Genomic DNA, 334,296 nt, shown 5'->3' on the forward strand with positions numbered 1-334,296 from the left:
ACTGACTTTACAGTAACAGTACCAACAACTGAAGATGCAATTGATGAGGAAGCTGAAGTTTATGATCTTACTGTTGGCGGAGTAGCTGCTACAGGAACGATTACAGATAACGATGATGCGCCTACAGTGACTATCGAAGATGTAATTGTAGACGAAGATGCTGGAACGGCAACGGTTCTTGTAACCTTAAGTAATCCAAGTGATGAGGATACTGTTATTGAGATAGTAACTACGACGGGTACAGCTGGTGAGGATGATTATGAAGAGACAATTGTAACGGTAACGATTCCTGCAGGAGAGACTGAAGGAGAAGTAATTGTTCCAATTACAGAAGACACGACAGATGAAGAAGATGAGATCTTCACAGTAGACGGAACGGTAACAAGTGGCAACACTGACAATACAGACCCTAGCGGAACGGTAACGATTATCGATAATGATGATGCTCCAACCGTGACTATCGAAGATGTGATCGTAAATGAAGATGCTGGAACTGCAACGGTTCCTGTAACCTTAAGTAATCCAAGTGATGAGGATACTATTATTGAGATAGTCACTACGACGGGTACAGCTGGTGAGGATGATTATGAAGAGACAATTGTAACGGTAACGATTCCTGCAGGAGAGACTGAAGGAGAAGTTGTAGTTCCAATTACAGAAGATACGACAGATGAAGAAGATGAGATCTTCACAGTAGATGGAACGGTAACAAGTGGCAACACTGACAATACAGACCCAAGCGGAACGGTAACGATTATCGATAATGATGATGCTCCAACCGTGACTATCGAAGATGTGATCGTAAATGAAGATGCTGGAACTGCAACGGTTCCTGTAACCTTAAGTAATCCAAGTGATGAGGATACTATTATTGAGATAGTAACTACGACGGGTACAGCTGGTGAGGATGATTATGAAGAGACAATTGTAACGGTAACGATTCCTGCAGGAGAGACTGAAGGAGAAGTTGTAGTTTCAATTACAGAAGACACGACAGATGAAGAAGATGAGATCTTCACAGTAGACGGAACGGTAACAAGTGGCAACACTGACAATACAGACCCAAGCGGAACGGTAACTATTATCGATAACGATGATGCTCCAACCGTGACTATCGAAGATGTGATTGTAAATGAAGATGCTGGAACGGCAACGGTTCCTGTAACCTTAAGTAACCCAAGTGATGAGGATACTATTATTGAGATAGTAACTACGACGGGTACAGCTGGTGAGGATGATTATGAAGAGACAATTGTAACGGTAACGATTCCTGCAGGAGAGACTGAAGGAGAAGTTGTAGTTCCAATTACAGAAGATACGACAGATGAAGAAGATGAGATCTTCACAGTAGACGGAACGGTAACAAGTGGTAATACTGACAATACAGACCCAAGCGGAACGGTAACTATTATCGATAACGATGATGCTCCAACCGTGACTATCGAAGATGTGATTGTAGATGAAGATGCTGGAACGGCAACGGTTCCTGTAACCTTAAGTAACCCAAGTGATGAGGATACTATTATTGAGATAGTAACTACGACGGGTACAGCTGGTGAGGATGATTATGAAGAGACAATTGTAACGGTAACGATTCCTGCAGGAGAGACTGAAGGAGAAGTTGTGGTTCCAATTACAGAAGACACGACAGATGAAGAAGATGAGATCTTCACAGTAGACGGAACGGTAACAAGTGGCAACACTGACAATACAGACCCAAGTGGAACGGTAACTATTATCGATAACGATGATGCTCCAACCGTGACTATCGAAGATGTGATCGTAGATGAAGATGCTGGAACTGCAACGGTTCCTGTAACCTTAAGTAATCCAAGTGATGAGGACACTGTTATTGAGATAGTAACAACGACGGGTACAGCTGGTGAGGATGATTATGAAGAGACAATTGTAACGGTAACGATTCCTGCAGGAGAGACTGAAGGAGAAGTTGTAGTTCCAATTACAGAAGACACGACAGATGAAGAAGATGAGATCTTCACAGTAGATGGAACGGTAACAAGTGGCAACACTGACAATACAGACCCAAGCGGAACGGTAACTATTATCGATAATGATGATGCTCCAACCGTGACTATCGAAGATGTGATTGTAGATGAAGATGCTGGAACTGCAACGGTTCCTGTAACCTTAAGTAACCCAAGTGATGAGGATACTATTATTGAGATAGTAACTACGACGGGTACAGCTGGTGAGGATGATTATGAAGAGACAATTGTAACGGTAACGATTCCTGCAGGAGAGACTGAAGGAGAAGTTGTAGTTCCAATTACAGAAGACACGACAGATGAAGAAGATGAGATCTTCACAGTAGACGGAACGGTAACAAGTGGTAATACTGACAATACAGACCCAAGTGGAACGGTAACTATTATCGATAACGATGATGCTCCAACCGTGACTATCGAAGATGTGATCGTAGATGAAGATGCTGGAACTGCAACGGTTCCTGTAACCTTAAGTAACCCAAGTGATGAGGACACTGTTATTGAGATAGTAACTACGACGGGTACAGCTGGTGAGGATGATTATGAAGAGACAATTGTAACGGTAACGATTTCTGCAGGAGAGACTGAAGGAGAAGTTGTGGTTCCAATTACAGAAGACACGACAGATGAAGAAGATGAGATCTTCACAGTAGACGGAACGGTAACAAGTGGCAACACTGACAATACAGACCCAAGTGGAACGGTAACTATTATCGATAACGATGATGCTCCAACCGTGACTATCGAAGATGTGATCGTAAATGAAGATGCTGGAACGGCAACGGTTCCTGTAACCTTAAGTAACCCAAGTGATGAGGACACTGTTATTGAGATAGTAACAACAACTGGTACTGCTGGTGAGGATGATTATGAAGAGACAATTGTAACGGTAACGATTCCTGCAGGAGAGACTGAAGGAGAAGTTGTGGTTCCAATTACAGAAGACACGACAGATGAAGAAGATGAGATCTTCACAGTAGACGGAACGGTAACAAGTGGCAACACTGACAATACAGACCCAAGTGGAACGGTAACTATTATCGATAATGATGATGCTCCAACCGTGACTATCGAAGATGTGATTGTAGATGAAGATGCTGGAACGGCAACGGTTCCTGTAACCTTAAGTAATCCAAGTGATGAGGACACTGTTATTGAGATAGTAACTACGACGGGTACAGCTGGTGAGGATGATTATGAAGAGACAATTGTAACGGTAACGATTCCTGCAGGAGAGACTGAAGGAGAAGTTGTAGTTCCAATTACAGAAGACACGACAGATGAAGAAGATGAGATCTTCACAGTAGACGGAACGGTAACAAGTGGCAACACTGACAATACAGACCCAAGCGGAACGGTAACTATTATCGATAATGATGATGCTCCAACCGTGACTATCGAAGATGTGATCGTAAATGAAGATGCTGGAACTGCAACGGTTCCTGTAACCTTAAGTAACCCAAGTGATGAGGATACTATTATTGAGATAGTAACTACGACTGGTACTGCTGGTGAGGATGATTATGAAGAGACAATTGTAACGGTGACGATTCCTGCAGGAGAGACTGAAGGAGAAGTTGTGGTTCCAATTACAGAAGACACGACAGATGAAGAAGATGAGATCTTCACAGTAGACGGAACGGTAACAAGTGGTAATACTGACAATACAGACCCTAGTGGAACGGTAACGATTATCGATAACGATGATGCTCCAACCGTGACTATCGAAGATGTGATTGTAAATGAAGATGCTGGAACTGCAACGGTTCCTGTAACCTTAAGTAACCCAAGTGATGAGGACACTGTTATTGAGATAGTAACAACGACGGGTACAGCTGGTGAGGATGATTATGAAGAGACAATTGTAACGGTAACGATTCCTGCAGGAGAGACTGAAGGAGAAGTTGTGGTTCCAATTACAGAAGACACGACAGATGAAGAAGATGAGATCTTCACAGTAGATGGAACGGTAACAAGTGGTAATACTGACAATACAGACCCAAGTGGAACGGTAACTATTATCGATAATGATGATGCTCCAACCGTGACTATCGAAGATGTGATCGTAAATGAAGATGCTGGAACTGCAACGGTTCCTGTAACCTTAAGTAACCCAAGTGATGAGGATACTATTATTGAGATAGTAACTACGACGGGTACAGCTGGTGAGGATGATTATGAAGAAACAATTGTAACCGTAATAATCCCTGCTGGAGAAACTACTGGAGAAGTTGTAATTCTTATTGAAGATGATGAGATTGATGAGGATGATGAAATCTTCACCGTAAATGGAACAGTGACTAGTGGTAACACAGACAATACAGATCCAAGCGGAACTGTGACTATCGTAGATAATGATATAACAGCGAATCTTGATTTATCAAAATCTAGTGAGATTGTAGATCTTAACGAAAATGGTGTTATTGATGCTGGAGACCAAATAAACTATACATTAACGGTAACTAACAATGGTTCAGTAGATCTTACAGATGTAGTTGTTTCTGATGAAATGATCACCCTAGAAGAAGATACAGTAGCATTGCTTGTAGTAGGGGATAGTGTTGTATTTACAGGTACATATACAATCACACAAGATGATATTGATACGGGAGAAGTTATAAATATTGCTTTTGCAGAAGGAATAGATCCTCTTGGAGATATTGTATTAGATCAGTCTGATGACCCAATGGATACTACAGATGTGGATACAGATGGAGATGGAGATGGAGAAGACCCTACAGTAACTATGATTGATCAATTACCTGGTCTTAATATCACAAAAACAGCTTCTTATCAGGACTTTAATGCCGATGGGTTTGCAAATGCTGGTGACCAGATTATTTATACTTTCGTAGTAATAAACACTGGAAACGTCACTTTAACGGATGTTCACGTAGATGACCCGATGGTTATCGTTGCAGGTGATCCGGTAACATTACTCCCTGGTGAAAATGCTACTTTTACAGCGGTTTATATAATTACTGAAGAAGATGTAGCTAATGGAGAGATTGTAAACGTTGCAACAGCAGTAGCTTTATCACCATTTGGTATTGAAGTGATAGATGTTTCTGATGACCCAGAGGATCCTACAACAGACGTTGATGATCCAACTGTTACAGTGTTGAGTCAGACAGCGGGTCTTATTGTAAATAATGGTCTATCAATAGGCCAAGATGGACGTAATGATAGCTTTAGAATACAAGGACTTGAGAATTTCCCTGATAATACGCTAACTATATTTAACAGATGGGGTATTGAGGTGTACACTGCAGAGCGTTATGGTGTAGATGGAAATGAATTTAGAGGTTTATCTAACGGTAGAACAACTATAAGCCAGGATGATTATTTACCTGTAGGAACCTACTACTGGATACTAGAATATGTAAATGCAGTAGGAGATACAGTTAATGAATCAGGATACTTATATATAACACGATAAAAGATGTTAAATCACCGGTAGTTTTTAAAACAGCCGGTGATTTTAATTAAATGATTTATGAAAAAGATAGTTTCAGTTTTTGGATTCTTATTGATTTTAGCGCTTGGTACAACGTCCCTTTCTGCGCAACAAGATCCTCAGTATACCCAGTATATGTATAATACCGTAGCTATTAATCCTGCATATGCAGGTAATAGAGGTGTAACTAGTATTGTAGGATTACATAGAAGTCAGTGGGTAGGACTTGATGGGGCGCCGAGAACCCAAAGTTTAAGTGTTCATTCTCCTATTGGAGAAGGTAAAGTAGGTTTAGGGTTATCTATTGTAAATGATGCCTTAGGTCCATCACAAGAGACTTACGTTGGTGCAGATTTTAGTTATACAATCAACACTTCAGAAAATGGGAAGCTTAGCTTTGGATTAAAGGCTGGAGGACACATTCTAGATGTAGATTTTACAAAGCTTACGCTCTTTGATGTAACAGACCCTAGGTTTTCTCAAAATATTGACAATAAGCTCTCTCCTATAATTGGTGCAGGATTGTATTATCATACAGATAACTTTTATGCAGGTGTGAGTGTTCCTAATCTTATAGAGACAGAACATTTTGACACAAGTAGTAACTCATCAAGTGTAATTGCTAGAGAGCGTATACACTACTATGGTATTATGGGCTATACTTTTGATATTAGTGATCAGCTAAAATTTAAGCCTAGTACGCTTGTAAAAATGGTCGCTGGAGCTCCATTGCAAGTAGACCTTACAGCAAACTTCTTAGTGATGGAAAAATTACACTTAGGAGCGGCTTATAGATGGAGTGCAGCGCTTAGTGGTCTTGTAGGCTTCCAGGTTTCAGATAGTATGTTAATAGGTCTCGCGTACGATCGTGAAAGTACGGACTTAGGTGATACCTTCTACAACGATGGTAGCTTTGAAGTATTTTTACGATTTGAGCTGTTTAATGAGTATGATAGAATGTTAACCCCTAGATTCTTTTAATAAGTTATTTTTGACTTATTCAAACTTACAATTATGATGATTAAAACTATTAATTTATGTCTTTGCGTTCTGTTTTTGGGAACCATAGCACTAAATGCTCAAGAAAGTAAAATAGACAGAGCAGACAAGAAGTTTGACCAATACGCATTTGTTGATGCTCGAAAAATATATCTCGAAGTAGCAGATAAAGGATATGAATCTGCAGATTTATTTCAGAAAATTGCAGATAGCTACTACTTTAACGCTGGTTATGCAGATGCTCAGGTTTGGTATGAGAAGTTGATATCTACTTTCCCAGAAGAAGTAAAGCCAGAGTACTATTTCAGGTACTCACAAACACTTCGTGCTTTAAAAAATTATGATAAAGCAGATGATATGATGGCTACTTTTAATGACCTTAACGGGGAAGATGTAAGAGCTGTTCTCTTTGAAGCAGAACCTAATTATCTAAAAAATATTGATTACAAAAAGAGTAACTATACAATAGAGGACATACGTAGTATTAACTCACGTTACTCAGATTTTGCTCCTACAGAGTATGAAGGAAAGCTAATTTTTGCTTCATCTAGAGATACTGGGGGTGTTTCAAAGAAAATACACAAATGGAATAATGAACCATTTTTAGACCTTTATGAGACTAATGTTGGAGAACAGACCGAAAGTTTTAGTAAACCTAAAAACTATAGTAGAGAGCTCAACTCAAAATTTCACGAAAGTACAACAGCCTTTACAGAAGATGGTAAGACCGTATACTTCACACGTAATAACTACAATAAAGGGACTTACAAAAAGTCTAAAGAGGGGACTAATAAACTTAAAATCTATAAGTCACGTAAGAAAAACGGTCGCTGGTCTACACCTGTAGAAATGCCTTTTAACAGTGATGAGTACTCTACTGCACACCCTGCTCTTAGTCAGGATAATACAAAGCTTTATTTTGCTTCAGATATGCCTGGTACTTTAGGGCTCTCAGATATATGGGTGGTAAATGTAGATAGTACAGATGTAGTAAGCGAGCCAGTAAACTTAGGAAGACCTATTAATACAGAAGGAAGAGAGACCTTTCCATTTTTAAGTGACAATGGAGTGCTTTACTTTTCATCAGACGGGCATCCTGGTCTTGGAGGTCTTGATGTATTTGCTACAGCACCAGATGCACGTGGTAATGCTCAAGATGCTATAAGCAACATAGGTGAACCTATAAACAGCTCTTATGATGATTTTACATTTATTGTAAACGAAGAGACTAAAGTGGGTTATTTTGCCTCAAACCGTAAGCAAGGAGTAGGTAGTGATGACATCTATAAATTTACAAAAGAAGAAATACCTTGTGAGATTGAGCTAGTAGGGGTTGTTACAGACAGAGATTCTGGAGAGCCTATACCAGCGGCAACAGTTACTTTATTAGATTACAACGGTAACGTAGTATCTTCAGTGCAAACTACAGCAAGTGGGTACTATGCTTTTGATAAGTCTTACTGTGATACGCAATATATCATAAGAGGGGCAAAGGAAACGTATAGTGGAGCAGAAGCAATTACAAAAACTCCAGACATATCTGGTACTGTGACTAACGATCTTGAACTAGAGTTATTGAAAAAGCCTATCAAAGTAGGAGATGATCTTGCAAAGATTTTAGAACTTAACCCTATATACTTTGATTTTGACAGATATAATATTCGTCCAGATGCGGCACTAGAGCTAGAAAAAGTACTTGCAGTTATGCGTGAGTACCCTAATATGGTTATAGATGCACGTTCACATACAGATAGTAGAGGTAAAGATTCATACAACCTAAGTCTATCAGACAAGCGTGCAAAATCTACTGTAAACTATATCATTGCAGAGGGAATCTCTTCATCTAGAATTACAGGTAGAGGATATGGAGAGACACAACTTACTAATGAATGTTCTAACGGAGTACAATGTTCTGAAGAAGCACACCAGCTTAACAGGCGTTCAGAGTTTATTGTAATAAGTAACTAGAAGTAGGTTACTACTTATATTTAAAACCCCTTTTCATACGGAAAGGGGTTTTTTTATGCTTTCGCGAAAGCGCACTCATACCTTTATTCATACTACCCCAAAGAGAAAATTACATCATTGTGCTCAATAACTTGTAGTACATACAAGACTAAGAATACCATTGTAGCCACAGCTTTTATAAATGTAGAAGCTATAAAGCCAATAAAGGACCCTAGCGCTGCTTTAAGTGCAACCTGAGTACTCGTATTGTTAAAGTTGAGTTCACCTATAAAAGCGCCTACAAACGCCCCTATAAGAAAGCCCAAGGGTATGGGGCTAAGCAATCCCACAATAAGGCCTATGGTAGTACCTATTGCACCTGCTTTACTACCCCCATATCGTTTTGTGCCCATTGCAGGGATGATATAATCAAGTATGGTGATTGCAACCGCCACGGCTAGCGTAATGCCTAAAAATGTCCAGTCTTGCGGTACAGCTTCTGTTAGGTGAAGGGTTAACAACCCTAGCCAACTTAAAGGCGGGCCAGGTATCACAGGTAAAAAACTGCCCACTATACCAGCTATTACAAGCAGTAGGCCTACAAAAACCAAAAAAAGATCTACATAGTTCATCACTTATAAGACGTCAAAATGTTATAATGTTACGTTTTTTGAACTAAAACATTAGTTTAAACTAAATATTTAGTTATATTTGATGTGTCGATGTTCAATATATTGACATACAGACTATTCAATTCCAGTTTTTATGAAACAACTTACAAAGGCAGAAGAAGAGGTAATGCAATTATTATGGGTAGCACAAAAGGCAAACGTGGCACAACTCATCGAGCAAATGCCAGAGCCTAAGCCTGCTTACAATACCATATCTACCATCATACGGATTTTAGAAAACAAAGGCTTCGTAGGTCACGAGAAAGAGGGAAGAGGCTATATCTACCACCCTCTTGTGACTAAAGAGGTTTACAGCAACGCCTCTATGCATAAAATGATGGACAGCTATTTTAATGGAAGTTTTAAAAGTATGGTAAGCTTCTTTGTAAAAAAGAATGATCTAGATGTAAAAGAGCTAGAATCTATTCTGAGCGAAATTAATAAAGACAAGTAATTATGGGATCTTACATTATACAAGTCATTTGTTTTCAAGCATTATTTCTGGCAGTGTATTACCTGCTTTTAAGAAAAGAGACCTTTTTCTCATATAACAGAATATATTTGCTAGTCACTCCCGTAATTGCCCTCGCATTGCCGTTTATAAAAATTGCAATGTTACAAACGGTGGTACCTGTAGAGACCTTTGCCAGTGTTCTCCCAGAGGTTGTAATAGGTGATGCAGCAGTGAGTACGCCTACAGATGCGGCTCCTGTTACAGCATCTTTTACCATACCGTGGTTACAAATTTATATGACAGGTGTGGTGATCAGTCTGGTTTTACTTGTCATAAAAATCAAGAAATTTGCAAGCTATTTTAGATATAAACAGAAAGGGTCTAGCATCATTGAGATTCCTTCATCTACAGAGGCTTTTACATTTTTTAACTACATATTTATTGGGGCAGATATAGATACGCTTTCGCGAAAGCAAATACTTACCCACGAACAGATACACGCAAAGCAAGGGCATACTTGGGATCTCATCTTTTTTGAGATTTTGAAAGTAGTACTGTGGTTTAACCCTATTACCTATTTATATCAAAAAAATATAAGTATCGTACACGAGTACCTAGCAGATCAAAAAGCAACCGAAGGTATCTCAAAATACACCTATTATGAAGAGTTGCTTAACACTGCCTTTGGCACAAGTAAACTCTCATTTACAAATACATTTTTTAATCAATCATTAATCAAAAAACGAATCGTTATGTTACAAAAATCTAAGTCGAGACAAAGTGCGCTTATTAAATACATTGTAATAGTTCCGCTCATTTTAGCAATGCTTGTACAAGTCTCTTGGGCACAAAATTCAAATCAGTCAGGTGAGGTAGAAAGAGAGAATTTCACATTGATGGAAAATAACCTGCATAATGAGAAAATATATTACTCTATAATTGTTATAGATACTTTAAAACTGACTGATAATGAGAATGCGTTTATAACAGCTGTAAAAAACGATAAATCTTTAGATTCAAAAGATTTTGATCCAGCAACAGGGAATGAGCCTATATTCGAAACCATAAATAAATTTCTTACGTTTTCAAGTAAGGAGGATATTATTGAACTCAAAGAAAAATTTGATATAAAATCTTATACACTTCAGGAACTACGGACAAAATATAACTTAAAAAATACTTATGCTTATCAGACCACTTATAGAGAAGAGGTTGAAGTTGTTGAAGAAGAAGAGGAGGTTGTTGGTATTCCTTACGCAGTGATAGAAAATGTCCCAACCTATCCAGGTTGTGAAGATTTAGTAGGTAATGATGCTCAAAAAGTGTGTATGTCTAATAATGTGTCTAAGTACGTAAACCGTAATTTCAATATGAATATTGCTAAAGATTTAGGACTTACAGGAGTTAATAGAATCTTTGTTTCTTTCAGAATAAATAAAACAGGGCAAGTAGATAATGTAAAAGTAAGAGCGCCTCACGAAGCTCTCGAAGAAGAAACCAGAAGAGTTATTTACAATCTACCTCAAATGAAGCCTGGCACGCAAGGAGGAGAAAATGTTGGCGTTCTCTACAGTCTCCCTATCACGTTTCAAATAGCGAAATAATTTTTAATAAAAAAACAGAAACCATTGCTTTTATGGCATTACAATACATTATACAAGTTATCTGTTTTCAAGCATTGTTTCTGGGAGTTTATTACCTGCTTTTAAGAAAAGAGACTTTTTTCTCATATAACAGAATATACTTGCTAGTCACTCCCGTAATTGCGCTAGCATTACCGTTTATAAAAATCGCAATGTTACAAACGGTGGTGCTTGTAGAGACATTTGCAAGTGTACTCCCAGAGGTTGTAATAGGTGATGCGGCAGTGATTACATCTACAGATGCGGCTCCCGTTACAGAGTCTTTTACCATACCGTGGTTACAAATTTATATGGTAGGTGTGGTGATTAGTCTAGTTGTACTCATCATAAAGATTAAAAAATTTACGAGCTACTTTTCCTATAAACAGAAAGGGTCTAGCATCATAGAGATTCCTTCATCTACAGAGGCTTTTACATTTTTTAATTACATATTTATTGGGGCAGATATAGATACGCTTTCGCGAAAGCAAATACTTACCCACGAACAGATACACGCAAAGCAAGGGCATACTTGGGATCTCATCTTTTTTGAGATTTTGAAAGTAGTACTGTGGTTTAACCCTATTACCTATTTATATCAAAAAAATATAAGTATCGTACACGAGTACCTAGCAGATCAAAAAGCAACCGAAGGTATCTCAAAATACACCTATTATGAAGAGTTACTTAACACTGCCTTTGGCACAAGTAAACTCTCATTTACAAATACATTTTTTAATCAATCATTAATCAAAAAACGAATCGTTATGTTACAAAAATCAAAATCACAAAAAAGCGCATTAGCAAAGTATTTACTTTTAATTCCACTTGTACTTGCAATGCTCGTGTATGTTTCTTGCTCCGAAGATAATGGAGTAGAAAATGAGCAAACTCTAGAACAGCAAATATTAGAACTTAAGTTAGCAATTGAGGATAGAGAAAGTCTTACTGCAGAAGAATTGAAACAGCTTCAAAGTCTAAGAGCAGCATCAGTCAATGGTATTAAAGGTTCTCAAATTATAGAAGTTGTAGAACAGCAAGAGGCATATAATCTTAATGAGGCTAATCAAGATGAAATAATAGAAGTGCTGGAAGTAGAACGTGTTTATGATGTAGATGAGAACGGAAATATCCCATTTGCTGTTATAGACGAGGTTCCAGTATTTCCAGGCTGTGAGTCCCTTACCTCAAATGAGCAATTAAGGAAATGTATGTCTCAAAAAGTAAACGCTTTAATTAACGCTAACTTTAATGTTGCATTAGGAAAAGAGCTAAATCTCAAGGGTACTAACAGAATTTTTGCCAGCTTTAAAATTGATAAAAACGGATTTATCACAAACTTAAGAACGCGCTCGCCACACCCAGATCTTGATGCTGAAGCACAGCGTGTGATTTCTATGTTACCAAAAATGAAACCTGGTAAACATAATGGTGAAGTAGTAGGCGTTCTCTACAGTCTCCCTATCACGTTTCAAATAGCAGAGTAACCTATGAAAAAACTATTTATAGTAATTGTAATTGGGATGATATCAAAAGTCGGGGCGCAAGCTCCGGCTTTGGCCGTTGCAGATAGTTTATACGCCACTGGTGAGTATACAAAGGCAATAGCCCAGTACGAGAAGATTCAAGAACCTACAGCACGTGTATTGTTACAAATAGCCAGAGCATATAAAGGGAAGGGAGCAAAAACAGCTGCTCTTAACTTTTATAAAAAGTCACTAGAGCTTAACGATAAACAACCCATCGCCGCAACCGAGTATGGAAGGTTACTCCTCACAAAATCAAAATTTAAAGAAGCAGACAGTGTTTTTTCTATACTTTCAATGAGATACCCCACAAATGCCGAGTATCACTATCAATGGGGACGAGCACTTAAAAAGACCGCGGTAAAGGACACCTTAGTTTTAAATAAAAAAGTAGATAATGAAAAGATAGATACCTCAGAAAAGGCTTTTGCAAAAGCAGTCCGGCTGGACTCAACACATCAAAAGGCAATGTTTGAACTTGCAAAGTATCACTTGGGTCATAAAAACTATCCAGAGGTAGAGACGATCTGTAAAAAAGCACTTGAAAGCGAGCCAGAAAATATTGAGATGATAGGCGTGCTGGCTCAAAGTTACTATTACAAAGGCTGGTGGATAGAGGCAATAGATCTTTTTAACCAGTTGCTCGATATGGGAGTAGATACCTTATTTGTGAGAAATAAACTAGGGCGTGCCTACTACGAGAAAAGAATGTATCCAGAGGCTATTGAGGCTTATGAAGAAGTACTTGCTTATGATGACGAAGACTGGGGTACACTTATCACCCTTGCTAGGTTATATAACTTTAATCGTGAGTATAATAAGGCTATAAATCACGGAATTAAAGCGCTTAAATTTAAAGATTTACCGCTTGATGATGTGTATTATACAATGGGAAGGTCTTTTGAATTTAAGAAGAATTTCCCTGAGGCAATGAAGCATTATCAACGAGCAGTCAAAGAAGATCCATATAACTTTAATGCACTATATGCCATAGCTGTGGCAGCCGATAATTATTATGTGGATAAGGAAGAGGTGCTAGCACTTTACGAAAAGTTTGTGTCAAATTTTGAAAACGTAAAAAGACCACCATATATAAAAAGAATAGCCGACGATAGAATTGTAATCCTCAAAAGAGAAATTTTTGAGGCACAAGAGAAGAAAGAGTAGGCCAGCGATGGTCGCTTTTTGGAGCGGTTTAAATATTGTATTTTCGAGCTACGTATGAAATGGTTTTTACATCGTGGCTTATTGATAATCACAGCAGTAGTTGTGATGACTTCGTGCGACCAGATTGAAACCAAAAAAATATCTTCTTCGCAGTACCTTTCTGAGAGTTGGAAGGCAATAGATCTACATAGAGTAGATGGGTATCCCACTTTTGATACCTGTGCTACGTTGCCAGAAGGGGAGCCGCTTAAGGCTTGTTTTCAAGAGACGGTTACAAAGACCTTTTACGAGTCATTTGGAAAACATACCATCGTAGTGCAACGCGCTCTAGACGACACTATATTTGTAGACTTTGTAGTAAACGAAAAAGGGAAGTACTGCATAGATACACTCAAAATCGCTCAAGAAATCCGCACAGAAATCCCTCGCCTAGAACAGTGGATACACGAAGCCGCAAGACAATTACCAGAAGCAAAACCTGCAACTAAAGAAGGCGTACCCGTAAAAACACGATTTAAAATCCCCGTGGTTTTAAAGGTGGAGTAATTGTAAGGCACCACAAACTATTTCTTGTAGTTGCGACCTTTCCATTGATACCCAGTAGTAAGCGATCTAAGGGCTATGTAGGTGTTTATAAAAGGGTAGCAAACCATCACAACTGGATACCATTTTAAATAACTTTTTCGGTTATAAAAAAAAGCTTCGGTGGCAATGAGGATAACATCAACTACAAGTTTTATGACTAAGCTCATTAATATGATGGATTGGGTTTCCGCTTTCGCGAAAGCGTAATAAAGAACTCCCACAACACTTAAAAGATTAACTGCCAAAACAAGAATCCCCATTAGTTTTGAGAACCAAAAGGTATAAGCACTAGACTTTGCCGCCCAGCGTGTGCGTTGTGCTATAAATATGTTCCACTGCTCTTGAGGCTGTGTGGTTACAATCGCATCTGGAGAGCGTAAATAGCTTATCCTATTTTTAAACTTCTCTTGAAATTTCTCGAGTAAAAAATGATCATCTCCACTAGCGATATGATTATTATTTGCAAAGCCTTGAACGGCTGTAAAGGCTTCTTTATCATAAGCGAGATTTGCTCCGTTACATAAAAATGGTAAGCCCATATAAAAGCTTCCGGCAGTAGCGCCCATAAGACTTAAAAAATCCAATTGCTCATAGGCAGTTAAAAATGAAGGCTGATCGGTGGTTGCGATAGCAACGGGCATAATCACCATAAGTGGTGATTGTTGCTGGATGATAGCGTCTAATGTGTTGAGCCAGTTTACGGACACGGTACAGTCGGCATCTGTGGTGACAATCCACTGGTGCTTACTGGTATGGATGGCGGTCTGGAGTGCATCTTTTTTTGGTGATGCAGAGGTGCGCACGTTGTCTATAACATCAATGTTTGTAAGCGCATATCGCGATATGCACTTATTTATGATCTCAATAGAGTTGTCTGTAGAGACGTCATTTACTAAGATGATTTCCCAGCTGTTTTGTGGATAGTCAACTTCGGCTAGTGATTGCAGTAAGTTAGTAAGATGCGCTTCTTCATTTCTAAAGGGTACAATAACGGTAAATGTGGTAGTTGTAGCGTCACAAGATTGTGAGAACGTACCAGCGCGATTAATCTCAAGCGCAAACCCGAGGATGATAATTCCATAGAGTAAGAAAACAAAAAACAGCATCCAGATCATTATACTGTCTTTATGGTGCTAGTAGGCTTTTGCACGAGTAAAAAGTAGGCACCAGGTAATAGCGGTACTACTACATTGAGCAGCCACATTAAAAGTACAGTACTTAATACAATCTCTTCGGGTACATTAAACCAGCCAAAAATGAGAACAGCCACACCACCGCGCACCACTACATCTAGTAACTGCATTACAGGTATGAGCGAGCTCACAAGGTAGGTAGCACAAATGCACGCCATTACAAAAGGATAACTTGTGGTAGCCCCTAGCAGGTAGAGAATGAGGTAGAACTGATGTGCAAAAATGATATATCGTATAAAGGAAAACAGGCGCACCTTCTTTTTGATGGGTGCAGCAATAGATTTCCAGTACTTCTTGATTTTATACCAAGGATTTCCCTTGAGTGTCCAGTGTACACTTCGTAGTATTTTAGGAAGTACCTGGTACAACACGAGTGCCATAAATATGCTCAAACTCCAAAAGAATATCGCTGTTCCACTAGTAAAAAAAGCAATAACCCCTAAGCCAATGCTCCCAAAAATAAGCGTCGCCAGCAGCTGATACATATTGCCTATAAAGTTTAAGAAGAGTATCTGCTTGCGTTGCTCTTTTGGATAATAGAGAGCCTTTGCACCATAGTCTCCAGCTTTGGCAGGAGTTACAAACCCTACGAGGTGAGCGGTGAGGGTTTGTATTGCGCTTTCGCGAAAGCGTACTAATCTATTTATACTCACTAGAGTTTGCCATTTCTTGATTTCAAAAAACCAGTTGGCAGCGGTAAATAATAGTATGATTATAATATAGAGATATAACGATGATGTGCTAATTTCAGAAAGCTGAAATTGTAGCGACCGTAAATCACCGCGATCTAGTTTGTCATAAATAAAATAGCCAGCCAGTAGTACAATGAGAATCTTAAGAGTCGCCCAGAGTAATTGCGTAGCTTTGTGAGATAATCTAGGCATTCATTTCTTTGTTAAGGATGAGCACAAAGTAACAATAAAAGCATTGGCAGACGAAAAAATCATATTAGGTATTGATCCAGGAACCACTATTATGGGTTTTGGACTTATCAAGGTTGTGGGTAAAAAGATGGAGTTTATGCAGCTCAATGAGTTATTGTTACAAAAGTATAATGATCCTTATGTGAAGCTCAAGCTCATTTTTGAGCGCACCATACATCTCATAGATACGTATCACCCAGATGAGATTGCGATAGAGGCACCGTTTTTTGGCAAGAATGTCCAAAGTATGCTCAAGCTAGGTAGAGCACAAGGAGTGGCGATGGCTGCAGGTTTATCTCGAGAAATTCCTATCACAGAGTATCTTCCTAAAAAGATTAAAATGGCAGTTACTGGAAACGGTAATGCAAGTAAGGAGCAGGTGGCAAGAATGCTACAGTCTTTACTAAAACTTAAAACCTTGCCTAAAAACTTAGACTCCACAGATGGTCTTGCCGCAGCAGTGTGTCACTTTTATAATTCTGGAAAAGTAGAAATAGGTAAAAGCTACTCAGGCTGGGAGAGTTTTGTAAAGCAAAATGAAAAACGAGTTAAGAAGTGATATTTCTTTAGAACATATGGCATCCATCTACATCCACATACCATTTTGCAAGCAGGCGTGTCACTATTGTGATTTTCACTTTTCGACCACAATGGGTAAAAAAGAGGAAATGATAACGGCTATCATAAGCGAACTTGAGATGCGTAAAGCCGAGTTTGAAAATGATGAGGTGTCTAATCTTTATTTTGGCGGTGGGACACCTTCTGTCTTAAACACTGCAGAGATTGAACAAATTATAGATGCTTGCTACACACATTACAAGATTGAAAAAGATCCAGAGATTACCCTAGAAGCAAATCCAGACGATCTTACTGAGCAAAAAATAAGAGAGCTCGCAGCATCGCCCATTAATAGATTGAGTATAGGCGTGCAATCATTTTATGAAGAAGATCTCAAATTAATGAACCGTGCTCATAATGCTCAAGAGGCAATAGATTGCCTGAGATTAACAAGAGCAAGCTTTCCTAACAGTTCGCTAGATCTTATTTATGGAATCCCTGGGATGAGTAATGAGCGCTGGGAGCAGAATATAGATAAAGCGCTAGCGCTAGACCTCCCTCATATATCTGCCTACGCGCTTACGGTAGAGCCTAAGACGGCCCTAGAAAATTTTATTAAAAAAGGAATTGTACCTCCGGTAGAAGATGAGGTGGCACAAGAGCATCACGAGCTATTAATACGTAAGATGGAAGCTGCTGGTTATGAGAATTACGAGTTTTCAAACTTTGCAAAACCAGGTTATCATTCTAGAAATAATACGGCATACTGGCAAGGGAAAAAGTACATAGGTATAGGTCCTTCTGCACATAGTTATGACGGTAAGCGCCGCGCGTGGAATATAAATAACAACCCAAAGTACATAAAGGCAATCGCTGCTGGAGAGCTACCTCAAGAGGTAGAGGAGCTCTCGCTTACAGATCAGTACAATGAGTATGTAATGACGAGATTGCGCACGCAGTATGGAGTTTCTTTACTCGAGATAAAAACACAATATGGCGAGCGTTTTTATAACTACTTTTTAGAATACGCTCAGAAACATATAGAGGAACACTTACTTTTTATAGAAGAAGATAGGGTTTATGTGAGTAAAAAAGGGAAGTTTTTAAGTGATGGTATTGCAAGTGACTTATTTATACTCAACTTAAAGTAACCTAACTCGTTGCAATGAGTTTAAGTACTCTAGGTAAATCAATAGAGTATTTTTATCTTTAGTTTTCTCTTTAATTACGCTATGCTTGCAACTATAACTCATAATAAAGAAACTTTTAAGGTCAATCTTTCAAAACCTATTGATCTCTCGATTCCCCTTACTTCTAAGAAGAATCCGCTAGCTTGGTATATTGACCCGCCTAAGTTTGAGACAGTCACAGATGGCGAGTGGGTAGGAAGTGTGCGCAAGGGAGGCGATGTGAATTTTACTACCATCACCTTTAACCCACATTCTCACGGCACGCATACAGAGACCGCTGGTCATATCACAGAAAAGGTGCATAGCATTAATAAAAATCTCAAAACATTTTTCTTTATCGCAGAGGTGGTGACAGTCATACCAGAGCCGCTTGATAATGAAGATGATGATTTTATACTAAGTGATAAGCAGTTTAAAAACCTACTTAAAGATAAATCACCAGAAGCTTTGGTGATACGCACATTGCCTAACGCACGCGAAAAGAAAACAATGAACTGGTCTAACACAAACTGGCCATTTGTAGATGAGAGGGCGATGGTACGCTTTCGCGAAAGCGGTATAAAACACCTTCTCATAGATTTACCTAGTGTAGATAAAGAAAAAGATGGTGGAGAGCTCAAGGGGCATCACGCGTTTTGGGATGTAAATGGTGAGATACGACTAGATGCGACTATTACAGAGATGATCTATGTACCGCATAAAGTTCCAGACGGGACGTATCTTCTTAATCTCCAGATTGCCTCTTTTGAAAATGATGCCACACCTAGCAAGCCTATCTTATATAAAATCGAAACAGAATAATGCAACCACCTTACTACGCTGTAATCTTTACGTCTACACAAACCAGTAGCACAAGAGGCTATAAACAAGCAGCAGATCTTATGGAGGAGCTGGCCGCAACGATGCCTGGTTTTCTGGGAGTAGAGGGAGCTAGAAATGATAGTGACCACCTAGGGATTACGGTATCATACTGGCGCTCGCTAGAAGATATTGCAAGATGGAAAGCCCAGGCAGAGCATCAAGGTGCGCAACGTATGGGAAAGTCAGACTGGTATGATAACTATACGGTGAGAATATGCAAGGTGGAAAGAGAATATAGCTTTGATAAAAGTTAAATATCTGCCAAATGTCAAATAGAAACATACGATGTTTTTTAACATTTGCGTTGCATTTATAACCACACCTCCCAAGGTAATATTTCACGTTTATAAATCATCAATGTGTTTAAAACCAGCTATTTTTAGCTTGTCTGAGAACACCCTTATTTTAGATTTATTTTTAATGTCATACGCACATTGGTCTAAAGTAAGCACCTAACACCATCACTCAAAATGCCTAACTATCATCTCTCATCCTCCTATCTTAAAAAAACCATTATAATTAAGTATGCATACGTCCTGCTGGCTTTGCTTACCATAACTATTTCTTGTAAAGAGAAGAGCACACCTACAGACAATCTTTTTAAGTTTAAGGATTACATTTCTTACACCACAGAGGATCGACAGTCTGTTATGAGCCCTATACGTGTGGAGCTTGCACAGCCACTCACGCAGTTTGAGGTAGACCAGGTGCTACCTAGTGATATTATTAAAGTGCGTCCTAAAGTTTCTGGAGTGCTTAGTCTTCATAACAGTAGACTATTAGAGTTTATACCAGAAGAGCCACTCAAACCAGACACGGCATACGAGGTCACTCTTATGCTTGATAAACTATATGATGATCTTGACGCAGGGAAGGAGCAATTTACTTTTGGCTTCAAGACCATTACTCCAGATTTTAAAGTAGCGATGGGAGCTTTGCAATCATATAGTAAGGATTATAATTATCTAGAAGGACAAATAGAAGCGAGTGATGATATCGCTTTCGCGAAAGCGCAACAACTCATAAACGCTTCTCAAAATGGTAATGCACTAGCCGTAAAATGGTTTAATAAAGATGGGGTGTCTAGATTTCATTCATTTAGAATAGATAGCATCTCCCGCTCTAATGCAGATTCACAAATTATGCTTACCTGGGATGGTAAAGCTATAGGAGCCAGAGACACAAATGGTAAGAACACCATACAAATACCGGGAAAAGATAATTTTAAAATCATAGGCATACATCAAGAGCGCGGCGCAAACGCCTCTGTGATTATAAATTTTTCTGACCCATTAAAGGATAACCAAAACTTTGCTGGACTCGTGACAATTGCGCGTGCAGGAAACCTTCGCTTTGAAGTAAATGGAAATGTACTACAGGTATATCCAGAAAATAAGATAGTAGGTAATGCACTGGTTGAGGTTTTTCAAGGAATAAAAAGTACTGATGATTATAAGTTGAAACAACCCTTTAAAGAGACCGTAAGTTTTGAGCAAATAAAACCTGCCATACGGGCTATCACAAATGGAGTTATTCTTCCAAAATCTACGAGTACTCCTTATTATTTTGAGGCAGTAAATCTTACACACGTAGACGTGAGAGTTATTAAGATTTATGAAGACAATGTACTCGAGTTTTTACAAGAGGGATCGCTTAATAATACGAGTAGTTATAACCTTAAAAAAGTGGGTAGGCGCATAGCAAAAAAGACGATTGAGATTGCACAACGAGGCGATCTTAACACCGGCCAGTGGCAAGCTCACGGGGTAGATCTCTCAGCTATTTTTAAAGCAGATCCTGGAGCATTGTATAGAGTAGAGATAAGCTATAAACCTTCTTATGCTATTTATGAGTGTGATGATGCTGTTGCTGGTAGTGTAGAGGAAGATAGTTATGAGGACTATTATGAAGATGCATATACCGAGGCAGAGAGTCCAGATGAAGATGCTAGAGAGGAGCAGTACTGGGATAACCGTATTTATAGATGGCGTAAGCAAGTATACAACTGGAGACAAGAAGATAACCCTTGCCACCCCGCATATTACCAAGAGTCAAAATTTGTAAATAGTAATTTACTAGGGAGTAATCTAGGGGTGATTGTAAAAAAAGGAAAAGACAATTCTTACTTGTTTGCAACATCAGATATTGTGACTACTACGCCAGAGGCAAACACAAAAATCACATTATATAATTACCAAAAGCAACCCATTGCAACAATCACTACAGATGCGACTGGAATAGCTCAAGTAACACCAGATGGCTACCCAGTATATGCTGTTGCAGTAAAAGATGGAAACTATGCTTACTTAAAACTGCAAGATGGGCATAGTCTCTCTATGAGTAAGTTTGATATTGCGGGTAATCAACTTGAGAAAGGGCTTAAAGGTTTTACCTACTTAGACAGAGGTGTGCACCGCCCTGGTGATACCATCCATCTTACTTTTACACTTAATGATAAGGCAAACCCACTGCCAAAAGATCACCCAGTAAAGCTGGAAGTGACAGATGCACGAGGTAAACTTATGTATAGAAGGGTAGCGTCTATATCAAAAAGAGGATCTCAAAATGGAAACCAAGCGCTTAATAACTTTTATTATTTCCCAGTTCCTACAGAGCAGGACGCTCCTACGGGTAACTATAATGCTACCATCTCTGTGGGAGGTGCCACATTTAACCAAACGCTCAAAGTAGAAACCATAAAACCTAATCGCCTCAAAGTAGACCTTACTTTTAAAGATGAGATACTACAAGCAAGCGGAAATCTTATGGGTGATGCCACTGTAAAATGGTTACACGGAGCGCCTGCCAGAAATTTGAAAATTAAAACAGACGTTACTATACGCAAGTCAAGTAGCGGGTTTAGCCAGTTTCCTGGATATAATTTTTATGACCCAATTAGGGAGTTTGATGAGGTTAGTATGGATTTGCTAGATGGCACTCTGGATAATGAAGGCAACATAAAGATTAATAAAAAAATAGATTTGAGTAAGCGAGCACCGGGTATGCTCAAGGCAACGTTTGTTACAAAAGCCTATGAGGGAGGAGGTGACTTCTCTCTGGATGTGGTAAGTAAGGATGTCGCACCGTTTGATCACTTTGTAGGTCTGCGAGCTCCAAAAAGTCGTGCTTACGGCAGTTATTACACAGATCAAAATATAGAGTTTGACCTAGCTACTACAAATGCTCAAGGCGCACCAGCTGCGGGACGTAAGCTTCAAGTAAAAGTATTTAAAATGTCTTGGCGCTGGTGGTGGAACAGGAGTCGAGATAATTACTCTAGTTATGAAACAAGTACCGTACATACACCTGTACAAGACTTTACCGTCACGTCTGGTTCTAACGGAAAAACAAGTTTTAACCTCAATATTCCGGAGAAGGAAAGTGGACGCTATCTCATACGTGTTATAGATCCAGAAAGCGGTCACGCTACAGGCCGTATCGCATATTTTTATAGAAATTGGGGTGGTTTTCAAAGAGACTCAGAAAGTGCAAAGATGCTCGTGTTTTCGGCAGATAAGGATGAGTATAGTGTGGGAGATAATGCCACCATTACATTCCCATCTTCGGCGGGAGGTAGAGCGCTTGTGAGTATTGAAAATGGTACAAAAGTACTCGAGAGTTATTGGGTAGAAACCCAGCAAGGTAAAACCAATTTTTCCATACCTGTTACCTCCGCAATGGCGCCTAATGTGTATGTGAATATTTCGCTATTACAGCCTCATAAACAATCTGTAAACGACCTTCCTATTAGGCTTTATGGTGTAATTCCTTTGATGGTAAAAGATAGACAAACAGTGTTAGAGCCGGTAGTCACTATGCCAGATGTATTAAAGCCAGAAGAGCCATATACCATCAAAATCACAGAAAAAAATAATAAACAGATGACCTACACCATCGCTGTGGTAGATGATGGCTTGCTGGATCTTACAAGATTTCAAACACCAAAAATCCATAAGCATTTTTATAGCAGGGAAGCACTAGGTGTGAAGTCTTTTGATATGTATGATTATGTGATAGGGGCATATTCTGGCAGTGTAGATAATATTTATGCAATAGGAGGTGGTGATGCTGCGAGCGCTGCCAAAAATAGAAAGGCAGAACGCTTTAAGCCTGTAGTTACTTATTTGGGCCCTTTCGCTTTAAGCGAAAACGAAACAAAGTCACACACGGTAACGATGCCTAACTATGTAGGCTCTGTGAGAGCAATGGTAATTGCTGGAGATGCCACAAAAAGCGCCTATGGATCTGTAGAAAAGACAGTACCTGTGCGTAAACCGCTTATGGTTTTAGGTTCGCTTCCGCGAAAGTTATCTCCGGGAGAACACGTGACTTTACCAGTAACAGTGTTTGCAATGGAAAAGAACATCAAGCAGGCTAAGATTACCGTCAAAACATCTGAAGCTTTTAAAGCATCTGAAGGGAATGTAAAAAAGGTAAATTTCACGCAAGTGGGAGAAAAAATAGTTCCTTTTGAGTTTGATGTGCAAGCTGCTACAGGAGTGCAAACCGTACAAATTATTGTAGAAGGTCACGGAGAACGTGCAACCTATGATGTTGAGATAGACGTAGAAAACCCAAATCCTATTACTCAAAAAGTAACCGATTACGAACTAGACCCTAGCAGTAATCTTACTATTGATTATGAGACGTATGGTGTGGCAGGGACTAATGAAAGCGCTTTGGAGTTTTCGACATTACCACCTATGGATTTTACTAAGCGTATGCAGTATTTAATACGTTACCCACACGGCTGTGTAGAGCAAACTACCTCTGGAGTTTTTCCGCAACTGTTTTTAGATGATGTTTTTGATCTTACGTATGAGCAAAAACGGGATGCGCAACAGCATATTAAAGACGGTATTGCGAGGCTAGGCCGTTTCCAAAACACAGACGGAGGTCTAGGTTACTGGCAGGGAGAAACAGAAGCAGACCTATGGGGTACCACCTATGCTGGACACTTTATGATAGAAGCCCAGAAAAAGGGATATGCATTACCGCTCACTTTTATGAATAACTGGTTACGTTTTCAGAAAAAGGAGGCTCGTGAATGGAGATCTGGACAACAAAGTTATAATGCAACGCTAGTACAAGCATATCGCTTATATACGCTCGCACTTGCGGGACAACCCGACCTTGCAGCGATGAACCGTCTTCGTGAGAATACAAATTTAAGTAATGAAGCAACCTGGAGGCTTGCAGGAGCTTATGCACTAGCAGGTCAAGACAAAGTAGCTGGCCAACTTGCCGCTACGGCAAATGTAGATTTTACTCCAAAAAAGTATGACTACCATACCTATGGCTCGGTATATCGCAACAGGGCAATGGCGCTAGAAACGATGGTGCTTCTTAATGATAGCAAGCAAAAAGAGCTTGCTATAAGTATAGCCAAAACGCTAGCTTCAGACAGGTGGTTAAGTACTCAAGAAACCAGTTATGCACTGCTGGCTATGGCAAAAATGGTTCTAAAGAACGGAGGTAAAGCAATGCAGTTCTCTTATACAAAAGATGGAAAAGAGTATAGTGTAGATACACAACAAGCTATCGCTCTACGTGACATAAAAACGCAAGACGGAACAAATAAACTCGTTATAAAAAATGCTAAAAATAGTACCGTGTTCATACGTCTTGTGCAAAGTGGTAAGTTACCATTAGGCAAAGAGCTTGTAGATCAAAAAAATCTACAGGTTAAAACAACCTTTTATAACCTCGCTGGTAAAGTGATGTCTATCAATAATCTCCAGCAGGGAGAAGAGTTTACAGCAAAAATTACGGTGAGTAATACGAGCAGAGATTATGTAGATAATGTCGCGCTTACACAAATCTTCCCTAGCGGTTGGGAGATTGTGAATACACGTTTTACAGATGCTCAGGGAGGTACAGCAGGAAGCGCTCGATATACAGATATAAGAGACGATCGTGTGCAGTTTTATTTTGATATGAGTAAGACCAGCACAAGAACATTTACGGTTCGTCTTAATGCGAGTTACTTAGGTGATTACTATTTACCAGGTACTCAGGTAGAGGCTATGTATGATGCGACTTATTATGCCAGATCAAAAGGTGCTTGGATAAAAGTTAAGAACTAACAGCGATGTACAGCCGCCTCCTACATATCATAAAGCGCCATAAAATCAAGTTTATACTTGTGGTGTTATTTATGTTGTACTGGGTTTTTTCTATACCGCAGCAGGTTTTTAAAGATCCTCACGCTACCGTGGTTGAGAGTGCGAGTGGTGTGTTGCTGGGCGCCCGCATTGCTAGTGACGGGCAATGGCGTTTTCCGGCATTAGATCGTGTTCCTCATAAGTTTGAAAAGTGTATTCTGTTATTTGAAGATGAGTATTTTTATTCCCATCCAGGATTTAATCCCGTGGCGATGGGAAAGGCAATATGGGGTAATATCACTACAGATAAGCGTCGTGGCGGGAGCACCATTACACAACAAGTAATTAGACTTTCTAGAAAAGGGAAACAACGCTCCTATACAGAAAAAGTAGTCGAACTTATAAAAGCTACACGTCTCGAGGCAGGCTATTCAAAAGATGAAATTCTTGGTATGTATGCTACCTATGCGCCCTTTGGCGGTAACGTCGTAGGGTTAGAAACTGCCGCTTGGAGATATTTTGGACTCCCGGCGTCACAGTTAAGTTGGGGGCAAATGGCGGCACTGGCAGTATTACCTAACAATCCTAGTATGGTGCGACCGGGTAAAAATGAGATTACGCTTTCGCGAAAGCGTAATAACCTCCTTAAAAAACTTTGGGAAACAGGAGAGATAGACAAAACTACCTACGAGCTATCGCTGCTAGAAAAACTACCAGGAAAACCTTATCCATTACCACAAATTGCTCCTCACCTAGTTGATAGAATTACTAAAGAATCTCGTGGAAAAAGAGTTCAAACCACAGTACAACTTCCTATACAGCGAGATCTTAATAGACTTGCCAAAGAGCATTATGGCCTGTTAAAGCAAAATGAAATTTACAACCTAGCGATAGTGGTTATGGATGTAAATACAAAAGAGGTTTTAGGCTATGTAGGAAACGCACCAACAGATGCAGCACACCAAAAAGATGTAGATATTATCACAAAGTACCGTAGCACAGGAAGCACGTTAAAGCCTTTGCTTTATGCGGGAATGCTGGATGAGGGACTCATATTGCCACAAACATTAGTCCCAGATATACCTACAAGTATCAATACGTATAGGCCACAAAATTTTGACAACGAGTATCAAGGCGTAGTACCGGCAGATGTGGCTCTTGCAAAATCGCTCAATGTACCTGCAGTGCGATTACTACGTGAATACGGGCTTGACAAGTTTTATAAAAATGTACAAGAGATGCATATGGGAGGTATAGATAAACCAGCCTCTCACTACGGACTTGCAATGATATTAGGAGGTGCAGAGAGCAGCCTTTTTGAGTTGACAAAAACCTATGCAGGGATGGCAAACACCCTTAACACATTTAATAGATCTAGCAGTGAGTATACTTTGGAGTCTTTTAGCGATTATCGTTATGTCAAAAGAGATAATCTGGCTTCTGTAAAAAAGAGTGTCACGTTGCAAAGTGAGCCTGAGGTATTTTCGGCGGGAGCGATTTATAAAACGCTTGAGACACTGCAAACTGTAAATAGACCAAGCGGCGAAGAAAACTGGCAGTTTTATGAAGATGCCCAGCCTGTGGCTTGGAAAACAGGGACAAGTTTTGGTTTTAAAGATGCGTGGGCAGTAGGGGTTACGCCTCAATATGCAATAGGAGTGTGGGTAGGTAATGCAGATGGAGAAGGAAGACCAGGGATTACGGGAATACAAGCAGCAGCGCCACTGTTTTTTGATGTGTTGCGTAGCTTGCCAGTAAATGGTTCTTGGTTTGACACTCCATACGATGCACTCGTGGAGACTACGGTTTGCACAAAAAGCGGAATGAAAGCGAGTCCATATTGTGTAGAAACACGTAAAGAGCAAATACCGCACGCGGGAGAGCATACTGCTTCGTGCTCATATCACAAGCAAATGTACCTCTCTGCAAATAAGGAATATCTAGTAAACTCAGATTGTTATGAGCTTGATGAGATGACGGCTGTCACCTATTTTACACTACCTGCTACGATGGAGTATTATTATGCAAGCAAGCATCCAGATTATAAAGAATTGCCACCATATCATCCAGATTGTAGCTTTTCTGGAGAGATGCCTATGGCGTTTATGTATCCTAAAAATAATGAAGGAGTTATACTTCCAAAGGATTTTGACGCAGCTGTAAATGATGTCGTGTTTAAAGTCTCTCACCGTAACCCTGAGACTAAGATTTTCTGGTATCTAGATAATGAGTTTATAGGAGCTACAGAAGATTTCCACGAGCTAGCTGTTACACCAGAGGTGGGAAATTATACGCTCACCGTAGTAGATGCAGCGGGTAATGAAATCAAGAAACAAATTGAGGTTTCTAGGGGTTAAGTAATATTACTTGGAAGAGTAAAAAGTTCGAAAGTTATTTTTGGATTGACTTCGTCAAAGCTGTAAAAAGTTTCTATAAATTCCTTGACTTCTAAAGAGAGCTCAAAGGGTTTTATATCATTTGCGATAAATTGAGCAATTTCTGTGTGTTTCTTTGAATTCCTTATTTTTTCAATTATGATAAATTTTCCTTCTGGCGCATTAGCAAACCTCTCACTAAGCGGATTAGCATCTTGTATATCTGTTTTTGCCTTTGCAAAAAGAACATAACCATTTTTGTAGTATGCCTCATTTATTTTAGCTTTTTCAAACCAAAAGAGGTGTTCTCTCAGAGAGTCAATCTGTATTAAAATTTTGCCATTGTATTTTAATAGTAGAGTTTTATGATTATTTCTTGATTCAAAGAGGAATTTTGCAAAGCTTTCTTTTGGGTTTCGAGGTTTTTTGATTAAATATTTGTGGTAAAAAATTTTGAATATATTCATTTGTTATCACCAATTTTTAAAAGGATTCTCAGATAGCTGCGAGTTGTAATACTTGTTATCTCCAGTCACTTCGCTGCCTATCCATTCTGGTGTTGTAAAATCTTCCTCTTCAGCGTTGAGTTCTATTTCGGCGATGGTTAGTCCTTCGTTTTCTCCATAAAATTCATCTATTTCCCAGGTGTGATTACCTGCGGTATACTCGTAACGTGTTTTATCTATAACTCCGGGAAGGCATAGTGCTAGAAGCGTTTGCGCCTTGTCTACTGCGATTTCTTCTTCTACTTCTACGCGCGTAGTGCCGCTATCGTTAGATTTTCCTTTAATCGTAAGAAAGCCTTTCTCGCCTTTAATGCGCACTCTTACAGTTCGCTCAGGATCTGTGCTTAGATATCCTTGGGTAATACGAGTTGCCTTTTGAGCAACTTCTTTAAAAGCCGCTGAGGTTACTAGGAATTTTCGTTCTATTTCTAACATAATGTTGCTGTTATATCTAGCCTTTAGTTAATGCGCCACGGCGGGTTTTTGCGATTATCACCAGCGTAGTAAAGAATAATTTGATTCCCATCTGGATCCTTGAGTCTTGCCTCTCGCCACAACCACGACTGGTCTGTGGGCAATAGGTCAAAAGTAACATTCTCTCCTTGTAATCGTGCCACTTCTTGGTCTAAACGCTCTGTTTCAAAATATACCGTTACTCCAGCACCTGCAGGTAGCTCATCTACAAGATGTATAGAAAACGTAGCATCTCCCTCTGGGCACTCAAAGCGTGCATAATGTGGCAAGGCTTTTACAATAAGACGCAATCCCAGTCGCTCATAAAAAGCAATGGATGTTACAAGGTCTAGTGACGGTACGGTGATTTGGTTGAGGTTCATAGCGTTTATTTTTGCCAGGGAGTTACGGTCGTAGGCGTGTCCTTTTGGTAAAGCACCACATTATTCCCATCGGGATCTCGTAGTGTTAAGTCCTTTCCACCCCAGTCTCTGTATATGGTGGGGATGAGTACGCTTTCGCGAAAGCGTAATTCAAACACCTCAATACCGTCTGTTTCAAAGTAAACGGTTACGGGTTGTTCTGGAAGCTTGGGATTATAATAAGCTGTAAAAATGACTTCGTGCTCCTTATTTTCAAAATGTGCGTGATGCTGAGGCTCGTGCTCAATAAGTTGCATACCAATGCCTGAATAAAACGCAATCGCCGCTTTAAGGTCTTGGGAGGGAACGGTGATGTGGTTAAACGTGGTAGGCACTGCTTAGTTCTTTAATCTCCATATTTGTGATGTCTGTGTGGGTTACTGTTTGTTTTGCAAGTTGTGCCATTGCTCTAGCAATATCTTTTGCCTGTGTAGACTTCCACTTTTTGAGCGGTCCTACCATAAAGAAGTCCATTACGGCCATCATCATTTTAAGAGCTTTCTCGCCTTTGCGAGCGTCATCTGGGCGACCATTTATAAAAGCAGGTTTAAGAATGTACGTGTTCTCAATTCCTACCTTACTCAAGTCGCGCTCCATCTCACCTTTTGTACGCACATAGAAAAACGGACTCTTAGCCGAAGTTCCCGCCGAAGAAATGACCATATAACTTGCTATCCCGTGTTGCTTTGCCAGTTGTGCCGTTTCAATTGGGATGCCGTAGTCTATAGCTTTATATTTCTCCCTATCTGGCGTTTGGGCTTTTGTGGTGCCTATGCAGCAAAAAACAACTTCTCCGGTAAATTGCTCCTTGAAGGTACTCGTGTCTAGTAAATCACAAATAATCTCTTCTACTTTCTCGTGTGTAAAAGAGGTAGGCCGCCTTGTAAATATTTTTACTTTAGAAAATGCTGGGTCTTTTATGAGTAACTCTGTTAAAAGTCCGCCAGTAAGACCTGTGGCGCCGAGTATAATTGCTGTTTTAGACATACTCAAAGTTACGATTTATAGTACAAAACCTTCTGAGTACTTTGTAACTTGCATACAATGTCTGAGCTGCCTATAAAAAAGATAATTCACGTAGATATGGATGCATTTTATGCATCTGTAGAGCAGCTGGACAACCCAGATTTACGAGGTAAAGCTATTGCTGTAGGTGGCGGTGGTGAGCGTGGTGTGGTAAGTGCAGCGAGTTATGAGGCTCGTAAGTATGGCGTGCGGTCTGCTATGGCGGGTGCGCTTGCGCGAAAACTGTGTCCCGACCTCATATTTGTAAAGACTAACTTTGAACGATACCGAGAGGTCTCTGCTCAGATACGTTCCGTTTTTTACGAGTTTACAGATCTTGTAGAACCCTTATCACTAGATGAAGCCTACCTAGATGTTACCGAAAATAAAGTAGGAATGCCTAGCGCAACCGTTATTGCCTCGTGGATACGACAACGCATAAAAGAAAAAACAGGACTCAATGCCAGCGCAGGAATAAGCATCAATAAGTTTATAGCAAAAGTTGCCAGTGACATTAATAAACCTAATGGTCAGAAAACCATACCGCCAGAGGAGGTAATCACCTTTCTTGAGGAACTAGACATCAGAAAGTTTTACGGCATAGGAAAAAAGACTGCCGAAAAAATGTACCTACACGGCATTTTTACCGGTATGGATCTCAAATTAAAATCAAAAGAATATCTGAGTGACAACTTTGGAAAGAGTGGAGCCTACTATTATGATATTGTGAGAGGTATACAACATAGCGAAGTAAAGCCTAACCGCATACGCAAGTCACTTGCGGCTGAGCGTACCTTTAGAGAAAACATCACCTCGGAGATTTTTATGCTTGAAAAGTTAGAACACATAGCCGAAGAAGTGGAGAGAAGATTAGAAAAAAGCAAAGTAGCAGGGAAGACCATTACTCTCAAAATAAAATACTCAGACTTTACACTACAGACCCGCTCAAAAACGCTAGACTTATACGTGAGATCTAAAGACATCATACTAGAAACCGCAAAGGACTTGCTGTATCAAGAAAAAATGAAAAATAGCGTGCGTCTTTTAGGCATCTCACTATCTAACCTCAATACCGAAGACCGTAAAAAGAAGGATGCAGCAAAAGCTGTAAAAGAAGAAGAGATCGATGTACAGATGCGCTTTACGTTCTAGCAAGACATATCTGCTACAATTTTCCAAGCGCCGTTTATACGCTTAAAGATGATGATAAAAACACCGTCTGCATTTCCTACTTTGCGTTTGAGATGATATTCTCCCATCACGTAATAAGCGTTTTCTTCTATGCGTGTCATATCATTTATCACAAATTGCAACTCACCTGTGTGATTTAGCGTAGGGTATCCTTTCTTATAATTTGCTAGTGTGTTTTTCCACCCATAGGTAAGGCCTTTACTTCCATAAAACTTTAAGGAATCACTCTTCCAGTAGCCTTGCATAAAAGCTTCTAGATCTCCTTGTGACCAGGCTTCTTGTTGTGCTTTTAAGACAGCGGTAATGGCTGCCTTATCTTGAGCAACTGTATGTTGTTGCTGGCAGTTTATTAATAAGAAACTAGCAAGCAAGAGCGTGATAACGATTTTCATAATAAGCCTATTTCCTATAAAGATACATTATAGCACATAGGACTAAATGTGACTATCCTAAAATTTTAGTCTGCCGTCTGTAAAAGGCATCTTGCTGTCGTTTTAAAATCTCTTTTGCCATCTTTTTCTTGTAGTTGTATAGCTCTTCATCTTGAGCGATGTCTGTGTACACGCGATCATTTACAATATGATCTGTCTCGGTAAGGATCTTGCGTTGTAGGGCTTTTTGTGCACTCCATTCTTTTATGGTGAGCTCGTGGTCTGCAAGTTTTATATCATACTCACCCATAGGCGAGATAAGCTTAGAAAATATAGGTGCCGTCTCTATCGCAAGAAAGAGTAAGAAAATAAACAGCGACGGTAGCCACGGGAGTTCTTTCATCGCATCTATGCGCGCCATTAATCCGTCAAAGTTATTTATAATAGGCTGACTCGTGCTTACAGCAGTGTTGAACTCGTCGCGCAGTTGTATTTTTTGCGCTTCGGCTTGTGCTATTTTTTCTGCATTTGTGGCTTTGAGAGTAGTGAGCTCAGCAAGCGCAGCGTCGTGTTTATCACGTTTTTCTTGATATACGGGGCCTTTACCTAGTAGCTCTGTGCCAGCAGTACCTTCTGCCTCATCTATGTAGATTTCATATAAGTTATTTACTTCTGTCTCTTTGGTAGCGATTTCTTGTTTTGCGGCAGCTATTTGGGCATCCAGTTTATTGATTTCTGGGGTGTATTGTGCGAGTATCTCGCCTTGATTTTGCACGGTAAACTCATTTTTTTGACTGAGCATCACGCGGTCTATCTCTTTCTCAAATATTTTAAGCTCTAAGGGTTTTGAAATCACCACAGCAATAATTACCGCAAGAATAAGACGCGGTATTGCCATTCCAAATTCTTTCCACCAGTTATTTCGCTTTTTAAGTGTAGAAACAATAAAACGGTCTAGATTAAAAATAACCAGTCCCCATAATAAACCAAAAAGTATGGCTCTATACACATTATCAAAAACGGTAAAAAGCGCATAGGTTGCTGCGATGGTGGCTAATATGGCTGTAAAAAATACGGTAGCACCTATGCCAGCATATTTATTCTTCTCTCCGCGAGAGCAGGTGTCTAAAACGTCACGATCTGCACCAGAGCAGAGAATAAAAAAGGATTGAATCATAATACGGTTCGTTTAGTTAGTTTTTTGAGTGGGTGGTTGTTATGCAACCGGCTGATTGATGAGGGCGTGGAGTACTACAACGACGGTTTCCTGCTTTTTCGTATGTATTACATAACAAGATGCAGGCGTAGGTGAGTCTCTTGCTTTAAGAGACTCATAAAATATGAGATTGTTGCAGTTGTGTGTGTTACGCTTTCGCGAAAGCGTAAAAAATCTATTGAGAAACGTCTATAAAGTTATCACGATTAGGGCTACTAGGGTACTCAAAGAGTTCAAGATCAAAGTAAGGTACGGCGGCCAAAAAATGGTCAAAAAGATCTGCCATTATGTACTCGTAGTTTTCCCACTTTTTGTCCTTGCTGAAGCAATACACCTCTAGTGGGATACCTTGCGCAGTAGGAGCCAGCTGGCGACACATAAGAAGCATCTCTTTGTGTATGGCGCTGTGGTTTTGAATATAGGTCTCCATATATTTTCTAAAAAGACCTACGTTAGTCAGGTTGCTACCATTAATCTGGATAGACTTATCAGAATCATCTCGCTCGTTAATGCGAGCCAGTTTTTCCTCCATATTTGTGAGGTAATCTGTGATGAGTCCTATCCTCTTAAAGCGTTGTATATCCTCGTCTGTAAGAAACTTTATGCTGTCTTGTTTTATATATAAAGAACGTTTTATACGACGACCAGGACTGTCTGTCATACCACGCCAGTTCTTAAAAGAGTCTGAGATAAGCGCGTAGGTAGGTATAGTTGTGATGGTCATATCAAAGTTTTGAACCTTTACTGTTGCGAGGTTAATCTCTACCACATCACCATCTGCGCCATACTTTTCAAAAGTGATCCAGTCGCCTATGCGCACCATATCATTAATAGCAACTTGAATGCTTGCTACAAACCCAAGAATAGTGTCTTTAAAAATGAGTAATATAATGGCTGAGGCGGCACCAAAAGTTCCCAAGGCTTGCCCTAGTGATACAGGTGTGAGAAGACTTATTGCATAGAATATAGTAAACACCCACGCAAAAATCATAAAGACCTGTATGTAGCTATCTATAGGTTTATCACGTAAACCTGGTACCGTTTTAAAGTAATCTCTAAGGGTGTGTAAAAGTGCTCTTATAATACGTAGCGCAAGAATGACTCCTATAAGATTGAGTATTACACTAAAGACGTGCTCAATTTCAAGAAAATCGTCTAGTACAAATGGAAGCGCTCCTATAAGTAAGTATAATGGGAGTATGTGTGCTAGTCTTCTAGGCACACGGTTTTTGATGAGGAGATCATCAAAATTTGTTTTTGAACTTTTTGAAATATATGCAGCGAGGTTGCGCAGTACTTTACGCACGAGCATATCTGCCAGAAAAACCAAAACTAGCACAATAATACCTAGTACAAAGGCATTGAGATACTTAGAGAAGGTTTCTGATAGTCCCCAATCAATAAAATGATCAAAGAAAAAACAGCTTATTTCCTTTTTATAATCCATTGCCGCAAAGCTACATATATCTGTATTAATGGCTTTGCTATTGGCTTTGTTTTAAGAGAATGTGATTTTAAAACCTGTATGACTAGGCACACCTTCGTAGCGCTATTCTATAAGTTTTGGGTAGGTGGTTCTTTAAGCTAATTTTCTTTAGTGTTCTTTACATTATAAACAGTTTTTGTAACCTTAAACTTGTCTTCATATTTAATAAGTCCTAATCCCACAGATTGACTGCCTAGGCTATAATTTTTAAGAGTTGGTTTTATTGGTTTTTCATAAATAACACTTGTATGAGTAACATCCTTACTATCAATATTGTTTTCTTCTAAAAAAGAAGCGACTGCTTTGTCTGTTGCCTCTGTAGATCGTATTTTTTCTGACACCTCGTCTATTGTACTCACTGTAAAACCAACCTTCTTAGGGTACGACTCTTGCGATAGGCTGCTAGCTGGATCTATCACTTCTTGATGAATAGTCTGGTACGTATTAGGATCTTTAAAAACGTTGCCCTGCCCTTTTTTATTTGAGAGGGTAGCGCCTACTTTTTTACTTACCTTAGGTTTAATTGGCTCTGTACTTCCTATGAAAGTTTTGGGCGGGTTGCTGTAAGGATACGGTGTTTTAATTTCTGTTACACCACCTTTTGCAAGGCGTACAGCTTCTTCATAGGTTACTTCTTTGCCATTATAGATAAAAAGGCTACCCAGTTTGTGCATTTTAAGTAAATGTTCTTCTGGAGATGGCGGCGGTGGCGGTGGAGGAAGCTCTCCTCTAGGTGCTGGTGGAGCAGGAGGCGCTGGCGGAATAAGGCGTAAACTGTTATTTGCCTTATACAATTGCGTTTTTCTAAAAACAGCTTCGGCTTTATTTATAAACTCTTTTGAGTTGCCCTTAAAAATCATAGACCTCACAGGCGCTGCAAACTCCTCTTTTGTCCACTGTGCGGTGATGTTATCTACGCTTTCGCGAAAGCTGTCAAGCGGACTATATTGTCCATTTATATAGATACTATCATTTCGTACCTCTATAACTAGTGCGTTTTTACCATTACGTGCTGCACCTTCTACAAATTTTGTGGCGTAGGTTGAGGTTTGAGGTGCCTTGGTAGTTAGGTGTTTTTGACTTTGCCAGTACGGACTAGTCCATACATCTACTCTGTATCTGCCATTTGTGCGATCGCCAATAGCGTAGTAAGGGAGATCATCTGGATGATAATCTAAAATTGTTTTATTTGAAATTTCCTCGTTGTCTAAAAATATGGCAAACAACGAAGTGTTTTGCCACTTAACAAGGTCTTCATAGTTTGGTTTTTTTGATTTTACAAAATTTGCTCTTACAAGTGCATTTGCCTCAGGATCAAAAATTGCATTTTGATCATCAACTAAATTTGAGGTGCAAAAAGTTACTCTACTAAAATTCCATAACTCTGCTACAAGAAATTGTTTTTCTCTTGCTAACGTGCTAGATATTCCTGGTCTACCTTGAATAGTTAAGTAGTCGTAAACCGTTTCCTTAATAAGGTTCTCGATGCCTTTTAAAGAGATAGGTTTTAGTTTGTAATAGAAATTACCTTCGGTGTCTAGTTCTAGCTCTAGAGTGTTTGTTGCACTATTCTCGTATGACATAATACCAGATACAGCATTTGGTCCCGATTGAGCAACAATAGCTTGATTAAAAAAGAGAACACACAAACCTATGATAGGAATGAGTAGTAATGCGCGCAGCACTACTTTTTTGCGACTAAATGATTGTGATAACATAACGATTCGTTTTTTGGTTAATGAATAATTAAAAGGACTCTCGAGCGCAGTGTGATGAGTACCGCTTGCATAACTTAAGAGTATGTTTTGATATATAGCAATATTACTTTTATCTGCTATAGCACCTTGATCTGCTAGAAATTCGTGGTTTAATTTTATAGAACTTTTAAAGAGCCACACCAGCGGATTAAACCAGAAAATGACCTGTATAAACTCGATGGCAATAATATCTAGAGAGTGCTTTTGGCGCACGTGAGTTGCCTCGTGAGCAAGTACTTCTGGTGCTATTTCTTGTTGTGTGTATGATTGTCTGTTTACAAAAATCCACTTGAGGAAAGAGTGTGGTACCATCACTTGCTCTAATAGGGCAAGCGTAAAGTGTGATGATGGGTGCAGCTCTGCCTGATGTATCTTTCGCTTTAAGCGCACAAGATTTACAATAAAACGTGTTCCAAAAATGAATACTCCTAGAAGGTATATTCCCCAGATAACGGTGTTTGTGTAATCTACTTCGGTAACCTGAGGCACTTGGCTTGGCGCAGAAACTGTCTCTACATATTCTTGAAATATGGGAGTAATCTGTGGAGCTTCTCCTGCTTGGTATGTAAAGGTGATAAGCGGTATGGTAAATGAAAACACAAGACTTGCCAGGAGATAAAACCTTTTAAAGTGGTGCATCGCTTTTCCTTCTAGCGCTAGCTTATAAAAGCCAAATAGGATGCCTAAACATAAAGCGCTTTTTAGGAGATAGATGAGTATCATTTCTTTTTGGCTTTAAGTTGGTTATCTATGATTTGTTTTAACTCCTCTAGTTCTTGCTGTGAGAGATCTGTCTCACGGGTAAAGAATGAAGCAAACTGCCCAGCGCTATCATTAAAGAAATTTTTAATCAGCCCATTTACGTGTTTTGAGAAGTAGTCTGTCTTCTTTACAAGCGGGAAGTATTCCCTAGAACGGCCGTACTGTTTATAATCTACAAACTTCTTGTCTTGCATACGCTTAAGTAGCGTTGCGATTGTCGTAGTCGCTGGCTTTGGGTCTGGATATGCTTCTATGAGATCTTTCATAAATGCCTTTTCCTGTTTCCAGAGCAATTGCATAAGCTGTTCTTCAGAAGTGGATAGTGCCATAATTTTCTACAGTATTAGAATTTACTCTACAAATGTAGAATATTATTTTAATTCTACAAGTGTAGAGTTAAAGTATTTTAAGATAAGTGTCTGTAAGTGTGTCTTTTTGCGCTTTCGCGAAAGCGTAATTACCCTCGTTCATATTAGTAGGGGATAGGCTTCTGTCTATTGTCTGGCTTCGTTTTTTGAAAAATATTGATATAAAAAAAGCGCTTTAGTAATTACTAGATTACCAAAGCGCTTTTTTATTATTTAAGATTTAGTGCTACTTACTCATCTCAGTAAAATACTGATAGAAATAAGGGATGGTTTCAATTCCTTTTAAGTAATTCCATACGCCAAAATGTTCGTTTGGTGAGTGTATTGCATCACTGTCGAGACCAAAGCCCATAAGGATTGTTTTACTTTTAAGCTCTTTCTCAAAAAGCGCCACAATAGGAATACTACCTCCACTACGTTGCGGGATAGGTGTTTTTCCAAAAGTTTGCTCATATGCCTTTTCGGCAGCTTGATAAGCCACATTGTCTATAGGAGTAACATAACCTTGACCTCCGTGATGAGGTGTTACTTTAACTTTTACTCCTGCTGGAGCAATACCCTCAAAATGCGTTTTAAATAGTTCTGTGATTTCTTCCCACTCTTGGTGTGGGACTAGTCGCATTGATATTTTTGCATATGCCTTGCTTGCAATCACTGTTTTGGCTCCTTCTCCAGTATATCCTCCCCAGATACCGTTTACGTCTAGGGTAGGGCGTATAGAGTTGCGCTCGTTTGTAGTGTAACCTTTTTCGCCATACACAGCTTCTATGTCTAGTGCTTTTTTATACTCATCTAGTGAGAAGGGTGCTTCACCCATTTTATCGCGCTCTGCCTGTGTGAGTTCTTCGACCTTGTCATAAAAGCCCTTAACCGTGATGTGATTATTCTCATCGTGTAGTGAAGCAATCATTTTTGATAAGACATTAATAGGGTTTGCTACGGCACCACCATAAAGACCAGAGTGAAGGTCACGGTTAGGTCCTGTAACTTCTACTTCTACATAACTCAAGCCACGTAGGCCTGTTGTAATAGAAGGAATATCATTTGCAATCATCCCCGTGTCTGAAATAAGGATGACGTCATTTTCTAGTTTTTCTTGGTTACGCTCTACATACCAAGCAAGGTTTGCGCTTCCTACTTCTTCTTCACCCTCTATCATAAACTTTACGTTGCAAGGAAGCTTATCATTTGCAACCATATACTCAAGCGCTTTTACGTGCATATACATTTGCCCCTTGTCATCACAAGCGCCACGTGCAAAGATGGCACCCTCTGGATGCTTGTCTGTTTTTTTAATCACAGGTTCAAACGGTGGTGAGTCCCATAGATCAATAGGATCTGGTGGTTGTACGTCATAGTGACCGTACACAAGTACCGTAGGTAAGTTTTTATCTATAATCTTATCTGCATACACAATTGGGTAGCCTGGTGTCTCACAAATTTCTACGGTATCGCAACCAGCTTTACGTAAGCTTTCGGCAACGGTTGCGGCAGTTTGATGTGTGGCTTCTGCATAGGCAGAGTCTGCGCTAACACTCGGTATTTTAAGGAGTTCTATAAGCTCGTTAAGAAATCTGTCTTTGTGTTGTGCTATATATTCTTTTGGATCTTGCATTATAATCTCATATTTGAAGTAAAAATACGAATAACGAATTGCAATTTTTATTAAAAAAATATTTTGCAATTGAAAAAATGTATTATATTTGCACCCCGTTACGAAGTAAACGAGTAACGATTTATTGAAATGCAGGCGTGGTGGAATTGGTAGACACGCTAGACTTAGGATCTAGTGCCTTACGGTGTGAGAGTTCGAGTCTCTCCGCCTGTACAACGAGAAAAGCTGACTTTAATTAGTCGGCTTTTTTTATGCGATAAATTTTCTGGACTCATTAAAGGCCTTTCTAAGGCTTTTTTTGATGCCTTAGAGGAAAGACTTTGTAGTATTGCTATTAGCGCTTTAAAATTCTCCTACCCTTTATTAAAAGGCAAAAAAATAAAGAGCATCCCCCGACACTCTTTATTATACACTCATTTTTGTAGTAAGCAAACTAATTCAAATATTTTGAGTGTTGTAAAGTAAAGGAAGTTTTTTTTTTAAATAATCTCTCTATCCCTCAAACAAAAATTCCCCTTTTGTTTCTGCTGCGTGTAATCCCCAATCAACAATTAGGTTCAGAATTGGAACCAATGTTTGTCCAAACTCCGTAAGAGTGTATTCTACTTTTAAAGGTGGTTTTTTTGTAAACACTTTTCTGTTTACCATACCATCTGCTTCTAATTGTTTCAACTGTAAGCTCAACGTACGCTCAGTAATACCAGGAATTTCTTTACGCAACTCGTTGTAGCGTTTTTTACCGCCTATTAAGTGTGTTAGTATAACACTCTTCCATTTACCACCTATCAATTCCATTGCTGCACTCGTTGGGCAGTAAGATACTTTATCGTTGATTTTAATTTTTGGCTTCTTTTCAAACAGTTCTTTTCTGTCCATTTTCATAACATTTTAAAAGGTGCAAAGATAGTGCACTTTAAAATAGTGTGCAACTATACTTTTTATAGTAATTATTATTATATTTAAGTTTCTGATATACAGTATTTTGCAACTAATTTTAGATACTATACTTCTTGACCGTTATTGACGCGTATCAACTTCACGCATACATTTGTACTATAATTTTGATAGTATTAATAATCAATAAGTTAAATAAATCATAAAATGAATCTAACAGAAATATTAAACAAGCGTTACTCTGCAAAAGAATTTGATGCAACTAAGAAAATATCAGATGCAGATTTTCAACAAATAAAAGATGTACTGCGTTTAAGTCCTTCTAGTGTAAACCTACAACCTTGGCATTTTTTAATTGCAGATACCCAAGAAGGTAAAGAGCGAATTGCAAAAGGCACACAAGGATTTTTCAAATTCAACACGCCGAAAGTTTTAGACGCATCTCACGTAATTGTTATCGCAGCTCGCACAGATGCAAATGAGGATTATATGAATAGCATTTTGGAGCAAGAAGACCAAGATGGACGCTTTGCAGAACAAGAGTTTAAAGATCAAATGCACGGTAGTCGTATGCTATTTGCAAATATTCACCGCTACGACCTTAAAGATTTACCACACTGGATGGAAAAGCAAGTGTATTTAAATATGGGCGCACTTTTATTAGGTGCAGCTGCCTTAGGTATAGATGCTTGCCCAATGGAAGGTGTAGATGTAAAAGCCTTAGACGAAGAATTTAGCTTACGCGAAAAAGGCTTCACCGCTCTTGCAGTTGTGTCTTTAGGTTATAGAAAAGACAGTGACTTTAATGCAAAATTACCGAAATCTAGATTTCCTGAAGAAACAGTTATTACGCAGTTATAATCAAATTTAAAACTCTAGAAATTATGAATAAGCTTTTAAAAATAATTGGAGGAATTATTGGAGTATTAGTGATTGCTGTAGCAGTCATATACTTCTTCTTTCCAAAAATTCTTGTAGACCAAACCAATGCAAGTTACGCTCGTGCTGCCAGTCTTGAGAAAAAGACGGTTGAAATAAATGGCTACACTGTTCATTTTTATGAAAGTGAAGGGGAAGATGATAAGCCAGACTTTGTTCTTGTTCACGGTATGGGAGATGATAAAAGTAGTTTTTTACAAACGGCTAAATTTTTATCAGAAGATTATCATTTAATTCTACCCGATTTAGCGGGTCACGGTGAAAATGAAAAAAAAGAAGGACTTGATTATTCCATAGATGGACAAGCAACTTTTTTAAAATTTTTTTTAGAGAAATTGGGCGTAAATCAATTTAACCTTGTTGGTAACTCAATGGGCGGACATACCGCTGCAGCATTTGCTATTAAATATCCCAATGACCTTAACAACCTAATTTTACTAGATGCTGCGGGTATTAATATAGATGACCACGTTGTGTATGGTGGTTTTGGTAAAGAAATTGAGAATGAAGAAGAGCTGAATGCGGTGCTTTCACGTGTGTTTTACAAAGTGCCGGAACTACCAGGTCCAATAGCAGATTATATGATTGAAACGGTTAACAACAGTAAAGATTTTGTTGATGGTTCTTTAATTCCTGCAATTAAAAACGGAAAATATTTCAATCTAAAAGATGATGTACAATCTATAAAAGTCCCCACATTAGTCTTGCAAGGTAGACACGATGAAGTGGTAAAGTTTAATGTGGCAGAGTACTACAGAGATCATATACCCAATGCGAAGTTAGTAGTTCTTGAAAACGCATCGCACTCTCCACAATTAGAAATTCCAGAGGAAGTAGCTAATGATATTAAAAAATTCATTTCTAACACTAAATAAATTATGGAAACAAACACAAAAATTGTTCACGCAGCTATCGTACAATATCATCGTTGGTATCTTTTTTATGAACGTGATTTTGAAAATAAACAGCGACTAGAAAATCAGTTAGAAATTTTAGCAGATGATATAAAAATGAAATCTGCAGCTGGAGAAATGCAAGGCAAAGAAAATTATCCTGAAAGATTAAAAGTTTATAAAGGATGGGAAAATGCGCATCATATTCAAAATATAGAAGTTAATAAATTAGAGAACGGTGTCATTAATTTAGAAGCTGATATTATATATCAAAATTTAAAGTCAGACGGTTCTAATGATAGTTATCCTTTGCATTATAGTACGTTTCTAAAAGAGGTTCCTGGTGCGCTTTTACCTGTGTTTACAGAAATCAATATTAAGCCTATTGGCGAGATTAAAGATCCAACATTTGAGGATGCATATCCAGAAAACCGAATGTTATCTCTTATGCATTACTGGCTATTAAATATGGAACAGTTAGATGGTAATGTTGCGCCTTTTAAAGAGGTATTAGCAGATGGTTTTAAACTTAATTTTTCAACAAATAGCGAACCTATTGTTACCATAGAGCAATTAGAACAATGGTTAAACGGAACGCCAAAGCAATTGAAGGAAAGCAGTCATTTTCCAGAGAACTTTACTGTAAAAGTAATTTCAGAAAAGGAATATGAAGTGAATGTAGATTTTGTTTGGAAAGGGATATCAAAAGAGGGCCAAAAATTAACCGCAACTACTTCACACCATTGGATTGTAAAGGATAATCCAAATGACAGATTTGCAAAAATAAAAGAAGTTACAATCATTCAAAAAGTACCACTTACTCCATTAAAATAAAAGGTGCTTCAATTATAAAGAGCATTATTATGAAAAGTACAATAGTAAAATTTACTGCAAAACCAGAACACAAAGACACCTTTGCAGTAACGCTTAAAGAAGCACAAGGGGCAACACAAAAAGAAGCTGGTAATAAAGAGATTAAAGTATTTGTATCTAAAGCAGAAGATAATGTGTTTTTTGTTTACGAACGTTGGGCAGACAAAGCTGCTATTACAGCTCACGATAACGAGCCACATACCAAGAAGTTAATGGAAGTAGGACAGACCGCCTTACAGTCGGCTCCTGATTTCTACTTTTTAGGCGATACAAATCCGCTTCCAGACCATTCTAAATCTGCAAATCCTGAAGATGAAGTATTTATTATTTTCTTCATTTTTAAACTAAAAACTGAATTTAGAGAAGCACTTCTCCAACAGTTTGAAGATCACATTACCCACACAAGAAAAGAGGAAGAAGGCAACATCCTTTTTGATTTATACACAGTAGATGATCAAAAGGGTACCCTAGCAGTTTATGAACATTGGAGAAAAGAATCTGATGTTTGGGACATTCACTTTAATCAACCTTATGCAGTAAAAACAGGCAAACTAATGGAAGAAGCTGTCATAGGTGATTTAAAGCAGTATATGAATTTCGTTAAAGAAATTTAAGAGAAATTAATAATCAACTAAAAAGCACTCTTATGAAAAAAGTAATTCTATTAGTTTCCTTGGCGATTTTAGCAAGCTGCGGAAATCAGGACAAAAAAGAAGCAGTCTCAACTACAGAAACGCAGGATCACGAACATCCGCATCCACACAATGTGGATGAAAACGGATTAGCACCACATACAGAAAATACCATTCATCAATATGCGCCAACGGTTGCATTGTTAAATAGTATATATGAAGGTGATTTTACGCCAGAACAAATGGTACAGCAAGGTAATATTGGTATTGGTACCGTAAATCACCTAGCAGGTGAGTTGGTTGCTGTAGATGGTGTGGTATATACTATTGATGCGGAAGGCGGAATTAAAGAGGCGCCAGAAGATTTAGAATCACCTAATATGACGATGATAAATTTTCAACCTAAAAAAACGGTAACCGTTGAAAACATTGTCTCTTACGAAGAACTAAACAAAGAACTTCAAAAATACTCCACTTCTAAAAATAGTTTTTATGCCTACAGAATTAAAGGAGAGTTTGGATATCTAAAAATGGCATCGGCACATAAAGTAGAAAATGAAGATGTTTCTCTATTTGAATATTTAGATACAAGAGTAATGTATACTAGAGAAAATATCAAAGGAACTTTAGTAGGCTTATTTACGCCAGATTATATTGGAAACGTAGTGATACCGGGAATGCACTTTCACTTTTTGTCTGAAGACATAACACTGGGAGGACATTTAGAAGATATCAAGTTTGATAAACTTAAAGTAGAAATTCAAGAAATAAACCAAGTCAATTTGCAGCTTCCTCAAACTGAAAAATTCAGAAACAAAACGTTAAAACAAGGCGCAGCTCCAAAAGCTACGGCGAAACAAAACGGAAAATAAGAAGATTATGAAAAAGTACATCATTTTAGTTTTAGCATTGTCTTTCTCTTTTGCAGGTATTGCGCAAAACACAAAAGAGGACAACTATAAAACAGGCGTAAAAATTGTTAATGAGGTTAATGGCGAAGGAGCTTCAAAAGGTTTGGAAACAGCTTTTAAAAGTGTCTCTCCAGATATGGCAGATTATATTATTCGCTATGGTTTTGGAGAAATTTATAATAGAAAAGGGATAGATTTTAAAACCAAAGAATTATTAATAATTGCTAGTCTTACTACACAAGCTAATGCAAAATCGCAGTTAAAATCACATATAAAGGCTGCCTTAAATTTAGGTGCTACGCCAAATGAGATTTCAGAAACTATGATTTTGTTAAGCTTGTATACGGGCTTTCCAGCTGCAAATAATGGCATATTTACTTTAAAGGAAGTTTTAGAAGAAACAAACTATACTGCATCTAATCACATAAATACAACACAGCAATTAGTTAAAAACTGGGAATTAGAAGGTTTTTCTATGCCTGAGTCTATTGTGGCATCGCCAACAGAGAATTGGTTGTATGTTTCTAACGTAAATCAAAATAACAAAGGGTATATAAGTAGAATTTCAAAGGACGGAAAAGTTGATAATTATAAATGGGTAACTGGTTTAAATTCGCCAGCAGGCTTGGCATTATATCAAGACAAATTATACGTTGGTGATGGTAAGGAGCTACATATTATCAATGTTAAAAATGGTAAAGTCGTAAATAGCATTACTTCTCCAGATGTTGTGTCATTAAATGATGTAGTGGTTTCTAAAAACGGACAGGTTTTTATCTCTGATATAGCAAGTGGTAAAATTTTCACATTAGAAAATAACAAATTAGAAGTTTGGTTTCAATCCCCAGAAATTAAGCATCCAAATGGACTTTATATTCAAAATGAAGACTTAGTTATTGCAAATTTTGGTGAAGAATTGACTTTAGAAATTTCACCAGATAAGTTTGGCAGTCTATATAAAGTTAACCTAAAAGATAAAACGATAACACGGTTTAAAAGTAGTTGTCAATTAGGAGCTTTAGACGGTTTAACTGCTGTTAATGATGGTTTTTTAGTAACAGGAGGTACGGTTAGTGACTTGTTTTTTATAAATGAGAATACGCGACAATTAATTGGAAACTTCCCGAAAGGTTTAGCAGATATTACTATAGAAAACAATGTTTTATTTACTCCGGTTCTATTTAGTAATTCGATAGCATCTTACACACTTCCATCAACTATTAGTAAAGCTATACCTGTAGATGAAAATTGGAAAAGAATAAACACAAAAGAAGAATACTTAAAGATAGCTGCCGACAATTTTTATGGTGACAAAGACGGACAATCTGTTGCTACGCACGACGGACAAATATTTGGAGTTTTTGGAGGTAAAGTATTGACAGGTACTTGGGATTGGAAAAATAATTTCTTCACCAGAACCAGCAAAATCGGAAATATGGATTTAGGGTATGATGAACTTGTAATTGAAGTTACAGATACCAAAATGCGCTTAACACTTAAGCAAGGCAAGGGAATGACCGTTGTCTACAATAAAAAATAATTTAAAAATAAATATTATGAAAAAAATACAATTATCAATAATAGTTTTAGGCACATTTTTATTAGCCTCTTGTACAGACAACTCAGCTGAGTCAAAAAAGCTAAATGAAAATATCTCACGTCTTGAGACTCAAATATCTACTCAAAAAGAGGAGAAAGCAACCTTAGAAGCAAATAAAAAATTGGTAACAGATTTTTATCAAGACCTTTTCGGTAATCAGAATTATCAAAATATGGATAAATATGTAGGTCCGGTCTATGTACAGCACAATCCCAATGTTGCCGATGGTAGAGAGGCATTGCAAAAAATGCTTCCGATTTGGTTTAAAGATACTCCGAAGTATAAGCTAAATTTTAACCTTGTAATTGCTGAAAAAGACCTTGTTTTTGTGCAAGTAATTACCGAAAAAGACGGGGACAGAACATCTACAATGGACGTGTTTAGAGTTACAGATGGTAAAATATCTGAGCATTGGGATGCCTTCAATACTTTTAATGCGGGTGACAAATCTGCCAACGATAATCCATTATTTTAATCAAAAAAAACGCACAATATGAAAGCAATAGTATTAGAAAAAGCAGGAGGACCAGAAAACCTTCACTTAGCAGAAGTAGCAAAACCAGGCATAAAAAATAACGAAGTATTAGTAGCGGTAAAGGCTATTTCATTAAACCCGGCAGATGTAAAACCAAAGTATCAAGATAAGATGCTGAATATGATGTACGGTGAAAAACGACCTGTTATTTTAGGCTGGGATATAGCAGGAACCGTAACAGAAGTTGGTACTGATGTTACCAATTTTAAAATAGGCGACAATGTCTTTGGTATGGTGAATTTTCCTGGTGTAGGTAACGCTTACGCGGAATTTGTTGCTGCACCAGAAGCACATTTAGCTATAATGCCAGACAACGTCTCTTTTGAAGAAGCTGCGGCTACCACCTTAGCTGCTTTAACTGCATTGCAAATCTTAAAAGGAAGGATTGATAAAGGTGATAAAATACTAATACAAGCAGGTTCTGGTGGTGTTGGGCATTTTGCGATTCAAATAGCAAAAGCAATGGGAGCTTTTGTGAATACTACTGCCTCGGCAAAAAACGGTGCATTTGTTACCTCTATTGGAGCAGATAACGCAATAGATTATCATACTGAAAAGTTTGAAGAAATTTTATCTGATATCGACTTCGTGTTAGATACGCAAGGTGGTAAAGTATTAGAAAATTCCATAAAAGTTTTAAAAAGCGGTGGTACAGCTTATACAACAGTAGGTATGGACTTAGATGACTTAAAAGCATCAGCCAAAAAGGAGAACAAAACCGTTTCAGACATTTTAGTACACTCTAGTGCTGAAGATATGAACACCTTAAAAGTAATGTTAGAAAACGGTAGCATTAAACCAAACATTTACAAGACGTTTGCTTTTGAAGATATGGCTGCTGCTCATACCGAAGTAGAAAAAGGAAGAACAGTGGGTAAAGTAATCGTGACACTTTAGTATTAACTATTAAAACACAATGAAAATGAAAACACAAGATAAATTACCAAATTATACGAGAAAAATATTTGTTGGTGGCGAATGGAAAGACGGAAAAGGACCAGCCATCAAGGATATTAACCCTTGGAACCAAGAGGAATTATTCTCTTTAAATGGAGCTACTACAGATGATGTAAATGAAGCTTTTGAACAAGCAGCAGTTGCGCAGAAAAAATGGGCAGCGGTACTACCTCCTGAAAAGAGTAGAATGATGCTAAAACTAGCCGAAGTAGTTAGAAACCGAAAGCAAGAGTTTGCAGAATGGGCAAGAAAAGAAGTAGGAGCAACCTTAGCAAAAGGGTATTTTGAAGCAGAATTAGTAGCTAGCGTTTTTGAAAGTGCTGTGCATTTACCATTACAAGTAGAAGGTAAAATATTACCACAAGATATTGATGGCAAAGAATCTATGGCTGTTAGAAAACCATTAGGTGTTATTGGTTTAATTTCTCCTTGGAATTTTCCGGGTCAATTAACTGCGCGTACTTTAGGTCCAGCATTGGCAGTAGGTAACGCTGTGGTATTAAAACCGGCATCAACGTCTATAGTAACAGGTGGTTTAATATTCGCATCTTTTTTAGAAGAGGCAGGTTTCCCGAAAGGGTTATTAAGCGTTTTACCAGGTGGAGGAAGTACTATTGGTACTGCGATTACAAAGCATCCTATTTCAAAATTAATTTCGTTTACAGGCTCAACACCAGTGGGTCGTCAAGTTGGTAAAAATGCTCTGGAAGCAGATATCATTAAAAATATTGAGTTAGAATTAGGTGGTAACAGTCCGTTTGTAGTGCTAGAAGATGCAGATATAGATCAAGCGGTTGAAGCTGCTGCTTGGGGTAAATTTATGAACCAAGGTCAAATCTGTATGGCTATCAACAGAATTATCGTTGAAGATAAAGTCTATGACGAATTTACAGAGAAGTTTATAGCAAAAGTTAAGACCTTAAAACGATTGGATATGAATGATCCGGATACGTTTGTAGGTCCTATTATTGATCAAAATCAGTTTGATACTGTTAAAGGCTTAATAGACGATGCAAAAGAACAAGGTTACAAAATGGCATTAGGTGGAGAAGCTGAAGGTTTACATATGCCGCCACACATTTTTGTAGATGTAGACGAAAATTGCCCATTATTTCAAAATGAAATTTTTGGACCAGCAGTGTCTATTGCTAGAGCAAAAGATACAGAAGATGCGCTACGATTAGCAAATGCTACAGACTACGGTTTATCTAGTTCTGTATTTACACAAGACGAAGCAAAAGGAATGGCATTTGCACAAGGTATTGAAGCTGGTATGACACATATTAATGACCAACCAGTTAATGATAGTGCCTATGCACCATTCGGTGGAGTTAAAAACTCAGGGCTAGGTCGTTTTAATGGACAATGGGGTGTAAAATCGTTTACCGTAGCACATTGGATTACCATTCAGAAAACACCAAGAAAATATCCTTTTAAAGCAGCTGATTTTCAGTAGAATTTTATTGTTTAAAATTGAATGATAAACAAATATAATTATGTCACTCTCACGGGTGAAAAATGTACTTAATGAGTTGGAAGCAATGTCTTTCCAACTATCTAGTGGAGAATTAGTATCTATTAATTTTCTCTTGATTGCGGTAGATAAGGTGTCAAAACATTTTATAAATTAAGATGGTGTCTTGAATAGAGTAGAAGTGATAAACTTCCATATATGGAATGTAGATGACTATAATCTAAGATCGCAAGTAGAAAAGCAGACTTTAATTAGTCGGCTTTTTTTATGCTTTAGGAAGTCTTTGTGCGTAAGACTTTATAATGCTGATGTTAGCGCCTTAGAATTCTTCTAACCTTCATTAAAAGGCAAAAAAAATAAAGAGCATCCCCCGATACTCTTTATTATACACTCATTTTTGTAGTAAGCAAACTAATTCAAATATTGTGAGTGTTGTAAAATCTTATTATACTTTTTTAATTGAAGCTACAATGTCTAGCGCTTTTTTGGTTTTTTGTTCAATAGCTTTATAATCCCAAACACCTGTTGTCGCATCTGGAGCGATAAGTTTTGATCCCATACCTACGCAAGTAACACCTGCGTTAAACCATTCTTCCAGACTCTCTTGAGTAGGAGATACTCCACCTGTAGGCATTATAGAGGTCCAAGGACACGGGCCCTTTATAGCTTTTACAAACTGAGCTCCATATATCCCTCCAGGAAAAAGTTTTACTACCTCACAACCTAACTCTTCTGCACGAGCAATTTCTGTAAGAGACCCACAGCCTGGTGACCAGAGTACTTTTCTTCTGTTACACACTAAGGCGATATCTTCTCGTAACACTGGTGTTACAATAAAGTTTGCGCCTAGTTGCATATAAAGCGATGCTGCAGCACCATCTGTAATACTACCTACACCTAGTATGAGCTCTGGTAATTCCGCTTTCGCGAAAGCGCACAACGCATCAAACACTTTGTGGGCATTATCACCTCTACTTGTAAACTCTATAACGCGAGCACCTGCACTATGGCAGGCTCTGAGAATGTTTTTACCCACCTCAATAGACTCGTTATAAAACAAAGGCACGATGCCTGTGTCTTTCATTGCTTGAGCTACTTCTATTCTTGTAAATATTGCCATAATTATCTTGAAACTTTACCTGTTTGATCTCCATCCATAAATCGCTCTATGTCTTGTAAAGATACGAGGTTATAATCGCCGTAAATAGTATGTTTAAGGCAACAAGAAGCCACGGCAATATCTATTGCGCGTTGTTTATCCATAGGTTTGTCTATAAGGCCATATGCAAGACCACCCATAAAGGCGTCTCCACTACCTACACGATCTACCACGGGAGTTACCTCTTGCACGTGTGCTTTATAAATTTGATCACCGTCATATAGTATTCCTCCTATGCGCTGGTGAGAGGCGCTTACAGAGTAGCGCAGTGTGGTCGCAACTTGCTTTAGGTCTGGACACATTTTAAAGAGTTTATCATACAGCACAGGTAACGACTTTTCGTCGTGATAATTGGGCTGTACTTTAGGTTCTCCCAGCATAAAATATGCAGTGTCTATGTCGCCTAGTATAAGGTTGCTATACTTGAGTAGCTCTGGCATTACCTCGTGAGGTTCTTTTCCCCATTTCCATAATTTAGATCTGTAATTTAGATCTGTAGAAATGGTGAGTCCCATCTTTTTTGCCATTTTAACTGCTTCGAGACATTCTAGAGCAGCTTGCTCAGATATGGCTGGAGTGATACCACTCCAGTGAAACCAAGATGCTCCTTTAAAAATGGTCTCCCAGTCAAAAGCTCCCTTTGTAACGGTAGCCATAGAACTGCCAGCACGGTCGTAAACGACGTTGCTGGCTCTTGTTCCGGCTCCTGTTTCTAAAAAGTAAATACCTAATCGATCTCCACCTCTGTGTATATGTGTATCACCTACACCTAGTTTTTTTATTTCTTGCAGCGCAGTATCGCCTATCTCATTGTGAGGAAGACGTGTTACAAACTCTGCAGGAACACCTAAGTTGTTAAGTGATACTGCTACATTAAACTCACCACCACCGTAGGTAGCTCCAAAGGTTTTGGCTTGTGAGAATCTCAAGAAGCGCTCTGTAGAGAGGCGCAACATTATTTCTCCAAAGGTGACTACTTTGCTCATATGCTAGTTATATACCTAATGCTTGACCACCACCTACTTGAATAGTTTCGGCAGTTAAGAAGGCTGCATCTGCACTTGCTAAAAATGATACAACACCTGCAACATCTTCTGGTTGTCCTAATCTACCTAGCATAATATTATTTGCCCACGAAGCAAACACTTCTGGTTTTGTCTCTTTAATTTGCTTGTGGAAAGGTGTATCTATCGTACCTGGTGATACTGCGTTTACACGTATACCATACTCAGCTAGATCTTTTGCAAGTGCTCTTGTAATAGTATGCACTCCAGCCTTAGATGTACCATAGATGCCAGCACCTGGTCCTCCGGCATTCCATCCTGCGTTAGACGTATAGTTAATAATAGTAGGGTGGTCACCTTTCTTTAAGAATGGGATCGCCGCTCTAGAAGCAAAAAATACACTGTCAAGGTTAAGAGCCATTACAAATCTGTAAAAATCAGTTGTCATTTCTTCAAAACGTGATCTACCACCTAGACCACCTGCATTGTTTACAAGCACATCTATCTTACCGTATTTTTCACCTATTTTTTTGATGTTTGCTGTAACCTCTTCTTCTTTAGTTACGTCAAAACCGTAGTACTCTGCAGTTACTCCAGCAGCTTTAAGCTCCTCTAGTCGTTGCGCACCATCTTCATCTTGAATACCGTTTATGATAACCGTATATCCTTCTTCTCCCAGTCTCTTTGCAACAGCAAATCCTATTCCTCCTGTGGCACCAGTTACGATAGCCACTTTACCTTTATTTTTACTCATAGTTTTTTAATTAATTAGTTATTTTCAACAATTTTTATATTTCTGATTAGCCCAAAGATTGATATCACAACCATAGGCGCTAGTATTGCAATTACAATAAATGCAGGTGTATATGATGTAGAAGCTATCATAGGTATGAACCAGTTCATAATAATAACAGATATTGCTCCCACAGTTCCTGCGAGGCCTGCAAGCGTTCCCACAGAAGGCCCTCTAAATAAATCTGTAGATAATGTCTGGATGTTTCCGATAGCAAACTGAAATCCAAAAAGTACTACGCCCGTTATATAAATAAACGTCATAGGGTTATTATCATCTACTAAGAAAATGATACCTAAAAGACCTAAAAATATAAGTGTAGCCCCTATTAGTATCGTACGCTTACGCGAAAAGTCAACCGAATGTTTTGCCATTAACTTACCGCTGTACCATCCACCAGCAAGACTTCCTATCATACCTCCTACGTATGAAATCCACATTGTAGACCCTATTTCTTCTACACTAAAACCAAACTGACTGTTAAGGTATAATGGCATCCAGCCTACAAATAACCACCAGATAGGCTCTATAAAGAATCGCGCAGCAAGAACACCCCAAGATTCTTTATAACTTAAAATTTGCAGAAGAGAAAGACCTTTTTCCTTTGTAGCATTTTCATCTACAATAGCTCTACCTTCCATAATGAGGGCTTTTTCCTCATCTGTAATCCACGAGTGATGTTTTGGAGCGGCTTTATTGATAATAAACCAAGGTATTACCCATAAGATACCTAATGCACCAATGATGATATACGTACTTCTCCATCCATAATTCCCATATAAAACAGCAATAAGTGCAGGAGCAATAATACTTCCTACAGATGCCCCAGCATTAAAAATTCCTTGTGCAAGTGCTCTCTGGTTTACCGGAAACCACTCTCCATTACTTTTTACCGCTCCAGGCCAGTTTCCTGCTTCTCCCAGACCTAATAAACCTCTAAAAATACCTAATGAAACCAGTCCTTTTGAAAATGCGTGAAAAACAGAGGCAAGTGACCATAGTATAATAGAAAATGCAAATCCTAACCGTGTACCTATAATGTCCATAAGTTTACCAGACAGAAACTTTCCGGCAGCATAGGTTACCATAAAAATGTTGAGCATTAAGGCATAATCGTAATCATCCATACCGAGATCTTTACCCATCTCTGGCCACATAATTCCAAAGGCAGAACGATCAATATAGTTGATAATGGTTGCAAGGCATATGAGCGCTATAATCCACCATCTTAGTCCTTTAAGTTTCATAGTTTTTATATTTTTTTGGCTCTTTATTATTTCATATAAGAAAGTAAACGCCCTGGCTATTTTTTAATAGCTATTCTAAATTTGTAATATTTTTTGATTGTTTTTACGCTTTCTCGAAAGCGTATATACTCATAAACTATAGATCGTAACAGTATTGATATAGTGCTTTAAAGTGCTCTTTCATCATTTGTTTTGCAACCTTTGTTTTTTGATCACGTATAGCTTCATATATGCGCTCGTGTTCTCCTATACTGGTTTGTGCCATTGTGCTATCACAAACGTGGTATTTTTCAAAATTTGTGATAATCTCTGGTGTAATCATTAACATAAAAGTGTTCATCGTACTGTTTCTAGAAGCTTTTGCAATAGCTAGGTGGAAGAGTAAATCTTCTTGCACTGCATCTTCTCCATTAAGCACTTTCTCGGTATATGCATCAAGTGCAGATCGCATTGCTTTAAGATCATCATCTGTGCGGCGCATTGCTGCTAGACGAGCGGTTTTGAGTTCTAATAAAATTCTAGTTTCTACTAGTGATTTAAAGTGTGGAGTCTCTAGACTTAAGATATCATCTATAATTCCATTCATTGCAATCACACCTATATTTGCTACAAACGTACCGCTTTGAGGAATGGATTTAAGTAAACCATAAAATTCAAGTTTTTGAATAGCGCTTCTCACGTTACCGCGAGACACTTCAAACTTTTCTGAAAGCATACGCTCTGAAGGAAGTTTATCTCCAGGCTCAAGATTTTTATAATTGATCAATTCTTGAATTTGAGCAATTATAGACATCTCAACATCGGCATTTTCAGATTTTGTACGTATGTCTAGATTCATAATTAATTATTTATAGTTACACGTTCTTATATGTTTGATATACTGTAATATAAGATTTTTGCTATATTTTAAATCAGTGATTTACTTCTAATTTATAGACTCTTACTTTTGCAAAGGCTCCTTCGTCTCGGGTTTGTAAATAGTTGCCTACTTTAAAATAATTTTCAAAGATATTCCATCTTTTGATAGATGTATTGTCATATACAGCAAACTCTTGATTATTTAACGATACTACCATTTTTCCGTCTTCTACATCTACCTCTAATGTGAATTTTCCGAAGCCTACTTCTTGTTTAAAAGTATACCCCTTATCATCATCCCAGGCTTCGTCAAGTAATATGGCGTCATCAATCACATTTTGACTTTTTAAAACCTTAGTCTTTACTCTTATTTTTCCATCTTGCCAGTATACTTTTAATATGGGTGGCGCATTGTTATCTTTTTGACCTAGTCTATCTCGTTGCTCATTAGTAAGTCTGCCGTGTATCTGGGCTATAATTACTTTGTGGTATTTACCATTTTCTGCTCTTGAGACAGCATCCATAGCCATCTTGACTTTCATATTACCACCTTGTTCAAAGGTCCAGTTTACATTATTTTCTCCAGAGACCATTTGTTCTCTCAACTCAGATCTGGAGTATTTTGTATTTCTGGTAGTTTTACTAGGGTAGGCGTGAAAAACAATAGCCCCTCGTGTACTATCATTGTACATAAATGGCTTTAAAGTTTCGTTTGTTGCATACTCTAGAATCTCAGGAGGGCTTACCTCTATTACTTTAGGATCTCCTTTAGGTATGGTTACCTTCCAGTTTGTAAGATCTATTTCTGGCAGTTTATATTTTTTTTGTTTCTTTTTCTTTTTTTTCTTTGCTTTTTTTGGAGTTAGAATTTCACTAGGGGTATTACCACTGCTTTCTACCATCTGTCCAAAAGACAGCGTGGTAGAAAGTAATAGTAATATGAAAAATGTGGCTTTCTTCAAAATATATGTTATTGTAATCCTGCCGTAAAGTTGTCTATACGTGCTTCTACACTTGCATTGTAAAAGAATATACTTACTGTACTATCTGCACCTGAGTTAAAATCAAGTGTAACTAGTGTATAATCTTCATCAGATCCAGTGAACTCAACAATTGCAGATGCTTCTGCAGTAGCGCGATCTACATAACCACCACCAGGTAAAACAGATACTGTTGCAGACCCTCCTGGATCTTCTATTCTATATGAATATGTGATTCTGTAATCTGTATTAGGTGTTACTGTAAGTTCTTGATATCCTATTCTAGAAGCGTCACTTGGCAGTTTTGCTGCTTGTCCACCTTCTGGTACAGTACTACTTGTGTTGATTTGAATCACGCCTCCTAGATCTGAGTTACGCCAAGAATCACGTCCATCACCAGTACCATCTGGAAGTGTGTTGTCCTCAAAGCTAGGCTCAATTATAACTGGAATAATAGCTTCTGGTTCTTCTGGTTCTACAACCTCTACTACATCCGAAAATGTACTTACTACGCCTAAAGCATCAGATGCTGTTAGGGTTACTGTATATGTTCCTTCTGCTGCATATTCGTTCTGTCCATCTACCTCACTAGAAGTGTTACCATCACCATAGTCCCAAGAGTAAGTAGTGGCACTTGTAGATAAATTTGCAAAGTTGTAAATGGCAAAATTATTTATATCTACCGTGGCAATAAAGTTTGCTTCTGGTGGTGTTGTATCTTCTTGACTTCCTGCCTCAGGAAGGTCTAATTCATTTTCACAAGAAATGGCTGCCACCATCCCTAAAAGTAAAAGGGCAATCTTGCTTGTTTTTAAAAAATATTTCATCTTCTTATTTTTTTTAGATTAGTACCCAGGGTTTTGTGATAATAACCCATTACTAAGGTTAATTTCAAACTGAGGAATAGGTAATAATAAATCTGTAGCGCTAAAGCTATGTCCATTTGCATTTGAGAATTCAGTAAGAACATCTTGAGCTACCCCAAATCTTCTTAAATCGTGTATTCTGTGATTTTCAAAGGCAAGTTCTACACGTCTCTCGACGAGTAAATCATCTCTTGTAATTACAGTTACTGTATTTGCATCATCATCTGGATTATCTGGATCATCTGCTAGTCCAGCTCTATCTCTAATTTCTTGAAAAGATGCAAGAGCATTAGATGAGGTAGTCTGAGCACCACCAGCTAGTATAGCCTCTACGTGCATTAAAAGTACATCTGCATAACGGAATATAATCCAGTCATTACCTGCACTCGTAGGGTCACTACTCGTTTCTGCAATACCTAAATCTGCATCTCCATTAGGAATCCATTTTACTACTTGAGTTTGTGTAGGTTGTTGTGCATCTACTCGCTTTGAGTATTGTGCTCTATCTCCACCAAATTCATCTAGAGCTGCAATAGCCTCATCTGTAACATAGTTTACTCCACTTGTACGACCTACACCGTTAAGCATTTCTGCTGAGAAGTTTTGACTTTCAAGAGAGTTGCTTGCTACATAACCTACAGTAAAAATGTTTTCACCATTTGCCTCATTAAAGAATACATCTCTAAAGTCTGCTTCAAGGGCATATTGCTCACTGTTTATGATATCTTCAAGTAAACCTTGAGCTTCACCATAATTAGTTCCTTGTGTTAAATATACTTTTGCTAGCATACCCTGTGCAGCAGCTTTTGAAGCTCTGTTAGGAGTACTAGTAACATCTAGAGATGAGATAGCATTTTGAAAATCTGTAACAATAAAGTCATAAATATCACTTGTTGCTACTCTGGTAAACTGTGCTTCAGAGTCAGTGATAATTATAGGTGCATCTATAAGTGGTACATCACCATACGAGCGTACTAAGTTAAAATATGCAAGTCCTCTTAAGAACCTAGCCTCGCCTTCTATAGTTGCAGCATTATCACCGGCTAAATCTATATTATCTAAAACTAGATTAGCTTTCGTAATAATATCATACATACTACGGTAGTAGTCAAATACAAAACCATTAGTAGGTTGTACTGTAAAGTTGTCAAATTGACCAGCTTCACCTTCACCACTTTTTGATCTCGTGTTGTCACTGAGCATCTCTGTTACATAGAACTCAATTTGTTGAGAGTGATTAAGGCTGGCATCCGTAAGCTCAAGACTATTAACACCTTGTAGTGCGTCATAGACTGATACTAAAACAGATTCAAGCTCTTCTGCATTATTTGGGAATGTTTCACCCACAAGTACCGCTGTTGGTACTGGCTCTAAAAAGTCATCGCCGCAAGAGACAGTGCTCACTACGATCAATAACATCAATAAATTTTTAAATGTTTTCATAGTTGTCTTTCTTAAAATTCTAAATTAACTCCTAGCGATATAGTACGTGCAATAGGCGACCCTCCACGTTGGTATCCTACATTAAGAGCACCTTCATTCTGGTATGATTCTGGATTCCATCCAGTATAACCATCTGCAGTGATATACATTAAGTTTTGCCCTGAAGCATATACACGAGCACGAGATAAACCTACACGTGAGATAAGATCTTTATCAAAAGTATATCCAAGGCTCAATGTACGGAGTGCTACGTATGATGCGTCAGAAATAATATCATCAGTAAATATTTTCTCTTTAATAAATTGTTGATCTGGAGTCGTTTCTGTGTTGAAATCCTCACGACTACTAAACTGATTAAAGATATACTGGTCTGCAATGTTTCTTACCTCTGCACCCCAGCTTCCTTGTAGTGTGAAGCTAAAATCTACATCACCTATTTGGAAATCATTTGCAACACTCCAGATAAGATCTGGGAATGGATCACCTATGATTGTTTTATCCTCATCATCTATAAGTCCATCACCATTTAAATCTTTTACGTAAACATCTTGTGCTTCACCACCTACTACTGCATAAGGGTCATTTATAAATTCAAGCGGGATATCTCTATCCACTACATAACCATAAAAAGAAGAGATAGGCTGTCCTTCAAGTGTAATCCACTCAGCAGCACGTTTACTATCTACATTTGTAATAAGTCCACTTGCTCCAGCAAAGTCAGTTAGTTCATTCTTATTTGTAGAAGCTAGTATAGTCGTATTCCAAGTAAAGTTTTCATTTGTAATGTTACGTGTACGTAACTCAATTTCTATACCCTTATTTACCACTTCACCTCTATTTGCAAGTGCTTGACTAAATCCTGTAGTTGTAGAAACAGGTACATTAAGTAATAACTGGTCTGATGTCTTGTTATAAGCATCAATAGATCCAGAGATTCTCCCTTGGAAAAGGCCAAAGTCTACAGCGACGTTTGCCTCACTTGAGCGTTCCCACTGTAAATCTGGGTTTGCAACGTTTATAGGAGCAAGACCATTAACTACCTCATTGTTAAAGACACTAGAATTTGGTCCGTATAATTGTAGTGATGGGTATAGTTCAATATTATCAGAAATAAGACCGCTACCTAGGCTTAAGTCTTTGTTACCTGTAAAACCGTAACTAGCTCTAAGTTTTAAGTTACTTATTACATCGCTTTCGCTAAGGAAATCTTCTCTCGCAAGGTTCCAACCTAATGATACCGCTGGGAAGTAACCATATTTGTTATTTACTCCAAAAGAAGAGTGTCCATCTGCTCTTAAACTTACAGAGGCAAGATATTTATCTTCATAAGAATAGTTTACACGTCCAAAAAATGAAAGTAAACGCTCTTCAGTATTATATGATACATTTTCTATTACCGTTGTACCACCACCTAGAGTCTGTATAAGATCATTTGAAAACCCGTTTACAGCAACAGATGAGTATTCACGATCCCACTTCTCTGCAGAGGCTCCTAAAAGTGCACTTAAGTTATGCGAGCCAAAAGACTTGTCATAAGTAAGTAATGCTTCAGTAAGGATATGTATACGCTCGAAGTTGTCTAAATCTAGTTGTGCGGCAGATGCGCCGTTACGGCTAGCTTCTACTCCTTGGTAACGACGTTGCTTTCTTGACTGGTAATCACCACCTAGAGTAGCTTTAAAGTTTAATCCTTCTGCAATCTTGTACTTTCCGTAAAAGTTACCATACATTCTAAACTGCTTATCTGTACGATCTCTCTCTAATACTTTTGCAGCGGGGTTTTGATTACTTGTAGTACTTATATCTACTAGCTCACTTCCATCTCCAAAGAGATCATAATTATCAAAGTGACGTTCTCTAGCATAATCACCTATTTGTACATCTGGATACACGTTGCGATCTACATATTGAATAGAGTTTGCATCGTGAAAAATAGGTAACCACGGCTGTTGCCTTAAAATATCGTGAGTAGATCCATCAAAACGTCTTCTATTTGTATAAGAAGGAGCAAGGTTAGCCCCAAAAGAGAAGTTGTCATTTACTTTAGTATCTACTTTAAGTCTAAAGTTATATTTCTTAAAGTCATCTGTAATTAGAACCCCTTCATCGTGTACATAAGAAAGTGAGGTGTTGAATTTTGTTTTCTCGCTTCCACCTCTTGCGCTCAGTGAGTGACTTTCTATCTGTCCGCCGTCAAAAATGCGATCTTGCCAAGACTCATCTATACCTAAAAGCTCTCTATATTGAGACCTTAGAGAAAGTTCTCCAGTATTTGCAAGCTCTCTAGCGTGAGATGCTGCTACGCTTATATCATAAGCATCACTTTGTCTTGCTTCTTTAAAACCAGTAAAGGTGTTGTAACTAAAAACCGTTTTACCTTCTTTACCCTGCTTAGTGGTTATTATAATAACCCCACCAGAAGCTCTAGAACCATAAATAGCAGCAGATGCTGCATCTTTAAGAACTTCTACAGAGTCTATGTCGTTTACATCTACAGTGTTTAGGAAGTCTGCATCGAGAACTACGCCATCTACTACAAGAAGCGGCCCGCTGTCTCCAGCAATAGATCCTACACCCCTAATGTTTATTGTAGCATTAGATCCAGCTTCACCTTCGGTAGCCTGTATATTAAGACCGGCAACTTGACCTACGAGGGCTTCGTTTGCCGTACCTACAGCTATCTGATCTAGATCTTCATTTTTTACCTTACCTACAGCTCCAGTAATTTTTGTTCTAGATTGTGTACCATACCCTATTACAACTACTTCTTCAAGAGCATTCGCATCTACTGTAAGACTCACGTTTGCTTCAGTTTGCCCAGTAATAGGTACAATCTTAGTAGCAAAGCCTACATACGAGTACTGTAAGACATCACCAACCGATACAGACAACTGGTAATTACCATCAAAATCTGTTGAGACTCCGTTTTGAGAACCTTGTACAATTACACTCACTCCAGGAATAGGAGCATTGTCTTCCTCCGAGACTACGGTACCTTTTATAATATATGCGTCTTGCCCAAAAAGCAATACACCACATAAAAGAAAAAAGGCTAAGGAAAACTTAGTTTTTACATTCATAATTAATGATTTAAGATTTAATTAATTTGTTTTTTAAATAATCCTCAGAAAAACATTAAGTGCTATAGGTTCTGTATGCGTTTTACTACTTTTACAGCAAATAGACTTTCTAAGTTTATTTATACTTCCTACCAGAAGTGATTATCAAGGACAGTGTCGCAGCTGTCCTTTTTTTATTGGTTTTCCAGACTGGTTTACCAGTTTGGAAAACCAAATATGATGATAATAAATTGTTAATGCAAAAAAAAGAGTGTTAAAATATTAACTATTTCATAAAATCTTCGCGTATTGGTGAGAAAACGTCAATAAGCACCCCTGCTTCAGTACAAATAGCTCCGTGTAAATCGTGTGGCGGAATGTAAAAAGAATCTCCAGCTTTAAGGGTCTGAGTCTTTCCGTCTATAGTAACATCAAAAGATCCACTCTCTACATAAGTTACTTGAGAATGGTAGTGCTCGTGCATAGGTCCTATTCCTCCTTTTTCAAAATATACCTTTACGAGCATAATCTTATCGTCATAGCCCATTATTTTGCGTTTTACGCCTTCACCTACTACTTCCCACTCAATGTCTGCGCCTTGTATAAATTCTTTACTTGATCCAAATGATTCCATAATGTTTAATTTTTAAGTTGTTTAAAATAATATGTACCCTTCCAGGTGTATGTATTGTTAGATAATTCTAGTTTGTGTTGCGCTTTCGCGAAAGCGGAATCTACCACAATCACTACATAACGGTCTTTGTTTTGTAAGGTAAGCTCGAGGGCTGTATACCCTTGAGGTGACGCTAGTGATTTAATATGTTGAACGGCTGCATAGGCATTTTCTGCTTTTTCGGTCACTGGATTATACGTGCCGTGAGACTCTATTACTTGCACAAACAGACCATTCTTCATGTTGTTGCGACGATGTATAAGCATAGGGTCGCGACGTAAATTAAACTCTGGATCACTTGCCCCTACACGACCAAAAATGAACTGGTCTTTACCTTCTGTAAGAACAGTTGCCGAGTAAAACTTCTTGTTATCTAGCCAGGTAAACTGTGTGTTTTCTGTACTAGGGATGCCTGTAGCCTCTTTCCAGATATGCTGGTAACCTGCTTGTGTGCCTAGAGGGCTGAGTTGAGGTGGAGTTTTTAAATCAAGGTTTGTCGCTACTACCTGCCCTTTATAATAGAGTGGGAGATCATATTTGTGATTACTATCACTGGTCACATTAAGAATATCTATAAGCAATGGTTTTTTATGATGGTCTAGCGTTACCATCATCATAGTACGAGTAAACTCTGTGCCGGGGTAGGCATTTGCCTCTAACGCACTTACAACTTGAATGTTTGGGTCGCTTGTTTCAAAAGTGATTACCTCTGGGTGATGTTTTGAACTTTCTTTAAATATACCCTTGTAATGAGAGGTTTCATCTTGTACGAGGGTGTTGTGAGCTATTGTTTGTTTTGCCCAACTCGTATTTTCTTTAAGATATCCGCCACCATTTTTTTGCTCTACATTTACAAAACGCGCCAGGCCATAGTCTTGTAATACCTCTTCACCATCTTCATATAACGAGTACGATAATTTATCAAAGTGACCGTGACTTAACCCGTGAGCGGCATTCTTCATAACAAGTGCCATTGTGCCGCCCTCATAATTTGCACGCAATATAGCTACACCACCTTCATCACCTTTTGCCCCGTCACGTAAGAGCATAGACTCTTTTATAAAAGGTTGTGCTTTGCCTTGATGTATGCCTTGAGCAACGGCAAGGCCTGTGGCATCTAGCTGTACATTATCTTGTTGTAGTGCAACAGATAGTAGTCTTGGATCTTGATTACCGTAATAGTATGCAATATCTACTGCAGAAACTAGGGAGGCCGTTTGGTATGACATTCCCTTCTGTCCATCATTAAGAGGGAAGAACTCACCATCTGCATCTGTAAGGTTTAATAAGGCATCTACCGCTTTAATGAGCACACCGCCGTTGTATTCAAATATCTTGAGCTCTGGTTTTTTAGTTTCTAACGCTTGCGCGAAAGCTAAGAAAGGATACATCGCATAACGCTGATAGTAAGGTCCCTCTGTATAATAACCATCTGGCGAAAATGGCTCATCTAGATTTGCCAAAAAACCGGTTTTCTGTCCTTCTCTCTTTATCGTTCCGCCATCATTGTCAAGAGCTTCACTGTCTATTCCGTCGTCCTTTATTCCGTATAAAGCTCTATCTACAAGCTCGTCATCATTTATCACTAAGCCTATCATCCCTACAGCTACAGTTCCCCAAGTGCTATGGTTATGTACTCTATTAAAAAACTGTGGCGTTTCTACAGATAGAAAATCTGCAAAGGGGCGAAATAACTCATTATCTAAGGTCTGTCGTTCTTCTTCTGTGACCCATCCTCTTATACCGTCATACGCCTGACTCATATACACGAGCCAGTTTGCATCATTAAGACATTGCCAAAAGATTTTTCCGCGGGCATATGAGCGTTCTTGCGGGTGACGAGGTAGTGACTTGTACATCTTTGCATATGCTAGTAATACATCTCTGGTAAACGCTGCATATTTCGTGTCGCCTGTAATTTGAAACAGGGCACCTGCTTTTTGTAAAGTGGCATAATTTTTTTTGTGTTGCGTATGGGTGTAGCCACCAGCCATATCTTTTGGTATGGGCACTTGTATACCTTCTGCCATTGCCGCGTCTACTTCTTGCTTTGCTCGCTCGAGCGATTTGTCAAATAATGGTACACTCCCTAATGCACTTTTGATATTATCTACACTTTTTGAGGTAAGCATTAGCTTAGGGTGATCTGCAATATTTTCTGAGTCACTTACTATAGTAGTTTGATCTTGATTTTTGCAAGAAAGAGCAACCATTACAATTGCGATGAGCTGTATAGCTTTTTTTAAGTGTTTAAAGTGTTTCATAAATAGTTACTTTATCTTATAAGTTACCTCTGTTGCAGGTTGTAATGTGTAGTTTGTATCAATACCATCTTGAGTGACAATAATCGCTACTTTTTTGCCACTTAGTAGCGTGATGGTTAATTCTTGATTGTTTACTTGAGTCATTATATCTGCCCCTTCTGGAATTTCAATATTTATTGTGTCAATAATCGCTTTTGAAATATTAAAGTAAATGGAGGTGTTTCCTTTAGATAGTATTTTTATACTGCCATTATGAAGTGACCACCCTTTTAAAGATGGGTTTTTATCAGTCTCTAGTATGCGGGTGTCATAAGTGCTATAAGGATAAAGTACAGTAATAAAACTATGTGATGCTTCTCCTTCTTTAGAAACGGTAGACCACTGTTTTCCTCTTTTTCCAGAAGTAGTTACACGATCCACCTTATTGAGTTGGTAAATATCTAGACCGCTTCCGTTAGAAAAATTAGAACGTAAGAGTTCGGCACCATTTTCTGTGGTGTAGTGACCTTGCCATTGTTGCTTATAGATATGTGCTTCTTTAGCGTAAAAATTATCTTTCACGATCCAAAAATCACCTTCTACAGAGATTACTTGTCTTGTGTATGTAACCCCTTTTTCCTCAAAGCCATCGTGGCTGCCTATAAAGAGATCTATAGATTCGTTAGAGAGCCACCCCAGCACCTTAGGTTCGGGAAGACTTTTAAATTTACCAAAACCACTTCCTCCTTTATTAGATGTGTAGTCTTTACCTTGAAGTATGTTGTCTGCAAGTGCAACATTTTTTACTTCACTATTTTTAAATAGTTCTAGGTCATCTAGTGAGTAGCGTACCTGGTAATTAGGTAAAATTACGTGCTCATTTGCCATTGCTTGTATGCCTAGCATATCACCGTGCTGGTGGTCTGGCTTGTCTTTATCTAGACCTGCAGATATTATGAGCATTTTATCACTAGCCTTCCAGCCTTCTCTCATTATATAATAGCCTGTGTCTTTAAAAGCATATGACTTTGTTTCTGGTGGTGTTGCTTTTATAGATTTTAATCCTTCTAGTTGATTACGGCTTAGGTACCATAAATACTTAGGTTGTACTGCTTGCTTTGCAAAATGTCCTATTGCTGGATCATCAAATAATAGGTAGCCTAGTGTAAGCGTCCCAGAGATGTCATTTTTTTCTGCCCAAGGCGTATCTGTATCATCAGATAGTACAGGAGCGCTTCCGTCTGGATAAGCAACTTTAGTGAGCGTTGTAAATAATGATTTAAGCTTGTCTTCCCATAGTGCACTTACTGGCATATTGCTTTTTTGAGCCAATTGGTACACATAAAAATAGTTGTCTATATCGCTCTGGTGGTAATGTATAGTACGTTCAAACTGAAACCCATCTTCATTAATCTCTCTTTTAAGATGCTCTTCTAGAAGAGACATAGCGTGTGTATACCACACATCTGCATCTTTAAAGTCATTTAATATTATAGCAAGTATAGCCAGTGCAGAGAGACCTCTGGTCTGGTGATTACCAGCTTTAAACTCTTTATTGTTTTTATATAAATGTGCTGCGTGTTGAAGTAGTGTGGCTATAGTGGTAAGTTGATTCTTGTCTGTGTATGCTGCTTCTCCCAGATATCCATTATGTATTTGAAGCCAGTTTAAAATGCGATAACCAGATCTAAAAGACTCATACACGCCATTACCATCATTTATGGTTTCAAAACTATTAGTAATTAAAGCATTATTAAGAGATGCTAGTTGCGATGTATAATAGTCTATGTAAGATGGGTTTTTATTCTCATAGCGGTATAAAAAGGCAATGTCTACCATTTTATGTTGCCTAGCAAGGTGTCTTAAACCATATGCATTAATAGGAGTCCCATTTTTATAGCTAAAAGGTAATTTCCAAAACGTGCTATCATCAAATTTATCTAGGTGATCTTGAGCTCTAGCCGTATGATATGTCTCCATCTTAGGGTAAAGACGTTTGTACTCTTCAAAACGCGTGTCTGTCTCGTGCCAGTCATAAAAATAACGAGAGGCAAAAACAGTTCTAAAATGTAGGGCGAGACCAGATTGAGAAACTTCACCCAGATCTTTTTGTACACTAGTTTTGAGATATGGGAATATATCATCTATAGCAATTACCCGCTCAGAAGGAATATGCTGTGCATATCCGGATAGGGTAAGTAATAAAAAGCATAGCTGGACCCCATATTTTTTAAAACGCTGTAACATTAGTAAACTAACTTAAGTTTTAAGTTTTGCACCACTTTAATCTCTCCAGAGTTTGAAATCTTATTATCCACAGGTTCTTGTCCTTTTTCACCCCACAGTACTGCAATGGTTTTTATAGGGTTATTTGTAAAGGTATTTTCGGCAAGAGTTACGTTTACGATGCCTCTTGTTTTTAATAAAATATTACTCTTCTCTTGAGCGCCACATTGTGTAAATGTATTGCCACGCACGACAAGGCTACCGCCTATAGTAGACTCGTCATAACCACCACGGTAGTAGTCTAGCACATTCATCCCTACATTTGTAAAGTTGTTGTCTTCTACAAAAACAAAAGCCGCGTTATAATCTCCTTTGTCATTAGTTTCCTTATTAAGTTGGATACCTCTTGCAGTGTTTTTTATGGTGCTATTTTTAATTGAGATTGTATCTGCAAACGACGCTTTACTAGTTTCTAACACACTTTTAAAACCATCTATCTCAACATTATCTAGCCATAATTCATATGCCTGGCCCATCCCTTTTTCTAGGGTTGCAAATGCGTCTGTACCTTTATCACCCTTAAGTATAATGTTTGATAGCTTAAGCTTTGCTCTGGGTTGTAGTTCAAAACCCTTGGTAGCGTTTTTAAAAGTAATCACGGGTCTGTTAGTCGTTGCTGTAGATTGTAGGGTTACCGCTTTCGCGAAAGCGTAATTACCATCCACCTCATAAGTGCCAGGTGCTATATTTATGGTAGTGCCTTGGCTAGCATTTTTTATAGCTTTTGCCAGTTCTGCTTCTGTCGAAACAGTTATTGTTTCTGGGTCGTTTTGCGCAGGTCTGGTGTTAAACCAAGAGGTCCCGTAGTTTGAGATATCTAGCAATTCTTTATGATTACTTGATACCGAAACAATAGCTCCGGCACGGTTAGACTCGTCACGGCTGTTACCTAATAAATCTTGATCTATACGGTCAAAATCAAAACCGTTGTAAAGTTCATTTTGCGCTCCTTGAGGTGCAGAAAATAAGTTGTCACCTTGTGATAGGTCTAACGATTTTGTAATAATACCATCTGTCTTATAATCGCTCGTGTTTTTTACATTTATAAAGTTGCTCTTAAAAGTCACTCCTGTTATGGAGTCATATGTTTTTACAACACTCGCAGTGGGCGCATCTGTGTATATAAGATTATTTGCTACCACCATACGCTCTGCTCTTGCAGATCGAATCTCTGAAGCGGGTAACACCTCTGCCTGACTTAAATTTGCTCCTACACCAAAATGCCAAGGCGTCTTTGAGTTTATAAAAGAGTTATGCGCAACCACAACATCTGTCACTTGGTTATAACGATTAAGTGGAGATTTTGGGATACCATTCATCACGGCAAGCGGTGCTCTAAACTCGTTTCCTTTTAAGTTATAGAAGTAGTTGTTTACAATCCAGTGGCCCGTGTTTATAACACGTATACCACCTATAAATTCTGAATTGTCATTACCTATAAAGACGTTGCCATCTATAGTAGCATAATTACCGTGTCTTAATACCAGTGAACCCTCAGATTCAAAAAACACATTGTTTTTAAATGTATTGTAGTTACTCTTACTAGAGATAATCTCTACCTCACCATTACAACGTTCAAAATAATTGTGCTCTACATTTACATATCCTGGTGTCATAGAGGTATAGCTGTCTCCCAGTTGCAGCGTCTCTGCACGTGGACCTCCTTTTCTAGGGCGTGGGCCAAAATGGTTGTCTTTAATCTGGTGATAGGTATTTACATTTTCATTACCCTTAAGCATCACACGCAGGGTAGGACCTTGGTTTGTTTTGCCAGTGATGTAGTTATGGTCAAAGCTGTTATGTTGCCCCCACAGTTCTATCCAGTGGTTTTTACTATCTCGATCTGGGTTTGTAAAATCTTCTATCACACAGTCTGTCACTGTAGAGTGATAAGCAATTCTTGAATCATCTATTTTATATCTTATTACCGCTTTTTCTGTCGTAAATCCATTTTTAAAATGTAAACCACTCACTTGCAAGTACGACCCGCCCAGCTTGAGTGAAGAGTTACCCTCTAAGATAACCTCACCTGGAGTTTCGGCTGTAAGAGATATGGGGTTTGCTTCTGTACCCTCACCATAAAATTTTATGGCAGCATCTGTCCAAACACCGTTTTTAAGCACAATATGATCTCCGGGTTCTGCATTTTTAATAGCTGTGTTGAGCTCGTCTATGGTAGCCACGGTCTGGCTTGCATCTAGTGCTGCCTCTTTACAGGCGCTTAAAAGTACGAGTGAGCAAAGAAGTATGAGATGTTTATACATAATGTGATTATTGATGTTTTAAGAGCGCTTTCGCGAAAGCGTACTATTAATGTGTAACCTCTATATTATAGTACTTAAGCGTGGCAAATGCCTGTGCGTCTGTACTGGTTAAATAATTACCTGCTTTAAAGTAGTTTTCAAAAGGCCATTTCTCTAGACTCACGTCCTCATAGATTAATGGACTTTGATCGTTGAGCTGTATTTCTAAACGGGCGTCACTAGCTGTAATGCTCAAACTAAAAGGTTCAAATCCTACATAACCCATATTGTCTTTTATGTCTTCCCAAGTATCGCTTGAGGTGTCTAGTAATGCATCACCCTCTGTAGACTCATCTACTAGTGATTTTTTATGAGACCAGATGTAACCGTCTTTCCAATACATTTTTAAGAGAGGTGGGCCGTTATTAGAACTAAAGCCGTGGGTCTCCATATCTTCTTCAGATATGATACCGTGTATTTGCATTACGATAGTGCGATGATAGTCGTTACTTGAGTTACCATCTTGAGATATGTCTTCCATTTTAAGATTACCAGAGAGTATGCCTCCTTGTGCAAGAGTCCAATTTTCTCTCGAGTTAGAAGGGTTTATGAGCTCTCTTAACTCTGTTCTAGAATAACTACTGTTTGCTGTAGATGAAGCTGGATATACGTGAAAAACGAGTGAGGTGTCCTCTATATCATCATACATAAATGGTGTAATTGCCTCTATGTTTTGATACCCAAAATTAACTAGTTGTGCTGGTTGATATTCGTCTGGGCTTCCGTTATTATTTTCATCAACAGGTAGTGTCACTTTCCAGTTAGAAAAATCTATTGGGGCATACTGGCTAGTATCTGTCTCACCATCTGTAGTGCCCTGTGTATCTTCTACTTGTGGTGTAGGTGTAAAAGGGGCATCATCTCCCTCATCTGTAGACGAGCAAGAGATACTAGCTACACATAATAAGAGGATAATAATATACCTATATTGTGTAGATTGTAGCATACATTGTAGGGTGATTACTGTTTGCATTTAAATTTTTTAAACTGGTTTTCCAAATTGGTTTACCAGTTATGCGTCTCAAATATAGATATAATTATAAGACTCGCAATATTTTGGCGTAAATTTTACGCTATTGCAAATTATTACCTACTATAATTGTTTAATTTGAGTTTGTTGTTTTCTGGAAGTCACGATTAAATTATACACAAAAAGGAATTTTAACTTAGTATAATGAGTATGTATTATTTATTAATCGTAATATTGCAATCAAATAATATAATAAGATGGGATTAACAAAAACCGAAATGTTTACAGATGAGCAAAACCAGATTTCACTTTTTTCAAAAGTATTTGGTCACCCTGCTCGTGTAGCGATACTGCAACATTTATTTAAAATAAATAGTTGTGTATGTGGCGACCTTGTAAATGAAATAGGTCTTGCACAACCTACCATCTCACAACACCTTAAGGAGCTCAAAAATTTAGGTTTAATAAAAGGTAATGTAGAGGGTACGAGTGTTTGCTACTGTATCAATTCAGAAAATTGGACACGTATGAAAGAAGTAATGCAGCAATTTTTAGATCAAGATATTGTCGCAACAGATTGTTGCTAAAAAAAATTATTCTCATTAATCGTATAATCGCAATAAACAAATAGAATTATGAAACTGTCAGAAGTAAAAAATGTACTTAATGGGTTGGAGACAATTTCTTTCCAACTACCAAGTGGAGAATTAGTGCCAAGTCATTTTCACGTGACTGAGGTAGGTAAGGTGTCAAAGCACTTTATAGACTGCGGTGGTACCGTGCGAAAAGAGGAGGTAGTAAACTTCCAACTATGGAATGCAGATGATTATGACCATAGACTACATCCAGAAAAGCTGGTAAATATTATTGAGCTTTCTGAAAAGATATTAGGTATAGCAGATCTAGAGATAGAAGTAGAGTATCAAGCGAGCACCATAGGTAAATATGGACTTGATTTTAATGGGTCAAGTTTTTTACTAACCTCTAAACAAACAGATTGTCTAGCAAAAGATCAATGCGGTATACCTGGCGTAGAACCGGCTGTTGAGACTGTCGCAGAGACAAGCTCTTCTTGCTGTGGGCCTAATAGTACGTGTTGTTAATCACATTTTATAAAGAAACCTATATGACCACAACAGCGTCAACACTATATCCAAAGATCAATGATTTTATAGAGGGGTTAGATATACATAGTATTACAGAAGAGCGCAAGGAGACCCTTGAACCGTTAGTAGCGTTTGTTAAAGAAAAGCACAGGCAGCAGGAGATTATAAGACTCAATTTTATATGTACACATAACTCTAGAAGAAGTCATCTCGCTCAAGTGTGGGCACAGGTTATGGCTTACTATTTTGAGGTAGGGAAGGTATATAGTTATTCTGGCGGAACGGAGCGTACAGCTCTTTTTCCGGTAGTTGCCACAACATTAGAAAACACAGGTTTTTTAGTAAAGACTATTTCTAGTGGTGATAACCCTGTTTACACAATAAAGTTTGCAGAAAATGAGCATCCTGTTATAGGGTTTTCAAAAAAGCTGGATGATACTTTTAACCCTAGTGCAGGCTTTGTAGCAATAATGACCTGCTCGCAAGCAGATGGTGGATGTCCCTTTGTAGCCGGTGCAGAAAAGCGTGTGCCTATTACATTTGAAGATCCTAAGGTGTATGACGGAACTCCACAGCAAAAGGAAAAATACCTAGAGCGTAGTACACAAATTGCAACAGAAATGCTTTATGTGTTTTCTCAAGTGAAAGGATAGAATTGATGCGTCATATTTATACAATAAAGAAATCCTCTTAGTTTTATACTAAGAGGATTTATTATTAATGCTTTTTTATCCTTAGGTTTAAATGCGTTTATATACTTTCTTGCTTAGGAGAGCTACAGCTATAATGAGGCTAAGTATAGAAAGAAATGATACCTGTCCCATAGAAGCTTTCTGAATATTTATATCTATAAACTCATCTTCAGTTACCGAAAGCGATAGCGAGTAATTATTATCCTTATTAAGTATAAACTTTGTTTTTTTAAAGTCTTCTTTAAGTATAAGTAGGGCACTCTTACTGTTATGTATATTCTTAAATAGCGTGTTAGTTAAGTCTATAGTCTCAAGATCAGAAGGCACCTTAGTTAACGTAAATAATACCTTTGTCTCGTGACCTAGTTGCACTTTACCATTAGTAAGGATGTAATTTTGATTCTCATTAAAACTTAGGTTAAGATTCTGTGCAATATGATTTAAAACCATTTCTCTAAACTCCTCTGGAGTCTTATATGGAGTGCTGGCATATGCTTGCTTTATTTCTTGCTGAAATGCAGTGAGAGAAGCATTAATTTGTAATACCCATACATCATTTTGCTTTTCTGCTAAGATAATCGTAGAGGCCTCTGTTTGATGAGCAAAACTCACTGATGTTATAAAAATCACTAGAGCCGAAAGAAGAAACTTTTTCATAATTCTAAATTTAGTTTGCATAAGCCCCTTTGAGACCATTTATGAAGTTGTTGTTGCCAGCGTTATCTACGTGATAGTGATAACCTCTACTGACATCTGTATGACCGCGAAGCTCATCAAGATCTGAAGCAGCGATTCCTTCTTGATTTTTATTTTCATAGATTCCGTGTCCATCTAGTGCATATCCTATAAGTGCGGCGTGACCATCTTCTTGTTCTACTTTTAGGCTAATGCCCGTTGCTGCGTGATAGTGATATCCTTGGTGTACATTAATATGACCTCCCGCATCATCAAATGGGGCTAATGTATAAGCTCCTAAAATGTTATCTACTGGTGCTGGTGCAGAAAATTCAACTCCGTTAAGGGCGATACCTCGCGTAGACGGTGCACTATTTTGTCCAGGAGGTCCTCCTGGGCCTGTAGCAAAAAGTGTAGAAGTATTTTGTAATACTGGAGTTATAGGTATTAGGTATGTTTGAGATATATCTGTGATATAAGAAGGTAAACATTCTACACAAAAATTTTCATACTCTTCACCCACAGCAGGGTTTGCTGCATTTATACAATCTTGTTCTGTGTCTGTGACGTATATGTCACCGTTTTCATCATACATTAACCAGTTATCATCTTCATAAAAGGCTGCCATATTTTCTATAAAAGCGCCATCTACATCATAAACTTCGCCATTTTCTAACCAGATCCCTCCCGCGTCTGCTCCATCTGCTATGTTATCTGGACACCAAGGCCCCATCTCGTGGTCAGACGGAGTACTGTTTGTGATAATCTGATAGCAATCTGTATTTGTGCCATCTGAGAGTGTGCAGGGTACAATGGTTAAGTTAACACCGTTTGTTGTGAAATTTTCTGGGTTCACATTTACAACTATTGCGTCACTATTGTTATCACTATCCTGATTAGAATTGTCATCATTAGAACAAGATGTGCAGCTCATCATTCCCAAACAAAGGATAATAATGGCACTTAGGTAGATTTTAGAATGTTTCATAAGTATAGTGTTTTCTGGGATTATTTTTCTTTTTTTAAAGTGTTTATATCTGCTATAAGTTGCTGTACAGATGTTGTGTTGAGACCATTGTAAATACCTCGTATATGTTTGTCTTTATCTATGAGCACAAAATTCTCCGTATGTAGAAACTCATCTTCGGTTTTATTGAGACCTAAATCTTCCTCTATGAAGTATTGATTTCTACCTAGGTCATATATTTCATCTCTTGACCCTGTTACAAGGTGCCATTTATCTTTTGCAACTCCGTTTTGACTTGCATAGTCTTGTAGCACTTCGCTTGTGTCGTGTTGAGGGGTTACAGAGTGTGAGATTAATAGTATTTCTGGATCATCTATAAAGGCTTGCTGAATTGAAGCCATATTTTTTGTCATTTTTGGACATATGCCTGTACAGAATGTAAAGAAAAAATCTGCTACGTATATTTTATCTTTAAAAGTATCTTGTGTGATAGTATCGTTATACTGGTTATATAATTTAAATGGCGCTACTGTATGTAAGGCGTCGCTAGTGGTATAAGATGCATCTAGCCATAATGAAGTAAATGTGGCTTCGTTATAATATGGGAGGATTTCTACACGACTTGAGGCTGTATTTGTATCTGTACAGCTTATAATGCTTAGTATAATGATAAGGCTAGCGCTCCACAAGTTGCACTTGCTCATCATCCAACTGAAAGCAGAGATTTGCTCTTTTGAGCCCAAATATTCTTCCATTTTTTGCTTCATAGTTGTTATAAATTTTTCCGTTTTCTCTCCAAGATTGCTGTAGTCCTTCTTCTTGACCGTTTACAAGGGTAATTACCTTAAACTTAACGCCGCTTGTATACCATTGATATTGCTTGCCGTGGGCAACGCCATTTTGATAATTTGCTATAGATCGTTTGTTTCCATTATGCCACCAGGTGCTGGCCTTTCCATCACGTATGCCATTATTATAATTTGCTTTAAAACTCAAGGTGCCGTCTGGAAAATACTTTTCTTGAGCGCCGTGCTTTTTTCCTTTCGCGAAAGCGGTCTTCTCAGAGATACTTCCATCAAGATATATGCTTGTTGCAACCCCTGTAAAAGGCTCTCCCTTATAATAGAAAAGCCCTTTGTGGAGGTTTAACTCGTTTAGTGTGACGGCTAATTCAAACTTTGAGTTTACTGAGGGTGTATAGTTTGTGACTTTTGCCTCAGTATTACGGTTACAGCTTATAATCAATAAGCATATTATGAGTGTTAGGCTATAGTATCGCATTTGGGGTGCCTTGATAATCTCCAGGAAATATGATGTAGTACTGGTTAAGATAAAGATCATCTTGTATGTGGTAATGATACTCCTCTTGATCTGTGTGTTGTGTGGTTGAGGTATGCCCTCCAGATGCATCTAGATCTTCTGGATAGCTACCAGTGCTTGAACAAATACGACCATACACAAAAAAACCATCGCTTATAATCCCTATAAGGTTGTCATCATTGTTGCTAAAAGCCTTTGGCTCTAGGTGGTAGTGATAACTTTGTGGACCCGTGTGTGCTGCTGTGTAGTCTAGTGATGGTACGGCATCATCTAGTGGTACGTTAGGGCCTTCTTGATCATCATAAATCATAGCGCCACTTACAGCAATACCTATAGGGCCAAGACCTGTAGCCGTGGTAGTACTTGCTAGTTGTGGTGATGAAGAAACGGTAAGCGAGTATGAACCATTAAAATCATCTATATTACCAGGTGCCATCATCTCATAAGTTGTGAGAGTGGGCTCTACAAAGAGTGGGTGATTCTCATCTGCTGCTGGTGTTACGAGTACATTACCCATAGGATCTGTAGCGGTACGCTCTGTAGTATTAGACCAGTAGGGAGAGGTATGGTTAGGGTAACCATTACTCTCTATAATAACATTAGAACCGCTTAGTAGGACTGAAACATTATCTTGATCAAACTCTGCAAAAGCTGCGTGAAGTTCTGCGGTTGTATCGCCGTCATCTGTCGTTGTAGTAGTGTCATCATTATCATCATTATCATCATTACTACAAGCTACAAGTATCACAATTGCAACACTTAGTAGTAGTGAAAGTGCTACTAGATTTTTTTTGATGGTCGATTTCATAATTGCTTTTTAAAGGGTTTGTTTTATAAATGTACCGTGTTTGTCTATGCTGTTTTTTAAAATTCTGTGAACGCTAGTTAGTTTTAAGTGAATGGTCCTAAAAGCTGTAACACAGGTTTTTAATGTATATGGTTAATTGCTGAATGTGTAAAAAAAAGGAAACTCCATAATTTCTTATGGAGCTCCCTAACCAAACATCAATCAAACAATTTATATACTATTTCTTACCTCTCGGTTCTCTTCTTTTAGGTTTTGGAGCTTTTTTGAACTCCTTTTCTGTGATAAAACCATCTTCGTTAGTATCTACTTCTTTAAAAGCCTCTTTAAGTGGTCCTTTTATTTCTGACTTGTCGAGCTTATTATCTTCATTTGCGTCCATATCTTTAAGTAATTGTGCAAATGTAGGCGGCTCTTTTCTATCATTATTTCTTTGCCCTTGAGCACAAGAAACAGATACAATACCTAGCGTAAATACAATCGCTAGTGCGCTCATTTTAAAATTTATCTTTTTCATAATAATTGTTTTTGTGTTACGCTTATTTGACTCCAAAGTTGGCAATTAGTTAATTGCAAATAGGCTGTTTTCTGCCAGTTGCCTTTGGTTTTCTGCGAGTGACGTATTACTATCTATAAATGAGATAAAACAATAGCTGTAATTGCCTCAAAACAGCGATTGTATGAATTTTTATTTACGTTATTTGCGCTATGAATCTATTAGGAAGATATATTTCTCAGGTATTATTATGGCTAGGAGTCTGGAGTACGCTCTGGATATCTGGCGGTCGCGATGATATATTTATAAGAGACAACGGTCTTGCATTAGTATTACAAGTGTTGATTTTATTCGGACTTGTATATTATGTAGTGCCTCGCTTATTGTTTAAAAAGAAGTACCTCTACTTTATTGTTGCCACAGTGCCTGTAGTGATACTATGTGCTTATATCTCATCAGAGTTTGCACCTACACCTGTTAGAAGACCGCCGCCTATGGGTCTTCAAGGTGGAGCTCCTGGTAAGTTACCTTCTCGTTTTTTTATACACTTATTAGTCCTTACTATCTCAAGTGTTACAGCTATTTTACTAGAGACATTTATTTATGCTCAAGAAAAAGAAAAGAGTTATGCATATGCTCAAGCAGAGCTAAAAGAAGCAGAGCTTAAGTTTTTAAAAATGCAAATCAACCCTCACTTTCTCTTTAACGCGCTAAATAATATCTATGCACTCTCTGTTACAAACTCAGATAAAACGCAAGAAGGAATAAGCACGCTCTCTCAAATGTTGCGATATGTGCTGTATGATTGTGAACGACCAGAGGTATCACTTGGTAAAGAAGTGGAGTATATAGAGCATTATATTGCCCTTTTTAAACTCAAAAGCAGTAAAGAGTTTAATATACGTTTTGAACAAGATATCACAAATGAAAATATACAAGTAGCTCCTATGCTATTTGTTCCTTTTATAGAAAACGCTTTCAAGCATAGTGGGATAGAACTAGGAGGTAGTAACTACGTATTTATTTCGCTTAAAGCGAAAGAAAATCACATAGACTTTTATATAGAAAACAGTATGCCTTCAAAACCGCTAGTTACAGACGGAGCCGGTGGTATAGGTTTACAAAATGTAGAGAAGAGACTGGAGATTTTATACTCTCAAAAGCACAAGCTTACTATAAAAAAATCTGATACCTTTAGAGTAGCTTTAAAAGTAAATTTACAATGAGCACCATAAGCTGTATAATAATAGATGATGAAGAGCTAGCAAGAACCCTACTAGAAACCTATGTAGAAAAGGTGACCTATCTCAATAGTATTGGTTCTTTTCAAAACCCAATAGAAGCCCTGTCATTTATAAAAGAAAATCCTGTAGATCTTATATTTTTAGATATACAAATGCCTGAGCTCAAAGGAACAGAATTTGCGAGTATCATCGCTACAAGTAAAAGTAAAGTGATATTTACAACAGCATACTCTGAGTATGCATTAAAGGGTTTTGAGCTTAATGCATTAGACTATCTACTCAAACCCATTACCTTTAATAGGTTTTTAAGTGCAGTAGAGAAGTTTCCGTCACAAGAAGTATCAGTAGAGTCTTCACATCTAGTCATAAAATCTGGATATGATCTTTATAAAATCGTTCCAGACGAAGTACGCTACATCGAGAGTGATAGCGAGTATGTAAACTACCATCTAGAAACTGGTAAAAAGATAATCGCAAACCAGTCACTAAGTAAACTTATAAAAACCTTACCAACTTCATTTTTAAGAGTACATAGGTCTTTTATAGTAAATGGTAATAAAGTCACGGGTTTAAAAGGACGCGATCTTATTATAGGAGATAAAAGAATACCCGTAAGTGATAGCTACTACGATACGGTGAAGAAATCATTATTTAATTAGTACTTTTAAGTACTATGAAAACAACTGCTGTACATATAATATGCACTTTGCTTTTGGCACTAAGTGTTACAAGTTGCAATGAGCAACCTCAAGTAAGTTCTGTAAACCCAGAAAACTGGGGAGCAAGAACGGCTACAATCCCCATCGGTGATACGCTAGCTGTAGGTAAGACGTACCTGTCTATCTATTCTCAAATTTTTAGTTACTCAGAGCATAAAACGCATAACTTGACCGCTATGGTAAGTTTGCGTAATACTAGTGATACAGATACGATATATATAACAAATGCCTCTTATTATGATACACACGGCAAGTTAGTGCGCTCTTATTTTGATAATGCAATATACCTATCACCACTTGAAACTACAGAGATAGTGATAGATGAAAAAGATGTCACTGGAGGTACGGGGTCTAATTTTATATTTGAGTGGAGTACACCTGCAGGAGCATCAGAGCCGCTTTTTGAGGGTGTAATGAGCTCTACTATGGGTCAACAAGGATTATCTTTTACCACCCAAGGGAAAAGAATCAAATAGGTGAGTAGCTATAAAATTATTCTCTAGCTTAATAGATCATTAATCTCATCATTAGTAACTACAGGGTTTGCACCTGCTTTACCAGCAACCAGGCTACCTACTGCACAAGCAACTTCTAGCGCATCTTCGGCAGTCTCACCAGAGAGAAGCCCAAAAACTAATGTTGCCAGAAAGCTGTCTCCAGCACCTACAGTATCTACCACCTTTGCAGGAAACCCTACTTGTGTATGTATGCCACCTTTATGATAGAGCATCGCACCTTCAGACCCTAGCGTTACACAAACTGTAGGAGTCTCTGTCATTGCACTGAGCATTTTTAACTCATCCTCTAGTGTGTCACCCTCTATGCCCATTGCCATCACGATGAGCTCAAGCTCTTCATCATTAAGCTTTATCATATCTGCCGCTTCCATTAGGCCCGCCACAATCTCAAGATCATAATGAGGAGCACGTAGGTTAAGGTCAAAAACAGTAAACTTAGATCGTTCGGCAAGTACCTCAATAGCTTCGAGATTTACAGCAGTTTCAGCCATAGTACTATCTTCATCAAGAGCATCAAGTATATTTCCGCTTTCGCGAAAAGCGAGACTACCTATAATAAGAGCATCTGCAGCGGTGACTGCTTCGGCATTTTTTTCATTCCAAGCGATGGCATCCCAAGCAGTGTCTTGAGCAATCTCATATGAGGCACTTCCAGCTTTGTCTAAGGTGACCTTTACTTGTCCTGTGGGTTTGTCATTGCGTTGTATCAGAGCCGTGTCAAGTCCTTTTTCCTTTATAAGCGCCAGCGCTTCTTTACCTAAAGCGTCATTTCCCAAAGATGAGATCATAGATACATCTACCCCAAAGGAGTGTAAACGTAGCGCAACGTTAAGTGGCGCTCCGCCTAGTCGTTTCTCATCTGGGAAAACATCCCATAATATCTCGCCGTAACTGGCTATTTTAAGTGGTGTATTAGGCATCTGTAACAAGCTCTTTTTCTAGTTCTTCTAGGGTACGTCCTTTGGTCTCTGGCATAGCAATAATTGCCCATAATAGTTGGAGTACCATCATTCCTGCAAAGAAATAATAAATATTCCAAAGATGGTCTCTCATTATGCCTTCTTTATCATCTATAAAAAATGGAGTTACAAGTGTTATGATGGCTGCAAAAACCCAGTGTGTACTCGTACCCCAAGACTGCCCATAAGCGCGTACACGATTCGGAAAAATTTCTGAGATAAAAACCCATATAACAGCACCTTGTCCTATAGCGTGTGACGCAACAAAGGTACATATGAAAGTAAGTAAGAGGGCTGGACTTAGTTGCATCTGGAAACAAATACCTACCATAACAAGGCTCACAATATAGCCTACAGACCCTATTATTATAAGTTGTTTTCTTCCTAGCTTGTCTAGTAATCGCACGCCTATAAATGTAAAGATGAGGTTTACAATACCTATCGCAATAGAGTTAAAGAGCGACTCAGAACCGCCAAGACCTGCTTGTTCTAATATTTGTGGAGCATAATAGAGCACAAAGTTGATACCAGATAACTGATTGAAAAAAGCAATAAGAAAACCTAGCCATAGTACTTTTGAATATTTCTTTTGGAAAAGATTTTCTGAGGTTTTAGTTTGCTGTAAGTCTAGTTTTATTTCTTCTAGTCTAGACTGTGCAGCCCCAGCTCCTTCATATATTTTTTGTAAAACAAGCATTGCGCCTGCATCATCTTTTTTCTGTAGTACGAGCCACCTCGGGCTGTTAGGCACTTTCATCACCATAAGAGTGTATATAAGTGCAGGTATGGCTTCTACACCTAGCATCCATCGCCAGTCGTTTGTGCCATCTACACCTGTAAGCAGCCAGTTTGACACAAAGGCAATGAGGATACCAAAGACAAGCCAGAACTGATAGAGACCTCCTAGTTTACCACGGTTGGACTCAGAGCTTATCTCAGATATATAAATAGGTGCCGCCACAGATGAGACTCCCACACCAATGCCTCCTATAAATCTAAAAGCCGAAAATGAATACGGGTCTTGTGCTAGCGCACAACCTACGGCAGAAACAAAAAAGAGGATTCCTATCCAGAAGAGTGTCTTTTTACGTCCTAATTTTTTAGTAGGAAAACCACCTAGTAGAGATCCAGCCACGGTCCCCCATAATGCCATACTCATTATAAAAGTACCGTGCATAAAAGGTGATAAATCCCATAACTCCTTTATGGGTGAGTTTGCACCACTTATAACTACGGTGTCAAAACCAAATAAAAAGCCAGCGAGGGCTACGGTAATACTCCATTTTGTAATTTCTTTCATATGCCTTTTTTAGGATGATGAGAGGTCGCGTGCTTTTACACTACTTCCATATTCGTTTTATTTTACTCACTTTTAAATTTGCGATTGTAGCATTCTCACTTGTAAATGTGAGTGCGGTAAACGGTGTGGTAGGAAAAATTTGATCTGTAAATACAGTGCTCCCACCATCTATAAAAACCTCAATAGATGATGCATCCATTACAATACTATAAGCTACATCAGTAGGGCTGTCAATAATGGCTGGTACTGTGTGAACTTTATCGCCAAAGGATGGTTCAAAGCTTACAACGCCAGATTTTCTCCGGTCTAGATAGTAGCTCTTTGTGTTGCTGTTATAACCAAATTTTACTGATTCCTTATTGATATTTGTAAAGTTGAGTTTAAAGTCATCTAGTTTACCGGGTATTTTAAAATTTAGGCGTTGCTCGTTATAATTTTTACTAGAGAGAGACATTCCATTCTTCATCGTATCGTGTACTACGGTTGCATAGGCATATTCATCTAGAGAGGTGACGGGATAGTTTTTAAGGTAAAAGCCATTAGTCTTGTTTTTATGAAGAGTAAGCTTTCGCGAAAGCGTCATTGCACTACGCCACGCTTCTGTAGGAGTGTCACGGGCATAGTTCCAGTTGCTCATCCAGCCTATAAATGTACGTTCTGTATCTGGTAGTCCATTAAAGGTAACGCCGGCATAGTTATCTGTACCATAGTCTAGCCATTTTATTTCCTTTTGGTTTGTAGTAAAGGTGGTCCCGTCAAAGTCACCTACAAAATATTGAGTTCCCGATCCACCATTTGGCGCACCAGGATTAATACTTATAATTAAGACCCACTTAGTCTCATCGCGTCCCTCAACTTGGAGCGGAAATAAGTCTGGACACTCCCAGACCCCGCCGTGAGCTCCTATGTTTTTTCCAAACTCACTCATAAGAGTCCAGTTTTTAAGATTTGGGCTACTGTAAAATTTGGCGTGATCGCCAGCGACAAGTGTCATCACCCATTGCTCAGTATTTTCATCCCAGAATACTTTAGGATCTCTAAAATCTTTGATGTTTCCGTCATTACTTATAACAGGGTTGCCACTGTATTTTTTCCAGGTTTCACCTTCATCTAGACTATAAGCAATACCCTGAGTTTGAAAATCTTTGCGTCCCGCTTTTTCACCCTCCATAAGGTGATAGGTAAAAATAGCAACCATAGGAGGGTTGTCTTTTGTCCCTAAGCCAGAGGTGTTATGTATATCCATCACAGCGCTACCAGAAAATATAAGACCTAGCTCATCTGGATATAAGGCAATGGGTTTGTGCTCCCAAGAGATAAGATCTTTTGAGGTGGCGTGACCCCAGTGCATAGGCCCCCAGACAATGTCTTCTGGGTAATGCTGGTAAAATAAGTGATAAGTGCCGTTGTGGTGTAAAAGCCCGTTTGGGTCATTCATCCACATTGTGGGAGGAGTGAAGTGGTATTGAGGGCGATAGTTTTCGCGAAAGCGGTCTTCTACCACTGCCACTTCGTTTACAGGAGTTGTTTTTTCTTTACAACCTATAAGAGTAAAAAGTGCAAGAATGATAAGAAGCTGCTTCATTTTTTGACTAGTTTTTAGACATAAATTGAACAAGTAGATTAATTTAAAATGATCTAAATGCTATTTAAACCATCCTAAAATAGGGCAAAAATTCACATTTTGATAATAAATATAATAACTTATTAAGAATACATCGTTTTCGTACCCAAAAGGATTTGTTTAAATTGTACTATAGCTTTTAGTAAGCCTATTTTTACGATACCATTATGAAAAGAAAACTCACCTTAAAATTAATTGCCAAAGAACTTGATGTTTCTATCTCTACTGTCTCAAAAGCACTGCGTGATAGTGCAGAGATAAGTGAAGACACACGCCAGAAGATTAAAGCCTTTGCAAAGCTGTATAATTATAAGCCTAATAATATCGCGTTAAGTCTTAAAAACAGGAAGACGCGCACCATCGGGATTATTATACCGCAAATAGTGCATCACTTTTTTACCACTGTAATACGTGGGGTTGAGCAAATGGCGAGAGAGCATAATTATAATGTGATTATCACCCTTTCTAATAATGACTTTGATAAAGAGGTCCTTAATATGGAGCTACTTGCAAATGGTAGTACAGATGGATTTATCCTTTCTTTATCAAAAGAAACAATGCAAAAGGACGACTTTAGACACCTCACAGAGGCTATTGATCAAGGAATGCCTGTTGTAATGTTTGACCGTATAGTAGATGAGATACCTTGTGATAAAGTTCTTATAGATGACCGCGAGGGGGCAAAGCTAGGCGTAAACCACTTGATTAAAACAGGCTGTAAAAAGATAGCCATCATTACTACAGAAGATTATATCACCATAGGAAAGTTACGTACTAAAGGATATATGGAAGCCCTTGAGTCTGCCGGAATTGAGGTAGATAAAGACCTCATTTTAAAACTAGATGCTATAGATGAGCTCAATGATAAGGCAAAGGCACGTATTAAACATTTCTTAAAAGGGAAGGACATAGACGGTGTATTTACGATAAATGAAATTTTTGCTGTCACCGCTGCCAAATATATTATGGAGGCAGACAAAAGCATTCCAGAAGATGTGAGTATCGTGAGCTTCTCAGATGGTGAGTTATCTCAACACTTTGTACCTAGCCTCACTACAGTAAGCCAGCACGGAGAAGAAATGGGTCGTAAGGCAGCAGAGTTACTTATCAATAAACTAGAGCGACCAGAAGAAGAGGTAGAGCAATATACTACCGCATATATAGATACAAGTCTCATAGAGCGTGAGAGCACAAAGAGAGTAAAATAGGGCTATTACGCTTTCGCGAAAATTGAATACAAACACATCGAGTTATAACTAAACAGCTCTGATGACCGAAAACATATTAAAATTGAAAAAGAAAGCATTCCTTTTTGACCTAGACGGAGTTATAGTTGACACTGCAAAATTTCACTATCTCGCCTGGCGTAACCTTGCCAAAGAGATGAATTTTGACTTCACAGAAGAGCAAAACGAACTTTTTAAAGGGGTAAGTCGTGTGCGATCGCTAGAGATACTACTAGATCTAGCTTCATACGATGCAACTCAAGAACAAAAAGACAGGTGGCTCATCCAGAAAAATGAAGAGTATCTTAAGTACATCAAAGGGATGGATGACAGTGAGATCTTACCAGATGTAGTCAGAGTTCTCGATTTTCTAGAAGAAAAAAATCAAGGTATTGCCCTAGGGAGTGCAAGTAAAAATGCACGACCTATCTTAACTAAGCTTGATTTATTAGATAAATTTCAGGCGATTGTAGATGGTAATGATGTGACAGCAGCAAAGCCAGATCCAGAAGTATTCTTAAAAGGAGGAGAAGCTTTAAAAATTGAACGTACAGATTGTATCGTTTTTGAAGACTCTATTGCGGGGATACAAGCTGCAAACAGCGCAGGTATGATAAGCATAGGTATAGGAGAGCAAGACGTGCTGCACGAGGCAAACTATGTTTTTAAAGACTTTACAGGGATGAGTAATGCTTTCCTTCTAGAACTCATAGAAGCATAAATTTAATCTAACTACAACTATCATCAAGTATGAGGCAAGCTCATACGTAAGACTACCATAATATGCATATAGATTATATCACTCCAAATGATTGGTCCATTATAGAGGATGGATGGAACCCAAATAACGTAAAATCATCAGAGAGTCTTATGGCGCTAGGTAATGGTGCAATGGGGCAACGCGCAAATTTTGAAGAAGATTATAGTGGCGCAACCTTTCAAGGAAGTTATATAGGAGGTGTGTATTACCCAGATAAAACCCGCGTAGGCTGGTGGAAAAATGGGTATCCAGAGTACTTTGCAAAAGTGCTCAATGCGCCTAGCTGGATAGGTATTAAAGTCACAGTAAACGGAGAGAGTCTGGATTTACATACCTGTAAAGAGATAAAAGATTTTCGTCGTGAGCTTGATATGAAAGCTGGTGTATTGTACAGAAGTTTTAAAGCCACCCTACAAAATGACGTTGATATTGCAGTAAAAGCAACACGTTTTTTAAGTATGGAGATGGATGAGGTAGGTGCCATTAAATACGAAGTGACACCTATTAATGTAGACGCTACAATAAGTTATGAGCCGTATTTAGATAGCGGTATCACTAATGAAGATTCTAACTGGGATGACAAGTTTTGGAACACGCTAGAAGTTTCAGAAAATGATGATATGGCTTTCATCACCGCACATACTATGAAGACGGAGTTTCACGTATGTACGATGATGCAAAACAGGCTTTTTATAGAGGGGGATGAGATTACGCTTTCGCGAAAGCGTTCTCAAAAAACTGCAACTTACGTAGGTCACGAGTATGAGACAGATGTTGCCAAAGGAGAGACCTTTGCCATACAAAAAATAGGAGGTTATTTAAGTAGTCTTAATCACGATAAAGATGGTCTCGTAGCAGTAGCAACAGATGTACTAAATAAAGCAACAGGCTTAGGATATGATGCTTTGCTAGTTTCTCAAAAGGAAGCCTGGGCAAAAACCTGGGAGATGTCTGACATCACAATTGAGGGAGACACAAAAGCACAGCAGGGTATACGTTTTAATATTTTTCATCTTAATCAAACCTATACAGGGCAAGATAGCCGTCTCAATATAGGCCCAAAAGGGTTTACTGGCGAAAAATACGGAGGCTCTACTTACTGGGATACTGAGGCTTATTGTATTCCATTTTATATGGCTACCAAAGATCAAAGTGTTGCACGACAGTTACTCACTTATAGGTATAACCAGCTAGATAAGGCTATAGAAAATGCTCAAAAACTAGGTTTTACAAATGGAGCGGCACTATACCCTATGGTTACTATGAACGGGGAGGAATGTCACAATGAGTGGGAAATCACCTTTGAAGAGATACACCGTAACGGCTCTATGGTTTATGCTATATATAACTACGAGCGTTATACAGGAGATACGAGCTACATTCCAGAAATGGGGCTTGAGGTAATTATAGGTGTAGCGAGATTCTGGAGACAGAGGGCGACATTTTCTAAGGCCAAGAACGCTTACGTGATTCTAGGAGTTACAGGTCCTAATGAGTACGAGAATAATGTAAATAATAACTGGTTTACAAACTACATCGCAAAGTGGTGTCTAGAGTATGCTTTTGAACAAGCAGAGTTGCTAAGAGATACTGCCAAAGAAGATTGGTCACGTATTTCTGGAAAAACGCATCTGTCTTATGATGAGATGCTTTCTTGGAGGTCTACTGCAGAGCAGATGTACTTTCCATACTCAGAAGAAAATGGAGTGTACCTACAGCAAGATGGTTTCTTAGATAAGGAATTAATCACCGTAGCAGATTTACCAAAATCAAACCGACCTATTAATCAAAAATGGTCTTGGGACCGCATACTGCGCTCACCATACATAAAACAAGCAGATACGTTACAAGGGTTCTACTTTTTTGAAGACCACTTTACTAAGGAGCAACTAGAAAAGCATTTTGATTTTTATGAGCCATTTACCGTACACGAGAGTTCATTATCTCCTTGTGTGCACGCTATACAAGCTGCAAAATTAGGTAGGATGGATCAAGCATATGAGTTTTACTTACGTACATCACGCTTAGATCTTGATGATTATAATAAGGAGGTAGAAGAGGGACTACATATTACAAGTATGGCGGGTACTTGGCAGAGTGTGGTAGAAGGCTTTGGAGGGATGCGTGTAAAGAATGACACGTTATCTTTTGATACTAAAATACCTAATGCCTGGACGGGTTACAGTTTTAAAGTAAATTTTAGAGGCCAGATTTTAAAAGTAGAAGTGGCTAATAATGCAACCAACTTTACACTGGTGAGTGGAGAAGGCTTAAGTATTCTTGTAAACGGAGAAAAGAGAGAGGTATTACCAGCTTAAAGAGCTGGTAAGCCTATAATTTTATAGGTGTACTATCTGTAACTGCATTCCCATTATATTCAAGTGTCCACCCTAGTGAGTTAGTAAGAAAGTATATTTTAGAAAGTTCTGAGATAAGTCTGTTTTGTGCATTTGAGTAAAGGGTAGAGTTTTTTACTTCCTTTTCAAGCCCTTTTTGCACGCGTGATTTTATGATATTATAATCTCGAGCATTAAACTGGTTGAGGTAGTCTTGTTGCACATCATAATATTCTATATTAGGATTAATCTTCAACTCAGGTTCTGGGATATAGGTAATGCGTACTGTCTTTGTGAGTTCATCAATTTCTGTAGCAACCTTAGAAAGATCGTAAGCGATAGTTGCTTCGGCATTTACGACTACTAGTGCCTTTTTTGTAGCAGAAAGTACATCTACATAGAATTTTTTTGAATCTTCATAGGTAAAAACTTGGGCATAGTTACCTTCTGTAACGATGAGTTTTCCCACGTTTTTTATTTGTTCCTCAATGAGCGCGCTGTTTGTTCTAAGTTGCTCACTTTCATCTTTTGTGTGTTCACAATAACGCACACCAAAAACAATCACAAGTGCAAGAGCTGCCCCAAAAAGTATTTTACGCATAATAGTTTATTATATAACCAAGGTACATAAAATAAAAAGCCGCACGTAAGTGCGGCTTTAATGAGTTTCTAAATCCCCCAATTTCGATTCTCATTCTAATGGTGTAAATGTAATTGCTTCTTTAAGTTTTAGGTAGGGGTAAATGCCCCTAATTAAACATTATTTAATAATTATTCCGGTTGATTGTAAGAGGCCTGATAGGTTGTTTTTTGAGAAGATGGCTCCTTTAAGCATATTCTTTGTGGGATCTATCTTGTAGTCAATAGCAGTTGTAAAGTCTGCTTTAAGTAATCTAGTTTGCTCAAATGTAGATCCCGTGAGAAGGCACTCTGTAAATACTACCTCGCTTAGGTCTGCGTTAGTAAAATCCACTTCGGCCATAGGGCAGTGTAGAAAAGTTGTTTTTTTAAGTGGTAATGCGGTGAAGTTTGAGAGGTTTAGAACGCTTTCGCGAAAGCGTAATTCCAACATAAATATATTACAAACACTAAAATCTGCTCCTAGCAGTTTACAGCCGTCAAATAAAACTTGATTGAGACTAGTACCACCAAACTTTACATTTGTGAGGTTGCAATTTATAAATGTGCACTCTAAAAAGGTGCTGTTTGAGAGATGAAGGTTTTCAAAATTACACTCCATAAATGTGCAATTATCATACTCTCCTTTTTTAAAGGGTTGCTGGGTATAGTTTATACCTGTAAACTCTTGATCATCATAATAAGAGCTCATATTAATCTATTATAGGCATATAAACTTCGGTTTTCCAGCTACTCTCGTTTCCAGCCATATTTGGATTATTATGAAATACTTCGGTAGGCTTAGGGTCTACCTTAATGTTGTTGCTTTTTGCATAGTTAAGTAAGGCATACCAGGCACGGTCTGATGTAATATAATTACCGTTATAAATGGCTTTAAGAGCTTTTTTTGCTGGTCTTTCTCCGTACTTTATATCTTTTACTTGAGGAAGTGAGTCGCTCTTAATTAATGGGAAGGCAAAGCGATACTTTATGCTGTCTGTCTTACGGTTCCAGTCTGTAACTTGTACAAATGGACGTCCATCTAGGGTAACATCATAACGAGCCATTGTATTCTGTAAGTGGCTTATGTCTCTCATCATACCACCAGCTTTAAGTATCTGTAATTCTTCTACCTCTGTATATGCATAAAACTTTGCAGGTAGCTCTTCTTGACCTATAACTCTCACTGTAATCCTGTCTAAATGGTCTTGCAGTAACTCATTAAATTGTAGTACGGTTGCAGTTGCACTTTTTTTAAAGTTTGTGTTTTTAAAAAGTCCTTGCAATCTATTATTTAATGAGTGTGCTGGGTCTGTAACGTGCACGGTGACTTGAGATAGAGAGTCGTTTATTTTTTTAATATGCCACTTATAGATATGTGTTGAGTCTTGTACATTAAACTCTTGAGTAAGTTGTGTATGCTCATCTCCTAGTTGTACATCTGTTGTGATAGCACCTTCTTTCCAGTTCTTTATAGATTGTTCTATAGTACCTAAAGTGGTTTTGGCTTTAAACTTTGCTGTAAAGTCTCCTGGTTTTATGAACAAGAACCAGGCGCAAAAAACTACTAACAGTATTGCGACAAGTATAATTACCTTTTTCATAAACAATTATTAGTTTACAGAAACTGCTGTTTCTACTTTCATATCAAGTTCTGATACTACAAATTTACCTAGATCTTTACCTTGATTAAGGCCTACGTCTACAGCAGCGCGGTAGTGTATACCACCATACATACGACTTACAGCTGCCTCTTGAGCCGCAGCTCTAAACGATTTAAAATTACGTATAGGTAGGCCGTATGCAATCTCTGTATCATCATTAAAAGAAAAATTATTCCCAAAAATACTAGTAAGACTCTCTGCCGCAGCACCAGAAACTACTGAGTGACCACTTACGTACTCTGGAAAAGGAGGTGTTTGTAAAATAGGCTTCCAAGAGTCATCTATGTGGTCATTTATAAGCGTCTCTGGACGTATTAAATTAGAACGGTACTTCTCGTCCCAACAAGAGATAAAAGCGTCATACATTGCTATGGTTGTTTTTGTATAGGCGTGCAAAGTATGTACTACATCTAGGCCTGCTTTTTTTGAGGCGATTTTTGTGATTCCTACCCAGTGACCACCAGGGGTTATCTTTTTTGTAGCAAACATTAAGTGACCTCGTGTAACAGATACATAAGGATTACAATCCCAAAACTGTGCTATGGCAATCTCCTCAGAGTTGTCTCCATCTTTTGTGATTTGCTGGCTTATGTCATAGACCTCTTTAAGCTCTTTATAAAAATCTGAGTCTTTTTCTAGTGAAAATGCTGGTGGTGGTACAGGCTTAAACTGGTCTGCGGCATTAATTACAAATGGTCTTATTTTATTCCAGTGTGGTTCAATTCCATCCATATAAGCGGGTGGTGTAGGTTGCCATCTAGAAGGCTCGTCAGAACGCACAGAGAACTTAGGCATTGTGCGAGTTTGTTTGTAATTATCACCATCCATCCACGCTGCAATATGATTAGACACTTGTAGGCCATAATCTCTTGACTGTACAAACTCCTCTTCATTAAGCTCTTGCCATCCTGAATAAAGGCTATCTCTATATACCTCTATATCTTGCTCAGAAAATATAAGGCGTTTACTCATATCCATATGTGCTACTAGCGCTGCAAGCTCATAATTAATAGATGCATCTTTTGCTGGCGCTGGGATGGCTGTAAAGTTTGTAAGCTGGCCAGAAAGTGATGTAAATGATGGGTTATTTACAGCTAGTATCTCATAGGCCGCAATATTAGGGTATGCATAAATTCTACTAGCTACTGGAGGTGAGAAGATATCGTGTATAATTACTTCTGTAACTTTATCTATCGCATTATGAAAGTGATCTGGTGTAATCACAATAGGCTCACTCTTTTTTGAACAAGAGCTTAAAGTAATTAAAGCAGTAAGTAGGACTATGAGTGTGTACTGTGTTTTCATTATTGTGTAGTTTCTATTGTATATACCTGTGCTGGTTCATTATTAAATGTAACGAGCAGGTAATTTATGTTATTATGTGTTATGATAGATAGCTTACGAACAGACTTTTGAGCAAAATCTAAGCCTAGGGTATATCCATCTATTATTTCTTGCTCTGATTTTATAAGAGCACCAGAAAAAGAATCTAACCTACCGTGATACGGTTTTGTGCCAAAATAATTTCCACCAGCGAGGGCCTCTTTTTTTCCATCATTAGTAAAGTCAAACACTACAAAATCTAGTAGAGGAGCAACTTGTAATGATGATGGGAAAGGTACAAAAGTAAAGGAACCTTTTTCATTTTTTAAGTATCCAGACTTTAGAGTGGTAACATTTAATTCTTGAGCCTTAGATAAACTCTTGGCAGCTATAATCTCTGAGATAGTTTTACCGGCAAAATCATTATTTGTACTGTATTTCTTTTTAAGAGATACAAGTTGTGTCGCTAGTTCAGGAAGATTTTGAATAGGGTAGTAGTCTCCATTTCTAGCAGTAGCAACCAGTGTTTCGGTCTGACCGTTGTTATCAAAGTCTGCGTGGTACATTTTGAGCGGCTCACCTTCTGTAGCTGTAAACTTGCTGTTAGTTCCCCAGTTGCCTAGCAAGTAATCCAGATCACCATCATCATCTATATCTAAAGGCGCTATGGTTTGCCATAAGCCAGTAAGCATCTCTGTTGTTAACTTCTCTTTAGAAAGCACGCCATCATTATTAATGTAAAATTGAGGTTCCATCCATTCACCTATTACAATGAGATCTTTCTGGTTATCATCGTTAAGATCTGTCCACACGGCATCTGTAACCATACCTATATTACCTAGGTTGTTATTTTTATCTACAGTGTATTTGCCATTGTTGTTTTTGAGGAGCACACTTTCTGGTGCTGTGCCAAAATCGCCAGTAATTACTTGATGACCTATAAACAAGTCCATATCACCGTCATTGTCATAATCATTTGGAGCGATAACAGAAGTGTTGCCTAGTAAGTTGAGAGGTTGCTTTGACAGGCTATCATCTAGTTTTAAGATATAATCACCTAGTGCAGTATTAGTAGCCGAAAAATCTGCGCCAGCGGTGCCTACTATAATTTTACCATCTTGAATGATTGCTGTTTTGTCTTCGGTTTTACTCTGTTTTTTTAAGGGTTCTATATACGCTTTCGCGAAAGCGGAATCTCCACCCAAGTATATTTGAGACGAAGTAAATTTTGAACTACCAAAATAAATATCATCCACCCCATCATTATTTATATCACCCACTGCGGTAGCTGGACCCCGATCTGAAAGTTGATAAGGAATTAATTTTTGACGGTTAAAGTCTATATAATCATCTTCCTTGTGTGTGTAATCTATGCCTAGATTTCCTGGTGTTTTTGAGAAGAGTTTTTCATTTTTTGGCAATAAACTATGGTAATCAAAAGGTGTTGAAGCCCGTGGCGACAGCTTTACCAATGAATTAGTAGTTATGTTACGCTCAGTTTGATACGTGTTATCTGGCCATATAACCTTGAGAGAATCAATAGTCGTGTTTTTAGGAAAGCCAAAATGCACAAGAGGCTGTGACGATGCTTGAAATCCTCTGGCTGTATAGAGCTCTTTGTACTGGGTCTTACCTCCTGCATATGCAAATACTTTAGTACCTATCCCAAAAGGATTCTTAGCTGTGTACTCAAATTTGAGTTGGACAGATGTAGCCGTAGTATCTGTCTGGTTGATGTAGAGCGTTGCTTCTTTGTTTATGTTATTAACTACAATGTCTAGGTCCCCATCGTTATCTAAATCTGCAAGGGCAGATGCGCCAGAAACAGATGGTTGAGATGCTAGCCACGTCTGTGATTTATCTTTAAAGTTCAAATCTCCACCACCCTTAAATAACCTGTTTGGTGTTGCCCCGCTGGGCATAAGGTCTAGAGCTTCATTATCCAGCAATCGGGACTCGTTAATGCGATTTTGAATTTTATCACTAGAGATAAAGTTTATAAAATCTAGATTGTTAGGTCGCTTAGGAATACCGTTTGCAATAAATAAATCTTGTACACCATCGTGATCAAAATCTGCAAAAAGAGCGCTCCAGCTCCAGTCTGTAGCAGCAATTCCAGAAGATAGTGCTTGCTCTTTAAATTGATATCCCGGTTGATTTACAAAAAGCATATTACGGGTAAACTGGTAGTGATACCCAAAGCGTTCTGTGCGTAACTTTTGCGTTTGGATATTATCATCGCCTTCAGACGCTTTAAGAGCAACTTCATCATCTGGAAGCATATCTAATGAGATGATATCTGGGAAGCCATCACCGTTAAGATCTGAGTTGTCATTACCCATTGAGAATCTCGAGGTGTGTGGAAAGTGTTCTTTTAAGCTTTCGCGAAAGCGTACACCTCCTTCATTAATGTAGTAGTAATCATCTTCGTGAAAATCATTACCCACATAGATATCTGGCCATCCATCTTGATTAAAATCTGCCACCGAAATGCCGAGGCCGTAGCCATTTATGCCACCATAAATACCCATCTGCTCGCTTACATCTGTAAAGTGGTTACCATCGTTTCTGAGAAGTTTGTCGCCTGTCTTTTCTGTACGCTTGTTGCGTAGGGATGCTTTGCCAAAAGAGGACTCTGTGTGTATGGCGTGGTTGAGTAAATAAATATCTAGATCTCCATCAAGATCATAATCTAGCACTGCGGCTGTAGTCCCGTAGTCTTTAAAATCAAGTCCATAGGCTTCTGCCTGTTCTGTAAAAGTACCATCACCATTGTTTATGAATAACTCATCGTGACCAGAGAAATCATTTATACCCACCACAGCACGCACATAGATGTCTAGGTATCCATCTGCATTTGCATCAAACATAATAGCACCGGTACTCCAAGAGTTATTTCCTCCAGTTTTGGAGTTAGTTGTGATGTCTGTAAACTTGAGATTACCCTCGTTGAGATAGAGTTTGTTTTGTACTTGGTTGCCAGATAGGTAAATGTCTTGTAGGCCGTCATTATTAATGTCACCCACAGCTACGCCACCACCATTATAAAAGTAGAGGTAATCTAGTATGTTAAGGGAATCGCTCTCTGCAAGTGTATTTGCAAAGGTGACTTCAGTACTGTGTCCAGATGGAGTTTTGAAAAGCGGCGGGCTCTCATCTACAGTCTCGCGTGTACACGAGACAATGATAAGTGCCATCCATAAAAGTACTAGTGCACCTCTTCTCATAGTTAATTGTTAAGCGCAAAAACTCTAGGTTTACTGTCATTAAGCGCGGCTATAAAGTATGTGTTACCAGCTGCATCTGTAAACGTCTGTAAGTGTTTCATCTCTTCGCGCACATAAAATCCGCTTTTGGTATAGGGTTGCCACTCAAAGTTTGCAGAGCCATCACCTAGTAATACACTCCCAAAACTTGCATCTAGTTGAGAGTACTGTGGTTTGTACTCAAAGTTATTACCACCCATAACAAGATCAAGTAGTCCATCATTATTTACATCTGTACAGCTTATGCCGCACACACAAGATAATTGTACGCCAGCAGGTAGTGCCTTTAGTGTAAAGTTTCCTTTTCCATCATTTACGGCAACAGCAGACTCAGAGGTGTTAACTTTCTTTACTTTAGAGTTTGCCAGTACCTCTGCAGAGAATAACTCATCTATAGATCTTTTTGCATAATCTGAGGCTTTTATATTCTGTTTTTTTAATGATACGATTTGCCCCATTATCTCCTTTTTCTGGTGTAGCGGGTAATCTTTACCCTTTTGAGTTATGGTAGTAATTTGCTCTATCGTACTATTTGCATCAAAATCATTAATAAATAACTTCATAGGTGCATCTTGAGTAGGTTTGTAATGAATATTTGTTCCTTCATTACCTAGTATTAAGTCTAGATCACCATCATTATCTATATCTGCACTTTCAATACTTTGCCACCAGCCGTAAGCCTTATCAAGACCAGAATTGTGTCTTATAAGTTTTCCATTTTCTAGTTTGTATGCTTTTACAGTATCCCACTCTGCAGTAATCACTAGTTCTTTTATAGTGTCACCATCTATATCTGTCCATACAGCATCTGTAACCATACCAGCATCATTAAGGACAGCTCCTTGTTGAGGCGTTACATTTGTAAAGCTACCTTTACCATTGTTTTGTAATAACAAATGCTTTGGGTTAATACCATAGGTGCTTGTTGTATTTCTAGAACCTATAAATAAATCTACATCACCATCTTGGTCATAATCATAAGGAGCGATGACAGAGGCACCTTGATTTACAGCGGGTAGTAATTGAGCCGGATTAAATGAGCCGTCACCTTTATTTACGTATAAACGTGGTCTGTAAAATGGAGCGCCATCTATCTGGTTTCCTCCAGTAGCTACGATGAGGTCTAAGGCGCCATCACCGGTTACATCTACAAAAGAGGCCGCAGTATCTTCAAAAATTGCTGACTTATCAAAATTTATAGAAGAAGGTACAAGCTTCCCATTACCCTTATGTAAATACAGGGTAGGAGCTTGGTCTTTTGCTCCACCTATAAAGATATCTTCATTACCATCTCCATCTACATCACCTACTGCGAGGGCAGGACCTTCTTGTGAGAGTTTCTTTGCAATAAGCCCCTCGTAGTCAAAATCATTGTACTCATTTTCTTGATGTGAAGTAAGGAGTGTGTTATCTAATTCTCTAAGCAGGGTGTTAGACTCTTTGACTGGGTATTTATATACTTCAGAGGCCTCACTAATTTTAGCCGTAAGTGTTTGGTTCGCATTAATGTTTTTGAGTAGTTGTGTCTTGTCATTAGGCCATATAATACGCAATGAGTCTATGGTTTTTGAAGCACCTAGGCCTATGGTCATTCCATACTCCATAGAAGATTGAAAACCTCTAGATGGAACAAGTTCTTGTAAAATAGATTGATTGTCGTGATATAGACGTACAGTAGTACCCACTGCAAATCTATTTTTATCACTACCCTCAAAGTTTATTTTTATATAATTATGAGACTCATCTACTACGGAGTTGTTTCTGTAAACAAATGCATCCATATTTACATTATTCACCACAATGTCTAGATCACCATCATTATCTAGGTCACCATAAGCAGCGCCATTAGACATACTCTCTAGACCTAGGCCCCAGTCTTGTGCCTTGTTTGTGAATGTTAAGTCTTTCTGGTTTTGATAAGCATAATTAGGTAGCGGTTTTACAGGCATTTTATTAATGATAGAGTCTACTGGGTGTGTTTTTCCATTAGCCTTACTACGTATAAGCTCATTTGCAAAGAAGTCTACAAAATCAAGATCTGTGAGGTCGTGGTTAATACCGTTTGTAATATAAATGTCTCTGTAACCGTCATTATCCATATCAAAAACAAGCCCAGACCAACTCCAGTCTGATGCCTCTACACCACTGTAATAAGCCGTTTCCGAAAAAGAACCGTTACCATTATTTATTTGTAGCGTATTCTGGATAAACTGCTGGTAAAAGTCATCACGCTGTTTACGTTTATAAATGTTGTAGCCATCAAATTCCATTACAGACTTTACTCGCTCCTCACCGTCTGGAAGCATATCTGTAATAAAAATATCTTGAAGCCCATCGTTATTTATGTCTGAGATGTCTATACCCATCGCAGAGAGAGATAGGTGAGAGGTCCACTCTTTAATCTCTTCTGTAAAAGTTCCGTCTTGATTATTGATGTATAAATAATCTCGTTCAAAAAAGTCATTAGAAATATAGATGTCTGGCCATAAATCTTGATTAACATCTGTCACTACAACGCCTAGTCCAAAACCTATAAGAGAACCATATATGCCAGACTCTTCACTTACATCTGTAAAAACGCCATTGTCATTACGCATAAGTAGGTCTCCCACACCACGTATGTCTTCATTTACATTTGCCCAGTCTTGTGCTCGCTTATCTCGTTGTCCTTTGTTACCTAGACTGTTTACAGGTACATTGCTGTTATTAAGGATATATGCATCAAGGTCTCCATCTTTATCATAATCAAAAAAAGTAGCGTGTGTTGTAAACCCGGATGTAGCGAGGTTATACTCTTTTGCGCGCTCAGTAAAAGTGAGGTCACCATTGTTAATATACAAGTCGTTGTCGTGGCTATTCTCCTTTAAATTTCCTGCATTGCTTACATAGATATCTAGAAGTCCATCTGCATTTACATCTGCCATTGTAACTCCTGTAGACCAAGGTTTGTTACCCTCAATACCAGCGGTTTTAGAAATATCTTCAAATTTAAAATCACCTTTATTGAGGTATAATTTGTTCTTGCCCATATTTGCGGTTAAGTAAATATCTGCAAGTCCATCATTATTAATATCGCCTATTGCCACACCTCCTCCATTGTAAAAGTTGCGATACTTAAAGATATTAAAATCCTTTTGGTTCTTAATACTATTTATGAAGGCTATACCGGTGCTGTCTGGAGACATTTGAGTAAAAAGAGTAGGAGCGGTAGCGTGCTCCTCAGTAATGGTTTCCTTGTCGCAAGAGCTTATGAGCAGAGTAAGTGCTATAGCCGCAAATAGATTATATTTTTTAAAAACATTCATAAGTTTAATCTTCTTTTCTAAGGAATAATGGAGTATCATTATTTCTACCAACGATGATATATTTCTTTCCAGATATCGTTGCTGTGTCAATGCTTCTGGAAGCACCTAAAATATTGAATTTTGTCTTTTTACCCACGTTAAAAAAGCCATTTTTGTCATTATAAAGAACAATGCCTTTTGAACCATCAAGTCTTCCTAGTTGTGTGCTTATTTCATAATCATTTCCTATTAAGACTAGGTCCTTATAACCATCATTGTCTAGATCATCTACAAGTATATCGTGCACAGAAGATACTTGTGCTGGTAGTGGCAGCTGCTTTTCTGTAAACGTGCCATCTCCGTTATTTTCAAAATAGACAGAGGCTAGCTGGGTAACCTGCTTTATTGTAGCCGTTGCAAGCTTGTTGCTGGGCAGTAAATCTTTAAATTCCGCTTTCGCGAAAGCGCTATAAGAAAGATATTTCTTGTTGAGTTGTGGTAGTTGTTTTGTAAGCTCATCTTTGGTAGCAATTGTGGTTTCTTCACCTTTATAGTAGTAGGTTACTATAGGGTCAAGTTTGCCATTATCATCAAAATCTTGGATATATAACTGCACAGGCTCTGCCGCCGAAGCTTTAAGGCGTGTGTTGAGGCCCCAGTTGCCAGCTATAATATCAAGATCGCCATCATTGTCAAAGTCTGCTACTTGTGATGAATTAAACCATCCATTAGTGTTTTCTAAGCCGTTGTTGTCTTGCTTTGTAAGTTTCTTACCATCATTGAGCAAAATTGTGGGAGCCATCCAGTGACCTAAAACCACTGCGTCTGGATAACCATTATCATCAATGTCTTGCCACTGTATGTCACGTACATTACCGATGTCTTTAAAATCTGGACTATAACTTTCTGTAATATTACTGAAGTTACCTGAACCATCATTACTAAAAAGATACTGCAGCGGAGTGGTGCCAAACTCCTGAGGGATAACGTCGCTGGTTATAGAGATGTCTAAGTCGCCATCTTGATCTAGATCTACAGCGTTAATAGTAGATGCATTAATAAATGTATTATTAAAAGCTTCTTTTTTGTGTTCTAGACCTCTCGCTGTATTGATATAGAGTCTAGGTTGTAACGCGTTACCTGTTTGTATTTCATTACCACCACTTACAATGATAAGATCGTTTAAGCGGTCACCATTTGCGTCAAAAATGATTGCATCTATATCTTCTGCAATGGCGTGCTTATCATTGCTAGGAAGTTCTTGTTTCGTAAAACTTCCTGAAGTGGTTTGCAGTTGTAATGAAGTGGCTTGAGATTTTGCACCAAGGGTGACAAAATCTTGTAGGCCATCATTGTTTATATCACCACTACATATCGCTTTACTGAGGTTTGTAGAAGAATATGGCACCAATGGATTACGACTAAACTCCACAGTAGGGTTTTCTTTATGTTTAAAGGATAGCAGTGTGTCATTTACATACTGTCTCGTTTTTACTTTTGCTATTAATCCCTTATAATAATTGCCACCAGCGTTTGTGTAGTTTAAGGTTATCCTTTGATTTGCTGATATTGTTTCTTGTTTTTCAGTTTTGCCATCAGGCCATATAACACGTAAAGAGTCTATTGTTTTAGAGCTATCTAGGCCAATTAAAATTTCTGGGACGACAGATGATAGAAATCCTCTCGTGGTATAGTTTTCAAAGTATTGAGAATTGCCATCTGTATAGACTTGTATTTTTGCACCTATTCCTTGTATGTTTTTGCTAGGCCCTACAAGGTCTACTTTAAGATAATTTGCTTTTGTGACTGCTTTGTTGGTTTTATTTTCGAGTATAAAAGCCTCCTCATTTACATTATTTACTATTAGGTCAAGATCTCCATCATTATCTAGATCTGCATAGGTACTTCCATTGCTGAATGATTTTTTGCTTTTTATCCAGTCTGCAGAGGTGTTTTTAAAAGTGCCGTTTCCATTGTTTTTAAAAAAATAGTTCACCGTTTTTTTACTAGGCATTTCTTCTATAAGGGGAAGTTCACCATCTGTCATATTTTTACCTAGACGCTTTTGTATATTTTCATTTGATATGAAATTAATAAAATCCATATCATTTGTTGCACCTAGAATACCATTTGTAATATAAAGGTCTTTGTGTCCATCATTGTTAAAGTCTGCAAGTAGGGGAGACCAGCTCCACTCAGAACTTGCAACATTGCTTAAAAAAGCGCTTTCTGTAAAAGAGGAAGAACCCTGATTAATATGCAAGGTGTTCTGCATAAATTGTGGTGTATAGCCTTGTTTTAGATTATTTGAGAATATGGGGTAATTATATTCGGCACCAGAAGTTTTTAGGGTATAAGGGTCTTCAGGGAGCATATCTACAGATATGATGTCAGGTAGGCCGTCATTATTTACATCTGCTATGTCATTTCCCATAGAAAAATGTGAGGTGTGGCCTAGTGCTCCATTTTTATTATTAATTTCATTAAAGGTTCCGTCTTGATTATTGATGTATAAATAATCATCTTCAAAAAAGTCATTACCTATATACATATCTGGATATCCATCATTGTTAAGATCACTTATGTTTATCCCGAGGCCGTAACCTATTTTTGATGAATATATGTTCGCTTTCGCGGAAGCGTCATAAAAAACACCATCCCTATTTTCTAGTAATTTATCACCGTTTATTGTATCTCTAGTTGTGCGCTGGCTACCTCTCCCGAAATATGCGTTAGGGTACAGTGAGTGTGATAGTATATATGCATCAAGGTCACCATCTAGGTCGTAATCAAAAAAAGCTGTTTGTGTGTTGAGACCTTCTATATTTAATTGATAGGTTGACGCTTCTTCTTTAAATGTTGGTATGCCATCTGTAAGGCCTTGATTAATGTAAAGTAAATTTGACCCTTTGAGATGTAAGTGTCCTGAGACTTTAGATACGTATATGTCTAGATATCCATCATTATTAATATCTACCGTGGTCACGCCTGTAGTCCATCCAGAGTTGTTATTTATACCCGAAGTGGTGGTTATATTTTGAAACTTTAAGTTGTCTAAGTTTAAATAAAGGTGATCTTGATTAAGATTTGAAGCAAAATAAATATCTACAAGTCCATCATTATTAAAATCGCCTGTAGCAACGCCAGCGCCATTATAATAATAGAGGTAGTTAAGTATGTTAAGCTCTGCAGATTTTGTGAGCTCATTTGTAAAGGTTACACCTGTATCTTTTTTATGTATAAAGCGGTGATTTTTCTCTGGCTGTGAGCACGAGAAAAGAAACATTAATAGTAAGAGTAGGGGCAATGAAGTTTTCACTTAAACAAATGAATTTTGAGAATGTAATATATAAAAAGAGGGTTAGAAAACTCTAACCCTCTTTTAAGCTAATTATTATACCAAGTTTAGTAGCCTGGATTTTGGGTAAGGTTAGGGTTTAGTATTACCTGACTCGCTGGAATAGGGAAGAGGTTTTTAGTCTCATCTCCTACCGCTCCTGGAGCTTTAAGTTCCCAGTCTGCAGTAAATTGTCCAAAACGGATTAAGTCATTACGTCTCCATAGTTCTGCATATAACTCACGTCCTCTTTCATCTATAAGCTCTTGTGCTCCTACAGATCCTAATGGAGTTGCTCCTCTAAGTAGACGAAGCTCATTAACTAGCGTTGTAGCGTCTCCACCTGAACGGAAGATTGCTTCTGCCTTCATAAGGTGAGCATCTGCATATCTAAAGAATATTTCGTGTGCGTTAAATGATCCGTAACGTGCAGCATACTTTTGTACACGTATACCAGTAGTCTCATCATTATTAATAAGACTTACATTACCGTCTCCATCTTTAAAATCTCTTTTAAAAGTTAATGGAGCACCTGCTCTATCCTGTAGTGCAGATCCATCTGCAGCATATTGTTGTCCTATTAAGAATCCAACACCAATGTGTGTTGCATCTGCAATACCATCACCATTGTTATCTGTACATCCATCACAGTCTGCGATAGGCATCCCTCCTGTAGGAACTACACCACGACGCTCTTCTTGACCACTACCTTCTACGTTAATTTCTGAATCTCCTTCAAAAAGGTCATAGTAAGACGATAATGTAGCAAAACCGTTCCATCCACCACCGGTGTTGTCACGCTCACTAGTTTGTGCATAGTGAAGTCCATTCCAAATTCTGTTTCCTACACCAGCTCCTAAGAACCAGATAGTTTCATTATCACCAGAATCACGGAAGATATCAAAATAACCTTCTTGTAAGTCATATCCTTCTCCGTTAATCTGATCTACAAGTGATACCACTTGGTTCATATCGGCAGTGTCAGGAGTTGTACTTAAGTAAATGTGTTTGTTAAGTAACACCTTTGCTAGTAAGTATCTTGCTGCTGCTTTGTTAGGTCTATTGTTATTAGTCATAGGCGCGCCAGCAGGAAGTTGATCTATAGCTGCATTTAAGTCAGATACAATCTGATCTACAGCTTCTGCACCTCTAAGTACGATAGGATCTTCAAATAATGAAAGTTCTGGATCACGTACAGGTACTTGTCCCCAGTTATCAAGAACAACCCACATACCTAATGCTCTTAATAAATGAGCATTTGCACGATCTTCTGCAGTTGCATTTACTGATAGTTCAGAAAGCACTTGTGCTGCTTGAAAGTGTGTTGTGTTCCACTGTAAGAAAGCAGTTTGAATAAACTGGTGACTTGTTAACCAGTTGTGCTGGTGTAACTGTCTCCAGATTCCGTTATCTCCCCAGTCAGATCCTCTAGTAGGTATAAGAGCAGCATCTGTAGTCACTTCTTGAAGTGCAAAGATGTTTGCTTGATCACCTATTTGACCATTAAGAGAGTTGAACATATTATCTACAAAAGATGAAGGGTCCAGTACTCCGTTAAAAGTTTCTCCAGTAATTACCGAGTCGGTGCTTTCGATTTCTAGATCAGTACACGACGTCACCATCGCTCCGATCATAAATGCTCCTGCTATGAAGCGGGTTGCATTTAGTTTAATGTTTCGTTTCATAATTTTTCTTTTTTTTATTAAAATCTAGCATTTACACCAAGTGTAAAAGTACGAGCTCTTGGGTATGGGGCATAGTCAATACCTGCTGTTGGTATCGCAGAAGCGTTAAGTGATCCTGTGTCAGAACTGATTTCTGGATCAAGACCGCTGTAACCTGTGATTAAGAATAAGTTTTGACCTGTAAGTGATAAACGTAAAGAGTCAAACATACCTTCTCCACTTAATGGCCAGTTGTAACCTAAAGATGCAGATTGTAATCTTACAAAATCTCCTTTCTCAAGAAAACGTGTAGAAACTGCTACCGAAGAGTTAGGATTTTCTGAACTATTTGCAGCTGCTTGAGTTACGTTTTTACCAATAATTAGAGCAGACTTAGTAAAGAATGCATTGTCTGTTGCGTTATATACTGAGAATCCAAATTGACCATTAAAATATGTGCTAAGGTCAAAGTTCTTGTAACGAGCGCTAAGTGATAAACCAGAAGTTACCTTAGGTACTGCATTTTCTCCTACAAAGAATTTATCTGAATCTGGATCTCCTACACCATCACCATTTACGTCTAAATATGTAGGCTCTCCATTTGCGTCAAATCCTGTAAACTCAGCCATATAGAATGAGAATAATGGTTGTCCAGCTTCAAGCTGTTGAGCAAATGCTCCTGTAAGACCATTACCACGTATAGCTCCAGTTTGGATCACACGTCTTGTATCTTGAACTTCGTTTTTGTTATAAGCAACATTAAAAGCTGCATTGAAACCAAAATCATCCGTATCAATAAAGTCATAGTTAAGTGCAAGTTCAATACCTTGGTTAACTACCGTACCATCATCTAAGTTACCAAATGCTGTTTGAACGTTTGCAGGTGCAGCAGTCTCAGCAAGTAATAAAAGATCATTTGTTTCTTTACGGTATAAGTTGAAAGAACCATTAAAACGATCGTCGTTAAATCCAAAATCAATACCTACGTTAAAGTCTGTAGTCTCTTCCCATTTTAAGCCAGGGTTAACATCACCTACAGGAGAAGTTCCTGGTATGTTATCTCCACCGCCAATAACGTTAAGATCGTTATCTATTCCTGTGAAGTTTGCTTGAGTTCTAGTTGTAAACTGACCGTATCCTAGTCCTTCTTGAGAACCTACGATACCAGCTCCAATACGAAGCTTAAGAGTTGATATGTTATCGCCTACAAAATCTTCTTCATCAAGCTTCCAAGCAAATGCTCCAGAAGGGAAGTATCCATAACGCTCATCTTCACCAAAAGTAGAAGAACCATCTGCTCTAAAAGTTCCTGTAAATAAGAATTTCTCATTTATAGTAACATTTGCTCTTGCAAAGAAAGATTGTAACTCGTCTGCATTGTCATAACGACCAGCGATGTAAGCTGGTATAACTTGTGCAAATCCAGTAGGAAGTGTAAGACCTGTTTGTACTTCAGGTAGAAGTGTAGTTAAGAAACTACCGTCGTTACCATATCCAAATACTTGAGCATTACCAGGAACAACATTGTTTAAGATGTTGTACTGGTCAATAAGTTGTCCTCTCATATCTGCAAGGTTTGTAGTGTTAAAACCAGCTCCATTAGAGAATATACCGTCTCTCTGGAATTCTTGATAAGAGAATCCTCCTAAAAGGTCAAGCTTTACATTACCTAAATCTTTCTTGTAATTAAGCGTTGCTTCAAGAAGTTTGTTTTCATTATTGTTTATGTTGTAATCTCCACGTCCTATACCAGTAATACCCTGAGTGTTTAGAATAGAAGAAGCAATAACTCCAGTTGTATTTGCCTCAGTTCTATCATAACCTACAGTTACCTTAGCGCTTAACTCTTCTGTCACATCATAATCAAGAGATAAGTTTGCAAGTATACGGTCACTCTCAGAAAGTCCTTGAAAACTATTTAAGTAGTTTAATGGGCTAAAAATACCAGGCGTTTGCTCAAAAAATTCGTCATTAGTAGGGTACGTAGGGTTAGCAGATATAGAAGCACCTATAAGGTCTCCTCTTGATCCTGCTCCACCATTTAAAGGTGCAGTCTCTCTGTTAATACGAGAGATACTACCAGTACCTGTTACTGTAAGCTTATCATCAAAAAACTTTTGAGAAAAGTTAAGTCTTCCAGATATTCTTTCTATAGAAGAGTTTTCTACAACACCATTGTTATTTCCATATCCAAAAGAAGCACGTACATTACCTCCATTGTAGCTCTTAGAATAACTTAGGTCAGTCTGTCTTGAGAAAGAGTTACGTAAGTAAACATCTTGCCAGTCTGTATCTGCATTACCTATAAGTTGGTCGCTTGCTCCTGGTATGTTACCAATTGCATCAAGAAACTCAGCTCTGTTTAATAAGTCATATCGCTGTGCTGCTTTAGAAGAACTCACAGATGAGTTAAGTTCCCAAACACCTTTAGAAGCTCCTCTACCACCTTTAGTTTGTACAATAATAACCCCGTTTGCTCCACGTGAACCATAAATAGCAGTTGCAGATGCATCTTTTAATATAGAGATACTCTCAATATCATTAGGATTAATAAAGCTTAATGGGTTACCACCACTAGCTTGAGCAATACCTCCAGTGTTTACACCAGGAGCTCCACCCCCAGCAAGAGGCACACCGTCTACTACAAATAATGGGTTGTTTCCAGAACGTATAGAGTTGTTACCACGTATACGTATAGCAACACCACCTCCAGGCTCTCCAGAAGACTCTGAAATTTGAACCCCGGCAGTTTTACCTTGTATAAGTTGTTCTGGTGTTTGTATCACACCTTGGTTAAAGTCTTCTGCACCTACATTATCTACAGAACCTGTAGCATCTTTAATAGTAGTAGAACCGTACCCTATAAGTACAACCTCATCTAGTGCGTTGTCTGATGCTAAAGAAACATTTACTACACTTCTACCTCCTACAGCAACTTCTTGTGTAGAAAAACCTACGTAGCTAAAGACTAGAGTAGCATCACTAGGAACATTGTTAAGACTGTAGTTACCGTCAAAATCGGTTGTGACACCATTTGAGGTTCCTTTTACAATTACGTTTGCTCCCGGTAATGGGCCATTTTCTTCAGTAACAGTACCTGTTACAGTTTGGGCTTGGGCAATCCCTACAAAGAGAATTGCAACAAACAAGAGCATACTTTTAAGTATTACTTTCTTCATAAGAATCTTGTTTAAAAATTAGTTTGCTTAGTTTTTTTATGAGTAATCACCTCATTTTAAAAGCTAAAAATATGTAAATTTTATGTTAAGACCATATACTTTGCCCGTTAAAGTTACGAAAACGATTTCGTGTGAACAAACCGTCATTTGTAGGAATTCGGTAAAAAATGATGGTTGAAATTAGCGTTTTCGTATAATTTTAGGTGTCTAATTTCCAAATGCGGAATGATATTTTTTGAATCTTGCTTTTTAGTAATCTTTTCGTGATGTTTTCGTAACAGAGAGAACTGTTAATTTATTTATGTTTTGCCTCATAGATAGCGAGTAGTTTTTTCTTTCTTTTTAGTGATTATTTATTTTGAAAACACACGCTTTCGCGAAAGCGTAATGAAGACTCATAAATATTTTAAAAGTGATCACGAGTGTGAATTAAATGTTTTTGCATCTTAATAGCTGGAACTATAATTCTAATGAGACCTTGCAGATTTAGCTCTTTAAGCTTTTTAATACACTTATCTTTGTGACTCGTATTATTCCAGATGTTAAGATGACTAAATTTGATATACTCATAGTAGGTGGTGGTGCTGCCGGTTTTTTTACAGCTATAAATCTTGCCGAAAAAAACCCGCAACTTAAGATTGCCATACTTGAGCGAGGTAAAGATGTTCTTACTAAGGTTAAAATTTCTGGTGGTGGTCGTTGCAATGTCACCCACGCAGAATTTATACCTAAGGAGCTTTCAAAAAAATATCCTCGAGGTGAGAAAGAGCTACTAGGCCCCTTTCATACCTTTATGACGGGAGATACCATAGCCTGGTTTGAAGAACGTGGCGTAGAACTCAAGATAGAAGAAGATGGGAGAATGTTTCCAGTAACAGATTCTTCGGCCACTATTGTAGATTGTTTTATCTCTCTGGCAAAAAAGCATCGCATTGAAGTGCTTACTAACCACGCCGTGCAAGATGTAGGTTTTGATGACGCTTTCGCGAAAGCGCAAACCACCAACACTTTTTTTGTAAAAACTAGTAAGGGGGTGTTTGCTTGCGATAAGCTAGTGATGACCACAGGTAGCAACCCTAAAATGTGGAAACTCCTCGAAAAACTAGGTCATACTATTACTAATGCGGTACCGTCACTTTTTACTTTTAATATAAAAGATAAACGTATTGAGGGGTTAATGGGTGTTGCAAAAGATGTCACTATAAAAGTACTTGGCACAAAACAAAAGTCTGAAGGGCCATTACTTATTACACACTGGGGGATGAGTGGCCCGGCTATATTAAAACTGTCTGCCTGGGGAGCGAGAGACCTTGCTGCTATCAATTACAAATTTGACATACAGGTAAACTGGCTACAGCATTACTCGCAAGAAGAGGCACTAGAGATGCTTATGGAGCTCAAAATGGCTCACGCAAAGCAGTCGCCTCACACCTACGCGCAGTTAGACTTGCCTAAGCGCCTGTGGCAAAGTTTACTCATTGCAGCCGGAATACAACCATCTATAAAGTGGGCAGAGCTCACAAAAAGCCAGCTTCAATCTCTTAGTAGAGAACTTACTCAATCCAGATACAAGGTAGATGGTAAGAGCACCTTTAAGGAGGAGTTTGTGACTGCTGGAGGTGTAAATCTTAAAGAAGTACACTTTAAAACCTTTGAGAGTAAAAAAGTAAATCATCTTTATCTTGCTGGAGAGGTGCTTAATATAGATGCAATTACAGGTGGGTTTAACTTTCAAAATGCTTGGACGGGAGGCTATCTCATTGCTCAGGCTATAGATTCTTAAAGAGTAGATTTATGAATACGTATATATGTTTACTGCGCGGGATTAATGTAGGAGGTCATAAAAAAATCAAGATGGCAGAGCTCAAAACTCTTTTTACTTCGCTAGGATATAATGACGTGGTGACTTATATACAGAGTGGAAATATTATATTTAAATCTCACGAGACAAGTATAGATGAGATAACAGCTGTTATAAAGAAAGCTATTGTAAGTGCCTACGGTTTTGAGGTTCCCGTGTTTGTTTTAACTCGTACAATGCTCATTCAGGTTTATGAGAATTATGTGCTCTCACCAGAATGTATAGCCTCAAGTTACTTTACATTATTGCATACCGTGCCCAGCACAGAAGGTATTACACTTGTAAATAACTTAGAGTTACCTAACGAACATTTTGTAGCTACTGAAAATTGTGTTTACATATATCCAGAGAAAGGATACGGAAAAGCAAAGGCGACAAACACTTTTTTTGAAAAGAAATTAAACGTGGTTGCGACAACACGCAATTATAAAACTATCGTAAAATTGCTAGAGCTTTCTAGTTAAGGCGCCAGATTTCAAAATTAAGAGCACTTGCAAAGGCAAGCCATAGTAGGTAAGGAATAAGTAATGCTGCGCTCCACCGGTCTACTACTCTAAACCATTTTATAGTAAATATTACTAAGATAAACAGTCCGCAAATTGCTAGTAAGGCAAGAAACGGCTCTTGCCACCCAAAAAATATAATACTCCACATTCCATTAAGGATGAGCTGAAACCCAAAATGATAAAGGGCCGTTTTTACCCATTTGTGATAAAAACCTCGATTCCATACAATGCCGGCAGCAATCCCCATAAGAATATATAACGTGATCCACACGGGAGCAAATACCCAGTTAGGAGGGCTCCAGCTAGGCTTCATAAGGCCTACATACCAGTTATCAATACTAGATTGAGTAGCTAGAGAACCTATGGTTCCTACAAGTAGGCAAATAATAATGCTTAGCACAATGCGCACTAGTAAATCTTTGTTCATAAGGAAAGGATTGGACTTAAAGGTAGTAAATATTCTTAGAGGTGTCTAAGCGTTGATATTGCTATCTTTGCTCATATATCTATAACCACCCTATGACCGAAAGCGATTTTATACCCTCAGAAAATTATAAAGTACTTACACAAGGATCTGTCACTTACCAGTCTCCTAGTAATATAGCCCTTGTAAAATACTGGGGTAAACACGGTGAGCAATTACCACAAAATCCTAGTATAAGTTTTACGCTTTCTAACTGTCACACTACGACCACGCTTTCTTATAAAAAGGCTACTAGTGCTACCGGTGAGATTGAGTTTGATGTACTGCTAGACGGCAAGTCTGAGCCAGATTTTAAACCTAAAATCGCAAAGTTTTTTGAACGTATAGAGAAGTATATACCTTTTGTTAAGGAGTACTCGTATGTCATAGACACGGCAAACTCTTTCCCACATAGCTCAGGTATTGCAAGTTCTGCTTCTGGTATGAGTGCGCTTGCTTTATGCCTTATGGAGGTAGAGCGACAGAGCAATCCAGATATGACGCCTGCTTATTTTTTACAAAAGGCTAGCTTTCTCGCAAGACTTGGTTCTGGTAGCGCGTGTAGAAGTCTAGATGGTCCTCTAGTGGTATGGGGTAACCATAAAGAGATATCTAATAGTAGCGATATTTTTGGAACGAGTTATAATGGCAATGTACACGATAATTTTAAAAATTATCAAGACACCATCTTACTTGTAGATAAAGGAGAGAAACAAGTAAGTAGTACAGTAGGTCACGGTCTTATGCACGGTCACGCTTTCGCGAAAGCGAGATTCTCCCAGGCTCACGATAACTTATCTGAGCTTATGCGTGTTTTTGAGGCAGGTGATGTAGATGCGTTTATAAAACTAGTTGAAAGTGAAGCACTCACGCTACACGCAATGATGATGACCAGCCATCCTTATTTTATATTGATGAAGCCTAAGACGCTCGAGATTATAAATGAAATATGGGATTATAGACAACAAACGGGCTCAAAGGTGTGCTTTACACTAGATGCTGGCGCAAACGTACACGTACTTTATCCCGAAAATGAGAAGCATAGTGTGCAAGATTTTATAGCTACTAAACTTTCAAAATTTTGCCAAAACGGCCACTATATCAATGACTTTGTGGGTAATGGAGCAAAAAAATTGTAAATTTGTAATTGGTATTAAGAGCACCCCATATGAAAGGTCCGTTATTTTATTCTAAGATTTTACTTTTTGGTGAGTATGGAATCATAAAAGATTCCAAAGGACTTGCTATTCCTTATAACTTCTATAACGGAGCGTTAAAGATAGAGGAGAACCCTTCACAAGAGGCAAAGGACTCAAATGAGAAGCTTGCAAAGTTTGTTACTTACCTTAATGATTTACAAACAGAGCAGCCGGAGTTAGTTTCTTTTGATATTGATAAAATGAATCAAGATGTGGCTGCGGGTATGTACTTTGATTCAAGCATTCCACAAGGATATGGTGTGGGAAGTAGCGGTGCGCTAGTTGCAGCTATTTATGATAAATATGCCGTAGATAAAATTACCGTTTTAGAAAACCTTACAAGAGAGAAGTTGCTCACACTAAAAACAATTTTTGGTGGGATGGAATCATTTTTTCACGGTAAGTCTTCTGGATTAGACCCTCTTAATAGTTATTTAAGTCTTCCTATACTTATTAATAGTAAAGATAGCATTGAAGCTGCCGGTATTCCTTCTCAAGCAGAAAAGGGTACGGGAGCTGTATTCCTTTTAGATAGCGGCATTGTAGGTGAAACTGCACCTATGGTAAATATCTTTATGGAAAATATGAAGCAAGACGGTTTTAGGTCTATGCTTAAAAATCAGTTTGTAAAGCACACAGATGCCTGTATAGATGACTTCTTAAAAGGAGATGTAAAATCACTTTTTGGGAATGTAAAGCAGCTTTCTAAAGTAGTTTTAAGTAACTTCAAGCCAATGATTCCTACAAAGTTTCACGACTTATGGAAACAAGGTATTGAGTCTAATGATTACTATCTCAAACTTTGCGGTTCTGGAGGTGGAGGTTATATGCTAGGCTTTACAGAAGATCTTGAAAAGGCACAAGCAGCTCTTAAAGATCACAAGCTAGAAGTGGTTTACACTTTCTAATTAATTTTCATACATTTTTTATTAAACGAGATAGCTTATGCTTTCGCGAAAAAACAAACGTTTTATCCTTAAGTTAGTAAGTCTATTCTCTGTAGTAAGAGGTTACAATATTCTTATTATTGTACTTGCTCAGTACCTTACATCTATATTTATACTTGCGCCAGATAAGAGGCTTAGCGAGATATTATTTGACCCTAACCTTTTCTTTTTAGTGCTTGCAGGTGTTTTTACTATAGCCTCTGGGTATATAATAAACAGCTTTTACGACTCAGAAAAAGACCTCATAAACAGGCCTAAAAAAACAATGCTAGACCGCTTAGTGAGTCAAAACACAAAGCTGTCTATTTACTTCACTCTTAATTTTCTTGCAGTTATAGCGGCTAGTTATGTCTCTTTTAAGGCTGTTGTTTTTTATGCGCTTTATATTTTTGGTATTTGGATTTACTCACATAAGCTTAAAAAGATTCCTTTTTTAGGAAATCTCGTGGCGGCAACACTCGCTATCACACCCTTCTTTGCTGTGTTTATCTATTATGGAAATCTAGCTCCAGTGATATTTGTACACGGGTCCTTTTTGTTTTTAGTGATAGCTATGCGAGAGATGGTAAAAGACTTAGAGAATCTTAAGGGAGATTTTGCACAGAGATATCGTACTATACCTGTAATGTATGGCGCTACTACTTCAAAGTGGCTACTATCGTTGCTAGCTGGTCTTACAGTTATACCTGTATTCTTTCTTATAAACCATTTTAAGCTGGGTTATATGAGCTATTATTTTTATGGTAGTGTGGTGTTGTTGCTCCTTTTTCTTGCTATTTTATGGCAGTCTAAAGCAAGACCTCATTATGTGCTACTCCATAATATCTTGAAGTTTATTATAGTCGCTGGTGTATTCTGCATCATACTACTGGATGCTAGCGTTGTCCTTAATCGAATTTTTTAGAACTACTTATTGTAAAAGTTAAGGCAATAAAAAAGCCCGCCATAGGCGAGCTTTTTTGTAATCGTAAAAAAGTATCTATCTTAATTATGACAGTACACTTACTTGTGCAGCAGTCAATCCTTTTCTTCCTTCTTCTTCTACGTACTCAACTTTGTCTCCTTCGTTGATAGTTTCCCCGTTAAGACCTGTAACGTGTACAAAGATGTCTTTACCAGTCTCGTCATTAGTTATAAAACCATAACCTTTTGACTCATTGAAAAATTTTACTGTTCCTTCCATTATAAAATATGTAATTAATAAAGTGCAAACTTACACTTTTATTTGTTAACCAATACTCGTGCCAAGATTATATTAATGTAAACTCTTTAAATTCAGTGCTTTTTATCCTTGGAGTTGTTAAATTCTTTCATTCTCTTAAAGGCGTCATCTGTAAGCATATAGTCGGCAACTTTGCGATCCTTCCATCTATGGTAGATAAAAGTAGGCATCAAGATAAAGAAACCTCCAGCGATAGATAGTCCTATAAACTTATGACCTAGAGCTTCATCTATGTTTGCCTTGCAGTAAAACCCATAAGCAAGCATACCCGCAAGAATAAAGAATAATACGATGATAAAAATACGCCTCACTTTATCCATCTAGTCAAAAAATGTAATGGTTATAAAGAAAGCAATAATAGCTAGTATTAATATACTTACCATAGTGATAGCTATCGTTTTAAGAACAGTCTTAAAGACTTTGCTATTGCTTTGTGATTCTTCGGTTTCCAAAATTATATAGGCTTAGTTGTTAAGCTTCAAATTCAATTCTTGCAGTTGCTCATTGTCAAGTGGAGCAGGAGCGTCTATCATTACATCACGACCGCTATTGTTTTTTGGGAAAGCAATAAAGTCACGTATAGTCTCTTGACCACCTAGTATAGCTACAAGTCTGTCTAGTCCAAAAGCAAGACCACCGTGTGGAGGTGCTCCATACTCAAATGCGTCCATTAGGAAGCCAAACTGTGCCTTTGCCTCCTCTTCAGAAAAGCCTAGGTGGCGTAGCATTATAGCCTGTGTTTCTTTATCGTGTATACGTATAGAACCTCCACCTATCTCGTTACCGTTAAGTACAAGGTCATAGGCATTTGCTTTTACTTCACCAGGTTTTGTGTCAAGTAATTCTATTTGACCAGGTTTTGGAGATGTAAATGGGTGGTGCATTGCGTGGTAATGTCCTGTCTCTTCATCTAGCTCAAGTAGCGGGAAGTCTATGACCCACAGCGGTGCAAACTCATCTGGCTTGCGTAGTCCTAAGCGCTCTGCAAGCTCCATACGTAGTGCACTCATCTGTGCACGTACTTTATTAGTCTCACCAGAGAGTATACAAACTAGATCACCTTTTTGAGCTCCTGTTACTTCTGCCCACTTTGCAAGATCTTCTTGATCATAAAATTTATCTACAGAAGATTTAAAGCTTCCATCGTCATTACAACGAGAGTACACCATCCCTAATGCTCCTACTTGCGGGCGTTTTACCCACTCTATAATTTTGTCAATCTCTTTGCGAGTATAAGAGTTACCTCCTGGTACAGCTATACCTACTACAAGCTCTGCATTATTAAAAACACCAAAGTCTTTATGTTGCGCAACCTCATTAAGCTCGCCAAATTTCATCCCAAAACGAATATCTGGCTTATCATTACCATACAGACGCATTGCATCATCATATAGCATACGTGGGAACTTCTCAATCTCTACCCCATTTACTTCCTTAAGTAAGTGACGAGTAAGCCCTTCAAAGATGTTTAAAATATCTTCTTGCTCTACAAAGGCCATCTCACAGTCTATCTGTGTGAACTCTGGCTGTCTGTCTGCACGTAAATCTTCATCTCTAAAACATTTTACAATCTGGAAGTATTTATCCATACCCCCCACCATAAGCAATTGCTTAAAGGTCTGTGGTGATTGTGGTAGTGCATAAAATTGTCCTTCATTCATACGAGAAGGCACTACAAAATCACGCGCTCCCTCTGGTGTAGATTTTATAAGGTAAGGAGTCTCAACTTCAATAAAATCTTGCTCAGATAAATATTTACGAACCTCAAGAGCCACGCGGTGTCTAAAGATAAGACTCTCACGTACCGGCTTGCGGCGTATGTCTAGGTAACGATACTTCATACGTAGGTCTTCTCCACCATCTGTCTCATCTTCTATCGTAAAAGGAGGAGTGAGAGACGCGTTAAGTATCTCTAGTTTTGATACTAATAACTCTATGTCTCCAGTAGCGATATTAGGGTTTTTTGAATCACGCTCAACTACGGTACCAGTAACTTGTATTACAAACTCGCGTCCCAGTTTACGTGCTTCTTCCATAAGAGCAGCATCTGTACGTTCTTGGTCAAAAACAAGTTGTGTCATCCCGTAACGATCTCGTAGATCTACCCAGATTATAAAACCTTTATCTCTAGATTTTTGTACCCATCCTGCTAGGGTTACTTCTTTATTTACATCGGCGGCGCGTAGGCTTCCGTTATTGTGCGTTCTGTACATAATTCTTACTCAGTTTGAGATGTGCAAAAATAGAAATATAACAGGTCATTTTAAGGATAAGTAGCTATAAATGTTATTTCATAAAGCGGTGGGGTGATGAGTACGCTTTCGCGAAAGCGTAATAAGAACCCTCAAAGAAGATTTACTGAAGAATTTTCACATTTTCTTTAGACTCAAAAACCCTATTTATAATTGCTGCGTATTTATTTTTGTAAAATAAATCACGCTATGATTACAACTGTCGAAAAGGAAATAAAATCACTTCAGGAACAATTACTCAACCACCCACTTTATAAACGCATACATACTCCAGAGGATCTTGTTGTTTTTATGGAGCATCACGTCTATGCGGTGTGGGATTTTATGTCACTACTTAAGGCACTGCAACGTGGGTTAACCTGTACAACCTTACCTTGGAAACCGGTGGGCAATCCGGAAACCAGATACCTTATAAACGAGATTGTGCTTGCAGAGGAGACAGATATTAATGCACAAGGGAAAAGGGTGAGCCATTATGAGATGTATCTAGATGCAATGAGAAAGGCGGGTGCAGATACAACAGCAATCACAGCTGTTGTTAATGCAGATTATAGGGCGGAGACACTGGCAGATATTACAGGTCACTTGCCAGAAAGTGTACAGCAATTTTTACAATTTACCTTTGAGGTTATAATGGGTGGTAATCTACACGAGATTGCTGCAGCTTTTACCTTTGGGCGAGAGGATTTAATACCATCTATGTTTACAGCTATCATAGGTGAAATAGAAACGCACTTTCCAGAAAAGGACCTTGCAGATTTTAAATACTATTTTGACAGACACATAGAGCTAGATGAAGATGAGCACGGACCTATGGCTCTTGAGATGGTGAGACAACTTTGTGGTGATGATCAAACTAAGTGGCAAGAGGTGATTGCGGTTTCAAAACGTGCGCTAGAGGTGAGACTTGTTTTGTGGGATGTTATTTTAGAAGAGATTGAGGCGCCATCACTGGTTTCATAGTGAGATGGGAAAGTATAAATGAGACGTATAAAAAAAGCCTGCTAGATGCAGGCTTTTTTTTATATAGTAAGTAGAAGTGTTTACTTCTTGTTTACAGATTTTATATATTTCTCTAGAGCCATCGTCATAGATGGAGTCTCTGGAGTAGGTGCCATAATATTAATCTCAAGCCCTGCTTCTTTGGCTGCTTTTACTGTTGTGTTTCCAAAAACGGCTATACGCGTATTCTTTTGCTCAAAATTAGGAAAGTTCTTAAATAAAGAGTCAATCCCACTTGGACTAAAGAATACTAAGATGTCATAAAAAACATTTTCATATTGTGATAAGTCGCTTACTACCGTTTTGTAAAAAGTAGATTGCATCCATTTTACCCCTAACTCGTCAAGTAATTCTGGCACATTAGGCTTAAACTTATCTGAAGAAGGAAGTAAAAAAGTTTCGTTCTTATGCTTTTTTATGAGTGGTATAAGTTCTGGGAAGGTACGTTTACCTACATAAATCTTGCGTTTACGGTATACTACATACTTTTGCAGGTAGTATGCCACAGCCTCACTCTGGCAAAAATATTTTAAAGTATCTGGCACTTTAAAACGCATTTCTTCTGCGATTCTAAAAAAGTGGTCTACAGCGTTACGACTAGTTAATATTATAGCCGTATAATCTTTAAGATCTACTTTTTGTAATCTTACTTCTTTTCCAGAAACGCCCTCAACGTGTATGAAGGGTATGAAATCTATTTTTACGCGCTGCCTTTCTTCGAGCTCAAAATATGGTGAGTTATCAACCTTAGGCTTAGGCTGCGAAACAAGTATAGTTTTCACTTTCATATTGACTCATTTTTTTAATAAGCCCCTTATTATTTTGTAATTAATTCATACAAAATGAAGTAGGGCCCAATTTCGAGAGTGCAAAAGTACAAAATAAAATAAAAAGGATTTTTAAAAATTTCCTTCCTGTATTGCCTGAGGAGTAAAAATTGTGATACGGTATAAATTGTAATTATCAAGATTAGGGCGCTATAGATAAGTATATGAGGTGGTTCTAGCTGGTAGATGATAAAAGCACTACTTACAAGTGCAAATAACCCTAACATATTTTTAACATTAAGACGCTTGTAAATGAAGGGTTGCATTTTTTTATGGATGTCAAAAGCGTAAGTTGAGAGGCGTTCTGTTAAGAATTTCGCAATTTCGAAGGTCGAGTAGCCAGCAATTATGATGAGAAAAACATCATAATTATCACGTATTAATCTCTCGGTAGAAACGCAAAAGGCGACATAGAGCAATAAGGATATGCCTATGCATTGTATGGTGGCAAGAACTAATTGTAGTGGATGAAATATATACACTCCTCGTGATCTGGATACAATAAAACGATCTGCTCCCGTAATGGTTATAAAGTCTTCAAAACGTTGGGCATATAAAAATTTGGAAACAGCAAGAAAAACCAGACAGGTAACCAGTAAGATGGTTATCCAGTTTTGGTAGGTAATTTCGCGAAGTATGGTTTCCAAAATATACAGTCTTTATAGACCGTTAAAAATACTACAAATTCTTTCAAAAGGGTGCTTACAGGCGTAATGAACTCTCTAAAATAAGTACATTTGCTTTAAACAAGATTATATGGCAAACGCTGTAGTTATTATACCCACCTACAACGAGATTGACAATATAGAAAGACTTTTGCGCAATATATTTGCACTGCAAAGGGCTTTTCATATTCTTGTAGTAGATGATAACTCACCAGACGGTACTGCACAAAAGGTACAGGAGCTTCAAGGTTTTTATAGAGAAAAGTTATTTCTTCTTAATAGAGAAGAAAAGAAGGGGCTAGGTACTGCATATATTGCTGGGTTTAAATGGGCATTACATCAAGAGTATGAATATATTTTTGAGATGGATGCGGATTTTTCTCACAACCCTAATGATCTTATACGTCTATATAACGTTTGCGCAAAAGATGGTGCAGATGTTGCTATAGGTTCAAGGTATGTAACTGGTGTTAATGTAGTAAACTGGCCTATGGGTCGAGTACTTCTTAGCTGGGGTGCATCTAGATACGTACGATTCATAACGCGTATGGACATTTATGATACTACAGCAGGGTTTATATGCTATAATAATAAGGTGCTAAGGGCTATAAATTTAGACACTATTAAATTTGTAGGCTATGCTTTTCAAATAGAGATGAAGTACAAGGCTTACTTGAAGAAGTTTGATATAGTTGAAATACCTGTCATATTTACAGACAGAACAAAAGGAGAAAGTAAAATGAGTTCTGGTATCATTTCAGAAGCTATTTTTGGTGTTATTAAGATGCGCTTGCAGCATTTGTTTAAAAAATAAATATGGAAAAAATATTAATTAAAGATGCACATATTGTTAATGAGGGATCTATCTTAAGAGGAGATGTTCTTATTCACAATGGAGTAATAGAAGAAATTGCAGAGAGTATAAGTGCAAAATCTGGAGATGTCCATATTTTTGATGCCGAAGGGCAATACTTATTACCTGGCGCTATAGATGATCAAGTGCACTTTAGAGAGCCTGGCTTAACCCACAAAGCAAATATAGCTACAGAGTCTCGAGCTGCTGTTGCTGGAGGGATTACTTCTTTTATAGAAATGCCTAATACAAACCCACAAACTACTACTGTTGAGAAACTGGAAGAAAAGTTTGAGATTGCAAGCAAGACATCTGCTGCAAACTATTCTTTTATGTTTGGTGGTACAAATGATAACCTTGATGAGATCTTAAAGGTTGACAAGAAAAGTGTTGCAGGTCTTAAGTTGTTTTTGGGAAGCTCTACTGGTAATATGCTGGTTGATGATGAGGCGGTACTCGAAAAGATATTTAAGTCTACAGATATGGTTATCTCAACCCACTGTGAAGACGAAGAGACTATTAGAGAGAATCTAGCAATATATAAAGAGCGTTATGGTGACGATATCCCTATGAATCTTCACCCTATTATTAGAAGTGAAGAAGCTTGTTACATATCATCTTCTAGAGCGATAGCTCTTGCAAAGAAAACTGGAGCTAGACTTCACGTTTTTCACTTATCTACGGGTAAGGAAACAGAGTTGTTTGATAATAGCATCCCACTAGCCGAAAAGAAGATTACAGCAGAGGTTTGTATACATCACCTTTGGTTTTCTGATGCAGATTATGATGAGAAAGGGTCTAGAATAAAATGGAATCCAGCTGTAAAAACGGCTCAAGATCGTGATATGCTTTTTCAAGCATTGCTAGATGATAAGATAGATGTCATAGCTACAGATCACGCACCTCATACCATTGAAGAAAAAGATAACGTTTACACAAAGGCACCTAGTGGAGGTCCTCTAGTACAACACGCCTTACCTGCTATGCTAGAGTTTTATCATCAAGGTAAAATATCTTTAGAAAAAATAGTAGAAAAGATGTGTCATAACCCAGCGATACTTTTTCAAGTAGAAAAGCGAGGTTATATTAGGAAGGGTTATAAGGCAGATCTTGTGCTAGTAGATCTTAATGCTCCGTGGACGGTCAATAAAGATAACATTCTATATAAATGTGGCTGGTCTCCTTTTGAGGGTACTACTTTTAAATCACGTATCACACATACTTTTGTAAATGGTCGTCTCGCTTATAAAAACTTTAAGGTGTATGATGAACTTTTTGGAGAGCGTCTTACGTTTGATAGGTAATGAGGAAATTTTATATAATCATATCCATTATTTTAGTTGTCACTAGTTGCCAAGAAATTCCAGAAGTTCAAAAGCCAGAAAGCTTTATAGAGCAACCCGTGATGGAAGAGATACTTTATGAATCTATCTTAATTAATGCAGCTCAAGGATATAATATTGCAAAGCTTAAGCTTATAGGTCTCAAGCCAGATACCTATGTATATGATAAATTTAATATAGATAGTGCTACCTATGCTCAAAACATAGCATATTACACTACAGATATTGATGCCTACAAAGCAATGAATACAAAGGTTCTTAACAGAATAAAAGCTCAACTTGCTGTAGATGACTCCATAGAGACTACAGAGCGTAAGCTTAAAGATTCCCTAAGAACAGCTAGAGCAAAGGAAATCCAGAAAGAAAAGCAAGAAAAGGGCACAATAGGAAACAACCCTAATATACCTACTCGCACGGTGACAGATTCTTTTGCGAGAAAATATCGTAGGGATAATTAATGATTAAGATGCTTTGCTACACGATCTAGAGTTACTGTTAGTGCTGTAGGAGTATAGTGAAACGTGCTGCATAGCTTGTCGTTACTATAATTGCTTTCTGTCTGTAGAGATTTATACCCTATGCTTGTAATTTGTCTTCTTTTTACAAAAACACCTTTTACCATATCTAGTGCATTTAGAACTTTGAGAATGACAGTAGATAATGGTTTGCTAGGTGGCTTTAGTTTTAGGGCAGTTGCGATTTTAGAAAAAAGTAACTTGTACGAAACTGTGTGCCCTACTGCAATATAACGCTCTTGTTGTATGGAGCTATTCATTGCGCTTATCATAAGAGGTACAAGATCTTTAACATCTATCACACCGGTAGACCCAGTAGGGAAGTACGACTTTTTTTTAAGTACATAAGAAAAGAGTTTCCCGCTACCAGTAGTATAATCTCCTTCTCCTATAATAACCCCGGGATTGAAAATAACGGCCACAAGTCCTTCTTCACTGCCGCGCCAGACTTCCATTTCGGCACCATTTTTTGTGAGTGCATACACAGAATTTTGAGCATCTGGGTCCCAGTAGTTTTCTTCTGTAATGGGATTGTTTGGTGTGCCGGCTAGTGTAGCAATAGAGCTTAAATGAACGAGTTTTTTTACAACAGTACTTAAACTTAGGTTTACAACATTTGCTGTTCCTTCTACATTTACTTTTGTGAGTTCGTTAAATCGATAAGGATCAAAAGAGATCAAAGCTGCACAGTGATAAACGTGAGTTACACCTATAAAGGCAGCACTTAGGGCAGGTATGTCTGTAATATCTCCCAGGGTCCATTCTATAAGGTGTGTGTGTGATTCCGCTTTCGCGAAAGCGTAATACGCAAGCACCTCTTCCTTTTTATGCTCGCTACGATATAATGCACGCACGCGTTTGCCACTTTCTATAAGTGAGAGGAGTAGGTGTCTACCTACCAGACCTGTGCTTCCGGTGATTAAAATCATAATGTAAAGATACACGACACGAGGGTAATGTGAGTAGCTCTGTTATATTGTCTTTTTCCAGAAAAAGGATGATCACAGGTGGTGGCTTATTTTTATATTTGCTTTTGCAGTTAAAACGATAAGATGATCAAGAATTTTGTAGAAGAATTAAAGTGGCGTGGTATGGTACACGATGCAATGCCACAAACAGAAGAACACTTAATGGAGGCTATGCGCTCTGCTTATGTAGGTTTTGACCCTACTGCAGATTCTTTGCACATAGGTAACCTTGTTCCTATTATGCTACTAGCACATTTTCAGAGAGCTGGGCATAGACCTGTTGCGCTTGTAGGTGGTGCTACGGGTATGATAGGAGACCCATCTGGAAAATCTTCTGAGCGTAATCTTCTCGATGAGGAGACTCTAAGACACAATCAAGAATGTGTGCGCAAACAGTTATCACAGTTTTTAGACTTTACATCTGGGGCAGAGAACCAAGCTCTTATGGTAAATAACTATGACTGGATGAAGGAGTTTTCTTTTCTAGACTTTATACGTGATGTAGGGAAGCATATTACAGTAAACTATATGATGGCAAAAGATTCTGTAAAAAATCGCCTTACAGGTGAGAGTGCAGACGGTATGTCATTTACAGAGTTTACTTACCAGATGGTACAGGGATATGACTTCTTGCATCTATATAAAAATAATGACTGTACGTTACAGATGGGTGGTAGTGACCAGTGGGGTAATATCACTACAGGTACAGAGCTTATACGTCGTATAGCTGGAGGAAAGGGCTACGCGCTTACGTGCCCACTTATTACTAAGTCTGACGGAAGCAAATTTGGTAAGTCTGAGGGTGGTAATGTGTGGCTAGATGCAAATAGAACATCACCTTATAAATTTTACCAGTACTGGCTTAATACGAGTGATGAAGATGCGGCTAAGTACATTAAGATATTTACCTTCTTAGATCGTGAAGAGATAGAGGCTCTTATTGAGACTCACAAAGAAGCACCACACCAGCGAGCTTTACAAAAGAAACTTGCAGAAGAGGTAACAACTACGGTGCACGATGAAGAGGCTCTTAAAAAAGCAATTGCAGCTTCAAATATGCTTTTTGGAAAAAGTACGAGTGAGGATTTAAAATCTCTAGACGAAGCTACGTTTCTAGATGTTTTTGAAGGAGTGCCTCAAGCAGAGATTGCAAAAACAGAGATTGAAGCCGGTCTTGATATGATTGCCGCTCTAGCCGAAAAAACAGGGTTTTTAAAATCTAATGGAGAAGCTAGACGTGCACTTAAAGAAAACTCTATATCTCTTAATAAGGAGAAGGTAGGAGAAGATCGTACTATACAATCTTCAGATCTTATAAATGATACATTTATACTACTACAAAGAGGTAAGAAAAACTACTTCTTAATACGTGCTGTATAGTGCCTAATAGAATTGTTATATAAATGAAAACCCCAGTGTTCTTAAAAGAGCATCTGGGGTTTTCTAACTAACTAACCAATCTATCATTAAGTCGTATTTAATTCTTAGTCCTTACAGATTGCCACTCTATATCTGCTTTTTTCTTTAGGCTTTCTGCACCCTCTTCATTCCACTTATCAAGGGTGTTAACTCCCCAAGAGTTGTAAAACAGGTATAACTTGCCATCTCTTATCTCAAAGGTTTCTGGATCTACACTTACTTTTTTACCTTTATCTGCTATCGCATAGGCACAATAGCCACCATACTGGGGGATAAAGTCTTCTGGAGCGGCTTTAAAGCGATCTAGGTTAGCTTGACTAGCAAACTTAAACTTAGCCCCATCATAGGTAGTTGTAAACTTTTTATCGCCCTCTGTAGCTTTATTGTTAAAATACTCGGTAACGTCATAACCTTCGGCAGCATAGCCTTTTTTAAGATTGTAATCTGTCTCTTGAGCGCTGGCTGTGAGGCTCATTAATGCTATAATAAAAAATGTAATTGTTCTCATAAGAAGTATTTATGTGTCTATACCTACGCAATTTAAGTCGCAAGAGTTTTGAGATAATTACAACTTCAAAGTGTTGTTCTTAAAGCGCCATAAGATTGCACCCGCGTATGTCTGAATTATCAAACCTGCCTATCACGCTAAAACTGCCATCCTCGTAAACTTTACCTAGATCTTGAGTTGCTATAAATGAACACGAATTTTTATTTGCGAGATCTATTATGTTAAGTCCGCCGCTTTTTGAGTCTGTGAGTAGTGTAAGTGCATCTTCTGTATCGCGTGTGTAGACTTTCATCCACGGCGGAGTGGTAAAAACCCCATCGCCAGAAGAATATCCTTGACTTAGTAGCTCTGTCATACCATACTCGCTATGTATTTTTTCTACACCAAAACCTGTGCTCAGTATTTTATGAAGTTCTGGGCGAATTATCTCTTTACGTCTTCCTTTCATACCGCCCGTTTCCATAATAATGGTGTTGTTGAGGTTAAAAGTATGCTTTTCTACAAGGTCTAAAAGTGCAAATGAGACACCTATAAGAAGGACTTTCTTTTCTGAGGTGTCAAGTGTTACTAATTTTTTTGCCAGCTCGTCAAGATTGTTAAGGTAAAAGCCACTGTCTGGATGATTGCTACTTTTAATTAAATCATCTACCATATAAATAAGCGATGATCCAGATCGTTCTAAATAGGACGGTAGCAGGGCTAGTATTACGAAGTCTGATGGGGTTCCGTACGCTTTCGCGAAAGCGGTTCTAAAACTATCTTCATACAGGCTTAGATCTGTCACGTGATGTTTGCTGGTGATGCTGCCAGTAGTGCCGCTACTGCTAAAGGTGATAGCCGGCTCTGCATTACCAGAAATGATAGTGCGAGACTTAAAAAACTGTATAGGTAAAAACGGAATGTCTCTACTTGACGTTACCTCACTAGGGTGTTTGTAGAGTAAATCACAAAAAGATCTATACACGCTATTATGCTCAAACTGATACCTGAATGTCGCGAGCGCCTCCTTCTCAAATTGCTCATTATTTGTGATATTTAAAAAGGTTTGCTGAGGCATTTATTAGAATTTGAGCAAAGATATAAAAGAAAAAACGCCCTCCATAAGGAGAGCGCTTTATAAAGGTTGTATAAATGTATTCTTTATTTAATTACAAGCTTTGCTGTAGTTGAGCTTGTAGCATCTGCTACTTGTACTACATATACTCCAGAGGCAAGCGCACTTACGTCTATAGGGTTTGCAGTAGTTGTCTCAATTACTTTCTTACCTGTAATCTCAAAAATAGACACGTTCATTGCTGTATTAATCCCAGTACTTATCGTGATTTGATCACTTGCAGGGTTAGGAAACATAGCGATAGTTGCAGCGGTAGTTTCTCCTATGCTTAAAAACTCTTCAAAATCTGTTACATCACGAGCAGTGATAAAGTAATCTCCATCATTGCGTTCTGTGATGATACCAGATATGTTTTGAGCCTCCGTAGGTACTGCGTTACCTATATAATCTGCATCAAAGAATGTTGTTCTAAAAGTGTATGCACCTTCTGGAGTAGTAAGTCCGTACTCTGCACCAGTTACCCAGTCTGTATTTGTTGCAGTGTCTATTGTAGCTTCTGTAAGAGTTACGTACTCTGCCTCATAATCATTAGGATTTGCAGCGAGTTCTGTCACTGTTACCATTTGTGCAGTAATTGTGTTTCCGGTAGAAAATGCATCTCCAGGATCCTCACTAGGAACAAATTGTAGCATTCCTTGAAAAGAGCTTAACGTACCTGTAAGACCTACTATACCATCACCTACGTTATATACCGTAGTTAAAGTTCCTGCGCTGTCATCTATTAAGATGGCAGCTGTATCATCTTCAATAAATTTTTGATTTCTAAAATCTTGTTGGAAAGTAAGTAGTGCTTCTCCAGTAAGTGTGTAGAGTGTTCCTTCTGTACCTGCTCTTAGATCTGCTAGTGTTGCAACTTCTGTTGCCTCTACAGCATCTGCTTCAATATCTGCAGCATCAAGAGCTGTGATGAAGTACTCTCCGTTATTACGTTCATTAATAATACCAGATACATTTGCTTCTTCTGTAGGCACTACTTCACCTATATAGTCTACATCAAAAAATGTAGTTCTAAACACATAAGATCCGTCTGTATTAGTCATTGGGTACTCTTGACCATTTACCCAAGATGCATTTGCAGAGTTGTCTATAGTAAGACCTGTTATTCTTACATACTCAGACTCATAATCATTAGGGTTTGCAGCTAGTTCTGTTACAGTTACCTCTTGTGGTGTAATAGTGTTTCCTGTAGAAGTTGCTGCGCCAGCGTCTGCGTTTGGTATAAACTGTGTCATTCCGTTAAAGTCACCTAGAACTCCTGTAATACCTGTAATACCATCTCCAAGATTATACATAGTAGCTATAGTTCCTGCACTGTCATCTATAAGAATAGCACCTGTGGCATCTTCAATAAATTTTTGATTTCTAAAATCTTGTTGGAATGTAAGTACAGCTTCTCCGGTAAGGGTGTATTCTTCACCTATTGTTCCTGCTCTAAGTGCTGCAATATCTGCAACTTCTGTAGCTGGCTCACAAGCTGGTGTTGTAACATCTATAGAGAGCATACAGTCTGTACTTGTTACTTCAAGTGTTATTGTTGTGTTTTCAGAAACGTCTGTAAGTGTGATTGTTCCGTTTGCTGTAGTTGTAGGGTCATCTCCTCCTACAACGCCTCCACCGCTTGTAATAGCTACAGTATAAGTAGCGTCTCCACCTCCAGTATAAGGTATCATAACGGTTGTGCCGTCTGTACCTGTAGTCTCAGTATCACAAGTTGCTGTAGCGGTACCAAGTACTAATGAGCAAGCTGGTGGAGTAGTAGAGTACGTACCTATTGGCCAAGGATTTGTAGCGTCTGCTTGAGTGGTGTCATCATCATTTGCATTAGTCCCACTATACGTAAAGCTACCTACCATAAATGTAGTGCCGTCAGGTCCAGTACCGCTTACACGATAAGCCCAGCCGTCTTGATATTCCCAAGCTTCACCTGTACCATCTGTATCTAGATCTCCATAAACATCTATTTGTGTTCCTTGTAGTGTTCCAGAACCGTCATCTGCCACGTTATCATAAAGAGCTATAGAATCATCTCCATTGTTATTTGCACTATTTGAGGTGAAGTCTGGAGTAAACCCAAAAAAGGTCATAAAATCATCTTCATTTGTAGAGATGTAAAAGTAATCTCCAGCGGTAGCAGACCCAGAAAAAGCAAACTCCACTTCAGAAATGCCATTTCCGTTACTTGAGTTGCTAAAACCGTATGTGCTTAAGTCTGCAATATCATTAAGTGCATAAATTTCTATTGCTTTTGGAGTACCTCCTGTAAGGTTTCCATCAAAGATACCTGTAATCACTAGGTCTTGTGCGAAAACAGTGCACGATGCTAGAAATAAGGTAATTAAAAGAGTAATTTGTTTCATACTGTAGTGATTTGATTAGGCTATAAATTTAATTAAAATAGGAGGTAGTCGTTAATTTTGCTTTCGCGAAAGCGTAAGATTTAACGCAAGCTTAATATGGTTCAAAGAATTACAATTTAATTTGCAAGCTAGTTGCAGTGGCAACAAAAAACATCAAAAAACGTATATTTACAAAACGACTTAACCGTAATTACAATGAAAAAAAAGGACCTTAAAATTTTACTAGTAGACGATGAGCCAGACATCTTAGAAATCGTTGGGTATAATTTGTCAAATGAAGGATATCAGGTAATTACTGGGACTAATGGTCTAGAGGCTGTAAAGCTTGCAAAAAAACACCAGCCGCATCTCATAATACTAGATGTGATGATGCCAGAAATGGATGGTATAGAGGCTTGTGAAGTAATACGTTCTAACAAAGATCTTGAACAAACCATCATTACCTTCTTTACTGCAAGAGGAGAAGATTACTCTCAAGTAGCAGGTTTTGACGCAGGTGCAGATGATTATATAACAAAACCTATTAAGCCTAAAGTACTACTTAGTAAAGTAAAAGCGTTACTACGTAGATTTAAAAATGAGGAAGCTCCTTCTCAAATAACTAAGGTGGGTAAACTCATTATAAACCGAGAAGAGTATAAAGTTTTTAAGGGTAAGGAAGAACTCTCATTACCCAGAAAAGAATTTGAACTACTATCACTACTTACTTCAAAACCTGGAAAAGTATTTACCAGAGAAGATATACTTGATAAGGTATGGGGACTTGAAGTTGTAGTAGGTGGACGTACGATAGATGTACATATACGTAAGCTTAGGGAGAAAATAGGTGACGAATCATTTAAAACTGTAAAAGGTGTAGGTTATAAATTTGTGATCTAATGGCCTCAGATGTAAAACAGCCGTACTCGTTTGCACTTATAACGGCGGCTTATATTACGGTGCTTTTTGCACTACTTATTTTAGCTCTTGAATTTATACAAGACAGCGAGCCTGTGTGGTGGCTGGTCTTTGTGGGGATTCTAGTTTGCTATGTATTGTCATTTTTACTTATTCATTTTAGAACGCAACTGTTTATATTTAAAAAAGTAAGGGAGATTTATGATAATGTAAAGCTCTTAGAAGATGTAAGCCTCACTGCAGATAATATTACTACAGATATGGCCTCACTTTCTGAAGAAGTAGAGCGTTATGCTAAGAGTAAAAAAATAGAAATAGAATCTTTAAGAGTACAAGAAGAGTATCGTCGTAACTTTTTAGGCAATGTGGCTCACGAGCTAAAAACACCTTTGTTTACCGTACAAGGATATATACTTACGTTACTAGACGGCGCTATAAAAGATAAATCTGTTAGAAAAAAATACCTATCTCGTGCAGAAAAAGGTGTAGATCGCTTGATTTACTTAGTAAATGATCTTGATATGATTACTAAGTTAGAAGTGGGAGATCTTAATATTAATTATGAATATTTCAATCTTGTAAAGTTAATTTACGCAACTTTTGAGATGCTAGAAATGGAAGCTGCAAAACGTAATATAACACTTGCCTTTGACGATTCTTATGCAAAGAAGGTAATGGTTAATGCAGATAGGGAACGTATACAGCAATTACTCACAAACTTAATAGGAAACTCTATAAAATACGGTAAGGAAAACGGTACCACAGAAGTGAGTATACAAGATTTGATTCAAAACAAATTACTTATACGAGTGACAGATAACGGGGAAGGAATTGAGCCAGATCATCTACCACGCTTATTTGAGCGATTTTATAGAGTAGATAAGTCTCGCAACCGTAAGGTAGGAGGATCAGGTCTGGGGCTCTCTATTGTTAAACATATCATTGAGGCGCACGAAGAGAAAGTTTATGTTGAAAGCGAGTTTGGCGTGGGGTCTGAATTCTCGTTTACGCTCGAAAAGGCCGAAATTATCGAGTAAATCACTAGCCTCTATACCCTTTTCAAAACCTGGGTAAACAGACATTTTAGATAAATCCTTAGTTTTAAACTCATCTTGAACTGCAAAAGGTGCAATTTTATTTTCTTTTAACAAAGCCGCAAGATACTCCTGCTCAGACTGTCCTGGTGTAGGGATAAAGAATGCCTTTTTCTTCATCACAGCTAGATCCATTATCGTCGTATAGCCAGATCTTGCTATGATATACCCACTTTGATTAATCACCTTTTCAAGCTCCTTAGTAGTAAGGAAATTAATTACTTTAATGTTAGGCTTAGTATGGGTGATGGTTTTTTCATCTTCAGGTTTACCTCGTACAATTAAAAACTGCCCATTGAGCTTTTTGAAGTTTTTTGTAATAATCTCTTCTAGCATAGAGCGCTGTGGCTCTGGTCCAGAAAGCACAGCTGTTGCTGTGTACTTTAACTCTTCTGGCCTTGCCTTCATCCTGCTTAAGGGCCCTATGTATCGCGTAGGTATTGATAAGCTTTTGTCTGGGTGGCCTAAAACTCCACTTAAATTAAAATCACCTTTAAGATCTGGAACCCAGCACTCATTAAAGCGCTCTAGATACTTCTTATGTATAGCTGTAGAGATTTTTGTAGTGCTACCACTTAGCACCTGTAACTGGTGACTTATGATCACACAAGGCACTTGATTTGTATACAAACCTAGGCGGTTATCAGAGATAACTCCATCTATATTTAATGCCGGGATGAGTTTTTCTAGCTCTTTGTGTTCGCTACGTATACTTTTACGTATTGATGGTAAATTAGATATAAGCTTGCGTTTAAAGTTTTTACCCTTTTCTGCGTACTCAATCTTATAAGATGGCAGCGAGACAAAAGAAAGTTTTGGAAACTCCTTTTTAAGTAATTTAAGCGCATCACCATCACTGGCTATGGTAACCTTATGATTTTGAGATAAAAGCGCATTAATAATAGGGATACAACGCGTCGCGTGACCCAATCCCCAGTTAAGAGGAGCAACTAGTATGTGCTTATTTCTTTTCACATTGCAAATATCTATCTCTTAGACGTAGTAAAAGTTTCCTTAATTTTACCAAAACATTAAATATACCTGTGGGAAGTAAAAATAAGCTTAAGAGATTCCGTGAGAATGAGACATTCTCAAACGTAGTACAGCCGTCTAGAGAAGAACTGGTAGATGGAACTTTTCCTCTTAAGGGTAAGTGGAATTCAGATTTTTTCAAAAATGATAACCCTATTGTAGTAGAGCTGGGCTGTGGTAAAGGTGAGTATTCTGTAGGACTTGCAGAGAAGTATCCAGACAAGAATTTTATAGGTATAGACATCAAGGGTGCACGATTTTGGCGTGGAGCAAAAACCGCTCTAGAAGACAATCTTGACAATGTAGGTTTTATGCGCACGCAAATAGAGCTTATTGAGTACGCTTTCGCGAAAGCGGAAATAGATGAGATATGGATCACCTTTCCAGACCCTCAAATCAAGTACAAGCGCACTAAGCACCGTATGACTAATACAGAGTTTCTCCAAAAATATAAGAATGTTTTGAAGGAGGATGGTTGTGTGAATCTCAAGACAGACTCAGAGTTTATGCACGGTTACACACTGGGATTACTACACGGTGAGGGTCACGAGATTTTAGAAGCAAATCATAATGTGTATAAAAACGAATACTCGCCAGAAGAGGTTGTGGGGATTCAAACTTTTTATGAAAAACAATATCTAGAACAAGGAAAACCAATTACTTATATTAAATTTAGAGTCAAGTAACGGGCACCCTTGGAGACAACCAAACTTTTTTTAATAACCTATTTTGCAGCGCTAGCCGGAGTGATACCGCCTGGGCTAATAAATATGTCTGTTGCAAAAACGTGTGTTGAGCGTGGTCGCAATAATGGGCTGCTAGTTGCTCTTGGAGCTTCTTTTGTTGTGGTTTTTCAGGCACTTATAGCCGTATTACTTGCGCGCTATATTTTTGGAAATCCATATGTGCAGAGTATGCTATTGCGCACAGGTCTTGTGATTTTCTTAATAATGGCCATCTTTTTCTTTGTAAAAGCAAAGCAAAGCAAAGTCCCTAAGGTGAAAATATCAAAAAATAGAGGTTTAAAAAGTCTAGGTAAAGGGATGGCTATCTCTGCACTTAATGTATTGCCTATCCCTTACTTCTGTGCGCTGGGTGCTGCGCTTAATGTAAGCGGTAAGGTAGAGTATGATGTAGTGGCAATTGTACTGTTTGTAGTTGCTGCCGCTGTAGGCACTTTTAGTGCGTTATATCTTTACGTTCTTTTCTTTGCTCGTATCCAAAATAGAGAGAGCTCCTTTGCTCGCTTTTCAAACTATTTTATGGCTGGACTTATGGTCATACTTATGTTAATTACACTCGTACGCACCATCTACTTCGAATGAATTACGCTCCAGAGACAGAAAACTTTTTTCAAAAGGTATATGCCGTAGCAGCGTTAATACCTTACGGTAGAGTAACGAGTTATGGTGCTATTGCAAAGTATCTAGGTGCTGCACGTAGTAGTCGTATGGTAGGTTGGGCAATGAATGGTGCTAGTAATCATCCAGAAGTGCCAGCACATAGAGTTGTAAATAGAGTAGGACTCCTTACTGGTAAACATCATTTTCCGCAAACTAACTTAATGCAGCAATTACTTGAAAATGAAGATATAGAGATTAAGGATGATAAGGTGGTTCATTTTAAAAAGCACTTTTGGGATCCTATAATTGAGCTATAAATTACAGATTGTTAGTACTAGTTTTTACAATAGACAATTTGAGTAGATTAGTGTGCCAGTTTCTATTTTAAATTATCAAATATTTTGAAAATCCAAGTATTGGAAATTACCCCTATGCAGTTGTATCTTTGCATTTAGAATTAGTCTAATTAAAGGCTGGTTTTGAATTGCTTAATAAAAGATGAAATTACAAAAGAAAGATATTCTCGAGGCTTTAAAAACTATTACTGCTCCAGGTGCTGGAGAAAATATGGTAGATAGTGGCGCAGTTACAAACGTTCTTACATTTGGAGATGAGGTAATTGTAGATATCACTATAAACAACCCTACACTACAAGCTCGTAAAAAAGCAGAGGTTGATATTATGAAAACCATACACGATAAGGTTTTTGATAAAGCACAAGTAAAGGTAAATGTAAAAGTTACTGCTCCCGCAAAGGAAGATAAAGTAGAGATTAAAGGAAAAGCGATACCTGGTATAAAAAACATCGTAGCTGTAGCCTCTGGTAAAGGAGGTGTGGGTAAATCTACTGTAACGTCTAACATTGCAGTGACGCTTGCAAAAATGGGCTTTAAAGTAGGTATTCTTGATGCAGATATTTATGGGCCATCTGTGCCTATTATGTTTGACGTGGCAAATGAGAGGCCACTCTCTGTAAACGTAGACGGAAAGTCTAAAATGAAACCTATAGAAAGCTACGGGGTAAAAGTACTCTCGATAGGATTTTTTACAAAACCAGATCAAGCAGTTATATGGAGAGGACCTATGGCAGCAAAGGCGCTTAACCAGATGATTTTTGACGCAGCCTGGGGAGAGCTAGATTTCTTACTTTTAGACTTACCTCCTGGTACGGGTGATATACACTTAAGCATTATGCAATCACTACCTATTACAGGAGCTGTAGTAGTAAGTACACCACAAAATGTGGCACTTGCAGATGCAAAGAAGGGTGTGGCAATGTTTAAGCAAGAGAGTATAAATGTTCCTGTTTTAGGAATTGTAGAAAATATGGCTTACTTCACACCAGATGAGTTGCCAGATAATAAATATTACATCTTTGGTAAAGAAGGAGCAAAAAACCTCGCCGAAGATTTAGGTGTACGTTTACTAGGTGAGATTCCATTAGTACAAAGTATACGTGAGGCAGGAGATGTAGGACGTCCAGCAGCATTACAGGCTAACACGCCTACTATGGAAGCTTTTGATAACTTGACAAAAAATGTTGTTGAGGAGACTGTGCGTCGTAACACAGACCTACCAGCTACCGAAGCAATTAAGATTACCACAATGGCAGGATGTTCTGCCGTAAAGAATTAATTATGAGCGCAGCAGAGTTAACACAAAAAGTAGAGGATGCCCTTGAGGAGATTCGTCCTTTTTTACAGAGTGATGGAGGCGATATAACACTTCTAGGCATAGATGATGATAAGATAGTGCGAGTACAGTTGCAAGGCGCTTGCGTAGGTTGCTCTGTAAATCAAATGACCTTAAAGAGCGGTGTTGAGATGACCATAAAAAAACACGCTCCGCAAATTGAGCAAGTGATAAACGTTGTTGCGTAGTACGCTTTCGCGAAAGCGTAAATAGATAAGCAAATGATTAAAACAGATATTCTTATAATAGGAGCAGGACCTACAGGTCTTTTTACCGTTTTTGAAGCAGGATTATTAAAGCTAAAATGCCACCTCATAGATGCTTTACCGCAACCGGGAGGTCAGTGTGCAGAGATATATCCTAAAAAACCTATCTATGACATCCCTGCATTTCCAGAAGTACTTGCTGGTGATCTTGTAGACAACTTGATGAAGCAAATCGAGCCTTTTCAACCTGGATTTACACTTGGAGAGCGTGCACAAACTATAGATAAACAAGAAGACGGTAGCTTTATAGTAACGACTAATAAAGGAACAAAACACCACGCACCTGTAGTTGCAATTGCAGGAGGTCTAGGGAGTTTTGAGCCTCGTAAACCACCAATTTCAAATATAGCTAGCTACGAGGACAAAGGAGTAGAGTACATCATACGTGATCCAGAGTTATACCGTGATAAGAATGTGGTTATTGCTGGCGGAGGTGATAGTGCTCTTGACTGGAGTATCTTCCTTGCAGATGTGGCGAGTGAAGTGACACTTGTACACCGTCGCAACGAGTTTAGAGGTGCGCTAGATAGCGTAGAAAAAGTACAAGACCTCAAAAACCAAGGTAAAATAAAACTTATCACACCGGCAGAGGTTGTTGAGGTGATAGGTGAGGGTGCAGTAAGTGGTGTCTCTATAAAACAAGGAGCAGAAGTTTTTACTAAGGATTGTGATCACTTTATACCATTATTTGGGCTGGCGCCTAAACTGGGACCTATTGCAGACTGGGGCCTTGAGATAGAAAAAAATGCAATCAAGGTAGATAATACGCTCGATTACCAAACTAACATACCAGGTATTTATGCCATAGGTGATGTAAACACATACCCAGGTAAGCTTAAACTTATACTTTGCGGTTTTCACGAAGCTACGCTTATGTGCCAGAGTGCATTCCAGCGCATATTTCCAGACAAGCGTTACGTAATGAAGTACACCACTGTAGGTGGCGTAACAGGTTTTGATGGAACTAAAAAAGAAGCGCCAAAAGCGGTTGTAAAAGCAATTGAGTAAGCTCACAGTAAGAGGTAAATAAAAGCTATGCCAGCAGATATTAAGATAACTATAATAGACCGTGACGGAGTATCTCACGCTATAGATGCTCCTACAGATATGAATATGAACCTTATGGAGGTTGTGCGCTCTTACGAGCTAGCTCCAGAAGGTACTATAGGTGTTTGCGGTGGTATGGCTATGTGTGCTTCTTGCCAGTGTTATGTAGAGAGTGATCACGAGCTCCCAGAAATGAGTGATGATGAAGATGCAATGCTTGCCGAGGCTTTTTATGTAGAAGATAATAGTAGATTGGGCTGCCAGCTTCATATCTCAGAAGAGATGGAAGGGTTAAAAGTGCGACTTGCGCCAGAGTCATAAATCTAGAATAATTACATTTTCTTTACAACCTATACTTGATAGGCTGTTAGTGCAGTGGGGCCTTCTAGTAACTCCCTCACTACTTGTAGTGTGCCACTCTCTGAGGTGGCAATATGCCATTTTATAAGCGAGATAGCTCCACTGTCGACTTCTAAGCCGGTTATACTCCTTGGGTGGACACAACTCCCATCATTAAAGAAAGCAATGTCTCCAGGCTCAGGAAAACGCGGCCTGTGTGTATGTCCTACTATTGTAAGAAGATTGCTATTATCTGTAATCCATTTTTTAATACGACGCTCTACTTTTATAAGTTCCTTATAATTTTTTGCTGGACTAGTAGGGTCAGAGATACCAAAGATTTGTAGGGGTTTCCAGAGTACACGTACTAGAAATCTATTAAAGCGCCAGCCGTGATAGTTCATCCAGTCTGCTTGATGACCGTGACATAAAAACAATTCTTGATGGGTGTCTTGATGTTTTAATACAATGGCCTCGTGATACTCGAGATCTTTAAAGAGTACTTCTTCTCGGCCATCTTTGGGGTCAAAATACGTGCTTAGATGCTTTTTTACGTAATTTTTATCCCTGTATACCATATCGTGATTTCCCCATATTAAATGAAGCCTATTTTCAAAATGGAACTTTTGTAGAAGGCGATATACATTTTTATGAGCCCTTAAAATACTTTCAAAAGAGGTGTTTTCCCATAGCTCATCTCCATCACCTAGCTCACAATAGGTAAATCCCTCATTGTAGTAATGTTTGAGCGCGTGGTAATAAATGTTTTCATTACGGGCAAAATCATCTGCAAAGCTTTTGTCACCACGATGACAGTCAGAAAAGAATACAAGCTTATCTTCATTAGAGAATGAAATTCTTCTCGCTTGCTTGTAAGCTCTGTCTAGACGTTGTTTTGTTTTCACAGTTTAAATATCATAAAAAAGACTGAGATAGTGGGGGTGAATGATACCGCTTTCGCGAAAGCGTAAAAAACCACTTGAGCCTACACCACATTTTTGTTGTCTTTGGACAAGTGTCTGGAGATTAAAATATTCTTTAAAACACTAGAATAAATTGTCGGGTAGAGAGGATTCGAACCTCCGATCTCTGGTCCCCCAGACCAGCACTTTAACCGGACTAAGCTACTACCCGTTTATGTTGAGATAAATATAATAAAGCTATTTATCTTTTTAAATGACTTCTACTTCAAAATTACTTGAAAGTAAAAGCTTAGAAAAAAACCGTATCTTAAAGTGATGTAAATCAATTGTATAACTTAAACCCCGTAATTATGAAGACGTTTGTATTAGTTTGTTTGTATGTGATGGGTGCTACACTCTTAACGAGTGATGGATTGATAAATGATAAAGGTGACTTAACTCTGGAAGGAGTTTGGGAACTTGAGAACCAGCAGATGTATGAGAATGGTATGATCTCTGAGACACTACCTAACCAAAACGGGTACAGGCAGGTCAAGATGTATAGTAAAGGTCGTGTGATGTGGACCCGTAATGACCCTAGTGATGCAAATGAATGGTTTGGGTATGGGACTTACGAGGTAAAAGATGGCATATTAGAAGAGCGGTTGGAGTATGCTTCTGGACCTATGATGAAAATCGTAGATACAACTCAGGTATTTAGGTTTGAATTATTGCTAGGTGCAAATAGCTACCAGCAACGACAGATGGATGATGAGGGCAACCCTACAGAAGGTGAGAGTTATAAAAGATTAGAATAACTGTAATTATATGTGATAAAGTTTGTGGTTATCTATTAGAGTTTAGTATATTTGCACCCCGATAAACGCTCGGGGTATAGCGTAGCCCGGTTATCGCGCCTCGTTTGGGACGAGGAGGTCGCAAGTTCGAATCTTGCTACCCCGACAAAAACCAGCCTTTTTAGGCTGGTTTTTTTATTTTAAGATGTTAAGTAAATTCTACCTTGGAGTTAAGACATAAAAAAAGCGAGTCCTAATGGACTCGCTTTTGAGTTATTATAGTTGTTGTTTAAAACAACATTTTCTGTATGCTTAGAAAGAGTAGCTAAGTCCTAAAACCCAGTAGCTCTGTACTTGATTGTCTATGTTATCAAACCCTAGAGTAGTGTCCTCCTGAGCTATTTGTGCAAAGTTTAAAGCTTCTTGCTTGTTACCTCTAAGACCAAAATCAAATCCTACACCTATCTTTTTCCATAGTGTGTAAGCAAATCCGTTTGTCCAAGTCCAGTTAGAAAGGTCTGAAGATTTGTAGCTTGCAAAGGCAGATAAGTTAGACTTAAAAGCAATTTGTCCAATCTGACGTGTGTAATCTGCAACGATTTTTGCACCTAAAGAAGATTCAAATACTGCGTCATTATCAGAAAATACAAAGTTGTAGTTAAGTGGGTGTACCACAACTACAAGATTTTCTATAGGAGTCCAAGTAGCACCTATACCTAGGTCAAGGTATCCAGGATCATTAAAGTTGTTTAAAATAGTTGTTCTGTACTCTCCTAAAGCAGATGCAGCAAGTGTTTCAGTTAGTTTGTAACCGTAAAGTGATGATACGTTAAAAACATCTGTTGCTTCTCTAAAGCTATCATCATCTGTTGCGTCATCTTGGTCATCAAACTTTACCCATCCTAAGTTTACATTAAGGCTATTTCTCCAGAAGTATTTATCTTCTAGTTTATTTGCAAATGCGTTACCTGTAACAGTGATGTTACCTGAAGATACGTTAGGCGTTCCTTGAGAAAACCAATCGTTAAATTTAGAGATATTTCCTCCTATAGTTCCAAAAGCACCGTACTTCCATCCTGGAAGTGCATCTATTTTAGCTTGTAGAGCGTCAACTTCTCCTTGTAGTTTTGCAATTTCTGCTTTTTTAGGTGATTGTTGTGCTTTAAGCTCTTCTTCTGTTTGTGCTTGTAAGCTGATTGCGAGGAACATAGCAGCTCCTAATACAATAAGTCTTTTCATAATAATTAATAGTTAAGTTTTGTATTACAAATATATAACTATTAAAAAACCAGAGAGGTTTTTAGAAATTTTTACAGATACTATTCCTTTAATCGATTAAATGTGAGTTTTATCGTGCTAGATAAAGGCTTTTGCCTAAATATTTGAATGTATTTAAGATTTCCATTCAAGAAAGGCATATTTAAGACCTACGCCTAGTACCTCTCTTACTTGTAGACCGCTTATGGCATTCTCATCATATATGAGCTGTACGGCGAGGTTTGTAGTGATGTATTTATTAACCTGCATAGCGACATTGAGCGTGTAGTCAATATCTACATTTTTTGTATTCTCAAGGTAGTCTGCATACAGATTAAGCGTGTTTTCAAAAACTATATTTTCAAACAGTTCTTCCTTATGATAAGCACTTACAGAAGCTCCTAATTCAAAACGTACGTTTTCATTAGCCTGTACTCCAAAAAATGGCTCATAAGCTTCAATAGCGGCAGGGTCATTTTCATTTACGGTGGTAAATCTAGAGTTTACAAATATAAATCTTGCCGTAGCGGGAGCCACGTTTACCTTAAAATCGTTACTTTCTTTCCATAACAACCCAGGACCTATCTGTAAATATGCAGGAGAAAAACTAGTTGTAATGAGTTTGCGATCTTGTACCGTTTCTATAACCTCACCAGCATCATTAAGGACTTGCCTGTCAAAAAACTCATAACCCGGAGCCATTTGAGTTCTAAAATTAAAGAGACCAGAATAATACCATTTTGAACTGTCTATACGACTACCTACTAGGCTATTAAGTTCAAGCCTATCTGTGGTTTTTCTAACAAACACTTGGTCTTTTGTAGCGGCAAGACCTAGTATTGCGGTAAGCTTTGTATCCCAGTTGAGTTTTTTACGCTTGTAATTTACATCCCAATTAAGGTTAAAGTTACCTGCTACGTTTGATGTTCCTCCACCTTGCCAGTTGTCATTAAAGGCGCTCTGGCTAAATAACAACTCCATAAGACCTTTGCTTTTCCACCCATCTGGAAGGGAGTCTTTCTTTTTATCTGTTTTTTGAGCAAAGGTAATTGTGGTACCTAGTAGTAACAGTGGTAAGAGTATATACTTCATTATATAGCAGGGATGAATTAAGCAGTCTAATATACGGAGCCTTTACTTATTATTCAAGGAGCCTTACTTTGTCTTCTTGTAAAGAGGTACGGAAGAGCACGCCTCACCAAACATTAAACTACGCGCAACGGGCTGTAATTTTTCTATGAGCAGTAAATAGGCATTTTCTGGAACGGGTTTGTTAGAACATCCTTTTACAATAACAGGTACATTCTCATAAGGAGTCACGTCTATGCCTTGTATAACTTCTGTGTATAATATGGTCTCTAGTAGTGCTAGGTCACCTGTAATTACTTTTTTTGCGATACCCTGCATATGAGTGGCTACGAGCATATATGCCCAAGCTGGAACAATGGCGTCTGTGCTACAATGTAACGCTACAAATGCATTTGTATATTGACTCCAGTCGTGTTCCTTTACGCTTTTTCTAAAAGCTGTCTCGCGTAGTATAAAACCTTGATCTAGCCATTGAGAAATATCAACAAGTTGTCTATTACCCTGTAGATATAAATCTTCTAGATCAAAGGTTACTAGCTTGCTATTTGCAACTCTATTTATAATTTCTTCGGCCATTGCGAGAATAATTACAGCATTCCTAGTTCTAGCTTTGCTTCTTCACTCATAAGGTCTTGTGTCCAAGGTGGGTCAAAAGTGATCTCAACCTCACAGTCTTTAACATCTTTAAGTGACTTCACTTTTTCTTCTACCTCTAGTGGTAACGTTTCTGCAACGGGGCAGTTAGGCGTGGTAAGAGTCATAAGGATTTTTGTATCCATATCTTCATTTACAAATACGTCGTAAATCAATCCTAGTTCATAAATATCTACTGGGATTTCTGGGTCATATATTGTTTTAAGAACACGTACAATTTTGTCACCTAGCTCTTCTGTGTTGATTTCCATATGCTTTATATAATCTGCTTGTGCAGGGTTGTTTTTAATGTGTTTTGTTACGCTTTCGCGAAAGCGTGATACAGCTCTTAATTAAGTTGTGTCTGGTATGCTACGGCATACAGTTTTATTTGTTTGATCATACTCACGAGTCCATTTGCGCGCGTAGGTGAGAGGTGTTCCTTAAGACCTATCTCATCTATAAACGCAGTATCTGCATCTATAATTGCTTGTGGTGACTGGTTTGAAAAAGCTCGTATAAGGATGGCAATAATTCCCTTTGTGATTATTGCATCGCTATCTGCAGTAAATGCTACTTGTCCATTTTCCATAGTGGCGTGTACCCATACCTTGCTCTGGCATCCTTTTATAATGTAGTCATCTGTTTTAAATGCTTCATCTATAAGTGGTAGTGATTTGCCTAGATCAATCATATATTCATAACGCTGCATCCAGTCTTCAAACATAGAAAACTCATCTACTATCTCGTCTTGTATTTCTTGTATGCTAGCCATAATTATGATATCTGTATGTGTTGTATTCTATTATTACTTTACAAAGATAATGCCCAGAAGATTAACTGTCATTTTGGCGAGTGGAGCATTTTGTGCATATACCACATTTTACGATGCTCATCTTTAAGTAAGTCAAAAGGCAATAGCTGAAACTCGGTTTTTATATACCCTGCTTTCTTATAAAACAGTTGAGCCTGGGTATGTGTGTGCATCGCATCAAGCCATATTATTTTATAGTCTAACCTTCTAGCTAGCTGCTCTCCATATTGCATTATATCTCTTCCTACTCCTTTACCTTGTACAGAAGGGTGCAAATAGAGTCTATGTAACTTTAAGCCTGCTAGCGGTGGTAGTGGTGTGTATACTTGATTATACACATATTTAAAAATACCTACAGTTTCATTTTTATAAAGTATGAAATGGTAGTGACTTTGTGGTGTAGCAAGATCTTTTTTAAGGCTTTCTAAGCTGTAAATATGGTTTAAGTACCAAGAGCAGTCATCTTTCCAGAAATGCCCGTATGCAGCTGGATAAACTTCTTGCATTAACTCAAGTAACTTGGGTTGGTCCTCAATTTTTATAGGCTGTAAGCTTAGATGACTATTTATTGTTATCAATAAGTGCTTTTTTGGAAATACCTGTTATGATTGCATCACTATCTCTATAAAGTGTAATCGTGTCACCCTTTTTTAGAAATGATGTAACTTCAGATAAGTTGTCATAATATAATTGTTCTATATCATCGTGAGGACAAGCCCTTTTTGTATTAGCCACATATGAAAACTGAAGCGCAGTACCTCTGAGTGCATAATCTGTCATATAGTTATTACAGCCAGTTGTGCCACTTATAGAACGCTTTTTATTATCAATAGTAAGAGATAATGCTGTCTCTGAGACGTCTTCTCCAGCCACAGATGTAATCATAAAATCACCTTTAAAGATCATTGGAGCTTGTGATAACTGGGCGTGACTTATCGTAAAGCCTGCTATAAAAAGTACTAGAGTATATACTGCTTTCATAATTCTATTTTTTAAGATAACATCGCAACTGCGCGTTTTACTCCATCTATAAATTTATCAATCTCTTCTTTTGTGTTGTAGAAAGAAAATGAGGCACGTACTGTACCTGGTATTTTATAAAAGTCCATAATGGGTTGAGCACAATGGTGCCCTGTGCGCACTGCTATACCTAATTTATCAAGTATGGTGCCAATGTCATAAGGGTGAATCTCACCTACATTAAAAGAAACTACCGCAGTTTTATGTGCAGATGTGCCATAAATTTTAAGCCCTTCAATCTCGAGGAGCTGCTTTGTGGCATACTGTAAAAGCTCATCTTCATAAGCTGCAATATTATCAAAACCTAGCCCATTCATATAATCTAAGCCCACACCTGTAGCAATGCCGCCACAAATATTAGGTGTTCCTGCTTCAAATTTATGTGGTAGACCCGCGTAGGTTGTTTTTTCAAAACTCACCTGGTCTATCATCTCGCCACCACCTTGATAAGGAGGGAGTTTAGTAAGCCATTCTTCTTTACCATATAACACGCCTACACCCGTCGGGCCACATATTTTGTGAGCAGAGCATACGTAAAAGTCGGCATCTAGGGCTTGTACATCTGGTTTTATGTGTGGTGTTGCTTGTGCGCCATCTATTAGTACCGCTGCACCTACTTTGTGAGCTTCGGTAATGATTTCTTCTATAGGGTTTATGGTTCCTAATGCGTTTGATACGTGATTTACAAAGACCAGTTTGAGTTGTGGTGATAACGCTTTCGCGAAAGCGTCCATATCCAGTTCTCCACTTTCTGTTTGTGGTATAACTTTAAGTATAGCGCCCGTCTTCTCACAAAGCATTTGCCACGGTACAATATTACTATGATGCTCTAGCGCCGAAACGAGTACCTCTTCGCCCTTTTTTAGAATACTTGCAAAGCCATTTGCCACTAGGTTTATGGCGTGCGTTGTGCCTGCGGTGAGTATAATCTCATACGGCTGTGCTGCGTTAAAATGCTTCTGGATTTTTATGCGTGCTTCCTCATAAGCATCTGTGGCCTCTTGTGAGAGTGAGTGTACGCCACGGTGTATGTTTGCATTATAGTTAGAGTAATAATCTAAAATGGCGTCTATAACAACTTGTGGTGTTTGTGATGTTGCGGCATTGTCAAAATAAATAAGCGGTTTTCCGTTTACTTCTCTTTTGAGAATAGGGAAGTCTTCACGTATTTTTTTAATATCTAACATAGCATTTTTTCTTTAGTACAAAGATACAAACTGAAGGACTTTTAACCAGTTATAGGAGCCTGTCTATATGTATAAAAAAAGCCGCTACGATAGGTAGCGGCTTTTGTAATTATTTGAAGTCAATCTTATTGATCAAAACCGATGTTTACACCTATTTTCTTTGCAATAAGTTTTGTGATTCTTGCTTTAAGCTGTGGAATCTTAACACTAGAAAGTACAGTGTTTGCAAAGGCATACATAAGTAATGCGCGTCCTTCTTTTTCACCTATACCACGTGATTGTAAATAAAATAATGCACTTTCATCTAGTTGTCCGATAGTACAACCGTGAGAACAACGTACATCATCTGCAAAGATCTCAAGCTGAGGCTTTGAGTTTATGGTCGCTGTGTCATCTAGTAAGATGTTGTTATTAGACTGATACGCATTAGTCTTTTGGGCTTCTTTCTCCACAACAACTTTTCCGTTAAAGACACCAGTAGATTTTTCGGCAAAGATACCTTTGTAATCTTGGTGACTCTCACAGTTAGGTGTGATGTGGTGCACAAGCGTGTTGTGATCTACGTGTTGTTTTCCTTCTATAATCGTAACACCTTTAAGGATAGAATCCATATACTCACCCTTCTGGTAAAAGTTAAGGTTGTTACGAGTGATGTTACCACCTAGAGAGAATGTATGTACAGATACAATACTTTCTTTATGTTGTTCAATTTCTGTGGTGTCTATAAGAGAAGCTTCAAGCTTATCATTTTGAATCTTATAGTAATCTACAAGGGCTCTTTTATCTGCAAAAATCTCTGTAACGACGTTTGTTAAGACCTTTTTGTCAGAGAGACTCTGGTGACGCTCTATGATTTGTACTTCAGAGTTTTCTTCGGCTACAATGAGGTTACGTGGTTGTAACATCATAGCATCATTTGCTCCAGTAGAGAAGTGTACTATCTGTATAGGCTTTTGAGCTACTTTTCCTTTTGGTATGTAGATATATGCACCATCTTTTGCATAAGCAGTGTTCAATGCATCCATTGACTCGCCTTTTGCAATTTTATTAAAGTACACATCTATTACTTGCTTGTACTTAGGTTTTGTAAGTGCAGCACCCATTGTACACACATCTATACCATCGTGTGTAGTTTCAGAGAGGTATGAACTGTAAACACCATCTACAAAAACAATTTTATAGGTGTCTACATCATTTAAGAAATACTGTTTTACATCCTTAAAATCAAGAGCAGCTTCTTTGCTAGGGAAGATGTTGTAGTCTTCTTTAAGAATGCTGTTAAGTGAGGTGTATTTCCAGTTTTCTAACTTCTTGGTAGGAAACCCTTCTGCCTCAAAAGTTTTGATAGCTTCATTGCGTATCCCGTAGATAGGCGAATCTGCATCTATACTTTCTTGTAAGACGATGTGGTTACTTACTAATTTATCTTTTAAACTCATATTGTTCTGTTGTAAGATCTGTTTGTGTGATGTTAAATCACTACTGCAACAGGTCTAGTTATGCACCTACTTCTTCTTTGAGCCAGTCGTACCCTTTTTCTTCTAGTTCTAGAGCAAGTTCTTTTCCTCCAGAACGTACAATCTTACCGTTCATAAGTACGTGTACAAAATCTGGCACGATGTAGTCAAGAAGTCTCTGGTAGTGAGTGATTACAAGTACTGCATTATCTTCACTCTTAAGCTTGTTAACGCCATTTGCAACAATGCGCAGTGCGTCAATGTCAAGTCCAGAATCTGTTTCGTCTAGAATAGCAAGCTTAGGCTCTAGCATTGCCATCTGGAAAATCTCGTTACGTTTCTTTTCTCCTCCAGAGAAACCTACGTTAAGAGATCTAGATAAGAACTTACGGTCCATCTCAAGGAGTTCTGCTTTTTCTTTAATCTTCTTAAGCATCTCACTAGCTGGCATATCTTCTAGTCCTTTTGCTTTTCGAGTCTCGTTTATAGCAGTCTTGATGAAGTTTGTTACAGATACACCAGGTATCTCAACAGGATATTGAAAAGATAAGAAAACACCCTCGTGAGCTCTTTCTTCTGGATCCATTTCTAATAGAGATTCACCATTAAGGTCTATGTCTCCATTACTTACTTCATACTCTTCTTTTCCTGCAATAACAGAAGCGAGTGTACTTTTACCAGAACCATTAGGTCCCATAATTGCGTGCACTTCTCCGGCCTTCATCTCAAGGTTGATTCCCTTAAGAATATCTTTCTCTTCAATGCCTGCGTGCAGATTTTTTACTGATAACATAGTTCTACGTTCTAATTGTGCGATTATTTACCGCTTTCTACTTTTAAAGATCCGCCCTCTGTTTTGAGTTTGTCTCCTGCTTCTAATTTTAATGGAGTCTCACCTGTTGGTGCCTTGACTTCAAGTATTTCTTTTATCGTTACAATCTCATCCCAACCTTCCTCTCCAGCTGCTTTTGAGTGCAATTCTCCTTTTATAATTACTGGCACCATATCAAACTCATCACGTTGTAATGGTTTTATAATAGTTGCCAGCTCGTGCATTTTTTCATCTAGTGTTACGCCATAAATAAAAGTATCTCCTTTAAGTACAGCAGCATCTGCTAGATAAATAAATTCTCCCTCTAGTGTTTCAAATTCGGCAGCAACTTGATTACTTGCTGGGGTTTCCTTGCAAGAAATAAATGCTGTTATCGCTATCGCTAAGAGGAGAAATTTTTTCATTCTTAATTAAGTATTGCTGGTGTTTTTGCAAAGTCTTCGGCGTCGTGCTGTATGATTACCGTTGCGTTTTGCGCTTTCGCGAAAGCTTCAAATTCCTTTATACTCTTCTCTGTTGTTGGAATGTCGTAGTTAAACTGAGGTACAACAGCGTTTTGTCTATTTTTCTCAAAGTGATATATATCACCAGATAATAGGGTGGGACCATTGTTTTTAAGTTGTAAAAACAATACTTGGTGTCCTGCAGTATGACCAGGCATAGATTTTATGATAACTGTACCGTCGCCAAAGACATCTTTGTCTCCATCTAGTTTTTCTACATTAGTAAGCTGGTTAAAACTAGCTGGTGCATAAAAACTATTTCCTTGAATCTCCTCACTGTTTGCAAAGTCATATTCTGTAGATTGTACAAACCACTTGGCCTTAGGAAAATGATTTGCAGCTCCCGTGTGATCAAAATGTATGTGAGAAAAAGCAATCATATCTACATCCTCTGTTGTCATCCCAACACTCGCAAGTTGCGTCTTTATAGAATCTTTACGAGAGATAGTAAAAGCACCTCCTTCTGGTGTGTATGGCTCTTGACCTACTAGCATCTCAGGTAAACCTGTATCCCAAAGTAACACCCCATCTGGATGCTTTATTACATAAAAGGCATCTGCAAGTTCTTTTGACTCTCCTTTATACGTGTCTCCTTGAGCAAACAGATTGAGGTTATTTGCTTGAACAGTACCTCCAGAAAACTTATAAAGAGTTACTTCTGGTGTTTCATTAGTAACAGTTTCCGCTTTTTCTTGAGCGTCTCTTTTACCATCTTCAAACCCCTTTTTAAACTCCTCACACGAAGTAAAAAGGCCGGCAATGATTGCTATGATAACTAGTTTTTTCATCTCTTAGTTTGATTGAGTGTTATGACAATCTATCCTACAGATCCTTCTAGACTGATCTCAAGTAACTTCTGAGCTTCTACAGCAAACTCCATAGGGAGTTTGTTAAGTACCTCTTTTGAGAAGCCGTTTACGATAAGGGCAATTGCCTTCTCGGTATCAATACCACGCTGGTTACAATAAAAAATCTGGTCTTCACCTATCTTACTAGTTGTTGCCTCGTGTTCTACTTGAGCAGTCTTATTTTTTGTCTCAATATATGGGAAGGTGTGGGCTCCACACTCGTTACCCATAAGTAGTGAGTCACATTGCGAGAAGTTACGAGCATTTGTAGCTCCAGAGTTAATCTTTACAAGACCTCTATATGAGTTTTGAGATTTACCGGCAGAGATACCTTTTGAGATAATCGTACTTTTAGTATTCTTACCTAAGTGTATCATTTTTGTACCCGTATCTGCTTGCTGGTGATTATTAGTCACAGCGATAGAGTAAAATTCTCCTATTGAGTTGTCACCTTTTAAGATACAAGAAGGATACTTCCACGTTACTGCAGATCCTGTCTCTACTTGTGTCCAAGAGATTTTTGCATTTTTCTCACAAAGACCACGCTTTGTTACAAAGTTGTAAACTCCTCCTTTACCCTCTGCGTTACCAGGGTACCAGTTTTGCACGGTGCTGTACTTAATCTCTGCATCATCTAGAGCGATAAGCTCTACCACTGCGGCGTGTAGTTGGTTTTCATCACGACTAGGCGCTGTACAACCTTCTAGGTAACTTACATAACTACCCTCATCTGCCACGAGTAATGTTCTTTCAAACTGTCCAGTACCTCCTTGATTTATACGGAAGTAAGTAGAAAGCTCCATAGGGCAACGCACCCCTTTAGGAATGTAACAGAAAGATCCGTCAGAAAACACAGCACTGTTAAGAGCTGCATAGTAGTTGTCTTTTACAGGGACAATGGTACCTAGGTGCTTACGCACTAGTTCTGGATGTTCCTTTATTGCCTCAGAGATACTCATAAAGATGATCCCTTTTTCGGCTAGTGTTTTCTTAAATGTAGTTGCTACAGATACAGAGTCTACTACAATATCCATCGCGACATTGTTCATTCTCTTTTGCTCATCTATAGAGATACCTAGTTTTTTGTACATCGCCAGTAAATCTGGATCTACATCATCTAGAGTTTTATTTGGATCTACAGATTTTGGTGCAGAGTAATATGCGATAGATTGAAAATCTGGCTTTTCATAATTTACGTTTGCCCAGTCTGGTTCTTCCATAGACTGCCACACTTTGTAAGCTTCAAGCCTCCAGTCTGTCATCCATTGTGGTTCTTCCTTTTTCTTAGAAATTGCACGAATGATGTCTTCATTTAATCCTACAGGAAATGTCTCAGTCTCGATGTCTGTAAAAAAACCATACTCATATTCTTTGGTTTTTAACTCTTCCCTTAAATCGTCTTCAGTATATGCCATTGTATCTTTTTCTAGCTAGGGTACGCTTTCGCGAAAGCGTACTAACATTTTTTATTTATAGTGAGAAACTTTCTCCGCAACCACAAGTGCGTTGTGCGTTGGGATTGTTAAACACAAAACCTTTACCATTAAGTCCTCCGCTATACTCTAGCGTAGTACCTATGAGGTAGAGAAAACTTTTTTTGTCTACGATTAGTTTTACATCGTTGTCTTCAAAAACTTTATCATCTTCTTTATGAGCTTTGTCAAAATGAAGGTCATATGACAAGCCACTGCAACCACCACTTTTTACACCTACGCGCACATAGTCTGTGGTTACATCAAAACCGTCCTCCTGCATAAGGCTGGCGATCTTAATTTTTGCTGCTGGATCTACTTTAATCATAATCGGTCTAAATAGTTTGCAAATATACGGCTTAGGTCGCGTTTTTCAACGCATCCTAACATATAACTAACAGATGGTGAGATAGGTGTTTTCTATAGTGAAGTATAGTTTATAGTTTTTGCTTTGTTATGTGTGTGATTTATAGGGTTTTCATAAACCCTAAATTGTCTATAATGATTACTCCTTCTGGGGTTTTGTCAAACCGAAATACTAGATGATTTATAGAGGAGATGTCAAAGTCTGGGTTCCTTTCTTGAATCTCTGCAAATGGAAACATAAAGGTTTGAAAAATGTTTTCTGAGGCGCTATCATCTGTGATAAACTGTGACTTCCATATGCGTACTTCTATTTCGCGTTGCAATGCAGAAAAATCACTAAGACAGAAGGTGACTTTTTGACCATCGCTGTTTGAAATGATGATACTAAAATCTATAGGTGCATCTGGGATGTTGTCCTCAAGCTTTTCATCATCTGTTTCATTTTCCTTTTCAATTTCTTTTTCGAGCTCGTTTTCTGTAGTATCTTCATTATCTTTCCATTTTCCGCTAGACTTAGGGTTTGTACTTTCTGTAGACTCTGCGAGGGTAAAAGTGAGTGCCATTGTGCTATCTAACGGCTCTGGCTTAAAAGTATACTTATAGGTTGCCACTAGTGAGTCTGGTATAGGATCACCTTCTTCTATATCTTTATAGTGCCAGCCCACAAAAGCCGCTCGAGAACCTTTTTCTCCCCATTTAAGACTAATTTCTTGTTCTCGCCAGACAGTTACATTTGTACTCTTAATTGTAGTGCTGTCTTTTGTACCTGTGATTACATTAAAATCTTCGTCATATGTTGCTAGCGGAGTAAAAGAGCTATCTTCATATTGACTTAAATAGATTGTTTCTGGAAGCCAGTCTGCGGCTGTTCGAGCATCTACAAATAGTGGTTTATAACTCATCTTATCTGTAAGTGTTGTTTCTAAAAAAGCACTTATGTAAACGCGGGCAATCTCGCGTTGCTCCTCTCCAGATAGAAGCTGCTTATTATTAAGAAAATAGGTGCTGGCATCTGAGGTGTCATTTTCTCCCCAGCTGGTGTTAAACTGGCCGTGATTTGCTCCTTGTACATACACGGCAGATTTAAAATGAGATGTGCTGTCTGAGAAGGTGATTCGTTCATATTGTTTTGACCCAGCAAAGGAAGTCACATCACCATCTTGAGAACCGTGTATAGTAAGGTAGCTCACATCTTTTAACTCGTTAGGCGCATTGCCAGGTTGATACTGCCCATCTACAGGTGCAATAGCTACTATAGATTTGATATTAAAATTATAGTCTAAGGGTATGGACGCATCATCAGAGTAGTAGGGTAGGGTATTCATAAAAGCGGCGTGACCCACAGCTTCTCCACCCCTAGAGTGTCCCATTAGAGCAATACTAGTCGTGTCTATTTTTTGATAAAAAGGATGATTCTCAGTTTTGTTCCACTCGTGCCATACACGTAGGTGTTCTAATAGCATCCAGCCTCTGGCATCGTTTTCCTCATCAAGTCCGCCCGTAATATCTGCCCAAGAGCCATTAAGAAAGTTTTGATCTACAGATACAGTAATAATACCTCTAGAAGCGAGTAGCTCCCCAAGATACTCATAACCTACATCTGAGAAGTCTGACATTAAGTGATTACCGTGTACAATGAGCGCGAGTGGGAATGACCCTTCTCCTTCTGGATACCATATATATCCATTAAGCGGTAACTCTTTATCATCAAAACCCCAAAAGTGTTCCCTATACCAGCCACTGAGACCCTCCCAATTATCTAAAAAAGGAACACCATTTACGGCTTTTGTAGTAAGGGTGACATCTTTGCCAAATTCTGGTCTATGTTTGTCCTTACCACTACCATATGTTATCTTTTTTACAGTATAATCTCCTCGTGCTGCAGGTGACGGAGCTTCTATTTTTTGCACAGCACTTTTATGCAATGCAGCAGCATTAAGTACTGGTTTTATGTCAAAACCGCGTGGGAGTAATCCATTAATAACACTTACCAAACCTATGATGCCAACTAGCAGGCACAGAAGTGCAATTCCTTTTTTAACCTTAGATAAGGATGAAAATACATTTGTGGTAAATAATGCAATAACTCCACCTATTAAGGAGATAATACAAAAAGCAAAAAATACATAGATACCCTCAAAGGCGAGTGCTACAAATAATAGAGGGATTGCAATGAGCAGCGCTAGCTTCAATATTTTAGGCATACGGTTGTATTTCCTTAAAATCCATAAAAAGAAATATGCGCTAAGCACTATGATTATCACAAAGACCGCAAAGAAGAGTAAAAACCAAGGGTCTTTTGATTTTGTGACAGAAGCGATAGCTGCTATAGTATATAAAATGGCACTTACTATGAGCAAGGCAATCGCTGCTCCTCGCGTGCTCGTTTTGCCTGGAGTTACTTTTGCGAGAATCTTATAAAACCATTTTTTTAACTGCTTGAGTTTTTTCATCTTAATTGTATGATTGGTATAAGTAAAGGTAGCTTTATTTTGATGTTCTTCTGGTAGGCAGTACTTTTCGGTAAAAATTAAGCCATTGAAAAAGACACGCATCGTAACACTTATCAATTTGTTAGCTTTTGCATCAATTTGTTACAGTCAGACGGGGTCAATACCTGAGCAAACTATAGATACTGTAATCATACAATCTACTAGAATACAAAGTACTCTAGACAGAATTCCTGCCGCTGTTTCTGTAATTAAAACAGTACCACAAGATGCAACACGACAGCAATTATCACTACAAGAATATGTACAAGGAGTTCCTGGAGTTTTTACTCAGAATGTGACGAACTTTGCTCAAGATTTAAGAGTCTCTATACGCGGTTTTGGGGCCCGGTCTAGTTTTGGGATACGAGGGATAAAGCTTATTGTAGACGGCATACCAGAAACTACGCCAGATGGTCAAGGGCAATTAGATAACCTCACTTTAGGAATTATAGATCTTATAGAGGTTATAAAAGGGCCTAGCTCGAGTCTTTACGGAAATGCCTCTGGAGGAGTTATTGATATAAAAACAAGGTCTTATGATTCAGAAAATCTAGGTACTGATATAAAGGTGGGCGCTGGTGCTTTCGGTTTTCAAAATTATCAAGCCACAGCAGCTATAGGAGACTCACTAGCGAGTTATATCTTTCACGCAAATTATATGCAGTCTGATGGATACAGAGATCAAAGTGGTTTTGAGCAAATTAATACTAATTTTAAAGGAAAATTTGCACTTGCAGACAGCCTTTACCTAACCACCATACTTAATTACACAGATGCCCCGCAGGCAGATGACCCAGGAGGGTTGACATTAGAAGAGGTAAATGCAAACAGAAGACAAGCCCGCGATCGCAACCAGCTTTTTAAAACTGGAGAAGCTATCTCACAGCTTAAAGTAGGAGCGAGTTTAGAGTGGTTAATAAATAAAAAGAGCAGCTTCACCACCTATGGGTTTTATAGCAATAGGCTTTTTGATGGACTACTTCCTTTTGAAAATGGTGGCATAGTAGACCTCAATCGTAATTATATGGGTCAGGGAGCAGCCTATAGATATACTAAGGGTCATAACACCTTACAAGTAGGGTATGATTTTGCTTTTCAAAATGACAGTCGCCGCAGGTTTCAAAACCTTGAAGGCGAGCAAGGAGATCTTTCCCTTAGTCAAAAGGAGAAGTTTACAAACCTTGGAGTTTACCTTACAGATCACTTCAATATTAATAAATGGCTTTTTACCGCCGGGGCTAGATTTGATTACAATAAACTTTCGGCAGATGATGATTTTCTTAGCGACGGGGATGATTCTGGGAGTGTGACTTTAAATTCTTTTAATCCAAGTGTGGGTGTGAGTTACGCTTTCGCGAAAGCGTTTATACCCTTTATAAATGTGTCAACCAGTTTTGAAACTCCATCATTATCTGAGGTGTCTACGAGTCCAGATGGTCTTTCAGGCTTTAACGAAAATTTAGCTCCTCAAAAAGCGACAAGCGTTGAGGTGGGTGTAAAGGGAGCCTTAAGTAACAAGCTGCGTTATCAAGTAACCACTTTTAGTATAAATACACGTGACGACCTTGTCCCTTTTGAACTAGAAGCTTTTCCAGATCGCGAGTTTTATAGAAATGCAGGTAAAACTAACAGGCTAGGTGTTGAGGTAGAGGGGCAGTATGCCTTCTCAAAAAACCTGCAAGCCACAGCATCTTATACCTACTCAGATTTTACTTATGATGAGTTTACCGTGGGAGATACAGATTATGCGGGTAATGCCTTGCCTGGTATTGCAAAGCATATGTCTACTTTGGGATTATTATATGATACAGATGCAGGTTTTAGTGCACGGGTGAGTGCAAACTTTATAGGGTCACAGTTTGCACAAGATAGTAATGACACAGAGATAGACGGCTACGAGCTGGTAAACGTACAGCTTAGTTACCAGACTCTGTTTAGAGAAATACAAATCAAGCCGTATCTTGGGATCAATAATGCACTCGATCAAGAATACACAGATAATGTGCGTATCAATGCTTTTGGCAACAGGTTTTATGAGCCAGCACCTGGGTTTACAATGTATGGAGGGGTTATCTTAAATTTTTAAAAAGTGACAGAATTACAAACATATGCTATCGCCATCATAGGAGCCTTAATAGCTGGAGGGATTAACACCCTTGCAGGTAACGGTAGCGCCATAACACTCACCATACTAACCGAGGTGCTAGGCTTACCTCCTAATGTAGCAAACGGCACAAACAGAATAGGCATTTTTACACAGTGTGCAGCAACCTCGTGGGTGTTTCATAAAAACGGGAGGCTTAATATCGCTCGTCATAAAAAGTACATTATTCCCATTTTTATAGGCGCGGTTGCGGGAGGCCTGCTTGCGATAAATGTAAGTAATGAGCAGTTTAGAGCTGTGTTTAAATTTATGATGCTCTTTATGCTTGTTGCTGTACTCGTAAGACCTAAACGCTGGTTGCGAGAGACAGATCTTGAGTTTAGACCTAAGTGGTATATCTACATTCCTCTATTATTTGCACTAGGCTTTTATGGAGGGTTTATACAGATGGGGATGGGAGTCTTCTTTCTTATTATTATGGTGCTGGGTATGCGTATGAATATCATAGAAAGTAATGCGCTTAAAGGATTTGTCATAGGTCTCTATACGTTACTAGTGATAGGTCTATTCCATTACCAAGGTCTTATTGACTGGAAACTAGGGTTTATTATGGCTGTGGGACAAACTATAGGAGGTTTTCTCACCGCTCGCTTTGCCACAAAGTATAAGGGAGCAGATAAGGTGGCTTACTATGTTTTAATAGTAGTGCTCATAGCAGCCATTGCAAAATTATTTTTATTTTAAGTGTCCGTTTTCGCGAAAGCGTGATACCCACTCACATTATCAAAAAAAACTATTTATATGAAAAATCTCTATCTAGCAGCACTCACTTTTATGTCCATTATAGTAATAGGATGTGGAGAGCAAGGTCAAACAGAAAAGCAAGAAGAGATGCAACCCAAAAAGTTGCGTGCACTCGTAATAGATGGTCAGAATAATCACGGAGTATGGCCTAAAACTTCGGTGATGATGAAATCTTACCTTGAAGAAACAGGCCTATTTATAGTAGACCTTCATCGTGCAAAATACCTGTATCAAGGACCACACCACGGCACTGTAAATGGTATTAATCACGATAGTATAACAAAGCTGGTAGATCTATATAGATGGGAAGATTATAGAGTACATACCTCTACAGACACCATTACGCCAGACCCAAGTTTTAATCCACAATTTAATAAGTATGATGTGGTTATTTCAAATTTTGGGATGGACTCAAGCGAGTGGACAGATGAGGTAAAATCTAATTTTGAGCAGTATATGGCAAGCGGTGGAGGACTGGTAGTTGTACACGCGGCAAATAATTCCTTTGGAGACTGGGAGGCATATAACAAGATGATAGGTGTAGGTGGCTGGGGTCATCGTGACCTTACCAAAGGAAATCAGATTTATTATAATGAAAATGATGAGCAAGTTATCGCTCCTGTAAACGGTGAGGAATCTTCTCACGGCCCAGAGGTTGAGTTTTTAATTACGACCAGAGCGCCAGAGCATCCTATTATGAAAGATCTACCTGCAGAGTGGTTACATACTAAAGACGAATTATATGACCGCCTGCGTGGTCCTGCAGAAAATGTTACGGTGCTAGCCACTGCATACTCAGATGTAGAAGGTAATGCACAACCTTGGGCACCAGAAAATAAGGGGTCTGGGCGTACAGAGCCATTACTTATGGCTATTAACTACGAGGAGGGTCGCGTGTTTCATACAGCGCTAGGACATATGGATTACTCTATGGAGGGTGTTGGGTTTATTACAACACTACAAAGAGGGGCAGAGTGGGCAGCTACAGGAAAGGTGACCCAAGAGGCACCAAAAGATTTTCCAACAAAAAAGAGCGCAAAAATGCGCTCTTATAATCCTTTATAAAAATGTAATTAAGCGGCAAGTCTCCCCTTAATACGTTTCTCTATTTTTTTCTTTTTTACAGTAAGACGTTTCATAACCTCCATAAGGTGGCTATCTTTTGTTTTTTTGTAAATCTCGTTTATGGCAAGAATGAGTTTCTTTCCTTCTCTAGAAGCGGCAACTCTGTCGCTTGTAGACATATGACTCATTGTTCTATTTTCATAAACTTCAGCTTGTTGTAAGAGGTCCATAACTAATTTGTTTAATTTTAGGTTAAATTAATTAAACATTTTCTATTTGGCTAGAAATCTGAATCATTTATGATTATTTTATGATTTAAAAGCCTTATATGCAAGCCAAACCAAAAGCATTGTTAAAATTCTTTGAACCTGTTGTCTAGCAAGAAGTCGTTATCTGTAAGTGTTTTAAGAAAAGTAATGATTTTTTCTTTTTCATCTTGTGTGATGTCTAAGCCTAGCGTGCCATCTGGGCGTACAAGAAGTGGATCTAGATTATCACTTGCTGTAATACCGTTCGTATAAAAATCTAATACATCTTGTAGTGACTGCAATCTACCATCGTGCATATATGGAAAGGTGATCTCAATATTACGTAAACTGGGTACTTTAAACTTTCTATTATCTTCTGGTAAACCCGTGACACGTTCCCTACCTATATCATTAAATGCTGGGTCTATCGCCAGACCATTATTGCGATATGTCTGGTCTGTTTGCAATGTGCCTGCGTGACAGCTAGCACACTTAGCATCAAAGAGAATGCGACCCGCATCTTCATCTGGGGTGAGTGTGACGGCCTCACCGCGTTCCCACTTATCATATTTTGAGTTTCCACTTATCATCATCACTATAAATTGTGATAATGCCTTAAATGTGCGCTCTGTAGTAATCTCTTGGTCACCAAAAGCATTTGCATATAACTGCGGATAGTTGTCATCATCGCGCAGTTTATTAAGCACATTAGAGATGGTTTCATTCATTTCCTTTTCTGCAGTTATGGGTATGATGTATTGTGAGTCTAAAAACGTTGCGGCACCATCCCAAGTGAAGTCTGCCATAAATGCTAAGTTATGTAACGGCTGTGCATTGCGACTACCTATTTGCCCATCTACACCGTGACTGGTGATATGTGTATGATGGGTAAATGCAAACTCTTGTATGTGACAAAAACCACAAGAAACAACTCCATCTGAAGCGAGCCTGCCGTCAAAAAATAGTCTCTTACCCAGCTCAAATCCTTGCTCTGTAGGTGGGTTTTGGGTAACGTCATACGTACTCTCCGGAAAATTTGAAGGGATCTCAAAATTAAGCGCAGGATTTGGTAACGGCGTGTAGCCATCATCTGTCATTACGCTAGTGTCATCTGTGCTTTCTGTAGAGCAGGAGATTGAGATGAAAAGCAGTATGTATAATAGTTGTTTCATTTATTCTATACTAAATGCTGTGCGTACATTTTCGGCAATTTTTGGAGCATTTTCTGGGTCTACTTGTATATCATCTTTGGCTACAAGTGACATTGTGTTTGTGCTGTCAAAAATCTTAGCCACATCAAAATTAATAGTTTGAGTTGTGGTGGTTGATGCGGTTACCGCTTTCGCGAAAGCGAGATTAATTTCCTTATAATTATCCAGATTTGCACCGTGACTCCCTACGTGATAAGTAAACGGGTTTGCATCATCTGTATCTACTGTGGTTGAATAATTACCTTCAAATTTTAAAAACTTATATCCTGCAGACCAAGTCCATAACATACCAGCCTCCTCTGCAGTAGGAATAAAGTTTACAGATCCAGACTCAATAGGGTAGCGTGTAGGGTCTACACCAAAACCAAAGTTTATACTCGTATAGTCACCTACTGGGATGCTATCTAGTAGCGCCGTTTTTGTACCTGCCTCGTTTATTACAAAATAACTTCTATCTACCGGTATCGTATGGACGGTGTTATCTGACCTTGTAAGTTGTATGTTTGAAATAATATATTTTAGTTCTGAAACGCTGTACTCTTCACCACTTAGGTTTGCATAGGTTTGCGTGTTGAGTGTGAGTGGAGATGATGCAACGGTGTTCTCAAAGACTAGGTTTAAAGATCCATAAGCTGTATCCATTTCATCATTATCTTCATTGCACGATAGCAAGAGGAGTGCGATTGTACATAAAGCGATTATCTGTTTCATAATATTAATTAGTTAAGTTTTATAATTACGGCATCTGTTGCTCCTTTTGAGGCAACTAGGGGGCCACTTGTGCTATCTGTGTCTCCAGAGATAATTAAAGCTCCATCTGTAGTGGCGGTGATGCCATAGCCAAAATCTTGACCATTCCCGCCAAAGGATTGTTGCTTGAGCAACTCGCCGTCTTGATCTATAGAGACTACCCAGATATCGTTTTGGCCATTGTTAGTCGTTACCTGTCCATCTAGGCTACGCGAGGCACCCGTTATAGCATACCCATCTGGCGTTTGTATGATGCTACGAGTGGTTTCAAAATTGGATCCGCCTAGTGTTTTCTGCCAGAGTAGTTCTCCCTGGTCGCTTAGTTTTACGAGCCATACATCTGCGCTTCCGCGAAAGTTTGTTACATCTCCATCACTACTTCTCGTATCGCCGGCTAGTAGGTAGGCTCCATCTGGTGTGGTGGTAGCTGTATATGCAATTTCTATCTGGCTACCTCCTAGCGATCGCTCCCAGAGTAAATCTCCGCTAGCGCTAAGTCTTACTGCCCAGAAGTCATAACTTCCTTGCGAGTCTGATATGTCAAAGTCGTTACTTTCTGAGTTACCTACCATAAGTATCCCACCATCTGGTGCTTGTAGAGCCACATATGACCTATCGTTATTTGTACCTCCATAATACCTTCTCCACTCCAGGTTGCCGCTTGCGTCCAGTTTATGACCCCAAAACTCTCCTACGCCGTGTAGTGTAGCACGCGTATTATCGTTTGTGTTATTAGGGTCTTGTAAACCGTCATTGCCTTCTCCTTGAGATGCTGTTACGTCTAGAAATCCTGAGGTAAAGAAGCCACCATCTGTAGTCTGTATGAGTCCATATGCCTGATCTGAACCCGAAAAGCCATAGCTCTTCTGCCAGAGTATATTGCCTTGTGTATCAAGTTTTGCAATCCAGTGATCATAAAAACCGGCATTTTCTGTCATATCACCATCGCTGCTCTCGCTGTAGCCTAGTATGGCATATCCTCCATCTGTAGTTGTAATTACTTTTGTGCCTCGGCTATCCTCACTTCCGCCATAAGTTTTAGACCATTGTATAGCACCATCTTGATCTGCTTTAACAAGCCACAGTTTATTAATCTGGCTGTCATTATCTGTCACGTCACCATCTACACTTTGTGTGTGGCCTAGAGCAGCAAATCCTCCATCTGGAGTAGCTGTAATGGCTTGAAAGGTATCTACCTGGCTTCCGCCATAAATGCTTGTGTATTGTACTGTAAAACCTTCTTCTGGAGCTACGGTGTCGTCTGTGTTTACTACATCATCTGTTATAGTAATATCGTCTGTAAGAAGCTCTTCATCATCTTTACAAGCAATGGCAATGATGAGAAGTATATAAAGGGAATAAGTACGCTTTCGCGAAAGCGTAAACCACATCATATTTATAAAGTTATTTTTTTTCATACTTAAGTTCCAGATTTACGAATTATAAAGAGGCCCCGTGTGATATCTGAAATGATAATGTTACCACTATCAAAATAAGGGTATACACTCCAAGCTCCACTAAACTCTGTAGCATCATTTTCTGGGTGTGTGTCAAAAGAACCAATGTCTGTTATGCTGTCAAGGCTATTGCCGCTTATATCTGCAATGCGTAACCCTGCGGTGTAATTTGTTAGGTATAAATCAAAATCTTTTACATAGAGATTGTGGTCTATAGCTTGTGTAGGTCCAAAATAAGGACCGGTGTAAACGGGGTTGTCTAGGTCTGTAAGATCAAAGACGAGTGTTCTTGAGTTGAATCCAAATTCGGTTTCATCAAACTCATCATTTGCATAGTAAATCGTATGACTTTCATCAAACCAGCCTTGATGTATGTATCCTACGTTATCTTGACTCACCGTAGAGATGAGTTGTGGATTTTCTTTATCTGTTACATCTGCTATAACCACGACATCTTCATTGCTGGCTAGCAAAATTTCTCGGCCTACATAATCCATATCTGGACCGTTATAAGTTACCACTTGTGCATCGTGCGTATAGCCAGACCCTTCATAACCGCCTGCTGCAATAGGAGCAGATGGGGTGCTTATATCTATAAAATGTGGACCGCCTAAAAATGTTTCTGTACCTACAACATAAGCAAATCCAGAATCTTCATTTATTACAATATTATGCGCATTGCCTATGTCTGTATATAGCGCATCTGCATCAAAGGTTACGGGTGTGTTTTGTACATCACGTAATCTTGTAAGGTCAAAAACTTGCATCCCGTGGTTTGCGGCTTCACTCACAATAAATGCGTGGTCATTAAATACCTTTATGTCTCTCCATCTTGAGTTTATAGATGCTGTAGGTAGTTTACCTATGATGGTTGGACTTTCAGCATTTGTAATATCTATAAAAACAGTACTTGCCTGACCACCTAGTAAAGCATACTCACGAGATGTTGTAGCATCTGTCCAGCCCCAAATATCATTAAAGCCTGGTTCCCCTATAGTCTCTTGTGATAGATGCGACATAAGATCATAGTTAGAGCAAGGGTATATGTTTGCCATTCCACCATCACAGGCTGTGCGTACAAGTATGTCTGTAACTACCTGTTCTGGTGTGGTAGGCGCTTCGGGTTCTGGTAACCCTGTGGCATCATCATCTTTACAAGAGAGAATGAGAAGTGCTAGAATGAGTATGTAAGAGGTTATCTTCATTGTATAATTAGTCGTGTAGTACTGTGGTCTGTTTTTACAAAGTAAACACCTTTATTTAATTCTCTAATAGATATAGTACCATTCTCAAGGAGTGTCTTTTCAATAACTTTTTGTCCCAGAACATTGTAAATCTTTACATCGCCTATAGGTTCTTTACTAGAAAGATGTACTTCATCTATCGCAGGATTTGGGTATATAGCTACCGAAATATTTTGGTTATCTATATCATTAACGCCTAGAGAGCTGTTTTGTTTTACAAGAAAAAAACCACCGCCTCCACTTAGTACGATGTTGCCACTTTCAAAATATGGATAGACATTCCAAAGTCCGCCACCAAATCCCGCCGAATCATTTGCAGGATAGGTGTCAAAGAAGCCCATCTCTTCTATACTACCATTTTCTATACCTGAAATATTGATGAGCCGCATCCCTGCGCGGTAGTTTGATAAATAAAATAGATCACCCAGTACGTAGCCATTATGGTCTATCGCTTCTGTAGGCCCTTCATACTCAAAAGACAATATCGGGTTGTCAAGATCATTAAAGTCAAAAACGATAGTTCTCGTATTAAAACCAAAGTCTATCTCATCTGTTTCATCACCTAGTAAGAAATAGCGCTGGTCTTCTGTAAACCAGCCTTGGTGTGTATAGCCTATGGTAGGATAGGTAATTGTAGAAATCTCAACGGGATTTGCTTTGTCTGTTATGTCTACAAGCGCAACAATATTTGCATTACTTCCTATTAGTATTTCTCTACCTGTATAATCTGTATCTGGACCGCTATAGGTTACTACCTGTGCATCGTGACTGTAATTATTGAGCCCATAACCTCCAGCTGCTGTAGGGTTTGTGGGGTCTGAAATATCTATAAAATGAGGTCCTCCGTTAAAGGTTTGTGTACCCACTGCATATGCATATCCGCTCTCAGGATTGATTACAATATTATGTGCATTACCAAAGCCATCGTAGTGTGCATCTTCTGTAAATGTTACAGGAGTAGCCGTTATATCTGTAAGTCTTGTGAGGTCAAAAACTTGCATACCGTGTCCATTTGCCTCGCTTACTATGAAAGCGTGATTTTCATAAACCTTAATATCTCTCCATACACTTTCTGTAGTGTGCGTAGGCAAAGTACCTATAAGAACAATTTCATTTGGGTTTGATATATCTACAAAAGCAGTACCGTTGCCTAAACCTATGATGGCGTACTCTGTACCATCATCAGGATTAGTCCATCCCCAGCTGTCATTTACAAATGTAGTGTTGAGGTCTGCCTCAGTAAGTCTGTCTTGAAGGTCAAAACCTAAACAAGGAAACTCACCCGCCATTCCATTCTCACAAGGTGTTTGACTAGATAATAAAGTTACCTGGAAAACGGTAAAAAGAATTCCAAGTAGTATGTTCTTAGTAATATATATTCTCATAGACGTGAGGATTAGTTTAGATAAATATACTAATGCAACAAGTGAGACGGGTAATTCCCTACAAAGGATTACTCTATTTAACACTTACCTAGCTGTCATATTAGTTTTTATTGATCTTTAGAAATAGGTTTGATTATCTTTGCGCCTATGTTAGAAGATAAAAATCAAGAGCGCACATCATTATCAGAATTAGGTGAGTTTGGACTTATAGACCACCTTACAAAACACTTTAAAATACACCATACATCTACAGTAAAGGGTGTGGGTGATGATGCTGCAGTTCTCAATTTTCCAGATGAGCAGATTGTCGTTACTACAGACCTGCTTGTAGAAGGGGTGCATTTTGATTTAAGCTATGTACCTTTAAAACACCTTGGGTACAAAGCGGTAATGGTAAATCTATCTGATGTATATGCGATGAATGCAGAAGCTACACAGATAACCGTATCAATAGCAGTTTCTAATAGGTTTCCCCTAGAGGCAATAGAGGAGTTATATGCAGGTATACAAACTGCGTGTAATAATTATAAGGTAGACTTAGTGGGAGGAGATACAACCTCGTCTAACGTAGGTCTCGTTATAAGTGTTACTGCAATAGGTAAAGCAGCTCCAGAAGAATTAGCTAAAAGATCTACAGCAAAGGCTGGTGATTTACTTGTAGTGTCTGGAGATGTAGGAGCAGCATATATGGGATTACAAATCTTAGAAAGAGAGAAAGCTGTTTTTAAAGTAAATCCAAGTAGTCAGCCAGACCTTGAGCAATATAGTTATCTTATTGAAAGACAGCTCAAGCCAGAGGCACGTAAGGATGTAAAGTCTATCTTACAATCCCTAGAAGTACAGCCTACATCAATGATAGATGTGAGTGATGGCTTGTCATCAGAGATATTACACATTTGTAAAAATTCAAGTGTTGGATGTAATCTGTATGAGGATAAAATTCCGCTAGATCCACAAGTGATAAGTAGCTGTGAAGAGTTTGAACTTGATAGCACAACCATCGCATTAAGTGGTGGAGAAGATTATGAGCTGCTGTTTACTATTAAACAGGAAGACTTTCCAAAAATTAAGGCAAACCCTAATTTTTCAATCATAGGCCATATGACCGAAGAAAAAGAAGGAGCTCACCTTATTACAAGAGCAAATACTAAGATACCTCTTATAGCTCGTGGTTGGAATGCACTTTCTAATGAAGACTAGGAAGTACGTGACATTTTAGTGATGTAAAAATTTTCGTACACCTCATTAATGCGACGCATTTTTGGAGTAAGTGGGGTGTAGTGACCATAACCATCTAGCGTATATTGTTTTTTACAGTGCGTGCATTCAAATTCTTTTAAATGTGACTGGTAACGCTTTGTAAGACGATACTTGTGTCCAAAAATTTTACAAGCAACAGCGGCTAGTTGATTTCTTTTAGGTTGTAGGGGGGTAATTTCTATGGATTTCATTTCTTATGATTTGGGATATCAAAGTAAATAAATATCTACCAAATACACAAATATATCGACCAAAAGCATAAAAATTAATTTATACGTTAAAGTGGCTTAACGATTTACAAGTAGGGAAAGTGTAAAATTCCCTATTAGTTTTACCTACTTTAGGTCTAATCCAGACCTGAAGATGTTGTTACAAATTCTTCCAGAAGCTTCGCCACTAGCTCTGTGTGTGAGATATGAGACATATGGCCACTATCTATGATTTTAAAAAATGCTATGTCTTTTTCAAAGTGGTCTTTATGAGTTTCTGCATTTATAATCCAGTCTGTAGCTCCTAGTATCATTCCTTGTGCAAAGGGAGCTTTTTTCCAGAAAGTGCTTAGGTCCTCACGTACTTGCATTCCACTATTTGCTGCAATATATCCTTGTACAGGAGTTTTTAATGCGTGATATAAGGCTTCACTTATTTGATCGTGGTGGTTTGCTTTTGTCTTGGGGTCAAAAAGATTTGTAAAAGACATACGTACTAGCTGCTCGTACTGTGTTTTTGCCATTTTATTTGCCCTTGTGCGCAATGCTACGCGCTCATCGTCATCTGGTAGTGGTGTTGAGTTAAGTAAACAAAGTGATGTGATACGTTCTGGTTGCGCTTTCGCGAAAGCGAGACCCACATAACCACCCATAGAGTGGCCTACTAGATGCATTTTTGTGATTGCTAGAATGTTAACCACTGTTTGTACAGCGGCCGCCATATCTTCCATAGTGTGCACATATCCAGTATGACCAGAAGCACCGTGTCCCAAAAGGTCAATACAAATGACTCTATGTCGAGATGCAAGTTTACTTTGTATAGCGTCCCACATAGTATGGTTTTCAAGAAAACCGTGAAGCAAAATAATAGGTGTACCAGATCCTGTATCTGTATAAAAAATGGAAGCACCTTTGTGGTTAATGGTCATTAGTTCTATATTGGAGGGCAAATATCAAGCAACCTATGAGAATGACCAAACAAACCTTCATTACAGCCTTTGCGCTGTTCTCTCTTTTTTTTGGCGCAGGTAACTTAATTTTACCTCCATTCTTAGGTTATAATGCCGGGAGCTCTTGGTGGTTAGTACTTTTAGGTTTTATTGTGTCTGCAGTTGTGATACCTATACTCGCCATCTATGGGCACGCTAGATTGCAAGGTACAATGCTAGACTTTGCAAAAAAGGTATCGCCACTATTTGCTTTATTATATGGTATAATTGTTTATGCTATCTCTATTGCTTTACCAGCGCCTCGCACTGCCTCTGTAACCTATGAGATGGCTATACAGCCATATTTTGATATCTCAAGTTTAACCTTAAGTAGCCTCTATTTTATTCTTGTCTTAGTTTTTGTGCTCAATAGGTCAAAAATGATGGACATTGTAGGTAAGTACCTCACTCCAGCTATATTAATTATTCTAGCTATTGTAATAGGTGTAGGTCTTTTTGGAGAATATGAGCCTATGCGCGCTTCTATTTTTGACAATACAATTACGAGCGGTATACTTGAAGGTTATCAAACTTTTGATGCCATAGGCGGTGTTGTAGTAGGAGGTGTAATTGTCATATCATTAGGATTTAAAAATAGCACCCCTACCGAAAATAAGAGAATCATCACACAAGGAGGAATCATTGCTGGCTTAGGATTGTTATTTATTTATGGCGGCCTTATCTATCTAGGTGCTTTGCGTAGCGGAGGTGCAGAAGTAACAGATCGCACGGCTTTATTATCTATGCTTAGTGTAGACACACTAGGAGCTGTGGGTAGTAGAGTACTTGCGGTATTAGTTAGTCTTGCCTGTTTTACAACGGCAGTAGGTATTGTGACAGGTACATCAGACTTTGTAAAAGGGATTTTTAATAATTCGCAACTTGCATATAACATAACTGCGGTACTAGGTTGTGTGCTGGGTGTGGTAATGGGACAGCTAGATGTAATGTCTATTATTGCCGTAGCCGTACCTGCACTTATGTTTATTTACCCTATAACCATTGTGTTGATTATACTCAATGCCTTACCAGATAAATGGACAACGGTACTTGTGTTTAGGTCTGTAGTGATTGCGACTATTTTATTTAGCGCGCCAGATTTCTGGGCATCATTAGGCTTTAGTGAGCAAATGAAGGGTATACAAGAATTTATACCCCTAGGCACGGTAAGCTTAGGCTGGTTATTGCCTGCTGTGATAACACTTATTGCGGTAAATGTTTTTACGCTTTCGCGAAAGCGCACTACTTAAGATTGTAATTTTTTAATGGCAGAAAATGCTCTGTCTACAAGCTCATCTTCTACCAGAATTATAAATTCATTTGTAGTTGAAATCACCTCTTGAAGCGATATACCTTCCCAAGCAAGGCGTTTAAAAATCTGATAATATAAGCCAGCAACAGCTGTATTACCTTGTGGCAATCGTATACTTATAGCCGAAAGGTTGCCTTGAAAATTGAGTATGTTTTCTGTTTTAAAGTGATCTCTTATGTGCGCCTCCTCACTAGCAGAGCTTATGAGTGTGCTCTCGTGTATACCGCGTGTAAACGTGTAAAACACCTGCTGGTTTGTAGCGATGGTACTAAGTATCTGAGCGTGATTTTGGATAAGAGTTCCAGAGTTTTGAAATGTAAAAACGATTAGTTTTGATCGTACCGTGATATCACCTAGACCATTAAGGACCTCCTTGAGTCGTAATGATTTTTGAGTATCTGTAGGAGATGCATATCGTCTCAACGCCATAAGTATAGCGCCGTCTTTTACAGGCTTTTTAAGCATCTTAGACACTAGCGGATTTAAGTTTTCGGCTAGTGCGGCATAGTTTATTATCTTTTGAGATAATGCTTCTTCTAGGTAGGGCTGCTTTGCAATAATGGCCGCTACGCAATCTGATATTGTATTCAAATCGTTATATAATTAACATTTTGTTCAAAATTAGTCTATTTTCTTCATTTATGCGGTTAGAATGAGTCACAGAAATACATTTGTATAAAAATGTAACCTATGCAAGTATTAAAATTTGGAGGAACCTCAGTAGGATCTATAGAAAATATGGTTTCTGTGCGTCATATCATAGACTCACCACAACCTAAGATTGTTGTACTATCTGCAATGTCTGGTACTACAAATGCTCTTGTTGCTATTGCAACTGCAGCACGAGAAGGTGACGTAGCTACAGCACATAAAACAAGAGGAGATTTACAATCTAGATATGATGATGTTATTGAGCAATTGTTTACAGATAAACATATTAAATCTCTGGTTATTGGATATGTAGATGAGGTGTTTGCAGAGGTAGAGAGAATCACGGTAGAGAAGGAAATCACCTTGCAAATGGAAGAAGCTATTGTCGCTCAAGGTGAGTTGCTGTCTACATTTATATTTTGTCATTTTTTACAACAAGAAGGACTTAGTGCGGCTTTATTACCAGCATTAGAGTTTATGAGAATAGATAAGGATAATGAGCCAGACCAGTTTTATATACGTCAAAATCTTGAGCGCGTGATAGAAAATGCGGGTCAGCATACCATTTACATCACACAAGGCTTTATATGTCGCAACTATAGTGGTGAGATATCAAACCTACAACGAGGAGGAAGCGATTATACAGCAACCATAGTAGGTGCTGCAATTGAGTCTAGCGAGGTGCAAATCTGGACAGATATAGACGGTTTTCATAACAACGACCCGCGGTTTGTAGAGGAAACAAAAGCAATAGGTGCCCTCTGTTATGATGAGGCAGCAGAGCTCGCTTACTTTGGCGCAAAAATATTACACCCTCAGACTGTACAGCCCTTGCGAGAAGCGCGCATCCCATTACGTTTAAAAAATACAATGGAGCCAGATGCATCTGGTACTGTAATAACACACAAGTCGCAAGGTGAAGGAATTAAAGCAATAGCTGCCAAAGATGGTATAACCGCACTTAAAATAAAGTCGAGCAAAATGTTACTCGCCCACGGTTTTTTAAGCAAAGTGTTTGACGTATTTGCACGCTATGAGACATCAATAGATATGATTACCACATCAGAAATCGCAGTGTCACTTACCATAGATGACACGAGTAATCTTGATGCTATTTTAACTGAGCTTGTTCAATTCTCACAAGTTGTGGTAGATGATAAGCAAAGTATAATATGCTTAGTGGGTAATGCGGTAAACCGTCATCCAGATACACATAAACTTTTTCAAGTACTGCAAGATGTTCAAGTGCGTATGATTTCCTTTGGAGGGAGTGACCATAACATATCTATACTAGTTGCTACAGAAGATAAAAAACGAGCACTTTCTTTATTACAAGAATATATGTTTGCAACCCCAGTTGCTTAATTAGAGAGTCTAATAAAAACAAAAGCCCATCATTTTTATAAATGATGGGCTTTTTATATGATGTAACTAGCGCGTCTAGCTATTCATTAAATCTTCTATTTCTTGTACCGTGATAGGGATATCACGCATAAGGTTAAAAGGCTCGCCAGACTCTTGGATAACTACATCATCCTCTAGTCTAATCCCAAAACCTTCATCTGGAATGTAAATTCCTGGCTCTACGGTAAAGACTTGATTTGCCTGCATAGGTTCGTGTAGTAAACCATAGTCGTGCGTGTCAAGGCCTATGTGGTGAGAAGTACCGTGCATAAAGTACTTCTTGTATGCTGGCCAGTCTGGGTTTTCATTTTGTACATCTGCCTTGTCTAGTAGTCCTAAGCTTAGTAGCTCAGAAGTCATAATCTTACCTACCTCTACGTGGTATTGCTCCCATAAAGTTCCTGGTACTAGGAGTTTTGTTGCCTCGTCTTTTACTTTTAAAACAGCATTGTAAACAGCTTTTTGTCTATCTGTAAAACGACCACTCACAGGTATGGTGCGCGTCATATCACTAGAGTAATTTGCATACTCTGCACCTACATCCATAAGGATAAGGTCTCCAGCCTTACATTGCTGGTTGTTTTCTATATAGTGGAGTACGTTCGCATTATTACCAGATGCAATAATAGGTGTGTAGGCAAACTTTTTAGAACGGTTTCTTAAAAACTCGTGTATATATTCTGCTTCAATCTCATATTCCCATACCCCAGGTTTTACAAATCCAAGCACACGACGGAAGCCTTTATTAGTAATATCACAAGCCTTTTGCATAAGGTCTAGCTCTATTTGATCTTTTACAGAGCGCAGGCGTTGTAAGATAGGGTTGCTCTTTGCTACACTGTGAGCAGGGTACTTTGCTTTCCACCATTTTGTAAAGCGATCTTCACGAGTCTCTGTCTCAACACTTGCTCTGTAGTGCTCATTAGTATTTACATATACCGTCTCTGCATAGGTCATAAGTTCTGCAAATACTTTTTCTAGGTCTTGCAGCCAGAGTACCGTTTTAACTCCAGAAGTAGCTGTGGCTTTTTCTTTGGTAAGTTTTTCACCTTCCCAGACAGCTATATGATCATTTGTTTCTCTTACAAAAAGAATCTCGCGATACTTCTCTTTTGGACAGTCCGGAAACATAACAAGTACAGACTCTTCTTGGTCTACACCACTTAAGTAAAAAATATCACGGTGTTGCTCAAAAGGGAGTGTACTATCTGCACTCACGGGGTAAATGTCATTACTATTAAAAACGGCTAGACTATTTGGCTTCATTTGTGCCATAAAGTTTTTGCGGTTTTTTGTAAAAAGTGCGTTGTCTATAAGGTCGTATTTCATTGTAACTCTTGATTAGAATGTAAAAATACAAATTTGGGTACGCTTTCGCGAAAGCGTAACAACTCATAACCCCAAAAAAGGACTTCTACTTGTTAAACTAAATCCAAAAGTTTTCTTAAAATAAGTCCTTTGCGTATTTTCATTGCCTTATAAAATCCAAACCAAATGAACATACGTTACTTTCTAGCATCTGGAGCGCTGCTTTTTGCGCTTGCAAATGGAAACTCACAGCAAGCTGCATCTACAACGCAACAACAAGAGCAGGCTGTTAAAGAAAAAATGCTAGCAGCTCAAAATAGTCTTGTAAAAAATATTCCTTTTGAAAACATAGGTCCTTCTATTATGAGTGGCCGTGTGGTAGATCTAGCTATTAATCCAGATATGCCATCAGAGTTTTATGTAGGTTATGCTTCTGGAGGGTTGTGGTATACTAATAATAATGGGACCACATTTACCCCAGTGATGGATAATGCTCCTACACAAAACGTAGGAGAAGTAACAGTGCACTGGCCTAGTAATACTATCTGGGTGGGTACGGGAGAAAACAATGCATCGCGCTCTAGTTATGCTGGGATAGGCCTTCTCAAATCTACAGATGGTGGCAAGACTTGGAAAAATATGGGTCTTACAGACTCGCACCATATAGGGCGCATCCTTATTAATCCAGAAAATCCAGATGAGGTTGTGGTAGGCGCAGTGGGGCACTTATACTCAAAAAATGAAGAACGTGGAGTTTATAAAACTACAGATGGTGGCCTCACCTGGAAAAAGACGCTGTATGTAGATGATGCCTCTGGTATCATTGATATAGATAATGATCCAAATGATTTTAACCTGATGTATGCCTCTTCTTGGGAGAAGGATAGAAAGGCGTGGAATTTTGAAGGCTCTGGTAGTGGCTCTGGTATTTACAAGAGTACAGATGCTGGTGACACTTGGACAAAGTTATATAGCTTTCCTGCTGGTAAGGGAGTAGGTCGTATAGGTCTTGCAGTGTATGATAAAAATACGGTGTATGCTGTGCACGATAGCCAGTTTAGAAGAGAAGAGGGTAAGAAAAGACCACAAAAATCTGATGCTTTATACAAAGATGATTTTAAAACAATGAGTGTTGCTCAGTTTTTAAGTTTAGATAACAAGCGACTCGATAACTTTTTAAAGTCTAACGGCTTTCAAGAAAAGTACAGAGCTGCAAACGTAAAGTCTATCGTGAGACAAGGTGATGCTGTACCTGCAGATATTGCAACCTATTTACAAACGGCAAACACACAGCTTTTTGACACACCTGTAGTAGGAGCAGAGGTATATAGATCTAATGATGGAGGGAAGACCTGGAAAAAAACACATAAAGGATACATAGACGCGCTTTACTATAGTTACGGCTATTACTTTGGAGAGATTAATGTAAATCCATCAGATAAGGAAGATATCTACATTTACGGAGTACCTATTGTAAAGTCTAAAGATGGAGGTAAAACCTTTACAAGCATAAGTGCAGAAAATGTACACTCAGATCATCACGCATTATGGATTAATCCAAAAAATGAAAATCACCTCATAAATGGTAATGACGGTGGTGTAAACATAAGTTATGATGATGGTGCAAACTGGATAAAAGCAAACGACCCATCTGTAGGGCAATTTTACTACATACAGGTAGATAATCAAGAGCCTTACAACGTGTATGGCGGTCTTCAAGATAATGGTGTATGGGTTGCACCTAGCAATGCATCACAAGATAAATCTTGGTTGCAAAGAGGGCAGTACCCTTGGGAGATGATTATGGGAGGAGATGGTATGCAAGTGCAGGTAGATAATAGAGATGCAAATATTGTGTACACTGGATTTCAATTTGGGAGTTATTATCGTATTAACCGTGAGACGGGTGAAAACAAGAGATTTGATATCAAGCACGAGTTAGGAGAAACGCCTTATCGTTTTAACTGGCAGACGCCTATCTTACTAAGTAGTCATAACCAAGACATCTTATATCTAGGTGGTAATAAGTTAATGCGATCTATGAATCAAGGTGATGACTGGGTAGCTATAAGTCCAGATCTTACTAACGGCGGTAAGCCGGGTAACGTCGCTTACGGTACACTCGCTACAGTTTCAGAATCTCCGTTTGAGTTTGGACTTATTTATACAGGTAGTGATGATGGTAAGGTAAGTGTAACGACTAATGGTGGTGGCGACTGGAAAGATATTACAGGTACATTGCCAAAAGACTTATGGGTATCTCGCATTGTGGCAAGTGAGCATAAAAAAGAGCGTGTATATGTAACCCTTAACGGTTATAGATGGGATGATTTTAAAACCTACGTTTATGTTTCTGATAATTATGGGGAGACTTGGAAAGACATTTCGGCAAACATCCCTATGTCTCCGGTAAATGTTATTGTAGAAGACCCAGTAAAGGATAATATCCTTTATGTAGGTACAGATAATGGTGCTTATGTGAGTCTAGATGGTGGTACTTCTTATCACGCTTTCGCGAAAGCTGAATCTGGAGACAGCACAGCACCACTTCCAGCTGTAGCCGTACACGATATGAAAATTCAAAAGAAAGCAAACCATCTCTTGCTAGGAACCCACGGAAGAAGCATCTACAGAACAGATCTTAGTGCTATTCAAAACGTGTCTCTTGATAAAACGGCAGAGATTTTTGATATCGCCGAAGTTGAGCATAGCCGAAGATGGGGAACAAGCTGGAGTAACTGGTCTGATCCTTTTGAGCCATCTACGCCTATAAGTTACTACACGAGCAACGCAGGTAAATACGAGTTAGTCGTAAAAAGTACAGAAGGAAAGGAGTTAAACCGTATGGCGTTAAATCCAGCAGCGGGAATTAACCAAGTCTCGTATGACTTAACGATTACTGAAAAAGGAAAAAAATATCTTGAAAAAGCAGATAGTTCTCTCAATATTAAGAAAACAAAAAACGGAAAATATTATCTACCTAAAGGAACATATACTGTCGTTTTAGACGGTGGAGGTGGTAATACAGAAGTTGCAACTACCACGCTGTTAGTTGATTAGTAGCGCTTTTGAAATCTTTTTTAGAACCCATTGCCTCGTAAGATGTAATGGGTTTTTTAATGTCTAGTAAGTCCTTTTCAAAAATTTTGAAAGTGTTTAATCATATATAGGTTTAGGTAGGAGGTGATTGTTAAATCTTGAACAGCTGCGTTAAGGTTTTTATAATGATTCTAAATAGTAAGAATACAAACGCTCTAAGGTTGCTAAAACAACGTTTGCGCCGTATTTTTGTTGGGATTATTCCAAACTAAAACTAAATGAGCGGATTATTAAAATCTTCAATAGGGCGTAAAGTAGCAATGGCACTTTCCGGACTCTTTCTTGTGATCTTTTTGACACAACACTTCGTGATCAACAGTACAGCTGTAATTGATCCAGATACGTTTAATGCTTGGTCCCACTTTATGGGTACAAACCCATTAGTACAGTTTGCGTTGCAACCTGTGTTAATCTTTGGAGTGGTTTTTCACTTTGTGATGGGCTTTGTGTTAGAATTACAAAACAGAAAAGCGCGTCCTGTTAAGTATGCAAACTACAAAGGAGGAGAAGCAGCGCCTTGGACTTCTCGTAATATGATTTTATCAGGACTTGTGATTCTTGCGTTTTTAGGTCTTCACTTTTATGATTTCTGGATTCCAGAGATGATTCATAAATATGTTGAGTTTGCACCAGAAGATCCTACAAGATATTATGCAGAGACTGTGCATAAATTTGAAAGCCCAGTGCGAGTGGCACTTTATGTAATATCATTTGTATTACTTGCTTTACACTTATGGCACGGGTTTGCTTCTACTTTTCAGTCTGTTGGTTTTAATAATGCATACTCAAAAGCACTTTCAAAATTTGCAAAGGTTTGGGCAGTTGCAATACCAGTAGGTTTTATACTTATTGCTGTGTACTTACACCTTAACCAAATCCCTCACTAAAAAATATAGCTATGGCATTAGATTCTAAAATACCTCAAGGACCACTAGCTGATAAGTGGACAAAACATAAAAATGACATTAATCTTGTAAACCCTGCAAACAAGCGTCTTATAGATGTAATCGTTGTAGGTACGGGTCTTGCCGGAGGATCTGCAGCAGCAACGCTTGCAGAGCTTGGGTATAACGTAAAAGCTTTTTGTTTTCAAGATTCACCTCGTCGTGCACACTCTATTGCTGCACAAGGAGGTATAAACGCCGCAAAAAACTATCAAGGAGATGGAGACTCAACATACCGTTTATTTTATGATACGGTAAAGGGTGGTGATTACCGCTCTAGAGAGTCTAATGTATACCGTCTTGCTGAGGTTTCGGCAAATATTATTGACCAGTGTGTCGCACAAGGAGTTCCTTTTGCACGTGATTATGGTGGGCTATTAGACAACCGTTCTTTTGGAGGGGTGCTTGTGAGTCGTACCTTCTACGCAAAAGGTCAAACAGGACAACAATTATTACTAGGTGCTTACTCTGCGATGAACCGCCAGATAGGTCGTGGTAAGATTAAAATGTATAACCGTCACGAGATGCTAGACATCGTAAAAGTAGACGGTAAAGCGCGTGGTATTATAACACGTAACTTAATAACAGGTGAGATAGAGCGTCACAGTGCGCACGCCGTTGTGTTAGGAACTGGAGGATATGGTAACGTGTTCTACCTTTCTACTAACGCGATGGGGTCTAACGTAACTGCTGCTTGGAAAGCTCACAAACGTGGTGCTTACTTTGCAAACCCTTGTTATACTCAAATACATCCTACGTGTATCCCAGTATCTGGTGATCACCAGTCTAAGCTTACCCTTATGTCTGAGTCATTACGTAATGATGGTCGTATATGGGTGCCTGCAAAGAAAGAAGACGCAATTGCAATACGCGAGGGGCGTCTTAAGCCTACAGATCTTAAAGAAGAAGATAGAGATTACTACCTAGAGCGTCGTTACCCAGCATTTGGTAACCTTGTACCTCGTGATGTTGCCTCAAGAGCGGCAAAAGAGCGTTGTGATGCAGGCTTTGGTGTAAATAAAACAGGAGAGGCCGTTTACCTTGACTTTGCTTCGGCAATAGAGCGTTATGGTAAAGAGCAAGCATATGTACAACACCTTGATGCAAATGATAAGGCACTTGTAAAGAAGCTAGGTCAAGAAGTTGTAAAAACAAAGTATGGTAACTTATTCCAGATGTACAACAAGATTGTAGATCAAGATCCATACAACACGCCTATGATGATTTACCCAGCGGTACATTACACAATGGGAGGTCTATGGGTAGATTATAACTTACAGACTACTGTAGAAGGATTATATGCGATAGGAGAAGCAAACTTCTCAGATCACGGTGCAAACCGCCTAGGAGCTTCTGCTCTTATGCAAGGTCTTGCAGATGGATACTTTGTACTGCCATACACAATAGGTGATTACTTATCACACGATATACGTACGGGACCTATCTCAACAGATACTCCAGAGTTTGAAGAAGCAGAGCAAAATGTACGTAAGCAAGTAGATGCCCTTGTAAATAACGAAGGAACTAAAGCTGTAGATTATTTCCATAAAAAGCTCGGAAAGATTATGTGGAACAAATGTGGGATGTCTCGTAACGCGACAGATCTACAGAGCGCCATAGATGAAATCTCTGCACTACGTGATGAGTTCTATAAAGAAGTAAGAGTGCCAGGTACTCAAAATGAGTTTAACGAAGAGCTTGCAAAAGCGTTACGTGTGGCAGACTTCTTAGAGTTAGGTGAGCTATTTGCAAAAGATGCACTTACTCGTAACGAGTCTTGTGGAGGTCACTTTAGAGAAGAATCTGTAGAGCTAGACGGACCGCAAAAAGGAGAAGCATTACGTGATGACGAAAACTTTACATTCGTATCTGCGTGGGAGTATAAAGGAGCGCCAAAAGATGCAGTATTGCATAAAGAAGAGCTCAACTATGAGAACATTGAAGTAAAACAAAGAAGTTATAAATAAGAAAGATATATGAAACTAACGTTAAAAATTTGGCGTCAAAAAAACGCACAAGCTAAAGGACAAATGGTGACATACCCTATCGATGGTATCGATGGAGATATGTCTTTCTTAGAGATGATGGATGTGCTTAACAATAAGCTCATTAATGAAGGAGAAGAGCCAGTGGTGTTTGATCACGATTGTCGTGAAGGTATCTGTGGGTCTTGTTCTATGTTTATTAATGGAGAAGCACACGGGCCAGATCGTCTTGTAACAACTTGTCAGCTACATATGCGCAAGTTTAAAGATGGTGAGACTATTACAATAGAGCCTTTTAGAGCAGATGGATTCCCAGTGATAAAAGATCTTATGGTAGATCGTTCTGCTTTTGATCGTATACAGCACGCTGGAGGATTTATTTCTGTAAATACTTCTGGTAATACACAAGATGCAAACTCAATTCCAATAGAAAAGGCAGATGCAGACGACGCTTTTGCTGCAGCAACTTGTATAGGTTGTGGTGCTTGTGTTGCAAGCTGTAAAAATGCAAGTGCAATGTTATTTGTATCTGCAAAGGTGAGCCAGTTTGCTTTATTACCGCAAGGTCAAGTAGAGGCTACAGATCGTGTTCTTAATATGGTAAAACAGATGGACGAAGAAGGATTTGGAAACTGTACAAACACAGGGGCTTGTGAGGTTGAGTGTCCTAAAGGGATTTCTCTTGAAAACATCGCCCGTATGAACCGTGAGTACCTTTCTGCTAGTCTTAAAGGATAACAAGAATGTAAGCGTTGCAACATAGCAACACAAATAGATTATATAAAAGTCTCAAGCCACTAAGGTTTGAGACTTTTTTTTATGCTTTCGCGAAAGCGTTATAACCCATCATATAGTTATCGGGAGGTGTTGGTTTTTTTATTTCAAATGACAAAAAGGGTCTTTTGACCCTAACATAAGCTATGAATTAAGGTGATATTTACAGCATAAGTAACCCCATTAACATATAAGACATTATGAAAATTACCATTGTTGTTATTGTAATTATCCTTCTAGCGCTTGCCTTTTTGTCTTAAGTCTACCTAAGCAAATTTGTGCGCATTAAAATGATTTCAAGATTTAGATATCAAAATCAGTAGTAAATAATCTTTTAAATATTTTAAAAAAATCCGTCTTAAAAACGGATTTTTTTTTGTCATGATTCTTTTTATTCAGACCCACAAATGGGTTCTCTATATTCTTATTAAAACGTTATTAAAAACCGTCCTAAGCAAGCCTAAAAGCCCTTGCTAGGCTAGTTTTAAACCATTAAAATTCCAATTGTTAATAAGATTGAAAACGAGTTGTAAATAATTGAAAATCAAGTAAATGAGCATATAATTTTAGAAATTTTTATGAAAAGTAAGAAATAACCTGTGTTGAAAACTTTGTGAATAACGACAGTGTTAATTCTGAAGCCTCCGGCTCTTTTTTCTTGATATTTGTTAGTCCCAAGTAGAATGAAAAAGATTAATAATTAAAAGAAAAAGTATGAGCTTCGTAGAACCAATCCTAGCAGAAAATAAAGATAGATTTGTGATATTCCCTATACAGCACGATGATATATGGGAGTGGTATAAGAAGTCTGAAGCTAGTTTTTGGACTGCAGAAGAGATAGACCTTCACCAAGATCTTGTAGATTGGAAAGGAAAACTTACAGAAGATGAGCGCTACTTTATAAAACACATACTTGCTTTCTTTGCAGCATCAGACGGTATTGTAAATGAAAATCTAGCAGAAAACTTTGTAAATGAAGTACAATACTCAGAAGCAAAATTCTTCTACGGTTTCCAGATTATGATGGAAAACATACACTCTGAAACCTACTCATTACTTATTGACACCTATGTAAAAGACGAGGTAGAGAAGGACAAGCTTTTTAATGCACTTGAAAACTTTCCTGCAATTAAGAAAAAAGCAGACTGGGCTCTTAAATGGATAGACTCACCAAGCTTTGCAGAGCGTCTTATCGCATTTGCAGCAGTAGAGGGAATCTTTTTCTCAGGAGCATTTTGTTCTATATACTGGTTAAAGAAGAGAGGGCTTATGCCAGGACTTACATTCTCAAACGAGCTTATCTCTCGTGATGAGGGCGTACACTGTGATTTTGCCGTACACCTGCACAATCACCACCTTGTAAATAAAGTGCCAAAAGAGCGTATTACAGAGATTATCGTAAACGCACTAGATATAGAGCGTGAGTTTATCACGGAGTCACTTCCGGTAAGTCTTATTGGGATGAATTCAAACTTAATGACACAGTACTTAGAGTATGTGACAGACCGTTTACTTACAGAGCTAGATTGTGAGAAAGTATACAATACGGCAAATCCATTTGACTTTATGGATATGATTTCACTTCAAGGTAAAACTAACTTCTTTGAGAAGCGAGTAGGAGAGTATCAAAAAGCAGGAGTTGTAAAAGATAAAGATGACGACGGTAGTGGTCAGTCTATAAGCTTTGATGCATCTTTCTAAAGCATTATAATAAATAATAAATAGGTGGAAGAGGTTTACTTTTCCGCTTTCGCGAAAGCGTAACAACACGCAATCGCCATAACATTAACCAATGGATACATTCTCCAAAAGAGACTGTCATCCCTAATTCTAACCGAATTCTCAAAAGGGGGAAACTTATGAGAATTCACAATATTTTAAGTGTATGTATGTAGTAAAAAGAGATGGCCGTCAGGAACCGGTTATGTTTGACAAAATCACCGCAAGGGTAAAGAAGTTATGTTACGAGCTAAGTGATTTTGTAGATCCGGTAAAGATCTCAATGCGTGTTATAGAAGGGTTGTACGACGGTGTTACTACAAGTGAGCTAGATAACCTTGCAGCAGAAACTGCAGCATCTATGACTACCAGTCACCCAGATTATGCAAAGCTTGCAGCACGTATCTCTGTATCAAACCTACATAAGAACACAAAGAAGTCATTTTCTGAAGTGATGACAGACCTTTATCAATACGTAAACCCACGTACTGGTAAAAAGGCACCTATGGTAGCAGACGAGGTGTATAAAGTCATTATGGATAACAAAGATGAGCTAGACTCAACAATTATCTACAACCGTGATTTTGGATATGATTACTTTGGTTTTAAAACACTTGAGCGTTCATACCTACTTAAGATTAACGGTCAGATAGCAGAGCGTCCTCAGCATATGTTAATGCGTGTATCTATAGGGATTCACCTTAACGATCTAGAGGCAGCAAAGGAGACATATATGTTAATGTCTAAAAAATACTTTACACACGCTACACCTACATTATTTAACTCAGGTACACCTAAGCCTCAAATGTCATCTTGTTTCCTACTTACAATGAAGGATGACAGTATAGAAGGTATATATGATACACTTAAACAAACAGCAAAGATTTCTCAAAGCGCAGGAGGTATAGGGTTATCTATACACAACATACGTGCAAAGGGGGCATATATAGGAGGTACTAATGGTACGTCTAACGGTATTGTGCCTATGCTTAAAGTGTTTAATGACACGGCACGTTATGTAGATCAAGGAGGAGGAAAACGTAAAGGTTCTTTTGCAATCTATATGGAGCCTTGGCACGCAGATATTTTTGACTTCTTAGATCTTAAGAAAAACCACGGAGCAGAAGAGATGAGAGCCCGTGATCTTTTTTATGCAATGTGGATCTCAGACTTGTTTATGAAACGAGTACAAGAGGATGGAAAGTGGACACTTATGTGTCCTAATGAATGTCCGGACCTTTTTAACGTACACGGTGAAGAGTTTGAAGCGCTTTATACAAAGTACGAACAAGAAGAAAGAGGTCGCAGGACTATAAAAGCACGTGAACTGTGGGAGAAAATTATGGAGTCTCAAATTGAGACAGGTACACCATATATGCTCTACAAGGATGCTGCAAACCGTAAGTCTAACCAAAAAAACCTTGGTACCATACGTTCTTCAAACTTATGTACAGAGATTCTTGAGTATACCTCAGAAGACGAGGTGGCAGTATGCAACCTTGCATCTATAGCATTACCTATGTTTGTAAAGAACGGTGCTTTTGATCACGAAGAGCTTTATAAAATCACGGTACGTGCAACAAAGAATCTTAACAAGGTAATAGATCGTAACTACTACCCAGTAATTGAGGCAGAAAACTCTAATATGCGTCACCGTCCTATCGGACTTGGTGTGCAGGGTCTTGCAGATACATTTATAAAACTGCGTTTACCTTTTACAAGCGACGAGGCTAAAAAGCTTAACCAAGAGATTTTTGAGACACTATATTTTGCAGCGGTAACAGCTTCAAAAGATATGGCTAAGGTAGAAGGACCTTACCAAAGTTTTGAAGGATCACCTATCTCACAAGGAGAGTTCCAGTATAACCTATGGAATATAAAGGATGAGGAATTAAGTGGTCGTTGGGACTGGGCATCACTTCGTAAAGAAGTAATGGAGCACGGTGTGCGTAACTCACTACTTGTAGCACCTATGCCTACAGCATCTACTTCTCAAATACTTGGTAATAACGAGGCTTTTGAACCATATACTTCTAATATTTATACACGTCGTGTGCTGTCTGGAGAGTTTATTGTGGTAAACAAGCACCTACTAGAAGACCTCGTGGCGCTTAACCTTTGGAATGATGATCTTAAAGCAGCTATTATGCGTGCAAATGGATCTATACAAGGGATAGATGTGATACCTGCAGACTTAAAAGAACTGTATAAAACTGTATGGGAAATGTCTATGAAAGATATTATAGATATGTCTCGCCAGAGAGGGTACTTTATTGACCAGTCACAATCTCTTAACTTATTTATGGAAGGGGCAAACTTTGCAAAGCTTACCTCTATGCATTTCTACGCGTGGCAAAGCGGATTAAAAACAGGTATGTATTACCTCCGTACAAAATCTGCGGTAGATGCTAAGAAGTTTACACTTTCTGCAAAGAAAAAAGAGGCTCCGGTTACTGCACCTACAGCGCCAAAACAGCAAGTAGCGGCAAGAGCTGCACAAACGCTTACAGCAACTCAAGCCCCAGCACCAGCACCTATACCTGCTCCACAAGCAGAGATATCTAAAGTAGATGCTATTGCTCAACACGCGCAAAACGTTGCAGATATGCAAGTGCAAATGAGCTTAGAAGAGCCAGCTCCTGCTTATGAAGCACAGCAAGCACAACTTAAAGAGCAAACTACTGCACAGCAGCCTAACACAGCCCCTATGACGCCAGAAGAAATGAAAGCAATCATAGCACAAGCAAAAGCTGCCGAAGGTGATGACGATTGTTTAATGTGCGGTTCATAAACCGTCAAACATAACTAACCAAAAACGGCTCTCTATTTTATAGAGAGCCGTTTTTTATTTAAACAGTTTTAATCTTAGAATCCTAATACAAAATAGGTCGCTGCTACGGCAATTATGAGAATCACTAATGTGATGATTATAAACGTAGCTCCAAAACGAGTTTTCTTATTATCTTGAAGTAAATACTCTTCCGTTGGGTCTTCTTTATCTTTTATTATATCTGACATATCTATTTATATTTTGGTTAGATAAGTAAGTTACAATGAGGTGTCCGGCATATGATGTGTGTTAAGTATTATTAACAAGAGTTTTGACGTATCATTAACGTTTTTAGGGCTGTTACGCTTTCGCGAAAGCGTAATGTCACCACTTATTATATAAAAAGCCCTACACTTGACGTATAGGGCTTTATTAATGTAATAAAGATGCTTGTTATGATCTCTTGTGTTCTGTGTTGTATAAATCTAGTAGATTCATAATCTCTTCTATAAGATCTTTTGTCTCTAAAAGGAGACCAAAGTATAAAGTCGTATTCTTAGGAGAAGACTCCTCAGAACGGGTACGTTCTACTTGTTTTTGGATCTTGTCTGTAACCTGGCCATAAAGCTCATCCTTCTTACCTAGAAGCGCCTCGATGCGCATATAGTTACGATCATTAAAGGCAGTGGCTGTTTCTTGTAAGAACTCACTTAGCTTGTTGTCTATCTCTTGTAGGTCTTTAATTTGAGTAAAACGTAGTGGTTTGTGATTGTTGTTTACGTGCTTATAACTAGCTTTTGCAATATACTCTAGCGATTGTGTGATATCTTCTAGGTAACCTAATATCTCAATGTAGAAATTAGAGCCACGTACAGAGGTTTCTTCAAGATTCTTTATAAAGTAAAAGATGTTGTTGCGTAGTTCATCTATCTCATCATTGAGCTTCTCTACGGTACCTCTACTTTTCTTAAGGCTGCCCACTTTATTTTTTGCAAGACCTTTAAGAGTACCAGTGTAGATCTTATTGGTACGTAAGATTGTTTTTGCAATATTGTCTGCACTTTCTTCTATAATTCCAGAGATAGTCTGGCTTTCTGCTTTACGTAAGTCTTCTTCTATTTGTGCTTTTTTATTACTCTTTTTTGTAGCTATATAGTTACGTACGAGCATAGCTATGGCGAGTATAAAAAGACCTATTATTGCTAGGTTGCCACCTAAGTACATTAAGTATGCAAAGATACCTGCCGCTGTAAATGCGCTAAATGCTGTTAAGAACCATCCTCCTATTACATTAAGTACTCCCGCAACACGATATACGGCGCTCTCTGCTCCCCACGCACGATCTGCAAGAGAAGTTCCCATTGCAACCATAAACGTAACGTAGGTGGTAGATAATGGTAATTTAAGACCCGTTGCTATTGAGATAAGTACACTCGCAACAACCAGGTTTACTGCTGCACGCACCATATCAAAAGCTGGAGCGTCTATTGCTTTTGTGCTTGTCATTAAAACAGGGGTAAAGCTTTTGTTTATTCTATTTCTAATAGGAGCAGGTAATATTTTATTAACCCCAGTATTTGCTATAATAACTAGGCGTACTAGATTTTGAGAAACCCAGTTAGGTTTAAAACGTTCTTTTACTTCATCTTGGCGTGATAAATCTACAGAAGTTTTTACTACGCGTCTAGCCTTTTTACTAAACCAGAGTGTTAACACCATTATAAGTCCTGCAACGAGGAGGAGTATAGGTTGTGTAGGTACTTTTTCGGCCAGTTGCTCCATACTAAATGCATCTGGTAAAATACCAGAGCCAGACCACGCTCCAAAAGAGTTATAAGCTGCCATAGGGACACCTATGAAGTTTACTAGGTCATTACCAGCAAATGCCATTGCAAGTGCAAAAGTTCCTAGTATGATAACAAGTCTATAAATGTTTTGTTTTAAGACTGCGTGTGATACCCAAGATAGTATGGTCCACACAATAAAGTTAGCTCCTAAAAACTGTAAAAGATTTTCATTTGCCCAGCTACTAAAAGCAGGAGGAAGTATATCTGCACCTTTAAGCCCTTTTATGATGATAAAATAAGAAATTGCAGACACGGCAATACCACCAAAAACAGCTGCAACCCAAGATGCCTTTTTCTGAAAATCAAAAGTAAGGAGTACTCTTGTAATGAGCTGTATAATAGCTCCTACAGAAAATGCAATAAAGACGGAGAGTAAAATACCTAAAATGATCTCTGTAGCCTTATCAGTATTAATATACTCGCCCAGTTGTAAGAGTGAGTCACTATTGTTAGAAATCTTTATAATAGACATCACCACGGCTGCGCCTAAAAGCTCAAATACAATAGATACGGTAGTAGAGGTGGGCATACCTAGACTATTAAAAATATCTAGCAGTATGATATCTGTAATCATTACTGCCATAAATATGATCATTATCTCATTGAAGTAAAACTGACTAGGGTCAAAAATACCCTTACGAGCAACCTCCATCATACCACTTGAAGATAAAGCCCCAAAGGCAATACCTACACTAGCAACAATCATCACTGTTCTAAACGTGACAGCTTTTGATCCTATAGCCGAGTTTAAAAAGTTTACCGCATCATTACTCACTCCTACTACAAGGTCTGCAATCGCAAGAATTGCAAGAGCGGCAATCATAAATATGTAAATGTTATCCATAAAAACGTACTGAAAAGACTAAAAGTGCAAAAATCTTAAATCTAAAAACCCTAGGTATTATCTAAAGGTTAAGTCGTGCGAAAGATAAGAAGTTTTAGGGCGTCAAGAACAATATTACTATTACTAATGTGATGGTAAAATGGACTTTTTTAATGCTAACTATCTGTCTGTATGTAAATTATAATTGTTAAAAAAAATTATATAAATCATTGAAAATGAGACAAATATAGATTTAATGTAAACTTTATGTAAATAAAAAGTTACCTTATTGTTGATTAATGGTAAAGTTTAAGTTATCTTTACAGGGTAAATAATTAAAAAGCGAAGAATATGAAAAAGATAATGATGATAGCGGCAGCACTTTTAATGGTAGTTTCTGTACAGGCACAAGAGGATGTTGTAAAAAACATATACGTAGAAAATGGAGACGTCATTGAGGCGACAATTCATTTTGATACAGGAGAGGTAAGTCAGACGGGTTACTTTACAAAGGATGGTAAAATTACAGGAGAATGGACAAGTTTTGATCGTAATGGAAACAAAACAGCAACAGCTCAATACGATAAGGGACAAAAAGTAGGTACTTGGTTTTTCTGGTCATCAGAGAAGCTTACAGAGGTTAACTATAGAGATTCTAGAGTTGCAGAGGTAAACACTTGGAAAAACGAAGGGACACGAGTAGTAAGCAATAGATAATATTTACGCTTTCGCGAAAGCGAACATATTTCCCCCATATATTATAAAAAAAGGTCTCCGCTATGGAGACCTTTTTTTGTGGCTAATTCAAATAATTGTTGATTAAAACTTAAAGCTGTAGCTTAAGCTAAAATCTTGTCCAGGGCTCCACTTAGAGAATAACTGGTCTTCTGCTCCAAACGATTGGAAAACACTCTCACGGTCATCATTAAGTAAGTTACCAGCTTTAAAGGTGATAGTTTGATTTTGATCTTCTCCAAAGGACTTTGAAAGGTTAAACTTAAGATCGTTAAATGGAAGTGTATATACATCTGGTACTTCTTCAGATGCAACAATTTGTAGTGTTTTACCTTGTACGTTGTAAAAAAGGCCTGATTTCCATCCTGTTTCTTTAGATTCAAAAGCAATACCTGCATTTAGTAAATAAGGTGATTGTCCTTGTAGTACACGGCCATCTCCTAGACTTTCACCTTCTCTTAAAAGGTTTTCTCTAAAAATTAGTTCATCAGCATTGTAAGTTTCATTAGACTCAATGATAGATGTGTTTACGTTAAGAGAGAAATTGTCAAGTCCTATAATATCAAGACTTTTACGTACCTCAAGCTCTATACCATAGACCTCTGCGTCACCAAGGTTTCTGGGTGTTATTTGCCCAGTCGCTTCTTTAATGAATGTTAGTTCTATAGGATCTTTGAATTCCTTATAAAACCCAGAAAGTGCTACGAAGTCACCTAGTCCAAACTTCTTTTCTTCTTCTCCGTAAATCTCATAACGAAGGTCGAAGTTGTTTATATATGAAGGCTGTAGATTTATGTTACCTATAAACAAGAGACTATTTATCGGGTCAAAGATTTGTGCATTAGACGCTTCTTTAAATGATGGTCTCGCCGTTGTTCTTGCAAAAGAAGCTCTCAGTTTTTGAGCACCTTCTTCATTCATATCAAAGATTAAGTTTGCAGACGGATAAAAATCAAATTTGTCTAAAATTTTCTCACCATCAAAGATTTGTCCATTCTGGTTTTGTCCTGAATAAATAAGATCAAACTTCTCTGCACGTAAACCTACAATTGCTGTAAACCAGCTAGAAGGTCTAAACTCTTCTGACGCATAAAGCGCAGCAATATTCATATTAGAATCAAAAGAATCATTTTCGTTTGAATCTTTTCTTACAAAAAATCCAGAATCATCTGTAGCGCTGTAAGCATATTGCCCTAAAATAGCATTTGGATCTCCGTTTAATAACGTAGAGTCGAAGTTTCTAAATGGTGTAGAAAAACGTATTGTGGCAAAATCACGTTGTTTGTATGTAAATGCTCCTCCAAATTTAAGCTTAGCATCTTTTTCAAAAAGTTGGTGCTTGCGTGTTAAGTCTAATTTACTTGCTACATTTATTTCATCTAGTTCTCTAAAAAAACGTGAAGCATCACCAGACTCAGATGGACTTATAATAAAATCTCCAGAATCTTCATTAATTAAGAAAGGAGTTGATCTGAAATCTTTATCATCTACATTTGAAAACGTAGGAGATAATTTCCACTCTGTTGTCCAGCTCGCATCTTCATTAGTATGTTTACCACTAAAAAAGAGGTTAGTAAGAGCACGCTCTGTGTAAATAAGAACGTCTTTTTTAACCGTGTTACTGTTATCTATACGGTTAGTTTGTGTCAAGAGAGATGCTCCAGACTCACCATTTTGTATGTGTAGTACATTAAAGCGATACTTAGAGCGGTCTGTCTTGTACGATAGGCCTCCTAGTGCACTTATTAGTACATTGTTTTCTCCTCTTTCACCTTGTTGCGTTCTATCAGTATTTAACTCAAAAATACTAGGATCTGTATCTTTTCTAAAACGTTGTCCATCTACATAATCATCATAATAAGTAGTTTCGTTTTTGTAAGAAACAGAAGCAAGGAAACCGAGTTTGTTGTCACCTACATCATAAGAGTTACCTGTGGTAAATGACAGGCTCATATCTGCACCACTATTTTCACGTGCTGCTGCTAGGGTAGGGTTAAGTCTTCCAGCAAGAAATTCTGCCGTATTTGGCGTAGTGGTAGGGAAGTTGAATTCTTGGTTCTCATTAAAAGGGTTACTACGTAAACCGTCATCAAAACCTAAAAAGTCAGTACCACTAGACTCGTTAGTGATGTAATTACTGTTAAAGTGAAAGTCTGGATTGTAACCTAACCCAATAGATGCGCTAGACTGCTTTCCGTTAGGGATGTCTTTTGTTACAATATCTACAACTCCACCTGTAAAATCTGCAGGTTGATCTGCAGTAGATGATTTTACTACGATAATGTTTTCAAGTAGTGATGATGGAAAGATGTCTAGTTGTAGTGTATTACGGTCTGGATCTAGACCTGGTACATCTACACCATTAAGTATTGTTTTTGTGTAGCGATCTCCAAGGCCACGTACATAAACATATTTACCTCCTTGTACAGATACCCCTGGTACATTACGTACAGCAGAAGCTACGTTACTTGCTCCACTCTTTTTGATGCTTTCTAATGAAAGACCATCTAGTAACTGCACAGATTTTCTCTGTAGATTCAAAACAGATTGTTCTGTGTTTTTACGTGCAGTAGTTGTGATGACAACCTCGTCTAGAGACGCTCCAGAAAGTGTTACGTCTAGTACTGTTGTGCTTCCTTCTTTTACCACAACTTCAGAAATTTGTTGTGTAGTGTATCCCACAAACGAGAATTCGATTACATACGTCCCTGGCTCGACATCCAGCGTGTATTTACCGTCAAAGTCTGAGGTGGTTCCTTTAGTAGTTCCTTGAACGAGGATGTTTGCAAAAGGTAAAATGTCATTAAGTTGACCGTCATTTACAGTACCTGCAATGGTACCAGTTTGAGCTTGTAAGCTTATGGCAGTTACTAAAAGAAAGAATGAATAAATTAAAGTTTTCATAGGTGTTATAATTCATAAGATTGCCCGCTATAGCTAGCGGGCAAATCTCAATTGATAATTTTGGTGTATTGTGATATTATATTAATTAGTCAATCACACCAGATGTACTTGCTGCTGCAAATGTCCATCCAAATACTGTAAGGTCTGCACCGCCAGATGTTCCTGTTGTTGCCCAGTCTGCAGCTTGATCTGTAAATGAAGGAGTGATTATTGTAGACTCACCGTCTCCAGTTTTTTCTACAAAGATGCTGTTTGCCTCTGTTGGTCCGTTTACTACCCAGTTTGAGAAGCTTACTAAACCGTCTATGTAGTTTTGAGCAACTCCATTGTTGTCAAGCTCTACATCTTTACCATCTTGGAATCCTGTAGCATATACGTTGTTTGTTGCTCCCTGAGCACCATCACGGTAATCTGCATACTCACCATTTGGAGCATCAGCGCTACCTATGATAGTAAGACCATCTATTACAAAAGCACCGTTTAAAGATCCTTCTGGTCCGTCTATTTCAAGTGCGTGGTCAGAAATGTTTCCAGCTACTACTACAGAGTTTGTGATAGTTCCAGAGTAAGCTTGGTCGATATCAAGACCGTCATCTCCTTGTGCCCATACTAAAAGGTTAGAAGCGTTTACTGTTCCTCCAAAGAATTCTACTCCGTCATCTACGTTTCCTACAACCTCTACGTGATCTACAGTTGTACCTGTACCTACACCACCTAGTGTAAGACCGTTAATTTCGTTTCCTTCTCCTATTAATGTTCCTCCGTGACGGATAGAAACATAAGATATTGTTCCAGAATCATCTGCAGCATCTGTACCTCCGTAAAGTCCGTTTGTATCATCTGCAGGGATACCTTCAATTTGTGTTGCTTCTATATCACCATCTTCAGAGATAGGTGCTCTTCCTAGTACGATAAGCCCTCCCCATAAACCACGGGTGTTTTCATCAAGAGTTCCTACTGTCTGTCCTACTGCAATTCCATCTGCAGCAGATGTCATAATGATAGGTGCAGTTGCTGTACCGTTTGCTTCTATTTTTGCTCCTCTTGCAATTACAAGTACAGATGCGTTTGCCTCTTGACCTGCAAAGGCCTTTATGATTGTTCCCGGCTCTATAGTAAGTGTATTGCCAGCAGTTACTGTAACACGTCCATCTAGTTCCCAGATTGTATCTGCTGTAAGTGTAAGATCCTCATTGATTTCACCTGTAAGAGTTCCGTTAACTGTCTCTCCTGGTGTTTCAGTAGGCTGTTCTGTAATAACTATTGGTTGGTCATCATCTCCACAACTTACTAGTAGTGCACTTGCGAATGCTACGCTTAAAAAGAATTTTTTCATTGTTAATCGAGTTAGTTTTGAATCTTGTTTTGTTCGCTGCAAATATCATCACATTTTCTAGCGGGTGGATTATGGGAGTGTTACGCTTCCTTTATTAACAGGTAATATTTATGTTAGTTAAATGTTAAGAGGGTTTGGTTTACTTAACATTTGTGAGGAGATGTAGATTACGCTTTCGCGAAAGCGTAAAACCCACTATCTTGTCTACCTTTAAGAAATAGATAACTATGATGCAATGGGAACGCCTGCTTTCACTCAAAAGACAGGGAGATACAAATAAAAGATTACGAGCAGAGCAAGATGAAACGAGGTTAGGTTTTGAGGTAGACTATGATCGTATTATATTTTCATCGGCTTTTAGGAGTCTACAAGATAAGACACAAGTAATCCCTTTGTCTAAAACAGATTTTGTTCATACACGACTCACACACAGTCTTGAAGTAGCTGTTGTAGGGAGGTCTTTAGGAAGACAAGTAGGTAAGCGTATTTTAGAAAAATACCCACATCTGGCAGAAGTACACGGTTATAAGATGAATGATTTTGGAGCTATAGTCGCTGCGGCTGCGCTGGCTCACGATATAGGTAATCCCCCCTTTGGTCATTCTGGAGAGAAATCTATAGGTGATTTTTTTAAAAATGGAGAGGGTAAACGATTTAAGTCTGAGCTTACAGAAAAGGAGTATGAAGACCTTTGTAGCTTTGAAGGAAATGCAAACGGATTTAAAATTCTTACCGAGTCAAGACCTGGTGCAGATGGTGGCTTGAGACTCTCTTATGCGACTCTGGGTACTTTTATGAAATATCCAAAAGAGTCACTACCTCATAAACCTACGAAGCATATAGCCGATAAGAAATACGGTTTCTTTCAAGAAGATAAGGAAGCTTTTAAAGAAGTTGCAGAGGAGCTGGGACTTATCCAGACTCGTACAGGAGAAGATGTAAGTTATGCAAGGCACCCACTTACATTTCTAGTAGAGGCGGCAGATGATATCTGTTATACAATTATAGATTTTGAGGATGGTATAAACCTTGGACTTATACCAGAAGAGTATGCATTAGAGTATCTTATTAAGTTAGTTCCTCATATTAATAGGTCTAAGTATGCGGCTCTTACTGAAAAGTCTGCACGAGTAGGTTACTTACGTGCGCTTGCTATAGGAACTTTAATAGATGAAGCCGTTTCTATATTTATGGATAATGAAGAGGCTATACTCAATGGTATTTTTGCAAAAGGTTTATTGGATAAATCTAGTTATGAAGCACAAATTAACGACGTACTTAAAATAAGTGTCTCAAATATTTACCAGAGTGATGAGGTGATCTCAAAAGAGATTGCTGGATATGAAATTTTAAATACATTATTAACAGCGCGTTGTAAGGCTATTACAGAAAAGCCGACACACTACGATAAGCTGGTGATACAATTATTTAAAACACGTACTGGAGAAGATAATTCCCTTTATCAAGAATTGTTGGAAATATGCAATCAGGTATCTGTTATGACAGATAGCAAGTCGTTGAAAATTTTTGAACAGCTTAAGGGAATGAATATTTCTAGTTAAACAAGACTGTTAATCATTATTTTGCATTTGTATTAACACATTTGTTAGCATAACTTTACCCAGCTTACTAAAATCCTAAATATATGCTTAAACATTACTCAAAATTTCTTGCTATTCTTTTCTTGTTTGGCGCTGCTGGTTTGCAGGCCCAAGATTATGTATCCCTATTGCAAGAACAATTAATCAATCAAAGATCTGAGTCTGGAATTACAACCTCAGATGTAGACGACTTGTATGTGTACAGTCAGTCTAGAACGCAAAAAACAGGCATCACACACGTGTATGCCGGACAGAAATACAATGATATTTCTATTTTTAATGCTGCTGTAAACGGTGCTTTTAATGGTCAAGAGCTCGTTTATATGACAAATACACTAGAGGCAAACGTAGCTTCACGTGTTAATGCAACGGTTCCACAACTTAATCCTTTGCAAGCGGCAGCATCTGCAGCAACGAGATTAGGATTAGGTACAGGTTCTTTCTCATTAATTGAAACCGTTACTACCAAGGAGTTCTTACTTAATACGGGTAATGTTTCTCTAGAAGATGTACCTGTAGAGCTTGTTTACGTGCCGGTAGGTGATGCACTTGTGCTAGCTTGGGACCTTAACATCCATACCCTAGACGGTAAACACTGGTGGAGTGTGCGCATAGATGCAAGCAGTGGAGAGATTCTTGACCAGAATGACTGGGTGGTTTCTTGTTCTTTTGGAACACATAATCACAAAGCTGTTACAAGCCGAAAAGTAAAAGAAGAAAACAACTTTACACTTTTTAAGGCAAATCAAGCAAATGCAGCCTTAGCTGGAGAACAGTATTTTGTTTATCCACTTCCTTTTGAAAGTCCTAATCACGGAGATGCTGCTTTAGTAGTAGAACCACAAGATGCACTTGCATCACCTTTTGGGTGGCACGATACAGATGGAGTAGAGGGAGCAGAGTTTACAATTACAAGAGGTAATAATGTATATGCACTTGATGACACTGCCGGTGATAATGAAACGACCATTGGCTCATCACCAGATGGTGGAGAAGCTTTAAGTTTTGACTTCCCCTATAATTTTGATACAAATCCTGTAAATATGTTAGATGCAGCGACAACTAACCTATTCTATTGGAATAATATAATGCACGACGTTTTATACCAATATGGTTTTGATGAAGAAAATGGGAATTTTCAACAAACCAATTATACAGGTATGGCAGATGGTGATGATTTTGTAGTGGCAGATGCTCAAGATGGATCTGGACTTAATAATGCAAACTTTGCAACACCACCAGATGGATTTAATCCAAGAATGCAAATGTTCTTGTTTTCTGCATCAGGTCCTCCTGGTGATCTGGTAACGATTGCTGAGGGTCCTTTAGCAGGTGGTTATGTTGGAGTTCCTTCGCAGTTTGGAGCACCTATCCCAGAAGATGAGGCTATTGTAGGAGATCTTGTACTTACTATAGATGATAACTCTGGTGCAGACTCTACAGATGAGTATGATGCTTGTGATGTTATTACAAATGGCGAGGACCTTGTGGGTAAAATTGCTGTCCTAAGAAGAGGAGCTTGTGAGTTTGGAGTTAAAGTACTTGCTGCCGAAAATGCTGGTGCCGTAGCTGTTATCGTAGTAAATAACGTGGCAGATGCGCCTATCGCAATGGCTCCTGGAGCTGTAGGAGATCAGGTAACAATACCTAACCTAATGGTCTCATTAGAAGATGGTGAGGCTATCATAGCTGCATTACTAGCTGGCGAAACAGTAAACGCATCTATTTTATTTACAGGGCCATACCAAGTAGATGGTGATCTTGATAATGGAATTATAGCTCACGAGTATGGTCACGGTGTTTCAAATAGACTTACAGGTGGTAGAAATAATGCTAACTGTATGCGTACTTGTGTTGAATTTGATAATGATGGTTGTGTTGCTGGTAAGGCTACAGAGGTGATGAGCGAAGGATGGTCAGATTATTTTGGACTAATGGTAACTATGCAAGAAGGAGATACTGGAGCAGATATACGTGGCGTAGGAACTTTTGCGGTAGGTGAAGATACAGATGGTGGAGGAATAAGACCTACTCCTTATAGCACAGATCTTGCTATAAACAACTCAACTTATGATAGTGTAGCAACTTTTGAAAATACAACGGCTCCACACCCAGTAGGTTATGTTTGGACGACTATGATCTGGGATATGACTTGGAATCTTATAGAAGAATATGGTTTTGATGCAGATATTTACAACGGTACAGGAGGTAATAACATCGCATTACAATTAGTGATAGATGGTCTTAAGTTACAACCTTGTAACCCAGGATTTGTAGATGGTCGTGATGCCATACTAGCAGCTGTAGAGATGAGTCCTTACCTAGCAGATGAAGATGAAAAGGCAGCCGTGGGTTGTATCATATGGAATTCTTTTGCAAATAGAGGTTTAGGATGGTCTGCAGATCAAGGTGACTGGAGAGAAAGAGAAGATGGTACATCTGCTACAGATTTACCACCAGATAACTTAAACCCTTGTAATGGTCCACTTTCTGTTGCAGAGGTAGGAGACGGTGTATTTAGTATCTTCCCTAACCCTTCTAATGGAGAGATAAACATTGCAGTAGCAACTCCTCAAGGAGCTGGTACGGTGAAGATTGTTGATATTAATGGTCGTACAGTATTCTCAAAAGATGTTGTTCTTCAAGATACAGTAAGATTACAGGCAGAAGGTCTGGCAACAGGTATATATTTACTACAAGTACAGACAGACTTAGGGACTGAGACTACAAAACTCATTATTGAGTAGTAGCTTTAAGTCTAAATTATTTAAAATCGGTAGGTCACAAGCCTGCCGATTTTTTTTATGCGAAGTTTTTAAGAAGTAAAGAAAGTGAAGCTACAGAAATACCAGCTTCTTCATATTGCTGCTCTACCGTAGCGTGTTCTATAAAAGTATCGGGTATGCCTAAGATGGTAAGGGATCCTTTGTACGCTTTCGCGAAAGCGTAATCACCCACGCTACTACCTAGACCGCCTATTTTTGAACCATCTTCTACAGTAATGATATGCTCATAAGTGGTAAAAATAGTGTCTAGTAGCGCCTTGTCTAGCGGTTTTAAAAATCCCATATCATACACACTGCAACTTGCATTTACCTCGTTTACTGCGGCCAGTACATTTTTGAGAATGCTACCTAAAGTTATAACAGCAGTCTTCTTTCCTTTGATAACGTTGTAACCTTTACCTATAGATATTTCTTTAAATGGTAATTGCCAGTTTATATGAATACCTCTCCCTCTAGGGTAACGTATCGCAATAGGATGGTCGAGACCCTGCTGGGCAGTGTACATTATATTACGCAAAGCAATCTCATCGCTAGGCGCATAAATAATAAGATTAGGAATACAGTTAAGATAAGCTAGATCATAAACTCCTTGATGCGTGCCACCATCTTGACCCACAAGCCCAGCCCTGTCTAAACAAAAGATAACAGGTAGGTTTTGAAGCGCTACGTCGTGTATTACTTGGTCATAAGCACGTTGTAAGAACGTTGAGTATATATTGCAAAAAACCACCATACCCTCCGTTGCCAGTCCTGCCGAAAGTGTTACTGCGTGTTGCTCTGCAATACCCACGTCAAAAGCTCTATCTGGAAAAGCTTCAATCATATACTTGAGAGAGCTGCCGGTAGGCATTGCTGGTGTGATACCTATAATTTCTTTATTTAAAGTAGCAAGCTCAACAATGGTGTGGCCAAAAACGTCTTGATATTTAGGAGGCTGTGGAGTGCTATCTTTTGCCACTCTAATGCCTGTTGTAGCATCAAACTTGCCTGGGGCGTGATAGGTGATTTGCTCACGCTCTGCGAGAGCGAGACCTTTACCTTTTGTAGTGATTACGTGTAAAAATTTAGGGCCATTAGTTTTCTTTAACTCCTGTAAAACCTCAATTAAGGCATTTAAATCGTGCCCATCTACAGGCCCAAAGTAACTAAAATTAAGCGCCTCAAAAATATTTTCTTCACGAGCGGTACCTTTTTTTACGTTTGTAAGATACCTCTTGAGAGCACCTACGCTAGGGTCTATGCCTATAGCATTATCATTAAGTATTACAAGCAAGTTTGCGTCTGTAACTCCAGCGTGATTAAGCCCTTCAAAAGCCATACCACTGGCTATAGATGCATCGCCTATTACTGCTATGTGGTGACGGTTATGCGCTCCTTTGAGACCAGCAGCCATCGCCATACCCAGTGCAGCACTTATTGAGGTACTACTGTGACCTGTACCAAAGGTGTCATAAATACTCTCACCTCTATTAGGAAAACCACTTATGCCATCTTTTTGTCTATTAGTATGAAAGATGTCTTTACGACCTGTAAGGATTTTATGCCCGTAAGCTTGGTGACCTACGTCCCAAATCAGGTTATCGCTAGGTGTGTTAAATATATAGTGTAGTGCTATGGTAAGTTCTACAACACCTAAGCTTGCACCTAGGTGCCCTTCTTTGGTAGCAATAATATCTATGATAAACCTACGTAACTCTTGGGCAAGTACTGGTAATTGCTCCGGAGCTAAAGCGCGTAAGTCCGCTGGACTTAAAATGGTATCTAGAATACTTTTTTGCATCGCACAAAGGTACGTCTTGAATCTGTATTTTTATATTCTATAAAACACAACAGATGCTAGAACCATACGACGATACCTACTTTATGAAAAAAGCACTACAAGAGGCTCAAGCCGCTTTTGATCAAGGTGAGATACCCGTGGGAGCTGTTGTTGTGATAGATAATATGATTATAGCGAGAGCTCATAATCTTACAGAGCGCCTCACAGATGTAACTGCGCACGCAGAGATGCAGGCTATTACCAGTGCTTCAAATTATATAGGTGGTAAATATTTGCAGCAGTGCACCTTGTATGTGACGCTGGAGCCCTGCCAGATGTGTGCTGGAGCGTTGTACTGGAGCCAGATAGGGCGTATTGTGTACGGAGCGAGTGATGAACGTCGTGGTTATGAGAAAATGGGCACAACTTTGCATCCTAAAACTAAAGTGGAGCGTGGTATTCTCGCGCACGAGTGTGAGCAAATAATGAAACGCTTCTTTATAGATAAACGCGGACTTAACTAGTAGTAGTTACGCTTTCGCGAAAGCGAACTAAGTATTGCAACCATCGCTATGGCTGCTTCTCACTAAGGTACTTCCAGTATCTTCTAGGTACGTGTTGTAAATGCAGTCTCATATTCTTTCTTGAAGGAATATTAGTGCTCTTAAAATAGTTTTTCCATAGATCTTGATAGTGCATCTCGTCGTGGGTGAAATAAAAAGGCGCTGCCTCACTCGTATTTATATCTTTTGAAATCTCTAGCTTTACGTATGAGATTTTATGCAGGTCATAGTACACTCCATAATGTCTGCACCTGTCATAAATGAGCCATTTTTGGTCTGCATATCTATTTTTGAAGTGAATCGCATTAAGTGGTAGCGTGTCAAAATCTGGTTCTATCTCTGCAAAGTAAACATTGTCTTTTGTGAGTTTAAACCGTACAAAGGCATCCATTCTGTGTTTTTCTCGACCCACCATTTTTACAAGATTGCTCAGTCTCAAAACATCTACATCTGCATAATCTTCTGTAACCCGATGTCCTAAAAAACCTTTTTTTATAATGCGTAGAAGCACGCGCTCACGATCTGGTTTTTCACTGAGGAAAGCTCGATAAATCCAGTCGCCTGCTTTTTTGCCTATTTTGGTTTGTATGCCTTTCCATACGCGGTCTGCTTTTACTTGATCTGTGTAGATAATGTGCTCCTCATCAAAGAAATTTTCGGTAGCGATGCGCTCGCTTACTATTTTTACCACCAAAGGTTTGCGCTCATATACCTCAAACACCGAAGAAAGAAAACCTTCAAAGGTGCCATCATATATGTATTGATCTATCATTCCCATATCAAGAGGTTGTTAAAGGAGCATTTGAGCCAAAAAGATTGAGCTGGTTACTATATGCACCACGCCACTTGCTTCCAGATGTTCCCATAATCAAGCTCTTTAATTGTGCGGCAGTACGGTCTTTGGTCTCAAAAGTTGAAGAGTCACATATGAGAAAATATTGCGCTCTGTTCATAGAGATGCCTATCGCTTTAAGGTGCTCCCAGTTTAGTTTTCTATAGCGGCGTGCTTGTATAATTTTATGCACAGATCGCATCCCTATACCTGGTATGCGTGCGAGCATTCTCCGGTCTGCTTTATTAATATCTACGGGAAAGTGTTCTAGATTGCGTAGTGCCCAGCTTAGTTTTGGGTCTATGTCTGTTTCAAGGTTAGGGTGCTCCTTATTGAGTAACTCACGTATGTCAAACCCGTAAAAACGCAACAGCCAGTCTGTCTGGTATAATCTGTTTTCTCGCATCATAGGTACTTCTGTGCCTATAGATGGTAGACGCTCGTCATAGCTTATAGGTATGTAGCCAGAGTAGTACACGCGTTTCATTTTAAACTGTTTGTAAAAGTATGCGCTGGTATACATAATCTCTGCATCTGTCTCACCGCTTGCACCTATAATCATTTGTGTGCTCTGGCCTGCCGGAGCATAAATAGGTGTGCTTTTTATGAGTTTCTTCTCGCTCTTGTACTGTATGATTTCATTTTTTACCTTTTGCATAGGTTTTATAAAATCTTCCCGTTTCTTATCTGGTGCAAGTAGTTTTAATCCCTTTTCTGATGGGATCTCTATGTTTACAGATAATCTATCTGCATATAGACCTGCCTCTCGCATAAGCTCGTCACTGGCTCCTGGTATAGATTTGAGATGTATGTACCCATTAAAGTTTTCTTCCTCGCGCAACTTTTTTGCCACAGCAACAAGTCGCTCCATTGTATAGTCTGCATTTTTAAAAATGCCACTGCTCAAAAACAATCCTTCTATATAATTACGGCGGTAAAAGTTAATGGTAAGATCTACCACCTCTTGAACTTTAAATGCAGCTCGCTTTATATCATTACTCTTACGTGTGACGCAGTATGCACAGTCAAAGATGCAGTGGTTGGTAAGTAAAATTTTAAGTAAAGACACACACCTGCCATCTTCTGTGTAAGTGTGACAAATGCCCATACCACTCGAGTCTCCCAAACCTTTATTTTTATTTGCACGCTTACTACCACTAGAGGAGCAAGAGACATCATACTTTGCAGCATCTGCAAGGATGTTTAGTTTTTCTTTAATACGTTCAAAATTCATAATTTAGGATTTATGTCAAAATTATGGAAATATTCCTAACAATAAGATAGATTCCTAATTATAGTGAACGATTTTGAAATCTTTTTGTGCGCTTTCGCGAAAGCGTAATCACTTATCATCGACTACTATTATGTATTTTTAATGATGATAACCTATTTAAACAAACCATAACCACTATATGTCACAGCCTAACCACCTTAAAGTTGCCCTTGCTCAAATCGCTCCAGTCTGGGGAGATCGAGATGCCACGATTGAGAAAATAAAAACAGCTATAATAGAAGCGGCTTCAAATGATGCAGAGCTCATCGTTTTTGGTGAGGGGCTTTTGCCAGGTTACCCATACTGGTTATCACTTACAGATGGAGCTGCTTGGGACACTAAGGTGGTAAAAGAGCTTCACGCACACTATACTAGAAATGCGGTAGATATAGAACGAGGGGATTTACAAGATATATGTGATCTTGCTCAAAATTATAATATTGCAATATATCTTGGAATTATAGAAAAACCAATGGATAGGGGTGGAGCTAGTCTATATTGTTCTCTTGTGTATATAGATCAAGAAGGCGTTATACAATCTGTACACCGCAAGTTACAGCCTACGTATGATGAGCGCCTTACCTGGGCTCCGGGTGATGGTCACGGTTTACGAGTACACCCGCTTAAACAATTTACTGTAGGTGGACTTAATTGCTGGGAGAACTGGATGCCGCTACCGCGTGCTGCAATGTATGCACAGGGAGAAAACCTGCACATAGCTGTATGGCCAGGCAGTGATTATAATACAAAAGACATCACACGATTCATTGCTCGCGAGTCGCGCAGTTATGTTATATCGGTATCAAGTAGAATGGCAATCGCAACAGATTTTCCAAAGGAGACACCACATTTACAAGAAGTTTTAAAACGTGCTCCAGAAGTTTCTTCAAACGGAGGTTCTTGTATTGCCGGGCCAGATGGAGAGTTTATACTGCCACCAAATATCACAACAGAAGGTAATATTTATCACACCCTAGATTTTAATAAGGTATATGAGGAGCGACAAAACTTTGACCCATCAGGTCACTACTCACGTCCAGATGTAACCCAGCTTACAGTAAACAGAGAACGCCAGCGGGTAGTTAAGTTTAATGATTAATGTAAAAGAGGTGTAATCCAGATTATGATTACACCTCTTTTATGAGTTTACAGTCTTAACTCTCTTTTTGTAGTAGCTTCAGAGATGAGCATCGGGTAAAGGGAACGCACTTTTTTAAGTTGCATTTTTACTTTCTCTAGATTGCCATTATAGGTGCCTTCTCGCACCGCTTTGTTAATAGATGAATAGTCTTGTTTGTATAATCGCTTATATGCTCTCTGGCGCAAACCTTCATAAGCCGCAGTGAGTTGAGCTTGCACCTGTATATAGGTGTTATAGTCTGTAAGTCTATCTGGAGCGAGGGATATTACTGCCTTTTGAGGATTATCTGAAGAGAGTAGGCTATGCTCACCTAGACAATAATCACAATGGCCTTCCATACCCAGTGGTATGCCGCCGTTATCTAAAAATGCAATAACCACCTCTTTTAGATCTGTAATAGAGACTCGTTTTTCTTCTACAAGAATTTCATTTTCAGGATTGACCATAATTTGTAATAGATTTTTTTCTTTTACGTGAGCTTCGGTAGCATCTGTGAGTGCTGGTGGTAGCTGCCTGGCGATGCCTTTGTCCTTTTCGATGGTGGTGGTGACTAAGAAAAAAATAAGTAATAAGAATGCAATGTCTGCCATAGACCCCGCATTTACTTCTGGAGTAGTACGTCTTCTCATAATATAAAGTTTTAAAAATGTTGAACACCTATACAGAATCAAGTTCTGTGCCGAAGCAGCTGTTTTAAAATGAGTGACTTATGATATTGAGGCGGTGTGGTGGGCTTATATTGCTTTCGCGAAAGCGGTTATCACAACATTCTACACACATACTACTAATCACAACAGACTAAATCTTACCTTTGTAGCTTAAATAAAATGTAATGAGCAGAGGAGCAGATAATCGAGGAAAAGGAAAACCATCTGGACGTAGTGGCGCAGGAGGAAAGCAAAAAAGCGGTTCTCGTGGCACACAACCCGTACGTAAACAAGGAGGAAGACCTACCGCAAAGGCAAAAGATAAAGCCTTTGATGCACCAAAAAAACAAACGCAACGTAAGAAGGATGATGGGACGATGCGTCTTAATAAATATATAGCAAACTCTGGAGTATGTTCTCGTAGAGAGGCAGATATGTATATATCTATAGGTCAAGTTACCGTAAATGGTAAGGTGATTAATGAGATGGGTTACCAAGTAAAAATTGAAGATGATGTACGTTTTGACGGGCGTCGTATTAACCCAGAGGCAAAGGCATATGTATTACTTAATAAGCCTAAAGGATTTGCAACCACTACAAGTAATGATAAAGGTAATACGGTGATGGACCTCGTAGCGGGATCTACAAAATCACGTATACAACCTATAGGTAGACTAGGGCGCAACGCAATGGGGTTACTACTCTTTACTAACGATGATGAGCTTGTACAACGATTTACAAACTCAAAAAAGGGAGTAGATAAATTATACCATATAGAATTATCTAATAATCTTAAAGCTGCAGATGCAGAGCGTATAAGAGAAGGCCTCAAAATAGGAGGTAAGACGATAATGGTAGAGGAAATAAGCTTTGTAGATGGAGCTCCTAAGAAAGAAGTAGGACTTCGTATTAAAAATACAGGTAATAGTATTATACGTACTATTTTTGAACATCTTAATTATGAGGTGGTGCGTGTAGACTGTGTTACTATAGCAGGATTAACTAAGAAAGACTTACCACGTGGTCACTGGCGTCACCTTACAAAACAAGAGGTGATCAATCTTAAAAACGGTTAATAGACTATGGAGTATCGTCTCACCATTGTTGTACCTGTGTATAATGAAGAAGATAATCTCTTACGAGTAGAATCTGAATTTAAGGCCTATTTTAAAACCGCAAAAGCAAAGAGTAAAGTGCTTTTTGTAAATGATGGGTCTAAGGATACGAGTCTAGATATCATAAAAGATATTTGTGCACGTAGCACAGATTTTGAGTACATCGCCTTTACGGAAAACTGTGGCTTAAGTGCCGCTATAAAAGCAGGTTTTGATCACGCAGATACAGAGCTAGTAGGCTATATAGATAGTGATTTACAAACGGCTCCAGATGATTTTAATATACTTATTGAAGAGATAGGACCTTACGATCTAGTTACGGGTGTACGTGCAGATAGGCAAGACTCTTTTGTTAAGAATATGTCTTCAAAAATTGCAAACGGCATACGTCGTTCATTTACTCACGATGGGATGGATGATACAGGTTGCCCGCTCAAAATCATCAAGACAGATTATGCACAGCGCATCCCTATGTTTAAGGGATTGCACCGTTTCTTACCTGCAATGATATTATTACAAGAAGGTAAAGTAAAACAAGTGCCAGTGCGTCATTTTCCGCGAGTGGCGGGTGAGGCAAAATTTGGAGTTTGGAACCGCCTTCTAGGGCCGCTTATGGATTGCTTTGCTTATCTATGGATGAAGAAAAAGTATATTAATTATAAAGTAGGAAACTCCAGCCGTGGATAGTCTGTCGTTACTTGCTGTGCTTGCCCAAATCCTCTTTGGAGGAAGAATGCTTTCGCAGTGGTTACTTTCAGAAAAGAGCAAGAAGGTAGTAACACCTTTAACCTTCTGGTGGCTTAGTCTTTCTGGATCCTTTGTACTGTTTATATATGGTTACTTCCGTACAGACTTCCCGCTTATGCTGGGGCAAGTGCTGGGATACATCATTTACATAAGAAACCTACAGATACAAAAGCAGTGGAAACTCTTGCCTAAATGGTCTCAGTTTCTCATAATAGCTATACCCATAGGCATCATTGCATATGGCTGGAATAATGGAAAGTTTGATCTAGCCGCTCTCTTCTCAAAAGATGAGATGGCTACCTGGCTACTTACTTTAGGTATTGTAGCACAAGTATTATTTACCCTGCGCTTTGTATACCAATGGTTTTATGCAGAAAAGAATAAAGAGGCCACACTACCTTTAGGCTTTTGGCTATTTTCTTTTACTGGAGGACTGCTGTCACTCGTATACTTTTTATACAGAGTAGATTATGTGATGGTCCTCTCTTACTCGCTAGGTACCTTTATCTACGCTCGTAATATATACCTTCATTATATATCAAAAACAGCGTGATAGAGCAATTAGAAAAGCGCCCTGTACTCGTCATCACCTTTGTGGTGCTTGGTATGTTATTACCTTTTCTAGATGCGCTAGAAGTAACCATAATGGAGGCGCGCAATTTTATCTCTGCAAGAGAGATGCTCACAGAAAATAACTGGCTACTCACTACAATGAACGGAGAGCCCCGTTATGAAAAGCCACCATTACCTACCTGGCTTACAGCATTATCAGGCTATGTGTTTGGCATAAAAAGTGTCTGGGCAATGCGACTTCCTGCGGTACTTATGGTTGTATTATTAGGGAGTGTTGTTGTTACGCTTTCGCGAAAGCTTACTCTTTCTCCTCGTCATAGTTTACTTAATGGATTGATAAGTGTTACATCTCTTTATGTGGTGCTCATCATTTTTGAGGCTCCTTGGGATATTTATGCTCACGCATTTATGCTCTCTGGGATTTATTGCCTTTTTAGTAATTTAAGAAGTCCGTCTGGAGAAAGCAATATCTTGAAATGGGTAGTCGCAGCATTATGTCTAGGTGCATCTATACTAAGCAAAGGGCCTGTGTCGCTCTATGCACTGTTTTTACCTTTTGTGATAGCATACCTAATACAATATAGAAGAGAGACGAGTCGTAAAAAGTGGTTGCCTTTTATAATAACCATATGTATGGGGCTCGTGATAGGTTTCTCCTGGTATATTTATGTAAGAAGTGCAGATCCCGTAACCTTTGCAAGAATCGCCGAAAGGGAGACAGGTAATTGGACGAGTTATAATGTGCGTCCTTTTTATTACTACTGGAGCTTTTTTGTTCAAAGTGGTCTCTGGACGATACCTGCTTTTATAAGTCTCCTTTATCCTTATTTAAAAACACGTGTGTTACACCGTAAAGAGTACACATTTACCTTATTGTGGACCTTGCTGGCTGTCGTTTTACTATCTATCATACCAGAGAAAAAGTCTCGTTACTTGATGCCTGTTTTAATACCGCTTGCATTTACAATAGGTTTTTATATACATTATCTGGTAAGGAGCTTTAGTAAGCTTACAGATAGAAGAGAGACCTTGCCGGTTTATTTCAATATTGGGTTGATAGGTACTTTAATTATACTGGGAGGTTTAGCGCTGCTTACACTGGGGTGGCAATTGGCTTACCTCTCTGTATTAGATATTCTACCCGGTGTTTTTGTTGTTTTAGCTGGGATTTGTATCATTTACTTTCTAGTAAAAAAGGAGCTCTATAAGAGCTTGCTATCTCTCGTTATTGCTCTTATATTACTCGTTAATGTCGGTTTTAATGAAAGGTCTCAATTTAAGGAGTATGCTCACCAGTCTGTCAAGAGTAGCTCACTAGATAATCGAGTTGAGACTTCTTTTAAAGCCTTTGAGAACTTACCGGCACTACCTGTGTATGGACTTAATGGTGCTACTCCAGAAATGGTGTGGGCTGCAGGTCAAAAAATCCCAAGGCTTTGTAAAGATGATGAGCTTGTGATGCCAGGTGAAGATAGTTTTTATACACTTGTTTTCTTTGAAGACGATTGGCTCGTATCTGAAACCTTTCCAGATATGCAACATAAGTTTATGTTTACTTTAGAGCTTAATACAGCAGACCAAGCTAGTCGCAATTATACTGATAGAAAAGTGGCTAGTGTTTATCTAGTTGAGTAGCAGGTTTTGGCTTCCAAAACACTTCCCAAACAAAAAATCCTATAACAGTGATATACTCTATAGCGACAAGCCATAGGTTTTCATTAAAGCCATCTGCACCATAGGCTGCGTAGCTTAATAGGATTGTAGCGCTCCAGACTAAAGGAAAGCGATAGCGAGTAAACACACATAGTAATAATGGTGTCGCTACATACCAAGGGTGTACGGTAGTCGATAATAAGAAGTAAAAAAACATCCCTATGAGGATGGCTGTTATCATAGCCTGCAAGCTTCGATTGTTACGTATAAAAGCGAGTAGTACAAGAAGTACAACTGCAATTTTGGGTAACAAGGGCCCTACATCTCCTATAATATTCCAGCCTATAACTTGATAGCCTATATACCTTATGATGTAATAGATGCTTGCATTAAATTCAAATTTTTGAAACCATAAGGCAATGGTGGTGCCAAAATTTTCAGCAAAAGCACCGCTTAAAAATGGTATAAATGTGAGTGCCATAACTCCTAGGGTGATGAGGTAAAAGTAAATGAGTCTGGGTATGTTTGTTTTTATTTCGCGAAAGCGGACTTTCCAAGGATATGAACTTCTAAAGTGGGTTGTCTTACCGCCACCTCTGGTTAAGAAGTATTGCATAAATAGGGGTAAAAATAACAGCGGTAATAGCTTAGTTGATATGGAGAGTGCTAAGAACACAGCACTTAAAATCCATTTGCCTTGCGATAACTTGTAAAGGGATAGTACAACAAGAAAAAGCATCACAGACTCAAAGTGCAAGTTGCCCGTCATCTCGATGATGATAAAAGGATTTAAGGCATACCAGAAGATGTTATAAATGGGTAAACCTAGCTTAGTAAGTAATTTTTTACCATAGATGATTGTACCTATATCTGCTAGTATAATTACTATTCTGAATGTGATAACGCTTCCTAGTATACTTTTACTTGAGAAGAATGCTGCAACTAAGAATATGAGCTGGTTAATAGGTGGGTAGTTTGTAAAATGACTAGCATTGAGTGTACCCATACCTGCATAGAGCTCTTGAGCTTGTGCTACTATGCTTATTGTACCTGCATCAATATAACTTTGTGGAGTGCTTAAATACGGGTTGTAACCCTGTATGAGCATACGGCCATCCCAAATAAACCTATAGAAGTCTTGAGAGAGGTTAGGCGTGGCATTTATAAAAATTATTCTGGCTAGGATGGCAATAAAAAAGAGAAGGCCAAAATCGTTTTTACTGCTCTTTACGATTAGATAAAAAGAGGCAAATAAAATACTGTAAAGACTTACTAGAAGAGGGAAATCTGATCTTTGTAAGTGATGTGCAAATAGATAGTAAACAACAAGGGAAACAACTGCAAGAAGCAATGAGGTTTTTTGATATTTCCACAGGGCTGCTATCACGCTTTGCTCGTTAATGACTTAAAGAATACAAACCCAAAACCTATAAATAACATTAGGTGAAAAGGGAATAGTCCAAAATCTCCTCCTTGATCTCCTACCACAAAGGCAGAGTACATCCCAAAGGCAAAGTATAGCATTAATAGCCCTTCAAAAATCACATTTATAGAGATGTTTTTCTTGATGTATTTGTTGCCTTTCCAAGATTCCTTGAGTTCGCTTATGTTGAATTTTGGGGTGCGTATAAAGTCACTACGTTTCCCTAGGTGCCCTTCTATTACTGCTATAGAGTTATGCAATGAGAAGCCCATTGCGATACTAAAGAATGTAAAGAACATCCCTATATAACGTATAAATTGCTTAAAACCGCCACCGTAAATACTCTTAAACATAAACCAGTAACATATAAAGAATATCACACTACTTATGACAAAGAAAGACATCACGTAAAAGTAAGGCTTAAGGTGAGCATACTCGTTCTTTATATATAACATAGGGATGCTAAGTATTGCTACAATGAGCACGTTTAAAAACATTGTGCTGTTAAGTAAGTGCAGTATGCCGTGCATCTTTGTTTTGGTAGAAAGGCTCTTGCTTGCGACCACCTTTTTAGACATCTTCTGGAAGTTCTCTGCACCACCTTTATTCCATCTAAATTGTTGTGAGCGTGCTGCACTTATAACCACAGGTAATTCTGCTGGAGTTTTTACGTCCTCTAGGTACTTAAATTTCCAGTTTTTAAGCTGTGCTCTATAACTTAGGTCTAGGTCTTCTGTAAGTGTATCTCCTTCCCAGTTGCCAGCATCTTCTATACACTGCTTGCGCCATAGCCCTGCGGTACCGTTAAAGTTTATAAAGTGACCTTTACTGTTGCGACCTACTTGCTCTAGTGTAAAGTGAGCATCTAGAGCAAAAGCTTGTACTCGAGTAAGTAGTGAGTACTCTCTATTAATATGCCCCCAGCGAGTCTGTACTACACCTATGTTTCGATCTTTAAAGTAAGGCACCGTGCGTTGCAGCCAGTTGGGCTCGGGAAGAAAATCTGCATCAAAAATGGCAATATATTCTCCCTTTGCAACCTTAAGTCCTTCTTTAAGAGCACCAGCCTTAAAGCCAGAGCGGTCTTCACGAGTAACGTGCTTTATATCTAAACCTTGATTTTTAAGTCTCTCAATATGGTTTTTTGTACTCTCAAAAGACTCATCTGTACTGTCGTCTAGTACTTGTATCTCCAGCTTATCCTTTGGGTAGTCTAGCAACGCAATATTGTCTAGTAATCGCTCCATCACATAGAGCTCATTATATACAGGTAGCTGTATAGTAACTAGTGGGATTTGAGCCGGGTCTTTAAAATTAAACTTTGGGGCATCGTCTTTAATGCGCTGCGCTCTTAGGTAATTAAAAAGCAAGTTGAGTTGCGATAGACTGTAGGCAAATATGATAACTAGCGATATCGTGTAGATAACTATGATAGATATTTCTAAAATCATTACTTAAAACTGTATTTAAAAATCCACCCTAATATTTTTACTCCTGCCATAACTGCGCCCTTTACAGTACCAGATACTTTTGAAACGCCTATGCGGTTTCTGTAGTTTACGGATACTTCGGTATATTTCATTTTCTTTTTTAAGACCTTAAGTTGCATCTCTACAGTCCAGCCATATGTTTTATCTTCCATCTCTAAGGCGAGGAGGCTATCATATTTCATTGCTCTAAATGGGCCAAGATCTGTAAAACGTGCGCCAAAAAATAGACTCATAAGCGTTGTGGCTAGCCAGTTTCCAAAAATTTGTGGTCCTGTCATAGACCCGCTTTCGCGAAAGCGTTTATCTCTAGCACCAATCACCATATCACAGTTGTCTTGCACAATAGGTGCGATTATCTTAGTAAGCTCTTCTGGGTAATCACTATAATCACCATCTAAAAAAACAACAATGTCTGGCTTAGGAGTATGGCTCGCAATATAATTCATCCCTTTAAGGCAAGCATAGCCATAACCCATTTGCTCTTCTCTTAAAACGGTAGCTCCATTTTCTTGAGCAACTTGCTCTGTGTTATCTGTAGAGGCATTACTTACTACAATTACTTCGTTGACAATAGCGGGAATGTCTTGCAGAACAAGTCCTATAGAATCTTGTTCATTGTAGGCTGGTATAATAACTTTTATAAGGGGCTCCATAATGCTAGTAGAAAGAGATGTCTGGATTATCACGGCGAAAAGCTCTTACACTTGTCCATTCACCTTTTAATTGATTTGCTTCGTATTTTTCTACTTTGATGAGTTTGTTGTTTTTATAGACTAAGCAAAAACCTTCTTGTTCATTATTAACATATTGAGTTTTGCGTGTTTCTTGCCGCGCAATATCGTAAAAAATCCACCAATTTTGCGCTTTTCCCTGCTCATAATGCCCCTCGCGCACTAGTTTGCCTTGGGAATTGTAAAAATACCAATAGTCGGTTTTAAGGTTATTTGCATAGTGACCTTGAGACATAAGCTCGCCATTACTATGGTAAAATTTCCAGTACTTAATCTTTTGCTCACCCATAACCCAGCCCTCGGCCTTAATAGTACCATTGTTATGATACTCCTTATGGTAACTATTTGGTTCTGCTATAAAAAGCAGTTGAGTTGTAAAAATAAAGATGATAAAACCTTTGGCTGTCATAGCACCTTAGACGAGAGAAGTTAGAGTCACTAACACATAAAATGTATTTTTATACAAAAACAGATGTATGGAGTTTAGTTTTTGGGAGCAAGAAACGTGGTTTACTAATGTAGATTATACCGTAGTAGGAAGCGGTATTGTAGGGCTTACGTGTGCTTTACGCTTACGCGAAAGGTTTCCGAAAGCAAAGATACTCGTGTTAGAAAGAGGAATACTTCCTAATGGTGCAAGTACAAAAAATGCGGGTTTTGCCTGTTTTGGTAGTATTTCAGAAATACTAGATGATCTAAAATCACACTCAGAAGATGAAGTTGTAGCTCTTGTAAAAAAAAGAATAGAAGGCCTCACAAAACTGCGAGCGTTGCTTATTGATAAGAGTATCGACTATCAAGAAAACGGAGGCTATGAGCTATTTTTAAAGAAGGATAACAGTCTCTATAAGCAATGTGTTGAAGCCATACCTACCATAAATAAATTGCTATTTCCTATTTTCAAAAAGGAAGTATATAGCTTAAAACCAAATGACCTGCAATGTGATGGAATCTATGATCAAGTAATCTTTAATAATTGTGAGGGGCAAATAGATACTGGGCGTATGATGCAATCACTTTTGCAACTCGCTCAGTCTAAGGGAATCTTGATTTTGAATAATACAAGCGTAATTTCTTATGCCGAAAATGCTAGTGAAGTAACCGTTTTCACTAGCTCTGTACAGTTCAAAACAAAAAAGCTCCTCATTGCTACAAATGGCTTTGCAAAAAAGCTAGGTCTTACTCAAGTAAAACCTGCACGAGCACAGGTTTTGATAACTAATAAAATACCTGATTTGCATCTTAAAGGGACCTTTCATCTTGATAGAGGGTATTACTATTTTAGAAATATAAATGGAAGGATACTTTTAGGCGGTGGCCGTAACCTCGATTTTAAAGGAGAGGAAACCACTGTAATCGCACAAACAGAAGTCATACAGCAAGAGCTAGAACGCTTACTTAAAGAAGTTATACTGCCACATACAAAGTTTGAAATAGCACATAGGTGGAGTGGCATTATGGGGGTAGGTAGCCAGAAACAGCCTTTACTTAAAAAAATATCAGACCACACGTATTGTGGGGTTCGGCTAGGAGGTATGGGTGTTGCCATAGGTGCAACTGTGGGAGAAGACTTGGCAAATCTTATTCCGTAGTGTAGGTTTATAATAGACTATTTTTACAGACCGTAATATCACTTATGACCCATCCTGAAATAAAAGAAGAACTTCTCAAAGCTTGTAAAGAGCATCTTATGCAACGCAGAGATGTGGTGCAGCAAATTCTAGATAATGTAGCAACTTCATTAAGAGAGGAGACTAAGAGTACAGCTGGAGATAAACACGAGACCGGCAGAGCGATGTTGCAATTAGAACGTGAGAATGCCGGCAAGCAACTGGCAGCTATAGAAAAACTAGAACAAACCTTTCTTAGAATAAAGCTTGATCTTTCAGAAGGTCCAGTGCACTTGGGTAGCGTTGTCGTTACCCCACAGGCATCCTATTTTATTTCTATTCCTGTAGGAGCTATAAAAGTAGATGGTCGCACTTTTTATGCAATAGGTATAGGCTCACCTATAGGTCAATTACTAATGGGTAAACGAGAAGGTGATGAAGTACGCTTTCGCGAAAGCGTAATAAAGATCACTACAATTTATTAGTTACTTGAGATTAATGTATGTAGTGTCTCCTTTTACAAGGTTGCTTTCAGAATTAAAAAGTATAGATTGCCCGTCACACAAAGCTTCTATCAAATAATGAGTTCCCATAAAATAACTTCTGGTAATCTCAACCTTTATGCCCTCTGGAGAGATTGTGAGCTGGTGTGGGTAGCGCAGTAGCTGCTCATCTTTTTGTGCATCTGGAAAAAACCATTGCTTAGGTAGCTTATTAAGATCTCCAAAAAGGGAGCCTACGTAATAGGAAGGAGGGTTGTCATATAGCCTTTGAGTTTGCTCGTGAGCGATTATAGTTCCATCTCGCATAACAATAGTCTTGTCCATATATGATAAAACATCTGTGCTGTCGTGTGTAGCAACTAGGCAGGTGATGTTTTGCTTTTTTAGGTATGCAAAGAGACGTCTGCGCAGCTTGTTTTTTCTAAAGTTATCAATGTGGGAGAATGGCTCATCTAGTAATAGGAGTTCTGGTTCTTTCGCTAGTGTTTGTGCTAGTGCTACCCGTTGTTTTTGTCCGCCAGAGAGCGTTTTTACGTGAGCAGATGCAAAGGGAGTCATTTCTACCACTTCTAGTAATTCTTCGGTTCTGGCCTGGCTAGCTTCTGGCTCTAGTCTGCTTAAATATTTATGAATATTTTCTGTCACAGATGTATAAGGCATTAGGTCAAAATCTTGCGAAAGATATTTGATATATGGCATCCCTGGAATAAGATTTTCTTCGGGACCAGTGACCTTTTTATTATCAAAAGTTATAGAGCCTTGGTCTAAATCATAAAGACCGTAAATCATTTGTAATAGAGTGGTCTTGCCACAACCACTCTCGCCTATGATAGCTGCGTGTGTTCCTTTTTCAATTTGAAGTTGTATAGGTCCCACATTAAAGCGTTCAGAAATAGAGAATAAGACATCTGTAAGTATAAGCATAGCGTTTACAAAAATACAGATCACCGGTAAGATATAAACGCAGAGAGCGACTTTAGTAAGCTATACGTATATTTGCAGTCTTATAATATTATGAATTTATACCCCTTATTTTTTACTCCGCTTTTTAAATATCGCCTTTGGGGTGGTACAAAATTACGTACAGTTCTTTATAAAGAATTTGATGGAGATCATATAGGTGAGTCTTGGGAAGTTTCTGGAGTCGCTGGCAGTGAGACTATTGTTTCAAATGGACCGCTTGCAGGTAAAACCCTTAATGAGTTGATAGCTAGTTATGGCGCAGATTTTCTAGGGGAAACAGTGATTGATAAATTTGGAAGTCATTTTCCGCTACTCATAAAGTTTTTAGATACAGAAAAGCCACTTTCGGTGCAGGTACATCCTGGAGATGCGATAGCAAAAGCGCGTCACGACTCTTATGGTAAAAATGAGATGTGGTACATTATGGATGCAGAGCCAGATGCAGAGATTATAGTGGGCTTTGAGAGTGATACAAAACCAGAAGATTATACTAAGGCAGTTAGTGAGGGTTCTTTAATCGATTTACTTCACAAGGAAAATGTTTCTAAAGGTGATATTATTCATATTCCTGCAGGACGAATACACGCAATAGGAGCTGGTATTATGCTAGCCGAAATACAGCAAACCTCAGATGTGACATACAGAGTGTATGATTATGATAGGGTGGATGTAAAGACTGGTAAGAAACGAGACCTACATACAGAGCAGGCTACAGATGTGCTAGATTATAATGGGTGTGAATATTACAAGACTCCTTATAAGGCTGAGCTTAATACTTCTGTTCCAGTTATAGAAGATCATTACTTTACGACAGCTGTGTTAGATCTAGAAGGTAAATCACTTAGAGATTATAGTCATCAAGATTCTTTTACCATACTAATGTGTGTGGCAGGAAGTACTTCTTTTATGTATGATAATAAGACCTATGATTTTAAGCAAGGTCAGACAGTTGTGCTTCCAGCTAAGGTTGATACTGTACAATTTATAAGTGACCGCGCTACTATTCTTGAAGTAACTGTATAGCTCACTAATAGTTAAAGAAAAGTGAAATACAGTATTGGGAGGTTGTGACCAGCTATTTTTGTTAAAATTCTTTATTTGTGCTTAGACTCATATTTTTTATTGCCTTTATTATAGCCCTAGATATTTATGCTTACCAAGCATTCAGATTCCTAGTAAAAGGAAGATGGGGTACGATACTATACTTTCTTATTACCTTATTTATAATAGGAGGGATGATTTATCAATTCTCTACAGGAGGTAGGCGCAATATGAGTCCACTTACACAGTTCTTTATTGTCTCTTTTGTGATTTTGATAGTTTGTAAGTTGGTCATTATCGCGACAATGTTTGGTGAGGATATATTCAGGCTTGTAAAGGGAGGCGTCAATAAACTTACTGGAAACACACAGGGCGGTGCAATTCCATCCAGACGTAAGTTTGTAAGCCAGATTGCACTTGGTCTAGCAGCGATACCTTTTGCATCTATTCTATATGGTGTTATTAAGGGGCGTTATAACTTTAAGGTACTTAAGTATACACTCAGTTTTGATGATTTACCTGAAGCGTTTGATGGATATAAGATTACTCAAATAAGTGACGTGCACAGTGGTAGTTTTGATAATGCCGAAAAGCTAGACTACGCTATAGATTTAATAAACGAGCAGGCAAGTGATGCCATATTATTTACTGGAGATATGGTAAATAATGAGGCCGCAGAAATGGAACCTTGGAAAGAGACTTTTGCAAGGCTAAAGGCACGTGACGGTAAGTTTTCTGTTTTAGGAAATCACGACTATGGTGATTACATAGACTGGCCTACGCCAGAAGCTAAGATTGCAAATCTTGATAGACTTAAAGAAATTCAAAAAGAGATGGAGTTTAAGCTTCTCCTTAATGAGCATCATTATATTGAAAAAGATGGGCAACGTCTCGCTATAGTAGGTGTAGAAAACTGGGGTGAAGGCGGATTTAAAAAAGCTGGAGATCTTAATAAAGCAATCTCTGGTCTCGCTCAAGATGACTTTAAAATATTGATGAGTCACGACCCATCACACTGGGAGTATGAGGTAAAAGATCACCCAGAACATTTTCACCTTACATTGAGCGGTCATACTCACGGTATGCAGTTTGGTATAGAGATACCAGGTTGGTTTAAGTGGAGCCCTGTAAAGTGGCGTTACAAGTACTGGGCAGGTATTTATGAAGATGCAAAACAGTATATAAATGTAAACCGAGGATTTGGGTATCTAGCCTTTCCGGGTAGGGTAGGAATCTGGCCAGAGATAACTGTTATAGAGTTGAAAAAAAGTGGTAAAAACGCATAGTAAGGAGAATATACTATCTTTACGAAGCTTGAAACGCCTGATTGTTTAATTAAAATTGTAGGGTATGTCAAAATTTGGTGAACTTATTGATCTTAATATTCCGGTTCTTTTAGACTTCTACACAGAGTGGAATGAAGACTCTGTCTCAATGCATCCCATACTAAGAGATGTTGCTGCGGCAGTAGGAGATAAGGGTAAAGTCATAAAAATAGATGTAGATAAGAACAATGAACTAGCAGATGCGCTACGCATCAAAAGCTTGCCTACGCTCATTATCTATAAAAACGGCGAGATGATATGGCGCCAGAGTGGTGAGCTAGATGCAAATACCATTATAGGTATTATGCAAGAGTATGCCTCTTAGATTATTCTAACCTTCCAAAAGTAAAGCCCGCTTTTTCAAAATACGCTATAGCGCGCGGTAGTGCATATTTCATATTTTCAAAGGCTTTTACACTGTCGTGAAAAACGATAATATCTCCATTTTTTGCCTTCTTAATTACATTATCAAGACATTGTTCTGGAGAAGTATGCGCATCCCAGTCAAAGGCAATCACGCGATACATTATAATTGTATAACCAAGTTTTATTAAGGCCTTAGCTTGCTTGCGTTTTATCTTTCCGTAGGGAGGTCTAAAGAGTGGCGCAGTAGGAGTGTTTATTGTCTTAGGTAAATGAGTCGATATTTCCTCTTCGGCGAGCCTAACATTATCTATATATGCGTCTGTGCTTGTTTTCCAACCATTCAAGTGATGCTGGGTGTGGTTTCCTATGGAGTGACCGCTTTGGTATATGCGTTTAAAAACCTCTGGATGCTTACGTACATTATCAGCTATACAGAAAAAGGTAGCAGGAATGGGGTTTTTACGCTTTCGCGAAAGCGTATCTAAAACAAACTCTGTCACCTCCGGTACTGGGCCATCGTCAAAAGTGAGATAGACCGTTTTCTTACTAGTCTTTTTGTCCCAAACATACCATTGTGGATATAACCACTTAAGGAATGCTGGGACTCTGGACAGTTTTAAGTACACGTGCTAATATATCTACTCCTCGATAATTGAGTCTGCATTAATCGCACCGCCTGTTGCTGGTACAGTTTCTAATGGTACTTCTACAGCACCATTTTCTGGCTCCTCATCATCTCCTAGTAGGTAGGGGAATGAGCGCATATAGTTGTCATAAATTTGAGCCTCTTTTTCAAAGAGTTCTCTATCATCATTTATGATAAGTAGGTCTACAAGGCTTCTATACTTCTCAATGTTTGTAAGTATCTCTTCATAGTACTTGTATTGTAGCTCTGCATCTAGCGCGCTAAAGTATTTGAGTTGTTCTTGGTACTTTGCAGCTACTTCTTGCCATATGGCTTGAGCGCGCTGCTTTTCTCCTATCTCATAATAGCCAGTGATGTATGGTTCAACTAGTGTGTAGAATTCAAAGATGTCTACTGGCATTTTTTCCATCGCGAGATCCATAACCTCTTTAGCCTTTTCTGGCTTATTTTCGGCTAGTAATTGCTCTACTAGACGTGCCATATTACCTCTGTAGGTAATTGCGTTTGTGCGCGTCTCACGATCGTGATAAATGTCTGGACTACCGCTATTACCCCAGTACCATTTCTTTACAATATCATACATCTTATCTGCATCTACGCGACCCATATCATACGGGTTACGAGGGTCTATAGGTGTGCGTATAGGGATGAGCTTGTAGGTAACACCATCTAGCTGCAGGTAATCCTTCATCCATAAGTAATCATCATCACCAAAGCTTCCGCCCGTAAAGTAGATAGGACGCTCCCAGTTGTTACTTGCTATAATATCTAGCATAAGCAATCTGTTTTTATAAAGCACATTGCCACTTAACTCGATGTCTATGTATGGTACAATCTCATCTGCATCATCTATAGGGACAATCTTGTTTTTAAGTACAGACTCTTTATCTACTGGGATTCTTACTTTCTTGCTAGGGAAGGTATTAAAGAACTGCCCTTTTGCATACTCAACCTTAGTCCTTGGGTCATCACTTGCGATAAAGTTCATCCATTGTGCGATTGGGATAATGGAGTCTTTAGTCTCTTGATAAAACAGCGCCTCTCTATTATCTGCCGCATACTTGTCGTGAGTGAGGGTGCTAGGCACCGGTGGACTTTTGTATGCAGCGCGCTTCATCTGGTCAAAATACCAGTCTGTGTTTATTAAACTTGTATTTACAATACGCACATCTGTACGATAGCCTTCTATCTCTTGTACATACCATAAGGCAAAGGTGTCATTATCACCTATGGTAAATATGATGGCATTCTCATCTACAGAGTCTAGGTATTTTCTTGCCATTGCTAGCGCTGTCTTTCTGCCAGAACGATCGTGGTCATTCCAGTTTTGAGATGCTAGAAGTACAGGTGCAGCTAGTAAACATACTACAGCCACAATAGGCATTGCTGTTTTAGGTTTTATAAAATCTTTTACAATATCAAAGAGGGCATAAACGCCAAAACCTATCCACATTGCAAACACATAAAAGGAACCTACAAGCGCATAGTCGCGCTCACGAGGTTCAAAAGCACGCTCGTTGAGATATACTTTTAAGGCAAGACCTGTAAACAAGAAAAACACGAGTAACACTGCAAAGCGTTTCCAGTCTTTAGTTGCGTGAAAGAGTAGACCTAGTAATCCTAATAATAATGGTAAGAAGTAGTACGTGTTGCGTGCCTTGTTGTTCTCAACATCAGACGGTAGGTTTTCTTGCGGTCCTAAAAAGATACCATCTAGCCAGTCTATACCAGAAATCCAGTTGCCATTAAAGTCATCACCTTTACCTTGTATGTCGTTCTGGCGACCTACAAAGTTCCACATAAAGTAGCGCCAGTACATATACCCAAACTGGAAGCTGAACATATAGTTCATATTATCACCAAAAGATGGTTTTTCTACATCGAGATATTGACCTATCTGACTTTTTAAGAAAGCATCGTACCCTTCATAGTTTACCTTGCCATCTCTATAATCTATTTTAAACTGAGTTACGACATCTTGAAGATACTGGCGATCTTCTTCTGGCATACTAGGGTCATACTTAATGCTAAATTTAAGTGGCCCTGTATACTGCATATAGTTTGCATTATTTTCTGGGCTCCACATTCTTGGTAAAATCGCACTGTGTGCATCATCAAGATTTTGCTTTGCATTGCGCCACTGGTTTACAACTACATACTTGCCTAGTTTTTCATCTTTCTCATAAAGTTTTGGCTTATCTAGGTAGGGAGTATCTGGATCTAATCCAGCATAGTCTGCTGTAAACTGTGGTCCGTAAAAGAGTTTTGTTTCTGGATACTGCTCACGATTATAGTATGAGAGTAGTGATCTAGCATTAGATGGATTGTTTTCATTTATTGTTGTTCCTGCATTTGCACGTATAGGAAGCATCATCCAGCTTGAGAATCCTATAAAAATGTATAACATACATAAGAGCGTAGTATGTATGAGGGGTTTGTTACGCTTTCGCGAAAGCGTTAACCCATAATAAAACAGTCCTACTAAAATTAAACCAGCAATAATAGTCCCGCTATTAAACGGAAGTCCGATAGAATTTACAAAGAATACTTCTAGGTATCCAAAAAGTGACAGGGTGTACGGTAGTAGTAGTTTAAAAATAAACATCAGTATAGCTACCACAATCACTAGGGCGATAAGAAGGTTTTTTGGGGTTACCTTTTCCGTATTTTTAAAAAAGTAAAGAAGACCTATAGCAGGTATGGTAAGTAATCCCATAAAGTGTATCCCAAAAGAGAGTCCCACAATAAATGAGATAAGTATGAGCCAGCGGTTACCACGAGGTTTGTGCATATCACGTTCCCATAATAGCCCAAGATAGAATAGTAATGATAGTACAACTGCAGCAGGTGCATAAACCTCTGCCTCTACAGCATTAAACCAGAAACTATCTGTAAATGCAAATGCAAGTGACCCTATGGCAGCACTCGCAAGGATGGCAAGCTGCTTAGTTTTTGTGATGAGTTCCTTTTCTTCTGTAAGTGTTCTAGTAAGCAATAAAGTGAGTGACCAGAACATAAACAGTATGGTAAATGCACTACTTAAACAAGATAGGTAGTTTACTGCAAGGGCAATATAAGTTGGGTCTGGAGCAAAAATAGAAACAAAGGCTCCTAGTATTTGATAAAGTGGTGCTCCCGGCGGGTGGCCTATCTCAAGTTTTGACGAGGTAGATATGTACTCTCCGGCGTCCCAAAAACTAGCCGTAGGCTCTACGGTAAGAGAATATACTATAAGGGCAATGGCAAATACAGTCCAGCCCAGAATCTTGTTATACTTCGCAAAGTTGAAGTCGCTCATTATGTTATATTTTGTAAAGGGACGAAGTTAAGCAATACCCCTGATTTGTGGTAACGTAGGTGGGGCATTAATTATTTCTTAAAAATAAAAATTTGAAATTTTAACAATTATGCTCTGAGCTTCATTTATAGCTGGTTATCGCAGGATTTTTGTGATGTGAAAAGTAATTTTTGAAAAATGAGCTATTTTTTTTTGAATAATGTTTGTGAATGTAAAACTTTCCTTTAAATTTGCACTCGCTATTGAAAAAATATAGTGGCCTATGGTGTAATTGGCAACACGTCTGTTTTTGGTACAGAAGAGTCTAGGTTCGAGACCTAGTGGGCCAACTTAAAAACCCGACCTTTAATTAGGTCGGGTTTTTTTTATTTCAATAATCAAGAAGTAAATTGGGGAAATTTTACATTTAATATTGTGATTGCTTTGTAATTAATGTTTTAAGCAGATATTGGTTTAATGACGTGATAATAAGTGAGCATATTTTTATAATAGCGTAAAGAACTGTGATTGTCTTCTATGCACGACTTTAAGAAATCATTAAACCTCGCATAATCTACCGGTACTTGTACTTGCGCGGTCTCATTAATAGATTGATCTACCATAACTTCGAGTAACACCATTTGATTCTCTAAATCAAAGCTTACATTTTCTGCTTGAAAATATTTTTTTATTAATGCTTTATGTAGGCTTGAGAAGTCTACGGGTTGAGCGGTGTGCGGCTCACAACTGTAATCTATAAGAGTGTTAAGCTCTTTAAGGATGGTGTGTTTTAATGATCTGTTCATAACAGTTTATTTTCCAGAAAGATACGTAGTGATTACTTCTTTAAATTATAACAAAATGCTAATTAGCAGTTAGTTAACATATCGTTTTGAGTTGTGTTGCGCTTTCGCGAAAGCAAAAAAAACACCTCTACATAATAGTGAGGTGTCTTGTGGGGTGTCTCTGGATGATTAATTTTAAATCCTAAAGGTTATAATGGGTCTTTTGGCGTGGTTAACGAGTCCCTCGCTTAGTGAGCCGTTTAGAAAGTGAGAGAGTCCTTTTCGGCCGTGAGTACCTATGCCTACAATTCCAGCATCTATCATTTCTGCAAAATGTAGGACGCCGCTTTCTATGCTGTTGTCATTATAGATATTAAGAGAGTAGTTTGTAAAGTTTGGTTCTTTTGCCATAAATTCTTTCATAGTGGCTTCTATCTCGTGGGTAGTCTGAAAGTTGCTCGGGGTATTTACATAAAGCATATGTAGTTTTATATCGCTATCTAGAGCAAAAGCAGCGGCTTTTCTAAATGCTGTGTGGTTCTCTTCTTTAAAGTCACTTACGTATACAAACTTGTCAAGTTTAAAAAGTTCGTGTTTTTGCTTTATTATAAGCACAGGTACTTTGGAGTTTCTTACTACTTTCTCAGCATTAGAGCCTATAAAAAATTCGTGTAACCCGCTATCGCCGTGAGATCCCATCACGATTATGTCAGATTCGTACTTGTTTACGTAGTCCATAATACCTTCAAATGCTCCGTCAAACTCTGCTGTTTCTTCTATGTTAATTCCTTCTAGGTAAGGAGCGCTCATCATTGTTTCAAACTTCTGGTGAGCCAGTTTCATAAAGAATATAGCTTCTGGTAAATCACTTTGCTGTCCAGTAACTGCATCTACAAGTTGCATAGGTAAGTCTACCATATGTAATAGGTTTATAGATGCGTTGTGACGCCTGGCAAGATCTGCAGCGACTCTAAGTGCATTTTCTGCTTGTTCTGAGAAGTCTGTGGGTACAAGTATTTTTTTAATCATAAGGATATAGTTTATAGTTAAACAATGCCATAATACGCGACCTTGTGGGTGAGTAATATGGTTTTAAATACTTTAAATGCTGGGTCTCTTAAAATTACAAAATAATAGCCGGCTGTTGCGGCTTTTAATAACGGATAATTTGTAGTATATTTGCACCGTTGAAAGACGCAGTGAATACAGAGGGGACAGCGGTCCCCTCTTTTTATAGGCTTATATGTTGAAGGAAAAAGTAACCAATTTACTACAAGAGGCGCTAGACGAGAATCCTAATTTATTCTTGATTAGTCTTGATATTCAAGGGAATAACGAGGTGAAAATCATTATAGATGGTGACACTGGTGTGAGAGTAGAAGATTGTATGGCGGTAAGCCGTAAGGTTGAGCATAACTTAGATCGAGAAGAAGAAGATTTTTCTCTAGAAGTGATGTCTGCTGGTGCTACAAGCCCCTTAAAGATACCTAGGCAATATAAAAAGAACGTCGGGAGACATCTAGAAGTAAAGAAAGAGGATGGGTCGCAAGTCGAAGGATTAATGACCGATGCTACAGAAACAGATGTAACGCTTACTTGGAAAACAAGAGAGCCAAAACCTGTGGGAAAAGGAAAAGTGACCGTTCAAAAGATAGAAACGATTCCTTATAGCGAGATAGTGCAAGCAAAAGTGATGATTAAATTTTAACAAAAGTTGATATGGAGAATTTAGCGTTAATCGATTCTTTTTCAGAATTTAAGGACGATAAATTAATAGATCGTGTGACCCTGATGGCCATCTTAGAAGAGGTGTTCAGAAGTACGTTAAAAAGACGTTTTGGAAGTGACGATAACTTTGATATAATTATTAACCCTGACAAAGGAGATCTAGAGATCTGGCGTAACCGTGTGGTTGTGGCAGATGGTGAGGTGGAAGATGATAATGAAGAGATATCATTAACAAACGCACGTAAGATTGAAGAAGATTTTGAGGTAGGTGAAGATGTGTCAGAGGAAGTAAAGCTTATTGATTTAGGGCGTCGCTCTATCTTAGCTTTGCGTCAGAATTTGATTAGTAAGATACACGAGCACGATAATACAAACATATACAAGCAGTTTAAAGAGCTTGAAGGTGATTTGTATACGGCAGAGGTTCACCATATACGTCACAGAGCAATTATATTACTTGACGATGATGGTAACGAGATTATATTGCCAAAAGATCGTCAGATACCTTCAGATTTTTTCAGAAAAGGAGAAAATGTACGTGGGGTAATTGAAAGCGTAGAGCTTAAAGGTAATAAGCCTGCTATTATAATGTCTAGGACGTCTCCATTGTTTTTGGAGAAGTTGTTTGAGTCAGAGATACCAGAGGTATTTGATGGTTTAATTACTGTTAAAAATGTGGTGCGTATTCCTGGTGAGAAGGCAAAGGTGGCTGTAGATTCTTATGACGACCGTATCGACCCAGTAGGAGCCTGTGTAGGAATGAAAGGTTCTCGTATACACGGTATCGTAAGAGAGCTTGGTAATGAAAACATAGATGTTATTAATTACACGACTAATCTTAATTTGTATATCACCAGAGCATTGAGCCCTGCGCGTATTACAAGTATTAAGATAGATGAAGAAAATAAAACTGCACAAGCAGTTCTTAAACCAGAAGAGGTAAGTAAGGCAATAGGACGTGGTGGTCATAACATCCGTCTAGCTGGACAGCTTACTGGTTATGAGATTGATGTGTATAGAGAAGGTGTAGAAGAAGATGTTGAGCTTACAGAGTTCTCAGATGAGATAGAAGCTTGGGTAATCGAAGCCTTTGGAAAAATAGGTCTTGATACAGCACGTAGCGTACTGGAGCAGGATGTAAGTGATCTTGTACGTCGTACAGATCTTGAAGAAGAAACAGTACTTGATGTGATGCGTATCCTCAAGGAAGAATTTGAAGAATAAAGTACCCTACTCGCAATAGTAAAGTAGGTATAGATAATAATTTAGAGCAGTTTATGGCAGCAACAATGCGATTAAACAAGGTATTACGGGAATTTAATATTTCTCTTGATCGTGCCGTAGAATTTTTGGATTCTAAGGGTATTGAGATAGAGGCACGTCCGACTACGAAAATTTCAACAGAAATTTACGAGGTGCTTTCGGGTGAATTTCAAACGGATGCTAATAAAAGAGTAGCTTCTAAGGAGGTTGCTGAGGCAAAAGAAAAAGAGAAGGAAGCATTGCGCGCCGCTCGTGAAGTAGAAATTGAAGCAAAAGCTGAGGCGAAAGCAGCAGCACCTAAGAAGCAAGAGGTTGTTAAGGCTAAAGCACAGCTAGATGGACCAAAGCAAGTAGGTAAAATCGATCTTTCTAAAGCATCTGGAAAACCTGTTGCTCCAAAGCAAGAGAAGAAAGAAGAGGTTAAGAAAGAGGAGGTTAAAAAGGAAGAAAAGCCAGTTGCTCCTGTAAAAGAAGCTGCTCCTGAACCTGCTCCGGTAGTAGAAGAAAAGAAAAAAGAAGATAAGCCTAAGCAAGCTGCTCCTATAGAAAAGGAAGCAAAGAAAGTTAAGGCTCCTGCTGCAAAGAAGGAAGAGCCTAAAAAGGCTGAAACTCCAGAAAAAGAAGTGGGTCTAGGTGACGAAGTCATTAAGACGGATTACAAAAAACTAGATGGACCTAACTTTACAGGCCAAAAAATTGACCTTTCTAAGTTTAAGAAACCGGAAAAGAAAACTTCTTCAGACGATAAGAAAAAACGTCGTCGCCGTATTACAAAGCCTGGTTCAGGTGGAGGTAAGCCGGGAGGAAATAATCGTGGAGGAAACAATAACAATCGTGGTAACTCTGGAAAGGGAAGAGGACGTGTTGTTAAGGCAGAGCCTACAGAAGAAGAAGTACAAAAACAAATACGTGAGACACTTGAAAAACTTCAAGGAAAGTCTAACAAAGGAAAAGGTGCAAAGTACCGTCGTGATAAAAGAGATCAACACCGTCAAAAGACAGAAGATGATCTAGCTCAACAAGATGCAGAAAGCAAAATCCTTAAGGTAACAGAGTTTGTTACAGTAAGTGAGGTTGCTACGATGATGGATGTGGGTGTAACACAAATTATATCTGCGTGTATGTCACTGGGTATGATGGTAACGATGAACCAGCGTCTAGATGCCGAAACACTATCTATTGTTGCAGATGAGTTTGGTTATTCTGTTGAGTTTGTAACTGCAGATCTTGAGGATGCTATAGAAGATGTAGAAGACCTTCCAGAAGATCTAGTAGAAAGAGCTCCTATTGTGACAGTAATGGGTCACGTAGATCACGGTAAAACATCACTTCTTGATTACATCCGTAAGGAAAATGTAATTGCAGGTGAGAGTGGAGGGATAACACAGCACATAGGTGCATATGGTGTACAGCTAGAAGATGGTAAGAAAGTTGCCTTTTTAGATACTCCAGGTCACGAGGCCTTTACGGCAATGCGTGCCCGTGGTGCTCAGGTAACAGATATTGCTGTTATTGTAGTCGCTGCAGATGATGATATAATGCCACAAACTAAAGAGGCAATCTCTCACGCTCAGGCGGCAGGAGTGCCTATAGTTTTTGCAATAAATAAAATTGACCTTCCAGCGGCAAACCCTGAGAAGATTAAAGAGGGACTTGCGCAAATGAATCTTCTTGTAGAAGATTGGGGTGGAAAAATCCAATCTCAAGAAATTTCTGCAAAGAAAGGAACTGGTGTAAAAGAATTGCTTGAGAAAGTATTACTTGAAGCTGAGCTCTTAGAGCTTAAAGCAAACCCAGATAGAAATGCAAATGGTACCGTAGTGGAAGCATTCTTAGATAAAGGTCGAGGATATGTATCTACAATTCTTGTACAAGCAGGAACGCTTCAAGTGGGTGATTACGTACTAGCGGGAACTACCTCTGGTAAAGTAAAAGCGATGCACGATGAGCGTGGTAAGAAAATAAAGAAGGCTGGACCTTCTACTCCAGTATCTGTTTTAGGACTAGACGGAGCGCCACAAGCAGGTGATAAGTTTGTTGTAATGACAGATGAGCGTGAAGCAAAAGATATTGCAACTAAGCGTACACAACTGCAACGTGAGCAAAACGTACGTACACAACGTCATATCACACTTGATGAGATAGGTAGGCGTATTGCCCTAGGAGACTTTAAGGAGCTCAATATTATCCTTAAAGGAGATGTGGATGGATCTGTAGAAGCACTTACAGATAGTTTCCAGAAATTATCTACAGAAGAGATAGCTGTAAATATTATACACAAAGGTGTAGGAGCTATTACAGAAAGTGATGTATTACTTGCTTCTGCCTCAGATGCGATTATTATTGGATTTAATGTACGTCCAGCAGGTAATGCTAGACAGGTAGCAGATAAGGAAGAAATCGATATCCGTACATACTCTATCATCTATGATGCGATCAATGATCTTAAAGATGCGATGGAGGGAATGTTATCACCAGAGATGCGTGAGGAGATAACAGGTACAGCAGAGATACGTGAGACCTTTAAGATATCTAAGGTGGGAACTATCGCAGGTTGTATGGTAACTAACGGTAAGATCTTTAGAAATTCAAACATACGTCTTATACGTGACGGAGTAGTAGTTTACACAGGTGAGCTAGCTGCACTTAAGCGCTTTAAGGATGATGTAAAAGAAGTTTCAAAAGGATACGATTGTGGTATGCAGATTAAGAACTACAATGACATTAAACTTGATGATGTGATTGAAGCATTCCAAGAAGTAGCTGTAAAGAAGAAGCTTAAATAATATAAAGCTATATCTATATAACAATCGCCTTAGAGTCTATCTAAGGCGATTTTTTTATGCGCTTTCGCGAAAGCGTATAACCTGTTATGTTTTGTTGTTTTAGGGTGGTGTGTGGCTTACTTAGTGTCGTAAGTCGTGTAATGTCTTGAGAGGCTTAGATGTGCCTTAATCTGCTCTGTGAGATATTTGCTTGTCTGTTGTGAGCGTGGTGGTTTCTCTTAGAATTAAGGCTATAAAAAAAAACCTCAATAGCAAAGCTGATTGAGGTTTTTTATAAACGTGATATTATTTTCTAATTATCTGGCTTAAATATAAAAGCGCTAGAAAACTCTTTTCTTATTTCGATAAGTGCGCGATCTGCCTCAAGTCTATTTCTAAAGTTCCCTATCCATACTTTATAGTTAGGTGTCTCGTGTTTAATGGCAGATGTCCAGGTGCCTACGCGGTTGCGATACTTCTTAAGTGTAGCGCTGGCTGTGTTTAGGCTTCCTGAGTAGAGTTGTATTTTGTATCTATCTGCAAGCTTGTTATCTTTAGTAAGGCTGCTCTTAAGGTCTAGTAGTTCTGTGATTCTATCATCTTGATTTACGGTTACTTGTGCAGATTGCGCTTTCGCGAAAGCGGAAAAAGTAAGGGTAACTGCTATGACAATTACGATATGTTGAAACGGTTGTACGCTCATAATTTGCTGATTTTGAACAAAGGTAAAAGATAAAAACTTAAACAAATTAATATTATTATTTAGAACTATTATAAATTAGTAAGAACCCCTGTAAGGTGCCCTAAAAAATGCAGTTTGTGTAGTATTTTTGCATACCATTTTGTGCGCGGGTTTAACAGGCTCTTAACAACGTTAACAGTGTAAAAACCGTGCCATCTTTTTGAAGCTAATTCAATATTAATATGATACAGGTTAAACGCCAAAATTCATTCTCGAGAATACTTACCCTAGCTGCGGTGGTGCTTCTCACGTTATCTAGTTCTCTTTTTGCGCAAGATGCACCAGCGGCAGATGCTAAGGCTGGTGAGGCTTTATTTAAAGCAAATTGTGCAGCTTGTCACAAATTATATAAGCCTATGACTGGGCCGTTACTTCATCAGGTTTCTGAGAAGTACGACCGCGAGTGGTTGTATAAGTGGATCAAGAATAGTCAAGGACTTATTAAGTCTGGAGACCCTCTTGCTGTAAAAGTATATGAGGAGAATGGTAATAAAGTGATGAACTCTTTTCCTGCATTGTCTAATGCAGATATAGATAACATTCTTGCTTATACAGATACGCCAAAACCTGCTCCTCCGGTTCTTGATGATGGACCTGTTGATGTTAATCAAGGTGGTGGAGTTTCAAATAATCTTATTCTTGCTATCCTTGGATTTGTATTGTTGCTTCTTGTTGCTGTATTGTTTCTAGTAAATAACACACTTAACAAGTTTGCTTCTGCTCAGGGAATTGAAATGCCGGTAGAGGAAAAGCGCAAGCCTATCTGGAAGGCATTTGTTGAAAACCAATTCTTAGTATTGGTTTCGGTAATCTTCTTATTATTAGGAAGTGCATATTTCGCTTACGGGTGGATGTCGCAAGTAGGGGTTGATCAAGGGTATATGCCTGTACAGCCTATTCACTACTCGCACAGAATTCACGCTGGAGAGAATGCAATAGAGTGTAAATACTGTCACTCTTCTGCAAGAGTGTCTAAGCATTCTGGTATTCCTTCTCTTAATGTGTGTATGAACTGTCACAAGTCTATCGCAGAAGTTGCTGGACCTGAGTCTGAGTTTAGCTCTGTTACTGAAGATTACTCTAAAGAGTTTTATGATAAAGAAATCCAAAAGCTATACAAAGCTGTAGGTTGGGATGAGGCAACTCAATCATATACTGGGGAAACTCAGGCTGTAGAGTGGGTGCGTATTCATAACCTTCCAGACTTTGCATACTTTAATCACTCACAGCACGTAAGTGTAGCTGGTATAGAGTGTCAGAAATGTCACGGACCTGTAGAGGAGATGGAAGTAATGTATCAATATGCTCCTCTTACGATGGGATGGTGTATAAACTGTCACCGTGAGACTAACGTGAAGATTGAGGGTAATGCATATTACGAAGAGATACACGAGCAACTTGCAAAGAAGTATGGAGTTGAGAAAGTGACAGCTGCTCAAATGGGTGGTCTAGAATGTGGTAAGTGTCACTACTAATAAACAGAATTTAAGTTTCGAGAGAAACTCTTAATAAAGGTTGCTAAGCGTAGTCGAAGCACAAATTAATAAATCAATTATATGTCATCAAACAAGAAATACTGGAAAAGTGTCGATGAGCTCCACGGAGATGCATCTATCGAGGCACTAAGACAGAATGAGTTTGTACAAGAAATTCCGACAGATGAATTTTTAGGTGATAAAGAAACACTTGAAAGTACAGAAACTACACGTCGTGACTTCTTGAAGTACGTAGGTTTCTCTACAGCGGCAGCATCGCTTGCGGCTTGTGAGGGTCCTGTTGTAAAGTCTGTTCCTTATGTGGTACAGCCAGAGCAAATAATACCAGGAGTTGCAGATTATTATGCGACTACTATTGCAGATGGTTTTGACTTTGCAAGTGTGCTTGTAAAGACTCGTGAGGGTCGCCCTATTAAAATAGAAAACAATGACCTTGCTAAGGCAGGTTTTGGTGCAAACGCTCGTGTGCACGCATCTGTTCTGGGAATGTACGATACAAAACGTGCGCAGTTTCCAACGGCAGGAGGAGAAGAGGTTTCTTGGACAGATATAGATAAAGGTGTAGTTGCTGCGCTTGAAAATGGTAAGAAAGCAGTATTGCTTACTCAAACATTTGCAAGTCCATCTACAGATAAACTCATAGGAGAGTTTATTGCAAAGTATCCTAATGTTTCTCACGTTGCTTATGATGCTGCTGGAGAACAATTTGCTTTAGATGCTTTTGAAATAAAATACGGTTTCCGTGCATTGCCAGATTATGATTTTGGTGCTGCGGAAGTAATTGTCTCAGTAGGGGCGGACTTTTTAGGAGATTGGAATGGTGGTGGGTACGACTCTGCTTACGGTAAGTCTCGTATACCTAAAAATGGAAAGATGTCTAAGCACTTCCAGTTTGAGGCAAATATGTCTCTTTCTGGTGCAAATGCAGATGTACGTGTTCCAGCTACACCATCACAACAAAAATTAATAGTGCAGGCACTAGCTGGTGGATCTGCTTCTGGTCTTTCAGAAGGAGTGAAGGCTAAGGTTGCTCAAGCGCGTAAGGCACTTCTTGCTGCTGGTAGTAAAGGATTACTTGTAACAGGTGTGCAAGATGTTTCTACGCAGAGAATTGCACTTGACTTTAATGAGGGTAAAGTGGTAATGGATACTGCTAAGCCTAAGCTTACAAGATCTGGAGATGCTCGTAAAGTGATGCAGCTTGTAAAAGAAATGAACGCTGGTCAAGTAGGAACACTTATTATGGCTGGAGTAAATCCTGCGTATAGTCTTCCTAACGCAGATGAGTTTGTTGCTGGTCTTGCAAAGGTTGACGTTTCTGTAGCTTGTTCATTAAGAGCAGATGAGACAGCGGCACTTTCTACTCATATTGCACCAGTACCACACTACCTTGAGTCTTGGGGAGATGTGCAGATTAAAATGGGTGAGGTAAGTTTACAGCAGCCTACAATAAAAGAGATATTTAATACACGTCAGTTTCAGCAAAGTTTACTTAACTGGATGGGTGTAGATAAAACATATTACAGCTACCTTAAAGAGACTATGTCTTCGGCAGGTATCGCTTTCAATAAGTCTGTTCAAGCAGGAGTTGTTGAGACTAGCGCTTTCGCGAAAGCGGTAACCGCATCAAACACTTCTATAGCTTCAGATGCTGGTCTTGCGAGTACATTGCAAGGGAGTAATGGAGGTTTTGAGCTTACGTTGTATACAAAAACTTCAATGGGTGATGGAACTCAGGCAAACAACCCTTGGTTACAAGAGATGCCAGATCCATTAACACGTTGTACCTGGGATAACTACTTAACAATGTCTGAGGCAGATGCTAAAGAACTTGGATTGTGGTTTGATAGAAGTTCATTCTTTACAGAAGCACGTCACGATGCAAATGGTGGTCTTAATGGTCACTATGCTAACGTTACTGTGAACGGTGTCACTATTGAGAAAGTACCGGTAATGATACAGCCAGGACAAGCTAAAGGATCTGTAGGTCTTGCGGTAGGTTATGGTCGTAAAGAAAGCATACAAGAGGAGATGCAAACGGGTGTTAATGCATTCCCGTTAATGCAAAACTTCCAGACTACTCAAAGTGTTACTATTGAAAAAGTAGGTGGTGTACACGAGTTTGCCTCTGTACAACAGCACAACACACTTATGGGTCGTGGTGATATCGTAAAAGAGACGACTCTTGAGATATTCAATACAAAAGATAAGCATTTCTGGAACGCGGTTCCTGAGGTGAGTAAAGCACACGTAGAGTACGAAGTGACATCGCCAGAAGTTGATCTTTGGGAGGAGTTTGATCGCTCAGTAGGGCATCACTTTAACCTTGCTATTGATCTTAATGCTTGTACTGGTTGTGGAGCTTGTGTAATTGCTTGTCACGCTGAGAATAATGTTCCTGTAGTAGGAAAGTCTGAAATACGTCGTAGCCGTGATATGCACTGGTTACGTATAGATAGATATTATTCGTCTGAGGATACATTTGCTCAAGATGATACTAAGAAGGAAGAGTTTGATGGATTAGGTGGTGATAAAGGTTCTCTTGGAGGATTTGGAGAGCTTGAAGATCCAGCTGCAAATCCACAGGTTGCTTTCCAACCTATAATGTGTCAGCACTGTAACCACGCTCCTTGTGAGACTGTGTGTCCAGTAGCAGCTACATCACACGGTCGACAAGGTCAAAACCATATGGCTTACAACCGTTGTGTAGGTACTCGTTACTGTGCAAACAACTGTCCTTATAAAGTACGTCGTTTCAACTGGTTCCTTTATAATGGTAATGATGAGTTTGATTATTATATGAACAATGATCTTGGACGTATGGTTATTAACCCAGATGTTACTGTTCGTTCTAGAGGGGTTATGGAGAAATGTTCTATGTGTATTCAAATGACACAAAAGACTATTCTTGATGCTAAGCGCGAAGGACGTAAGGTTAAAGACGGAGAGTTTGCAACAGCTTGTTCTAACGCTTGTACAACTGGAGCACTTGCCTTTGGTGATATTAATGACAAGAGCAGTGAGATTGCAGAACTTAAAGAAGATGATCGTATGTATCACTTACTTGAGCACGTAGGAACAAAACCAAATGTATTCTACCAGACAATGGTACGTAATACAGAAGAAGTATAAAACAACTAATCTAAAGACTAATTATATAGGATTATGGCGCATTACGAAGCACCTATACGAAGACCACTAGTTACCGGAGATAAGACCTATCACGATGTAACATTAGATATCGTTGCTCCAGTGGAGGGACGTGCAAATAAATCTTGGTGGCTCGTATTCTCTATCGCACTAGTAGCTTTCTTATGGGGAATAGGCTGTATTATCTATACTGTAACAAACGGTATCGGTAGTTGGGGTCTAAATAAAACCGTAGGTTGGGCTTGGGATATTACCAACTTTGTATGGTGGGTAGGTATCGGTCACGCAGGAACACTAATTTCTGCAGTACTATTATTATTCCGTCAGAAGTGGCGTATGGCAATTAACCGTTCTGCAGAGGCGATGACTATTTTCTCTGTAGTGCAAGCAGGATTATTCCCTATTATACATATGGGGCGTCCTTGGTTAGCTTACTGGGTATTACCTATACCTAACCAGTTTGGTTCTTTATGGGTAAACTTTAACTCTCCGCTACTTTGGGATGTATTTGCAATATCAACATACCTTTCTGTATCATTAGTTTTCTGGTGGACTGGATTATTACCTGACTTTGCAATGATACGTGATAGAGCTGTTAAGCCTTTCCAGAAGAAAATCTATAGTTTACTTTCATTTGGTTGGTCTGGTAGAGCAAAAGATTGGCAGCGTTTTGAAGAGGTGTCACTTGTTCTTGCAGGTCTGGCAACACCGCTTGTACTTTCTGTACACACGATTGTATCTTTTGACTTTGCTACGTCGGTTATACCGGGATGGCACACCACGATTTTCCCTCCTTACTTTGTTGCGGGAGCGGTATTCTCAGGGTTTGCAATGGTAAACACGCTTCTTATTATAATGCGTAAAGTTGTAAGTCTTGAAGCTTACATCACAATACAGCACATTGAACTTATGAATATTGTAATTATGATTACAGGTTCTATAGTAGGTGTAGCTTATATTACTGAGTTATTTATGGCTTGGTATTCTGGAGTGGAATATGAGCAATATGCATTCTTAAACAGAGCAACAGGACCTTATGCTTGGTCTTATTGGGCAATGATGACGTGTAACGTTTTCTCTCCGCAGTTTATGTGGTTCCCAAAATTAAGAAGATCTATAATGTTCTCTTTTATCATATCAATTGTTGTAAACATCGGGATGTGGTTTGAGCGTTTTGTAATTATTGTAACATCACTTCACCGTGATTACCTTCCATCTTCTTGGACGATGTTCTCACCTACATTTGTAGATATAGGTATCTTCATAGGTACTATAGGTTTCTTCTTTGTATTGTTCTTATTATATGCACGTACATTCCCAGTGATTGCACAAGCAGAGGTTAAGACTATTATGAAGTCATCTGGAGAGCGTTATAAAAAATTACGTGAGTCTGGACAATCACTAGTAGGCACAGGAGCAGATCCTCGTACATCTGGTGGGCCAGTAAAGATTAATCTTGATGGTGCATACATTGCAAAACCTCAAGAGGTTGCTGCTGGTGAGACTGTGATACCAGAAGATACGCACGGTAATGAATCATTAGTTAATCGTCTTGGGATTTTTGACGCTGCTACTCAAAAAGCAGATGACCTTAAGGTAATTAATGGTATAGGACCAAAAATGGAAGAGAAGCTTAACGAACTAGGAATTTATACGTACGAGCAAGTAGGTAAAATGACTTCTGTTGAGTACAACTTATTAGATAATCTAACTGGATCATTTCCTGGTCGCGCAGAGCGTGATGATTGGGCAGGTCAAGCTAACAATCTTAAATAATTAAGTATGGCATCTACAGTTATACACGCAATATACTCTGATGACGACGTTCTTATGAACGCTGTAAAGGAGGTTAGAAAAAAACATCTTCATATTAATGAGGTGTATACACCATTCCCTGTACACGGGTTAGATAAGGCTATGGGGCTTGCGCCTACTCGTCTTGCTATTACTGCCTTTTTATACGGATGTGTGGGAATTACAGTAGCAACATTAATGATGAATTTCATTATGATTGAAGACTGGCCACAAAACATAGGTGGTAAGCCATCTTTCAGCTACATTGAGAATATGCCAGCTTTTGTGCCTATTATGTTTGAGCTTACGGTATTTTTTGCAGCTCACTTAATGGTTATTACTTTCTATATGAGAAGTAAATTATGGCCTTTTAAGAAAGCTGAAAATCCAGATGTACGCACGACAGATGATCACTTCCTTATGGAGATTGATGCAACTGGAAAAGATGGAAAAGAACTTGCAGACTTTTTAGTAACAACTGGAGCTGTAGAGATTAATTTAATTGCAAACGAAGCATAAGTCAACGCAATGAAGAATATATTTAAAATAGCTGTTTTGTTTATCGCTTTTGGCAGTATGATTTCTTGTCAAGATGATAATAAACCTAATTATCAGTATATGCCTAATATGTACGTATCTGTAGGCTATGAAACTTACGGTAAGTATGAGGTGTTTCCTGAAGGGTATGAAGCTTTAAAACCGGCAGAAGGCTCGGTGATGAGAGGGTGGTTACCATATGATTATGAAAATACTATTGAAGGAAAAGCTTCCGCGAAAGCGAAACTGAAAAACCCATTACCTTATACAGAGGGGAATTATGTTAAGGGTAATGAATTATATAACATTTACTGCGGTATCTGTCACGGTGTAAAAGGTGACGGAAAAGGAACATTAGCAAAAAGAGAGAAAATACTAGGGGTCCCTGCATATAACGATGCTGGTAGAGCTATCACTGAAGGTAGTGTATACCACGTGATGTATTACGGTATTAACTCTATGGGATCTTATGCATCGCAGATGACGGAAGACGAACTTTGGATGGTTGATCATTACGTAATGGGTCTTAAAGATGCATTAGATGGAAAACCTGAGAGAGCGTTTACAGCAGCAGAAATTATTGAGGAAATGACAGAGGGTAAGATTGATACAGATCTTAACGAAGGTGCAGTAGATGCTATACCAGGTCCTGAGTCTGAGCCAATGAATGCAGCAGGTAACGAACACTAATAACTAACGGAACAACCGATATTTAAGATATGTACACATTATCTAAAAACTTAAAATTATCAGCGATTATCTTTATGGTAGTAGGATTTGTCCTATTTGCTGTAGATTACGTTTTCTTACCAAAGACAATAGCAGATATTGAAGCAATGCACGCAGGTGATGCCCACGGAGGTGGTCACGGAGATGCAACAGTTGCAGATGCTCACGAAGCAGATACACACCACGTAGCAACCGATGATGCACACGCAGAAGACGGTCACGTAATGACCGAAGAAGAGCATAATGAGCACTTACTAGCAGGTTACCAAAATAAACCTTGGTCTGCTGTTTATATCGCTGCTTTTTTCTTCTTTATGATTTCTCTAGGGTGTCTTGCATTCTACGCAGTACAATATGCTGCTCAGGCTGGATGGTCGCCTTTATTACTTAGAGTGATGGAGGGTATAACAGGATATCTTTTACCTGGAAGTATAATAATGTTTGTTTTACTAGCATTATCTGGATTCCATTTTAACCATATGTTCCACTGGATGGCAGATGGAATTACTGATCCAGCAAGTGATAACTATGATAAGCTTATTGCTGGTAAATCAGGATGGTTAAATGTGCCTTGGTTACTTATTAGAGCTGCAATTTTTATTGCTGGATGGAATATTTACAGATTCTTTGCTGTAAAGTTCTCAAAAGAGCAGGATGAAGCATCTGATAACAAATCACATAAAAAGTCATTTAAAATTGCGGCAGCATTCTTAGTGTTCTTCTTATACACTGAGTCAATGATGTCTTGGGATTGGATTATGTCTATCGATCCTCACTGGTTTAGTACTCTCTTTGGATGGTACGTACTTGCAGGTATGATGGTTTGTGGTATAACTACCATCGCTCTCATAACTATGATACTTAAGGGTGCAGGTTACTTACAGAGTGTAAATGATAGCCACATACACGATCTTGCTAAATTTATGTTCGGTTTCAGTATTTTCTGGACGTACTTATGGTTCTCACAGTTTATGCTTATATGGTACTCAAACATACCAGAAGAGGTAACGTATTACATACAACGTATTGAAGATTATAACTTACCATTCTTTGGTATGTTAGTTATGAATTTCCTTTTCCCATTATTAATATTAATGAATAGCGATTTCAAACGAGTTAACTGGTTTGTAGTAATGGCTGGTATAGTAATCTTATTAGGTCACTATGTAGACATCTTCAATATGGTTATGCCAGGTACAGTAGGACAGGCTTGGTCGTTTGGATTTGTAGAAATAGGATCACTTATGTTCTTCTTTGGATTGTTTGTACTGATTGTTTTCAGTTCACTTACAAAACGTCCTTTAGAGCCTAAGCGTAATCCGCTTATTGAAGAAAGTAAACACTTTCACTATTAGAATATAGATTAAAGAAGTTAGAAAGCAATGACAGGTTTATTAGCACTCATCGTAGTAATTCTATTTGTAGTCACACTTTGGCAAATGTCAAAGATTTTTAAACTATCTCAGTTTAATAAGAAGACCAATAGTGAAAATGCTCAAGTAGCAGACGATAAAGACAACAGAATCAATGGTAAATTGATGTTGATGTTTATCACATTTTTATATGCCATAACTATTTACTGTTTCTGGAATTACAGTAAGTTTTATTTGCCAGAACCATCTTCTGAGCACGGAGCAGATTATGACACCTTGTTATTTATCTCTCTTGCACTTATAATGTTCGTACAAGTAATCACACAAGCATTACTTCATTACTTTGCATATAAGTACTCAGGTAAGAAAGGTCAAAAGGCATTATTCTATGCAGATAATGATAAGTTAGAGTTTATCTGGACTATTATTCCAGTAATAGTTCTTGCAGGTCTTATTATCTATGGTCTTTTTACTTGGTCAGATATAATGAACTTTGAAGAGGACGAGGATGCTATAGTTGTAGAATTATATGCAAAGCGTTTCGGTTGGCAAGCACGTTATGCCGGAGAGGATAATATCTTAGGTAACGCAAATGTTCGTTTCATTGAAGGAGCAAACACAGTAGGTGTTGATGAAAGTGATGCTGATGCAATGGATGATAAAATTACAACAGAGCTTCACCTTCCAGTAGGACGCCAGGTAATCTTTAAGTTACGTTCTCAAGATGTATTACACTCTGCTTATATGCCTCATTTTAGAGCGCAAATGAACGTTGTACCAGGTATGATAACTCAATTCTCTTTTACTCCATCTAAAACTACTGCAGAGATTCGTGATACGGATTATATGAAAGATAAGATGGCTACTATCAAAGAGATTAGAAAAGAAAAAAATAAAGCTTCTATAGCGGCAGGAGACGGCCCTATAGATTCTTATGACGAATTTGACTATTACTTGCTATGTAATAAGATTTGTGGAGCATCGCACTATAATATGCAGATGAAGATTGTTGTTGAAACTCAAGAAGAATATGACGCTTGGATTGCAACTCAAAAAACATTTGGCAGCTCTATAGCAGCAGCTCAAGAATAAAAAAAGAAAAAGAAAAATTAACTAAAGAATCTAGGTATGGCAGCACACGCAGCAACAGCAGATCACGGTCACGATGATCACGAGCACCACCACGAGCAAACGTTTATAACGAAATATATCTTTAGTACTGATCACAAGATGATCTCAAAGCAGTATTTGATTACTGGTTTGGTAATGGGTATTATAGGTATTGGGATGTCATTGATATTCCGTTTACAACTGGCTTGGCCAGATCACCAATTTACTATTTATGAAGTACTCTTAGGAGACTGGGGTAAAGACGGTGTAATGGATCCAAACATTTATCTTGCACTTATTACTATACACGGTACCATAATGGTATTCTTTGTACTTACAGCAGGTCTGAGTGGTACTTTTAGTAACTTATTGATTCCACTTCAGATTGGAGCGAGGGATATGGCTTCTGGATTCCTTAATATGGTATCTTACTGGCTCTTCTTCCTTTCTTCTGTAATAATGGTATTATCATTATTTGTAGAGTCAGGACCAGCAGCAGCAGGTTGGACTATCTATCCACCATTATCTGCACTACCTAACAGTATACCTGCTTCAGGAATGGGTATGACATTGTGGTTAGTAGCGATGGCAATATTCATTGCATCATCACTATTAGGTTCACTTAACTATGTTGTTACAGTACTTAACCTTCGTACAAAGGGGATGACTATGACAAGATTACCACTTACAATATGGGCTTTTTTCGTGACTGCTATTATCGGTGTGGTTTCTTTCCCAGTTCTTTTATCTGCAGCTTTAATGCTTATTATGGATAGAAGCTTTGGTACGTCATTCTTCTTATCTGATATTTATATTGGAGGAGAAGTATTACATAACTCTGGTGGTTCACCAGTATTATTTGAGCACCTTTTCTGGTTCTTAGGTCACCCTGAGGTATACATTGTATTATTACCAGCACTAGGTATCTCATCAGAGATAATATCTACAAACTCACGTAAGCCTATATTTGGTTACCGAGCGATGATTGCTTCTATTTTAGCAATTGCATTCTTATCAACTATTGTATGGGGTCACCATATGTTTATTTCAGGTATGAACCCATTCTTGGGATCTGTATTTACATTTACAACCCTATTAATTGCAATTCCATCTGCTGTAAAAGCTTTTAACTATATCACAACCTTGTGGAAGGGTAACCTTCAGTTCAACCCTGGTATGCTTTTCTCAGTAGGATTAGTTTCTACTTTTATTTCTGGTGGACTTACAGGTATCATACTTGGAGATTCAACGTTAGATATAAACGTACACGATACGTATTTTGTAGTAGCTCACTTCCACTTAGTAATGGGTATCTCTGCATTATATGGACTTTTTGCAGGTGTGTATCACTGGTTCCCAAAAATGTTTGAAGGTAAAATGATGAACAAGAACCTAGGTTACGTTCACTTCTGGATTACAGTTATTGGAGCTTATGGTATTTTCTTCCCAATGCACTTTATCGGTATGGCAGGATTACCTAGACGTTACTATACAAACTCAGCTTTCCCATATTTCGATGATCTTGTAGATGTAAACAAAGCGATATCTATTTTTGCTTTCATTACAGCGGCTGCACAGCTAGTATTCTTATACAACTTCATACACTCAATGTTCTATGGAAAAGTAGGTTCTAAGAACCCTTGGAAATCTAACACATTAGAGTGGACAACAGATCACAAGCATATACACGGTAACTGGGCAGGTGCAATTCCTGAAGTACACCGCTGGCCATATGATTATTCTAAATTGAATAAAGATGAGTCAGATTATGTTATTGCTGGTCAAGACTATGTGCCGCAAACAGTTCCACTTCAAGACAATGAAGAAGAAATGCATCACTAGAGATGTCATAACATAAATCATACTTTTATGATTACTTAAAACCCATTCTTAACGAGTGGGTTTTTTAGTTTTACGCTTTCGCGAAAGCGTAACATTATCCTTTATAAGTCTTAAATGGAAGGTGGCTGTAAAGTTTCAAACAAGACAATTTCTTATCTTTGATAGAAATCACCTAGACGTATGAATGAGCACTTGGATCCTACAAATGAAGGTTACTCAAGAGAAGAAGTAGATATTGAGAAAGCGTTAAGACCTTTGTCGTTTGACGACTTTGCGGGACAAGATCAAGTGCTTGAAAATCTCAAGATTTTTGTACAAGCGGCAAATCTTAGAGGAGAGGCATTAGATCACACCCTCTTTCACGGTCCTCCAGGTCTTGGTAAAACTACCCTTGCAAATATTCTGGCAAACGAACTTGGGGTAAATATTAAGATAACCTCTGGCCCCGTTCTAGACAAGCCTGGTGATCTCGCTGGATTACTTACTAATCTAGATGAGCGTGATGTGCTATTTATAGATGAGATACATAGACTTAGTCCTATAGTAGAAGAGTATTTATACTCGGCTATGGAGGATTATCGTATAGATATAATGATTGAGACGGGGCCAAATGCACGTACCGTTCAGATAGACCTTGCGCCTTTTACACTCGTAGGAGCAACTACACGTTCAGGACTTCTTACAGCGCCTATGCGCGCACGTTTTGGTATATCTAGTAGATTGCAATATTATACAACAGAGCTTCTTACAACCATCGTACAGCGCAGCTCTAGTATACTAGGAGTGCCTATCTCTATGGAAGCTGCTATAGAGATAGCCGGTAGAAGTCGTGGTACACCTCGTATAGCAAATGCCTTATTGCGTAGAGTGCGTGATTTTGCACAAATAAAAGGGAATGGTAGTATCGATATTAAGATTGCTAAGTATAGCCTTGAAGCACTTCACGTAGATGCTCACGGGCTGGATGAGATGGATAATAAAATACTAGCTACTATTATAGATAAGTTTAAAGGCGGGCCTGTGGGACTCACTACACTTGCCACTGCCGTTTCTGAAAGCGCCGAAACCATTGAGGAGGTTTATGAACCTTTTTTAATACAGCAAGGTTTTATTATGCGTACTCCAAGAGGACGTGAAGTTACAGAGGATGCATACAAGCATCTAGGTAGAGTAAAAGGCCCCGTGCAGGGAGGTCTGTTTTAGGAACATTCTATTTTAAAATTTTATATAAAAGCACCCTATGTCTAGTGATATTCCAGCAGTTTCGGTTTTAAAGTTTCTGGCAAATGCTGGGAGTATTTTAAAGAATCCGCTTCCTTTTCATCACGATAATTTTGAGAGTAAGGGTGATACCTTTAAGTTGCAGTTGGGCTTTGGTAATGAAGTTGTCTTCTCTAGAGATCCAGGCTTCGCAAAGTATGCTTTGCAAAAAAACCAGCGCAACTACACAAAGTCACCCATTCAGACTAAAGATCTTGCAAAGTATGTAGGCGAGGGACTTTTAACCTCAGAAGGTTCTCTATGGAAAAAACAACGAAAACTCATACAACCAGCCTTTCATAAAAAGCAGCTTGCACAGCTTATAGAAGCTATGCATACAGTAATAAAGGAGGAGTTACAAAACATAAAAACAGGAGAGGCGTTTGATGTATTTGAGATATTTAATGACCTTGCTTTTAACACAGTTGCAAAGTCACTCTTTCAGACCGAGGTAGATCGTAAAAAGATAAACCGCCTGCAATATATTACAGAGCAAGCGCAAAAGATGCTCGTAAAAGAGTTGAGACAACCTTATAAATCTTGGTATTTTAAGTATGCTGGACCTATAGACAAGCACCTGGCTCTTACTCAAGAGGCGCGTGATATACTTATGGAACTCGTAGAAGAACGTCGAGCATCACAACAAAAGGTAGGAGACTTACTAGATATGCTTCTGGAGTCTACTTATGAGGATGGCACAGGTATGGATGATGAGCAACTCATAGATGAGATTCTCATACTCTTTACAGCGGGTCACGAGACAACCTCAAATGCGCTTACATTTGCCGCCTCATTACTTGCAAGACATCCAGAATGGCAAGATAAAATTTATGAGGAATACGCTTTCGCGAAAGCGAACTCAACATCATTAAACGAGTTTTTAAGACATTGTACAGTCACTAAGCAAGTGCTAGAGGAAACAATGCGACTTTACCCACCAGCTTACTTCATAGACAGAGTAAATATTGAAGAAGATGAATATAATGGGATGAAGATACCGGTAGGTTCTAATTTATTATTTTCGTGTATTGAGATTCACAAGCACGACGATTTTTGGGAAGATCCATTACAATTTAACCCTACTCGATTTGATGAAAATGCGGGGATGTATCACGATGCCTATTTCCCATTTGGGGCGGGACCTAGAATGTGTATAGGTAATAACTTTGCAATGTATGAAATGATTCTTGCGGTTACCGAAATGGTATCCCGTTTTAAAATCACTCCTATAAACACACCTATAGAACTATTACCGCTCATTACCCTTAAGCCAAAAAATGCAATCTTAGAGTTTACTGCAAGATAGGGTGATAGAGAATAGATCAAAACATACAGCATTTATTAAGGCAGAAGCACAACGCTTAGGTTTTATGTCTTGCGGTATAAGTAAAGCAGGTTTTCTTGAAGAAGAAGCGCCTCGTCTTGAGTCTTGGCTCAATAAAAATATGCACGGCGAGATGCAGTATATGGAAAACTACTTTGACAAGCGCCTTGACCCTACAAAACTTGTAGAAGGGTCTAAGAGTGTAATATCACTCCTACTTAATTATTACCCTCACGAGTTGCAGAATGAGGAGTCTTATAAAATCTCTAAGTATGCCTATGGCCGTGATTATCATTTTGTGATAAAAGATAAACTCAAAGAGTTTATGCACGTTATACAAGAACAGATAGGAGAGGTGCAGGGCCGTGCTTTTGTAGATAGCGCTCCTATACTTGATAAAGCTTGGGCAGCAAAGAGTGGTCTGGGGTGGATAGGTAAGCACAGTAACTTAATTTCAAAAAAGGCAGGGTCATTTTATTTTATTGCAGAGCTTGTGGTAGACCTAGACCTTGAGTATGATACACCTGTTACAGATCACTGTGGGAGCTGCACTGCTTGTATAGACGCTTGTCCCACACAGGCCATTGTGGAGCCGTATAAGGTAGACGGTAGTAAATGTATAAGCTACTTTACGATAGAGCTTAAAAATGAAATACCTGAGTATGCAAAGAGTCAACTAGATGACTGGATGTTTGGTTGTGATGTATGTCAAGATGTATGCCCTTGGAATCGATTTTCAAAAGCACATAGTGAGCCGTTATTTAACCCAAACCCTAAGCTGCTCACTTATGATAAAAAACAATGGGAAGAAATAACTCAAGAGGTGTTCTCAGAAATATTTAGAAAATCTGCTGTAAAGCGAACCAAATTTTCTGGCTTGAAGCGAAATATCGATGCGTTAAAAAAATAGCCATAATTGATGTTTGAATTGCGAAATCCTTAAAATTACAGACACTTAATGTTATCTTAATATTTTTGCGGATATTACTGTCTTGAATCATAATTAAAATCCAGCATATTTATGAACAAAATACTCAGTAGTATCAAAAAACCTAACTTGTCCTTCTGGCAAATTTGGAATATGAATGTTGGTTTCTTTGGAATTCAATTTAGTTTTGGGCTCCAACAAACTGCCATTAACCCTATTTTTTCTTTTCTAGGTGCAGATCACGCAGAGTTACCATTACTCAACTTAGCAGGTCCAGTTACCGGTTTATTAATACAGCCTATTATAGGTGCGATAAGTGATAAAACTTGGTTGCCTAAATGGGGTGGTCGTAGAAAACCATTTTTCCTAATAGGCGCGCTACTGGGTAGTTTATGTCTTTTTGCTTTTCCATTTAGTCCAGGCCTTTGGTTTGCTGTTGGTCTTCTGTGGATACTTGATGCAGCAAACAATACTGCAATGGAACCTTATCGAGCCTTTGTAGGTGATAAGCTTAATGATGACCAGCTTACTTATGGTTATCAGATGCAAAGCCTTTTTGTTGGAGCAGGAATAACAATAGCAAATTTTTCGTTATTCTTATTTCAAGATTGGTTTGGTTCTCCTTCTGGAGAAACTACAGCCTTGTGTACAACGGCTACAGAAACTATTTCTGCTATTCCAACTTGGGTTTATTATTCGTTCTTCTTAGGTGCTGTTGCATCAGTAGGTACCATCTTGTGGTCAGTGTGGAAAACCCCTGAAATTCCACCTTCTGAAGAGCAACTATCTGAAATTAAGAGAGAAAGAAAGGATTCTACATTTGCAGGTAGGGCTTCAGAACCTTTCAGAGAGATAGCAGGTGCTATAGGTAAGATGCCTAAAATGATGTGGAAACTTGCAGCTGTTTACTTTTTTCAGTGGTATGCACTTTTCGTTTACTGGCAATTTATAACTCCTATGCTACGTACATCCTTTTTTGGCCTTGCAAATGATGATGATGCCCGTTTTAATTCGATTATGGAGGCTTGCAAATCAGGAGAAGTAATATCTACTGCAGATACTGCTTTTGCTCAGAATTTTCAAGCCATTTCAGAACAGGCGCTTGCCCAAACTGGATTAATGAATGGGACGTATAATTTTATTACTATGATTGTGGCCCTTGCATTAGTCCCTTTTGCAAAAAAGTATGGGTCACGCAATGTATATGTAATTTGTCTTTTCTTTTCTGCTATTGCAATGTTGAGTATGCCTTTTATTACAAACAAATGGGCGCTTCTTGCACCTATGTTGCTCTTTGGAATAGGTTGGGCTGCAATGATGGGCATTCCATATGCAATGGTTTCTAAAATTATTCCAGAAGAAAAAAGAGGTGTTTATATGGGGATAGTTAATATGATGATTGTTATTCCTATGCTTATCCAGACTGTTACCTTCGGTCCTATTATAAAGAATTTACTAGGTAATAGTGCTGTTAATGCAATATTGTTTGGCGGTGTCTTTTTTATTATTGCTGCACTCTTAGCTTTGCGTATGAAAAAGTCTGTGTCTACCGCGGTGACAGATATGAACTAAATTATGATATACTAATAACTTATTAGTATATTAGTAGAACAATAGAAGTTCTTTTTCTTGAGCCACTATAAAAGAACTGTATGACAGTTATAAAACTGTCCCATTATTGCTAAGATTTACAGCATCTTGTTCATAAGATTAAATCCAATAATCATATGGCGTTTGAGGCTGATAAGTGGTTAATACCCAACTGAAAGCACTGGCTCGCGCTGGTGCTTTCATACTTTAATCCCTTTTTATGAAACATATAGGTGTAAAACTCTCATTGTATCTCAACTATTTTGTCTTTGCTATTCTTCTTAATAGTGTGGGTATTGTTATACTCAAGTCGCTCAACAATTATGGTGTAGATGAAACTACGGCAAGTGTGCTAGAAGCATTTAAGGATTTGCCTATAGCTATTGTCTCATTTGCTATTGCTTCCTTTTTACCTAGAATAGGATATAAAAAGGCAATGCTCATAGGTCTAGCTATGGTAACCGTAGCGTGTATCGCTATGTATTATGGGAACACATTTGATACGGCAAAGATTCTTTTTGCAACCGTAGGGGCTGCATTTGCCCTCATAAAAGTTTCTGTTTACTCTACCATAGGTCTTGTGACTAACTCTACAAAAGAGCATAATAGTTTAATGAGTTCTATAGAAGGGTTTTTTATGGTAGGTATTGCGCTTGCTTATTTTCTTTTTCCTGCATTTAATACAGAAGGTGAACCAGACGCGTGGCTTAACGTTTACTGGCTACTAGCAGCACTCTCTGCGGTGTCTTTTATTATCTTATTATTTACCAAATTTGAAAAAGAAGCAGAGATACCTGGTGCAGATCTTAAAGAAGATTTTCTTGAGATGTTTAAGTTATTAGCAAGATTGCTCATTATCGTTTTTGTTATAAGTGCATTTCTATTTGTAATGATAGAGCAAGGTATAATGTCCTGGTTACCTACATTTAATAATAAAGTGTTAGGCCTAACTGAAAATTTAGGGATTATGATGTCTAGTATTCTTGCGTTATCTCTAGCTGCTGGACGATTACTGGCAGGTGTTCTCACTCGTAAAATATCTTGGATTTATGTCCTCTCTGCCTGTACAATAGGAGCAATGCTCCTCGTAGTGTTTGTATTGCCTAAAACCGTTGGCCTCAATGTGGGTGAGATAAGTTCATTAAGAGACATACCAGCTATAGGCTTTGCGTTTCCATTAGTAGGGTTGTTTATAGCACCTATTTATCCGTTGCTCAACTCTGTTGTCTTAAGTGCGTTACCTAAGAGAGTACACAGCCCTATGACAGGGCTTATAGTGATATTTTCGGCACTGGGAGGGACGTTTGGTAGTAGGATTATAGGATATTTATTTGAAACAAAAGGTCCAGAAAATGCTTTCTACTTTACACTTATTCCTATGACGGTGTTACTTGTATTTTACTTTATTCTTAAAAAACTTACAGAAAAAGATGTACTTCAAGGGTAATATAAAGGAAACACTTAGTCACTTGCTAGAGCAAGAAGACACAGATGGAGATAAGAAAATCACAGTAGAAGATCAAGGGCCTAAGCAGTTTGACATTGCTCTGTATGGAGATGATAACGCTTTCGCGAAAGCGTATACTATAAAAGGAACCTACCATCTTTCTAATTTTTTACAGGAGCTCGCTTTAGAAAGAGCGCTTAGTAAAACCGAAGCTATAATTCCTTTGTGGAAAATAGAGGAGCAACCCACTAGCCGCATTAACCGAATGATACGTGATTACTTCTGGGACGACCTCACACGTACAATAGATAAGAAGGGGCTTGCAAATATCCTCACAGACACAAAAGCTGGAGATAGCGTACAACGTATGTATGTGCCTGGAACAGATCAAGAGGGTGTAGCATATTATAATAATCTAAAGACAGATTTTCCTAATCTAGAGGTTGTGGTGCTTCCTCTAGAGATTACTCCAGAGTATGTTAAGTCCATAAATGAGAAGCCAGGCATTCTGGCATTGGGTCTTGAGGGTAAAAACGGAATTCCGTTTGTAGTGCCTGGAGGAAGGTTTAATGAGATGTATGGATGGGATAGCTATTTTGAAGGTGTAGGGTTACTGCTAGATAACCGTGTAGATCTAGCTAAAGCTATGATTGATAATTTTTGCTATCAAATCACACATTATGGTAAGATATTAAATGCAAATAGGAGTTATTATCTCACTCGTGCACAGCCTCCATTTTTGAGTTCGTTTATAAGAGAAACTTTTGAAAAAGATTCAAGCCTAGGTAAGGAGTGGCTTGCAAGTGTTCTAGCTATTGCAATACAAGAGTATGAAAGTGTATGGATGAGAGCGCCTAGATATACAGATAATGGTCTCAATCGTTATTATGCACAAGGTGTAGGAGTGCCGCCAGAGACAGAAGAAGGTCATTTTGATGAGCATCTAGCCGTTGTGGCAAAGAAAGAAGGTTGTAGTATAGAAGAACTGGTGAGTAACTATCAAAATGGAGGTCTAGACTTACCTGAGTTAGATCGTTACTTTACACACGATAGAAGTTTACGTGAGAGCGGTCACGATACCTCGTGGCGACTTGACGATGTGTGTGCAGATCTAAACACGGTAGATCTTAATAGTTTATTATATAAGTATGAGATAGACTTTGAGTACCTCATTGCTACTTATTTTGCGGGTGACTTCAAAGGCAAAAAATCTAGATATTATAAAGAAAGTGCGCTAGCTCGCAAGGAGCGTATAGATACCCTTATGTGGAATGAAAATAAGAGCCAGTACTTTGATTATAATTTTGTCACAAAGCAGAAAACTGAATTTGAAAGTGCTTCAAATTACTTTCCATTATGGGCAGGTCTGCTAGATAATGATAAAGCAATGAAGACCGTAAGACGTCTTATGATGGATCTTAAAGAAAAGGGAGGTGTAGCAGGTACAAGTCGCGCTATGAATACAATCATCCCAGAAGGAGCAGTACAGCGCCAGTGGGATTATCCTAACGGCTGGGCTCCGCACCAGATGATGATATGGCGAGGACTTAAAGCATATGGTTTTGATAAAGAATTACAAGAGCTTGTGTACAGGTGGTTGTGGATGATTACTAGAAATGCCGTAGACTATAATGGGGTTATACCTGAGAAGTACGATGTCGTATCTGCAACGCATAAAGTTTTTGCAGAGTATGGTAACGTGGGGACCGAGTTTGATTATATAACAACTAGTGGTTTTGGGTGGATGAATGCTAGTTATCAATTAGGGCTTTCATTGCTGAATCCTAAATTGAGAGCAGCCCTAGATAACCTTGAAGATCCAGAAAAAGTATTTAATTAAAAATTAGATTTAGGTGAAAAGAGACTTAGATATTTTATGTGTAGGTGAGGTACTTATAGATTTTATAGGCCATCAAAAAGAAGTACGTATAGATAAAACACGTGATTACCACAGGTACTTAGGAGGTAGTCCTACTAATGTAGCGATGAATCTCGCACGACTGGGTATGAATGTAAAACTTGCCGCTACCATAGGAGATGATGGGCTAGGCGTTTACATTAAAGATAAACTTACCGAAAATGGTGTGCAGACAAATCTCATAGCGACAGATCCTGAAAATCCTACGAGTGTGATTTTTGTGTCAAAAACTACAGGCACACCAGATTTTATACCTTATCGGTATGCAGACACTAAGATCTCAGAAGCTCAAGTGCCTGATGCTTTGCTAGCGCAAACTACTATTTTTCATACCACAGCATTTGCCCTAAGTAAGAAGCCTGCAAGAACTACAATTTTAACCAAAGCAAAAAAAGCTTACGAAGCTGGTTGTACACTTAGTATAGATCTTAATTACTCGCCTCGTATTTATCCTAATAGGGAGAAGGCTATAAAAACCTTTAGAGAGTATTGCTCATATAACCCGCTCGTGAAGATAAGTGAGGATGATATGGAGCGCCTTTTTGGTGAGAAAAGAAGTCACGAGGCTATTTTTGATTTCTTCCATAATGATTTTGGGGTAGAGCTTGTTTGTCTCACCTTAGGATCAGAAGGGGTTAAGCTTTCGCGAAAGCGTAAAAATCACCCTCCAGAAATGATTATTGAGCCAGCGGCAAGAGTTGAGCAAATACTTGATGCTACGGGAGCAGGAGATGCTTTTTGGAGTGGATTCTTATTTGCCTACATAAGAGAGTATGATATCAGAAAATGTCTCAAAGTGGCGCTGTCACTGGCGGCTATAAAATTACAGCACGTGGGTAGATTGCCACAAAATGTGGATATACTCACCCAGTTGCTAGATTTTAAATAATAACCTCCATTAGGTAGATGTTAACAAGACTAGGTGTATAACCGATACGGAATTCAGTACTTTTGTAAGTCAATAGATAACCAACTTTATGAGTCAGCAGAACAAAAGACGGAGGGAAGCCCTCGTATATCACGCAAAGCCAAAACCAGGTAAAATTGCGGTAGTTCCTACAAAAAAGTACTCAAGCCAGCGTGATCTTGCCCTTGCTTATTCTCCAGGGGTGGCAGAGCCGTGTCTAGAGATAGAAAAAGATATTAATAACGTTTATAAATATACAGCAAAGGGTAACCTTGTAGCTGTAATCTCAAATGGTACTGCGGTGCTAGGTCTGGGAGATATAGGGCCAGAAGCATCAAAACCTGTTATGGAGGGTAAAGGTTTACTCTTTAAAATATTTGCTGGGATAGATGTTTTTGATATAGAAGTAGGGACAAAAGATGTAGATGCTTTTATAGAAACTGTAAAAAATATCGCTCCGACCTTTGGGGGGATTAACCTTGAAGATATTAAGGCACCAGAGGCTTTTGAAATCGAGCGCAGGCTCAAAGAAGAGCTAGATATACCTGTAATGCACGATGACCAGCACGGTACGGCAATCATATCTGCCGCAGCGATGCTCAATGCATTAGAAATAGCAGGTAAGCGCATAGAAGATGTGCGTATTGTAGTGTCTGGAGCGGGTAGTGCAGCTATCTCTTGTATGAACTTGTATCATTTACTTGGTGCTAAGCTAGAGAATATTGCGATGTTTGATATAAATGGTCTTCTTAAAGAGGATCGTACAGACTTATCTCCAGAGCAGTTTAAGTTTAAAAGCAAAGAGAGTTTTAACACACTAGCAGAGGCAATGGTTAATGCAGATGTGTTTTTAGGTCTCTCTGTGGGTAACATTGTAACACCTACAATGGTACAGTCTATGGCAAATGATCCTATTGTATTTGCAATGGCAAACCCAACTCCAGAGATAGATTATGATGTTGCGATAGCATCAAGGCCAGACTTAATAATGGCGACGGGAAGGTCTGACCATCCTAACCAAGTTAATAATGTGCTAGGTTTTCCATTTATTTTTAGAGGCGCGCTAGATGTGCGTGCAACTGCAATAAATGAAGCGATGAAGATGGCGGCGGTAAAAGCGCTGGCTCAACTTGCAAAGGAGCCTGTTCCAGAACAGGTAAATATCGCATATGGAGAGACTAGATTTACCTTTGGTCGTGATTATATTATTCCAAAACCATTTGACCCAAGATTAATAACTACAATACCTCCTGCAGTGGCACAAGCTGCGATGGATTCTGGAGTGGCAAAAGAACCTATAAAAGATTGGACCGCTTACCACGATGAGTTATTAGAGCGACTGGGTGAAGATAACAAGATTGTAAGATTGCTAATGGATCGCGCACGCCGCAACCCAAAACGTATAGTCTTTGCAGAGTCAGATCAACTAGATGTGCTTAAAGCTGCACAAATCGCTCACGAAGAAGGTATCGCAATACCTGTATTACTAGGTAATCGTGATGTGATATTAGAACTTAAGGAAGAGATAGGTTTTGATGCAGATGTAGAAATTATAGATCCAAAATCTGACGAAGAGAAAGCTCACGTGGCAAAATATGGTGAGATATACTGGGAGTCAAGAAAGCGAAAGGGTATCACGCTCTATGCCGCACAAAAACTACTTAGACAGCGAGATTACTTTGCTTCTATGATGGTGAGTCAAGGTGATGCAGACGGGATGCTCTCTGGTTTTAGCCGTAGTTATCCATCTGTAATAAAACCGGTTCTTGAAGTAATAGGTACCGCGCCTGGTGTGCAAAAAGTAGCTGCTTGTAACCTGATGGTTACCTCAAAAGGACCACTCTTTCTTGCAGATACATCTATAAACATAGATCCTAATGCAAAGGAGCTGGCAAAAATTGCCCAGATGACTTCGACGGCTGTAAGGATGTTTGGACTAGAGCCAGTAGTGGCGATGATGTCTTACTCAAACTTTGGCTCATCTACGCACGAGAAGGCAAAAACGGTAAGCGACGCTGTATCTTACTTACACCGCAACTTCCCAGAGCTTATTGTAGACGGAGAGGTGCAGGCAGATTTTGCACTTAATAGAGATATGTTGCAAAGTAAGTTTCCGTTTTCAAAGCTTGCTGGTAAAAAAGTAAACACTCTTGTGTTTTCAAACATAGATAGCGCAAACATCACTTATAAGATGATTAAAGAGCTAGAAAATGCAGATAACATAGGTCCTATAATGCTTGGTATGCGCAAGCCTGTGCATATATTGCAACTAGGAGCAAGTGTAGACGAGATGGTGCATATGACTGCTATCACGGTGATTGATGCTCAAAAGAAAGAAAACTTTTTTAACAAGCAACAAGAGTAGTGGTTTTACGCTTTCGCGAAAGCGAAAATCACACCTCATAATTTTAAAGGTTCAGGCGTTAGTCTGAACCTTTTTTTTATGTTCAAGAATAGAAAGGAAATCACGATGTAAGTCTGTTAAGACGCGATGTAATGTTGTTAAAAGCTTTCGCGAAAGCGGTAGGATAAAATAACATTTCTCCTAGGCATAAATTTCTTACATTTACGCACCTTAAAATTCTGTTAAATGATTACGCACCTAAGCGGTAGACTTATAGAAAAGAATCCTACACACGTTGTATTAGATTGCAATGGCGTGGGGTATTTTATAAATATCTCTCTATATACTTTTGGGCAACTAGGCGATAGTGAAGCGCTCAAATTATACACACATCTTCAAGTTAAGGAAGATAGTCATACGCTTTTTGGGTTTATGGAGGTGATGGAGCGTGAGATTTTCAGACTATTGTTATCTGTTTCTGGTATAGGGGCAAGTACGGCAAGAACAATGCTGTCTTCACTTGAGCCTAATCAAATCAAGCAAGCCATTGCGTCAAACGATGTGGCGACCATACAGAGTATAAAGGGAATAGGAGCAAAAACGGCGCAACGTGTCATTTTAGATCTTAAGGATAAAATACTTAAAGTATACGATATCAGTACTGAAAGTGCTATGCAAAGCAATACTAATAAAGATGAGGCGTTATCTGCTTTAGAGACTTTAGGATTTGCGCGTAAACAGGCAGAGAAAGTATGTCTGGCTATCACAAAAGAAAAGCCAGATGCGAGCGTAGAGACTATTATTAAAGAGGCATTAAAAAAACTGTAGGTCTATTTTGAAGCGAAATTATTACTTGAATTTACGTGTAGCGGTATTGTTTATTGCGGTTGTCTTTATAGGTAACCTAAGTGCTATAGCACAAGAGGAGGATCCTAATGAAAATGAAGAGAGCGCCACACCTGCGACTTTCTCCTTAGGGAGCCTTGTTTTACCTAACCCAAATAGTATTGTAGCAAAGTACACCTACGACCCTGTGCTAGATAGGTACATTTACACCGAAGAGCTGGGTGCTTTTAATGTTACTTACCCGCTTATACTTACTCCAGAAGAATATGAAAAACGTGTGCGTGATGAGCAAATGCGTCAATATTTTAGAGAAAAAATTACGGCAATAGATGGTCGTGCAGATGAGGATGACTCTAGAAATAGCCTTGTAAAATCCCTGTATGTAAAAAATGATCTTTTTGAATCTATTTTTGGAGGAGATGAGATTACGTTTACACCACAAGGTTCTGTAGAGATGGATCTCGGGCTGTTATTTACAAAGCAAGATAACCCTGCTTTTTCTCCTCGTAATAGAAGAAATTTTACATTTGACTTTGACCAGCGTATAAGTCTTAGTTTATTAGGGCAAGTAGGTGAACGCCTCCAGATCACAGCAAACTATGATACGGAGTCTACCTTTAATTTTCAGAATCAAATAAAACTAGAATACACCCCTACTGAGGATGATATCATCCAGAAGATAGAAGTGGGTAACGTGTCTATGCCTCTTAATAGTGCATTGATACAGGGGTCTCAAAGCCTTTTTGGTGTTAAGACCGAGTTACAGTTTGGTAAAACTAGGGTAACTGCAGTATTTTCAGAAAATCAATCACAACCTAAAACGGTTACCGCAGAGGGTGGAGCAACGGTACAAGAATTTGAAGTTCCTGCGCTTAACTATGATGAGAATCGTCACTTCTTCTTAGCACATTACTTTAGAGATACGTACAACGAGGCTTTAGAGAATTATCCTTTTATAGATAACAGAGGAGTGCAAGTAACGCGTGTAGAGGTGTGGATTACAAATAGACAAAACCAAACTACAAACGCACGTAACATTGTTGCGATACAAGACATAGGAGAGTCTGATCCTACAAACATAGGGGTGAACGCTGGAGCAAACCCTGGTTTTATAAACAGTAGTGCAAATGCTTTTCCAGATAACAGAAATAACGATTTTAACCCAAGAGGAATAAACGATGCCTCTGTGCAGTCACAGTTAACACCTGCTATACGGGATGTTGCTACTGTGGGTCAGGGTTTTGGTAGTGTTACGGTGCAAGATGGTACAGATTATGTGCTTTTAGAAAACGCACGTAAGCTAGATAACTCGCAGTTTACATTATATCCAGGTCTTGGTTATATCTCATTAAATCAGCGCCTTAATAATGATGAGGTGCTGGGTGTAGCTTTCCAGTACACCGTAGGAGGGCAAGTATACCAAGTAGGAGAATTTGCAAATGATGGTGTAAATGCTACAGAAGGAAGTAGACCAGATGCAGATATGGACGGAATACCAGATATTGCAGATGCTGATAGCCCGGTAACCCGCCCAGATGATGATAACGACGGTATTGCAAATGATGCAGATGCAGATAGAAATGGGGATGGTATTTTAAACGGACAAGATGCAGATGGTGATGGTATACTAGATACTGTGATACCAGCTGGTCAGGCAGGCAGCCCTGTGAACCTTGTGGTAAAAATGCTTAAGAGTAACCTCACCAATGTAGAGGAGCCTATATGGGATCTGATGATGAAGAACATCTACCCACTAGGAGCTTTTCAATTAGAGCAGGAAGGTTTTAGGTTAAACATCGTATATGCAGATCCTTCGCCTATTAATTTTATCTCTCCAGTCGCAGGTGAGCCATTACCAACACTCTTTGATGGTGTAAATAATGACAACACGATGGATGAAGGTCAAGATCGTGGTGCGCTTGAGAGTAATACGTTATTGCGACTTTTTAATCTTGATAGACTAACTACTTTTGGTGACCCACAAGTAGGTGGAGATGGATTTTTTGATTTTGTGCCAGGTGTTACTGTACACGTACAAAACGGTAGTATTGTATTTACTACGGTTGAGCCTTTTGGAGAAAATCTATTTGATTTACTAAGTATTAACGATGGAGCAGAAAGTTATGAAAACTCAGATACTTATAATGCGCATCAAGATAAGTATGTTTATAGCTCACTCTATCAATCTACAAAAACAATAGCAAGAGACAATGCAGAGAAGAACAAGTTCTTGCTTAAGGGGCGCTACAAATCTGCACAAGAGCAGGGTATCCCACTAGGTGCTTTTAATATTCCTCAAGGTTCTGTTACGGTAACGGCTGGTGGTCGTGTGCTTGTAGAAGGTCTTGATTATACGGTAAACTATCAATTAGGGCGTGTTATTATTTTAGACAAATCACTTGAGGCATCTGGAATTCCTATTTCTGCATCTGTTGAGAACAACACTATTTTTGGTCAACAGAATAAGCGTTTTACAGGCATTAATGTTGAACACCAGTTTAGTGAAAACTTCATAGTAGGAGGTACTTTTTTAAATTTAAATGAAAGACCGCTTACGCAAAAAGCTACATATAACTTTGAACCTATAAATAATACCATTGTAGGTCTTAATGCAAGCTACTCGACAGAGCTGCCTTTCTTAACGAGATGGGTAAATAAACTACCTAACATTGATACAGATGTACCTTCTAACTTATCTGTACGAGGAGAAGTTGCTTACTTACTTCCAGGGCAGCCTAAGGGAACAGATTTTAATGGTGAGGCTACTTCTTATATAGATGACTTTGAAGGGTCACAAACATCAATAGATATAGGAGGGCCCTTGCAGTGGAACTTGTCATCACCTCCAGTAGGTTTTGGTGGCGAATTTGCAAATGGTGACCTTGCAACAGGATATCGTCGTGCAAAATTTGCTTGGTATACTATTGATCCTATTTTTTATAATAACCAGAGACCTGATGGGATTTCTGATGATGACCTTTCATTACCAGAAACACGTCGTGTGTTTAGGGACGAAATCTTCCCACAACAAGATATAATATCTGGTCAAACGCAAGCCCTTTTTACGCTTGACTTGGCTTATTTTCCAGATCAAAGAGGGCCTTATAACTTTAGCCCAGAAGCCGTAGACGGAACATTATCTAATCCTCAAGAGAATTTTGGGGGTATCACAAGGCAATTAACCTCTACAGATTTTGAACAAGCAAATGTTGAATTTGTTGAGTTCTGGTTACTAGATCCTTTTTATGCAGATGGAGATACCACAAGCCCAGGAGGAAATCTAACTTTAAACCTAGGTAGTATTTCTGAAGATATCCTTAAGGACGGTCGTAAGCAATATGAAAATGGATTACCTAATGATGGTGGAGAGGTAGGAACCTCAGAAACGGTATGGGGAAAAGTGCCAACTAACCAGTCATTAGTATATGCTTTTGATACAGAAGGTCAGGAGCGTACCAATCAAGATATAGGGTATGACGGTCTTAGTGATGCAGAAGAAATGATAGAGTTTCCAAACTTTGCAAACTTACCTGACCCAGCTGGTGATAACTATAATTACTTCCTTAATACTGAGGGAGGAGTTGTAGAGCGTTATAGAGATTATAATAATAATCAAGGTAACTCACCTGTAGAGGTCACACAAACCAATCGTGGTTCTACAACCTTTCCAGATGTAGAAGATGTAAACCGTGACAACACAATGAACACGGTAGATGCATACTTTGAGTATGAATTACCTATCAATCCTGCGTCACTTAGTGTAGAAAACAATCCATTTGTCACAGATGTAAGAGAGCTTACAGTAACAACTCAAAATGGATCACAATTACCTACGAGATGGGTGCAGTTTAGAGTGCCAATTAACCAGGCGACTAATGTGGTAGGGGGTATTAATGACTTTAGAGCAATCCGTTTTATGCGTATGTATATGAGCGGGTGGCAAGAAGATGTTGTACTTCGTTTTGGTACACTAGATTTAGTGCGTGGAGACTTTAGAAGATATTTACTTTCATTAGATCCTAATGAAAATACAGAGATAAATGATGGTGACAACACACTTTTTGAAGTTGCTGCAGTAAATATTGAGGCAAACGAAACTAGAGAGCCTGTTCCTTATGCATTACCTCCAGGTGTAATAAGAGAGCGCCTTAACAACAACAATAATAACATAAGACAAAACGAGCAGTCTCTTTCTTTAAGAGTTGAAAACCTTGAAGAGCAGGATGCGCGAGGAGTATATAAGTATTATTCTCTCGATATGCGACAGTATAAAAATCTTAAGATGTTTATGCACGCAGAGCCTATTATTGAAAATGGGCTAGACAATCAAAATGTTGTAGGATTTATTAGAATGGGAACTGACCTTAATTCTAATTTCTATCAAATAGAGCTACCACTCGCACCTACACCATTTAATGTTTCTAACCAAGATAGAGAGGCGATTTGGCCAGCGGGTAATGAGTTAGATCTACCATTAGAATTGCTGCAAACCATAAAATCTAAAGTAATCGCAGGAGATGTAGAGTCTGATCCAGATGATATAACTTATTTTGATCAAAATGGAGATCGTATTCTTAATCCTGAGGAAGCCTGTTATGAAGAAGGTCAACTTCGTATAGGTATACAGGGTCTCCCTAGTTTTGGAGATGTGAGAACGTTAATGCTAGGGGTTAAAAATGGAAACCCTACTAGTAACCAGGCAATGGGTTGCTCACCAGGAGAGATAGGGGCAGAGGTTTGGTTTAATGAGCTTCGTTTATCTGACCTTACTAATGAAGGTGGGTATGCAGGTATTGTAAGTCTTGATGGTAACATTGCAGACTTTGCAAATGTATCTGCTACAGGTAGAGTGAGTACAGTTGGTTTTGGTAGTGTTGAGCAAAATGCTGGAGAACGTAGTCTCGAAGATGTAATGCAGTATGACGTAGTTACAAATCTTAATGCGGGACAATTATTACCTAAAAAATGGGGTGTACAACTACCGCTTAACTATTCTATAGGAGAGCAAAGCATCACACCTAAGTTTGATCCCCTTTATGAAGATGTTGAGCTAGATACATCACTTGATAATGCGGCAGATCAAGAGCAAAGAGATCAGATAGAAGACTATGCTATAGATTATACGAAGCGTCAAAGTTTTAATGCAATAGGTGTGCGTAAAGAACGTACAAACACAGATCGTAAACCTATGCCGTATGATGTAGAAAACCTTACCTTCTCATACTCATATAGCCAGACAGATCATAAGGATTTTGAGATTGAAGAATCATTAGATCAAAATGTGAGATTAGGAGGGACCTATAATTTTAATTTTAACTCAAAGCCTGTTGAGCCATTTGCAAAGAACGATAGCCTCTTTACAGGGAAGTACTATAAATTCTTAAAGGATTTTAATTTTAACTACCTGCCTTCTAGTGTGGCGGTGCAATCTAACATTGTACGCCAGCGTAACGAGCAAAAATTTAGAGATGTATTTGCAAATGATGGTGATATAGCTTTACCACGTTTATTTCAACGTAACTATTTATTTGACTGGGGGTATGCTATTGACTTTCCTATCACAAAAAGTCTTAGATTCAATTATAATATGAATCATAATCGTGTGGTGAGAAACTATCTCGATAGTGATGGTACTCCTTCATTTCTAGATGATGATGGTCAAGAGATAGCTGGTTTTGGTATTTATGATGGATTCTTAGATGTAGGTACGCCAGACACACACTTTGGAGTATTACAGCTTAACTATGACTTACCATTTGACAAGTTTCCATTTACAGAATGGATTACAGCAACCTATGCATATACAGCAAACTATAGGTGGCAGCGTGGGTCACAGCAATTCCAAGTTTTAGAAAATATACCAGAGATTGGGAACAGTGTAGAAAACACAAACACCCACGCTATAAATGGTACATTAGATATGGAGAAGCTCTATAAATATGTGGGGCTTAATAAAAAGAAAAAGAAGCGCGCAACAGCCTCTAGACCTAGAGGGCTACCATCGCCAGAAGATGATCGTAAGACATCAGATAGACAGCGTAAACAAGCGCAAGATCAAGATGCAAGTAGTGGTAGTTTAAGCGGTTCAGATAAGGCGCTTAATACAGGCGTAAGTTTGCTTACAGCCATAAAAAGGGTACAGGTCTCTTATGAAGAGCAAAACGGTCTTTACTTACCTGGATATTTACCAACTGTAGGGTTTACAGGGAGTTTGAAACCTACACCAGGATTTATCTTTGGTAGTCAGGCAGAGGTGCGAGAACTCGCCGCTAGTAATGGGTGGCTCACACTATTTCAAGATTTTAATGAGCAGTATCGTGAGGTTGAGAGTAGAAACTTAGGTATTCAGGCAAGAATAGGATTATTAAAGGATCTTGATATTGATCTTAATATGAATAGAGTTTATCAAGAAAACTATCAAGAAAATTACCGAGTAGACCCAGAAACCTTGCAGTACGAGTCTCTTACGGGTAATAGCTTTGGTAGATTTAATATTTCAACACTACTCATCGCCACTGCTTTTAATGAGAGCACATCAGATTTTTCTGAAACATTTAATACGTTTAGAGAAAACAGGCTAGCAGTTGCAGATAGGCTCGCATCAGAATTTTATGGAGGAGCAGGTTTTGAGAGAGATGAAAACGGCTTTCCAGAAGGTTTTGGAAGAACTAACCAGCGTGTATTATTACCAGCATTTTTATCGGCATATAGTGGTCGAGATGTAAATAAGACAGATTCTGGTTTCTTAAGAAATGTACCGCTTCCTAACTGGAACATTAAGTACACAGGACTTATGAACTTAGACTGGTTTAGAGATAAGTTTAAGAGGTTCTCAGTGCAACACGGTTACACAGCTGGATATAGTGTAAATAATTTCCAGACCAACCTTGCTTATGATAGAAGTACAGACAGAGATCCAGAGACAGCTCAGAGAGATCAAGCGGGCAACTTCTTAAATGAAACATTGCTAGGCAACGTTACCCTTACAGAGCAGTTTACACCACTAGTGCGTATAGACTTTGAGATGAAAAACTCAGTAAAAATCCTTGCAGAGGTTAAGCGCGATAGAGCACTTGGCTTAAGCTTTGATAACAACCTGCTCACAGAGATTAAAGGTAATGAGTACATACTAGGACTAGGGTATCGTATCAAAGACCTTCGTTTTGTCACAAACTTTGGAGGTTCACGTAGAGTGCTTAAAAGTGATTTAAACTTTAAGGCAGATTTATCCCTTAGGCAAAACGAGACTATTATAAGATATCTAGATATCGATAATAGTCAGACCACACAGGGTCAAGACATCTATGGGTTGCGCTTTACAGCAGACTATGCGCTTACTAAAAACTTAACAGCACTTTTCTATTACGACCATACATTTTCGACATTTGCTATATCAACGGCATTTCCACAAACTACCATTCGATCAGGATTTACCTTAAGATATAACTTTGGAAACTAAAATAGTTACGCTTTCGCGAAAGCTAGATGCTATAGAATATATATTTAATAAAAGATTATAATTATTTTCGCGTAAGCATACTTTAAACATATAATTAATACCACCAAAAATGAATATACCAGCAGAGTTAAAATACACAAAAGACCACGAGTGGATCCGTATAGAAGGAGATCTAGCCGTAGTAGGAATCACAGATTTTGCTCAAGGTGAGCTAGGAGACATCGTTTACGTTGAGGTAGAAACTCTTGACGAGACATTAGAAAAAGATGAGGTCTTTGGAACAGTAGAAGCTGTAAAAACAGTTTCTGATCTTTTCTTACCACTTTCTGGAGAGATAGTAGCTTTTAATGAAGGTCTTGAAGATGAGCCAGAAACGGTAAACAGTGATGCATATGGAGCTGGCTGGATGATAAAAATTAAGTTTTCTGACGCTTCAGAAATAGAAGAGCTTTTAAGTGCAGAAGCATATGGAGAGCTCATCGGTGGGTAAAATCATAGGAGTTGTTGCTACTCTTTATACGATACTATTAACTATAGGCTCACTTATTAAGCCTGTGGATGTAGTTCCTAAAGTAACTAACATAGATAAGCTCCTGCACGCAGGAGCTTATTTTGGTCTTGCCGTACTCTGGTTATTGTTTTACTTTATGTATAAGAAGATAACAGTAAAAAAGAGTGCACACCTTAAGATCTATCTCATTATCGCTTTAATTTTAATAGGTTACGGCATAGTGATTGAGGTAATGCAAGGAAGCTTAACCGCATATAGACAGCCAGATGGCTGGGATGTGCTTGCAAATACAATAGGTGTCCTTTGTGGATGTTTATGCTTTGCTTTGTTTTTTAAGAAATTTAAAGCGTTAAATACGCTATATTAATTTCTATAGTGATAATAATTTTGCTATTTTAGCTATCTACTTAACACATTAATTATGGAACCCAAGAAAAATCCAAAAGCAGATCTTCGTAAAAGGAGTGTGCTCTTTTTTCAGTTAGGACTCATCGCAGTTCTAGCACTTACGTATATCACTATAGAGTGGAAAACGTATGACAACGCTGCTGTTGATATAGGGCAGTTAGATCTTGATGATCTTGATGACGAAGAAATTCCAATCACGGAGTTAAATACGCCTCCACCACCACCTCCACCACCACCGCCACCAGCGCCGGAAATTATTGAGGTTGTAGAAGATGAAGAAGAAATAGAGGAAACCGTAATTGAGTCTACAGAGACAGATGCCGAAGAGGAAATCGTTGAAGTAGAAGAAGTAGAGGTAGTAGAAGAAGAAGAAGAAATTGCAGATGTACCATTTGCAGTTATTGAAAACGTGCCTATCTTCCCTGGTTGTGAGTCTATGAAGAACAACGATCAGCGTAAAAAGTGTATGTCTGAAAAGGTAAGTAAACTTGTAAACAAGAAGTTTAATACTGAGTTAGGAAGTGACCTTGGTCTTTCTGGAATAAACAGAATCTTTGTTAGTTTCAAGATTGATAAAAAAGGAAACATTACAAACATACGTTCACGTGCTCCGCACCCTAGACTTCAAACAGAAGCAGAGCGTGTAATTAGATTGTTACCTAAAATGACACCAGGTAAGCAACGTGGTAAGCCAGTAGGAGTATTATACTCTCTACCTATTACATTTAAAGTAGAAGACTAGTCTATACGTCTTAATTTATATAAAAACTGCCTCAGCGATGAGGCAGTTTTTTTTTGTGTAAAAAAAAGAGACCACCGCTAGGTGATCTCTTAGTTTGGCTTGCTTCTTGATTCGTTTTAAGAATTGTTCAACATTTTTAAAACCATATCCTATGGAAAATTCCAAAGAAGGTACGACTGTTCGCCAAAACAGCACGTACACATCAAGCCGCAAACACGAGGCAAATTTACGAAGAAATCCCACGCTTCATTTTCAAATTGGGTTAATCTTAGCACTTCTCGCATCCATCTTCTTTATAGAAATGCGCACTGTAGAAAAGGATTTTGCAGTAGTTGAGCCTACCGAAAGTTATGACGAAGTCTATACGATAGGAGAAGTCCGGGTAGAGAAGAAGGAGGTAAAAGTCAAGAAAAAGGTACAGCCTAAAAAGCAGCAAGAACCTAAAGTACTTGACAATATCAAAAAGCAAGAAGATGATGTAAAAGACTTGATAGAAGATCTTACATCAGACTCAGAGCCCGACGATACTAAGATGGTAGAACCAGGTAGTGTTACAGAGGTAGAGGAGCCTGTAGAGCCGGAGATGGTTCCCTTTGTTGCTATTGAGACCGTTCCGCTTTTTCCAGGTTGTGAGGGTCTTAGTGATAATGACGAGCGCCGTGACTGTATGAGTGCAAACATCTCAAAATTTGTTTCTAAAAAGTTTAGAGCCGAAAGAGGAGAGGGCTTAGGTCTAGAGGGTGTAAATCGTATTTACGTAAACTTTAAGATAGATAAGTTTGGTAAAGTGGTAGATGTAATCGCAAAGGCCCCGCACCCTAAACTAGAGAAGGAAGCGTTGCGAGTAGCAAGATTATTGCCAGATATGACTCCTGGTAAGCAGGGAGGGAAAGATGTAGCTGTCTTATTTTCACTACCTATAATCTTTGAAATCAGAGACTAAATGAATTAATTTACGTTAAGAATCCCGTTACCTAAGGTGGCGGGATTTTTTGTGCAATAAACCCTATCTTTCGGCTGCAAACATCACGGCTTATTATGCATAAATACCTCTTTCTTTTTGTCTCTTTTATAGCAACTTCTATAACAGCTCAGGTTACGACTAGTGATTTTGAAAAATATCCTGTTTTTCCAGGCTGTGAGACTATGGATATCGCACAACTGCAAGATTGTTTTAATGAGAAGTTTATTGCGCATATACTTGACAATTTTGAGGTGCCAGCTGTGGTGAGTCAAGATAACTTTCAAGGTAAAATGGTCATCCTTTTTGAGGTTACTAAAACAGGTGATTTTAAGCTGCTTTATACAGATGCGATGTATCCAGAGCTTAAAACCGCTGCTCAGGATGTTTTTAAGACGCTGCCTCAAGTTGCGCCGGCTACCTATAATGGAGAGCCTACGTACCTGCAGTTTACAATGCCCGTTTTATTACCACTAGATAGAAATGCTGTAGATGCGATGATCGTGGGAGACGATGGTAATTCCGCTTTCGCGAAAGCGGAAAAAGAAACCTTAAATCCTATGCAGCAAGAGTATGACCGCATTAAAAATCTCAAGTTTGATGATGAGAATGAATACACGAGTGGGCTAAATATCCCTTTCTCACATCAAGTATATAGTAGGTTTGACCAAGAGCTTAATCTTGTGGGGACAAATGCACATACGGCAAGCAAGCCTTTTTTATATAACAGGGTAAACCCATATTATAATTTTAAAGAGAAGAAAGATGCACTGCTCAAGGAGAAGTCTACGTGGTTTGGTAGAAAGTGGTCTAACGAGCATATGGTGCAAATACAAGGTGAAGATTACTGGATCACTCTAGATCCTGCAGCAGATTTGCAACTAGGTTATGAAACCGATGATGCAAAAATTAATGACTTTACATATAACAATACCAGAGCTGTTTATCTGCAAGGAGGGCTTGGTAAGAAGATAAACTTCTTTGCAGCAGTGTATGAGAGTCAAGGACGCTTCCCAAGATATTTTGACGCCATAGCTAGGTCATTGCGACCAGATGGAGGAAACCCAGCTGTTATACCGGGAAGAGGCATTGCAAAGGAGGGTACAAATGGAGACCTTGATTATCCGGTTGCAGAGGGATATGTGTCATACACACCGTCTAAGTATTTTAATATACAGCTAGGGCACGGTAAGCAATTTATAGGAGATGGGTATAGATCATTGTTACTTAGTGATAATGCCAGTTACTTTCCTTACTTAAAACTCAATACTACATTCTGGAAGTTTAAGTATACAAATACTTGGACCTCGCTGCGTGACGTGCGACCAGAGGTGACTGCAGATGGTGCTTTCCGCACAAAGTATATGAGCAATCACTATCTAAGCTGGAATGTCTCAAAACGATTAAACGTAGGTCTCTTTGAGTCTGTAATATGGGAAAATGAAAATGGTAGAGGTTTTGATTTTAATTTCTTAAACCCAGTAATTTTTTACAGAGCCATTGAGTTTTCTACAGGATCAAGAGGAGGAAATGCACTTATAGGTCTTACAGGTAAATACAAGGTAAATGACCGAGTAAACGTGTACGGGCAGATTGTAATTGACGAATTTTCGGCGGGAGATGTTTTTAATGGTAGCCAGAGTTATAAAAATAAACAAGGTTTTCAGCTAGGGGCAAAGTATTATGACGCCTTTGGAATTAAAAATCTTACACTACAAGGTGAGTATAATCAAGTGAGACCATATGTGTACTCTAATAATGAGATACAGCTCAATTATGGTCACACTAACCAGTCACTAGCACATCAATGGGGAGCAAACTTTAAGGAGCTCATAGGTATTGCTAGATATGAGCGTGATCGCTGGTATGGAACTGCAAAGCTCATTGTAGGTGCTCGTGGAGTTGAGATAGGTGATATAAACGAGGTGTATTATGGAGGTAGCATTTATGGTAATGATGAGAATAGACCCTCAGATAACGGGATTGCATTTTTTCAAGGTAATAAAGTAACTAGTGTGTATGGTGATCTGGAGCTAGGGTATCTCATAAACCCCGCTACAAATTTAAAAGTATATGTAAACCCAATATATCGCTCTCAAACGGCAGATGTTCAAGAAGCGTCACTTGGGATTGACACTAAAACACTATGGTTTAATGTAGGTTTTAGAACAGATCTCTTTAACTGGTATTACGATTACTAGATAAATAGATAGTACATACTATTTGAATAAGAGTGCTCGTTATTTGTAAAGGCGAGAAACTACTTTATCAATCCATTGTGCTATGTTATCCAAAATCAACCTTCTCTGGGTGGTTGTCGCTGTGCTTCTTGTCTCTTGTGCTCAAAAAAAGGAGTGTCATAATACACAACGCAACCCAATACTTGCCTCAAATATTTACTCTAGCAAAGCGTATCAAGCGGAGCTGTATAGACTTATAAAAGAAAGCCCAGATGTAGATTACTACTATGAGATGAGGGAAGAGATCTTTGGTCAAGTGTATCTTGTCGTGAGTGCATATGGAGATGCTTTTTGTGGTAAGCTCTGCCTAGTCATCTCAGAAGAGGATGCTTCTCGCATAGCCATAGACGCTAGTAAAGGTTATCAAGGCGCGCAGCTTATAGGTCTAAAGTATAAAAAGAAAGAAACTGCTTATGCTTTATCGAGTCTCGTTTATGACTCTATGGAGTATCTAGTAGATTGATCTTACTTAAAATTACCTATGTGCCATAGTATACCTGAGGGATCGTGTAAAAAGAACTCGCGTCCCCAGTCATTATTTACAATATTAGAGAGCTTTACATTTTTAAATCGCTCACTAAGTTGCAATGAGTGTAGGTGTGAGAGATACTCATCAAGCTGTATTACTTCTAAAAAGAGCATTGTATTATCTACCCAGTCTTTTACATAAGCATCTTGTAAATAAAAGCCAAAGCCTTCTCGTGTAAACAGTGTCATATCTGGAGAGATCATACGTTCTTCAAATCCAATGGTTTTGTAAAAGGCACTTGAGGTTTTAAAGTCTTTTGAGCCTATAAAAGGCCTTATGGATTTGATGTGTATCTCTGAGCTCATATGCGTTTAGTTTTCATTCGTTTCTAACTCTTGCAAAATGCTTTTGTAAACTGTACTTCTAAATTTTGGTCCAGAGATAAAATCTTTTGCTGTTTCTGCATCTGTAAAAAACGAGCTTGTTATAGACTCCATTGCGGTAACCTCTTCTAAAGATACATTGTTTTGAGCAGCTTTTTTTACCTCACTATATATGGCAACGAGCATATCGTGATATTTCTGGTAGTCTGCCTTTGTTGCGAGTGACCCGTGGCCAGGGATGATTTTTGTGTCATTATTGATGAGCATCAATCCTTTTTTTGCAGCGGCAATATCACCTTTTATGCTTCCGCCTCTGTTTATATCTATAAAGGGGAATCGCCCGTTAAAGAACGTATCGCCAGTGTGAAGTACGTTACTTTGTGCAAAATAGACTAAAGCATCACCATCTGTATGTGCATTGTGCACGTGTGTTAAAAACACATCATCTCCATTTTGATAGAAGGTTGCATCCTCACTAAAGGTGATTACTGGTAGTCCTGCATTTGCAGTATTTTCATTTTCTGATAGTCTTTTACGCACATTGTCGTGTGCAACAATCATTGCGCCGGCCGCCTCAAAATTTGCATTACCACCACTGTGATCACCGTGAAAGTGTGTGTTTACAAGAAACTTTACAGGTTGTGGTGAGATGGTTTTTATAGCTGCGGTAATTTTATCACTAAGTGGCGCAAACTGATCATCTATCATAAATACACCATCTTCACCGGTAGATATGCCTATGTTTCCGCCGGCACCTTGTAGCATATATATGTGGTCTGACACTTCTTTTACGGTAATTTCTACATTATCAAAGCGCCCTTGAGCGCCACTGAGTGTAGTGTATAATAAGATGATTAATAGTGCAAAGTACTTCATAATAGCAGATCTTTTTTTTTGGATGTAGTCGCAAGTTATTAATTACGCTTTCGCGAAAGCGCAATTTTAACAATCCCTTGTGTAAAGCTTTCATTTTTTATGAGTTGTACAGATTGCTTTTGTGAGGTATCTTTGCACGACAAAAATTAAAGCAAAAATTACAGTCTTTGAGCGACGTTGCAGTACATACAGAAACCTATTCGGCTTGGTACGATTTTAAGGAAATCACAAAGATGCGCTTATCTATAAGTGTTGTCTTTTCTAGTGTTGCTGGTTACTTTCTTGCGGCAGATACTATAGACTGGCTTGTAGTGGCACTCTTGTCTGTAGGTGGTTACTTTATGGTAGGAGCCTCTAATGCTTATAACCAGGTGCTAGAGAGAGATCTTGATGCACTTATGGATCGTACTAAAAACAGACCCGTAGCCTCTGGGCGTATGTCTGTAAGTACGGCGCTTGCTATAGCAATACTATTTACCATATTAGGGCTAGGTACGTTATGGTACATAAACCCACAGACAGCAATGTTTGGTGGGATTTCTATTTTTATGTATGTACTATTATACACGCCACTTAAGACTAAAACGCCATTATCTGTTTTTGTAGGAGCCTTTCCAGGTGCGATACCGTATATGCTGGGTTGGGTAGCTGCGACAAATGATTTTGGTATTGAGCCAGGTACACTGTTTATGATACAGTTTTTCTGGCAATTTCCTCACTTTTGGGCAATAGGGTGGTTTCTTTTTGATGACTATAAAAAAGGAGGCTTTGCTATGTTACCTACGGGTAAACGCGATAAGGGTACGGCCTTGCAGATTGTGCTATACACGGTCTGGACGGTACTTATTTCACTAGTTCCTGCCTTTGGGGTAACGGGAGATTTATTTTTATCACCTATATCTGCCATTGTAGTGGGAGCTTTAGGATTATTTATGCTGTACTGGGCAATAAAATTGTACCAGAACAGAGACGCAAAAACAGCCAAACGACTAATGCTTTCAAGTGTAACGTATATTACACTACTTCAGATAGTTTTTGTAGTAGATAAATTTTTAAGATAGATGGATTATACTCAAGGAGGAGAACGATTAAAAGAAGAGCGTGCAAAAAAGCAAATGCTCTGGTTTGGAATAATAAGTTTATGTATGACCTTTGGAGGACTTACAAGTGCTTACATTGTGAGTATGGAGCGTCGCGACTGGCTAGAAACTTATGATTTTCCACAAGCACTTATCATATCTACAGTGCTTATTGTGATAAGTAGTGTGACCATACACTTTGCAAAAAATGCAATAATTAATAACAAAAAGGGTCTGGGTACGGCGCTATTGTTAATCACTTTTTTACTAGGCTTAGGTTTTGTGGCTTCACAATTTGCTGGTTTTGCATCATTTCAAGAGCAAGGCTTTTATTTTACAGGAGCTTCTAGTAATATTACCACGACATTTTTATTTTTAATTATAGCGGTTCACATCGCACACGTAGTAGCGGGATTTATTGCTCTTTTGGTAGTGATTATTAATCATTTAAGAGGTAAGTATTCGGCAGAGAGCCATTTAGGATTGTCGCTAGGAGTCACGTTTTGGCACTTTTTAGACATTTTATGGGTCTTTTTATTTGTGTTATTATTTGTGACAAAATAGAGATTGTGAGAACGCTTTCGCGAAAGCGTATCTAAAACCATTATAAATCGGAGTCTGAGTGTTGAATTCCGAATAGAAAATACTTATTTTTGCAACCATTAAATTAACCAATTCTTACGAATGGACACGACTGTGACACATAATAACTCTGAGGAAGGAACTTGGAGTGGTGGAAATCAACCACTAAAAGCGAGCTACGGAAAACTAATGATGTGGTTTTTTATCGTATCTGATGCATTAACCTTTTCTGGGTTTCTTGCGGCTTACGGTTTTTCAAGATTTAAATTTATTGATGCTTGGCCTATAGCAGATGAGGTTTTTACCCACGTACCTTTTGTACACGGTAACTTCCCTATGATCTATGTTGCCTTTATGACATTTGTTTTAATTATGTCTTCTGTAACTATGGTACTTGCTGTAGACGCAGGTCATCACTTAAAACATAAGAGTGTAGCATTCTATATGTTCTTAACGATTATAGGAGGTATTATCTTCGTAGGGTCACAAGGATGGGAGTGGGCAACTTTTATCAAGGGAGACTTTGGAGCAGTAGAGACTAAGGGTGGTAAAATCCTTCAGTTTGTAGATACAGAAGGTAACCGTCTTGCCCTTGCAGACTTTGCTATTGAGCAGGCTAGCGAGCGTGAGCAACACTTAGGTAAAAACGGTATCTGGTATGATCAAGAGGCTACACCTACAACATACTCTATAGAGGAGGTAAAAGCAGGATTTGCTGCTACGCCTAATGCACTTATACGTATACAAACACTTACAGAAGATGGTGAGAAAACGGTACTCTCTAGAGAAGCGTCACTTGCTAAGCTTAACAAAGATGGTAAGCAAGTAGTAGAAGGAGCAAACCTTATACACAACGAGTATGGAGCACCACTATTTGCAGATTTCTTTTTCTTTATTACAGGTTTTCACGGTTTCCACGTATTTTCTGGGGTACTAATTAATATCATTATTTTCTTTAATGTGGTGTTAGGTACTTACGAGAGAAGAGGACACTATGAGATGGTTGAAAAGGTTGGGTTATACTGGCACTTTGTAGACCTTGTATGGGTATTTGTATTTACATTCTTCTACCTAGTTTAATTTACCACGCAGACAGTTATATATTATGGCACACGAACATAAACTTGCAATATTTAGAGGAACTTTAAAGTTCAAAAATAACATTCAGAAAATCTGGGGTGTACTTATATTTTTAACCTTAGTAACAGCTGTAGAGGTTGTACTAGGTATCTATAAGCCAGAATTCTTAATAGAAACTACATTTATAAGAATGAAGCTTCTTAACTGGATCTTCATTATACTTACTATAGTTAAGGCTTACTATATCACTTGGGACTTTATGCATATGCGTGATGAAGTTAAGGGATTAAGAAGAGCTGTAGTTTGGACAGGTATATTCCTTATTTGTTACTTAGTATTTATACTACTTACAGAAGGAGATTACATCTTTGAGGTTTACAACAACGGTTTCCAGAGTTGGGATTTTTAAGAATCAAACAGTATTTATAAAGCGACTTTCGGGTCGCTTTTTTTATGCGTTTTAATTCCGCTTTCGCGAAAGCGTTATTTCATAAAAATTGAAAAGAATACCTCGCTCTATTCCCATCTGGGATTTATCTTTGTAATTATGAAAAAGAAACTCGTTCTGGTATCGCTTTTTGTCTTACCTATAGTTGCTTACCTCTTCTTTGCATCTGGAGTGTATAACTTTGCAAACTTGCCACTTGTTACAGAAAAGGTGGAAGATGTAAGCCGTTATGCAAGTCAAGAATACAAAGTTGTGCAAACGGCAGAGGTGCCACTCACATTAAATAACCATATCACACTGGTAGGTTACCTAGGTGATGGTTTAATGCAAAATGAAGGATATACCGCAAACCTTAATTTGATGATCTTTAAATACTTTGAGAGGTATGATGATTTTCAAATGGTACTCTTTGTAAATAAAGGCAGCGAAGATGTGGTAGAGGCTCTTAAAACAGAGCTTGCTCGTATTTTTGACACCTCAAAAATGCGTTTTGTAGTTGCCACAAAGGAGCAAACCGCGGCACATTTTAAATCACTTGACACAGGTTTATCTATGATGAGTGATGGTGGTCACCCTAATGTGTTCTTGGTTGATAAAGCATTATCACTACGCTCTGGTCACGAAGACAAAAAAGCAAATGCTTATGGCTATGATTTTACACAAGCTGTAGAGATGGGATACCTTAAGGATGATATTAAAATATTACTAGCCGAGTATAGACTAGCCCTTAAGAAAAATAACAATGCGAGTCCTAAGATAGAACAACGCAGAGATTAATAGTCGTTTATAGATTTTTAAAACAAATGAGAAAAAACACCTACATAGGCATCGCGGCCATCGTATTAATTTTTGGAATTATTGTAATCCCAAAAATATACAAGCGCCTCGCAAATGATGATGTATCTCGCGGCGGAAGAATGCACCAAGAAGGTGGTGTGCCTATAGAAGAAGCACCAGATGGTCTTGTGTATATTACTCAAAATGGTGTAGATCGTAAAGTGCCGCCTTTTAAGTTTGTAAATCAAGATAACGATACCATAAGCAATGCAGATTATAAGGGTAAAGTATATCTAGTGGAGTTTTTCTTTACAAGGTGTACAGATATCTGTATCCCTATGAGTCATAACCTGCAGGCTATAGCAAAGAAGTTTGAAGGTCGTGATGATTTCGGAATTGCCTCATTCTCGATAGATCCAGAGCACGACCAGCCAGAGGTGCTTAAACAATATCAACAAGATTATGGGGTAACTAACACTAACTGGCATTTTATGACAGGTGATAGATCTGTGATACGCAAGCTGTCTAATGAAGGTTTTTATCTAGCAACAAATGAAGAAGGAGATGAGACAGATTTATATCACTCGGGACTTTTTGCACTTGTAGATCAAAACGGTTTTATAAGATCTAGACTGGACCCTTATGGAAACCCAAAGCCATATTACCGTGGTTTTGTGCCTATGGATAAAGTCGTTCCAGAAGGAGGCGAAACATCAGAAGTAGATATCTTAATAGAAGACATAAATAAATTATTAAAATAGTATGAGTACCCAAAACCCCACCGAAAAGAAATACAGAAACTGGATTATTATACTCTCTGTAGTGATACCCGTAGCTGTTGCTGTACTTTTTACCATCAAGCTCAAAGATTTTGGGCTAGATGTAGAACCACTTACCTTCTTGCCACCTATCTACGCTGGTATTAACGGGCTTACGGCACTTGTACTTATTCTTGCAGTAAGAGCTATAAAAAATGGTAATAGAGCAACACACGAGCGATTAATGAAGACTGCCATAGGTCTGTCTGTACTTTTTCTTTTAATGTATGTGGCATACCATATGACGTCAGACTCTACATCATACGGTGGTGAAGGTTTTATAAGATATGTATACTTCTTTATACTTATCACACACATCGCACTATCTATCATTATCATTCCGCTTGTGCTATTCACTTATGTTCGTGCGCTTGCAGAGCGATTTGATAAGCATAAAAAACTTGCTCGCATCACATATCCTATATGGTTATATGTTGCCATAACTGGCGTGATCGTTTACCTTATGATATCTCCATACTACGTGCACTAGATGAAATATATTAAGTACATCACTATTGTAATTGTTTTTTGTTGCGCTTTCGCGAAAGCGGACTTACACGCAACCACCACTGCCGCAACCACACAGTGTGCAATGTGTCGCGCCGTTCTTGAGTCTGAAGAAGATAATAGTACTGCAAAGGGAATAAACAATGGTATCAAGTATCTAATGGTGATACCGTACATCTTAGTAGGAGGCGTATTTTACTTTATTTATAAGTCAAAAAAGAAGGTCCCTGCCGAGAATGGGGAAGATGAATAATCAATAGTTCTCTCCATATATTTTCATCTTTTGTGATAAGGTTTTATTCTTTAACAAAACCTTAGTACAACTGGACTAAACCCAGCCGTAATTTGCGTGTCTCATAACAGAACCAAATTATCAAAGAGATGAAATATTTATTTACCCTCACCTTACTTGCATTTACTACGCTAGTGTTTGCACAGAGACCAGAGGGAGGAAGACCAGATGTAACTATCACTGGTAAAGTACTAGAGGCAGATACTAACGTGCCACTAGAGTATGCAACGGTATCATTTACAAATAGTGAAGGTAAAGTTGTAACTGGAGGAATCACAGACCCAAACGGAAACTATAGTATAGAAGTAGCTGCTGGAGTATATGATGTAAAATTTGAGTTTATCTCTTTTGAGACCAAAGTTCTACCTGGTCAAAAGCTATTTAAAAGCACAACGCTACCTACACAAGCACTGGCAATAGACTCACAATCACTAGATGAAGTAATTGTACGTGCCGAAACTACAGAGGTGCAAGTGAGACTAGATAAAAAAATATATAACATAGGTAAAGATCTTACTACAAGTGGTGCCACGGTAAGTGACGCTTTGAGTAATGTGCCTTCTGTTACGGTAGATGTAGATGGGGCAATCGCCCTACGTGGTAATGAAAACGTGCGTATCCTTATTAATGGTCGTCCATCTGCTATTGCAGGTTTTGGCTCTGTGGATGCATTGAGCCAGCTCCCGGCAGATGCTATTGAGCGTGTAGAAGTAATCACATCACCATCTGCACGTTATGATGCAGAGGGTACTGCGGGTATACTTAATATCATACTAAGAAAAGAAAAAACACTAGGTCTTAATGGATCTATACAAACTAATGTGGGTGATCCAGAACGTTATGGTATCACAGGTAATATAAACCTACGTACAGACAAGTTTAATATTTTTAATACAACGGGCTATAGTAAACGTACATCGCCGGGTAATGCATTTTTTGAAAACAGATTCCTTTCTGATGATGTGACAAATCCTCTTATAGAAGAAACAAGAGAATTTGATAGAAACCGTGGTGGTTTCAACACTAACCTAGGGATAGAATACTTCTTAACAGAAAAGACTTCTGTTACCGCTAGCGGATTTTTAAGACTAAGCGATAACTCTTCTGGAACAGATAACTTTACAGATGAGTTTGATACAAACGGTGACCTTGCTATCTCTAGAACACGATTAGAGCGTGAGGTAGAAGATGATAAAACATACCAGTTATCTTTAAACTCAATTACAAAATTTGATGAGAGCGGTCACGAGCTTACCTCTGCATTTCAATATGCAGTAAATGAAGAAACAGAACTTTCTACCATTACAGAGTTTAACACCTTTCCAACAGATGTAACCCTTCCTGCAGAAGATATTACTCAAATAGAAGATCAAACAGAGTACCTTGCACAGGTAGATTATGTAAGACCTATAGGGGAGAATGCCCAGTTTGAGTTTGGTTACAGAGGTAATTTTGAAGAAACAGTTACAGATTATACACTACTAGAACAAGAAGAAGCCGGCGGCGCTTTTATACGTGATGATGGTCTTTCTAATATCTTCACTTATAAGGAGGATGTACACGCCATATACACACAGTATGGTAATAAATTTGGGGACTTCTCATTTTTAGCCGGTCTGCGTTATGAGAATACAAGACAGAGGGGTACAGTAGATGCTATTGTAGAAGATAGCGATTTAGGTACTAATCTTGATTTTGATAATAAAACCGATGGTTTATTTCCTACACTTAACTTAACCTATGAGTTTAACGATCGTGAGAACCTCACACTAGGTTATAATAGAAGGATAAACAGACCTAGAGGGCGTTTTATAAACCCTTTTCCATCACGTTCTAGTGAGGCAAACATTTTTCAAGGTAATCCAGATCTCGTACCATCATTTGCAAGTGCGTATGATATAGGGTATTTAAAAAGATGGGATAAAGTAACACTTACTTCATCTATCTATTATCAGTATGAGACAGACTCTTTTGAGCGTATACAAGAAGATACAGGACTAGTCACTGCAAACGGAATTCCTATTATTAGAACCCTGCCTATTAACTTGAGCACAAACCAGCGATATGGAGCAGAGATGGGCGTTCTTTATAACCCAAAAAAATGGTTACGTCTTAACTTTAGTGCAAACGCATTTTTATTTGAAACAGAGGGTGAGTTTAATGGTGTAGATTATGGTGCAAGTAACTTTAGTTTCTTTACAAGGGGTAGTGCAAAAGTGACATTACCGTATAAAATAGACTGGCAAACTAATGTGTTTTATAGAGGGCCAACGAATAATGCTCAAACAGAAACTGAAGGATTCTTATTTACCAACCTCGCTTTTAGTAAAGACATTCTTAATGATAATGCTACAATAGCATTTAACGTGAGTGACGTATTTAACTCAAGTAAAAGGCAGTCACTTACTCAAACAGAGTCTTTTGTGAGTGATAGTGAGTTTCAGTTTAGAGTGCGTTCATTTAACCTAGCATTTACATACCGTTTTAATCAGAAAAAACAACGATCAAGAGGTAACCGCGGTGGCGGTGATGATGACGGTGATTTTGAAGGATAATTGTTATTAATAGATTAAGATGTTAGAAAAATCTCCCGTGTTTATCGGGAGATTTTTTTGTTACGCTTTCGCGAAAGCGTATATAAAAGCCATAAAAAAGGGCGATTATATAAATCGCCCTTAAAGAAATTGAGTTAGTGATTCTAAAAAGTCACAGCTATTTTTCCTCTTATGAAGAAGGGTGTGCCTGGTGTAAAGTGAATCTCTTCAACTGGGGTTGCCTCGTTAAAAAGTCTACTTTCTGTTGCAAATTGTGTTTCATTCCACTCAGTGTCAAATAGGTTTTCTATTATGATTCCATAAGTCCAGTTGTTTACTTTATAATTAAGATTCATATCTGTAATAAAGTAACCCTCTGCAATAATAGAGTTGTCTTCATTTGCAGCTCTGTCATCTATATATCTATATGCAAGAGAACCGGAAAAGGCTCCTAGGTTATCTACATTAATACCACCTACAGCTGTAAAATCTGGTGCGAGAGGGATTAAATCTTCTCCGTCTGGCTCATCTGTACTCCTAGCATAGGTGTAGTTTACATCTGAGTAAGCATATAACCAGTCGTTAAACTGGTAGCGAGCACCTAGTTCAACACCCACTCTACGAGAGCGACCACTAGGTTCTACAATACCTGCATCACCTACGTACACAAATTCTTGATCTAGAAAAAGACTCCATAGCGCTGCATTTACCACTAGCCTGCTCGCAGGTTTTATAATTGTACCTATGTCAATACCATAGGCTGCGGGTAATATATCTTCCCCTTCATTTGCTACAACAACACGCGTGTCATTAGAGTGAAAACCTATACCTGTTTTTAAGAAATATTGAAAGGTAGTAGAGGGTGTATAAATTACATTAAGCTTAGGACTTACAGCAACTTTGTTCTCACTACGGTTGTCATAAACCGGACTAAGCTTGTTATTGTAATCAAATTTAAAATAATCAAGACGTAGCGAAGGATTAATATTCCAGTTACCTTTTTTAAACTCGGCATTAAAAAATGCAAACGCATTAAGCTCATCTACATCACCATAAGAAAGTCTTTCAAGCGTCTCACGACGATTTTTTGTGCGCGACAATTCAACATCATTTACGTCATCATATCTAAAGCCAGCACCAGCTTGATAATCTAGATCAAAACTAGCAAGTTCTTTCCCTTTTCTCTCAAAGGTGCTATTAACTCCCATTAGTAAACGATCTTCATATTGCTTTATCTGATCTCCGTTTATAGGATCTTCTAAAAAGAAGGTGAAATTTGAGAACAACTCAAAGTTGTATTTAGATAGAAAAGCATTTGTGGTAAACGAGTCGTTTTCATTTAAGTTCTTGGTGTAGCTTAGAGACACATTACTGCGGCTTGTGTTGCCACCCTCTGTGTCATCTATAGCTCCAAAACGGTCTATTAACCCTGCGTCTACAGCGCGCTGTGGTATTTGTCCAGAAGCGTCCCATTTACTTTGGAAGTGCGATACGGTGAGGTCTAACTTTTCTTCACCAGGGCGGTCATAAACGTACTTACTCATAAGGTTAATACGGTTGAAGTTTTGGGGTGAGTTTACAGGTCCATCTGTAAGATAAACTTCAGAGGCTAGGTATAGAGAATTATAATCACTATTGATAACAGGAAATAATCCGGTAAAGCGTTGCGTGTTAAACTGGCCAACTTCTAGCGTGACTTGGTTTTTTTCTAAAACATCTTTTAGCTTTAAATCAATATATCCAGCTGTTGCAAAATTACCTTGACTCGCAGTAAAAGGTCCTTTGCCAAATTCTATATTATTTATAGTTTCTGGTATAACAAAGTGTAGATCTGAGTACCCTTGGCCGTGAGCGTGAGATACCATATTTACGGGTAGTCCATCTACGCTAAGCGCGAGATCTGTACCGTGATCTATGTCAAAACCTCGTAAAAATATCTGTTCTGCCTTACCGCCACCAGCGTGTTGACCTATAATTAGGCCAGGCACTTTCCTTAAAATCTCTTGTGAGGACTTAACAGGGTTGTTTTTTACATCTATATCAACAATGCGACTTAGTTGATCTACTTCAGAAACTATCACAATTTGATCTAGAGAGACTGATGATGGTGTTAGTATTACTTGCAACGACGTTTGTTGATCTGTAATTACTTCAAGCAGGGTTTCGTGACCTATGCGTGAGAAGTATAATGAGTCGCCTTTTTTTGTGTTAGGTATGGCAAAATAACCTGTAGTGTTAGTATGACTATGTTGTCCAGAGGTTTTATTAAAAATGTTTACATCTTCTAGTGGAGACGAGTTAGTGTCTAATACGACACCTGTTATAGATTGCCCATATAACGGGATAATAAAGAGCATAGCAAATGCTCCAATAAGGAATTTCATATAATATAATTTGATAATTGAATTTTGAGAATGGCATATAGCTTCCCTAGTCCCGAGTGGGTTTAGAGATAAGCTTGATAAAAGGTAATTTATGCTTGTGGAGGCTCAAAAGGCAACCATCGTATAGAAGTATATGGTTTTAAAAGATAGTAGTAATTGTCCTTTTTAGTATGAGCTTGTAGATTTGAAGGCGTTGTGTATCTAGAGATAGATAATCTCTTATCTGTATTATAATTTTCTTTTTTTTGAGGAACTTCCTTTTCTAAATCTGTGTCAAATAGCTTGACGAGTAAGTCTATGCTTTGATGGTTGTGTTGAGTATTATTTACTGTTAGACTAGAGCGCTCGTTATGATGGTGAGCACCGTGGTGTGCACTTTGTGCTATAGCGTGCTCAATAGTGTGTGCCAGTTGTATAAAAGCATCTTTTGTCGAAGAGACGAAACATATCACTGCAATGCACAAGGTTAATGCGGTTAATGATTTTGATATGTGTTGCTTTTGTTTCAGAATGTTTGGTTGTTAATTATTGAATCTACGTTTATTTCTTAGGTAGGGTTTCATTTTAACAAAACCCTAACAAATTCAACTGTAACAGATAATCATCTGCATAGTCTATAAGACTATACACTACCGACGACTAACCAAAACAACCCGAAGTAGTCTTAACAAGAATTTCACAATTAGTGACAGATTATCTGTCTATATTGTCATAAAGTGTTGACTATGATAGAAATAAAAGATCTTCATAAATCGTATCAAATGGGGAGCAACTCGCTTCACGTTTTAAAAGGAATAGACTTTTCTGTAAAGGAGGGTGAGTTAGTTTCTATTATGGGTTCTTCAGGATCTGGTAAATCTACATTACTCAATATTCTAGGTATGCTAGATGAGGCAGACGAGGGAACATATAACCTAGATAATGTTCCTATAAAAAATCTTAATGAAAAGGTTGCCGCACAGTATAGAAACAAATTTCTAGGTTTCATTTTTCAGTCATTTAATCTTATCAATTATAAAAATGCGTTAGATAATGTCTCTATGCCGCTTTATTACCAAGGTATGAAGCGAGCAGAGCGTACAGATAGAGCTATGCATTACTTAGAAAAGGTAGGTCTTGCACAATGGGCAACACACCTGCCTAGTGAAATGTCTGGAGGTCAAAAACAAAGAGTTGCAATCGCGAGAGCACTAGCAAGTGACCCAAAAGTACTACTAGCAGATGAGCCTACGGGAGCACTCGATACAAAAACTTCTTACGAAGTAATGGATCTCATACAAGGTATAAATGATGAGGGTAAGACCATACTTGTGGTAACACACGAACCAGATATTGCAGAGATGACTAAGCGCATTGTAAATCTAAAGGACGGTCGCATCATAGATGACTCTGTTGTAAATCAAGTAAAAGCAAGTTTACATGTTTGATGTAGAGCGCTGGCAAGAAATATTTGAAACTATAGGTAAGAACAAGCTTCGCACCTTTCTCACTGGGCTGTCTGTAGCTTCGGGTATTTTTATATTAGTCATTCTTCTAGGTTTTAGTACGGGTATTCAGAAAGGAGTAAAAACACAATTTGCTCAAGATGCAGAGAGCCGAGTAAATGTATGGACAGGTGTTACTACAAAAGAGTACGCAGGTCTCAATCCTGGCCGTCGTATACAGATGCACAATAGTGATTTAGAAAATGTAGATCAAAAATTTGGCGAAGCAATAGAACATCAAACTGGTTTATACAATATCTGGGGAGGCCTTGTTAACTACGGTAACGAAACAGGTAATTATAGAATAGAAGGCGCAAACTACGGACAGCAGTTCATTGAGAATGCTGGGCTATCTGCAGGTAGATTCTTGACTCAGAAGGATGAAGAAGAAGGTGTTAAAGTTGCCATCATAGGCCAGAAGGTAAAAAACGACCTTTTTAAAACAGAGCAAGCAGTAGGAGCAACTATTAAAATTATGGGTATAAACTTTCTAGTAGCGGGAGTATTTACAGACCCTGGAGGAGAGCGTGAGGAGTCTCGTATTTTTATACCACTCAGTACGGCACAACGCGTTTTTAATGCAGGAGACAAGTTAAGGTCTATGGCATTTACAGTAAAGATGTCTGATAATTTTGACGAAGCCGTAGCACTTTCGGCAGCAGTGAGTCAAGGTATAGAAGATGAGATTAAGTCTAGATATCAAATCTCACCAGATGATCGTAGCGCCGTGCGTGTGCGTTATAATCTGGAAGAAGCACAAAAAATTTATAGCCTCATAGATACCATACGTATGGTGTTCTGGTTTGTAGGCATAGGTACAATTATAGCAGGCGTGGTAGGTGTAAGTAACATAATGCTCATCATTGTAAAAGAACGTACTAAGGAGATAGGTGTGCGCAAAGCACTAGGAGCATTGCCTAGCTCTATAATCGGGATGATACTGCAAGAGTCTATTTTTATAACCGCAATAGCTGGCTTCTTAGGGCTGTTTTTAGGTGTTGGTTTATTAGAGTTAATCGGCCCACAGATAGATAGTGATTTCATCAAGTTTCCTCAGGTAGATTTTGTGACTGCGATGTCAACAGTAATTATTCTTATCGTGGCAGGAGCCCTTGCAGGTTACATACCAGCTAGAAGAGCGGCAAATATTAGACCTATAGAAGCACTAAGAGATGAGTAGTATGGAGAGTTATACCGCTTTCGCGAAAGCAAAAAAAGAATATAATGTTTAGTAAAGATCGTTGGAACGAAATACTAGAAGCACTTAACGCAAACAGGTTTAGAACCCTGCTTACGGCATTTGGTGTGTTTTGGGGTATACTGATTTTAGTATTACTACTCGCACTTACTAATGGGTTGAAGAATGGCGTTTCGGCAGATTTTGGTGACTTTGCTACAAACTCGATGTTTATGTGGTCACAAGGAACCTCGATGTCATATAAGGGTTTGCCTAAGGGACGTTATTTCAATTTTAAATTAGAAGATGTAGACGTTTTACGGGAAAAGTACCCACAGTTAAAGTACATCTCACCTCGAAATCAGCTAGGAGGTTATAATGGTGCAAATAATGTTACCTACAAGGAAAAAACAGGTGCTTATAGCGTTTACGGTGATTATCCAGAATTTATAAAACAGCAACCACAAGATATTACTTCTGGTCGCTACATCTCTTATTCTGATATAGAAGAGAAAAGAAAAATATGCATCATAGGTGAAGATGTTGTAAAGGGGCTTTATGACAAAGGTGAAGAACCGCTTAACACCTATATTAAAATAAATGGTGTCAACTTTTTGGTAGTAGGGACATTTAAAGACCCAAAGAGTAGTGGAGATGCAGAGGAGTCTGCAAATACAATTTTTGTTCCTTTTACTACATTTTCGCAAGCTTTTAATCGTGCAGATAATGTAGGGTGGATGGCTATAACGGCTCACGACGGTACAAGTATCACCAGTATAAAAGAACAAGTTTTTACTACAATGAGGGAGCAGCGCTCTATTCATCCAGATGATAAAAGAGCCATAGGCCACTTTGACCTTGCCGAGGAGTTTGGTAGAGTGATGGGGCTATTCTCAATACTCACATTTGTAGGATACTTTGTGGGGTCTCTTGTACTGCTTTCTGGAGTGATAGGGATAAGTAACATTATGCTCATAGTAGTAAAAGAACGTACCAAAGAGATAGGAGTACGTCGCGCTCTAGGTGCAACTCCTTGGGAGATTAAATCTCAAATATTACAAGAGTCACTAGTACTCACCATAATATCTGGTATGGCAGGTATTGCAGTTGCTGCTGGATTTATATGGGTGATGAATAGTATACTAGATCAAGTAGGTAAAGTAGACAACTTTGCAAATCCTTCTGTAAATATTACAGTGATCTTTATCGCCCTCGCCATACTCATCATCTCTGGACTACTCGCTGGTTTTATACCTGCAACAAGAGCTATACAAATGAAACCAATAGACGCATTAAGAATAGAATAATACAATCCAATCATATAATAGAATGAAACGCACAGGAACCATTATCACGCTCGTACTAATTGCAGTATTTTTCTCCATAGGTATCTGGTATATCTACACAAAAGATAAGCAGGACCCAGTGGTGTATACCACAGAGCAAGCGACTAATCGTACAATTGTAAAGAAAACAGTTGCGACAGGAAGTATTGTCCCAAAAGAAGAGGTGCTCATAAAACCTAATATCTCAGGTATTATAAAAGAGGTATATGTAGAGGCTGGAGATAATATTAAGGCTGGAGACCTTATTGCCCAGATTGATGTAGTGCCTAACGTGTCATCACTTACTAATGCAAAAAATAATATTGCTGGAGCAAGAACTACTGTAGAGACAGCGAGACTAGCACTTGCAAACCAAAAGAGCATTTATGATAGGCAGAAAGCGCTTTTTGATAAAGGTGTTATCTCTGCAAATGATTTTGATAATATTAGAAATACTTATAACGCTGCAGAGCAAAGGCTCAAGCAAGAGCAGGTAAACCTGCGTAGCGCTTCTCAAAATTATGATATCATAAAAACGGGAACCACCAGTGGGCTAGGTAACGCAGCAACTACTCAAATACGATCTACTATTACAGGTATGATTCTGGACGTGCCAGTAAAGGCCGGTAACCAGGTGATAGAGGCAAATAACTTTAATGATGGTACCACCGTTGCTACGCTAGCAGATGTTGAAAAGATGATCTTTGAAGGTAAGGTAGACGAGAGCGAAGTGGGTAAAATAAAGGAAGATTTACCACTTGAGATTACGGTAGGAGCTATAGAAAATAAAGTTTTTGATGCTACGCTAGATTACATCGCACCAAAAGGCGTTGCCGAAAATGGAGCCATACAATTTGAAATAAAAGGAACCCTAGCAAAGAAGGATGATGATACCTTCATACGTGCAGGCTTGAGTGCAAATGCAAGTATTATTTTAGAAAAAGCAGAGGAGGTGCTTTCTATAAAAGAAGCACTTGTGCAGTATGATCCTAAAACTAAGAGCCCTTATGTTGAGGTAGCAACGGGAGATCAAGAGTTTGAGCGCCGTGATATCCAGGTAGGAGTAAGCGATGGGATTTTTGTAGAGGTAAAGAGCGGTATCACAGCAGAAGATAACATCAAAGTTTGGAACCAGCTTAAGGCGCCAGCAGGATTTGGTGGTAGAGGGTAAATCCTTTGATTACTAGTGGTTAGGAGTTTCTTTATAACGCTTTCGCGAAAGCGTAAACCTATACCCAAAAAAAATAATTAACAGTTTTTGTAACATATAACCGTTTCAATAGTCATATTGGACATCAATCAAGATTATGAAAAAAGCCATCTTATTTTGTATGACAGCGATACTAGCTCTTACTACCTACGGGCAGGAGAGAAAGTGGACACTTCAAGAATGCGTGCAATATGCGATAGATAATAATATCAATATTCAGCAAACTACGCTAGACCTTGAGTCGGCAGCAATAGATAGGTCTGATGCCATAGGTGCATTTTTACCTACTCTTAATGGTACTGCAAGTAATAGCTGGCAGACAGGTCTTACACAAAACGTACTTACAGGAGTACTAGAGTCGCAACAAACTCGTAACTCGTCTTTTGGTGTAAGTTCTGGGGTGCGATTAATAAATGGTTTTAGAAATCATAAAGTACTAGACAGAGCAGAACTTTCTAAAATTGCAGCAGACTATAATATTGCAAAACTTAAGGATGATGTAGCACTTAACGTCGCTGTAGCATACCTACAAGTCTTACTGGCAAAGGAAAGCTTAAATGTAATTGTTACTCAAAACGCAGTAACGCAAGAGCAAATAGATCGCACACAAGAGCTGGTAGATGGAGGAGTATTACCTAGAGGAGATTTACTAGAGATACGTGCAACAAATGCAAGTGAGAGACAACGTATTGTTGCTTCCGAAAATTCAATAGCAATAGGACTTGTAAATCTAGCACAGCTACTTAATATATCAGATTTTGAAAATTTTGATATTGCAGAGGGAGATTATAGTGTGCAAGGGGAGAGTATACTTGACACGCAGCCAGAGGTGCTTATAAGCACTGCAAAAGACAATAGATATGATGTAAAAATCGCCGAGCAAAATGAGGCGATTGCACAAAAGGATCTTGAGATAAGCAAGACAGGGCTATACCCTACACTAGATGCATTTTTTAATTATAATACTAGAGAGTCTAACAGAGCAAGTGGTTTTAATACGATTCTTGATCCAGATAATCCAGTTATAGATTCTGGTAACCCTATAGGAGTAGTAGGTGCTACGGGAGATGTAGTAACAAGCCTTACTCCTAATATTATAGGAGGTAATGAAGTAGGGCCTTTACCATTTGTAGAGCAGTTATATCTTAATGATGGTATCTCTTATGGTTTATCTTTGCGAGTTCCAGTTTTTAATGGATGGAGCACAAAAAATCAAATAAAACGTAGCAAGGTAAATGTAATGCGTGCAGAGTTTCAAAAGGAACTTGCAGAGCAAAATTTAAGAACGGCTGTTTACCAGGCTTATACAGATGCAAAAGCAGCAAAAGAGAGTTATGAAGCGGCAAATATTGCTGTAGAGTCGCAGGAGCTAGCATATCAATATGCAAAAGATAGGTACGATGTAGGGCTTACTAATGCTTTTGATTTTAGCCAGAGTAAATTGCGTTATGATAACGCACAGATAGAACTTGCACGTTCTAAGTATGATTATATTTTCCGCATAAAGGTATTGGAGCTCTATTTTGGAGTGCCAGTTACCGAACTTAAATTCTAACCAAAATGAGTAAAAAAACACTTTTCATCTTACTAGGTATTGTTGCCATTGTAATTGTAGCATTAATAGCCGGCAAGAAATCTGGAGCGTTCGGTAAATCCGGAAACTTTAAATCTGTTGAAACTCAAAAAATTGAGAAAGCGACAATTATAGAGACAGTTGCAGCTACTGGTAAAATACAGCCAGAAATAGAAGTAAAGCTATCTTCAGAAGTATCTGGTGAGATTATAGACTTACCTATCAAAGAAGGTCAGGATGTAAAAAAAGGGGACTTGTTAGTAAGGATTAATCCAGACTTAGTGCAGGCAGCAGTGAGCCAGTCGCGAGCAGCTTTACAAAACAGTCGTGCTGGTCTTTCTCAGGCAGAAGCAAGTCTTAACCAGGCAAAACTCAACTTTGAACGTAACAAACCACTTTTTGATAAAGGTGTGATTTCAAAAGCAGATTTTGAACGTGCAGAGTCTGACTATCAGATAGCACAGGCTAATCGCCAGAGTGCCTTTTATAATGTGCAGAGTGTAGCTGCACAAGTAAAACAGGCTACAGATAACTTAGGGCGTACATCTATTTTTGCACCACGTGATGGTACCATCTCTATGCTTAATGTTGAGCTAGGTGAGCGAGTAGTGGGAACAGCGCAAATGGCAGGTACAGAAATTGTGCGTGTTGCAAACCTTCAAAATATGGAGGTAGAGGTAGACGTAAACGAAAATGATATCGTAAAAATACAAGTAGGTGACTCTACCATCGTTGAGGTAGACGCATATCTCAAAAAGAAATTTTCGGGTATTGTAACAGAAATTGCAAACTCTGCGCAGTCTACACTTACTGCAGACCAGGTAACTAACTTTAAAGTAAAAGTGCGTATTCTAGAAGAATCTTACACAGACTTACTTGAAGGTAAAAGAGAAACATATTCACCTTTTAGACCAGGTATGACTGCAACGGTAGATATTATAACAAAAAAGCGTAGTGATATACTAGCAGCTCCTATAAGTGCCATTGTTGTAAAGAGCGATACGAGCTCAACAAAGCGTTCTGCTCCAAAAACAAGTGACCTTACTTCAGATAAAAAGTTTGAGTGTGTATTTATAAAAGATGGAGACACCGCAAAGCTCAAAGTTGTTACTACAGGTATACAAGATGATTCAAAAATAGAAATTCTCTCAGGCCTTGAAGAGGGAGATGAGATCATTACAGGGCCTTATAGCTTAGTGGCAAAGTCGCTCAAGACAGGTGATAAGGTAGAGCTAGAAAACCAAGAAGGAAAGAATACAGAAGAATAAAAGAATGACACACATATTATGTCTAGAGACAGCCACCACAAATTGTTCGGTGGCTTTGTCTATTAACGGAGAAGTCGTGATGATGCAGGAGGATAATGCAAAAAAGTATTCTCACGCAGAGCGCCTGCACACTTTTATAAAAGAAGTTTTAGATAAAGCAGGTGTTGCTCAAGAAAAATTAGATGCCATAGCGGTAAGTAAAGGTCCAGGGAGTTATACGGGACTGCGCATAGGAGTTTCGGCGGCAAAAGGTCTCTGTGCTGCGCTAGACATACCCTTAATTGCTGTAGAGACGCTTAGGTCGCTTTCGCGAAAGCAAAATCTTACTCATAATGAGCTTGTGGTACCTATGCTAGACGCGAGGCGTATGGAAGTGTATAGCGCTATTTATGATAGTGAGGGCAATGTTATAAGAGGTACAGAAGCACAAATACTAGATGAAACCTCATTTACCGAATATTTAGATAAGAGTATTGTACATTTTATAGGTAATGGAGTTGAAAAATTTCAAGAAGTATGTACACACCCTAATGCGAGATTTGTAACTAATGAATTGCCTAGCGCTGCGCAAATGGCAGCGATTTCAAACCAAAAGTTTCAAGAAGGATTATTTGAAGATGTAGCTTATTTTGAACCTTATTACCTTAAAGATTTTATTGCTGGTAAGCCTAAGAAAAAATAAGCACAGTTTTATAAATGACAAACGCCCTTAATGTAAACATTAAGGGCGTTGTCATTATGAGGGACTTGATATTATGCCTCTTTCTGAATTTCAACAGCGTGAGGGTAAGGTATTTCAATTCCAGCTTTGTCAAGCTCGATTTTACAGTTTTCAATAGTTTGGAAGTACACATCCCAGTAGTTTTCTGGTGTTGCCCACGGGCGTACTTCATAGTTTACAGAACTCTCTGCAAGTTCACCCATATTTACAGATGGAGCAGGTACTTTAAGTACATTTTCTTGAGACTCCATAGCACGCATTAGGGCTTCTTTGGTAGCTTTAATATCTGCATCGTATGATACGCCTATTGTAAGGTCTACACGTAGTTCTCCTAGCTCTGTATAGTTCTTTATATTACCATTAGATAGTGCACCGTTAGGTAAGATAACTAGCTTATTACCTGGTGTAGATATTTTTGTAGTAAAGATTTGAATCTCTGTCACAACACCTATTTCGCCTTGAGCTTCTATAAGATCTCCTACTTTAAAAGGTTTGAAAAGTATTAAAAGTACACCTCCAGCAAAGTTAGATAATGATCCTTGTAGAGCAAGACCTACAGCAAGACCAGCAGCAGCAAGTATCGCTGCAAAAGAAGCGGTGTCTATGCCTAATTGACCTAAAATAGCAATGATAAGAAGTACTAGCAATATGGTTCTTACTAGGTTAGACAAGAACTTTTCTAGGGTCTTGTCCATATTTTTATTCTTCTCGAGCATTTTTTTGAAAACTTTCATAAGTTTCCCAATAACCCATTTACCAACAATCCATATAACAACGGCCATAAGTATTTTAAGCCCGTATTCTGATCCTTTTTCGATAGCTAGATCAATCCATTTTTGATAGTCTTCCATTACAATGTTTTTAGTTTAAGTTGTTTGATACTTTAAAACTAAAAAAAACGCTCATAATAAAAATTATGAGCGCGTTATATTCTTGTAATTATTTAATAATGAGCATAGGTCTATGCTTCTGTGTCTTTCATCTATAATTATTCTTGTTTGTATAGATGCACATCACGTTGTGGGTACGGTATTGTGATGCCTTGAGCCTCTAGTCTTTCTTTACCTTCTTCAAGCACGGTCCATCGTAAGTTCCAAAAATCATCTATATGTGCCCAATATCTTAATGAGAGATTAACACTGCTATCGCCTAGCTCTGCAAGTACAATCATAGGGGCTTTGCCTTCTTCTTGTATTACGGTCTCTTGCTCATTTACGAGTTCTAAGAGAATATTTTTTGCAAGCTTCACATCGTCATCATAACCTATTCCAAAAGTAAGAGCTTCTCTACGTATACCTTCTTCTGTAAAGTTTACAATGGTTTCATTAGATAATTGTCCGTTAGGGATGATAGCAAGTTGGTTCCCAAAAGTATTCAGCTTGGTCTGGAAAATTGAAATTTCCTTTACAGTTCCTTCTTGTCCTTGGGCTTTTATAAAATCTCCTACTTTAAATGGTCTAAGTAGTAATATAAGTACACCACCGGCAAAGTTTGCAAGTGACCCTTGTAGCGCAAGACCTATAGCAAGACCAGCGGCACCTATAATCGCAACAAGCGATGTAGTTTTTACTCCTAGTTGAGTGATTACAGTAACAAAAAGTATAATTTTGAGCGTCCAGTTTATGAGGTCTTGTGCAAACTTTTCTAGGGTAGGGTCATAATCCTTTCTTTGGAAAAATTTACGAGTAAAACGTTTAATAAGACGTATGATCCAGAGACCTACAAATAGGAGTATAATAGCACTTATAAACCCTGGGATAAATGCCCATATCCAGTTTGCGGCACGCTTTATATATTCTTCGTACTGACTTAACGTACTTAGGGGGTCTTTCATAACAATGTATTTTTTACAAAGTTGAAGATAAGCCCTAAGGTTCTATAAAATGTGGGGATAAACTTCTGTTAAAGTTCTATGAGTTTTAAGGCTTCCTTAACTGTTTTTACTGGTAGTTTACAAGCATTGTTAACACAGACATAAATTAATGTTTCACCCTCTAGGTACCTGCCTTCAAAAATTTCTTGTTTGCTAGCGGTAGTAGTGGCAGCAATTAATTTATTTGGTAAATATTCTTGCTCTAATTCTGCGAGAATGTTTTGAGCATCTGGTCCTACCACTACAAGCTCATAATAAGGCTTTGTGTAGTTGAGCATAAGGTCCATCCAGTTAGAAAAACTCGTAGGGCTTTGTGTAAAGTTAGGCTGCATATTATTGAGCATAGCAGCTGCGGTATCTGTATATGTTTTGTCTAGATAATAGTGTGATAGGGTAAAAATGTTTTTTGCCATTATCGAGTTTGATGACGGGATCACATTATCATAAAACTCAGTGTTTCTAGAAGACAGTGTAGGGTCTTCATTTGAGGTGAAAAAGAAGAGTTTATTTTCTGCGTTTTGAAAATGAGTAAACGTATAGTCTGTTAGACTTTTTGCCTTCTCTAGCCATTGCTCATCCATAGTCACCTCAAAAAGGGCAATAAAAGCATCTATAGTTGCAGCATAATCTTCAAGGTATGCGTTTATAGTGCTCTTGCCATCTTTATAGGTTCTATTGAGCCCCCCATCTTTACGAAGCAGATTGTCTACCACAAAATTTGCATTCTTAAGAGCTGCGTCAAGAAATTCCTTTTCGTCAAACACGCGGTAGGCGTCTACATAACCTTTGGTCATTAAGCCATTCCAAGAGGTGAGAATTTTGTCATCTAGGCGCGGTTTTTCTTTTTTGCTTTCGCGAAAGCGTAATAAATCCTCACGCCACTTACTCTTTCTAGTAGTAAGTTCTTCTAGCGAAATCTGGTGCTCCTTTACAAAATCTGTATCTAGATCTTGTCTTATAAGGACATAGTGATCATTCTCCCACTTACCGTAATCATTGATGTTGTAATAAGCGCTAAAGAGTTCAAAATCATCTCTTACAAGGTTCTTAAGCTCCTCTTCTGTCCATACATAATAAGCACCTTCTTCTAGCTCACCATCTGGGGTAAGGCTGTCTGCATCTAGCGCGCTGTAAAAACCTCCCTCATTTGTCGTCATTTCTCGTTTTATAAACTCGAGTGTCTCATAGACGGTTTCTTTATAAAGCGGATTTTTAGTCTTTAAGTAAGCGTTTGAGTATAGACTTACGAGCTGAGCGTTATCATATAGCATTTTTTCAAAGTGAGGGATATGCCATTTTGTATCAACACTATACCTCGCAAAGCCACCACCTACTTGATCATTTACCCCGCCAAAGGCAATTTGCTCTAGTGTGGTATTTACATACTCAAGTATCTCGTCATCATTATTTTGATGTGCGTAGCGCAGTAAGAATTCATAATTATTAGGCATCATAAACTTTGGCGCTCTGTTTAGACCACCTTGACGTGTGTCCCATTGTCGTGACCACTTCTCAATAGATGTTTGGAGTGTATCTATAACAAAGCTGGGTTTATTAGGGTTAGGTGTTACAAGGTCCATTTGTGCAAGACCCGTACCTAGCTTATCTGCATACTCCACCAGTTTGTTAGGGTCTGATGTGTAGATGTCTGCAACTTGCCCTAGCGCGTTGAGCCAGTCTTCTTTTGAAAAATAAGTGCCACCCCATACTGGTCTTCCATCTGGCAATGCTACAGCATTAAGAGGCCAGCCACCGCGACCTGTCATAAGCTGTACAGCATTCATATATACATTATCTACATCTGGTCTTTCCTCGCGGTCTACTTTTATGTTTATAAAATTTTCATTCATAAATTGAGCGACCAGAGTATCTTCAAAGCTCTCGTGCTCCATCACGTGACACCAGTGACACGATGAGTACCCTATACTTACGAGTATGAGCTTGTTTTCTTTTTTTGCTTGAGCGAGCGTTTCGTCGTTCCAGGCTTTCCAGTCTACAGGGTTGTGGGCGTGTTGTAAAAGGTAAGGACTTGTTTCTTTTATAAGGTCGTTTGTATAATCGTGTTGCATAGTGGTGTCGGTTTTCCCCTCACAGCTTGTAATGAGAATCGCAGTAATAAAGGCAAGTACAGGGATATGTAATTTCATAAGGTAAAAATACAAACAAAAAAAGTCCCACTTTAGAGCGGGACCTTATATAGCTCTTTAAAAAGCCTCTTATTATTTTACTTCAAAAGTAATCTTACAGTTCATACGGTATTCTCTTATTTTTCCGTCGTCGCCCACTACACAGTTTTGCTCATTTACATATAAAGAGCGGATGTTTTTTATAGACTTGCTTGCGTGCTTAAGTGCGTTTTCTGCTGCGTTTTCCCAGCTTTTTTCTGAACTTGCTAATACTTCTATTACTTTTAATACTGCCATTTTATTGGTTTTAAGAATTAATAAATTGTTGTTTTCCTTAAAGTTAAGCAATATGTTAGTAATAAGAGTGCGAGGTGTTTAGAATATTGAGATTAGTCTAATTGTGAGTTACAACGTGAGTTTGTGCAGCTTGCCGTCATTTTTTTAATTTTATCAATAAAAAATGCAATAGGCCTGAGTAGGTAAAATAAGCATTTACCAACCTCCAGAAGCACCACCGCCGCCAAAGCCGCCACCGCCAAAACCTCCTCCGAAGCCACCGCCGCCTCCAAAGCTGCCGCCACCTCCAAAGGAACCGCCACCGCCGCCAAAACCGCCGCGCCCCATATTACTGAGTATAATAACGTCTAGTAGTGAGCCAGTTCTTCTAGTACCATTACCACCGTCACGACCACCACCACGGTGATTGTTACGACTTATGATAATCAATATGATGACAAAGAAGATAAACATTAAGATAGGTTGTATGGGGAAATTACTATCCTCTGGTCGAGAGCCTGTAAAATTACCCTGCAACCCTTGAAAAATTGCATCTGTACCTTGGTCTAGACCTGCATAAAAATTACCCTGTTTAAATTGCGGAATCATTATGCGGTTTATGATTTGCTCTGCGTCACGATCTGAGATAATACCCTCAATACCATAGCCAGTATTGATATCAATCTTTCGGTCGTCTTTTGCTAGGAGTATAAGAATCCCATTGTCTTCATCTGCCTGGCCTATTCCCCATTTTTGTCCCCATTTTGCACCTAGCATATCGAGACCTTCACCGTTTGATGATGAGATTACAGCAACTACAATTTGTGTTGAGGTGGTATCACTATACTTAATAAGTTTGCGTTCTAAAGCATTTTTTTGACCTTCAGAGAGTAAACCTATATAGTCATAAACAGCATCTGGATTTGCCGTGGTGGGTTTATCTGGTATTGTGTATTGTGCAACTGCCGTCATACTCACAATACAGAGAAGAAGTGTGAGTACGCTTTCGCGAAAGCGGAATCCCATAAAAAATTCTTTTTCTAGCATTAAGAAGTCGTTATTTCGTCTGGAAGTTCATTTACATCTCCGTGCTCCCACGGAAAGTATTGTGCAAGCTTTTCACCAGCACAGCGCACCCCATCTATAAGTCCATCACGGAATTTGTCTTGTTTAAACTGAGCAATTATTTTGTCTTTTGTAGACTCCCAGAAGTCTGCAGGGACCTTGTTGTTAATCCCCCTGTCGCCACAAATGGCAAGTTTATGATCATCTACAGCTACATAAATGAGCACACCGTTTTCATCTTTAGTATTGTCCATTTTAAGTAGGTGAAATAACTCTTGAGCACGCACTAGAGCATCCTTTTTAGAATGATGCTCTAGGTGCACTCTTATTTCTCCAGAGGTCTGTTGCTCAGACTCGCGTATGGCCTTAATGATAGCCTGCTCATCTTCTTTGCTTAAAAAGTCTTCTACCGTAGATACCATCTAGCTTCCAAAATCAAATTCTACATTTGGAGCGTCTTCAGATCCAGCGTCTGCCTCAAAGTAATCCATCTCTGCAAAGTTTCCTATAAATGAGTTTATCACGTTGTTAGGAAACGTCTTAAGGTGTTTGTTATATGGTTTTACCGTCTCGTTAAATCTGTTGCGCTCTACGTTTATGCGGTTTTCTGTGCGCTCAAGCTCGTTTATGAGTTCTTTAAAGTTTTCATTTGCCTTGAGGTCTGGGTAACGCTCAAAAACGGCAAGTAATCTAGACAGGGCAGAGGTAAGTCCTTGCTGCGCTTGTTGAAACTGCTTGAGTTGTGCTGGTGTAATGTTAGAAGGATCTATTTGAATAGAGGTAGCTTTAGATCGTGCTTCTGTCACTTTTATAAGTGTAGACTGCTCAAACTCTGCATAACCCTTTGCAGTGTTTACAATGTTAGGTATCAGGTCTGCTCTACGTTGGTATGAGCTTTCAACATTTGCCCACTGTGAAGTTGCATTTTCTTGTAAGTCAATTGCGGTGTTGTAAAATTTAGGCCCTACCATAAATCCTACGATGGCTATAAGAGCGATAATGGCAATGACAGCAATAAGTCCTTTTTTCATAATATAATACTGGTTTTGATTGTTAGTTGTCTTATAGTAGTATTTGTTACACACTACCATTCTAGTAGCAAGGTACTAATTTATGTAACTATTAAGGATAAGGTTTTGTTAAGAGGGCCTAGTCATAACATTTTATGTATGATTTTTGCACTCTTATCGACTTAATGAATAAATTGTTTATGACCTTAAAACTAATACACATACTTGGCTCTATGGGATTGCTCGGTGTTTTTACCGGACTATACCATCTCGTTTATGGAGATTATGCTGTGATGAGTTTTTGCGCTGTGTTAGTAAGTACACTATTTATCATACTCGCTATAATAGATATAGCAAGGCAGTCTAGAGGTCACCTTTAATCTCTAGTAACTGCGCCTTTACGCCTTCTAGCTTGCGTATAATGTCAAAGTTGCTCAAGATCTCCTTTTTTCCTTCCTTAAGATGGATTTTTGCGCCTTCTAGTGTAAAGCCGCGCTCTTTTACTAAGTGATAGATAAGCTCTAAATTCTTAATGTCACTTGGAGTAAACTTACGAGTGCCACGCGCATTCTTTTTAGGTTGAAGCACGTCAAACTCTTTCTCCCAGAAGCGCAGGAGCGATGCGTTTACATCAAAGGCCTTTGCAACCTCACCTATACTATAATAACGCTTTTCTGGAAGATCTATGTGCATTAGTCAAGTGATTGATTTTCTAGTGCAGCAGCAGCTAGCATAATATCATACTCCTCAGGAGTAAGATCATTATGATAAAAATTTACTGGATTTACCACTTTACCGTTTTTCCAAACTTCATAATGCAAGTGTGGTCCAGATGAAAGTCCTGTGTTACCTACATAGCCTATAATCTCTCCACGTTTTACCTTGCGTCCTACTTTTGTGTTGTACTTGCTCATATGGGCATAGTAGGTTTTGTAGCCAAAACCGTGTTCTATAATCACCATCTTACCATAACCGCTACCTAAACCTACTTTTTTTACAGTACCGTCACCAGTTGCATAAATAGGTGTGCCTGGAGGGGCTGTAAAATCCATTCCATTGTGCATTTTTCTATACTTTAAAATAGGGTGTACGCGCATACCATAACCAGAGGCAACTCTAGAGAGGTCTTTGTTTTGTACCGGTTGTATGGCTGGTATAGTTTTGAGAAGTGCTTCTTTTTCTTCGGCGAGCTTTGCAATCTCGTCTAGTGATTTAGATTGTATAACAAGTCTTTTTGTGATCTGGTCTATACGTTTTGCACTGTTTGTAATCATTGCAGAGTTATCATAACCCTCAAGGTTTTTGTAACGGTTAACCCCACCAAAACCCGCTAGACGTACATCATTAGGTATAGGGCTCGCTTCAAAGAGTACACGATATACATTATTATCACGCTCCTCTACATTTGCAAGTACACGTTCTATCTGGTCGAGTTTCTTTTCTTGCATCTCAAACTGCAGAGACATATTAGAAAGTTCCCGTTCTAGCTTACGTTCTTTAGGCGTATCTACACCAGAGTTAAATACAGCAATTGTTATAAGAAGCCCCATAAGAGCAGAAGAAGCAATAAATATAAGTGCGGCTCCAAAGGTGCGTCCCTTTTTTCGCTCTACTTTTCGGTAAGATAGTGTCTCACTATCATAGTAATATTTTACCTTAGACATAAGTTAAAATGCTTATTTTTGAGGTTTATTTATGGAGCTGTGCGCTTTCGCGAAAGCGTGATTTCTCAACTTCATAACAGTCAAATATAAAATAAATTATCCACACCTTCTATCGTATGAAATCTCAAGAGGTACGTAAACAGTTTTTAGAATTTTTCAAGTCCAAAAATCATTCCATAGTCGCCTCTGCGCCAATGGTTTTGAAGGATGACCCGACCCTGATGTTTACAAACGCTGGAATGGTTCCGTTTAAAGAATACTTTTTAGGAAACGCTACGCCAAAAAATTCACGACTTACTGACACCCAAAAGTGTTTGCGTGTATCTGGTAAGCATAATGATCTTGAGGAGGTAGGAAAAGATACGTATCATCACACGATGTTTGAGATGCTGGGTAACTGGTCTTTTGGAGATTACTTTAAGGAAGAAGCGATTGCTTGGGCTTGGGAGTTTCTTACAGAGGTAGTAAAGGTAGATAAGGACAGTATATATGTTTCGATTTTTGAAGGTGACGAGTCTGAAGGGCTTGAGCGCGATCAAGAGGCATATGATATATGGACAAAACATATAGACGAGAGCCGCATTATAAACGGAAACAAGAAAGATAATTTCTGGGAGATGGGTGCTCAAGGCCCTTGTGGACCTTGCTCTGAGATACACGTAGATATACGCTCTGCCGAAGAAAAAGCAGCCGTAGACGGTAAGTCACTAGTAAATATGGATCACCCGCTCGTAATCGAGATCTGGAATCTGGTATTTATGCAATACAACCGTCTGGCAAATGGGTCGCTCACAAAGCTTCCTAGCCAGCACGTAGATACGGGAATGGGCTTTGAGAGATTGTGTATGGTCCTGCAAGGTGTACAATCTAACTATGATACAGATGTGTTTACACCACTTATGCGTGAGGTAGAAACCATTACTTCATCAAAATGTGGCGAGACAGAAGAAACAGATATCGCTGTACGTGTGATTGCAGATCACGTGAGAGCTGTCTCATTTTCTATAGCAGATGGACAGTTACCGTCTAACACAGGTGCTGGGTATGTGATAAGACGTATACTGCGACGTGCCATTCGTTACGGATTTACATTTTTAGACACAAAAGAACCATTTATATATAAACTGGTTTCTACACTTGTAAACCAGATGGGAGATGCCTTTCCAGAGCTGGAAGCACAAAAAAATCTTATTACAAATGTGATACGAGAAGAAGAGGCTTCGTTCTTGCGCACACTTGATAAAGGACTCATCTTATTAGATAATGTAATTGCAAATACCTCTGGAGATACTGTTTCTGGTGATAAAGCTTTTGAGCTTTATGACACCTATGGCTTCCCAATAGATCTTACAGCACTTATACTTAGTGAGAAAAATCTAAAACTAGACGAAGCTGGCTTTGAAGCTGCGCTTAAAGAGCAAAAAGACCGTTCTCGTGCAGCAACCAAAGTTGAGACAGACGACTGGAATATCTTACAAGAAGATAGCGAAGAGGAATTCATAGGCTACGATACTCTAGAAGCATCTGTAAAAATCACTCGCTACCGTAAGACAGAGAGTAAAAAAGACGGGGAGTTATATCAACTAGTATTTAATCTTACTCCGTTCTATCCAGAAGGAGGAGGGCAAGTAGGTGATAAAGGATATCTAGAAACTCCAAGCGGAGAGGTGGTTTATATCATAGATACAAAGAAAGAAAACAACCTTATTATACACCTTGCCAAAAACCTCCCAAGATCTACCGAGGGAACGTTTAAGGCAGTGGTAGATGTAAAGCAACGTAGCCGTACGGCTGCAAACCATACTGCAACACACTTATTGCACCAAGGGCTTCGTAAGATATTAGGAACACACGTGGAGCAAAAAGGAAGTATGGTACATAGCAGAAACCTACGTTTTGACTTCTCTCACTTTTCTAAAGTGACAAGCGAGGAGTTGAAAGAGGTAGAAGATTTTGTAAATGCACGCATACGGGAAAACTTATCTCTAGAAGAGCAACGTGGTATTTCTTATGATCAAGCTATTCAAGAAGGAGCGATAGCATTATTTGGAGAGAAGTATGGTGATGCAGTAAGGACAATACGCTTTGGGAAGTCTATGGAGCTTTGTGGTGGTACACACGTAAAAAATACAGGAGACATCTGGCATTTTAAAATCACTTCAGAAGGTGCAGTGGCATCTGGTATACGCCGTATAGAAGCAATTACTAGTGATGCTGCCAAAGATTACTTTACATCAGAAACCGAAGCCTATAATCAAGTAAAAGCAACCCTTAAAGGGAATCAAGATCCAGTAAAGGCGATTACTAGCCTACTAGATGAGAATGCTGCTTTAAAAAAGCAAGTAGAAGCACTTATAAAAGAGAAAGCTCAAAACCTAAGTGGTGATCTTGCAAAAGAATTTGAAGACATAGATGGAGTAGATTTCTTAGCAAAAAAGGTAGATCTAGATGCGGGAGCTATTAAAGATCTTGCTTTTAAATTAGGAGAGAATAAAGACAACGTATTCTTGCTATTTGGAACAGAGCAAAACGGTAAGGCATTACTAAGTTGCTACATCTCAAAAGAGCTTGTCGCTTCAAAAAATCTGAACGCAGGTACTGTCGTGCGTGAGTTAGGAAAGCACATCCAAGGTGGAGGTGGAGGACAACCTTTCTTTGCAACTGCAGGAGGTAAAAATCCAGCAGGTATAGACGCAGCCATTGTTGAGGTTAAGAACTATCTTGTATAATGAAACTACAGACCCAAATACCGCTAGAGCCTGCTGCTCGTCAATTTGGGTATGATCATAAATTATTGTTATTAGGTTCTTGCTTTGCGCAGAACATAGGTGACAAGCTAGCATATTATAAATTCCAAGCGGTTACAAATCCGTTTGGAATTATTTTTAATCCCGTCGCACTAGAACGGTTAGTAGCAGATGCTGTTGCAAATAAAACCTATACAGAAGCAGATGTTTTTGAACTAGACGGCGTCTGGAAATCTTTTTATGCCCATAGTGATAAAAACGCCCTTACAAGACTAGGAGCTGTGATACACTTACAAGAGGCGCAGCAATTGCTCAGGCAACAGCTCATAGAGGCTTCTCATCTATTTGTCACACTAGGTACTGCTTGGGTTTATAAACATCTTGAACGTGATGAGGTGGTGGCCAACTGTCACAAGGTTCCTCAACAAGCTTTTACTAAAAAACTCCTTTCTGTAACTGAAATTCAAGAAAGTCTGTCTCGTATTTGTGAGCTGGTAAAAACACTTAACCCACAAATTGAGATTGCCTTTACGGTGTCGCCAGTGCGCCATATTAAAGATGGTATAGTAGAAAATACCCGCAGCAAGTCACATTTACTTACAGCAGTTCATCAACTTGTAGATAGTCGTGAGGTGAGTTATTTTCCGGCTTATGAGATTGTGATGGATGAGTTGCGTGACTATCGCTTTTATGCAAGTGATATGGTTCACCCATCTGAGCAAGCTGTTATGTATGTATGGGAGCGTTTTGTAGAGGTGTACGCTTTCGCGAAAGCGCAACAAATAATGAAAAAAGTAGCTCAAGTGCAACAAGGGTTGGCTCACAAACCTTTTAATGAAGACAGCGCTGCGCACCAGAAATTTATTACAGATCTTGCAAAAAAACAGCAAGCCCTAACTGAAGTCTATCCTTTTATGAACTTCTAGATAATTAAAGTAAAAAAGGATCACCCATTCATTTTCTTATAAGCACTCATCCAGGCACCTCCATTCATTGCTTCAATACCTTTTGATCTAAGGACGGCTGCGGCTGTAGCACTGCGGCCACCGCTGGCACAAACGCATATTACAGGTTTGTTCCATTTTTTAATCGTTGTGGCTTGGGCGGTTATGTTTTGCACAGTTATGTGCTTTGAGCCTGGAATGGCGCCGCTATCATACTCGGCTTTTGAGCGCACGTCTATAATGATACCACCACGAGAGATGTACTCGTTAAGTTTATCTTTTTTATTACCAAAGAGCTTACTTAAAAATCCCATAGTTTACTGTATTAATTCTAGGCCATTTGTGATGAGGTGTGCTACCTTCTCTTTGTGTTTTTGCACCTCTTTAAGATGTGTGAGTACGGCGTTGTCTTTTGTGAGTTCATAAATTTCTAAGGCACATAACCAGTCTTGAGGGTAGTTTTTTTGTAAGCTTGTAAATACCTCAAGAAGTGCTTCTTTGTCTATTTGATTGCTTTCTCTTTGTAATCGTACTTGCTGGTAGAGCCTGTTAAGCGTGTCTTCTTTTTCTGAGAGCGTAGGTTTTACCGTATTAGTCTCTGCGACGTGTGTAATGAGATCAAAAGATAAGAAGTCTGCCGCTCCGGCAAAGGCAGAGACAATTTGTGAACCTATCACTAGGTCGAAGTCTCCCATAGATGGGTCGTGTAAAATTTTGTCACCATAAGTTACCGTACAATCTGTAAACTGTATAAGCATTAACTGCCCACCTAGGTTACGCATCCCGGTAACATTTAATCCGCTTACGGTGATGCCACTTTCATATTCAAAAGAGATAGGCTTACCATCATAAAAGTCATAAGCTTTTAAGTCTCTTGGTCCCATATTTTCTATAGAGAGATTTATGCCCTTAAGCTTGCCTAGAGGAGAGCTAAAACCGTTTTTGTAACGGTTTACTCCGTGACCTATAAGTTCTTTCTCTCTATAAGAAAGTGCTGTTTCACCTTGAGTAGCAAAGTAAACCACCTCATTATCTTCATTTTGAATCATCTCTGTAAATATGCCGCTTACTTGTAAACCTGTGTTGAGTTCTAGTGTGCCTATTTGCTTTGATTCTATGAGTTTTTTTAGTCCGCGCCAGCCACCTTTACGTACTGCCATTGTACCTGCAAATTCTTCTAAGACTTGCATTAGGTATGCAAAGTCTGGTGTGACAAATAGTTGAGGTTGCGGTTTTGTAATGTCAAATTCTTGGTAAGCAGCATCTATCGAGTAAGGTATTTTCTTTACCTCGTCTGTCATACACCAGGTGCTCTCTCCTATAGAAGAGAGTAATCCTGCTCCGTATATTTTTGGGTTTTCTACAGCACCTACCATTCCATACTCTACCGTCCACCAGTGTAGGTTGCGTATAAGTGCAATTTCAGAAGGCTGTACCTCTTTATTTTGTAATTGTTCTACACTTCTTTCGGCGGCGTCTATGGCCTCTTGTGTGATGCCATCTGCCTCTTTAAGAATAGATAGTGTGCGTACAGCTTCATACATTTCCATATCGTGGGCACTAGAGATGGCTTTTGCACCTATCTCTCCAAATCTTCTTAAGTACTCTGCATAGTCTGGACTTGCAATAATAGGCGCGTGCCCGGCTCCCTCGTGTATAATATCTGGTGCAGGGGTGTACTCTATGTTTTCTAGCTGGCGTATATCACTTGCAATGACAAGCACTTTGTAAGCTTGAAACTCCATAAAAGCATTAGGTGGTATAAAACCATCTACGGCTACGGCTGCCCATCCTATTTCTTTAAGGATGCGGTTCATCCCGTACATAGAAGGGATGTTATCTATAGAGATGCCGGTTTTTTCTAACCCCATTACATAGCTCTCGTGGGCTACTTTACTTAGATAGTCTACGTTTTTACGCATCACATATCGCCATACGGCTTGATTTATGGGCGTATACTGCTCATAATCTTGTGCTTTGATATATTGTTTTAAGTGCGGCGGAAGCCTGTCTAATAGAGGATTACTCTCAACGTTTGTATGCATAGCGTAAAATTAATTCATAAGTCGTGGTTGTCCTCATATAATTTCAAGATTTGTTTGATAATTGTGGGGAGTGTTGTTGCGCTTTATCGCTTTGCTCTCCATTAGGTAGTGAGTCTCATAAGTTCGCTTTCGCGAAAGCGTTATAAAGCCCATTAGCCCCTTTTTTAGAATAAGGAGTATCATAAGTACTCGTTAATATTTGGAAAAATTATGCTAATGCCCTAGCGTTTGTTAAGAGACGGTAGGGTTATGTTAAGGATGTCTCCATACTTTAGCATAGGCTTATAACTATATATTTTATGTAGCCTCGATGTCCTTATACATTTGTATCAAACAAAAATATAAGACTATGAAGAAGACAATAATCACATCGTTATTTGCAATTGCAATAGCAACAGGAATACAAGCACAAACCGAAACAATGGCAGTAAATAATATGCTAGTTGAGATGAACGGTACCCAAGATGATATAAATGAGACAGGCGTAGTAGGGATAAGTGGCTGGACAAGTTTTAATGAGTTGAGCTCACAGATGTATAAACTCAAAGGAGCAAATTACTTTAATACCATTAAAATGATACGCGCTATGGAGCCTACAGTGATGTCACTAGAAGCTACAAAGCCTATGTGGATGAACACAGAAGAGATTAATGAAGACGTAGCAGATTTTAAGAAAGAGTATATGGAACTCACTACAGAGATGAACGTAGATAATGATGAGTTCAGAGAAAATCTAGAGGAAATCTCAGAGCAGTATGAAGATTTAAGAGAAGAGGCGATGGAAACTTTTATTGACTACCGTAAGACCGTGATAGATGGGAATGAGGAGTATAAAGAAGAAATCGAAAAAGACCGTTCTAAAATGATGAATAGTAAAGATGGTCAAGAAGAATATAAAGAGGAGACTAAGGAGCTCAAGAAGATACGTGATGGTAAATCAAACCAATAGTATTAATTTGATATAATTTAATTGTAAAGCCACCCGTTAAGGGTGGCTTTTTTTATGTTGAGTGGGCAATAATCTGGCTGTAATAGTTAAGATGTTTTTACAGTTAGTCGTTGTGCATTATCTTGCACATAATGAAATCTACTACGCTTACGCGAAAACAAGAAATCTGTATCACAGCCGCTAGACTTTTCAAACAGAAAGGGTATAGCGCTGTAACAATGCGTGATCTCGCTGCAGAGGTAGGTGTAAAAGCGGCAAGTTTATACAACCACATTGCCTCAAAAGAAGAAATACTTAACGAGGTGATTGTAAACATAGCCGAAAGCTTTACCGAAGGCATACAAGACATACGCCTTGCAGATACAAAAGTGGCAGAAAAACTTGAAGCCGTTATAGCCCAGCACGTGCATCTCACGGCAGATAATCCTTATGGAATGGCATCGCTCAATAATGACTGGATGCACCTAGGAGAGGGCAAAGAAAAGTATCTTGCCTTGCGTAGTGCCTATGAGCAGCACTTTAGAGAAATTATAAAAAAGGGTAAAGCACAAAATGTACTTAAGGATATAGATGAGGAAGTAATTCTCTTTTCAACCTTAGGAACTCTAAGAAATCTCTACCTGTGGATTCCTAAAAAGGCAGATTTACAACGATCAAAGCTCATCGATTCTCTCTGTGAGACCCTACTTAATGGGGTTAAAACTGCATAACTTACTTTTTACTATTATTGAGATACATTTCATAAACCACTATTTATAAGGGGTAACTTGTTGTGCTTTTGTGGTTTATGTTAAATAGTTGTAATATTAACTAACAATCGTTAGTTTTACATAGTTCTAAACTATACTATGGCACTTTTTCATTCTCTAAGAGTAAAAGATATTTATAAAGAAACCACAGACTGTTCTGTTGTAACCTTTGATGTACCTGTAGATCTCTATCAGGATTTTAGTTTTAATGCTGGGCAGCATTTAACTCTTAAAGCCATTATAAATGGAGAAGATGTAAGACGTTCATATAGCCTCTGTTCTAGTCCGCTAGAGCAGCAGTGGAAGGTAGCTGTAAAGCAAATACCTGGAGGACTCTTTTCTACCTATGTAAATGAAGAGTTGCAAGCCGGAGACACACTAGAGGTAATGGCGCCTAGTGGAAAATTTGGAGTGCCCGTAGATACACAAAAGAAAAAAAACTATATAGCCTTTGCAGCAGGAAGTGGTATAACACCTATGCTGTCTATCATAAAGACACATCTAGCAGCAGAGCCAGACGCGACCTTCAAGCTGTTTTATTTGAACCGCACGGTTAAATCTATTATCTTTAAAGAAGAGGTAGAACAGCTTCGTAATCAATATTTTGGGAGATTTGAGATATTTTATTTTCTCACAAAAGAGCAACGAGATATCGAGCTTTTTAACGGTAGATTTAATTCAGAAAAATTACAGACGCTTACTAAAACGCTTATCGATGTAAGCACTACAGATGAGGTTTTTATTTGTGGTCCAGAGGAGATGATTTTCTTAATACGTGATGAGCTAGTTGCTGCTGGATTAGAAAAAGAAAAAGTACACTATGAGCTTTTTGTTACTGGACTCTCAGAAGAAGATAAAAAACGTGCTGCACGACTGGCAGAGCAAAAGGTAGAAGGAGTAGAAGTTACCATTATTGATGGTGGTAAAGAATTTCACTTCACAATGACCGATGAATATGATAATATACTTGACGCAGCACTAGGTGCTGGGGCAGATCTTCCATTTGCTTGTAAAGGAGGAGTGTGTTCTACCTGTAAGTGTAAGGTAGAAGGAGGAAATGTAGAGATGAAAATAAATTATGCGTTAGAAGAAGATGAGGTAGCACAAAACCTAGTATTAAGTTGCCAGGCAGTACCTACAACGGAGCGTGTAAAAGTAAATTTTGATGTTTAAGCTTTCGCGAAAGCGGAAATCTAATACAAATTGCTATGAGTGATAAAGAAGTAAAAAACCTAGAAGATCTTTTTGATGCCCGCATTGCGCGTGACGAAAAGATAGAGCCAAAAGACTGGATGCCTGAGAAGTATCGTAAAACTCACATACGCCAGATAAGCCAGCACGCACATTCTGAAATTGTAGGGATGCTGCCAGAGGGCAACTGGATCTCACGTGCCCCATCGTTACGTCGTAAAGTGGCGTTACTTGCAAAGGTGCAAGATGAGGCAGGTCACGGTTTATACTTATACTCGGCTTGTGAGACTCTAGGTGTATCGCGTGAGGAGTTATATGAGCAACTACACTCTGGTAAGGCAAAGTACTCTTCTATATTTAATTACCCTACGGTTACTTGGGCAGATATGGGAGCGATAGGCTGGCTAGTAGATGGTGCAGCCATTATAAATCAAGTACCGCTTTGTAGTACTTCTTATGGTCCTTACGCACGAGCGATGATTAGAGTGTGTAAAGAAGAGAGTTTTCACCAGCGTCAAGGGTTTGAGATTATGCTTAAACTCTCAAACGGGTCGCAGGAGCAAAAAGATATGGCGCAAGATGCACTTAATAGATGGTGGTGGCCGTCACTTATGATGCTAGGACCTACAGATGCAGAGTCTGTGCACACAGCACAGTCTATGAAATGGAAATTAAAGCGTAAGACTAATGACGAGCTACGCCAGCAATTTATAGATCAAACTGTACCACAAGCAGAGTTGCTTGGACTTACCATACCTGATCCAGATTTAAAATGGAATGAGGAGACAGGGCACTACGATTTTGGAGAAATAGACTGGGATGAGTTCTGGCAAGTAGTAAAAGGTCACGGGCCAAGTAATAAAAAGCGTATGAAAGATAGAGTAGGCGCTTGGGAACGTGGTGAGTGGGTACGTGATGCAGCAATGGCACACGCCAAAAAGAAAGAAGAAAGAAAAAATCAAACTAAGAAAGCAGTCTAGTATGAGCAAAAATTGGCCCCTTTGGGAAGTCTTCGTAAGAAGCAAGAACGGATTGGAGCATAGACACTTTGGAAGTCTACGCGCTGCAGATGCTGAAATGGCAATGGAGAACGCGCGCGATGTATACACACGTCGTAGTGAGGGAGTGAGTATATGGGTAGTAGAAAGTAATAATATCACAGCAAGCAATCCAGAAAATAATGGAGAGCTATTTGAACCAGCTGCAGATAAGGTATACCGTCACCCTACATTTTACGATTTGCCAGATGAGGTAAAACATATGTAATAGTGAAATCGAAATCGAAACTGAAACCCAAAAAATGACGACATCTACTTGAGATGGTCGATCATAGTTTCAATTTCAGTTTTATTTTTAAAAGTTTATTATGAACAAAGATTTATATAACTACATCATAGGTATTGCAGATAACAGCTTGATACTTGGGCAACGTCTGGGAGAATTATGTGGTCACGGACCTAGCTTAGAGACAGATATTGCAGGTACAAACATCTCTTTAGATTTGTTTGGCCAGGTGCGCAGTTATTTTCAATATGCGGCACAAGTCTCGGGTGATGAGAATGCTACAGAAGATACCCTTGCGTTTTTACGTATAGAGAGAGAGTATAAAAACGTGTTACTCGTAGAGCAACCTAATACAGATTTTGCATACACAATCGTACGTCAGTTTTATTTTGATGCCTTTCATCTCTTGTTTCTTAAAGCGTTAGAAACTAGCAAAGATGAGACGCTGGCGGCCATTGCAAAAAAATCCATAAAAGAAGTAAGCTATCACTGGCGCTTCTCATCAGACTGGGTGCGCAGGCTAGGTGACGGTACAGAAGAGAGTCACACTCGTGTGCTTGAAGCTGTAAATGAATTGTGGATGTATACAGATGAGCTTTTTCACCAGACAGAGGCAGATAAGGCTATGATAGCCCAAGGCATAGGAGTAGAAACCTTAGCACTTAAAGAGACCTATTATAAAATGATAGGAGACGTGCTTGAAGAAGCTACATTACCTATTCCAGAAAGTAAGTACTGGCACAAGGGAGGTAAGCAAGGAATACATACAGAGCATATGGGATATATACTTTCAGATATGCAATATATGCAACGCACCTACCCAAATATGGAATGGTAGAGAATTATGAACACAGAATATCGAATTTTGAACATCGAAGTATTACTTCGGCGTTTCATATTTGTTATTCTTTATTCGATATTTAAAAATTGATATTAGAAACGCAAAACATACAACCGCATTTGATCTCAATACTTGAAGGAGTAAGCGATCCAGAGATTCCTGTGTTGTCTATTATGGATATGGGTGTGGTACGCGAGGCAATAGAGCAAGACGGTATTGTACGTGTAAAAATAACACCTACTTACTCCGGTTGCCCTGCAATGGATGTTATAGGAGATGATATTGTTTCCGCTTTCGCGAAAGCGGGAAAAACCGCAAAAATCCAGCTCGTACTCGCTCCGGCCTGGACCACAGACTGGATAACTCCACGTGGTAGAGAAGCGCTTGAAAAATACGGTATTGCAGCACCATTATCTCCAGAAGCAGATAAAGAAGCCTTGCTGGGAAATAAGAAGATAGTAAAATGTACCAACTGTGGCTCTACAGAGACACATCTGGTCAGTCAGTTTGGGTCTACCGCCTGTAAAGCATTGTTTAAATGTGATACGTGCCAAGAACCTTTTGACTATTTTAAATGTTTAAAATAATTCCCGCAGCAGCGGGATTCTTTGTTATATGAGTAGTATACAGAAATCAATAGAGAATGGTGTAGCAACGCTCACCTTTAATCGTCCAGAAGTATTTAATAGTTTTAACCGTGAGATGGCATTCTTACTGCAAGATGAGTTAGATGCTTGTAATAAGGATACACAAGTAAGAGCCATTATTCTCACCGGTAGTGGTAAGGCATTTTGTGCCGGTCAAGATTTAAAAGAAATTACAGATCCAGAATTAAATCCAGGGTTTAAGAAAATACTAGAAGAGCACTACAACCCGATTATAGAAAAAATACGAGCGATTGAAAAACCTATCATTGCTGCTGTAAATGGTGTTGCCGCTGGAGCTGGGGCAAATATTGCACTAGCCTGTGATATTGTTATTGCACACGAGAAGGTGAGTTTTATACAAGCCTTTAGCAAGATAGGACTTGTGCCAGATAGTGCAGGTACGTTTTTCTTGCCTAGGCTCATAGGTTTTGGTAAAGCAAGCGCATTGATGATGCTGGGTGATAAAATCTCTGCAACAGAGGCAGAGAAGATGGGTATGATTTATAAAGTAACTACGCTAGACGAGTTTAATAATACTGTAACTTCGACTGCAATGACACTAGCACAAATGCCTACAAAGGCAATAGGTCTTACAAAGAGATTACTTAATGTATCTATGACTAATAATCTTGAAGATCAACTTGCGCTAGAAGGTAAGTTACAAATAGAAGCATCAGAGAGTGAAGATTTTAAAGAAGGGGTAGATGCTTTTGTAAATAAAAGACGCCCGGTTTTTAAAGGGAAGTAAAGACTGACGAACCGTTTTTATACGAGTGAGAAAAACTTCTGCATTCGATATTCATTAATCGATATTCGGTGTTCAAAAAATAAGCATTGTTAATGATAAAAAACATAGGAATTATAGGCGCTGGTACAATGGGTTCTGGCATTGCTCAAGTAGCTGCAACTGCTGGTTGTGCTGTAAAACTCTTTGATGTAAATCAAGAGGCGCTTGATAAAGCAAAGGCAGCACTAGAAAAAGTACTAAAACGTCTTATAGAGAAGGGACGCATAGACGCCTCAGAAAAAGATAGAATACAAGCTAATATTACGTATGTTACTACGCTTAAAGAGTTAGCAAACGCAGATCTTACCATTGAAGCTATTGTAGAAAATCTTGAGGTCAAGAAAAAAGTATTTCAAGAGTTAGAAACCTACGTTTCTGACACAGCGATAATAGCCTCAAACACCTCAAGTCTTTCTATCGCTTCTATTGCAGCATCATTGCAAAATCCAGAGCGTTGCATCGGGATTCACTTTTTTAATCCTGCGCCGTTAATGAAGCTTGTTGAGGTGATACCTGCGGTACAAACCGCACAAAACGTTTTAGACACTTGCGTTGCCGAAATTACACGTTGGAAAAAAGTTGTAGCCATCGCAAAAGATACTCCAGGGTTTATTGTAAACCGCGTTGCACGACCATTTTATGGGGAGGCGTTACGTATGTATGAAGAAGGTGTGGCAAATTTTGCAACCATAGATGCAGCTATGAAAAGTGTGGGAGGTTTCCGTATGGGACCTTTTGAGTTGATGGATTTTATAGGTAACGATGTAAATTATACGGTTACAGAAACCGTGTTTAATGCCTTTTATCAAGATCCAAGATACAAGCCGTCTTTTACCCAACAGCGATATAGCCAGGCGGGATATCTAGGTCGTAAATCGGGACGCGGTTATTATGATTATAAAAATGTGGAGGCAGATAACGCTTTCGCGAAAGCGTCATCACAAGCAGCAATAGCTACTCAAGATAAGGAAGCAATTTTTGAGCGTATTCTAGTAATGCTTATTAACGAAGCAGCAGATGCCTTGTTCTGGAATGTAGCAAGTGCCGAAGATATAGACAATGCGATGACTAAAGGGGTAAACTACCCAAAAGGGTTACTAGCCTGGGCAGATGAGAAAGGAATAAGCTGGTGTGTGCAAAAAATGGATGCTCTGTATGATGAGTATAGAGAAGATAGATACAGATGCAGCCCACTTTTAAGAAGGATGGAAAAAGAGGGAAAACAATTTTTTGCCTAATCTAGATGCTATTATGACTGGAGCCCAAATACCTTATAAAATGTTATCTCAAGACGCATACAGCAGTTGGCTAGGTATTGAGATTATAGAGGCACAAGTAGGTTTTGTAAAAGTGGGGATGACTATACGCAAGGAGATGCTCAACAGTATGGGCAAGGCTCACGGTGGGATAAGTTACTCCCTGGCAGACACGGCTTTTGGATTTACTGCAAACACGCACGGAAAATATGCCGTGTCTATTGAGACAAGTATAAATCATATAGAAGCTTTAGAAGAAGGAGATTACATCACTGCAGAGGCAACGGTAAACCTCCAGAAAACTAAAGTAGGTTTTAATATTGTTGAAATTAAAAGAGGTGATGAGCTTGTTGCACTTTTTAAAGGGGTAGTTTATCGTACTTCAAAAGATTGGGAAATAGATTAAATAATAAAAAAAGAACTTCGATTTCGACTTCGATTTCGACTTCAATTTCAAAATATGGAAGCATATATCATAGACGGAGTTCGTACTCCTATAGGAAATTATAAAGGAACATTAAGTGCTGTGCGCACAGACGATTTGGGAGCGCAAGTGATACGCGAGGTCGTAAGACGTAACCCAAATATCCCAAAAGAAGCATATGACGATGTGATTATGGGGTGTGCAAATCAGGCTGGAGAAGATAACCGTAATGTAGCGCGTATGAGTTTGCTACTTGCTGGACTACCTTTTACCGTACCTGGAGAGACCGTAAATCGTTTATGTAGTTCTGGACTTTCGGCCATTATACACGCAAACCGAGCTATAAAAGCTGGAGACGGAGACCTATTTATCTCTGGTGGTGTAGAAAATATGACACGTGGCCCGTATGTGATGGCAAAGCCTTCTACAGCTTTTGGTGGTGATAGTAAGATGTATGACTCGACCTTTGGGTGGCGTTTTATTAACCCAAAGATGAAAGAGTTATACGGAGTAGATGGAATGGGAACCACTGCCGAAAATCTTGTAGAAAAATATAACATCTCACGTGAAGATCAAGATGCCTTTGCATATCACAGCCAGATGAAAGCTGCAGCTGCTCAAAAAAGTGGCCGTCTAGCAAAGGAAATTGTTCCTGTAGAAATCCCACAGCGTAAAAAAGATCCCATCATCTTTAAGGATGACGAATTTATAAAACCTAATAGCTCAAAGGAAGTGCTTGCAAAGCTTCGTCCAGCTTTTAAAAAGGAGGGTGGAAGTGTAACTGCGGGTAACAGCTCAGGACTTAATGATGGTGCAGCTGCAACCATTGTAGCAAGTGAAGCTGCTGTAAAAAAATATGGCCTTACACCACTTGCAAGAATTGTAAGTTCTGCAGTGGTAGGAGTCGAGCCACGCATTATGGGAATAGGTCCAGTACAAGCTTCAAACAAGGCGCTTCAAAAAGCAGGTCTTACACTAGAAGATATGGACGTTATAGAACTTAATGAAGCATTTGCCTCACAAGCCCTGGCTTGTATACGTGAGTGGGGACTGGCAGATGATGATGCGAGAATAAACCCTAACGGAGGTTCTATCGCAATAGGTCATCCGCTAGGTGTAACAGGGGCGCGTATTGCATATTCGGCGGCTGTAGAGCTTAAAGAACAAGGAAAACGCTATGCACTTGTGACAATGTGTATAGGCGTAGGTCAAGGCTATGCTGCAGTGATAGAAAATATGGCTGTTTAGTACTATAATTCCTACTCGATTGTAATACGAGGGTAGACCGCTTTCGCGAAAGCAAAAAAAAGAATAACATCGGCGCTGATATCGATTTCAGTTTCCGATTTCAAAAACGAGCGTTTTATGATTTTAGAATCTTATATAAATGGCCATTGGGTAAAAGGTGATGACAGCAATACACGTAATATGTATGACGCCATCACTGGAGATATAATAGGTCTCACAAGTACCGAAGGTTTAGATATTGCCAGTGCATTACAATTTGGACGTGATAATGGAAAGGCGTTACGAGATATGACCTTTCAGCAGCGTGGAAATATGATTAAAAAACTGGCGCTTTACCTTAACAAGCGCAAGGAACAGTTTTATGAGATTAGTTACAAAACCGGAGCAACAAGAGCAGATAGCTGGGTAGATATAGAAGGAGGTTTTGGAAACCTCTTTGCAAATGCTAGCTTGCGTAAGCTCTTTCCAGATCAAAGCTATGCTGTAGAAGGTGATGCAATAGATTTATCAAGAGGAGGGCGTTTTATGGCGCACCATATTTTGGTTCCTAAAAAAGGTGTTGCAGTTCATATTAACGCTTTTAACTTCCCTGTATGGGGTATGTTAGAAAAATGTGCTGTAAACTGGATGGCAGGTATGCCAGCAGTCGTATTGCCAGCACCACAAACCGCATTCTTAACAGAGGCTGTTGTGAGAGAGATTATAAACAGCGGTATATTACCTAAGGGAGCTTTACAATTACTCTCAGGTCTTACAACATCTATACTAGATACCGTAAATAGTCAAGACGTGGTAACCTTTACTGGAAGCGCGCAAACTGGGAGAAAGTTAAAAGTACATCCTCGACTTACAGAAGAGAGTGTGCCTTTTACAATGGAGGCAGATAGTCTTAACGCATCAATACTTGGTCCAGACGCTGTACCGGGTACACCAGAGTTTGCTATTTTTATTAAGGAGGTACGTAAAGAGATTACGTCTAAGTGTGGTCAAAAATGTACGGCAATACGCCGTGTGGTTGTACCAGAAAACTTGATGGAAGATGTGCAGATTGCTCTAGGCAAACAGCTAGAACGCACGGTTATAGGAGATCCAAAATTGCGCGAGGTGAGAATGGGAGCCCTCATTAATAATGACCAGCGTGATGCTATAAAAACGCAAATTGCCAAAATAGCCCAAACAGCAGATATGGTGTATGGATCTACAGATACCATAGATGCGATGGGTGCAGACGGAGCAAAGGGTGCTTTTATGAGCCCTATTGTGATGCGTGAAAATAATCCGTTTAAAAATACGCAGGTGCACGAGATTGAAGCCTTTGGCCCTGTAACGACACTTATGCCATATAACGGTGTGGAGGAAGCTATAGAACTCGCCCAGATGGGTAAGGGGTCTCTTGTGAGTAGTGTGGTTACTGCAGATGACGCTTTCGCGAAAGCGTACACCATAGAAGCAGCATCACACCACGGAAGAATATTAACACTTAACCGCGACAGTGCGCCACAAAGTACGGGTCACGGCTCACCATTACCATTACTGGTACACGGAGGTCCAGGTCGTGCCGGCGGAGGTGAAGAGATGGGAGGAATACGAGGTATAAAACATTATATGCAGCGTTGTGCCGTGCAGGGAAGCCCTACAAGCCTTACGGAAATTACAGGTATCTACCAGCCTAATGGAGATTACAAGGAGGCAGAACAGCATCCTTTTGCATACCATTATGAAGATATTAAACCAGGGATGAGTTTAAAAACTCATAAGCGTACGATTACTGATAATGATATACAGAATTTTGCAAATCTTACCTGGGATCACTTTTATGCACATACGGATATTACAAGTTTAGACGGGAGTATATTTGAGAAAAGAACGGCACACGGTTACTTTATTATTTCGGCTGCTGCAGGATTGTTTGTGTACCCTAACAAAGGTCCGGTGAGTGCAAACTATGGGCTTGAAGATATTCGTTTCTTGAGACCGTTATATCACAATGACACCATCTATGTGCGCCTTACCTGTAAGGAAAAGCGTGAGAGAGATGTGAGCGGTAGGGAACACCCTAGCGGTATTGTAAAATGGTATGTTGAGGTGTATGACGCAGAGCCAGTAGATTATGAAAATGGAAAGACAGATGAAGAGGCAGAGGCGCTAGTAGCAGTGGCGACCATCCTTACAATGGTAGAAAAGAAACAAACTACCTTTGTTGAAATGACAGAGAGTCGCATTGATACTTGTCTCTCAAAACTTAATCAAGATACAAAGCCAGTCTGGGGAACAATGACGCCACAACAAATGGTAGAGCACCTTGAGTTAACCTACCGTATAGCCGCTGGTGAAATACAAGATTTTGAGGTGGCCACACCAGATAAAGTACTTGACAAGGTGGCTGCAACACTCTGGGATTATAATAAAATGCCTAGAGATTATAACTTCCCGCTATATGAAGCAGGAATTCAACCGGCATTACAACACAAAGACCTAGATGAAGCAAAAAAAGCGATGCTAGACGCAAGAAAGGCATATCTAGATTTTTACAAGAAGAATAAAAAGGCAACGACTAACAATGCAGTCTTTGGCGAGCTTAATAAATATGAGTGGTACTTAATGGAGCGCAAGCACCTTAATCACCACTTTGAACAATTTAACCTTATAGATTAATAAACGTATTGCCTGTGATTTTTACAAGCAACGATAATAGTAATTTTACAATATGAGTGATCCACACGTAAAAGAACATATAGAAAACGGAATTTCAACCATTGAGTTTTTTCACCCAGCGCATAATAGTTTACCAGGTGATATACTTGCAAAACTAGCCTTGACTATAAAAGAAGCTGGTGAAAATGATGACGTAAAAGTAATTGTACTTAAATCTGGAGGTGACCGTACTTTTTGTGCAGGAGCAAGTTTTAAGGAGCTTATAAGTATTAACGATAAAGAGACGGGACGTGTGTTTTTCTCGGGCTTTGCAAATGTGATTAATGCAATGCGTAAGTGTCCTAAGTTTATTATAGGTCGCGTGCAAGGTAAAACTGTAGGTGGCGGCGTAGGTGTTGCTAGTGCTACAGACTACTGTATGGCTAGTAAATTTGCCAGTATAAAACTGAGCGAACTAAACATAGGGATAGGCCCTTTTGTAGTAGGTCCCGCTGTAGAGCGTAAATTAGGGCTTACAGGGATGTCTCAAATCGCTATCGATGCAAATACTTTTTATGATGCAGAGTGGGCAAGGCAAAAAGGGCTATATGCACACGTTTATGATAGTACAGAAGAGCTAGATGCTGCCGTACAAGCCACTGCCGAAAATCTTTGCAAGTATAATCCAGAGGCAATGCGTGAGATGAAAAAGATGATGTGGGCTGGTACAGAGCACTGGGATGAGCTACTTGCAGAGCGTGCTGCTATATCTGGAAAACTCGTATTATCAGACTTTACAAAAGAAACCCTCAAACGCTTTAAATAAGCGTTTGAGGATTATATTACTCTACGCGCTCTATACTATGTATAGGGATGAGTGTTCCTTTTTTAAGTATAACATCTTTCTGGGTAACACCCCAAATGGTTGTGTTTACTTTTATAAGACGATTTAATGAATCTCTAAAGTATATGGAGACTTTGTTTTTAAAGAGATTGCCTAAGCGCATAGCTCTTATAAGTGCTAGCGATCTTTTACGTTTTTCGGTCTCGTTATTTATTACTTCTTTATTTGCAAATCGTAATAAGTGAATCCTTTCTTTTGTAGTGTTATATATGCTTGTTTCTCCTTTCATAATCCTTCTCGTTTTTAAATACGTCGTATTTTTATCTTAAAGCTAACAACTCTTTCTATTTTAGAGTTCCATTTTAAAACAACTTTAGCATATGGTCTATTCATTTAAAGGACACATTCCCGTGGTTCACGAGTCTAGTTTTGTGCATCCGCTGGCTGCGGTTACTGGTAATGTAATTATTGGTAAAAATTGCTACATAGGTCCTGGAGCAGCAATACGTGGTGATTGGGGTGAGATCATTCTTGAAGATGGTGTAAACGTACAAGAAAACTGTACTGTGCATATGTTTCCAGGTAAGAGTATACGCTTTCGCGAAAGCGCACATATAGGTCACGGAGCCGTCATACACGGAGCAAACTTAGGGCGTAACTGCTTGATAGGGATGAATAGCGTGATTATGGATGATGCCGTTATAGGTGATGAATGTATAGTAGGTGCAATGGCATTTGTAAAAGCCGAAAGTGTTTTTGAATCTCGCCAGCTCATCGTAGGAAATCCTGCAAAGGCTATTAAAGAGGTTACAGATCAAATGATAGCTTGGAAAACTGCAGGAACAAGGTTATACCAGCAGTTACCAGCAGACTGTCACGAGAGTTTAAGAGAGGTGGAGCCTTTACGAGAGATACCCCTAGACAGATCAGAGCAAGAAGATTTTTATAAAACGCTGCAAGACTTTAGAAAAGAAAACTAAAACAAGGAACTCAAGTCTAGCCTATTAGTTTCCTTACTACTGGATAGTACAATGTGACTTTGTAAATTACCTATGTATGGGAGCAGGGTAAGCTTTGTGATGATAAAGCGCTCATAGGCTTCTATATCTTCAACCACAAGTTTGAGTAGGTAGTCAAAACCTCCACTCACACGGTGACACTCTATTACTTCTGGAAAGCTGTTTATCTCATTTACAAATTTCTCTAGGTAACTACGCGTGTGTCCTTGCAGCGATATAGCGATAAAGACGGTTTGTTTAAGCCCAACTTTTTTTGCATTTATACGAGCAGAGTAGCCATCTATCAATCCTTCTTTTTCTAACTTTTTAATACGTTCAAAAATGGGCGTTGTAGACTTACCTAGCTTTTCTGCTAGGGCTTTTACTGTCTGGTTAGAATCCTCTTGTAGTAATATGAGTAATTGCTGGTCTGTAGCATCTAGTCGCATAATAAATCACTTTATTTAGACTGTAAAGATGAGCTATTTAGAATAAAAAAACAATTAATAAGATAAGATAGTGTTTTATTCTATTATGAAAGTATAAAGTAGATTTTATAAATAAAATTAGCTTATTCTGTAGTAATTTGTATGGATATAGAAATACCTATACTTATGAGCGCTACATCTTTATTAATGCCCAAAATGGGAGAGTCTATCACAGAGGGAACCATCATAAACTGGCTTGTTGCCGAGGGTGAATCTTTTGAAGAAGGCGATATCCTTGTAGAGATTGCTACAGATAAAGTAGATAACGAGGTACCTGCTACCAGCGCAGGAGTGATGCAAAAGCATCTTTATGATGCAAATGCCGTTGTTGCTGTAGGCGAGCCTATCGCAACCTATCTAGCACAAGGAGGAGATGCAGAAAAAGCTATCAACCCTTCAGAAAAGAAAGAATCCCAGCCTATTAAAGCGCAAACATCAAAAAAACAAGCAAAACCAAAAGTAGCACCAGCTAGAAGAGCAATTGTCTCAAACGAGAATGTTTTTGTGAGTCCGCTTATAGATAGTATTGCGCGCAAGCATCATATATCTTATGAAGAAATCGCTAGAATACCTGGTACGGGTACTAAAGGCAGATTAAGAAAGAAAGATATAATGCAATATATAGATGATGGTAGACCATTTCAATTTGCACAGCCAGTAGCTCAACCAGATCCAGATGCTTATAAAATACCAAATCTTAAACTCGATAAGGGTAAAGGTAAAATAGTAGAGATGGACCGTATGCGCCAGATGATTGCAGATCATATGGTCTACAGTAAGCATACCAGCCCGCACGTGACCGCATATGTAGAGGCAGATTTAACAGAGATGGTACAATGGCGCAACGATAATAAGGTTGCCTTTCAAGAAAAACACGGTGAGCGTCTTACGTTTACACCTCTTTTTGTAGAAGCCGTAGCAAAAGCCGTCGAAGAGTTCCCAATGATAAACGTATCTGTAGATGGTAAAAATATCATTGTCAAAGAAGATATAAATATAGGGATGGCGACTGCATTACCCTCTGGAAACTTAATTGTACCAGTAGTAAAAAATGCAAATCAAAAAAACCTTGTAGAAATCGCAGCAGAGGTAAACAGACTTGCGTCACTTGCTAGAGAAAATAAACTAGGAGGTGATGATGTAAAGGGAAGCACCTTTACCATAAGTAACGTAGGGACCTTTGGTAGTGTGATGGGAACACCCATTATAAACCAGCCAGAGGCGGCCATTCTTGCCACAGGGATTATTAAGAAAAGAGCTGAGGTAATGGAACGCCCAGAAGGCGACACCATAGAGATACGCCAGATGATGTACCTGTCTCTAAGTTTTGACCACCGTATAGTAGATGGTTATCTGGGCGGGAGTTTCTTGCGTAAAATAGCAGACCATCTCGAGCAGTTTGATACCACTAGAGCATTATAAAAACCAACCAGCACACCACTGCATAACGCGGCGGTAAAAACCTATTGCTATGAAAATAGAAGTCACAAAAACAACAAATTCTAAACTAGCGAGTATAGATTTTGATAACATCCCACTAGGAAGAACCTTTACAGATCATATGTTTATCTGTGATTATGAAGATGGTAAGTGGCAAAACCCCCGTGTAGAGCCTTTAGCAATGATACCTACACACCCAGCAGCAATGGCGCTTCATTATGGTCAAGCAATTTTTGAAGGGATGAAGAGTACGCTTTCGCGAAAGCGAGAACCCCTACTTTTTAGACCATATGAAAATGCTGCCCGTCTTAACGCGAGTGCAGAGCGTATGGGGATGCCGGCATTTCCAGAAGATCTTTTTGTAGACGGTTTAAAAGCGCTAGTTAGTATGGAGCAAGACTGGATTCCGCCGGTAGATGGTAGTGCATTATACTTAAGACCATTTATGTATGCAGATGAACCTTTTATAGGGATGCGCGCAGCCACTAGTTATAAGTTTATCATCATAGGCTCACCAGCAGGACCATTTTTTACAAAGCCTGTAAAGCTTTGGGCAGAAAAGCATTATATACGTGCTGCCAGTGGAGGAACTGGAGAGGCAAAAGCCGCAGGAAATTATGCTGCCGCCATACGCCCTACAGAGATTGCAAAGTCTAAAGGGTATGATCAAGTGCTATGGCTAGATGCACAAGAGCACGCCTATATACAAGAGGTAGGTACAATGAATATTTTCTTTAAAGTAGATGGCAACTTTATAACGCCTACGCTAGACGGGTCTGTGTTGCACGGTATCACTCGTAAAAGTGTGATAGATGTTTTAAAGCACAAAGGCTATACGGTTACAGAGCGTAAAATATCGATACAAGAAATAAAAGAAGCTGCAGCACAAGGAACGCTTGAAGAAGCTTTTGGTACAGGTACTGCAGTAGGTATTGCTCATATACAAGAAATAGGTTGGGGTGATGATGTAATACCTGTTTCTACAGAGTTCCCTGTAGGTAAGGCGGTAAATGATATGCTTAACGATATCAAAACAGGAGGCGAAGACCCTTTTAACTGGATGACACCGGTACTTTAATAATAGTTTACTACAGCACATTAATACATTGTAAGATGAATAAGGAGGTATTAAAAAAAGCATTTCATAACGTAAGTACGGCGAAAGCACTCACAGAGTTATATGAAGAAAATTTTAAGGTGATATCAAAGTATGTACACGCTACAAGCCGTGGTCACGAGGTGATACAAACCGCTATAGGGATGCAGTTGCAACCACAAGATTATGCTTTTCCTTACTACAGAGATGATAGTATGCTTCTTGCCATAGGGATGAAGCCTTATGAGTTAATGTTACAAGTGCTAGCAAAGAAGGATGATCCATTTTCGGCGGGGCGTACGTATTACTCGCACCCAAGTTTACGAGATGATGATAAGCCTAAAATACCGCACCAGAGTAGTGCTACAGGTATGCAAGCCATACCAGCAACGGGTGTTGCAATGGGTTTTTATTATAAAGAAGGACTTTCTGAAAAGCTGTCGACTGCGCTCAATGAGACAGAAAGTGCAATTTCCAGCACAGAAGCACCTTTTGTAGTTTGCTCACTAGGAGATGCATCTGTGACTGAGGGTGAAATCGCCGAAGCCTTCCAGATGGCAGCGCTCAAGCAGTTACCTATCTTATATTTAGTACAAGATAACGGCTGGGACATCTCTGCAAATGCTGCCGAGACCCGTGCTCAAAATGCATTTGAGTACGCACAAGGTTTTCACGGTCTTGAGGCAGTAACTATAGACGGGACAGATTTTGAAGAGAGTTACACGACGCTCGAGAAGGTCATTAAGACCATCAGGACAGAGCGTAGACCATTTTTAGTACACGCAAAAGTTCCCCTGCTTAATCACCATACCTCTGGCGTGCGTATGGAGTGGTACAGAGATGATTTAGAAGAGGCACAAAGCCGCGACCCGTATCCAAAAATGATTGAGCTACTACTCAATAATGGATTTGATAAAAAAGAGATTGAGGATATGACCGCTTTCGCGAAAGCGGAAGTCCAAAAAGATTTTGACAAAGCACAACAAGCCGAAGATCCCGTTCCAGCAGATTTATTTACACACGACTTTGCTCCCACACCTATCACAGAAGAGCGTGGCGAGCGCTCTCCAAAGGATGGAGAAAAGGTAGTGATGGTAGACTGTGCATTGTTTGCCGTAGAGGAGCTTATGCGTAAACATCCAGAATGCTTGATGTATGGTCAAGATGTAGGAGGTAGACTGGGAGGTGTTTTTAGAGAAGCGGCGACACTTGCTCAAAAATTTGGTGATAATCGCGTTTTTAACACACCTATACAAGAAGCTTTTATCGTAGGGTCTACAGTAGGGATGAGCGCCGTAGGGCTTAAGCCTATCGTAGAAGTTCAATTTGCAGATTATATATGGCCAGGCCTTAATCAACTATTTACAGAGGTGTCTCGATCGTGTTACTTGAGTAATGGTAAATGGCCAGTCTCAATGATTTTGAGAGTACCTATAGGAGCTTATGGTTCTGGAGGGCCGTATCACTCATCTTCTGTTGAGAGTGTGGTGACTAATATACGTGGTCTTAAAATTGCATATCCTTCTAATGGAGCAGACCTTAAAGGACTTCTTAAGGCGGCTTACTATGATCCTAATCCAGTTGTGATTTTTGAGCACAAGGGGCTATACTGGTCTAAGGTAAAAGGAACACAAGGCGCTACATCTGTAATGCCAGATGAAGATTATGTACTTCCTTTTGGGAAAGCAAATGTGCTGCAAGAAATCTGGAAGCAAGAAGATGAAGAAACAATTTCTATCATCACTTACGGTATGGGTGTACACTGGGCTATGAATGCCAGTGCAGAATTAGGATTACAAGATAGCGTTGAGGTGGTAGATTTAAGAACATTACATCCACTAGATTATGAGACGGTATTTAAGTCTGTAAAAAAATGTGCCAAGTGTCTTGTTATAACAGAAGAGCCTTCTAATAATGGCTTTAGTAGAGGACTGCAAGGAAGTATACAAGAAGAATGTTTTCAATATCTAGATGCGCCAGTAATGCTCATAGGATCTGAAAATATGCCAGCAATACCGCTCAATAGTGTGTTAGAACAAACGATGATACCAAGTACTGAGAAGGTAAAGAGAAAGATAGAAGAGTTAATTGCTTACTAGGATGCCTAGCGTGAGTAATAAAAAAAGCACCCAGATGGGTGCTTTTTTTATTGTTGCTATTAAAGTATGAATTAGTTACCTGCAACTTGTGGTGGGTATACTTCCATAATTTCTTGTACGATGAGGTTAATGCGCTCCTCACGTTTGTTTACATCTCCGGATACGAGCGGTGCTGTACCTTGCCCTTGCCATATAAGTTGTTTCTTATTTGCATCTATAAGGTCTATGTACAATGTTCCTTGTGTAGTTCTTGAGACGGTATTGCTATTAAAGCCGTTATTCCATCCCCAAGGGCCGCCCCAGAAGCCGCCTCCCCAGCCCCAACCACCGTTGAAGCCAAAGTTGTTTTGATATACATCCACACGCTCTTTTGCTTTTGTAAAGATGCTTACAAGCACAGCTGGGTTGCTAGATTTTGTAAAACCTTTTGCGAGCATTTGTGCCTCTACGGCGCGTAGCACACGTTTTTTATCAAGATCAGATATCTCTGCTTTATCTATACCTGGCTTGTAGAAGGCAAATGTTTTGTAATCACTAAAGTTTGTGTCTTTGTCGTAGTCTGATGCTACGCGCACAGTGCTACAAGAAGCGAGTAATAATACGGCTCCTAGTAAGGGTAAAAGTCTTAATGCTTTCATAGTAGTTTTTTTTAAATGTTATTAAATAAATCTTCTTCTACAATATTTGGTATGGTGACCTTAAGATTTGGTTCGATTTCCATTGCTCTTTTTATGGCAAAAACAGCACCTTCATTACGAGCCCAACTTCTTCTTGCAATTCCGTTGTTTACATCCCAGAAAAGCATTGATTGTAAGCGTCTTTCGGCTTCCTTACTACCATCAATTACCATACCAAAACCACCATTTACAACTTCGCCCCAGCCTACACCACCACCATTGTGAATACTCACCCAGGTAGCTCCTCTAAAGCTATCACCTATTACATTGTGAATTGCCATATCTGCCGTAAAGCGACTGCCGTCATAAATATTACTCGTCTCGCGGTACGGAGAGTCTGTACCAGATACATCGTGATGATCACGACCTAAAATAACTAATCCTATCTCGTTGCGAGCAATAGCATCGTTAAAGGCTTGTGCAATTTTTGCACGTCCCTCTGCATCTGCATATAGTATACGCGCTTGTGAGCCTACTACGAGCTTGTTTTGTTGTGCACCTTGTATCCAGGTGATGTTATCTTGTAATTGCTGTTGTATTTCTGCTGGAGCATTTACTGCTAGTTCTTCCAGAACAGCGCAGGCTATAGCATCAGTTTTTGCAAGGTCTTCTTCCTTTCCAGAAGCGCAAACCCACCTAAAGGGGCCAAAACCGTAATCAAAACACATAGGTCCCATTATGTCTTGTACATAGCTGGGGTATTTAAAGTCAATGCCATTTTCGGCGAGTACATCTGCTCCTGCACGGCTGGATTCTAGTAAAAAAGCATTTCCGTAATCAAAAAAGTAGGTGCCCTTTGCGGTGTGTGCATTTACTGCTGCGGCGTGACGACAAAGGGTGGTTTTTACGCTTTGGCGAAAGCGCTCTACATCATTTGCCATCATATCATTTGCCTCCTCAACAGTGTATCCCATAGGGTAGTAACCACCAGCCCAAGGATTATGTAAAGAGGTCTGATCGCTACCTATATCAATCTTTATATTGTGCTCATCAAAGGCCTCCCATACTTCTACCACATTACCGTGATATGCGATGGAGACCGTCTCCTTATCAAGTTGTGCCTGCTGTACACGGGTAACGAGAGCTGTTGTGTTGTCAATTATTTCATCTACCCATCCTTGTGAGTGCCTAGTGTGTACCGCTTTTTTATTTACCTCTGCACATATAGTGATACAGCCTGCAATATTACCAGCCTTAGGTTGCGCCCCAGACATACCGCCTAGGCCAGAAGTGACAAAAATCCCTCCCTTGGGTGGTTTACCTATTTTTCTAAAGGCGTTAAGAACGGTAATTGTGGTGCCGTGTACAATGCCTTGAGGACCTATGTACATATAACTGCCAGCCGTCATCTGGCCGTACTGGGTGACGCCTAGTGCGTTGTATTTTTCCCAGTCGTCTGGCTTACTATAGTTAGGAATCATCATCCCGTTTGTGACAACTACTCTAGGTGCTTCTTTGTGAGATGGGAACAAGCCCATAGGGTGACCAGAGTACATAACCAGCGTTTGCTCATCTGTCATCTGAGCGAGGTATTGCATCGTGAGGCGATACTGAGCCCAGTTTGAAAAAACTGCTCCATTACCACCATAAGTGATAAGCTCTAGCGGGTGCTGTGCCACAGCGTGATCGAGATTGTTTTGAATCATAAGCATAATAGCTGCCGCTTGCTTAGATTGAGCCGGATATTCTTCTATAGGTCTCGCATATATTTTATATTCTGGCGCAAAACGATACATATAAATGCGGCCATACGTTTCTAGTTCATTTTTGAATTCAGGTAATAGTGTTGCGTGATGCTGGGGTTCAAAATAGCGCAGGGCGTTTTGAAGTGCTAGTTTCTCTTCACTAGGAGAGAGTATCTTTTTTCTTTTTGGGGCGTGGTTTATAGCTGGGTCATATTCCTTTTGTGTAGGAAGTACTGCAGGAATCCCTTCAAGTATTTGTTGTTGAAATGTCATAAGTAGTGATATTAAGTAAGTACTAGTTTAAAAACTCTTACTCACACACTATGGATAACGTATATCTACTCTATGGTAGCTTCTATAAACACACTTACGATATAAGAGTAGCAGTCTATCCATTTTGAGTATTTGTCTTTTTACTATAGCCATAAGGGCAATGACGGCAGCCACTCTCACAACAGTATCCTCTTTTGAGATGATACTGTTCTGTAAAACATCTATAACCTTCTGGCGTTAAGTAATAGTCGCCGTCTTCTATAGGGATATGTTTTTTTAAGTAAGACATATACAAAGATAAGGATACGGCACAAACTTTGAATACAGCTTAACCTGTTAACAATGCGGTAGATAAATATATGGCTGGCGTTGTTTTTTAAAAAAGATATTAAAGTACTTTTGACCTATGTTTTTTGTTGTAAATAAATACTTGTTGCGCAGGCGCTTTGTGGGAGTTACACTCTGGCCATTTATTGTGATGCGCACACCAGATCTTAAAAAGGATGAGGTATTTATTAATCACGAAAAAATACACATAAGACAACAAGCCGAGATGCTGGTGATTCCTTTCTTTATATGGTATGCAATAGAGTACCTATATAGGCTTATACAGTATAGAGATAATTATGTGGCATATCTTAATATAAGTTTTGAGCGAGAGGCTTATGCTCGTGAGTGTGAAATTAATTATCTTAGAGAACGCCCGTTCTGGAGCTTTATAGCTTATTTATAAACTTGTGAATTTTACTTCAAAAAATCAATTTGTCTTTGAGCAAAATGGCTGTACGCTTTTCATAAAGCGTGAGGATGAGTTACACCCCACCGTTTCTGGTAATAAGTTTAGAAAGCTTAAGTATAACCTACTTCAAGCCAGAGCGCTTGGGCACGATACATTGCTCACCTTTGGTGGTGCATACTCAAATCATATTGCTGCTACCGCGGCGGCGGGTAAACTAGAAGGGTTTAAAACCGTAGGTGTTATAAGAGGTGAGGAGTTGGGCCGTGATCTTAAAAAAACACTAGCTCAAAACCCTACGCTTGCATTTGCTCACTCTTGTGGGATGGAATTTTATTTTGTTACTAGGGCTGAGTATAAGGAGAAAGATAAATTACGCTTTCGCGAAAGAGTAAAAAAAACCTTTAACAACCCATTTATTATACCCGAAGGAGGGACAAATGTACTTGCAATAAAAGGGTGTGAAGAGATTCTAACTACAGAGGATAGTCAGTTTGATTATATAAGTTGCCCTGTAGGAACGGCAGGTACGATATCTGGCATCATAAATAGTGCAGGTAAACACCAAAAGGTACTGGGCTTTCCCGCGCTAAAAGGAGATTGGGTACGTGATGAGGTAGCACAATATGTGGATAGTGAGCAATGGGAAATCATAGCCGACTATCATTGTGGAGGATATGCAAAAGTAAATAGAGAGTTAATCACTTTTATAAATGACTTTAAGGATGCATACAGCATTCCGCTTGATCCTGTGTATACGGGTAAGATGCTTTTTGGGCTTTCAGACTTGATGAATCGTGGGTATTTCCCAGAGAATTCTCGTATTTTAGCCATTCATACGGGAGGTTTACAGGGCATCTCGGGTATGAATACTCGACTTGCAAAAAAGGGACTCCCACTCATACAATAGATTTATGTTAAAAAGAATATTAGTCGTTCTAGTAATAGGATTGCTCTCAGTAGGTTGTGGGGGTTCAAAAAAAGCAACACGTAGTACAAAACGTGTAAAAAAGACACGTACTGTTGTAAGAACAAATTCTGAGCTCGACGTAGAGGAAGCTGCAACACCAGATGATAATCTTGATAATGGTGTAAATCCTGTACCAAAAGGTGGAGTAGATGGTTATATAGAGCAATATGCTACCATAGCAAAAGAAGAGATGGAGCTTTACGGCATACCAGCTTCTATCACGCTGGCACAAGGAATTCTAGAGTCTGGAGCAGGAAAAGGAGAGCTTGTACAAAAGGCAAATAATCATTTTGGTATAAAATGTCACGACTGGAAAGGTCAAAAAGTATATCACGATGACGATACACAAGGCGAGTGTTTTAGAAAATATAGCTTACCAAAATTCTCATATAGAGATCACTCTTTATTCTTAACTGGACGCAAGCGATACACAGACCTCTTTAAACTTCCAAAAGACGATTATGAAGGGTGGGCAAAAGGACTACGTAGAGCAGGATATGCTACAGATAAAAAGTATCCTCAAAAATTAATAAGTCTCATAGAACGTTATAAACTTTATACCTATGATGGTGAAGTGCTAGGTAAAGCTGTAGAAGATTATGATAAGGTTACAGATAATAACAACCAGCATACAGTAAGAAAGGGAGAAACACTTTTTCGACTAGCAAAGAAGTATAAAGTTACCGTAGATGACCTTAAGAAATGGAATGGTATCGATGGCGATAACATCTTTGAAGGACAGGTGATATACATCAAGCCTTTTGATAGAGGTTACTAGATAATTGTCACAAACGTAGAATAAAGAAACACTCTAGCGGAGTGAAACATACAGCATATGATTTATAAAAGAAGTAGTGAGTTATTTGTAGCGGCTCAAAAAGTAATACCAGGTGGAGTAAACAGCCCAGTAAGAGCTTTTAAATCTGTAGGTGGCGACCCTGTTTTTGTAAAAGAAGCAAAAGGAGCTTATTTATATGACGAAGATGGTCGCAAGCTTATAGACTATATCGCATCTTGGGGGCCTATGATACTAGGTCACGCACATAAGCCTGTGGTAGATGCCGTAGTACAAAAAGCTCAAAAAGGAACCTCTTTTGGAATGCCTACAGAGATAGAGACAAAAATAGCAGAGCTTGCTATCTCAATGGTGCCAGGTATAGATAAAATACGATTTGTAAATAGTGGTACAGAGGCTTGTATGAGTGCTGTACGACTTGCGAGAGGGTTTTCTGGAAGAGAGAAAATTATAAAATTTGCAGGTTGCTATCACGGTCACTCTGACTCGTTTTTAATACAAGCAGGTAGTGGGGCAGTGACTTTTGGCTCTCCTAATAGTCCGGGAGTAACTACAGGTACGGCAAAAGATACTTTACTAGCAGACTATAATAATCTTGATCAAGTAAAAGCGCTTTTTGCAGCAAACCCTGGAGAGATTGCAGCCATTATCATAGAGCCTGTTGCAGGTAATATGGGGTGCATACTCCCAGCCGAAGGTTTCTTACAAGGACTTCGTGAGCTATGTGATGAAAATGGTGCCTTACTTATATTTGATGAGGTGATGACAGGTTTTCGTCTTGCAAAGGGAGGTGTTCAAGAACTTATGGATGTAAGAGCAGATATTGTAACCTTTGGAAAAGTAATAGGAGGTGGTCTGCCTGTAGGAGCATTTGCAGCTCGAGCAGAGATTATGAGTCACCTCGCACCAGAAGGCCCAGTTTACCAAGCCGGTACACTTAGTGGTAACCCGCTAGCGATGGCAGCAGGTCTTGCAATGCTTACAGAACTTAATGAGAACCCAGAAGTATTTACAAGCCTTAAAGACAAGACCGAGTATCTACATAAAGGTATAGAACAGGCACTTACAGAAAGTGGTGTAACATTTACAATAAATAGACTAGGCTCTATGATCTCTGTGCACTTTGCAAAAGACGGTGTAGTAGATTTTAAAACAGCGGCAGCTGGGGATAATGATACCTTTAAAAAATTCTTTCACGGTTTACTTGCAGAGGGTATATATATAGCACCTAGTGCTTATGAGAGCTGGTTTTTAAACGATGCACTGTCTTATCAAGATCTTGATGATACAATTGCTGCTGTAGCAAAGGTGAGTAAAACCTTATAAGTTTACATAAAAAAGAAAACGGCATCCTAACTAAAGGATGCCGTTCTCAAACCAAATTAATCAATCAATAAAAACATTATTTACCACGCTGGCCTCTACCACGTTTGCCACCGCGTCTTCCTTCACCTTTGCGCTTTGCGCTCATCTTCTTAAACTGCTTAAATTGGTCTTCAGATAAGATACTTTGCATCTCTTGTTGCATAGCTATTTGTTTATCTAGACGTTCATTTGTCTTAGCAAATTTTTGCTCTTTTGTAAGCTCAGGTTTTTCTGTTTGAGCTTTGCGAGCTTCCATCGCTTGCTTGCGGTCTTTTGCTTGTGCAAGTAGTACGTTATACACTTTTTTAGACTGGTTATTGTCTAGAGCAAGTGCTAGGGTCATTTTCTTAGTTTTAAGCGTAGCCATTTGTTCTACAGTAAGGTCTTTTCCTTTTCTGTCTTCTCCGCCTCTTGGTCCTCTTTGTGCAGACATTGATATAGTAGCTAGTACTAAAAATGCCATTATTAACTTTTTCATATTCTTTATTTTTTTAATTACTGAACACTTATATGACTGTGTAAAATGCACAAAGTTTAATCCATTTTTATTTTTAGGATTTATTTGTGATTTGTTACGCTTTCGCGAAAGCGTATATATCTTCATTAATTTATGAACTCTAGAGTAGTCTGGTAACGAGAATTTTTTACATAAAAAAAGCCGACTGTCAACAACAGCCGGCTTATATGGGAAGGGGAAATCTTAGGGGTAAATTATCCCTTATTTAGGGTCAAGTATTAAATTGATACGCTCTACAAGATCTTCTGTGTGAATGCGACTCATACGATCACGCAGTCTGCTGTTTTGTAAATCACGTTTAAGATCTTTAAGCTCTGCACGTACTACGGCTCTAATGTCACTCTGGCTTACATCAATAGAAGTTCTAGTGCTAAAACGGCTAGAAGCTCCTTGCTCTCTAGTCATTAAGTATGCTAGACGCTCTACATATGCACGCTGTAAGTTACGGCGGTAGATGTCTATGGTGCTTCTTGACTTTAACTCACTAAAGAGGCCATCACGAGTATCTTCCATCATATCCATAAAGGTATATGCACTGTTGCCATTAAGAGTTTCGTTCTCTAGCATACGTCCCATTCTTCCAAAATCTAGAAGGTTGTTAAGCGTTCTAGTCTGGAAACGTCTTATACGTTCTACACTACCTGCATTTTCTATTTTATCAAAAATGTTTGTGTCTAGTAACCACTCTGGTGTCTCAAAAAGATTTTTTTGTAAGAAGGTAAGTGCTTCTTTTTGTTCCTCTTTAGGTACGTGTGTATATACAGCTCCATCTTGATCATACGTTTTATACATCTCATACACACCACCTACATTTGCGGCAACGTGACCCATATAGCGGTTATACTGAGAGAGTACTTGACCATACATTTTATCTAGCTCATCATAGTTTTGGCCCTCTTCTGCAGTCCAAGTGATAAGGTTAGGTACAATACGTTTAAGGTTTGCAATACCATAAGCACTTGCTTTCATAGCATCATCACCTAGATCTTCTGTTTGAGAGCTAGGATCTATGACTCCAAACTGCTGTCTCCCAAAACGGTACATAGGGTCTCCAGCGTGCTCTAGTATCCAGCTGTCTAAGGTTTTCTTTTCATCTTCTGCACTTTTTGCCTCAAGTATAGGGCGGTATCCCCACTTAATAGCATACTTGTCGTAGATACCTATGTTAGGCATCAAGGCTACATCACCATCACCTGGTTGTGCGATATAGTTAAAACGAGCATAATCCATAATAGAAGGTGCTGTTCCATACTTTTTTGTAAACTCAGGATTACGTAAATCATCTACAGCATATGCTACACTACTTCCCATATTGTGAGGAAGACCTAGTGTGTGACCTACCTCGTGAGAACTCACAAAACGAATTAATCGTCCCATAATCGCATCTTTAAACTCGTTAGATCTTGCTTCTGGATTAATCGCTGCTGTCTGTACAAAGTACCAGTTATGTAATAAGGTCATAACATTATGGTACCAGTTTATATCACTTTCTAAAATTTCTCCAGATCTAGGATCACTCACGTGAGGTCCATTTGCATTAGGAATAGGAGACGCAAGGTAGCGCACTACACTATAACGTACATCTTCTGGGCTCCAGTCTGGATCTTCTTCTACAGAAGGAGGATCTGCCGCGATTATGGCATTTTTAAATCCAGCAGCTTCAAAAGCTACTTGCCAGTCTTCTATACCTTGTTTGATATATGGCACCCATTTTTTTGGTGTTGCTCTATCTATATAATAAACGATTTGCTTTTTAGGCTCAACAAGCTCACCTCTTTTAAAGGCTGCCATATCTTCGTCCTTAACTTCTAGTCTCCATCTGTCTAAGTAACGTATGGTCTTACTTTTTTGTAAGTCTAGACCGTAATCTGTTTGCCCGCGGCCAAACCACCCTACACGCTCATCAAACATACGGCGTTGCATAGGTACTTCTGGTAATAAAATCATAGAGTTACTCATCATAAGTGAGAGTGTACCCGTAGCATTATTAGACGGTAATGCACTACCGCTGTATGTTTTTACGGTACGTACTTCTATGTTTTGCGGGTAACTTCTTATTGTATCTATGTAAGAGCGCTTTGCATCTAGCTTAGAAACCTTAAGACTTTTGCGACGTCTCTGTGGTAAACCTAGCGGTTTAACATCTGTTTCAAATAAAGGGCTCGCGTCTATCACAATATTCTTATTGCCAGAAACAGAATCCTTCTTATATGCCTTTACATCAAAAGCATACAGCACTGGCTCAAAATTACTGTTCTTTACAGCCTCAGAAATAGGAAGTGAGTCTGCGGCATAAATTTGATGTGACACCACACGTAGTAACACTTTTTTATCTTTTACTTCCCATCGTAGTACAGAGGTGTTTTGTTTTCCTCCCCCAAAGCCAAGTCCTGTGGCAGTCTTTGCAATACGAGTGACCATAAGCATCTCGCGACCCATCAATGTGTCTGGAATCTCATAAAAGTACTTGCCGTCTAGTTTATGTACGGTAAAGAGACCTTCGTCTGTTTTTGCTTCTTTTGTGATTACTTTGCCATAAGGTTTTATGGCACCTTTCTTGTCTTTTTTTGCAGATTTTGAGGCACTTGCCTTACTGGCAACTTTAGATTGTGATGCGCCACAACTCGCAATTGTAATAGCTAGTAGTGTAGCAATTACGTAGGATAATTTTCTATTCATTCAATTGGATGTTTTACAAGGGTAAAAGGTACTGCCCAGAACCCGCCTATCTTGTTAAGAAAATCATAACAAGTGAAGGGTAGTGTCATAAAGTGGTGTATTGTCAAGCTTAGATTTTATCCAGGCAAAAAAGCTCACCATAAAGATGTCTTCTTCTTTAAGGGTGGAGGTGGTAAAGTTATTTTTTACGCTTTCGCGAAAGCGGTCTTCATCTATCACAAGAGGATTATTATGCATAGCTGTGTAAACTGCAATAAAAGAATGTAACCTCGCCTCAGAGCGAATAATAGATTTATGCTTGCGCTTAAAACTTCTCAAAGTAGCGTGCGCCAGATCTACATACTCTAGTTCATAATAAATAATAAGGGTGAGAAGATCTCTTTTTATTAACCAGTCTTTGCCTAATTGCGTCTCATACCATTGGTCTGAGTGTTTTAATTTATTAAGCTGGCCTAAGGCTTCTTTAAATAAACCTTGCTGGGTGAGAAAAACAACAAGCGCTAGTCTGGTGTCTGGGTGGGATTTTCCTTTAGTATTTTTTATGTATTCTTCTAAAGAGGTGATGGCGGTTGTATAACTGCCACTATAATTCATAACAAAACTGTGTATGAGTAAGTAGCTTTCGCGAAAGCGGGATTCCCATTTTCTTCTATCTGCACCTATTTGCTCGTCCATAAGCTTGAGATATGACTGAGCCTGTGTAAAATCACGCACTCTAAAATGTGCATTTGCCATAAAATAGAGGACCTGTATATGGTAAAAACGATGCTTTGCAGCAACGTGATCCTTCTGCTCTATAAGTTTATAAACCTTTGTTATAAAAGGTAATGCCTTGCTAAAGTTATGATCTAGATGTGCTGCTGTATTAATAATCTCAAGGAGTTGATAAAGGGATTTGTAGGTAAGATCTTTTTGTATGTCTATTTTAAAATCTGCTAGAATTTGTTCTATAGTTTCTTGTACGCCTTGTTGTAATAGGGCTGTGTTAAACTGGACGGTTCTCTTAATGTGAGCATATGCCATATTGAGCCTTTCTTGCTGTAAAAAGAGCTTGTGACACCGCTGTGCCGCTGCCACAAGCTCAGGTAGATCTTGCTCAGGGTGAAGGTGGCTGTATTGTATTTGTGTATGATATGCCTCGACTAGTGCTGTGTAGAGGTCTAGTTGTTTTGCTCTTTTAATAGCTTTTTTGAGTAGTTTATGGGCAGGGTCAATCTGGTCTTGCTCATAAAGTATACGTGCTGTAAGTATCCACTTAAAGATGGTCATATCTTCTGAGGTTTCTGTCTCAAAACTGCGTGTAGCAATAAAATCTATGAGTGAGTCTTGCAGTCGCTTTGATAATGCGTGATAGGCATTTCTGTTTGACGAGCCATATAATGTGGTGATGATATCATTTACAGGTACTCCTTTACGCAAGAGAATATAGAGTTCTGTGTTTTTTGTGTCCTTTCTTTTATTTCTGGAGCGTATGTATTGTATAAAAAGATCACTTTCTTCTTTAGAAAAACTAGTAATAATAGAAAATAATGACATTTTATATCGTAAGTTATATGTGTATAAAAGCTTATTTTGATTGTATAAATATAATATTAGTATATTATATATCGTAAGTAATAATGAAATTATTGATTTTTTGATGTGAGGTTGGGTTGCATCTTTGACCTCGTTAAACAACAACAAAACATTATGGAAAATCAATTTGAAACACCAGTAACTGAGAAGAAAGTAAAAGAAAAACCTTCATTTTCAAATAAGCCTACCGGCGCTTTTATAAGTGCATCTTGGAGTGCCTTATTTGTTGGGATGATATCGTTTTGTGTAGGTTTATGGAACGCAGATATGTATCTCAATGAAAAAGGATATTATTTTACAATTTTACTCTTTGGTCTTTTTGCAGTAGTCTCTGTGCAAAAAAGTGTACGCGATAGGCTAGAGGGAGTACCTGTTACAGACATTTATTATGGCATAAGTTGGTTTGTGACCATTATTTCAATCTTATTACTCGTAGTAGGTTTATGGAACGCAGATCTAGAGTTAAGTGAAAAAGGTTTTTACGGGATGTCATTTACACTAAGTCTCTTTGCTGCTATTGCAGTTCAAAAAAACACGAGAGATGTAAAATTTATAGATAATCAAGAAGATAAGTAACAAAATGCGGTGCTCTAGAGCACCGCATTTTGTTGTTTGATAACCCGATGCTCCCTAGGGAGTGTTGGGTTTATTATTTAAAATTAATAGTACAAGAGGAAGATGTACCAAACCATCGTACCCTATTACGAGAAGCCGTACGGTATACAAAGTCTCTAAGCATTCTAGGTATAAAAGCGAGTAAGGCGGCAACACGCTGCCACTTTGGTATTTTTGATACAATCTTTAAAAACCCATCAGAGTGTGTGTGCAATACATTATTATCTATAAGAATTACCGTGTCTAGACTATCTGTAGGTCTGTTGTTATCTCTCAAAATATGTTGACCTCTGGGAGATTGATACGCTACAAATTCAAAGAGATCTGCTGGAGCAAATTTTAATAACCACCCCACAACGCCATTGCAAAGGTTACACTCTCCGTCAAAAATTATAAGGCTCTTAGTAGTTGGACTCTTCATAGTAAATCAATTTTGTAATTAACCAATGAGTCGAAAAAAAATAGTAAACTTTTCAAAAACAGTTTTTTAAGAGTAGGTTTCTATTTTTTAATGAGTAGCTTGGTCTTATGATTTTTGAGCCACATATAGCAGAGGTAAAAAAGCACATAGACCATTACTGGATTGTAAAAGATGCTGCGCTCTTGTCTATGGGAAGCCCCACAATGTATGCATACCCTGGCATTACTCCAGATATGATTATTGTGCTAGATGGTCATTACACAATGAGCTATATGGGGAAAACTTATACATCTAATAGAAGTAAGCTGTATAGCTTTATTCATAAGGAAGTGGTTGTAGATCTCTCGCATCTCAAAAGCTGTATCATCATAAAATTTAAAAGCAGGGGACTGTCTTCGCTCAAACCATTTTTAGATCTCAAGACAGAAGCCATTATGAAAGACAGTGTCGCCTTTGCTGATGATGTTTTTGGGATGGATGTCGAGCTACTTAAGATTCATCTACTCACATTATCACCCTCAGAAATTGCAAGCGAATTAGATCAATGGTTTGCAGAGAGGTATAAAAAGGAGCGAGAAGGTTTTGTAGTAGCAATGGCACAAGAAGTGAGCGCTAGTTGTGATATACAAACTATTATAAAGGCTACAAATTACTCATATTCTACACTAGAGCGTCACTTCAAGAGAGATACAGGTCTCACTCCAAAAAAGTTTCAATCACTCCAGCGATATAAAAAAGCCATACGAGAGTTATATGTCACTCGTAATAGCGACTGGCAGCATTATGTAGTAAAGTATGGATATTACGATCAGAGTCATTTTATTAAAGAGATAAAAAGATATACAAATCATACACCGTCGCAACTCCTAAAGACACCATCTTTTATAGAAGTAAGGCCTAACTATTTTTGACGAAAATTTACAATGACCGCTTTCGCGAAAGCGTAATCTTTGTAAAAAATAACACGAATGAAATATATCCCATACCTAATTGCACTTTGTTTTATAACCCTAAGCTGTAACAGTACACAAGAGGTAAACTATACTCAAGATACTGATAAGCAGCTGCAATTTTTTCTAGATGACACTTTTACTGATACAAAGCAAGATGTAACCGGTGTCTCATTATCTGTAATTGCCCCTTTTGCCGAAATAGATTTTTCTGGAGCGGCTGGATATGATAGTATAGATAAGGATGCGTTGTTAAAGGCAAATCAGCCTTTTAGGATAGCGAGTGTGACTAAGGTATTTGTAGCCGTGGCTATATTACGTCTGTATGAGCAAGGAGAAGTATCGCTAGAAGATGCTATCTCAAAATATATCTCTGAGGAGCATATCGCATTACTTAAAAAGGGGGGTTATGACCCAGATAAAATAACTATACGCCACTGTCTAGGTCATACAAGTGGTTTATATGATTATGCAGAGGGAGGACCAGAATATATAGAAGCCGCCTCAAAAACTCCAAACAAAATATGGAGCCGTACAGAGCAAATACAATTTGCAATAGATAATGGGAGTCCTTATGCTGCTCCCGGAGAAGAAAATAATTATAGCGATACAGGTTATATCTTACTTGGCGAAATCATAGAGCGCACAACTAAGCTCGATCTTGCGGCTGCACTTAGGTCATTACTTAAGTTTGACGAGCTAGGTATGACGTCTACCTATTTACAAAGTCTAGAAGAACCTACGCAAGAGTTACCACAAGAAGTGCATCGCTATGTAGGTAGTCTTGATGCTACAAAGTGGCATAATTCTGTAGATTTATATGGAGGAGGTGGTCTGGTTTCTACTACAAGAGATTTAAGTGTATTTCTTCAAGCGGTTTTTAATAATCGTGTTTTTGAAAATAAAAATACCTTAGACACAATGCTATTACTAGATGGCAAGTATGATGAAGGAAATATCCCTAAGCAGCGTCTAGGTTTTGATAGCTATTACAGTAAAAAACTAGACGTGGAGACCTATTTGCATTCTGGTTTTTGGGGAACGCTGTTTGTTTATATCCCCAGTTTTAATGCTAGTATAGCAATAAATAATACACAAGATGGTGATGTAGATGGTGATGTGTTAACAAACGTAATTTATTACCTGCAATGGCTAGATAAACAACCCAGTGGTAAAATGTAATGTCATTATTGCATTACAAGTAAGTCGTTCCATTGTTCATTAGTAGCGTGATGCTTTTTTAAAAACTCCTCTGGTTCCATTAAAAAGTAGCTAGGGTCAAAGTCGTAAATAAAAAGCTGGCTTTTTACATCAGTATATCCACTAGACCAGGTAGCATCGCATACATACCATTTCCCGTTAAGTCGTACGCTATTCCACGCGTGATTTGCAATAAGTTTCCCATTTGATTTAAAAGTACTTGTAGGGTCATATCCATTTATGACCTCACAAGTAATTCCAGATAATAGGGCAAGCTTTTTAATTAGATAGGCATATCCCGTACACAGGGTTTCCTTATCATTAACTAACGTCGTAAGAACTTCTTGCTTAAATAAAGAACGCTTGGCATCTGAGTAACTTTTATCTAGATACATCTTCTTGCTCTTGCGTGTAAGTGCATCATTGCCTTTTATATTATGAGTAACCCAGTAATAGATTGCTCTAAATTTTTCAACATCTGTAGTAAGCGTTAAGGTGAGTTTGTGGCTTAATAGTGGGAGATTATATAATTCTTCACCTTCAAGAAGTGATGCCTTATAATCGGCAGTTGTAAAGTCAATGTGTGCAAAGTCTGAGCGCTGTGCACTTGTCACTGTTGTGAAGATGAAGAATATAAAGAACGTAAGCTTGTACATATAGTTACATAGATTTAGGTATAGCTTTCTTTTGGGCAGGTGCAGTTCTCAAAGCTCCTACTATAACAATGGCTGTACCTTCTAAAAATGGTTCGATGTAGGTAGTGCCACGTTCAATTTTTACCTCCATATCTTCAAAAGCCATTGAGCTTACGATAAGAACATCATTATCCTTAAGCGGTTGCGGAAAGGTAAAAGCGCCATCTTCATCTGCCATAACACCTATGTTTGTGCCTTTGAGAACGATTGCCGCTCCCGGTACAACGCTATTATGCGTTTTTACTACGCCAGATACCGTGCGCTCTACAGCTTGTGCTTGTGCCGTTTGAGATGTAAACACGAGGGCTAGCATCATACAGATAGTCGCAATGGCGCCTGTTACCTTCTTCTTTGTTGTGATGTGTTTTGTTTTCATAATAAATGTGTTTTTGTTTATATCAAAACTATGGGGAGATGCCCTTTCTTAAAATTATAAATGCGTAAATGCCAGTTATATGACTGTAAACTGTCCTTTTCACTTAGGGAAGTATAATGCTGCTAGGTGTAAGTGCGCTTTCGCGAAAGCGTAATAAATACCCATAAACTCATATAATGAAGATGTAGTTATCAACTATAACATTGAGCACATCACTAAAAATAAGAAAACCCCTGCCGATAGACAGAGGTTTTATATAGTAAGAAAGGCGGTTGCCTTAGTCTGCGATGGTTACAAATAGACCATCATCTGTTTTTGAAACTTTTGCGGCGCCCATTTTTGTAAGTCCTTTTATTCCTTTATCCCAAGCCTTGTTACTTAATCCGGCAGCTGTCTTTAAAGCACTAAGCTCCTGCGGACTTTCCTTTTTGAGTAGCTCATAAATGGCTTTTTCATTTTCATTAAGGTCAAGTGCTTTTTTCTCTGGTTTCATCTGTGGGAAGAAAAGTACTTCTTGTATAGACTGGTTATTTGTTAAGAACATTATTAAACGATCCATCCCTATTCCCATACCAGATGTAGGAGGCATTCCGTACTCTAATGATCTTAAGAAGTCATAATCTATAGAGGCTGTTGCCTCATCATCACCTCTCTTTGCAAGTTCTAGCTGTGCTTCAAAACGCTCTCTTTGATCTATAGGGTCGTTAAGCTCTGAGTATGCATTTGCAATTTCTTTACCACATACCATAAGTTCAAAACGCTCTGTAAGCTCTGGGTTGTCGCGGTGCTCTTTACAAAGCGGACTCATCTCTTTAGGGTAATCTGTAATAAAGGTAGGCTGTATGTAGTTACCCTCACACTTCTCTCCGAAAATCTCATCTATGAGTTTTCCTTTACCCATTGTATCATCTACCTCGATACCCATACCCTCTGCAGCGGCGCGTATCTCATCTTCGGTCTTACCGTTAATGTCAAAACCAGTGAAGTGCTCAATACTATCTGCCATAGTAACGCGGGCATATGGAGCTTTAAAGTCTACCTTGTGCTCTCCAAAGGTAGCCTCTGTTGTACCATTTACTGCAATGGCACAAGTCTCTAGTAATTGCTCACAGAAGTCCATCATCCAGTTGTAATCCTTATAGGCTACATAAATTTCCATTGCGGTAAATTCTGGATTGTGCGTACGGTCCATTCCTTCATTTCTGAAGTTTTTTGAGAACTCATATACTCCTTCAAAACCACCTACAATAAGACGCTTTAAGTATAACTCATTTGCGATACGCATATATAATGGCATATCTAGTGAGTTATGGTGCGTTATAAATGGTCTTGCAGCTGCACCACCTGCGATAGGTTGTAATACTGGTGTCTCAACCTCAAAGTATCCTGCGTCGTTAAAGAAATTACGCATTGCGTTAAAGAGCTTTGTACGTTTTACAAAAACTTCTTTTACGTGCGGGTTTACAGTAAGGTCTACATATCGCTGTCTGTAACGCATCTCTGGATCTGTAAATGCATCGTGCACTTTACCTTCATCATCTGTACGTGGTTGTGGTAATGGCTTGAGTGCTTTACTTAATAGCGTGAAGTCTTTTACTAGCACAGTGATCTCTCCTACCTTAGTGGTAAACATCTCACCTTCTATACCTATAAAGTCTCCTATGTCAAGAAGCTTTTTATAAACCTCGTTATACTTAGATTTATCTTCTCCTGTACAGATTTCATCACGGTTAAAATATACTTGTATGCGACCTTCACCGTCTTGTATTTCGGCAAAAGAGGCATTTCCTTGTATACGTCTTGACATTAGCCTTCCAGCCATTACTACTTTTTCACCTTCTGTGTAGTCATTTTTCGCTTTCGCGGAAGCGTGAGTCACGTGATATTGTGCTGCGGGATAGGGGTTGATTCCTATTTCGCGCAAGCGAGATAATTTCTGGCGGCGTACTTGTTCTTGTTCTGACAGTTGCATACGGTAATTTTTAAGCTTGCAAAGATAGTCATAGCAGGGTCAGAAACGAAATGCTTGTAACAATTCTAATAATATGTAGACATATTAAGTACATCAATCAAGTGTTACCTTTGTGGTAACCTATCAAAATCAAATTATATGAGTATCTGGCGTGTCTTACTAGCCATCTTTTTTCCGCCCCTTTCTGTTATAGGTAAAGGGTGTGGGTCTGTATTAATAGTTTTCTTACTTTGGCTCTGTGGCTGGGTGCCCGGCGTGATTGCAGCACTCGTTATTTTAAACAATCCCAAAAATTAAAAATGAATAAAAAAAATCACCTATCACTAGTAGTGCTACTTGTATTGCTGGTGAGTTGTAGTATGCAAGAGCGTATTGTCTTTAATGAAGATATGGGTGGTCGATATGAGTCTGTAGTAGACTTGTCTCAACTTATGGCGCTGGGAGCCCAAGGAAGACCAGCATCTGTAGACAAGAAAAAGGAAAAGATGGACACACTTGTTGTGTTTAATGATTTTCTGGAGACTTATAAAGATAGTATTGCAACCTTACCAGCGGCTAAACAAGAGGATATCAAAGCGCTAAGAGATTTCTCTATGCAAATGAATATAGACGAGGATAATGGTGTTATGGTACTTACCATCATAAAGGACTTCAAGCAGTTTAATGAGATAGAGCGCATCGCTTATGATATAGAGAAGGTATTTGATACAGCAAAGAAAACAACACCAGGAAGTGAGAAAGCTACTAGCAGTCCTGCAAGTAGTATGCTTAGTACAGATAAGGTAATATATACATTTACAGATAATACCTTTAGAAGAACAGACCCAAAAGCACTTGCAGAACATCTAGGTGAAGAGGTTGTCTTGTCACAAAAGACGCAAGAAACTATAGGGCAAAGCTCAAGCGGAGAAGTAGGAGATGAAAATGATATGATGTCTGGTATGCTCGCCCAGATGGATAAGGAGCTTAGTAAGTCTACAATGACACTTGAGTATGTGTTTCCTAGAAAGGTTATTTCTGTAACGCCAGATGGAGCGAGTATAGGAGCAGATGGTAAGACGGTTACTTTTGAAATAGACTATCACAGCTTGCTTAATAATAAGAGCAAGGTATTAGAAAATTTTGAGGTGGTTCTTGAAGAGCAGTAAGAGCTGTTTTTAACGATATTTTATAACCTCCTACCATCTGGTAGGAGGTTTTTTAATGTGAAGTAATTCTTACCTTTGCGGCGTGAATAAAAATATCATTTTTCAGGATTTAGGACATCGCGATTACAAGGAAACTTGGGACTATCAAGATGAGCTTTTTAAGAAAACGGTTGCGATGAAAATCGCAAACAGAAGAGAAGATGCAGGATTAGTAACTCCTAACCATTTTCTCTTTGTAGAGCATCCACACGTTTTTACGTTAGGTAAGAGTGGTGATATGTCTAACCTGCTTGTGAGCGAAAAAGAGCTAGCCGAAAAGAATGCTACATTCTATAAAATAAATAGAGGTGGTGATATTACCTACCACGGGCCGGGTCAGATAGTGGGATATCCTATATTAGATCTTGATAACTTCTTTAGAGATATAAATAAATATTTACGCCTACTTGAAGAGATGGTTATTCTCACTCTAGCCGAATACGGACTCAAAGCCGAGCGTTCTCCAGGGGAGACAGGAGTTTGGTTTGACGTAGGGACGCCATTTGCCAGAAAGATATGTGCTATGGGTGTGAGAGCGAGCCGCTGGGTTACTATGCACGGCTTTGCACTTAATGTAAATGCAGATTTAGGCTATTTTGACCTTATGATACCTTGCGGTATAAAAGATAAGGCCGTTACCTCACTTAATGTAGAGCTAGGGAAAGCTACAGTAGATCAAGAGGAGGTGAAGGCTAAGCTTAAAAAGCATTTTACAGCCCTTTTTGAAGCGGAGTTTGTTACTCCAGAAGTTGCAGAGTAATCTCCACATCTCTCAATTACTTGAAACCCATTTTACTAGTTTATTTTATAAATAAGGATAGACTTGTCACCACCCTGTGTGACAAAACCTAGTGACTTGTTTTTTTCTAGTAAACCTACAGAGGCTTTTGATGTGCCGTAAATAGGGAAGTTAGGAAGTAGATTTCCTTTGCTATCATATAGATACACCTCACTAGATTCTGTATTAGTAAGTGTGATGTATTGCTTTTTTGCAGCTTCAAAAACTTGTGGAGCACTATAAGAACCATAAGCTATTTCTTTTTTCTTACCGTTTATTAATAGTAGATTCTCTCGCTGCCCTACCGCAAGAGACTTGCCTAGCGCTATACGTGAGTCTGAGTCAAAATCTGAGATGGTCTGTACGACTTCTCCCTTTGTAGTGACTCTTACCTTCTCTCCGTTTACAGTATATGTTTCAAACGTATTTCTGTTTCTATAAACTGGTACATCACCAAAGTTTATATTTTTCTTTACCTCTATACGAGCTGTACCAGTACGACTCAAGATGTTGATTTTTCCATTGTTTTCGGCAATTACGATATAATCCTTATTTGCAATACGAATGTGTGCTGGCGGAAATATAACTGTACTCGTAGCTTCCTTAAAAGTAAAACCAGAAACAGGGCTTGCCTTTTTATCATACATAAGTACCTTTTCACCCTGCACAATTACAAAACGATAGTTGCTATTATTATCGTAATCAAATATCGCAAGTGGTTGTGTGATGGTGTCTTTAAAAGACAGTGGGTATGGTCCCACATCATTACCATTCCGGTCTAGAATGTAGAAAGACTTCTCTGTGGTGAAGGCTAGCTGTAATCTCCCGTTACGGTAGATGTCTACCTGCTGCATATCGCCCAGTATTTGACCATCCAGATCCTTTTGCCATAATACCTTACCGGCATTACTTATAAGGTATAGAGTGTTATTTATGTCTTGCACAACAATATCTTGTCCATCTGTACGATGATTTTTTACCAGCTGTGGAGACATTGTAATAGGTGCGCTAAGCTTCACATTTGCAATTTGTGCAATGCTAGCATCTGTAGTGTTGTCTTCATTTTTAAGTATTGTCGTGTTGAGCAGGAGGTAATCTTTCTCTTGCACGAGTTGTAGAGCGGCATAGTGATAGCCTTCTAGGGTAGTTTCTTTTAGGTTTTTTTGTCCCTGTTGAGATACAAGTCGCTGGTAGTTTTTGCTATCAAGGTTTGTGATGTGTAAGTAACTTGAGGCACGACTCAATGCGTTTTTTGTAGGAGCAAATGCCGCACTGGTAGCTAATATTGCTTGGTTCTGATAATTTGCAATAACAGTTTCTAGTGCTTCTTGATTTTCGGCAAAGAGATAAAAGTCATCTATTGTGGCATACATCTTTGGAGAAGAGAGGTTGAGTAGAGGTGAGTAAGCTTTCGCTAAAGCGGAAGCATTCTCAACTTCATATATCTTAACTTTTCTAAAGGTCGCTAGCTCTGACCCGCTTGCAAGCACATTATCTGTAACACTCACATCTGCCGAAACACCCACAATCACCGAACTCTTTGCAAGATGAATAACACCTATCTCTGTAAAACTAGCAAAGAGGTCTTCTTGCGGGATATTATATTGAGCAAGGTCTACTTTGAGCAAGTCTGCTTTATTAGATTTAAGTTGTTCCCAGCTATCATAGCTTATAGCTTCTACAGCTACGGCAGCGGTGGGAGTGATGCTAGTGATTCTGTTTACCGCAGGGTTTGTGTTCTTGAGTAGGGAGAGACGCAAGTTTGTAGAGTCTTGTACGAGTACTACGCCATTGAGACGTACATCATTTTGGTCAAGGTCAATATCTGCCGTGGCCCAAGTAAAGGAGTCTTTAAGTGCATTTACGCCAGCCGCAGGAAAGAGTGTTTTGTATAAATCTCCTCCTTCAGATCCTTTTATAAAAATAGAAGCAGTCGCACTGTTACTAGAAGAATTATAGGCGCGGTCAAACATAGGGTCTGTGTACGTTTCTCTATTTTTCTCTCTCAGTACGTTCTCAAGCAAAATTTTTGAGGTGCTTGCTATAAAAACATCGTTATATATAAGGTAATGAGCATTTGCTCCTAGTGACTTAATTTTTTTGTCATTGAGTGAGGCTTCTCTTATAAGTGTTGAGTCATTTTTAAAAAGGCCTAGGTGGTTTTTTGTAATAATGCTCAAATCGTAGGCTTTGCGCCCTAGCTTAGTATAGCAAAACAGTGTCTCTCCATCTGGTTGTACAGCTGCAAATGCGGCTTGGTTATCTACCAGTGTTTTGTATAGACTAGTGGTGCCAAGCTCTTGTATGAAATCATTATTGACTAGTGCACTTTTAAAATCTTTAAGATTTGTAGTTTTTACAACAACAGATGCCTTACGAGGAATGTATTTTGTGAGTGAAGACGAGTTCTTTGTTGAGGTTGTGCAGCTAGCTAGCAATACAACAACGGCAGAGAGGTATAATAGAATTTTCATAAATAGTAAAGACTGGTTGTTCAAAAATACAGTCTTGTGTGAGACCTACGGCCTTTGTGGTCATAATAATATTGACCACCTTTTCAACAGTATATTACTTATGGTCTTTAAAAGTAAAGTCTAGCGAGTATTGTTCGGGTAATAGTTTAAAGCTTTTGCGGTGGTATTTTGTAATACCATAGGTGCGTATCGCTTCTCGATGTTCTTTTGTAGGATACCCTTTGTTTTTTTTCCAGTTATACATAGGGTACTCTTCGTGTATGCGGTCCATAAATAGGTCACGCTCTGTTTTGGCAATGATAGATGCCGCGGCTATGGGGAGGTATTTTCCATCACCTTTAATAACAGTTGTGTGATCTAGGCCAGTAAATGCTTTAAAGCGATTACCGTCTACAAGTATGTGTTGCGGTTTTTTTTGCTTTCGCGAAAGCGTACCTATCATACCTTCAATACTACGATGCATTGCAGTGATAGAGGCGTTAAGGATATTAATGTCGTCTATTTCCTCCATCATCACGTGAGAAAAAGAGTAGGCAATTGCTTGTTGCTCTATAATAGGTTTGAGTAAATCACGTTTCTTCTCTGTGAGTTGTTTTGAATCTGTAAGAATCTCGTTTATAAAACTATCGGGCAGCATCACAGCAGCTGCCGTAACGGGTCCTGCAAGACAGCCACGACCAGCCTCGTCTGTGCCACATTCTATAAGATGAGTATGATATTTAAGTTTAAGCATATATTGAACGGGTCAAAATACTAGAATCGGTGCAAATAATGTAATTTTGACACATCAAATTGTTTATATGAATAAGATTTTTGGGTTTATTTTTTGTCTAGCGCAAGTAGCAGTCTTTGGGCAAACATCACCTATACAGCAAACACCTACATTGCAAAGAAGTGAAGGTCTTGGTGATAATAACGACCCGCTTAATGCTAGAGATGCAAAATCTACAAATATTAAAGAGTTTGAAAGACCACCTGTAGAGGATTATAAGATTATCTCTGTAAAAAGAGATACCTTATATGTAGATACTACTCTTACTATAGAAAAGGATTATAAATTTAATTACCTGCGTAAAGACCGCTATGGTTTATTGCCGTTTGCAAATACCGGGCAAACTAATAATACGCTCATACATCATTTTGATAACAGGCGCACCACGCCTGGCTATATTGCAAATGCTAGACACTTTGCTTATCAAGAGGTAGAAGATATAAAGTATCACTACCTACCTACACCACTCACAGAGTTGTTTTATAAGAGCGCTTTTGAGCAAGGACAACAACTAGACGCTTTCTTTACCCTTAATATACACCCTAGACTTAATATGTCTATAGCTTATAAAGGAGTGCGTAGCTTAGGTAAATATCAAAATGCATTAACCAGTTCGGGTAATTTTAGATTTGCAGGTAGCTATAACACAAAAAATAAGCGATACTATATAAAGGCACACTGGGTTGCTCAAGATTTAAGTAATCAAGAAAACGGAGGATTAACCACTTTAGGTATAGAGCAGTTTAATAGTGGTGACGAAGATTTTGATGATAGATCAAGATTGCCAGTAAACTTTGAAGATGCCGAAAATATACTAGATGGTACAAGAGTGTATGTAAACCATCACTATAATATTATTCAAAAACAAGATAGTCTTAAAGATTATAGTTTAAGAGTAGGTCACATTTTTAATAGCGAGAATAAATTTTATAGATATAGCCAAGATGCAGCAAATGATCTTTTTGGAGAAGCATTTAGACAATCCGACTTTTCTGATAGAACAGATCACGAAGAAACCTATAACGAACTTAACCTTGTTTATGAAGATAAAAAACTAGGGCAGCTCAAGTTTCAAGCAAATGCTACGTATTTTAATTATGGCTATGATGCAGTACTTATACAAGGTATAGATCAAGATGGTGATGGTATAGACGAGCAAACGGTAAGAGTACCTAATAGAATACAAACCACCACAATTGCAGTAGGAGGAGGGTATAAAAATAAAATAGGTGGTTTTGATATACTGGGAGATGCTCAAGTAAATGTCTCAGGAGATTTTGATGGATACAATATATATGGAGAGGCTGGATATGCTATAGATAAAGACAAGCGCTTTTCGGCAAGTATATTGAGCAATGCAAGACCAGCAGGATTTAACCATCTACTTTTTCAGAGCAACTATATAAATTATAACTGGTCTAATCAAGAAGCTTATGCAACTGTAAAGACTAATACACTCACGGCTCAGTTAGATTCAAAAAAGTGGGTAAACCTCAAAGCCTCTGCTGCTACTATAAAAGACTATGCATATTTTGCATTAGATCCTGTAGACTCACTTGTAAACTCTTTTCAAACCAGTGAGTCCATAAATCATCTTCAGGTCACAGCTAGTAAAAATATCAAGTATAAGAAGTTTAATCTAGATCTCACTGCCACATATCAAAACGTGAGTGGGGCAGAGGGTGTGCTCAATGTTCCAGACTTTGTGGGTAGAGGAAGCTTATACTTCACAGACCGTCTGTTTAAAAAAGCACTCTTTTTACAAACAGGTTTTACTGCAAACTACTTTACAAAGTATAATCTCAATGCATATGACCCTATACTTGCGGAATTTTATGTGCAAAACTCTCAAGAGTTTGGGAACTTTCCCCTATTAGACTTCTTTATTAATATGAAAGTTCGCCAGACCAGAATCTTTCTCAAGGCCGAACACTTTAATAGTAGCTTTACAGGTAACGACTTTTATAGCGCACCAGGGTATCCATATAGAGACTTTAATATACGTTTTGGTATCGTTTGGAACTTCTTTCTTTAAATAATTACGCTTTCGCGAAAGCTTAAGTAGATCCACAAAAAGCTCTATAATAAAACACCTTTACTATTTGTAGGAAGAAATTAGTCTTTATGGTCTATTTTCGGGTATCTTTTTTAGCAGTAAATGAGTGATAAAAATGCTTTAATAAAGAAATAATAAAGCTAGACTAAACAAGGTCAAAGGATTAGGTTTTTATTTGAATTAAATATCAAAAAATACTTGTCAGACTTGAACTTCTGTGTATCTTTGCCGTCCGTTTAAATGTGAGCGGTAGTTCTTATAAATGTTTGTTTAATTGGCTTTAAAATTTATTTCAAATTATTTTCAAAAGATAGTTTGTAAAGTCAAAAAAGGTTGTAGTTTTGCAGCCG

Annotated in this window: 284 protein-coding genes, 4 tRNA genes and 1 pseudogene; 157 read left to right on the plus strand and 132 right to left on the minus strand. The window is 38.7% G+C overall.

Annotated features, from left to right (window positions below; translation table 11 throughout):
* The 3 genes from Q0948_RS11305 to Q0948_RS11315 all read left to right on the plus strand — a co-directional run.
* Positions 1-5,445, plus strand: a 5,445-nt coding sequence (locus Q0948_RS11305) for a Calx-beta domain-containing protein (protein ID WP_299231615.1), incomplete at its 5' end; no start/stop codon positions are given.
* Between the two features lie 57 nt (positions 5,446-5,502).
* Entirely contained in the window at positions 5,503-6,444 is a 942-nt protein-coding gene (locus Q0948_RS11310) for a type IX secretion system membrane protein PorP/SprF (RefSeq protein ID WP_298352580.1), read from the plus strand.
* A 33-nt stretch (positions 6,445-6,477) separates the two neighbouring features.
* Positions 6,478-8,430 (plus strand): OmpA family protein, encoded by a 1,953-nt coding sequence (locus Q0948_RS11315; RefSeq protein WP_363317838.1) that lies wholly within the window; start codon positions 6,478-6,480, stop codon positions 8,428-8,430.
* Positions 8,431-8,522: 92 nt separating this feature from the next.
* Here the strand turns inward: Q0948_RS11315 and Q0948_RS11320 are convergent, their stop codons facing one another.
* Positions 8,523-9,041 (minus strand): DUF456 domain-containing protein, encoded by a 519-nt coding sequence (locus Q0948_RS11320; RefSeq protein ID WP_298353366.1) that lies wholly within the window; start codon positions 9,039-9,041, stop codon positions 8,523-8,525.
* Positions 9,042-9,174: 133 nt separating this feature from the next.
* On the opposite strand from Q0948_RS11320, the gene Q0948_RS11325 reads away from it, so the two are divergent.
* The 5 genes from Q0948_RS11325 to Q0948_RS11345 are packed head-to-tail and all read left to right on the plus strand — an operon-like array spanning position 9,175 to position 14,395.
* Positions 9,175-9,534 carry a BlaI/MecI/CopY family transcriptional regulator gene (locus Q0948_RS11325; protein WP_038598658.1) on the plus strand — a complete coding sequence of 120 codons (360 nt, stop codon included), beginning with the start codon at positions 9,175-9,177 and terminating at the stop codon, positions 9,532-9,534.
* A 2-nt stretch (positions 9,535-9,536) separates the two neighbouring features.
* Positions 9,537-11,138 carry a M56 family metallopeptidase gene (locus Q0948_RS11330; protein ID WP_298352584.1) on the plus strand — a complete coding sequence of 534 codons (1,602 nt, stop codon included), beginning with the start codon at positions 9,537-9,539 and terminating at the stop codon, positions 11,136-11,138.
* 32 nt (positions 11,139-11,170) lie between these two features.
* Positions 11,171-12,643 (plus strand): M56 family metallopeptidase, encoded by a 1,473-nt coding sequence (locus tag Q0948_RS11335; RefSeq protein ID WP_298352587.1) that lies wholly within the window; start codon positions 11,171-11,173, stop codon positions 12,641-12,643.
* Between the two features lie 3 nt (positions 12,644-12,646).
* Positions 12,647-13,849, plus strand: coding sequence for a tetratricopeptide repeat protein (locus Q0948_RS11340; protein ID WP_298352590.1), 1,203 nt, complete (start codon positions 12,647-12,649; stop codon positions 13,847-13,849).
* A gap of 54 nt (positions 13,850-13,903) precedes the next feature.
* Positions 13,904-14,395 (plus strand): hypothetical protein, encoded by a 492-nt coding sequence (locus Q0948_RS11345; RefSeq protein WP_148305656.1) that lies wholly within the window; start codon positions 13,904-13,906, stop codon positions 14,393-14,395.
* 17 nt (positions 14,396-14,412) lie between these two features.
* Here Q0948_RS11345 and Q0948_RS11350 read toward each other — a convergent pair whose 3' ends face one another.
* The gene (locus Q0948_RS11350) at positions 14,413-15,549 is read right to left on the minus strand and encodes a glycosyltransferase (RefSeq protein ID WP_298352599.1); all 1,137 of its coding nucleotides are present in this window, start codon (positions 15,547-15,549) and stop codon (positions 14,413-14,415) included.
* Positions 15,549-16,511, minus strand: coding sequence for a lysylphosphatidylglycerol synthase domain-containing protein (locus tag Q0948_RS11355; RefSeq protein WP_298352602.1), 963 nt, complete (start codon positions 16,509-16,511; stop codon positions 15,549-15,551). The genes Q0948_RS11350 and Q0948_RS11355 overlap by 1 nt, the downstream gene beginning before the upstream one ends.
* Before the next feature lie 43 nt (positions 16,512-16,554).
* Between Q0948_RS11355 and ruvC the strand changes: the two genes are divergently transcribed.
* The 6 genes from ruvC (at position 16,555) to pbpC (ending at position 27,620) form a co-directional block, all read left to right on the plus strand.
* On the plus strand, positions 16,555-17,109 hold the full coding sequence (ruvC, locus tag Q0948_RS11360) for a crossover junction endodeoxyribonuclease RuvC (RefSeq protein ID WP_035335461.1): 555 nt from the start codon (positions 16,555-16,557) through the stop codon (positions 17,107-17,109).
* 16 nt (positions 17,110-17,125) lie between these two features.
* Entirely contained in the window at positions 17,126-18,259 is a 1,134-nt protein-coding gene (gene hemW / locus Q0948_RS11365; protein WP_298353369.1) for a radical SAM family heme chaperone HemW, read from the plus strand.
* Positions 18,260-18,340: 81 nt separating this feature from the next.
* Entirely contained in the window at positions 18,341-19,099 is a 759-nt protein-coding gene (locus Q0948_RS11370; RefSeq protein ID WP_298352610.1) for a cyclase family protein, read from the plus strand.
* A complete protein-coding gene (locus Q0948_RS11375; RefSeq protein ID WP_298352613.1) occupies positions 19,099-19,413 on the plus strand; it encodes an antibiotic biosynthesis monooxygenase in 315 nt (104 codons plus the stop codon). Before Q0948_RS11370 ends, Q0948_RS11375 begins: the two co-directional genes overlap by 1 nt.
* 216 nt (positions 19,414-19,629) lie before the next feature.
* Complete coding sequence (locus Q0948_RS11380) at positions 19,630-25,245, plus strand: MG2 domain-containing protein (RefSeq protein WP_298352616.1); 5,616 nt, start codon at positions 19,630-19,632, stop codon at positions 25,243-25,245.
* Positions 25,246-25,250: 5 nt separating this feature from the next.
* A complete protein-coding gene (gene pbpC, locus Q0948_RS11385) occupies positions 25,251-27,620 on the plus strand; it encodes a penicillin-binding protein 1C (protein ID WP_298352619.1) in 2,370 nt (789 codons plus the stop codon).
* On the opposite strand, the gene Q0948_RS11390 is transcribed toward pbpC, so the two are convergent.
* From Q0948_RS11390 to Q0948_RS11410, 5 genes are read right to left on the minus strand one after another with little or no spacing between them, the layout of a single operon-like run.
* Positions 27,617-28,105: a hypothetical protein gene (locus Q0948_RS11390; protein WP_298352622.1), complete on the minus strand. Its 489-nt coding sequence runs from the start codon at positions 28,103-28,105 to the stop codon at positions 27,617-27,619. The genes pbpC and Q0948_RS11390 overlap by 4 nt on opposite strands.
* 6 nt (positions 28,106-28,111) lie before the next feature.
* Complete coding sequence (locus Q0948_RS11395; protein WP_298352625.1) at positions 28,112-28,579, minus strand: CYTH domain-containing protein; 468 nt, start codon at positions 28,577-28,579, stop codon at positions 28,112-28,114.
* 23 nt (positions 28,580-28,602) lie between these two features.
* Positions 28,603-28,980 carry a VOC family protein gene (locus Q0948_RS11400; protein ID WP_298352627.1) on the minus strand — a complete coding sequence of 126 codons (378 nt, stop codon included), beginning with the start codon at positions 28,978-28,980 and terminating at the stop codon, positions 28,603-28,605.
* 5 nt (positions 28,981-28,985) lie between these two features.
* Complete coding sequence (locus Q0948_RS11405) at positions 28,986-29,354, minus strand: VOC family protein (protein ID WP_298352630.1); 369 nt, start codon at positions 29,352-29,354, stop codon at positions 28,986-28,988.
* Complete coding sequence (locus tag Q0948_RS11410) at positions 29,338-30,006, minus strand: NAD(P)H-binding protein (protein ID WP_298352633.1); 669 nt, start codon at positions 30,004-30,006, stop codon at positions 29,338-29,340. The genes Q0948_RS11405 and Q0948_RS11410 overlap by 17 nt, the downstream gene beginning before the upstream one ends.
* 57 nt (positions 30,007-30,063) lie before the next feature.
* On the opposite strand from Q0948_RS11410, the gene dinB reads away from it, so the two are divergent.
* Positions 30,064-31,176, plus strand: a complete 1,113-nt coding sequence (gene dinB, locus Q0948_RS11415; protein WP_298352636.1) for a DNA polymerase IV — start codon at positions 30,064-30,066, stop codon at positions 31,174-31,176.
* Here dinB and Q0948_RS11420 read toward each other — a convergent pair.
* The 6 genes from Q0948_RS11420 to Q0948_RS11445 form a co-directional block, all read right to left on the minus strand.
* A complete protein-coding gene (locus Q0948_RS11420; RefSeq protein ID WP_298352639.1) occupies positions 31,173-31,607 on the minus strand; it encodes a nuclear transport factor 2 family protein in 435 nt (144 codons plus the stop codon). The two genes, dinB and Q0948_RS11420, sit on opposite strands and share 4 nt — an antisense overlap.
* Before the next feature lie 52 nt (positions 31,608-31,659).
* Complete coding sequence (locus tag Q0948_RS11425; RefSeq protein WP_298352642.1) at positions 31,660-32,763, minus strand: DUF4407 domain-containing protein; 1,104 nt, start codon at positions 32,761-32,763, stop codon at positions 31,660-31,662.
* Positions 32,764-32,977: 214 nt separating this feature from the next.
* A complete protein-coding gene (locus tag Q0948_RS11430) occupies positions 32,978-34,249 on the minus strand; it encodes a mechanosensitive ion channel domain-containing protein (protein ID WP_298352644.1) in 1,272 nt (423 codons plus the stop codon).
* 137 nt (positions 34,250-34,386) lie between these two features.
* Positions 34,387-36,768: a M56 family metallopeptidase gene (locus Q0948_RS11435; protein ID WP_298352648.1), complete on the minus strand. Its 2,382-nt coding sequence runs from the start codon at positions 36,766-36,768 to the stop codon at positions 34,387-34,389.
* On the minus strand, positions 36,765-37,136 hold the full coding sequence (locus Q0948_RS11440) for a BlaI/MecI/CopY family transcriptional regulator (RefSeq protein ID WP_035326836.1): 372 nt from the start codon (positions 37,134-37,136) through the stop codon (positions 36,765-36,767). The genes Q0948_RS11435 and Q0948_RS11440 overlap by 4 nt, the downstream gene beginning before the upstream one ends.
* 265 nt (positions 37,137-37,401) lie before the next feature.
* On the minus strand, positions 37,402-38,790 hold the full coding sequence (locus Q0948_RS11445) for a dipeptidase (protein ID WP_298352653.1): 1,389 nt from the start codon (positions 38,788-38,790) through the stop codon (positions 37,402-37,404).
* A 131-nt stretch (positions 38,791-38,921) separates the two neighbouring features.
* Here Q0948_RS11445 and Q0948_RS11450 point away from each other — a divergent pair.
* A tRNA-Leu gene (locus Q0948_RS11450) sits at positions 38,922-39,003 on the plus strand.
* Positions 39,004-39,282: 279 nt separating this feature from the next.
* On the opposite strand, the gene Q0948_RS11455 is transcribed toward Q0948_RS11450, so the two are convergent.
* Positions 39,283-39,666 (minus strand): helix-turn-helix domain-containing protein, encoded by a 384-nt coding sequence (locus Q0948_RS11455; protein ID WP_298352655.1) that lies wholly within the window; start codon positions 39,664-39,666, stop codon positions 39,283-39,285.
* A gap of 225 nt (positions 39,667-39,891) precedes the next feature.
* Here Q0948_RS11455 and nfsB point away from each other — a divergent pair, with 225 nt between their 5' ends.
* Genes nfsB through Q0948_RS11505 form a run of 10 tightly spaced genes read left to right on the plus strand, consistent with a single transcriptional unit; the run spans position 39,892 to position 48,655 of the window.
* Positions 39,892-40,545 carry an oxygen-insensitive NAD(P)H nitroreductase gene (nfsB, locus tag Q0948_RS11460; RefSeq protein WP_298352658.1) on the plus strand — a complete coding sequence of 218 codons (654 nt, stop codon included), beginning with the start codon at positions 39,892-39,894 and terminating at the stop codon, positions 40,543-40,545.
* Positions 40,546-40,568: 23 nt separating this feature from the next.
* Positions 40,569-41,498: an alpha/beta fold hydrolase gene (locus Q0948_RS11465; RefSeq protein WP_298352661.1), complete on the plus strand. Its 930-nt coding sequence runs from the start codon at positions 40,569-40,571 to the stop codon at positions 41,496-41,498.
* A gap of 3 nt (positions 41,499-41,501) precedes the next feature.
* Positions 41,502-42,350 (plus strand): hypothetical protein, encoded by an 849-nt coding sequence (locus Q0948_RS11470; RefSeq protein ID WP_298352664.1) that lies wholly within the window; start codon positions 41,502-41,504, stop codon positions 42,348-42,350.
* Positions 42,351-42,379: 29 nt separating this feature from the next.
* Positions 42,380-43,003, plus strand: coding sequence for an antibiotic biosynthesis monooxygenase (locus Q0948_RS11475; RefSeq protein ID WP_298352667.1), 624 nt, complete (start codon positions 42,380-42,382; stop codon positions 43,001-43,003).
* A gap of 32 nt (positions 43,004-43,035) precedes the next feature.
* Entirely contained in the window at positions 43,036-43,893 is an 858-nt protein-coding gene (budA, locus tag Q0948_RS11480; protein WP_298352670.1) for an acetolactate decarboxylase, read from the plus strand.
* A 7-nt stretch (positions 43,894-43,900) separates the two neighbouring features.
* Positions 43,901-45,472: a carboxymuconolactone decarboxylase family protein gene (locus Q0948_RS11485; protein WP_298352673.1), complete on the plus strand. Its 1,572-nt coding sequence runs from the start codon at positions 43,901-43,903 to the stop codon at positions 45,470-45,472.
* A 16-nt stretch (positions 45,473-45,488) separates the two neighbouring features.
* Entirely contained in the window at positions 45,489-46,007 is a 519-nt protein-coding gene (locus Q0948_RS11490) for an ester cyclase (protein ID WP_298352676.1), read from the plus strand.
* 18 nt (positions 46,008-46,025) lie between these two features.
* Positions 46,026-46,964, plus strand: coding sequence for an NADP-dependent oxidoreductase (locus Q0948_RS11495; protein ID WP_298352679.1), 939 nt, complete (start codon positions 46,026-46,028; stop codon positions 46,962-46,964).
* Between the two features lie 25 nt (positions 46,965-46,989).
* Positions 46,990-48,480 carry an aldehyde dehydrogenase family protein gene (locus Q0948_RS11500; RefSeq protein WP_298352682.1) on the plus strand — a complete coding sequence of 497 codons (1,491 nt, stop codon included), beginning with the start codon at positions 46,990-46,992 and terminating at the stop codon, positions 48,478-48,480.
* Positions 48,481-48,520: 40 nt separating this feature from the next.
* On the plus strand, positions 48,521-48,655 hold the full coding sequence (locus Q0948_RS11505; RefSeq protein WP_298352685.1) for a hypothetical protein: 135 nt from the start codon (positions 48,521-48,523) through the stop codon (positions 48,653-48,655).
* A gap of 288 nt (positions 48,656-48,943) precedes the next feature.
* Here Q0948_RS11505 and Q0948_RS11510 read toward each other — a convergent pair whose 3' ends face one another.
* The 14 genes from Q0948_RS11510 to Q0948_RS11575 form a co-directional block, all read right to left on the minus strand.
* Positions 48,944-49,618 (minus strand): bifunctional 4-hydroxy-2-oxoglutarate aldolase/2-dehydro-3-deoxy-phosphogluconate aldolase, encoded by a 675-nt coding sequence (locus Q0948_RS11510; protein WP_298352688.1) that lies wholly within the window; start codon positions 49,616-49,618, stop codon positions 48,944-48,946.
* 2 nt (positions 49,619-49,620) lie between these two features.
* Positions 49,621-50,643 (minus strand): sugar kinase, encoded by a 1,023-nt coding sequence (locus Q0948_RS11515; protein ID WP_298352691.1) that lies wholly within the window; start codon positions 50,641-50,643, stop codon positions 49,621-49,623.
* A gap of 7 nt (positions 50,644-50,650) precedes the next feature.
* Positions 50,651-51,415 (minus strand): SDR family NAD(P)-dependent oxidoreductase, encoded by a 765-nt coding sequence (locus Q0948_RS11520; RefSeq protein WP_298352694.1) that lies wholly within the window; start codon positions 51,413-51,415, stop codon positions 50,651-50,653.
* A gap of 14 nt (positions 51,416-51,429) precedes the next feature.
* Positions 51,430-52,701, minus strand: coding sequence for an MFS transporter (locus Q0948_RS11525; protein ID WP_298352697.1), 1,272 nt, complete (start codon positions 52,699-52,701; stop codon positions 51,430-51,432).
* A 136-nt stretch (positions 52,702-52,837) separates the two neighbouring features.
* Positions 52,838-53,539, minus strand: a complete 702-nt coding sequence (locus Q0948_RS11530) for a FadR/GntR family transcriptional regulator (RefSeq protein ID WP_298352700.1) — start codon at positions 53,537-53,539, stop codon at positions 52,838-52,840.
* Positions 53,540-53,612: 73 nt separating this feature from the next.
* Positions 53,613-54,461: a polysaccharide lyase family 7 protein gene (locus Q0948_RS11535; RefSeq protein ID WP_298353372.1), complete on the minus strand. Its 849-nt coding sequence runs from the start codon at positions 54,459-54,461 to the stop codon at positions 53,613-53,615.
* A 68-nt stretch (positions 54,462-54,529) separates the two neighbouring features.
* A complete protein-coding gene (locus Q0948_RS11540) occupies positions 54,530-55,366 on the minus strand; it encodes a PKD domain-containing protein (RefSeq protein WP_298352703.1) in 837 nt (278 codons plus the stop codon).
* 18 nt (positions 55,367-55,384) lie between these two features.
* Complete coding sequence (locus Q0948_RS11545; protein ID WP_298352707.1) at positions 55,385-56,848, minus strand: RagB/SusD family nutrient uptake outer membrane protein; 1,464 nt, start codon at positions 56,846-56,848, stop codon at positions 55,385-55,387.
* 11 nt (positions 56,849-56,859) lie between these two features.
* Complete coding sequence (locus Q0948_RS11550; RefSeq protein ID WP_298352710.1) at positions 56,860-59,928, minus strand: TonB-dependent receptor; 3,069 nt, start codon at positions 59,926-59,928, stop codon at positions 56,860-56,862.
* Between the two features lie 265 nt (positions 59,929-60,193).
* Entirely contained in the window at positions 60,194-60,541 is a 348-nt protein-coding gene (locus Q0948_RS11555; protein WP_298352713.1) for a cupin domain-containing protein, read from the minus strand.
* 5 nt (positions 60,542-60,546) lie between these two features.
* Positions 60,547-62,844, minus strand: a complete 2,298-nt coding sequence (locus Q0948_RS11560; RefSeq protein ID WP_298352716.1) for an alginate lyase family protein — start codon at positions 62,842-62,844, stop codon at positions 60,547-60,549.
* 6 nt (positions 62,845-62,850) lie between these two features.
* Positions 62,851-65,070 (minus strand): heparinase II/III family protein, encoded by a 2,220-nt coding sequence (locus tag Q0948_RS11565; protein ID WP_298352719.1) that lies wholly within the window; start codon positions 65,068-65,070, stop codon positions 62,851-62,853.
* Complete coding sequence (locus Q0948_RS11570; RefSeq protein ID WP_298352722.1) at positions 65,070-67,373, minus strand: chondroitinase-B domain-containing protein; 2,304 nt, start codon at positions 67,371-67,373, stop codon at positions 65,070-65,072. The genes Q0948_RS11565 and Q0948_RS11570 overlap by 1 nt, the downstream gene beginning before the upstream one ends.
* A 46-nt stretch (positions 67,374-67,419) precedes the next feature.
* Positions 67,420-68,385 (minus strand): polysaccharide lyase family 7 protein, encoded by a 966-nt coding sequence (locus tag Q0948_RS11575; protein WP_298352725.1) that lies wholly within the window; start codon positions 68,383-68,385, stop codon positions 67,420-67,422.
* Positions 68,386-68,639: 254 nt separating this feature from the next.
* Between Q0948_RS11575 and Q0948_RS11580 the strand changes: the two genes are divergently transcribed.
* Genes Q0948_RS11580 through Q0948_RS11590 form a run of 3 tightly spaced genes read left to right on the plus strand, consistent with a single transcriptional unit; the run spans position 68,640 to position 70,141 of the window.
* Positions 68,640-68,969 (plus strand): metalloregulator ArsR/SmtB family transcription factor, encoded by a 330-nt coding sequence (locus Q0948_RS11580; RefSeq protein WP_298352728.1) that lies wholly within the window; start codon positions 68,640-68,642, stop codon positions 68,967-68,969.
* 48 nt (positions 68,970-69,017) lie between these two features.
* Entirely contained in the window at positions 69,018-69,485 is a 468-nt protein-coding gene (locus tag Q0948_RS11585; RefSeq protein WP_298352731.1) for a DUF6428 family protein, read from the plus strand.
* 23 nt (positions 69,486-69,508) lie between these two features.
* Positions 69,509-70,141 (plus strand): protein-tyrosine-phosphatase, encoded by a 633-nt coding sequence (locus Q0948_RS11590; protein ID WP_298352734.1) that lies wholly within the window; start codon positions 69,509-69,511, stop codon positions 70,139-70,141.
* A gap of 87 nt (positions 70,142-70,228) precedes the next feature.
* On the opposite strand, the gene Q0948_RS11595 is transcribed toward Q0948_RS11590, so the two are convergent.
* From Q0948_RS11595 to Q0948_RS11620, 6 genes are all read right to left on the minus strand, one after another.
* Positions 70,229-70,837, minus strand: coding sequence for a hypothetical protein (locus Q0948_RS11595; RefSeq protein WP_298352739.1), 609 nt, complete (start codon positions 70,835-70,837; stop codon positions 70,229-70,231).
* Between the two features lie 10 nt (positions 70,838-70,847).
* Entirely contained in the window at positions 70,848-71,843 is a 996-nt protein-coding gene (locus Q0948_RS11600) for a YHYH protein (protein ID WP_298352742.1), read from the minus strand.
* Between the two features lie 20 nt (positions 71,844-71,863).
* Positions 71,864-72,529 carry an SCO family protein gene (locus tag Q0948_RS11605; protein ID WP_298352745.1) on the minus strand — a complete coding sequence of 222 codons (666 nt, stop codon included), beginning with the start codon at positions 72,527-72,529 and terminating at the stop codon, positions 71,864-71,866.
* Entirely contained in the window at positions 72,498-73,067 is a 570-nt protein-coding gene (locus Q0948_RS11610; protein ID WP_298352748.1) for a toxin-antitoxin system YwqK family antitoxin, read from the minus strand. The genes Q0948_RS11605 and Q0948_RS11610 overlap by 32 nt, the downstream gene beginning before the upstream one ends.
* A 22-nt stretch (positions 73,068-73,089) precedes the next feature.
* Positions 73,090-73,950: a YHYH protein gene (locus Q0948_RS11615; protein WP_298352751.1), complete on the minus strand. Its 861-nt coding sequence runs from the start codon at positions 73,948-73,950 to the stop codon at positions 73,090-73,092.
* Positions 73,951-74,167: 217 nt separating this feature from the next.
* Positions 74,168-74,464 carry a hypothetical protein gene (locus tag Q0948_RS11620; protein WP_035326904.1) on the minus strand — a complete coding sequence of 99 codons (297 nt, stop codon included), beginning with the start codon at positions 74,462-74,464 and terminating at the stop codon, positions 74,168-74,170.
* A gap of 191 nt (positions 74,465-74,655) precedes the next feature.
* Here Q0948_RS11620 and Q0948_RS11625 point away from each other — a divergent pair, with 191 nt between their 5' ends.
* From Q0948_RS11625 to Q0948_RS11635, 3 genes are read left to right on the plus strand one after another with little or no spacing between them, the layout of a single operon-like run.
* Complete coding sequence (locus tag Q0948_RS11625; RefSeq protein ID WP_298352759.1) at positions 74,656-75,669, plus strand: histidine kinase; 1,014 nt, start codon at positions 74,656-74,658, stop codon at positions 75,667-75,669.
* Complete coding sequence (locus tag Q0948_RS11630) at positions 75,666-76,346, plus strand: LytTR family DNA-binding domain-containing protein (RefSeq protein ID WP_298352762.1); 681 nt, start codon at positions 75,666-75,668, stop codon at positions 76,344-76,346. The genes Q0948_RS11625 and Q0948_RS11630 overlap by 4 nt, the downstream gene beginning before the upstream one ends.
* A gap of 14 nt (positions 76,347-76,360) precedes the next feature.
* Complete coding sequence (locus tag Q0948_RS11635) at positions 76,361-76,882, plus strand: DUF3124 domain-containing protein (protein ID WP_298352765.1); 522 nt, start codon at positions 76,361-76,363, stop codon at positions 76,880-76,882.
* A 23-nt stretch (positions 76,883-76,905) separates the two neighbouring features.
* Here the strand turns inward: Q0948_RS11635 and Q0948_RS11640 are convergent, their stop codons facing one another.
* The 3 genes from Q0948_RS11640 to Q0948_RS11650 are packed head-to-tail and all read right to left on the minus strand — an operon-like array spanning position 76,906 to position 80,768.
* Positions 76,906-77,844 carry a carbohydrate kinase gene (locus Q0948_RS11640; protein WP_298352768.1) on the minus strand — a complete coding sequence of 313 codons (939 nt, stop codon included), beginning with the start codon at positions 77,842-77,844 and terminating at the stop codon, positions 76,906-76,908.
* Positions 77,837-79,183 carry a sugar porter family MFS transporter gene (locus Q0948_RS11645; protein ID WP_298352771.1) on the minus strand — a complete coding sequence of 449 codons (1,347 nt, stop codon included), beginning with the start codon at positions 79,181-79,183 and terminating at the stop codon, positions 77,837-77,839. The genes Q0948_RS11640 and Q0948_RS11645 overlap by 8 nt, the downstream gene beginning before the upstream one ends.
* 40 nt (positions 79,184-79,223) lie before the next feature.
* Complete coding sequence (locus tag Q0948_RS11650) at positions 79,224-80,768, minus strand: glycoside hydrolase family 32 protein (protein ID WP_298352774.1); 1,545 nt, start codon at positions 80,766-80,768, stop codon at positions 79,224-79,226.
* 206 nt (positions 80,769-80,974) lie between these two features.
* On the opposite strand from Q0948_RS11650, the gene Q0948_RS11655 reads away from it, so the two are divergent.
* The 3 genes from Q0948_RS11655 to Q0948_RS11665 all read left to right on the plus strand — a co-directional run bounded on the left by Q0948_RS11655 (position 80,975) and on the right by Q0948_RS11665 (position 85,111).
* Positions 80,975-82,015 (plus strand): LacI family DNA-binding transcriptional regulator, encoded by a 1,041-nt coding sequence (locus Q0948_RS11655; protein WP_298352777.1) that lies wholly within the window; start codon positions 80,975-80,977, stop codon positions 82,013-82,015.
* 82 nt (positions 82,016-82,097) lie between these two features.
* Positions 82,098-82,754 carry a beta-phosphoglucomutase gene (pgmB, locus tag Q0948_RS11660; protein WP_298352780.1) on the plus strand — a complete coding sequence of 219 codons (657 nt, stop codon included), beginning with the start codon at positions 82,098-82,100 and terminating at the stop codon, positions 82,752-82,754.
* Positions 82,755-82,816: 62 nt separating this feature from the next.
* The gene (locus Q0948_RS11665; RefSeq protein ID WP_298352783.1) at positions 82,817-85,111 is read left to right on the plus strand and encodes a glycoside hydrolase family 65 protein; all 2,295 of its coding nucleotides are present in this window, start codon (positions 82,817-82,819) and stop codon (positions 85,109-85,111) included.
* Between the two features lie 13 nt (positions 85,112-85,124).
* Here the strand turns inward: Q0948_RS11665 and Q0948_RS11670 are convergent, their stop codons facing one another.
* The 9 genes from Q0948_RS11670 to Q0948_RS11710 all read right to left on the minus strand — a co-directional run bounded on the left by Q0948_RS11670 (position 85,125) and on the right by Q0948_RS11710 (position 103,464).
* Positions 85,125-85,730, minus strand: a complete 606-nt coding sequence (locus Q0948_RS11670; protein WP_298352786.1) for a DUF4230 domain-containing protein — start codon at positions 85,728-85,730, stop codon at positions 85,125-85,127.
* Between the two features lie 159 nt (positions 85,731-85,889).
* Complete coding sequence (locus Q0948_RS11675) at positions 85,890-86,459, minus strand: pentapeptide repeat-containing protein (protein WP_298352789.1); 570 nt, start codon at positions 86,457-86,459, stop codon at positions 85,890-85,892.
* 1 nt (position 86,460) lies between these two features.
* On the minus strand, positions 86,461-87,351 hold the full coding sequence (locus Q0948_RS11680) for a GyrI-like domain-containing protein (RefSeq protein ID WP_298352792.1): 891 nt from the start codon (positions 87,349-87,351) through the stop codon (positions 86,461-86,463).
* Between the two features lie 9 nt (positions 87,352-87,360).
* Complete coding sequence (locus tag Q0948_RS11685; protein WP_298352795.1) at positions 87,361-88,716, minus strand: vanadium-dependent haloperoxidase; 1,356 nt, start codon at positions 88,714-88,716, stop codon at positions 87,361-87,363.
* The gene (locus Q0948_RS11690; protein WP_298352798.1) at positions 88,716-91,961 is read right to left on the minus strand and encodes a VCBS repeat-containing protein; all 3,246 of its coding nucleotides are present in this window, start codon (positions 91,959-91,961) and stop codon (positions 88,716-88,718) included. Before Q0948_RS11690 ends, Q0948_RS11685 begins: the two co-directional genes overlap by 1 nt.
* 2 nt (positions 91,962-91,963) lie before the next feature.
* Entirely contained in the window at positions 91,964-95,344 is a 3,381-nt protein-coding gene (locus tag Q0948_RS11695; RefSeq protein WP_298352801.1) for a VCBS repeat-containing protein, read from the minus strand.
* Complete coding sequence (locus Q0948_RS11700; RefSeq protein ID WP_298352804.1) at positions 95,310-98,603, minus strand: VCBS repeat-containing protein; 3,294 nt, start codon at positions 98,601-98,603, stop codon at positions 95,310-95,312. Before Q0948_RS11700 ends, Q0948_RS11695 begins: the two co-directional genes overlap by 35 nt.
* A gap of 86 nt (positions 98,604-98,689) precedes the next feature.
* Positions 98,690-100,306, minus strand: a complete 1,617-nt coding sequence (locus Q0948_RS11705; RefSeq protein ID WP_298352806.1) for a RagB/SusD family nutrient uptake outer membrane protein — start codon at positions 100,304-100,306, stop codon at positions 98,690-98,692.
* A gap of 17 nt (positions 100,307-100,323) precedes the next feature.
* A complete protein-coding gene (locus Q0948_RS11710) occupies positions 100,324-103,464 on the minus strand; it encodes a SusC/RagA family TonB-linked outer membrane protein (protein ID WP_298352809.1) in 3,141 nt (1,046 codons plus the stop codon).
* A 547-nt stretch (positions 103,465-104,011) separates the two neighbouring features.
* On the opposite strand from Q0948_RS11710, the gene Q0948_RS11715 reads away from it, so the two are divergent.
* The gene (locus tag Q0948_RS11715; protein WP_298353375.1) at positions 104,012-105,247 is read left to right on the plus strand and encodes an NAD(P)/FAD-dependent oxidoreductase; all 1,236 of its coding nucleotides are present in this window, start codon (positions 104,012-104,014) and stop codon (positions 105,245-105,247) included.
* Positions 105,248-105,258: 11 nt separating this feature from the next.
* The gene (locus tag Q0948_RS11720; RefSeq protein ID WP_298352812.1) at positions 105,259-105,789 is read left to right on the plus strand and encodes a DUF1697 domain-containing protein; all 531 of its coding nucleotides are present in this window, start codon (positions 105,259-105,261) and stop codon (positions 105,787-105,789) included.
* Here Q0948_RS11720 and Q0948_RS11725 read toward each other — a convergent pair.
* Positions 105,782-106,258: a TspO/MBR family protein gene (locus Q0948_RS11725; RefSeq protein ID WP_298352815.1), complete on the minus strand. Its 477-nt coding sequence runs from the start codon at positions 106,256-106,258 to the stop codon at positions 105,782-105,784. The genes Q0948_RS11720 and Q0948_RS11725 overlap by 8 nt on opposite strands.
* A gap of 92 nt (positions 106,259-106,350) precedes the next feature.
* Between Q0948_RS11725 and Q0948_RS11730 the strand changes: the two genes are divergently transcribed.
* From Q0948_RS11730 to Q0948_RS11740, 3 genes are read left to right on the plus strand one after another with little or no spacing between them, the layout of a single operon-like run.
* A complete protein-coding gene (locus Q0948_RS11730) occupies positions 106,351-107,433 on the plus strand; it encodes a diphosphomevalonate decarboxylase (protein ID WP_298352818.1) in 1,083 nt (360 codons plus the stop codon).
* A 29-nt stretch (positions 107,434-107,462) separates the two neighbouring features.
* Positions 107,463-108,401 (plus strand): mevalonate kinase, encoded by a 939-nt coding sequence (locus tag Q0948_RS11735; protein ID WP_298352821.1) that lies wholly within the window; start codon positions 107,463-107,465, stop codon positions 108,399-108,401.
* A 37-nt stretch (positions 108,402-108,438) separates the two neighbouring features.
* Positions 108,439-109,344: a geranylgeranylglycerol-phosphate geranylgeranyltransferase gene (locus Q0948_RS11740; RefSeq protein ID WP_298352824.1), complete on the plus strand. Its 906-nt coding sequence runs from the start codon at positions 108,439-108,441 to the stop codon at positions 109,342-109,344.
* An 84-nt stretch (positions 109,345-109,428) separates the two neighbouring features.
* Here Q0948_RS11740 and Q0948_RS11745 read toward each other — a convergent pair whose 3' ends face one another.
* The 3 genes from Q0948_RS11745 to aspS all read right to left on the minus strand — a co-directional run bounded on the left by Q0948_RS11745 (position 109,429) and on the right by aspS (position 111,875).
* The gene (locus Q0948_RS11745) at positions 109,429-109,623 is read right to left on the minus strand and encodes a cold-shock protein (protein ID WP_035326968.1); all 195 of its coding nucleotides are present in this window, start codon (positions 109,621-109,623) and stop codon (positions 109,429-109,431) included.
* 92 nt (positions 109,624-109,715) lie between these two features.
* Positions 109,716-109,982, minus strand: a complete 267-nt coding sequence (locus Q0948_RS11750) for a hypothetical protein (protein WP_035326970.1) — start codon at positions 109,980-109,982, stop codon at positions 109,716-109,718.
* Between the two features lie 144 nt (positions 109,983-110,126).
* Positions 110,127-111,875 (minus strand): aspartate--tRNA ligase, encoded by a 1,749-nt coding sequence (gene aspS, locus Q0948_RS11755; RefSeq protein WP_298352832.1) that lies wholly within the window; start codon positions 111,873-111,875, stop codon positions 110,127-110,129.
* A 228-nt stretch (positions 111,876-112,103) separates the two neighbouring features.
* Here aspS and Q0948_RS11760 point away from each other — a divergent pair, with 228 nt between their 5' ends.
* Positions 112,104-112,877 (plus strand): DUF3050 domain-containing protein, encoded by a 774-nt coding sequence (locus Q0948_RS11760; RefSeq protein WP_298352836.1) that lies wholly within the window; start codon positions 112,104-112,106, stop codon positions 112,875-112,877.
* Between the two features lie 80 nt (positions 112,878-112,957).
* Here the strand turns inward: Q0948_RS11760 and Q0948_RS11765 are convergent, their stop codons facing one another.
* A complete protein-coding gene (locus tag Q0948_RS11765; RefSeq protein WP_298352839.1) occupies positions 112,958-113,704 on the minus strand; it encodes a uroporphyrinogen-III synthase in 747 nt (248 codons plus the stop codon).
* A 29-nt stretch (positions 113,705-113,733) separates the two neighbouring features.
* Complete coding sequence (locus tag Q0948_RS11770) at positions 113,734-114,390, minus strand: DUF4271 domain-containing protein (RefSeq protein ID WP_298352841.1); 657 nt, start codon at positions 114,388-114,390, stop codon at positions 113,734-113,736.
* Between the two features lie 109 nt (positions 114,391-114,499).
* Between Q0948_RS11770 and Q0948_RS11775 the strand changes: the two genes are divergently transcribed.
* From Q0948_RS11775 to Q0948_RS11785, 3 genes are read left to right on the plus strand one after another with little or no spacing between them, the layout of a single operon-like run.
* Positions 114,500-115,222, plus strand: coding sequence for a polyprenol monophosphomannose synthase (locus Q0948_RS11775; protein WP_298352843.1), 723 nt, complete (start codon positions 114,500-114,502; stop codon positions 115,220-115,222).
* 2 nt (positions 115,223-115,224) lie between these two features.
* Positions 115,225-116,565 (plus strand): dihydroorotase, encoded by a 1,341-nt coding sequence (locus tag Q0948_RS11780; RefSeq protein WP_298352846.1) that lies wholly within the window; start codon positions 115,225-115,227, stop codon positions 116,563-116,565.
* Positions 116,565-117,062: a DUF4296 domain-containing protein gene (locus tag Q0948_RS11785; RefSeq protein WP_298352849.1), complete on the plus strand. Its 498-nt coding sequence runs from the start codon at positions 116,565-116,567 to the stop codon at positions 117,060-117,062. Before Q0948_RS11780 ends, Q0948_RS11785 begins: the two co-directional genes overlap by 1 nt.
* Here Q0948_RS11785 and Q0948_RS11790 read toward each other — a convergent pair.
* Entirely contained in the window at positions 117,059-118,048 is a 990-nt protein-coding gene (locus Q0948_RS11790) for an NAD-dependent epimerase/dehydratase family protein (RefSeq protein ID WP_298352852.1), read from the minus strand. The two genes, Q0948_RS11785 and Q0948_RS11790, sit on opposite strands and share 4 nt — an antisense overlap.
* Before the next feature lie 123 nt (positions 118,049-118,171).
* On the opposite strand from Q0948_RS11790, the gene tyrS reads away from it, so the two are divergent.
* On the plus strand, positions 118,172-119,467 hold the full coding sequence (gene tyrS, locus Q0948_RS11795; protein ID WP_298352854.1) for a tyrosine--tRNA ligase: 1,296 nt from the start codon (positions 118,172-118,174) through the stop codon (positions 119,465-119,467).
* A 97-nt stretch (positions 119,468-119,564) separates the two neighbouring features.
* Here tyrS and Q0948_RS11800 read toward each other — a convergent pair whose 3' ends face one another.
* From Q0948_RS11800 to Q0948_RS11810, 3 genes are all read right to left on the minus strand, one after another.
* Entirely contained in the window at positions 119,565-120,014 is a 450-nt protein-coding gene (locus tag Q0948_RS11800) for a YHS domain-containing (seleno)protein (RefSeq protein WP_298352857.1), read from the minus strand.
* Between the two features lie 79 nt (positions 120,015-120,093).
* Entirely contained in the window at positions 120,094-121,071 is a 978-nt protein-coding gene (locus Q0948_RS11805; protein WP_298352860.1) for an acyl transferase, read from the minus strand.
* 83 nt (positions 121,072-121,154) lie between these two features.
* The gene (locus Q0948_RS11810) at positions 121,155-123,485 is read right to left on the minus strand and encodes a DUF5689 domain-containing protein (RefSeq protein WP_298352863.1); all 2,331 of its coding nucleotides are present in this window, start codon (positions 123,483-123,485) and stop codon (positions 121,155-121,157) included.
* A gap of 195 nt (positions 123,486-123,680) precedes the next feature.
* On the opposite strand from Q0948_RS11810, the gene Q0948_RS11815 reads away from it, so the two are divergent.
* Together Q0948_RS11815 and Q0948_RS11820 are read left to right on the plus strand one after the other, a co-directional pair.
* On the plus strand, positions 123,681-124,364 hold the full coding sequence (locus tag Q0948_RS11815; protein WP_298352866.1) for a response regulator transcription factor: 684 nt from the start codon (positions 123,681-123,683) through the stop codon (positions 124,362-124,364).
* Positions 124,364-125,419: an ATP-binding protein gene (locus tag Q0948_RS11820; RefSeq protein ID WP_298352868.1), complete on the plus strand. Its 1,056-nt coding sequence runs from the start codon at positions 124,364-124,366 to the stop codon at positions 125,417-125,419. Before Q0948_RS11815 ends, Q0948_RS11820 begins: the two co-directional genes overlap by 1 nt.
* A 105-nt stretch (positions 125,420-125,524) precedes the next feature.
* Here Q0948_RS11820 and Q0948_RS11825 read toward each other — a convergent pair.
* Positions 125,525-126,451: pseudogene (locus Q0948_RS11825) on the minus strand (glycosyltransferase family protein); the annotation flags it as partial.
* Positions 126,452-126,519: 68 nt separating this feature from the next.
* Between Q0948_RS11825 and trmB the strand changes: the two are divergent.
* From trmB to Q0948_RS11860, 7 genes are all read left to right on the plus strand, one after another.
* The gene (gene trmB / locus Q0948_RS11830) at positions 126,520-127,194 is read left to right on the plus strand and encodes a tRNA (guanosine(46)-N7)-methyltransferase TrmB (protein WP_298352870.1); all 675 of its coding nucleotides are present in this window, start codon (positions 126,520-126,522) and stop codon (positions 127,192-127,194) included.
* A gap of 60 nt (positions 127,195-127,254) precedes the next feature.
* Positions 127,255-127,833 (plus strand): LysE family transporter, encoded by a 579-nt coding sequence (locus Q0948_RS11835; protein ID WP_363317843.1) that lies wholly within the window; start codon positions 127,255-127,257, stop codon positions 127,831-127,833.
* Complete coding sequence (locus Q0948_RS11840) at positions 127,830-128,168, plus strand: MGMT family protein (RefSeq protein WP_298352876.1); 339 nt, start codon at positions 127,830-127,832, stop codon at positions 128,166-128,168. The genes Q0948_RS11835 and Q0948_RS11840 overlap by 4 nt, the downstream gene beginning before the upstream one ends.
* A 181-nt stretch (positions 128,169-128,349) precedes the next feature.
* Positions 128,350-129,486 (plus strand): Mrp/NBP35 family ATP-binding protein, encoded by a 1,137-nt coding sequence (locus tag Q0948_RS11845; RefSeq protein ID WP_298352879.1) that lies wholly within the window; start codon positions 128,350-128,352, stop codon positions 129,484-129,486.
* A 2-nt stretch (positions 129,487-129,488) separates the two neighbouring features.
* Positions 129,489-129,731, plus strand: a complete 243-nt coding sequence (locus Q0948_RS11850) for a NifU family protein (RefSeq protein WP_298352880.1) — start codon at positions 129,489-129,491, stop codon at positions 129,729-129,731.
* A gap of 33 nt (positions 129,732-129,764) precedes the next feature.
* The gene (locus Q0948_RS11855; RefSeq protein ID WP_298352883.1) at positions 129,765-130,817 is read left to right on the plus strand and encodes an NAD(P)/FAD-dependent oxidoreductase; all 1,053 of its coding nucleotides are present in this window, start codon (positions 129,765-129,767) and stop codon (positions 130,815-130,817) included.
* Positions 130,818-130,844: 27 nt separating this feature from the next.
* Entirely contained in the window at positions 130,845-131,177 is a 333-nt protein-coding gene (locus Q0948_RS11860; RefSeq protein ID WP_298352886.1) for a 2Fe-2S iron-sulfur cluster-binding protein, read from the plus strand.
* 29 nt (positions 131,178-131,206) lie between these two features.
* On the opposite strand, the gene Q0948_RS11865 is transcribed toward Q0948_RS11860, so the two are convergent.
* Together Q0948_RS11865 and Q0948_RS11870 are read right to left on the minus strand one after the other, a co-directional pair.
* The gene (locus Q0948_RS11865) at positions 131,207-132,100 is read right to left on the minus strand and encodes a metallophosphoesterase family protein (RefSeq protein ID WP_298352889.1); all 894 of its coding nucleotides are present in this window, start codon (positions 132,098-132,100) and stop codon (positions 131,207-131,209) included.
* Between the two features lie 154 nt (positions 132,101-132,254).
* Positions 132,255-132,329, minus strand: a tRNA-Pro gene (locus Q0948_RS11870).
* A 139-nt stretch (positions 132,330-132,468) separates the two neighbouring features.
* Here Q0948_RS11870 and Q0948_RS11875 point away from each other — a divergent pair.
* Positions 132,469-132,915, plus strand: coding sequence for a hypothetical protein (locus Q0948_RS11875; protein ID WP_298352892.1), 447 nt, complete (start codon positions 132,469-132,471; stop codon positions 132,913-132,915).
* A 70-nt stretch (positions 132,916-132,985) separates the two neighbouring features.
* A tRNA-Pro gene (locus Q0948_RS11880) sits at positions 132,986-133,060 on the plus strand.
* A gap of 146 nt (positions 133,061-133,206) precedes the next feature.
* On the opposite strand, the gene Q0948_RS11885 is transcribed toward Q0948_RS11880, so the two are convergent.
* The 15 genes from Q0948_RS11885 to Q0948_RS11955 form a co-directional block, all read right to left on the minus strand.
* A complete protein-coding gene (locus Q0948_RS11885) occupies positions 133,207-134,133 on the minus strand; it encodes a DUF3078 domain-containing protein (protein ID WP_298352895.1) in 927 nt (308 codons plus the stop codon).
* A gap of 153 nt (positions 134,134-134,286) precedes the next feature.
* The gene (locus Q0948_RS11890; RefSeq protein ID WP_298352897.1) at positions 134,287-135,243 is read right to left on the minus strand and encodes a DUF3078 domain-containing protein; all 957 of its coding nucleotides are present in this window, start codon (positions 135,241-135,243) and stop codon (positions 134,287-134,289) included.
* Between the two features lie 63 nt (positions 135,244-135,306).
* A complete protein-coding gene (locus tag Q0948_RS11895) occupies positions 135,307-135,816 on the minus strand; it encodes a DUF2480 family protein (RefSeq protein ID WP_298352900.1) in 510 nt (169 codons plus the stop codon).
* Positions 135,817-135,827: 11 nt separating this feature from the next.
* A complete protein-coding gene (locus Q0948_RS11900) occupies positions 135,828-136,145 on the minus strand; it encodes a DUF59 domain-containing protein (RefSeq protein ID WP_035327034.1) in 318 nt (105 codons plus the stop codon).
* Between the two features lie 77 nt (positions 136,146-136,222).
* Complete coding sequence (locus tag Q0948_RS11905; protein ID WP_298352906.1) at positions 136,223-136,648, minus strand: SufE family protein; 426 nt, start codon at positions 136,646-136,648, stop codon at positions 136,223-136,225.
* Between the two features lie 68 nt (positions 136,649-136,716).
* Entirely contained in the window at positions 136,717-137,265 is a 549-nt protein-coding gene (locus tag Q0948_RS11910) for a GNAT family N-acetyltransferase (protein ID WP_298352909.1), read from the minus strand.
* Complete coding sequence (locus Q0948_RS11915; RefSeq protein WP_298352912.1) at positions 137,249-137,668, minus strand: META domain-containing protein; 420 nt, start codon at positions 137,666-137,668, stop codon at positions 137,249-137,251. The genes Q0948_RS11910 and Q0948_RS11915 overlap by 17 nt, the downstream gene beginning before the upstream one ends.
* Positions 137,669-137,679: 11 nt before the next feature.
* The gene (locus Q0948_RS11920; protein ID WP_298352917.1) at positions 137,680-138,894 is read right to left on the minus strand and encodes a cysteine desulfurase; all 1,215 of its coding nucleotides are present in this window, start codon (positions 138,892-138,894) and stop codon (positions 137,680-137,682) included.
* Between the two features lie 125 nt (positions 138,895-139,019).
* Positions 139,020-140,333, minus strand: coding sequence for a Fe-S cluster assembly protein SufD (gene sufD, locus Q0948_RS11925; RefSeq protein ID WP_298352920.1), 1,314 nt, complete (start codon positions 140,331-140,333; stop codon positions 139,020-139,022).
* A gap of 58 nt (positions 140,334-140,391) precedes the next feature.
* Positions 140,392-141,144, minus strand: coding sequence for a Fe-S cluster assembly ATPase SufC (gene sufC / locus Q0948_RS11930; protein ID WP_035327044.1), 753 nt, complete (start codon positions 141,142-141,144; stop codon positions 140,392-140,394).
* 23 nt (positions 141,145-141,167) lie between these two features.
* The gene (locus Q0948_RS11935; RefSeq protein ID WP_298352926.1) at positions 141,168-141,587 is read right to left on the minus strand and encodes a hypothetical protein; all 420 of its coding nucleotides are present in this window, start codon (positions 141,585-141,587) and stop codon (positions 141,168-141,170) included.
* Between the two features lie 2 nt (positions 141,588-141,589).
* The gene (locus Q0948_RS11940; protein WP_298352933.1) at positions 141,590-142,474 is read right to left on the minus strand and encodes an N-acyl homoserine lactonase family protein; all 885 of its coding nucleotides are present in this window, start codon (positions 142,472-142,474) and stop codon (positions 141,590-141,592) included.
* A 29-nt stretch (positions 142,475-142,503) separates the two neighbouring features.
* Positions 142,504-143,949, minus strand: coding sequence for a Fe-S cluster assembly protein SufB (gene sufB, locus Q0948_RS11945; protein ID WP_038598934.1), 1,446 nt, complete (start codon positions 143,947-143,949; stop codon positions 142,504-142,506).
* Positions 143,950-144,004: 55 nt separating this feature from the next.
* Complete coding sequence (locus Q0948_RS11950; protein WP_038598937.1) at positions 144,005-144,334, minus strand: iron-sulfur cluster assembly accessory protein; 330 nt, start codon at positions 144,332-144,334, stop codon at positions 144,005-144,007.
* A gap of 139 nt (positions 144,335-144,473) precedes the next feature.
* On the minus strand, positions 144,474-146,825 hold the full coding sequence (locus tag Q0948_RS11955) for a hypothetical protein (RefSeq protein ID WP_298352940.1): 2,352 nt from the start codon (positions 146,823-146,825) through the stop codon (positions 144,474-144,476).
* An 85-nt stretch (positions 146,826-146,910) separates the two neighbouring features.
* Here Q0948_RS11955 and Q0948_RS11960 point away from each other — a divergent pair, with 85 nt between their 5' ends.
* The 3 genes from Q0948_RS11960 to Q0948_RS11970 are packed head-to-tail and all read left to right on the plus strand — an operon-like array spanning position 146,911 to position 150,837.
* Positions 146,911-148,950 carry a TonB-dependent receptor gene (locus tag Q0948_RS11960; protein WP_298352943.1) on the plus strand — a complete coding sequence of 680 codons (2,040 nt, stop codon included), beginning with the start codon at positions 146,911-146,913 and terminating at the stop codon, positions 148,948-148,950.
* A gap of 3 nt (positions 148,951-148,953) precedes the next feature.
* Complete coding sequence (locus Q0948_RS11965; protein WP_038598944.1) at positions 148,954-149,712, plus strand: sulfite exporter TauE/SafE family protein; 759 nt, start codon at positions 148,954-148,956, stop codon at positions 149,710-149,712.
* 57 nt (positions 149,713-149,769) lie between these two features.
* The gene (locus Q0948_RS11970) at positions 149,770-150,837 is read left to right on the plus strand and encodes a ThuA domain-containing protein (protein ID WP_298352947.1); all 1,068 of its coding nucleotides are present in this window, start codon (positions 149,770-149,772) and stop codon (positions 150,835-150,837) included.
* Positions 150,838-150,845: 8 nt separating this feature from the next.
* Here Q0948_RS11970 and Q0948_RS11975 read toward each other — a convergent pair whose 3' ends face one another.
* The 6 genes from Q0948_RS11975 to Q0948_RS12000 all read right to left on the minus strand — a co-directional run bounded on the left by Q0948_RS11975 (position 150,846) and on the right by Q0948_RS12000 (position 157,132).
* Positions 150,846-151,067, minus strand: a complete 222-nt coding sequence (locus tag Q0948_RS11975; protein ID WP_035327058.1) for a hypothetical protein — start codon at positions 151,065-151,067, stop codon at positions 150,846-150,848.
* 122 nt (positions 151,068-151,189) lie between these two features.
* Entirely contained in the window at positions 151,190-152,257 is a 1,068-nt protein-coding gene (locus Q0948_RS11980) for a cytochrome c peroxidase (RefSeq protein ID WP_298352952.1), read from the minus strand.
* A complete protein-coding gene (locus Q0948_RS11985; protein ID WP_298352954.1) occupies positions 152,258-153,007 on the minus strand; it encodes an MbnP family protein in 750 nt (249 codons plus the stop codon).
* Between the two features lie 8 nt (positions 153,008-153,015).
* Positions 153,016-154,464, minus strand: coding sequence for a hypothetical protein (locus Q0948_RS11990; RefSeq protein WP_298352957.1), 1,449 nt, complete (start codon positions 154,462-154,464; stop codon positions 153,016-153,018).
* Positions 154,465-154,466: 2 nt separating this feature from the next.
* On the minus strand, positions 154,467-155,708 hold the full coding sequence (locus Q0948_RS11995; RefSeq protein ID WP_298352960.1) for a choice-of-anchor B family protein: 1,242 nt from the start codon (positions 155,706-155,708) through the stop codon (positions 154,467-154,469).
* Positions 155,705-157,132, minus strand: coding sequence for a choice-of-anchor B family protein (locus Q0948_RS12000; RefSeq protein WP_298352963.1), 1,428 nt, complete (start codon positions 157,130-157,132; stop codon positions 155,705-155,707). Before Q0948_RS12000 ends, Q0948_RS11995 begins: the two co-directional genes overlap by 4 nt.
* 147 nt (positions 157,133-157,279) lie before the next feature.
* Between Q0948_RS12000 and thiL the strand changes: the two genes are divergently transcribed.
* Positions 157,280-158,332, plus strand: a complete 1,053-nt coding sequence (thiL, locus tag Q0948_RS12005) for a thiamine-phosphate kinase (RefSeq protein ID WP_298352966.1) — start codon at positions 157,280-157,282, stop codon at positions 158,330-158,332.
* Here the strand turns inward: thiL and Q0948_RS12010 are convergent.
* Positions 158,329-158,583 carry a hypothetical protein gene (locus Q0948_RS12010; RefSeq protein ID WP_038598960.1) on the minus strand — a complete coding sequence of 85 codons (255 nt, stop codon included), beginning with the start codon at positions 158,581-158,583 and terminating at the stop codon, positions 158,329-158,331. The two genes, thiL and Q0948_RS12010, sit on opposite strands and share 4 nt — an antisense overlap.
* Before the next feature lie 155 nt (positions 158,584-158,738).
* Complete coding sequence (locus Q0948_RS12015; protein ID WP_298352975.1) at positions 158,739-159,530, minus strand: alpha/beta hydrolase; 792 nt, start codon at positions 159,528-159,530, stop codon at positions 158,739-158,741.
* Between the two features lie 41 nt (positions 159,531-159,571).
* Between Q0948_RS12015 and brnQ the strand changes: the two genes are divergently transcribed.
* Complete coding sequence (brnQ, locus tag Q0948_RS12020) at positions 159,572-160,840, plus strand: branched-chain amino acid transport system II carrier protein (RefSeq protein WP_366875579.1); 1,269 nt, start codon at positions 159,572-159,574, stop codon at positions 160,838-160,840.
* Here brnQ and Q0948_RS12025 read toward each other — a convergent pair.
* Positions 160,837-161,493 carry a hypothetical protein gene (locus tag Q0948_RS12025; protein ID WP_035327077.1) on the minus strand — a complete coding sequence of 219 codons (657 nt, stop codon included), beginning with the start codon at positions 161,491-161,493 and terminating at the stop codon, positions 160,837-160,839. The two genes, brnQ and Q0948_RS12025, sit on opposite strands and share 4 nt — an antisense overlap.
* Before the next feature lie 99 nt (positions 161,494-161,592).
* On the opposite strand from Q0948_RS12025, the gene Q0948_RS12030 reads away from it, so the two are divergent.
* Positions 161,593-162,918, plus strand: coding sequence for an aspartate kinase (locus Q0948_RS12030; protein WP_298352982.1), 1,326 nt, complete (start codon positions 161,593-161,595; stop codon positions 162,916-162,918).
* A 75-nt stretch (positions 162,919-162,993) separates the two neighbouring features.
* On the opposite strand, the gene Q0948_RS12035 is transcribed toward Q0948_RS12030, so the two are convergent.
* Entirely contained in the window at positions 162,994-164,286 is a 1,293-nt protein-coding gene (locus tag Q0948_RS12035) for an aminopeptidase P family protein (protein WP_298352985.1), read from the minus strand.
* A gap of 165 nt (positions 164,287-164,451) precedes the next feature.
* Here Q0948_RS12035 and Q0948_RS12040 point away from each other — a divergent pair, with 165 nt between their 5' ends.
* The 6 genes from Q0948_RS12040 (at position 164,452) to Q0948_RS12065 (ending at position 175,577) form a co-directional block, all read left to right on the plus strand.
* Positions 164,452-167,325, plus strand: a complete 2,874-nt coding sequence (locus tag Q0948_RS12040; protein WP_298352988.1) for an exo-alpha-sialidase — start codon at positions 164,452-164,454, stop codon at positions 167,323-167,325.
* A gap of 257 nt (positions 167,326-167,582) precedes the next feature.
* On the plus strand, positions 167,583-168,251 hold the full coding sequence (locus tag Q0948_RS12045) for a succinate dehydrogenase cytochrome b subunit (RefSeq protein ID WP_038598978.1): 669 nt from the start codon (positions 167,583-167,585) through the stop codon (positions 168,249-168,251).
* Between the two features lie 11 nt (positions 168,252-168,262).
* Positions 168,263-170,275, plus strand: coding sequence for a fumarate reductase/succinate dehydrogenase flavoprotein subunit (locus Q0948_RS12050; RefSeq protein WP_298352995.1), 2,013 nt, complete (start codon positions 168,263-168,265; stop codon positions 170,273-170,275).
* A gap of 9 nt (positions 170,276-170,284) precedes the next feature.
* A complete protein-coding gene (locus Q0948_RS12055) occupies positions 170,285-171,031 on the plus strand; it encodes a succinate dehydrogenase/fumarate reductase iron-sulfur subunit (protein WP_298352998.1) in 747 nt (248 codons plus the stop codon).
* A gap of 750 nt (positions 171,032-171,781) precedes the next feature.
* Positions 171,782-172,768, plus strand: a complete 987-nt coding sequence (locus tag Q0948_RS12060; RefSeq protein ID WP_298353001.1) for a ribonucleotide-diphosphate reductase subunit beta — start codon at positions 171,782-171,784, stop codon at positions 172,766-172,768.
* Positions 172,769-172,952: 184 nt separating this feature from the next.
* The gene (locus Q0948_RS12065) at positions 172,953-175,577 is read left to right on the plus strand and encodes a ribonucleoside-diphosphate reductase subunit alpha (protein WP_298353004.1); all 2,625 of its coding nucleotides are present in this window, start codon (positions 172,953-172,955) and stop codon (positions 175,575-175,577) included.
* A gap of 74 nt (positions 175,578-175,651) precedes the next feature.
* On the opposite strand, the gene Q0948_RS12070 is transcribed toward Q0948_RS12065, so the two are convergent.
* A complete protein-coding gene (locus Q0948_RS12070; protein ID WP_169741093.1) occupies positions 175,652-175,804 on the minus strand; it encodes a hypothetical protein in 153 nt (50 codons plus the stop codon).
* 205 nt (positions 175,805-176,009) lie between these two features.
* Positions 176,010-178,247, minus strand: coding sequence for an inorganic phosphate transporter (locus Q0948_RS12075; protein WP_298353010.1), 2,238 nt, complete (start codon positions 178,245-178,247; stop codon positions 176,010-176,012).
* 330 nt (positions 178,248-178,577) lie between these two features.
* Between Q0948_RS12075 and Q0948_RS12080 the strand changes: the two genes are divergently transcribed.
* A complete protein-coding gene (locus tag Q0948_RS12080) occupies positions 178,578-178,943 on the plus strand; it encodes a nicotinic acid mononucleotide adenyltransferase (protein ID WP_298353013.1) in 366 nt (121 codons plus the stop codon).
* Positions 178,944-179,045: 102 nt separating this feature from the next.
* On the opposite strand, the gene Q0948_RS12085 is transcribed toward Q0948_RS12080, so the two are convergent.
* Together Q0948_RS12085 and Q0948_RS12090 are read right to left on the minus strand one after the other, a co-directional pair.
* Positions 179,046-181,865: a TonB-dependent receptor gene (locus Q0948_RS12085; RefSeq protein ID WP_298353015.1), complete on the minus strand. Its 2,820-nt coding sequence runs from the start codon at positions 181,863-181,865 to the stop codon at positions 179,046-179,048.
* Between the two features lie 85 nt (positions 181,866-181,950).
* Positions 181,951-183,201: a hypothetical protein gene (locus Q0948_RS12090; RefSeq protein ID WP_298353018.1), complete on the minus strand. Its 1,251-nt coding sequence runs from the start codon at positions 183,199-183,201 to the stop codon at positions 181,951-181,953.
* A gap of 230 nt (positions 183,202-183,431) precedes the next feature.
* On the opposite strand from Q0948_RS12090, the gene dgt reads away from it, so the two are divergent.
* Positions 183,432-184,763: a dGTP triphosphohydrolase gene (gene dgt, locus Q0948_RS12095; protein WP_298353377.1), complete on the plus strand. Its 1,332-nt coding sequence runs from the start codon at positions 183,432-183,434 to the stop codon at positions 184,761-184,763.
* An 83-nt stretch (positions 184,764-184,846) separates the two neighbouring features.
* Positions 184,847-187,549 (plus strand): T9SS-dependent M36 family metallopeptidase, encoded by a 2,703-nt coding sequence (locus Q0948_RS12100; protein WP_298353020.1) that lies wholly within the window; start codon positions 184,847-184,849, stop codon positions 187,547-187,549.
* A 55-nt stretch (positions 187,550-187,604) separates the two neighbouring features.
* On the opposite strand, the gene Q0948_RS12105 is transcribed toward Q0948_RS12100, so the two are convergent.
* Positions 187,605-189,368, minus strand: a complete 1,764-nt coding sequence (locus tag Q0948_RS12105) for a 1-deoxy-D-xylulose-5-phosphate synthase (RefSeq protein ID WP_298353023.1) — start codon at positions 189,366-189,368, stop codon at positions 187,605-187,607.
* Between the two features lie 53 nt (positions 189,369-189,421).
* Between Q0948_RS12105 and Q0948_RS12110 the strand changes: the two genes are divergently transcribed.
* Complete coding sequence (locus tag Q0948_RS12110; RefSeq protein ID WP_035327102.1) at positions 189,422-189,871, plus strand: nucleoside deaminase; 450 nt, start codon at positions 189,422-189,424, stop codon at positions 189,869-189,871.
* Positions 189,872-189,917: 46 nt separating this feature from the next.
* Here the strand turns inward: Q0948_RS12110 and Q0948_RS12115 are convergent, their stop codons facing one another.
* Complete coding sequence (locus Q0948_RS12115) at positions 189,918-190,688, minus strand: TIGR03915 family putative DNA repair protein (RefSeq protein WP_298353027.1); 771 nt, start codon at positions 190,686-190,688, stop codon at positions 189,918-189,920.
* A gap of 1 nt (position 190,689) precedes the next feature.
* Positions 190,690-191,976 (minus strand): putative DNA modification/repair radical SAM protein, encoded by a 1,287-nt coding sequence (locus Q0948_RS12120; protein WP_298353030.1) that lies wholly within the window; start codon positions 191,974-191,976, stop codon positions 190,690-190,692.
* Positions 191,977-192,154: 178 nt separating this feature from the next.
* Between Q0948_RS12120 and Q0948_RS12125 the strand changes: the two genes are divergently transcribed.
* The gene (locus Q0948_RS12125) at positions 192,155-193,114 is read left to right on the plus strand and encodes a carbon-nitrogen hydrolase family protein (RefSeq protein WP_298353033.1); all 960 of its coding nucleotides are present in this window, start codon (positions 192,155-192,157) and stop codon (positions 193,112-193,114) included.
* A 47-nt stretch (positions 193,115-193,161) separates the two neighbouring features.
* Here the strand turns inward: Q0948_RS12125 and Q0948_RS12130 are convergent, their stop codons facing one another.
* Positions 193,162-193,785: a biopolymer transporter ExbD gene (locus tag Q0948_RS12130; RefSeq protein ID WP_298353036.1), complete on the minus strand. Its 624-nt coding sequence runs from the start codon at positions 193,783-193,785 to the stop codon at positions 193,162-193,164.
* 203 nt (positions 193,786-193,988) lie between these two features.
* Between Q0948_RS12130 and Q0948_RS12135 the strand changes: the two genes are divergently transcribed.
* The 4 genes from Q0948_RS12135 to Q0948_RS12150 are packed head-to-tail and all read left to right on the plus strand — an operon-like array spanning position 193,989 to position 197,873.
* A complete protein-coding gene (locus Q0948_RS12135) occupies positions 193,989-194,879 on the plus strand; it encodes a pseudouridine synthase (RefSeq protein ID WP_038599021.1) in 891 nt (296 codons plus the stop codon).
* 6 nt (positions 194,880-194,885) lie between these two features.
* Positions 194,886-195,605, plus strand: coding sequence for a glycosyltransferase family 2 protein (locus Q0948_RS12140; RefSeq protein WP_298353041.1), 720 nt, complete (start codon positions 194,886-194,888; stop codon positions 195,603-195,605).
* Positions 195,598-196,218: a lipid-A-disaccharide synthase N-terminal domain-containing protein gene (locus Q0948_RS12145; protein WP_298353044.1), complete on the plus strand. Its 621-nt coding sequence runs from the start codon at positions 195,598-195,600 to the stop codon at positions 196,216-196,218. The genes Q0948_RS12140 and Q0948_RS12145 overlap by 8 nt, the downstream gene beginning before the upstream one ends.
* The gene (locus Q0948_RS12150; RefSeq protein ID WP_298353047.1) at positions 196,215-197,873 is read left to right on the plus strand and encodes a phospholipid carrier-dependent glycosyltransferase; all 1,659 of its coding nucleotides are present in this window, start codon (positions 196,215-196,217) and stop codon (positions 197,871-197,873) included. The genes Q0948_RS12145 and Q0948_RS12150 overlap by 4 nt, the downstream gene beginning before the upstream one ends.
* On the opposite strand, the gene Q0948_RS12155 is transcribed toward Q0948_RS12150, so the two are convergent.
* From Q0948_RS12155 to Q0948_RS12170, 4 genes are read right to left on the minus strand one after another with little or no spacing between them, the layout of a single operon-like run.
* The gene (locus Q0948_RS12155) at positions 197,851-199,278 is read right to left on the minus strand and encodes a mannosyltransferase (RefSeq protein ID WP_298353050.1); all 1,428 of its coding nucleotides are present in this window, start codon (positions 199,276-199,278) and stop codon (positions 197,851-197,853) included. The two genes, Q0948_RS12150 and Q0948_RS12155, sit on opposite strands and share 23 nt — an antisense overlap.
* Positions 199,275-200,765, minus strand: a complete 1,491-nt coding sequence (locus Q0948_RS12160) for a cellulose synthase family protein (protein WP_298353053.1) — start codon at positions 200,763-200,765, stop codon at positions 199,275-199,277. Before Q0948_RS12160 ends, Q0948_RS12155 begins: the two co-directional genes overlap by 4 nt.
* Entirely contained in the window at positions 200,765-201,457 is a 693-nt protein-coding gene (locus tag Q0948_RS12165) for a glycosyltransferase family 2 protein (protein WP_298353056.1), read from the minus strand. The genes Q0948_RS12160 and Q0948_RS12165 overlap by 1 nt, the downstream gene beginning before the upstream one ends.
* A gap of 4 nt (positions 201,458-201,461) precedes the next feature.
* Positions 201,462-201,944, minus strand: coding sequence for a hypothetical protein (locus tag Q0948_RS12170; protein WP_298353059.1), 483 nt, complete (start codon positions 201,942-201,944; stop codon positions 201,462-201,464).
* Positions 201,945-202,011: 67 nt separating this feature from the next.
* Here Q0948_RS12170 and Q0948_RS12175 point away from each other — a divergent pair, with 67 nt between their 5' ends.
* The gene (locus Q0948_RS12175; RefSeq protein ID WP_298353060.1) at positions 202,012-203,127 is read left to right on the plus strand and encodes an FAD-dependent oxidoreductase; all 1,116 of its coding nucleotides are present in this window, start codon (positions 202,012-202,014) and stop codon (positions 203,125-203,127) included.
* A gap of 44 nt (positions 203,128-203,171) precedes the next feature.
* Positions 203,172-203,630, plus strand: a complete 459-nt coding sequence (locus Q0948_RS12180) for a 3-oxoacyl-ACP synthase (protein ID WP_298353063.1) — start codon at positions 203,172-203,174, stop codon at positions 203,628-203,630.
* On the opposite strand, the gene Q0948_RS12185 is transcribed toward Q0948_RS12180, so the two are convergent.
* Positions 203,631-204,572: an ABC transporter ATP-binding protein gene (locus tag Q0948_RS12185; RefSeq protein ID WP_298353066.1), complete on the minus strand. Its 942-nt coding sequence runs from the start codon at positions 204,570-204,572 to the stop codon at positions 203,631-203,633.
* Between the two features lie 90 nt (positions 204,573-204,662).
* On the opposite strand from Q0948_RS12185, the gene Q0948_RS12190 reads away from it, so the two are divergent.
* The 3 genes from Q0948_RS12190 (at position 204,663) to Q0948_RS12200 (ending at position 207,302) form a co-directional block, all read left to right on the plus strand.
* Positions 204,663-205,634, plus strand: a complete 972-nt coding sequence (locus tag Q0948_RS12190) for a type I phosphomannose isomerase catalytic subunit (RefSeq protein WP_298353069.1) — start codon at positions 204,663-204,665, stop codon at positions 205,632-205,634.
* A gap of 77 nt (positions 205,635-205,711) precedes the next feature.
* Positions 205,712-206,938 (plus strand): metallophosphoesterase, encoded by a 1,227-nt coding sequence (locus Q0948_RS12195; protein ID WP_298353074.1) that lies wholly within the window; start codon positions 205,712-205,714, stop codon positions 206,936-206,938.
* Positions 206,939-207,002: 64 nt separating this feature from the next.
* Positions 207,003-207,302 carry a thioredoxin family protein gene (locus tag Q0948_RS12200; protein ID WP_035327138.1) on the plus strand — a complete coding sequence of 100 codons (300 nt, stop codon included), beginning with the start codon at positions 207,003-207,005 and terminating at the stop codon, positions 207,300-207,302.
* Position 207,303: 1 nt separating this feature from the next.
* Here the strand turns inward: Q0948_RS12200 and Q0948_RS12205 are convergent, their stop codons facing one another.
* Positions 207,304-207,969, minus strand: a complete 666-nt coding sequence (locus tag Q0948_RS12205) for a polysaccharide deacetylase family protein (RefSeq protein ID WP_298353079.1) — start codon at positions 207,967-207,969, stop codon at positions 207,304-207,306.
* Positions 207,970-207,981: 12 nt separating this feature from the next.
* Positions 207,982-211,287, minus strand: coding sequence for a DUF2723 domain-containing protein (locus Q0948_RS12210; RefSeq protein ID WP_298353082.1), 3,306 nt, complete (start codon positions 211,285-211,287; stop codon positions 207,982-207,984).
* Between the two features lie 256 nt (positions 211,288-211,543).
* Here Q0948_RS12210 and Q0948_RS12215 point away from each other — a divergent pair.
* Positions 211,544-211,616, plus strand: a tRNA-Gln gene (locus Q0948_RS12215).
* Between the two features lie 108 nt (positions 211,617-211,724).
* On the opposite strand, the gene Q0948_RS12220 is transcribed toward Q0948_RS12215, so the two are convergent.
* Both Q0948_RS12220 and Q0948_RS12225 read right to left on the minus strand, forming a co-directional pair.
* Positions 211,725-212,072, minus strand: a complete 348-nt coding sequence (locus tag Q0948_RS12220; protein WP_298353085.1) for a hypothetical protein — start codon at positions 212,070-212,072, stop codon at positions 211,725-211,727.
* A 174-nt stretch (positions 212,073-212,246) separates the two neighbouring features.
* A complete protein-coding gene (locus tag Q0948_RS12225) occupies positions 212,247-213,080 on the minus strand; it encodes a universal stress protein (protein ID WP_298353088.1) in 834 nt (277 codons plus the stop codon).
* 214 nt (positions 213,081-213,294) lie between these two features.
* Between Q0948_RS12225 and rimP the strand changes: the two genes are divergently transcribed.
* Genes rimP through infB form a run of 3 tightly spaced genes read left to right on the plus strand, consistent with a single transcriptional unit; the run spans position 213,295 to position 217,828 of the window.
* A complete protein-coding gene (gene rimP, locus Q0948_RS12230; RefSeq protein WP_298353091.1) occupies positions 213,295-213,759 on the plus strand; it encodes a ribosome assembly cofactor RimP in 465 nt (154 codons plus the stop codon).
* Positions 213,760-213,770: 11 nt separating this feature from the next.
* The gene (gene nusA, locus Q0948_RS12235; protein WP_298353094.1) at positions 213,771-215,003 is read left to right on the plus strand and encodes a transcription termination factor NusA; all 1,233 of its coding nucleotides are present in this window, start codon (positions 213,771-213,773) and stop codon (positions 215,001-215,003) included.
* A 53-nt stretch (positions 215,004-215,056) separates the two neighbouring features.
* A complete protein-coding gene (infB, locus tag Q0948_RS12240; protein ID WP_298353096.1) occupies positions 215,057-217,828 on the plus strand; it encodes a translation initiation factor IF-2 in 2,772 nt (923 codons plus the stop codon).
* A gap of 292 nt (positions 217,829-218,120) precedes the next feature.
* Here the strand turns inward: infB and Q0948_RS12245 are convergent, their stop codons facing one another.
* A complete protein-coding gene (locus Q0948_RS12245; protein ID WP_298353099.1) occupies positions 218,121-218,510 on the minus strand; it encodes an SPOR domain-containing protein in 390 nt (129 codons plus the stop codon).
* 221 nt (positions 218,511-218,731) lie between these two features.
* Between Q0948_RS12245 and Q0948_RS12250 the strand changes: the two genes are divergently transcribed.
* The 24 genes from Q0948_RS12250 to Q0948_RS12365 all read left to right on the plus strand — a co-directional run bounded on the left by Q0948_RS12250 (position 218,732) and on the right by Q0948_RS12365 (position 255,928).
* On the plus strand, positions 218,732-220,024 hold the full coding sequence (locus tag Q0948_RS12250) for a c-type cytochrome (RefSeq protein ID WP_298353102.1): 1,293 nt from the start codon (positions 218,732-218,734) through the stop codon (positions 220,022-220,024).
* An 81-nt stretch (positions 220,025-220,105) separates the two neighbouring features.
* Positions 220,106-223,177: a TAT-variant-translocated molybdopterin oxidoreductase gene (locus Q0948_RS12255; protein ID WP_298353105.1), complete on the plus strand. Its 3,072-nt coding sequence runs from the start codon at positions 220,106-220,108 to the stop codon at positions 223,175-223,177.
* A gap of 30 nt (positions 223,178-223,207) precedes the next feature.
* A complete protein-coding gene (gene nrfD / locus Q0948_RS12260; RefSeq protein ID WP_298353380.1) occupies positions 223,208-224,971 on the plus strand; it encodes an NrfD/PsrC family molybdoenzyme membrane anchor subunit in 1,764 nt (587 codons plus the stop codon).
* 6 nt (positions 224,972-224,977) lie between these two features.
* The gene (locus Q0948_RS12265; protein ID WP_035327164.1) at positions 224,978-225,508 is read left to right on the plus strand and encodes a DUF3341 domain-containing protein; all 531 of its coding nucleotides are present in this window, start codon (positions 224,978-224,980) and stop codon (positions 225,506-225,508) included.
* Positions 225,509-225,517: 9 nt separating this feature from the next.
* On the plus strand, positions 225,518-226,216 hold the full coding sequence (locus Q0948_RS12270; RefSeq protein ID WP_298353108.1) for a cytochrome c: 699 nt from the start codon (positions 225,518-225,520) through the stop codon (positions 226,214-226,216).
* Between the two features lie 29 nt (positions 226,217-226,245).
* Positions 226,246-227,610: a quinol:cytochrome C oxidoreductase gene (locus tag Q0948_RS12275; protein ID WP_298353111.1), complete on the plus strand. Its 1,365-nt coding sequence runs from the start codon at positions 226,246-226,248 to the stop codon at positions 227,608-227,610.
* A gap of 27 nt (positions 227,611-227,637) precedes the next feature.
* The gene (locus Q0948_RS12280; protein WP_298353113.1) at positions 227,638-228,720 is read left to right on the plus strand and encodes a cytochrome c oxidase subunit II; all 1,083 of its coding nucleotides are present in this window, start codon (positions 227,638-227,640) and stop codon (positions 228,718-228,720) included.
* A gap of 36 nt (positions 228,721-228,756) precedes the next feature.
* Positions 228,757-230,580 (plus strand): cbb3-type cytochrome c oxidase subunit I, encoded by a 1,824-nt coding sequence (locus tag Q0948_RS12285; protein WP_298353116.1) that lies wholly within the window; start codon positions 228,757-228,759, stop codon positions 230,578-230,580.
* Positions 230,581-230,760: 180 nt separating this feature from the next.
* Positions 230,761-231,783, plus strand: a complete 1,023-nt coding sequence (gene ruvB / locus Q0948_RS12290) for a Holliday junction branch migration DNA helicase RuvB (RefSeq protein WP_298353119.1) — start codon at positions 230,761-230,763, stop codon at positions 231,781-231,783.
* A gap of 37 nt (positions 231,784-231,820) precedes the next feature.
* Positions 231,821-233,146, plus strand: coding sequence for a cytochrome P450 (locus Q0948_RS12295; RefSeq protein ID WP_298353122.1), 1,326 nt, complete (start codon positions 231,821-231,823; stop codon positions 233,144-233,146).
* A gap of 4 nt (positions 233,147-233,150) precedes the next feature.
* The gene (gene queG, locus Q0948_RS12300; protein WP_298353382.1) at positions 233,151-234,074 is read left to right on the plus strand and encodes a tRNA epoxyqueuosine(34) reductase QueG; all 924 of its coding nucleotides are present in this window, start codon (positions 233,151-233,153) and stop codon (positions 234,072-234,074) included.
* 111 nt (positions 234,075-234,185) lie between these two features.
* Positions 234,186-235,664, plus strand: a complete 1,479-nt coding sequence (locus Q0948_RS12305) for an MFS transporter (RefSeq protein WP_298353124.1) — start codon at positions 234,186-234,188, stop codon at positions 235,662-235,664.
* 238 nt (positions 235,665-235,902) lie between these two features.
* On the plus strand, positions 235,903-237,129 hold the full coding sequence (locus tag Q0948_RS12310) for a sugar MFS transporter (protein WP_298353127.1): 1,227 nt from the start codon (positions 235,903-235,905) through the stop codon (positions 237,127-237,129).
* Positions 237,113-238,969 carry a trehalase family glycosidase gene (locus Q0948_RS12315; RefSeq protein ID WP_298353131.1) on the plus strand — a complete coding sequence of 619 codons (1,857 nt, stop codon included), beginning with the start codon at positions 237,113-237,115 and terminating at the stop codon, positions 238,967-238,969. Before Q0948_RS12310 ends, Q0948_RS12315 begins: the two co-directional genes overlap by 17 nt.
* 13 nt (positions 238,970-238,982) lie before the next feature.
* On the plus strand, positions 238,983-239,936 hold the full coding sequence (locus Q0948_RS12320; RefSeq protein ID WP_298353134.1) for a carbohydrate kinase family protein: 954 nt from the start codon (positions 238,983-238,985) through the stop codon (positions 239,934-239,936).
* 88 nt (positions 239,937-240,024) lie between these two features.
* Complete coding sequence (locus tag Q0948_RS12325) at positions 240,025-242,319, plus strand: NADP-dependent malic enzyme (RefSeq protein WP_298353137.1); 2,295 nt, start codon at positions 240,025-240,027, stop codon at positions 242,317-242,319.
* A 225-nt stretch (positions 242,320-242,544) separates the two neighbouring features.
* Complete coding sequence (ruvA, locus tag Q0948_RS12330; protein ID WP_298353140.1) at positions 242,545-243,126, plus strand: Holliday junction branch migration protein RuvA; 582 nt, start codon at positions 242,545-242,547, stop codon at positions 243,124-243,126.
* A 7-nt stretch (positions 243,127-243,133) separates the two neighbouring features.
* Positions 243,134-250,603, plus strand: a complete 7,470-nt coding sequence (gene sprA / locus Q0948_RS12335; RefSeq protein ID WP_298353143.1) for a cell surface protein SprA — start codon at positions 243,134-243,136, stop codon at positions 250,601-250,603.
* 109 nt (positions 250,604-250,712) lie between these two features.
* Positions 250,713-251,093, plus strand: a complete 381-nt coding sequence (gene gcvH / locus Q0948_RS12340) for a glycine cleavage system protein GcvH (protein ID WP_298353145.1) — start codon at positions 250,713-250,715, stop codon at positions 251,091-251,093.
* Positions 251,071-251,481, plus strand: a complete 411-nt coding sequence (locus Q0948_RS12345) for a VanZ family protein (RefSeq protein ID WP_298353148.1) — start codon at positions 251,071-251,073, stop codon at positions 251,479-251,481. The genes gcvH and Q0948_RS12345 overlap by 23 nt, the downstream gene beginning before the upstream one ends.
* Positions 251,482-251,535: 54 nt before the next feature.
* Positions 251,536-252,264, plus strand: a complete 729-nt coding sequence (locus tag Q0948_RS12350; protein ID WP_035327197.1) for an energy transducer TonB — start codon at positions 251,536-251,538, stop codon at positions 252,262-252,264.
* A gap of 151 nt (positions 252,265-252,415) precedes the next feature.
* Entirely contained in the window at positions 252,416-253,207 is a 792-nt protein-coding gene (locus Q0948_RS12355) for an energy transducer TonB (RefSeq protein WP_298353152.1), read from the plus strand.
* Between the two features lie 95 nt (positions 253,208-253,302).
* Complete coding sequence (locus tag Q0948_RS12360; RefSeq protein WP_298353154.1) at positions 253,303-255,426, plus strand: gliding motility protein RemB; 2,124 nt, start codon at positions 253,303-253,305, stop codon at positions 255,424-255,426.
* A gap of 82 nt (positions 255,427-255,508) precedes the next feature.
* Complete coding sequence (locus Q0948_RS12365; protein ID WP_298353157.1) at positions 255,509-255,928, plus strand: hypothetical protein; 420 nt, start codon at positions 255,509-255,511, stop codon at positions 255,926-255,928.
* 2 nt (positions 255,929-255,930) lie between these two features.
* Here the strand turns inward: Q0948_RS12365 and Q0948_RS12370 are convergent, their stop codons facing one another.
* Complete coding sequence (locus tag Q0948_RS12370; protein WP_298353160.1) at positions 255,931-256,299, minus strand: glyoxalase; 369 nt, start codon at positions 256,297-256,299, stop codon at positions 255,931-255,933.
* 6 nt (positions 256,300-256,305) lie between these two features.
* Positions 256,306-257,193: an MBL fold metallo-hydrolase gene (locus tag Q0948_RS12375; RefSeq protein ID WP_298353163.1), complete on the minus strand. Its 888-nt coding sequence runs from the start codon at positions 257,191-257,193 to the stop codon at positions 256,306-256,308.
* A gap of 167 nt (positions 257,194-257,360) precedes the next feature.
* Between Q0948_RS12375 and cyoE the strand changes: the two genes are divergently transcribed.
* From cyoE to Q0948_RS12420, 9 genes are all read left to right on the plus strand, one after another.
* Positions 257,361-258,254: a heme o synthase gene (cyoE, locus tag Q0948_RS12380; protein ID WP_298353166.1), complete on the plus strand. Its 894-nt coding sequence runs from the start codon at positions 257,361-257,363 to the stop codon at positions 258,252-258,254.
* A complete protein-coding gene (locus Q0948_RS12385) occupies positions 258,255-258,836 on the plus strand; it encodes a cytochrome c oxidase subunit 3 (RefSeq protein WP_298353169.1) in 582 nt (193 codons plus the stop codon).
* Between the two features lie 120 nt (positions 258,837-258,956).
* Positions 258,957-259,934 (plus strand): cytochrome c oxidase subunit 3, encoded by a 978-nt coding sequence (locus Q0948_RS12390; RefSeq protein WP_298353172.1) that lies wholly within the window; start codon positions 258,957-258,959, stop codon positions 259,932-259,934.
* Positions 259,935-259,959: 25 nt separating this feature from the next.
* Entirely contained in the window at positions 259,960-260,343 is a 384-nt protein-coding gene (locus Q0948_RS12395; protein WP_035327215.1) for a cytochrome C oxidase subunit IV family protein, read from the plus strand.
* Positions 260,344-260,481: 138 nt separating this feature from the next.
* Entirely contained in the window at positions 260,482-261,159 is a 678-nt protein-coding gene (locus Q0948_RS12400; protein WP_298353178.1) for a hypothetical protein, read from the plus strand.
* Positions 261,160-261,185: 26 nt separating this feature from the next.
* Positions 261,186-261,920 carry an SCO family protein gene (locus tag Q0948_RS12405; protein ID WP_298353181.1) on the plus strand — a complete coding sequence of 245 codons (735 nt, stop codon included), beginning with the start codon at positions 261,186-261,188 and terminating at the stop codon, positions 261,918-261,920.
* A gap of 1 nt (position 261,921) precedes the next feature.
* The gene (locus Q0948_RS12410; RefSeq protein ID WP_035327222.1) at positions 261,922-262,467 is read left to right on the plus strand and encodes a DUF420 domain-containing protein; all 546 of its coding nucleotides are present in this window, start codon (positions 261,922-261,924) and stop codon (positions 262,465-262,467) included.
* Positions 262,468-262,737: a hypothetical protein gene (locus Q0948_RS12415; protein WP_298353187.1), complete on the plus strand. Its 270-nt coding sequence runs from the start codon at positions 262,468-262,470 to the stop codon at positions 262,735-262,737.
* A gap of 128 nt (positions 262,738-262,865) precedes the next feature.
* Complete coding sequence (locus tag Q0948_RS12420; RefSeq protein ID WP_298353190.1) at positions 262,866-265,331, plus strand: outer membrane beta-barrel family protein; 2,466 nt, start codon at positions 262,866-262,868, stop codon at positions 265,329-265,331.
* A 143-nt stretch (positions 265,332-265,474) separates the two neighbouring features.
* Here the strand turns inward: Q0948_RS12420 and Q0948_RS12425 are convergent, their stop codons facing one another.
* Complete coding sequence (locus tag Q0948_RS12425) at positions 265,475-267,694, minus strand: TonB-dependent receptor (protein ID WP_298353193.1); 2,220 nt, start codon at positions 267,692-267,694, stop codon at positions 265,475-265,477.
* Positions 267,695-267,783: 89 nt separating this feature from the next.
* On the minus strand, positions 267,784-268,146 hold the full coding sequence (locus Q0948_RS12430; RefSeq protein ID WP_298353196.1) for a hypothetical protein: 363 nt from the start codon (positions 268,144-268,146) through the stop codon (positions 267,784-267,786).
* Positions 268,147-268,419: 273 nt separating this feature from the next.
* Here Q0948_RS12430 and Q0948_RS12435 point away from each other — a divergent pair, with 273 nt between their 5' ends.
* The 7 genes from Q0948_RS12435 (at position 268,420) to tsaB (ending at position 276,413) form a co-directional block, all read left to right on the plus strand.
* A complete protein-coding gene (locus Q0948_RS12435) occupies positions 268,420-269,121 on the plus strand; it encodes an ABC transporter ATP-binding protein (RefSeq protein ID WP_038599160.1) in 702 nt (233 codons plus the stop codon).
* Positions 269,114-270,358: an ABC transporter permease gene (locus Q0948_RS12440; RefSeq protein WP_035327234.1), complete on the plus strand. Its 1,245-nt coding sequence runs from the start codon at positions 269,114-269,116 to the stop codon at positions 270,356-270,358. The genes Q0948_RS12435 and Q0948_RS12440 overlap by 8 nt, the downstream gene beginning before the upstream one ends.
* A gap of 44 nt (positions 270,359-270,402) precedes the next feature.
* On the plus strand, positions 270,403-271,662 hold the full coding sequence (locus tag Q0948_RS12445) for an ABC transporter permease (RefSeq protein ID WP_038599163.1): 1,260 nt from the start codon (positions 270,403-270,405) through the stop codon (positions 271,660-271,662).
* 22 nt (positions 271,663-271,684) lie between these two features.
* Positions 271,685-272,851: an efflux RND transporter periplasmic adaptor subunit gene (locus tag Q0948_RS12450; RefSeq protein ID WP_298353204.1), complete on the plus strand. Its 1,167-nt coding sequence runs from the start codon at positions 271,685-271,687 to the stop codon at positions 272,849-272,851.
* Positions 272,852-272,987: 136 nt separating this feature from the next.
* Positions 272,988-274,445: a TolC family protein gene (locus Q0948_RS12455; protein ID WP_298353207.1), complete on the plus strand. Its 1,458-nt coding sequence runs from the start codon at positions 272,988-272,990 to the stop codon at positions 274,443-274,445.
* 5 nt (positions 274,446-274,450) lie between these two features.
* Positions 274,451-275,731 carry an efflux RND transporter periplasmic adaptor subunit gene (locus Q0948_RS12460; protein WP_298353210.1) on the plus strand — a complete coding sequence of 427 codons (1,281 nt, stop codon included), beginning with the start codon at positions 274,451-274,453 and terminating at the stop codon, positions 275,729-275,731.
* Between the two features lie 4 nt (positions 275,732-275,735).
* The gene (gene tsaB, locus Q0948_RS12465; RefSeq protein ID WP_298353213.1) at positions 275,736-276,413 is read left to right on the plus strand and encodes a tRNA (adenosine(37)-N6)-threonylcarbamoyltransferase complex dimerization subunit type 1 TsaB; all 678 of its coding nucleotides are present in this window, start codon (positions 275,736-275,738) and stop codon (positions 276,411-276,413) included.
* Positions 276,414-276,484: 71 nt separating this feature from the next.
* Here the strand turns inward: tsaB and Q0948_RS12470 are convergent, their stop codons facing one another.
* The 7 genes from Q0948_RS12470 to Q0948_RS12500 form a co-directional block, all read right to left on the minus strand.
* Positions 276,485-277,303 carry a mechanosensitive ion channel domain-containing protein gene (locus tag Q0948_RS12470; RefSeq protein ID WP_035327247.1) on the minus strand — a complete coding sequence of 273 codons (819 nt, stop codon included), beginning with the start codon at positions 277,301-277,303 and terminating at the stop codon, positions 276,485-276,487.
* Positions 277,304-277,440: 137 nt separating this feature from the next.
* Positions 277,441-278,286 carry a mechanosensitive ion channel domain-containing protein gene (locus Q0948_RS12475; protein WP_298353217.1) on the minus strand — a complete coding sequence of 282 codons (846 nt, stop codon included), beginning with the start codon at positions 278,284-278,286 and terminating at the stop codon, positions 277,441-277,443.
* 68 nt (positions 278,287-278,354) lie between these two features.
* Positions 278,355-280,472 carry a thioredoxin domain-containing protein gene (locus tag Q0948_RS12480; RefSeq protein ID WP_298353220.1) on the minus strand — a complete coding sequence of 706 codons (2,118 nt, stop codon included), beginning with the start codon at positions 280,470-280,472 and terminating at the stop codon, positions 278,355-278,357.
* Positions 280,473-280,544: 72 nt separating this feature from the next.
* A complete protein-coding gene (locus tag Q0948_RS12485) occupies positions 280,545-280,748 on the minus strand; it encodes a dodecin family protein (RefSeq protein ID WP_298353223.1) in 204 nt (67 codons plus the stop codon).
* 195 nt (positions 280,749-280,943) lie between these two features.
* The gene (locus Q0948_RS12490) at positions 280,944-281,774 is read right to left on the minus strand and encodes a YgcG family protein (RefSeq protein ID WP_298353226.1); all 831 of its coding nucleotides are present in this window, start codon (positions 281,772-281,774) and stop codon (positions 280,944-280,946) included.
* Positions 281,774-282,214 carry a TPM domain-containing protein gene (locus tag Q0948_RS12495; protein ID WP_298353229.1) on the minus strand — a complete coding sequence of 147 codons (441 nt, stop codon included), beginning with the start codon at positions 282,212-282,214 and terminating at the stop codon, positions 281,774-281,776. Before Q0948_RS12495 ends, Q0948_RS12490 begins: the two co-directional genes overlap by 1 nt.
* Complete coding sequence (locus Q0948_RS12500; RefSeq protein ID WP_038599204.1) at positions 282,215-282,823, minus strand: LemA family protein; 609 nt, start codon at positions 282,821-282,823, stop codon at positions 282,215-282,217. It abuts the gene before it with no gap.
* Between the two features lie 179 nt (positions 282,824-283,002).
* On the opposite strand from Q0948_RS12500, the gene Q0948_RS12505 reads away from it, so the two are divergent.
* Complete coding sequence (locus tag Q0948_RS12505; protein WP_148305664.1) at positions 283,003-283,182, plus strand: hypothetical protein; 180 nt, start codon at positions 283,003-283,005, stop codon at positions 283,180-283,182.
* Here the strand turns inward: Q0948_RS12505 and Q0948_RS12510 are convergent.
* Positions 283,166-283,495: a MerR family transcriptional regulator gene (locus Q0948_RS12510; protein WP_035327266.1), complete on the minus strand. Its 330-nt coding sequence runs from the start codon at positions 283,493-283,495 to the stop codon at positions 283,166-283,168. The genes Q0948_RS12505 and Q0948_RS12510 overlap by 17 nt on opposite strands.
* Positions 283,495-284,466 carry a M23 family metallopeptidase gene (locus Q0948_RS12515; protein WP_298353237.1) on the minus strand — a complete coding sequence of 324 codons (972 nt, stop codon included), beginning with the start codon at positions 284,464-284,466 and terminating at the stop codon, positions 283,495-283,497. The genes Q0948_RS12510 and Q0948_RS12515 overlap by 1 nt, the downstream gene beginning before the upstream one ends.
* A gap of 116 nt (positions 284,467-284,582) precedes the next feature.
* Here Q0948_RS12515 and alaS point away from each other — a divergent pair, with 116 nt between their 5' ends.
* Both alaS and Q0948_RS12525 read left to right on the plus strand, forming a co-directional pair.
* The gene (gene alaS / locus Q0948_RS12520) at positions 284,583-287,195 is read left to right on the plus strand and encodes an alanine--tRNA ligase (protein WP_298353240.1); all 2,613 of its coding nucleotides are present in this window, start codon (positions 284,583-284,585) and stop codon (positions 287,193-287,195) included.
* Complete coding sequence (locus Q0948_RS12525; RefSeq protein WP_298353244.1) at positions 287,195-288,139, plus strand: GSCFA domain-containing protein; 945 nt, start codon at positions 287,195-287,197, stop codon at positions 288,137-288,139. Before alaS ends, Q0948_RS12525 begins: the two co-directional genes overlap by 1 nt.
* A gap of 20 nt (positions 288,140-288,159) precedes the next feature.
* On the opposite strand, the gene Q0948_RS12530 is transcribed toward Q0948_RS12525, so the two are convergent.
* Together Q0948_RS12530 and Q0948_RS12535 are read right to left on the minus strand one after the other, a co-directional pair.
* Entirely contained in the window at positions 288,160-288,471 is a 312-nt protein-coding gene (locus tag Q0948_RS12530; RefSeq protein ID WP_298353247.1) for a rhodanese-like domain-containing protein, read from the minus strand.
* A gap of 3 nt (positions 288,472-288,474) precedes the next feature.
* Positions 288,475-290,202 carry an aromatic amino acid hydroxylase gene (locus Q0948_RS12535; RefSeq protein WP_298353250.1) on the minus strand — a complete coding sequence of 576 codons (1,728 nt, stop codon included), beginning with the start codon at positions 290,200-290,202 and terminating at the stop codon, positions 288,475-288,477.
* Positions 290,203-290,551: 349 nt separating this feature from the next.
* On the opposite strand from Q0948_RS12535, the gene Q0948_RS12540 reads away from it, so the two are divergent.
* From Q0948_RS12540 to Q0948_RS12600, 13 genes are all read left to right on the plus strand, one after another.
* The gene (locus Q0948_RS12540) at positions 290,552-291,151 is read left to right on the plus strand and encodes a hypothetical protein (protein ID WP_298353253.1); all 600 of its coding nucleotides are present in this window, start codon (positions 290,552-290,554) and stop codon (positions 291,149-291,151) included.
* 131 nt (positions 291,152-291,282) lie between these two features.
* Entirely contained in the window at positions 291,283-291,861 is a 579-nt protein-coding gene (locus Q0948_RS12545; protein WP_298353256.1) for a TetR/AcrR family transcriptional regulator, read from the plus strand.
* A gap of 138 nt (positions 291,862-291,999) precedes the next feature.
* On the plus strand, positions 292,000-293,073 hold the full coding sequence (gene paaE, locus Q0948_RS12550; protein WP_298353259.1) for a 1,2-phenylacetyl-CoA epoxidase subunit PaaE: 1,074 nt from the start codon (positions 292,000-292,002) through the stop codon (positions 293,071-293,073).
* Between the two features lie 35 nt (positions 293,074-293,108).
* Positions 293,109-294,071 (plus strand): 1,2-phenylacetyl-CoA epoxidase subunit PaaA, encoded by a 963-nt coding sequence (paaA, locus tag Q0948_RS12555; RefSeq protein ID WP_035327287.1) that lies wholly within the window; start codon positions 293,109-293,111, stop codon positions 294,069-294,071.
* Between the two features lies 1 nt (position 294,072).
* The gene (gene paaB, locus Q0948_RS12560; protein ID WP_035327289.1) at positions 294,073-294,357 is read left to right on the plus strand and encodes a 1,2-phenylacetyl-CoA epoxidase subunit PaaB; all 285 of its coding nucleotides are present in this window, start codon (positions 294,073-294,075) and stop codon (positions 294,355-294,357) included.
* A 97-nt stretch (positions 294,358-294,454) separates the two neighbouring features.
* Positions 294,455-295,213: a 1,2-phenylacetyl-CoA epoxidase subunit PaaC gene (paaC, locus tag Q0948_RS12565; protein WP_298353383.1), complete on the plus strand. Its 759-nt coding sequence runs from the start codon at positions 294,455-294,457 to the stop codon at positions 295,211-295,213.
* 89 nt (positions 295,214-295,302) lie between these two features.
* Complete coding sequence (gene paaD / locus Q0948_RS12570; RefSeq protein ID WP_298353266.1) at positions 295,303-295,803, plus strand: 1,2-phenylacetyl-CoA epoxidase subunit PaaD; 501 nt, start codon at positions 295,303-295,305, stop codon at positions 295,801-295,803.
* Between the two features lie 28 nt (positions 295,804-295,831).
* Positions 295,832-296,611 (plus strand): enoyl-CoA hydratase-related protein, encoded by a 780-nt coding sequence (locus Q0948_RS12575; RefSeq protein WP_298353269.1) that lies wholly within the window; start codon positions 295,832-295,834, stop codon positions 296,609-296,611.
* A gap of 92 nt (positions 296,612-296,703) precedes the next feature.
* Entirely contained in the window at positions 296,704-297,888 is a 1,185-nt protein-coding gene (locus Q0948_RS12580) for a 3-hydroxyacyl-CoA dehydrogenase NAD-binding domain-containing protein (RefSeq protein ID WP_298353272.1), read from the plus strand.
* A 13-nt stretch (positions 297,889-297,901) separates the two neighbouring features.
* Entirely contained in the window at positions 297,902-298,312 is a 411-nt protein-coding gene (locus Q0948_RS12585) for a hotdog fold thioesterase (RefSeq protein ID WP_038599247.1), read from the plus strand.
* A 54-nt stretch (positions 298,313-298,366) separates the two neighbouring features.
* Complete coding sequence (gene pcaF, locus Q0948_RS12590) at positions 298,367-299,578, plus strand: 3-oxoadipyl-CoA thiolase (RefSeq protein ID WP_298353275.1); 1,212 nt, start codon at positions 298,367-298,369, stop codon at positions 299,576-299,578.
* 117 nt (positions 299,579-299,695) lie between these two features.
* Positions 299,696-302,233: a phenylacetic acid degradation bifunctional protein PaaZ gene (gene paaZ / locus Q0948_RS12595; protein WP_298353278.1), complete on the plus strand. Its 2,538-nt coding sequence runs from the start codon at positions 299,696-299,698 to the stop codon at positions 302,231-302,233.
* A gap of 52 nt (positions 302,234-302,285) precedes the next feature.
* Positions 302,286-303,038 (plus strand): enoyl-CoA hydratase/isomerase family protein, encoded by a 753-nt coding sequence (locus Q0948_RS12600; protein WP_038599258.1) that lies wholly within the window; start codon positions 302,286-302,288, stop codon positions 303,036-303,038.
* A 16-nt stretch (positions 303,039-303,054) separates the two neighbouring features.
* Here the strand turns inward: Q0948_RS12600 and Q0948_RS12605 are convergent, their stop codons facing one another.
* The gene (locus Q0948_RS12605) at positions 303,055-303,345 is read right to left on the minus strand and encodes a hypothetical protein (RefSeq protein ID WP_298353282.1); all 291 of its coding nucleotides are present in this window, start codon (positions 303,343-303,345) and stop codon (positions 303,055-303,057) included.
* A gap of 91 nt (positions 303,346-303,436) precedes the next feature.
* Between Q0948_RS12605 and Q0948_RS12610 the strand changes: the two genes are divergently transcribed.
* Complete coding sequence (locus Q0948_RS12610; RefSeq protein WP_298353285.1) at positions 303,437-304,036, plus strand: transferase hexapeptide repeat family protein; 600 nt, start codon at positions 303,437-303,439, stop codon at positions 304,034-304,036.
* Here Q0948_RS12610 and Q0948_RS12615 read toward each other — a convergent pair.
* The gene (locus tag Q0948_RS12615; RefSeq protein ID WP_038599266.1) at positions 304,033-304,503 is read right to left on the minus strand and encodes an Lrp/AsnC family transcriptional regulator; all 471 of its coding nucleotides are present in this window, start codon (positions 304,501-304,503) and stop codon (positions 304,033-304,035) included. The genes Q0948_RS12610 and Q0948_RS12615 overlap by 4 nt on opposite strands.
* A 141-nt stretch (positions 304,504-304,644) precedes the next feature.
* Between Q0948_RS12615 and Q0948_RS12620 the strand changes: the two genes are divergently transcribed.
* Genes Q0948_RS12620 through Q0948_RS12630 form a run of 3 tightly spaced genes read left to right on the plus strand, consistent with a single transcriptional unit; the run spans position 304,645 to position 309,177 of the window.
* On the plus strand, positions 304,645-305,964 hold the full coding sequence (locus tag Q0948_RS12620) for a dihydrolipoamide acetyltransferase family protein (RefSeq protein WP_299231705.1): 1,320 nt from the start codon (positions 304,645-304,647) through the stop codon (positions 305,962-305,964).
* A 49-nt stretch (positions 305,965-306,013) separates the two neighbouring features.
* Positions 306,014-307,060 carry a branched-chain amino acid aminotransferase gene (locus Q0948_RS12625; RefSeq protein WP_298353291.1) on the plus strand — a complete coding sequence of 349 codons (1,047 nt, stop codon included), beginning with the start codon at positions 306,014-306,016 and terminating at the stop codon, positions 307,058-307,060.
* 35 nt (positions 307,061-307,095) lie between these two features.
* Entirely contained in the window at positions 307,096-309,177 is a 2,082-nt protein-coding gene (locus Q0948_RS12630; RefSeq protein WP_298353294.1) for a thiamine pyrophosphate-dependent enzyme, read from the plus strand.
* 71 nt (positions 309,178-309,248) lie between these two features.
* Here the strand turns inward: Q0948_RS12630 and Q0948_RS12635 are convergent, their stop codons facing one another.
* The 3 genes from Q0948_RS12635 to Q0948_RS12645 form a co-directional block, all read right to left on the minus strand.
* The gene (locus tag Q0948_RS12635) at positions 309,249-309,815 is read right to left on the minus strand and encodes a DUF4136 domain-containing protein (protein WP_038599275.1); all 567 of its coding nucleotides are present in this window, start codon (positions 309,813-309,815) and stop codon (positions 309,249-309,251) included.
* An 11-nt stretch (positions 309,816-309,826) separates the two neighbouring features.
* Positions 309,827-311,812 (minus strand): urocanate hydratase, encoded by a 1,986-nt coding sequence (locus Q0948_RS12640; protein WP_298353298.1) that lies wholly within the window; start codon positions 311,810-311,812, stop codon positions 309,827-309,829.
* A gap of 115 nt (positions 311,813-311,927) precedes the next feature.
* Positions 311,928-312,101 carry a DUF5522 domain-containing protein gene (locus Q0948_RS12645; protein ID WP_298353301.1) on the minus strand — a complete coding sequence of 58 codons (174 nt, stop codon included), beginning with the start codon at positions 312,099-312,101 and terminating at the stop codon, positions 311,928-311,930.
* A 117-nt stretch (positions 312,102-312,218) separates the two neighbouring features.
* Between Q0948_RS12645 and Q0948_RS12650 the strand changes: the two genes are divergently transcribed.
* Genes Q0948_RS12650 through hemL form a run of 4 tightly spaced genes read left to right on the plus strand, consistent with a single transcriptional unit; the run spans position 312,219 to position 315,640 of the window.
* On the plus strand, positions 312,219-312,545 hold the full coding sequence (locus Q0948_RS12650; protein WP_038599280.1) for a hypothetical protein: 327 nt from the start codon (positions 312,219-312,221) through the stop codon (positions 312,543-312,545).
* 4 nt (positions 312,546-312,549) lie between these two features.
* Entirely contained in the window at positions 312,550-313,458 is a 909-nt protein-coding gene (locus Q0948_RS12655; RefSeq protein WP_298353307.1) for a 1-aminocyclopropane-1-carboxylate deaminase/D-cysteine desulfhydrase, read from the plus strand.
* Positions 313,459-313,462: 4 nt separating this feature from the next.
* Entirely contained in the window at positions 313,463-314,296 is an 834-nt protein-coding gene (locus Q0948_RS12660; RefSeq protein ID WP_298353310.1) for a glucosaminidase domain-containing protein, read from the plus strand.
* 57 nt (positions 314,297-314,353) lie between these two features.
* A complete protein-coding gene (gene hemL / locus Q0948_RS12665; RefSeq protein WP_298353312.1) occupies positions 314,354-315,640 on the plus strand; it encodes a glutamate-1-semialdehyde 2,1-aminomutase in 1,287 nt (428 codons plus the stop codon).
* 76 nt (positions 315,641-315,716) lie between these two features.
* Here hemL and Q0948_RS12670 read toward each other — a convergent pair whose 3' ends face one another.
* The 3 genes from Q0948_RS12670 to Q0948_RS12680 all read right to left on the minus strand — a co-directional run bounded on the left by Q0948_RS12670 (position 315,717) and on the right by Q0948_RS12680 (position 320,411).
* Positions 315,717-316,157: a hypothetical protein gene (locus Q0948_RS12670; protein ID WP_298353315.1), complete on the minus strand. Its 441-nt coding sequence runs from the start codon at positions 316,155-316,157 to the stop codon at positions 315,717-315,719.
* Positions 316,158-316,397: 240 nt separating this feature from the next.
* Complete coding sequence (locus Q0948_RS12675) at positions 316,398-318,875, minus strand: zinc-dependent metalloprotease (protein ID WP_298353318.1); 2,478 nt, start codon at positions 318,873-318,875, stop codon at positions 316,398-316,400.
* 63 nt (positions 318,876-318,938) lie between these two features.
* Positions 318,939-320,411, minus strand: coding sequence for a hypothetical protein (locus tag Q0948_RS12680; protein WP_298353321.1), 1,473 nt, complete (start codon positions 320,409-320,411; stop codon positions 318,939-318,941).
* Between the two features lie 153 nt (positions 320,412-320,564).
* Between Q0948_RS12680 and yiaA the strand changes: the two genes are divergently transcribed.
* On the plus strand, positions 320,565-321,026 hold the full coding sequence (yiaA, locus tag Q0948_RS12685) for an inner membrane protein YiaA (protein WP_298353324.1): 462 nt from the start codon (positions 320,565-320,567) through the stop codon (positions 321,024-321,026).
* 73 nt (positions 321,027-321,099) lie between these two features.
* On the opposite strand, the gene Q0948_RS12690 is transcribed toward yiaA, so the two are convergent.
* The gene (locus Q0948_RS12690; protein WP_298353328.1) at positions 321,100-321,486 is read right to left on the minus strand and encodes a thiol-disulfide oxidoreductase DCC family protein; all 387 of its coding nucleotides are present in this window, start codon (positions 321,484-321,486) and stop codon (positions 321,100-321,102) included.
* A 107-nt stretch (positions 321,487-321,593) separates the two neighbouring features.
* Between Q0948_RS12690 and Q0948_RS12695 the strand changes: the two genes are divergently transcribed.
* Both Q0948_RS12695 and Q0948_RS12700 read left to right on the plus strand, forming a co-directional pair.
* Positions 321,594-322,397 (plus strand): helix-turn-helix domain-containing protein, encoded by an 804-nt coding sequence (locus tag Q0948_RS12695; RefSeq protein ID WP_038599307.1) that lies wholly within the window; start codon positions 321,594-321,596, stop codon positions 322,395-322,397.
* A gap of 57 nt (positions 322,398-322,454) precedes the next feature.
* Entirely contained in the window at positions 322,455-323,618 is a 1,164-nt protein-coding gene (locus Q0948_RS12700) for a serine hydrolase (protein ID WP_298353332.1), read from the plus strand.
* A gap of 5 nt (positions 323,619-323,623) precedes the next feature.
* On the opposite strand, the gene Q0948_RS12705 is transcribed toward Q0948_RS12700, so the two are convergent.
* The 3 genes from Q0948_RS12705 to lysS all read right to left on the minus strand — a co-directional run bounded on the left by Q0948_RS12705 (position 323,624) and on the right by lysS (position 326,679).
* Positions 323,624-324,292 carry a transglutaminase domain-containing protein gene (locus Q0948_RS12705; RefSeq protein WP_298353335.1) on the minus strand — a complete coding sequence of 223 codons (669 nt, stop codon included), beginning with the start codon at positions 324,290-324,292 and terminating at the stop codon, positions 323,624-323,626.
* Positions 324,293-324,296: 4 nt separating this feature from the next.
* Positions 324,297-324,707 carry a carboxypeptidase-like regulatory domain-containing protein gene (locus tag Q0948_RS12710; RefSeq protein WP_298353338.1) on the minus strand — a complete coding sequence of 137 codons (411 nt, stop codon included), beginning with the start codon at positions 324,705-324,707 and terminating at the stop codon, positions 324,297-324,299.
* A gap of 277 nt (positions 324,708-324,984) precedes the next feature.
* The gene (gene lysS / locus Q0948_RS12715; RefSeq protein ID WP_298353341.1) at positions 324,985-326,679 is read right to left on the minus strand and encodes a lysine--tRNA ligase; all 1,695 of its coding nucleotides are present in this window, start codon (positions 326,677-326,679) and stop codon (positions 324,985-324,987) included.
* A 138-nt stretch (positions 326,680-326,817) separates the two neighbouring features.
* Here lysS and Q0948_RS12720 point away from each other — a divergent pair, with 138 nt between their 5' ends.
* The 3 genes from Q0948_RS12720 (at position 326,818) to lipB (ending at position 328,626) form a co-directional block, all read left to right on the plus strand.
* On the plus strand, positions 326,818-326,976 hold the full coding sequence (locus Q0948_RS12720; RefSeq protein ID WP_081965011.1) for a YqaE/Pmp3 family membrane protein: 159 nt from the start codon (positions 326,818-326,820) through the stop codon (positions 326,974-326,976).
* Between the two features lie 2 nt (positions 326,977-326,978).
* On the plus strand, positions 326,979-327,827 hold the full coding sequence (locus Q0948_RS12725; protein ID WP_298353348.1) for a hypothetical protein: 849 nt from the start codon (positions 326,979-326,981) through the stop codon (positions 327,825-327,827).
* A gap of 82 nt (positions 327,828-327,909) precedes the next feature.
* On the plus strand, positions 327,910-328,626 hold the full coding sequence (gene lipB / locus Q0948_RS12730) for a lipoyl(octanoyl) transferase LipB (protein ID WP_298353351.1): 717 nt from the start codon (positions 327,910-327,912) through the stop codon (positions 328,624-328,626).
* 35 nt (positions 328,627-328,661) lie between these two features.
* Here lipB and Q0948_RS12735 read toward each other — a convergent pair whose 3' ends face one another.
* Together Q0948_RS12735 and Q0948_RS12740 are read right to left on the minus strand one after the other, a co-directional pair.
* On the minus strand, positions 328,662-331,118 hold the full coding sequence (locus Q0948_RS12735; protein WP_298353354.1) for a hypothetical protein: 2,457 nt from the start codon (positions 331,116-331,118) through the stop codon (positions 328,662-328,664).
* A 94-nt stretch (positions 331,119-331,212) separates the two neighbouring features.
* Positions 331,213-331,851, minus strand: coding sequence for a ribonuclease HII (locus tag Q0948_RS12740; RefSeq protein WP_298353357.1), 639 nt, complete (start codon positions 331,849-331,851; stop codon positions 331,213-331,215).
* Between the two features lie 67 nt (positions 331,852-331,918).
* Between Q0948_RS12740 and Q0948_RS12745 the strand changes: the two genes are divergently transcribed.
* The gene (locus Q0948_RS12745) at positions 331,919-333,925 is read left to right on the plus strand and encodes a putative porin (protein WP_298353360.1); all 2,007 of its coding nucleotides are present in this window, start codon (positions 331,919-331,921) and stop codon (positions 333,923-333,925) included.
* Positions 333,926-334,296 lie beyond the last annotated feature (371 nt).

Source organism: uncultured Dokdonia sp., from assembly GCF_947496725.1.
GTDB lineage: Bacteria > Bacteroidota > Bacteroidia > Flavobacteriales > Flavobacteriaceae > Dokdonia.

What these genes read in the sequence shown, in the direction of transcription:
- Q0948_RS11310 (WP_298352580.1), top strand. Translation starts at nt 5,503, where the DNA reads ATGAAAAAGATAGTTTCAGTTTTTGGATTCTTATTGATTTTAGCGCTT.
- Q0948_RS11315 (WP_363317838.1), top strand. Translation starts at nt 6,478, where the DNA reads ATGATGATTAAAACTATTAATTTATGTCTTTGCGTTCTGTTTTTGGGA.
- Q0948_RS11320 (WP_298353366.1), bottom strand. Translation starts at nt 9,041, where the DNA reads ATGAACTATGTAGATCTTTTTTTGGTTTTTGTAGGCCTACTGCTTGTA.
- Q0948_RS11325 (WP_038598658.1), top strand. Translation starts at nt 9,175, where the DNA reads ATGAAACAACTTACAAAGGCAGAAGAAGAGGTAATGCAATTATTATGG.
- Q0948_RS11330 (WP_298352584.1), top strand. Translation starts at nt 9,537, where the DNA reads ATGGGATCTTACATTATACAAGTCATTTGTTTTCAAGCATTATTTCTG.
- Q0948_RS11335 (WP_298352587.1), top strand. Translation starts at nt 11,171, where the DNA reads ATGGCATTACAATACATTATACAAGTTATCTGTTTTCAAGCATTGTTT.
- Q0948_RS11340 (WP_298352590.1), top strand. Translation starts at nt 12,647, where the DNA reads ATGAAAAAACTATTTATAGTAATTGTAATTGGGATGATATCAAAAGTC.
- Q0948_RS11345 (WP_148305656.1), top strand. Translation starts at nt 13,904, where the DNA reads ATGAAATGGTTTTTACATCGTGGCTTATTGATAATCACAGCAGTAGTT.
- Q0948_RS11350 (WP_298352599.1), bottom strand. Translation starts at nt 15,549, where the DNA reads ATGATCTGGATGCTGTTTTTTGTTTTCTTACTCTATGGAATTATCATC.
- Q0948_RS11355 (WP_298352602.1), bottom strand. Translation starts at nt 16,511, where the DNA reads ATGCCTAGATTATCTCACAAAGCTACGCAATTACTCTGGGCGACTCTT.
- hemW (WP_298353369.1), top strand. Translation starts at nt 17,126, where the DNA reads ATGGCATCCATCTACATCCACATACCATTTTGCAAGCAGGCGTGTCAC.
- Q0948_RS11370 (WP_298352610.1), top strand. Translation starts at nt 18,341, where the DNA reads ATGCTTGCAACTATAACTCATAATAAAGAAACTTTTAAGGTCAATCTT.
- Q0948_RS11375 (WP_298352613.1), top strand. Translation starts at nt 19,099, where the DNA reads ATGCAACCACCTTACTACGCTGTAATCTTTACGTCTACACAAACCAGT.
- Q0948_RS11380 (WP_298352616.1), top strand. Translation starts at nt 19,630, where the DNA reads ATGCCTAACTATCATCTCTCATCCTCCTATCTTAAAAAAACCATTATA.
- pbpC (WP_298352619.1), top strand. Translation starts at nt 25,251, where the DNA reads ATGTACAGCCGCCTCCTACATATCATAAAGCGCCATAAAATCAAGTTT.
- Q0948_RS11390 (WP_298352622.1), bottom strand. Translation starts at nt 28,105, where the DNA reads ATGAATATATTCAAAATTTTTTACCACAAATATTTAATCAAAAAACCT.
- Q0948_RS11395 (WP_298352625.1), bottom strand. Translation starts at nt 28,579, where the DNA reads ATGTTAGAAATAGAACGAAAATTCCTAGTAACCTCAGCGGCTTTTAAA.
- Q0948_RS11400 (WP_298352627.1), bottom strand. Translation starts at nt 28,980, where the DNA reads ATGAACCTCAACCAAATCACCGTACCGTCACTAGACCTTGTAACATCC.
- Q0948_RS11410 (WP_298352633.1), bottom strand. Translation starts at nt 30,006, where the DNA reads ATGTCTAAAACAGCAATTATACTCGGCGCCACAGGTCTTACTGGCGGA.
- dinB (WP_298352636.1), top strand. Translation starts at nt 30,064, where the DNA reads ATGTCTGAGCTGCCTATAAAAAAGATAATTCACGTAGATATGGATGCA.
- Q0948_RS11420 (WP_298352639.1), bottom strand. Translation starts at nt 31,607, where the DNA reads ATGAAAATCGTTATCACGCTCTTGCTTGCTAGTTTCTTATTAATAAAC.
- Q0948_RS11425 (WP_298352642.1), bottom strand. Translation starts at nt 32,763, where the DNA reads ATGATTCAATCCTTTTTTATTCTCTGCTCTGGTGCAGATCGTGACGTT.
- Q0948_RS11430 (WP_298352644.1), bottom strand. Translation starts at nt 34,249, where the DNA reads ATGGATTATAAAAAGGAAATAAGCTGTTTTTTCTTTGATCATTTTATT.
- Q0948_RS11435 (WP_298352648.1), bottom strand. Translation starts at nt 36,768, where the DNA reads ATGATACTCATCTATCTCCTAAAAAGCGCTTTATGTTTAGGCATCCTA.
- Q0948_RS11440 (WP_035326836.1), bottom strand. Translation starts at nt 37,136, where the DNA reads ATGGCACTATCCACTTCTGAAGAACAGCTTATGCAATTGCTCTGGAAA.
- Q0948_RS11445 (WP_298352653.1), bottom strand. Translation starts at nt 38,790, where the DNA reads ATGCAAGATCCAAAAGAATATATAGCACAACACAAAGACAGATTTCTT.
- Q0948_RS11455 (WP_298352655.1), bottom strand. Translation starts at nt 39,666, where the DNA reads ATGGACAGAAAAGAACTGTTTGAAAAGAAGCCAAAAATTAAAATCAAC.
- nfsB (WP_298352658.1), top strand. Translation starts at nt 39,892, where the DNA reads ATGAATCTAACAGAAATATTAAACAAGCGTTACTCTGCAAAAGAATTT.
- Q0948_RS11465 (WP_298352661.1), top strand. Translation starts at nt 40,569, where the DNA reads ATGAATAAGCTTTTAAAAATAATTGGAGGAATTATTGGAGTATTAGTG.
- Q0948_RS11470 (WP_298352664.1), top strand. Translation starts at nt 41,502, where the DNA reads ATGGAAACAAACACAAAAATTGTTCACGCAGCTATCGTACAATATCAT.
- Q0948_RS11475 (WP_298352667.1), top strand. Translation starts at nt 42,380, where the DNA reads ATGAAAAGTACAATAGTAAAATTTACTGCAAAACCAGAACACAAAGAC.
- budA (WP_298352670.1), top strand. Translation starts at nt 43,036, where the DNA reads ATGAAAAAAGTAATTCTATTAGTTTCCTTGGCGATTTTAGCAAGCTGC.
- Q0948_RS11485 (WP_298352673.1), top strand. Translation starts at nt 43,901, where the DNA reads ATGAAAAAGTACATCATTTTAGTTTTAGCATTGTCTTTCTCTTTTGCA.
- Q0948_RS11490 (WP_298352676.1), top strand. Translation starts at nt 45,489, where the DNA reads ATGAAAAAAATACAATTATCAATAATAGTTTTAGGCACATTTTTATTA.
- Q0948_RS11495 (WP_298352679.1), top strand. Translation starts at nt 46,026, where the DNA reads ATGAAAGCAATAGTATTAGAAAAAGCAGGAGGACCAGAAAACCTTCAC.
- Q0948_RS11500 (WP_298352682.1), top strand. Translation starts at nt 46,990, where the DNA reads ATGAAAACACAAGATAAATTACCAAATTATACGAGAAAAATATTTGTT.
- Q0948_RS11505 (WP_298352685.1), top strand. Translation starts at nt 48,521, where the DNA reads ATGTCACTCTCACGGGTGAAAAATGTACTTAATGAGTTGGAAGCAATG.
- Q0948_RS11510 (WP_298352688.1), bottom strand. Translation starts at nt 49,618, where the DNA reads ATGGCAATATTTACAAGAATAGAAGTAGCTCAAGCAATGAAAGACACA.
- Q0948_RS11515 (WP_298352691.1), bottom strand. Translation starts at nt 50,643, where the DNA reads ATGAGCAAAGTAGTCACCTTTGGAGAAATAATGTTGCGCCTCTCTACA.
- Q0948_RS11520 (WP_298352694.1), bottom strand. Translation starts at nt 51,415, where the DNA reads ATGAGTAAAAATAAAGGTAAAGTGGCTATCGTAACTGGTGCCACAGGA.
- Q0948_RS11525 (WP_298352697.1), bottom strand. Translation starts at nt 52,701, where the DNA reads ATGAAACTTAAAGGACTAAGATGGTGGATTATAGCGCTCATATGCCTT.
- Q0948_RS11530 (WP_298352700.1), bottom strand. Translation starts at nt 53,539, where the DNA reads ATGAATCTAGACATACGTACAAAATCTGAAAATGCCGATGTTGAGATG.
- Q0948_RS11535 (WP_298353372.1), bottom strand. Translation starts at nt 54,461, where the DNA reads ATGGTAGAAAGCAGTGGTAATACCCCTAGTGAAATTCTAACTCCAAAA.
- Q0948_RS11540 (WP_298352703.1), bottom strand. Translation starts at nt 55,366, where the DNA reads ATGAAATATTTTTTAAAAACAAGCAAGATTGCCCTTTTACTTTTAGGG.
- Q0948_RS11545 (WP_298352707.1), bottom strand. Translation starts at nt 56,848, where the DNA reads ATGAAAACATTTAAAAATTTATTGATGTTATTGATCGTAGTGAGCACT.
- Q0948_RS11550 (WP_298352710.1), bottom strand. Translation starts at nt 59,928, where the DNA reads ATGAATGTAAAAACTAAGTTTTCCTTAGCCTTTTTTCTTTTATGTGGT.
- Q0948_RS11555 (WP_298352713.1), bottom strand. Translation starts at nt 60,541, where the DNA reads ATGGAATCATTTGGATCAAGTAAAGAATTTATACAAGGCGCAGACATT.
- Q0948_RS11560 (WP_298352716.1), bottom strand. Translation starts at nt 62,844, where the DNA reads ATGAAACACTTTAAACACTTAAAAAAAGCTATACAGCTCATCGCAATT.
- Q0948_RS11565 (WP_298352719.1), bottom strand. Translation starts at nt 65,070, where the DNA reads ATGTTACAGCGTTTTAAAAAATATGGGGTCCAGCTATGCTTTTTATTA.
- Q0948_RS11570 (WP_298352722.1), bottom strand. Translation starts at nt 67,373, where the DNA reads ATGTATAAACATCTCATACTTCTTTGCTCACTCGTACTTTTAAGCGCC.
- Q0948_RS11575 (WP_298352725.1), bottom strand. Translation starts at nt 68,385, where the DNA reads ATGCAAACAGTAATCACCCTACAATGTATGCTACAATCTACACAATAT.
- Q0948_RS11580 (WP_298352728.1), top strand. Translation starts at nt 68,640, where the DNA reads ATGGGATTAACAAAAACCGAAATGTTTACAGATGAGCAAAACCAGATT.
- Q0948_RS11585 (WP_298352731.1), top strand. Translation starts at nt 69,018, where the DNA reads ATGAAACTGTCAGAAGTAAAAAATGTACTTAATGGGTTGGAGACAATT.
- Q0948_RS11590 (WP_298352734.1), top strand. Translation starts at nt 69,509, where the DNA reads ATGACCACAACAGCGTCAACACTATATCCAAAGATCAATGATTTTATA.
- Q0948_RS11595 (WP_298352739.1), bottom strand. Translation starts at nt 70,837, where the DNA reads ATGAAAAAGTTTCTTCTTTCGGCTCTAGTGATTTTTATAACATCAGTG.
- Q0948_RS11600 (WP_298352742.1), bottom strand. Translation starts at nt 71,843, where the DNA reads ATGAAACATTCTAAAATCTACCTAAGTGCCATTATTATCCTTTGTTTG.
- Q0948_RS11605 (WP_298352745.1), bottom strand. Translation starts at nt 72,529, where the DNA reads ATGATGAGCAAGTGCAACTTGTGGAGCGCTAGCCTTATCATTATACTA.
- Q0948_RS11615 (WP_298352751.1), bottom strand. Translation starts at nt 73,950, where the DNA reads ATGAAATCGACCATCAAAAAAAATCTAGTAGCACTTTCACTACTACTA.
- Q0948_RS11620 (WP_035326904.1), bottom strand. Translation starts at nt 74,464, where the DNA reads ATGAAAAAGATAAATTTTAAAATGAGCGCACTAGCGATTGTATTTACG.
- Q0948_RS11625 (WP_298352759.1), top strand. Translation starts at nt 74,656, where the DNA reads ATGAATCTATTAGGAAGATATATTTCTCAGGTATTATTATGGCTAGGA.
- Q0948_RS11630 (WP_298352762.1), top strand. Translation starts at nt 75,666, where the DNA reads ATGAGCACCATAAGCTGTATAATAATAGATGATGAAGAGCTAGCAAGA.
- Q0948_RS11635 (WP_298352765.1), top strand. Translation starts at nt 76,361, where the DNA reads ATGAAAACAACTGCTGTACATATAATATGCACTTTGCTTTTGGCACTA.
- Q0948_RS11640 (WP_298352768.1), bottom strand. Translation starts at nt 77,844, where the DNA reads ATGCCTAATACACCACTTAAAATAGCCAGTTACGGCGAGATATTATGG.
- Q0948_RS11645 (WP_298352771.1), bottom strand. Translation starts at nt 79,183, where the DNA reads ATGAAAGAAATTACAAAATGGAGTATTACCGTAGCCCTCGCTGGCTTT.
- Q0948_RS11650 (WP_298352774.1), bottom strand. Translation starts at nt 80,768, where the DNA reads ATGAAGCAGCTTCTTATCATTCTTGCACTTTTTACTCTTATAGGTTGT.
- Q0948_RS11655 (WP_298352777.1), top strand. Translation starts at nt 80,975, where the DNA reads ATGAAAAGAAAACTCACCTTAAAATTAATTGCCAAAGAACTTGATGTT.
- Q0948_RS11665 (WP_298352783.1), top strand. Translation starts at nt 82,817, where the DNA reads ATGCATATAGATTATATCACTCCAAATGATTGGTCCATTATAGAGGAT.
- Q0948_RS11670 (WP_298352786.1), bottom strand. Translation starts at nt 85,730, where the DNA reads ATGCGTAAAATACTTTTTGGGGCAGCTCTTGCACTTGTGATTGTTTTT.
- Q0948_RS11675 (WP_298352789.1), bottom strand. Translation starts at nt 86,459, where the DNA reads ATGAGCTCTTATTATGATGATCAAGAGTTTACAGGTATAAACTATACC.
- Q0948_RS11680 (WP_298352792.1), bottom strand. Translation starts at nt 87,351, where the DNA reads ATGAAAAAGGTAATTATACTTGTCGCAATACTGTTAGTAGTTTTTTGC.
- Q0948_RS11685 (WP_298352795.1), bottom strand. Translation starts at nt 88,716, where the DNA reads ATGAAAACACAGTACACACTCATAGTCCTACTTACTGCTTTAATTACT.
- Q0948_RS11690 (WP_298352798.1), bottom strand. Translation starts at nt 91,961, where the DNA reads ATGAGAAGAGGTGCACTAGTACTTTTATGGATGGCACTTATCATTGTC.
- Q0948_RS11695 (WP_298352801.1), bottom strand. Translation starts at nt 95,344, where the DNA reads ATGATACTCCATTATTCCTTAGAAAAGAAGATTAAACTTATGAATGTT.
- Q0948_RS11705 (WP_298352806.1), bottom strand. Translation starts at nt 100,306, where the DNA reads ATGAAACGAAACATTAAACTAAATGCAACCCGCTTCATAGCAGGAGCA.
- Q0948_RS11710 (WP_298352809.1), bottom strand. Translation starts at nt 103,464, where the DNA reads ATGAAGAAAGTAATACTTAAAAGTATGCTCTTGTTTGTTGCAATTCTC.
- Q0948_RS11715 (WP_298353375.1), top strand. Translation starts at nt 104,012, where the DNA reads ATGACTAAATTTGATATACTCATAGTAGGTGGTGGTGCTGCCGGTTTT.
- Q0948_RS11720 (WP_298352812.1), top strand. Translation starts at nt 105,259, where the DNA reads ATGAATACGTATATATGTTTACTGCGCGGGATTAATGTAGGAGGTCAT.
- Q0948_RS11725 (WP_298352815.1), bottom strand. Translation starts at nt 106,258, where the DNA reads ATGAACAAAGATTTACTAGTGCGCATTGTGCTAAGCATTATTATTTGC.
- Q0948_RS11730 (WP_298352818.1), top strand. Translation starts at nt 106,351, where the DNA reads ATGACCGAAAGCGATTTTATACCCTCAGAAAATTATAAAGTACTTACA.
- Q0948_RS11735 (WP_298352821.1), top strand. Translation starts at nt 107,463, where the DNA reads ATGAAAGGTCCGTTATTTTATTCTAAGATTTTACTTTTTGGTGAGTAT.
- Q0948_RS11740 (WP_298352824.1), top strand. Translation starts at nt 108,439, where the DNA reads ATGCTTTCGCGAAAAAACAAACGTTTTATCCTTAAGTTAGTAAGTCTA.
- Q0948_RS11745 (WP_035326968.1), bottom strand. Translation starts at nt 109,623, where the DNA reads ATGGAAGGAACAGTAAAATTTTTCAATGAGTCAAAAGGTTATGGTTTT.
- Q0948_RS11750 (WP_035326970.1), bottom strand. Translation starts at nt 109,982, where the DNA reads ATGGATAAAGTGAGGCGTATTTTTATCATCGTATTATTCTTTATTCTT.
- aspS (WP_298352832.1), bottom strand. Translation starts at nt 111,875, where the DNA reads ATGTACAGAACGCACAATAACGGAAGCCTACGCGCCGCCGATGTAAAT.
- Q0948_RS11760 (WP_298352836.1), top strand. Translation starts at nt 112,104, where the DNA reads ATGATTACAACTGTCGAAAAGGAAATAAAATCACTTCAGGAACAATTA.
- Q0948_RS11765 (WP_298352839.1), bottom strand. Translation starts at nt 113,704, where the DNA reads ATGAAAGTGAAAACTATACTTGTTTCGCAGCCTAAGCCTAAGGTTGAT.
- Q0948_RS11775 (WP_298352843.1), top strand. Translation starts at nt 114,500, where the DNA reads ATGGCAAACGCTGTAGTTATTATACCCACCTACAACGAGATTGACAAT.
- Q0948_RS11780 (WP_298352846.1), top strand. Translation starts at nt 115,225, where the DNA reads ATGGAAAAAATATTAATTAAAGATGCACATATTGTTAATGAGGGATCT.
- Q0948_RS11785 (WP_298352849.1), top strand. Translation starts at nt 116,565, where the DNA reads ATGAGGAAATTTTATATAATCATATCCATTATTTTAGTTGTCACTAGT.
- Q0948_RS11790 (WP_298352852.1), bottom strand. Translation starts at nt 118,048, where the DNA reads ATGATTTTAATCACCGGAAGCACAGGTCTGGTAGGTAGACACCTACTC.
- tyrS (WP_298352854.1), top strand. Translation starts at nt 118,172, where the DNA reads ATGATCAAGAATTTTGTAGAAGAATTAAAGTGGCGTGGTATGGTACAC.
- Q0948_RS11800 (WP_298352857.1), bottom strand. Translation starts at nt 120,014, where the DNA reads ATGAGAACAATTACATTTTTTATTATAGCATTAATGAGCCTCACAGCC.
- Q0948_RS11805 (WP_298352860.1), bottom strand. Translation starts at nt 121,071, where the DNA reads ATGCCTCAGCAAACCTTTTTAAATATCACAAATAATGAGCAATTTGAG.
- Q0948_RS11810 (WP_298352863.1), bottom strand. Translation starts at nt 123,485, where the DNA reads ATGAAACAAATTACTCTTTTAATTACCTTATTTCTAGCATCGTGCACT.
- Q0948_RS11815 (WP_298352866.1), top strand. Translation starts at nt 123,681, where the DNA reads ATGAAAAAAAAGGACCTTAAAATTTTACTAGTAGACGATGAGCCAGAC.
- Q0948_RS11820 (WP_298352868.1), top strand. Translation starts at nt 124,364, where the DNA reads ATGGCCTCAGATGTAAAACAGCCGTACTCGTTTGCACTTATAACGGCG.
- Q0948_RS11840 (WP_298352876.1), top strand. Translation starts at nt 127,830, where the DNA reads ATGAATTACGCTCCAGAGACAGAAAACTTTTTTCAAAAGGTATATGCC.
- Q0948_RS11845 (WP_298352879.1), top strand. Translation starts at nt 128,350, where the DNA reads ATGAAATTACAAAAGAAAGATATTCTCGAGGCTTTAAAAACTATTACT.
- Q0948_RS11850 (WP_298352880.1), top strand. Translation starts at nt 129,489, where the DNA reads ATGAGCGCAGCAGAGTTAACACAAAAAGTAGAGGATGCCCTTGAGGAG.
- Q0948_RS11855 (WP_298352883.1), top strand. Translation starts at nt 129,765, where the DNA reads ATGATTAAAACAGATATTCTTATAATAGGAGCAGGACCTACAGGTCTT.
- Q0948_RS11860 (WP_298352886.1), top strand. Translation starts at nt 130,845, where the DNA reads ATGCCAGCAGATATTAAGATAACTATAATAGACCGTGACGGAGTATCT.
- Q0948_RS11875 (WP_298352892.1), top strand. Translation starts at nt 132,469, where the DNA reads ATGAAGACGTTTGTATTAGTTTGTTTGTATGTGATGGGTGCTACACTC.
- Q0948_RS11885 (WP_298352895.1), bottom strand. Translation starts at nt 134,133, where the DNA reads ATGAAAAGACTTATTGTATTAGGAGCTGCTATGTTCCTCGCAATCAGC.
- Q0948_RS11890 (WP_298352897.1), bottom strand. Translation starts at nt 135,243, where the DNA reads ATGAAGTATATACTCTTACCACTGTTACTACTAGGTACCACAATTACC.
- Q0948_RS11895 (WP_298352900.1), bottom strand. Translation starts at nt 135,816, where the DNA reads ATGGCCGAAGAAATTATAAATAGAGTTGCAAATAGCAAGCTAGTAACC.
- Q0948_RS11900 (WP_035327034.1), bottom strand. Translation starts at nt 136,145, where the DNA reads ATGGAAATCAACACAGAAGAGCTAGGTGACAAAATTGTACGTGTTCTT.
- Q0948_RS11905 (WP_298352906.1), bottom strand. Translation starts at nt 136,648, where the DNA reads ATGGCTAGCATACAAGAAATACAAGACGAGATAGTAGATGAGTTTTCT.
- Q0948_RS11915 (WP_298352912.1), bottom strand. Translation starts at nt 137,668, where the DNA reads ATGAAAGCAGTATATACTCTAGTACTTTTTATAGCAGGCTTTACGATA.
- Q0948_RS11920 (WP_298352917.1), bottom strand. Translation starts at nt 138,894, where the DNA reads ATGTTAGATATTAAAAAAATACGTGAAGACTTCCCTATTCTCAAAAGA.
- sufD (WP_298352920.1), bottom strand. Translation starts at nt 140,333, where the DNA reads ATGAGTTTAAAAGATAAATTAGTAAGTAACCACATCGTCTTACAAGAA.
- sufC (WP_035327044.1), bottom strand. Translation starts at nt 141,144, where the DNA reads ATGTTATCAGTAAAAAATCTGCACGCAGGCATTGAAGAGAAAGATATT.
- Q0948_RS11935 (WP_298352926.1), bottom strand. Translation starts at nt 141,587, where the DNA reads ATGAAAAAATTTCTCCTCTTAGCGATAGCGATAACAGCATTTATTTCT.
- Q0948_RS11940 (WP_298352933.1), bottom strand. Translation starts at nt 142,474, where the DNA reads ATGAAAAAACTAGTTATCATAGCAATCATTGCCGGCCTTTTTACTTCG.
- sufB (WP_038598934.1), bottom strand. Translation starts at nt 143,949, where the DNA reads ATGGCATATACTGAAGACGATTTAAGGGAAGAGTTAAAAACCAAAGAA.
- Q0948_RS11950 (WP_038598937.1), bottom strand. Translation starts at nt 144,334, where the DNA reads ATGATTAAAGTAGATCCAGCAGCAAAAATTAAGATCGCCAGCCTTATG.
- Q0948_RS11955 (WP_298352940.1), bottom strand. Translation starts at nt 146,825, where the DNA reads ATGAAAAAACTCAAGCAGTTAAAAAAATGGTTTTATAAGATTCTCGCA.
- Q0948_RS11970 (WP_298352947.1), top strand. Translation starts at nt 149,770, where the DNA reads ATGAAAAATCTCTATCTAGCAGCACTCACTTTTATGTCCATTATAGTA.
- Q0948_RS11975 (WP_035327058.1), bottom strand. Translation starts at nt 151,067, where the DNA reads ATGGACCTCTTACAACAAGCTGAAGTTTATGAAAATAGAACAATGAGT.
- Q0948_RS11980 (WP_298352952.1), bottom strand. Translation starts at nt 152,257, where the DNA reads ATGAAACAACTATTATACATACTGCTTTTCATCTCAATCTCCTGCTCT.
- Q0948_RS11985 (WP_298352954.1), bottom strand. Translation starts at nt 153,007, where the DNA reads ATGAAACAGATAATCGCTTTATGTACAATCGCACTCCTCTTGCTATCG.
- Q0948_RS11990 (WP_298352957.1), bottom strand. Translation starts at nt 154,464, where the DNA reads ATGAAAAAAAATAACTTTATAAATATGATGTGGTTTACGCTTTCGCGA.
- Q0948_RS11995 (WP_298352960.1), bottom strand. Translation starts at nt 155,708, where the DNA reads ATGAAGATAACCTCTTACATACTCATTCTAGCACTTCTCATTCTCTCT.
- Q0948_RS12000 (WP_298352963.1), bottom strand. Translation starts at nt 157,132, where the DNA reads ATGAGAATATATATTACTAAGAACATACTACTTGGAATTCTTTTTACC.
- thiL (WP_298352966.1), top strand. Translation starts at nt 157,280, where the DNA reads ATGTTAGAAGATAAAAATCAAGAGCGCACATCATTATCAGAATTAGGT.
- Q0948_RS12010 (WP_038598960.1), bottom strand. Translation starts at nt 158,583, where the DNA reads ATGAAATCCATAGAAATTACCCCCCTACAACCTAAAAGAAATCAACTA.
- Q0948_RS12015 (WP_298352975.1), bottom strand. Translation starts at nt 159,530, where the DNA reads ATGACCATTAACCACAAAGGTGCTTCCATTTTTTATACAGATACAGGA.
- brnQ (WP_366875579.1), top strand. Translation starts at nt 159,572, where the DNA reads ATGACCAAACAAACCTTCATTACAGCCTTTGCGCTGTTCTCTCTTTTT.
- Q0948_RS12030 (WP_298352982.1), top strand. Translation starts at nt 161,593, where the DNA reads ATGCAAGTATTAAAATTTGGAGGAACCTCAGTAGGATCTATAGAAAAT.
- Q0948_RS12035 (WP_298352985.1), bottom strand. Translation starts at nt 164,286, where the DNA reads ATGAAATACGACCTTATAGACAACGCACTTTTTACAAAAAACCGCAAA.
- Q0948_RS12040 (WP_298352988.1), top strand. Translation starts at nt 164,452, where the DNA reads ATGAACATACGTTACTTTCTAGCATCTGGAGCGCTGCTTTTTGCGCTT.
- Q0948_RS12045 (WP_038598978.1), top strand. Translation starts at nt 167,583, where the DNA reads ATGAGCGGATTATTAAAATCTTCAATAGGGCGTAAAGTAGCAATGGCA.
- Q0948_RS12050 (WP_298352995.1), top strand. Translation starts at nt 168,263, where the DNA reads ATGGCATTAGATTCTAAAATACCTCAAGGACCACTAGCTGATAAGTGG.
- Q0948_RS12055 (WP_298352998.1), top strand. Translation starts at nt 170,285, where the DNA reads ATGAAACTAACGTTAAAAATTTGGCGTCAAAAAAACGCACAAGCTAAA.
- Q0948_RS12060 (WP_298353001.1), top strand. Translation starts at nt 171,782, where the DNA reads ATGAGCTTCGTAGAACCAATCCTAGCAGAAAATAAAGATAGATTTGTG.
- Q0948_RS12065 (WP_298353004.1), top strand. Translation starts at nt 172,953, where the DNA reads ATGTATGTAGTAAAAAGAGATGGCCGTCAGGAACCGGTTATGTTTGAC.
- Q0948_RS12070 (WP_169741093.1), bottom strand. Translation starts at nt 175,804, where the DNA reads ATGTCAGATATAATAAAAGATAAAGAAGACCCAACGGAAGAGTATTTA.
- Q0948_RS12075 (WP_298353010.1), bottom strand. Translation starts at nt 178,247, where the DNA reads ATGGATAACATTTACATATTTATGATTGCCGCTCTTGCAATTCTTGCG.
- Q0948_RS12080 (WP_298353013.1), top strand. Translation starts at nt 178,578, where the DNA reads ATGAAAAAGATAATGATGATAGCGGCAGCACTTTTAATGGTAGTTTCT.
- Q0948_RS12085 (WP_298353015.1), bottom strand. Translation starts at nt 181,865, where the DNA reads ATGAAAACTTTAATTTATTCATTCTTTCTTTTAGTAACTGCCATAAGC.
- Q0948_RS12090 (WP_298353018.1), bottom strand. Translation starts at nt 183,201, where the DNA reads ATGAAAAAATTCTTTTTAAGCGTAGCATTCGCAAGTGCACTACTAGTA.
- dgt (WP_298353377.1), top strand. Translation starts at nt 183,432, where the DNA reads ATGCAATGGGAACGCCTGCTTTCACTCAAAAGACAGGGAGATACAAAT.
- Q0948_RS12100 (WP_298353020.1), top strand. Translation starts at nt 184,847, where the DNA reads ATGCTTAAACATTACTCAAAATTTCTTGCTATTCTTTTCTTGTTTGGC.
- Q0948_RS12105 (WP_298353023.1), bottom strand. Translation starts at nt 189,368, where the DNA reads ATGCAAAAAAGTATTCTAGATACCATTTTAAGTCCAGCGGACTTACGC.
- Q0948_RS12110 (WP_035327102.1), top strand. Translation starts at nt 189,422, where the DNA reads ATGCTAGAACCATACGACGATACCTACTTTATGAAAAAAGCACTACAA.
- Q0948_RS12115 (WP_298353027.1), bottom strand. Translation starts at nt 190,688, where the DNA reads ATGGGAATGATAGATCAATACATATATGATGGCACCTTTGAAGGTTTT.
- Q0948_RS12120 (WP_298353030.1), bottom strand. Translation starts at nt 191,976, where the DNA reads ATGAATTTTGAACGTATTAAAGAAAAACTAAACATCCTTGCAGATGCT.
- Q0948_RS12125 (WP_298353033.1), top strand. Translation starts at nt 192,155, where the DNA reads ATGTCACAGCCTAACCACCTTAAAGTTGCCCTTGCTCAAATCGCTCCA.
- Q0948_RS12130 (WP_298353036.1), bottom strand. Translation starts at nt 193,785, where the DNA reads ATGAGAAGACGTACTACTCCAGAAGTAAATGCGGGGTCTATGGCAGAC.
- Q0948_RS12135 (WP_038599021.1), top strand. Translation starts at nt 193,989, where the DNA reads ATGAGCAGAGGAGCAGATAATCGAGGAAAAGGAAAACCATCTGGACGT.
- Q0948_RS12140 (WP_298353041.1), top strand. Translation starts at nt 194,886, where the DNA reads ATGGAGTATCGTCTCACCATTGTTGTACCTGTGTATAATGAAGAAGAT.
- Q0948_RS12160 (WP_298353053.1), bottom strand. Translation starts at nt 200,765, where the DNA reads ATGATTTTAGAAATATCTATCATAGTTATCTACACGATATCGCTAGTT.
- Q0948_RS12165 (WP_298353056.1), bottom strand. Translation starts at nt 201,457, where the DNA reads ATGGAGCCCCTTATAAAAGTTATTATACCAGCCTACAATGAACAAGAT.
- Q0948_RS12170 (WP_298353059.1), bottom strand. Translation starts at nt 201,944, where the DNA reads ATGACAGCCAAAGGTTTTATCATCTTTATTTTTACAACTCAACTGCTT.
- Q0948_RS12175 (WP_298353060.1), top strand. Translation starts at nt 202,012, where the DNA reads ATGGAGTTTAGTTTTTGGGAGCAAGAAACGTGGTTTACTAATGTAGAT.
- Q0948_RS12180 (WP_298353063.1), top strand. Translation starts at nt 203,172, where the DNA reads ATGACCCATCCTGAAATAAAAGAAGAACTTCTCAAAGCTTGTAAAGAG.
- Q0948_RS12185 (WP_298353066.1), bottom strand. Translation starts at nt 204,572, where the DNA reads ATGCTTATACTTACAGATGTCTTATTCTCTATTTCTGAACGCTTTAAT.
- Q0948_RS12190 (WP_298353069.1), top strand. Translation starts at nt 204,663, where the DNA reads ATGAATTTATACCCCTTATTTTTTACTCCGCTTTTTAAATATCGCCTT.
- Q0948_RS12200 (WP_035327138.1), top strand. Translation starts at nt 207,003, where the DNA reads ATGTCAAAATTTGGTGAACTTATTGATCTTAATATTCCGGTTCTTTTA.
- Q0948_RS12210 (WP_298353082.1), bottom strand. Translation starts at nt 211,287, where the DNA reads ATGAGCGACTTCAACTTTGCGAAGTATAACAAGATTCTGGGCTGGACT.
- Q0948_RS12220 (WP_298353085.1), bottom strand. Translation starts at nt 212,072, where the DNA reads ATGAACAGATCATTAAAACACACCATCCTTAAAGAGCTTAACACTCTT.
- Q0948_RS12225 (WP_298353088.1), bottom strand. Translation starts at nt 213,080, where the DNA reads ATGATTAAAAAAATACTTGTACCCACAGACTTCTCAGAACAAGCAGAA.
- rimP (WP_298353091.1), top strand. Translation starts at nt 213,295, where the DNA reads ATGTTGAAGGAAAAAGTAACCAATTTACTACAAGAGGCGCTAGACGAG.
- nusA (WP_298353094.1), top strand. Translation starts at nt 213,771, where the DNA reads ATGGAGAATTTAGCGTTAATCGATTCTTTTTCAGAATTTAAGGACGAT.
- infB (WP_298353096.1), top strand. Translation starts at nt 215,057, where the DNA reads ATGGCAGCAACAATGCGATTAAACAAGGTATTACGGGAATTTAATATT.
- Q0948_RS12245 (WP_298353099.1), bottom strand. Translation starts at nt 218,510, where the DNA reads ATGAGCGTACAACCGTTTCAACATATCGTAATTGTCATAGCAGTTACC.
- Q0948_RS12250 (WP_298353102.1), top strand. Translation starts at nt 218,732, where the DNA reads ATGATACAGGTTAAACGCCAAAATTCATTCTCGAGAATACTTACCCTA.
- Q0948_RS12255 (WP_298353105.1), top strand. Translation starts at nt 220,106, where the DNA reads ATGTCATCAAACAAGAAATACTGGAAAAGTGTCGATGAGCTCCACGGA.
- Q0948_RS12265 (WP_035327164.1), top strand. Translation starts at nt 224,978, where the DNA reads ATGGCATCTACAGTTATACACGCAATATACTCTGATGACGACGTTCTT.
- Q0948_RS12270 (WP_298353108.1), top strand. Translation starts at nt 225,518, where the DNA reads ATGAAGAATATATTTAAAATAGCTGTTTTGTTTATCGCTTTTGGCAGT.
- Q0948_RS12275 (WP_298353111.1), top strand. Translation starts at nt 226,246, where the DNA reads ATGTACACATTATCTAAAAACTTAAAATTATCAGCGATTATCTTTATG.
- Q0948_RS12280 (WP_298353113.1), top strand. Translation starts at nt 227,638, where the DNA reads ATGACAGGTTTATTAGCACTCATCGTAGTAATTCTATTTGTAGTCACA.
- Q0948_RS12285 (WP_298353116.1), top strand. Translation starts at nt 228,757, where the DNA reads ATGGCAGCACACGCAGCAACAGCAGATCACGGTCACGATGATCACGAG.
- ruvB (WP_298353119.1), top strand. Translation starts at nt 230,761, where the DNA reads ATGAATGAGCACTTGGATCCTACAAATGAAGGTTACTCAAGAGAAGAA.
- Q0948_RS12295 (WP_298353122.1), top strand. Translation starts at nt 231,821, where the DNA reads ATGTCTAGTGATATTCCAGCAGTTTCGGTTTTAAAGTTTCTGGCAAAT.
- Q0948_RS12305 (WP_298353124.1), top strand. Translation starts at nt 234,186, where the DNA reads ATGAACAAAATACTCAGTAGTATCAAAAAACCTAACTTGTCCTTCTGG.
- Q0948_RS12310 (WP_298353127.1), top strand. Translation starts at nt 235,903, where the DNA reads ATGAAACATATAGGTGTAAAACTCTCATTGTATCTCAACTATTTTGTC.
- Q0948_RS12315 (WP_298353131.1), top strand. Translation starts at nt 237,113, where the DNA reads ATGTACTTCAAGGGTAATATAAAGGAAACACTTAGTCACTTGCTAGAG.
- Q0948_RS12325 (WP_298353137.1), top strand. Translation starts at nt 240,025, where the DNA reads ATGAGTCAGCAGAACAAAAGACGGAGGGAAGCCCTCGTATATCACGCA.
- ruvA (WP_298353140.1), top strand. Translation starts at nt 242,545, where the DNA reads ATGATTACGCACCTAAGCGGTAGACTTATAGAAAAGAATCCTACACAC.
- gcvH (WP_298353145.1), top strand. Translation starts at nt 250,713, where the DNA reads ATGAATATACCAGCAGAGTTAAAATACACAAAAGACCACGAGTGGATC.
- Q0948_RS12345 (WP_298353148.1), top strand. Translation starts at nt 251,071, where the DNA reads ATGGAGAGCTCATCGGTGGGTAAAATCATAGGAGTTGTTGCTACTCTT.
- Q0948_RS12350 (WP_035327197.1), top strand. Translation starts at nt 251,536, where the DNA reads ATGGAACCCAAGAAAAATCCAAAAGCAGATCTTCGTAAAAGGAGTGTG.
- Q0948_RS12355 (WP_298353152.1), top strand. Translation starts at nt 252,416, where the DNA reads ATGGAAAATTCCAAAGAAGGTACGACTGTTCGCCAAAACAGCACGTAC.
- Q0948_RS12360 (WP_298353154.1), top strand. Translation starts at nt 253,303, where the DNA reads ATGCATAAATACCTCTTTCTTTTTGTCTCTTTTATAGCAACTTCTATA.
- Q0948_RS12365 (WP_298353157.1), top strand. Translation starts at nt 255,509, where the DNA reads ATGTTATCCAAAATCAACCTTCTCTGGGTGGTTGTCGCTGTGCTTCTT.
- Q0948_RS12370 (WP_298353160.1), bottom strand. Translation starts at nt 256,299, where the DNA reads ATGAGCTCAGAGATACACATCAAATCCATAAGGCCTTTTATAGGCTCA.
- Q0948_RS12375 (WP_298353163.1), bottom strand. Translation starts at nt 257,193, where the DNA reads ATGAAGTACTTTGCACTATTAATCATCTTATTATACACTACACTCAGT.
- Q0948_RS12385 (WP_298353169.1), top strand. Translation starts at nt 258,255, where the DNA reads ATGGATTATACTCAAGGAGGAGAACGATTAAAAGAAGAGCGTGCAAAA.
- Q0948_RS12390 (WP_298353172.1), top strand. Translation starts at nt 258,957, where the DNA reads ATGGACACGACTGTGACACATAATAACTCTGAGGAAGGAACTTGGAGT.
- Q0948_RS12395 (WP_035327215.1), top strand. Translation starts at nt 259,960, where the DNA reads ATGGCACACGAACATAAACTTGCAATATTTAGAGGAACTTTAAAGTTC.
- Q0948_RS12400 (WP_298353178.1), top strand. Translation starts at nt 260,482, where the DNA reads ATGAAAAAGAAACTCGTTCTGGTATCGCTTTTTGTCTTACCTATAGTT.
- Q0948_RS12405 (WP_298353181.1), top strand. Translation starts at nt 261,186, where the DNA reads ATGAGAAAAAACACCTACATAGGCATCGCGGCCATCGTATTAATTTTT.
- Q0948_RS12410 (WP_035327222.1), top strand. Translation starts at nt 261,922, where the DNA reads ATGAGTACCCAAAACCCCACCGAAAAGAAATACAGAAACTGGATTATT.
- Q0948_RS12415 (WP_298353187.1), top strand. Translation starts at nt 262,468, where the DNA reads ATGAAATATATTAAGTACATCACTATTGTAATTGTTTTTTGTTGCGCT.
- Q0948_RS12420 (WP_298353190.1), top strand. Translation starts at nt 262,866, where the DNA reads ATGAAATATTTATTTACCCTCACCTTACTTGCATTTACTACGCTAGTG.
- Q0948_RS12425 (WP_298353193.1), bottom strand. Translation starts at nt 267,694, where the DNA reads ATGAAATTCCTTATTGGAGCATTTGCTATGCTCTTTATTATCCCGTTA.
- Q0948_RS12435 (WP_038599160.1), top strand. Translation starts at nt 268,420, where the DNA reads ATGATAGAAATAAAAGATCTTCATAAATCGTATCAAATGGGGAGCAAC.
- Q0948_RS12440 (WP_035327234.1), top strand. Translation starts at nt 269,114, where the DNA reads ATGTTTGATGTAGAGCGCTGGCAAGAAATATTTGAAACTATAGGTAAG.
- Q0948_RS12445 (WP_038599163.1), top strand. Translation starts at nt 270,403, where the DNA reads ATGTTTAGTAAAGATCGTTGGAACGAAATACTAGAAGCACTTAACGCA.
- Q0948_RS12450 (WP_298353204.1), top strand. Translation starts at nt 271,685, where the DNA reads ATGAAACGCACAGGAACCATTATCACGCTCGTACTAATTGCAGTATTT.
- Q0948_RS12455 (WP_298353207.1), top strand. Translation starts at nt 272,988, where the DNA reads ATGAAAAAAGCCATCTTATTTTGTATGACAGCGATACTAGCTCTTACT.
- Q0948_RS12460 (WP_298353210.1), top strand. Translation starts at nt 274,451, where the DNA reads ATGAGTAAAAAAACACTTTTCATCTTACTAGGTATTGTTGCCATTGTA.
- tsaB (WP_298353213.1), top strand. Translation starts at nt 275,736, where the DNA reads ATGACACACATATTATGTCTAGAGACAGCCACCACAAATTGTTCGGTG.
- Q0948_RS12470 (WP_035327247.1), bottom strand. Translation starts at nt 277,303, where the DNA reads ATGGAAGACTATCAAAAATGGATTGATCTAGCTATCGAAAAAGGATCA.
- Q0948_RS12475 (WP_298353217.1), bottom strand. Translation starts at nt 278,286, where the DNA reads ATGAAAGACCCCCTAAGTACGTTAAGTCAGTACGAAGAATATATAAAG.
- Q0948_RS12480 (WP_298353220.1), bottom strand. Translation starts at nt 280,472, where the DNA reads ATGAAATTACATATCCCTGTACTTGCCTTTATTACTGCGATTCTCATT.
- Q0948_RS12485 (WP_298353223.1), bottom strand. Translation starts at nt 280,748, where the DNA reads ATGGCAGTATTAAAAGTAATAGAAGTATTAGCAAGTTCAGAAAAAAGC.
- Q0948_RS12490 (WP_298353226.1), bottom strand. Translation starts at nt 281,774, where the DNA reads ATGCTAGAAAAAGAATTTTTTATGGGATTCCGCTTTCGCGAAAGCGTA.
- Q0948_RS12495 (WP_298353229.1), bottom strand. Translation starts at nt 282,214, where the DNA reads ATGGTATCTACGGTAGAAGACTTTTTAAGCAAAGAAGATGAGCAGGCT.
- Q0948_RS12500 (WP_038599204.1), bottom strand. Translation starts at nt 282,823, where the DNA reads ATGAAAAAAGGACTTATTGCTGTCATTGCCATTATCGCTCTTATAGCC.
- Q0948_RS12505 (WP_148305664.1), top strand. Translation starts at nt 283,003, where the DNA reads ATGACCTTAAAACTAATACACATACTTGGCTCTATGGGATTGCTCGGT.
- Q0948_RS12510 (WP_035327266.1), bottom strand. Translation starts at nt 283,495, where the DNA reads ATGCACATAGATCTTCCAGAAAAGCGTTATTATAGTATAGGTGAGGTT.
- Q0948_RS12515 (WP_298353237.1), bottom strand. Translation starts at nt 284,466, where the DNA reads ATGTCTAAGGTAAAATATTACTATGATAGTGAGACACTATCTTACCGA.
- alaS (WP_298353240.1), top strand. Translation starts at nt 284,583, where the DNA reads ATGAAATCTCAAGAGGTACGTAAACAGTTTTTAGAATTTTTCAAGTCC.
- Q0948_RS12525 (WP_298353244.1), top strand. Translation starts at nt 287,195, where the DNA reads ATGAAACTACAGACCCAAATACCGCTAGAGCCTGCTGCTCGTCAATTT.
- Q0948_RS12530 (WP_298353247.1), bottom strand. Translation starts at nt 288,471, where the DNA reads ATGGGATTTTTAAGTAAGCTCTTTGGTAATAAAAAAGATAAACTTAAC.
- Q0948_RS12535 (WP_298353250.1), bottom strand. Translation starts at nt 290,202, where the DNA reads ATGCATACAAACGTTGAGAGTAATCCTCTATTAGACAGGCTTCCGCCG.
- Q0948_RS12540 (WP_298353253.1), top strand. Translation starts at nt 290,552, where the DNA reads ATGAAGAAGACAATAATCACATCGTTATTTGCAATTGCAATAGCAACA.
- Q0948_RS12545 (WP_298353256.1), top strand. Translation starts at nt 291,283, where the DNA reads ATGAAATCTACTACGCTTACGCGAAAACAAGAAATCTGTATCACAGCC.
- paaE (WP_298353259.1), top strand. Translation starts at nt 292,000, where the DNA reads ATGGCACTTTTTCATTCTCTAAGAGTAAAAGATATTTATAAAGAAACC.
- paaA (WP_035327287.1), top strand. Translation starts at nt 293,109, where the DNA reads ATGAGTGATAAAGAAGTAAAAAACCTAGAAGATCTTTTTGATGCCCGC.
- paaB (WP_035327289.1), top strand. Translation starts at nt 294,073, where the DNA reads ATGAGCAAAAATTGGCCCCTTTGGGAAGTCTTCGTAAGAAGCAAGAAC.
- Q0948_RS12575 (WP_298353269.1), top strand. Translation starts at nt 295,832, where the DNA reads ATGAGTAGTATACAGAAATCAATAGAGAATGGTGTAGCAACGCTCACC.
- Q0948_RS12580 (WP_298353272.1), top strand. Translation starts at nt 296,704, where the DNA reads ATGATAAAAAACATAGGAATTATAGGCGCTGGTACAATGGGTTCTGGC.
- Q0948_RS12585 (WP_038599247.1), top strand. Translation starts at nt 297,902, where the DNA reads ATGACTGGAGCCCAAATACCTTATAAAATGTTATCTCAAGACGCATAC.
- pcaF (WP_298353275.1), top strand. Translation starts at nt 298,367, where the DNA reads ATGGAAGCATATATCATAGACGGAGTTCGTACTCCTATAGGAAATTAT.
- paaZ (WP_298353278.1), top strand. Translation starts at nt 299,696, where the DNA reads ATGATTTTAGAATCTTATATAAATGGCCATTGGGTAAAAGGTGATGAC.
- Q0948_RS12600 (WP_038599258.1), top strand. Translation starts at nt 302,286, where the DNA reads ATGAGTGATCCACACGTAAAAGAACATATAGAAAACGGAATTTCAACC.
- Q0948_RS12605 (WP_298353282.1), bottom strand. Translation starts at nt 303,345, where the DNA reads ATGAAAGGAGAAACAAGCATATATAACACTACAAAAGAAAGGATTCAC.
- Q0948_RS12610 (WP_298353285.1), top strand. Translation starts at nt 303,437, where the DNA reads ATGGTCTATTCATTTAAAGGACACATTCCCGTGGTTCACGAGTCTAGT.
- Q0948_RS12615 (WP_038599266.1), bottom strand. Translation starts at nt 304,503, where the DNA reads ATGCGACTAGATGCTACAGACCAGCAATTACTCATATTACTACAAGAG.
- Q0948_RS12620 (WP_299231705.1), top strand. Translation starts at nt 304,645, where the DNA reads ATGGATATAGAAATACCTATACTTATGAGCGCTACATCTTTATTAATG.
- Q0948_RS12625 (WP_298353291.1), top strand. Translation starts at nt 306,014, where the DNA reads ATGAAAATAGAAGTCACAAAAACAACAAATTCTAAACTAGCGAGTATA.
- Q0948_RS12630 (WP_298353294.1), top strand. Translation starts at nt 307,096, where the DNA reads ATGAATAAGGAGGTATTAAAAAAAGCATTTCATAACGTAAGTACGGCG.
- Q0948_RS12635 (WP_038599275.1), bottom strand. Translation starts at nt 309,815, where the DNA reads ATGAAAGCATTAAGACTTTTACCCTTACTAGGAGCCGTATTATTACTC.
- Q0948_RS12640 (WP_298353298.1), bottom strand. Translation starts at nt 311,812, where the DNA reads ATGACATTTCAACAACAAATACTTGAAGGGATTCCTGCAGTACTTCCT.
- Q0948_RS12645 (WP_298353301.1), bottom strand. Translation starts at nt 312,101, where the DNA reads ATGTCTTACTTAAAAAAACATATCCCTATAGAAGACGGCGACTATTAC.
- Q0948_RS12650 (WP_038599280.1), top strand. Translation starts at nt 312,219, where the DNA reads ATGTTTTTTGTTGTAAATAAATACTTGTTGCGCAGGCGCTTTGTGGGA.
- Q0948_RS12660 (WP_298353310.1), top strand. Translation starts at nt 313,463, where the DNA reads ATGTTAAAAAGAATATTAGTCGTTCTAGTAATAGGATTGCTCTCAGTA.
- hemL (WP_298353312.1), top strand. Translation starts at nt 314,354, where the DNA reads ATGATTTATAAAAGAAGTAGTGAGTTATTTGTAGCGGCTCAAAAAGTA.
- Q0948_RS12670 (WP_298353315.1), bottom strand. Translation starts at nt 316,157, where the DNA reads ATGAAAAAGTTAATAATGGCATTTTTAGTACTAGCTACTATATCAATG.
- Q0948_RS12675 (WP_298353318.1), bottom strand. Translation starts at nt 318,875, where the DNA reads ATGAATAGAAAATTATCCTACGTAATTGCTACACTACTAGCTATTACA.
- Q0948_RS12680 (WP_298353321.1), bottom strand. Translation starts at nt 320,411, where the DNA reads ATGTCATTATTTTCTATTATTACTAGTTTTTCTAAAGAAGAAAGTGAT.
- yiaA (WP_298353324.1), top strand. Translation starts at nt 320,565, where the DNA reads ATGGAAAATCAATTTGAAACACCAGTAACTGAGAAGAAAGTAAAAGAA.
- Q0948_RS12690 (WP_298353328.1), bottom strand. Translation starts at nt 321,486, where the DNA reads ATGAAGAGTCCAACTACTAAGAGCCTTATAATTTTTGACGGAGAGTGT.
- Q0948_RS12695 (WP_038599307.1), top strand. Translation starts at nt 321,594, where the DNA reads ATGATTTTTGAGCCACATATAGCAGAGGTAAAAAAGCACATAGACCAT.
- Q0948_RS12700 (WP_298353332.1), top strand. Translation starts at nt 322,455, where the DNA reads ATGAAATATATCCCATACCTAATTGCACTTTGTTTTATAACCCTAAGC.
- Q0948_RS12705 (WP_298353335.1), bottom strand. Translation starts at nt 324,292, where the DNA reads ATGTACAAGCTTACGTTCTTTATATTCTTCATCTTCACAACAGTGACA.
- Q0948_RS12710 (WP_298353338.1), bottom strand. Translation starts at nt 324,707, where the DNA reads ATGAAAACAAAACACATCACAACAAAGAAGAAGGTAACAGGCGCCATT.
- lysS (WP_298353341.1), bottom strand. Translation starts at nt 326,679, where the DNA reads ATGCAACTGTCAGAACAAGAACAAGTACGCCGCCAGAAATTATCTCGC.
- Q0948_RS12720 (WP_081965011.1), top strand. Translation starts at nt 326,818, where the DNA reads ATGAGTATCTGGCGTGTCTTACTAGCCATCTTTTTTCCGCCCCTTTCT.
- Q0948_RS12725 (WP_298353348.1), top strand. Translation starts at nt 326,979, where the DNA reads ATGAATAAAAAAAATCACCTATCACTAGTAGTGCTACTTGTATTGCTG.
- Q0948_RS12735 (WP_298353354.1), bottom strand. Translation starts at nt 331,118, where the DNA reads ATGAAAATTCTATTATACCTCTCTGCCGTTGTTGTATTGCTAGCTAGC.
- Q0948_RS12740 (WP_298353357.1), bottom strand. Translation starts at nt 331,851, where the DNA reads ATGCTTAAACTTAAATATCATACTCATCTTATAGAATGTGGCACAGAC.
- Q0948_RS12745 (WP_298353360.1), top strand. Translation starts at nt 331,919, where the DNA reads ATGAATAAGATTTTTGGGTTTATTTTTTGTCTAGCGCAAGTAGCAGTC.